This is a genomic window from Microbacterium sp. 20-116 (assembly GCF_041079415.1).
In the GTDB taxonomy this organism is placed as follows: Bacteria; Actinomycetota; Actinomycetes; order Actinomycetales; family Microbacteriaceae; genus Microbacterium.
Window position 1 is genome coordinate 55,058 of sequence record NZ_JBFYGP010000003.1, and the last position, 348,391, is coordinate 403,448.

The 348,391-nt window shown below is 68.7% G+C and carries 332 protein-coding genes, 4 tRNA genes and 4 pseudogenes (1 of these 340 only partly in view); 128 read left to right on the top strand and 212 right to left on the bottom strand.

Going from position 1 to position 348,391, the window contains the following annotated elements:
• On the bottom strand, positions 1-116 hold the 5' end (the start) of the coding sequence (locus AB6V29_RS07575; RefSeq protein ID WP_307315136.1) for a PIG-L family deacetylase. The gene continues 865 nt to the left of window position 1, outside the view; 116 of the gene's 981 nt are visible here — the first part of the coding sequence; the start codon lies at positions 114-116; the stop codon falls past the left edge of the window.
• A gap of 342 nt (positions 117-458) precedes the next feature.
• On the opposite strand from AB6V29_RS07575, the gene AB6V29_RS07580 reads away from it, so the two are divergent.
• From AB6V29_RS07580 to AB6V29_RS07590, 3 genes are read left to right on the top strand one after another with little or no spacing between them, the layout of a single operon-like run.
• Positions 459-794, top strand: a complete 336-nt coding sequence (locus tag AB6V29_RS07580) for a hypothetical protein (RefSeq protein WP_369357898.1) — start codon at positions 459-461, stop codon at positions 792-794.
• A 10-nt stretch (positions 795-804) separates the two neighbouring features.
• On the top strand, positions 805-1,329 hold the full coding sequence (locus AB6V29_RS07585; RefSeq protein WP_210072300.1) for a YbhB/YbcL family Raf kinase inhibitor-like protein: 525 nt from the start codon (positions 805-807) through the stop codon (positions 1,327-1,329).
• Positions 1,330-1,339: 10 nt separating this feature from the next.
• Entirely contained in the window at positions 1,340-1,561 is a 222-nt protein-coding gene (locus tag AB6V29_RS07590; protein WP_369357901.1) for a three-helix bundle dimerization domain-containing protein, read from the top strand.
• Positions 1,562-1,585: 24 nt separating this feature from the next.
• Here AB6V29_RS07590 and AB6V29_RS07595 read toward each other — a convergent pair whose 3' ends face one another.
• On the bottom strand, positions 1,586-2,665 hold the full coding sequence (locus tag AB6V29_RS07595) for a PIG-L family deacetylase (protein WP_369357903.1): 1,080 nt from the start codon (positions 2,663-2,665) through the stop codon (positions 1,586-1,588).
• A 262-nt stretch (positions 2,666-2,927) separates the two neighbouring features.
• On the opposite strand from AB6V29_RS07595, the gene AB6V29_RS07600 reads away from it, so the two are divergent.
• The 5 genes from AB6V29_RS07600 (at position 2,928) to AB6V29_RS07620 (ending at position 9,255) form a co-directional block, all read left to right on the top strand.
• The gene (locus tag AB6V29_RS07600) at positions 2,928-4,517 is read left to right on the top strand and encodes a sugar transferase (protein WP_369357905.1); all 1,590 of its coding nucleotides are present in this window, start codon (positions 2,928-2,930) and stop codon (positions 4,515-4,517) included.
• 77 nt (positions 4,518-4,594) lie between these two features.
• A complete protein-coding gene (locus AB6V29_RS07605; protein ID WP_369357906.1) occupies positions 4,595-5,920 on the top strand; it encodes a UDP-glucose/GDP-mannose dehydrogenase family protein in 1,326 nt (441 codons plus the stop codon).
• 173 nt (positions 5,921-6,093) lie between these two features.
• Positions 6,094-6,318, top strand: a complete 225-nt coding sequence (locus tag AB6V29_RS07610) for a hypothetical protein (protein WP_369357907.1) — start codon at positions 6,094-6,096, stop codon at positions 6,316-6,318.
• 441 nt (positions 6,319-6,759) lie between these two features.
• The gene (locus AB6V29_RS07615) at positions 6,760-8,763 is read left to right on the top strand and encodes an AarF/ABC1/UbiB kinase family protein (protein WP_307458743.1); all 2,004 of its coding nucleotides are present in this window, start codon (positions 6,760-6,762) and stop codon (positions 8,761-8,763) included.
• Between the two features lie 57 nt (positions 8,764-8,820).
• Positions 8,821-9,255, top strand: a complete 435-nt coding sequence (locus tag AB6V29_RS07620) for a VanZ family protein (RefSeq protein WP_267786150.1) — start codon at positions 8,821-8,823, stop codon at positions 9,253-9,255.
• 11 nt (positions 9,256-9,266) lie between these two features.
• Here AB6V29_RS07620 and AB6V29_RS07625 read toward each other — a convergent pair whose 3' ends face one another.
• Positions 9,267-9,617, bottom strand: coding sequence for a hypothetical protein (locus AB6V29_RS07625; protein WP_267786149.1), 351 nt, complete (start codon positions 9,615-9,617; stop codon positions 9,267-9,269).
• A 91-nt stretch (positions 9,618-9,708) separates the two neighbouring features.
• Positions 9,709-9,984 carry a helix-turn-helix transcriptional regulator gene (locus tag AB6V29_RS07630; protein WP_210072308.1) on the bottom strand — a complete coding sequence of 92 codons (276 nt, stop codon included), beginning with the start codon at positions 9,982-9,984 and terminating at the stop codon, positions 9,709-9,711.
• A 704-nt stretch (positions 9,985-10,688) separates the two neighbouring features.
• Here AB6V29_RS07630 and AB6V29_RS07635 point away from each other — a divergent pair.
• Complete coding sequence (locus AB6V29_RS07635) at positions 10,689-13,160, top strand: LuxR C-terminal-related transcriptional regulator (RefSeq protein ID WP_369357909.1); 2,472 nt, start codon at positions 10,689-10,691, stop codon at positions 13,158-13,160.
• Here the strand turns inward: AB6V29_RS07635 and AB6V29_RS07640 are convergent.
• From AB6V29_RS07640 to AB6V29_RS07650, 3 genes are all read right to left on the bottom strand, one after another.
• Complete coding sequence (locus AB6V29_RS07640) at positions 13,135-13,350, bottom strand: hypothetical protein (protein WP_210072309.1); 216 nt, start codon at positions 13,348-13,350, stop codon at positions 13,135-13,137. The genes AB6V29_RS07635 and AB6V29_RS07640 overlap by 26 nt on opposite strands.
• An 18-nt stretch (positions 13,351-13,368) precedes the next feature.
• A complete protein-coding gene (locus AB6V29_RS07645) occupies positions 13,369-14,055 on the bottom strand; it encodes a DUF998 domain-containing protein (protein WP_369357911.1) in 687 nt (228 codons plus the stop codon).
• 241 nt (positions 14,056-14,296) lie between these two features.
• A complete protein-coding gene (locus AB6V29_RS07650; protein WP_369357912.1) occupies positions 14,297-14,641 on the bottom strand; it encodes a hypothetical protein in 345 nt (114 codons plus the stop codon).
• Positions 14,642-14,789: 148 nt separating this feature from the next.
• Between AB6V29_RS07650 and AB6V29_RS07655 the strand changes: the two genes are divergently transcribed.
• The gene (locus tag AB6V29_RS07655) at positions 14,790-15,017 is read left to right on the top strand and encodes a hypothetical protein (RefSeq protein WP_369357914.1); all 228 of its coding nucleotides are present in this window, start codon (positions 14,790-14,792) and stop codon (positions 15,015-15,017) included.
• A 374-nt stretch (positions 15,018-15,391) separates the two neighbouring features.
• On the opposite strand, the gene AB6V29_RS07660 is transcribed toward AB6V29_RS07655, so the two are convergent.
• Positions 15,392-15,766, bottom strand: a complete 375-nt coding sequence (locus tag AB6V29_RS07660; RefSeq protein ID WP_210072314.1) for a hypothetical protein — start codon at positions 15,764-15,766, stop codon at positions 15,392-15,394.
• Positions 15,767-15,846: 80 nt separating this feature from the next.
• Between AB6V29_RS07660 and AB6V29_RS07665 the strand changes: the two genes are divergently transcribed.
• Positions 15,847-16,437, top strand: a complete 591-nt coding sequence (locus AB6V29_RS07665) for a MarR family winged helix-turn-helix transcriptional regulator (protein ID WP_210072315.1) — start codon at positions 15,847-15,849, stop codon at positions 16,435-16,437.
• A gap of 7 nt (positions 16,438-16,444) precedes the next feature.
• Here AB6V29_RS07665 and AB6V29_RS07670 read toward each other — a convergent pair whose 3' ends face one another.
• A complete protein-coding gene (locus tag AB6V29_RS07670; protein WP_307458720.1) occupies positions 16,445-17,149 on the bottom strand; it encodes a triacylglycerol lipase in 705 nt (234 codons plus the stop codon).
• A 111-nt stretch (positions 17,150-17,260) separates the two neighbouring features.
• On the opposite strand from AB6V29_RS07670, the gene AB6V29_RS07675 reads away from it, so the two are divergent.
• Positions 17,261-17,503 (top strand): hypothetical protein, encoded by a 243-nt coding sequence (locus tag AB6V29_RS07675; RefSeq protein WP_103206749.1) that lies wholly within the window; start codon positions 17,261-17,263, stop codon positions 17,501-17,503.
• A 210-nt stretch (positions 17,504-17,713) separates the two neighbouring features.
• Here the strand turns inward: AB6V29_RS07675 and AB6V29_RS07680 are convergent, their stop codons facing one another.
• Together AB6V29_RS07680 and AB6V29_RS07685 are read right to left on the bottom strand one after the other, a co-directional pair.
• Positions 17,714-17,905, bottom strand: coding sequence for a hypothetical protein (locus tag AB6V29_RS07680; protein WP_210072317.1), 192 nt, complete (start codon positions 17,903-17,905; stop codon positions 17,714-17,716).
• A 92-nt stretch (positions 17,906-17,997) separates the two neighbouring features.
• The gene (locus tag AB6V29_RS07685) at positions 17,998-20,559 is read right to left on the bottom strand and encodes an MMPL family transporter (RefSeq protein ID WP_369357917.1); all 2,562 of its coding nucleotides are present in this window, start codon (positions 20,557-20,559) and stop codon (positions 17,998-18,000) included.
• A 119-nt stretch (positions 20,560-20,678) separates the two neighbouring features.
• Here AB6V29_RS07685 and AB6V29_RS07690 point away from each other — a divergent pair, with 119 nt between their 5' ends.
• From AB6V29_RS07690 to AB6V29_RS07700, 3 genes are all read left to right on the top strand, one after another.
• The gene (locus tag AB6V29_RS07690) at positions 20,679-21,248 is read left to right on the top strand and encodes a TetR/AcrR family transcriptional regulator (protein WP_210072319.1); all 570 of its coding nucleotides are present in this window, start codon (positions 20,679-20,681) and stop codon (positions 21,246-21,248) included.
• 228 nt (positions 21,249-21,476) lie between these two features.
• On the top strand, positions 21,477-22,499 hold the full coding sequence (locus tag AB6V29_RS07695; protein WP_267786139.1) for a TerC family protein: 1,023 nt from the start codon (positions 21,477-21,479) through the stop codon (positions 22,497-22,499).
• 115 nt (positions 22,500-22,614) lie between these two features.
• The gene (locus AB6V29_RS07700; protein WP_369357919.1) at positions 22,615-23,580 is read left to right on the top strand and encodes an LLM class F420-dependent oxidoreductase; all 966 of its coding nucleotides are present in this window, start codon (positions 22,615-22,617) and stop codon (positions 23,578-23,580) included.
• A 33-nt stretch (positions 23,581-23,613) separates the two neighbouring features.
• Here AB6V29_RS07700 and AB6V29_RS07705 read toward each other — a convergent pair whose 3' ends face one another.
• A complete protein-coding gene (locus tag AB6V29_RS07705; RefSeq protein WP_369357921.1) occupies positions 23,614-24,501 on the bottom strand; it encodes a helix-turn-helix domain-containing protein in 888 nt (295 codons plus the stop codon).
• Between the two features lie 258 nt (positions 24,502-24,759).
• Between AB6V29_RS07705 and AB6V29_RS07710 the strand changes: the two genes are divergently transcribed.
• Complete coding sequence (locus tag AB6V29_RS07710; RefSeq protein ID WP_369357923.1) at positions 24,760-25,581, top strand: endo alpha-1,4 polygalactosaminidase; 822 nt, start codon at positions 24,760-24,762, stop codon at positions 25,579-25,581.
• A 31-nt stretch (positions 25,582-25,612) separates the two neighbouring features.
• Here the strand turns inward: AB6V29_RS07710 and AB6V29_RS07715 are convergent, their stop codons facing one another.
• The 4 genes from AB6V29_RS07715 to AB6V29_RS07730 all read right to left on the bottom strand — a co-directional run bounded on the left by AB6V29_RS07715 (position 25,613) and on the right by AB6V29_RS07730 (position 27,664).
• Complete coding sequence (locus tag AB6V29_RS07715; RefSeq protein ID WP_307315078.1) at positions 25,613-26,104, bottom strand: FBP domain-containing protein; 492 nt, start codon at positions 26,102-26,104, stop codon at positions 25,613-25,615.
• Positions 26,105-26,365: 261 nt separating this feature from the next.
• Positions 26,366-26,743: a PPOX class F420-dependent oxidoreductase gene (locus AB6V29_RS07720; protein WP_307315076.1), complete on the bottom strand. Its 378-nt coding sequence runs from the start codon at positions 26,741-26,743 to the stop codon at positions 26,366-26,368.
• Complete coding sequence (locus AB6V29_RS07725) at positions 26,737-27,279, bottom strand: 2'-5' RNA ligase family protein (RefSeq protein WP_307315073.1); 543 nt, start codon at positions 27,277-27,279, stop codon at positions 26,737-26,739. Before AB6V29_RS07725 ends, AB6V29_RS07720 begins: the two co-directional genes overlap by 7 nt.
• Positions 27,280-27,286: 7 nt before the next feature.
• Entirely contained in the window at positions 27,287-27,664 is a 378-nt protein-coding gene (locus AB6V29_RS07730; RefSeq protein WP_210072327.1) for a hypothetical protein, read from the bottom strand.
• A 168-nt stretch (positions 27,665-27,832) separates the two neighbouring features.
• Between AB6V29_RS07730 and AB6V29_RS07735 the strand changes: the two genes are divergently transcribed.
• Positions 27,833-28,126 carry a hypothetical protein gene (locus AB6V29_RS07735; RefSeq protein ID WP_369357926.1) on the top strand — a complete coding sequence of 98 codons (294 nt, stop codon included), beginning with the start codon at positions 27,833-27,835 and terminating at the stop codon, positions 28,124-28,126.
• Positions 28,127-28,138: 12 nt separating this feature from the next.
• Here AB6V29_RS07735 and AB6V29_RS07740 read toward each other — a convergent pair whose 3' ends face one another.
• On the bottom strand, positions 28,139-28,465 hold the full coding sequence (locus tag AB6V29_RS07740; RefSeq protein ID WP_369357928.1) for a hypothetical protein: 327 nt from the start codon (positions 28,463-28,465) through the stop codon (positions 28,139-28,141).
• Between the two features lie 186 nt (positions 28,466-28,651).
• On the opposite strand from AB6V29_RS07740, the gene AB6V29_RS07745 reads away from it, so the two are divergent.
• A complete protein-coding gene (locus AB6V29_RS07745) occupies positions 28,652-29,107 on the top strand; it encodes a MarR family transcriptional regulator (RefSeq protein WP_267786131.1) in 456 nt (151 codons plus the stop codon).
• Between the two features lie 6 nt (positions 29,108-29,113).
• On the opposite strand, the gene AB6V29_RS07750 is transcribed toward AB6V29_RS07745, so the two are convergent.
• Positions 29,114-29,434 carry an ATP-dependent DNA ligase gene (locus AB6V29_RS07750; protein WP_210072331.1) on the bottom strand — a complete coding sequence of 107 codons (321 nt, stop codon included), beginning with the start codon at positions 29,432-29,434 and terminating at the stop codon, positions 29,114-29,116.
• Between the two features lie 75 nt (positions 29,435-29,509).
• On the opposite strand from AB6V29_RS07750, the gene AB6V29_RS07755 reads away from it, so the two are divergent.
• Positions 29,510-30,535: a glycoside hydrolase family 6 protein gene (locus AB6V29_RS07755; protein WP_267786130.1), complete on the top strand. Its 1,026-nt coding sequence runs from the start codon at positions 29,510-29,512 to the stop codon at positions 30,533-30,535.
• 121 nt (positions 30,536-30,656) lie between these two features.
• Entirely contained in the window at positions 30,657-31,598 is a 942-nt protein-coding gene (locus tag AB6V29_RS07760; RefSeq protein WP_307315057.1) for a response regulator transcription factor, read from the top strand.
• A 91-nt stretch (positions 31,599-31,689) separates the two neighbouring features.
• On the opposite strand, the gene AB6V29_RS07765 is transcribed toward AB6V29_RS07760, so the two are convergent.
• Entirely contained in the window at positions 31,690-33,159 is a 1,470-nt protein-coding gene (locus AB6V29_RS07765) for a glycosyltransferase (RefSeq protein WP_307315055.1), read from the bottom strand.
• A gap of 144 nt (positions 33,160-33,303) precedes the next feature.
• On the opposite strand from AB6V29_RS07765, the gene AB6V29_RS07770 reads away from it, so the two are divergent.
• Positions 33,304-34,383 carry a hypothetical protein gene (locus AB6V29_RS07770; protein ID WP_307315052.1) on the top strand — a complete coding sequence of 360 codons (1,080 nt, stop codon included), beginning with the start codon at positions 33,304-33,306 and terminating at the stop codon, positions 34,381-34,383.
• Between the two features lie 6 nt (positions 34,384-34,389).
• Here the strand turns inward: AB6V29_RS07770 and AB6V29_RS07775 are convergent, their stop codons facing one another.
• Positions 34,390-35,187, bottom strand: a complete 798-nt coding sequence (locus AB6V29_RS07775) for a fructose 1,6-bisphosphatase (protein WP_369358184.1) — start codon at positions 35,185-35,187, stop codon at positions 34,390-34,392.
• 179 nt (positions 35,188-35,366) lie between these two features.
• Between AB6V29_RS07775 and AB6V29_RS07780 the strand changes: the two genes are divergently transcribed.
• Both AB6V29_RS07780 and AB6V29_RS07785 read left to right on the top strand, forming a co-directional pair.
• Positions 35,367-37,034 carry a sensor histidine kinase gene (locus AB6V29_RS07780; protein WP_369357931.1) on the top strand — a complete coding sequence of 556 codons (1,668 nt, stop codon included), beginning with the start codon at positions 35,367-35,369 and terminating at the stop codon, positions 37,032-37,034.
• Complete coding sequence (locus AB6V29_RS07785; RefSeq protein ID WP_307315046.1) at positions 37,034-38,149, top strand: hypothetical protein; 1,116 nt, start codon at positions 37,034-37,036, stop codon at positions 38,147-38,149. The genes AB6V29_RS07780 and AB6V29_RS07785 overlap by 1 nt, the downstream gene beginning before the upstream one ends.
• Here AB6V29_RS07785 and AB6V29_RS07790 read toward each other — a convergent pair whose 3' ends face one another.
• The 48 genes from AB6V29_RS07790 to AB6V29_RS08025 form a co-directional block, all read right to left on the bottom strand.
• Positions 38,150-38,779, bottom strand: coding sequence for a hypothetical protein (locus tag AB6V29_RS07790; protein ID WP_307315044.1), 630 nt, complete (start codon positions 38,777-38,779; stop codon positions 38,150-38,152).
• 176 nt (positions 38,780-38,955) lie between these two features.
• The gene (locus AB6V29_RS07795; RefSeq protein WP_307315041.1) at positions 38,956-39,648 is read right to left on the bottom strand and encodes an endonuclease/exonuclease/phosphatase family protein; all 693 of its coding nucleotides are present in this window, start codon (positions 39,646-39,648) and stop codon (positions 38,956-38,958) included.
• 68 nt (positions 39,649-39,716) lie between these two features.
• Entirely contained in the window at positions 39,717-40,574 is an 858-nt protein-coding gene (truA, locus tag AB6V29_RS07800; RefSeq protein WP_369357933.1) for a tRNA pseudouridine(38-40) synthase TruA, read from the bottom strand.
• An 84-nt stretch (positions 40,575-40,658) separates the two neighbouring features.
• Entirely contained in the window at positions 40,659-41,219 is a 561-nt protein-coding gene (gene rplQ, locus AB6V29_RS07805) for a 50S ribosomal protein L17 (RefSeq protein ID WP_369357935.1), read from the bottom strand.
• A 41-nt stretch (positions 41,220-41,260) separates the two neighbouring features.
• Complete coding sequence (locus tag AB6V29_RS07810; protein ID WP_056226291.1) at positions 41,261-42,250, bottom strand: DNA-directed RNA polymerase subunit alpha; 990 nt, start codon at positions 42,248-42,250, stop codon at positions 41,261-41,263.
• A gap of 190 nt (positions 42,251-42,440) precedes the next feature.
• Positions 42,441-42,839, bottom strand: a complete 399-nt coding sequence (gene rpsK, locus AB6V29_RS07815; RefSeq protein ID WP_013583990.1) for a 30S ribosomal protein S11 — start codon at positions 42,837-42,839, stop codon at positions 42,441-42,443.
• Positions 42,840-42,873: 34 nt separating this feature from the next.
• On the bottom strand, positions 42,874-43,248 hold the full coding sequence (rpsM, locus tag AB6V29_RS07820) for a 30S ribosomal protein S13 (protein ID WP_056226287.1): 375 nt from the start codon (positions 43,246-43,248) through the stop codon (positions 42,874-42,876).
• Between the two features lie 142 nt (positions 43,249-43,390).
• Positions 43,391-43,507: a 50S ribosomal protein L36 gene (gene rpmJ / locus AB6V29_RS07825; RefSeq protein WP_005050492.1), complete on the bottom strand. Its 117-nt coding sequence runs from the start codon at positions 43,505-43,507 to the stop codon at positions 43,391-43,393.
• A gap of 59 nt (positions 43,508-43,566) precedes the next feature.
• Positions 43,567-43,788, bottom strand: a complete 222-nt coding sequence (infA, locus tag AB6V29_RS07830) for a translation initiation factor IF-1 (protein ID WP_013583992.1) — start codon at positions 43,786-43,788, stop codon at positions 43,567-43,569.
• A gap of 141 nt (positions 43,789-43,929) precedes the next feature.
• Positions 43,930-44,634, bottom strand: a complete 705-nt coding sequence (locus AB6V29_RS07835; protein ID WP_307315034.1) for a thioredoxin domain-containing protein — start codon at positions 44,632-44,634, stop codon at positions 43,930-43,932.
• Complete coding sequence (gene map / locus AB6V29_RS07840; protein ID WP_267786111.1) at positions 44,634-45,473, bottom strand: type I methionyl aminopeptidase; 840 nt, start codon at positions 45,471-45,473, stop codon at positions 44,634-44,636. The genes AB6V29_RS07835 and map overlap by 1 nt, the downstream gene beginning before the upstream one ends.
• Position 45,474: 1 nt before the next feature.
• A complete protein-coding gene (locus AB6V29_RS07845) occupies positions 45,475-46,071 on the bottom strand; it encodes an adenylate kinase (RefSeq protein ID WP_307315030.1) in 597 nt (198 codons plus the stop codon).
• The gene (secY, locus tag AB6V29_RS07850) at positions 46,068-47,390 is read right to left on the bottom strand and encodes a preprotein translocase subunit SecY (RefSeq protein WP_094736370.1); all 1,323 of its coding nucleotides are present in this window, start codon (positions 47,388-47,390) and stop codon (positions 46,068-46,070) included. The genes AB6V29_RS07845 and secY overlap by 4 nt, the downstream gene beginning before the upstream one ends.
• A gap of 108 nt (positions 47,391-47,498) precedes the next feature.
• On the bottom strand, positions 47,499-48,032 hold the full coding sequence (gene rplO, locus AB6V29_RS07855) for a 50S ribosomal protein L15 (protein WP_103206777.1): 534 nt from the start codon (positions 48,030-48,032) through the stop codon (positions 47,499-47,501).
• A complete protein-coding gene (rpmD, locus tag AB6V29_RS07860; protein WP_013583998.1) occupies positions 48,032-48,217 on the bottom strand; it encodes a 50S ribosomal protein L30 in 186 nt (61 codons plus the stop codon). The genes rplO and rpmD overlap by 1 nt, the downstream gene beginning before the upstream one ends.
• On the bottom strand, positions 48,217-48,873 hold the full coding sequence (gene rpsE / locus AB6V29_RS07865) for a 30S ribosomal protein S5 (RefSeq protein ID WP_225310208.1): 657 nt from the start codon (positions 48,871-48,873) through the stop codon (positions 48,217-48,219). Before rpsE ends, rpmD begins: the two co-directional genes overlap by 1 nt.
• A 20-nt stretch (positions 48,874-48,893) precedes the next feature.
• A complete protein-coding gene (gene rplR, locus AB6V29_RS07870) occupies positions 48,894-49,253 on the bottom strand; it encodes a 50S ribosomal protein L18 (protein ID WP_056226271.1) in 360 nt (119 codons plus the stop codon).
• A 2-nt stretch (positions 49,254-49,255) separates the two neighbouring features.
• Positions 49,256-49,792: a 50S ribosomal protein L6 gene (gene rplF, locus AB6V29_RS07875; protein ID WP_058623966.1), complete on the bottom strand. Its 537-nt coding sequence runs from the start codon at positions 49,790-49,792 to the stop codon at positions 49,256-49,258.
• A gap of 6 nt (positions 49,793-49,798) precedes the next feature.
• Complete coding sequence (rpsH, locus tag AB6V29_RS07880; protein WP_094736305.1) at positions 49,799-50,197, bottom strand: 30S ribosomal protein S8; 399 nt, start codon at positions 50,195-50,197, stop codon at positions 49,799-49,801.
• A 93-nt stretch (positions 50,198-50,290) separates the two neighbouring features.
• Positions 50,291-50,881, bottom strand: coding sequence for a 50S ribosomal protein L5 (gene rplE, locus AB6V29_RS07885; RefSeq protein WP_210072344.1), 591 nt, complete (start codon positions 50,879-50,881; stop codon positions 50,291-50,293).
• A gap of 2 nt (positions 50,882-50,883) precedes the next feature.
• Positions 50,884-51,243 carry a 50S ribosomal protein L24 gene (gene rplX, locus AB6V29_RS07890; RefSeq protein WP_094736303.1) on the bottom strand — a complete coding sequence of 120 codons (360 nt, stop codon included), beginning with the start codon at positions 51,241-51,243 and terminating at the stop codon, positions 50,884-50,886.
• A gap of 2 nt (positions 51,244-51,245) precedes the next feature.
• Entirely contained in the window at positions 51,246-51,614 is a 369-nt protein-coding gene (gene rplN, locus AB6V29_RS07895; RefSeq protein WP_013584005.1) for a 50S ribosomal protein L14, read from the bottom strand.
• Between the two features lie 35 nt (positions 51,615-51,649).
• On the bottom strand, positions 51,650-51,976 hold the full coding sequence (gene rpsQ / locus AB6V29_RS07900; RefSeq protein ID WP_144829716.1) for a 30S ribosomal protein S17: 327 nt from the start codon (positions 51,974-51,976) through the stop codon (positions 51,650-51,652).
• A complete protein-coding gene (gene rpmC / locus AB6V29_RS07905; RefSeq protein ID WP_210072345.1) occupies positions 51,976-52,287 on the bottom strand; it encodes a 50S ribosomal protein L29 in 312 nt (103 codons plus the stop codon). Before rpmC ends, rpsQ begins: the two co-directional genes overlap by 1 nt.
• Positions 52,287-52,706, bottom strand: a complete 420-nt coding sequence (gene rplP / locus AB6V29_RS07910) for a 50S ribosomal protein L16 (protein WP_056226254.1) — start codon at positions 52,704-52,706, stop codon at positions 52,287-52,289. Before rplP ends, rpmC begins: the two co-directional genes overlap by 1 nt.
• On the bottom strand, positions 52,706-53,464 hold the full coding sequence (gene rpsC / locus AB6V29_RS07915; RefSeq protein ID WP_210072346.1) for a 30S ribosomal protein S3: 759 nt from the start codon (positions 53,462-53,464) through the stop codon (positions 52,706-52,708). The genes rplP and rpsC overlap by 1 nt, the downstream gene beginning before the upstream one ends.
• Entirely contained in the window at positions 53,464-53,862 is a 399-nt protein-coding gene (gene rplV / locus AB6V29_RS07920) for a 50S ribosomal protein L22 (protein ID WP_013584010.1), read from the bottom strand. Before rplV ends, rpsC begins: the two co-directional genes overlap by 1 nt.
• Before the next feature lie 22 nt (positions 53,863-53,884).
• Positions 53,885-54,166, bottom strand: a complete 282-nt coding sequence (gene rpsS / locus AB6V29_RS07925; RefSeq protein WP_013584011.1) for a 30S ribosomal protein S19 — start codon at positions 54,164-54,166, stop codon at positions 53,885-53,887.
• Positions 54,167-54,178: 12 nt separating this feature from the next.
• Positions 54,179-55,018 carry a 50S ribosomal protein L2 gene (rplB, locus tag AB6V29_RS07930; RefSeq protein ID WP_013584012.1) on the bottom strand — a complete coding sequence of 280 codons (840 nt, stop codon included), beginning with the start codon at positions 55,016-55,018 and terminating at the stop codon, positions 54,179-54,181.
• A 24-nt stretch (positions 55,019-55,042) separates the two neighbouring features.
• Complete coding sequence (rplW, locus tag AB6V29_RS07935; protein WP_056226248.1) at positions 55,043-55,342, bottom strand: 50S ribosomal protein L23; 300 nt, start codon at positions 55,340-55,342, stop codon at positions 55,043-55,045.
• Positions 55,339-56,001 carry a 50S ribosomal protein L4 gene (gene rplD / locus AB6V29_RS07940; protein ID WP_115915920.1) on the bottom strand — a complete coding sequence of 221 codons (663 nt, stop codon included), beginning with the start codon at positions 55,999-56,001 and terminating at the stop codon, positions 55,339-55,341. The genes rplW and rplD overlap by 4 nt, the downstream gene beginning before the upstream one ends.
• 2 nt (positions 56,002-56,003) lie before the next feature.
• On the bottom strand, positions 56,004-56,663 hold the full coding sequence (rplC, locus tag AB6V29_RS07945; protein ID WP_056226244.1) for a 50S ribosomal protein L3: 660 nt from the start codon (positions 56,661-56,663) through the stop codon (positions 56,004-56,006).
• Between the two features lie 8 nt (positions 56,664-56,671).
• Complete coding sequence (gene rpsJ, locus AB6V29_RS07950; protein ID WP_013584016.1) at positions 56,672-56,980, bottom strand: 30S ribosomal protein S10; 309 nt, start codon at positions 56,978-56,980, stop codon at positions 56,672-56,674.
• A 440-nt stretch (positions 56,981-57,420) separates the two neighbouring features.
• Positions 57,421-57,636: a hypothetical protein gene (locus AB6V29_RS07955; protein ID WP_369357945.1), complete on the bottom strand. Its 216-nt coding sequence runs from the start codon at positions 57,634-57,636 to the stop codon at positions 57,421-57,423.
• Between the two features lie 178 nt (positions 57,637-57,814).
• Positions 57,815-59,008 carry an elongation factor Tu gene (gene tuf, locus AB6V29_RS07960; RefSeq protein WP_056226238.1) on the bottom strand — a complete coding sequence of 398 codons (1,194 nt, stop codon included), beginning with the start codon at positions 59,006-59,008 and terminating at the stop codon, positions 57,815-57,817.
• 161 nt (positions 59,009-59,169) lie between these two features.
• The gene (gene fusA / locus AB6V29_RS07965; protein WP_210072348.1) at positions 59,170-61,284 is read right to left on the bottom strand and encodes an elongation factor G; all 2,115 of its coding nucleotides are present in this window, start codon (positions 61,282-61,284) and stop codon (positions 59,170-59,172) included.
• 86 nt (positions 61,285-61,370) lie between these two features.
• The gene (gene rpsG, locus AB6V29_RS07970) at positions 61,371-61,841 is read right to left on the bottom strand and encodes a 30S ribosomal protein S7 (RefSeq protein ID WP_013584050.1); all 471 of its coding nucleotides are present in this window, start codon (positions 61,839-61,841) and stop codon (positions 61,371-61,373) included.
• 5 nt (positions 61,842-61,846) lie between these two features.
• Positions 61,847-62,215 (bottom strand): 30S ribosomal protein S12, encoded by a 369-nt coding sequence (gene rpsL / locus AB6V29_RS07975; RefSeq protein WP_013584051.1) that lies wholly within the window; start codon positions 62,213-62,215, stop codon positions 61,847-61,849.
• A gap of 354 nt (positions 62,216-62,569) precedes the next feature.
• A complete protein-coding gene (locus AB6V29_RS07980; protein WP_369357946.1) occupies positions 62,570-63,436 on the bottom strand; it encodes a hypothetical protein in 867 nt (288 codons plus the stop codon).
• On the bottom strand, positions 63,433-64,995 hold the full coding sequence (locus AB6V29_RS07985; RefSeq protein ID WP_267786095.1) for a DUF5684 domain-containing protein: 1,563 nt from the start codon (positions 64,993-64,995) through the stop codon (positions 63,433-63,435). The genes AB6V29_RS07980 and AB6V29_RS07985 overlap by 4 nt, the downstream gene beginning before the upstream one ends.
• Complete coding sequence (locus tag AB6V29_RS07990; protein ID WP_369357947.1) at positions 64,992-67,502, bottom strand: transglutaminase domain-containing protein; 2,511 nt, start codon at positions 67,500-67,502, stop codon at positions 64,992-64,994. Before AB6V29_RS07990 ends, AB6V29_RS07985 begins: the two co-directional genes overlap by 4 nt.
• The gene (locus AB6V29_RS07995) at positions 67,499-68,875 is read right to left on the bottom strand and encodes a DUF58 domain-containing protein (protein ID WP_369357949.1); all 1,377 of its coding nucleotides are present in this window, start codon (positions 68,873-68,875) and stop codon (positions 67,499-67,501) included. The genes AB6V29_RS07990 and AB6V29_RS07995 overlap by 4 nt, the downstream gene beginning before the upstream one ends.
• Before the next feature lie 46 nt (positions 68,876-68,921).
• Entirely contained in the window at positions 68,922-69,887 is a 966-nt protein-coding gene (locus AB6V29_RS08000) for a MoxR family ATPase (protein ID WP_103206788.1), read from the bottom strand.
• Positions 69,888-69,936: 49 nt separating this feature from the next.
• Positions 69,937-75,888, bottom strand: a complete 5,952-nt coding sequence (locus tag AB6V29_RS08005) for an Ig-like domain-containing protein (protein WP_369357951.1) — start codon at positions 75,886-75,888, stop codon at positions 69,937-69,939.
• A complete protein-coding gene (locus AB6V29_RS08010; RefSeq protein ID WP_267786091.1) occupies positions 75,885-77,021 on the bottom strand; it encodes a serine/threonine-protein kinase in 1,137 nt (378 codons plus the stop codon). Before AB6V29_RS08010 ends, AB6V29_RS08005 begins: the two co-directional genes overlap by 4 nt.
• 102 nt (positions 77,022-77,123) lie before the next feature.
• Positions 77,124-77,786 carry a spermidine/putrescine ABC transporter substrate-binding protein gene (locus AB6V29_RS08015; protein WP_210072354.1) on the bottom strand — a complete coding sequence of 221 codons (663 nt, stop codon included), beginning with the start codon at positions 77,784-77,786 and terminating at the stop codon, positions 77,124-77,126.
• 67 nt (positions 77,787-77,853) lie between these two features.
• Positions 77,854-78,336, bottom strand: coding sequence for a hypothetical protein (locus AB6V29_RS08020; RefSeq protein ID WP_267786090.1), 483 nt, complete (start codon positions 78,334-78,336; stop codon positions 77,854-77,856).
• 10 nt (positions 78,337-78,346) lie between these two features.
• Positions 78,347-79,447 (bottom strand): ABC transporter, encoded by a 1,101-nt coding sequence (locus AB6V29_RS08025; protein WP_369357954.1) that lies wholly within the window; start codon positions 79,445-79,447, stop codon positions 78,347-78,349.
• A gap of 119 nt (positions 79,448-79,566) precedes the next feature.
• Here AB6V29_RS08025 and AB6V29_RS08030 point away from each other — a divergent pair, with 119 nt between their 5' ends.
• Complete coding sequence (locus AB6V29_RS08030) at positions 79,567-80,154, top strand: hypothetical protein (RefSeq protein WP_369357956.1); 588 nt, start codon at positions 79,567-79,569, stop codon at positions 80,152-80,154.
• Positions 80,155-80,176: 22 nt separating this feature from the next.
• Here AB6V29_RS08030 and AB6V29_RS08035 read toward each other — a convergent pair whose 3' ends face one another.
• From AB6V29_RS08035 to pxpA, 5 genes are all read right to left on the bottom strand, one after another.
• A complete protein-coding gene (locus AB6V29_RS08035; protein ID WP_307458635.1) occupies positions 80,177-80,776 on the bottom strand; it encodes a hypothetical protein in 600 nt (199 codons plus the stop codon).
• 183 nt (positions 80,777-80,959) lie between these two features.
• Positions 80,960-84,835 (bottom strand): DNA-directed RNA polymerase subunit beta', encoded by a 3,876-nt coding sequence (gene rpoC, locus AB6V29_RS08040; RefSeq protein WP_210072359.1) that lies wholly within the window; start codon positions 84,833-84,835, stop codon positions 80,960-80,962.
• Between the two features lie 56 nt (positions 84,836-84,891).
• Positions 84,892-88,389 (bottom strand): DNA-directed RNA polymerase subunit beta, encoded by a 3,498-nt coding sequence (locus tag AB6V29_RS08045; RefSeq protein WP_210072360.1) that lies wholly within the window; start codon positions 88,387-88,389, stop codon positions 84,892-84,894.
• A gap of 272 nt (positions 88,390-88,661) precedes the next feature.
• Positions 88,662-90,245: a 5-oxoprolinase/urea amidolyase family protein gene (locus AB6V29_RS08050; protein ID WP_369357958.1), complete on the bottom strand. Its 1,584-nt coding sequence runs from the start codon at positions 90,243-90,245 to the stop codon at positions 88,662-88,664.
• Positions 90,239-90,991, bottom strand: coding sequence for a 5-oxoprolinase subunit PxpA (gene pxpA / locus AB6V29_RS08055; protein WP_267786085.1), 753 nt, complete (start codon positions 90,989-90,991; stop codon positions 90,239-90,241). The genes AB6V29_RS08050 and pxpA overlap by 7 nt, the downstream gene beginning before the upstream one ends.
• 41 nt (positions 90,992-91,032) lie before the next feature.
• Here pxpA and AB6V29_RS08060 point away from each other — a divergent pair, with 41 nt between their 5' ends.
• From AB6V29_RS08060 to AB6V29_RS08070, 3 genes are all read left to right on the top strand, one after another.
• Positions 91,033-91,899: a spermidine synthase gene (locus tag AB6V29_RS08060; RefSeq protein WP_210072362.1), complete on the top strand. Its 867-nt coding sequence runs from the start codon at positions 91,033-91,035 to the stop codon at positions 91,897-91,899.
• A 94-nt stretch (positions 91,900-91,993) separates the two neighbouring features.
• Positions 91,994-92,521, top strand: coding sequence for a hypothetical protein (locus AB6V29_RS08065; RefSeq protein WP_056228266.1), 528 nt, complete (start codon positions 91,994-91,996; stop codon positions 92,519-92,521).
• A gap of 30 nt (positions 92,522-92,551) precedes the next feature.
• On the top strand, positions 92,552-93,040 hold the full coding sequence (locus AB6V29_RS08070; RefSeq protein ID WP_210072363.1) for a SprT-like domain-containing protein: 489 nt from the start codon (positions 92,552-92,554) through the stop codon (positions 93,038-93,040).
• 6 nt (positions 93,041-93,046) lie between these two features.
• Here AB6V29_RS08070 and AB6V29_RS08075 read toward each other — a convergent pair whose 3' ends face one another.
• On the bottom strand, positions 93,047-93,661 hold the full coding sequence (locus AB6V29_RS08075; RefSeq protein ID WP_267786083.1) for a 2-phosphosulfolactate phosphatase: 615 nt from the start codon (positions 93,659-93,661) through the stop codon (positions 93,047-93,049).
• Between the two features lie 81 nt (positions 93,662-93,742).
• On the opposite strand from AB6V29_RS08075, the gene AB6V29_RS08080 reads away from it, so the two are divergent.
• Positions 93,743-94,243, top strand: coding sequence for a hypothetical protein (locus tag AB6V29_RS08080; RefSeq protein WP_307314987.1), 501 nt, complete (start codon positions 93,743-93,745; stop codon positions 94,241-94,243).
• A gap of 12 nt (positions 94,244-94,255) precedes the next feature.
• Here AB6V29_RS08080 and AB6V29_RS08085 read toward each other — a convergent pair whose 3' ends face one another.
• The 3 genes from AB6V29_RS08085 to AB6V29_RS08095 form a co-directional block, all read right to left on the bottom strand.
• Complete coding sequence (locus AB6V29_RS08085) at positions 94,256-94,945, bottom strand: response regulator (RefSeq protein ID WP_369357960.1); 690 nt, start codon at positions 94,943-94,945, stop codon at positions 94,256-94,258.
• A gap of 25 nt (positions 94,946-94,970) precedes the next feature.
• Entirely contained in the window at positions 94,971-96,140 is a 1,170-nt protein-coding gene (locus tag AB6V29_RS08090) for a sensor histidine kinase (RefSeq protein ID WP_307314984.1), read from the bottom strand.
• A gap of 93 nt (positions 96,141-96,233) precedes the next feature.
• Positions 96,234-96,722 (bottom strand): Lrp/AsnC family transcriptional regulator, encoded by a 489-nt coding sequence (locus AB6V29_RS08095; RefSeq protein WP_210072368.1) that lies wholly within the window; start codon positions 96,720-96,722, stop codon positions 96,234-96,236.
• 108 nt (positions 96,723-96,830) lie between these two features.
• On the opposite strand from AB6V29_RS08095, the gene AB6V29_RS08100 reads away from it, so the two are divergent.
• On the top strand, positions 96,831-98,228 hold the full coding sequence (locus AB6V29_RS08100; RefSeq protein WP_267786079.1) for a DUF6421 family protein: 1,398 nt from the start codon (positions 96,831-96,833) through the stop codon (positions 98,226-98,228).
• Between the two features lie 8 nt (positions 98,229-98,236).
• Entirely contained in the window at positions 98,237-98,950 is a 714-nt protein-coding gene (locus AB6V29_RS08105; RefSeq protein ID WP_369357961.1) for an SDR family NAD(P)-dependent oxidoreductase, read from the top strand.
• Here AB6V29_RS08105 and AB6V29_RS08110 read toward each other — a convergent pair.
• Together AB6V29_RS08110 and AB6V29_RS08115 are read right to left on the bottom strand one after the other, a co-directional pair.
• Positions 98,947-100,320, bottom strand: a complete 1,374-nt coding sequence (locus AB6V29_RS08110) for an MFS transporter (RefSeq protein WP_369357963.1) — start codon at positions 100,318-100,320, stop codon at positions 98,947-98,949. The genes AB6V29_RS08105 and AB6V29_RS08110 overlap by 4 nt on opposite strands.
• Before the next feature lie 92 nt (positions 100,321-100,412).
• Entirely contained in the window at positions 100,413-103,595 is a 3,183-nt protein-coding gene (locus AB6V29_RS08115) for a DEAD/DEAH box helicase (RefSeq protein WP_307314974.1), read from the bottom strand.
• Between the two features lie 121 nt (positions 103,596-103,716).
• On the opposite strand from AB6V29_RS08115, the gene AB6V29_RS08120 reads away from it, so the two are divergent.
• Entirely contained in the window at positions 103,717-104,784 is a 1,068-nt protein-coding gene (locus AB6V29_RS08120; protein ID WP_307314973.1) for a low specificity L-threonine aldolase, read from the top strand.
• 60 nt (positions 104,785-104,844) lie between these two features.
• Here the strand turns inward: AB6V29_RS08120 and AB6V29_RS08125 are convergent, their stop codons facing one another.
• Both AB6V29_RS08125 and AB6V29_RS08130 read right to left on the bottom strand, forming a co-directional pair.
• Positions 104,845-106,767, bottom strand: coding sequence for a M3 family metallopeptidase (locus AB6V29_RS08125; RefSeq protein WP_307314971.1), 1,923 nt, complete (start codon positions 106,765-106,767; stop codon positions 104,845-104,847).
• An 80-nt stretch (positions 106,768-106,847) separates the two neighbouring features.
• Complete coding sequence (locus AB6V29_RS08130; RefSeq protein WP_056226157.1) at positions 106,848-107,462, bottom strand: NUDIX hydrolase family protein; 615 nt, start codon at positions 107,460-107,462, stop codon at positions 106,848-106,850.
• A 97-nt stretch (positions 107,463-107,559) separates the two neighbouring features.
• Here AB6V29_RS08130 and AB6V29_RS08135 point away from each other — a divergent pair, with 97 nt between their 5' ends.
• The 4 genes from AB6V29_RS08135 (at position 107,560) to AB6V29_RS08150 (ending at position 114,568) form a co-directional block, all read left to right on the top strand.
• Entirely contained in the window at positions 107,560-108,228 is a 669-nt protein-coding gene (locus AB6V29_RS08135; RefSeq protein ID WP_307314966.1) for an alpha/beta hydrolase, read from the top strand.
• Positions 108,229-108,375: 147 nt separating this feature from the next.
• Positions 108,376-113,058: an ATP-dependent helicase gene (locus tag AB6V29_RS08140; protein ID WP_369357965.1), complete on the top strand. Its 4,683-nt coding sequence runs from the start codon at positions 108,376-108,378 to the stop codon at positions 113,056-113,058.
• Positions 113,051-113,827 (top strand): DNA-formamidopyrimidine glycosylase family protein, encoded by a 777-nt coding sequence (locus AB6V29_RS08145; protein ID WP_307314963.1) that lies wholly within the window; start codon positions 113,051-113,053, stop codon positions 113,825-113,827. The genes AB6V29_RS08140 and AB6V29_RS08145 overlap by 8 nt, the downstream gene beginning before the upstream one ends.
• A 333-nt stretch (positions 113,828-114,160) precedes the next feature.
• Positions 114,161-114,568 (top strand): transferase, encoded by a 408-nt coding sequence (locus tag AB6V29_RS08150; RefSeq protein ID WP_103207095.1) that lies wholly within the window; start codon positions 114,161-114,163, stop codon positions 114,566-114,568.
• Between the two features lie 83 nt (positions 114,569-114,651).
• Here AB6V29_RS08150 and AB6V29_RS08155 read toward each other — a convergent pair whose 3' ends face one another.
• Positions 114,652-115,041 (bottom strand): DUF1304 domain-containing protein, encoded by a 390-nt coding sequence (locus AB6V29_RS08155; RefSeq protein WP_267786068.1) that lies wholly within the window; start codon positions 115,039-115,041, stop codon positions 114,652-114,654.
• A gap of 35 nt (positions 115,042-115,076) precedes the next feature.
• Between AB6V29_RS08155 and AB6V29_RS08160 the strand changes: the two genes are divergently transcribed.
• The 3 genes from AB6V29_RS08160 to AB6V29_RS08170 all read left to right on the top strand — a co-directional run bounded on the left by AB6V29_RS08160 (position 115,077) and on the right by AB6V29_RS08170 (position 117,539).
• A complete protein-coding gene (locus AB6V29_RS08160; protein WP_369357968.1) occupies positions 115,077-115,805 on the top strand; it encodes a LysR substrate-binding domain-containing protein in 729 nt (242 codons plus the stop codon).
• 77 nt (positions 115,806-115,882) lie between these two features.
• On the top strand, positions 115,883-116,611 hold the full coding sequence (locus AB6V29_RS08165; RefSeq protein ID WP_210072381.1) for a GMP synthase: 729 nt from the start codon (positions 115,883-115,885) through the stop codon (positions 116,609-116,611).
• A gap of 112 nt (positions 116,612-116,723) precedes the next feature.
• Complete coding sequence (locus AB6V29_RS08170) at positions 116,724-117,539, top strand: tryptophan-rich sensory protein (RefSeq protein WP_369357970.1); 816 nt, start codon at positions 116,724-116,726, stop codon at positions 117,537-117,539.
• 225 nt (positions 117,540-117,764) lie between these two features.
• Here AB6V29_RS08170 and treZ read toward each other — a convergent pair whose 3' ends face one another.
• The 7 genes from treZ to AB6V29_RS08205 form a co-directional block, all read right to left on the bottom strand.
• Positions 117,765-119,516 (bottom strand): malto-oligosyltrehalose trehalohydrolase, encoded by a 1,752-nt coding sequence (gene treZ, locus AB6V29_RS08175; RefSeq protein ID WP_369357972.1) that lies wholly within the window; start codon positions 119,514-119,516, stop codon positions 117,765-117,767.
• Between the two features lie 88 nt (positions 119,517-119,604).
• Positions 119,605-121,986: a malto-oligosyltrehalose synthase gene (gene treY / locus AB6V29_RS08180; RefSeq protein ID WP_267786063.1), complete on the bottom strand. Its 2,382-nt coding sequence runs from the start codon at positions 121,984-121,986 to the stop codon at positions 119,605-119,607.
• Positions 121,987-121,991: 5 nt separating this feature from the next.
• Positions 121,992-124,214, bottom strand: coding sequence for a glycogen debranching protein GlgX (gene glgX / locus AB6V29_RS08185; RefSeq protein WP_267786062.1), 2,223 nt, complete (start codon positions 124,212-124,214; stop codon positions 121,992-121,994).
• An 81-nt stretch (positions 124,215-124,295) separates the two neighbouring features.
• Positions 124,296-124,784, bottom strand: a complete 489-nt coding sequence (locus AB6V29_RS08190; RefSeq protein WP_210072386.1) for a glutaminase — start codon at positions 124,782-124,784, stop codon at positions 124,296-124,298.
• A complete protein-coding gene (locus tag AB6V29_RS08195) occupies positions 124,781-125,635 on the bottom strand; it encodes a transposase (RefSeq protein ID WP_267786060.1) in 855 nt (284 codons plus the stop codon). The genes AB6V29_RS08190 and AB6V29_RS08195 overlap by 4 nt, the downstream gene beginning before the upstream one ends.
• 21 nt (positions 125,636-125,656) lie before the next feature.
• Entirely contained in the window at positions 125,657-126,334 is a 678-nt protein-coding gene (locus AB6V29_RS08200) for a GTP pyrophosphokinase family protein (protein ID WP_210072388.1), read from the bottom strand.
• Between the two features lie 43 nt (positions 126,335-126,377).
• Complete coding sequence (locus AB6V29_RS08205) at positions 126,378-126,521, bottom strand: hypothetical protein (protein ID WP_210072389.1); 144 nt, start codon at positions 126,519-126,521, stop codon at positions 126,378-126,380.
• A 118-nt stretch (positions 126,522-126,639) separates the two neighbouring features.
• Here AB6V29_RS08205 and AB6V29_RS08210 point away from each other — a divergent pair, with 118 nt between their 5' ends.
• Complete coding sequence (locus AB6V29_RS08210; RefSeq protein ID WP_267786059.1) at positions 126,640-126,966, top strand: hypothetical protein; 327 nt, start codon at positions 126,640-126,642, stop codon at positions 126,964-126,966.
• A gap of 3 nt (positions 126,967-126,969) precedes the next feature.
• On the opposite strand, the gene AB6V29_RS08215 is transcribed toward AB6V29_RS08210, so the two are convergent.
• The gene (locus tag AB6V29_RS08215; protein WP_056226105.1) at positions 126,970-127,287 is read right to left on the bottom strand and encodes a hypothetical protein; all 318 of its coding nucleotides are present in this window, start codon (positions 127,285-127,287) and stop codon (positions 126,970-126,972) included.
• Positions 127,288-127,399: 112 nt separating this feature from the next.
• Here AB6V29_RS08215 and AB6V29_RS08220 point away from each other — a divergent pair, with 112 nt between their 5' ends.
• Positions 127,400-127,711: a hypothetical protein gene (locus AB6V29_RS08220; protein WP_210072391.1), complete on the top strand. Its 312-nt coding sequence runs from the start codon at positions 127,400-127,402 to the stop codon at positions 127,709-127,711.
• 1 nt (position 127,712) lies between these two features.
• On the opposite strand, the gene AB6V29_RS08225 is transcribed toward AB6V29_RS08220, so the two are convergent.
• Both AB6V29_RS08225 and AB6V29_RS08230 read right to left on the bottom strand, forming a co-directional pair.
• Positions 127,713-127,982: a three-helix bundle dimerization domain-containing protein gene (locus AB6V29_RS08225; protein ID WP_267786055.1), complete on the bottom strand. Its 270-nt coding sequence runs from the start codon at positions 127,980-127,982 to the stop codon at positions 127,713-127,715.
• 80 nt (positions 127,983-128,062) lie between these two features.
• Positions 128,063-128,587: a MarR family winged helix-turn-helix transcriptional regulator gene (locus tag AB6V29_RS08230; protein ID WP_210072393.1), complete on the bottom strand. Its 525-nt coding sequence runs from the start codon at positions 128,585-128,587 to the stop codon at positions 128,063-128,065.
• A gap of 135 nt (positions 128,588-128,722) precedes the next feature.
• Here AB6V29_RS08230 and AB6V29_RS08235 point away from each other — a divergent pair, with 135 nt between their 5' ends.
• Positions 128,723-129,211 (top strand): MarR family winged helix-turn-helix transcriptional regulator, encoded by a 489-nt coding sequence (locus AB6V29_RS08235; protein ID WP_369357975.1) that lies wholly within the window; start codon positions 128,723-128,725, stop codon positions 129,209-129,211.
• 27 nt (positions 129,212-129,238) lie between these two features.
• On the opposite strand, the gene AB6V29_RS08240 is transcribed toward AB6V29_RS08235, so the two are convergent.
• On the bottom strand, positions 129,239-129,478 hold the full coding sequence (locus AB6V29_RS08240) for a DUF3072 domain-containing protein (protein ID WP_115915964.1): 240 nt from the start codon (positions 129,476-129,478) through the stop codon (positions 129,239-129,241).
• A gap of 78 nt (positions 129,479-129,556) precedes the next feature.
• Between AB6V29_RS08240 and AB6V29_RS08245 the strand changes: the two genes are divergently transcribed.
• Entirely contained in the window at positions 129,557-130,522 is a 966-nt protein-coding gene (locus AB6V29_RS08245; protein WP_369357976.1) for an alpha/beta fold hydrolase, read from the top strand.
• A gap of 98 nt (positions 130,523-130,620) precedes the next feature.
• Entirely contained in the window at positions 130,621-131,724 is a 1,104-nt protein-coding gene (locus AB6V29_RS08250; protein WP_369357977.1) for an FUSC family protein, read from the top strand.
• 21 nt (positions 131,725-131,745) lie between these two features.
• On the opposite strand, the gene AB6V29_RS08255 is transcribed toward AB6V29_RS08250, so the two are convergent.
• The 5 genes from AB6V29_RS08255 to AB6V29_RS08275 form a co-directional block, all read right to left on the bottom strand.
• Complete coding sequence (locus tag AB6V29_RS08255; RefSeq protein WP_369357979.1) at positions 131,746-132,990, bottom strand: ADP-dependent glucokinase/phosphofructokinase; 1,245 nt, start codon at positions 132,988-132,990, stop codon at positions 131,746-131,748.
• Between the two features lie 18 nt (positions 132,991-133,008).
• Entirely contained in the window at positions 133,009-133,872 is an 864-nt protein-coding gene (locus AB6V29_RS08260) for a ketose-bisphosphate aldolase (protein ID WP_210072398.1), read from the bottom strand.
• Positions 133,873-133,907: 35 nt separating this feature from the next.
• The gene (locus AB6V29_RS08265; protein WP_116238707.1) at positions 133,908-134,780 is read right to left on the bottom strand and encodes a carbohydrate ABC transporter permease; all 873 of its coding nucleotides are present in this window, start codon (positions 134,778-134,780) and stop codon (positions 133,908-133,910) included.
• Positions 134,781-134,782: 2 nt separating this feature from the next.
• Entirely contained in the window at positions 134,783-135,712 is a 930-nt protein-coding gene (locus tag AB6V29_RS08270) for a carbohydrate ABC transporter permease (RefSeq protein WP_307458560.1), read from the bottom strand.
• Between the two features lie 73 nt (positions 135,713-135,785).
• Positions 135,786-137,081: a sugar ABC transporter substrate-binding protein gene (locus AB6V29_RS08275; RefSeq protein ID WP_267786049.1), complete on the bottom strand. Its 1,296-nt coding sequence runs from the start codon at positions 137,079-137,081 to the stop codon at positions 135,786-135,788.
• A gap of 230 nt (positions 137,082-137,311) precedes the next feature.
• Here AB6V29_RS08275 and AB6V29_RS08280 point away from each other — a divergent pair, with 230 nt between their 5' ends.
• Entirely contained in the window at positions 137,312-138,118 is an 807-nt protein-coding gene (locus AB6V29_RS08280; RefSeq protein ID WP_210072400.1) for a DeoR/GlpR family DNA-binding transcription regulator, read from the top strand.
• A gap of 9 nt (positions 138,119-138,127) precedes the next feature.
• On the opposite strand, the gene AB6V29_RS08285 is transcribed toward AB6V29_RS08280, so the two are convergent.
• The 3 genes from AB6V29_RS08285 to AB6V29_RS08295 form a co-directional block, all read right to left on the bottom strand.
• Positions 138,128-138,931 carry a DUF1206 domain-containing protein gene (locus AB6V29_RS08285; RefSeq protein WP_369357982.1) on the bottom strand — a complete coding sequence of 268 codons (804 nt, stop codon included), beginning with the start codon at positions 138,929-138,931 and terminating at the stop codon, positions 138,128-138,130.
• Between the two features lie 16 nt (positions 138,932-138,947).
• The gene (locus tag AB6V29_RS08290; RefSeq protein WP_369357984.1) at positions 138,948-139,628 is read right to left on the bottom strand and encodes a phosphatase PAP2 family protein; all 681 of its coding nucleotides are present in this window, start codon (positions 139,626-139,628) and stop codon (positions 138,948-138,950) included.
• A 69-nt stretch (positions 139,629-139,697) separates the two neighbouring features.
• Positions 139,698-140,378 carry a TetR/AcrR family transcriptional regulator gene (locus tag AB6V29_RS08295; RefSeq protein ID WP_267786042.1) on the bottom strand — a complete coding sequence of 227 codons (681 nt, stop codon included), beginning with the start codon at positions 140,376-140,378 and terminating at the stop codon, positions 139,698-139,700.
• A gap of 28 nt (positions 140,379-140,406) precedes the next feature.
• Here AB6V29_RS08295 and AB6V29_RS08300 point away from each other — a divergent pair.
• Together AB6V29_RS08300 and AB6V29_RS08305 are read left to right on the top strand one after the other, a co-directional pair.
• Positions 140,407-142,080: pseudogene (locus tag AB6V29_RS08300) on the top strand (amidase); the annotation flags it as partial.
• Positions 142,081-142,455: 375 nt separating this feature from the next.
• Positions 142,456-143,481 carry an agmatine/peptidylarginine deiminase gene (locus AB6V29_RS08305; RefSeq protein ID WP_369357986.1) on the top strand — a complete coding sequence of 342 codons (1,026 nt, stop codon included), beginning with the start codon at positions 142,456-142,458 and terminating at the stop codon, positions 143,479-143,481.
• Positions 143,482-143,507: 26 nt separating this feature from the next.
• On the opposite strand, the gene AB6V29_RS08310 is transcribed toward AB6V29_RS08305, so the two are convergent.
• The 6 genes from AB6V29_RS08310 to AB6V29_RS08335 all read right to left on the bottom strand — a co-directional run bounded on the left by AB6V29_RS08310 (position 143,508) and on the right by AB6V29_RS08335 (position 150,993).
• A complete protein-coding gene (locus tag AB6V29_RS08310; protein WP_307314901.1) occupies positions 143,508-143,678 on the bottom strand; it encodes a hypothetical protein in 171 nt (56 codons plus the stop codon).
• 26 nt (positions 143,679-143,704) lie between these two features.
• Positions 143,705-144,256, bottom strand: a complete 552-nt coding sequence (locus AB6V29_RS08315) for a hypothetical protein (RefSeq protein ID WP_369357989.1) — start codon at positions 144,254-144,256, stop codon at positions 143,705-143,707.
• A gap of 188 nt (positions 144,257-144,444) precedes the next feature.
• Positions 144,445-145,020, bottom strand: a complete 576-nt coding sequence (locus tag AB6V29_RS08320) for an ArsR/SmtB family transcription factor (RefSeq protein ID WP_369357990.1) — start codon at positions 145,018-145,020, stop codon at positions 144,445-144,447.
• A gap of 71 nt (positions 145,021-145,091) precedes the next feature.
• The gene (locus AB6V29_RS08325; protein ID WP_369357991.1) at positions 145,092-148,634 is read right to left on the bottom strand and encodes a S8 family serine peptidase; all 3,543 of its coding nucleotides are present in this window, start codon (positions 148,632-148,634) and stop codon (positions 145,092-145,094) included.
• A 16-nt stretch (positions 148,635-148,650) separates the two neighbouring features.
• A complete protein-coding gene (locus AB6V29_RS08330; protein ID WP_307314886.1) occupies positions 148,651-150,366 on the bottom strand; it encodes a hypothetical protein in 1,716 nt (571 codons plus the stop codon).
• Positions 150,367-150,648: 282 nt separating this feature from the next.
• Positions 150,649-150,993 carry a hypothetical protein gene (locus tag AB6V29_RS08335; RefSeq protein ID WP_307314884.1) on the bottom strand — a complete coding sequence of 115 codons (345 nt, stop codon included), beginning with the start codon at positions 150,991-150,993 and terminating at the stop codon, positions 150,649-150,651.
• Positions 150,994-151,662: 669 nt separating this feature from the next.
• Here AB6V29_RS08335 and AB6V29_RS08340 point away from each other — a divergent pair.
• A complete protein-coding gene (locus AB6V29_RS08340) occupies positions 151,663-151,953 on the top strand; it encodes a DUF4913 domain-containing protein (RefSeq protein ID WP_369357993.1) in 291 nt (96 codons plus the stop codon).
• 33 nt (positions 151,954-151,986) lie between these two features.
• Here AB6V29_RS08340 and AB6V29_RS08345 read toward each other — a convergent pair whose 3' ends face one another.
• The 11 genes from AB6V29_RS08345 to AB6V29_RS08395 all read right to left on the bottom strand — a co-directional run bounded on the left by AB6V29_RS08345 (position 151,987) and on the right by AB6V29_RS08395 (position 162,257).
• On the bottom strand, positions 151,987-152,586 hold the full coding sequence (locus AB6V29_RS08345; RefSeq protein WP_369357995.1) for a signal peptidase I: 600 nt from the start codon (positions 152,584-152,586) through the stop codon (positions 151,987-151,989).
• Positions 152,564-153,121, bottom strand: a complete 558-nt coding sequence (locus AB6V29_RS08350) for a hypothetical protein (RefSeq protein WP_267789320.1) — start codon at positions 153,119-153,121, stop codon at positions 152,564-152,566. Before AB6V29_RS08350 ends, AB6V29_RS08345 begins: the two co-directional genes overlap by 23 nt.
• Positions 153,122-153,225: 104 nt before the next feature.
• Complete coding sequence (locus tag AB6V29_RS08355; protein WP_267789319.1) at positions 153,226-154,494, bottom strand: hypothetical protein; 1,269 nt, start codon at positions 154,492-154,494, stop codon at positions 153,226-153,228.
• Positions 154,491-155,072, bottom strand: coding sequence for a hypothetical protein (locus AB6V29_RS08360; RefSeq protein ID WP_267789318.1), 582 nt, complete (start codon positions 155,070-155,072; stop codon positions 154,491-154,493). Before AB6V29_RS08360 ends, AB6V29_RS08355 begins: the two co-directional genes overlap by 4 nt.
• Positions 155,069-155,668: a hypothetical protein gene (locus AB6V29_RS08365; protein WP_267789317.1), complete on the bottom strand. Its 600-nt coding sequence runs from the start codon at positions 155,666-155,668 to the stop codon at positions 155,069-155,071. Before AB6V29_RS08365 ends, AB6V29_RS08360 begins: the two co-directional genes overlap by 4 nt.
• Positions 155,665-156,288 (bottom strand): hypothetical protein, encoded by a 624-nt coding sequence (locus AB6V29_RS08370; RefSeq protein WP_369357998.1) that lies wholly within the window; start codon positions 156,286-156,288, stop codon positions 155,665-155,667. The genes AB6V29_RS08365 and AB6V29_RS08370 overlap by 4 nt, the downstream gene beginning before the upstream one ends.
• Before the next feature lie 164 nt (positions 156,289-156,452).
• Positions 156,453-157,076, bottom strand: a complete 624-nt coding sequence (locus tag AB6V29_RS08375) for a hypothetical protein (RefSeq protein ID WP_115915803.1) — start codon at positions 157,074-157,076, stop codon at positions 156,453-156,455.
• 145 nt (positions 157,077-157,221) lie between these two features.
• On the bottom strand, positions 157,222-158,670 hold the full coding sequence (locus AB6V29_RS08380) for an RNA polymerase sigma factor (RefSeq protein ID WP_369357999.1): 1,449 nt from the start codon (positions 158,668-158,670) through the stop codon (positions 157,222-157,224).
• A gap of 136 nt (positions 158,671-158,806) precedes the next feature.
• Positions 158,807-159,235 carry a MarR family winged helix-turn-helix transcriptional regulator gene (locus AB6V29_RS08385; RefSeq protein ID WP_267789314.1) on the bottom strand — a complete coding sequence of 143 codons (429 nt, stop codon included), beginning with the start codon at positions 159,233-159,235 and terminating at the stop codon, positions 158,807-158,809.
• Positions 159,236-159,405: 170 nt separating this feature from the next.
• Complete coding sequence (locus tag AB6V29_RS08390; RefSeq protein WP_369358000.1) at positions 159,406-160,602, bottom strand: FAD-dependent monooxygenase; 1,197 nt, start codon at positions 160,600-160,602, stop codon at positions 159,406-159,408.
• On the bottom strand, positions 160,599-162,257 hold the full coding sequence (locus tag AB6V29_RS08395) for a DHA2 family efflux MFS transporter permease subunit (protein ID WP_267789312.1): 1,659 nt from the start codon (positions 162,255-162,257) through the stop codon (positions 160,599-160,601). Before AB6V29_RS08395 ends, AB6V29_RS08390 begins: the two co-directional genes overlap by 4 nt.
• Positions 162,258-162,365: 108 nt before the next feature.
• Here AB6V29_RS08395 and AB6V29_RS08400 point away from each other — a divergent pair, with 108 nt between their 5' ends.
• From AB6V29_RS08400 to AB6V29_RS08415, 4 genes and pseudogenes are all read left to right on the top strand, one after another.
• The gene (locus AB6V29_RS08400; RefSeq protein WP_369358003.1) at positions 162,366-162,854 is read left to right on the top strand and encodes a MarR family winged helix-turn-helix transcriptional regulator; all 489 of its coding nucleotides are present in this window, start codon (positions 162,366-162,368) and stop codon (positions 162,852-162,854) included.
• A 487-nt stretch (positions 162,855-163,341) separates the two neighbouring features.
• Positions 163,342-164,334: pseudogene (locus AB6V29_RS08405) on the top strand (IS3 family transposase).
• Between the two features lie 315 nt (positions 164,335-164,649).
• Positions 164,650-164,970: a hypothetical protein gene (locus AB6V29_RS08410; protein ID WP_267789310.1), complete on the top strand. Its 321-nt coding sequence runs from the start codon at positions 164,650-164,652 to the stop codon at positions 164,968-164,970.
• A 462-nt stretch (positions 164,971-165,432) separates the two neighbouring features.
• Entirely contained in the window at positions 165,433-165,885 is a 453-nt protein-coding gene (locus tag AB6V29_RS08415; protein WP_267789309.1) for a hypothetical protein, read from the top strand.
• 708 nt (positions 165,886-166,593) lie between these two features.
• On the opposite strand, the gene AB6V29_RS08420 is transcribed toward AB6V29_RS08415, so the two are convergent.
• Positions 166,594-166,683 (bottom strand) — tRNA-Ser (locus tag AB6V29_RS08420).
• Positions 166,684-166,987: 304 nt separating this feature from the next.
• On the opposite strand from AB6V29_RS08420, the gene AB6V29_RS08425 reads away from it, so the two are divergent.
• Positions 166,988-167,941 carry an L-lactate dehydrogenase gene (locus AB6V29_RS08425; protein WP_369358005.1) on the top strand — a complete coding sequence of 318 codons (954 nt, stop codon included), beginning with the start codon at positions 166,988-166,990 and terminating at the stop codon, positions 167,939-167,941.
• Between the two features lie 62 nt (positions 167,942-168,003).
• Entirely contained in the window at positions 168,004-169,371 is a 1,368-nt protein-coding gene (gene radA / locus AB6V29_RS08430; protein ID WP_369358007.1) for a DNA repair protein RadA, read from the top strand.
• A gap of 574 nt (positions 169,372-169,945) precedes the next feature.
• Here the strand turns inward: radA and AB6V29_RS08435 are convergent.
• From AB6V29_RS08435 to AB6V29_RS08460, 6 genes are all read right to left on the bottom strand, one after another.
• Positions 169,946-170,356 (bottom strand): dehydrogenase, encoded by a 411-nt coding sequence (locus AB6V29_RS08435; protein ID WP_210072413.1) that lies wholly within the window; start codon positions 170,354-170,356, stop codon positions 169,946-169,948.
• Positions 170,357-170,569: 213 nt separating this feature from the next.
• Complete coding sequence (locus AB6V29_RS08440; protein ID WP_369358009.1) at positions 170,570-171,286, bottom strand: FadR/GntR family transcriptional regulator; 717 nt, start codon at positions 171,284-171,286, stop codon at positions 170,570-170,572.
• A 25-nt stretch (positions 171,287-171,311) separates the two neighbouring features.
• On the bottom strand, positions 171,312-172,091 hold the full coding sequence (locus tag AB6V29_RS08445; RefSeq protein WP_267789307.1) for a 3-oxoacyl-ACP reductase: 780 nt from the start codon (positions 172,089-172,091) through the stop codon (positions 171,312-171,314).
• 109 nt (positions 172,092-172,200) lie between these two features.
• A complete protein-coding gene (locus AB6V29_RS08450) occupies positions 172,201-173,556 on the bottom strand; it encodes an aldehyde dehydrogenase (RefSeq protein ID WP_369358011.1) in 1,356 nt (451 codons plus the stop codon).
• Entirely contained in the window at positions 173,553-174,377 is an 825-nt protein-coding gene (locus tag AB6V29_RS08455; RefSeq protein ID WP_369358012.1) for a gamma-glutamyl-gamma-aminobutyrate hydrolase family protein, read from the bottom strand. The genes AB6V29_RS08450 and AB6V29_RS08455 overlap by 4 nt, the downstream gene beginning before the upstream one ends.
• Positions 174,358-175,713, bottom strand: coding sequence for a glutamine synthetase family protein (locus AB6V29_RS08460; protein WP_369358013.1), 1,356 nt, complete (start codon positions 175,711-175,713; stop codon positions 174,358-174,360). Before AB6V29_RS08460 ends, AB6V29_RS08455 begins: the two co-directional genes overlap by 20 nt.
• 146 nt (positions 175,714-175,859) lie before the next feature.
• On the opposite strand from AB6V29_RS08460, the gene AB6V29_RS08465 reads away from it, so the two are divergent.
• Positions 175,860-177,398, top strand: a complete 1,539-nt coding sequence (locus AB6V29_RS08465; protein ID WP_369358015.1) for an amino acid permease — start codon at positions 175,860-175,862, stop codon at positions 177,396-177,398.
• A 51-nt stretch (positions 177,399-177,449) separates the two neighbouring features.
• Here the strand turns inward: AB6V29_RS08465 and AB6V29_RS08470 are convergent, their stop codons facing one another.
• Both AB6V29_RS08470 and AB6V29_RS08475 read right to left on the bottom strand, forming a co-directional pair.
• Positions 177,450-178,124, bottom strand: a complete 675-nt coding sequence (locus tag AB6V29_RS08470; RefSeq protein ID WP_210072420.1) for a hypothetical protein — start codon at positions 178,122-178,124, stop codon at positions 177,450-177,452.
• Between the two features lie 60 nt (positions 178,125-178,184).
• Positions 178,185-178,694, bottom strand: a complete 510-nt coding sequence (locus AB6V29_RS08475) for an amino-acid N-acetyltransferase (protein WP_369358017.1) — start codon at positions 178,692-178,694, stop codon at positions 178,185-178,187.
• Between the two features lie 204 nt (positions 178,695-178,898).
• Here AB6V29_RS08475 and poxB point away from each other — a divergent pair, with 204 nt between their 5' ends.
• Entirely contained in the window at positions 178,899-180,623 is a 1,725-nt protein-coding gene (gene poxB / locus AB6V29_RS08480; RefSeq protein WP_369358019.1) for a ubiquinone-dependent pyruvate dehydrogenase, read from the top strand.
• Positions 180,624-180,692: 69 nt separating this feature from the next.
• Here the strand turns inward: poxB and AB6V29_RS08485 are convergent, their stop codons facing one another.
• The gene (locus AB6V29_RS08485) at positions 180,693-183,218 is read right to left on the bottom strand and encodes an ATP-dependent Clp protease ATP-binding subunit (protein WP_103206859.1); all 2,526 of its coding nucleotides are present in this window, start codon (positions 183,216-183,218) and stop codon (positions 180,693-180,695) included.
• Positions 183,219-183,408: 190 nt separating this feature from the next.
• Here AB6V29_RS08485 and AB6V29_RS08490 point away from each other — a divergent pair, with 190 nt between their 5' ends.
• Positions 183,409-184,035 (top strand): hypothetical protein, encoded by a 627-nt coding sequence (locus AB6V29_RS08490; RefSeq protein ID WP_369358021.1) that lies wholly within the window; start codon positions 183,409-183,411, stop codon positions 184,033-184,035.
• The gene (locus tag AB6V29_RS08495) at positions 184,032-184,265 is read left to right on the top strand and encodes a helix-turn-helix transcriptional regulator (RefSeq protein ID WP_267789301.1); all 234 of its coding nucleotides are present in this window, start codon (positions 184,032-184,034) and stop codon (positions 184,263-184,265) included. The genes AB6V29_RS08490 and AB6V29_RS08495 overlap by 4 nt, the downstream gene beginning before the upstream one ends.
• Before the next feature lie 14 nt (positions 184,266-184,279).
• Here the strand turns inward: AB6V29_RS08495 and AB6V29_RS08500 are convergent, their stop codons facing one another.
• The 3 genes from AB6V29_RS08500 to AB6V29_RS08510 form a co-directional block, all read right to left on the bottom strand.
• Positions 184,280-184,996 (bottom strand): hypothetical protein, encoded by a 717-nt coding sequence (locus AB6V29_RS08500; RefSeq protein WP_369358023.1) that lies wholly within the window; start codon positions 184,994-184,996, stop codon positions 184,280-184,282.
• Between the two features lie 89 nt (positions 184,997-185,085).
• Positions 185,086-186,552 (bottom strand): cardiolipin synthase, encoded by a 1,467-nt coding sequence (cls, locus tag AB6V29_RS08505; RefSeq protein WP_267789299.1) that lies wholly within the window; start codon positions 186,550-186,552, stop codon positions 185,086-185,088.
• A gap of 64 nt (positions 186,553-186,616) precedes the next feature.
• On the bottom strand, positions 186,617-186,814 hold the full coding sequence (locus AB6V29_RS08510) for a hypothetical protein (RefSeq protein WP_103206864.1): 198 nt from the start codon (positions 186,812-186,814) through the stop codon (positions 186,617-186,619).
• A gap of 134 nt (positions 186,815-186,948) precedes the next feature.
• On the opposite strand from AB6V29_RS08510, the gene AB6V29_RS08515 reads away from it, so the two are divergent.
• A complete protein-coding gene (locus AB6V29_RS08515; RefSeq protein ID WP_369358026.1) occupies positions 186,949-188,112 on the top strand; it encodes a DUF4192 family protein in 1,164 nt (387 codons plus the stop codon).
• Here the strand turns inward: AB6V29_RS08515 and lysS are convergent.
• The 13 genes from lysS to tilS form a co-directional block, all read right to left on the bottom strand.
• Positions 188,063-189,583, bottom strand: a complete 1,521-nt coding sequence (lysS, locus tag AB6V29_RS08520) for a lysine--tRNA ligase (protein ID WP_307314815.1) — start codon at positions 189,581-189,583, stop codon at positions 188,063-188,065. The two genes, AB6V29_RS08515 and lysS, sit on opposite strands and share 50 nt — an antisense overlap.
• 78 nt (positions 189,584-189,661) lie before the next feature.
• Entirely contained in the window at positions 189,662-190,516 is an 855-nt protein-coding gene (panC, locus tag AB6V29_RS08525; protein WP_267789297.1) for a pantoate--beta-alanine ligase, read from the bottom strand.
• Positions 190,513-191,235 carry a DUF2520 domain-containing protein gene (locus tag AB6V29_RS08530; protein ID WP_267789296.1) on the bottom strand — a complete coding sequence of 241 codons (723 nt, stop codon included), beginning with the start codon at positions 191,233-191,235 and terminating at the stop codon, positions 190,513-190,515. The genes panC and AB6V29_RS08530 overlap by 4 nt, the downstream gene beginning before the upstream one ends.
• On the bottom strand, positions 191,232-192,815 hold the full coding sequence (locus AB6V29_RS08535; RefSeq protein WP_267789295.1) for a PH domain-containing protein: 1,584 nt from the start codon (positions 192,813-192,815) through the stop codon (positions 191,232-191,234). The genes AB6V29_RS08530 and AB6V29_RS08535 overlap by 4 nt, the downstream gene beginning before the upstream one ends.
• Positions 192,812-193,330 carry a PH domain-containing protein gene (locus tag AB6V29_RS08540; RefSeq protein WP_267789368.1) on the bottom strand — a complete coding sequence of 173 codons (519 nt, stop codon included), beginning with the start codon at positions 193,328-193,330 and terminating at the stop codon, positions 192,812-192,814. The genes AB6V29_RS08535 and AB6V29_RS08540 overlap by 4 nt, the downstream gene beginning before the upstream one ends.
• A 181-nt stretch (positions 193,331-193,511) precedes the next feature.
• Complete coding sequence (locus tag AB6V29_RS08545; protein ID WP_369358029.1) at positions 193,512-193,997, bottom strand: DUF3180 domain-containing protein; 486 nt, start codon at positions 193,995-193,997, stop codon at positions 193,512-193,514.
• Positions 193,994-194,521: a 2-amino-4-hydroxy-6-hydroxymethyldihydropteridine diphosphokinase gene (gene folK, locus AB6V29_RS08550; protein WP_369358030.1), complete on the bottom strand. Its 528-nt coding sequence runs from the start codon at positions 194,519-194,521 to the stop codon at positions 193,994-193,996. The genes AB6V29_RS08545 and folK overlap by 4 nt, the downstream gene beginning before the upstream one ends.
• On the bottom strand, positions 194,518-194,883 hold the full coding sequence (gene folB, locus AB6V29_RS08555; RefSeq protein WP_210072433.1) for a dihydroneopterin aldolase: 366 nt from the start codon (positions 194,881-194,883) through the stop codon (positions 194,518-194,520). Before folB ends, folK begins: the two co-directional genes overlap by 4 nt.
• Positions 194,883-195,674, bottom strand: coding sequence for a dihydropteroate synthase (folP, locus tag AB6V29_RS08560; RefSeq protein WP_369358033.1), 792 nt, complete (start codon positions 195,672-195,674; stop codon positions 194,883-194,885). The genes folB and folP overlap by 1 nt, the downstream gene beginning before the upstream one ends.
• Positions 195,671-196,258: a GTP cyclohydrolase I gene (gene folE, locus AB6V29_RS08565; protein WP_267789291.1), complete on the bottom strand. Its 588-nt coding sequence runs from the start codon at positions 196,256-196,258 to the stop codon at positions 195,671-195,673. Before folE ends, folP begins: the two co-directional genes overlap by 4 nt.
• Before the next feature lie 6 nt (positions 196,259-196,264).
• Entirely contained in the window at positions 196,265-198,268 is a 2,004-nt protein-coding gene (ftsH, locus tag AB6V29_RS08570) for an ATP-dependent zinc metalloprotease FtsH (protein WP_369358035.1), read from the bottom strand.
• 148 nt (positions 198,269-198,416) lie between these two features.
• Entirely contained in the window at positions 198,417-198,968 is a 552-nt protein-coding gene (gene hpt / locus AB6V29_RS08575; RefSeq protein ID WP_267789290.1) for a hypoxanthine phosphoribosyltransferase, read from the bottom strand.
• Between the two features lie 23 nt (positions 198,969-198,991).
• Positions 198,992-199,990, bottom strand: a complete 999-nt coding sequence (tilS, locus tag AB6V29_RS08580; RefSeq protein WP_369358037.1) for a tRNA lysidine(34) synthetase TilS — start codon at positions 199,988-199,990, stop codon at positions 198,992-198,994.
• A 90-nt stretch (positions 199,991-200,080) separates the two neighbouring features.
• Between tilS and AB6V29_RS08585 the strand changes: the two genes are divergently transcribed.
• Positions 200,081-200,614: an inorganic diphosphatase gene (locus tag AB6V29_RS08585; RefSeq protein WP_210072439.1), complete on the top strand. Its 534-nt coding sequence runs from the start codon at positions 200,081-200,083 to the stop codon at positions 200,612-200,614.
• A gap of 63 nt (positions 200,615-200,677) precedes the next feature.
• On the opposite strand, the gene AB6V29_RS08590 is transcribed toward AB6V29_RS08585, so the two are convergent.
• Entirely contained in the window at positions 200,678-202,117 is a 1,440-nt protein-coding gene (locus tag AB6V29_RS08590; protein ID WP_369358040.1) for a M23 family metallopeptidase, read from the bottom strand.
• A 213-nt stretch (positions 202,118-202,330) separates the two neighbouring features.
• Here AB6V29_RS08590 and AB6V29_RS08595 point away from each other — a divergent pair.
• From AB6V29_RS08595 to AB6V29_RS08615, 5 genes are all read left to right on the top strand, one after another.
• Positions 202,331-202,403 (top strand) — tRNA-Glu (locus AB6V29_RS08595).
• Between the two features lie 30 nt (positions 202,404-202,433).
• Positions 202,434-202,507, top strand: a tRNA-Asp gene (locus AB6V29_RS08600).
• Positions 202,508-202,571: 64 nt separating this feature from the next.
• A tRNA-Phe gene (locus tag AB6V29_RS08605) sits at positions 202,572-202,644 on the top strand.
• Between the two features lie 631 nt (positions 202,645-203,275).
• Positions 203,276-203,689 carry a hypothetical protein gene (locus tag AB6V29_RS08610; RefSeq protein ID WP_369358042.1) on the top strand — a complete coding sequence of 138 codons (414 nt, stop codon included), beginning with the start codon at positions 203,276-203,278 and terminating at the stop codon, positions 203,687-203,689.
• Between the two features lie 135 nt (positions 203,690-203,824).
• Positions 203,825-204,550, top strand: a complete 726-nt coding sequence (locus tag AB6V29_RS08615) for a hypothetical protein (protein ID WP_369358043.1) — start codon at positions 203,825-203,827, stop codon at positions 204,548-204,550.
• Here the strand turns inward: AB6V29_RS08615 and AB6V29_RS08620 are convergent.
• The 4 genes from AB6V29_RS08620 to AB6V29_RS08635 all read right to left on the bottom strand — a co-directional run bounded on the left by AB6V29_RS08620 (position 204,528) and on the right by AB6V29_RS08635 (position 209,296).
• Positions 204,528-204,803 (bottom strand): GntR family transcriptional regulator, encoded by a 276-nt coding sequence (locus AB6V29_RS08620; protein ID WP_369358044.1) that lies wholly within the window; start codon positions 204,801-204,803, stop codon positions 204,528-204,530. The genes AB6V29_RS08615 and AB6V29_RS08620 overlap by 23 nt on opposite strands.
• Before the next feature lie 157 nt (positions 204,804-204,960).
• Positions 204,961-206,658, bottom strand: coding sequence for an AIPR family protein (locus AB6V29_RS08625; protein WP_369358046.1), 1,698 nt, complete (start codon positions 206,656-206,658; stop codon positions 204,961-204,963).
• A 24-nt stretch (positions 206,659-206,682) separates the two neighbouring features.
• A complete protein-coding gene (locus AB6V29_RS08630; RefSeq protein ID WP_369358047.1) occupies positions 206,683-207,594 on the bottom strand; it encodes a hypothetical protein in 912 nt (303 codons plus the stop codon).
• Positions 207,595-207,598: 4 nt separating this feature from the next.
• Positions 207,599-209,296 (bottom strand): N-6 DNA methylase, encoded by a 1,698-nt coding sequence (locus tag AB6V29_RS08635; protein WP_369358049.1) that lies wholly within the window; start codon positions 209,294-209,296, stop codon positions 207,599-207,601.
• A gap of 106 nt (positions 209,297-209,402) precedes the next feature.
• On the opposite strand from AB6V29_RS08635, the gene AB6V29_RS08640 reads away from it, so the two are divergent.
• The 3 genes from AB6V29_RS08640 to AB6V29_RS08650 all read left to right on the top strand — a co-directional run bounded on the left by AB6V29_RS08640 (position 209,403) and on the right by AB6V29_RS08650 (position 212,924).
• Entirely contained in the window at positions 209,403-210,170 is a 768-nt protein-coding gene (locus AB6V29_RS08640; protein ID WP_369358050.1) for a GIY-YIG nuclease family protein, read from the top strand.
• A 23-nt stretch (positions 210,171-210,193) separates the two neighbouring features.
• The gene (locus AB6V29_RS08645; RefSeq protein ID WP_369358187.1) at positions 210,194-210,394 is read left to right on the top strand and encodes a DUF4357 domain-containing protein; all 201 of its coding nucleotides are present in this window, start codon (positions 210,194-210,196) and stop codon (positions 210,392-210,394) included.
• A 523-nt stretch (positions 210,395-210,917) separates the two neighbouring features.
• The gene (locus tag AB6V29_RS08650) at positions 210,918-212,924 is read left to right on the top strand and encodes an MDR family MFS transporter (protein ID WP_369358052.1); all 2,007 of its coding nucleotides are present in this window, start codon (positions 210,918-210,920) and stop codon (positions 212,922-212,924) included.
• Between the two features lie 73 nt (positions 212,925-212,997).
• Here the strand turns inward: AB6V29_RS08650 and AB6V29_RS08655 are convergent, their stop codons facing one another.
• The 3 genes from AB6V29_RS08655 to AB6V29_RS08665 form a co-directional block, all read right to left on the bottom strand.
• Positions 212,998-214,581 carry an AMP-binding protein gene (locus tag AB6V29_RS08655; protein WP_369358053.1) on the bottom strand — a complete coding sequence of 528 codons (1,584 nt, stop codon included), beginning with the start codon at positions 214,579-214,581 and terminating at the stop codon, positions 212,998-213,000.
• Between the two features lie 103 nt (positions 214,582-214,684).
• Positions 214,685-215,878, bottom strand: coding sequence for a chromate efflux transporter (chrA, locus tag AB6V29_RS08660; RefSeq protein ID WP_369358054.1), 1,194 nt, complete (start codon positions 215,876-215,878; stop codon positions 214,685-214,687).
• A 41-nt stretch (positions 215,879-215,919) separates the two neighbouring features.
• A complete protein-coding gene (locus tag AB6V29_RS08665) occupies positions 215,920-216,876 on the bottom strand; it encodes a Gfo/Idh/MocA family protein (RefSeq protein ID WP_369358056.1) in 957 nt (318 codons plus the stop codon).
• Between the two features lie 105 nt (positions 216,877-216,981).
• Here AB6V29_RS08665 and AB6V29_RS08670 point away from each other — a divergent pair, with 105 nt between their 5' ends.
• The 8 genes from AB6V29_RS08670 to AB6V29_RS08705 all read left to right on the top strand — a co-directional run bounded on the left by AB6V29_RS08670 (position 216,982) and on the right by AB6V29_RS08705 (position 225,394).
• Positions 216,982-218,136 (top strand): polysaccharide deacetylase family protein, encoded by a 1,155-nt coding sequence (locus AB6V29_RS08670; protein WP_369358058.1) that lies wholly within the window; start codon positions 216,982-216,984, stop codon positions 218,134-218,136.
• Between the two features lie 175 nt (positions 218,137-218,311).
• The gene (locus tag AB6V29_RS08675) at positions 218,312-219,439 is read left to right on the top strand and encodes a glycosyltransferase family 2 protein (RefSeq protein ID WP_210072445.1); all 1,128 of its coding nucleotides are present in this window, start codon (positions 218,312-218,314) and stop codon (positions 219,437-219,439) included.
• Positions 219,440-219,480: 41 nt separating this feature from the next.
• Positions 219,481-219,738 (top strand): glutaredoxin domain-containing protein, encoded by a 258-nt coding sequence (locus tag AB6V29_RS08680; RefSeq protein WP_144783037.1) that lies wholly within the window; start codon positions 219,481-219,483, stop codon positions 219,736-219,738.
• A 10-nt stretch (positions 219,739-219,748) separates the two neighbouring features.
• Positions 219,749-220,684 carry a hypothetical protein gene (locus tag AB6V29_RS08685; protein WP_369358060.1) on the top strand — a complete coding sequence of 312 codons (936 nt, stop codon included), beginning with the start codon at positions 219,749-219,751 and terminating at the stop codon, positions 220,682-220,684.
• A gap of 22 nt (positions 220,685-220,706) precedes the next feature.
• On the top strand, positions 220,707-221,960 hold the full coding sequence (locus AB6V29_RS08690) for a kynureninase (protein WP_369358189.1): 1,254 nt from the start codon (positions 220,707-220,709) through the stop codon (positions 221,958-221,960).
• 62 nt (positions 221,961-222,022) lie between these two features.
• Complete coding sequence (locus tag AB6V29_RS08695; RefSeq protein WP_369358061.1) at positions 222,023-223,771, top strand: cation:proton antiporter; 1,749 nt, start codon at positions 222,023-222,025, stop codon at positions 223,769-223,771.
• Positions 223,772-223,864: 93 nt separating this feature from the next.
• Positions 223,865-224,617 (top strand): SDR family oxidoreductase, encoded by a 753-nt coding sequence (locus AB6V29_RS08700; protein WP_210072448.1) that lies wholly within the window; start codon positions 223,865-223,867, stop codon positions 224,615-224,617.
• A gap of 300 nt (positions 224,618-224,917) precedes the next feature.
• Complete coding sequence (locus AB6V29_RS08705; RefSeq protein WP_210072449.1) at positions 224,918-225,394, top strand: dehydrogenase; 477 nt, start codon at positions 224,918-224,920, stop codon at positions 225,392-225,394.
• A 336-nt stretch (positions 225,395-225,730) separates the two neighbouring features.
• Here the strand turns inward: AB6V29_RS08705 and AB6V29_RS08710 are convergent, their stop codons facing one another.
• From AB6V29_RS08710 to AB6V29_RS08740, 7 genes are all read right to left on the bottom strand, one after another.
• Complete coding sequence (locus tag AB6V29_RS08710) at positions 225,731-227,278, bottom strand: DEAD/DEAH box helicase (RefSeq protein WP_210072450.1); 1,548 nt, start codon at positions 227,276-227,278, stop codon at positions 225,731-225,733.
• A 217-nt stretch (positions 227,279-227,495) separates the two neighbouring features.
• Positions 227,496-228,071 carry a DNA-3-methyladenine glycosylase I gene (locus AB6V29_RS08715; protein WP_267789274.1) on the bottom strand — a complete coding sequence of 192 codons (576 nt, stop codon included), beginning with the start codon at positions 228,069-228,071 and terminating at the stop codon, positions 227,496-227,498.
• Between the two features lie 97 nt (positions 228,072-228,168).
• Positions 228,169-230,271 carry an acyl-CoA dehydrogenase gene (locus AB6V29_RS08720; RefSeq protein ID WP_267789273.1) on the bottom strand — a complete coding sequence of 701 codons (2,103 nt, stop codon included), beginning with the start codon at positions 230,269-230,271 and terminating at the stop codon, positions 228,169-228,171.
• A 378-nt stretch (positions 230,272-230,649) separates the two neighbouring features.
• On the bottom strand, positions 230,650-232,689 hold the full coding sequence (recQ, locus tag AB6V29_RS08725) for a DNA helicase RecQ (RefSeq protein ID WP_369358064.1): 2,040 nt from the start codon (positions 232,687-232,689) through the stop codon (positions 230,650-230,652).
• A 95-nt stretch (positions 232,690-232,784) separates the two neighbouring features.
• Positions 232,785-236,789 carry a type VII secretion protein EccCa gene (eccCa, locus tag AB6V29_RS08730; protein ID WP_369358066.1) on the bottom strand — a complete coding sequence of 1,335 codons (4,005 nt, stop codon included), beginning with the start codon at positions 236,787-236,789 and terminating at the stop codon, positions 232,785-232,787.
• Positions 236,786-237,793, bottom strand: a complete 1,008-nt coding sequence (locus tag AB6V29_RS08735) for an RDD family protein (RefSeq protein ID WP_267789270.1) — start codon at positions 237,791-237,793, stop codon at positions 236,786-236,788. The genes eccCa and AB6V29_RS08735 overlap by 4 nt, the downstream gene beginning before the upstream one ends.
• The gene (locus AB6V29_RS08740) at positions 237,790-239,154 is read right to left on the bottom strand and encodes a hypothetical protein (protein ID WP_307314722.1); all 1,365 of its coding nucleotides are present in this window, start codon (positions 239,152-239,154) and stop codon (positions 237,790-237,792) included. The genes AB6V29_RS08735 and AB6V29_RS08740 overlap by 4 nt, the downstream gene beginning before the upstream one ends.
• A 291-nt stretch (positions 239,155-239,445) precedes the next feature.
• Here AB6V29_RS08740 and AB6V29_RS08745 point away from each other — a divergent pair, with 291 nt between their 5' ends.
• The 10 genes from AB6V29_RS08745 to AB6V29_RS08790 all read left to right on the top strand — a co-directional run bounded on the left by AB6V29_RS08745 (position 239,446) and on the right by AB6V29_RS08790 (position 248,022).
• Entirely contained in the window at positions 239,446-239,757 is a 312-nt protein-coding gene (locus AB6V29_RS08745) for a WXG100 family type VII secretion target (protein ID WP_055831852.1), read from the top strand.
• Positions 239,758-239,795: 38 nt separating this feature from the next.
• A complete protein-coding gene (locus tag AB6V29_RS08750; protein WP_103207114.1) occupies positions 239,796-240,074 on the top strand; it encodes a WXG100 family type VII secretion target in 279 nt (92 codons plus the stop codon).
• Between the two features lie 126 nt (positions 240,075-240,200).
• Complete coding sequence (locus tag AB6V29_RS08755) at positions 240,201-240,596, top strand: hypothetical protein (protein ID WP_267789255.1); 396 nt, start codon at positions 240,201-240,203, stop codon at positions 240,594-240,596.
• A complete protein-coding gene (locus tag AB6V29_RS08760; protein WP_307314719.1) occupies positions 240,593-241,897 on the top strand; it encodes a S8 family serine peptidase in 1,305 nt (434 codons plus the stop codon). The genes AB6V29_RS08755 and AB6V29_RS08760 overlap by 4 nt, the downstream gene beginning before the upstream one ends.
• A gap of 356 nt (positions 241,898-242,253) precedes the next feature.
• Positions 242,254-243,303, top strand: coding sequence for a hypothetical protein (locus AB6V29_RS08765; RefSeq protein ID WP_307314717.1), 1,050 nt, complete (start codon positions 242,254-242,256; stop codon positions 243,301-243,303).
• Positions 243,304-243,348: 45 nt separating this feature from the next.
• On the top strand, positions 243,349-243,669 hold the full coding sequence (locus AB6V29_RS08770) for a WXG100 family type VII secretion target (protein ID WP_074695998.1): 321 nt from the start codon (positions 243,349-243,351) through the stop codon (positions 243,667-243,669).
• Positions 243,666-243,953, top strand: a complete 288-nt coding sequence (locus AB6V29_RS08775) for a WXG100 family type VII secretion target (RefSeq protein ID WP_103206899.1) — start codon at positions 243,666-243,668, stop codon at positions 243,951-243,953. Before AB6V29_RS08770 ends, AB6V29_RS08775 begins: the two co-directional genes overlap by 4 nt.
• A 77-nt stretch (positions 243,954-244,030) precedes the next feature.
• Positions 244,031-245,365, top strand: a complete 1,335-nt coding sequence (gene eccD / locus AB6V29_RS08780) for a type VII secretion integral membrane protein EccD (RefSeq protein WP_369358070.1) — start codon at positions 244,031-244,033, stop codon at positions 245,363-245,365.
• A 3-nt stretch (positions 245,366-245,368) separates the two neighbouring features.
• A complete protein-coding gene (gene eccB / locus AB6V29_RS08785; RefSeq protein ID WP_369358071.1) occupies positions 245,369-246,697 on the top strand; it encodes a type VII secretion protein EccB in 1,329 nt (442 codons plus the stop codon).
• Complete coding sequence (locus tag AB6V29_RS08790) at positions 246,694-248,022, top strand: S8 family serine peptidase (RefSeq protein ID WP_369358073.1); 1,329 nt, start codon at positions 246,694-246,696, stop codon at positions 248,020-248,022. Before eccB ends, AB6V29_RS08790 begins: the two co-directional genes overlap by 4 nt.
• A 70-nt stretch (positions 248,023-248,092) precedes the next feature.
• Here the strand turns inward: AB6V29_RS08790 and AB6V29_RS08795 are convergent, their stop codons facing one another.
• Together AB6V29_RS08795 and AB6V29_RS08800 are read right to left on the bottom strand one after the other, a co-directional pair.
• Complete coding sequence (locus AB6V29_RS08795) at positions 248,093-249,478, bottom strand: FHA domain-containing protein (protein WP_369358075.1); 1,386 nt, start codon at positions 249,476-249,478, stop codon at positions 248,093-248,095.
• Positions 249,479-249,530: 52 nt separating this feature from the next.
• Positions 249,531-249,725, bottom strand: a complete 195-nt coding sequence (locus tag AB6V29_RS08800; RefSeq protein ID WP_210072464.1) for a hypothetical protein — start codon at positions 249,723-249,725, stop codon at positions 249,531-249,533.
• A 25-nt stretch (positions 249,726-249,750) separates the two neighbouring features.
• Here AB6V29_RS08800 and AB6V29_RS08805 point away from each other — a divergent pair, with 25 nt between their 5' ends.
• From AB6V29_RS08805 to AB6V29_RS08815, 3 genes are all read left to right on the top strand, one after another.
• Positions 249,751-250,272 (top strand): CGNR zinc finger domain-containing protein, encoded by a 522-nt coding sequence (locus AB6V29_RS08805; RefSeq protein WP_210072465.1) that lies wholly within the window; start codon positions 249,751-249,753, stop codon positions 250,270-250,272.
• 85 nt (positions 250,273-250,357) lie between these two features.
• Entirely contained in the window at positions 250,358-250,696 is a 339-nt protein-coding gene (locus AB6V29_RS08810) for a GNAT family N-acetyltransferase (RefSeq protein ID WP_210072466.1), read from the top strand.
• Complete coding sequence (locus AB6V29_RS08815; RefSeq protein WP_369358078.1) at positions 250,693-251,727, top strand: pirin family protein; 1,035 nt, start codon at positions 250,693-250,695, stop codon at positions 251,725-251,727. Before AB6V29_RS08810 ends, AB6V29_RS08815 begins: the two co-directional genes overlap by 4 nt.
• Here AB6V29_RS08815 and AB6V29_RS08820 read toward each other — a convergent pair.
• Positions 251,711-255,283 (bottom strand): S8 family serine peptidase, encoded by a 3,573-nt coding sequence (locus tag AB6V29_RS08820; protein WP_369358079.1) that lies wholly within the window; start codon positions 255,281-255,283, stop codon positions 251,711-251,713. The two genes, AB6V29_RS08815 and AB6V29_RS08820, sit on opposite strands and share 17 nt — an antisense overlap.
• A 206-nt stretch (positions 255,284-255,489) precedes the next feature.
• Here AB6V29_RS08820 and AB6V29_RS08825 point away from each other — a divergent pair, with 206 nt between their 5' ends.
• A complete protein-coding gene (locus AB6V29_RS08825; protein ID WP_267789234.1) occupies positions 255,490-256,731 on the top strand; it encodes an LCP family protein in 1,242 nt (413 codons plus the stop codon).
• Position 256,732: 1 nt separating this feature from the next.
• Here the strand turns inward: AB6V29_RS08825 and AB6V29_RS08830 are convergent, their stop codons facing one another.
• A complete protein-coding gene (locus tag AB6V29_RS08830; protein WP_369358080.1) occupies positions 256,733-257,851 on the bottom strand; it encodes a M15 family metallopeptidase in 1,119 nt (372 codons plus the stop codon).
• A gap of 128 nt (positions 257,852-257,979) precedes the next feature.
• Between AB6V29_RS08830 and AB6V29_RS08835 the strand changes: the two genes are divergently transcribed.
• Entirely contained in the window at positions 257,980-260,115 is a 2,136-nt protein-coding gene (locus AB6V29_RS08835; RefSeq protein ID WP_369358082.1) for an intein-containing Rv2578c family radical SAM protein, read from the top strand.
• Positions 260,116-260,219: 104 nt separating this feature from the next.
• Here the strand turns inward: AB6V29_RS08835 and AB6V29_RS08840 are convergent, their stop codons facing one another.
• Positions 260,220-262,340 carry a DEAD/DEAH box helicase gene (locus tag AB6V29_RS08840; RefSeq protein ID WP_369358084.1) on the bottom strand — a complete coding sequence of 707 codons (2,121 nt, stop codon included), beginning with the start codon at positions 262,338-262,340 and terminating at the stop codon, positions 260,220-260,222.
• A gap of 388 nt (positions 262,341-262,728) precedes the next feature.
• On the opposite strand from AB6V29_RS08840, the gene AB6V29_RS08845 reads away from it, so the two are divergent.
• From AB6V29_RS08845 to AB6V29_RS08855, 3 genes and pseudogenes are all read left to right on the top strand, one after another.
• Positions 262,729-263,361 carry an antibiotic biosynthesis monooxygenase gene (locus tag AB6V29_RS08845; protein WP_267789229.1) on the top strand — a complete coding sequence of 211 codons (633 nt, stop codon included), beginning with the start codon at positions 262,729-262,731 and terminating at the stop codon, positions 263,359-263,361.
• A complete protein-coding gene (locus AB6V29_RS08850; protein WP_369358086.1) occupies positions 263,358-264,263 on the top strand; it encodes an aldose 1-epimerase family protein in 906 nt (301 codons plus the stop codon). The genes AB6V29_RS08845 and AB6V29_RS08850 overlap by 4 nt, the downstream gene beginning before the upstream one ends.
• A 331-nt stretch (positions 264,264-264,594) precedes the next feature.
• Positions 264,595-265,128: pseudogene (locus AB6V29_RS08855) on the top strand (DUF998 domain-containing protein); the annotation flags it as partial.
• 319 nt (positions 265,129-265,447) lie between these two features.
• On the opposite strand, the gene AB6V29_RS08860 reads toward AB6V29_RS08855, so the two are convergent.
• From AB6V29_RS08860 to AB6V29_RS08885, 6 genes are all read right to left on the bottom strand, one after another.
• On the bottom strand, positions 265,448-268,609 hold the full coding sequence (locus AB6V29_RS08860) for an efflux RND transporter permease subunit (protein WP_369358088.1): 3,162 nt from the start codon (positions 268,607-268,609) through the stop codon (positions 265,448-265,450).
• Between the two features lie 86 nt (positions 268,610-268,695).
• The gene (gene crcB, locus AB6V29_RS08865; protein ID WP_369358191.1) at positions 268,696-269,058 is read right to left on the bottom strand and encodes a fluoride efflux transporter CrcB; all 363 of its coding nucleotides are present in this window, start codon (positions 269,056-269,058) and stop codon (positions 268,696-268,698) included.
• 35 nt (positions 269,059-269,093) lie between these two features.
• Complete coding sequence (locus AB6V29_RS08870; protein ID WP_103206914.1) at positions 269,094-269,318, bottom strand: hypothetical protein; 225 nt, start codon at positions 269,316-269,318, stop codon at positions 269,094-269,096.
• Between the two features lie 61 nt (positions 269,319-269,379).
• Positions 269,380-270,276: an alpha/beta hydrolase fold domain-containing protein gene (locus AB6V29_RS08875; RefSeq protein ID WP_369358090.1), complete on the bottom strand. Its 897-nt coding sequence runs from the start codon at positions 270,274-270,276 to the stop codon at positions 269,380-269,382.
• Positions 270,277-270,279: 3 nt separating this feature from the next.
• Entirely contained in the window at positions 270,280-270,723 is a 444-nt protein-coding gene (locus AB6V29_RS08880; RefSeq protein ID WP_103206916.1) for a hypothetical protein, read from the bottom strand.
• On the bottom strand, positions 270,720-272,141 hold the full coding sequence (locus AB6V29_RS08885; RefSeq protein WP_369358092.1) for a flavin monoamine oxidase family protein: 1,422 nt from the start codon (positions 272,139-272,141) through the stop codon (positions 270,720-270,722). The genes AB6V29_RS08880 and AB6V29_RS08885 overlap by 4 nt, the downstream gene beginning before the upstream one ends.
• Before the next feature lie 56 nt (positions 272,142-272,197).
• Between AB6V29_RS08885 and AB6V29_RS08890 the strand changes: the two genes are divergently transcribed.
• The 3 genes from AB6V29_RS08890 (at position 272,198) to AB6V29_RS08900 (ending at position 275,321) form a co-directional block, all read left to right on the top strand.
• Positions 272,198-272,833 carry a TetR/AcrR family transcriptional regulator gene (locus tag AB6V29_RS08890; RefSeq protein ID WP_218026333.1) on the top strand — a complete coding sequence of 212 codons (636 nt, stop codon included), beginning with the start codon at positions 272,198-272,200 and terminating at the stop codon, positions 272,831-272,833.
• A gap of 143 nt (positions 272,834-272,976) precedes the next feature.
• Positions 272,977-274,047, top strand: a complete 1,071-nt coding sequence (locus tag AB6V29_RS08895; protein ID WP_369358093.1) for an alpha/beta hydrolase — start codon at positions 272,977-272,979, stop codon at positions 274,045-274,047.
• Entirely contained in the window at positions 274,044-275,321 is a 1,278-nt protein-coding gene (locus tag AB6V29_RS08900) for an MFS transporter (RefSeq protein WP_103207120.1), read from the top strand. The genes AB6V29_RS08895 and AB6V29_RS08900 overlap by 4 nt, the downstream gene beginning before the upstream one ends.
• 45 nt (positions 275,322-275,366) lie before the next feature.
• Here AB6V29_RS08900 and AB6V29_RS08905 read toward each other — a convergent pair whose 3' ends face one another.
• The 8 genes from AB6V29_RS08905 to AB6V29_RS08940 all read right to left on the bottom strand — a co-directional run bounded on the left by AB6V29_RS08905 (position 275,367) and on the right by AB6V29_RS08940 (position 283,207).
• Complete coding sequence (locus tag AB6V29_RS08905) at positions 275,367-276,833, bottom strand: aldehyde dehydrogenase family protein (RefSeq protein ID WP_369358094.1); 1,467 nt, start codon at positions 276,831-276,833, stop codon at positions 275,367-275,369.
• Position 276,834: 1 nt separating this feature from the next.
• The gene (locus AB6V29_RS08910; protein ID WP_279365412.1) at positions 276,835-277,455 is read right to left on the bottom strand and encodes a class II aldolase/adducin family protein; all 621 of its coding nucleotides are present in this window, start codon (positions 277,453-277,455) and stop codon (positions 276,835-276,837) included.
• Between the two features lie 23 nt (positions 277,456-277,478).
• Positions 277,479-278,408 (bottom strand): carbohydrate kinase family protein, encoded by a 930-nt coding sequence (locus AB6V29_RS08915; protein WP_369358096.1) that lies wholly within the window; start codon positions 278,406-278,408, stop codon positions 277,479-277,481.
• A gap of 90 nt (positions 278,409-278,498) precedes the next feature.
• Complete coding sequence (locus tag AB6V29_RS08920) at positions 278,499-278,864, bottom strand: CrcB family protein (protein WP_074696312.1); 366 nt, start codon at positions 278,862-278,864, stop codon at positions 278,499-278,501.
• Positions 278,865-278,911: 47 nt separating this feature from the next.
• Positions 278,912-279,967 carry a hypothetical protein gene (locus AB6V29_RS08925; RefSeq protein WP_369358097.1) on the bottom strand — a complete coding sequence of 352 codons (1,056 nt, stop codon included), beginning with the start codon at positions 279,965-279,967 and terminating at the stop codon, positions 278,912-278,914.
• 86 nt (positions 279,968-280,053) lie between these two features.
• Positions 280,054-281,400, bottom strand: coding sequence for an ABC transporter substrate-binding protein (locus AB6V29_RS08930; RefSeq protein WP_369358098.1), 1,347 nt, complete (start codon positions 281,398-281,400; stop codon positions 280,054-280,056).
• 26 nt (positions 281,401-281,426) lie between these two features.
• The gene (locus AB6V29_RS08935) at positions 281,427-282,251 is read right to left on the bottom strand and encodes a carbohydrate ABC transporter permease (protein WP_369358100.1); all 825 of its coding nucleotides are present in this window, start codon (positions 282,249-282,251) and stop codon (positions 281,427-281,429) included.
• 11 nt (positions 282,252-282,262) lie between these two features.
• Positions 282,263-283,207, bottom strand: coding sequence for a carbohydrate ABC transporter permease (locus AB6V29_RS08940; RefSeq protein WP_369358101.1), 945 nt, complete (start codon positions 283,205-283,207; stop codon positions 282,263-282,265).
• A 160-nt stretch (positions 283,208-283,367) separates the two neighbouring features.
• Between AB6V29_RS08940 and AB6V29_RS08945 the strand changes: the two genes are divergently transcribed.
• Positions 283,368-284,204 carry an inositol monophosphatase gene (locus tag AB6V29_RS08945; RefSeq protein ID WP_369358103.1) on the top strand — a complete coding sequence of 279 codons (837 nt, stop codon included), beginning with the start codon at positions 283,368-283,370 and terminating at the stop codon, positions 284,202-284,204.
• 49 nt (positions 284,205-284,253) lie between these two features.
• Here the strand turns inward: AB6V29_RS08945 and AB6V29_RS08950 are convergent, their stop codons facing one another.
• From AB6V29_RS08950 to AB6V29_RS08965, 4 genes are all read right to left on the bottom strand, one after another.
• Positions 284,254-284,910 (bottom strand): heme utilization protein, encoded by a 657-nt coding sequence (locus tag AB6V29_RS08950; RefSeq protein WP_369358105.1) that lies wholly within the window; start codon positions 284,908-284,910, stop codon positions 284,254-284,256.
• 105 nt (positions 284,911-285,015) lie between these two features.
• A complete protein-coding gene (locus AB6V29_RS08955; protein ID WP_369358106.1) occupies positions 285,016-286,086 on the bottom strand; it encodes a LacI family DNA-binding transcriptional regulator in 1,071 nt (356 codons plus the stop codon).
• Positions 286,087-286,142: 56 nt separating this feature from the next.
• Positions 286,143-287,108, bottom strand: coding sequence for a DNA topoisomerase IB (locus AB6V29_RS08960; RefSeq protein WP_369358108.1), 966 nt, complete (start codon positions 287,106-287,108; stop codon positions 286,143-286,145).
• Between the two features lie 4 nt (positions 287,109-287,112).
• Positions 287,113-287,382: a Rho termination factor N-terminal domain-containing protein gene (locus AB6V29_RS08965; RefSeq protein ID WP_267789200.1), complete on the bottom strand. Its 270-nt coding sequence runs from the start codon at positions 287,380-287,382 to the stop codon at positions 287,113-287,115.
• 164 nt (positions 287,383-287,546) lie between these two features.
• Here AB6V29_RS08965 and AB6V29_RS08970 point away from each other — a divergent pair, with 164 nt between their 5' ends.
• Positions 287,547-288,392 (top strand): DUF4097 family beta strand repeat-containing protein, encoded by an 846-nt coding sequence (locus tag AB6V29_RS08970; RefSeq protein ID WP_056225796.1) that lies wholly within the window; start codon positions 287,547-287,549, stop codon positions 288,390-288,392.
• Positions 288,392-288,997 carry a PadR family transcriptional regulator gene (locus AB6V29_RS08975; protein ID WP_369358110.1) on the top strand — a complete coding sequence of 202 codons (606 nt, stop codon included), beginning with the start codon at positions 288,392-288,394 and terminating at the stop codon, positions 288,995-288,997. Before AB6V29_RS08970 ends, AB6V29_RS08975 begins: the two co-directional genes overlap by 1 nt.
• A 4-nt stretch (positions 288,998-289,001) precedes the next feature.
• On the opposite strand, the gene AB6V29_RS08980 is transcribed toward AB6V29_RS08975, so the two are convergent.
• A complete protein-coding gene (locus tag AB6V29_RS08980; protein ID WP_267789194.1) occupies positions 289,002-289,517 on the bottom strand; it encodes a universal stress protein in 516 nt (171 codons plus the stop codon).
• Positions 289,518-289,680: 163 nt separating this feature from the next.
• Between AB6V29_RS08980 and AB6V29_RS08985 the strand changes: the two genes are divergently transcribed.
• The gene (locus AB6V29_RS08985) at positions 289,681-289,863 is read left to right on the top strand and encodes a DUF3073 domain-containing protein (RefSeq protein WP_056225789.1); all 183 of its coding nucleotides are present in this window, start codon (positions 289,681-289,683) and stop codon (positions 289,861-289,863) included.
• A 131-nt stretch (positions 289,864-289,994) separates the two neighbouring features.
• Here AB6V29_RS08985 and AB6V29_RS08990 read toward each other — a convergent pair whose 3' ends face one another.
• Genes AB6V29_RS08990 through purM form a run of 3 tightly spaced genes read right to left on the bottom strand, consistent with a single transcriptional unit; the run spans position 289,995 to position 293,833 of the window.
• A complete protein-coding gene (locus tag AB6V29_RS08990; protein ID WP_369358112.1) occupies positions 289,995-291,212 on the bottom strand; it encodes a CynX/NimT family MFS transporter in 1,218 nt (405 codons plus the stop codon).
• On the bottom strand, positions 291,209-292,684 hold the full coding sequence (purF, locus tag AB6V29_RS08995; protein WP_267789190.1) for an amidophosphoribosyltransferase: 1,476 nt from the start codon (positions 292,682-292,684) through the stop codon (positions 291,209-291,211). The genes AB6V29_RS08990 and purF overlap by 4 nt, the downstream gene beginning before the upstream one ends.
• 6 nt (positions 292,685-292,690) lie before the next feature.
• Positions 292,691-293,833, bottom strand: a complete 1,143-nt coding sequence (purM, locus tag AB6V29_RS09000) for a phosphoribosylformylglycinamidine cyclo-ligase (protein ID WP_210072490.1) — start codon at positions 293,831-293,833, stop codon at positions 292,691-292,693.
• A 92-nt stretch (positions 293,834-293,925) separates the two neighbouring features.
• Between purM and AB6V29_RS09005 the strand changes: the two genes are divergently transcribed.
• Complete coding sequence (locus AB6V29_RS09005; protein ID WP_267789187.1) at positions 293,926-294,537, top strand: zinc-binding alcohol dehydrogenase; 612 nt, start codon at positions 293,926-293,928, stop codon at positions 294,535-294,537.
• A gap of 15 nt (positions 294,538-294,552) precedes the next feature.
• Here the strand turns inward: AB6V29_RS09005 and AB6V29_RS09010 are convergent, their stop codons facing one another.
• Positions 294,553-294,888 carry a potassium transporter Trk gene (locus AB6V29_RS09010; protein WP_267789186.1) on the bottom strand — a complete coding sequence of 112 codons (336 nt, stop codon included), beginning with the start codon at positions 294,886-294,888 and terminating at the stop codon, positions 294,553-294,555.
• A gap of 278 nt (positions 294,889-295,166) precedes the next feature.
• Positions 295,167-295,523, bottom strand: coding sequence for a sterol carrier family protein (locus AB6V29_RS09015; protein ID WP_210072493.1), 357 nt, complete (start codon positions 295,521-295,523; stop codon positions 295,167-295,169).
• Between the two features lie 193 nt (positions 295,524-295,716).
• On the opposite strand from AB6V29_RS09015, the gene purD reads away from it, so the two are divergent.
• From purD to AB6V29_RS09035, 4 genes are read left to right on the top strand one after another with little or no spacing between them, the layout of a single operon-like run.
• Positions 295,717-296,988: a phosphoribosylamine--glycine ligase gene (gene purD, locus AB6V29_RS09020; protein ID WP_369358115.1), complete on the top strand. Its 1,272-nt coding sequence runs from the start codon at positions 295,717-295,719 to the stop codon at positions 296,986-296,988.
• A 31-nt stretch (positions 296,989-297,019) separates the two neighbouring features.
• Positions 297,020-297,823: an alpha/beta fold hydrolase gene (locus AB6V29_RS09025; protein ID WP_369358117.1), complete on the top strand. Its 804-nt coding sequence runs from the start codon at positions 297,020-297,022 to the stop codon at positions 297,821-297,823.
• Positions 297,820-298,413 carry a class I SAM-dependent methyltransferase gene (locus tag AB6V29_RS09030; protein ID WP_369358119.1) on the top strand — a complete coding sequence of 198 codons (594 nt, stop codon included), beginning with the start codon at positions 297,820-297,822 and terminating at the stop codon, positions 298,411-298,413. Before AB6V29_RS09025 ends, AB6V29_RS09030 begins: the two co-directional genes overlap by 4 nt.
• Positions 298,410-298,904, top strand: coding sequence for an N-acetyltransferase family protein (locus AB6V29_RS09035; protein ID WP_369358121.1), 495 nt, complete (start codon positions 298,410-298,412; stop codon positions 298,902-298,904). Before AB6V29_RS09030 ends, AB6V29_RS09035 begins: the two co-directional genes overlap by 4 nt.
• A gap of 22 nt (positions 298,905-298,926) precedes the next feature.
• Here AB6V29_RS09035 and AB6V29_RS09040 read toward each other — a convergent pair whose 3' ends face one another.
• The 4 genes from AB6V29_RS09040 to AB6V29_RS09055 form a co-directional block, all read right to left on the bottom strand.
• Positions 298,927-300,591: an ATP-binding protein gene (locus AB6V29_RS09040; RefSeq protein ID WP_307314652.1), complete on the bottom strand. Its 1,665-nt coding sequence runs from the start codon at positions 300,589-300,591 to the stop codon at positions 298,927-298,929.
• A 139-nt stretch (positions 300,592-300,730) separates the two neighbouring features.
• Positions 300,731-302,284, bottom strand: a complete 1,554-nt coding sequence (locus AB6V29_RS09045) for an MFS transporter (RefSeq protein WP_369358123.1) — start codon at positions 302,282-302,284, stop codon at positions 300,731-300,733.
• On the bottom strand, positions 302,281-302,904 hold the full coding sequence (locus AB6V29_RS09050; protein ID WP_103206955.1) for a PadR family transcriptional regulator: 624 nt from the start codon (positions 302,902-302,904) through the stop codon (positions 302,281-302,283). Before AB6V29_RS09050 ends, AB6V29_RS09045 begins: the two co-directional genes overlap by 4 nt.
• 207 nt (positions 302,905-303,111) lie before the next feature.
• Positions 303,112-304,878, bottom strand: a complete 1,767-nt coding sequence (locus tag AB6V29_RS09055; protein ID WP_103206956.1) for a BCCT family transporter — start codon at positions 304,876-304,878, stop codon at positions 303,112-303,114.
• 78 nt (positions 304,879-304,956) lie between these two features.
• Here AB6V29_RS09055 and AB6V29_RS09060 point away from each other — a divergent pair, with 78 nt between their 5' ends.
• The 5 genes from AB6V29_RS09060 to AB6V29_RS09080 all read left to right on the top strand — a co-directional run bounded on the left by AB6V29_RS09060 (position 304,957) and on the right by AB6V29_RS09080 (position 310,358).
• Entirely contained in the window at positions 304,957-305,919 is a 963-nt protein-coding gene (locus tag AB6V29_RS09060) for a phosphoribosylaminoimidazolesuccinocarboxamide synthase (RefSeq protein WP_369358125.1), read from the top strand.
• A 178-nt stretch (positions 305,920-306,097) separates the two neighbouring features.
• Positions 306,098-307,435 (top strand): uracil-xanthine permease family protein, encoded by a 1,338-nt coding sequence (locus AB6V29_RS09065; protein WP_369358126.1) that lies wholly within the window; start codon positions 306,098-306,100, stop codon positions 307,433-307,435.
• 274 nt (positions 307,436-307,709) lie between these two features.
• Positions 307,710-307,937, top strand: coding sequence for a hypothetical protein (locus tag AB6V29_RS09070; protein ID WP_369358128.1), 228 nt, complete (start codon positions 307,710-307,712; stop codon positions 307,935-307,937).
• A 90-nt stretch (positions 307,938-308,027) separates the two neighbouring features.
• Positions 308,028-309,359 carry a Na+/H+ antiporter NhaA gene (nhaA, locus tag AB6V29_RS09075; RefSeq protein WP_369358193.1) on the top strand — a complete coding sequence of 444 codons (1,332 nt, stop codon included), beginning with the start codon at positions 308,028-308,030 and terminating at the stop codon, positions 309,357-309,359.
• 528 nt (positions 309,360-309,887) lie between these two features.
• Positions 309,888-310,358: a hypothetical protein gene (locus tag AB6V29_RS09080; RefSeq protein ID WP_369358129.1), complete on the top strand. Its 471-nt coding sequence runs from the start codon at positions 309,888-309,890 to the stop codon at positions 310,356-310,358.
• A 728-nt stretch (positions 310,359-311,086) separates the two neighbouring features.
• On the opposite strand, the gene AB6V29_RS09085 is transcribed toward AB6V29_RS09080, so the two are convergent.
• From AB6V29_RS09085 to AB6V29_RS09100, 4 genes are all read right to left on the bottom strand, one after another.
• Positions 311,087-313,018, bottom strand: a complete 1,932-nt coding sequence (locus AB6V29_RS09085) for a putative Ig domain-containing protein (RefSeq protein ID WP_369358131.1) — start codon at positions 313,016-313,018, stop codon at positions 311,087-311,089.
• Between the two features lie 392 nt (positions 313,019-313,410).
• Positions 313,411-315,084 (bottom strand): RCC1 domain-containing protein, encoded by a 1,674-nt coding sequence (locus tag AB6V29_RS09090; protein WP_369358132.1) that lies wholly within the window; start codon positions 315,082-315,084, stop codon positions 313,411-313,413.
• A gap of 200 nt (positions 315,085-315,284) precedes the next feature.
• Positions 315,285-315,860, bottom strand: a complete 576-nt coding sequence (locus AB6V29_RS09095) for a hypothetical protein (RefSeq protein ID WP_267789155.1) — start codon at positions 315,858-315,860, stop codon at positions 315,285-315,287.
• A gap of 146 nt (positions 315,861-316,006) precedes the next feature.
• A complete protein-coding gene (locus tag AB6V29_RS09100; protein ID WP_369358134.1) occupies positions 316,007-316,609 on the bottom strand; it encodes a hypothetical protein in 603 nt (200 codons plus the stop codon).
• Between the two features lie 287 nt (positions 316,610-316,896).
• Here AB6V29_RS09100 and AB6V29_RS09105 point away from each other — a divergent pair, with 287 nt between their 5' ends.
• Positions 316,897-317,139: a helix-turn-helix domain-containing protein gene (locus tag AB6V29_RS09105; protein WP_141376406.1), complete on the top strand. Its 243-nt coding sequence runs from the start codon at positions 316,897-316,899 to the stop codon at positions 317,137-317,139.
• 122 nt (positions 317,140-317,261) lie between these two features.
• On the opposite strand, the gene AB6V29_RS09110 is transcribed toward AB6V29_RS09105, so the two are convergent.
• On the bottom strand, positions 317,262-317,591 hold the full coding sequence (locus tag AB6V29_RS09110; RefSeq protein ID WP_369358136.1) for an acetoacetate decarboxylase family protein: 330 nt from the start codon (positions 317,589-317,591) through the stop codon (positions 317,262-317,264).
• A gap of 2 nt (positions 317,592-317,593) precedes the next feature.
• Entirely contained in the window at positions 317,594-318,001 is a 408-nt protein-coding gene (locus AB6V29_RS09115; RefSeq protein ID WP_369358138.1) for an acetoacetate decarboxylase family protein, read from the bottom strand.
• A 420-nt stretch (positions 318,002-318,421) separates the two neighbouring features.
• Between AB6V29_RS09115 and AB6V29_RS09120 the strand changes: the two genes are divergently transcribed.
• The 3 genes from AB6V29_RS09120 (at position 318,422) to AB6V29_RS09130 (ending at position 320,242) form a co-directional block, all read left to right on the top strand.
• On the top strand, positions 318,422-318,994 hold the full coding sequence (locus tag AB6V29_RS09120; RefSeq protein ID WP_267789148.1) for a hypothetical protein: 573 nt from the start codon (positions 318,422-318,424) through the stop codon (positions 318,992-318,994).
• Between the two features lie 47 nt (positions 318,995-319,041).
• Positions 319,042-319,728, top strand: coding sequence for a signal peptidase I (locus tag AB6V29_RS09125; protein WP_369358140.1), 687 nt, complete (start codon positions 319,042-319,044; stop codon positions 319,726-319,728).
• A gap of 91 nt (positions 319,729-319,819) precedes the next feature.
• Positions 319,820-320,242, top strand: a complete 423-nt coding sequence (locus AB6V29_RS09130) for a response regulator transcription factor (protein ID WP_141376398.1) — start codon at positions 319,820-319,822, stop codon at positions 320,240-320,242.
• Between the two features lie 138 nt (positions 320,243-320,380).
• On the opposite strand, the gene AB6V29_RS09135 is transcribed toward AB6V29_RS09130, so the two are convergent.
• Positions 320,381-322,918 (bottom strand): bifunctional lysylphosphatidylglycerol flippase/synthetase MprF, encoded by a 2,538-nt coding sequence (locus AB6V29_RS09135; RefSeq protein WP_369358142.1) that lies wholly within the window; start codon positions 322,916-322,918, stop codon positions 320,381-320,383.
• Between the two features lie 120 nt (positions 322,919-323,038).
• Entirely contained in the window at positions 323,039-324,247 is a 1,209-nt protein-coding gene (locus tag AB6V29_RS09140; protein ID WP_369358144.1) for a cation:proton antiporter, read from the bottom strand.
• A gap of 153 nt (positions 324,248-324,400) precedes the next feature.
• Between AB6V29_RS09140 and AB6V29_RS09145 the strand changes: the two genes are divergently transcribed.
• Both AB6V29_RS09145 and AB6V29_RS09150 read left to right on the top strand, forming a co-directional pair.
• Positions 324,401-325,075: a response regulator transcription factor gene (locus AB6V29_RS09145; RefSeq protein ID WP_307314617.1), complete on the top strand. Its 675-nt coding sequence runs from the start codon at positions 324,401-324,403 to the stop codon at positions 325,073-325,075.
• On the top strand, positions 325,072-326,157 hold the full coding sequence (locus AB6V29_RS09150; RefSeq protein ID WP_267789138.1) for a sensor histidine kinase: 1,086 nt from the start codon (positions 325,072-325,074) through the stop codon (positions 326,155-326,157). Before AB6V29_RS09145 ends, AB6V29_RS09150 begins: the two co-directional genes overlap by 4 nt.
• Before the next feature lie 6 nt (positions 326,158-326,163).
• Here AB6V29_RS09150 and AB6V29_RS09155 read toward each other — a convergent pair whose 3' ends face one another.
• The 5 genes from AB6V29_RS09155 to AB6V29_RS09175 form a co-directional block, all read right to left on the bottom strand.
• Positions 326,164-327,177 carry a LacI family DNA-binding transcriptional regulator gene (locus tag AB6V29_RS09155; protein ID WP_369358146.1) on the bottom strand — a complete coding sequence of 338 codons (1,014 nt, stop codon included), beginning with the start codon at positions 327,175-327,177 and terminating at the stop codon, positions 326,164-326,166.
• Positions 327,178-327,401: 224 nt separating this feature from the next.
• Entirely contained in the window at positions 327,402-328,856 is a 1,455-nt protein-coding gene (locus AB6V29_RS09160; protein ID WP_369358147.1) for a GH1 family beta-glucosidase, read from the bottom strand.
• 29 nt (positions 328,857-328,885) lie between these two features.
• Positions 328,886-329,791: a carbohydrate ABC transporter permease gene (locus AB6V29_RS09165; protein ID WP_369358148.1), complete on the bottom strand. Its 906-nt coding sequence runs from the start codon at positions 329,789-329,791 to the stop codon at positions 328,886-328,888.
• The gene (locus tag AB6V29_RS09170) at positions 329,788-330,909 is read right to left on the bottom strand and encodes a carbohydrate ABC transporter permease (RefSeq protein WP_369358150.1); all 1,122 of its coding nucleotides are present in this window, start codon (positions 330,907-330,909) and stop codon (positions 329,788-329,790) included. Before AB6V29_RS09170 ends, AB6V29_RS09165 begins: the two co-directional genes overlap by 4 nt.
• An 84-nt stretch (positions 330,910-330,993) precedes the next feature.
• Entirely contained in the window at positions 330,994-332,268 is a 1,275-nt protein-coding gene (locus AB6V29_RS09175; RefSeq protein WP_369358152.1) for an extracellular solute-binding protein, read from the bottom strand.
• Positions 332,269-332,502: 234 nt separating this feature from the next.
• Between AB6V29_RS09175 and purS the strand changes: the two genes are divergently transcribed.
• The 6 genes from purS (at position 332,503) to AB6V29_RS09205 (ending at position 336,100) form a co-directional block, all read left to right on the top strand.
• Positions 332,503-332,751, top strand: a complete 249-nt coding sequence (gene purS / locus AB6V29_RS09180) for a phosphoribosylformylglycinamidine synthase subunit PurS (RefSeq protein ID WP_210072513.1) — start codon at positions 332,503-332,505, stop codon at positions 332,749-332,751.
• Complete coding sequence (gene purQ, locus AB6V29_RS09185) at positions 332,748-333,455, top strand: phosphoribosylformylglycinamidine synthase subunit PurQ (protein ID WP_369358154.1); 708 nt, start codon at positions 332,748-332,750, stop codon at positions 333,453-333,455. The genes purS and purQ overlap by 4 nt, the downstream gene beginning before the upstream one ends.
• Before the next feature lie 472 nt (positions 333,456-333,927).
• Positions 333,928-334,098, top strand: coding sequence for a hypothetical protein (locus tag AB6V29_RS09190; RefSeq protein ID WP_369358156.1), 171 nt, complete (start codon positions 333,928-333,930; stop codon positions 334,096-334,098).
• Between the two features lie 193 nt (positions 334,099-334,291).
• Complete coding sequence (locus AB6V29_RS09195; protein ID WP_369358157.1) at positions 334,292-334,567, top strand: hypothetical protein; 276 nt, start codon at positions 334,292-334,294, stop codon at positions 334,565-334,567.
• A 417-nt stretch (positions 334,568-334,984) separates the two neighbouring features.
• Positions 334,985-335,314, top strand: a complete 330-nt coding sequence (locus AB6V29_RS09200) for a hypothetical protein (protein ID WP_369358159.1) — start codon at positions 334,985-334,987, stop codon at positions 335,312-335,314.
• A gap of 372 nt (positions 335,315-335,686) precedes the next feature.
• The gene (locus AB6V29_RS09205) at positions 335,687-336,100 is read left to right on the top strand and encodes a histone-like nucleoid-structuring protein Lsr2 (protein ID WP_369358160.1); all 414 of its coding nucleotides are present in this window, start codon (positions 335,687-335,689) and stop codon (positions 336,098-336,100) included.
• A 1,058-nt stretch (positions 336,101-337,158) separates the two neighbouring features.
• Here the strand turns inward: AB6V29_RS09205 and AB6V29_RS09210 are convergent.
• The 4 genes from AB6V29_RS09210 to AB6V29_RS09225 all read right to left on the bottom strand — a co-directional run bounded on the left by AB6V29_RS09210 (position 337,159) and on the right by AB6V29_RS09225 (position 340,004).
• Entirely contained in the window at positions 337,159-337,767 is a 609-nt protein-coding gene (locus AB6V29_RS09210; RefSeq protein ID WP_369358162.1) for an ATP-binding cassette domain-containing protein, read from the bottom strand.
• 14 nt (positions 337,768-337,781) lie between these two features.
• The gene (locus tag AB6V29_RS09215) at positions 337,782-338,639 is read right to left on the bottom strand and encodes a peptidoglycan-binding protein (RefSeq protein WP_369358164.1); all 858 of its coding nucleotides are present in this window, start codon (positions 338,637-338,639) and stop codon (positions 337,782-337,784) included.
• A gap of 205 nt (positions 338,640-338,844) precedes the next feature.
• Positions 338,845-339,402: a hypothetical protein gene (locus AB6V29_RS09220; RefSeq protein WP_369358165.1), complete on the bottom strand. Its 558-nt coding sequence runs from the start codon at positions 339,400-339,402 to the stop codon at positions 338,845-338,847.
• 77 nt (positions 339,403-339,479) lie between these two features.
• Positions 339,480-340,004 (bottom strand): hypothetical protein, encoded by a 525-nt coding sequence (locus AB6V29_RS09225; RefSeq protein WP_369358167.1) that lies wholly within the window; start codon positions 340,002-340,004, stop codon positions 339,480-339,482.
• 21 nt (positions 340,005-340,025) lie between these two features.
• On the opposite strand from AB6V29_RS09225, the gene AB6V29_RS09230 reads away from it, so the two are divergent.
• On the top strand, positions 340,026-340,412 hold the full coding sequence (locus AB6V29_RS09230; RefSeq protein ID WP_369358168.1) for a hypothetical protein: 387 nt from the start codon (positions 340,026-340,028) through the stop codon (positions 340,410-340,412).
• A 375-nt stretch (positions 340,413-340,787) separates the two neighbouring features.
• Here the strand turns inward: AB6V29_RS09230 and AB6V29_RS09235 are convergent, their stop codons facing one another.
• Positions 340,788-341,018: a DUF4913 domain-containing protein gene (locus AB6V29_RS09235; protein WP_369358170.1), complete on the bottom strand. Its 231-nt coding sequence runs from the start codon at positions 341,016-341,018 to the stop codon at positions 340,788-340,790.
• Between the two features lie 113 nt (positions 341,019-341,131).
• Between AB6V29_RS09235 and AB6V29_RS09240 the strand changes: the two genes are divergently transcribed.
• Entirely contained in the window at positions 341,132-341,860 is a 729-nt protein-coding gene (locus tag AB6V29_RS09240; RefSeq protein ID WP_369358172.1) for an IS5 family transposase, read from the top strand.
• 16 nt (positions 341,861-341,876) lie between these two features.
• Here AB6V29_RS09240 and AB6V29_RS09245 read toward each other — a convergent pair.
• Both AB6V29_RS09245 and AB6V29_RS09250 read right to left on the bottom strand, forming a co-directional pair.
• Positions 341,877-342,829: pseudogene (locus tag AB6V29_RS09245) on the bottom strand (IS481 family transposase); the annotation flags it as partial.
• 192 nt (positions 342,830-343,021) lie between these two features.
• Positions 343,022-343,972 carry a hypothetical protein gene (locus AB6V29_RS09250; protein ID WP_369358174.1) on the bottom strand — a complete coding sequence of 317 codons (951 nt, stop codon included), beginning with the start codon at positions 343,970-343,972 and terminating at the stop codon, positions 343,022-343,024.
• 540 nt (positions 343,973-344,512) lie between these two features.
• Here AB6V29_RS09250 and AB6V29_RS09255 point away from each other — a divergent pair.
• The 4 genes from AB6V29_RS09255 to AB6V29_RS09270 all read left to right on the top strand — a co-directional run bounded on the left by AB6V29_RS09255 (position 344,513) and on the right by AB6V29_RS09270 (position 348,223).
• Positions 344,513-345,226: a GntR family transcriptional regulator gene (locus AB6V29_RS09255; RefSeq protein ID WP_369358176.1), complete on the top strand. Its 714-nt coding sequence runs from the start codon at positions 344,513-344,515 to the stop codon at positions 345,224-345,226.
• 101 nt (positions 345,227-345,327) lie between these two features.
• Positions 345,328-345,822 (top strand): ureidoglycolate lyase, encoded by a 495-nt coding sequence (locus tag AB6V29_RS09260; RefSeq protein ID WP_210072515.1) that lies wholly within the window; start codon positions 345,328-345,330, stop codon positions 345,820-345,822.
• A complete protein-coding gene (locus AB6V29_RS09265; protein ID WP_369358178.1) occupies positions 345,819-347,297 on the top strand; it encodes an FAD-dependent oxidoreductase in 1,479 nt (492 codons plus the stop codon). Before AB6V29_RS09260 ends, AB6V29_RS09265 begins: the two co-directional genes overlap by 4 nt.
• Positions 347,294-348,223: a 2-hydroxyacid dehydrogenase gene (locus AB6V29_RS09270; RefSeq protein WP_369358180.1), complete on the top strand. Its 930-nt coding sequence runs from the start codon at positions 347,294-347,296 to the stop codon at positions 348,221-348,223. The genes AB6V29_RS09265 and AB6V29_RS09270 overlap by 4 nt, the downstream gene beginning before the upstream one ends.
• Positions 348,224-348,391 lie beyond the last annotated feature (168 nt).

The following is a 348,391-nucleotide window of genomic DNA, read 5'->3' on the forward strand; positions in this document are numbered from 1 at the left end:
ATGGGGCTGAGCTTGACCCAGGTCCCCTCCGGAGGCGCCGAGCGCCGGATCTCGCGATAGACGAGAGCTCCACCCCCGAGCACGGCGAGTCCGCCGACGGCGACGCCACCGAACACCAGCGCTCTCCGGGATATCCCGGACCGACGCGGCGTTGCCGATTCACCGGGTGCCCGATCGGCACCCGAAGGCTCGTCGATGTCACTCACGGCGACTCCGTCCTGTACTTCGCCCCCCGGCGACGGATTGCGGGTTTCCCCTCGCCCTCGGGCGCCCTCCGACGTTATCGCGGCGGTCGGTCTTTACGAACTCGAAACCCCGCAGCCCCGCCACCCGGCGGGGTGGGGCGAACCCCTTCGGCGGATCACGTTCCCACGTCACCGACAGCCGCACCGACGTCACGCACCAGACGCATCGGCGATGCTCAGCGCGCACCTAACGAAGGTGACAACACTCCCCCTATGCAGACGTCCACACCGCCGCGGTCGCTGTCGCCCGTAGCCCTGCGCATCCGCGCCGTCCTGAACGAGTGGGATCCGATCGGAGTCCACCACATCGGTCAAGGATGGCCCGACGACGAATACGACGACCTGATCCTGCCCATCCTCGAAGCCCTCGACGCACGCCCCTCCGTCGACGAGTTGGCCGCCGAACTGCGCACCGTCGTCGAGAACGACTACGGCCTCCCCGCTCCCGAGGGCTGCCGGGAGACCGCGCGCTCCCTCCTCCACCTCTCACCGATAAACCCCGGCGCGGGCGGATGCAAGCCCTGCCGTTCGGTCACCCCGACGTCATAACGTCCCCTCCATGGCAGATCTCTCCCGCCCGCAGACGCCCGATCCGTACCCCCTCCTTCCGTCCGTACCATCATTCGACGTGGTCAGCGATGACGTCACCGATGGACAACCGCTCGCGGACGACCAGGTCGCCGACAAGGGCAACACCTCGCCCCAGCTCAGCTGGTCGAACGTCCCCGAAGGAACCAAGTCGTTCGTGATCACGGGCTTCGACCCCGACGCCCCCACCCCGAGCGGCTTCTGGCACTGGGTACTCGTCGACGTCCCGGCGGACGTGCGCGAGCTGGCTTCCGGGGCCGCCTCGGGCGACCTCCCGGGTCACGCCTTCCACGTCCGCAACGACGGCGGCGAGGCAGGCTTCCTCGGAGCCGCTCCCCCGCAGGGCGACCAGCCCCACCGCTACTTCTTCGTCGTGCACGCCGTCAGCGAGGAATCGCTCGGCGTCGACGCCGATGCCACCCCGGCCGTCGTCTCGTTCAACCTGGCGTTCAAAACGCTCGGTCGGGCGATCCTCCACGGCACCTACCGGCACTGAGGTTCGGATCGTGACCGAGCGCGGCGCGGGTTTCGACAAGGACCAGACCATCACCGGGGTCGAGGAGCGCCTTCACGCGCGCTTCCCCGATGCGGAACCGGGAGTGGTGCACGAAGAGGCCGTCATCGCGGTCGACAAGTACGCCGACGCGCCCGTGAAGGACTTCGTCGACATCATCGCCGAGCGCGACGCACGAGCCGCGGTCGAGGGGTCGCTCTCGAGCGAGTCCTGAGCCCGCGGGGAACGCCGGAGCGGCTCAGCCCATCTGGAGTTCGGCTTCGGTCTTGGGGTAGGACCTCTGCAGCCACTCGCCGAACTTGCGGGTCTTCAGACACGCGTTGCGATCGGCGCAGCGGATCACCTGATCCTGTTGCGTGTAGATGCGGTACGTGTCGACCTTGGTGTCGAGCACCGCCCCGTCCAGGTTCCGAGGCAGGTTCTCGGAGGGGTACCCCACGAAGTACCGGATGCCGGGGCCCACGGCCGCGTCCGAGGTCAGAGTGTCACGGATGAGAGCGCCGACGGCCGAATGATCGGGGTGGTCGCCGGGGGCGAAAGCGCTGCCCCGGGGGATATGGGTGAGGGTGCTCTGCGGAGCGAACGCGGAAGCCAGTTCCCGGATCGAACCCACGAGCTGATCCCGCGTCACCGCCGCTCCCCCGTCGACCGGGGCGAGCGAGGCCTCGGTTCCGTCGTAGAGCTTGCTCAGGGTCGCGTGCGCGGTCGCATCGAACCCGGCGCCCGTGATGTTGCCGTCCGGCAGCCGCAGATAGAGCACCGACAGACGCGCGTCGTCCCTCGGCGTCAGCCGCCGCAGGTGCACGCCGGTCCCGAGGGCGATCTCCGTGGCATCCCACTCGCCGTCCTTGCCGCGCATGGCGTTGTACGCGCGCAGGATGCCGAGCTCCCGTGCCCGCACGTAGTCCATTCCCTTCCCCGCGTCTCCCGCCGTGACGAACACGGTGCGCACGCACCGGCCGGCGGCGATCGCATCCGAGATGGTGGGGTTGGCGAAGATGATGTCATCGTCGGGATGCGCCCAGATCGTCATCAGCGTCGACGACCCCTCGCATCCCTGGGCGGCCGGCGAGACCGGCGGCGCCGGGGGCGCCGGGGGCGGCGTGGGTGTCGCCGACGTCGACGGCGACGGGGCGGGAGAAGAGGTCGTCTCGTGAGCCGGTGCGGGCGACGAGGTCGCCGCCGGCTCGGGCCGAAGCAGCGCGAACGCGAAGACACCGGCGACGGCGGTCACCACGAGAGCGGCGATCGCGATCGCCGCGATCAGACCGGCCTGCACCCGGAGAGGGCGACGCGGCGGCGACGCGGTGCGGGGCATCGGAACCTTTCGTGCGGGCGGCAGTGGCGACCCCGCCGTGCGGCACGATCTCGCGGCAGCCGATCACGGCTGATCCGCGCCCGAGTGTAGGGGAACGCCCACCGCCCGACCAACCTGTCGTCGGCCGATACGAGCCCGAACCACGAACGTTCACGTTTCCCGCGTATGACAAGAGAAACAGGGTGAGTTGACGGGTGAATTTTGCCTGTTACTGTTCGCGGGAGAGTCCCCGCGCACGCGGGGGATGGGGAGAGGGGCACACATGGCGACATCTGGCCTACGCCCCGGCGCGTCGCCCTCTGACGCCGACCCCGACGGAACCGCCCCCGCACTCGACCAGAACCCTGCGGAGGAGTCCGTGTCGACCATGACATCGGTGCCCTCCGCGGCCTCGACGCCCCCCGCGCACGTTCGCGACCCCTGGCGCGGACGATACCGACGCAACCTCGTGCTCACCGACTTCGCCGCCCTCGTCTGGGTCGTCTACGGCACCCAGCTCCTCTGGTTCGGGCTGGGGAATGCGCAGCTCGCCGCGGGGCGTGACAGCCGCATCAACGACCTGTCGTACTGGGCCTTCTCCGCGATCCTCATCGTCACCTGGATGTGGGCCCTCGCCTTCGTCGATTCGCGCAGCGACCGCGCTATCGGCACGGGTTCCACGGAGTACGTGCGCATCGCCGACGCCAGCTTCCGGCTGTTCGGAACCATCGCCATCATCGCCTTCCTGACGCAGATCGATGTCGCGCGGGGCTACCTGCTGGTGAGCCTGCCGCTCGGCATCCTGGTCCTCTGTTTCACCCGCTGGATGTGGCGGCAGTGGCTCGTCGTCCAACGCTCCCGTGGTCGGTACTCCGCGCACGTGCTCCTGGTCGGGTCGCTCCCCTCCGTGACGCAACTCGCCCGGGAGTTCGCCCGCAGCCCCAGCGCGGGATACCGCGTCGTCGGTGCCTGCGTGCCGAACGGACGGATCGCCGACACCATCCCCGGCTCGGTGGTCCCGATCATGGGACATGTCGGCGACGTGACGCGCGCACTGCACGCGACGGGGGCCGACACGGTCGCGATCACCAGCGCGGACGAGCTCCCCGCCGAGAAGGTGAAGGAGATCTCGTGGAGCCTGGAGGCCGGTCGTCAGCATCTCGTCCTCGCCCCGAGCATCGTCGACATCGCCGGCCCGCGCCTGCACACCAGACCCGTCGCCGGCCTGCCCCTCATCCACGTCGAGACGCCGAAGTTCTCGAGGGGGCAGAGCTTCCTGAAGAGGTCCGTCGACCTCGTGGCTGCGAGCATCGGACTGGTGCTCCTCAGCCCGGTCCTGCTGTTCCTGACCGTCGCGGTGCGGCTGTCGAGCGAGGGTCCGGTCCTCTTCCGCCAGATTCGCGTCGGCTTTCGCGGGCGGGAGTTCACCATGTTCAAGTTCCGGTCGATGGTCGTCAACGCCGAGGAGCTGCGCGCACAGCTCACCGCCCAGCAGCGTGATTCCGGCAACGAGGTGCTGTTCAAGATGAAGAACGATCCGCGGGTCACGCCCATCGGGCGCGTGATGCGGAAATTCAGCCTCGACGAGCTCCCCCAGCTCTTCAATGTGATCGGCGGCTCGATGTCGCTGGTCGGACCGCGTCCCCCCCTGCCGTCAGAGGTGGCGGTCTACGCCGACCACGTCCACAGACGTTTCCTCGCCAAGCCCGGTATCACCGGCCTCTGGCAGGTCAGCGGGCGATCATCCCTCTCCTGGGAGGATTCGGTACGACTCGATCTGTCGTACGTGGAGAACTGGACGCTTCTGGGCGATTTCGTCATTCTCGGCAAGACGGCTCGCGCAGCGCTCGCTCCCGGCGAGACCGCTGCGTGACGCAGTCTGCGCCGCCCGTTCCGGCCCTGCTCCTATCGCCGTCGGTTCTCTCCGCGGAAATCTGAAAGGCTCTCATCGTGCGTCTGTCTGTCATAGGTTGCGGATACTTGGGAGCCGTCCACGCGGCGGCGATGGCCTCGATCGGCCACGATGTGGTGGGAATCGACGTCGACGAGCGGAAGATCGAGACGCTGTCGAGGGGCGAAGCGCCGTTCTTCGAGCCCGGGCTGCAGGAGATCCTCACTGAGGGCATCGCCTCGGGTCGGTTGTCCTTCACGACCGACATGTCGGCTGCGCAAGGGGCGGCGGTGCACTTCATCGGCGTCGGCACGCCGCAGCAATCCGGCGGACATGCGGCAGATCTGACCTACGTCGACGCGGCCGTCGACGCGCTCGCTCCCTTCCTCTCTCCGGGTGATGTGGTCGCCGGCAAGTCGACCGTCCCGGTCGGCACCGCCGCTCGTCTGGCACCGCGGGTGGCCGAGCGCGGCGCGGTGCTGGTGTGGAACCCGGAGTTCCTGCGGGAAGGGTGGGCGGTTCAAGACACCGTCGACCCCGATCGGTTGGTCGCCGGCGTCCCCTCGAGCGACGGGTCCCCCACCGACGAAGGCGAGCGCACCGCCGAGATCCTCCGCGAGGTCTACCACCCGTCCATCGCCAAGGGCACGCCCTTCATCGTCACCGACTACGCGACGGCCGAACTGGTGAAGGTCGCCGCGAACGCGTTCCTCGCCACCAAGATCAGCTTCATCAACGCCATGGCCGAGATCGCCGAGGTGACGGGCGCCGATGTGACCACCCTGGCCGACGCGCTCGGCCACGACGTCCGAATCGGGCGCCGCTTCCTCGGCGCGGGCATCGGTTTCGGGGGCGGGTGCCTCCCGAAGGACATCCGAGCCTTCTCGGCGCGCGCCGAGGAGCTCGGACGCGGAGCTTCCGTCGCTTTCCTCCGCGAGGTCGACGCCATCAACCTCCGCCGCCGGGACCGCGCTGTCGAGCTCGCCACCAGCGCGCTGGGGGGCAGCGTCTTCGGTGCGAAGATCGCCGTCCTGGGAGCCGCCTTCAAACCGCACAGCGACGACATCCGGGACTCCCCGGCGCTCGACGTCGCCGTCCGACTGCACGGCCTGGGGGCACGGGTCACCCTGACGGACCCCGCGGCGATCGACAACGCCCGCCGTATGCACCCGCAACTCACCTACGATGCAGACCTCGACGCCACCCTTCGGGACGCGGACGCGGTCATCGTCGTGACCGAGTGGGACGAGTACCGTCGGCACCTCAGCCCCGAACACGCGTCCTCGTTGGCGCGCGGCCGCACCGTGATCGACGGTCGCAACTGCCTCGATCCGGTGGCGTGGCGCGCCGCGGGATGGACCTATCACGGCATGGGTCGCCCCTGACGAGGCAGAGGGGCCGGCGCCGCTCGTACGAGACCGACCCTCGCCGCTGATCCCGACTCTTCGGCGATCACTCGTGACGAAATCCCCGTGCGGCACGTCTTCGTCGTGACGGATCTCGCGCCGCGGCCCCCGGCCGCCGAACCCGCGAGATCCTGATCGACAAGGAGGATGCCATGCGCAACAAGCTCATCGTGATCGGTGCCATCGCCCTGCTCGCCTACGTGATCGGCACCCGCAGCCCGCGCGTCCAGGTCAAGAGTCGCGAATCGGTGGGCCACCAGGTGGTGCGTCTGTGGAACGATCCACGCGCCCGCAAGCGCCGCCACAAGGCCGCGAAGAAGGCGGCCGCCGCCGCTGAGAAGCGCGCCCGGAGGACGCTGCGCGATCTGCGGAAGTAGCCCCGGACGCGACCGGGCACGGCCACTGCGGAGGTCGGACCGGGCAGGGGCCTCCTCGCGCCCGCTCGGTCTGTGCCGCCGTGCGGCGGCGTGTGGACCCGAGCGGGGTCGTCGCGGCGATGGCCGTTGCGGCCCACCACTCATCGCCTCTGTCGGAGCCGCCCTTCGGCAGCGCCTGCCGTCGTTCATCCGCGCCGGAGCGTCTGTGGACAACCGGCCGTTGCCTCACGTGCGCATGTATAAATAGGCATGCTTGGGATAACACCCCGCCTCACTCCGGCCACCGACCTCGACGACCTCCTCGCAGGGTTCGCACCACCATGCCGGTCGTGCGGGGGCACCGTCGAGCCCCTCCAGCGGGGACGCGCAGCCTGGTGGCACTGTCATCGATGCGGCCTCGCTCGAATCGACTGAGCCGCACCCAGCTACGCTGACCACGTGATGGCAAGCATCCTGATCTCGATCACCGCCGTCGTCTCGGCGGTACTCGTCGGGTTCGTCGCGCGTCGGGTCCTCGGGACCGCGGTCGGTTGGCCGCGGAGCATCGTCGTGGGACTCCTGGTCTTCCTCCTGGGAGTGCCGTCGGCGGGGTGGACCCTGCGGCAGACGGGCTTGCCCGATGCCTCGGCATCCATTCCCTCCGAAGACGTGTGGATCTGGGCGGGATTGATCACGCTCTCGCTCGCGTGGGTCTTCGCCCTCGGGGTCGCCGCCCTCGTGGCGAGCGAGGCGATCTTCCCGACCCGCCCGCTGCCCAACCCGATCGATGTGGTCCGGGCCGCGCTCCGCCAGCGCAAGCGGACCCGACGGTATCTGGAGATCCTCGCGATCGCCTCGCGCCACGGCGTCGGTTGGCTCTTCCACGGCGGCCGCGCCCGCGTGGAGGAGCAGCTCAGCACCTCCGAGGAACGTGCCCGCGCCATCGTGGCGACCCTGAACGACGCCGGCGTCAGCTTCGTCAAGCTGGGCCAGGTGCTGTCCACCCGACGAGACCTCGTGCCGGAGCCGTACCTGAGCGCCCTCGCCTCCCTGCAGACGAATGCGACGACCCTCCCCTGGGATACCGTGCGATCGGTCATCGAGGCAGACCTGGGGCGATCCATCGACTCCGTGTTCGCCGAGGTCGATCCCCTCCCCCTCGCCGCAGCCTCGGTCGCACAGGTGCACCGGGCCCGACTGCTCGACGGCACGGCCGTGGTCGTCAAAGTGCAGCGACCCGCGGCTCGCGCGCAAGTGGAGGCGGATGCCGACATCATCGGGCGTCTCGCTCATCGAGCCGAGGCGCGCACGCGCGTCGGTCGCGACCTCCGAATCGAGTCCGTCGCCCGCGGATTCACCGCCACTCTTCTCGAAGAGCTCGACTATCGCATCGAGGCACGCAACACCCAGATGATCGGATCGACCCTCGAACTGATCGATCGCGCGGAGCCCGACCGACGAGGCCTCATCACCGTCCCGGACATCTTCTCCGAGGCCTCCGGCCAGCGAGTGCTCACGATGGGGCTCGTCGACGGAACAGCTCTGAGCGACTCGGCGGCTCGAATCGCCCTCCTCGACCCCGCCCAGCGCGATCGCCTCGCGGAGACACTGATGGCGACGGTCCTCGAGCAGATCCTGGTCTACGGGGTCTTCCACGCCGACCTGCACCCGGGCAACGTCGTACTGAAGACCGACGGCACCCTCGGCCTCATCGATTTCGGCGCCGTCGGCATCATCGAGCGCAGCCGACGCCAGCACATGACGGCTTTCCTTCTCGCCGCTCTCAGCGAGAACGATGTCGCGGCCACCGACGCGCTCCTGCTCATCGTCGATGCGCCCGAAGACGTGGATCTGGAGGCCTTCCGGCACGACATCGGCGTCGTCCTGACCACGGAGCATCTGCGCACGAGCGGTCACGGCTCGATCTTCACCCGAATGGTCGACGTGATCCGCCAGCATCACATCGCTCTGCCGGGCGAGCTGGCGTCCGCCTTCCGCAGTTTCGCCACTCTCGAGGGCTGTCTCCGGGTCATCGTCGACGAGTTCGACATGGTCGGCCGAGCGCTTCCCCTCATGCCGACCCTGCTGCGCCGGACGGTGTCGGTCAAACGTATGGCCACCGACGCCCAGGCCCAGGCGGTCATCGCCCTCGCTCGTCTCGAACAGATACCGCGCCGCCTCGATGCGCTGCTCACCGGGGTTGAGAAGGGCTCCATCGGCATCACCCTTCGCAGCGCCGACGGAGAGGACGTCAGCGGCATCCTCGGTCGGGCCACGGGCGAGATCGCCTCCACCCTGGTCTCGATCGCAGCGGTGGTCATCGCCGTGGTCCTGGTGATCGCGGGGGGAGGCCCCGTCCTCGGGGGATCCATCACGTTGTTCGCGGTGCTCGGCGCGGTGGTCGGGCTCTTCGGCTTCCTCGGTCTCCTTCGTATCGTGCGCAGAACGTTCGGCCGCCGCGGCTGAGGCCGGCGCACCCGGGAGCACTCTCTCGGAACGGGCGACGCGTGTCTACAGTGTTCCGTGCCCGCCGATCGATCGCCTTCCCGTCGCCGCTACGTCGCGACGGCGGTGACGGCCGTCTATCTCGCCGCCCTGGGCGTCATCCTGCTCTGGCCCGACCACCTCGACCGCAAGGCGGGCGCCGCCTACGCCGTCCTCTACGAGCTCTTCCCCGGGGCGACCCCCCGAACCATGGACTTCGGTCTCAACGTCGTCCTGTTCGTCCCTTTCGGCGTCGTCCTGGGGGTGGTCCTCAGAGGACATCCATGGCGGCTCCTCGGTATCGCCTGCGCCGTCCCGCTTCTCGTCGAGATCTTCCAAGGGGTCTTCCTCCCCGGGCGTACGAGCAGCGTTGTCGATGTGGTCGCCAACGCGCTGGGCGCTCTCATCGGGGCGGCCGCGATGGCTCTGGGACGAGGCCTCCTCATCGGCCGACGCACTCGACCACGTCGCTGAGTTCGCCGGGGTCAGTCGATGTCGCGCTCCGGTACGAGGAGGCCGCTGATCTCGGCGTCGCTCCAAACACCGGCCACGAGTGCGCGGGCGGCGTGCACCGGGACGGACACGGATACGCCGACCCCGGTCTCGACGATGACCCAGGTCTCGACGTCTGCGGCTCGCCGCAGCAGGCCGATCTCCACCTCGGTGGCGACGCCGACGCCGCGCACCACGGAGTCGCGCACGCGAGCGCTGACCCCGATACCCGCGCTGCGGTGGTCTTCATCGTCGGGATGAACGGTTGCGCCGTGCTCGGTGACGCACCAGGCGAAAACACACCCCCGGGCGTCTCGGATCTGTTCGTTTCGCCGTGCAGTCATGCCTGACACCTCTCTGTCGGGGCCGCCGCTGTCGGCGACCCTGAAACCGGTGGGCACGAACGCATTACATCGCGAACCTCCGACACCGCCCTCACCGACCGGGAGGGAGACCCTTCGGCGGGGTGGGGATCAGGTCGCGAAGCGGGATGCCGAGCACGTCCGAGAGCGCGACGAGGGTCCGAAGGCGCGGATTCGCGGCGGTGCCGGGATTGGACTCGCCCTTCTCGAGCTTCCGATAGGTGAAGGTCGCGAGGCCCGCCGCGTGGGCGACCTGCTCCTGGGACATTCGCTTCTCGGCGCGGGCGCGGATCATTCGCACGCCCAACTCGCGGGCGAACTCTGTCCAGGGGTCGGGCGCGTCGTTCATGAGACCAGCTTGATCGGCGGTCAACGCTCACATGAACATGTTTACATGCCTCCCGCCGACACGTGAGGCGCTCCGTGGCGGTGACCCGAACGGGTGGCACGCCTGCAGAGCCGGGTGAGGTGGCGGGTGAGCATCGGGGCGTCGGGGGTTCGCTGTCTCGGGGCGTGCGCGCGGACGACCCGCGGCTTACGCCGGTTTCCCCCGACACCGCACGATCAGGCGCCGGGGCCGGGCACCCGACCGAGGCACAAGAGTCCGCCGCCCATCGGCCTCCCGTCCGCGGAACAGGGCTCCCAGAGAGCCCTCCGAGCGGCGAACGGGGAGCGCTCAGCGCTGCGCGTCTCACTCACCGAGTCGCCCGAACCCCGGCCGCGGCTCACCCCCTGACGGCGCCGTCTTCGCGTCCCGGACATCGACGCCCCTCGGCGGGGTCGCGGGTGCCGACGCCCGGTGAGCGCGTCCGCCCACACCCCCGATCCGCCGGCGACATCCACACTCGCCTGCTTCCGGGAAGGACGGAGAGCGACGTGGAGAGGGTGATGCGGAAGGGGTGAGAAGGGGATGACGCGGGGGGTGAAAGAGGTCACATTCGCCACCTCGTCGCGCGCATCACCCCCAGGATCGTCTCGACGAGGCGTCGCTTCGCCACGTCGACCGCCCACCCACCCGAAGGGGCGGCGGTCCTTCCCCACATGGAGGTTCGAATGTTGATCGACGCGGATGCCGCTCCCACCGGCGCACGAGCCGCCCGCCGCACGAGCCGGTTCTGGGCGCCACGCCCTGAGGCACTGGACCGCCTCGAAGCGGCCTTGGGCAGTGACGTCGTCCTGCTTCGCGGTCCGGCCGGCGTCGGGAAGACGTCGCTTCTGCGTCAGTTCGCGGCAACGCTCGAGGCAGACCCGGAGCGCGGCGTCCAATCCATCGACGGCAGCCTCACCTCACCGGAGGCCCTCCCCCGCATCGTCGAAGCCTTCGCGGACGGGCCCGCCTCCCATGTCCTGCTGATCGACAATCACGTCGAGGGACTCGGACTCTCGACCGATCACCTCCTCCACCTCCTGCGTGCCGACAGCAGCCTTCGAATCGTGGTCGCCACCCGTCAGCCGACCGGCCTCGAGAGCCCGCTCATCGCTCTCGAGTTCGATGTGCAGGTGCTGCCCGCGTGCGACTTGCTCATGACCCGCGACGAGGTGGCATCCGTCCTGGCCCTGAACGGGGTCGAATCGACCGAGATCGCCGTCGACGAGCTGGTGGCGCTCACCCACGGGTGGCCCGCCCTCGTCCAGCTGGCGAGCGCACGACTGCGCTTGGAGGGCCTCCCCCTGCGCACGCGAGCCGAAGCCGCCGCCGCGGCGGCGTATGCGGGCACCACCTTCACCCACGACATGGAAGAGCGTCTGGCCATGCCGGTGACAGACGACGTCCGCTTGCTGGCGGTCGCCCCGTACATCACCGAGTCGCTCGCGGACGCCCTGGGCCTCGACTCGACGACGGGTACGACGCGTCACCTCCTCGATCACCTCCAGAGCGCGGGCTTCGTCTGGCCCAGCGCGACGCGCGTTCTCCTGGCCGAGCCGGTTCGCGAGCGCTGGCTGGAGGAGATCTCCGCTCGGCAGCCTGCGCTCGTGTCCGCGGCGAGGCTGCGTCTGCTCGACCATCTCATGTCGGGAGGGGAGCCGCTCCTCGCGGCCCAGCTCGCGGCAGACGCACGGCAGTGGACGACCCTGGCCCGCGTCCTTCGACGGTCGGGGCCGGAGATCTGGGCACGCAACGCCGACGCCTTCTCGCGCATGCTCGGCCAGCTCAGGTCCAACTCTTCGGTCTCGCCGGTCGTCGTTGACGCACTGCTCGCGCTCGACCCCGATACCGCAGCGTCCCCGGAGACCCCGTCGCTCGCCGCCTCCGTCCTCAGTGACCTTCCCGACGCCAAGAGCGTCGCCGTGGGGGATGCCGAGGCCCTCATCATGCGCGCAAGCCTGCACCGCGCCGCGGGGCGGTTCGCTCTCGCCGGCGAAGCGTCCGGCATGCTGTCCGACGCCCTCCACGGAGCGCAGGACCTCGATCCCGAGACGGCGGCGGAGGGGTGGTATCAGGTCGCGATGACCTTCCTCGCGATGGGCAGACTGCGGGACGCGAGCGTGTCCATGACGCTCTCCGATCGAGTCGCGCCGCCCGCCCACAGGCTCCGTGCTCGCGGAGCGCTGGCCGTCATCGCCCTCCTCGAGGGCGACGTCCGCACGGCGCGCTCCATCGTGGAGGAGAACAGCACAGACAGCTGGGGGGCCTCGCCCTGGGGAGAAGGGCTCCGGCTGGCATCCGCGTGGGTTCTGCTCGAAGCCGGAGAAGCCGGAGAAGCCCGCGCCCTTCTCGACGCTCTGCCCGCGACCTCCGCGGCCCGGGAATTGTGGCCCTTCGCTGCCTCGACCCACATCCTGTCGTGCCTGCTGTCGGGCGCAGCTTCCGACGCACTCGGGCTCTTCCGCACCTGGATGGCACGATCCCGAAGCACCCCGCCATCGCACTATCAGTCGGTGCAGATCCTCATGACGCGGGCGAAAGTGCTGATCGCGCTCCGGCAGGCACGAGAGGCGCTCGCGCTGTTCGAGGGCCCTTTCGCGCTCTCCCCTCTCACCGCTCCCGCTATCGCCCTGTCGCAGCTGTACGCCGGGCGATCACACGAGGCGTTCGTCATGAGCGTCAAGTGGGGGCTCCACCACGAGCCCTCCCCGCGGGCTGCTCTCGAAAGCTTGGTCGTGAGCGTCGTGGCCGACGTGCGACTGAACGGCGTCAGCTCACACCGCTCCACCGTTCAACGCGCCGAGGCTTTGAGCATCCGGCATGACCTGTGGAGCCCATGGAGCGCTGTCGCGCCCGAGGACCGCGCACGGGTCACCAAGATCCTCTCGTCTTCGTCACGCGAGCAGATCGAGGCGAGGACGTCGTTGTTCGCGTCCTCGGTCAGCGTGCCCCGTCTGACCAAGCGCGAGCAGGTGGTGTTGAGCCAGCTCACTCCGACCTCGACGATCGCCGACATCGCACGTGCGCTCGTCGTGTCGCCGAACACCGTCAAGACGCAGCTGCAGAGTCTCTATCGCAAGCTCGAGGTGTCGGACCGCTCGAGTGCGATTCGCGCCGCACACGCCTGGGGGCTCATCGAGAACGACCTGGACGCGTGACGGTGCGGTCTCGCCGCCGTCGGCGTGACCGCCCCATCATCAGGCGCGCGGCAGCGAGCAGCACGACGACGACCAGGATGCCGGGAACCGACAGCGGCACGCCCGCTCCCCGAAGGACGGCGAGAATAACGACGAAAGCGGCCACGGGCGCCAGCCAGGCGAGGACGCGGAGCAATCGTCGGAGGGTCACGGCTCCCACGCTAATGCGTCACACGTCGGGCATCTTCGCGCGGGCTCGTCGTTCGTCGGCGGCGACCTGCAGACCGAACACCCCGAACCACGCGATGGCCAAGGTGGCGGCGGTGAACTCGAGGTTCCCACCGAGCGTCGTGTCGCCCCGGGAGAGAGCGATCATCGCGCCACTGAACGATGTCAGACCGACAGCGACGAGCGTGACGACGGAAGCCGCGCGCATCCAGGGGCGCCGCCGGATGGCGGCGACCTGCCCCATCGCGACGATCGCCAGGACGAACCCGAGGACGGCGAAAGAGATGTGGATCAGATCCTGAGGGAGGGCTCCCTCCGTGAACGGAATGGGGCATCCGGGCGAGCAGGTGACGACAGATGCCACCCCGAAGCACAACCCGCACACGAGCAGCGTCGTGGCGACGGGCCACCCGACGACATATCCCCCTCCCCGAAACGCCAAGGACCGGTCGACGAGGACGGCGGCGATCGCGAGCAGGAGAAGAGCCGTGTTGAACAGGGGCGCGGTCGGCATCGACGTGGCGCCGAGCTGGCTGACGTACTGCACGCTCGGCTCCCACAAGCGACAGACCCAGATGAGCACCGCGCTGAGGAAAGCCGCGATACCCCCGGCCGTCGCCAAGCGGGCGACGGGTGAGGCTTGCGTCCGGGCTACCCGCGTGACGGGCCGCTCGACTGTCTCGGTCATCGGCTCCTCCTCCAGCGGGCTCGGCCACACTATCGTCTCGCCCTCGCTGCACCCGGCATCGGGGTGATCTGTGGGCCTGCGGGGGTGATATCCGGGCGCTGAAGCCGACGATCAGCGTCAATGGGGATGATGCTGTTCTGTGCGGGCAGAGAACAGCATCACGTGCGTGCCGGGGGGCCGCACTGTTCGACGCTGGTTCTCTGCCCGCGCCCATTGCTCACCCACCGCCTCTGCGCGATGCTCAATCGCCGCGACTCCGACGGCGTCCTCGCGAGAGGACGAAGACCGCGCCGACGACGATGACGGCCGCCGCCAGGAGCGGGATCAAGACGAAGGCGAACCGCCCCGCCTCGGCTTCCGGGGCGGGCTTCTCCTGCACCGCGCCCGCGACAAGGGACTCACCCGAGCTGATCGAGAAGCTGATTCCACGCGCCGACGGGCTCGCCGTACTGTCCTCGTGGAGCGACGCGGTGCCGCTGTCGCGGACGACCTGCGTCGGAACCACGGCATCGGCAGGCCCCGCGGGAAGGAGGAACAGCGCAGCGATGAGGGCGGTGGCGGACAGCGCGGTGGTGATGGAGCGCACGGACGGATCCCTTCGTCGGAGCCGCTACGGTAACCAGCGACGGCCCCTCCCGAGCGGTGGTAGACGCGGCCGCCCGCAACCGGTATGACCTTCGCAGCCACTCCGCGCATAGGCTGTCGACAAGCCCGCAACCGGAGGAAGGGGTGCGATGGACTCGCGGTCTCCACGCCCGATCGGGTTCGCGCTCTGCGTCGTCGCGGTGATGGTGCTGGCCGCCCCGACGCTCGTCCTTCCCGCCGATTCCCCGACCGAGCCCAAGCTCGTCTTCGCCGCCGCCGGAGCGATCATCTTCGCTCTCGCCGTTCTACGGATTCGTCGAGAGCCCGCCGCGCGGGCCCCGGAGGCGCGTTCGGACGACGACGTCAGCGATCGCTGAGAGCGGCGATCTCTTCAGGGCTGAGGATCGAGATCGGTTCGGTGGGCACATCCCACGTCGGAAGGGTCTTCACATCTGCTCCTGTGACGGATTCGAGGGCGTGAGCCGAGAGCTGAGGGCTCGGAGTACCCGAGACCAGGACACGGTGCAGGATGCGCGCCGAGACGGGGCGGACTCACCCAACGCCGACCGAGCGGTGGCCGCGTCGGCGTACGTGCCGACGTATCGCGCGTGACAGTCGAACACGAAGAACGCCTCGGGCGAGCAGCGATCCACGTAGCCGGCGAAGTCCCCGTCCCGCCGGGCGACCGAGAGGTCGTCGTCGAGCCGCGACCAGACGATCGCCCCGACGAGGGGACGGGGCGCGGACAGGATCACGCCGCGCGGACGAGGGAGCGCGTCGGTTTCGACGTCGCAGCCGTCCGCACCGGAGCGGACGTCGCGGCGGGCTCGTCGAGAGCGATGTCGAGGCTGAGACCGCGCGACGAGTTGGCGTCGTTGGCCATGCGCTTCAGCAGGTTCTGATCGAGCGCCTCGGGCTGTTCCGAATCGAAGACGAAGCGCAGGGGGATCGACGGCTGCAGCCAGATGGTCGAACGACCGGTCGGCTCGTCCTGCCCGTGGACCCACGACAGGGTGAAGCTCTCTCCCCGGCGGAGCTTGGTCGCGACGACGACCTTGACGTGCGCCAACATGCGGTCGTCGATGCTGATCGGCTCGGTTGTCGTGCCGTAGTAAAGCTTCGCCATGATGTACCCCTCTGATCGTTGCTCGCAATTTAACTTACTAGGTAGACTAGCGAATAGGCAAGCGAGATATTAGGAGCCCGATGTCGATCGAGAAGACGGCACCTCCGTCGTACTGGTACAGCGACAGCACCGACGATGAGCGTGGAGCGCGGGTCATGGAGGCGATGCGGGCCTACCGTTCGGCCGAGATGGCGATGCGCCGGCGCACGCAGGGCTCGATGGCCATGGGAGAGAACGAGCTGCTCGTGCTTCGGTTCCTGACCAGGGCCACCTCCTCAGGCCGCGATGTCACTCCGGTCGATCTGGCGCGTCACCTCGGTGTCTCCACGGCCTCCGTGACCGCCCTCCTGGACCGACTCGAGCGATCCGGGCATCTGGAGCGCCGTCCGCACCCCTCCGACCGGCGGAAGGTTCTCGTCTCCACCACCTCCCACGCCGATGAGGAGATGCGGGACACCCTCGCCTCCATGCACGACCGCATGATGCAGGCCACTCGCGGTATGACCGAGAGCGAGACCGTAGCGGTCACCGCTTTCCTTCAGCGCATGCGATGCGCCGTCGCCGACGTGTGCGACACGGCGGGCCCCTCGTGCTGTGCGCTGATCGCGGAGCGGGCGGACGCTCCCATCGTCCGTTCCGCCGGGGACATCGCTCCCCCGAACGCCGCCTGACGGGCGGTCACTCCGCGACGCGGATCACCTCGGCGATCACGCGCGGGTCGGCGAGCACGCGGAAGTGCCCGCCGCCGGCGAGCACGACGTTGCGGGCACCGGCGAGCTCGCTTCCCTCGGGGATATGCGGGTCGAACGGACCGAACACCGAGACGATGCGCGTATTCACCGCGGCCGACGCGGCGAGCGCCTTCATCGTCGCGTCGCCCGAGGCGAAGGCACGCAGCGAAGGCGTCGGCATGAGGCGGCTGTACCGAGACCCGCCGAACGGAGTGGCGACCGCGACCATCGCACGCACGCGCTCACCGGCAGGGCTGAAGGCCATGACGTGCTTGCCGATGAGTCCGCCCTTGCTGTGCGCGACGAGCACCACGTCATCCAGACCCCGAGAGAGCAGCAGGGCGGCAACCCGTCCGGCGGATTCCGCGATCGGTCGCCGGTTGCCGCCGAGTTCCGTCACGACGTGCACGGGGTGGCCGCGTTCGTGCAGGGCCCGCGCGAGCGGCTCGAGGAAGCGCCAGGTCTCGTAGATGCCCGGGAGCAGGACGACCGGCGTGCCTTCGCCCTCGGCGAGGAGGTCCGCGGCGTCGCGGCCGAGAAGAGCCCGTGCCTGGGCGCGAATCGCGTAGACGTAGTCGCGCGCCCACCATCCCGCGTCGCGCAGAACGGTACGGATCCGCTGCGGCACGGTGGTCACGGCGTCCTTCGACATTCCTTCATCGTGCCGCGCCGACGCACGTGGGCCGGGCGGGTTGCCGCACACATCGAGCCGTGCGATGCAACCCCGGGATCAGCGAATCGGGGTCGACCGTACCGTGTGGCCATGGACATCTCAGACATCCGCTGGAACGAGCCCGCCCGCCAGAAGATCCTCGACGACGCCGACGCCGTGCTGCGCGAGGCCGTCGTCGCGATCGCCCGTGACAGCGACGGGATCTCGTCGGACGAGGCGTTCGCGCAGATCAATGCGCGCATCAAGGATCGCTTCATCGACTACGAGCCCGGCCCGGACATCCGTACGTACGCGGACGCCATCGCGGCGGGCGAGATCCCCACGGACTCCTGAGCCGCGGACGAGAGGAGGCCCCGTGCGCATGCACGGGGCCTCCTTCGCATTACCTGAGAGGACGCTCGGCACCGTCGGCAGCGGCGTAGCCTTCCGGTACCCGGCCCCGGCATCGCCGGCGCGGACGACGTCGATCTCGGCGTCTCCGACGACTCCCGCCCGTCGAGCCCGCCCCCCACACGGGGCTCCGGACGGGAGTCGTCGTCCGGGTCAGCTGTCTTCGCCGTAGCCGCGGATGCTGCGGATGTCGTCTTCGAGCTCTCGCTGCGCGGGGTCGTCGTCCTCGTGGACTGCGGCGTCGGCGGCACGCTGCTGCTGCGCGCCCGCCTTCTTCTCTTCCACGCCCGCGTCGGTCGCGCCGTCCATGACGGGGGCGTCCTGCGTCTCTTCGCGATCGGTCATCGTGGTCCTCCTCGAACAGGTCGTTTCCGGCATCCTGCGGCCTCGAGGGCGTCAGCGGCCGGGGCTTGCGCTCCCCCGGCCGCGGATGCTCACTACCCGTGGTGTCCCGGATGGCGACGCTCGAGCGCCGAGCCTTCGACGTCGACGTTCGGCACGATGCGATCGAGCCACTTGGGCAGCCACCAGGCGGCGCCGCCCAGCACGTGCATGATCGCGGGCATCAGCAGCATACGAACGATGAACGCGTCGAAGAGCACTCCGAGGCCGAGCCCCAGACCGAACGATTTGATGATGACGGCCTCCGAGGTGATGAAGCCCGAGAACACCGAGATCATGATGATCGCCGCAGCGATCACCACGGTGCGGCCCGCCCGGAAGCCCTGCGCCACGGCCAGCCGCGGAGCGGCGCCGTGCGCCCAGGCCTCACGCATGCCGGTGGTCAGGAACAGCTGGTAATCCATCGCCAGGCCGAACAGGATGCCGACCAGGATTACCGGCAGGAAGCTCAGGATCGGTCCGGGGTTGTGTACCCCGAACAGGCCGCCGAGCCATCCCCACTGGAAGACCGCGGTGACTGCTCCGTACGTCGCAAACAGGGACAGCACGAAGCCGAGGGTGGCGATCAGCGGTACGAGCAGAGAGCGGAAGACCATGACCATGATGAGGAACGACAGACCGACGACGACCACGAGGTAGATCGGCAGAACGTCCGCCAACCCCTCGGAGATGTCGATGTTGATGGCCGCCGCGCCCGCGACGCCGAGGTCGATGTCTCCGTCGACCGGGGGGAGCGAACGCAGGTCGCGCACCAGCCGATCGGTGGACACCGCGTTCGGTCCCTCGGCGGGGATGACCTGGAACGCGGCGAGCGTGCGGTCCTCGGACACCGCGACGGGTGCCACCGCCACCACGTCGTCCTGAGAGAAGAGCTCGCGGGCCACGTCGAGCTGCAGGCCCTGGACGTCGGCCTCGGCGGTACCGGCGGGGAGCGCGGCCGTCACGAGAAGCGGGGCGTTGGATCCGGCGCCGAAAGCCTCCTCGCTCCAGGTGAAGGCTTTGTACCCGGTGGAATCCTCGGCTTCGCTACCGCCGTCGGGCAACCCCAGGCGCATCGAGAGAGCGGGGATGGCGATCACGAGAAGCACCACCGTCGCCACGAGCATCGTCACGGTGGCGCGCACCGTCGACATCGGGCGCACGGCCCGCCCGTTCGTCGCGACCGGGCCGGTCTCGGCTCGGGCGGCGCGGCGCGGGTGCTCGACGGCGCCGGATGCGGCGGTCGCGCGAGCGCGCGCCCTGCGGCTGAGGATGCGCATGCCCGCGAGCCCGAGCAGGGCGGGGGTCAGCGAGACGGCGATGAGCACCGCGACCAGGACGCTCACGGCCCCCGCGGTTCCCATCAGACCGAGGAACGGGATGCCGGTGATGTTCAGCGCCAGCAACGCGACGATGACCGTGGACCCGGCGAAGACGACGGCGTTGCCCGCCGTCCCGTTGGCGAGCCCGATCGATTCGCGGACATCCGCGCCCGCCAGGAGCTGCCTGCGGTGGCGGTAGAGGATGAAGAGCGCGTAGTCGATGCCGACCGCGAGGCCCAGCATCACCCCGAGGAAAGGCGTGACGGATGCCATCTGAATGACACCCGAGAACGACAACGTCGCCATGGCGCCGATGGCGACGCCGATGATCGCCGTGGCGATCGGGAAGGATGCCGCGAGCAGCGACCCCAGCACGACGACGAGGACGATGCCGGCGATGGCCACGCCCACGATCTCGCCCACCCCGAAGATCTCGGGCACCCCCTGGGAGATCTCGGTGTTGAACGCCACGTCCACGCCGGGGACCGCCTTCGCGGTGAAATGCTCCACGACCGCTTCTTTCGACGCCTCGGTGAGCTCGAGACGCGGCTTGTCGAACGAGACGTTGACGATCGCCGTCGAGCCGTCCTCCGATACCAGCCGGATGGCATCCGCGAAGCTCAGCAGCTCGGAGCCGTCATTGAGCTGGGTCTGCTGGGCGTCGATCTGGGCGAGGCCTTCGGTCAGCTGCGCCTGCTGCTGCTCGAGAGCGGAGCGCTGCTGGTCGATCTGCTGCTGCTGCGCCTCGAGGGCGGACAGCTGCCTCTGCTTCTGGGCGGAGGGCAGCGGCGCGGCTTCGATCTGCGCCTTCCCCTGGTCGAGCTGCTGTTGTCCGGCCTCGAGCTGCGCCTTCCCCGCGTCCAGCTGCTGCTGGCCCGACTCCGCCTGAGCGCGGGCCTGCTCGAGCTGCTGGCGACCATCGACGACCTGCTGGCGCTGATCCTCGAGCTGCTGCTGGGCGGTGAACGGATCGGTGACGCGGGCCACATCGGGCAGGTCGCTCGCCGAGGCCACCAGGGCCGAGATCTCGGTCTTCTGCTCGTCGGTGAGAGCGGAGCCGTCATCGGTGCGGAACACCACCGCTCCGGATGCGCCGGCGAAATCGGGGAGCTCGCCCTGCAGTTCGGAGATCACGTCCCCGGAGGCCGTCCCCGGGATGTCGAAACTCGAGCTGAGCCCCTTGTACCCGACGAGGAAGCCGCCCACGACGACGCCGAGGATCACGGCCCAGGCGACGATCACCGTCCACGCGCGGCGCGCCGCGAACGTTCCGAGGCGGTGCAGCAGTTCAGCCATGGGGATGTTCCTCTCGTGCGGTGCACGCGAGGGAGCACCGTCGGCTCCGACAAGTCGGGGCAAAGATAACACGCACCGTCTCGTCTCGTTTTGCCCCGCGATCGTTCAGAATGTGTGTCATGACCCTTCCGCGCAGTGGACCCGTCCGCAGCGAGGCGGCACGCCTGGCGATCCTCGACGCGGCCGTCGCACTGTTCGTCGAGCGCGGCTACGACCACCTCACGATCGAGGGCATCGCTCGACGTGCGGGCGTGGGCAAACAGACCATCTACCGGTGGTGGGCGAGCAAGGGCGACGTCATCGCCGAGGCCATCCTCGAGGGGCGCATCCTCGGCGGTCAGCGAGAGCTGCCCGACACGGGCGACCCCCGAACCGATCTCGCCGCCTGGCTGACGGACCTCTTCACCCTGCGAGCGAGTCCCGACGGAGAGGGGTTGCTGCGATCTCTCGTGGCCGCTGCGGCGGGCAGCGCCGAGACCGGTCGACGGCTCCGGGCCGAGATCCTCGCCGCCCCGCTCACCGAAAGCCTCTCGCGGGCGATGGGCGGCGTCACCGGCCCCCGACTGCACGCCGCCGCCGACGCCCTGCTCGGAGCCGTGATCCTGCGGGCCCTGAGCCGCGAGGAGTTCGACGCAGAAGACATGCTCACCCTCGTCGACGCCATCGTGGGCAGCGCTCCCCCGCACTGAGAGATCGGCCGGATCGCGGAATCCGGATACCACAACGGCGAAGCCGACGTCCAGACCGGGCGCGCACAGTCGCATGACGTACAATCGTGCTCAGCAAGGGGAGTACTCCCACCGCGACGTTCTCGTCAATACGGATCACGCCATCGTGAGCCCGGGACGTCGGCCCGTTTCCCGGGTGGAGGAGACCTTGGTGTCTTGTCGCACACCTACTCACCCTTGGAGGTCGCCATGGGCGTCACCCCTTTGATCTGGATCATCACGATCGCGATCACCATCGCGTTCTTCGTGTTCGAATTCTTCGCCCACGTCCGCAAGCCCCACGAGCCCTCGATCGCCGAGTCGGCCCGCTGGTCGGCTTTCTACATCGGCCTGGCCCTGCTGTTCGGCGTCGGGATCGGCGTGTTCTCCGGATGGACCTACGGCGGGGAGTACTTCGCCGGGTACCTGACCGAGAAGGCCCTCTCGATCGACAACCTCTTCGTGTTCCTGATCATCATGACGGGGTTCGCGGTGCCGAAGATCTACCAGCAGAAGGTGCTGATGATCGGCATCGTCATCGCGCTGATCATGCGCGGCGCGTTCATCGCGGTGGGCGCGGCGCTGATCGAGAACTTCTCCTGGATCTTCTACATCTTCGGTGCACTGCTGCTCTTCCTCGCCTACCGCCAGGCCTTCTCGCACGGCGAGAGCGACCCCGCCAACGGCAAGTTCATGCGCTTCGTCCGTCGCATCCTCCCCGTGAGCGAGGAGTACAACGACGACAAGCTGACCGTCCGCAAGAACGGAAAGCGCTTCGTCACCCCGATGCTGCTGGTCATCATCGCGATCGGCTTCATCGACCTCGTCTTCGCCGTCGACTCGATTCCGGCCATCTACGGCCTGACGAACGAGGCATACATCGTCTTCACCGCCAACGCCTTCGCACTCATGGGGCTGCGCCAGCTGTACTTCCTCATCGGCGGCCTGCTGGAGCGTCTCGTCTACCTCGCACAGGGCCTCGCCGTCATCCTGGCGTTCATCGGCGTGAAACTCGTCTTCCACGCTCTCCACGTCAACGAGCTGCCCTTCGTCAACGGCGGGCAACCGCTGCTGTGGGTTCCGGAGATCCCCATCTGGTTCTCGTTGCTGTTCATCGCGGGAACGGTGGCCGTGGCGACGTTCCTCAGCCTCCGCAAGACCCGCAACGACGACAAGAAGAAGGATCGCGAGACCTTCGACGGCGAGAAGGTCATCCACGCCCCCGAGGACTGACGTCCGGACGAAGGGCCCGCGGCGACGGCCGCGGGCCCTTCGTCGTTCCTGCCGCATCCCCGCGGTGAGCGCAACCCCGGCGATCGGCGGGCACCGCCGCTCTACCGTGGCCGACATGACGCGATTCGGCTACACCCTCATGACCGAGCAGAGCGGCCCCAAAGCCCTCGTCGACTACGCCGTCGGCGCGGAACGCGCCGGCTACGACTTCCTCGTCTCGAGCGACCACTACTCCCCGTGGCTGACCAGCCAGGGCCACGCACCTTACGCCTGGACCGTGCTCGGAGCGGTCGCGCAGGCCACCAGCGATGTCGAGTTGATGACCTACGTCACCTGCCCGACGGTCCGGTATCACCCTGCCGTCGTCGCTCAGAAGGCCGCCACCCTGCAGCTGCTGTCCGACGGCCGCTTCACGCTGGGGCTCGGCTCGGGCGAGAACCTGAACGAGCACGTGGTGGGCGAGGGATGGCCGGCCGTCCACGCGCGGCAGGACATGCTCGTCGAGGCGATCGAGATCATCCGTGCTCTGCACACCGGGGATCTGGTCACCTACGACGGCGAGTACTTCCGCGTCGACTCGGCTCGCGTGTGGGACGCCCCCGAGGGTGGCGTCCCGATCGGTGTCGCCGTCTCCGGTGAGCACTCGATCGCGCGCTTCGCCCCTCTCGGCGACCACCTCATCACCACCGAGCCCGACGGCGAGCTGATCCAGGGCTGGGACGAGCACCACGAGGGCGCGTCTCGCAAGATCGGTCAGATCCCCATCAGCTGGGACCCTGACAAGGAGACCGCGATCGCCCGCGCCCACGACCAGTTCCGATGGTTCGCGGGCGGGTGGGCCGTGAATGCCGATCTGCCCACGCCGGCCGGCTTCGCGGGCGCGTCGCAGTTCGTCCGGCCGGAAGATGTGGCCGAGTCCATCGCGTGCGGTCCCGACCTCGACGAGCTCGCCGAGAGCGTGCGTCCCTTCATCGACGCGGGCTTCACCGACATCGCCATCGTTCAGGTGGGTGACGCGCAGCAACAGCGTTTCGTCGACGAGATCGCCGCGCCCCTGCTCGAGAAGCTTCGAGCTCTCTGATGGTTCGGGGTGCGCTCCACGCGCACCCCGAACTCACCGACGGCCGACGTATCCCGCCTCGGCGACCCACCGTTCGAGCTTCCACACGGGAAGACGGAAGATCCGCGCGACGGTGACGACCGAGTGGCCGGCCTCGGCGGCGGCGGCCACCGCGAACTCGCGGAGCGAATCGAAATCACGCCCCGCGAGGATCCCCTCACGCAGATCCGAGAATGTGCGAGGTTCCCGCGGTGCGGCGGCAGTGCTCGGCGCGACGAGCACGTAGCGGGGACTCCCCTTCCCGCCCTGGTGGGACGCGGAATCGTGAACCCCCGAAGCTGCGGCTGACGGGGCCGGAGGCTGATCGGTATCCGATGCGTGCACGACGGTGGCGTCCGCTTCCGCGACCCACGGCGCCGGCGGAAGCGGGCCTCCCCCGATCTTCTGGGTCGACGGGATCGGTGCCGACTCGGGCGCGCTCGGCTGCGCGAGACCGACCAGCTCCGGCATATCGGCACCGGCCCTCGCTGTGGTCCATGAAGCGGCGGGGAGTTCGTCGCCCCACACCACCTCGCTCGGAACCACGTAGGGGCTCGGCGCGGGGACTTCGGAAGAGGCGGACATCCATGGCGCGGGCGGAAGCTCCCCGCCCCACGTCACCTCGTGCGACACGTCAGGACGGCTCGACTCATCGCGATCGAAGCCGCCTCGCGCGGTCTCGCCGAAAAGCTCCGAGAGTTCGATCTCGAAGGCCTCCGCGAGGGCCACGAGGGTCGCAAGCGATGCCGTCGAGCGCCCGGACTCGATCGCGCGTACGCGGGATTCCGAGATCCCCGCCTCGAACGACAGGGCGACGACGCTGAGATCGCGCTCGCGCCGCAGTTCGCGCACGCGATCGGCGAGCGCGTTCAGCACAGCATCGAGGCGGACGTCGGTGGTCACGTGGGTCATCGCTCCCCCGCGGGACGATCTGACGAGGTGATCGGCCTCCGTTCCGCGATCTGCGCGCCCCGAATGCTCGTTCCCTCGACGAGATACTGACGGCGGACCGGGGGACGTGCGTCCCCCGCGCCGAGCGCTTCTGCCGACACCGTTCTCCCCCTCGGACGTAGATACGTCGACTCGTGTCCGGGGGAGACACTGAACACTATCGCGTCCGGCGCTCGCCCGACGGCCCGACCTGCCGAATAAGGTGGGCGCATGCGCCGCCCCTCGCTCCTCGCCGGGGTCATCACCGGGGTCGTGGCCCTCTCCTCCTGCTCGGCTGAGGTCCCCTCCGTCCCGCCCTCCGCCGCTCTCCCACCCCGAGCCGCGATCGACTACCAGCTGGGCGGCCCCTACGACCCGCCGGATTCCGTACAGATCGTGGTTCGCGACCGCACCGCGCAGCCGGCCGAGGGGGCGTACTCCATCTGTTACGTCAACGCCTTCCAAACACAGCCTGGCGAGCAGAGCGACTGGCCCGCGAGCACCACGCTGTCTCGCAGCGGTGCACCGGTCATCGACCCCGCCTGGCCCGACGAGGTCATCCTCGACACCTCGACCGCCGACAAGCGCGCCCTCATCGCCCAGACCGTCGCTCCGTGGATCCGAGGGTGCGCGGCATCCGGATTCCGCGCGGTCGAATTCGACAACCTCGACACCTTCACGCGCACCGACGGCGCGATGAGCTTCGACGACAACGCGGCTCTCGCTCGAGTGCTCGTCGACCTCGCGCACTCCTCGGGTCTGGCCGCGGGTCAGAAGAACGCCGCGGAGTTCGCGGCCGCGCTGAAAGACGCGGCGGGCTTCGACTTCGCCGTCGCCGAGGAATGCGCCGCTTTCGCGGAGTGCGACGCCTACACCGGGGTGTACGGCGACCAGGTCATCGATATCGAGTACGCCGATCGACTCCCGCGAACCTTCGCCGACGTGTGCGCGGATGCCGCGACCCCGGCTTCGACGGTCCTGCGCGATCGGAAGCTCTCGACGCCGACGGATCCCGACTACGTCTTCGCCGCGTGCGCGGATCGGTCGGGCTGACCGGCGGCTCTCGCACGCCGGTCAGCCGCTCTCACACGCCGTCGCGCAGGTCGCGGAAGAACGTGTCGACGTGTGTGCGCAGCGCCTCCACCCGGCGGTCGCGAGCCGCAGCCGCATCGTGACCGAGGTAGGCCGGTGGATCCAGACGCCGCGCGTTGCGGGAGCATTCGAACCGCGCGCACACCAGGGTGCCGACGGTGTTCCCCGCGCGTCCGGCCTTGCCCGCCCGACGCGCGGAGAAGAACACGACGTCGTTCGGCAGCGTGACATCGGAACACCATGAGCACTGCGGTCGCGTGCGTGTGGGCTGCTCGGTCTGCCGAAGTTGCAGGCCGACGGGGCTTCCGTCGATCTCGGCGATCACGAAGCCGAGCAGCGGGGTCTTGGCGTCGCGCCAACCGAAGTAGTCGAGACGGTCCCACGCGATGGCGTCGAGGTCGGCGGGAACGACGATCGAGCTGCGTTCGCGGAGCGAGACGTTCACGAAGCTGGATCGAATGGCGGAAGAAGAGAGAGCGTGCATGGGACGTCCAGTCGATGGGCCGCGGCGCGCGCGGCGGCGCGGCGACGAACGCGCGATCGGATCGCGCGGCGATGCGCCCGTCACGAAGAGGACGAGCGAGGAGGGCGCTCACCCGGCAGAGCGGGGCACCCGCGCCGGTCACCCGGCGAGGAAGACGGCCTGGACAGCGCCTGTGCCGTCGGCGCTCCACACGCCGACGACCCCCTCACGCCCGGAGGGCATCGACGAGGTGATGGGGGACATGGCCCCAGGATACGCCGATCAGGCGCGAAACGCTGCCGAACCGAGCACACGCTCGACGGCCATCTCGAGGACGACGCGGTCGGGGTTGGGGCGCGGCTGGCGGTAGCGCGCCGCGTACAGCTCGACCGCGTGCGCCACGGCATCCGGATCATCGCTCACCCGAGCAGCGCCCTCGAAGCTGATCCATTGCGCGCCGTCGACAGAGCAGATCGAGGCGCGGCCGCTGCGCTCGGCATTGACGAACTTCTGCGTCCCGCGCGATCCGATCACCCGGACGACACCGTCGTCGTAGGTGAACCCGACGGGCACCGCGTGCACGCGACCCGAGCGCCCCACGGTCGACAGGGTGGCCAGGTGGTACTCGCGGAGGAAGGAGAGGGCGTCGTCGGTCAGCACTGTTCCAGGGTGCCACGTCCGACGAGGTCGGTGACCGTCTTGTCGGCGGCATCCCATCGTCGAATCCCGACGGCCCGACCCGAGATGTCTCTCCCGCCGTTGTCCGCGAGGACACCCAGCGCCTCGCCTATGCGCTCCAGCGGAACCCGCCGAGCCAGGGTGACATGCGCGGTCCACGCGCCCGGCACCGTGTGGTCGACGTCGGCACCGGGTCCGGCGAGCTCGTGGATGCGGGTGTGCAGAGCCAGCAGCGCCGGCGAGGGTACGACCGTGCGAGCGATGACACGATGCCGTCCCGCACCGAAGAGCACCGGGGCACCGAGTACGAGCGAGAGGGGGAAGATCTCTTGCAGGACGGCAGCGTCGAACGGTGCCAGTGCGGATCGGACGAGCAACGTCACGTGGGGCCGGTTGCTCTCTCCCCGATGCCGCGCCTGGCTCGGCAGATCCGCGGCGAGCAGGGCATCCCACTCCGCGCGGACGGCGGCGTCGGTCTCGTCATCGAAGACGAGTTCGAGGCTGACGACGTCCGTCATCGAGGAGTCACCGGGTCGACCACCACGCGGCCGCCACGAGCAGCGGCTGGAAGAACAGCCGCCCGAAGCGCTTCTTGTCGGTGTCGAGCCCGAACGCCGAGCGTCCCTTACGCCATTGATCGATGTTGCCGGGGAAGATGGCCACGAAGAAGGCCGCGAGCGCAGCACCGATGCGGCGCCGCTCTTTGGGAAGGACCAGCAGCGACAGTCCGAATGCGGCCTCCACGACCCCGGATGCCACGACCACGGCGTCGCGATCGAGAGGACCTTTCTCCACGAGAGCGTCGGGCACCTGCGCCTGGAAGTCCCGACGCGCGAAGGTCAGGTGTGAGACACCGGCGAACACCATCGCCAGGGCGAGAGCCCAGCGCACAACAGATTTCATGGACTCACCGTAGGGTGCCTGTCTGTCTCACAGGTCGGGCTTGACGGCACCCGCGACGGACGTCCCGCCCGGCCATCGCCGACCGCTACGACACACGTCCCGATTGCGCAACCCCAGGCCTCCCACGTCGCGCGGCGATTGACTGTCACCAGACGAAGGAGGTGCACCGTGACCATGACCGACCCCGCGACCCGCGAGAGCCGGGAGCAGGATCTGGACGCCCTCCTCGTCCGCGCGGCGATGGGCGACTGCGACGCCTTCGTGGAGTTCTACGACGCGACGGCACCGCGGATCTATGCGGTGCTGTTGTCGCTGACGGGTGTCGCGGGGATCGCTGACACTCTGCTCGAGGGGATCTACGTCGAAGCGTGGGAACGCATGCGAGGGCGAACCGCTCCCCCGTGCCCGGGCTTCGAGTGGGTGTCGTCGATCGCCCACCGGCACGCGCGAGCGCACCGCTGAGATCTCGACGATTCAGCGCGCGTCGGAGGTGACGGCCTCGGTGATGTCGTCGAGCTCGAGAGTCAGGCCTCCGGAAGAGTTCGCGGAATTCGCGAGCGAGTGGAGGAGCACCGGGTCGAGAACCTCGGCTTCCGCGGAGGCGAAGACGAATCGCAGCGGAATGGACGACTGTATCCACAGGGTGCTCCGGCCGGTCGGTTCACCGGAGGGATGCCGCCATGACATCGTGAAGCTCTCCCCGCGCCGCAGCTTGGTCGCGACGACGACTTTGATGTGCGCGAGGATGCGGTCGGGCATGCGGATCGGACTCGCGGAAGACCCGTAGAACAGTGAGCCCATCGGCCTCTCCTTCCCGGGTGCGTCCTGCCGGAAATGATACGAGATCACGACTGTCGTGCATATGAACTGAGAAAGAAGTCTCGACGCGACCCCAGATTGTTGGACTCGAGCCGGAATAAGCCGGTCGGCTGGAATCTCGGCAACCTAACTAGAATGCTCAGACGGGGCCCAACCCCGAGGAGACCTATGACGCTCGAGACCGAACACGATCACGCGAAGACGGCAGCGCGCGCGGTAGAACGGCTCCGCTTGGCGGAAGCGCGGCTTGCTCGTCGCCGGCAGTCCGATTGCGGCCCCAGCGAGAACGCCCGCGCGGCGATGAGGCTCATCCTGGAACGCGCGGATGCCGGGGGGAGCCTGACTCCGACCGAGATCGCGCAGTCCTTGGGCATCTCCACAGCATCGGTGACAGGAATGCTCGACCGCCTGCGCGCGGGCGGCCTCGTCGACTTCGTCGCCAACCCGTCGGACCGCCGGAGCAAGTTCGTCGTCCCGTTCGATCGCGACACAGACCCGGATGCGATCGACCCTGTGACAGCCCGCGTCCGCGAGTTCGCCCTGGGACTGCCCAGCGACACCGCCGACCAAATCGCCGCATTCCTCGACCGTGTCCGAGAGGTCGTCGACGCCGAATGCGCCTGAGTCGGCTCAGCCCGACGACGTCAGGACGGACTCGGGGTCGGGCTCGGCCGTGACGCTGAGTCCTTGCGGGGAGCTGGCTTCGTCCATGAGGTCCTCGATCCACCGACGATTCAGCTGCGGCGCACGACTGCCGTAGAAGTGAAAGACGAGCGGGATGGACGGAGAGATCCAGAGCGTACGCGTGCCGCTGCCGTCGCCCATCGGGAAGTGGAACATGAACGACTCGCCTCTGCGCAGCTTGTTCATGAAGACCATGCGAAGGTGGGAGAGCGTCCGATCTTCGATATCGAACGAATGACCCGCGGTGTTGTAAACCAGTTTTCCCACGAAGTGAGTCTATATCGCTTCACCCGATTAACTACCTCGACCCCGGCGGGTGCCACCTCGACTAGAGTTCCGAACGTGGCGAGATCATCTCGGCCGAAGCGGCCCCGACGACGGCTCCCCCGCGCGCTTCTCGTCGCTGGCGCAGTCGTCGCGATCGTGGCGGTCATCGCGGGAATCGGCGTCGTCGGAAGCCTGGTGACCACTCTCTTCCAGACCCTGTCGGCGAAACCACCGGCCGTCGACACCCGGATCGTCGCACCGAACGAGTCCAAGGCCGCCCAGGCTGCTCGCTCGGGCGGCGGGGACGCCGACGAGGTGGCCGCCGCGCAGTGGCTCTCCCTGCAGCCCACCACCTACTGGCTCACCCCCGAGATCGACCCCGTCGACGAGGTGTGGGACCGCATCGCACACCTCGCAGCGGAGGCTCGCGATCAGAAGGCGTCGCTCTCGATAGCGGTCTACGGGCTGCCCGACCGTGACTGTGGAAACCACTCGGCCGGAGGCCTCGACCCCTCGTCATACGCGCAATGGACGAAACGCATCGGCGATGCCCTGCGCAACGCGTCGGACCTCCAGAAGATCGTGGTGCTCGAGCCCGACAGCATCGCTTTGTCCTCCTCGTGCGGGTCCGTGAGCGATCGCGCCGGGTACTTGCAGCAAGCTGTCGAGAACATCCGCGGCACCAACACGTGGGTCTACATCGACGGCGGCCACTCCGCCTGGCACCCTGCCGCTGAAATGGCGGGGCTCATCCGGGCGATGGGGATTCTGCCCGAAGTGCGCGGCGTCGCCCTGAACGTCTCGAACTACCAGGACACCGCCGCCGAGTTCGCCTACGCGCACGCCCTGTCCGATCTTCTCGGAGGCACTCACGCCGTGATCGACACCTCGCGCAACGGCGCAGGACCGGCGGGCTCGGAATGGTGCAATCCCTCCGACCGCCTGGTCGGCAGCCCGGGCGGCTCGTACGGCGACGACGTCGTCGACACCAACCTATGGATCAAGCCTGCGGGCGAGAGCGACGGCGAGTGCAACGGCGGTCCCGCCGCGGGCGTATGGTGGCCTGCCGCGGCAGCGGAACTGACACGCGAACAGCGCTGAGCTCCGAGTCGACCGCGTCGCAGCCGCGATGTGTGCCAAAATTGCGCTCGTCGCGCTGCGACGCCGCGACTCGGGGAAGAACGCGGGCACGGTCCCGTGCGAAGCCGGAAGAGTGGGTGACATGAGCGACAGCACCGAGATGCTGAAAACAGCCGTGATCGTGGAAGACGATCCCGATATCCGCCACCTGCTTGTCGAAGTGCTCGAGTCTGCGGGGTTCTCGACCGTCTCCGTCGGCAACGGCATCGACGGGGTTCGCGCTGTCATCGCGTATCAGCCGCTGATCACCACGCTGGACGTCAACATGCCGGGCATCGACGGCTTCGAAGCCGCGCGTCGGATTCGTCAGAAGAGCGACACCTACATCATCATGCTCACCGGTCTCGAAGAAGAGGCCGACGTCGTGCTCGGCCTCGGCGCCGGCGCCGACGAGTACGTCGTGAAGCCGTTCCGCCCCCGCGAGCTCCGCGCGCGCATCGAAGCGCTGCTCCGCCGCCCCCGCGCCGGGGAGTCCGCCGCTTCCTCGGCCCCCCGCCAAGACAGCGTGGGCCCGTCCTTCCCCGCCGGGCGCCCCGAGGCACCCGTCGCACCGCAGGCGGCGAGCGCTCCTTCCACGGCGGCCGTCATCGTGCCGTCCTCCCAGGGCCCGGAGCCGCGCGAGGCGGCGCCGGGTGGCGAGATCGTCCCCCGCTCGGCGGCCGGAGAACTCACGCCCACCGGTGGCGCCTGGGTGGCTCACCGAGATCTGCTGCTCGATCCCGACAGCCGCCTCGTGCGGGTCGGCGGGGAGGAGCTGGAACTCACCCGCACGGAGTTCGACCTGCTCGCGACCCTGATGGAGTCCAAGCGGCGGGTGCGCAGCAAGGCCGACCTCACTCTGGTCCTGCGCGGCGAGTCGTACGTGACGAGCTACTTCGTCGGAGAAGCCGACAAGCGGGCGATCGAAGCGCACATGACCAATTTGCGCCGCAAGCTCGGCGACAACCCGGCCAACCCGCGTTACATCGAAACGGTACGTGGGGTGGGCTATCGCCTCACCTCGGAGTTGCTCTCCACTCCCTGACGCCCCGCACACATGACGGATGCCTCGACCCTCCCCAGGGCCGAGGCATCCGTGTTTCTGATGCGTTCGGGCGTATCAGATCTTGCGTCCGTCAGACCTTGAAGCCGTGGTGGCGACGGACGAGCTTGGAGAACATGAGGAGCGTCTGAAGAACGGTCACGACGCCGACGATGGGCCAACCGATCCACAGGATCGACGACTGCACCATGGGGCCGACCATGACCCAGATCACCGCGAGGGCGATGGCGACGGCGATGAGCACGACCATCGGCGTCCAGTGTCCGAGTCCCCCACCGCGCTCGGCCTTGGCCTGCATCGCCCAGTTGTCGACCTTCTTGCGCGAGAGGAATCGGGTCCACGAGCGGACGAAGTGACTGATACGGATCCACATGAAGATCTCCGCGGGGAAGAACAGCACCGCGAACAGGACGTCTGTGCGGTCGACGTTCTTCATCGTGCGGGCGATGCGGAGGTTCAGCAGCATGGCGATCACCGGCGGGATAAGCCACAGCGGCGAGAAGACGAAGGCGTGGATCGTCAGCGACCCGGCGAGAAGGGTCAGGAAGGCCACGCGGACGAAGAGGTTCGTGAGCATGCCGAAGTTCTCGAACCAACGCAGACGGAGATTCGGGTGGAACGGTTGCCCCTTGGTGTCGCCGCGCTGTCCGGGCCACATCAGCTCGATGGCGCCATAGGTCCACTTCACCTGCTGGGCGTCGTAACCGGAGAGCGTGGTCATGCCGCCCACATCGGCGCGAGCGTACGGGCTGATCTTGGTCAAGTAGCCCGCGCTCTTGATCTGCAGGGACAGCAGGGAGTCCTCGACCTCGGAGTCCTTCACCCACGGGGTGCTCTGGTGGTTCTGTTTCATCGCGTCGCGCAGGGCATTGGTGGAGAAGATCGAGAACTGACCGCCGAGCACCGCCATGTTGCGACCGCGCAGCATGTTCTGCAGGTTGAACGCCGCGAACTGCGTGCGCTGGCCGGCGGTGAGGAACCGGGCGACGAGGCCCTTGATGGGCTTGTCGTCGATCGTGTAGATCGCAGAGATACCGCCGATGCGGGAGTCGGAGATCGCCTCGGTCTCGAGGTACTCGACGGCCTTGCTGTCGGCGATGGTGTCTCCGTCGACGCCGAGGAGATAGTCGTACCCCTCGACGAGGGAGTACCCGTAGTTGAGCGCGCCGACCTTCTTGTCGGGGTTCTTACCGATGTCGTGGACGAAGACCTCGGTGAACTGCTCCCCGAGCTCGGTGCTCAGCTCGTGCGGGCCGCTGTACTCCGAAGCGATCTTCACCGTGGCGTCGGAGGTGTTGTTGACGACCACGTGGATGACGTCCGGCACGCGGGTTTGAGCGAGCAACGCCTCGATGACGTCGGCGATCGACTCTTCCTCGTTGTAGGCGGGGATGACGCAACCGATCGTGGAACGGTGCACCGACGTGTTCTCGAGCACCGCGGCGAAGTCATCGGCGAAGCCGTGCTCGCCGGCGGCTCCCAGCGCGCCCGGGTGCATATCGAAGTCCCGGGCGTGGGGGGTGAAGCTGCGCGCATCGGTCATGGCGGTGTCTTCCTGTCGGTTCTCGCGGCGTATCGGCCGAGTTCCACTCTGGTAGGTTCGCCGCAAGACGACCGCTGCACACGACCACCGTCCCCGCAAGATTTCCGCAAGATTGCGACGGGCACCTGAAGGAGACGACCGTCCGTGATCGTCCTCGCTCTGCTGGCATCCATCGCCGCCGCGGGCGTCGCCCTCACCATGCTGTTCCTGGCGCACGGGCGACCCGAGGACGACCGCGGCGGACCACGCGCGGACATGGTCCGGTACTTCGGCATGGCGGCCATCGCCGCTTTACTGTGCGGAGCGCTGAACGTGATGGAGACCGCGTGGGACTCCGTGGCAGCCGCGGCCGCCGGGAACGCGACCAACGTCATGGCGGTCGGTCTTCTCTGGGCGGGCGCGCGACGACTGAACGGTCGGCGCGCGATCGGCGCGATCAGCACCGGCGCCGGTGGCATCCTGCTCTTGGGCTTGACCTTCCTCGTGCCCCTCGACGATGCAACCCTCCTGAAGACGGCCGGCCTCGTCGTGTTCTCGGCTCTCGGTGCGCTCGAGTGCGCTCGCTCTCCCGTGGGGCGACTGAGCGGAGCTCGTCTGCTCTCCTGGACCCTGAGCCTGTACGCGCTCTACAACCTCGCCCGCCTGGCCGCCGCCGCCGTCTCCGGTATGGCGCCGCTGCTGCGTCAGGGCCCCGTCTCCCCCGAGACCACGGCTGCGGTCAGCGCGATCGCGATCGCGCTGGTCTCGGTCGGCGCCGTATGGATCGGCCGTCAGCTCGACGACGACCCCGCTCCCGGCACCCGTGCGCACGACCGTGGAACTCTGCGTCGCGAGACCGCCCGACTCCTCGTCGAGCACCCCGGTGTGCGGGCGACCCTCGTGCGCGTTCCCGAGATCAATCTGATCCGCGCTGCCCACAGCAGCGAGCGCGGCGAAACGATGCTGCGCACCGTGTCGGACGCCGCCGCCGACGTCGTACCCGATGTCGTGACCGGGATGCCCACCCGCGACACGGTCTTCCTCGTCCACCCCGCCGCGACAACTGCGGCAGAGGTCGAGGAGTCTTTGCGACGCGCATTCGCGCGACGCATGCCCTCGATCGACTACGACGACGTCCCCGACCTCGTCTTCGAGCACTACCTTCTGAGGGACGTCGACGATCTCTCGTGGCTCATGGAGAGCCGCCGGGCGCGGCCTCGCCTGCGGCAGCCGAGAGCCGACTGAGGCGGGTCAGCCCTGGTCGGTCGACATGCCCCAGCCCGGAGCGCGCCCGGTCGAGGTCGATGTGCCCGTGCTGGTGCCGCTCGAGGACTGTCCCTCGTCCGCGAAGATCGCGATGGGGAGGTACTGGTACACGGTCTGCTGGCTGAAGGAGGAGTCCGTGTTCGCGGCGCCCTCGACAGCCACGTTCAGTGCGAACTCCAGCGTGATGCCGTACGTGTCTGCCGGGAGCTGGCGGATGGACGTCGTCGGCACCAGGAGTCCGCCCTGGAAGCTGTTGAGGAGAAGCCCCCGGTCCGAACGCAGGGTGTCCGAAGGGACTAGCGTTCGCGGATCGGCGCTGAACTGGAACGGGTTCGAGACCTGGCCGCCGGTCTGAGCGGTCTGCGAGGTGATGGAGATGGACGACACGTAGACGCGCCGCTTCTGCGCGAGGACCGCCTTCTCGTCGACGCGATCGTCGACGATGTTGACGGCGAAACCGAGCTGCTTCTCGTTCGTCGCGGTCCACTCCATCGTGCGCTTGGGGTCGACCGCCCAGACATCGAGGCGCAGCTCGAGGCCGTCGGCGACCTCCGAGGTCAGCCGCACCGACCCGTCGTAGGTGAACTGGGAGTCGAAAGGCTTGGTCCCCGCCGAGGCCTGCGGCGCGGGCGTCGCCACGACGACGGACTGGTTGCTCCCCGCCTGCCCGGGGAACGCACCGAGCACATCGGTGATCTGGCTGCAACCGGACAGGACGGTCGGCAGGGCGAGGGCGAGGGCGACGGTCGCGGCTGCTGCGCGCACACGACGGCGAGAGGGCATGCTCACAGGTGTCTCCTGAGGAAGGGCGCGGAACGCGCGGGAGGTCGATGATCGACCATCACACTGCGGGATGCAGGCCTCAGGGGGAGTCTGACCGGACGGCGTGATCGGGACCACGCGGGGCGAGCAGAGACAGGATGGCGCGCAGAAGACTACACCACTCTCTATACACTCGGAGAATGGCATCCATGAGGAGCGTTCCTCCGGCGATTCCTTCGGAGGGCATCCCCGACGACGACGCGACCAACCCGGGCAGCCGCACCCGGTCGATTTGGCTTCTTCAGCTCGTTCTGGGGGCGAGCGTCGTCATCACGGTCCTGCTGGTCCAGGCTCTCGAGCCGTCCCTGTTCTCCCTGTGGCCGTTCTCCTCCGGCGTGGGCGTCATCATCGCCCTGACGGCGATAGCGATCGTCGTGCCCTGGCAGAAGATCCCCCGGTCCGTGGTCGCGGCCGTTCCGTTCGGCGACATCCTCGGCATCGGTCTTCTGAGCTTCGGCACCGATCTGCGCTTCGGTTTCTTCTGGGTCTTTCCCATCATCTGGATCGCCACCCACTTCACCCTCGTGTACCTCATCTCCGCGCTCAGCACGGTCGGCATGATCATCGTGGTGGACGCCACGGTGAACGCCTCCGGCCCGGTGACAGCGCTCAGACTGATCGTCGTTCTGCTCTCCCTGACGTTCATCGGCATCACCTCCTTCCTCTCAGCGCGGCAGACGAGGGCGTTCAAGCAATTGCTGCGGCGCCAGGCCAGCCGACTCCAGGGGACCCTCCAGCGCGTGTCGGGCCAGGAACGCCGGGTGTCGCAGATGCTGAACGGGCTCGACACCGGCATCGCCCGCCTGTCCGTGGACGGCGAAGTGCTGGCGCTGAACGATACGTATGTCGCCCTGTACGGGGTCGAACGCGACGAACCGCAGCGTCCGGGGGCGGCGGTCGAATACGCGACGCTCCGCGGAGAGCCCCTCCCCGAGGCCGAGCGTCCCTTCGCGCGGGCATCGCGCGGAGAGCAGTTCGACGACGAGCGCGTCTGGCTCTTCGATCCCCACGGCGAATGGCACGCGCTCTCGGCATCGACACGCCGACTCGTCTCCTCCGACGAGCCCGAGAGCACGCTGCTCATCGTCCACGACATCACCGCGCTGATCGAGTCCGAACGTGCGCGCGAGCGCCTCGCGGCGACGGTGTCTCATGAGTTGCGTAACCCGCTGACCGCCATCATCGGCCACGCCGATCTCGCCCTCGACGACCCCGACCTCTCGCCCAAGGTGCGAGAGCAGCTCGAGGTGATCGCCGGCGCCGGCGAGCGCATGCAGAAGCTCATCTCCGAGATCCTCGCCACCTCGAGGGGGGTGTTCCGCGAATCCTCCTCCCCCGGCGCCGCCGATGCCAGCCGCATCATCGCCTCGTCGCTGGCGTCTTTCCGCCCGGCCGCGGCGGCACGCCGCGTGAGCGTGGTGGACGACCTGCCCGACACCGCAGAGGTGGTCGGGGACGCATTCCGCCTTCGGCAGGCGTTCGACAACATCCTGAGCAACGCGATCAAGTACACGCCCGCGGGAGGAACGATCCGCATCTCCGGCGAACTCTCACCAGACGACGTCGTCCTCCACTTCGCCGACACCGGCATCGGCATCCATCCCGACGACCTCGAGCGGGTCTTCGACCCGTACTTCCGCGCGCAGTCGGTGCGAGAGAGCCCCACCCCCGGCACCGGACTCGGCATGGGCATCATCCGGAGCATCGTCGAGGAACAGGGAGGTTCTCTCTTCCTCGAGAGCGAGTTGGGTGCCGGCACGACGGTGACGGTCATCCTCCCCTCCCGCGTCGAGGCTGGAACACCGTGATGCCGTCCGATGTCCTGACGAACCTGGGTTTGGCTCAGGCCACGGTCGCCACTCTCGGCAGCCTGATGATCATCGGTCTGGGATTTCTGCACCGCCCCTCCCGCTCCGCCCTTCTGTGGTCCCTGGCGTTCGTTCTGGCGATGTCGAGCACCTGGGTCTCGGTGACGGGCGGGATCATGAACGATGAGACCATCCGCCGCGCGGGTCTCGGCCTCATGCTCGGCGCACCCGCACTGATCTGGTCGGGTTTCCGCGCGCGACGCGGTGCACCTGCCTTTTCCTGGGTGGGCGCAGTCCAAGCGGTGACGACCGCCGCCGTCTTCGTGCTCATGGACGAGATCAGCGCCTACGGCCTCGCGTTCCGCTTGGCTTTCCTCGGGTCATCCGTGTTCGCCGGGCTCACCGTGTGGGAGCTGCGACGGGCGGCCGACCGTCTCGAGAGGCTCGCCCTGCCTTTGACGGTGGTCTCGTCCGCCTTCGTCGCACTCGGTATCGGCACGCTCGTGTCGGGGCTCGCCGCGCCCACGACCCTGGGCGACCTCGAGCTGCCTCGAGTGCTCAACGGGCTCGGAATGCTCATCTTCCTGGTGTGCGCGACCGTATCCCTTTTGTACTTCACGTCAGTATCGCCCAGCGGGCGTCGCGCGGCATCGAGTTGGCCGCATTTCATCGTCACCGCGTCAGACCGTCTGGCTCGAGCCCGCCGCGCACGGGAAGAGTCGTGGGCAGTGCTGACGGTTCGGCTCGACGACCCCGCTCAGCTGCGCAGCGCCGCTGGCGAAAGCGGTTGGCTACGTCTCGTGAGTCAGTTCGAGGCCCTCGTCGCCGACACTTTCCCTGCCGAGGCGGACCTCGGCCGGGAGATCCGAGGACGAGTGGTCGTCGTCGTCTCACGCCCCGACTCGGTGTTGCGCGAGCACGTGCGTACCCTTCTTCGACAGATCACGGAGCTCGATGTCTCCTCCTGCGTCGACATCCAGCTCTCGGCGAGCATCGGGTGGGTGCCGGCGGAGACAGCCGACTACGACCTCGCTGCGCTCATCGTCGATGCGGATGCCGCGGCCGGTGAGGCCACCCGTCAGGGCGGCGATCGCTGGGAGCGCGTCCGACCCTGATCAACCGCCGGCGCCCCCGCCGGCGATCGCGACGGTCAGTGTGTCACTCGCCGTCTGCTTCGCGAACTCGTTGGAGGTCGGGGTGGTCTGCACGAGGAACTCGAACGTGAACTGCAAGGTGACGAACGTCGCCTCCGCGGGCACCTCGCCGACGTTGAAGGTCTGCGAGTAGCTGTAGGGCGACAGAACGAGGTAGCCGGGCGCATCCGTCTGATCACTCTGCGGGGCGAGCGCCGAGAAGGACTGCGACGCGTTCCCCGGAACAGCTGTCATCGTGGCGCGCTGGAGATACACCTTCTGCCCGTCGTTGGGCGTCACCGTCGTCTCCATCGACAGGTTCACGGGTTTGAGAGCCGTCGCCGTCCAACGATCCATCGACAGGGTCGACCAGTAGTTCACCGTTGCGGCCACCGAGCCGGCCGTCAGCGCACGCTGCGTGGATCCACTCGACAGGTCGTTACGGACAGGCTGCGGCGCGGCCGTCACCGTCGCCGACGGCGAGGGCGACTCCGGGGACTCACCGCCGCCCTGGGCCCACGGAGGCGCTCCACACCCGGTGAGACCGAGGAGGGCCGACACCGCCACGGCAACGCCGATCACTGCCCTGCCGCGACGCCCTGCGAGCACCATGAATCCTCCCCCGGATCGTTTCCCCCAGTGTAGGTGGCCGGAGGATGAGGGCGGTCGGTCTCCCCCCGCGGTCTCTCCGTATGCAACACCACGGGCCGACGGGTCGATCGGCGAACGACGGACGAAGGGAGCATCCTGACGGCCTTGGCGGGCGGAGCGCACGGGCGCACCGGCCCTCAGACGGCCCCGGACCCGCGTCCCTGCGTCACGTCGGCGGTGATGAGGATCGGTAGGTGGTCGCTGAGTCCCTGAGGCAGTGTCTTGATGTGCGCGATGTCGAACCCGATGGACGTCGCGAAATCGTAATGTCCTCGGAAGAACCGGTAGCGCGTGTAGGTGCGGGTATCGCTGAGCGTCAGCTCGTAGCCCTGATCACGGACCTTCTGACCGAGGTTCTCCTTGAAGACCGGGTAGTTGTAGTCCCCGACCATGAGCGCGGGAAGACCCGGTCCGAGGTTCTGCAGCTCCGACAGCGCGGTGCGGATCTGGTGTCGGCGCAGAGAGTTGAGCGCCGTCAGTGGCGCGGCGTGGAACGATGCCACGATGACGTCGCGTCCGTGGTCGATGTCGCGCAGCCGCACGCCGAGCATGCGCTCCTCCGCGGGCTTGAGCACACGGTCGTGCAGAGACTTCTTCAAACCGATCGCACGGACGTCCTCGGCCCGGAACGTGTTCTCCCGGTAGTAGAGGGCCAGGCCGAGACGGTTGCGCTGCGTCGCCTCCGCCAAACGGAGCCCGCCGATGTGATCCGGGATGTCCGTACTGTCGCATTCCTGCAGGCAGAGAACATCGGCCTCGTGATTCTCTACGAGGGCGACGAGCTCACCGGCGGCCCGGTGCTTGTTGAGGTTGTACGAGATGACCTTCATGGCGATGTCAGCATACGTCCGCCCGCAGCAGCATCACCGAGGGGTTGCACATGGTTCTCCCGACGAGATCAGGGAGCCGTATCCTCGGCATCGCGACGGTTCCGCGTCTGCTCCGCGCGAGCGGCGAGCAGCTCGTCCGCGGGATAACCCACTTCGGCGAGAACCAGGCCCCGCGCGGCCAGGACCTTCGTCTCCGGAATCCGCATGCGCGCCTCCCGGATCGCGACCACGTCGTCGATCCCGATGCGCCCTTCCCCCACCGCGACACACGCACCCACGAGAGCGCGCACCATGCTGTGACAGAAGGCATCGGCCCGGACGTTCGCCACCAGCACCCCGGTGTCGTCCCGACGCCAGTCGTATTCGAGAAGCGTCCGAATGGTCGTCGCGCCCTCGCGGGCCTTGCAGTAGGCGGCGAAATCGTGGAGGCCGATGAGGCGTGAGGCCGCGGCATCCATCGCCTGTCCATCGAGGATGCTTCGAACGTACGTCGTCCGCTGCCTTTCGAGCGGGTCGTATCCCGCCGTGGCGTCGGCGAGACGATAGCTGTACCGCCGCCAGACGGCCGAGAACCGCGCATCGAATCCAGCGGGGGCGAGCGAGGTCCGTAGGACCGTCACGTCGGCGTACCCGCCCAGGATGCCGCGAAGACGACCCGCGAGGGCCGCGATCGCGTCGAGTTCGTCGTTGTCCCGACGGCGCCGCGGCAGACGAGCCGCCTGCTCCTCATCGAGGTCGAGATGGGCGACCTGGCCCCTAGCGTGCACTCCCGCATCGGTCCGCCCGGCGACGACGAGTCGCGGATCGCCTCCGACGACGCGAGCAAGAGCGCTCTCCAGCTCGCCCTGCACGGTCCGTAGCCCCGGTTGACGGGCCCACCCGCGGAAATGCGAACCGTCGTAGGCGATGTCGAGTCGGATGCGCACGGGTCAAGCCTAAGAGCGCGCGCACAGCGAAGACGACGAAGCCCCCACCCGAGTCGGGTGGGGGCTTCGTGCGAGCGAGAAGGCTCAGGCCTTGGCGTCGTCCTGGACGGCGTCGTCGGCTGCAGCCTCGGCGGCGGCGCCTTCCTCGGGCGACTCGGCGCCGGCGGCGGCGGCCTCGTCCGTGGAGGTCTCCTCGGCGGCGGCCTCATCCGCGACGGGCTCCTCGACGGCCGGCGCAGCCACGGCGGCGGGAGCCGCAGCAGCCTTGTTGGACGCCTTCTTCGCGACGGGCTCGAGGACGAGCTCGATCACGGCCATGGGAGCGTTGTCGCCCTTGCGGTTGCCGACCTTGGTGATGCGGGTGTACCCGCCGTCACGCTCGGCCACCAGCGGCGCGATCTCGGTGAAGAGGGTGTGCACGACCTCTTTGTCGCCGATGACGCTCAGCACGCGACGACGCGCGTGGAGGTCGCCACGCTTGGCGAAGGTGATGAGGCGCTCGGCGAGCGGACGCAGGCGCTTGGCCTTGGTCTCGGTCGTCTTGATGGACTTGTGCGTGTAAAGAGCTGCCGCGAGGTTCGCGAGAAGCAGACGCTCGTGGGCCGGGCCGCCTCCGAGGCGGGGACCCTTCGTGGGCTTAGGCATGTCGTATTACTCCAGGAGAGGTTCGGTCGGGTCCGACAGGGTCAGACGGTTTCTTCGTCGTAGCCGCTGTAGAACTGGGCGCCGTCGAAGCCGGGCACCGAGTCCTTGAGCGACAGGCCGAGGGAGGTGAGCTTGTCGCGCACCTCGTCGACCGACTTCTGACCGAAGTTGCGGATGTTCATCAACTGCGTCTCGGAAAGGGCGACCAGCTCCGAAACGGTGTTGATGCCCTCGCGCTTGAGGCAGTTGTACGAGCGGACCGACAGATCGAGATCCTCGATCGGCATCGACAGCTCGTTGGAGAGGACGGTCTCGACCGGCGCGGGGCCGATCTCGATGCCCTCGGCCTCGACGTTCAGCTCACGGGCGAGGCCGAAGAGCTCGACGAGGGTGCGACCGGCGGAGGCCACGGCGTCGCGCGGGGCGATCGAGGCCTTCGACTCGACGTCGAGGACGAGCTTGTCGAAGTCGGTACGCTCACCGGCACGGGTGGCGTCGACGCGGTAGCTGACCTTGAGCACGGGCGAGTAGATCGAGTCGATCGGGATCTGACCGGCCTCGGCGTACTCGTTGCGGTTCTGGGTCGCCGAGACGTAGCCGCGGCCACGCTCGATGGTGAGCTCGAGCTCGAACTTCGCCGTGTCGTTCAGCGTGGCGATGACCAGCTCGGGGTTGTGCACCTCGACACCCGCGGGAGCGGAGATGTCGGCGGCGGTGACCTCACCGGCGCCGGTCTTGCGCAGGTACGCCGTGATGGGCTCGTCGCGCTCGCTCGAGACGACCAGCTGCTTGATGTTCAGGATGATCTCGGTGACGTCTTCCTTCACGCCCGGGATCGTGCTGAACTCGTGCAGGACGCCGTCGATGCGGATGCTCGTGACGGCCGCGCCGGGGATCGACGACAGGAGGCTGCGACGCAGCGCGTTGCCGATCGTGTAACCGAAGCCGGGCTCCAGCGGCTCGATGACGAAACGGCTGCGGAACTCCCCGATCTTCTCCTCGGTCAGAGTGGGACGCTGTGCGATGAGCACTATGTGTTCCTTTCGATCACGTGCCCGCTATATGACACGTGTAATGGGGTGAGGTGTTGAGTTGTACTCGCGGGATGCCGTGAGCCCCGACGATGGCGTCGAGGGTGCGTCGCGGCATCCGGAAGTCTGAGGTCGCGCGTGAGCGCGGCGTTCCCGGGGAGTGGCGAGCACTCCCCGGGAACGGATCGCGTCAGACGCGGCGACGCTTGGGCGGACGGCAGCCGTTGTGGGCCTGGGGCGTCACGTCCTGGATCGAACCGACCTCGAGGCCGGCCGCGGTCAGCGAACGGATCGCGGTCTCACGACCCGAACCCGGACCCTTCACGAAGACGTCGACCTTCTTGACGCCGTGCTCCTGTGCCTGGCGAGCGGCCGACTCCGCGGCCATGCCTGCGGCGTACGGCGTCGACTTGCGCGAGCCCTTGAACCCGACACCGCCGGACGAAGCCCAGCTGATGACGGCACCCGAGGGGTCGGTGATCGAAACGATGGTGTTGTTGAACGTCGACTTGATGTGGGCCTGACCCACGGCGATGTTCTTCTTCTCTTTGCGACGCGGCTTGCGCGCGGCGGACTTGGCCTGTGCCATGTGCGGTTCTCCTGAATCCTGCGCCGGCGGAGGCCTAGCGCGCCTTCTTCTTGCCGGCGACCGTGCGCTTGGGGCCCTTGCGGGTACGCGCGTTCGTCTTCGTGCGCTGGCCGCGCACGGGGAGGCCGCGGCGGTGGCGCAGGCCCTCGTAGGAACCGATCTCGACCTTGCGGCGGATGTCGGCGGCGACCTCGCGACGGAGGTCACCCTCCACCTTGTAAGTGCCTTCGATGTGGTCGCGCAGAGCGACCAACTGGTCGTCGGTGAGGTCCTTGACGCGGATGTCCTGGCTGATGTCCGTTGCGTTCAGGATCTCGACGGAGCGGGTGCGACCCACGCCGTAGATGTAAGTAAGTGCGATCACCACGCGCTTATCGCGCGGGATGTCGACGCCGGCAAGACGTGCCATGCGGCTCTCCTCAGAGTGTGTTGGAGGTGTGGAGCAGGACCGGTGCTCGGGCCTCCGACCCGAGGTGTCCCCCGACCGCGCGAGCGGATGGGATCTGATCCTGCCGTTGTGTATTCAGTTGGAAAGGTGTCGAGCTGGAAGCTCAGCCCTGGCGCTGCTTGTGGCGCGGGTTGCTCTTGCAGATCACCATCACGCGCCCGTGACGACGGATCACCTTGCAGTGGTCGCAGATGGGCTTGACGGAGGGGTTGACCTTCATGATGTTCCTGATTTCGCTGTCTTCGACTCGCGGTTGCGGTCGTTACTTCTCGGCCGGACTCAGCGGTAGCGGTAGACGATACGACCACGGGTGAGGTCGTAGGGGCTCAGTTCGACGACGACGCGGTCCTCCGGGATGATGCGGATGTAGTTTTGCCGCATCTTGCCCGAGATGGTTGCGAGCACTTTGTGCCCGTTCGTCAGCTCGACACGGAACATCGCGTTGGGCAGTGCTTCGGACACCGTGCCCTCGATCTCGATGACACCGTCTTTCTTCGCCATAAACTCGCTCACGCTCAGTTGCAGACCGGCCGGTCTGCGGTGGATGGGGGTTCGATACGTCGACACGCCAATGAAGGCGCAACGCACCAAAGATCAAGCATACGTGGTAATGCCCGACCCGGCAACTCGCCGGGAGCCGCGTCAGCCGTTGAGGCGCGCGACGATGTCCTTCTGCGGGTCGCCCGAGAGGTCGGTCTGGTTCTGCAGGACGGTGCCGTTCACCGCGATCGTCGGGGTGGCCACGCTCGTCGCGTTCGGCTGCAACGGGGTCTTCTGCGTCATCGCGGTCACGAACTTCGTGTAGGTGCCCGACGTGATGCACGAGGACACGGCATCCGATGCCCCGGCCGACGTGGCGATGGAGGCGAGGGTGGTGTCGTCGAGTCCCGCGGTGTTCTCCTTGGGCTGCTGCGCATACAGCGCCTTCACGAAGGCGGGGATGTTCGCGGAGTCGTCCACCGCGACGCAGTAGGCGGCATTGGCCGCACGTGTCGAGTACTGAGTGCCCTGGGACAGCCGGTCGAGGATCGCGATCGGGTGGATCTTCAGCGTGATGGTGCTGTCGTCGACGAGCTGCTGCAGGGTCGGGCCGTAGGCCTGCTCGAACGAATTGCACACGGGACACATGAAGTCGATGTAGGTGTCGACGGTCTTGTCTCCGGTACCGACGGAGATCGCCCCGGTCTCGGTGTTGACGGCCGAAGCCTGCGGCAGCGTACCCGGCGAGGTGGCCTGGCTGTTGGCGAACCACACCACTCCCCCGACGATCAGAACCACCACCAGCGCGGCAGCGGTCACCCCGATCGCGAACCAGTTCGTGGTCTTGCGCGCAGCGGCCATCATCATCAGTCGATCTCCTTCGGCACCACACCGAAAGGCGCCAGTTTCTCGGCACCGCCATCGTGCGCGGTGAGGACCCAGATGCCTCCATCATGCACGGCGACACTATGTTCCCAGTGGGAGCCGGCTGTGCCGTCCACCGTCGAAACGGTCCACCCGTCGTCCTCGGTGAACGTCTCTTGGTCACCGATGACGACCATCGGCTCGATCGCCACGGCCAGGCCGGGGCGCACCTCGGGGCCGCGATCGGCGACGGCATAGTTGAAGATGCTCGGCGATTCGTGCATCTTCCGGCCGATGCCATGACCCACGTAATCGCGAAGGATGCCGTAGCCCCCCTCGGGGGCGTTGTCCTCGATGTACTGCTCGATGGCGGCGCCGACCTCGGAGAGATGGCTCGCCCGACTGAGCGCGGCGATACCGGCCCAGAGGGACCCCTCGGTCACCTCCGAGAGTCTCCTGCGCGGAGCCACGAGCGCCTCGGGAGCCTCACCTGGCACGATGACCGTGAAAGCGGAGTCGCCGTTCCACCCCTGGAACTCCGCTCCCGCGTCGACCGAGAGGATGTCTCCCGCCTGCAGCGGGCGGTCATTCGGGATGCCGTGAACCACCTGCTCGTTCACCGAGGCGCAGATCGTGTGTCGATAGCCGCGAACCATCTGGAAGTTGGACTTCGCCCCCCGCGCCGCGATCGACGCGGACGCGGCCGCGTCGAGTTCGAGCGTCGTCACGCCGGGCGCAATGAGCGATCGCACGGCAGCCAGAGCATCCGCGGTGATCAGACCGGGTTCGATCATCGACCGCAGCTGTGCGGGCTTCTTGTAGATCGAGGAGCGCAGCCCCACGTCAGGTGGCCGGGGTCGCGCCGAGACCGCGCGCTTCGAGCGCGGCGAAAATCCGGGCCGTGACCTCGTCGAGGCTGCCGACGCCGTCGATCTCATCGACGATCCCGCGCGTGCCGTAGACATCGAGGATGGGAGCCGTCTCACGCTCGTAGATGCCCAGGCGGGTGGCGATGGCCTCTTCGGTGTCGTCGGCGCGCCCCTGCTCGGCGGCGCGCGCGGTCAGCCGTGCCAGAGACTCCTCACGCGGCACGACGAGTGCGATCACGGCATCGAGCGACTCGTCGCGCCCCTCCAGGAACTCGTCGAGGTGCAGCACCTGAGCGAGGTTTCGGGGGTACCCGTCGAGCAGGAAGCCCTCTGCAGCGTCCGCCTGCGCGAGGCGATCGCGGACGACAGCGCTGGTCAGTTCGTCGGGGACGAGATCTCCGGCGTCGATGATCGACTTCACCTGGAGGCCGAGCTCCGTGCCGTCCTTGACGTTGGCGCGGAACACGTCGCCCGTCGAGACGACCGGGATGCCGAAGGCTTCGCCGACACGGACGCCCTGCGTCCCCTTGCCCGAGCCCTGTGGGCCGACGATCAGAAGGCGAGCGGTCATCGCAGCAGCCCTTCGTAGTGACGCTGCTGAAGCTGCGCGTCGATTTGCTTCACCGTCTCGAGACCGACACCCACGATAATGAGGATCGACGCTCCACCGAACGGGAAGTTCTGGTTCGCGCCCACGGTGGCCAGGGCCACGAGAGGAAGCAGTGCGATCAGACCCAGGTAGATCGAGCCCGGGAGCGTGATGCGCGTGAGCACGTAGTCGAGGTACTCGGCAGTCGGGCGGCCGGCGCGGATACCGGGGATGAATCCGCCGTACTTCTTCATGTTGTCCGCCACGTCGACCGGGTTGAAGGTGATCGCGACGTAGAAGTACGCGAACCCGATGATCAGCAGGAAGTAGACGAGCATGTAGAGCGGGTGGTCCCCGCGCGTGAGGTACTGCGAGATCCACGTGACCCAGGCGGCCGGTTCCTGGCCGGCCTGAGGCTGATTGAACTGCGCGATGAGCGCCGGGATGTACAGAAGCGACGAGGCGAAGATCACGGGGACGACGCCGGCCATGTTGACCTTGATCGGAATGTAGGTGTTGGTGCCGCCGTACGTGCGGCGACCGACCATCCGTTTGGCGTACTGCACCGGGATCCGTCGCTGAGACTGCTCGACGAACACCACGAGGGCGACGATCACGATGCTGACGGCGAGCACGAGGAGGAAGACCTCGACACCGCGGGCGTTGAGGATCGAGATCATGGCGCCGGGGAAGGTCGCGGCGATCGAGGTGAAGATCAGGATCGACATGCCGTTGCCGACGCCGCGCTCGGTGACGAGCTCGGCGAACCACATGACCAGGCCCGTACCGGCGGTCATCGTGATGATCATGAGCAGCTGGGCCCACCAGATGTCGTTCGTCAGGAGCTGCTGGCACTCGGGCACTCCGGCCGAGCCGAAGAGCTGACCCGAACGGGCAACCGTGACAAGCGTCGTCGACTGCAGGAGCGCAAGCGCGATCGTGAGGTAACGGGTGTACTGCGTGAGCTTGGCCTGACCCGCCTGGCCCTCTTTGTACAGGGTCTCGAAGTGCGGGATCACCACGCGCAGCAGCTGCACGATGATGGTCGCCGTGATGTACGGCATGACGCCCAGGGCGAAGATCGACAGCTGCAGAAGCGCGCCACCGGAGAAAAGGTTGACCAGGGACAGCAGGCCCTCGGTACCACCCGACTGGTTCAGACACTGCTGAACGTTCGGGAAGTCGACGAACGGTGTCGGCACGTGGGCACCCAGCCGGTAAATGGCGATGATGCCCAGCGTGAAGGCGATCTTCCGCCTCAGGTCGGGCGTGCGGAAAACCCGCGCTATGGCGCTGAACAAGGGGATTCCTCCAGAACGATCTCGGCACGCGACAGGGCGCACACCAAATCAGACTAACCCAGAAGGGGCCGACGGCCGTAAGGCCGCCGGCCCCTCAAGGGTCGGGCGTCAGTTGACGGAGCCGCCAGCGGCGACGATCTTCTGCTCAGCGGAGCCGGAGACCTTGTCGACCGAGACGGTCAGCGCGACCGAGATGTCGCCGGTGCCGAGCACCTTGACCTTCTCGTTCTTGCGGACAGCGCCCTTGGCCACCAGGTCGGCGACGGTCACGTCGCCACCCTGCGGGTAGAGCTCGCCGAGCTTGTCCAGGTTCACGACCTGGTACTCGACGCGGAACGGGTTCTTGAAGCCACGGAGCTTCGGGGTGCGCATGTGCAGAGGCATCTGCCCACCCTCGAAGCCCACACGGACCTGGTAACGAGCCTTCGTTCCCTTGGTACCGCGACCGGCCGTCTTACCCTTGGAGCCCTCACCGCGACCGACACGGGTCTTTGCGGTACGAGCTCCCGGGACGGGACGCAGGTGGTGGACCTTGAGCACGCCGGGGCGCGCCGCGGGCGCTTCGTTCTTCTCGGCCGTCTTACGGGCCGATGCCTTCTTCGGGGCGTCGACCGTAGCGGTCTCGTCCTTCTTGGCAGCCATTAGTCGATCTCCTCAACCTTGACGAGGTGGGCGACGGTCTTGACGTAACCGCGCGTCTGCGCGTCGTCGGGACGGACGACCGAGTCGCCGATCCGCTTGAGACCGAGCGAACGCAGCGTGTCGCGCTGGTTCTGCTTCTCGCTCACCTTGGACTTGATCTGCGTGACCTTCAGACGCTCGGCCATCAGGCACCTACCTTCTGAGCAGCGGCCTCGGCGCGCACGAGGCGGGCCGGAGCTACCTGGTCGAACTCCAGGCCACGGCGAGCAGCCACGGCGCGGGGCTCTTCGAGCGACTTCAGCGCCTCGACGGTCGCGTGCACGATGTTGATCGTGTTCGACGAGCCGAGCGACTTCGAGAGGACATCGTGGATGCCGGCGCACTCGAGGACGGCGCGGACGGGACCACCGGCGATAACACCGGTACCGGCGGCGGCGGGGCGCAGGAGCACCACACCGGCAGCGGCCTCGCCCTGGACGGGGTGAGGGATGGTCGAGCCCGAGCGGGGGACGCGGAAGAAGTTGCGCTTGGCCTCTTCGACACCCTTCGAGATGGCGAGGGGGACTTCGCGGGCCTTGCCGTAGCCGACACCCACGACGCCGTTGCCATCGCCCACGACGACGAGCGCCGTGAAGCTGAAGCGACGGCCACCCTTGACCACCTTCGACACGCGGTTGATCGTCACGACGCGCTCGAGGAACTGGCTCTCGTTGCGGTCGCGCGAACCACGGTCGCGCTGGTTGGTGTTGCGCTCGCGACCACCGCGACGCGGCTCGCGCTCACGCTCGGCGGGGGCCTGAGCCGCAGCCGCACCCTCAGCCGGTGCAGTCTGCTCGGTCACTTCGGTCTCCTTGTTGTCACTCACAGGTTCAGCCCTCCTTCGCGAGCTCCGTCGGCGATCGCGGCGACACGACCGGCGTAACGGTTACCGCCGCGGTCGAACACGACGTCGGACACGCCAGCGGCCTTGGCACGCTCGGCGACGAGCTCGCCGACCTTGCGGGCCTTGGCGGTCTTGTCACCGTCGAAGCCGCGCAGGTCGGTCTCGAGGGTGGAGGCGGAGGCCACGGTGTGGCCCTTGCTGTCGTCCACGACCTGGACGAACACGTGGCGGGCGGAACGCGTCACCACGAGGCGGGGGCGCAGCTCGGTACCGACGATCTTCTTGCGAAGACGCAGGTGGCGACGCGAGCGGGCGACGGACTTTGTCTTGACAGCCATGGCTACTTACCACTCTTTCCGGCCTTGCGGCGCACGACCTCGCCCGCATACCGCACACCCTTGCCCTTGTAGGGCTCGGGCTTGCGGATCTTGCGGATGTTGGCGGCGGCCTCGCCGACGGCCTGCTTGTCGATGCCGCTCACGGTGAGCTTGTTGTTGCCTTCGACCGTGAGGGTGATCCCTGCGGGCGGGTCGATGAGAACGGGGTGCGAGAAGCCGAGGGCGAACTCGACCGAGCTGCCCTTCTGCGCCACGCGGTAACCCGTACCGACGACCTCGAGGCCCTTGGTGTAGCCCTGGGTGACACCGATGATGTTGTTGTTGATGAGCGTGCGGGTCAGGCCGTGGAGCGACCGCGACTCGCGCTCGTCGTCGGGGCGGGTGACGAGAACCTGGTTCTCCTCGACCGACACCTCGAGAGGCTGTGCCACGGTGAGCGCGAGCTCGCCCTTGGGGCCCTTGACGGAGACCTCCCGGCCGTTCACCGAAACGGTGACGCCGGCGGGGATATCGATGGGAAGACGTCCAATACGCGACATGTCAGATCACCACACGTAGGCGAGGACTTCCCCGCCGACGCCCTTCTGCTCGGCCTGACGGTCGGTGAGGAGACCGGAGGAGGTGGACAGGATGGCAACGCCGAGGCCGCCAAGGACCGTGGGGACCTCGGTCGACTTCGCGTAAACGCGGAGGCCGGGCTTCGACACGCGCTTGATGCCGGCGATCGACCGCTCGCGGTTCGGGCCGTACTTCAGCGTCATGTTGAGGGTCTGGCCGACACGAGCGTCTTCGACGTTCCAGTCGGCGATGTAACCCTCCTGCTTGAGGATGGCGGCGATGTTCGTCTTGAGCTTCGAGCTCGGCATCGACACGGAGTCGTGGTGCGCCGAGTTCGCGTTGCGCAGACGGGTCAGCATGTCTGCGACCGGGTCTGTCATCGTCATGTGTTGCTTCTTTCGGTCATGAGGTTTCGGCTGCCGTTACGCGACAGTCGACCTTCGATGAAGGGCCCCCGGAAACCCCGGGGGCCCTGGGGGTCAGGCCTGCGCGTCGGCCGACTGGAACGGGAAGCCGAGCTGACGCAGCAGCGAGCGGCCCTCGTCGTCGGACTTCGCGGTGGTGACGATGGTGATGTCGAAACCACGCACGCGGTCGATGCGGTCCTGGTCGATCTCGTGGAACACGGACTGCTCCTGGAGACCGAAGGTGTAGTTGCCGTTACCGTCGAACTGCTTGGCCGACAGCCCGCGGAAGTCGCGGATGCGGGGCAGAGCGAGGTTGACGAGGCGATCGACGAACTCCCACGCACGGTCACCACGAAGGGTGACGTGCGCACCGATGGCCTGGCCCTCACGCAGCTTGAACTGCGCGATGGACTTGCGGGCCTTGGTGACGATGGGCTTCTGACCGGTGATCTTGGTGAGGTCGTCGACCGCGCCATCGATCACCTTGCTGTCGCGAGCTGCCTCGCCGACACCGGTGTTCACGACCACCTTGACCAGACCGGGGATCTGCATGACGTTCTCGTAGCCGAACTCGTCCTGCAGCGCCTTCTTGATCTCGGCGTTGTACTTCTGCTTGAGGCGGGGCTGGATCTTGCCAGCCGCCGCGGCAGTCGAGGTGCTCATGTTCAGAGGTCCTTGCCTGACTTCTTCGCGAAGCGCACGCGGACGGTGCGCTTGACGCCGTCCTTCACCTGCTCCTCGACACGGTGGCCGACACGCGTCGGCTTCTTGGTCGAGGGGTCGACGAGCGCGACGTTGGAGATGTGGATCGGGGCCTCGAAGGTCTCGATGCCACCGGTCTTGGTTCCGCGCTGGGACTGGCCCACGCGGTTGTGCTTGGTGACGTAGTTCACGCCCTCGACGATGACGCGGTTCTGCTCGGTGAGGACCTCGAGGACCTTACCCTGCTTGCCGCGGTCGCCGCCACGCTCGGGCTTGGCGCCCGAGATGACCTGAACCAGGTCGCCCTTTTTGATTTTCGCCATGATCAGATGACCTCCGGGGCGAGCGAGACGATCTTCATGAACTTCTTGTCGCGAAGCTCACGACCGACCGGCCCGAAGATGCGGGTGCCGCGGGGCTCCCCGTCATTCTTCAGGATCACGGCGGCGTTCTCGTCGAACTTGATGTAAGAGCCGTCGGGACGGCGGGTCTGCTTCACGACACGGACGACGACGGCCTTGACCACGTCGCCCTTCTTGACGTTTCCACCCGGGATCGCGTCCTTGACCGTGGCGACGATGACGTCGCCCAGGCCGGCGTAACGACGGTTGGAGCCGCCGAGCACGCGGATGGTGAGCAGCTCCTTGGCGCCGGTGTTGTCGGCGACCTTCAGCCGGGATTCGTTCTGAATCACTTTTTACTCCTTGGATTCCAAGTAAGCCGCGAGGCTTACTTGGCCTTCTCGAGGATCTCGACCAGGCGCCAGCGCTTGGTGGCGCTGAGCGGACGGGTCTCGTTGATGACGACGAGGTCGCCGATGCCCGCCGAGTTGGACTCGTCGTGCGCCTTGACCTTCGAGGTGCGGCGGATGACCTTGCCGTAGAGCGGGTGCTTCACGCGGTCCTCGACCTCGACGACGATGGTCTTGTCCATCTTGTCGCTGACGACGTAGCCACGACGCGCCTTGCGGTAACCGCGGGCGTTCTCGTCGCGGACGTCGTTCTCGGCGTGCTCGTGACCGGCGACCTGCGCCTCGGCCTTCTTCGCGGTAGCCATTACTCCGCCTCTTCCTTCGCGGCGTCGTCAGCGGATTCCGCCTTCTTCGCCTTGCTCTTCTTCGCCTTCGTCGCCTCGACCGGGGCCGGGGTGGCGCGGATGCCGAGCTCGCGCTCACGGATCACGGTGTACAGACGCGCGATGTCGCGCTTGACTGCACGGATGCGACCGTGGCTCTCGAGCTGGCCGGTGGCCGACTGGAAGCGCAGGTTGAACAGCTCTTCCTTGGCCTTACGCAGCTCCTCGACGAGGCGCTGGTCTTCGAACGTATCGAGCTCGCTCGGGGCGAGCTGCTTGGTGCCGATCGCCATTACGCGTCGCCCTCCTCGCGCTTGATGATGCGTGCCTTCAGGGGCAGCTTGTGAATTGCTCGGGTCAGGGCCTCACGAGCGAGCTGCTCGTCGACACCCGCGACCTCGAAGAGGACGCGGCCCGGCTTGACGTTGGCGACCCACCACTCGGGGGAACCCTTACCCGAACCCATGCGGGTTTCGGCGGGCTTCTTGGTGAGAGGACGGTCGGGGTAGATGTTGATCCACACCTTTCCGCCACGCTTGATGTGACGCGTCATGGCGATACGAGCGGACTCGATCTGACGGTTGGTCACGTAAGCGGGGGTCAGCGCCTGGATCCCGAACTCACCGAACGACACCTGGGTGCCACCGGTGGCCTGGCCCGAACGGCCGGGGTGGTGCTGCTTGCGGTACTTGACCTTGCGGGGGATGAGCATTACGCCGACGCTCCTTCTGCCACGGGGGCCTCGTTGCGAGGGCTACGACGACGGTCGCCACCGCGGTCGTCACGACCGCGCGACTTGGGCGCGTTGGCCTGCTCGCGGGCGAGCTCCTTGTTGGTGAGGTCGCCCTTGTAGATCCAGACCTTCACGCCGATGCGGCCGAAGGTGGTCTTCGCCTCGTAGAAGCCGTAGTCGATGTTCGCGCGAAGGGTGTGCAGGGGCACACGGCCTTCGCGGTAGAACTCCGAGCGGCTCATCTCGGCGCCGCCGAGGCGGCCCGACACCTGGATGCGGACACCCTTGGCGCCGGCACGCTGCGCGCCCTGCAGACCCTTGCGCATCGCGCGGCGGAAAGCCACGCGAGCGGTGAGCTGCTCGGCGACACCCTGAGCGACGAGCTGAGCATCGGCCTCGGGGTTCTTCACCTCGAGGATGTTCAGCTGGATCTGCTTTCCGGTGAGCTTCTCGAGGTCGGCACGGATGCGCTCGGCCTCGGCGCCGCGGCGACCGATCACGATGCCCGGGCGGGCGGTGTGGATGTCGACGCGGACACGGTCACGCGTGCGCTCGATCTCGATGTTGCTGACACCGGCGCGGTCAAGCGAGGTGGTCAGCAGGCGACGGATCTTGATGTCCTCGGCGAGGTAGTCGGCGTAACGCTGACCAGCCTTCGTCGAGTCCGAGAACCACCGCGACACGTGGTCGGTCGTGATGCCGAGGCGGAAGCCGTACGGGTTGACTTTCTGTCCCATTACTTGCTCGCCTTCTTGTTGGCGCGAGCCGGGGCCGCCTCAGCGGTCTCGGGCGTCGCGAGCACGACCGTGATGTGGCTCGTGCGCTTCTTGATCTGGAAGGCGCGACCCTGAGCGCGGGGCTGGAAACGCTTGAGCGTCGTGCCCTCGTCGACGTACGCGTTCTTCACGTACAGGTCGGCGTCATCCAGGTACTCGTTCGTCTTGTCAGCCGTGACGCGAGCGTTCGCGATGGCCGAGGCGACGAGCTTGTAGATCGGCTCGCTCGCGCCCTGCGGCGCGAACTTCAGGATCGCGAGGGCCTCTTCGGCCTGCTTGCCCTTGATGAGGGCGACGACGCGACGAGCCTTCTGAGGGGTCACGCGGATGTGTCGCACACGTGCGATGGACTCCACCATTTCTCTCTCCTCCTCGGTCGCCTTAGCGGCGACGGCCCTTCTTGTCGTCCTTCACGTGGCCGCGGAAGGTGCGGGTGGGCGAGAACTCGCCCAGCTTGTGGCCGACCATGGTCTCGGTCACGAACACGGGGATGTGCTTGCGTCCGTCGTGCACGGCGATGGTGTGTCCCAGCATGGCGGGGATGATCATCGAACGGCGCGACCAGGTCTTGATGACGTTCTTCGAACCGGCTTCGTTCTGCGAGACGACCTTGCGAAGCAGGTGCTCGTCGACGAAGGGGCCCTTCTTAAGGCTGCGAGGCATCTTCCTCTACTCCTACTTGCGCTTCTTGCCGGCGGTGCGACGGCGGACGATGAGCTTGTCGCTCTCCTTGTTCGCGTGGCGGGTGCGGCCTTCGGCCTTACCCCACGGCGAAACAGGGTGACGACCACCGGAGGTCTTACCCTCACCACCACCGTGCGGGTGGTCTACCGGGTTCATGGCGACACCACGCACGGTCGGGCGGACACCCTTCCAGCGCATACGGCCGGCCTTGCCCCAGTTGATGTTCGACTGCTCGGCGTTGCCGACCTCGCCGATCGTCGCGCGGCAGCGCACGTCGACGTTGCGGATCTCACCCGAGGGCAGACGAAGCTGCGCGTAGGGGCCGTCCTTCGCGACCAGACGCACGGATGCGCCGGCCGAACGGGCCATCTTCGCACCTCCTCCGGGACGCAGCTCGATCGCGTGGATCACGGTACCGGTGGGGATGTTGCGCAGCGGCAGGTTGTTACCGGGCTTGATGTCAGCGCCGGCTCCCGACTCCACGACGTCACCCTGCGACAGCTTCGCCGGGGCGAGGATGTAGCGCTTCTCGCCGTCCGCGTAGTGCAGCAGCGCGATGCGCGCGGTGCGGTTGGGGTCGTACTCGATGTGAGCGACCTTGGCGTCGATGCCGTCCTTGTCGTTACGACGGAAGTCGATCAGACGGTACTGACGCTTGTGTCCACCACCGATGTGACGCGTGGTGATGCGGCCCTGGTTGTTGCGGCCACCGGTCTTCGACAGCGGGCGCAGCAGCGACTTCTCAGGCGTCGATCGGGTGATCTCGGCGAAGTCGGCCACCGACGAGCCGCGGCGACCGGGGGTCGTGGGCTTGTACTTGCGAATAGCCATTGTTCTTGTCCTCTATCCCGACCGTCAGCCGACAGACGTGAAGATGTCGATGGTGCCCGACTTCAGCGAGACGATGGCGCGCTTGGTGTCCTTGCGCTTGCCGATGCCGAAGCGGGTGCGACGGGCCTTGCCCACGCGGTTGATCGTGTTGACCGAAGCGACCTTGACGCCGAAGATCTTCTCGATCGCGAGCTTGATCTCGGTCTTCGACGAGCGGGGGTCCACCAGGAAGGTGTACTTGCCCTCGTCGATGAGCGAGTAGCTCTTCTCGGAGACGACCGGCTTCAGGATGATGTCGCGCGGGTCCTTGTTGACGGTGGTCATGCCGAGACCTCCTCGGTGGCGCCCGACTTCGACGCGACGAAGGCGTCGTAGGCGGCCTTGGTGAAGACGATGTCGTCGGAGACGATCACGTCGTAGGTGTTCAGCTGGCCGACGGTCAGCACGTGGACGTACGCGAGGTTGCGCACGCTCTTGATCGTGAGCTCGTCATCGCGGTCGATGACCACGAGCACGTTCTTGACGGCACCGAAGGCCTTCAGCGCGGCGGCAGCGGCCTTGGTCGAGGGGGCACCCTCGATGGCGAAGCTGTCGACGATGTGCAGACGCTGTCCGCGAGCACGGTCGCTGAGCGCGCCCAGAAGGGCGGCAGCGATCATCTTCTTGGGGGTGCGCTGGCTGTAGTCGCGGGGCTTGGGACCGTGGACGATGCCACCACCGGTCATGTGCGGCGCGCGGATCGAGCCCTGACGGGCGTTACCCGTGCCCTTCTGCTTGAAGGGCTTGCGGCCGGCACCCGAGACCTCGCCACGACGCTTGGTCGAGTGCGTGCCCTGGCGAGCCGCGGCGCGCTGCGCCACGACGACCTGGTGGATAAGCGGGATGTTCGTCTTGACGTCGAAGAGCGCGGCGGGCAGCTCGACAGAGCCGGCCTTGTTGCCGTCGGCCTTCACGACGTCGAGCGCGAGAGTCGAGTCAGCCATGATCAGGCACCCTTCACTGCGTTGCGGACGTAGACGATGCGGCCACGGGCACCGGGGACGGCGCCCTTGACGAGCATGAGTCCCTTCTCGGCGTCGACGGCGTGCACCGTGAGGTTGAGGACGGTCACGCGCTCGCCACCCATACGGCCGGCCATGCGCATGCCCTTGAAGACGCGGCTCGGAGTCGACGACGCGCCGATGGAGCCGGGCTTGCGGTGGTTGCGGTGCGCACCGTGCGAAGCGGACACACCCTTGAAGTTGTGACGCTTCATGACACCGGCGGTGCCCTTGCCCTTGCTGGTGCCGACGACGTCGACCAGCTGACCGGCTTCGAACAGACCGTCGACGGTGAGCTCCTGGCCCAGCGCGTAGTCTGCGGCGTCAGCCGTGCGCACCTCGGTGAGGTGGCGGCGAGGGGTGACACCCGCGGCGTCGAAGTGCGCCGTGAGGGGCTTGTTCACCTTGCGGGGGTCGATCTGGCCGTAGCCGATCTGAACGGCGTTGTAGCCGTCCTTCTCGAGCGAACGCAGCTGGGTCACGACGTTCGGCGCGACCTCGATGACGGTGACGGGAACGAGCTTGCCGTTCTCGTCCCACACCTGGGTCATGCCGAGCTTGGTGCCGAGGAGGCCCTTGGAGATCTTGGAGTTGATGTCAGCCATGTCGAACCTCAGAGCTTGATCTCGATGTTGACATCGGCAGGAAGGTCGAGGCGCATCAGCGAGTCGACGGCCTTGGGCGTCGGGTCGATGATGTCGATGAGGCGCTTGTGGGTGCGCATCTCGAAGTGCTCGCGGCTGTCCTTGTACTTGTGGGGCGACCGGATGACGCACACGACGTTCTTCTCGGTCGGCAGGGGAACCGGGCCCACCACGGTGGCGCCGGCACGGGTCACGGTGTCGACGATCTTGCGGGCCGACGAGTCGAGCCCAGCGTGGTCGTACGACTTCAGGCGAATGCGGATCTTCTGTCCCGCCATTGTCTGCTCTCTCTCTTTCTCGCGTCTTACCCGACCTGGGGCATTGGACGCACGGTGGCGCTATCGCGCCCTGGCACTTCCCCTCGCTCGCGCGAGGGATGCTGCACCCTGTTCAGCTGTCAAACCGGAAGACTCGGCATCCGGCCCGCCCCTCGCACGCACGCGCACGAATCCCACAAGGGGATGAAGGGGTTTCGGTGTGTGTTCTGCTGCCCGCGGCCCAGGACCCTGCGCTCTCGCGCCGCCTGTGCACTGCCCTGACAGTGATCCTGGCGCGCGCCGAGCGCGCACCGGAATGTGGAACTGGACTAGTCTACGTACGCCCCGGGCATGTCGCAAACCCGGGCGTGTCGCGCGCGGCTGATCCTCAGTAAAACCCCCGCCGACAGCAGCGGCGCCGCCCCCGAAACAGGGAGCGGCGCCGATGACTTCGCCTCTGGTCACACGTTTCCGATGTGCTTGTCCACGTTCGCGCGCGTCTCGTCGACCTTCGCGTGATGTTCCGCCGGAACGATCTTCTTGATCGCGTCGGCCGCTCCGTCGAGCACCTTGTCGCTGACCTCTTCGGCCTTCTCACTCTTGAGCGCCTCTTCGATCTTGTCGCGGTTCTCGTCGAGGAGCTTCTTGCCCTTGGCGATGATGTCGTCCACTCCCATGTGCGTCTCCTTCGCAGACTCGGTCGGCTGGCACGCCGACCCCGGTTCGATTCTGACCGCGGGGTAGCGGCAACCGAAACCCCCGCGGGCGTCGGGTGCGACTGGTGTAGAGCACATCCGGGAACGACAAAGGCCGGGCCCGAAGGCCCGGCCTGTGCCGAGTGAAGTCTGGAAGGACTTACTTGAGGATCTTGGTGACGGTACCGGCACCGACGGTGCGGCCACCCTCACGGATCGCGTAGCCGAGGCCCTCTTCCATGGCGATCGGCTGGATGAGCTCGACCGACATCTCCGTGGTGTCACCGGGCATGACCATCTCGGTGCCCTCGGGCAGCGTGATGACGCCGGTCACGTCGGTGGTGCGGAAGTAGAACTGCGGGCGGTAGTTCGTGAAGAACGGGTTGTGGCGGCCGCCCTCTTCCTTGGACAGGATGTACGCCGTGCCCTCGAAGTTGGTGTGCGGGGTGACCGAACCGGGCTTGACGACGACCTGGCCGCGCTCGACGTCGTCACGCTTGGTGCCGCGAAGGAGCAGACCGCAGTTCTCGCCGGCCCAGGCCTCGTCGAGCTGCTTGTGGAACATCTCGATACCGGTGACCGTGGTCTTCTGCGTCGGGCGGATGCCGACGATCTCGACCTCGGAGTTGATCGCGAGGGTACCGCGCTCGGCGCGGCCGGTGACGACCGTGCCACGACCGGTGATCGTGAAGACGTCCTCGATGGGCATGAGGAAGGGCTTGTCCTTGTCACGCACCGGGTCGGGGATCGACTCGTCGACGGCTTCCATGAGCTCGACGATGGCGTTGACCCACTGCTCGTCACCCTCGAGAGCCTTCAGGCCCGAGACGCGAACGACGGGGGCGTTGTCGCCGTCGAAGTCCTGCGACGACAGCAGCTCGCGAACCTCGAGCTCGACGAGCTCCAGGATCTCCTCGTCGTCGACCATGTCGCTCTTGTTCAGCGCGACGAGCAGGTAGGGAACGCCGACCTGCTTGGCGAGCAGAACGTGCTCACGGGTCTGAGCCATCGGACCGTCGGTGGCGGCGACCACGAGGATCGCGCCGTCCATCTGAGCGGCACCGGTGATCATGTTCTTGATGTAGTCGGCGTGACCGGGCGCGTCGACGTGAGCGTAGTGACGCTTCGGGGTCTCGTACTCGACGTGCGAGATGTTGATCGTAATACCGCGCTGACGCTCTTCCGGCGCCGAGTCGATCGACGCGAAGTCACGCTGAACGTTGGTGGCCGACGGGAACTTGTCGGCGAGCACCTTCGAGATGGCAGCGGTGAGCGTGGTCTTGCCGTGGTCGACGTGACCGATCGTTCCGATGTTCACGTGCGGCTTGGTCCGCTCGAACTTGGCCTTAGCCACTGGGTCCTCCTCAGGACGTTGGTTGCGAGGTCTCGGGCACTGGATTGCGACCGGTTCTTCGCGGGGATGGTTCTCAGATTACTAGAGAGTCGGTATTCAGTTTGAGCGGATGCCGGGAACCTGAGCAGAACCCGGGGTTCCCGGCATCCGTGAGAGCGGTTTTACTCGCCCTTGTTCTTCTGGATGATCTCGTCGGCGACAGCCTTCGGGACATCGGCGTAGCTGTCGAACTCCATGGAGTAGACGGCACGGCCAGAGGTCTTCGAGCGCAGGTCGCCGATGTAGCCGAACATCTCGGACAGCGGCACGTTGGCCCGGACGACCTTGACGCCGGCGGCGTCTTCCATCGACTGGATCTGGCCACGACGCGAGTTCAGGTCGCCGATGACGTCGCCCATGTATTCCTCGGGAGTACGGACCTCGACGGCCATGATCGGCTCGAGGATCGTGGGGTTCGCCTTGCGGACGGCCTCTTTGAAGCCCATCGAGCCGGCGATCTTGAACGCCATTTCGGACGAGTCGACGTCGTGCGAAGCGCCGTCGAGGAGGATCGCCTTGACGCCCACCATGGGGTAGCCGGCGAGCACGCCGACGTTCATGGCGTCCTGGAAGCCCTGGTCGGTCGGCGAGATGTACTCGCGCGGGATGCGACCACCGGTGACCTTGTTCTCGAACTCGTAGGTCTTGTCGGCCGTGACCTCGAGAGGCTCGATCGCGAACTGGATCTTCGCGAACTGACCCGAACCACCGGTCTGCTTCTTGTGGGTGTAGTCGTGACGCTCGACCGACTTGCGGATGGTCTCGCGGTACGCCACCTGGGGCTTTCCGACGTTGGCCTCGACCTTGAACTCGCGCTTCATGCGATCGACCAGGATGTCGAGGTGGAGCTCGCCCATGCCCTTGATGACGGTCTGACCGGTCTCGGAGTTCTGCTCGACGCGGAACGTCGGGTCCTCTTCGGCGAGCTTCTGGATGGCGACACCCAGCTTCTCCTGGTCGGCCTTGGTCTTGGGCTCGATGGCGACCTCGATGACCGGCTCCGGGAACGTCATCGATTCGAGGACGACCTGGTTCTGCGGGTCGCAGAGGGTGTCACCGGTGGTGGTGTCCTTCAGACCGATGACCGCGTAGATGTGGCCAGCGGTGACGGAGTCGACCGGCATCTCCTTGTTGGCGTGCATCTGGAAGATCTTCCCGATGCGCTCCTTCTTGCCCTTGGTCGCGTTGACGACCTGAGCACCGGAGTCGAGGTGACCCGAGTACACGCGGATGTACGTGAGGCGACCGAAGAACGGGTGCGTCACGATCTTGAACGCGAGAGCCGCGAAGGGCTCCTCACGGTCGGCGTGGCGCTCGATGACGATCTCTTCGTCCTTGGGGTCGTGCGCCTCGATGGCGGGCACGTCCAGGGGCGAGGGCAGGTAGTCCACGACCGCGTCGAGCATGGGCTGCACGCCGCGGTTCTTGAACGCCGAACCGCAGAGCACCGGGTAGAGCTCCGAGTTGATCGTCATCTTGCGGATGGCGCCCTTGATCTCGGCGACCGTGAGCTCCTCACCGCCGAAGAACTTCTCGAGGAGGGCGTCGTCGGACTCGGCGACGGTCTCCAGGAGCTGCTGGCGGTACTCGGCGGCCTTGTCGGCGAGGTCGGCCGGGATCTCCTGGATCTCGTACTTCGCGCCCATGGTCACGTCACCCTTGGCGTCGCCGGGCCAGACCAGTGCGCGCATCTCGACCAGGTCGATGACGCCGACGAAGTCGTTCTCGGCACCGATGGGCAGCTGGATGACCAGCGGCTTGGCCTTCAGGCGGTTGACGATGGTGTCGACCGTGAAGTAGAAGTCGGCGCCCAGCTTGTCCATCTTGTTGACGAAGCAGATGCGGGGGACGTCGTACTTGTCAGCCTGACGCCACACCGTCTCGGACTGGGGCTCGACGCCCTCCTTGCCGTCGAAGACGGCGACCGCGCCATCGAGCACGCGCAGCGAGCGCTCGACCTCGACCGTGAAGTCGACGTGGCCGGGGGTGTCGATGATGTTGATCTGGTTCTTGTCCCAGAAGCAGGTCACAGCAGCGGAGGTGATCGTAATGCCACGCTCCTGCTCCTGCTCCATCCAGTCGGTCGTAGCCGCACCATCGTGCGTCTCGCCGATCTTGTGGTTGACGCCCGTGTAGAACAGGATGCGCTCGGTCGTCGTGGTCTTGCCGGCATCGATGTGGGCCATGATGCCGATGTTGCGGACCTTATGAAGGTCGGTGAGCACGTCTTGTGCCACGGGTGTCTTCCTTACCTGTTGGGAGGTTGATGCCGGGCCCATCGGAGGGTCCGCGACCGGGGTCGGTCACGGGCCCTCCGCGGGTTTTACCAGCGGTAGTGCGCGAAGGCGCGGTTCGACTCGGCCATCTTGTGGGTGTCCTCGCGGCGCTTGACCGCGGCACCGAGGCCGTTCGAGGCGTCGAGGATCTCGTTCTGCAGACGCTCGGTCATCGTCTTCTCACGACGACCCTTGGCGTAGCTCACGAGCCAGCGCAGCGCGAGGGTGTTCGCGCGGTGCGGCTTGACCTCGACGGGAACCTGGTAGGTCGAGCCACCGACGCGGCGGCTCTTGACCTCGAGGGTGGGACGGACGTTGTCGAGCGCCTTCTTCAGCGTGGCGACGGCGTCCTGGCTGTTCTTCGCCTCGACACCCTTGAGGGCGTCGTAGACGATCGACTCGGCGATGGACTTCTTGCCGTCGACGAGGATCTTGTTGACCAGCTGGGTGACGACGGGAGCGCCGTAAACCGGGTCGTTGACGACGGGACGCTTCGGGGCAGGACCCTTACGAGGCATGTTTCTCAGCCCTTCTTCGCGCCGTAGCGGCTACGAGCCTGCTTACGGTTCTTGACAGCCTGGGTGTCGAGCGCACCGCGGACGATCTTGTAACGGACACCGGGGAGGTCCTTGACGCGACCACCGCGGACGAGCACGAGCGAGTGCTCCTGCAGGTTGTGGCCCTCGCCGGGGATGTAGGCGGTGACCTCGGTGCCGTTGCGCAGCTTGACGCGGGCGACCTTGCGCATCGCCGAGTTCGGCTTCTTGGGGGTCGTGGTGTACACGCGAGTGCACACGCCGGCCTGCTGGGGGTTCGACTTCAGCGCGGGAGCCTTGGTCTTCGAGACCTTCGGCGAGCGGCCCTTGCGAACCAACTGCTGAATGGTTGGCACGTTCTCTCCTTGATTGGCTGGGCGTTCCTCGCGGTGGCGCCCAGGGTGCTGCACGGTGACAGCGTCGTGTCTCCCCCGTCATGTCGCTCATCTTGCGATTCGTGACGTGTCGGGCTCACGTGTGATCCACCGCGCGACAGAATGATCTAGCGCGATTCGTGGTGGATATGCCGTGGGGGCGACCTGTTCGCAGGCCGATCCCTGAGATGGTGCGAGCGTTGATCCGAGCGACTCACCCGAGGGCACGACGCACGGCGCGCGTGAACGCACACCCGGTCAATGATACGCGTTCCCCGGGACGCGGGCAAACGTGTGCGGGACCAGTCACTGGGAGTCTCCCGGATGCCGCGTTCGTCATCCGAGCAGCAGCAGCGCTGCCCCGATGGCTGACGCGACGAGCACGACGACGATCACCGCCGCGAGCACGATCACGCGGGCCGCGCCCCGGCGCGCCCGGGGGCGGACCGCCGCGGCATCCTCGGATGACGGAGCGCGGACGACGCGGGCACGCTCGACGCGTGCGGGCCCCTCGTGACGGGCACCGTACGACTCACGACTCAGGGCGTCGGGGACGCGTGCTTGCCGGACGGCTCCCTCTCCGACGGGGCCGTCTGCGGCCTCGGCGACTTCTCGGCGACGGCGGCGGGAACCCGATGCCGTGTCGTCGTCTGGCACCGGGACGGGCCGTGCGCGCGTGGCCTCGTCGACGGCGGGTTCCGCCGAAGGCCGGCGGCGGGTGGTCTCGTCGACCTCGGTGCCCCCTCCCCCGCCCGCGGGACGTCGACGGGTCTCTTCGTCAGGGGCGGAGGTGGCGAGCGAGCTGGTCGGAACGGGGGGCGCCGCGCTCCGAGGAGCGGTCGTACCCACCTCCTCGTCGACGAAGACGTCTGCCACCGGTGTCCCCGCGGGCATCGGGCGGGGGGAGAGGGCACCGTCGTGAGGCGTGTCGATGCGCGAGATCACGGTCTCGTCGTCGGAGACGTCGACCCGGGAAAGCAACGTGTCGTCCTCCGGCACGATACGACGCGAGATCACCGTCTCGTCCGCGGGAGCGTCGGTCCCGGAGACGGTCTCGTCGTCCGCAGCGTCCCGGCGCGTCAGGATCGTCTCATCATCGACCTCGTCGTCCTCGACGGCGGGCGGCGTCGGCCAGGCCCGCAGGCGACCCGCCCAGAGGGTCACCTCGTCGGGATCCTCGGCGCGGTCGTACGGGCCGCTCACGCGTCGCTCCGCGAGAGGCGCACCTCCGCGTCACCGAGGAAGAAGCGCTCACCGGCTTCGATCTCCTCGCCGGGAGGCGCCTCGACCTCGGTGCCCATGAGCGTGGCGAACAGCACGCCGTTCGTGGAGTGCAGGTCGGTGACGTACCAGGTGTCACCGCGAAGCTCGAGTCGCGCGTGGGTCTTCGAGACCGTTCGCGTCTCGTCCGAGATCGGGACGAGCTGCGCGTCGGGGTACGCGGAGTCGGGGCCCGGGCGACGACCCAGGATGACGACAGCAGAGGTGAGGTCGATCGGCGTCCCGCTCGGAGGCACGAGCGCCCACGGAATGCGTTTGCGCCGCGTGACGACGGTTCGGTCGAGAGCGTCGAAGTCCTCATCGGCCGCGACCGAGGGGACCTCGGGCTGCGTGTAGAGCGCGGACACCGAGGTGCGGGCGGAGCGCGGGGAGCCGGCATCCGGGGCCTCCGCCACGGCGGAGACCGCCTCGGACAACTCGGGGAACTCGTCGATGGTCGCTGCCACCGAGGGATGGGGAGCCGGAACGGCGTCGGGCGCGGGCCGGGTGAGGGGCACATCCGCTATGGGTGCGGGACCGGCATCAGCCGTCGTGCGACGCGGTGGGTTCGCCCAGGGCGCGACGACGTCGGAATCCTCCTCGGCGTCCTCGGCGGGCAGCTCGGAGGACGCCCGCGCCTCGGGGACCGCAGGGGGCGCCACGGGAGGCGCCCAGATCGGCGCGGGAGCCGCCGCGGAGGGCGCATCGAGAACGTGGGGGCGCGGGGGCTCCGACGCAGCGGGCGCAGCGGGACGGTGGTCGTCCTCGGGGGACCCGTCGCGGAGGGCGTCGAGCACGGCGAAGACCGAGGTGGCCGGAGCGACATCCCGTGACTCGGCGCGATGCTCTTCGTCGGCCCGAGCCCGCTCGGGGGCGGGAGGCGGGACGTGCGCCGGAGGAGCCCAGTCGCTCGACGAGGGCACGGCGTCCGCGAGGGAGGGGGAGGGCGCGGCGAAGGGGACGGCGACCGGCGCGGACACGGGCGCGAGCGGTGGAAGGGGGGCGGCGGCATCCGGAGACGAGTGCTCGGGAACCTGCTCGGGTGTCCATCCGCCGATCAGCGGCACATAGGGACCCTCGTAGTCCTTGCCGCGTCGGACGGGCGCGGAGTTCTCGTCGGGGAGTGCGGTGCGGCGTTCCCCGTGCCAGCGCGCGGAGCCGAAGCCCAGGATGCTCGCCCACACGACCGGGAAGAGGGCGCCCACGACGGTGAGACCGGCCCCGACACCGAAGCCGGTGTTGATGCGGTGGACCGCGACGATGAACACCGCGACGAAGGCGACGAAGCCGAAGATCGGAACGAAGTTCAGCAGGACCAGCCACGGTGAGAACCCGCCGGCTTTGAGCACGGTCGCCACGTTCAGGACCGGAACCCAGGCCTTCCAGGCGGGTTCGCCGATCTTGCGGAAGAGCGCCGCGAGGGCGATCGCGAGCCAGACGTACAGCACGACGACGAGAGCGAACGAGGTCGCCCCGAGAACCACCATGGTCGAATCGGTCATGTCGTGTCGCGATCCACCAGGGCGGTGGAGCGCTTCCCCCTCTCGTCGCGGTGCGGCGACCCCCGCCGCGAGGGGCGTGGGGCGAGGAACCGCAGGAACGATCTCAACGATACGGCCGCGCGCAGGCGCCGCCAGAAACCCCGCTGACGGGCCAGCGCGCGTCGTTCTTCGTCGACGATGCTCCAGAAGGCCCCGACCTCCTCGGGGTCGACGTCCTCGGACGAGAACACCGCGCGGTCCGCTCCATCCGCCAGGACGGTCCCGGAGGCAGTGGCGAAGGCCTCGGCCACCTCGCGTCGGGTCGGTGCGCGCGGAACGGTGCGTCCCGCGTCGATCCCCGCATCGACGTACTCGTCCCAGCCTCCGGCGATCGCCGAACGGGGATCCGGATCCCGGCGACGTCCACGGCGGCGGAGAGCCTTGGCGATCACGACGGCGAAGAAGGGGCCGAAGAGGACGAGCAGGATCAGCAGCGAGATGCCCGCGATACGCAGGCTCGCCCACAGCCAAGCCAGGTCTACGCCGTCGTCGACGCGCGGATCGTCGTTGGTGGAGTTGTCCTCCTGCACCGGCTCGGGAGGCACGACCTCCTCGACGGTATCGGGGCGGACCTCGGTGACGTTCTCGGGATCCTGCTGCTGGGTGACCTCGAGGCTCGGCGACTGCTCCCACTGGGGGGTCACATCGACGGGCGCCCACCGCCCATCGGAACCCTGAACCTCCGTCCACGCCGTCAGGTCGCGTGCCCGGCACTCCCCCGACTCGCACGTGGCGAGGTTCGGATCGCTGGAGACCAGCCGCGTCCCCACCACGACGCGGGCGGGGAAGCCCAGCTCGTGAGCGATCAGGGCCGTGGCGACGGCGAACTGCTCGTCGTCGCCGACGGCCGCGACGAAGTTGCCCGAGGCGGCGGCACGGGGGTCGTCCTCTCGCTCCAGCAACCGCTCGAACATGCGGTCAATGCGCGCCAGCGAGTGACCGGAGGCACTGGGTTGCAGCTGGTAGCCCGACAGGGCGGAGGCCCACTTCGGCGTCGGCCCTCCCTCCGGCGCCAGGCTGTGGCTGAGGTATCCGCGCTGGCGGAGCATCTGAACGAGGCTCTGGAGCGCCGCCCCGTCGTTGCCGGTCGCGTGCTCCTGAACCCAGCGGCGAAGGTTGTCGCCGCCCGCGATCCCGTCGCCCGCACCGGGCGGGGTCATCGAGGCGAGGTCGACGGGGGCGGGCTCGACGGCGTCGAGCCGGTAGCGGTCACCCGCGACGAGTCCACCGTCGGCCGTCTGCACTCCCGCGTCAGCGTCGGAGCTGTAGTAGAAGCGGTCGGCGAGGACGCCACGACGGTCCCCCTCGAACGTCGCCGAAGCGAGGCTGCCGGCCGTCGGCATCCAGATGCCCCCCAGATCGACGATCTCGATGTCCGCCTCGACGGGGCGTCCCTCCCCCGCATCCCGCGTCGACGGCAGGCGCACGAAGCCTGCACCCTCGTCACCCGACGCGCGAAAGATTTCGCCGTCGTAGGTGTCGAGGGTGGCGATCCGGATGCGATCGGGCTCGGCACCCGTACCGCCGACCCGGAAGAGCACCTCGTCTGATCGCGCGTCGGAGAACATCGAGCGGTACTGCGAGAGCGGGCTCACGGCCTCGGCGATCAGCCGCTCGGGCCCCGCCGCCGATCTGAGCACCTGACGGTCGGCGTTCCGAGCAGCCGCGGGCACAACGGCGACGGTGACGGCCACGGCGACGAGGAGCATCGCCGCGCCGAGCACCAGCCTGCGGCGATCCGCCCGCGAACGGCCCGGCGCGACGGGAACGGCCGAGACGTCGCTCGCCCGGCGCAGGGCGCGTCCGCGTTCGTCCTGCGCGCGCCACGCCAACCACAGCACCGCTGTCAGGAGAGCGCCGATCCCGATGGCGGTCTCTGCGGGGGCCGGGAGGTCGACCGGCCCGATCGACAGGGGCGCGCTCGTCGACGCGCGTCCGAAGAACAGCCCGAAGCCGGTCATGCCGAGACCGCCGACGACCGCGAACGGCGCCCAGCGATCGCCCCGGATGGCGAGAGCGGCGGTGACGGCCGTGCCGACGAGGAAGATCACGAGCGCGGGGATCAGCAGGTTGCGGTAGGCCCCGACCGGCAGATCGACGGTGACGAGGTCTTTCCACGCGACGACGACCCCGGCGAAGGACTCCCCGAGCCCGCGCAGGACGTCGAGGGGAGACGTCAGACGCGACGGAACGGCGAGCGGTACCGCCAAGACGGTGAAGGCCCCCAGCAGACTCGCGGCGAGGGTCCAGCCGCTCCATCGGCGCCACGACACGACGCCGACGACGGCACCCGCGACCACGACCGAGACGATCACGAGCAGAAGGAAAGACCACGACGCGTAGACCGGCCACGCGGCAATGGTGGCGAGGACGACGGACACCGCCGTGTAGATGGCGGCGGCCGCGTACCGCGGCAGGTTGGTCTCGCGGCGACGGGCTGTCGCGCGCGAGCTCCGACGATCGCTCATGAGGTCGCTCCCCGGACCAGGAGACCCGAGAGGTCGTCGAGGGTGCCGATCGTCAGCACCGTCAGTCCCGCGATGTTCTGCATCCTCGGGTGGGCGCGCTCGTCGCAGATGACGGCGGCGACCGCGGTGTCGGCGGGGAAGGCGAGGGCAGCCTGACGCAGGCGGGTGAGAGGGACGGTCGCGCCGACGACCACGAACGCGATCGAGAGACGTTCGTTCGCCTCGGATGCCAGACGGCAGACGTCTTCGACGGGCATCGTGTTCTCGTGTCGATCGATGGCGCTGAAGCCGTCGAGCATCGTGCGCGGTGCGACGACCGGGATGTGACGGATAGCGCGCAGGCGCCCCTTGACGACCCGCGGGATCTCCGACCCCGTGACGATGTCGATATCGCGCGCGTCACGGACGGCGCGCAGACCGAGCGAGGCTGCGGCCGAGACGGCGAGCTCGTACTCGTCGGCATCCGTGTACTCCTGTGTCGCCGCGGCGAGTACGACGGCCATGCGCGAGCGTCGGGATTCCTCGTACTGCCGCACCATGAGTCGACCCGTCTTGGCCGTCGACTTCCAGTGCACCTGACGGCGCGAGTCGCCGGGGACGTACTCGCGGATCGCGTGGAAGGACATGTCCGCATCGACGAGGCGGCGGGTGGCATTGCCCTCGAGGTCGCGGACGAGACCGGCGCTCGTGGAGGGGAGCCCCACCGTGCGAGGGTGCACGAAGAGATCGTGGACGTCGTCGAAGGCGTGCTCGCGCCGGAGGAGCCCCACCGGGTCGCTGCGCACCGTCGTCACGGGGCCGACGCGGACGACGCCGCGCGGTAGCGGCGGGATCTCGAGCGGCTCGGCGGAGCTCTGCCCGGGGCGGAGGAACGGCACACCGAACTCCACGAGGCCACGACCCACGGGGATGTCGAGGCGACCGGGCAGGGCGGGTCGCGAACTCTCGTTGCGCACGACGATCTCGCCCGTGACGCCGTTGCCCGCCGTCACGCGCTCGTGATCGAGCGCCAGGTCGACCTCGTACGCCCGAGCACCGAAGAGGAAGGGCACGCTCATGACCAGCAGCAGCAGGGCCGCGCTTCCGGCGACCATCCACTCGACCCACCCGAACAGCACCCCGAAGAGCAGGCCGATGGTGGCGGCGACCACGACCACCGCTCCCGCGGGGCGTACCGTTCTGCCGGCCCATCTCACGGCGGCGGAGATGGCCTCGATCGTGACACGCCACCATTCGGCGACCTGGACCACCGCGCGCACGATGCGACGTTGTCGACGCACCGCGGTCGAGGTGACGGAGGTGCGCGAACCGGTCGCCATGGTGCCCGCGGAGGTCCGCGTGAGACGCGACTCGGTCAGATTCAGATCGGGCACGGCTCACCCCCCGAGCGGGGCGCGGCGGCCACGGGACGAAGCATCGTCAGGCGCTCTCGCGCTGCGAGGGCGGCTGGGTGTCGAGCAGGACCTGGCCGATGACGGCCTCCTGGGTGACACCGTCGAACTCGGCCTCGGGGTGCAGGATGAGGCGATGCGCAAGCACGGCGACGGCGAGAGCCTTGACGTCGTCGGGCGTCGCGTAGGTGCGCCCCTGCGACGCCGCGCGAGCGCGGGTGGCTCGCGTGAGGGCGAGAGCCCCGCGGATGCTCACACCGAGGCGGACCTCATCGGCCGTGCGGGTGGCATCCACGAGACGGGCGATGTAGTCGAGGACGAGGGCGTCCACGTAGACGGATGCCGCGAGGTCGGCCATCCCGACGAGGGCCTGAGGCGTGATGATCGCACGCAGTTCCGCCGTGGCCACCGGCGCTCCGTCGAGGATCCGGACGGTCGCCGCGTGGTCGGGGTAGCCGAGGGAGGTGCGCAGCAGGAAGCGGTCGAGCTGAGCCTCGGGGAGACGGTAGGTGCCGGCCTGCTCGACGGGGTTCTGCGTGGCCAGCACGAGGAAGGGCACACCGACCTCCCGCGAGACGCCGTCGATGGTGACCTTGCCCTCTTCCATGACCTCGAGCAGAGCCGACTGCGTCTTCGGGCTCGCACGGTTGATCTCGTCGGCGAGGACGATGTTGGCGAAGATCGGGCCGGTGTGGAACTCGAAGGTTCCCGTCTTTTGGTCGTACACGGTGATGCCCGTGATGTCGCCCGGAAGCAGATCGGGGGTGAACTGGATGCGCGTGTTGGTGCCCTGGACGGACGACGCGACGGCGCGGGCGAGCGAGGTCTTGCCGGTACCCGGGACGTCCTCGAGCAGGACGTGGCCGTCGCTGAGCATGGCGGTGAGCACCAGTTCGACCACGTGCCGCTTGCCGAGGACGGCGCGCTCGACGTTGTCGGCGATCTGCGAGAAGGTCTGGGAGAACCAGGTGGCCTGCTCCTGGGTGATCGTCATGTCGGAATCCTTCGGTGGGCGAGAACGGGAAAGGGGCTGCCGGGAGGGCTCAGGACGAGGGGTTCGTTGTCGGGGTGCCGGGCTTGCACTCGCCGCCGAAGTCGTCGGACGCGGAGTCGAGGTTCCACCCCTGAGCGGACCAGTCGACGGTGACGCGGATGCGATCGACACGGGTGGCACCCACCGGAACGGCCGTTGCTGCTGCGCCTTCGGCTCGCGGCAACTGCGCGTTGTTCTTGTCGAAGTAGCGCGCGTTGTCGTAGTTGAAGGTGACCTTGGCTTTGTCGTTGCTCGACGAGCCACTGGCGCTGAGCGTCTTGCCACCCTCGCAGCTCGCGACCTTCCACGAGGCCAGGACCTGGTAGGGGGCGCTTCCGCTCGCAGGTGTCACGGGGGCGTACTCCGACTGAGTCCCCCAGAGGTCGTGCTGGAAGTAGACCTGGATCCTGGGGTCGCTGTCGAAGATCGAAGGGTTCGGCCAGTTGACGTACTTGACGCTGTTGTACCGCGGGGGCGGATTGCCTTCGTTGATACGGTCGACGCGCCAGCGTGCGGTGTTGTCGCCACCGATGTCGGCCCTCGACCCGACGCGGAAGGTGTAGCCCTTGGGGGCCGCCTTGCTCTGCTCGGCGTTGATCTGCTTGTCCTGGCTCACCGATCCGTAGGCGCGGCCGTTGAACCACGACTCGGCGCACATGGTGAACGTGTAGGTCTCGCCGTCGCCGAGGGTCGTGAACTTCTGGGTGTCGCCGCCGCTACGCGGGACGCAGGGAAGACCCTTCTGGACGATGTTGAAGCGCACCTCGGAATCGGTGCCGTTCTGCTGCGCGGTCGCACGGGCATCCACGGTCGACGTGCCGTTGCCGTTCGACGTCGAGGTCAGCGTGAGGTTCGGATTGGTCGGTGCACCGACGCCGTGCGCGGTGCCGGTGTACACGTTCCCGGCCGTCGCACCGCCGAGCCCCGGAGGCACGGTGAAGCGGGAGATCGGCGTGACGGTGACCTGCGTCGCCGCATTCGAGCCGACGCGGAACCGCGCCACCTGCACGACGTCCTGGTTGCGTCCGACGCTCACCTGGATCTTGTCGCCCGCGGCGCTGGCGATCTCGAGCGTGCCGGTCTCAGCGCTGTCGACATCCTTGATGACGAGGTCGGCGAGGTTTCCCTCTCCCCCGGTCTGCGTGGGCGTGAAATCCATTCCCTTCGGGGCGTTCGGGGGTCGGTACGCCCATCCGGTCGTACGCACGGCCATCTTGGATTCGCCGACGCTGTTCACCGCGTTCACGACGTATTCGCGCTGCTCGCCGTTGGGCGCCGCGATGGGCGGGCAGCTGCCATCGGCGCCGCACTGGCCCACGACAGCGCCGTTGTAGCGCACCGTGAAGCCCGAGATGGCGGGATAGGCGCGTCGCGCCTCGCCGGGGTCGACGCGGAGCGTGACCGAGCCGTCGGCGTACGCCGTCTGGCGCACGCTCCCCGGCGGGCGCGGGAATCCGAGCAGGTCGAGCACGACGCGCGCGTCGCGCGTCGAGGCCGTCGTGCGGCCCTGCGCGTCGCGGAGCGTGACGCTCGCGCTACAGGTGGCACCGGGAGCATCGTCGCTCCACGAAGCCACCACGCTCGAGGTCGAGGCCACGCCGAAAGTGACGCCGGCGCACGCCGCGGTCGGTCGCACGTCGACGACCTCGAGGGGCGTGCGCGGCAGCGGGTTGACCTCGCCGCTGGTTCCGATCACATCGATCGAACAGCTGGTTCCGCTGGCTTGAGAACACTGCCTCGAGGTCGTCCCACCCTGCGGCAGGGTCGACGGGGCCGCGCCCACACGCAGCACGAGTCGCGCCGGAGCGACCGCGTTGTGGCTGGTGACCGAGATGATCGCGGCGTTCTCGGTGCCCGGCACCGAACGGTCGTTACCGGTGACCGTGACGATCGACCCGTCCAGCGAGACGCTGAAGGCAGATCCGCCGTAATCGAGGGCGTAGCGGATGCCGTTCCAATCCTCGCGCCCGAGCTGCCAGCTGGTCATGTTGCGCAGATCGAACGTGGCGGTCTCACCCGGGCCGACCGTCAGGGCGGCGGGCTTGAGCTCGGGCTGCGGATCGCGGGCGACGATGCCGATGGGAACGGAGACCACCGTCCACTCCTCGGTGCCCGCGATGCGCACCGGCACCTGGCACGCGTCGGTGTAGGGGGATCCGGCCCCGGCGTCGTAACGAACGGTCGTCCCCGACACCGAGCACCGGCCCTCGGCGCGGACGCCCGTCGCGGACACGTCGGTCCCCACCTCGAGGGTGGCTCGGCGCGGGAGGGCGACGAGGTTCGCCATGTCGAAGTCGACCGACGCCAACTCATCGACGCGCTGCGCTGCGCCCGGGCGCAACGAGAGGCTGAGATCGTCGTCTCCGGGGACACGCAGGAAGGCGTACGTGGTCACGTCGGTGTCGCCCACGCGGCCGGTGACGGCGAACGGGATGACACGACGAGTGGCGGGCAGGGTGCCCGAGATCTGCCGGCCGCTCAGAGTGACGTCGGTGGGCTGGCCCCACAGCGACACGCCGAGGTCGGCGACCTCTCCGCCGGACCACGTGGCTTTACCCGCGAGCACGTCGATACCGGTCGTGAAATCGTCACGGTTCTCAACGGTCAGCACGGTGTCGGTGACGACCGGGTAGTCGGGGACGTTCTCGCGCACGACCTTGACGACGATGAGTCCGCGGCCCGTGTTACCCGAGTCGGATGCCACGTCGTAGAGGAACGACATCGTTCCCGGCTGTTCGCCGGCTTCGATCACCACGCCGGTGTCGGACACCGAGTCGATGTAGCCCTTCAAGCGCGCGTACTCGGGGTTGTCGCTTTCGTCCACGAGCTTCTCAGGCAGGTCGGGACGTACACCGGTGAGGGTGAGGCGGCCCTGCGTGGGATCGATGTCGTTTGCCAAGGGGCTCACACGGATCGTGCGATCGACGCCGGCCTGGACCTGCACGTAGTCGGTGAAGGTGATGGGGCTGGGGTTCGCCTCGGCGTCCAGCACACCGATACGAACGGTGCCCTCGCCCGTCGCGCCCGAGGAATCGGACACGCGGTAACGGAACGAGACCTGGCCGCGGTCACCGGGCACCGACGAGTACAGGATGCTGGAGCCGTCGGCGGAGATGGATGCCGTACCCCTGTTCGGCTGCGCGACGATCCTGTCGAGCGTGACGGCGTCGCCGTCGGGGTCGACCCCGAACCCGTGGAAGTCGATCGAGGTGGTGCCGCCGCTGAGAACCCGTCCCTCGAGGGTGTCGGGCAGCGGCGCGCGGTTGGCCTCTCCGCCCAGGACGGTGATGTGCACCGTCGCTTCATCCCACAGGGCAGGAGTACCCGTCGTGTAGACGCGGTACGTCACTTCGTACGAGCCCGCCGTGGTGGGGGCGAGGTAGCGGAGCACACCCCCGGAGGTGAAGGCGAGGGCATCGCTCGCCGGTTGGGTCTGCACGCTCGAAGGATCGAGGGTCGGGCGTCCCCCCGCGGGCGAGATGTCGTTGTCCAGGACGGGGATGTCGATCTGAGCTCCGACGCGGACCGTGACGTTGTCGTCCACCGCGATCGGGGCGATCTCGGGCGCGGGCGGCAGAAGGTACACCGTCGCCTCGCCGGCCACGCGCGAACCCTCGTCGTCCGTCCCGTCGCTCACCGTGTAGGCGACGGTTCCGAGCAGCCCGGCCGAGCCGTCGGCGGTGCTTCCCGACACGCGCAGGTCGTTCTGTCCCACGGTGTCCACCGTGAGCGAGGCGCCCTCTTGAGCGTTCGCCGCCACGTCGCTGAGCAGCAGCACACGGCCGGTCGGGTTGGACACGGCGCTGAAGACGTCGAGCGTCGCGTCTTCCTGCGGCCGGACGAAGGCCACCACCGGCGAGGTCGCGAGCTGGGCGGGAGCGTCGGCGGGGAGAAGCGTGATGCGCGCCGTGCCCGTCGCGTCGCGGCCACCGCCGTTGACCGTGAAGTCGACGCGATACACGCCGGGCTGGTTCGCCGCGAAGTCGAAGGTGGTGGTGCCGCCGACGGCCGTCGCCGTGGCCGCCGCGTCGTCGAGGACGCGCACCGAGGTGAGGCTGACGTTTCCGGCCGTGCCCGTCACGTGCGGGCCCACATCGACCGCGACGGTGGATCCGACGGTGTCGATCCTCGCGAACGACTGCACCGCGAGCGTGGGGTCGGGTGCCACCCGGATCACGAGGGGTTTCGTCGTCACCGCGCCCTGGGTGTCGGCGACCGTGACGTCGAGCTGGATGTTCTGCTCGCCGCCGGAGCCGTCGTCGGCGTGCTGGTAGACCACGTCACCGCCGGGCGTCGCGGCGACCGTGCCGACGCCGCCGGGGTTGTCGACCGAGAGCAGCAGCAGCGGGTCGCCGTCGGGGTCCACCCAGCCGGGGAGCACGGGGACCGTGATCGTGCCGCCGCGGGCGACCTCAGGGGTCGGCCACGGCTGCAGGCACTTGTCGACGCCGCACCAGACGGGCGCCGCGTTGGACTGCGAAGGCGAGACCGTGAGCGTCACCGTGGCCGGCGCGGAATTGAGCCCGTCGGCGGCGGTGCCGTCGGTCACGGCGTACGAGAACGTCGCGCTGCCGGTCGCGCCCGGAGCGACCCGCACCGCGAGACGCTGACCGGAATCGGTGACGGTGAGGCTGCCGAAACCCGGATCCAGGCCGGTGACGCTCTCGGAGATGATGCTGAGGACGTCCTCGTTGGGGTCGTGATCGTTCAGAAGGACGGGCAGCGTCGTGAGCCGACCGGGCCGGACCCCGAACGCGTCGGGCTCGGCGATGGGCGGCTTGGGGTCGAGCACCACGCTGAGCTTCTCGTCGCTTTGGACAGCCGTCTGCTCGGTGCGATCGTCGAGCGACCAGTTCTGGCTCGAAGCGACGAGCGCACCGTCGGGAACAGTCCACACCCATCCCGTGCGCGTCTCGTTGAGGATCACCGCGTGATCGGTGGCCACGAAGACCGGTCGACGCTGGTCGGGCATGCTCGCCCCGCCGTAATCGAGATTCGTCTCGCCCTGGTCGGAGCGCCAGAGGGTTCCGCGCGCATCACCGGGAAGGAGCCAAGCGGCGTAGGCGACCCCCTGATGCGAGAGGGGGCGCGCGGGCTGACCGAGCACGTTGCCGCCGCCGCCGACCTCGCGCCTCGGCTCGGAGCCGTCGGCAGGGATGCTCCAGAGCGACTGGTCGTCCGCCACGTATACCGCGCGCGCGTCGGCGTCGGCGTCGGCCACCACGAGCTGGTCCGCCGCCTCGATGGTGACGGGATCCTCTCCGCGAACCCACACGCGTCCGGCCTCGGCATCGACGAGGACCCAGGTGTCTCCGGCGGCGGACAGCACGGGTGCGGCCACGTCCGCGTCGAGGGCGTCCCGCCCCCGCAGTTCGTCTGCCTCGATGTCGTAACGAATGACGGAGCCGTCGGCGGACGAGTACGCGAAGAGCATGCCGCGGGCATCGAGGGCGATGGCATCCGCGGTGTACGAGGGGGCGTTCTCGTCCTGCGAGGTGTCGAAGGGGTCGAGCTCGGTGGGCTTCTGCCCCGCCTGGCTCAGTCGGCTCGCGAACAGGGTGCCCGTGTCGGTGCGATAGACCGCGTAGTCGCCCGCCGTGGCCACGGAGGTCGTGCCCGGCGGCGTGTCGGGGGCGGCCTCGAGCTGGTCCTCGGAGAGATCGACGGGCTGCGCCTCGTTGATGCGGGTGAGCTTGCTGAAGCTGTCCGTGAAGAGATAGGCGCCGTCACCGCTCTGCGCGACCTGGCTGGGGTTGCCGGCGGTGCGCACCGTGTCGAGCTCGCCGACGGTGGTGTTCACGCGTGCGTAGCGCTGACCGTCGCCGGTCTGCAGTGCCCACACCGACGTGTCGACCTCGGGGGTCTGCTGGGCGTCGAGCCCGGGCCACACGATGCTCGCGGTGATGACCAATGCCCCTGCGGCCAGGGTCGAGGCCAGACCCACGATGGTCCTGCGCTTCACCGGAGCACCCCCGTCGCGAACAGCGCCGCCACGACGACGGCTCCGGCGGTCACGAGGGTGGCCGACGCCAGTATCCACGGCAGTGCCCTGGATCCGCTCGAGACCGGCGTGGCGATGTCGGTGTCTTCGTCTCGGACGTAGCCCGCCATGCCGGACGTTCCACGGAGCTTGCGCGCCCCCTCGCGCTCGATGCGCGACCGCGCAGGACCGCGAAGAGTTCCGTCGGAGAAATCGACCGACCGAGCGGCCGGCGCCCACTCCGCGGCGGGCACCTCGAGCGGCGTCGCGGGCAGGCCGCTCTCGACCTGCACCGCTTGAACGGCCTCGCCGAACTCGCGCGCGCTGGCGTAACGGTCGGCCGGGTTGCGCGACATCGACTTCGCGAGCACCGCCTGCAGCGAGGCCGGGACATCGCTGCGGGAGATGTCGGTGTACGTGGCGCGCGCGATCCGGCGGCGCAACTGCTCGCGCGAGTTCTGCCCCTTCTCGCGTCGCTCGAACGGGCTCTGTCCCGCGAGCAGCGAGTAGATCGTGGCGCCCAGGCTCCACACCTCGCTCGACACGGTACCCGCGGTCTGTTCGGCGACGACCTCGGGCGCACTCCACGGCACCGACATGGCGAGCATCTCGTCTGCTCCCTGTCGCACGAGGGAGGAGGAGATCCCGAAGTCGGCGAGCACCGGCGCCCCGAACGTCGTCACGAGGATGTTGCTGGGCTTCACGTCACGGTGGATGAGCCCGGCGTGGTGAGCCGACTCGAGGGCTCCCGACATGCGGACGCCGATCGACAGCACTTCGGCGACGGGGATGCGCTCGACGCGGTATCGCTGCGCGAGGGACCCCGGGCAGAACTCCATGACGATGTACGGTCGGCCATCGGCCGAGATCCCGGCCTGGTAGACGGTGACGATGGACGGGTGCGCCGACAGGTGCGCGAGAACGTCGGCCTCGGCGTTGAACATGCGCAACAGGTCGGCGTCGCGCACGTCGCTCGGGAGCACCTTGACCGCGACGTCACGACGCGGCATGTCCTGCCCGTACAGGAAGACATCGGCGAACCCGCCCGACCCCAAGGGCCGTATGTACGCCAGGCCCGGAAGAATGGGCGGCGAAGACGGCAGACGCTGCGGCATCGAGCCCCCTCCCCCGTGAGATTGTTCCGCGACTCGATAAGCGGACAACCCGTTGATGCTAACAAAAGCGCGGCACCTCGCCGTGCCCGTGTGGACAGAGCTTCAGGATGCCGGCGGCTCCGCGTCGCGCGGATCGAACGGCGCATCGAGGGATCGGGTGAGATCGTCGAGCAACGCGGCGATCTGCGGCTCCACGAACTCGGCCACCGCCGCCTGTATGCGCAGCCGGTGGTGGAGCAGGATCGTACAGACCTCGCGCCCGATCATGTTCGCGTAATCGTCGGCGAGACCGACCTCTTGGCGCAGGGCTGCCTTCGCGGCATCCGAGAGGGGAGGGAGTGCGGGGAGGGCGGCGTCTTCTTCTGCGGCGAGGCCCGACAGCGTGAAGAGGAACGGGGAGCCGGGCTCGGGGTCGGGGTCCAACGGCATCCCGTCGAACTCGGGTTCCAGGCCCTCCGCGGGACGGTAAGAGCGCCTCCGGTTTCGCTCAGCCTGCTGGTCGAGCTCGGCCTGGAGCATGGGGAGGTTGCGGGAGGTGTAGTCGGCGACGGCGTGATCGACGATGGTCTTCACGCGCGTCGACAGTCCGTGCTGCACGCCGTGCGGAACGTCGGACCCCAGACCCGCGGCCGACAGGACCGGGGAGCCGAAGCACCGACGGCACGGGGCGACTCGGCCACGATGGTTCGCGGGCTCCCACCGGGGCAGCCAACGCAGCCAGGCGTCCACCGCCTGACCGACCTGGCTCTCGAGCGACCGCTCCACGCCCCTACGCTAGCCCGACACGCCCGGGAACACGCGGATGCCCACGGACCCGCGCGTCACAATCGCGTCAAAGGTCGTCGGCGTCGTCTTCCCAGCGCCATCGCGGGCCGTTCGTCCGCGCCCGGACGAGCAGGATTCCGAACAGAGCCGCGAGCAACGCCGCGACGGCGACGACCGGACCCGGGAACCCGAGGGCGACACTGCCGGCCGCAGCGACACCGCGAGCCGGGTCGGCGCCGCTGACGAGGGCGCCGACGACGATCCCGAGCACCTCGCCCAGATAGGCGGAAATCGCGCAGGGGACGGCGATGAGGTAGCCGGGCGGATCGGCGCGAAGGCCCCAGCGCAGCGTCGCGGCGAAGGCCCCCAGAGCCAGGAGCTGACCGACCACGCCCGGGATGGCTCCGAGACCTCGGACGGGGATGACGTCGGCGTCGACGATCAGACTCGCCACCCCGAGACCCCCGATCGAGAGGGCGATGAAGACGACGGCCGCGAAGACGACAGCGACCGGCGGGGAAACCCCCGCCGGTCGCTGTTCGTTCGTCATGGACCCCGGTTCAGCGCTGCGAGAGCTGAGGACCGGCCTCCAGGGTGCGCTCGTACTCGCGCTGGGCCTCGGCGTTGATCTCGCTGACGCGCCGACCGCGCGCCGACACCCAGGATCCGAACCAGATGGTGAGTTCACGACCGAGGACGAAAGCCACGATCGCCAGGGGCGCGAGGACGTTGTTCTGCAGCAGATCGAAGGACTCACGGGCGGTGATCATCCAGAACGGGGCGGCGAAGAGGACACCGAGCAGATGCCCGGCCCACGCCACCACGCCGACGACGAGGCCCCAGACCACCCAGTGACCCCAGCGGCCTCGATTGATGAGCGCACCGAGGAACCAGAAACCGAGGTAGAAAGCCACGGTCGGAACCCACAGACCCCAGGTCGTGAGGGTCGAGAGAGCCGCCTGGCCGAGGTCGGCGGCCGCGAGCCTGCCGGTGAGCAGCGCCAGACCGAGGGTGGCGGCCAGGTAGAGCGCCGCGAAGACGAGGGCGGCGAGAAGGCCGATCGCGCCAGCCGCACCGCGGTTGTTCCGCGGACGAGGGGCTTCGGGGGCCTGGACGAAGATGGGCTGCGCACCGCCCACGACGCGAGTGGGCTCGTCGGTCACGGGCGTTGCCGTCGCCGCAGCGGCGGCGCCGGCACCGGCGGCCGCGGGGTATGCCGTGGTGCGCGCGTCGTCGTAGCGCGCGGTCGCGGCACCGTCGTCGGCTCGAGCGTCATCGTGACGCACGTCGTCGCGAGCCGGCTCCGCGGACGCGGCGTACGCGGCCCACCGGGCGTCCTCGTCGTCGAGGTCGACGGATCCGGTGGACGCCGAGGAGTCCTGGGGTGCCACGGGAGACGCGTCGTGCACGACCGGGGCGGTGTGCTCGCTCCGGGGCGTCTGCGACGTCCCGGATTCGTGCTCGCGCGCGTCGCGCTCGTCCCATGCGGCCTCGGCGGCGGCGGGGTCGACGGCGTCGCGGCGAGCGGCCTCGGCGTCGGCGAGGCCCTCGTGGGCTCGGCCGACGACATCCTGCGCTTCGTCCTTCGGCTCGACGACGGGGTCGCCGTACGAGTCCTTCGGTTCAGCGACGGGGTCGCCGTACGACTTGTTGTCGCTCATGGGGTCTCCTCACGCGGTGCTTGCGGCGCAAGGCTAACCCGGGTATGGCGCAGCATCGCGCAGGCGTGCCGCCGGATGTCTTTCTCGACCGTGTCGGTGGTGCGGCTTAGGGTGTTCCCATGCCCCGTCGTCTGCTCCGTCCGGCCGCAGCCGCGGCTTTCGCCGGCGCCGTGCTCCTCACTCTGACGGCCTGCGCCCCCTCCGAGGAGCAAGCCGCCCCCGCGCCGTCGACGTCCGTCGCGACCGAGAGCCCGACTCCGATCCCCACGATCACGCAGACGGCGCCCGCGGTACGTATTCCCGCCGACTGCCGCGCGATGCTCTCCGCCGATGTCCTGTCCCAGCTGGGCACCACGCCGCTGAACGACCCTTCGCTCGGGGCGTCGGGGGTGCAGTCGGACGGGTCGCTGATCTGCATCTGGCGCGATCCCGCCGCCGACACCACAGGACTCGTCACCCACATCTCGCGTATGGACCGCGGACCCGCCCTCGACATGCTCAACGGCCTGGTCGACACGCAGGGCTTCAGTTGCTACACCCCCGATGCGGGCACCCGCTGCGAGAAGACCTGGATCAATCCGACCTACCCGGTCAACGACGGGCGCACGCTGTACTGGCGCGACGGCGTGCTGATCGACACCCAGTACTCCAACCTGGCTCCCACCGGGTACACCGGGAGCATCATCGCCTCCGTGCTCGGCGGCTGAGCGCGAGTCGTCTCGGACCGCGTCACTCGCCGAAGAAGGCGTGGGATGCCACGATCGCGGCGTAGTCGTCCGGCATCCATCCCGAGAGTGTCGACGACACCCAGCGGTCCGCTCGCAGGTCGTGGACCTCGAGGAGCTCGCCGGCCGCCCTCTCGCAGTGGGTCGTGTCGGCCACGACGGAGCACGCGAAGCCTTGGGCGGCGAGCGTGGTGGTGACGGCCGCGGCGCCCTCGGGGGTGACGGTGGAAACGGTCGTCTCGATGAAGCGACCGGCTTCCCCTCGCCAGTGACACGTGACGACGACCGTCGGACCCGCTGCAGCCACGGCTTCGGGCGTCGAGGCGGGGGCCGTGTGCCGTTGCGACAGCAACGCCTGCGGCGACCACACCAACGACGACCACAACGGCTGGGAGTACAGGTGGCGGCAGTCGGCGGCCGGGGTGGGCGGAGGCGTATCGGCGACGACGTGCCTCCCGGTCGCGGCCCGCAGCGTGTCGCCCACGAAACCCACGGCCAGCGGCACGCCGGGAGCGGCGATCACCGCCAGGGCAGCCACGGCGGCCGCGCACAGCAGACCCGCCGGCCAAGCCAGCCACAGACTGCGTCCCCCGATGCGGGCCATGCGTTCCTCCACGACAACGGTAGGCGCACCGACGCCTTCGACCCGTTACCCGACACGCCGCGAGCACGACGAAGGCCCCCGGCGCGAGCCGGGGGCCTTCGAGGAACGGGATGCCGCACCGCGGCGTGGCATCCGTCGATCATGTCTCGGGAGAGCGAGCGGGCCCGCTCCCCCGAGGCACGATCAGTTGTACGTACCGGGCGTGAAGTCGTCCGTCGAGAAGCTGTCGAAGTCGACGTAGCTCAGGTCGGCGTCGCTGTACGCGCCGTCCGAGGCGAAGATGCGGTTGGGGTACCGCTCGCTCTTGGCCTCTTCCGTCGCCTCGACCGTGACGTTGCGGTACTTCGCAAGTCCGGTTCCGGCGGGGATGAGCTTTCCGATGATGACGTTCTCTTTGAGGCCGACGAGCGGGTCGCTCTTGCCCTCCATGGCCGCCTGCGTCAGGACGCGGGTGGTCTCCTGGAACGACGCGGCCGACAGCCACGACTCCGTCGCGAGCGACGCCTTCGTGATACCCATCAGCTCGGGACGACCCGACGCGGGACGCTTGCCCTCGCCGACAGCCTCGCGGTTGATGGCCTGGTAGCGCTTGAAGTCCACCAGCTCTCCCGGGAGCAGATCGGTGTCGGCGTGGTCGACGACGGTGACCTTGCGGAGCATCTGTCGGACGATGACCTCGATGTGCTTGTCGTGGATCGGCACACCCTGCGAGCGGTACACGCCCTGGACGCCGTTGACGAGGTACTTCTGCACCTCGCGGGCACCCTGCACGCGCATGACCTCCTTGGGGTCGAGCGTTCCGACGAGGATCGGCTGACCGACCACGACGTGCTGCCCGTCCTCGACCAGGAGCGTGGCGCGCTTCAGGACGGGGTAGACCACCGGCTCGTCGCCGTTGTCGGGCGTGAGGATGACCTTCTTGGCCTTGTCGGTCTCGTCGATCGTGATGCGGCCGTCGGCCTCGGCGATCGGCGACGCACCCTTGGGGGTACGGGCCTCGAACAGCTCCTGCACGCGGGGAAGACCCTGCGTGATGTCGTCTGCCGAAGCGGAACCACCGGTGTGGAAGGTACGCATCGTCAGCTGGGTACCGGGCTCACCGATCGACTGGGCCGCGATGATGCCGACGGCCTCTCCGATGTCGACGATCTTGCCGGTGGCGAGCGAACGGCCGTAGCACTTCGCGCAGACGCCGACGGCCGAGTCGCACGTCAGGACGGAGCGGACCTTGATGGTCTCGACGCCACCCTCGACCAGCTTGTCGATGAGCACGTCGCCCACGTCGTCGCCGGCCTCGGCCAGCACGGTGCCCTGCGCGTCGACGACCGCCGTGGCGAGCGTACGAGCGAACACCGAGTTCTCGACGTTGGCGTCCTTGACCAGCGAACCGGTCGAGCCTGCCGCGGCGATCGGGAGCTCGAGGCCCTTCGACGTGCCGCAGTCCTCCTCGCGGATGATGACATCCTGCGAGACGTCGACGAGACGACGCGTCAGGTACCCCGAGTCGGCCGTACGGAGGGCCGTGTCGGCCAGACCCTTACGGGCACCGTGCGTCGCGATGAAGTACTCGGCGACCGACAGACCCTCGCGGTACGAGGAGATGATCGGACGCGGGATGATCTCACCCTTGGGGTTGTTCACCAGGCCTCGCATACCCGCGATGTTGCGGATCTGCAGCCAGTTACCACGGGCGCCCGACGAGACCATGCGGTTGATGGTGTTGTCGGCGGGGAAGTTGTCCCGCATCGCCTTCTGGACCTCGTCGGTGGCCTCGGTCCAGATCTTGATGAGCTCCTGACGACGCTCAGCGTCGGTGGTGAGACCCTTCTCGTACTGGCCCTGCACCTTCGCGGCCTGCTTCTCGTAGCCGGCCACGATCTCCGCCTTGTTCGGCGGGGTGAGGATGTCGCTCAGCGCCACGGTGACACCCGAACGGGTGGCCCAGTAGAAGCCGGCGTCCTTGATCCGGTCGAGCGATGCCGCGACCTCGACCTTGGGGTACTCCTCGGCCAGCTTGTTGACGATCTGCGACAGCTTGCCCTTGTCGGCCTGTTCGCGGACGAACGGGTAGCCCTTGGGGAGCGTGTCGTTGAAGATCGCCTGACCGAGCGAGGCGTCGACGAGACCGTGCTTGTCGTAACCCTCGGGCGCCTGGCCCTCGAGGAACGTCAGGCCGGGGATACGGATGCGCGCCTTGGCCTGCAGGTCGAGGGTGCCCTCGTCCTTGGCCAGGATCGCCTCGCCCACGGAACCGAACGCACGGCCCTCGCCCACGGCACCCTCCTTGAGGGTGGTGAGGTGGTGGAGGCCGATGATCATGTCCTGCGAGGGCAGGGTGACCGGGCGGCCGTCCGACGGCTTGAGGATGTTGTTCGAGGCGAGCATGAGCACGCGCGCCTCGGCCTGAGCCTCGACCGACAGGGGCAGGTGGACGGCCATCTGGTCACCGTCGAAGTCGGCGTTGAACGCCGCGCAGACGAGCGGGTGCAGCTGGATGGCCTTGCCCTCGACGAGCTGGGGCTCGAACGCCTGGATGCCGAGACGGTGCAGGGTGGGTGCACGGTTCAGCAGCACGGGGCGCTCGCGGATGATCTCCTCGAGCACGTCCCAGACCTCGGGACGGTAGCGCTCGACCGCGCGCTTGGCGGCCTTGATGTTCTGCGAGTGACCGAGGTCGATCAGACGCTTGATCACGAACGGCTTGAACAGCTCGAGAGCCATCTGCTTGGGCAGACCGCACTGGTGGAGCTTGAGCTGGGGTCCGACGATGATGACGGAACGGCCCGAGTAGTCCACGCGCTTTCCGAGCAGGTTCTGGCGGAAGCGACCCTGCTTTCCCTTGAGCATGTCGCTCAGGGACTTCAGGGCGCGGTTGCCGGTACCGGTGACGGGGCGACCACGGCGGCCGTTGTCGAACAGCGCGTCGACGGCCTCCTGCAGCATGCGCTTCTCGTTGTTGACGATGATCTCGGGAGCACCGAGGTCGATCAGGCGACGGAGGCGGTTGTTGCGGTTGATGACGCGACGGTAGAGGTCGTTCAGGTCGGAGGTCGCGAAGCGGCCACCGTCGAGCTGGACCATCGGACGCAGCTCCGGCGGGATCACCGGGACGACGTCCAGCACCATCGAGGCCGGGCTCATGCCGGTCTGCAGGAACGAGTTGACGACCTTCAGGCGCTTGATCGCGCGGATCTTGCGCTGGCCCTTGCCCTCGGAGATCTGCAGGTGGAGGCTGTCGGCCTCGGCCTGCAGGTCGAAGGCCTCGAGACGACGCTTGATCGACTCCGCACCCATGTGGGCCTCGAAGTACTGACCGAAGCGGTCCTGGAGCTCGTGGAACACATCGTCCTCGGGCTTCAGGGCGCCGACCTCGAGCGTGCGGAAGTCCTCCCACACGCGCTCGAGCTTGGCGATCTGCTCGTCGGCGTTCTTACGCGCCGACGTCATCTCCTTCTCGGCGGCGTCCTTGACCTTCTTCTTCTGGTCGGCCTTGGCGCCCTCCGCCTCGAGGGCGGCGAGCTCCTCCTCGAGCTTGGCGAGGCGAGCGGCGATGCGGGCATCGCGGCGGTCGCCGAGCGTCTTCAGCTCGAGACGGATGTTGTTCTCCTGGGTGGCCAGGTCGCGGTGACGAGCGTCTTCGTCGACCGAGATGACCATGTAGGCGGCGAAGTAGATGACCTTCTCGAGGTCCTTCGGCGCCATGTCCAGCAGGTAGCCGAGGCGCGAGGGCACGCCCTTGAAGTACCAGATGTGCGTGACGGGCGCGGCGAGCTCGATGTGGCCCATGCGCTCGCGACGGACCGAGCTCTTGGTGACCTCGACGCCGCAGCGCTCGCAGACGATGCCCTTGAAGCGCACACGCTTGTACTTTCCGCAGGCGCACTCCCAGTCGCGGGAGGGTCCGAAGATCTGCTCGCCGAAGAGGCCGTCCTTCTCGGGCTTCAGCGTGCGGTAGTTGATCGTCTCGGGCTTCTTGACCTCACCGAAGGACCAACGACGGATGTCGTCGGCGGTGGCCAGACCGATACGGATCTGATCGAAAGTGGTTGATTCGAGCACTGGTTCTCCTGTGTCGGAATTCTCTGAAATCTGAGCTGGGTCGCTGAGCTGGAAGCTCAGATCTCGTCGATCGACGAGGACTCGAAGCGGCTGGAGATGTTGATGCCGAGCTCTTCCGCGGCGCGGAAGGCGTCGTCATCCGTGTCGCGGAGGTTGACCGCGGTGCCGTCGGCCGAGAGGACCTCGACGTTCAGGCAGAGCGACTGCATCTCCTTCATGAGCACCTTGAACGACTCGGGGATGCCGGGCTCCTGGATGTTCTCGCCCTTGACGATCGCCTCGTAGACCTTCACGCGGCCGAGGATGTCGTCGGACTTGATCGTCAGGAGCTCCTGGAGCGCGTATGCGGCGCCGTAGGCCTCGAGGGCCCACACCTCCATCTCACCGAAGCGCTGACCACCGAACTGAGCCTTACCACCGAGCGGCTGCTGGGTGATCATCGAGTACGGGCCCGTCGAACGCGCGTGGATCTTGTCGTCGACGAGGTGGTGCAGCTTCAGGATGTACATGTAACCGACCGAGATGGGCGCCGGGAACGGCTCGCCGGAGCGACCGTCGAACAGCAGCGTCTTACCCGTGGAGTCGACCAGACGGTCGCCGTCGCGGTTCGGGATCGTCGAGTCGAGCAGACCCGCGATCTCGGCCTCGAACGCGCCGTCGAACACCGGGGTGGCGACCTTCGTGCCGGGGGCGGCCTCGCGGGCGACCTCGGGGAGGTTGGCCGCCCACTCGGGGGTGCCCTCGACCTTCCAGCCCTGCTGGGCGATCCAGCCGAGGTGGAGTTCCAGGACCTGACCGAAGTTCATTCGACCGGGGATGCCGAGCGGGTTCAGGATGATGTCGACCGGCGTGCCGTCGGACAGGAAGGGCATGTCCTCGATCGGAAGGATCTTGGCGATGACACCCTTGTTGCCGTGGCGGCCGGCGAGCTTGTCACCCTCGGTGATCTTGCGCTTCTGGGCGATGTAGACCACGACGCGGCGGTTGACGCCCGAGCCGAGCTCGTCGTCGCCGTCCTCGGCGTTGAACTCCTTGACGGCGATGATCGTGCCCTGCTCGCCGTGGGGCACCTTCAGCGAGGTGTCACGGACTTCGCGGCTCTTCTCGTTGAAGATCGCGCGCAGCAGGCGCTCCTCGGCGCTCAGCTCGGTCTCGCCCTTGGGCGTGACCTTGCCGACGAGGATGTCGCCGGGGCGAACCTCGGCGCCGATGCGGATGATGCCGCGGTCGTCGAGGTCCTTCAGCAGGTCGGGGCTGACGTTGGGGAGGTCACGGGTGATCTCCTCCTTGCCGAGCTTGGTGTCGCGCGCGTCGACCTCGTACTCCTCGATGTGGATCGACGACAGCGTGTCGTCCTTCACGAGGTCCTGGCTGAGGATGATCGCGTCCTCGAAGTTGTGGCCTTCCCACGTCATGAACGCCACGAGGAGGTTCTTGCCGAGGGCGAGCTCGCCGTTCTCGGTCGCGGGACCGTCGGCGATGACCTCGCCGGCCTCGATGCGCTCGCCGGCCGAGACGACCACGCGCTGGTTGTACGAGGTGCCCTGGTTCGAACGGTCGAACTTGCGCAGGAAGTAGTCCTGCGTGCCGCCCTCGTCGAGCTGGATCGTCACGACGTCGGCCGAGACCTCCAGGACGACACCGGACTTCTCGGCGGTGACGACGTCACCGGCGTCGATGGCCGCGAAGCCCTCCATACCGGTACCGACGACGGGCGACTCGCTACGGACGAGCGGGACGGCCTGACGCTGCATGTTCGCACCCATGAGGGCGCGGTTGGCGTCGTCGTGCTCGAGGAACGGGATGAGCGAGGTCGCCACCGACACCATCTGGCGCGGCGAGACGTCCATGTAGCCGATCTCGTCGTTCGGGAACAGGTCGACCTCGCCACCCTGACCACGGCGGGCCAGGATGCGGTCCTCCACGAAGTGGCCGTCGGCCTGGAGGGCGACACCGGCCTGAGCGACGATGTGGTCGCTCTCTTCGCTGGCGGTGAGGTAGTCGATCTGGTCGGTCACGCGGCCGTCGACGACACGACGGTAGGGCGTCTCGATGAAACCGAAGGCGTTGATGCGCGCGAACGAGGCGAGCGAACCGATCAGGCCGATGTTCGGGCCTTCCGGCGTCTCGATCGGGCACATGCGGCCGTAGTGCGAGGGGTGGACGTCACGGACCTCGACGCCGGCACGCTCACGCGACAGACCACCGGGGCCCAGAGCCGACAGACGACGCTTGTGGGTCAGACCCGCGAGCGGGTTGTTCTGGTCCATGAACTGCGACAGCTGGCTCGTTCCGAAGAACTCCTTGATCGCGGCGACGACGGGGCGCACGTTGATCAGGGTCTGCGGCGTGATCGCCTCGATGTCCTGCGTGGTCATGCGCTCGCGGACGACGCGCTCCATGCGGGAGAGACCGGTGCGGACCTGGTTCTGGATGAGCTCGCCGACGGCGCGGATGCGACGGTTGCCGAAGTTGTCGATGTCGTCGGTGTCGAGACGGATCTCGGCAGCCTGGCCGCCACGGACTCCGTCGAAGGTGACGTCGCCGCGGTGCAGGCGGACGAGGTACTTGATCGTGGCGACGATGTCGTCGACGGTCAGCACCGAGTCGCTCAGCGGCTTGTCGAGACCGAGCTTCTGGTTGATCTTGTAGCGACCCACCTTGGCGAGGTCGTAGCGCTTGGAGTTGAAGTAGAAGTTGTCGAGCAGCGCGCGGGCGGCCTCGGCGGCGACCTGCTCGCCCGGACGGAGCTTGCGGTAGATGTCGCGGAGGGCGTCTTCCTTCGTGAGGATCGTGTCCTTGGACAGCGTCTCTTCGATGGAGTCGAAGCCGGAGAACTCCGCGAGGATGTCCTCGCTGGTCAGGCCGAGAGCCTTGAGGAAGACGGTGACCGACTGCTTGCGCTTGCGGTCGATGCGCACGCCGACCTGGTCGCGCTTGTCGATCTCGAACTCGAGCCAGGCGCCGCGCGAGGGGATGACGCGTGCCGACACGATGTCCTTGTCGGAGGTCTTGTCGGGCGTCTTGTCGAAGTAGACACCGGGCGAACGGACGAGCTGCGACACGACGACACGCTCGGTGCCGTTGATGATGAACGTGCCCTTGTTGGTCTGGAGCGGGAAGTCGCCCATGAAGACCGTCTGGGTCTTGATCTCACCGGTCTGGTGGTTCATGAACTCGGCCTCGACGTACAGCGGGGCGGCGTAGGTCTTGCCGCGCTCCTTGCACTCCTCGATCGAGTACTTCTCGGGCTCGAGGTACGGGTTCGTGAACGAGAGCTGCATCGTCTCGCTCAGGTCCTCGATCGGCGAGATCTCCTCGAAGATCTCCTCGAGTCCGCTGATCTCGGGGACGTCGGTGCGACCGGCGGCCTGAGCCTCGGCGACGCGCGCCTTCCATGCTTCGTTACCGACGAGCCAGTCGAACGACTCGGTCTGCAGCGCGAGCAGATCGGGAACGGTCAGCTTGTCGGAGATCTTCGCGAACGAGAGGCGAGATGCGCCGCGTCCGCTCTTCGGGGTGGTGGTGGTGGATGCGTTGCTCGCAGCAGCCAAGGGAATAACCTCCAGAAGCCCGGGCGAGGGGCTCGTGATTCCTTGTCGTCAGGTGGAGTGCGCTCCTGCCCCGATAACCTGCACGTCGCACACCGCGGTGAAGCGGGGACGGGCAAGCTCAGCCGACCACCATATGAGGGCAGGGGGAATCGAGGAGCGCAAAGTCCAAGCATACGCGGGAGGACTCGCCGTGTCCAGTCCAATTCTTGACGCGTTCTCGGACCTGCGGTATAAACGCGTGCGCTCGTCGCGGATCCCCGTTCCCGCTCTCGTCAGACCCGCCGGAATCGCACCCGGTCTCCCGGCCTCGCCTGCGCCAACGCCTCGGTGCCGGCCTCGGTCGCCACCGCGATCACCGGATACCCGCCGGTCACCGGACCGTCGGCGAGAAGCACCACCGGCCGCCCGTGCGGGGGGACCTGGAGGGCGCCCGGGCGCATGCCCTCGCTCGCGAGCTCACCGGGATGAACGCGCTCGAGGGCGGGGCCGTCGAGACGGATCCCGACACGGTCGAGGTCGGAAGAGACGGTCCAGATCTGCGTGACGAGCGTCGTGAGAGCCTCGGGTGCGAACCAATCGGCGCGCGGACCCTCGCCGAGGGGGACCTCGATCAGCGAGGGCGGCACGGTCCAGGGAAAGACGTCGACGGGGGGAATGGCGGATGCCGGCACCCCGGCGTGGACGAGGTCACCGGCGCGGAGCGGGGCGGGGCCGAGGCCCGCGAGCGAATCGTGGGCGCGCGAGCCCATCGCCGCGTGCCCCTCCACGCCGCCGCGGACGGCCAGGTAGCTGCGCAGACCCGCCCGCGCGACCCCGATCGACAGCTCGCTCCCGGCGCGCACGAGGACAGGTGCGTACAGGTCCACCGCCCGCTCGTCGACCCGCACCTCGGTGAGCGCCCCGGTGACGCCGACCCAGGTGTCGGCCTCGGCGCGGGCGCGGAAGCCCCCGAGCAGGATCTCGAGCCCCGCCGCCCCCTCGTCATTGCCGACCAGCCGGTTGGCGACGCGCAGGGCTCGGCGATCCAGAGCCCCCGAGCGCGCGACCCCGAGGGCGGCGAGACGGGGGCGCCCCAGGTCCTGCACGGTGGTGCTGACGCCGGCGTCGACGACGCGGAGCGCGGGCACCCCGCAGCTCGCGGGCGCAGGCGCCATGCCGACGCGGGCGCTCATGCCCGTCCCGGCCGCCGAGCCGGACCGACTCGACCCCACGACCCGCGGGCGCTCCGGCACGAACCGCACGCGGGCGCGCGGCGGGAGCAGCGCCGGGTGGGCGGCATCCGGATCGAAGAGAACCGCATCGGTCGAGGCGATCAGGCGCCAGCCGCCCGGGGTCTGTCGGGGATAGGCGCCCGTGAAGCCGGCGGCGAGCCCGACCGCGCCCGCGGGGACCCGCGTCCGGGGCCGATCGAGGCGGGGCACGTCGAAGGGCCAGTCCGCGCTGACGAGATAGGCGAAGCCCGGCGCGAAGCCGGTGAAAGCGACCGACCATTCCGCTGCCGCGTGGCGGGAGACGAGGTCGGAGACCGGGATGCCGAGGAGCGCAGCCGTGTCGTCGAGATCGGCGCCGTCGTAGCGGAGGGGCACGTCCACGACGGGTCCGGGTTCGGGATCCTCGGCGTGCGCCGAGGCGGTCGAGCGAATCCACGCGCGAACGGACGCCGGAGGGATGCGCGCGGGATCGAAGCACACGAGGACGGTGCGCGCGGCGGGGACGAGGTCGTCGATTCCGGCCGGCGGGTCCGCGGCGAGCGCCGCGTGCAGGCGGACGGCGGCGGCGAGGTCGGCGACCTCGGCGAGAACGGCCCGCTCCCCCATCGGCCGCAGGACGATCGCCACGCCCGGCGGAGTCACCACGGAGCGCGCACCTCGATGCCGGCTCCGTCGAGCGCCGAGCGCACCGCGCGGGCCATCGCGACGGCGGCCGGCGTGTCGCCGTGCAGACACAAGGAGGCGGCGTCGACGCACACGCGCGCTCCGTCGACGGCTTCGACCTCGCCGTCGCGGACGAGCCGCACGGCGCGGTCGGCGGCGGCGGCGGGGTCATGGACGAGGTCACCCGGCTCGCCGCGGGGCACGAGAGCACCGTGCGCGGTGTACCCGCGGTCGAGGAACGCCTCGTGCACGAAGGGAAGACCCGCGGATGCCGCGGCCTCGGCGATCGCACCGGCCAGACCGAGGATCGGCAGAGCGCGTCCGAGCCGAGCGGAGTGGTCCGCCACCGCCGCCGCGACCGCCCCGGCCTGCCGGGGGTCGGCGGTGACGGCGTGATAGAGCGCCCCGTGCGGCTTCACGTAGCGCAGGTCGGCACCGGCCGCGGCCAGAGCGGACAGCTGAGCCGCCACGATCGCGCGGAGCTCGGCGGGCTCGATCGAGCGGGCGACCCGACCGAAGTTCTCGCGATCGTCGTACGAGGGGTGGGCGCCGACGGCGACCCCGTATCTCGCCGCCGTCTCGACAGACGCGCGCATCGACACGGCATCCCCCGCGTGCCCGCCGCAGGCGACGTTGGCGCTGGAGACCACCGCGAACATGGCGTCGTCGTCGGCCGTCGCAATCCCGTCGACGGTCTCGCCCAGGTCGGCATTGAGGTCCACCCGCATGCGGCCACGGTACCGCCGCCCGGAGGGCCTAGCGTGGGGGCATGGCCCGCATGCGCATCGAACCCGACGACGCCCCCACCACGCGGCTGTCGGACGGCTCTCTCGCGCGCGTCTCGCCCTCGGGGTTCGTCTCGGGGTGGGAGCTGGTCGTCGACGGCACCCCCCAGTCGCACGTCGACCTCGACGATCCGACGCACCTGCACTTCGAGTACGTGGCCCGCATGGGCGCCGTGATCGATCGACTCCGGATGCCGGGGCAGCCGCTCACCGCGGTCCACCTCGGCGCGGGCGCGCTCACCCTGCCGCGCTACGTCGAGGCGACCCGACCGGGCTCGCGTCAGCAGGTCATCGAGCTCGAACCCGCGCTATGGGATCTCGTGCGCGAGAACCTGCCGCTGCCGCGCGGTGCCTCGGTGCGCGTGCGCATCGGCGACGCGCGGGCGGGGCTGTCGAGGCTGCCCGCCGGACTCACCGGCGCCGTCGACCTGCTGGTGAGCGACGTGTACTCCGGCGCCCAGACCCCGGCCCATCTGACCACGGTGGAGTTCTACCGCGAGGCGGCGGCGCTGCTGGCGGCGGACGGGGTGCTGTTGGTCAATGTGTCCGACGGTCCGGGGCTGGCCTTCGCCCGCCGTCAGGTCGCCACCATCCGCGACGTGCTGCCCGAGGTCATCGTCCTCGCCGAGGTGCAGGTGCTCAAGGGGCGCAGGTTCGGCAACCTCGTGGTCGCCGCCTCCGCCGCCCCGCTGCCGGTCGAATGGCTCCCGCGTCTCATGGCGGCCGGGCCCCACCCGGCCAAAGTCGCCCAGGGCGCCGAGATCGAGGAGTTCATGCGCGGGTCCCGAACGGCCACCGACGCCGATGCGACCGCGTCGCCGAAGCCCTCGGCATCCCTCTTCGAGAGATGATCCTCGCGTCTTCGCTCCCCGACCGCGTGGCGCTGCGGCGCTCGACGCCCGGGCGACGCAGACTGGAGGTCCTGCCGGAACGAGAGGAGCGATGGTGAGCTACATCCACGGGTACGACCCCGATACCTTGCGAGAGGTCACCGACTCCCGCGAGTGCGCGGAGCGGCTCGAGGAGATCGGTTCCCAGCGCAGCCTCCACGCCCTGCTCGAGCGGGTCTGGCTCCTGAAGGTGCTCGATCGATTCGACGAGGCGCTCGCCATCTCGGAGCAGTCGGTGCGCGTCGCCCGAATGGCCGGAACCCGTCGCGATCTGCTGCGCGCGCGCATCCTGCACGCCACGATCATGCAGTGCCGCGGGGCCTACGCCGCCGCCGAGCAGGAACTCACCATGTGCGCCGAAGAGGCCGAGGGCCAGGGCTGGGCGAGCATCGCCGCCTTCGCGCTCCAGCACCGCGGCAAGGTGCATTACGACGAAGGCGACTTCGACGCCGCCCGCCGCGACTTCAAGCAGGCACTGTTCCTGCGTCAGAACGCCGGCGCCACCGACGCGCAACTTGAATCGACCCTGCTCGCGATCGACGCCGCGGAGCGTCGGCGCACGCGCGAGGTCGTCGCGAGCTGAGTGTCGTCGGTCCCCCCTAGGCTTCCGCTCATGTCCGACCTGCAGCGCGTCCGCATCTGGGCAGAGGCGCTGATCGCCCTGCACCTCGACGACTCGTGGACGTTCGCCTTCGACAACGCCAAGCGGCGCGCGGGCCTGTGCGACTACGGCCGTAAGCGCATCAGCGTCTCGCGGTACCTCTCGGCACGCTACGACGACGACACCAACCACCAGACGCTGCTGCACGAGGTCGCGCACGCCGTCGCGGGAGCGGCGGCCGGGCACGGTCCGGTGTGGAAGCGCACCGCGCGCGGGCTCGGCTACGTCGGCGGCACGACGCACGCCGGCGAGACCGCGAACGAACTCGCGCCCTGGGTGGGCACGTGCCCGGCGGGGCACGTCGCCTACCGTCATCGCCGCGCGACCCGCCCCACCTCGTGCGCGAAGTGCGCTCCGTCGTTCGATCCGCGATTCGCACTGTCGTGGGTGCATCGCGACATCAGCCGCGCGACGCGGCTGGCGGCGTCGCTGCCCCGCTAGAGGGGCTCAGGCGGCGACGATGATCCCGTCTCGGAGGACGGGGACGACGGATGCCGCATCGCGTGCGGCCGCGGCCAGCACCGCCTCTCGCGCCCCTTCGGCCCCGAGGACGCGGCCTGTCCCACTGGCCGTCAGCAGGTGCCGTACGGCGCCCCCGAGGGCGCGGAACCCCTCTCCCGCCACCGCGGCGTCGGGAGAGCCGTGGTCGATGCCCAGGTCGCCGAGCGCGGCGACGACGGCACCCGCCCCCAGCAGGTCCTCGACCGCGAAGCGGAGGCTGTCGGCGTCTGGGGAGCCGGCGGCGATGACCGAGATGCTGGTGCGCTCCCCTCGGGCGCGCTGCACCTCGAGCACGTGGGCCGCGACGGCGGCCGCGTTGCGCAGTCCGCCGATGACGACGTGGGCGCCCTCGTTCGCGGCGGCGAGCGCGAGCTGCGCGGCCGGATCGCCCTCGAGGAGATGGGACCCGCCGTTCTCGGTCGCGGCCAGTGCGCGCATCGACAGTCCCAGCGTCTGCACGACGATCACGACGTGGGACGGGGCGAGGCGATCCAGCCCCGCGCGTCCCCAATCCAGACGCACCTGGTAGTCGGACTGCGCGAGGGCGGGAGAAGACGGCATCCCTCGATCGTAAAACGCCCGGAACGGACTCCCCGCGTCAAGCCGTGCCCGCCGATCACCGGGATCGGGCACGATCGACTCATGCGCATCCTGCTGAAGTTCGTCATCGACTGCGACCCGGATGCCGCCTGGCGCGCCCTGCACTCCCCGCGCGCGGTGGCGGAGTTGTACGGCCCCCTCCTCGACGTCGAGGCCCTCGGCGAGATGCCGACCTCGTTCGAGTCCGGCGACGACGTGCCCGTGCAGATGAGCGTCGCGGGCCTGCTGCCGGTCGGGCGTCAGCTCATCTCGGTCGCCGACCGTGAGACCAGCGACGCGCACGGGCGCGTGCGCGTGTTCCGCGATTGGGGTGTTCCGCTGACCGGGCCGCTCTCGGTGCTCGACGTCTGGGACCACCAGATGGCGGTGTCGGAGGCTCCGGGAGAGCCCGGCCGCACGCTCTGGCGAGAGCGTCTCACGATCGGCGGGGCCGCGGCTCCCGCGCTGTGGCCGGCGCTGTGGGCGACGTGGCAGTGGCGGGCGGCGCGCATCAAGTCACTCGCCCCCACCTGGGCGCACGACCCCGAGAACGACGCCGACTGACCCGGGATCGCCTCAGGCGAGGCCGTGGCGATAGGCGAAGACGACCAGCTGCACGCGATCGCGCAGGGCGAGCTTGGTGAGGATGCGGCTGATGTGCGTCTTGACCGTGGCCTCGGACAGGAACTCGCGCTCGGCGATCTCGGCGTTGCTGAGTCCCGCCGCCGCGAGTGCGAAGATCTCGCGTTCGCGATCGGTGAGCGCCCCGTAGGCGGCCGGCACCGGCTCCCCGCCTCCGCCGTCGGCGATGTGGGCGAAGAGCTCTCTCGTGGCCTCGGCGGCGATGACGGCGGAACCCGCGTGGACCGTCCGCACCGCGGACAACAAGAACTCCGGCTCGGAGTCCTTGAGCAGGAACCCGCTCGCCCCGCCCTGGATGGCCCGAGCCGCGGCCTCGTCGAGGTCGAAGGTCGTCAGCACCACCACGCGCGGAGCGTCGGGCTCGCGCAGGATCTCGGCGGTGGCCGCGAGCCCGTCCAGGACCGGCATCCGCACGTCCATGAGCACCAGGTCGGGGCGCGTCGCTCGCACGACCTCGATGCCCTCGCGTCCGTCGGAGGCCTCCCCCACCACCTCGAGGTCGCGCTGGGAGTCGATCACCATGCGGATACCGGCACGGAACAGGGCTTGATCGTCGACGAGGACGATGCGGACGGGGGCGGTCACGATGACGGCTCCTCTCGCGGTTCGGGGGTGGCTCGGCATCCGCTCTGCCGCGACGAATGGCCGCTCACAGCGCAGCACCGATCGGCAGGGTGGCTCGGACGACGAACTCGCCATACTCCGGTCCGGCCGTCAGGTGGCCGCCGACGAGCTGCGCGCGTTCGCGCATGCCGATGAGACCGTGACCGCCGGGCGCGGAGCTGGAAAGGACGGGGACGGATGCCGTGGCCCGGGCGTTGCGCACCGAGACCACGACGCGGTCGGGCCACCACGCCAGGTGGACACGCACGCGCGGGTCGACACCGTGGCGTAGGGCGTTCGTGAGCGCCTCCTGCATGATGCGGTACACCGCGAGCTGGATGGCCGCGGGGGGCTCGCCGGGAGGGAGCGGATCGACCCCGACCTGGACGTCGACGCCCGCGGCACGCATCCGCTGGAAGAGGACTTCCAGATCGGCGAGGGTGGGCTGCGGCCCCTCGGCCTGAGAGTGCCGGAGCTGGGTGAGGAGGAGCCGAACGTCGGCGAGCGCCGCCCGCGCGGTCGACGAGATCGTCGTGAGCGCCTCGGAGGTGGCCCGGGGATCCGAGGCCGCGGCGTAGCGGGCCCCGTCGGCTTGGGCGATGACCACTGCCAGGGAGTGGGCGACGACGTCGTGCATGTCGCGGGCGATGCGGACGCGCTCCTGCTCCGCGATCGTCTCGGCCTCGGCCGCGCGCTGGGCGCGACTGTTCGCCGCGGCCCGCATCGCCGTGCGCACGAGCGCGCCCGAGACCCAGGCCAGCATGAGGGCGAAGCCCGCGGCGAGGAAGAGGGCGATGACCGCGAACCAGTCGTTGCCGTTGGGCGGAGCCTGCAGACCGCGACCCACGAGGTAGATCGGCACTACGGCCGCGCCGACGATCGCCGAACCGAACCCGAACCAGAACACGCGCCGCGTCCCGTACGCGCCCGTCGTGTACAGCACGGCGAAGATCGCGAGGTCTGACGGGGACGGCTGCCGGCCGAAGCCCATCTGCACGAGGGCGGCTGCCCACGCGACGCACAGGGCGAGTCCCGGGTGCAGGCGCCGCAGACCCACCGAGCTCGCGAAGGCGAGTGCGACGAAGAGCGCGGCGACGCTGTCGACCGGGGTGGCACTCGCGACGAGCTCGATGGCGATCGCCACCAGGAAGAAGATCACGGCGATGCCGAGGTCGGTGACCAACTGGTAGCGGGTGAGCGGGCGGAGAGCGAACATCACCGCCACGCTACGCGGGCGGCCGTGGTCACGGCATCCGTCCCGGGGTGTATCTGTGTCGGCCGTCGGGAGGAGCCTCGAGGCGAGGGCGGATCAGGCCGGGAAGTCGGCCGGCTCGATCGGACGCGCCTCGAAGAAGGTCTGCAGCACGACGGTCGTGCGGGTGTTCACCTGGGCCGCGGCGCGGATGTCGCGGATGAGCGCCTCGAGGTCGCGCGGCGTCGGCACGCGGACGAAGAGCATGTACGCCGCCTCGCCCGCGATGGAGTGGCAGGCCTCGATCGGCGTCAGGTGGGCGAGCAGCTCGGGAGCGTTGTCGGGCTGCGCGGGGTCGAGCGGCGTGATCTCGACGAAGGCCGCGAGCGGCCGCCCCAGCGCCTCGGCATCGAGGATCGGGCGGTAGCCCTTCACGATCCCTCGAGCTTCGAGCCGGCGCAGCCGCGACTGGACGGCCGAGACCGAGAGGCCGACGCGCTCCGACAGGTGCGACAGCGTGGCGCGCGCGTCGAGTGAGATCTCGCGGACGATCGCTGCGTCGACGGAGTCCTCGAGGCGAGGAGCGCGGGAGGAGGCCTCGGTCATGCGGTCGACAGTATCAGCGGCGGCGAGTCCCCCTCTGGCGGGATCCGTAATTTTTCCGTTAGCATCCACATTCAGCAGGAATATTTACAGCATCGAATGGAGGATGCCATGACCACCGCCGCGCCTACCCGTGCCGCCGACGATCTGATCGCCGGACACGGCGTCGATACGGTCGAGCAGACCCCCGCCTGGGCGAAGCTCAAGGGCGCCGCCACCGCACTGCAGGCGCTGCAGGCCAAGGACGGCTCCATCGAGGACATCGCCGCTGCGACCCCCCTGCTCGACGACCTGACCGCGGCGATCGAGGCGCTCGCGCCCCTCTTCCCGCACGACGCGGCCTACCTCGCGGCATCCGTCACGGACTTCCGCCGCTGGCGAGACGAGGGGCTCGGGGTTCCCGACTTCCTCGACTCCCTGGTCGCCTTCCACCCGCAGGAGCACCGCGTCGACGGCATCCGTCACCTCGTGGTCTTCCCGATGTACACGCAGAACGGCTCGAGTGAACGGCACGTCGAGGCGGTGATCGTCGAGGCGATCTGGCCGGAGTTCATCGCGCGGCTCGAGACCGAGTACACCAACCGCCTCTTCGTCTCGCTGCGGCTGGTCGACTTCACCTCGGGCTACGACACCAACTCGGCCGTGCTCTTTCCCGAGACCGTCGCGATGCGCGAGGTTCCCGCGTTCACGTGGGGCGCGATCTTCCAGGACCGCGAGGCCGCACGCTACCGTCGCGTGACCCGCGCCGCCGCGGACATCACGAAACTCCGACTCCCGGACGCCGCCGCGCGTCTGCTCGACGATCAGGACCTCGCCGAGCGGACGTTCGTGATGTGGGATCTCATCCATGACCGCACGCACATGCGCGGCGACCTGCCGTTCGACCCCTTCATGATCAAGCAGCGGATGCCGTTCTTCCTCTACTCGCTCGAAGAACTGCGCTGCGACCTCACCGCGTTTCGCGAGTGCGTGTCGCTGCAGGCGCGCCTGGTCGCCCGGGACGACCTCGACGACGCCGAGGCAGCGATGCTCGAGCACGCCGAGCTTGTGCAGTACGCCGTGATCTTCGACCGCATCTTCCGCTTCGCCATCACCGGCTCTCGCGTGCGCAACTACGACGGTCTCGGCGGGCAGCTGCTGTTCGCCTGGCTGCATCAGCGACGCGTGCTGCACTGGACCGACACCTCGCTCGCCTTCGACTGGGACGAGGTACCCGCCGCGGTCATCGCCCTCGCGGATGCGATCGACGAACTGTACTGGCGCTCGATCGACCGCCCCAAGGTCGCCCACTGGCTCGCCGCCTACGACCTCGTGCGCTCGGTCGTCACACCCCACCCCGCTTCGGTGTGGGCACGAGGCCTGCCCGATGAGGTGCTCGCGGGATTGCCCAAGGGCTACACCGATGCGGTGCTCGACGACGAGTTCCCCCTGTCGATGTTCTTCGAGGCGCTGGAGAAGAAGATGCGTCCCGTCATCGCATCGACCGAGGGAATTCGCGGAACGGACTGAACACCCGGATGAGCGAGGTGACAGCCGACCCCGCGGTCGAGCCGCGGGAGCGGGTACGCGGGCGACTCGTTCTACTCGCGGGCGGAACGAGCGCAGCCGGCCGCGCCTGTGCTCGCGCTCTCGGCGAGGCGGGAGCGCGGGTCGTGGTCGTGGGTTCGGACGCCGCCCGCCTGCGCGAGGCCGCCGAGTCCGCGCCCGCGGCGGCGACGGAGCTGTGCGACCTGACCGACCCGGCCGCCGTGTCGGCTCTGCGCGACCGCGTGCACGCCGCCCACGGGACCGTCGACGGCGTGATCCACCTCGTCGGCGGCTGGCGCGGTGGAGGGGGGCTCGCCGGACAGAGCGACGAGGACCTCGCCGTTCTGCTGCGGTCGTTCACGGCTCTGCGTCACATCAGCCGCACCTTCGACGACGACCTGCGCACCTCGGATGCCGGGCGGCTCGCCATCGTCTCGTCGACCGCCGTCTTACGCCCCCTCGCCGGAGGCGCGAACTACGCCGCGGTGAAAGCGGCGAGCGAGGCGTGGACGCGGGCCGTCGCGCAGGGGTACGCGAAGTCCGCGCGCGATACGGGGCGAGAGCTGTCGGCCGCGGGCGTGATCTTCCGCGTGCGCAGCCTCGGCGGACTCGAAGAAGCCCTGGCATCCGCCGTCGTCGCGCTGTGGGACGACGAAGCCGCGGCGTGGAACGACGTCGTCGTCGACATTGACACGGGCGGTTAGCTCGACCCCACCCCGGCGTGGACCTCAGCCGTGCGGTACTGCCGCGAGAGCGTGCGGTACGAGCGCGTGAGGAACGCCATCGCAGCCGCGATCACCATCACGACGCCGGAGACGGCGAAGACCAGCGCGATGCCGCGCGAATCTCCCTCGCCGAGCAGCCAGCCCCACGTCGAGCGCCCACTCTCACCGTCCATGTAAGGGATGATCAGGAACTGCGCGATCGGCGCGATGAGGAACGACGTCACGGGTGCCGCGGCCGATTCGAACGCCGCGGCGAAGCCGAAGACGCGCCCCTGGGTCTCGAAGGGCACCACCTTTTGAATGACCGTCTGCTCGGCCGCCTCGACCGGCGGGATGAGGGCCATGTAGACCCAGATGCCGAGCGCGTACAGCCACCACCACTCGCGGAGAGTGAACAGCGCGCCGAGCGCGCCCATCGCCATGACGATCCAGAGCATGGTGCGGATGGGGTTCTTGCCGAGGCCGAACTTCGCGACGAGACCGCCGCCGATGATGAAGCCGGTCGCGGTGATCCCGAGGACGATCCCCCAGACCTTCACATCGAACATCTCGAGACCGTAGGGGTCCATGAGCGCCATGTAGACGCCGCCGATGAGGTTGTTGAACGTCGAGAAGACGATGAGGGCGAAGAGCCCCGGCGCGAGACGCACCGCTCGGATCGCCCCGCGCAGATCGACGATCGGACCGGGGCGCTGCCCGGCGGCGGGGCGCTCCTCGGGGATGCGGATGGTCAACAGGTGCGCGAGAGCGAGGGCGGTGAGCACGAGCGAGATGGCCAGCGTCCACCCCATGCCGAGAAAGCCCACCGAGAGGCCACTGAAGACGCTGGTCACGACGAAGGCGAGCCCCTGCACCGTGCCGACGAGCCCGTTCGCGTTGGCGTGACGCTCGACGGGCACGAGAAGCGTCACGGTCGTCGACAGCGCGATGTTGCGAAGGTTCTCGATCACGGCCCCGGCGAGGATGACGCCCGCGAACAGCCAGAACCACGGCCCGCCGAGGTCGAGGAGCACGGCCTCGGGGAATGCCAGCCAGAGCGCCCCCGCCAGCAGGAACGCCACGAGCGTCACGAACCCGGAGACCACCATGACCCGGTGCTTGCGGTGACGATCGACGAGCGAGCCGAACACCATCGCGAACACGGCGAGCAAGAGCATGTACGCACCGCCGACGATGCCGGTAGCGAGCACCGAACGGGTTTCGAGATACACCCAGAACGTGAGAGCGAACCAGAGGAAGCTCGTCGTCACGTTGGCCGCAGCCGTGTTGACGAGCACCGCGAGGAAGGTGCCGCGCCGGGCGGACACGGCAGCGGCGGGCGGTGCAGCAGAGGCCGGGCTCTCGGACATAGCGCCACGGTAGACCGGGGGTCCGACATTGACCAGGGTCTGGTCGATCGACGGCACGCCCCCCCCCGGGTGCGGTCGAGTTCACGGCTGCGTCAGTCGATGAGGCTGCGGATGTCCGCCGCCGTCAGGCGGGTGCCCCCGCCGAAGGTCTCACCCTCACCCCCGTCGAGCACGCGGGAGAACAGCTCCGCTTTCGTCTCGCGCAAAGTGACGACCTTCTGTTCGATGGTGTCGGCGGCCACGAGACGGTAGACGATCACCGGGCGCGTCTGGCCGATGCGGTGCGCACGGTCGATGGCCTGGTCTTCGACCGCGGGGTTCCACCACGGGTCGAGCAGCACGACGTAGTCGGCCTCGACGAGATTGAGGCCGACCCCTCCCGCCTTGAGCGAGATGAAGAACGCCGGGTCGTCGCCCTCGCGGAAGCGGTCGATCTCAGCCTGCCGGTGCGTGGTGGCACCGTCGAGGTAGCCGGTTGGAAGGCCCGCCTCGGTGCACCTCTCGCGAGCGGCGCGCAGGAACCGCGTGAACTGGCTCAGGACGAGGACGCGGTGTCCCTCGGCGGCGGCCTCGGTCACCAGTTCGACCAGAGCGTCGAGCTTGGCGGAGGGCGCCTCTCCCTCGTCGACGAGCGCCGGGTCGAGGGCGAGCTGACGCAGCATGGTCAACGACCGGAAGATCGCGAAGCGATTGCCTTCGGCATCGTCGAGCAGACCGAGGAGACGTTGACGTTCTCGATGGAAGCGCCGGTCGTACAGCTTGCGATGCGTCGGATGCAGGGTGACCTCGACCACGGTCTCCTGCTTCGAGGGCAGCTCGGCGGCGACTCGTTCTTTCGTGCGCCGCAGAAGGAACGGGCGGATGCGACGACGAAGAAGGTCGAGCCGGGCGCTGTCGGAGTGCTTCTCGATGGGGGTGCGGTACATGGCGGTGAACGACTCGCGGGTCCCCAAGAGCCCCGGGGCGACCAGCGACATCAGAGCCCAGAGTTCGAGGAGGTTGTTCTCCATGGGGGTGCCCGTGATGACGAGGGTGAACGGCACCGAGAGGGCCCGAGCGGCGCGGTAGCCGCGCGACGAGGGATTCTTGATCTGCTGTGCCTCGTCGAGCACGAGACCCGACCACTCGAGCTCGGCGTACTGCTCCTGCTCCAGACGGAACAGCGCGTAGCTGGTCACCACGACATGCGCGCCGGCCGCTTGCTCGGCGATGAGGGTCGAACGGCGCGCCTGCGTAGCGGTGATGGTTTGCACCCTGAGCCCCGGTGCGAACGCGGCGCACTCGCGCGCCCAGTTGCCGACCACACTCGTCGGCGCCACGATCAGGAACGGTGCCATCTCGGGATCGGATTCGCGCGCGACCTCCATCATCGCGATTGCCTGCACCGTCTTGCCGAGCCCCATGTCGTCGGCGAGCACTCCCCCGAGTCCCTGCGTGCGAAGGAAGTGCAACCAGTCCAGACCCGTGCGCTGATAGTCGCGCAGAGTGGCCCGCAGTCCCGTGGGAGGCGCCACGGGGGCGATGGCGGCCTCGTCCGTGAGGCCGCGGACGCGCAGCCACCACTCGGCCTCTTGCGCCGCGAGCAGTCCCAGTTCGGAGAGGTCGTCCCACAGACCGACGTTGTAGCGGTTGAGCTTCATCTGGCCGTCCGGGCGATCGGCGAGAGTTCGCGCCTCGTCGATGACGGCTCGCAGGCGGTCGAAGGCGGGGGTGTCCAAACGCACATAGGACCCGTCTGCGAGGAAGAGCGCGCGGTCGCCGACGACGAGCGCGGTGTAGAGATCGGAGAAGTCGACCTCGGCGTCACCCACCGTCACGCGCGCGTGCAGGTCGAACCAGTCGCTGCCGTCGTCGTCTCCGGTGCGCAGCTCGACGGAGGCCGGCTCGGCAGCCGCACGGTAGGGCGCAGCCCCATCGGCCACGGTCACCCGGACGTCTTCGAGAGCCCGCAGGCGCGGCATCGCCTCGACGACGAAGATCGCCGCCTCCGCGGGAGCCCATATGCGCGGCGGAGTGGTGCCCGAGGGAAACGGCTGTGGCAGCTCGAGACGCAGCTCCGACGCGATGGCCGACACAGCCTCCCAGGTAGACGCCTCGTACGCCTCGTCACGTCGGCCGTTGGTCGACGACCGGTCCCACCGTACGGCGACGGACGCGCGACCGGCCCGATGGTCGACGGCGACCTCGAGGACGGGACGGGGCGGGGGCGGCACATCGATCGTGCCCCTGGGAGAGACCACGGGCGCCTCGAGCTGCAAGCGCGGAAGGTAGTCGCGGAAGAAGGCGTCCGAGCCCCCGTCGACCGCGAGCGCGGCCGTGCGCGCCAGCAACCCGCGGAGGGCGCCCGCCGCCGGGGTCGAGAGACGCGCCAGGGTGAATCGCTCGTCGTCACCGTCACGATCCGCGACGAAGGCCACCGCCACGGCGGGGTCGCCCACCACCCACGACGGCGAGGAGGCGACCTCGTCATCGAGGCCCTCGACGATCCCGCGGACGTGTAGGGCCGAGCCGCGACGGTCGACGGCGACCGCGGCGGTCCTTTCCCCCTCGAGGATCTGCACCGGGTGATGCACGCCGGAAGCGGCCACGAGCGGTACACCGGCCGCGATGACAGCCTCGAGCTGCATCCAGAGCGAGTGCGGCGGAACGGCGGAGAGCGGCATCCACTCATCGGAGAGGTATGCGCCGTTGCCCGAGCGGCCGAGGCGGCCCAGACTGTCGAGCGCGGCACGCGCGCGCGGGTCGGCGGACAGCAGGGACAGGCCCGACCACCCCGCGCGCCCCTTGATCCAGGTGCCGCGCGAGCCTCGCATACCGGGGCGGGCGGTGAGCGTCAGGGCGGTGGTGCGGCCGTGACCCCCACCGCGACGGATGGCGAGGAAGAGACACAGATCGACCGGGGGTTCGTCGGGGAACCGTGCGTCGACCGTCAGCAGTTCATCGAGGGTGCGCTGCCACTCGGGGCGCGGGGGCCGACCCGCCGAGATCATGCGGTCGAAGAGCAGGACAGCCGCGGCGCAGGAATGCTCGCACTCGGGGCCGCGGCCGCACGAGCACCAGCCTGAGACGCGCGTGAAATCGGTGGGCACGCGCAGTTCGAGATGCTCGTACCCCGCCGCGCCGAACGACTGCGCCGAGACGACGAGTACTCCGTCGAACGTCTTGACGTCGCCGACCTCGACGGAGCCGTAGATCAGGAGCCGATCGGCGCGCGTCATGGCCGCCGGAGAGAAGATCTCACCGGCGATGCTGAGCGCCTCAGGGTCCATGTGCATGACGCCATTCTCCCCGGCCCCACCGACACTCGGGGGCCGGACGGGGGCGGAGTGGGGACAACGCGCCGAGATCTGCCGCCGGGGAGGAGGCGTCGAGTCGGCCGGTCGTTACGCTGGAAGAGTGACCACCCTCCACGACTCCTCGGTGCGCGGTTTCGCCTCCGACAACTACTCCGGAATCCACCCCGACGTGCTGGCCGCGATCGCCGCTGCCAACGACGGCCATCAGGTCGCCTACGGCGAAGACGTCTACACCGCCCGCCTCCAGGACCTGTTCGTCTCGCTTCTCGGCGAGGGTGTCGAGACCTATCCGGTCTTCAACGGCACGGGCGCCAACGTCGTCGGGCTGCAGTCGATGCTCCCCCGTTGGGGCGCCGTGATCTCGGCATCCACCGCTCACATCAACGTCGATGAGGGCGGGGCGCCCGAACGGGTCGGCGGGATCAAGCTGCTCACCGTGCCCACCGATGACGGAAAGCTCACCCCCGAGCTCGTCGACCGCGAGGCCTGGGGATGGGGCGACGAGCACCGCGCGCAGCCGCTCGTGGTCTCGATCACCCAGTCGACGGAGCTGGGGACCCTCTACAGCGTCGAGGAGATCCGCGAACTCGCGGCCCACGCCCACGGGCACGGCATGCGCCTGCACATGGACGGTGCGCGCATCGCGAACGCCGCCGCCGCCCTCGATGTGCCCCTTCGCGCCTTCACCCGCGATGCGGGTGTCGACGTGTTGAGCTTCGGCGGCACCAAGAACGGCGCCATGATCGGCGAGGCCATCGTCGTGCTCGATCCCGAGGCGTCCACGGGCCTGACCTACCTCCGCAAACTCGACATGCAGCTCTCGAGCAAGATGCGCTTCGTGTCGGCGCAACTCGTCGCCCTACTCGAGAACGACCTCTGGTTGCACAACGCCCGCCATTCGAATGCCATGGCGCAGCGCCTTCGCGCCGGCATCGAGGCGGGTCTCGCCGACGGGTCGATCCAGGGTGTCGAGTTCACGCAGCCCACCCAGGCGAACGGCGTCTTCGCAACTCTCCCCGCCGGTGTCGCCGATCGGCTCCGCCAGAGCTTCCGTTTCTACGATTGGGACGAACTTCGTCGCGAGGTGCGATGGATGTGCTCGTTCGACACGACCGAGACCGACATCGACTCGTTCGTCGCCGCGATCGCGCGAGAGACGACCGCCTGACGCCTCACGGACCGAGTGGGCCGCGGCACTCACAGGAGGAGCCGCGGCCCGCTGCGGCCGTCAGGCCCCGGCGAGCCAGTCGCGGTAGGCGTCGAACGTCGACTCGCGGCCGAGGAACCTCTCGACGAGCTCCCGCGCATCCCGTGTGCCGCCGGGCTCGAGGATCTCCCGGCGGTACCGGGCGGCCGTTTCGACGTCGAACAGGTCGTCGCCGAAGGCCGAGAGCAGATCTCTCGCGATCACCAGACTCCACTGGTAGGTGTAGTAACAAGCGCCGTAGCCGGTGAGGTGGCCGAATCCGGCGTAGGAGTGCGACCCGTCGAGCGGCGTGATGGGACTCGCGGCCCGGTAGTACCCGTCGACAGCGGTGGCGAGATCGTCGGGCCGGTCGACGTGCAGGCGGTACGACGTCGTGGCGTGGCCCAGCTGACGCGTGACCTCGAGACCCCGCCCGAAGGCGTCGGCGGTGCGCATGCGGGCGACGAGATCGGCGGGGATCGGCTCGCCCGCGTCGTTCACGGCGAAGGCCGCGAGGGCCTCGGCATCCCACGCCCACTCCTCGAGCAGCTGGCTCGGGGCCTCGACGAAGTCCCACTCGGTCGCCACTCCCGTCCAACGCGCCCAGGTCTGGTGACCGCCGAGGATGTCGTGCACGAGGTGACCGAACTCGTGGAAGAACGTCACGACCTCGTCGTGCTCGAGGAGTCCCCGCGAGAAGTTGCAGAGCAGGACCGATTCGGGAAGCGACCGGCCGACGATGCCCGGGGCGAGGCCGAAGCACGCCGCGTGGTTGTACTTCCCGTCGCGCGGATGAAGGTCGAGGTGGATGCGTCCGAGGCGATCCTCGCCCCGGACGACGTCGTAGGTGCGGACGTCATCGTGCCACGAGGGTGCCTCGACCGGCACGTAGCGCACGGCGAGCAGGCGAGCGGTGGTGTTCAACACGCCCTCGAGCACGCGATCGAAGCGGAAGTACGACCGGACGAGCTGCGCATCGACGTCGTACTCCTCGCGTTTGAGAGCGCCGAGGATGTACCAGAAGTCGGCGATCGTCACCGCGTCGGCCTCGGAGTCGTCGCGACGCAGGCGCTCGAGAACGCGCTCGTATTCGCCCGCCGCCGCCGGTGCGACCGCTTCGGCCACGCGATCGAGGAAGGCGCGCACCGCCGCGCTCGAACCGATCATGCGCGTCTCGGTCTCGTAGTCCGCCCAGTCGCCGTACCCCAGCAGCGCGGCCCGCTCCGCACGCACCGCCAGCAGCTCGGCGAGGACGGCTTCGTTCACGGGCCAGGCGAGATCGTTGTACGCGCTCATCATCGCGTGACGCACGGACCGATCGCGGGCATATTCCCGGACCGGCATGAGGTCGGTGTACTCGGTGGTCAGCGTGATCATCCCCTCCTCGTCGGCGGGACGCTCGGCGAGGAAGTCGGCGGGTAGGCCCTCGAGCGAATCCGCCGAGACGCGGACCTCCCGTCGGCCCTCGCGGATGTTGCGAGAGAAGGTCAGCGAGAGCTCGGTGTCGCGATCGGTGAGCTCGCGGACGCGGGCGCGATCGGCATCGGGAAGGTCGACGCCGCCGCGGCGGAAGTCTCGGCGCACCTGATCGAGGAAGCGCTGCTCGTCGCGGGAGAGTCCGGACGGCTCGGCATCCGCGAAGACCCGCCACAGAGCGCGGTCGAGGAGCCGGCGGGACTGCACCGCATCGACGGCCTGCGCCTGCTTCTCGGCGGCGTCGCGAACCTCGGCATCCGGGTGCGATTCACTGACGAGGTGCGAGGGCGCCGCCGCCTCGGCGAGTGCGATGTCCGCCTCGTTCCAGAGGGAGAGACGGTCGCTGATCGACAGGTCGCTCTCGGCCACCAGACGAGCGTCGATAGCGGCCACACGCGCCAGGCGTTCGGACGGACGTTCACCGGCGAAGGCCTTCCAGCCGTCGAGATCGCGAGGGAGGGAGAGGGGTTCCAGGGGAGGATGCGCCATGCATCGACCCTAGGCAGGGCCGCCGACACCGGCAACGGCGCGGCGGATGAATTCGCCGTGGATCCGGCCGGGGACGTCGGTCAGCGCAGAGCGCCCACCGACGCCAGCGCCTGACGGATGAGGGTGCCGCGGCCGCCCTCCATCTCGTCGGAGAGGGCATCGGATGCCGCTTCCTCGGGCGACAGCCACGTCACCTCGAGCGCGTCCTGACGCGGCTCGCAGGTACCGGTCACCGGGACCACGAAGGCGAGGGCGACGGCGTGCTGACGGTCGTCGTGGAAGGCGCTGACCCCGGGGAGGGGGAAGTACTCGGCGACCGTGAACGGCGTCGGCGAGGGCGGCAGCAGCGGGAAGGCCATGGGACCGAGGTCGTTCTCGAGGTGGCGGAACAGCGCGTCGCGCACGGTCTCGCCGTAGCGGACGCGACCCGAGACGAGCGTGCGGGTCATCTCGCCGAGGGGCGTGGCACGCAGCAGGATGCCGACCTGGGTCACCGCCCCCATCCCGTCGGTGCGAACGGGCAGAGCCTCGACGTAGAGCATCGGCAGACGACGTCGCGCCTCGGCCAGTTCGACCTCGCTCAGCCACCCGGGGTTGGGGTTGGGGCCTCCCTGCGCTCCTGAGAAGGACGCCGAGAGCGGCTCGCGCTCATCGCCGTTGTCGCCGGGTTCGGGATCGGGAGTGCGCACGGGCATGCTCCCTGTATATCAACCGTCCGCCCCGGATGCCGCGTGTCCCGCGCGCCGGTATCGTTCCGATCTCGATGTCGGAGGCCTTTGCGACAATGGCGGCATGAACGCTCAGCCGTCCCTCGATCCGACCGTCGTGCGGTGGTCCGTGCCTCCCGCCGAACGCGCCGGACGGCCCGTCCTGGTGCTGCTGCACGGCTACGGCTCCGACGAGCACGACCTTTTCGCACTGGTGCCGCACCTTCCCGAGGCCTTCGTCGTCGCGAGCGTGCGGGCCCCGCTGGCTCCGCCTTGGCCGACGCCGGGCGCCTCGTGGTACCCGATCGAGGGTCTCGACGGTCGAGACCCCGAAGCGATCACCCTCGCCGCCCACGCCGTCCTCGCCTGGGCCCGCGAGGCCGTCGGTGAAGAGCCCGTCGGGCTGCTGGGCTTCTCGCAGGGCGGCGCGGTCGCGCTCCAGACCCTGCGCGTCGATCCGGACGCCGTGTCGTTCGCCGTCGTCCTCGCGGGCTACGCGGCGGGCGGCGAGCTCCCCGGCGATGCCCTCCTCGCGAATCGTCGCCCGCCGGTGTTCTGGGGCCGAGGCGCCGCAGACGATGTCATTCCTGCGGCTCTGGTCGATGTGACGGCGCAATGGCTTCCCGTGCACAGCGAGCTGAGCGGTCGGGTCTATCCGGGGTTGACGCACTCCATCTCGCAGGACGAGCTCGACGACGTCCGGGCCTTCCTCGACGCCCGTCTGGCCGATCGCGGTACGACCGCGAGCGGCTGAGCCGGCGCGCGACGACGGCCTGCCGCCGTTCGTTCCCGCGCCCGATGCTGAGGATTCAGCGATCTTCGCCTGGACGGCACCGGCGGTTCCGCGGCGGGCGAACGTCAACCCCGACCCGATGTCGGAGGTCCGGGAGAAGATGTCGACATGGCCGACGTGCTGGAGAGATTCGGTCCTGCGACGCAGGACTGGTTCCGTGGCGCCTTCTCGGCGCCGACCAACGCGCAGAAGGGCGCGTGGGAATCCGTGTCGTCGGGGCGGAACGCCCTCGTCGTCGCGCCTACCGGTTCGGGCAAGACGCTGTCGGCGTTCCTCTTCGCGATCGATCGGGTGTTCCGCGAGAAGGGCCCCGAGACCCCGGATGCCGCTCCCTCGCCGCGCGGCAAGCGTTCGACGCCGAAGGTCCCCAAGGCGGTCCCGACAGACACCCGCATCCTCTACATCTCCCCGTTGAAGGCGCTCGGCGTCGATGTCGAGCGCAACCTCCGCTCGCCTCTCGTCGGTATCGGCCAGTCCGCTCGCCGCCTCGGCATCGAGGTGCCCTCGGTGACCGTCGGCGTGCGCTCGGGCGACACGAGTTCGAGCGATCGTCGCAAGCTCGTGACAGCTCCGCCCGACATCCTCATCACGACGCCCGAGTCGCTGTATCTCATGCTCACGAGCCAGGCGGCAGAAACCCTGCGCGGTGTGCACACCGTCATCATCGACGAGGTGCACGCGGTCGCGGCGACCAAGCGGGGCGCTCACCTCGCCGTGAGTCTGGAGCGCCTCGACGCCCTGCTCGACAAGCCCGCCCAGCGCATCGGACTGTCTGCGACGGTACGACCCATCGACGAGGTGGCCCGTTTCCTCGGCGGAGCACAGCCCGTCGATATCGTCGCCCCCAAGGCCACGAAGGCGTTCGACCTCTCGGTCGTCGTGCCCGTCGACGACATGCTCAACCCACCGCCTCCTCCGGGCTCCCCCGCCCCCGACGACGCCAGCGACGCAGAGTGGTTCTCCGATCGTCCCGAGGCCACCGAGGTCTCGGGCTCGGTCTGGCCGCACGTCGAAGAGGCCATCGTCGACCGCATCCTCGAACGCCGCTCGACCATCGTGTTCGCCAACTCGCGCCGCTTGGCCGAGCGCCTGACGGGGCGTCTGAACGAGATCTACGCCGAGCGGCAGGGCATCGACGTGCCCGAACCGACCGTGCCCGCCGCCACGATGGCGCAAGCGGGTTCCTCGGCGGGTGTCGCGGCCATCCTCGCGAAGGCCCATCACGGCTCCGTGTCGAAAGAGCAGCGCGCGCAGGTCGAAGACGAGCTCAAATCCGGCACCCTGCGCTGCGTCGTCGCCACGAGCAGCCTCGAGCTCGGTATCGACATGGGCTCCGTCGACCTCGTCATCCAGGTGGAGTCGCCACCCAGTGCGGCATCCGGTCTGCAGCGTGTCGGCCGTGCTGGCCACCAGGTCGGCGAGGTCAGCCGGGCCGCCCTCTTCCCCAAGCACCGCAGCGACGTCCTGCACACCGCTGTCGTGACCGAGCGCATGCTGGCGGGGCGCATCGAGGCCATCTCGGTGCCGCAGAACCCGCTCGACATTCTCGCGCAGCAGACGGTGGCCGCCTCGGCCCTGGGCTCCATCGACGTCGAGGAGTGGTTTGAGACGGTCAAGCGCAGCGCGCCCTTCCGCTCTCTCCCCCGCTCCGCGTACGAGGCCACCCTCGACCTCCTGGCCGGGCGGTACCCCTCCGACGAGTTCGCCGAACTGCGCCCCCGCCTCGTCTGGGACCGCGACGCCGGCACCCTCACCGGGCGCCCGGGCGCACAGCGCGTGGCCGTGACCAGCGGCGGGACAATTCCCGACCGCGGTCTGTTCGGTGTCTTCGTCGCGGGAGAATCGCAGAACGCGCGCGTCGGAGAACTCGACGAAGAGATGGTCTACGAATCCCGCGTCAACGACGTCTTCACGCTCGGCACCACGAGCTGGCGCATCGTCGAGATCACGCACGACCGTGTCAATGTGCTCCCCGCTTTCGGCCAGCCCGGCAAGCTGCCGTTCTGGCACGGCGACGGCATCGGTCGCCCCGCCGAGCTGGGCGAAGCGCTCGGCAAGTTCTCGCGCGACATCGCCGCGGCCGACCGCGGCAAGGCCGAGGAGCGCCTTCGCGAGTCGGGACTGGACGACAACGCGATCACCAACCTGCTCGCGTACCTGGTCGAGCAACGCGAGGCGACCGGGAGCCTCCCCACCGATCGCACGCTGACCGTCGAGCGCAGCCGCGACGAGGTCGGCGACTGGCGCATCATCCTGCACTCGCCGTACGGCATGCAGGTGCACGCGCCGTGGGCGCTCGCGGTCAACGCACGCATCCGCGAGCGCCTCGGTGTCGAGGGGGCGGCGGTCGCCAGCGATGACGGCATCATCGCCCGGGTCCCGGATGCCGCGGCGGAGCCGCCCGGGGCCGATCTCTTCGTCTTCGAGCCCGACGAGCTCGAACAGATCGTCACCGACGAGGTGGGCGGATCCGCTCTGTTCGCCTCGCGCTTCCGCGAATGCGCCGCTCGAGCGTTGCTCCTGCCCCGGCTGAATCCGAACCGCCGCTCCCCGCTCTGGCAGCAGCGCCAGCGTTCCGCGCAGTTGCTCGAGGTGGCCAAGAGGCACCCGGCGTTCCCGATCATCCTCGAGACGCTGCGCGAAGTACTGCAAGACGTCTACGACCTTCCGGCTCTCCTCCGCCTCACGCGACAGATCGGAGAGCGCAAGATCCGCCTCGTCGAGATCACGACGTCGCAGCCCTCCCCGTACGCGCGCGATCTGCTCTTCGGTTACGTCGGCGCCTTCATGTACGAGGGCGACTCCCCTCTCGCGGAGCGACGTGCGGCGGCGCTCTCGGTCGACCCGGCGCTCCTGAGCGAGCTGCTCGGCAAGGTCGAGATGCGCGAGCTTCTCGACCCCGACGTCATCGCCCAGTTCGAGCGCGAAGCTCAGCGCCTCGATCCCGATCGCCGAGTCCGCGGCGCCGAGGGAGTGGCCGACCTGCTGCGTATCCTCGGCCCCCTCGACGCGGCCGAGGTGGCTGCGCGAGTCGACACCGAGGGCGACGCACTGGCCGAGGCCGAGCAGCACCTCGCCACCCTCGTCGACGACCGGCGGGCGATCCGCGTGACGATCGCCGGAGTCTCGCGCACGGCCGGGATCGAAGACGCCGGTCGCCTCCGCGATGCCCTGGGCGCGGCGCTGCCCGTCGGCATCCCCAACGCGTTCCTCGAGCCTTTCCCCGATCCCCTGGGCGATCTCGTCGCCCGCTTCGCGCGCACGCACGCGCCCTTCACGACGGATGCCGTCGCCGAACGCCTGGGCGTGGGCGTAGCGGTTGCGCGGCTCACACTGCAGCGCCTCGAGTCTCAGGGGCGCCTCGCCAGTGGGTTCTTCCTTCCCGAGGCGTCGGGCGGTGTCCGCGGCGACGAGACCGAGTGGTGCGACGTCGAGGTGCTGCGACGCCTGCGTATGCGATCGCTGGCAGCCATCCGCGGCAGCGTCGAGCCGGTCCCTCCGGCCGCGTACGCCCGGTTCCTGCCCGTATGGCAGCACCTGGGTCGCCCCCTCGAGGGCGTCGACGGGGTGCTCGCCGTGATCGAGCAGCTCGCGGGCGTCCCCATTCCGGCGAGCGCGTGGGAGTCGCTCATCCTGCCCTCGCGCGTGGCGGACTACTCCCCCGCCCTACTGGACGAGCTCACCGCCACCGGAGAGGTGGTCTGGTCGGGCCACGGCACCCTGCCCGGTCGCGACGGGTGGATCGCCCTGCACCCGGCCGAGGCGGCGCCGTTCACCCTGCAAGACCCCGAGGACGCCGACGATCCCGCGCCCGATTCGCTCGAGGCGCGCCTGCTCTCGGCCCTGGAGAGCGGGGGTGCGTACTTTGCCACCCAGCTGAGACAGCTCGTCGGCGCCGAGAACGAGCAGTCCGTCAACGACGCCCTCTGGGCGCTCACCTGGGCCGGCCGGGTGACGAACGACACCTTCGCCCCGGTCCGCACGCTGCTCAGCGGTGGGGGCCAGTCGCACCGCGTCGCGCGCCGCGCACCACGCGCACGTATGTACCGCGGCGCGACCATGCCGCGGGCCACCTCCGCGCCGCGTCCGCCGTCCCTGGGCGGTCGGTGGTCGCTCCTCCCCGAGCGCGAGGAGGACCCTGCCGCCCGCGCCACGGCCTCGGCGAGCCTCCTGCTCGATCGGTACGGGGTGGTGACGCGCGGCGCCGTGCAGTCCGAGGGCGTGCCCGGCGGCTTCGCTCAGGTGTACCGCATCCTCGCCGGCTTCGAAGAGGCCGGACACTGCCGTCGCGGGTACGTGATCGAGAAGCTCGGCGCCGCGCAGTTCGCAGCCTCGGCCACGGTCGATCGGCTGCGCGAGTTCGCCGCGGTCGCCGATCCCCCGCCCTTGCGCACCCTGACGCTCGCCGCCACCGATCCCGCCAACCCGTACGGTGCGGCCCTCGGCTGGCCCGCGATCGAAGGGGTCACGCACCGGCCGGGCCGTAAGGCCGGAGGTCTCGTCGTACTCGTCGACGGTGAGCTCGTGCTCTACCTCGAACGCGGCGGTCGCAGCGCGCTCGCTTTCACCGACGACGAAGCGGTGCTGCAGGCGGCGGCCCGACACCTCGCCGAGACCGCGAAGAAGAGGCGTCTCGAAACCCTCACCGTCGAACAGGTCAACGGGGAGTTCGTCTACGGCACCGCGGTCGGCCGAGCCCTGCGCGAGGGCGGATTCGTCGAATCACCCAAGGGCCTGACGTTGCGCAAACTCACCGCCGGCGACACCCTGCGCGAGGCCGCCCGTGCCTGAGGGCGATACCGTCTACCGCGCCGCGGCGAAGCTGTCGGCGGCCCTCGCCGGCAAGGTGGTCACACGGTTCGACATCCGTGTGCCGGGGAGCGCCACCGCCGACCTGCGCGGTGAGACCGTGCACGAGGTCGCCGCTCGCGGCAAGCACCTGCTGCACAGGATCGGCGGCTTCACACTGCACTCGCACCTGAAGATGGAGGGCCGATGGGACCTCTACCGCCCGGGCGAGCGCTGGCGACGACAGGCGTTCAAGGCGCGGGCGATCGTCGGCGTCGCGGGTGCAGACGCCGTCGGTTTCGACCTCGCGATGGTCGAAGTCCTGCGCACGAGCGACGAGCACACCGTGGTCGGACACCTCGGCCCCGATCTGCTCGCCGACGACTGGGATGAGGCCGAAGCGGTCCGCCGCGTCGCCGCCGACGACAGAGCTGCACACGTCGCGCTGCTCGACCAGCGCAACGTCGCCGGCTTCGGCAACGTGTACGCGAACGAGCTGCTCTTCGTCCGCGGCATCGCGCCGACCACCCCCGCCACGGAGATCGACGTGCAGGCGACGATCGCGCTCGGCGAGCGCATGATCCGCGCCAACCTGCCGCGCCCCGAGCGCACCTTCACCGGCGACAGCCGGCCCGGGCGTCGCTTCTGGGTCTACGGTCGCGAGGGCGCCCCCTGTCGCCGCTGCGGAACCCCGATCCGTGCGACCTCGCTCGGCGCCTCCGCGACGAGCGAGCGCAACGTCTATTGGTGCCCCACCTGTCAGCCCGGCTGAGACGGGCCGCCGCGGCGTCCGCCTCCCGGGCTGCGGCGCATCCCGGCCGACCGGGTCCACACCGCACCCGGATCGACCCGCCGCGCAGCACACGAGAGGGCGCCGCGCAGAACCGACTCTTTCCGCGCCCCGTGTCAAGCCGCCCGGCGCCCTTCGTCCGGCGTGCGAAAACAGGGGGACAACTCCACGCCGCGCTCCGCGCTTCGCGCTTCTCTCGACATCGAGGAAACCGATGACGGTATCGGCGACGAAGAAGCATTCGAGGGAATGAACGTCATTCCCGGCCCGTTGTGATACATGTCGGCTCAACCCGATGGCCGACCGGAGGGGATCGTGGGAAAGAACTACATCGACATCGAAAACGACCACGGCGAGACGCTGCGTTACCGCAAGCACGTCAATGGTCGCGGACTCGTCGCGCACGGCGCGAAGGTCCACCCGTCGGCGCTGGTCGAGAACGGCGCCTACGTCGAACCCGGCGTGCAGATCGCCGCGGGTGTTCGTGTCGGCCGCGGTGCCTGGATCGAGTCAGACGCCGTGATCGGCCCGGAGGCCCACATCGAGCCGCACGCGCACATCTGCGCGGGAGCGGTGATCGGCGCGGGCGCTCACATCGGCGTCCGCACGCAGGTCGGCCACAACGCTCGCATCGCGATGGGGTCGCTCATCGGCGACGACGAGATCATCAACGACGGCGAAGCCGTGGCGACGGATCGACGAGGACTGCGGCTGGCAGCCTGACGAGGTCGTGCCCACCGCGGCATCCATGACCCGCACGACTCGACTGAGCGTGCGGGTTTTCGCTTGTCCGGGCTCTGGCAGTCTCAGGCGAAGATCGCCAGGACCAGCCCGATCAGGGGCAGGGTTCCCTGGATACTGGCCGGGCGCAGGTACTTCGCACCCGAGGTGACCAGGACGAGTGCCGCGGCGAGCATCGACCCCAGCGAGAAGATCAGCAGCGTGCGGCCGACGGCATCGCCGACCCCGTTCACCGTCCAGAACACGATGCCGACGACCGCTCCGATCGCGAGGAACAGGTTGTAGAAGCCCTGGTTGTAGGCCATGGGCCGCGTGGCATCCGCCGTCTGCTGGTCGGCGATCCCGAAGACCTTCCACGTCTTCGGCCGCGTCCAGCGCACGCTCTCGAGCACGAAGATGTAGACGTGAAGCAGGGCCGCGAGTCCCGCGAAGACAAGCGCCAGGATGCCGATCATGCCTCCCACGTTAGTGCCGCGGCTAGCCTGGAGCCATGGCGAAAGGCAACGGGTCCCGCGGGCGCAGCGGCGCACCTCGACGCAGCGGGGCAGCGAAGCCCGCCGCGGCAGGGCGTTCACGCGCGGCGAAGCCGAAGGCGAAGGCCGAGCGACCGACCCCGCCGCCGCGCGAGGAACCGCGGGACTTCGTGCTCGGCGCGATTCCCGGAGCAACCCCCGGCAAGTGGATCGGGCTGTGGCGCGAACGCATGCCGCACGTCGCTCTCGAGCTGCGTGAGATCTCCGTCGCCACCCAGCTCGAAGCGCTCGACGAGGTCGACGCGGCGCTCATCCGCCTTCCCGTCGAGGAGTCAGACGACGTGAACGTGATTCCCCTCTACGAGGAGGAACCCGTCGTGGTCATGTCCGCCGACTCCGACCTGACCGCGGCCGACGAGCTCGAGATCGCCGATCTGCGGGGCGAGGTCGTCATCGCGGCCGCCGACGACGTCTTGCACCTGTCGATCCCGGACGCCGTCGCCCCGGCGTTCGCACCCCCGGCCGACACCGCCGAAGCCATCGCGACGGTGGCTGCGGGCGTCGGCGTCGTGATCGTGCCGATGTCTCTTGCTCGCGCTCATCAGCGCCGCGACGTCGAGTACCGCATCCTGCGGGACGGTCCGCGATCCCGGGTCGCTCTCGCGTGGCTCCGCGAGCGCACGACCCCCGATGTCGAGACGTTCGTGGGCGTCGTGCGCGGCCGAACCGCGCGATCCTCGCGCTGACCGGGCATTGGCGCACCCACGTTTCGCTCCGTGTCACCCCCTGACGGTGCGGAAAGTCGCCCGCGTAGAATCTCCGGGTGACCGCTTCCCTGCTCTACGTCTGCGTTCGCCCGCAGCGTGAGGCGGCCGTGGCCGAGTGGGCCTCGTTCCGCGACGGTCTCGGCGTGCGAGACGACGACCTCGTGCACCACGACCTCGTTCGCGAGCCGCTGCCGGCGGACCTCGACCGGTACGCCGCGATCGTCGTCGGCGGCAGCCCTTTCAACGTCACCGACCCCGGCAAGACCGACGAGCAGCGCCGCCTCGAGCGCGACCTCGAACGCCTGGCGGGCGCGGCCATCGAGGGTCGCACGAACGCGCTGTTCACGTGCTTCGGTATCGGTGTCGTCACGCGTCTGCTCGGGGGCAGGGTGAGTTTGCTGCACCCCGAGGGCACGGGCCCCACCGACATCGTGCTCACCGAGGCGGGTCGCGACGACGAGCTGTTCGGCATCCTGAATCCCCGCTTCGAGGCGCTGACCGCGCACAAGGAAGGCACGGCGATCGTCCCCCCGGGCGCGACGCTGCTCGCCGAGAACGACGCGTGCCCCGTGCAGGCCTATCGCGCCGGGTCCGGACTGTGGGCCACGCAGTTCCACCCCGAGCCCACGACCGAGGCGTTCGTCGCGCGCATGGTCGTCTACCGCGACGCGGGGTACTTCGATGCCGACGCGTTCGACGAGGTCTCGGCACACGTGCGCACCGCGTCGGTCGAGCAGCCCACGCGCCTTCTGCGCTCCTTCGCCGCCCGATCCGTCGCGGCCTGAGCCGCGCCCGTCGGCGTCGGCGCCCCCGACTCGGGTCTGCCCGGGGGGATCACCAGCCGTCAGAAGTCAACCCCGACTGCCATATTTACCTAGCTTTTCTAGTGTTCTAGGTATGAACGCAGCAACGCAATGGCGGGGAAGCGACCTCGCACGTCAGATCGTCGTCCTTTCCACGGTGTCGTTCATGCTGATCGCCGCAGTGATCGGGGCGGGCGCCTTCGGCAACTCGGCCGTGCAGGATCAGCAGGGCGGCGCCCTCAACACCGACGGCTCCTACCTCGCCCCGGCGGGTCCGGCCTTCTCGATCTGGTCGGTCATCTACCTCGGCCTGATCGCGTATGCGATCTGGCAGGCTCTCCCCGGCCAGCGCACCAATGCGCGCCAGCGCGCGCTCGGCTGGCTGATCGCCCTCACCATGAGCCTCAACGGCCTGTGGCTGGTCGCGGCCCGCTTCGGCACGCTGCTGCTCACGGTCGTCGTGATCGTCCTCTTGCTCGCGGCTCTCTGCTGGACGTTCCGCGTCGCCGTGGCGACGCGCGAACCGCGCGACGGCGTCGTCGATTCCGTCCTCATCGACGGGGTCACGGGCCTCCACCTCGGCTGGGTCACCCTCGCCACCGTCGCCAACGCCGCCGCCTGGCTCACGACCATCGTGCCGGCGGAGTGGGAGAGCGCGGCGGATGCCATCGGTATCGCCGTCCTGATCGTGGTCGCTCTCATCGGTCTTTCGATCGCGTGGCGCAGCGCGTGGCGCGTCACACCCGCGCTCGCCCTGGCCTGGGGGCTCAGCTGGCTGGCCGTCGAGCGCTTCAGCGGCGAGCCGCAGAGCGCGCCGATCGGTGTGACCGCGATCATCGTGGCCGCGATCGTGCTCGTGCCGCCGGCGATCGTCAGCGTGCTCCGCCTGGTCCGCCGAAGCGTGGACTGACCGCCGAGGCCCGCGGCATCCGTTCCGCAAGAGGGGCGGATGCCGACCTCTCGGGGAGCTCGATCGGGGCGTGGATTCTCTCCCTTTCATCCTGCTCGTCGCCCTCTTCGTCGCAGCCGCCGCCGTGGTGTGGGTGGCGGGGATGCGAGAGCCGTCAACCCCCGCGCATGGCGTGAACGACGAACGGCCCCGCCCCTTGCGAGGTCGGGACCGTTCGTCATGACGTCAGAGTGCGGGGCCGACGATCGCGCTCGCCCCGGCCGGCACCGTCACCTGGGAGCCATCGAGCACGACGCCCTCCGCCGTCGCCAGCAGCACACGAGCACCGGATACCACCGACGCCGAGGCCGCGGCCTCCGAGAGGTTGACGATCACGACGAGGTCGCGGCGACGTAGTTCGTAGACCCGGCCGCCGTCGGCCTCCCTGGCCTCCGCGGACAGCCCCTCGCGCGACGGGTCGGTCAACTCGGGGCGCTCGCGCCGCAGCTTCGCGAGCTCGCGGTACAGGCCGAGCAGCTGGGCGTGATCGCCCTCGCCCGCCTCGTCCCAGTCGAGCCGGGAGTTCTCGAACGTCGAGGGATCCTGCGGGTCGGGGACGGTGGATTCGTCCCAGCCCATCTTCTCGAACTCGGCGATGCGCCCCTCGGCGGTGGCCTTGCCGAGCTCGGGCTCGGGGTGAGAGGTGAAGAACTGCCAGGGCGTCGTCGCGCCCCACTCCTCGCCCATGAAGAGCATCGGCGTGCCCGGAGCGGTGAGCGTGAGCACGGCGGCGGCGGCCAGACGGTCGTAGCCGAGCGTCTGCGACAGGCGGTCGCCCGCGGCCCGGTTGCCGATCTGGTCGTGATCCTGCGCGAAGGTCACGAGGCGCCAGTTCGGAACGTCCTGGGGAATGGGCTTGCCGTGCTTCTCCTCGCGGAACGTCGAGTACGTGCCGTCGTGGAAGAAGCCGCCCTCGCTGACCTTTCGGAAGGCCTCGACGTCGGCGAAGTCCTCGTAGTAGCCGATCGTCTCGCCGGTCAGGGCGACGTGCACCGTGTGGTGCCAGTCGTCCGACCACTGCGCGGTCAGGCCGTATCCGCCGGCCTCGCGCGGGAGGATCAGCTTCGGGTCGTTCATGTCGCTCTCGGCGATGGTGGTGAGCGGGATGCCGCGGTGCGCCGACAGCGCGTCGGTGCGTTCGGCGATCTCCTGCAGCACGTGCGGATCGCGATGGTCGAGCAGAGCGTGCACGGCATCGAGGCGCAGGCCGTCGACGTGGTAGTCGCTCATCCACATCAGTGCGTTCTCGACGATGTACGCGCGGACAGCGTCTTCATCGAGATTGACCGAGTCGCCCCAGGTGTTACGGCTGCCTTCGCGCAGGTACTCGCCGAACTCGGGCAGGTAGTTGCCCGAGGGACCGAGGTGGTTGTAGACGACGTCCTGGATGACGGCGAGTCCGGCCGCGTGGGCCGCATCGACGAAACGCTGGTACGCCTCGGGTCCGCCGTAGGCCTCGTGCACGGTGTACCAGAGCACCCCGTCATAGCCCCAGTTCCACGTACCGTTGAAGCCGTTCACCGGCAGCAGCTCGACGTGGGTCACCCCCAGGTCGACGAGGTGATCGAGGCGGCCGACCGCGGCATCCAGTGTTCCCTCGGGGGTGAAGGTTCCGAGGTGCAGCTCGTAGATCAGGCCGCCCGCGAGCTGCTTGCCCGTCCACGCGGCGTCGTTCCAGGCGTACACCGAGGGGTCGAACCACGCCGACGCCTCGTGCACGCCGCCGGGCTGACGCCGCGAGCGCGGGTCGGGGCGGAGGTCGTCGCCGTCACCGAGGACGAAGCCGTACCGCTCGCCGTCGGCGAGGTCGACCGGGGCCGTCCACCAGCCGTCTTTCGCGGATGCCATCTCGACGTCTTCGACGACATTGTCGCCGCTGTCGTCGAGCCGGCGCAGCCGCACCCGCTCTGTCTTGGGTGCCCAGACGTCGATGCTCATGAGGGGTGTTCCTTCGCGTGAGGTGCCGAGGTTTTTCGCTGAGGGAGGGCGTGAGGCGACGATTGCCGACGCCTCACGCGATCGGGGGTCAGAAGATCAGCAGGGCCACCGGGTAGACCGCCAGCAGGTCGGCCAGGGGCACGGCGCCGCCGGCGAACGAGCGTCCGGTCAGCACGTCGACGACGGGGGTGTCCGGCAGCAGCACCACCGTGTCGCGCCAGCCTCCCGCTGCCGCCAGGCCGTGCGGCAGACGGGTCGCGACCGCGAACACACCGCCACGATCGAAGGCGACGACGTGGTCAGCCGCCACGCCCGCTGCCTCCAGCGGGCGGTAGATCTCGAGCGGGTGCTCACGGCGAAGGCGCAGCGCGCGCGACGTCACGAGGAGCTTGGCCGCTCCCGTGGCATCCACCGCCGGAGCCGCAGCTCCGGGGGCGTCGATCGCGGCGAGAAGCCGGCGACGCTCCGCGAAGTCGACCGCGCGACGGTTGTCGGGATCGACGAGCGACTGCTCCCACAGCTCCGAGCCCTGGTAGACGTCGGGGACGCCCGGGCCCATGATCTGCAGCAGCTTGGCGGATAGACCGTTCGACCATCCCGCGGGCGAGATCTGGTCGACGAAGGCGCGCACGCGCTCGGCGGCGGTGCCGGTGGCCGCGTCGACGACCGCGTGCATGCGCTCCTCGAAGGCCTCGTCCTGCTCCCACCAGCCGGTGACCTCGGACGCCTCGCGCGCCGCCTTCTCGGCGTACGCGTGCAGACGTTCGCGGTAGACCTTCAGCCCCTCGGGGGTGGATGCCGAGGCGGGCCACGCTCCCACGATCGCCTGCCACAGCAGTGCGTCGAAGGGGCCGTGACCGGTCGAGGCGATCCCGCGGAACTCCTCGAGTCGTTCGGCCCAGGTCTCGGGGATCTCGGCCAGCACCGCGATGCGGGCACGCGTGTCCTCGCCGCGCTTGGTGTCGTGCGTCGACAGAGTGGTCATGGCGGTGGGCCACGACGCGTGACGCAGCGCCTGCGCGGTGTGGAAGCCCGCGACGTCGAGGGAGAACTCCCCCGGGTCGCCGCCCACCTCGGTGAGCGAGCCCAGCCGGGTGTAACGGTAGAACGCGGTGTCCTCGACGCCCTTGGCCATGACGGGACCGGTCGTCTGCTGAAAGCGCCACGCGACCTCGAGGCTCGTGTCGGCGAGCACCGGGACGAGCTTCTCGATCACGTCGCCCAGTTCGGGACGACGCACTTCGGCTTCGCCCGCGGCGGCGTCGAGGTGCGTGCGACCGGCGGGGAGGTACGAGCGGTACACCGGGAAGCACGCGAGGATCTCGGCGAGCGCGTCCTGCAGCGCGTCGGCCCCGAACTCCTCGCGCAGCCCCGACGGAAGACCGCGCACCAGGCGACGGATCTCCGACACCTGGATCGAGTCGGCGATCTTGCGCTTGGTGTCGTGGATGAGGTCGTGCCAGCCGGTGAGCGGCTCGAGATCGCTGTCGGTGCGCAGGCGCGCGTCGAGGGCATCGAGCGCCGCCTCCCCCGCCGGGTCGGTCAGCACACGGTCGATCTCGGCGAGAGCGTCGTAACCGGTGGTCCCGGCGGTCTTCCACCACGACGGCAACGCCTCGCCGTGTTCGAGGATCTTCTCGGCGAGCACGTAGCCGACCTCGCCCTCGCCGGCCTCTTCGAGCGCGACGGCGAGCTGATCGAAGTACCCGCCCGGATCGACGAGACCGTCGGGGTGGTCCACGCGCAGACCGTCGGCGAGGCCCTCGCGCACCCAGCGCAGGATCTCGGCGTGGGTCGCCCGGAACACCTCCGGCACCTCGACGCGCACGCCCGCGAGGGTCGTCACGGCGAAGAAGCGGCGGTAGTTCAGGTCGGCCGCTTCGTCCTGCCAGTAGCGCAGTTCGAAGTTCTGCGCGTCCAGCAGAGCTCGGATGTCCGAAGTACCGGTACCGGGGGCCACCGGGAAGGCATGGTCGTAGTAGCGGACCAGCCCGTCGGGAGCATCGTCGGCCGGCGTCGGGTCGTATGAGATCTCGTCGATGACCGCGTCGAGATGGTCGCCGAGCACGGGCACGCGCACCTTGCCGTCACCGAATTCCCAGTCGATGTCGAACGCGCTCGCGTGCGCCGACGCCCGCCCCTGTCGCAGCACGTCCCACCACCACGCGTTGCTGCGTGGTTCCGAGACGCCCATGTGGTTGGGCACGATGTCGATCAGGATGCCGAGCTCCGCCGCGCGCGCTGCCGCGGCGAAGCGGTCGAGCCCCTCGGCGCCCCCGCGTGCGGGGTCGACGCGCTCGACGTCGACCACGTCGTAGCCGTGGTCGGAACCGGGCGTGGCCTCGAGGATCGGCGACAGGTACGCCCACGAGACCCCGAGGTCACGGAGGTATCCCGTGACCTCGGCGGCGTCGTCGAGGGTGAACGCTTCGCGGATCTGCAGGCGATAGGTCGAAAGCGGATGCCGCATCTCGCTCACAGCTCCGGCTTGGGCGCCTGACCGGGCAGGTCGTCGGTGCCGACCACCGGGATCTGCGCGGTGAGGGAGGCGGCGACCGAGTGGTCGACCTCGGGCTCGGGCAGGTGGTGCTCACGCAGGACCATGAGCGACTTCGGCTCGAGCGGCAGCGTCTCACCGGGGCTCAGCGGCTCGGTGTTCGCGCGCTCGCCGGCGGTGTCGACGTAGGCGTCCCACTTCGGCGCGTACTCGAAGTCGGGCAGGCGGAAGTCGACCTTGTCGTCACCGGCGTTGAACAGCACGAGGAAGTGGTCGTCGCTGATCGACTCGCCACGACGATCGCGCTCGCGGATTCCCTGGCCGTTGAGGAAGACGCCCACCGCGAGGCCGAAGCCGTTGTCCCAGTCCTCGGGCTGCATGAGCGAGCCGTCGGGACGCAGCCACACCACGTCGGGAATGGGAGCGCCCTCCTCCATCTTCACGGGGCGACCGTCGAAGAACCGGCTGCGGCGGAAGGTGGGGTGCTGCTTGCGCAGTCGCGCGAGGGCGGCCGTGAACTCGATGAGCGGGGTGTCGATGTTCGTCCAGTCCACCCACGTGATCTCGTTGTCCTGCGCGTAGCCGTTGTTGTTGCCGCCCTGCGTGCGACCGAGTTCGTCGCCGTGCAGCAGCATCGGCACGCCCTGGCTGAGCAGCAGCGTCGCGATGAAGTTGCGCTGCTGCTGCGCCCGACGCTTCAGGACGTCCTGATCGTCGGTCGGCCCCTCGACGCCCATGTTGCTGGAGCGGTTGTGCGATTCGCCGTCGTTGTTGTCTTCGCCGTTGGCGTCGTTGTGCTTCTCGTTGTACGACACGAGGTCGCGCAGCGTGAAGCCGTCGTGCGCGGTGACGAAGTTGATGGATGCCACCGGGAAACGTCCCGAGTGCTCGTACAGGTCGGCCGAACCGGTCAGCCGCGAGGCGAACTCGCCCAGGGCCTGCGGCTCGCCGCGCCAGAAGTCGCGCACGGTGTCGCGGTACTTGCCGTTCCACTCGGTCCACTGGGGCGGGAAGTTGCCGACCTGGTAGCCGCCGGGACCGACGTCCCACGGTTCGGCGATGAGCTTGACCTGCGAGACGATCGGGTCCTGCTGCACGAGCTCGAAGAAGGTCGCGAGCTTGTCGACCTCGTAGAACTCGCGGGCGAGGGTGGATGCCAGGTCGAAGCGGAATCCGTCGACGTGCATCTCGAGCACCCAGTAGCGCAGCGAATCCATGATCAGCTGCAGCGTGTGGGGGTTGCCCACGTTCATGCTGTTGCCGGTGCCGGTGTAGTCGGTGTAGTAGCGCTTGTCGTCGTCTTCGAGGCGGTAGTACGCCTCGTTGTCGATGCCGCGCATCGACAGGGTCGGGCCCATGTGGTTGCCCTCGGCGGTGTGGTTGTAGACCACGTCGAGGATGACCTCGATGCCGGCGGCGTGCAGAGCCTTGACCATGGCCTTGAACTCCTGCACCTGCTGACCGTGGTCGCCGGTCGAGGAGTAGGTGTTCTGCGGGGCGAGGAACGCGATGGTGTTGTAGCCCCAGTAGTTCGACAGCCCCTTCTCTTCGAGGGTGGAGTCGTTGACGAACTGGTGCACCGGCATGAGCTCGATCGCGGTGATGCCGAGCTTCTGGAGGTGCTCGATGACGGCGGGGTGGGCGATGCCGGCGTACGTGCCGCGCAACTCCTCGGGTACGTCGGGGTGCAGCTGGGTGAGGCCGCGCACGTGGGCCTCGTAGATGAACGACTCGGCGTAGGGGATCTTCGGCTGGCGGTCGCCCGACCAGTCGAAGAACGGGTTGATGACGACGCCCTTCATCATGTGGGCGGCGGAGTCCTCGTCGTTGAACGAGTCGGGGTCGCCGAACTCGTAGCTGAAGACCGCCTGCCCCCAGTCGACCTGGCCCTCGACGGCCTTCGCGTACGGGTCGAGGAGCAGCTTCGCGGGGTTGAAGCGCTTGCCGTTCGCGGGGTCGTACTCCCCGTGCACGCGGTAGCCGTAGCGCTGCCCCGGCTGGATGTTGGGGAGGTAGGCGTGCCAGACGAACGCGTCGACGTCGATCAGCTCGAAGCACGTCTCCGTTCCGTCTTCCTCGAAGAGGCAGAGCTCGACCTTCTCTGCTCCTTCACTGAACAGGGCGAAGTTCGTCCCGTTACCGTCGTAAGTGGCCCCGAGGGGATAACTGGATCCTGGCCATACCTGCTGCACGTCGCTCACGATAGACCAGCGTTGTTTCCGCGAACGGCCGCGATGACGCCTGTTGACAGGCGGTCTACCCCCGACTAAGGGCGCAGGTGCCTACGCCCGCTCCGGCGGATGCCGCAGAAGCTCGATGCGCTCGTCGAGGTACCGCCCCAGCGGCATAAATCCTCCGGCTGCGCTCCATCGCACGAGCGGCTCTCCGTCGCGGACGGATACGGGCGTCGACGATGGCCCGACCGCTGCGGGGTCGATGACCTCCCACCCGATGTGCACGCTCTCGCCCTCCGGCACCCCACCTCTCGCCGCGGCGGCCGAGAGCTCGGCGCGGCGACGCTGCGACTCCGCGGCGAATCCGCGTCGGACCTCCGGGCGCGAGCGCACGATGTCGCCCGTCGCGAGAAGCGCGTCGTCGGTCAACAGGAGGACCCCCAGGTGCCAGGCCGTGCCGCGTGGCGAGACACGGGCAGCACGCGGGATGCCGAGCAGGCGGCGCCCCTCCTGCAGCTCGCCGAGTCGCTCGCGCGGGGCGCCGGCCAGGCGTGCGCGAGCGTCGTCGAGGATCGTGGAGAGGGAGGAAGCGCTCATCGATCGGACCCTTCGTGACGTGCGGCTTCGGCGCGCTGGACGGCCTCGATCGCGGCCCGCACGGCATCACGAGCGCGGATCTGCGCGTTCGTGCGCTGGGTCAGTACGTCCTCCGCTTCGGCGGCGTCCCTCTCGGCGCGTTCCAGATCGGTGCGAAGGCCCTCCACACGCTCGCGGGCGCGCGTCGCTCGCTCGGTCGCCGAGTCGACCCGCCGGTCGGCAGCGGCGTTCTCGCGGTCGGCGTCGGCCTTCGCACGCTCCGCTTCGCGCACGGCCCGTTCCGCCGCCTTGCGCGCTCGACGGGAGGCGAGATCGTCCCGGGTGGGAGCGGGCCGCGGGAGCTCGCCCGGGACGGAACCGGCCACCGCTTCGCCGAGCGCCCCGTCCCGCAGTTCGGCGAGGTCGATCGCCGACACCAGACGCCCCGTGAGCACGGCGGCCGCCGCCGTGGCATCGACGACCGCGGCGTTGACGGTCTTCTCGACGGCATCCGACATCGCCCCGCTCAGCGGGCTCCCCGCCTCGGCGGCGAGCTCTCCCGCCCGACGAGCGAGGGCGACGACCAGGTGCCGGCGCTGACGCCCCAGTCTCCCGAGCTCGGCGGCATCCAGATCCTCCTGCGCCTCGTGAAGGGCGCGCGAGAGTTCCACGGCCTCGCCGAGCTGGCCGTCGCGCACGAGCAGGTTGACGGCCCAGGCGGCGACGGTGGGCTTGCGCAGCTTCGCCACCCTGCGCCCGACGGCCCCGCCTTCGGCGGCAGCGCGTTCGTTACGCGCGGCGGTGAAACGCGAGGGCGGGAGGCTGAGGAGTTCGGCGGCGACCTCGTCCACTCGGGAGTCGTCGTCGCTCATCGCTCCATTGTGTCGCGCGCGTCAGAGCGAGACCACTCCGGGGTGCGCACCGCGGATCTCGCGGTGGAGCCGCTCCATGCGGGTGTCGAGCTCGGCGGCGGTGTCGGCGGCGTTCTTGAGCTCGGCGAGCAGATCGTCGGGGACGAGGCGGTCGTACTTGTAGTAGATCTTGTGCTCGAGGCTCGCCCAGAAGTCCATGGCGATCGTGCGGAACTGCACCTCGACGGGCACGTCGACGCGACCGGTCGACAAGAAGACCGGTACCTCCACGATCACGTGCAGGCTCTTGTAACCGTTCGCCTTCGGCTGGGCGATGTAGTCCTTGACGTCGCGCACGGTGATGTCGTCTTGGCGGGTCAGCAGGTTCGAGAGCCGATAGGCGTCGTCGATGAAGCTGCACGTGACCCGGATGCCGGCGATGTCGGTGATCGAGGCACGGATGGAGTCGAAGTCGGTCTCGATGCCCTTGCGGCGGACCTTGTCGACCAGGCTGTCCGGCGACTTGACCCGGCTCGAGACGTGCTCGATCGGGTTGTAGGCGTGCATCTCTTGAAACTCTTCGCGCAGGATAGAGATCTTCGTCTCGACCTCGGCGAGCCCGAAGCGGTACTCCATCAGGAACCGCTGGAACTCGTCGCGCATCGCTCGCAGGGCCGCACTCGAGACGGTGATCTGCTGTTCGTCCAGCGGGTCCGACATGCGCACGAACGTAACGGACACGACTACGAGGCCGCTGAGAGCCTCACGCCCGGGGTGGTTCCGCCGAGGCGCGCGGGACCAGCTCGCCGTCGATGACGTCGATGCCGATCAAGCCCTGGAACACATCCGGAAGGTCATCCGGGTCGTTCCCCGATTCAGGATGCCGAGGCGTGGGGGGATTGGTCACGGCGCCCTCCTTCCGTGCTCTTTCCTCACTGTGGCAGGCGAACCCGCCACGCCCGGCGGTCTTGACACCTGGCATCCCGCCGCGTATCCGCGACACGCTCTGGCGTATCGTGGGCCGCATGGGGACCATTCACTACGGCGGCAGCGGCACGACCGTGCACATCGAGGACCGCGCCCTGGCTCACCTGAAAGTCGTCATCTCGACCAAGCTCCGCCGCGGCGAGAGCTTCACGTTGTCGTGGCGACACCGCGACGACGAAGAGCGCGGCCGCAGCACGCTCTGGCTGCACCCGGCGATTCCGCTGCGTTTCGTCTTCGACGACAGCGAACCCACCACGCTCAGCCGGGAGTGGATCGAACGACTGGCCGACTCCGCAAACTCGTCGGGCGGGATCATGCTCGTACCCGAGGACATCAGCCCGACTGCCGAGTCCGAGAAGAGCTGACGCTCACCCCTCTTCGACGAGGGCGTCCTCGCTCGGCTCGGGCGTGATCGCCAGACCGTTCGGGCCGGATGCCGCGAGCATGAGGTCTTCGACCCAGACCCGGTTGATGCGCGGCTGACGGCTGCCGTAGAAGTGGAACTGGATCGGCACAGAGGGGTGCATCCAGAAGCTGCGCCGACCGCTGCCGTCGCCGACCTCGACGTCGAACATGAACGACTCGGAACGCCGAAGCTTGTTCATCACGACGATGCGCAGGTGTGCGAGCGTACGGTCGTCGATGTCGACCGCGTTGGCAACGGTGTCGTAGATGAATCTACCCATGCCGTCGAGCCTATCCGAGGAACGCACGTCGAGCCGCTTTCCGGGATGCCACGTCGCGTCGCGCGAATCAACCCCGGTGGGCGGCTCGTTCTGGCACGACTAGCGTGCCGGTGTGGGAACGCTTTACTACGGCGACGTCGCGTCGCCGATCGAGATCGAGGATCGCGCCCTGGCGCACGTCAAGGTGGTCATCGCGACCAAGCTCCGCCGCGGCGAGAGCTTCACCTTGTCGTGGACGCACGGACCCGGCCAGGAGGTGGGGCGCAGCACCGTGTGGCTGCATCCTTCGATTCCGCTGCGCTTCGTCTTCGACGAGCCGGAGCCGGCTCTGTTGAGCCGAGCGTGGATCGAGGCGCTCGCGACGTCGGCGAACTCGTCGGGTGGGCTGCTGCTCGTCGACGAACCGGACTCGTCCGGCTCCTAGATCAGACGACCGTCTGATCGAGGATCTCGCGCGCGCCCTCTTCGACCGCGGTGGGTACCACGAGGGGACGCCCAGCCGAGAAGGCCTCCCACTCGCGGAGGACGATCGCCTCGACGTGGGTCGGATCCTCGAGCGGGTAATCCGCCCGCAGGCGGGCCACCACAGCTCGGAACGAGGCGACCTCGACCCCGTCGACTTCGCGCAGGTTCTCAGCGTGGGCGCCGGCCGCTGCGGGCGCGACGACCGCCGCGTCGCTCACCGGATCGTGCATGGCTCCATGGTTTCACGCCGCGAATGCGCCGCCTAATGTTTCGGCGATAAGTAGGCGGACTACCTACCTAGCGACGCCCGTCAGCGACCGGGCTCGGCCTCGACCGGGTGCGGGTCGACCTGATCGACGGCATCCTGGAGCCGGCCGAGGCACGCGATCACGGCCGCGCTGTCTTCGGGGCTCATGTCGACGACCGCCGCCATCATGCGGGCGTGCATCGACCCGAGAGTCGCGCGCACCTCTTCGTCGCTCACTTCGGTCGCGACGATGAAGATGCTCCGCCGATCGGTGGGGTGAGGGACACGGGTGACGTGGCCCGTCTTCTCGAGGCGGTCGACGATCGCCGTCGTCGAGGCCGTCGAGACCCCGAGGTATCGGGTCAGCTCGCTCGGAGACACCTGCCGGCCCTGCCCCGCCGCCTTGATGAGGTAGCGCAGTACCAGAAGCTCGTTCTCGCCCATCGACATCGACTCGCGCGTTCGGCGACGCATGGCGACCTCGGCAGCGCGATAGACGCGAAAGGCCTGGAGGACATCGACGGCTCGGCGACGACGATCCTCATCGCTCGCGCCGTACCAGTAGCGCGACTCGGACCCTGTTTCCACCTGGGCATCTTATGCCAGGCTCCGCGATCAGCCCCCTGCCGATGCATCGAATGGACGGGTACCATCGAAGTACAACGGTCGACTACTTTATCGGCCTCAAAGACACTAGCCCATCGAGAGAACCGAGGAGGACAGATGAATGACGCGACGACCGCCGACGACGTGGTCAAGGCTCTCAACGACCTCACCGACTCCGGCGTTGCATCCGAGCGGCAGGCTCTTCACTCCCTCGGTATCGGACCGAACGACGCCAAGGTTCTGCGGTTCCTCCTGCAGCGCTCCCCCGAAGACGAACCCGTGACCCCGCGGATCCTCGCATCAATGCTGGGCATCTCGTCCGCGGCCACGACCGCGCTCATCGATCGACTCGCGGATGCCGGATGGGTAGAACGCGAACCGTACCCGGGCGACCGCCGGTCCATCGTGGTGCGCGAGACGATCGACGCCGATTCCCCCGCCCGACGCATGCTGTCGGTGCGGAGCACGTCGGCGGCGGCGGCCGCCGAACGGCTGGGACCCGCGGAGCGACGCATCGTCGCCGACTTCCTCGACGACATCGCCCGCGGCGAGCGTCAGGACATCGATGGCATCTCGGCACACGACGAGGCGTCCCGCGCGTCCTGACGAGGGGACGGCGGGACGCCTCGAAAATCACTCGGTGGCGCGACCGGTCTCGTTCTGCAGTCGGTCGATCTGCTCCGATGCCTCGGCCTTCGTCAGGTCGGCGGGGATCTCCTCGCCGGCTTCGCGAGCGAGCGTGTCGAGGTAGCTGCGCTGCGGAGCGGTCATCGGCTCGTCGCCGGTCACCCAGTCGGACGGATCTTTCTCGGCGGGGTTGTCGCCCTCGCGGACGGCACCCAGGGTCTCTTCTTCACGGGAGGTATCGCTCATGCAGGAAGGCTAAGCGGGGCTCCCGACACCGGGACCGGGATTGACAGGTCACCCAGGCGGGTAGGGCATCCTGGGGCGGTGCCCGAAAAATCGCGTCCCGCCGACGTCGACGTCCAGACGTATCGCCGTGGCCCGTCCCGCACGCGCGTGACGCGCGTGCCCACGACCGCGGACACCGGGCGCTCGTTCGTACTCGTCGCCGGCATCGGAGTCGCGTCGACGTACTTCGAGTTCCTCGCGCCCCTGCTGGCCAAGGAGGGCGAGGTGTACGCCCTCGACCTCCCCGGATTCGGCGGGGTCCCGGCATCCGGAGAATCCCCCACCGCCGCCTACTTCGCCGATCAGGTCGAGGGGGTGCTCGATCACTACGGCCTGGACGACCCCGTCCTGATCGGGCATTCGATGGGGACGCAGGTGGTCACCGAGGTCCTCGCGCGCCGCCCCGGCCTCTCGCACGCGGTGCTGGTGAGCCCCGTCGTCGACGAGGCGGAGTCCACCGCGATCGTGCAGGGCGTGCGATTCGTCCAGTCGACCGTGCGCGAGTCGATCCACATCGCGCTGCTCGCCGTGTCGGCCTATCTGCTGTGCGGGTTCCTCTACTTCTTCGAGGCGCTGCCGCACATGCTGCGCTACCGCATCTCGGACCGCATCGGCGCGGGACGAGCGACGCTGCTGCTCATCCGGGGCGAGCACGACCGCCCCTCGCCCCGTCGCCTGCACTCGAGACTCGTCGCCCGCGCGCACAGGGCTCGGCGGTGGGAGATCGAGGGCGCCGCTCACTGCGTCGTGAACAGCCACGCCGTCGGGGTCGCTCGGCTCGTGCTGCGGCACATCGACGACGACCTGGCGCCGAAGGGGCGGATGCCGGCGTCCGAGGCGGCGGTGCCTCCCGCCGCTCACGCCGACCTGAGCATGGTGCTGGGAGCCGTGGCGAGCCGCCTCGCGGAATGGATCAGCGCGGCCCGTCACGACGAGGACGGGGTCGAGCGCGCGAAGGCCCGCCATGCGCGCGTCCTCTGGGATGCCTACCGCCCCGGGCGCTGAGTCCTAACCCGGCGACCCGAGCGGGGCAACCCCCACGACGGCTCGGTCGCCGACATCGAGCATGGGAGCGTGTCGACTCGCCCGCGCACCCGCCGCTCATGACCGTCCCCGCCGCCCTCGACCCCCGCCGATGGTGGTCCGACGCGATCACGACCGACCGCCTGCTGCTCGCCGCCAAGACCGCTGCGGCGGCGGCGCTGGCCTGGTACCTCGCCCCTCTCGTCCCCCTCGCGCAGAGCGAGTACTCGTACTACGCGCCGCTCGGAGTGCTGGTGAGCATGTACCCGACCGTCGCGCGCTCCGCCTCGAGCGGGGTCCAGGCCGTGGTCGGTCTGGCACTCGGAATCGGCCTGGGCCTGGCGAGCCTCGCCGTCGTCGGCACGGGCCTGCCCCGCATCGTCGCGGTGGCCGCCGTGATCCTGATCGGCGTGCTGCTCGCGGGGGTGCGCGCCCTCGGCGTCGGGCGCGACTGGGTGGCCATCGCGGGACTCTTCGTGCTGTTGCTGGGCGGCGCCGACCCCGACGGGTACTCCGTGTCGTACCTGGTCACGATGGCGTTCGGTGTGGTGGTGGGCGTCGTGGTGAATCTGCTCGTCGTTCCGCCGCTCCGGGTGAAGAAGGCCGACGACCGGCTGAGTCGCCTTCGCGACGCCCTCGGCGAGGCGCTCGGGGCGATGTCGACCTCGCTCGCGGGCCGCTCCTTCGACCCCGAGGCCGCCGACCGGGCCGCCGCCGCGCTGGAGGACACCCTCGTCGAGGTCCGCGAAGAGGTCGACCTGGCCGATGAGAGCCGTCGTTACAACCCGCGCGGCCGTCGGCTGAAGACACCGCGCGACCTCGATCGACGCCGTCTGGACGCCTTGACCGGCACCGCGGATGCCACCCGTGAACTGGCCGCGGCACTGGCACGACTCACCGCGGGTCCTGACGTCGACACCCGTCTTCCTGCCGAGGTGCGCCGCACCCTCGCCGACGCGATCGACGCGGTCTCGCCCCTGGTCACGACGCCACCCGAACCCGAGGCCGACGCGGGCAGCCTGCGCGCGGCGGAGAAGTCCCTCACGCGCTACACCGAGAGCCTGCGCGCCCTCGACGCGCACGAGGAGCCCCTCGACGCGTGGGAGGCCGCCGTCAGCCTCCGCCGCGTGATCGCGGCGTGCGGGCCGTTCTCGGACCCGGATGCCGACACCGCGGCGCGTTGAGAGATCCGGGGCCGCGCCAGCTCAGCCCGGCGCTCCGCCCACGGCGTCGAGGGCGCGATCCAGAGCGGCCGCGGTCGCGTGCCGCGCAGCGGCCGGGACGGCCGCCAGGAAGCCGCCGACGAACGTGTCCCCCAGGCCGATCGTCGTGGGATCGGCGGTGTCGACGAGGTACGCCGGCACGCCGACCGCCTTTCCGCTCCGCTGCAGGGCAGCGACCACCGCCGCTCCCCCGGGATGGCGCGCGAATCTCGCGGTGGCATCGAGGTCGGCTGCCGTGCACGCGTCGCCGAGCCGGTAGCGCGTCGCCGCGGTGCGCACGGCGCTCTCGAGTCCCGTTTCGTGCCGCGCCGCCGAGGGACCGACGGCGAGCGCCCAGTACTTCGTGTGCACGACCAGCGCCCGTGCCGGAATGAGCCCGTGCGCCTCGGCGAGGGCCGCCGCGACGTCGTCCGGCGAGAGCAGATCGACGGAGCGCCCCAGGTACTCCTGCAGTTCGTCCTCGTTCATGCCGTACACGTCGATGCGCTCGAGCAGTCGCCTCCGTACGCGGGCGGAGAGCTCGCGCTGGTAGAACCCCGCGTCTTCGTAGTACACGAGGGCATCGGCGGGAAGACGGCGCATCGCGCTCACCAGGTCGTCGAGCCGGGCCTCGAGCAGATCGGCATCCTGCATGGTGTTGAAACCCGAGACGAGGAAGGCCGCAGCCGACTCGAGAGCGTCGCCGAGTCGGTCGGCGATCACCATCTCGCGGTTGGGCGCGTCGTTGGCGAAGATCAGGCGATTGGAGGCCGTGGCCGTCACCGCTCCGTCGACCACGCGCACGGTCGTGCCCTCGGGGTACTGCACGATGAGGTGCGGGTCGAGGGTGTCACGCCTCGCCGACGAGACGATCCTCATCGACGACGGCAGGAGTCGCCGGACATTGTCGTCGATGCTGACGAGGTGCTGCACCGTCGGGATGCCGATGCGATCGAGCGCGATCCCGGCCCGCACCCCCGTGCCGCCCAGGGTGACGTTCTTGTCGAAGTGCGCCGCGAAGCGCTCCACGATCTCTGACGAGAGCACGAAGCGCTCGCCTCCCCCGCCCGTGGCGAGGAAGGCGAGCACCGTCACGATGAGCGCGCGCTCGTCGATGATGGGCGTCGTGGTGGTCAACTCGTCGAGCCGGATGCCGTGCTCCGCCGCGAGGGCGGTGAGCACCTCGGCATCCCACCGGATCTCGTAGTCGACGGTTCCGCCGAGCCCGAGGACGAGGTCTTCCCCCATGGCGCCGGTCTCCTTCGATCAGTACAGGTCGGCCTTGCCGGCGGCGCCGAACAGGTCGATCTTCTCAGCGGCGGTGACCTTCATCGCCGCGATGCACTCGGGCTGGATGGCGTTGGGCTCGCGCAGGCGACGGTCGGTGCCGAGCACCTCGCGCATGCGGTCGTGGTAGGCCACCTTGATGTCGCTGGAGATGTTGATCTTGTTCACGCCCAGCTCCACCGCCCGGCTCAGCTCGCCGTCGGGGTTGCTCGACCCGCCGTGCAGCACGAGCGGGATGCCGACCGCCGCCTTGATCTGCTCGAGCAGGTCGTGGCGCAGCTCGGGGTTCTTCTCGGCCGGGTAGAGCCCGTGCGAGGTGCCAATGGCGATGGCGAGGCTGTCGACCCCGGTCTGCTCGACGAAGCGCACGGCGTCGTCGACATTGGTGTAGATGATCTCGGCGGCACCGGACTCGCCGTAGCTGTCGTTCGCGCCGATTGTTCCGAGCTCGCCCTCGACTTGCACGCCGACCGCGTGGGCGGCTTCGACGACCTTGCGGGTCAGGGCGACGTTCTGCTCGAAGGGCTCGAGCGAGGCGTCGATCATGACCGAGGTGAAGCCGGCCTGGATGGCCTGGACGATCTGCTCGTACGTTCCGCCGTGGTCCCAGTGGATGGCGACGGGCACGCTCGAGCGGTGCGCGCGAGCGTGCATCGCGGGGATGAGGTCGGTGGTGATGTGCGAGACCTCGTCGGGGTGGATGGCGATGATGACCGGAGCGTTCTTCTCCTCGCTGATGTCCATGATCCCGGTGAACATCGCCCAATCGCTGATGTTGAAAGCCGGGATGGCGAAGCTGTGGGCGTTCGCTACGTCGAGGATGGACTTGCCGGTGTAGAGCACGGATTTCTCCTTGTTCGGGGTTGGGTGTGCGGAGGTCAGCTCTTCACCGAGCCGGCCGTGAGGCCGCTGATGAAGAAGCGTTGGAAGAAGAGGAAGAGCAGCAGCACGGGGATCGAGCCGAGGATGCTCATCGCCATGATCTGGTTCCACTCGTAGGAGTGCTGGCCCATGAGCAGCTGGATGCCGATCGGCACGGTGCGCATGTCGATGGTGCGCGTGAGGGTGAGGGCGAAGAGGAACTCGTTCCACGCGATCATGAAGGTGTAGATCCCCACCGAGACGATCCCGGGGATCGAGATGGGCACGAGCACCCGCCAGAGGGCGGTGAACGAGCCCGCGCCGTCGACTCGGACGGCCTCGTCGAGTTCCTTCGGCAGGGTGTTGAAATACCCGGTCATCATGATGATCGCGTAGGGCAGCGTGAACACCATGTAGGTGAAGATGAGCCCCGGATAGGTGTTGTAGAGGCCGAGCCCCACCATCAGACCGAAGTACGGGATCAGCAGCGTGATCGGCGGGACCGCCTGGACGCTGACGATGATGACGTTGACGACGCGCTTGCCGCGGAACTCGAATCGGCTGAAGGCGTACGCCGCCTGGATCGCGACGAGCAGCGTCAGGATCGTCACCGCCCCCGCCACGACATAGCTGTTGATGAAGAAGCGCACCGTCTCGGGGTTGGTGAAGATCGAGATGTACGCGTCGAACGAGAAGGTGTCGGTGATGAGGCGCGGGGGGAGCTCGAAGATCTGCGTGTTCGACTTGAACGAGCTCGAGAGCATCCACAGCACGGGACCGGCGGCGAAGACCGCGCCGATCAACAGGCCGATGAGCACGCCGGTCTTGGCGAGGCGGCGGCGCGCGATCGCGCTGGTGGCGCGCGGGCGCGCGGTCGTGGTCGAGGCCATGGTCAGTCCCTCGCCTTCTGGTGGCGGACGTAGAGCACCGCGATGATCATCGACATCGCCAGGACCAGCACCGCCGAGGTGGAGGCCATCGAGAAGTCGTACTTCGCGAATGCGAGCTTGTAGGTGAAGGTGCTGAGCATCTCGGTGACGTCGATGGGACCGCCGCCCGTGGTCAGCCAGATGAGGGCGAACTGCTGCGAGGTCCAGATGAGGTCGAGCAACAGCAGGCTCACGATGATGGGACGCAGCTGGGGGACGGTGACGTTCCAGAAGCGCTGCACGGGGCTGGCACCGTCGACGGTCGCGGCCTCGTAGAGGTCGCTCGGGATCCCCTGGAGACCGGCGAGCAGGCTCACCATGAAGAACGGGTAACCGGCCCAGATGTTGATGAAGGTGACCGTCCCCAGCGCCAGTTGCGGCGAGGCGAGCCACTCGATGTTCGTGTGGAGCAGGAAGTTGACGATGCCGTTCGGGGCGAGCAGCATGCGCCACAGCACGGCGATGACGGCGACCGTGAAAAGCCACGGGAGCACGTAGAGCCCGCGGAAGATCGCCCGGGGGACCGCGCCGATGAGCCGGCTGTTGAGCAGGAGGGCGAACGAGAGTCCGAGCACGAGGTGCGCGGCGACGCTCGTGAGGGTGAAGAAGAGGGTGTTGCCCGTCGCCTTCCAAAAGCCGGAGTCGGTGAGGATCGCGATGTAGTTGTCGAGACCCACGACCTCGGGGCTCTTGTTGAGGATGACGTTGTCCTGGAACGAGTACCCGATCACCATGACGATCGGGACGATCATCAGGACGAACAACAGGATCAGCGTCGGAGACAGGAACGCGTAGGCCTCGCCGGCCTTGCGCAGCTGCCGGGTGCGGCGGGAGGCGGGTCGTCCGGTGACGATCACCTCGGTGTCGGGGGGTGTGAGAGTGCGCATGGTCATGATGTGCGGCTTTCGCTGAGCGGGATGCCGCACCGCGAGCGGTGGCGGTGCGGCATCCCGGTTCGGGGTCGGATCAGAACTCCGACGTCCATTCGTCCTGCGTCTTGGTGAGCGCGTCGCTCATCGACTGCTGTCCGTCGAGAGCCGACTGGAACTGGGTGCCGAACTGTCGCATGAGCTCCTCGGCGACGGGCAGACCCGTGAACTCGTTCGCCGGGTAGCCCTTCTTGTAGATGTCGAACGCCGTCTTGAACAGCTCGTCGTCCGCGACGAAGGTCGGCACGCTCTCGGTGTTGCCGGGGAACGCCTTGGCCATCGTCGACAGCTCGCTGTTGACGTCCTTGCCCATCAGGAACTGCACGAGCTTGAAGGCGGCATCCTTGTGCTGCGAGTTCTCGGCCACGCCGATGCCCCACGAGGCGTAGGGGATGCCGCGCTCTCCGGTGAAGCCGTCTTCGGCCGGGATCGCCGAGATCGAGAACTTCAGGTCGGGGTTCGACTGTCGGATCAGATTGATGTGGGCCAGCGAGTCGATCATCATGCCGACACGTCCGTTGGTGAACTCCTCGACCTTGTCCTGCTCCTTCATCGTGAAGGATCCGGGAGCGATGACCCCGTCCTCCCAGAGCTGCTGGATGTAGTCGGTGGCCGAGGTCACGGCCTTGTTCGTCAGGTCGGGCTTGCCGTCCTTCAGCATCGACCCGCCCGAGGCCCACACCCATGACATGACGTCGTTCTGCACGCCGTTGGGGGCTTCGAGCGAGAGCGGGAGGACCCACCCCGACACGTCTCCGCCGAGGGCCTTGATCTTCTTCGCCGCGTCGGCGAACTCCGTGCGAGTCGACGGCGGAGAGCTGACACCGGCCTGCGAGAGCAGCCCGTCGTTGGTGAACATGGGGTAGACGAAGTTGACCACGGGGATCATGTAGGTGCTGCCGTCGACCTTGATCTGGCTGGCGAGCTGGCTGTCGTCGTAGCCGGAGTCGCTCATCAGCTTCGACAGATCGGCGATCACGCCCTGCTTGGCGAAGTCGCTGACCCACGCACCGTCGAGACCGACGACGTCGGGCATGGTGCCGGATGCCGCCCCGGCGAAGAGCTGCTCCTTCGTAGAGGCGTAGGGCCCGCTGACGAGGTCGACCTTGATACCGGGGTTCTCCTTCTCGAACTCGTCCATGAGTCCGCGGAACGCTCCGTCGCCGAGCTCCGGCTCCCACCACTGGGCGAACTCGATCGTGACGTTCCCGTCCGACGACGCTCCCGAATCGTTCGACGAGCACCCCGCCATCGCCAGGAGGGTCGTGGCCGCTGCCGCGGCACCGACGAGCTTGATGGCGTTCCGACGCCGGCGCCCGCTGTTGTCCATCATTTCTCCTCGTTGAGATCTGCCGCATTTCGCGCTGTTCTGCGCGTTCTTGCGTCTTTCAGCACGAGTATGCGCCCCTTTGCAAGAAGCCGCAAGAGCTCGATGCAGATCCGTGATAATTCCGGCAGGAGACCGCGTCAATGTCCGCAAACAACGGGCTTGGAGTGCTGTTCTCTGCCGTTTTCGCACAAATTCTGCGGACCGACATGCCGCTCTGTGCTAGAGATGACGGCATGGACGCATCCACCGCCACGGTCAAGCGACGGCTCCCCGCGGGCCGCAAAGCCGAGCTGGCCGCCTACGTCGCCGAGTCGGGCCAGGTGACCGTCGTCGACCTCGCCTCGCACTTCGGCGTCTCGATCGACACGGTCCGCCGCGACCTCGACCAGCTCGATCGCGAAGGGATCGTCGTGCGCACCCACGGCGGTGCCGTCAGTGCGATGTCGGTCCCCGGCCGCGACCGCGGCCTCGACGTACGCCTGCAGATGCAGATCTCCGAGAAGGAGCGCATCGCCGCGCTCGCGGCCGACCTCATCGAGGACGGATCCGTCCTCATGCTCAACGCCGGCACCACGACGCTGGCGGTCGCCCGAGCCCTGCGCAATCACCGGAACCTCACGATCGCGACGAACAACCTGCGCATCCCCGCCGAGATCTCCCCCAGCGTGTTCCGCGATCTCTACATCTTCGGCGGCGCGGTCCGCACCATCACCCAGGCCACGACCGGCCCGGTGACCCTGGCGATGAACTCGCACACCCCCGAGGTCGACATCCGCTGCGACTACGCCCTCATCGCGGTCGGCGCGGTCGACGGCTCCGGCTTCTCGACCAGCAACCTCGGCGACGCGACCATGATGAGCGAGATGATCCAGCGCGCGGATCGCACCGCGATCCTGGCCGACTCCTCGAAGCTCGACCGACGCTTGTTCGCCCAGGTGGGCCCCCTCGAGAAGGCCGACTACCTCATCACCGACGCCGAGCCTTCACCCGAGCTGTCCGCCGCCCTCGCCGAAGCCGGCGTGACCGTCGTCACCCCCTGATCAGCGCGCTCACATGCGGGCGTACCGGGCCCGGGCGAAGCAGAAGAGCCCGTACACGACGAGCCCCGCGCCCACGAGCCACAGGACGACCTGCCCGAACGGCAGGCTCGCGAGCGAGCGCAGCGCCGAGTCGATACCGCCGGCCGCGTTCGGATCGTGCGAGAAGGCCGCGACGATGAAGAGGATCCCGGCGACGCCCACCGCGATCCCCTTGGCGACGTAACCGATCATCCCGAAGGTCCGGATGCCACGCCCCGCCGTCCCGCCCGGGCTCGACAGGTTCTTCATGAAGGCCTTCGTGACACCGCGCACGACGAAGGCGACGCCGATCACCGCCACCGCCAGACCGACGACGACCAGGAGCACGATGCCCCCGGGCATGGCGAGAAGCTGCGCGCTGAGAGTGCGCGACGACTGCGAGGAGTCCGAGTGTCCGCCCGAGACGATCGTGAAGCCGGTGACGGCGATCGCCCCGTACGCGACGGCCGTTCCCACGTATTTCGCGCGGTGCGCCCAGCGCGTCTTCTCGTCGGGGTCGCGCTCGGCGACGGCATCCGCGACCTGCCAGAGGGCAAGCGCGACGAGCCCGACGACGACGACCCAGAGCAGTACCTTGCCCGCCGGAGCCTCGGCCACCTGTTGCAGGGCTCCGCTCTGATCGGCGCTGTCGCCGCCGCTGCCGGTCGCAAGAGACACCGCGATCACCCCGATCAACAGGTGCAGAAGCCCGAGGACCACGTAGCCGACGCGTGCGGCGACGCGGAAGGCGGTCGAATCCTGGGCTCTATCGGCGGCGGCGGAGGCGCTGGTCATCCGGGAACCCTAGCGCTCAGCCGGACGCCGCCACCAGGCGTTGCGCGCGGCGCACACGCCACACCTCCACCAGCGCCCACACGAGGGTGGCCACCGCCACTCCCTCCAGAAAACCCGCTGTCACGTCGCTGAGCCAGTGCGCGTGCAGGTAGGTGCGGCTCCACATCATCAGCAGCACCCAGACGGCGCCTGCCGCCCAGATCCACCCGCGGCGGAGGATCAGCGCGAGTGTCACCGCGATCGTCGTCGCGACGGCGGTGTGGCCCGAGGGGAACGAGGTCGCCTGAGTCTCGGCCAGCGAATCCATCGGTCGGGCTCGTGCGATGACCGCGGCGAGGGGCGCGCCGATGAGCACGACCAGGGCGATGGATGCCGCGACGTTCAGCGCATCCCACGGGCGCTTGACCAGGAGGAAGACGACGGCGGTCGTGATGCCGATGACGATCATTCCGATCGTGCCGCCCACGATGGCGGGGATCCACGCGACGATGACCGCGACCGGGTCGGCGAGCGCGGCCATCGCGTCGTCCCACCACTGGTCGAACGCCAGCGGCGCTCCCCCGTCGAGATCGACGGCCAGTCGCAGCGCCACGAAGAGCACGGTCGCGACGACGCCCACGACCAGGGCGACCGGACGGCGCGCGTCGGACCTCGGCCGGTCGGGGAGGATCGCGGGCTCGTCCGTGGTGGCATCCATTCCGGAATCGTCCCAGGTCGGGATCCCCTCGAGCCAGGACTTGCCCTGCGCCCGAATGCGGGTTCGGCGTCAGCGGGGCCGAGCGGAGGCGATCAGCATGTCGAGCCCGAGCTCGAAGGCGCGGGTGGCCACGGGGTCCTCCGGGTCTTCGTCGGCGAGGGTGTCGAAAGCCGCCGAGAAGCGCGGGAACGCCTCTTCCTGGCCCGTGGGGTCGAACACCACGGAGGGCCCCGACATGTCGAGGACGCTGCCGAGGATGAAGGACTCGAAGGCGGTCAGCAGCGGGATGACATCGCGCAGCGTCCACCCGGCGGCCTCGGCGGCCGCCGCGAAGTCCTCGTACTGCGCGAGGAGGACGGGGGCCGACGCGCGCTCCGTCATCAGCAGCGGCACGACGCGGGCATGCCGGGCGAAGGCGCGACGGTACGAGCGTCCCCAGGCGCGGAGCGCGTCTTCCCAGGGCAGCTCCCGCAGCGGCTGCGAGTCGATGGGCGCCGACACGAGGGCACGGACGTCCTCGACCATGGCCGCGCGGTTGGGGACGTGGTTGTACAAAGACGCGGGGTTGACCCCGAGGCGTGCGGCGACGCGACGGATGCTCGCCCCGTCGGGTCCGTGACGGTCGACCAGGGCGAGGGCGGTTCGCGCGATCAGATCGCGGCTCAGCAGCGGCGTGTGCGGTCTGGCGATGGCGGTCTCCCGGGTCGGTGCGAGCCTGCGGGCGCAGGCTCCGAGTCCACTCTCGCACACATAAAACAAACAGTGTATGTTTACCGCCATGACCACCGAGGACTTCACCGTCGTCGAAGCCGACGTCGCCCGCCTGCGCGCCACCCTCGACTCCGGAACCGTCACGACCGTCGAGCTCGTGGCCCGCTACCTCAACCGCATCGCGGCCTACGACCGGGCCGGCATCCGCCTCAACGCCGTGCCCGTCCTGAACCCGCGCGCGTTCGCGCAAGCCCGCGATGCCGACCAGCGCCGAGCCCGGGGCGAGACACTCGGCCCGCTCGACGGCATCCCGTTCACCGCGAAGGACAGCTACCGCGTCACCGGATTGACCGTGGCCTCGGGGTCGCCGGCCTTCGCCGACCTGGTGGCGGGCGACGACGCCTTCGCGATCGAGCGACTGCGCGCGAGCGGGGCGGTGTTCCTCGGACTGACGAACATGCCCCCGATGGCCGCGGGCGGCATGCAGCGCGGCGTCTACGGCCGCGCCGAGTCGCCCTACAACGCCGATTTTCTGCCGTCGGCGTTCGGGTCGGGCTCTTCCAACGGGTCGGGCACCGCCACTGCGGCCAGCTTCGCCGCCTTCAGCCTCGGCGAAGAGACGTGGTCGTCGGGCCGCGCCCCCGCCTCGCACAACGCGCTCGTCGCGTACACCCCGTCGCGCGGGGTGATCTCGGTGCGGGGGAACTGGCCGCTCGTACCGACCATGGACGTCGTCGTGCCGCACACCCGCTCGATGGACGACCTGCGCGTCGTGCTCGACGCGATCGTGGCCGACGATCCGGTGACCGAGGGAGACCTCTGGCGCTCGCAGCCCTGGATCGCCCTGCCGCGTCCCTCCGAGGTGCGCCCCGCGTCGTTCAGCGAGCTCGAGCCGCTGCCGCTCGCGGGGCTGCGCCTCGCCGTCCCGCGCATCTACATCAACGGCGACCCCGACAACGCGTCGCCGATCGTCACGCGAGACAGCGTCATGCGGCTCTGGGGCGATCTGCGCACCGACCTCGAAGCCGCGGGCGCCGAGGTGGTCGAGACCGACTTCCCGGTGGTCGACCGGTACGAGAAACTGCACCCCGGCGACGAGGACTTCCTCGACCGCGGCTTCGTCACCCGGGAGTTCCTCGACGCCGAAGTGGGAGACCTCGCCGTGTGGGCCATGGACGCCTTCCTCCGCCAGAACGGCGATCCGGGGCTGAATCGTCTCGCCGACGTCGACGCGGCGCGCATCTTCCCCCACCCTGCGGGAGCCCTCCCCGACCGCTACGGCATCTGGCACTACGACATCTCTTACGACATCGGCGACTACGTGGCACGGGCCCGGGAGTGGGAGCCCGACTGGCGCGAGGTGGCGAGCCTCGAAGCGGGCCTGCGCGGCCTCGAGCACACCCGCCGCGTCGACTTCGAGGAGTGGATGCACGAGGGCGGCTTCGACGCCGTCATCTTCCCCACGCAGTCCGACGTGGGCCCCGCGGACGCCGATGTCGCCCCCGGCTCGGCTGACATCGCATGGCGTAACGGCGTCTGGGTGTCCAACGGCAACCTCGTCCCCCGCCATCTCGGCATCCCGACCGTGACCGTGCCGATGGGCACGATGGACGACACCGGGATGCCGGTCGGCCTGACCATCGCCGGTCCCGCGTACAGCGACTCGCGGCTCATCCGGCTGGGATCGGCCGTCACCGCTCTCGGCGAGCGCCGCACGACGCCCCCGCGCACGCCGGCGCTGCCCGACGAGGCCGTCTTCACCACGACGCGACCGGTCGCCGCGGGCGGCCTGCGGGTCGTCGTCGATGCGGTCGAGACCGAGGCGGACGGCGACGAGACCGTGGTGCGCTTCAGCGCCACCGTGACGGGCGGATTGGCTCGCGACACCGCCGCCTACGTCGACGGCGCCCGCGTCGAGGCGAACCTGGACGGAAGCCGCCTCCGCGGCACCGCCCGCGTCTCTGCCGCGGCGCACGCGAGCGCCGCGAGCCCCTGGATCGCCCCCTACGGCCCCCTTGTCGTCGTGGTCGTCCGCGACGAGGACGGCGCCGTCGCCGGCGACCTCGCCACCACCGCCGCCTCCCCGCTCTGACACCGCACCCAGAAGGAACACCACATGTGGCGCATGCCCGCAGAATCCGCCCCGCACGAGCGCACCTGGATGGCGTTTCCCCGCGAAGGCATCACCCTCGGGGAGGGCGCGGAATTCCGTGAGCAGGGCTACCGAGCCTGGACCGACGTCGCGCACGCCGTGCGGCAGTTCGAGCCGGTGACGATGGTCGTCGACCCCACCGAGGTGGCTCGGGCCCGACGCATGCTCTCCGCCGACATCGAGATCGTCGAAGCCCCGCTCGACGAGTTCTGGATGCGCGACGTGGGGCCCACCTTCGTCGTCGACCCCGACCACCCGGGTGTCCTCGGCGCCGTCGACTGGATCTTCAACGGGTGGGGCGCACCCGACTGGGCCGAATGGCAGAAGTCCGCCGGCATCGCCCGCGTCGTCGCCGAGCACGCGGGAGCCGAGCGCATCGACTCTCTCCTCGTCGCCGAGGGCGGCGGGCTCCACGTCGACGGCACCGGCACGGTCCTTCTCACCGAGACCGTGCAGCTCGACCCGCGCCGTAACCCCTTCGCCGACCGTGCCCGCGTCGAGGCCGAGATGACCCGGACGATCGGAGCGACGGATGCCATCTGGCTCTCGCGCGGCCTGACCCGCGACTACGACGACCTCGGCACCAACGGGCACGTCGACATCGTCGCCACCTTCGCCGCGCCCGACCATGTTCTCCTCCACGAGCAGACGGATGCCTCCCACCCCGACTTCGAGGTGTCGCAGCTCGTGCGGAGCGAGCTCGAGACCGCGTTCGCCGAGCGGGGCCGCAACGTCGCCATCACCGGCATCCCGGCCCCCTCCGCGCTTCGCGACGACGAGGGGTGGCTCGACTGGAGCTACATCAACCACCTCGTGACCAACGACGGCGTCGTGCTGTGCGGCTTCGGCGACGACTCGGCCGATGCGCGCGCTCGCGAGATCATCGCCGACGCCTATCCGGGCCGGCGTGTGGTGATGGTCGACTCGCGCCCCATCTTCGACCGCGGGGGCGGGATCCACTGCATCACGCAGCAGCAGCCGCGGGTGTGATCCGCCCGAGCGCGCGTGAGCGGTCCTCAGCTGCGCGAAGAGCCACCGCGGCGCGCTCTGCGCAGCGGTGAGAGGGCGATGACCAGCGCGGCGAGCACGAACAGCCCCGCGCCGATCCCGAGCGTCACCGGAAGGCCGAGCGAGGTCATGAGCACGCCCGCCAGCAATGCGCCGACGAAGAAGGCACTGCGGTTCAAGGTGCGGGGGCTGCCGATGGGCAGGACTACCGAGCGGCGACATCCCCCTCGGGGATGCGGAACTCGTCCACGGTGCCCCGGTGTCCGCAGCCGCCTCGATCTTGGTGGCACTGAATGGGCTCGTCTCCGCGGAACCCGTCCGGCGGGTCGCCGATGCGGCCGGGAGCGTGGTCGGTGATCGACCGCGCGGATCCGGAGATGTCGAGATCGCCGTCGAGCACCACGCTGACGGTGATCTGGACCGCGAACGCCCTCTCGTTCGAGCAACGCGGGCAGCGGACGCCGGCGAGACGCTCTGTGCTCTCTCCCGCGGCGCTCTCCGCCTCGGCTGCGGCGATGGCGTCGGCTCCGTCCTCGGGCTTTCTATACACCGTGAGCTCGTCCGCGCAGTCGTAGGTGAATCGGGTGATCTGCCCCGAGGGATGCCGCTCGGAGATGCGGCGCGTCCACGGGCTCTCGGCATCGATCCCGACGACCTCGGAATCGGTACCGGCCACCACATCCCCCGTTCGGAGGTCGAACACCGGAAGAGTCACGACGGGGTAGGTGCGGTACTCGTGGGCGGCGGGGACGGTCATGCTGCAGCTCCGATCGGAACGGGGGCGTGGACGTCGCGGGTCAGCGGCTTCGCGCACCATCGGGGTGGCCGGAAGGGTCCACCCCGACTATCGGGTCATCGGCACGACTGCGTAACGAGCCGTCGGCGACCTGAGCCGGTGGAGCGCACGGGGCACAGCGGTTGCATTCGGCTGCTCCACGCTCGCCGCTAGTCTTCGGGGTCCACCCGCTCCGGAACCACCGACCACATGTATCGCGCGCGCCGCAGATCGCCTTCCTCGGAGCGATCGGCGCTCAACGCCTCGAACTCGTCGAACACCTCCTGAACGCGCTCCTGCAGAAGGCCGACTTCGTCAGGACTCAGGAGGAGCTGACCGGTCGCCATCACCATGTAGACGATGTCGGCGTCCGGTGCGCGGACCGACCGAGCCGCCAGCAGCTCCTCCATCCGCTGCCGCACCGGCATCAGACGGGAGTCGATCAGCACCATCCGCTGCACCGCGTCGGACTCGACACTGGCCACGAGCGAGTAGCTCGGAGCAGCGGGCACCCACGGCCGCTCGCGCGCATCCGTCGACTCACCGCGGCGGATGAGGCCCGTCGACTCCACCGCGCGGAGGTGATAGCTCATCGCGCTGGGCGTCAGACCCACGAGGTCAGCGAGTTCGGTGGCGGTGGCCGGCCCCTGTCGACGGTAGAGCTCGTCGACCGCCACCAGGCGAAGCGGGTTGGCCATGGCCCGCACCGCGCGAGGGTCGGAGATGATGAGGGTCTGACCGGCCATGAGACCACAGTCTGCCGCCTCGGCGAGCGCCGCGCACCCCGAGGGGGGCGCGACGCTCGCGACAGAGAGGCTCACTCTGGGCGACGGCGGCGCCGGACCAGGACCGCGCCTGTCCCGACCGCGGCGGCAGCGACGGCGGCGAGCAGCGCGAGCGCCGAACCGTCCAGACCCGTGGATGCCAGGCCCGGGCGCGACGTACTCTGACCGGAGGCGTGGGTCGCCCCGTCCGTCGGCGACGGTGCGGAAGGAATCGGCGCTGACGCAGACGGCTCCGGCGTCGGGGCGCCCGCCGCGGTGGGCGTCACGATCTCGGCGCGCGCGTCACCGTCACCGAGCAGGTGCAGCACGAGCACCCGGGGCAGCGTGTCGCCCGTCCGGCTGACCGTGAGCGAGCCGGGCTCATCGGCGAACAGCGCGGTCCCGGTGTCGCCGAACGCCATCTCCGGCGCGTAGGCGTCGATCGTGGCCGCCGACGTCTGGTCGACGAGCGCGCTGCGGTATCCGCCGTCGAACGCCGGGTTGTAGAACGAGCGCGTCTGCGCCAGGTACCGGATGGTCGTCTGCGTCGTTCCCGCCGTGTAGCCGAGAGCTTTCAACGATGTCGACATCGTCACCACGCTGTTGTCGTAGACGTTGGTGCCCTGGTCCCCGAACAGGCCGTTCACCGGACGCTCCTCGACCACATTGCCCGTGACGGCATCCACGGTCATGGCGACGGGCATGTCGCCGTCGGCGCCGGGCTGCACCTGCACGACGAAGTCGGCCCGCGTATCGCCATTCAAGTCGAGCTGCACCATGGGCCACGTGAGGGGAGACAAGCGCGCCCACTCCCCGTCCATCTGCACGCCGAAGGTGAGGACGCCTTGCGTCGGATCAGCCAGCAAAGGAGCCGTCGACGACGCGCCCACCGCGAGGATGTCGGCGCTCTCGAGGGTGCGCTGTGCCGAGGTCGCGGGGAAGGTGTCGTCGGGGTCGGTCGCACCGAGGATCAGGGGCACCATGACCGACCGGTAGCGCTCGGTCCCCTGCCCCTGGTCGAGCCCGCGTCCGGTGATCGCGAGTGTGCCCGCCGATCCGTCGAAGGTCACACCCGCGGTCCGGGTCTCGGAGTACGGACGCGGTGCCGCGTACACCGAGAGACGCACGGGGAAGGTGCCCCTCGGACCGGTGGCCTCGACGACGCCGGACGCATCGGCGAGGTACTGCCGCGGGGCGCCGCCCGTCTGAGCGGACATGGTGGGATCGAGGGTGCGGCGAAGGGCGCCGGGGTCGGCGATCCGCAGCGTCAGCGTCACGGCGACGCTTCCGCCCGCTGGGACCGTCACGGTCGCGGGACTCACGTCGTACGCGACGCCCGGCGTCTCGGTGCGCGGGGAGTAGCGCAGGTCGAGGGTCGTGGCATCCGTCCCATCGTTGCCGACGCTGACCGTGCGGGTGAGGACGACCGGCTCGGTTCCGACGTCGACCACGCCGAACGAGGCGCTGAGCAGCTCTCCGTTCTCTTCCGATCGGAGGCTCACACCGCTCTCGACGGCCGCGAGCGCATCGACGCGACCCGTGCCCACGCGCGCGGGTCCGTACGCGCGCGGGTCGGCGCCCGCCGTGACGATGTCGTGGGCGGCGGTGTTCATCACCTGCTGCTTGACGCGCTCGGCCGACCAATCGGGGTGCTCTTGGACGACGAGCGCCGCCACACCGGCCGTGTGCGGTGAGGCCATCGACGTGCCGCTCATCACCTCGCGGCCGGACCCCGTGCCGTTGCCTGCGGACACGATCGAGACGCCCGGCGCCGAGACATCCGGCTTGAGGACGTCGTCGATGGATCCGTGGGTTCCCCGGGAGGTGAAGGATGCCGCGGTGTCCACGCGGGACGAGTCGAACACCTCGACCGTGCGACGCAGGTCGGAACGCAGCTCGATGGTCAGGCGGTCCTGTTCCATCGCCGGTCGCAGCGCGTCGGTGTCGGAACGGGTGAGCTGGGCACCGGGGATGTCGGTGTTCCCGGCAATTCCGTTCTCGAACGAGTCGGCCTGACTGGTGAGCACGACGCCCGCTGCTCCGGCATCCGTGGCGTTGGTGAAGCGCACGGCGGACCCGCAGGCCACGTCGGCGTCATCCCACTCGAGCCAGACGATCTGACCCGCCACCCGCTGCCGATCGACGGCGCTGAAGGCACGGCATCCGTCGGCGTTATCGGGGTCGGTCAGTGCGGTAACGTGCGCCGTCACGTCGAAGGCCCACGAGTACTGCTGCGCGTATTGCACGCGGATCTGTTGCGCGGGATTCTGGGCCGGGTCTCCGATGACGGCACGCGCGGCGTCGGCGAGGCCGTACCCGCTTGCGGAGGCGGCGACGGTGAGCGCACCCATCGCGGTGCCGGGGCTGCCGCCGACATCGACGACGTCGCCCGAGTTCCCTGCCGCGACGACGGGGAGCACGCCCGCATCGACAAGCACCTCCAGCTTGGCGTTGTCGGGATCGTCGATCGCGCCGTAGTTCGTGCCCAGCGAGAGGTTGACGACGTCGATCTCGGTTCCGGATGCCACCTTCTCCGCGATCCACTCCAGCGCCGCCCCGGTGAGAGACGTGCTTCCTCCGCCGTCGCCGAAGACCTTCAGGGCGATGAGACCCGCCTCCGGCGCCGATCCCGGGCCGATGGAGAACGACGAGCGCACGCTCTCGGACGACAGCGAGGAGTAGTCACCCTGAAAGGTTCGGGAGTCGCGGTCGACGCCGAAGCCGACGGCGGTTCCCGCCACATGCGTACCGTGGTTGCCGCCGGGGCCGTCGATCGGGTTCGCGTCGGGCACGGGAACCGGGTCGTAGCCAGGGGTACCGGTAGCGCCGTTGTAGCTCGCGCCGGCGAAGTCCCACCCGCCGAGATACTTGTTCGCGTCGTACCACTCCGGTCTCGGGGCGTCGGTAGAGGCGAGGGCCCGCGCGTAGACGTCGATGGTCCCCGGACCGCCGAAATCGGCGTGCGTGTAGTCCACGCCGGTATCGACGACCGCGACGGTCACGCCCTTTCCGGTGCGCCCCGTCTGCTGCCAGGCGTCGACGGCGCGGGTGAGGGCGTCGGACGCCGCGTTGGCCGGATCGGTGCCGACCGCGGGGAACTCGATGGACTGCGGGACGATGCGGGAGATCTTCTGGACGTCGGGCCGCTCCGCGAGCTGACGCAGGGTGTCGACCTCGGCGCTCACCGCGACGCCCGGCACCGAGTACGTCGAGGTGTAGAGCACGGTGGCATCCGGATCGATGTCGGCCAGATCGCTCGCGACCTCGTCGGTGACCGCGGCGTTGCGCTCCGCGGTGTCGTCGGCGGCGACCCGCGCGGACGTCTCAGAGCCGCCCGCCTCCTCGGTCTTCGTGCGCGCTTCGAGGGCACTGTCGCCCCGCGTCTGCACGAAGACGTCGACGGGTCCGTCGGCCGACAGGATCGAGTCGGGGAGGGCGACCGTGCTGCCGGGGCTGGCCGGGGCGAGAGCGATCTCGTCGAGACCGGCCGGCGCGGCACTGACTGGGGCCGCGGCGCCGAACGAGAGAGTCGTCGCGAGGATGCCGACTCCGGCGAGGGCACAAGCGCGCGAGCGCGCTGAACGTGGAGGGATCATCGTGTTTTTCCTGAACTCAGAGGGCGGGGACGCCGGGGACGGGGAGCGCCGGCGAGAGCATGTCGTCGTCGAAGGGGCCGGGCGCGGGGGTTGCCGTCGGTGACGGCGTCGGTGACGGGGCCGAGGGCGTCTCGGGGCGAGGCTGCGGCAGCGCGGGCGCCTCGGTGACCGGCGCGAGACGCGTCTCGGACGCTGCCGGGGGCGGGGTCGTGGCCATCGGGGCCGGCGTCGTCGTCTCGGACGCAGCCGCTGACGCGGTCACCTGCAGAGGAAGCAGCAGGTTGTACCCGATGACTCCCCCACCGGCCTCCACCCACACCGTGTACCCACCGGGAGCGATGACCTCGAGGGTCACGAGACGGAGAGACAAGCGCCCATCGTCGCCGACCGTGGCGTACGCGTCGGCCCCGGCGGTGAGCGGCTGTCGATTCCACCCGGCATCCCGCAACGAGACCCGGAACGAGGTACCGGGTGCGATGCGGCTCCCGGAGACGACGACGCCCTCGGCGGCGAGCGCGTCGGCCGCGACCGTCGCCGGTGCCAGCGCGATGTCGGAACCGGGGAGCGTAGGGCTCCCCGTGACGCGGAAACGGCCGACCGCGTAGTCACCGGTGGTCGTCGATCGCGCCGTGAGGGTGTACTCCCCCTCCGGAACGGACTTCGGGCTCGTGATCGCGTTGTCTTGGTGTCCTTCTCCGTTCGTACGAGATACGCCCAGCGGAGCGTTGTAGCCGCGCGAGGTCGTCAGCATCAGTTCGTACGTGTCGAATGGGAGGAATCCGTCCACCGCGAACCGCAGGCCCGGGTCGACCGAGAAGTCCGCGACCGAGATCTCGCCGACGGCGGGGGTCAGCGTCTTGTCTCGAACGCGCTCAGCACCCGCGGTCACCGTGAACGACCCCCCGCCTGCAAGCGCTCCGTCGAAAGACTGGAAGCTCAGCAGCCACGTGCCCACTTGAGCGTTCACGCTGGCCATCTGCAGTTCGTAAGAGAACTCGCCGTTCTCGTCGGAGTGCAGACCTTCGTCCTCACCGACGGCGATCATGCTGGTGTCGGGCATGCCGAGGTTGAAGAACACCTTCGTCATCGGGGGGAACCCGCTGGCGTGGATGACGACCGGACTGTCGAGGAAGGCGTCCTGGCTGATGGTCGACGGGTCGCTCGAGACGCTCAGACTCGGGTGGGCATTCGCCGTCACGCGCAACAGCGCCGAACCCGCCTCCCCCGTCGACGACGCCACGGTGATCTGAGCGAGACCGGCCTCGGGGTGCGTGTTCTCGGGGTCGACGTCGAGCGTCCGCACGCGCGTGACGATGGTGCCCTCGGCGTCGGCCGTGAGCGGCGCCCAGTGCTTGGCGTCGCCCGACGCGAACGTGATCCCCACGCGCACGGTGGAGCCGGGCGTCAGCCCGTGCGCGGTGACCTCGACACCGTACGCCCACAACCAGTACTGCTCGGTCTCGTCCTGATCGAGCGACACGGGGATGTCGGACACACCGTCGGGCGCGGCCGCGATGACGCGAGCGCCATCGATCGCGACATCTCCATCCCGCTCGGCGAGGGTGAACGACTCGGACCGGTCGAGATCCCACAGCGACGCGCTCACCGCGGACGCATCGGGACGAGCGTCGGCAGACGGCGGGTTCTGTGCGGCGGTGACCGTGCCGGCGACGCTGCCGACCAGTGCCACAGCGACGAGCGCGGCGGCGGCGGCGATCCAAGTTTTCTTCATGAGGGCCTCACGTGAGGGGACGGAATGCCCTTAGTGAAGCACGATGTGAAGGATTTTTTCAGATATTTTTTTCCTCGCGGCGCATTGTTTACACGCCCGACATAAGTGGGAATGACCTGACGTGACCCCCCGGCGACGGAGAGACCGAATCGCGGCCCATCTTGGTACGCCGTCTCCTCGAGCCGGTTGCCGCAGTGTCACCGCGCATAGTCGACCGAATAAAAAGAAGGCCCCGAATCCCGCATTTCTGCGGGAGTCGGGGCCTGCCCTGAGGTTCGAGAATCAGGAGGACGGCGCCAGTTGAGCGTCGGTCCGTTGCTGCAGGTATGCGCACAGCTGACCGGCCGCTCCGACTTCGGCGCCGAGGGCGATGAGGTCGAGCGATGTGCCGGTGAGATCGTTGGGCCGCTCGGTGAGGGTGGCCGCCCACCGCATGCTCTCGTCGAGCTGCAGGTACACGGCGGCGGGCGCGTGCCGCAGATGGACGAGGACGATGAAGGCGTCGGCGTTCTCCTCGTCGTCCTGGGGCAGGACGAGCGGATCACCGAGCGCGGGGACACCCGTCGCCACGAAGCGCGCGACCCACTCGGCGACAGTCGTCTGCGAGGGGCGCTGCGGGGCGGTCATACTCTGTCCGAATCGAGAAGGAGCCCCTGGAGCCCGACGGCCGCGTGCACCATCTGCGCCTCGATACGAAGGTGCGAGAGCATCCGACCTTCGATCCCGGAGAGGTGTCGCTTCTGGTAGACGACTCGGCCCATTTGCTCTCCTGGCGGGGTGGTTTTCGAAGGGTGGCGTGGCGCCGCTCCCCCGGCGGACAGGCTGCGCACCGCCTCTCGAGGATACCGCGACACCGGTGGCCGACGGCGGGCCATGAGGCACGTCTCGGCGCGCCCGGAGGCGCCGGTTCGGCCCCTTGCATCCCGTGGATGACGAGGTCAACGTGTCGACGCACCGCGGCACTGACACGGTCCACACCCGCGCGCCGGTGCTTCCTGCAAAGCGGGCGCGGCCATTGCTCCGTGGACCGGCAGCGCCAGCCCCTTCACATACGGACGCGTGCGCTTCTCGTCCGAGTGCCGTGGAGCTCTCAGCGCTCGACGTCCTCCGAGCCTGGGAGGTCGGGGCCGCCCGGGCTGACGGGACGAGTAGGGCGGCCGCGGATGTCAGATCGAGGAACGCAGCAGTACCGAACGCGGTAAAAGGCGACAGCGTGATCCAAGCGCCGCGCGACTTGATGGCCGTGTTCAGGTATCTCACGAAAACAAGTCTCGTGAAAAAACCACCGCCGCGACCGTGCCGGCGAACAGCAGCCTCGGCAAGCGCACCGTGTGGTGTGTCGAGTGGCGCGAGCATCCTGACGCCGTGACCCGCCTCGCGGCGATCGCGGACGTCTGGGGGGAAATGACCGGCGCCGAGAACGCCGACTTGCACACGTTCCTGCGCGACGTGCTCGACCACCACATGCCGCGGCTGGTCGACCCCGAGAGTGGAGCGTTCGCCATGTGCAGCCACGGCCACCAGTCCCCCGAGCCGATCACGACCGTGAAACGCGGTCAGGGCGCCCCGTCTACCGCTCCGCGGTAGGTGCCTGATCTCGGTCGACGCTCATCGTGACGCTCACGGCCTCCTTGTCGGCGCTGTCCGCAGAGTGCCGAGGCGTCCCGGATCTAGGAAAAAGATAGAGACCATCACTACGACCATTCCGGCGCCAGCCAGAAGGCCCTGCGGCGACTGAAGGAAGAGGGTGATGTAACCAAGCCCTGGCACGTGAGCGACGTATAGTCCGGCTGTCGTAACCGTGTACGGCTCGGGGTCGGGCTGAGCGTTCGCGTCACCTTTGAGTTCGAGTGTTGTACCGCCTGCTGCGGATTGAATGTTTACAACCCGGTGCGTTACCAGGCCCAGGTTCCGGGGTCGCTCTACCGTGACGATGTCCCCTACGGAGACGTCGCTTGCGGGCACGGGCCTGACGAACACGGCGGACCCAACGGAGAGCTCCGGTTCCATCGACCCGGATATAACGACGACGGGTCGAATACCCAAGATGAGCGCAACCGCGAACGCGACGATGCAACCGGCGCCGAGAACAGCCGCCGCGGTAAGAAACCCGGACCGCAACAACGCATATGCCCTGAGCCATTTATCGGCCGACGAAGCTCTCCTGCTCCGCCTGGTCTCGACCTTGGCCTCGGAGCTAGGGCTTGACCGATGCTGCATTGAACTTCACCGCCAAGGCTGATTGGCCACCATTGAGCGCCTCAGTTCCAGGTCCGTCGACGTAGGTGATTGTAAGGGTGAGGTCGCGAGCCGATTCTGGCCGGGCGGCGACGTAGTTGTCGCCTTCGGCGAGGGGAGCTTGTTGCCGTGCAGAAAGAACCCCGACTTGGCCTCGCGCATCTGCCCATGAAACATTTTCGAAGACGACGTCTCCGTCCACAGCTGCGGTGAACCGAAGGTGCGAGGTTATATTGGGAATGCTTGGCGAGACAGAGCCGTCCGTGTTGCGGAGGACGACCTGAAAAGTGGTGTCTGCCCCCAGCGATTCGGTGTTATTGAACACGGGGATGGTCGTTGTCACGGACCGGCCGGGAACGAGCGTTTCCGCCTCGGGCACGACCCAGTCGTAGCCTGACGCGTTGTCGGCCTGCTCCACTCTCCCCGAGGGCAGAACCACGCCGATGTCGAAACGACCCTGATAACCAATCCCGGCGGCGCCGAGGTTCAGGCTGGCGAAGTCGTTGTAGGAGGCCATTGTCACGCCTGCCGCTGTGACTCCCAGTCCAAGCGTGAGGGCACCAGCGGCGACGAGTACGCCAGGACCGTAGCGCCGAGGGGGCGAAAACTGTTTCATGAATCTCATCTCGATGCGAACGACAGGTCCCAGCTGATCTGTCGATTGGCTGTTTGGGTTCCAACGGGCAGGCCGATAGCCCCCTGAGGGTTGTACCCGCGCCCCCAATAGGTTCCGTTCTGGCGTTGCCACAGGTAGTACCCCTGACCTGCGGCGAATTGTGAGACGTTGGTGTCCACGACAACAGGGAGGACGGGTAGTTGTCCGTAATCGTCACTGGCGCCGTATCCCCATAGGGTCCCGTCCGGAGTGACGAAAGTTGCGCCGGTATAGCCGAACTGCATGGACGAAATGTTCGACAAGCTCGGGATTATTGCGGGGCTGGTCGGCAGGCCGCGTCCAGTTCGCGAGGCGTTACTGCCCCAGCTGAGCACATTCCCGTTTGACAAGGTCGCTGCTCCCATCCCGATGCCACCGTCGACCGCCGTGATGTACGAGGCGCCGGATGCGACGTTCTTCTTCATCCACGGGGACAGCGCGGTAACGAGGGCGGCGTTCGTGGACTGAGCTGTGCCGGGGGGGAGGCTGTTGGAGCCAGCGCCACCCCAGTAGTACACATCGCCGTTCTCGAGGATGGTGAAAAAGTTCGTGTACGCACCTTTGAGGTAGACCGGCCGGTTTCCGGCTACCGAAGGGTCCGGAAGGCCGGCGACTTTAGATGCGCCGGGGCCTGAGTTCCCCCCGTACCCGACAGGTTCACCCCAATTCCAGATGGATCCGTCTGCGCGAATGCCGGCGCCAGCGTTTTCTGTGGAAGAGATTGACAAGATCTGATCGAGTACTGGACCGGTCCCCGTCCATGCGGTGCCGATACGTATTTGGCGGGGGTTGTCGTTTGGTTTTGATGCGTCGGTGCCGTCCCGCTGTGGATAAAGGCCCCAACCGTAAACCGTGCCATCTGCAGCGAGAGCGTTCGCGTTGTAAATACCAGAGGCGATCTGCTTGATCTGGCCGCCGGGCAGCGGAACCTGTTGAGGAGCGCGCTGACCTCCGGGGTTCCCCGCTCCACCGTTGATGGCCAGGCCTGTGAGCCCCCACACGTATACGTTTCCGTTGTTGCCGAGCGCGATTCCGGTGTCGACCATACGTGAGTTTCGGGCGAGGCCTGGCTGGAATGGTGCGACGGCCTGGACCGACAACGAGTCGGTGCGGGCGTAGGTGGAGTCCACATATGCGGAGGTCGTGACGCCGACGCTGGCAACGATGGCTGCGGCTCCCAGTACGCCTACTGTCGCCACCGTGAGACGTGTTTTCATTCGCAGAGAAGAGGTCATTGGTTTCTCTTTCTGCGGGCAATCAGAATGATTGCACCGCAAAGCACCAGGGGGACTCCAAGGAGGAGAAGGAGGCCAGTAGTGAGGTTGCTGCCGGTGATCGCAAGCTGTGAGGGCGCGGCGGTGGTACTTTCCGCGTGGAAGGTGAGTATGAGGTTGCCGCTCGCGTTCTGGTAGCGATTGTCTGCGGATGCCGGCAGAGTCACCGAGCCTTCGAGCGCGTAATTGCTCCTCCCCGCGAGGTTTGGGAGAGTGATGCTGGAACCGAGCACGTTGGCGACGGGCCCGGAGAACACCACCGTTCCGTTGCGGGGGTCTTTCAGGTCTAGTTGCAGTGGCGTTGGGCCGTCGAATAGTTGTGCCGATTCTCCTGTGACAGACAGGGTGAGCGGCACGGTTTGGTCGGTCACGCTTCTGACTGACATTTCCCATGCCCGGGATTGTCCGGGGCCGGGTGCGTCGAGGGCGATCACGCTGGGATCCGCTTCGATCAGCCGCCCTGCGGCGGCCGCGGCGCCGACTGGCGTGAGAACCATGATGAGGGCGAGTGCGAATGCGGCTGCTTTCGGGAATCTCATCGGCTTGTTCCCTTCGCGCTAGCGCCGATTTGCGTGGTCTTCCCCAGGGAAGCCACGCCTGTTCCGGGAGCGATGAGGATGTCGTACCTGACGTCGACGCCGTCACCAGGAGCGACGTTGGGGGCGGTGACGGCAGCAGCATTTAGTTGGTCCGCCGTGGCTCCGGTAACGGCGGGAGTGCTCGATCCGTTGATGTAGATGGTGAACCGCAGGTTGTGGAACAGATCGCCTTCCCCGGTGTCGTCGGGGTCGAACACCTGAAGGAGAAGGTCACCGGGGACACCGGGATTGCGGTTCTCAAAGCGCACGTCGAGACGTACGGGCGAGCTTTCGGAAAGTGCGGTTCCGGTGGTGAGGGGCAGGACTACGGCCGCGGTTGGAGTAGCGGCATCTTGCAGGTTTCCTGAGGCATCTTTGATGGCAATGTCGAAGCGGTTGGGGTTTCCGACACCGGAACCGGGTGTCCCCGTTCCGAAGTTCAGGGTTGCGTGGTCGGTGAAGGCCGCGGACGTGGCGGCGACGCCGAGTGCGCAAAGAATTCCGAGACTGAGGATCACTCGACGCCGGCCGCTCCGGGTGGTGGGGATTCTGGTCATGGTGTCACCCCGGAGAAGTTGAATTGAACGTCCGTGGAGGCCATTTGCCACCGGTTGTCTGCATCGGGTGACATTTCGATACGGACGTCGAGCACGCGGATGCCTCCTGCTGGAAGGGCTGCGTTCCACGCGAAAGGAGAGAGCTGGGTTGCGGGGACATGGTCAAAGATGACCGTGTCCCCGTCCTTGACTGTGAAGATGAGTTGCTCGAACAGCTCCTGGAAGTTGCCCGTCTGAGGGTCAGTGACGTCGCCGCGAGCCTGAGGATCGAGGATGCTTAGTTCGATGAGGCCTGCGAGCCGTGGCGAGTTGTTCCTCACCGCGATCCGCCCAGAGATGCTTGACCCCGGGGACATCACGTTGGATTGGCCGGGCCCGATGGGCAGACGGTAGGCATCGGGGTTTCCCTGCTGCCAGGAGTCTGCCGTGGGCTCCCACGTCGAGGCCTCACTTGAGTAGTTTCCTGCCACGTCGAGGTCGAAACGGTTCTGAGAGCTGTCCATCTGCACCAGAACGGTTGCGCTGTCGCTGAGGGCCGCGGCCGTGACCGTGAGGCCTGCCATGCCCAGTGCTCCGAGGCTTAGAACTAGCCTCATTTGGCCTGTCATACGTGTCTTCATTTGCGCCTTCTGAGCCGTTGAGAGGAGGGGTCGCCCGGGCGAGGTGGTTGATTCCCACGAGTTCGGGGGAGAGCGCCGTGGTGGTGTTACCTCGTAGGTGCGGACGGCCCCTCGTTGGTGCGGTGCCCGGCCCAGAGCCGTGGGCCGGGCACCGCGGTCTGTGGTTACGGCTTGACGGAAGTACCGTCGAAGTGGGCCTGGACGTAGGAGACCTGACCCTGGAGGGCGTTGTTTGCGGCTTCGCTGCCCTGGTCGGGAAGGGAGATCGAAACGTTCAGCGTGCCCGTGGCGCCGGTGGCGTAGACGCCGAGGTCGAGGTTGTCGACGGCGGCCTGGGTGACGTTCGTCACCAGGGCAGTTCCATTCAGCGAAACCGTGTAGCGCAGTGCAGTAGCAATCTCCGCGCCGGAGGTGCGACCAGGGCGGTCCTGCAGGCTGAAGGCCATATCGGCGCTCAGTGCGGGCGACTCGTTACGGAAGGGGATGTCGACAGAGACAGTGTCGCCGGGCGTGAGCAGGTCAGCACCGGGGACGTTGATGTTGACACCTTCTGCGGTGTTTGCTTCCTGCCAGGTCCCGGGGACGGGGTTGCCGTTCGCGTCGGTGCCGACGACCTGGATGTTGAAGCGGTTGTTGCCGCCCACGCCGGAATCGTTGGTGCCGTTGCCCAGGTTCAGGTTGGCGAAGTCGGTGAACGCTGCGGCGGTCGTCAGCGCGCCGGCTGCGAGGAGCGTTCCGACGGCGAGGACGGCGCGCTTCTTGCCGCGCGAAAGCTGTGTGGTGTTCATGCGGTTTCCCTACTTTTGGCACGCCGAAGCGCGCGTGATGAATGAGGCCCGTGAGCGTCGAGTTCCCGCTCCTGGTGCCGTCTGTGTGTGCTGCCGACAGCAGCTTTGTCACACCGTTTGAGGAAAAATTTTTCCGATGGCCCGATTACTCGCAGGGCGGTTTGCGCAACACGGGCGCGGAACGTGTGAGGCGTGAACCGACCAAAAGCGCCACCGCGCCACCGAGCGCTGTCAAAGCAAGCACGGCGCCGTCCGTTCCGGTCGCCGCGAGCTCATCCGGTCGATCCGTCGTGCCCCCGACTGCGATCCCGGAGGGTGCTGTGTCCGCCACCCAGAAAATTGTCCCGAGTGTGACATTTGCGTGCTGATCTGTGTCCGTGACACCACGGGTGACGTCGTGATGAATTGCCAACGTCTCGCCCGGGTTGATCGGCCCGAGATATGTGATTCCTGATCGGCGCGTTTCGACGTGAGGAAGGGTTACCTGTCCGGCGCCCCATCGCATGGTCAGAGCCAGTGAGGGTGGAGCGGTGTCGGCGGACGACACGTCCTGCATCCAGGTGCTCGCGAAGAGGTAGCGGGTCCCCTCAGACGCCGATGTCACCTCGGCCGCCCATTGGATCGTCTCACCCGGCGCGGGGAGGGGGACCGCCGAGGGTACTTGAGCAGCAAGCGTCCCCGTTAGTGGTGCCGACGCTCCCGGCGTCATGGGAACGGGTTCGGGACGGGGAGCGGGTTCAGGGACACCGGAGAGAGCAACCGCGCCGAGGGCGACCGCCGTAAGAAGGCCCGCCAATGTTGCCAGCATGCGCCGCGGAGAAGTTTTCGATTGCGCGTTTGCCGAGGGGGCGTCCCCGACGATGGTTAGGCCTGTTCCGATGCCCCCCAGCACGATGGCGAGTATGAGTGTCGCACCACCGCGGCCCAGGTCCTGGCGGATCGTGCTCACCAGCGGGGGGCATGAAGGGCAGTCGATGACGTGTGCGTCATAGGCACGGCGCGCCCGAGCTCCAGCGGTGCCCATGATCACCCGGGCAAGAGTGGGAACATCAAACCCGCATGGCGGCGGTGTAGCCGAGAGGAGTTCCGCGACATACGCCACGCGTAGGTCTCTCCTGGCGCGAGACAGCAGAGTCGTGGCATTCGTAACCGAGATCCCCTCCGCCTCGGCAATCTCGCGCGCAGAGGAACCCTGAACAGTTGCGGCGAAGAGGTACCGTTGCTGCACAGAACTCAGCGCAGCAAACGCTCTCGCAGCAGTTTGACGCAACTGACCGTCCTCCACCCGCAACAGCTCAGCGGAGTCGACCGGGACATCAAGTTCGTCGTTGAAACCGGTCAATGTCCGCCGCTGCTCCGCAACCGCCTGAGCGTGCAAGTTCCGCGCCATCGCGTGCAAGTAGGCGCGCCTATTCTCAATCTGAGAAAGCCGCTCTTCGTCGAACGAAAGAAGAAGCGCAAATGCAGCCGACGTAACGTCGTCAGCGTCCGAGCGCGAGGCACCATTGCGCCGGAGATTTCGCCGAATTTCGTCAGCGAGCGTGACGTAGGTCTGGGTGAGCCAGTTGGAAAGTTCAGTGCGACTATCAACCATGGCATGCGCCTACGGAACCACGGGGGAACGCGACGCCCCGCTGGAGCAGCGAATGAGCACGTTCGTACCGCACGTCTTTCTCCTCAGGTTGACTGAAGGTATGGCGTCACCATCAACCTACCTGAACCCCCCTGCGCTAACGCAAATCTTCCTCAATCTGAACGGCGCGAAACAAAGCGGGTGACATGGAGGGATGGAGCTGCGTGAATTGCGCATCGAGCTGCTGCGCCACAGCGGCTGCCTGCCGGAGCAGGGCCAATCCTCCCTCAGTGAGCAAGAGGTTCGCTGATGCTCCCGGACGGTGCTGTTCGGCGACCACCAAGCCGCGTTGCTTAAGGCCTGCAACGATGGAATGTGCACTTTGGACGGACACGCCGTGCGAGCGCCCGACGTCGCTTATGGACAGGCCTGGCGACTCCCACAGATCGCACAGAACGGCGAATTGACGGGGTGTCAGCTCGAGGGACGTCAGATCGGACGCAAATCGGCGTTTCCACTCCCGCCCAAGGCTCAAAAGCGCCAGTGTCGGGCTCGAGCGCAGCGCGCCGAGAATATGGTCGGGCATCAATAAATTCTACGCGCCATGGGACCGGTCCCAGGTGGCTACGAAGGCTGTGTCCTGTCGACCCGCCTTGCTGATCTACAGCTCCGTGTCGTCGCAACGGTTCGCTATCCAAGGTGGGCTTTGAGGTCACACCAGTATCGAACCGTGGTCTAGCGGGGCTGGCACACTGATCACTCGTAGTCGGGCAACTTGAACGCGTCGGCGGGGGGACGGAACAGCCCCGCGGTCAGACGCCGCCCGACGCGTGACGCTGCCGCTCGCATCACGCCATGAAAGATTGCTCTTCCGGCGAGAGAACGGGGGTTCGCAAGTCGCGGGGCGCCTGGTGGGAGATCTTGTGCCCGCGTGACGAACGGGCGGAGGATTTCTTCATAGCGCTGTAAAGCTGTCTCAATATCTATGCCGCGCCCGAGTTCACCGGCTAGGACGTAGGCACCTACGAGCGAGAGGGTCGTACCCATGCCGCTGAGTGGAGACGCGCAGTAGGCGGCGTCGCCGACGAGCGCGACCCTACCGTGGTGCCATGTGTCGAGGTGCACCTGACCGACTCGATCGAGATACAGCTCATCTGCGTGCGCCATCTCGCGCAGCACGCGCGGAGCCTGCCACCCGGCATCGGCAAATCGCTCGCGCAGCGCGGCGCGCACATGACTCGGGTCGTCGTCTGTGGCAGCGCCCTCGTCACCACGGGTCGGGTAGGAAAGCGTGGCGCGGATTGTACCGAGGTTGTCGGGGCGCAGGGTGATGCTCCGCCCACCGGTGGCGGAATACCACCGCCACCAGTCGGTGTCGTCGGGCGTCCGGGGAATTGTCAGGTATGCCGTTGACATGTTCTTCGAGACAACCAGATCGGTGCCAGGAAAGATTAGTCGACGCGTACGAGAACGCATTCCCTCGGCGATCACGACGAGGTCGAACCGCTCTTCAGTTCCGTCGTCGAACGTGACCTGTATGTTGGTGCGACGCTCGTCGAGCGAGCGGATCGTGGTGCCGAAGAGGTAGGCGACGTGATCTTTGGTGAGGTCGAACAGAACTCGTGACAGTTCGCCGCGGAGAATCTCGAGCTCTGCCGTCGCCCCACCGGTGTCATCGCGCCCTGCTGGGAAGCTCGCTACGGTCTGTCCGCGCGTCCCGATGAACTGTGTTCCTACCTCGTGGGTGTTCCGCGCCCGGATTTCTTCCTCCACCCCCATGCGGCGCGCGACCTCGCGGCCGGCGCCGCGGATGTCGATGTTCTGCCCGCCCGTGCGGAGCTCGGGTGCCCGCTCGACGACAGTGACTTCCCACCCCGCGCGGTTCATCCAATAGGCCAGTGCAGGCCCCGCGATGCTTGCGCCGCTGATGAGGATGCGTCGGCGCGCGGTCATCGTGCCACCCCTGTCGTAGTCGTCGTGAACGCGGATGGCTCGCTTGCTGTCCGCTCCGTATGGTTTGAGGTGTCGGAGCCCGCTGGGCGCGACGGGATTAGGTAGGTGGCAATGACGCCAACGACTAGGAACCCGGCGGCGAGGAAGGCGCCGAACGCCACGGCATCCGTCATCGACTGGCGTGCCAGGTCGGCGACGTAGTCGAGGCCCGGAACTTGACCGATCGGCTCGATCGCCGCACCGGCGCTGTCGGTCACCGCATCTGCGAAGCCTTTCGCGTCGGAAGGGGCCAGTCCGCTGGCTTCGAGTTTGCCCTGGAGCGTGGTGCCCAGGGACGAGAAGAAGACGGTCGTGAGTGCCGCGATCCCGAGCGCCGAGCCGAGCTGACGGAAGGTGCTCTGGATGCCCGAACTCTGGCCGCCGCCCTCGGTGGGCACGTCGGCGAGCACGACGTTGGTGACCTGTGCGGTCGCGAAGCCGACGCCCACCCCGTAGAAGAAGAGAATGACCGCGATCAGCAGCCACGACGCGTCGGTGAGAGCGGCGACGAGGCCGAGGCCTGCGAGACCGAGCACCTCGAGGATCAGCCCGAGTCTCACGAAGGTCAGCGCACTGACGCGGTTCGAGAAGGGGAAGCTGATGCCGCTGGCGACGAAGCTACCGATTGCGATTGGAACGAGCGCGAGGCCTGCTTGCAGGGGCGAGTAGCCGAGGGTGAACTGCAGCCAGAGGGGAAGCACCGCGATGATGCCGAATTCGCCGAGCCCGATGATGAGGGTGGCGATGTTGCCGTTGCGGAATGACGCGATCGAGAACAGCCGCGTGTCCATGAGCGGCTGGTGGCGGCTGTCTGAGCGGCTGAGCCGCACCTGCCGCCACACGAACAGGGCGAGCACCAGCACCGCGGCGACGAGTGCGACAAAGGCGGGCGATAGACCGGAATCCCAGCGCCAGCCGAACAGGTCGGACGCACTCTTACTGACGACCCATCCATAGACACGGCCCTCGACGACCCCGAAGGCGAGCAGGCCGAGCCCGATGACAGAGAGGGCGGCGCCGAGACCGTCGACACCGCCGCGCGAGCGAGCGGACTGGGAGAGGAATAGTGCACCGATGACGACAATGACGATCGTCAACGGGATATTGATGCCGAACGCCCACCGCCACGAGACGTGCTCGGATAGCCAGCCGCCGAGCACGGGTCCGAGCGCCGTGGCGGCGCCGATCGTCGAACCCCAGACAGCGAAAGCTCTGCCGCGCGCCGCACCCGTGAACATCGCATTCAGCAACGCGAGCGAGGTCGGCAATACCGCGGCGGCTCCGATGCCCTGCAGAAAGCGGGCGAGGATCAAGATCTCGCCCGTGGGAGCGAGGCCCGCGAGCAGACTTGTGAGGCCGAAGACGACGACGCCGACAAGGAAGACGGTCTTCGCGCCGCGGAGGTCGGAGATACGTCCTACGACCAACAGCAGTGCGGCGAAGACGATCGCATACGACTCTTGGATCCACTGAGCCTGGCTTGAGTCGATGTTCAGATCGTTGATCACCGAGGGGGTGATGACGTTGACGATCGTCGTGTCGACGACGATCAGGGCGACACCCAGGGCTACGGCAACCAGACCGACCCATCGACGTGCGTTCTCGGACAGGGCCATCGCGCATCTCCTCAGATACTTTGATGATCAAATGATTCGACGAAAGAATAGCTTGATGGAGTGATAATCTGCAAGTCCGACCGCGGCACATCAGGATGGGAGGCCAACGTGGGCGACCACGACACTTCTGGCGACCTAGACCCTGTTCCCGTCCCGGTCACAGAGGCACTCCGTGTCTACGGTGAGACCTACACACGGGTCGCTCGGGCCTTCGCCTCTCACGCCGGGCTGCACTCCACCGATGCGACGGCGATGATCGAAATCCTCAGCGCCGAAGAACGCGGCACACCGCTCTCGCCGGCGAAGCTGAGCGATCAGATCGGTCTCAGTTTTGGCGCCACCTCGACCCTGCTGAACCGACTCGAAGCGGTCGGCCACGTCACCCGCAGCCGCATACAGGCGGATCGCCGGATCGTGACCCTGCACTCGACGCCTGAGGTGCAACGACTCGCGGATGATTTCTTCGAGCCGCTCGGGCGACGCCTCGACTCGATTCTCGCCGCGCACTCTCCTGCGTTCCTTGCTGAATTCTCAGCGCTGCTGATCGAGTTACGAAAGGCCACCGATGACCACATCTCGGAAAGTCCAGATAGCTAGATCCCGCTGCCTCACCTGTCGTAGTCGCGAGGCCGGGCAATCTGTCGTTTCGTAAGGACTCTTCTCCGGCCCGACGGCGGCGCTCGACTCGCCGAGCAGACGCGGGAAACGGAGCCTGACGTATCCATCGATTCTCGTCGGAAACGGAGCGGTTCCCTGCCGATACTCGACGTTATGTCAGAAGCGCGACATAGGAACCGTTCGTCTGCTCATCCGGAGGTCCGAAAAACCCGAAACCGCCTACAGCGCACCCGTCGTCCGCCCTCCGCACGAGGTACATGGCGAAGGGGTCATCAGTCGGTTCCGCGGCAGCGAGAGACGTCAACGGGCCCAGCTCATCCGCGAAGGGATACTCGCGGTGCCAGTTGTCACCGGGCTGTTCCTGCCGAGCGACGATGCGCCGGGCGAGGTCCGGGGAGATTGGCTCCAATGTAAGGCGTGAATTGGCCTGACTTTCGTTCCGTTCTTCAAGCAAGGATGGAAGACGATGAACAGGAAGTACTCGCCGGAGATGCGTGAGCGGGCGTTGCGGATGCTCGCGAAGACACGGCCGTCGCACGCGACGTTGATGAGTGCCGCGCGGCATGTGGCGGGGCTGTTGGGGATGAGTCCGGAAACGTTGCGGTTATGGCACCGTCAAGCGGAGGTGGATGCGGGCGCTAAGCGTGGGGTCACGACCGAGGCAGCGCAGCGCATCAAGCAGCTCAAGAAGGAGGTTTCGGAGTTGCGGAAGGCGAATGAGATTCTCAAGGCTGCGAGCGTGTTTTTAGCGAAGGAGCTCGACCGCCCCTGACCGTGATGGTCCGGTTCATCAACGAGTATCAGGATCGTTTCGGGGTCGAGCTCATCTGCCGGGTGTTGCGCCCGGCGGTTCAGGGCTTCCTCACCGCGCGCGGGTATCGCGCCGCAGTCGGGCGTGGCCCGTCGGCCCGGCAACTGGGGGACGAACTCCTCGTCCCGGAAGTGGCCAGGTCGCATGCGGAGAACTACGGCGTCTACGGGCGACGGAAGATGCATGCGCTGATGCGCCGGCAAGGGTGGGACATCGGTCGGGACCAGACCGAACGCCTCATGCGCCTCGCCGGAGTTCGCGGCGTCCGCACGTCCAAGCGCGTGTTCACCACCCGCCCGGACAAGACGATCGCGCTGCCGGTGATCTCGTGAACCGTCGATTCACCGCACCAGCGCCGCGGCGACTCTGGGTCTGCGACGTAACTTACGTCGCGACGTGGTCCGGGTTCGCATACGTTGCGTCGCCGAGGCGATCAACAACCTCTACAAGACCGAGCTCATCTGTCAGCGCGGCCCCTGGCGGACGGTCGAACAGGTCGAACCTGCGACCCCGGAATGGGTGCGGTGGTGGAACAACCAGCGGCTCCATGGCGAGCTCGACATGCGCACCCCAGTCGAGGTCGAAACCGCGTACTACGCTGACCAAGAATCAGGCCAACCAGCACCTGCCGGACAAGGCTCCCGATAGGAACGAAAGTCAGGCCGATTCACAACTATCTTTCGCCGGGACGATTTCAACGCGTGAGGTGACCACGACCCTGCGGGCCGCGTGCCAGGACAACCTCCGCGAGGAAGGTATCCGTTTGGTGTGCTGACCGTCCCCTCCCGATCTTCGCTGGCTGAGGATCTTCGGTCGAATCTGACAGCGTCCCGTCGTAACTGAGTCGACATTCCGTCTTCCATGTTCGATGGGGCCCGGAGACGGAGCCCCCGAGGAGGACAAATGACAGCGAACGTTTCCCCGACGAGATGGCCCGACCCTCATGATCGTGTTGATCAATTCGTGAGGGGGCGACTTCTGCGTTGGTACCCCCGGCAATGGCGTCGACGACACGGTGAGATCCTCGTCTCCACGCTTCTCGACGTCGCCCACGAGGAGAACCGTGCGGCCACGAGTCGGGCAGAGATCCGGGACGCCGCCGTACACGGTACGGCCGCGCGCCTCGACCGCCGCTTCGTGGCGCTGTCGGCTTTCTCCGCCGCGGCGCTCTCCGTCGTGGCCGGCGTGCTAGCTACGATGAGCTCCGCCCCCGGCATCCTGGGTCTCCTTCCGAGCACGGTCACTCCCCCGCTCGCGTCATGGTCGCTCGTCGCCGTGCTATGACTGCGCGGCCTCTTGTCCGACGGCCCCGCCCTCGCCGTCGTCATTGCGAGCTCTATCGCCTGGACGCTGAACGGTCTGACCGCCATGTCATGGTCCCTTGGTTCGATGCGGCGGACGCCGGGCTTGCCGCTCCCCGGCTCGCGGAAGCTTGAACACCGCTCTTCGCTGCGGCGGCCGGGGCAGGCGGAGTGAGCATCGCGGTGATCGTCGAGCCGATCCTCCGCCGCGCCCGGCTGCCGCTCATCGGACGCGTCGTCATCGGCGGAATGGGAGAAGCGACGCTCGCTCCGCTGATCAGCCTCGCCACCCTCAGTCCGGTGACGACCGGTGCCGGTGCGCTGGCCGCGACCGTCCTCGCGATGAAGGGGCGCTCCGTGGCGCCGTCGTCGCCACCGCCCCTCACGCTCGTCACCGACCCCCGGGCGCGCGCGTGGACGCCGGGCGCCCCGTCCGCTCGCCGTCGTGGCCGCCCTGGGAGGGGTTCTCGGGGCGGTGTACGCCTTAAGTGGCCAGTCGTGGTCGCCGGGCGCCCTCGACGGCACGATGGCCATGGCCCACGGCATCACCATCCTCGCCCTGGTGGCCGTGCCCCCGCTCGCGGCCCTCGACGTATCGGCGCCAGCACGGACCCGCTTTTCCGCGGTCGGCCCCGCCGCCGTCGCCGCGCTGGGGTGCGGCATCCTCGCCGTCGCCTACATCGGCGCCCCGGACGCTGCTGCGATGTGGCCGCTGATGCAGCTCTCGGCCGCGACGATCGGAGCGGCGATCGCGTGGTGGCTCGTTCCGCGTGTCGGGTTCTCCTGGCCGACGGCCGTCACCGTCGGTTTCGTGACGGGTCTGGTCTACGCGGCGTTCCTCGGTGTGATGATCGGTCCCCTCCTGACGTTCCGGCCTGGACCGCGTCAGCGGCGATGACCGCGTCGTGGATGCCCGCGGTGACCAACGACTGCACCTCGAGCGCGGCGGTGAAGCCTTGTGCGATCCAACAGCTGACATACAGCTCGCGCACTTCCTGCGTGGGATACTCCTCGAAGCCGGGCGGGTGCTCCCCCACGGCGATGACGCCGGCGAGCTGAACGAGCACAGTGCCGGGGCGCGCAGGTTCCCAGTGAGAGGCTCCTGGCCGACGGCCCACCTCAGCGCTCATTCCCCGTGACGCCTCGAACAAGTATCGCGTACCGCCAGCTGCCGATGGACGATCGGCGCGGAACTTCTCCGTGTTGGGTGGGAAGGCTTCTCCCCCATTGAACTCTTCGGCGAGGCGCTGCAGTTCGCGGACGATGGCGCCTTCGGCGACAACCTTCAGGAATGAGTACCCGCCGGCCACACCGGCAGTGCGGGCGAGGCCGGGGGGGGACATCCCTGATTCACGCGGCGGAGGAATTCGTGCCGAGGACATGGCCACAGGCTAGCTAGGGCTGAGTTGGCCCGGTGCGCGCGAGTGGCCACCCCACCGCCACTGCGGCTGGTCTGAACTTTCCACCGGCGACCAACAGGACAGTGGCCCCAGCCCCGGTGGGCGGTCTTCGCGATCCAGTTACCGCAGCGTTACCGCTGATGGTCGACAGTGCAAAACAAAAGCCCCGAATCCCTGCGTTTCCGGGAGACTCGGGGCCTTCGTAGTGGCGGTGACGGTGGGATTTGAACCCACGGTAGGGGTGAACCTACACAACATTTCGAGTGTTGCACCTTCGGCCGCTCGGACACGTCACCGCCGAATAGCTTACGACAGAAGACCGGATGCCGCGAATCGGCGGCCGACACCAGTCACCGCGGCTTCCGGTCGACGCGTGCCGAACTCCTGAGAACTGACCCCGCAGGCGAGGGGCCCGACCCCGCGGGGGCCTACGGACCCCGGAACCTCCGGGTCCCGGCGCGGCGCGCACCGCGCCGCACCACCCGAGAACTCAGGAGTTACGCCTACCCCCTCCGCACGTACCGCGACCCCACGCATCCGTTCATCCACCGTCGAACGACCGCGGTGGAGGCCGCCGTCCCCCGCTGCCAGGATCGAGCCATGAGCGTGATCGAGAACTCGAAGCTGACGGTCGTAGGAGCAGGAAGCGTGGGCGCGAGCGTCGCGTACGCCGCCCTCATCCGCGGGTCGGCGCGGCACGTCGCGCTCTACGACATCGCGGCCGAGAAGGTCGAGGCCGAGGTGCTCGACCTCGCCCACGGCACGCAGTTCACCGGCTCGAGCGACATCACGGGCGGCAGCGACGTGTCGGTCGCCGAGGGCTCCCACGTGGTCGTCGTCACCGCGGGTGCGAAGCAGAACCCGGGCCAGACCCGCACCGAGCTCGCAGCGACGAACGCCGCGATCGTCCGCGACATGATGCCCAAGCTCCTCGAGGTCGCGCCGAACGCGATCTACGTGATCGTGACGAACCCGTGCGACGTGCTGACGGTCCTGGCCCAAGAGGCGACCGGCCTCCCCAGCCGGCGCATCTTCGCCTCGGGCACCGTGCTCGACACCTCGCGCCTGCGCTGGAAACTGGCTCAGCGCGCCGGCGTCGCGACCTCGAGCGTGCACGCCTGGATCGTCGGCGAGCACGGCGACACCGAGTTCCCCCTGTGGTCGACCGCCACGATCGGTTCGGTGCCGATCACCGAGTTCGAGCTTCCCGACGGCACGCGTTTCGATCGCGAGCAGTTGGATGCCATCGCCGTCGACGTGCGCGACGCCGCCTACAAGGTCATCAGGGGCAAGGGCGCGACGAACTACGCCATCGGCCTGTCGAGCGCCCGGATCGTCGAGGCGATCCTGCGCGATGAGCACGCGATCCTGCCGGTCAGCACGGTGCTGCAGGACTTCCGCGGCATCGACGGCATGGCACTGTCGGTCCCCTCGATCGTGTCTGCCCGCGGCGCCGTGCCCCTGACGGGCACCCCGTTCTCCGACGCCGAGCTGACGCTGCTGCGCCGCTCCGCCAACGCGCTGACGACGGTCACGGAGTCGCTCCGCGACTGAGCAGATCCCGGATGCCGGGACCCCGACGCGGCGATGTCGGAGCTCCCACGTAGCCTGAGCACATGGCATCCCGACGTCCCGCTGCAGCCCCCGCCCCGTACCGGTGCACCGAGTGCGGGTGGACGACGCTGAAGTGGGTCGGCCGCTGCGGCGAGTGCCAGTCGTGGGGCACGGTGGTCGAGGCCGCCGAGCAGACCGGAATCGTTCGATCGATCGCGCCCGTCGCGCCCGGGGCCGCCCGCGCTGCCCGCCGCATCACCGAGATCGACACGCAGGACGCCCCGCGCCGCACGAGCGGAGTGGGCGAGTTCGACCGCGTGCTGGGCGGCGGCATCGTGCCCGGTGCCGCGATCCTGCTGAGCGGCGAGCCTGGCGTCGGCAAGTCCACCCTGCTCCTCGAGGTCGCCGCCCAGAGCGCACGCGCGGGCCGACGCGTGCTCTACGCCAGCGGTGAGGAGTCCGCGGCGCAGGTGCGCCTTCGCGCCGAGCGCACCGGCGCCCTGCATGACGAGCTCTTCCTCGCGGCCGAGACCGACCTCGCCACGATCCTCGGCCACATCGACCAGGTCGAGCCGGGGCTGCTCATCGTCGACTCCGTGCAGACGGTGTCGTCGGCACACAGCGACGGCGCGGCGGGCCAGCCGGCGCAGGTGCGAGAGGTGGCATCCGCTCTCATTCGCGTCGCGAAGGAGCGAGGGCTGCCCGTGATCCTCGTCGGACACGTGACCAAGGACGGCTCGATCGCGGGTCCGCGAATCCTCGAACACCTGGTCGACGTCGTCTGCCACTTCGAGGGCGACCGGCAGACCTCGCTCCGCTTCGTGCGGGCCCTCAAGAACCGCTTCGGCCCGACCGACGAGGTTGGCTGCTTCGATATGACCGGCACCGGCATCGCCGAGGTCGCCGACCCCAGCGCGCTGTTCCTCGGCCACGGCGAGCCCGAGCCCGGCACGTGCGTCACCATCGCGATGGAGGGCCGTCGCGCTCTCCCCGTCGAGATCCAGGCACTCGCCGTGCGGCAGACCGCCCCGAACCCTCGGCGTATCGTCAACGGCGTCGATTCTTCGCGGGTCGCCATGGTGCTCGCGGTCCTCGAGAGCCGCATGGGTCTGACGCTCTCCGACCGCGATGTCTACGTCTCCACCGTCGGCGGAGTGCGCCTGGTCGAACCGGCCGCCGACCTCGCGATCGCGATCGCCGTGGCCAACGCCGTCAAGAACCGCAAGGTCTCGAAACGCCTCGCCGCAATCGGCGAGCTGACCCTCACCGGCGAGATCCGCAACGTCACGCAGGCCGCGCAGCGCGCATCCGAGGCAAAGCGGCTCGGGTATCACACGGTGCTCGACTCCTCATCCCGCAAGCTCGCTCAAGCCCTCAACGAGCTGCAGGTGCGCGGGGCACCGCGCGACGACAGCGAACCAGGGTTCTGACGCGGGGCAGCGTCGGCCTGCACGATCGAGTACCAGGGTTCTGACGCGGGGCAGCCTCGGCCTGCACGATCGAGTGCCGGGGTTCTGACGCGGGGCAACGTCGGCCTGACCGATCGGGTTGCTGCACCCTGTCGCCCCGGTCGCGATGGAACGACCGGCGTGATCGACGTACCCGGCGCGTTCAGCGAGCGTCGATCGCCCCGGCGCATCCCATACGCACACGGCACACGGGTCGCATTCGCGCAGAGGCTGCGTGATCAGCGACCGGGAGGCGCGGAGCGACGGCGGCGGTGCGGCGAGGTCATTCCCAGGACCGCGGGGATGACAAGTCCGGCGGCGCACACGGCACCGGCGATCAGGTACTCCATGGCTTCGAGTCTTGCACGCGTTCTTCACCCGCGCGAGTTGCGCCCCTCACCCCGGGCCGTTTCGCCCCGCGCCAGCGCCCCATCCGTCGTTCGAGTGTCCAAAACACCCGGACGAAATTCGAAACACTCCGGGTGTTTTGGACACTCGACGACAGACCAGACCTCCCCCGCGGCGTGGGCAGTGCGAGCCCGCGCGTGGGGGCGTCTCAGGCGTCGAGAGCGGCGATCAGGTCGGCCGGCGACGCCTGGATCGGGTGGGGCCCCGCGATGTCGATGAACACCGTGGTGATGGCATCCTGATGCGTTCCGAGGAACGTCCGCAGCCACTGCGGCGACTGCAGAGCCACGTGGGGAGGCAGGCTCTCGGGCTTGTGCGCCGCATCACTGAAAAGCAGCAGCGCGAGCTGCCCCGTGTTCGGATCGCGGTAGGTCCACACCTCGCCGACGCTGAGCGGGTTGTCGGCGTCGCCCGGGGTCATCAGCGGCACGACCGTCGGTCCGTGACGCAGGGCGAAGGCGATCGCCGCCATGTCCTGGGTCTGCAGGGCATCGGTGAGCGCGGTGTTCTTGAAGTCCACGTCGAGCTTCTTCCCCTTGCGCTTCTTGCCCGCTGCCATCCTCCGAGCCTATCCGCGCGGCGCCGCGCACGCCCGCGCGAAGCCTGACGACGGGAGAATCCCCGACCGGAGGATCGAACGCCCGGGCCGCATCGTTCGCCGCTCGGTACCGCCGCCCCGCCTCGCGATCTCGCGCCCCGCCGGGCGACCTTCCACCCGCGGCGCGCGCTGCGCCCCGCGATCTGCACCCCCGCACCGCACTCCGCGAGAGCCCTACGCTAAGAACCCCCGCAGCAGCGCCTCGGATCCCGCGAGATGATCGCGCATGGCCGCGTGGGCGGCATCCGGCCTCCCGGCGAGGATCGCCGAGACCACCGCGGCGTGCTGCGAGGTGGAGTGCTCGATGTTGCGCGGCAGCAGGGGGAACGTGTCGAGCCAGGCGTTCACGCGCGCGCGGTTGTCGGCCACGAGGGGAACGAGAGACGGGATGCCGGCGAACTCCGCGATCGTCAGGTGCAGGAGGGTGTCGAGCCGGCGGTAGTCCTCCCCGTCGGCGAGCGCGGCCGCTTCGTGCCGTGCCCACAGCACGTCCCGCTCGTCCGCCGACAGCGACCGTGCGGCCGCCGCCCACGCCGCCCCGGGTTCGAGGACGCCCCGCAGCGCGATGACGTCGGAGAGCTCGGCGGCCGACACGACCGCCGGCTGCGAGGGCCGGGGCACGGGGTCGACGACGAAGGTGCCGCCGTAGCGACCGCGTCGCGTCTCGAGCCACCCGGCATCCGACAGCTCCTTGAGTGCCTCGCGGACGGTGTCGCGACTCACCCCGTACAGCGCGGCGAGCTCGCGCTCCGCGGGAAGCGACTCCCCCGGTGCGACGAGCCCGAGCCGCACGGTCTGCACGATGCGCGCCGTGGTGTCCTCGAGCGCGTTGCCGCTGCGCACGGGACGGTACACGGCCCGGCGCAGGTCGTCGAGCGGCGCGTCTGTCACTCCCTCAGCCTGTCACGTCACCGGTTCACAGGGGCGTGACGTAGGCGTTGGTGATACCCCCGTCGACCACGAACGCCGTCGCGGTGATGAAGGACGCGTCATCGGATGCCAGGAACGCCACGCTCGCGGCCATCTCCTCCGGCTCTGCGAAGCGGCCCATCGGCACGTGCACGAGTCGACGCTGCGCACGCTCGGGGTCTTTCGCGAACAGTTCCTGCAGGAGCGGGGTGTTCACCGGTCCGGGGCAGAGGGCGTTCACGCGGATACCCTGACGCGCGAACTGCACGCCGAGTTCGCGGGTCATCGCGAGCACGCCGCCCTTCGACGCCGTGTACGAGATCTGCGAGGTGGCCGACCCCAGCAGCGCCACGAACGACGCCGTGTTGATGATCGAACCCCTGCCCGCGGGCACCATGTGCCGCAGCGCCGCCCGCGAGCAGAGGTACACGCTCTTGAGGTTGACGTCTTGCACCCGGTCCCACGCGGGCAGCTCGGTCGTCTCGATCGAGTCGTCGTCGGCGGGCGAGATGCCGGCGTTGTTGAAGGCGATGTCGACGCTGCCGAGGTCAGCGGCCACGCCGTCGAAGAGGGCGTTCACCGATGCTTCGTCAGCGACGTTCACCTGCCGGAAGACACCGCCCACCTCGGTGGCGGCGGCCGTGCCGGTGGTCTCGTCGAGATCGGCGATCACAACGCGGGCCCCCTCGGCGGCGAAGCGGCGAGCGGTGGCGAGGCCGATCCCGCTGGCCCCTCCGGTGACGATGGCGACGCGGTCGCGCAGACGCTGGGTGAGGTCGATGGTCATGGGTGGTGGTTCCTTTCGAGCAGTACCGCGTCCCACGTGCGGCCGCTTAAGGGTGGCCTCGACAGCACGAAGTGGGACGTCTCGTGAGAGAGAGGGGGCATGGAGGTCGTCAGTCGGTGGCGTAGAACACGTTCTTCACCTCGGTGAAGTGCTCGGCGGCATCCGGTCCGAGCTCGCGACCGAGGCCCGAGGCCTTCATGCCGCCGAAGGGGGTGGCGTACCGCACCGACGAGTGCGAGTTCACCGAGAGCACGCCGCTGCGCACGCCGCGCGAGACCCGGATGCCGCGCCCCAGGCTCTCGGTCCAGATCGAGCCCGCGAGACCGTAGGCGGTGTCGTTGGCGAGACGGATGGCATCCGCTTCGTCGTCGAAGGGCAGCACGGCCAGCACGGGTCCGAAGACTTCGTCGCGCGCGATGCGGTCGCCGGGCTGCGCGAGCACGACGGCCGGCGCGAACCAGAAGCCCTCACCCTCGGGCGCCGCACCGCGGAAGGCGACATCGACTCCATCGAGGAAGCCCTGCACGGTGGAGCGGTGGGATGCCGAGATGAGCGGGCCCATCTGAGTGTCTTCGCTCGTGGGGTCGCCGACTCTCCACGCGGTCACGGCGGGTTCGAGCATCTCGAGGAAGCGGTCGAAGACGCGGCGCTCCACGAGCAGACGGCTGCGCGCGCAGCAATCCTGCCCGGCGTTGTCGAACACCGAGCCGGGGACGCCCGCGGCGGCCTTCTCGAGATCGGCGTCGGCGAAGACGATGTTCGCGCTCTTGCCGCCGAGTTCGAGGGTCACGGGCTTGAGCATCCGCGCGCAGCCCGCGGCGACCTCGGTGCCGACCTCGGTCGAGCCGGTGAAGACGACCTTGTGCACGTCGGGGTGTGAGACGAAGCGCTGGCCCACGACCGAGCCCGAGCCGACGATCACCTGGAACAGCCCCTCCGGCAGCCCGGCTTCGAGAGCGAGTTCGCCCAGGCGGATCGCGGTGAGCGGGGTCAGCTCGGCGGGCTTGAGCACGACGGCGTTGCCCGCGGCGAGCGCCGGGGCGAAGCCCCACGCCGCGATCGTCATGGGGAAGTTCCACGGCACGATGATCCCGACCACGCCGTAGGGCTCGTGGTAGGTCACATCGAGTCCGCCGGCGACCGGGATCTGCGAGCCGATCAGGCGTTCCGGCGCCCCGGCGTAGTAGTTGAGCACCTGCGCGACGTGCTGCGCCTCCCAGCGGGCCGAGCCGATCGGGTGGCCCGAGTTCTTCACCTCGAGCGCCGCGAGCTCCTCGACGTGCGCCTCGACGACCCGTGCGAAGGCCCTCAGCGCGTCGGCACGGGCGACGGGAGCGAGGGCTGCCCACGCGCCCTGGGCTCGCACGGCGGCCGCGACCGCGGCATCCACCTCGTCGATCTCTGCGCGTTCGAGCGTGGTGATGGGCGACCCGGTCGAGGGGTCGATGACGGTGAAGGTGCTCATGCGGGGACTCCCTGGTGCGCGGAGGAGGTGGGGGCGGGGGCGGACGATGCGGGCACGGCCGGTTCGGCCTCTGCTCGGGACGCACGATGGGCCGCCGCCGCGGCGACGAGTCCGAGGAACAGTCGCCGATCCTCGGCGTTCTCCTCGGGATGCCACTGCACGGCGACGAGGTAGTCGTCGCCGACGGTCTCGACGGCCTGGACGAGACCGTCGTCGGTGCGTGCGGTGACCCGCAGGCCCTCGGCGACCCGGTCCACGCCCTGGTGGTGGTAGCTGTGGACGGTGAGGGGGCCGGCGCCGACGAGACCGGCGAGCCGGGTCTCGGCATCCACCTCCACGGTGTTCTCGGCGAACACGCCCCCGCCGATCCGGTACCTCTCGGTGCCGAGCGCTTCGGGCAGATGCTGGTGCAGGGTGCCGCCCATCGCGACATTGATGAGCTGCAGACCGCGGCAGATCCCGAAGACGGGGATGCCGCGCTCTCGTGCCCCCGCGAGCAGCGCGATCTCCCACTCGTCCCGGTCGGCACGAGCGGGGTCGGTGAGCGGGTGACGCTCCACCCCGTACAGCTCGGGCTGCACGTCGAGGCCGCCCGTGAGGATCAGCCCGTCGAGCCCGTCGAGCACCGTCGCCGCGGCCTGCTCGGGTCGCGGTTGGGGCGGCAACAGCACGGCGGTGGCGCCCGAGCCCGTCACGGCATCGAAGTACTGCTGCGGGAGGAACGACGCACGGACGTCCCACACGCCCTGTTTCGCGCGCTCGAGGTAGGTCGTGAGTCCGACCACGGGCGTACGGGTCGGATCAGAGACGCTCGAAACCACGCACCCGCTCCCAGTCCGTCACGGCGGCGTCGTAGGCCTCGACCTCGATACGCGCCTGGTTCAGATAGTGCTCGACGACCTCGTCGCCGAAGGCCGCGCGGGCGATCCTGGACTCCGAGAAGAGATGGGCCGCCTCGCGGAGCGTCGTCGGCAGGGTGTCGACGCCGGCGGCGTAGGCGTTGCCGGTGAGCGGGGCGGGCAGTTCGAGCTCGTTCTCGATGCCGTGCAGGCCTCCCGCGATGATCGCCGAGATCGCCAGGTACGGGTTCACGTCTCCCCCGGGCACGCGGTTCTCGACGCGCAGCGACGACCCGTGGCCCACCACGCGCAGGGCGCACGTGCGGTTGTCGACGCCCCACGCCACCCCGGTCGGAGCGAAGGAGCCCTTCGCGTAGCGCTTGTAGGAGTTGATCGTGGGGGCGTACAGCAGCGTGAACTCGCGGAGAGTGCTCAGGATGCCGGCGATCCAGTGCCCCATCAGGGGGCTGAACCCGTGCTCCCCGTCGCCGGCCATCACCGCCGCACCGTCATCGCCGCGCACGGAGAGGTGGATGTGGCAGCTATTGCCCTCGCGCTCGTTGAACTTGGCCATGAAGGTCAGCGACTTGCCGTGTCGGTCGGCGATCTCTTTCGCGCCGTTCTTGTACAGGGTGTGGTTGTCGGCGGTCTCGAGCGCCTCGGCGTAGCGAAACGCGATCTCCTGCTGGCCGAAGTTGCACTCGCCCTTCACGCCCTCGCAGTACATGCCCGCGCCGTCCATGCCGAGACGGATGTCGCGCAGCAGGGGCTCGAGCCGCGTCGTGGCGAGCAGGTTGTAGTCGACGTTGTAGTCGGTGGAGGGGGTCAGTCCCGTGTAGCCCTTCGCCCAGGCGTCGCGGAACGAGTCGTCGAAGACGATGAACTCCAACTCCGTCCCGGCGTAGGCGGTGAGTCCGCGCTCGGCGAGACGAGCGCGCTGCGCGGTCAGGATGCCGCGGGGCGACTGTGCGACGTGCGCACGATCTCCCCACGCGAGGTCGGCGAAGACGAGCGCGGTCCCGGGCTGCCAGGGGATCGTGCGCAGGGTGTCGAGGTCGGGCACGAGCAGCATGTCGCCGTAGCCCTTCTCCCAGCTCGACATGGCGTACCCGTCGACGGTGTTGAGGTCGACATCGACCGAGAGCAGGTAGTTGCACGCCTCCGCGCCGTGGCCGCGGACTTCGTCGCGCCAGAACCGCGCGGCGACGCGCTTGCCGACGAGCCGGCCCTGCGCGTCGGGGAAGGCGACGACGACCGTGTCGATCTCTCCCGCCTCGATCGCGGCATCCAGGTCTTCGCTGCTGAGATTGCCCGCCATGGTCTCCCTCTCGCGGTGGTCACGTCACCTCGTGCGAAGGACGTAACGAGGAACTTACACGCCAAAGGTAGACAGGTCGACCTATAGAAGGCCATGATTTCCCGCAAGGCGACCCCGAAGCCTGTCCGCATCCGTCTGGAGGCCACATGTCCACCTCGAGCAACTCCCGCAAAAAGGTCGCCGGAGCCACCTATACGGCCACCGACGCCTCGTACTTCGAGAAACGCACGCTGAAACGCTCGGCGGGTGTCTGGGGCCTGTGGGGTCTCGCCGTCGCCGCCGTCATCTCGGGCGACTTCTCGGGCTGGAACTTCGGCATCGGCTTCGCCGGGTTCGGCGGCATGCTCATCGCCTTCGTCATCCTGGTGGTGATGTACTACGGCCTCACCTTCTCGATCGGAGAGATGGCCGCCGCCATGCCGCACACGGGCGGCGCCTACTCGTTCGCCCGGTCGGCGATGGGACCGTGGGGCGGCCTCGCGACGGGTCTCGCCGAGACCATCGAATACGTCGCGACCACCGCTGTCGTCGTCTACTTCTCGGGGCAGTACGCCGACTCGGCGCTCGAGCTGCTGACCGGCGTGAGCCTCCCCTCTTTCGTCTGGTGGATCATCCTCTACGCGCTGTTCATCGCTCTCAACGCCGCCGGCGCGAACATCTCCTTCGGGTTCGCGATCGTCGTCTCGATCATCTCGATCGGCATCATCGTGGTCTTCGGCGCGATGTCGCTTCTGACGGGCGCGTTCGACTGGAGCTCGCTCTGGAACATCGCCCCCACCGACGGCAACACCGAGTTCCTGCCTTTCGGCGTCGGGTCGATCCTGTTGGCACTCCCCTTCGCGATGTGGTTCTTCCTGGGCATCGAGGAGCTCCCCCTCGCCGCCGAAGAATCGCACGACCCCGCTCGCGACATCCCCCGCGCCGGCCTCTGGGCCCGCGGCACGCTCATCGTCACCGGCCTCATCGTGCTGTTCCTGAACACCGGCGTGCTCGGCGCCGACGCCACCGGCAGCTCGCTCGAACCCCTGCTCGACGGTTTCCGCGCGATGGTCGGAGACCAGGCCGCGGCCCTTCTCTCGCTGCTCGCTCTCGTCGGACTCCTGGCATCCCTGATGGGCATCATGTTCGCCTACGGGCGCAACATGTACTCGCTCTCGCGCGCCGGCTACTACCCGCGCTGGTTGTCGCTCACGGGCGCACGCAAGACACCCTGGGTCGCGCTGGTGTTCGGCGCGGTTCTCGGTTTCGTCGCACTCGTCGTCGTGCAGTCGGCCGGCGGCGACACCAGCCCGGCGGGTGCGATCGTGCTGAACATCGCCGTGTGGGGCGCGGTGCTGGCGTACTTCCTGCAGATGGTGTCGTTCATCATCCTTCGACGGAAGTTCCCGAACGCGGTGCGGCCCTACAGAAGCCCCTGGGGTCTGTTCGGCGCCTACTCGGCGGCGATCATCGCCGCGGTCGTCTTCTTCGGCCTGCTGCTGAACTCCGCGTATCTGCTCGCGATCGTGGCGATCATCGTGGTCTACGCCGTGATCTTCGTCGCCTTCGCGGCCTACGGTCGCCACCGCCTCGTCCTCTCCCCCGAGGAGGAGTACGCCCTGTCCGGCGGCCTGCACGGCGACCCCCAGGCGGAGGGCTACGACGCCATGCAGAACGAGGTGTTCGGCAAGAAGCCCGGCGCCTGAGCCGCGAACGCACGAGGGGCGGATGCCGATCGGCATCCGCCCCTCGTGCGTTCAGCGCAGAATGAACGACGCCGTGCCCGACGACGGAATGCCGCCGATGGACACGCTCAGGTGGTAGGTCGCTCCCCCGCCGGGCGCGTAGGGCCGCTCTCCGCCGCACGAGTTCACCGAGGAGCGCGTACGGTCCCAGGTCAGCGGTGCGGAGCTGGTGACGACCTGGCCCGCGGCCAGCGTCACCTCCATGTCGCTCGGCTCGGCCTGGCAGTCCGTCGACCGCCACCACACGTCCGACCCGCTGGTCACGGTGAACGACTGCGCGCTCGTCCCGACGTTCATGGTGCAGGGGTTCGCGCTCGTGTTCGTGAGCTTGATCGACAGCTGAGGGTTCTCACCCTGGGCGTACTCGCTCTTGTCCGACAGTGCCGCGACGGTGATGTCGGATGCCGTGCACTCGACGGGCCCCGCGGGCGCGGTCGGAGTGGGCGAGACGGAGGGAGACGCCGAGGGAGCGCCGGACGCCACCGGCGCGGTCGTCGTCGCCGTGGCAACGGGAGCGCTCGCAGCGGGAGCAGGAGTCGCCTCGGCGGTGGGGGCGGCACGCCACGGGGGAGCCGCGACGAGCCACACGACGAGGCCGATCACCAGCAGGGCGAGGAGCCCTGCGGCGAGACGACGACGACGGTAGACCGCCGGGGACTGCCTCCGCCTACGGGGGGCATCGGTCATGGTTCCAGGGTAGGCGGCGCGGCTGTGCGCTCACGCCACGGCACGCTCAGGAGCGCAGGCTCACAGCTGCTTCAGCATCCGGGTGTTGCCCAGGGTGTTCGGCTTCACGTGCGCGAGGTCGAGGAACTCCGCGACACCCTCGTCGGGGCTGCGCACCAGCTGCGAGTACACGTCGGGGTCCACGACCTGCTCGCCGATCTCGGCGAAACCTCGACGGGTGAAGAAGTCGACCTCGAATGTGAGGCAGAACAGTCGCGAGACGCCGAGCTCGCGCGCGCGGTCCTCGAGAGTCTCGACGATGCCGCGACCCACGCCATGGTGCAGCCAGTCGTCGTGGACGATGAGCGTGCGGATCTCGGCGAGGTCCTCCCACATCACGTGCAGAGCGCCGCACCCGATGACCACGCCGTCCGCCTCTGCGACGACGAACTGCTGCACGGAGCCGTAGAGCACGACCAGGTCTTTGCCCAGCAGGATGCGCTTCTGCACGAACGGCTCGAGGAGCTCGTGGATGCGTCGGACGTCGGCGGTTCCGGCGGGGCGGACGACGAACGGCGCGGATGAGGTCATGGTCCCAGGGTACGCCGGTCGGGTCGGCGGTCCGCGAAGAAGCGGCGTCCACGCCGAGTGCGCAGCTGTGTGTTCGACGCATAGCCCGCTCAGAGGCGAGGCAGGGGAAAGCCTCGACGACGGGAGTAGCGTGGGCGATGGTGACGCGCGATCGTCACGAGCGGTCGCGCGATTCGCCCCCTTCTTCGATGAAAGGACTGCCTCGTGCCTACCGTTGCCGAGAACATCGTCTCCGCCCTCCGCCATCACGGCGTGCAGCGCATCTACGGCCTGCCCGGCGATTCCCTGAACGGCTTCACCGACGCGATCCGTCGAGATGGCGAAATCCGCTGGATGCACGTGCGGCACGAAGAGGCAGCGGCCTTCGCCGCCTCGGCCGAGGCGGAGCTGACGGGGGAGCTCACCGTCTGCGCGGGAAGCTGCGGGCCGGGCAACCTGCACCTCATCAACGGTCTCTACGACGCCAACCGCTCGCGCGTGCCGGTCCTCGCGATCGCCGCGCACATCCCCACCGCGGAGATCGGATCGACCTACTTCCAAGAGACGCACCCGCAGGAACTCTTCCGCGAGTGCTCGGTCTACGTCGAATACGTCGCCGACCCGGTGCAGATGCCGAGACTGCTCGAGATCGCCATGCGAGAGGCGATCGAGAAGCGCGGTGTCGCCGTGCTCGTCATCCCGGGCGACGTGCTGCTCGCCAAAGCGAAGAACGACCGCGTGGCGACCGTGTCGCGCGCGACTCCGCGCATCCTTCCGTCCGACGACGAACTGCGCCGCACCGCCGATGTCTTGAACGCCGCCGAGAAGGTGACGATTCTCGCCGGAGCCGGTGTCGCCGACGCCCACGACGAGGTCGTCGACCTGGCACGCCGCCTGCAGGCACCGATCGTGCACGCGCTGCGCGGCAAGGAGCACATCGAGTGGGACAACCCGTTCGACGTGGGGATGACCGGGCTTCTCGGCTTCTCGTCGGGGTACCGGGCGATGGAAGATGCCGATGTCGTCCTGATGCTGGGCACGGACTTCCCGTACCAGCAGTTCTACCCGAGTCGCGCGACGCACATCCAGGTCGACGTCCGAGGAGAACAGCTCGGACGCCGGCATCCCGTCGACATCGGACTCGTCGGCACGGTGCGCGACACCGCCCGCGCGCTCCTCCCGCTGCTGGCCGAGGGGCGATCGACGCGGCACGCCGACGACGCCCGTTCCCACTACCGGACCACGCGCGCGAAGCTCGACGACCTCGCGGTCCCCGCAGCCTCCGGCAAACCGCTGCACCCGCAGTTCGTCGCGCGCACGCTCGACCGTCTCGCCGCCGATGACGCGGTCTTCATCCCCGATGTGGGATCTCCCGTGGTGTGGGCGGCGCGCTATCTCACGATGACGAAGGAGCGCCGTCTGATCGGATCGTTCGCGCACGGCACGATGGCGAACGCCGTCTCCCACGCGATCGGCGCGCAAGCCGCCTTCCCCGACCGCCAGATCGTCGCTCTCGCGGGCGACGGCGGGCTGGCGATGCTGCTCGGCGAGCTGATCACGATCGTCCAGAACGACCTTCCCGTGAAGATCGTCGTCTTCGACAACTCCTCGCTCAATTTCGTCGAGCTGGAGATGAAGGCGGCCGGGTTCGTCAACTACGGCACCGACCTGCGTAACCCCGACTTCGCGGCCGTCGCCGAAGCCATCGGCATCACGTCGTTCCGCGTCGACGAGTCCGCCGACCTCGAGACCTCGCTCGCCGCGGCCCTCGCGCACCCCGGCCCGGCGCTCGTGTCGGTGAAGACGGCACGCCAGGAGCTGTCGATGCCCCCGTCCGTGACTCTCGAACAGGCCAAGGGCTTCACGCTGTACGCGATCCGAACGGTCCTCTCCGGTCGCGGCGACGAGCTGATCGACCTCGCCGCGACGAACGCGCGCCAGCTGTTCTGACCAGCCGCGGCACACGACGACAAGGGGCCCGGATGCCATGGCATCCGGGCCCCTTCTTGTTCTACGCGATCAGCTGCCCGCGAGGGTGTCGGGGGTGGCGGCGATCTCTCCCGCCGTTCCGACGCCGATCGCGACCTTCTCGCCGCGCGGGCTGGTCTCGAACGAGAACTGACCGTTCTCGACGCCGACCTTCACGTGGTCGCCCGACTCGAGCTCGCCGTGCAGGATCTTCTCACTGAGCCGGTCCTCGACCTCGCGCTGCATGGCGCGGCGCAGGGGGCGAGCTCCGAGGGTCGGGTCGAAACCGATCTCGATGAGCTTGTCCTTCGCGTCGTCCGACAGCTCGACGGTCATGTCGCGATCGAGCAGCCGGTCGGCGAGGCGCTTCACGAACAGGCCGACGATCTGGCGGAGCTCGTCCTTGTTCAGCTGCGGGAAGACGATGACATCGTCGACACGGTTGAGGAACTCGGGCTTGAAGTGACGCTTGAGCTCCTCGTCGACCTTGCCCTTCATCCGCTCGTACGAGGTCTGCGCGCTGCCCTCGACCTGGAAGCCGACCGGGCCACCGGCGATCGCCGACGAACCGAGGTTCGTCGTCATGATGATCACGGTGTTCTTGAAGTCGATGACGCGACCCTGACCATCGGTCAGACGACCCTCTTCGAGGATCTGCAGGAGCGAGTTGAAGATGTCCGGGTGGGCCTTCTCGATCTCGTCGAAGAGCACGACCGAGAAGGGCTTGCGACGCACCTTCTCGGTGAGCTGGCCGCCCTCTTCGAAGCCGACGAACCCGGGAGGGGCACCGAACAGACGCGAGACCGTGTGCTTCTCGCCGAACTCCGACATGTCGAGGGAGATCAACGCGCCCTCGTCGTCGAACAGGAACTCGGCGAGTGCCTTGGCGAGCTCGGTCTTTCCGACACCGGTGGGGCCGGCGAAGATGAACGAGCCCGAGGGGCGCTTCGGGTCCTTGAGACCCGCACGCTGACGACGGATCGTGCGCGAGAGGGCCGCGATCGCCTCTTCCTGGCCGATGACGCGCTGGTGCAGCGCCTTCTCCATGAACATGAGGCGGCTGGACTCTTCTTCGGTGAGCTTGAACACCGGGATGCCGGTCGCCTGCGCGAGGACCTCGGCGATCAGGCCCTCGTCGACCACCGCGTGGGAGGCGACGTCGCCCGAGCGCCACTGCTTCTCGAGACGCAGGCGCTCCGCGAGGAGCGACTTCTCCTCGTCGCGCAGCGCGGCGGCCTTCTCGAAGTCCTGGTCCTCGGAGGCCTGCTCCTTCTGCTCGCGGACCTTGGCGATCTTCTCGTCGAACTCGCGCAGCTCCGGCGGGCTCGACAGGATCGACAGACGCAGGCGGGCGCCGGCCTCGTCGATCAGGTCGATGGCCTTGTCGGGGAGGAACCGGTCGCTGATGTAGCGGTCGGCCAGGTTCGCCGCGGCGACGATGGCGCCGTCGGTGATCTGCACCTTGTGGTGCGCCTCGTAGCGGTCGCGCAGCCCCTTCAGGATGTTGATCGCGTGGGGCAGGCTCGGCTCGGCGACCTGGATCGGCTGGAAGCGGCGCTCGAGAGCGGCGTCCTTCTCGAAGTGCTTGCGGTACTCGTCGAGCGTGGTGGCACCGATGGTCTGGAGCTCACCGCGCGCGAGGAGCGGCTTGAGGATGGATGCCGCGTCGATCGCGCCCTCTGCGGCGCCCGCGCCCACGAGGGTGTGGATCTCGTCGATGAAGACGATGATGTCGCCGCGCGTGCGGATCTCTTTCGTGACCTTCTTCAGGCGCTCTTCGAAATCGCCGCGGTAGCGGGACCCGGCGATGAGGGAGCCGAGATCGAGCGAATAGACCTGCTTGTCCTTCAGCGTCTCGGGGACATCGCCCTTGACGATGGCCTGCGCGAGTCCCTCGACGACGGCGGTCTTGCCGACGCCGGGCTCTCCGATCAGGACGGGGTTGTTCTTCGACCGGCGCGACAGGATCTGCATCACGCGCTCGATCTCTTTCTCGCGCCCGATGACGGGGTCGAGCTTGTTGTCGCGCGCAGCCTGCGTGAGGTTGCGTCCGAACTGGTCGAGCACGGCCGACCCGCCCTGGGCCGCGCCCTGGGTCTGCTCGCCGGCACCCGAGGCGACGCCCGCGGGCTCCTTGCCCTGGTAGCCCGAGAGCAACTGGATGACCTGCTGGCGCACCTTGTTCAGGTCGGCACCGAGCTTGACGAGGACCTGGGCGGCGACGCCCTCACCCTCGCGGATGAGACCGAGCAGGATGTGCTCGGTTCCGATGTAGTTGTGGCCGAGCTGGAGCGCTTCGCGCAACGACAGCTCGAGGACCTTCTTCGCACGGGGCGTGAAGGGGATGTGGCCGGTCGGCTGCTGCTGACCCTGGCCGATGATGTCCTGCACCTGCTCGCGGACGGCATCGAGCGAGATGCCCAGCGACTCCAGCGCCTTGGCAGCCACACCCTCACCCTCGTGGATGAGGCCCAGAAGGATGTGCTCCGTGCCGATGTAGTTGTGGTTCAACATCTTCGCCTCTTCTTGGGCGAGCACGACCACACGACGAGCACGATCGGTGAATCTTTCGAACATCCTCAGTCCCTCCAAAAATGGGCTGACAGGCACGCCTCCGCGCGCCGTACATCGAGAGTAACCAGCGGCCGGATGCCAGAGCCCCGTGTTCGCCGTGGGCATACCGCCTCGCCGGTCGGGGTTGCAAAACCCATCGACAGTCGATACCTTATCGAACATCGATAATAACGATCATCGATAAGGAGTCTCCGTGACACCCACGCGTACACAGCCGCGCATCCTCTCGCGCGGCGACACCATCGGCTTCACCCTCTTCCTCATCGGCGGTGTCGCCATCGCCGTGTCCGCCGTCGTGCAGACGATCATCGACCTCGCGAGCGTCCTGCCGAATCGCGACATCACACTGCTCGCGCCGTTCGTCGCGACCGAGGCACAGGCCCCGCTCGGTCCCGGCGGATCGCCGGTGGCCGTTCAGCTGGACTCCGCCTCGGTGACGGTGGCGTCGCTGCAGCCCGCATCTCTCGCCGCGCTCGTCATCAGCCACGTCCTGTTCGCCGTCGCGATGGTGACGGTGGTCGCCCTGCTGCTCGTACTGTGCTTCGGCATCCTGCGCGGCCGCATCTTCTCGCGCGCGCACACCGTGCTCGTGACCACCGCGGGCCTCGTCGCCCTCGCGGGGATGTATCTCGTGCCGTTCTTCCACAACATGGCCGTCAACGGCGCCCTCGCGCGAGTGTCCGACGGCACGTACGACCGTGCCGTCGTGGGAACGGTCGACGTCTTCACGATCTTCGCCGTCGCTTTCGTCGTCGCCCTCGCCGGCACCGTCTTCGCGGTCGGCGACCGCCTCCAGCGCGACACCGAAGGCCTCGTATGACCCCGGCCGCCACGGACGACGGGCCCACCGGCATCCACTGTCGCCTCGATGAACTCCTCGAGGCGCGGGGCATGACGTTGACGCGACTCAGCGAGCTCGTCGGGGTGTCGGTGGTCAACCTGTCGGTGCTGAAGAACGACCGTGCCCGCGCGATCCGTTACTCGACGCTGTCCGCGATCTGCCGCGTGCTGGAGTGCGAGGTCGGCGACCTCCTCGTCGTGGAGCGCTGACGCCCCCGCCGCGGTCAGCGCGTGCCGAGTACGGGGATGGGCGCGCTCGCATCGACGCCACCGCCGGAGAGCACGAGCGACACCGCGCCCGAGCCGGCCTCGCGGCCGATGTCGGCGAGTGTCACGCGCGGTGCGATGTCCATGGTGCAGATCTGATCTGCCGGCGGCGTCGCGAACTGCACGGCGACATCGCCGCCGGCGGCGGTGATCGTCTCGACGGACGGGACGCACGTGGAGCTGCCGTAGGTGACGATCGCGACCAGCGAGTCGTTCACCCAGCCCGCGGAGGGCGAGAATTCGCTCGGGGCCGCGGGCGTGGTCGCAAGCCCCGCGAGGTTCGCCTCGCCCTGCGCCGCACCCGTCACGGTGACGGTGAGGTCCTTGGCGGGGTCGACACCCGCGGGCAGCGCGACCAGCGTGGCCCGCGGAGCCATGTCGCGCGTGCACTCCTGCTGAGAAGACCCGGCGAGCTGCACCGTGATCACGGCTCCGGCGACGCTCGGCTGGCCGCTGACGACCGGCGGGCACGAGGAGCTTCCGTTCGTGACCACGGCGATCGACCGGCCGCCGTCGACCCACGCGGCCCCGATCTCGGCGGACGGCGTCGCGCTCGTGGCATCCGGGCTGGGGGACACTCCCCCCGACATCGAAGGCGATGACGCGCCCGTGGCGCATCCGGCGAGAGCACCGGCGACGACGAAACCGGCGCCGATCATTGCGATCAGGGTCAAGCGGGGACGTGACATGAGAACCTCCGGGGGCGAGTTCTGCCCCATGATGTCGGAGAATCCTGGATGCCGGCGGCGAACGCCGCGGCGCGTCACTGCAGGGCAGAGGTGAGGCGGGCCAGGTTGTCGAGGATCGTCGAGCGCAACGGCTGGCGGCGCCACTCCTCGATCGTCAGCTGCCGGCTGAGGGTGCGGTAGGCATCCTCGACGTCGCGCATGTCGCGGACGAACTCCTCGCCGCGCACGAGCAGCGACACCTCGAGATTCAGACCGAACGATCGCATGTCCATGTTGCTGGAACCGATGACGGCGACCTCGTCGTCGATCGTGACGCTCTTGCTGTGCAGGATGTAGGGCTTGCGGTACATCCAGATCGTGACGCCCGCGTGCAGCAGAGCCTCGTAGTAGCTGCGCTGGGCGTGGTAGACCATCGCCTGATCGCCCTCTTCCGAGACGAAGAGCTCGACGTGCACGCCGCGCTGGCACGCGGTCGTGATCGCGAGCAGCAGCGCTTCGTCGGGGACGAAGTAGGGGCTGACGATGATGATGCGTTCTTTCGCGGCGAACAACAGGCCGAGGAACAGCTTGAGGTTGTTCTGGAAATCGAATCCGGGGCCCGAGGGCACGACCTGACAGTCGAGATCGCCCGGGCCCGACGTCACGCTGAACAGATCGATCTCGTCGCGGAGGGTCTCGTCGGTCTCGCTGTACCAGTCGGAGAGGAACACCGCGTTGATGCTCGCGACGACGGGGCCCTCGACGCGGACCATCAGGTCCACCCAGTGCAGACCGCGGCGGATGTTCTTTCGCAGGTTGTACGACGAGTCGGTGACGTTCTGCGAACCCATGTAGGCGACATCGCCGTCGATCACGAGGAGTTTGCGGTGATTACGCAGGTCGGGACGCTGATATCGGCCGCGCAGCGGTTGGACGGGCAGCATGAGGTGCCAGTGAGCGCCCATCGCATCGAGGCGTCGAAGCGTCTGCCGGTAGAACGGCTTGCCGCGGTTCGCCCAGTGATCCAGCAGGACGCGCACGACGACGCCGCGCTGCGCGGCCTCTTCGAGGGCGCGGAAGAAGTTGTCGGTCGAGTCGTCGGTCTGCAGGATGTAGAACTCGACATGCACGTAACGCTGCGCCTGCCGGATGGCCTCGGCCATGGCATCCAGGCTCTGCTGGTAGTCGGCGATCAGGGTGGCGGCGTTGTCTCCTGCGATCGGCATGGCCCCCAGATTGCGGTTGAGCTGAACGAGCGCGCGGAACCACTGGGGGGCGTTGGGGCGGAGGGTGCCGAACTCGAGCGAAGCGCTCGTGTCGTGGATGTACTCATTGATCGCCGCCTGCTTGCGACGGCGCTTTCGCGGCAGCCGCGGGTTGCCGATGAGCAGGAAGAGGAAGACCCCCACGAAGGGGATGAAGTAGATCGCGAGCAGCCAGGCCATCGCGGCGGTGGGCCGCCGGTTGCGCGGAACGATGATGATCGCGGCGATGCGCACCACCAGGTCGACGACGAAGAGCGTGATGACGAGCCAGCTCGCGTCGAACGTGGCGTTGAGCACGGGTCCTCCTGCACGGGTTGTGGACCCAGCGTAGCGACGGCCTCCGACAGGGGCCGCCGGGTTGTCAGGCCGCGGGCCCCTCGCCCGTGCGCGCGACGGGGGGAAGACCGCGCTTGGCACGCTCCTCCGCTTCGATGCGCGCGTAGGCCTTGCGCTCGGTGCGATCCATCCGGATGACATTGCGGAGGATGAAGAAGAAGACCACCGACACCACGAGGGTCGGCAGGATCGCCCACAGCATCGCAGTCCAGGTCTCGTCCATGGCTTCGAGGATACCCGCGCTGCCTGAGCGCGCGGTCTCAAGGGACTCCTCCCCAGGCCGCTGATGCGCGGATTCATCCACGATCGAGCTATTCCGCACGGCGGGAGGGTGACCGTTTTGGCCACCCTCGAGGCATGACACCCGCCGTCGTCCCCGTCACTTCGTCCGCCTCGTTCCTCGCCCTCGTCCCACGCCTGCTCGAATGCACCCCGCGCCAGAGCCTCGTCCTCGTGCCGTTCGCCGAGTCCCGCTCGCTCGGCGCGATGCGCGTCGATCTCCCCCCGACCGACCGGTCCGTCTCGGATGAGAGCATCGCCTCGACGGTCATCGGCATGGCGTGCAAGGTCGCGCGAACCGATGCCGTGGCGATCGTCGTCTACGCCGACGGCGCGCTCGCCGACCTCGCGGACCTGCCGCACCGCGCGCTCGTCGATGCAGCCATCGCCCGGGCCGACATCTGCGGGCTCCGTGTCATCGACGCCCTCGTCGTCGGCGCGGACGGCTGGAAGAGCTACCTGTCGCCCTCGTCAGCGGTGCCACACCCGCTGAGCGAGCTCACCGCGCCGCCGCTGGGCGAACCCGAGTTTCCGTGCGACGACGACCAGTTCGCCGCGGCGGGTCTCCCGCAGGTCGATCCCGCCGTCTCCCGCAGCATGCTCGCCGTGCTGCGGAAGATCGAGCGCGTACTCGGCGGCGCGCACGAGCGGCGAGGGCTCCCCCTGTTGAAACGTGCCGCCACAGCCGACCCGGCCGCAGCGTTCATCGCGGATCCACCTATGCTTCTCGAGGACGCTCTGGCCTGCGCACCCTCCGACCTCGACGCCGCACAGCTCGCCGCGGTCGCCTTCTGCCTCGCCCGCCCTTCGCTGCGAGACGTGGCGCTCATGCAGTGGGCGGCCGACCTCGCCACGGGTGACGCCGTTCTCCACGCGCAAACGGCGTTCCACCGCGGGAAGCCGTTCCCCGACGACCTCGCTCGGCCGATGTGGGGAGAGGGAGCTCACCCCGACCCCGATCGTCTTCGCCGCGCCCTCGAGCTCTGCCGGTTCGTGGCCGCAGCCCTCCCCCAGGAGCGTCGCACGGGTGCCCTGTCGGCGTGCGCCTGGCTCGCATGGGCGCGGGGAAGAGGCTCCCACGCCGCCACCTACGCCGAGACGGCACTCGAGATCGACGCGGACCACGGTCTGAGCGCGATCATGCTCGACATCATCGACGCCGGGCGCCTCCCGGAGTGGGTCTTCGAGCGTCCTACTTCACCAGCGGGAACAGGATCGTCTCCCGGATTCCCAACCCGGTGATCGCCATGAGCAGACGGTCGATTCCCATGCCCATGCCGCCGGTGGGGGGCATACCGTGCTCGAGGGCACGCAAGAACTCCTCGTCGATGGGCATCGCTTCGACGTCGCCCCGAGCGGCCAGCTTCGCCTGCTCGGTGAAGCGGTGACGCTGGATCACGGGGTCGACGAGCTCGGAGTACCCGGTCGCGAGCTCGAAGCCGCGCACGTAGAGATCCCATTTCTCGACGACGCCCGCGATCGAGCGGTGCTCGCGCACGAGGGGGCTGGTGTCGACGGGGAAGTCCATGACGAAGGTCGGCCGTGTCAGGCCGCCCTTCACGAAGTGCTCCCACAGCTCTTCGACCCACTTGCCGTGGGTGTCCTGGGGCGGGGCGTCGACGCCGGCCTCGCCGCCGAGTGCGCGCAGCTCGTCGAGCGAGGTCTCGGGGGTGATCTCACGACCGGACGCCGCCGACAGCGATTCGTACATCGAGATGCGGTCCCACTCGCCGCCCAGGTCGTACTCGGTGCCGTCTGCCCACGTGACGGTGGTCGACCCCGCCACGGCGACGGCGGCGTCCTGGATCAGGGTCTGGGTCAGGTCGGCGATGCCGTTGTAGTCGGTGTAGGCCTGGTACGCCTCGAGCATCGCGAACTCGGGGCTGTGCGTCGTGTCGGCACCTTCGTTGCGGAAGTTGCGGTTGATCTCGTAGACCCGGTCGATGCCGCCCACGACGGCGCGCTTGAGGTAGAGCTCGGGCGCGATGCGCAAGAACAGCTCGGTGTCGAAGGCGTTCGAGTGCGTCGTGAACGGACGGGCGCTCGCACCGCCGTGCTGCACCTGCAGCATCGGGGTCTCGACCTCGACGAAGTCACGCTCGGTGAAGGTGCGACGCAGGCTCGCGTTCACCTTGGCACGGGCCAGGACCGTCTCGCGGGCGCGGTCGCGCACGATCAGGTCGAGGAAGCGGCTGCGAACGCGGCTCTCCTCGCTGAGCTCCGTGTGGAGGTTCGGCAGGGGCAGCACGGCCTTGGCGGCGATCGTCCACTCGGCGACCATGATCGACAGCTCGCCCCGGCGGCTCGAGATGACCTCACCCGAGACGAAGACGTGGTCGCCGAGATCGACGAGCTCCTTCCACGCCTGGAGCGACTCCTCCCCCACGTTCGCGAGCGAGATCATGGCCTGGATGCGGCTTCCGTCGCCGGACTGCAAAGACGCGAAGCAGAGCTTGCCCGTGTTACGGCTGAACACCACGCGGCCGGCGACCCCGGCCGTCTCGCCCGTCTCGGCGCCGGCTTCGAGATCGCCGAAACGCGCGCGCAGCTCGGGGATCGTCGTGGTGACGGGGACGACGACCGGATACGGACCGCCCGCGGCGTCGACACGTTCCGCGAGCAGGCGCTCGCGCTTGGCCAGGCGCACCGCCTTCTGTTCGAAGACCTCGTCTTCGGTCGGTTCGGCAGCGTCGTTCGCGGGCGCGTCGGTCATCAGGGAGGCTCCTCGGGGTCTCCCCCAGTCTATTCGTCGTCCCCGACCGCCCCGGAGTCGCGACCGGGGCGACCGCCGTCAGCGCAGCGAGATCTCGGCGTTGTCGATGAATCGGTGGCCGCCCACGGTGGCGGCGATGAGGGCGAACGCGCGACCGCGGTGCCCGTCGTCCACGGGCAGGAACGTCTCGGGATCGACCACGCTCAGGTATTCCAGGGTGATGCGTTGCTCGCCCATCAGCGACGACTGAGCCGCCGCGATGCACGCATCGACCCCGAGATCGGAGTTCGATGCCGCCGCCTCGAGGGCGCGCGGAAGAGCCGCGGCCGCGCGCCGATCGGCCGCATCGAGCAGCGCCACACGGCTCGACACGGGCAGGCCGTCGTCGGTGCGCACGGTCGGCACCGTCGCGATGTCGATCGAGAAGTCGAGATCGCGCACCATCCGACGCACGAGGAAGATGCGCTGCAGGTCGCGCTCGCCGTACACCGCGACGTCGGGGCGCACGAGGTGGAAGAGCTTCGCTTCGACGGTGAGGACCCCGTCGAAGTAGAACGGGCGCACGCGACCCTCGTAACGCAGGCCGATATCGCCCGCCGAGACGCGCGTCGTGGCCGTCCCCGCCGGGAGGAACACCTCGATCGTGGGAGCGAAGACGACATCCACGCCCAGGTCGGCGAGAACCCGCGCGTCGGATTCCGGCGAGCGGGGATAAGCCGCCGTGTCGTCGGCCGTGCGGAAGCGCAGAGGATTGACGAAGGTCGACACCACGACCACGTCGGCGAGGTCGCGGGCTTCGCGGATCAGGTCGACGTGACCGTCGTGCAGAGCACCGAGGGTCGATACCAGGGCGACGCTCGGGCCGGCGTCCGATCGATCTGCGCCTCGGATCTGTCCGAGTCGGGTGCGCAGATCCTCGAGGGTGCGGATCATCCGTCGATCGTAGCGGTGCCGTCGAGGTCGTCGCGGCGCCCGCCCTCGACCAGAGCCTGGTCGACGCTCGATCGGACGAGCGCAGACAGGTACGCGCCGGGATTCTCGACCCCGATGCGATCCAAGAGCGCCGACGACTGGCGCACGATCGAACGCGAGAACTCCGTCGCCGTCGCGATGGCCTCGGCGTACGTCGCCCGATCGTCCTCGGCGACCACGACCGGTTCGCACCCGAGCTCGACCGCGAGCGCTTGCGCGATCGGCAGCACCGGAGCGGGGGCCGTGACGGCGGCATACGACTGGGCGAGTTGGCGCAGATCGATCGACGACACTCCCGTGAAGACCATGGCGGGATGGATGGCCAGCGGAATCGCACCGCTACGGGCGGCGGGATCCAGCACCCGCGACCCGTACGCGGCGTCCGTGTGCAGGACCAGCTGGCCGGGCTGCCAGGCGCCGACCTCGGCGAGACCCGACACCAGACCCGGAAGCTGGTCGTGCGGCACCGCCACGACCACGAGCTCGCTGCGTCGCACGACCTCGTCGGCCGTGAGCACCGGGAGTCCCGGCAGGATCGCCTCGACACGGTCGTCGTCGGAGCCCGACGTGATCCCCGTCAGGGCGTGGCCCGCTCCCGCCAATGCCGCCGCGATGACCGGCCCGACGCGTCCGGCCCCGATCACCCCGACGCCGAGGCGTCCATCACGACCGCGGCTCATCCGGCCCACCGGTGGGTGCGGTCGATCGCCGCCGCATCGACGCCGGCTCGAGCCGTCCGCTCGAACAGCCCCAGGGCGTCGTCGCGGTCCAGAACACCGACCGACGTCTGCACGGTGCCGGCGATCACGTGGGCGATGAGGGTGGCTGTGCCCGTGGCGCGGGCGAGCGGCCCCTGGTGCAAACCGATCGACTGCAGTCGAGCGAGGGGGACGATGCTCAGCGAACGCCACACCCACCCGCGACGCATCAGCAACGCGTCGGTGGTCAGCAGCGCTCCGTTGCGGCGCCAGGACAGCGGGCGCAGCCACCGAGCGCGTCTCGGGGTCGTCACGTACGGGTCGTCATCCACCGGACCCAGGATGCCGTCACGGAACACGAGTGTCCATTCGTCGGCCGACAGGCCGGGGGCGAGGATCCGCAGGACGCGCTCGACATCGGCGCGCGTTCCGATCGGGAGCACCGCCGCCAGCTGATCGTTGCTCGTGTCGGTCGAGGCCCGCCCCGAGAGGCGGTTCACCGAGATCGCCCACCATCCGAACGGACGCCACATCAGGGGCTGTCGCACCTCGATCGCGTGCACGCGGCCGGGCGGCACGACCTCCGAGACCGTCGTGAACAGACCGAACGTCACGCGGACGCCGTCGGGGGTCGGGGCGATGGAGTACCGCAGCCCCTGGGCGATCGACCGCACGTAGTACGCGCCGAAGGCAAGGAACATCGGAACGATCGTGAACAGCAGCCACAGCGTCGACACCGACGCGGCCACGACGATCCCGACGACGAAGGCGATGAGGATGAGGCTCGATCCACTGAGAACACGGGATGCCACGAGCCGGCCGAACGGAATACGCACGATGCTCTCCGGCTCGGCGTCGGAGAGGTCCTCCCCGTCGACGATCCCCTGCAGGCCAGATCCCACGGCCTCGGCCGCCTGCCGAGCGAGGGACGAGCGTCCACCGGGTTCTGCTCGCGCTTCGGCGAGACGCCGCCCCGACGCGAGGCGGAGGATGTCGCCGCGGATGGCCTCGGCATCCTTGCCCGAGAGGTACTCCAGCTTGACGTTGGCATCGAGGCCTGCGCCGACCACCTCGAGCTTCGCGAGCCCCAGGAGACGGGCGACCATCGGACGCGTCAGGTTGACCCCCTGCACGCGGTCCAGCGGAGCGCGCCGGTGTGTGCGGAACAGCACGCCCGAGCGCACCTCGACGTCGTCCTCGCCGATGCGCAGGGTGTGGAACCGCCAGGACAGCCGGAACAGCACCAGCAGCACGATGAGCACGACGAGAGCCGCAGCCGCCGCGATGAGGATCAGATTGTTCGCGAGGAGGAAATCGACCGGGTCGGGGGGAAGCTCCCCCGGGGGCAGATCGGTGAAGACCGGGAAGATCCACTCGACGAGACGCTCCCGCAGGTTCGCCACGATGACGCCCACGAGCACAAGAAGGGTGAGCCCACCGCGCAACAACGGCGTCAGAGGGTGGAGCCGATGCCACTCCCCGTCGCTGTACGGCGACCGGACGATCGTCCGTTGCCGAGGCTGCGACTCCGGGGGCGAGCCCGCCGTGTCCGGATCGGTCACAGCCCGGTCCGGCGGGTCTCGGCGACGGCCACGAGCGTGTCGCGCAGCTGTTCGGCCGCCTCCTGGGTGAGCCCGGGGATGGTCACGCCCGTTGACGCCGCAGCGGTGACGAGCTTCAGCTGGGCGATGCCGAAGCCCCGGTCGAGGGGGCCGTGGGTGATGTCGACGAGCTGCATGCGGCCGTACGGCACCGCCACCACCCGCTGCCACAGGATTCCTCGACGGAACACGAGGTCGTCGCGACGCAGTTGATAGCCGAAGGAGCGCGCCTGACGCGGCGTGATGACGAACCCGATGACGGTGACGAGCAGAACCACTCCCGCCGGAATCCACTGCCACACGAACCCCGTGAGCGCCTGCACGACGACGGCGGCAGCCAGCACCAGGACGAACACCGCCCCCTGCGAGATCAGCTGCACCCGCACGTACGCGCGGGCCAGCTGATGCCACGTGCCCTCTCCGAGGGGCAGGCGACGCTCCGAGCGCGGTTCGAGGATGCGATCGTACGTGCCCACGCCGAGGACGGCCTCGTCGGCCGCTGGATCGCCCTCGGCGGGTCGTCGAGCGTCGGCGGGGCGAGCGTCGGCGGGGCGAGCGTCGGCCGGGCGGGCGTCGGAGGGGTCCCCATCCGCACGATGAGCACGAGATCGCTCGGCCGCGATCCCCTCCGAGACCCCCGCCTGCGTCTGCGGAACGTCAGATCTCCACGGGTCCTGCGGGGGTGTTCCCTGGGGCGTCGTCATCGTCGTCCTTCCGGATGGTGCAGAGCTGCTCGGCCACGAGTCCCGCGACGACGAGGATGACGGCGCAAACGAGTGTCGCGATGATCGATCCCATCGAGCCTACCGAGGGCACCACGGGCCGACTCACCAGGAACGCGAGCAGACCGCCCGCGAATCCCGCCGCGGCTGCCCCGAGGATCGACGACGCTTTCGCCAGCATCGCGATCCGCAGGGCGCGGAACGGATCGATCCGGCGGGGGCTCCGGCCGCGCGTCGACCGATAGACCGGGACGGCGAGGACCACGATCACGGCGCCGAGCAGGGCGAGGATCGTGGGCAAGCTCGCCGCGGGAGCGAACGTCGAGCGCCCCATGGCGGTGAGCGAGGTGTCGAGCAAGAACCCCACGACCAGCCCGACGATGACGGCGATCGTGAGGATGCCGGCGCCCGTGCGCTTCATGCGACTCCTCCGCTCAGCTTCTCGAGCAGATCGGCGACGCGTCCGCGGCCGGGGAGCTCGGCATCCGGATCCACGTCGAGCCACGGCGCGAGCACGAACTCCCGCTCGTGCGCGCGAGGGTGCGGGACGACGAGGTCGTCGCGATCGATGCGTTCGTCGCCGTAGGCGATCAGGTCGAGATCGAGGGTCCGGTCGCCCCAGCGCTCCCGCCGGACGCGGCCGTGCCGCGCCTCGATCCGGTGCAGCGACGCGAGCAGCTCGCCCGGCGACAGACGCGTCTCGAGGACGGCCACCGCGTTCAGATACCGAGGCGCGTGCTCGTCCTCGCCCCGGAGCGTCACGGCCACCGTCTCGATCGAAGCAGAGACGCGCACGTGCGTGGTGAGGGTCAACCGCCGCAGTTCGTCGACAGCCGCCGCGAGGGTCTCCTGTCGCTGCCCGAGATTGGCTCCGAGCGCGACGACCGCGTGCACGGGCGTGGGACGCGGAGCCCCGTCGATCCCGTGCGCCAACCGCACGTTCACGATCGGGACCTCGAGATGGTCACGGCCACATCACCGAAGGCGACGGTGATGGGCGCCTGCGGCTTGTGGACGGTGATCGTGACGGCATCCACCCGCTCGTCGGCGAGAACCGCGTCCGCCAAACGCTGGGCCAGCGTCTCGAGCAGGTCGACCGGATCGCCCTCGACGATCTCGACGAGCCGCTCGGCGAGCTCGCCGTAGTGCACCGTGTCGGCGACGTCGTCGGTCTCCGCCGCCCGTCGCAGCGACAGGGAGAGCGTCGCGTCGACCACGAACTCCTGCCCGTCGCGCTTCTCGTCGGGGTAGACCCCGTGGTGCCCCACGGCGCGCACCCCCGTCAGTGTGATCCGATCGGCATCCATCAGGCCTCCCAAGCGTGGGCGACGGCGAGCGCGTCGCGGGTGGTCGGCACATCGTGCACGCGGACGGCCCACGCACCGGAGCGAGCGGACAGCGCACTCGTGACAGCGGTGGCGAGATCGCGACGGGCGAGGTCGGCGTCGTCGCCGATCACCTCCGCGAGGAACCTCTTGCGGCTCGTTCCCACCAGGACGCGGATCCCGAGCTCGGCGATCTCGGGCAGCGCGCGCAGCGTCTGCCAGTTCTGCGCCCCCCGCTTGCCGAAACCGATACCGGGATCGACGACCAGTCGCGACCGGTCGATGCCCGCGGACACAGCAGCCTCGATCCGCTCGGCGAGTTCCGCCGAGACCTCTCGAGCGACGTCCGCGTAGTCGGCCCGCGCGTACATCTCGGCCGACGGTCCGCGCCAGTGGCCGAGGGCGATCTCGGCCTCCGTCTCGGCGACCGCGGCGATCATGTCGGGGTCGGCGAGTCCACCCGAGACGTCGTTGACGAGGCGAGCTCCAGCCCTCACGGCGGCGACCGCCGTGGCGGCGTTCATCGTGTCGATGCTCACGAACGAGCCCTCGGATGCCAGTGCCTCGACGACCGGCAGCACGCGCTGCTGCTCGACGCGCGGCGCCACCCGCTTCGCGCCGGGTCTGGTCGACTCCCCGCCGACGTCGAGGATCTCGGCGCCCTGCTCACGGAGGAGCCGCGCGTGAGCGAGGGCCGCATCGGGGTCGAGGAAGCGTCCCCCGTCGCTGAAGGAGTCGGGGGTGACGTTGACGATCCCCATGATGAGGGTCACGCGCGCGCCCCGATCAGCGCGACGAGCTCGGCCCGGGCGGCGGGGTCGCCGTACGCTCCGCGCGCGGCGATCGTCACCGTAGAGGCGTCCAGCTGGCGCCCACCGCGCATCGTGACGCACTCGTGCACCGCGTCCAGGACGACGAGCACACCGCGCGCGTCGAGAGCCGAGGCGATCGTGTCGGCGACCTGCTCGCCCAGACGCTCCTGCACCTGCGGGCGGGCGGCGAGGATGTCGATCACCCGCGGCAGCGCCCCGAGGCCCACCACCTCTTCACCCGGAAGGTAGGCGACGTGCGCGCGGCCCCGGAACGGCAGCAGGTGATGCTCGCACATCGACCGGAAGGCGATGTCGCGCAGCATCACGGCTCCCGAGGGGAGGGTGTCGGGCGCCGGCCCGCGCGACACCGAGATGGTGTGCTGCAGCGGGGCGCCGGCATCCTGATTCACTCCCCCGAAGAACTCGGCCCAGGAGTCGGCGACGCGCGTCGGGGTCTGGCGGAGCCCGGGGCGATCGGGGTCCTCCCCGATCGCCTCCAGGAGCTCTCGCACCAGGACGGCGACGCGTTCACGATCGACGGCCACGGCGCCTCAGGCGGTGGCCGGGCGCGTCTGTCCGCTCGGACGGGCCTGCGCCTTCGCCGCGGCCTGCGCTTCCGCCTCGGTGGATGCCGCGATGCCGGCGGGCTGCTGACGACGGGGCACCTCGATCGGCGGCTGGTCCGACACCGGACGATCCCCCGACGACAGCCACTGCGGGCGCGGCGTCAGGCGCTTGACGTCGGTGAAGATCTCGGCCAGCTCGTTGTGGTCGAGGGTCTCCTTCTCGAGCAGCGCCAGCGCGAGACGATCGAGCACCTCGCGGTTGTCGTTGATGACCTGGTAGGCCTCGTTGTGCGCCTGCTCGATCAGCGCCCGCACCTGCGCGTCGACGCGCTCGGCGATGCGCTCCGAGAAGTCGCGGCCGTGGCCCATGTCGCGACCCATGAAGACCTCGCCCGACGAGCCGCCGAGCTTGACCGGGCCGACCTCGTTGGTCATGCCGTACTCGGTGACCATCTTGCGAGCGATGCTCGTCGCCTTCTCGATGTCGTTCGACGCACCCGTGGTGGGGTCGTGGAAGACGATCTCCTCGGCCACACGGCCGCCCATCGCGTACGTCAGCTGGTCCTGCAGCTCGTTGCGGGTGACGGAGTACTTGTCGTCGAGGGGAAGCACCATCGTGTATCCGAGCGCCTTGCCGCGCGGGAGGATCGTGACCTTGGTGACGGGGTCGGTGTGGTTCATCGCGGCGGCGGCCAGGGCGTGACCTCCCTCGTGGTACGCCGTGATGAGCTTCTCTTTGTCCTTCATCACACGGGTGCGACGCTGGGGACCTGCGATCACGCGGTCGATGGCCTCGTCGAGGGCGCGGTTGTCGATCAGCTGCGCGTTGGAGCGGGCGGTCAGCAGGGCCGCCTCGTTGAGCACGTTGGCCAGGTCGGCACCGGTGAAGCCGGGCGTCTTGCGGGCCACGACCTCGAGGTCGACCGAGTCCGAGAGCGGCTTGCCGCGACCGTGCACCTCGAGGATGCGCTGGCGACCCTTCAGGTCGGGAGCATCGACACCGATCTGACGGTCGAAGCGACCGGGGCGCAGCAGGGCGGGGTCGAGGATGTCGGGGCGGTTGGTCGCCGCGATGACGATGACGTTGACCTTGGGGTCGAATCCGTCCATCTCGACGAGCATCTGGTTCAGCGTCTGCTCGCGCTCGTCGTGACCGCCGCCCATGCCGGCGCCGCGATGGCGGCCGACGGCGTCGATCTCGTCGATGAAGATGATGGCCGGAGAGCTCTCCTTGGCCTGGTTGAACAGATCGCGGACGCGACTCGCACCGACGCCGACGAACATCTCGACGAAGTCCGAGCCCGAGATCGAGTAGAACGGCACGCCGGCCTCGCCGGCGACGGCGCGGGCGAGCAGGGTCTTGCCGGTTCCGGGAGGGCCGTAGAGCAGGACACCCTTCGGAATGCGAGCGCCGACCTCCTCGAACTTCTTCGGGTCCTTGAGGAATTCCTTGATCTCGTCGAGCTCTTCGATGGCCTCGTCGGAGCCCGCGACGTCCTGGAACGTGACGGTGGGGGTTTCTTTCGTCACGAGCTTGGCCCGCGACTTGCCGAACTGCATGACCTTGCTACCGCCGCCCTGGGCGCTGGAGAGCAGCCACCAGAAGAGCAGACCGAGGAGGACGAGCGGCAGCATCAGGCCGAGGATGCTGTCGAACCAGCTGGGCTTGGGCACGACGTCGTTGAAGCCGTCGGAGGGGTTCGCCGCGTCGATCGCGCTCGCGACCTCGTTCGCACGGGCCTGGCTGAAGTAGAACTGCACGTCGTTGGCGCCCTCGAAGGGCTGCGACAGCTTCAGGTCGACGCGCTGATCGGGATCGTTCGTCACGACCTGGCTCACGGTGCCGCCCTTGAGCAGGTCGAGGCCCTCCTTGGTGGAGACCTGACGGGCACCACTCAGGTTGGAGATGAGGGAGAAACCGATGACCAGAAGCAGACCGACCAGCAGAACGTAGATGATCGGATTTCGCGTGATCTTCTTGAAATTCATGGTGGGCGAGCCCAGCCCTTTCGTGATCCTCCGCAGAAATGCGGTCGCAACAGGCTAACGCCCACGGACTATGCCGGGCCTGTGCGTTCGTCATGGGCGTACAAGGCCCGGGATGCCACCCGCCCGGCGTCGTGCGGTCGAGGTGCTCTCAGGAGTAGACGTGGGGGGCGAGCACCGCGACGTCGCGGAGGTTGCGGTAGCGCTCGGCGTAGTCGAGGCCGTACCCGATGACGAAGTCGTTGGGGATGTCGAAACCGACGTAACGGCAGTCGACCTCGACCTTCATGGCGTCGGGCTTGCGCAGCAGCGCGAGCACCTCGACGGACTCGGCACCGCGCGAGGCGAAGTTCTCGAGCAGCCAGCTGAGGGTGAGGCCCGAGTCGATGATGTCCTCGACGATCAGCACGTGCTTACCCGTGATGTCGGTGTCGAGGTCCTTGCGGATCTGCACCACACCGCTCGAGCGCGTACTCGCGCCGTACGAGGACACCGCCATCCAGTCCATCGACACGTGGATGGGAAGGTGACGCGCGAAGTCGGCCATGACCATGACCGCGCCCTTGAGCACACCCACGAGGACGACGTCGCGCCCCTCGTAGTCGGTGGCCACCTGTTTCGCGAGTTCCCCGAGCTTCTCGTGGATCTGCTCCTCGGTGAGGAGGACTTCGCTGATGTCGTCGGAGATGTCGGCGGCGCGCATTGGGAAAGTCTACGTCGGCGGAATCAGGATGCCGTCCGCGCGACGACCTCGATGCGCGCACCGACGCGGCGGGCGAGGCACCCGGGAAGATCGATGGGCCCCTGCCCCGTCCAGTCGGTGGCGAGGCGGGCGACCTCGAGCGTCTGCGCGCGGGACAAGGAGACGCCGAACTCGCTGTCGACCACGTAGCGGACGATCCTGTTACGCAGGGCTGCCGGGTTCGCAGCGAGCGCGGTGACCGAGATCGAGATGCCCGCCTCGGCGTGCTCGACGATGTCCTCGATGGTCTCGTCGATCATGTCCTGGAACGCATCGGCGTCCTCGCGCAGCTGCTCGGCGGTGCGGGCGAGGGCCTCGGCCACCCCGGGGCCGAGCTCGGACTCGAGCACCGGCATCACCCGGTCGCGCACGCGCACCCGTGAGTACGCCGGGTTCGCATTGTGCGGATCGGTCCACGGCTCCAGCCCCTCGGCTGCGCAGGCGGCGACGGTCGTGCGCCGGCGCACCGAGAGCAGGGGGCGCACCCAGACCGGGCCCGTGGCATCCCGCCTCTGCGTGGGCATTCCGGCGAGGCTCAGCCCCCCGGAGCCGCGCGCGAGACCGAGCAGGACGGTCTCGGCCTGGTCGTCGAGCGTGTGCCCGAGCAGGACGACATCGGCCCCGATCTCGGCGGCCGCCGCAGCGAGACCCGCATAGCGCGCCGTCCGCGCCGCTGCCTCGGGCCCGCCGGTCGACCCGACCTCGACGCGGACGACGCGGGCGCCGAGACCGAGAGCACGCGCCTTCTCGGCGGCGGCCGCCGCCACGGCATCCGACCCCTTTTGCAGTCCGTGGTCGACGACGACGGCCTCGGCCAGGATGCCGGCGCGGGCCGCCTCGAACGAGGTGGCCGCCGCGAGGGCCAGCGAATCCGGGCCGCCCGACAGCGCCACCACGACGGGTCCGTCGACGCGACCGAGAGCGGCACGGACGGCGCGGCGCACCTCGGCGACGGACGGGTCGAGCCCTGGGCGGTGATCCATGTCTCCACGCTAGCGGGGGTCCGACTCCGGTCCGCGGCGGCCTCCGACTAGGCTGGGCCGCGGAAATCCACAGATCTAAGGAGCACGAGTATGGGCGCGTACGACGCCGTCATCGAGATCCCCCGCGGCAGCCGCGTGAAGTACGAGGTCGACCACGGCACCGGCCGCGTCTACCTCGACCGCATCCTCTACACGGTGTTCGGCTACCCCGCGAACTACGGCTTCTTCGAGAACACCCTCGGCGAGGACGGCGACCCGCTCGACGTGCTCGTGCTGCTCGACCGCGAGCTGCACCCCGGCATCCTCGCGAAGGTACGCCCCGTCGGCGTGCTCAAGATGAGCGACGAGGCCGGCGGCGACGACAAGGTCGTGGCCGTGCTTGCGAAGGACCCGCGCTGGGACCACATCCAGGACGTCGACGACATCGACGAGTGGACCAAGAAGGAGATCACGCACTTCTTCGAGCACTACAAGGACCTCGAGCCCAACAAGTGGGTCAAGGTCGACGAGTGGGCCGGTGCCGCCGAGGCCGAGCGCCTGGTCGGCGAGGCGTTCACCCGCTTCGACGAGCACGACGCGCAGACCAAGACGCAGGGTTCGGGCGAGGCTCCCAACACGCTCTGATCCACAGAACGCGAGAAGCCCCCGGTCCGCTGACCGGGGGCTTCTCGTATGAACCGAGGGGTGTCAGACCGAGACGCCGCGGGCGCGCAGCCAGGGCGCGGGGTCGGTGGTCCCACCGGACGGCGGGTAGACCTCGAAGTGCAGGTGGCAGCCGAAGGAGTTGCCGGTCTGACCGGTGGCGGCGATCTGCTGGCCCGCTTCGACGCGCTGACCATATGAGACGTAGATGCCGCCGTCGACGATGTGGCCGTAACCGGTGCCCGAGCCGTCGTCGTGAGCGATACGGATGTAGTTTCCGAAGCCGCCGTTGCGGCCGGCGTAGGTGACGCGGCCGGAGGCTGCCGCGTAGATGGGCGACCAGCAGCTGGCGCCGAAGTCGAGGCCGAGGTGCCAGGTGCTCGCGCAGTAGCTCGAGTTGCACTGACCGGAACGGGGGCCGTAGCCCGACGACGTGTAGGCCGACGAGGGGCGAGCCCAGCCGGAGCCGCCGACGCTTCCGCCGCCTCCGCCGCCGCCGCCACCGCCACCGCCGCCGCCACCGCCGCCGCCGCCGCTGTTGTTGCTCTGGTTGTTGCGGGCTTCCTGCTCGCGGCGCGCGCGCTCAGCCGCGTCACGGGCCGCCGCCTCTTCCCGCGCCTTGCGCTCGCGCTCTTCGCGCGCCTTGCGCTCAGCCTCAACGCCCGCCTGGTACTCGGCGACGGTCTTGGCGGTGGTGTCCTGGAGCGCGGCGAGCTGCGCCTCGAGCACGGCCTGGTTGGCCTGCTGGGCGGCGAGGGCTTCCTGCGCGGCCTGAGCCGCCTGCTGAGCCGCGGCCATCTTTTCTTCGGCGATCGTCTTCAGACGGTCGCGCTCGGCGCGGGCGTCGTTCGCCTGGTTGCTGAGGTTCTTCGCGTTGTCGCGGGCCGCCACAGCCGAGGCGTACACCGACTTGTTGCGCTCGAGGAGCTTGTCCATCGTGCCGAGCTTGGCCAGCAGGTCGTCGGCCGAAGCGGCGGAGCCCGAGAAGAACAGGTCGAGAGAGGTGTCGTCGCCGCCGGAGCGGTACAGCTGGGCGGCGACCTTGCCGGCCTTGCTGGCGGCATCGGTGGCCTTCGCGGCTTCGGCATCTGCCTGCTGCTGGATGAGCTGGGCGCGGTAGTCCGCATCCTGGTAGGCCTGCTGCGCGGCGTAGTACTCGTCGGAGCGCGCCTGCACCTCGGCCTGCGTGCGGGCGACCTCGGACTGCAGTCCCTGAATCAGCCCCTGGATACGCGAGATCTCGCCGGCCTTCGCGGCCTCGTTGGCCTTGGCGGCCTGCACGTCGTCCCACGAGGGGTAGTCGGCGGCGACGGCGGGCGAGTTGAAGCCGGACGTCGCTGCGCCGAAAGCGCCGAGGGCGACCGCACCGAGAGCGCCGTACTTCAGAGCACTGCGCCTGTCGAAGGTGGGCCACAAACGCCGCTGCTCACTGGCCGTGGGGGCGCAGCCGCAGTCGTCGGTCTGATCAGGGGGTACGAGCGTCACGGGCTACCTCATCTCACCGGGTCGCAACTCGGCTAACAGTAGCAACACGAGTCACACGTACAACAGGGCGAGTTCCCGCTGTCGCGGCCCATCCTGCGCCCCCGACACGCGCGGAGGGAGGACGCCACGCCCTCGATTGGCAATCTCGAAGTTTGTGAAGTAGGCTCGGTCGTCGGCAAGCGAGGATGAAATCGCAAGGTTTCAGGCTCATCCGGCCCCATCGTTTAGCGGCCTAGGACGCCGCCCTTTCACGGCGGTAGCACGGGTTCGAATCCCGTTGGGGTCACTCTCCGGTGAAGTACAATTGAAAATGCATGGCCCTGTAGCGCAGTTGGTTAGCGTGCCGCCCTGTCACGGCGGAGGTCGCGGGTTCAAGTCCCGTCAGGGTCGCTCCATAGCGACGGGCCTTCTTTCGAGGAGGCCTTTCGTCTAGGAAGCGGCAGACATGTCGCTCGGCTCTGTAGCTCAGTTGGTAGAGCGCACGACTGAAAATCGTGAGGTCACGGGATCGACGCCCGTCGGAGCCACACGGATGATCATTACAGTCATCCCAGAAACCCTCGCCTAGCTTCTACATGGCGGGGGTTTTGCTTTGCCCTGGTGAAGGACGGTTTCTTGTGTAACCTCCGCGGGCTCGCCGCGACTCCGATCGACGCCTTCAACAAGCGAGCCAGCCGCTTCTGAGAACTGATCGGCACCAGCTTGCGAGTTGCCTGGGCCGGTCCGGGGCTGGTCGGGTGAACAAGGCAACGCCCTCAATCTCCATGCGCACGCGACGGCGGGCGGTAGCCCGACAAACTTCGCCGTTGCCTCCGGCGGTTTTGAGTCGCCGATCGGGCGTGGTTGCGGAGGGCAAAATAAAAGCGGGATGCGCAGATTGCGACCCCGCTGTTTACCCGAACTTTCAAGTGATCCCACCCGCTGCCTCGACTCCCAGAAGTGATCACTCCGCTCGCTTGCGCAAGGGGGATATTTTCCGCGGTATCGGCCAACAGTTGCGTCTACCGAAGGTAGACAGCTTCTCTACTTTGTAGAACGGCCCGGTATGAAGTTCCCTTGGATGCTACCACGATCACCAGCGTGTGGAGCCCCCGCCTCAAGTCGCGACTCACCTGGCGCAACTAGGCTGTCACGTACCCACAGAGAGAGGGCGCAAACATGGAGTCACCCGGGCTGCTCGACGCGATCCGCCGGATTGTCGAGGAGGACTGGCCAACGAACAAGTTCCCGGTCCTGCTCTCCAAGCTCCCCAAGAGGATCGACAGCTTGTGGCCGGGTGAGGACTACAGGGAAGCCCTCGGGGGCAAGAACTTGAAGGGCTTCTTGCAGGAGAACGCGGCTGTAGCCGGTGTGCGTCTCGTGCAGGACCCAGCACACTCTGCTCGCGTTGGTCTAATTCCCCTCGACGAGGAGTACGAGTTCCCCGCACTCCCCGCCGCACCGCCCAGCGGCATCACTCCTGACGATGCTCGCGCGTTCGCGAGAGTGATCGAAAGCATGACCGCAGAAGAGCAGCAAGCCGTGGCGTTTCCGGCCAGCTTCGTCGCCCGTCTACTTACCGCGACGCGGTAATCACGACGAGTGCACGTTCTCGCGGTCCTCCTCGCGACGAACGAGGCTCTCGTCAAGACCCTCGAGAAGCCTCGTACGGACATTAGCGCAGCGGTTCTCGGGAGAGCCAGGCTCCCAGGCTCCAATGAGTTGACGATGGTTGCCTTCAACCCCGCAAAGCAGCGCACCCCGTTTGTCGATTTCCTGAGTAGCGTCATAGGCGTGACGGAGAATCGGCCAGGGGAACCAGCCTTCGATGGCTTGGTGATCCTGTTCGACAGCACCACAACCCAGAACGTTACCGGGATTCGCGATGGAGTTTTTGCGGGCCAGATCGACGCGACCTACATCGAGGATCGCGAGAGCTTCCTGATTCGCCACTTCGGGCGTCTCCTCACGAACCTTGCGGTTCTGATGCGCACGATGAGCGACAAAACTCGAATGGAAGCCGCGATTCTGCCGGCGAAGAACTTCGACTCTGAGGTCTTCAGGCGATTCATGCACTTGTGCCAGTCCGAAACGATGGCAAAGGACTTCCAAGATCGAGTAGTCCCGGCCCTCACAGCTGTGACCAAGCTTCGTGGCCCGCGGCGGCGATCGAAGTACCCCACGAAGTACTTCAAAGACGAACGGCCGTCCTGCTATCAATATGGCCCCGAGAAGCACTCCTGGTTCGAGACAGGCGGCGAGCACTCCTCCGTGTGCACGATTCGCGGGATGTTCCGCTTTGGCGTCCCGCTCGAGCCGCAGCGTCACTTCAACGTGACAAATGAAACAGAGAACGTCCGGATCTCGGGATCGTTCCGGACCTGCCACAACTCGTCGTTAGTGGCATCGGACCGAACGCATCTGAATATGTTCAGCAACGATTTTGCGAAGTAGCGGCAAGCACTCGATGTGAGTTGGCATCGTTCAAGACGGGCGCACGTCGGGACAATCCGCGAGGCAGCAGCCATACATCGGGCGAGCAGCAGACGACCTCGAACTTAACGACCAACTCCGTCTCTAAAGGAAGCCTGGTTCCCGGCTCTAGGCGGTGATCGACGATGATCCTGCGTAGCTCGTTTGCGATCTGACGATACGCGGGTACAAGCCCCCCCCTTAAATCCTCGTAGCTCGCCGACCGGAAACTCACTCATCTAGACAGCGCATCCCGCGCCCGGTGCCGATCTGTGAGAACTTTCTTTACTCGTTCAAGGCCGGTCTGACGGCCGGGGCTCGTCGCAGGCTCCGGTCCGGGCGCTCCGCGCCCGCGACGAGCATCCGTCAGTACCACGGCGAGTCGGAAGCGCCTACTCGGCAATAGGGGATACCGCGAAGAAGTAGCCCTGTCCTCGGCGGTTCAGGCTCTTGGCGAAGTTGAGCACGCTCAATCGAACTTGCGTCACCCCGCTTTGATTCTTGAAAGCAACCTTCGGGTCGAAGTCATCGTTCTCCGCGAGCTGCATCTCAACAAAATCATTGACGCTCGCGATCACTTCACGCGAGATCGTTTCCAGCGCGACCAAGACCTCAGCCCGCACAGCAGCGTTGGAAAGCCACTTCTGGGGGGTTGCTAGGAGCCCCGAACCTGTCTCGGACTCCTTCAGAACGCATGCGACGAGATAGGCCACCGTGAACTTCACAGCAGCGAAACTGGAAGCGAGGTCGCTTCGAAGATCTGTCCGGCTAGCCGACACCGCCAAATCAACCAGGTGCATCAGCAGAACCTCATACGCGCCCACAGATCGAGTAAAGATCCGACGAAAGTCTTGATCAAACAGACGAATTTTACGAACAGCTGCCCAAGGCTCTTCCAGGTACGTTGCCATGATCAGTTGAGCGATCGTGGTGTTCTCCACCACCGTCACACCTGTCGGAGCTTTCTCCCCATTCTTGACGGCCAGGAATAGCTGGTCCCCAACCTTCTCTGAGACGTCGCGCTGAAGCGCTCGAGTCGTCTTATCGTTTGAACGCTGATCGCGAAGTGTCACCGCGTTCTGATTATTGGATCTCTGAGTTATCCGATCCGACACGGTCGAGGTGCTCGGCACCTGAACTACCTTGACGAGCAACGCCAATCCGTCCGTCAGCTTGTCCGCGTTCGCATGCAGGGTCGTGAGGGATTGACACCCATTCACCACGCCAACTCCACGCAGTTTCATACTCGTACCCTCGACCGTCAGCTCCTCAGTAAGCAAGGTCAGACCGTTATGGAATGCTGGGAAAAGTCGGTGTTCCCCGGCGTTGCCGACAGTTTCGGCGAGCTGCCGATTGACCAAGGTCTTGCCCACGGAGTAGCGGACATTCTGGCTGAAAAGAGTCTGGTCGGCGATGCCCGGAAGCGTAACCAGCTCCGAGGCTTGCACGAGCGTAACCGCCATTCGCTCGGAGTCGGTCAGCTCGCGCACGATGGCAGGCTCAAGCGCAGTCAAAACCACTTCCTCAGACCGCAGGGCAGGCTTTTGCGTCTGAACCGCAACATCCGCAAGCATCTCGACGTCGTACACAGCCAAGGGAGGCTGCAAACTTGCGCGGGACGCGACGTAGTCTCTTCCCGATGAGTCCAGAGAACCGAGCGTCAAGAAGACCATTTTGACGCTGTGTGTCTCGCCCTCGAGGATTTCACGAACGTTCTGCCGAGCGAGGAGTTTGCGAAGCTCGTCATTCGGCTTCGACGCCAGCAGGGCATCCAACTGACTCGCGCCCTCGAAATAGCCGCCAGCACCCACGAACTGCTTCAGATCGGCGTCTCCTTGGGACGCCGTGAGTGGACTCTTCCGCCATTTGGATTGGAAGACAGTTATCTCTGCCGCATCGTCGTCGACATAAATCGCATCAATGCCCTTATCGCCCGGGCCATCACAGATGGCCGAAATGACGTCCTCAGGATCCAGCCTCCAAACCGACTCTAGGAACCAGGCGAGAAGTGCAGCCTGCTCGGTGCGATTTCCTACGCGGTGGACTTCCACCTCGTCCAGGAGCAGGGACAAACGTTCTTCCGTCAACATGACACTCCTCTAGGCATGGCATCATCATTCTGGGTTGATCGCGTGAGACGGCGACGAAATCGGCGCCGGCACCGAGTTCCCGTTGTCTCGGATAATCGCTCGGATCTCTGCCGCGATCTTGCTCAAGACGCTGTCGAGACTTGTGACGCGCCCCGGCACTCCCTTCGCAACGAACGCCGGATCGTAGCGGTCGCCGCTTTCCGACTCTCGGTAAGCGTAGATGCCGACACCGTCAGAGTACGTTGCGGTCAAAATCTCGGCCTCTTTGATCATCTTATCAATCTTGTCTTTGGCCGTCAGGCGCGCGCCCCATAATGAGTAAACGCGAGGGGGAGCAGACTGCCGCCACACGTCCCAGTTGTCGATCTGAGTGTCGTGCGCGTTGCGGTAGAGCTTGAGATCGGTCGCCTGAAACTTCAGCTCCTTGCGCCGGTTCGGCCAGTCGGCGAACGCGCCTCTCGCGTTGTACGAACCGTACGCCGGCGAGCCGCTTAGTTTCGTCTCGCAGCAGATCAAAGCGTCCGGGAGAGGTTCCTCATCGCGCGCGGGCCAAGCGATGTCGATCTGATGCGGCTGCGAGAAGCCCCACACATCTTTGCGTGAAGCCAATGGGCTCGTGGTCATCTGCCCGAGGATCTCCGTCAGTACAGTTGCAAACCAGTTTCCCTCACTGCGATATACACCCTCGAGCTGCTGTTCCGGCGTGAGGCGTCTTCCGTTCGCCCCCTTCTCGCGTCCCATGAAGCGCGGAAGAATGCCGGCTACCCGATACCTGTCAAGGCACCACATAAGATCTAGAAAGTCTCGTTCCACCGTCGAGAAGCTACGAATCTGGTCGTCGTTTATCCGCCCCAACAGATCTCGATATCGGTCGCCGGGATGGCCAACAGCTTCCTCGAGTGCCGCCTGGCGGTCAGGATCATCAGCAGAGCTCACGCCGCTATTCTGCCCTGCGCAGCCTACGTTCCCGTAGAAGCCGAGCCGCATCAAGCATGGTTGCGATGCTTGGATCGTCCATTTCGGCGGCGCCAAAGACTGCCGCGTCGACCCGCTTGACGACCTCGCCCCATCGGCCTTCGCGGAGTTGCCGATCCAACTCGGCCTTCTTCCGACTCAGCGATCCCCATGCTTTCAAGACAATCTCCTCATTCGGGATGGGGAGGCTAGATGCCTCGCGCGGCTCAAGCTTCAGTATTCCTCCGCCGTAAGACCGCCCGACGACCTCGGCACCCAGCATTGTTGCTGAGTTCAATGCGACAAACGGCAGCGCTTCACTGATACCAGGAGCCAAACCTTCGCGCAGCCGAACCCCGTGCATCGAGTTGAGGAACGATGCTTTTGCTCTGTTCGCGATCAACCGAGGGAAGTTGTGCGACATGTAGGTGAAAAACAGATCGGGCGGGGACGACAGAGGCGGGCGCCACCATGGGGACCGGATTTGACATTTGTAAGCCTGGTCCACACCTAAATTTTCCCCGTAGGCAACATAGGCGGTGCGGCTATCAGAACCGTCACCAATTTCGGGTCGGAACAGCCAAACCCTTTCATTGGCTTCGCGGAGCTCGTTCCAGTGCTGGGCGGTGAAGGCTGCCCCACGCAGATGCCGCGTACCTGGCGGGCTGATCCGCACCAACTGCGCCTCGGATAGCCCGAACTGGAGTCGCGTCTCCTCGTTGAGAGCGAAAAATTTGTTAGCGCCTGTGACGATGCCTAACTCGGTCGTGCCGTAATTTGAAAGTGAAACAAAATGCTCGCTCACGGTTGACCGATAGATCGCACGCGCATGACGGGGCACGAGCAGATCGGTCCATTTCCCCTCGGTCGGAGGAGTCACGTTGAGATGCATATAGGCGCCCAATTCGCCTAGTTGCTCAGCCGAGTCGACGTGATAAAGAGAGAACGAATCGCAACCTCCTTGCCCTTCTGCCAAGAGGAGGACAACATCCGCGAGCGCATCCTCGAACTGAAGTTGCTCGAACATGACCAGACTCACCCGCTCGAATCTGCTGCGCAGCCAGCGCCTCACAGGTTCCGCGTAGTCCACTGTCAGCAACTCGGCCGGCAGCACCATAGCTAGGCGACCCTCAGGCTTGAGGAATCCAGCAGAATGGACCAGCGCAGCGGCCCAGGACGATGCCATGCCGTTGAGTCGCACGCCCTGACGCAGGGCAGCCTGGGCGGACCGCCTTCTCGAGTCTCCGACGTGTTCCTGGTAACGAACAAACGGCGGATTTCCGACGACCGCGTCGACAAACGGAAGGCGCGCGTGCGGGGCCTCCGGTGTCTCGACAGCAAAGAAATCCGACTCGATCAAGCGCGCGTCGAGCCCCTTGCCTTCCAGCAACTTGTGCGCAGAGCTCAAGGATGCGCCGTGCAGGTCAACGCCGAACAGCTGGGAATCAAGTTCGTCGACGCGACACCCGAGCGCACGAAGTTGTTCCCCCGCGGACAGGAGGAACACCGCCTCTCCACAAGTCGGATCGAGAACGGTGGACGTCGGGTCTTCCCGCACTGCCCACTTGACCAGATGATCAGCGATCGGCTTTGGCGTGAAGAAGGCACCTCGGGCCTTACGAAGTTCGACGTTGTCATGGTTCCCGGCGCTCACAGATTCGAACATATTAGTCACCACCGACACCGGACCGTCCTCTCGAAGCTCTTCTATTCTGCCCTCTGCGGGCGTCGAAGACTGCCAAGCACGCCCCCGTGCCAAGGTGGAGCTACGGGACACATCAGGGGGCAGCGTGGCGAACGGTAAGCAGATCAGGGTCTACCTTGTCGACGGCACGCCGGGCGGCCTGCTCACTGCCGAGATCATGAACTGGACCGGCCACATCGTCGCCGCGCCGCGTTCAGATATCGCGGACCTGCTTTCCCGCGAAGAGGTTCGTCGCACCGGGGTGTATCTGCTTCTCGGGGATGATCCGGAGTCCTTGTCGCCGTCAGGGAAGGCCGTCTACGTGGGGGAAGGCGACGACATCGCCGTGCGCCTGCGCCAACACGCGCGACCCGAAGACGCCGGGGGCAAGGATTTCTGGGATCGAGTAGTGATCCTCACTTCAAAAGACGCCAACGTGACCAAGGCGCATGCCCGCTACTTGGAAGCCCGCCTCATTGGCGCAGCGGCCCTCGCGAAGCGCGCGACGGTCGTGAACGGGACGGCGCCTGCGCCTGTTCATCTTCCCGAGGCAGACATCTCCGATATGGAGTACTACCTCAGCCAGGTCCAAATCGTTCTTCCTGTGTTAGGTATCACCGAGTTCCGCGCAACTCGCATGCAGCCCACAGGCTCACTCTCGCCCAGTACTGATTCACGGGCCGAAGCACGTACATCGCCAACGTTCCGCTTTGAGGTGCCCGGCACGGTCTTGCGGCGCTGGCGCAAGAGATCGACGGGGAGTTCACAGTACTCGAAGGCTCAGCCGCTCGGGCCGCCTGGGTCGGTACCCGCAGGCACCCTGGGTATCAGCAGAAGCATGCTGCCCTTCTTGGGGATGGCACGCTCCGCGTAGAGAGCGGCGGTCTTGCGACGTTCATCCAAGACGTCGTCTTTTCGTCCCCCTCAGCGGCTGCGGCTGTGATCGCAGGTCGCTCTGCGAACGGCCGGACGTCTTGGATTGACACCATCACAGGGAGAACTTCGGCGAATGGGAAAGCCGAGGCATCTCCGAAGAAGCCAACCCGGGGCCGGTCTCGGAGCGGGAACTCGGTTGAAACTCTCGAGAAACAGCACTGACGAGCGAGCACGACTTCCGCGGAATCAAGCGACAAATGAGCACTTGCGAGCACCCGCAAACCCGGTGCGCACAACTGACAATCGTGAGGTCACGGGATCGACGCCCGTCGGATACACGGTCCCTCATGAGGCTTCTACTCATGGGGGAGTTTTTCGTTCCCGAATGCCGCTCTACGTCGGCATCCCTCTTCGCCTCCGCTCCGCAGCCATGACCTGCGGCCCACCCCGTGGCGAGAACAGGGCCTGCCACGAGAACAGGCTCTGTATGGCGATTTCGCCCTCCCCCCGCGACATCCCTGCCCCGGTGCCCGCGAAGACGCCGAACGCCGCGCACATAGGGTCCCCACAGCCACGAGTGGTTTCGGACGCCCACAGACAGCGCTACTATTTGTTGACTTTTAGCAAACACCTGGCGCCCGACTGAGCCACCCCGAGCCGTCCGCCAGGCCTTCTCCTGAAGAGGCCTCCGATGTCAGACATCACTCGAACCAGACGCGCCCATACGGCAGCGACCGACACGGTCATGACGCACCGCATGATCATGTTCGTGATCTTCGGCCTCATGGCCGGCATGTTCCTCTCCGCCCTCGACCAGACCGTGGTCGGCACCTCGATCCGCACGATCGGCGACGACCTGCAGGGCCTGAGCCTGCAGGCGTGGGTCACCACGGCCTACCTGATCGTGTCGACGATCTCGACGCCCATCTACGGCAAGCTCTCCGACATCTTCGGTCGGCGCCCGCTGTTCCTGATCGCCATCCTGATCTTCATCATCGGTTCGGTGCTCGCGAGCTTCTCGACCTCGATGGTCGAGCTCGCCGCCTTCCGCGCCATCCAGGGCCTCGGCGCCGGCGGCCTGATGTCGATGCCGCTCGCGATCATGGGCGACATCCTCGCCCCGCGCGAACGCGCGAAGTACCAGGGCTACTTCCTCGCCGTCTTCGGCATCTCCAGCGTCATCGGCCCGCTCGTCGGCGGCCTCTTCGCCGGTGCCAGCCAGATCCTGTTCATCACCGGATGGCGCTGGGTCTTCCTCATCAACGTGCCGATCGGCATCGTCGCGTTGGCGATCGTCTGGCGGTTCCTGCACATCCCGAAGCAGCCGCGTCACTCGGTGCGCATCGACTGGTGGGGCGCGACGACAGTCATCGTCGCCCTCGTTCCGCTCCTGCTCGTGGCCGAACAGGGTCGCGAATGGGGCTGGGGCTCGCAGATCGCGATCGCTTGCTACGTCGTCGGCGCTCTCGGCATCCTGGCCTTCGTCATCGCCGAGACCGCGATGAAGGATGACGCGCTCATCCCGCTCAAGCTCTTCCGCTCCCCCACGTTCTCGATGGCCACCGTCATCGGCGTCCTCGTCGGATTCGGCATGTTCGGCGCAATGCTCACGCTGCCGCTGTACCTGCAGCTCGTGCTGGGCTCGTCGCCCACGCAGAGCGGGTTCGAGATGCTGCCGATGATCCTCGGCCTCATGATCGCCTCGATCGCGAGCGGCCAGATCATCGCGCGCACGGGCCGTTACCGCATGTTCCCGATCCTCGGCACGGCCCTGATGTCGATCGGCTTCTTCCTGCTGACCTTCCTGAAGTACGACAGCCCGTACTGGCACGTCGCGATCGCGATGCTCGTGATCGGACTGGGCCTCGGGCAGCTGATGCAGACGCTCACGATCGCCAGCCAGAACTCGGTGGGTCTACGCGACATGGGCGTGGCCACGAGCGGCTCGACGTTCTTCCGTCAGATCGGTGGAACGCTCGGCACCGCGGTACTGCTGTCGCTGCTGTTCACGCTCATGCCGTCGAACATCACCGGCTCGTTCGCCGACCGCGCGACGCTCACCGACGCCCTCGACGCCGCTCTCGATCCGACGGTCGCCTCGGCGCCGGCGAACGAGAAGATCATGTCGAGCATCTACACCCCGATCGTGTCGAAGATCGTCGACGGTACGACGTCGCAGCTGCAGGCGGGTGTGCAGCAGGCTCAGGATGCCGCGACCCAGGCCGTCTCGGAGCAGGTCGCCGCCGGCCGTATCCCCGCGTCGGCTCAGGCCGCCGCGACCCAGGCCGCGCTCGCTCAGGCCGTCACCGCCGCCACGGCGCAGATCCAGCAGCAGGTGCCGGTCGCGCGCGTCGCCGCCGACGGCACGGTGAGCCTGGACTTCTCGGATGCCACGCAGCGCGCGGCCTTCGTCGACACGGCGGCCACGACGATCGAGGATCAGTTCGCCGCGGGCGACGAGAACACCTCGGTCGGCGACTCGACGCTCGACGACACCTCGTTCCTGGTCGGCGCCGACGCGCGCCTGACCAAGCCGTTCCTCGTCGGCTTCAACTCGTCGGCGACGACCGTGTACTGGACCGCGATGGGCGTCGTGCTGCTGGCCTTCGTGCTGTCGCTGTTCTTCCGCACGCCGCCGCTGCGAGCGAAGTCGGCCCTCCAGGAGGCCGCCGACGAGCGCCGCGGCAAGGACGAGGAAGAGAAGCGCGCCGAAGAGGCCGCCGCCCAGGCCGGAGCGCTCATCGCCCCGTAAGAGAACAGCGAAGAAGGGCGGGGTCGTCGGAAGACGCCCCGCCCTTCTTTCGTACCCGCCCGGAATCGCCGACTCAGGCGGCTTCGCGGGCCCGAAGGTCTTTGCGCAGGATCTTGCCCGACGTCGACTTGGGGATCACGTCGATGAACTCGACTCGGCGCACCTTCTTGTGCGGGGCGACCTCGCCGGCGACGAAGGCGATCACATCGTCGGCGGTCAGTCCCGAGTCGGGGGCGGCCACGACGAACGCCTTGGGGATCTCCTCGCCGTCGTCTCCGCGCACACCGATGACGGCGGCATCCTGGATCTTCGGATGCGAGAGCAGCAGCGCCTCGAGCTCTGCGGGAGCGATCTGGTAGCCGTGGTACTTGATGAGTTCTTTGAGGCGGTCGACGATGGTGAAGAAGCCGTCGACGTGGTGCACGCCGATGTCGCCGGTGTGCAGGAACCCCTCGTCATCGAGCGTCTCGGCGGTCGCGTCGGGGCGGTTCAGATACCCGAGCATCACGTTGGGTCCGCGAACCCAGATCTCTCCGGCGGCGGTCAAGCCGTCGTCGCCGTGCTCTTCGAGGTCGGCGCCGGTCTCGGGGTCGACGAGCCGCGCCTCACAGCCCGGGATGAGCACCCCCACCGAGCTGACGGGCATGTCCGAGCCCGCCGGGATCGCGTGCGAGACGGGGCTCAACTCGCTCATCCCGTAGCCCTGGTAGAAGCGAGCGCCGATCCGTCGGCCGGCGGTCTCGGCCGTCTCCCCGTCGAGAGGGGCCGCGCCCGAGAACACGCTGTGAACGCGGGAGAGGTCGAACTCGTCGACGGCGGGGTGCTTGGCGAGCGCGACGGCGATGGGCGGGGCGATGAAGAGGAAGGTGCAGCGGTGCTCCTGCACGGTGCGCAAGAACTCCCTCAGGTCGAATCTCGGCATGGTGACGAGGGTCGCGCGCTGGCGCAGCGCCAGGTTCAACAGCACCGTCATGCCATAGATGTGGAAGAACGGCAGCACCGCGAGCACGCGGTCGTCGCGTCCGATCTCGATGACCGGGCGGCACTGGTGCACGTTCGCGACGAGGTTGCGATGCGAGAGCATGACGCCCTTGGGCACTCCGGTGGTCCCCGACGAGTACGGCAGCACGGCGACGTGGGTGGCGGGGTCGAAGCTCACCTCGGGCGGGGTACGGCCCTCCCCGAGCAGCGAGCGCAGATCGGGGTGCCCCTCCGCTCCGTCGAGCACGATGACCTGATCGTCCGGGATGCCGACGGCTCGCGCGGCCTGATGCGCCTGCGGCAGCAGCGGTGACACGGTCACGAGCCAGGTGGCCGCGGCATCCCTCAGCTGCTTCTCGATCTCGTTCGCCGTGTAGAGCGAGTTGATCGTGGTGATGATCGATCCCGCGCGGAGGATCCCGTGGAACACGGTCGCGAAGGCGGGGACATTGGGGCAGAGCATCGCCACGACCGTCTCGGTGTCGGCGCCGCGGGCGGCCAGGGCCCCGGCGAAGGCGTCGACCTGCGCGCGCAGGGTGCGATACGTGGTCTCGGCCCCGGTGGTGGGGTCGATGAGAGCGGCGCGATCGAGATCGGACTCCTCGAGGGAGGCGAACAGATAGTCGTAGATGCTCTGGTCGGGGATCTCGATACTCGGGTGCGGACTCTGGAACACGGCTTTCTCCCTCGAAAACTGCGGCGGCGACGGTGCCGTGCGCTCATCCTGGCATCCGTGGGACGCGGTGTCATCCCGGACGGGACCGGCTCTCGGTCGCCGCTCAGGTGAAGACGAGCCCCACTCCCCCCGCGGCCCCCACGATCACGACCGCCCACGCCGGAACGCGGAACGCGGTGAGCAGGACGAATCCGACCGCGGCGAGCAGGAACGACCCGGGCCCGGTGACGGCGGTCGTGAAGACCGGCGTATAGAGAGCAGCGCCCAGGATGCCGACGACCGCCGCACCCGTCCCGCGCATGGCGGCCCGCACGCGGGGCCTGCCGCGCATCGCGTCCCAGAACGGCAGCACGCCGACGAGCACGAGGAACCCGGGCAGGAAGATCGCGACGAGGGCGATCGCCGCACCGGCGATGCCGCCAGGCCCGACGGACGATTCCGCGCCGAGGTAGGCGGAGAAGGCGAAGAGGGGTCCGGGCACCGCCTGTGCGGCGCCGTAGCCGGCGAGGAACGCCTGGGGCGAGACCCAGCCGGTCTCGACGACCCCGGCCTGCAGCAGGGGGAGCACGACGTGACCTCCTCCGAAGACGAGGGCGCCGGAGCGGAAGAAGGCATCGACGAGCGCAGCTGCATCCGACCCGGTCGTCGCCGCGAGGAGCGGGAGTCCCACCAGCCCGATCGCGAGGAGGACGAGGCACGTCACGGCGACGACGCGGGGAACGCCGAACGAGGGCAGAGACGGCGCGGGTGTCTCGGACGCGCCGCGCAGCAGGACGATCCCGCCCAGGAGGCCGACGGCGAGGGCACCGAGCTGCCCCGGCGCTCCGGGAACGAGCAGTGCGAGAGCCAGGCCCGCGACGGCGATGCTCGCACGCGGGGCATCGGGGGCAAGGGTGCGCGCCATGCCCCACACCGCCTGCGCGACGATCGCCACCGCCGTGATCTGCAGGCCCGAGATCACGCCCGCGGCGACCGGTCCGCCGAGCAGGGCCGCTCCCCCGGCGAAGGCGACGAGGAGGATGGCGGAGGGCAGGGTGAAGGCGAGGAAGGCGGCGAGCGCCCCCAAGAAACCGGCGCGTTGCAGGCCCATCGCGAAACCCACCTGGCTCGACGCGGGGCCGGGGAGGAACTGGCAGAGCGCCACCAGGTCGGCGTAGGCGCGGTCGTCCATCCACTTCCGCCGCACGACCAGGTCGTCGCGGAAGTAGCCGAGATGCGCGATCGGCCCGCCGAACGAGGTGACACCGAGGCGCAGGAACGCGAGGAACACCTCGCTCACTCGACCGGGTCGCTCCACCCGCCCATCCTCACCCCGCGGGGGAAACGGCGGGTGAATCGTCACACCGACGCGGCACCCAGGATCTCGTCCACGAGACGCAGCGTGAGGCCGGTGAGACGCTGGTCGTCCGCGATGTCAGCACCGGCGACGGCGTCGCGGAAGCGCTCGACCTCTCCCACCATCGGGTTGGCCGAGGCCTCGACCTCGATCCGTTCGACATCGCCCTCGCGCGGCGACAGCGTCAGGCGCCGGGGGGCGTCGATCGCGTCGATGGACAGCGACGCCTCCTCTCCTTGGATCTCACTCGGCAGGGCGGTGTCGGTGATCTTCGACCACGCGATGTCGGCGAGGAAGCCGTCGTAGGCGGCGAGTGCACTCCCGAGCCCGTCCGTTCCCGAGGCGATGCCCACGCGCAGGCCGGCGATCGAGCGCGGTGACCCGAAGAGCCGTACCAGGGCGTGCAGCGGGTACACCCCGAGGTCACGGAGGGCGCTTCCCCCGAGGGCGGGATCGAAGATGTTCGTCTGCTCCCCCGCCAGGACGTGGTCATAACGCGCCGACCGCTTCTCGTAGCGGAAAGAGACCCGGCGGAGCGTCCCCAGCCGCGGCAGCAGCCCGCGGATCACCTCCAGGCCGGGGTCGTATCCCGAGCGCATGGCCTCGAGCACGACGACGCCGCGCTCGCGAGCGTGCGACACCGCGGCATCCCACTCCCGCGCCGACAGGACGGCAGGCTTCTCGACGAGCACCGGGATGCCGGCATCCACGGCTTCGCGCACCTGCTCCGCGTGCAGCGCGTTGGGGCTGGCGAGGTAGACGGCGTCGACGTCGGGGGCGGCGAGGAGCTCCGTGAGGCCGAGGGCGGTGTGCGGCGCCCCGATCGTGTGAGCGAAGGCTTTCGCGCGCGCGGCGTCGCGAGAGGCCACCCGCGCGATCTCGACGCCCTCGACGACGGCCACCGCCTCCGCGAAGCGCTCGGAGATGGAACTGGTCCCGACGATGCCGATGCGATTCATGCCTTCATCATCGCGCGAGCGCCGCGCCGGGCGACGCCTCGTTCACGGAGCGGGCACGCCGCGTCGATAGGATCGCGCCGACTCACCCGTCCGACCCGAGGCACCATGAACACCACCCGAGCCGAGCACCGCCGCCGTGCCTCCCGCCGTCTTCGTCGCAAACGCACGATCAGCGCCGTCATCGCCGTCGCGCTGATCGGAGCCGGCGTCGCCGCCGTCGCCCTGACCCGCATCCCCGAGGCGCCTCCCGTCACCGAGGACACCTCGGCGAGCGCGACGCCCTCGGAAACGCCGACCCCGACGCCCGCACCCCTCACTCCCGCCCAGGCTCTCTTGGCCACCTCGACCGATCCGCAGTCGTGTGCCGTGTCGTTCGCGGGCGACGGGATCGCGCTTGCTCCGCAGTTGCAGACGCAGGGCGTGCGCTACCAGAACCTTCCGATCCCCCGCGCCGACGGGCGCGTCTTCGCCGGGTGGTACGACGCGGCGACCGACGCCACCGCGATGACGCAGAGCGCTCGGCTGAATGGCGCCGACCTCGTCACGTGCACCGACCGGCAGCGGACGCTCCACGCGGGGTGGACGACTCCCGAGGCGAACGCTGCGGAGGCCGCCGGCATCCCGATCCTGATGTATCACCAGTTCACGCGGAATCCGAAGGGCGAAGACAACTGGCTGCGGCTGAACTACGCCTACATCGGCGACTTCGACGCGCAGATGGCGCACATCCAGCAATCGGCGTTCTACCTGCCGACCTGGGATGAGCTGAGCGCCTTCATCGACGGGCAGCTGTACCTCCCGAAGCACTCGGTGATCATCACCGACGACGATGCCGACAGCACCTGGCTCGAGATGGCGGCCCCGATCGTCAACGACCGGAAACTGCTCACCACCTCGTTCGTGATCACCTCGGCGCGTACCGAGGGGACGCCCAATCCCTTCGTCCTCCAGCGCTCGCACACTCACGACATGCATCGCCCCGGCGCCAACGGCAAGGGGCGGATGGTCAACGAAGACGCCGACACGATCGCCGCGGACCTGAACCGGTCGGCTCAGATCCTGGGGGCGAAGGAAGTCGTGGCCTATCCCTTCGGTCACTACAACGACACGACGAAAGAGGGGGTACGTCGTGCGGGCTTCGAACTCGGTCGCACCATCGAACACGGGTACGTGCGCATCGGGACCGATAAACTCGCACTGCCCGTCATCCGGATGAATTACGGAATGACGGTCGACGATCTGAGAAAAGAGATCGGCTGACCCACCGAATATCGGAGGGCACCGCAGAAAATCCCCGCGTCACGGGCCATTTGCTAGGGTCCACCGAGGCGGGCATCCGTGATCTCCCAGGTAAGTGCGCCAGACTTTCAGATCGGGCACGCGCCGGCCGGTCCGCGCTGTTCACTTCCGTCTCACCGAGAAAACGCGAGCATCTATGGACCTTTCCGTCATCGTTCCGACCTTCAACGAGGGTCCGAACGTCGCCGAGCTCGTCCGACGAACGACCCACGCGCTGCTCGGTCGCACCATCGAGATCATCTTCGTCGACGACTCGACCGACGACACCCCCGACATCATCCGGCAGGTCGCGGCTGCAGCCGACATCCCCGTCCGTCTGATCCACCGCGACGATCCGATGGGCGGCCTCGGTGGTGCGGTGGTCGAGGGCATCCGCGCGGCGGAGTCCGAGTTCTGCGTCGTCATGGACGGCGACCTCCAGCACCCGCCCGAGGTCATCGCCGACATGCTCGCGCGCGCCGAGGTCGGCGACGCCGATGTCGTCGTCGCCTCGCGCTACGTCGCCGGCGGCACCTCCGACGGACTCGCCAATGCCGTGCGCACCACGGTCTCGCGCGCATCCACGCTGCTGACCAAGGCGATGTTCCCGCGCAAGCTCAACAACTGCACCGACCCGATGACCGGGTTCTTCCTCGTCGACCGCCGCACGCTCGACATCGAGACGCTGCAGCCGCGCGGCTTCAAGATCCTGCTCGAGATCCTCGCCCGCAAGCAGATGCGCGTCGTCGAGGTCCCGTTCTCGTTCGCACCCCGCTTCGCCGGCGAGTCGAAGGCATCGTTCAGCCAGGGCATGCGCTTCCTGGTGCAGCTGACCATGCTGCGCTTCGGGCGCATGTCGGCCTTCGCCGTGGTCGGCGGCCTCGGCGCCCTGGCCAACCTCGCGATCATGTGGGCGCTTCAGGCGTTCGGCGTGCAATACCTGCTCGCCGCGGTGATCGCGAGCATCGTCACGATCGTCGCGAACTTCATCGCCCTCGAATACCTCGTCTTCGCCGATATGCGGGCTGAATCGGGGCTCATGCGGCACCGCTTCATCAAGTCGTTCACCTTCAACGGCGTCGAGGCGATCATCCGCATCCCCGTGATCTGGGTCCTGGTCAGCCAGGCGCACATGCCCAGCGTCATCGCGGCGGCCCTCACCCTCATCGCCGCCTTCTTCGTGCGCTTCGTCTTCCACGCCCTCGTGGTCTACGCACCCAAGAAGAGCCGTGTCGGCAAGGCCGTGCGTGCCATCGAGCCTCTCGAAGACGAAGTCACCGCCTGACTCGCGGCGCTGCTCGCCGCCCCGCGGCGTACGCTGGAAGCATGTCCTCCGACGCAACCATCCGTATGTTCGGCGCCGACTGGTGCCGTGACTGCATCCGCACGAAGAAGCAGCTCGACGAGCTCGGCATCGACTACGAGTACATCGATCTCGTGGCCGACCCCGCCGCCGCTGACGTCGCCAAAGAGATCTCCGGGCGCACCAGCATCCCCGTGGTCGTCTACCCCGACTCCAGCCACCACGTCGAGCCGTCGAACGCCGACGTCGAGACCAAGCTGCGCGAGCTGTCGCTGATCTGATCGCGCCGGCGTGACACTCTCCGCCGCGTGGCGCGTACGCCGCGCGCTCACCGCCGAGGCGGGAACCGCGTTGCCCGCGTTCGTCGATCACCACGTGCATCTGCACCTGATCGACTCCACCTCGCTGGCTCGGCGGGGGATCGCCGCCGTCGTCGACCTCGGCGGCGATCCCTTCGCACTCGCTCGACGGCCGCAGGGCCTTCCCCGCACCGCGTTCGCCGGGGCGTTCCTCACCGTTCCCGGTGGGTACCCCGACGGCCGGTCCTGGGCTCCCCGGTCGATCGTGAGATTCGTCACCGACGCCTCACGGCATCCGGGGATCGAGGGTGGCGCGCGCACCGCGGTGGACGAGCAGGCGGATGCCGGGGCCTCGGTCATCAAGGTCGCGCTCCATGCCGACGCCGGACCGGTGATCTCCGACGACGCCCTCGCCGCCGTGGTCGCCTCGGCCGCCGAACGGGGTCTGCCCGTCGTCGCGCACGCCCAGGGACCCGGGCAGGTGGACCGCGCGATCGAGGCGGGCGTCTCCGTGCTCGCGCACACGCCTTTCGACGCTCCGGTCGCGCGGCGCACCCTGGCGCGAGCCGTCGCCGCGGGACAGGCCTGGATCTCGACGCTCGACATCCACCGCGGCGCCGACCGTGAGCGCGCGATCGCCAACCTGCGCGCCTTCGCGGCGCGGGGCGGACGCGTGCTGTATGGAACCGACCTGGGCAACGGCTCCCTCCCCGTGGGCGTGAACCGCCGCGAGCTGCTCGCGATGACCGAGGCGGGTGTGCGCGGGGACGCTCTCGTGGCCGCGCTCACCGACCCCTGGCCCCGCACGACCCCCATCGACGCCGTGTCGAGCTTCGTCGCCGGCGACACCCCCACCGACGACGAGGTCGCGACGTGGCTGAGCCGCGCCAGCGTCGTACCGACCGAGGAGCTGACCCGTGTCGACTGACCCCTCCCCCGACTTCGGCTCCGTGGACCCGCTCGAGCCTCCCCACCACAGCTTCCGGGCCGAGGCGCAGCGCCTCGACGCCGCCGACCCCCTGGCACCTCACCGCGACGCGTTCGTCGGCAGCGAGAGCCCGCTGGTCTACTTCGACGGCAACTCGCTGGGTCGCCCGCCCCGCGCCACCGCCGACCGGCTCGCGCGCTTCGTCACCGACGAGTGGGGCGGCCGCCTCATCCGCGGGTGGGATGAAGCGTGGATGGAGCTCCCCTTCGTCATCGGCGATCGGATCGGAGCACTGACGCTGGGCGCGGCATCCGGTCAGACCGTCATCGGCGACTCGACCACCGTGCTGCTGTACAAGATGCTGCGCGCGGCCCTCGACGCGCAGACGGCCCGCGACCCCGAGCGCGTCGAGATCGTCGTCGGGCGCGACGACTTCCCCACCGATCGTTACCTGGTCGAGGGCATCGCCGCCGAGCGGGGAGCGCGTGTGGTCTGGATCGACGTCGACACGACACGGGGAGTGGATGCCGACCGGCTCCGCGCCGCGGTCGGATCCCGTACGGCGGTGGTCCTGCTGAGCCACGTCTCGTACCGTTCGGGCTTCCTCGCCGACGGCGCCGAACTCACCGCGATCGCCCACCGCGCCGGTGCGCTCGTGCTGTGGGACCTCTGCCACTCGGCGGGTTCGGTCCCGGTCGAGCTCGACGCGTGGGGCGCCGATCTCGCGGTCGGCTGCACCTACAAGTACCTCAACGGCGGACCCGGGTCGCCCGCCTTCGCCTACGTCGCCGCGCGTCACCACGCCACGCTGGCCCAGCCCGTGCAGGGGTGGATGGGCGCCGCCGACGTCTTCTCGATGGGCCCGCGATACCTCCCCGCCGAGGGCATGCGCCGCTTCCTCTCGGGCACCCCTCCGGTGCTCGCCATGATCGCGATGCAGGACACCCTCGACCTCCTCGCCGACGCCGGCATCGCGGCGGTACGCGCGAAGTCGGTCGCGCTCACCGAGTTCGCGGTGCGGGTGGCCGATGGCATCCTGAGCCCGCTCGGCGTGCGTCTCGCCTCGCCGCGCGACCCGGCAGAGCGCGGCGGACACGTGACGCTCTCGCACCCCGCGATGCGGGCCGTGACCGCACGCCTGTGGAAGGACGATGTCATCCCCGACTATCGCGACCCGCACGGGCTTCGGATCGGTCTCTCGCCGCTGTCCACGAGCTTCGCCGAAACCCTGGCGGGAATGCAGGCCGTGGCTGCGGCGGTGCGCGCCGAGAGCTGAGTCTCAGCCTGTTGCCATCTCATCGATCGGGGCCGCCACGCACGGACGGCTAGCCTCGGAGGATGATTGATCCCCTCCTCCTCGTCCTCGCCGGGGTGGTGGTCGTCGCTCTCGCCACGGTGATCGGGCCGCGTTTCAACGTCGCCGGGCCTCTCGTCCTGCTCGCCATCGGGGCGGGGGTGAGCCTGCTGCCGTTCGTCGCGCCCTTCTCGGTGAACCCCGAGGTCATCCTCGTCGGAGTGCTTCCGCCGCTGCTGTACTCCGCGGCGGTGCAGGTGCCCGCCATCGAATTCCGCCGCGACTTCGCGCCCATCGCCGGGCTCTCGGTGCTCTTGGTCGTGTTCAGCTCGCTCGTTCTCGGCCTCTTCTTCTGGGCCGTCATCCCGGGTCTCGGCCTCGCCCTCGCCATCGCCCTGGGCGCGATCCTGAGTCCCACGGATGCCGTGGCCACCTCGATCGCCAAGCGCTTGGGCATCTCGCCTCGCGTGGTGACGATGCTCGAGGGCGAGAGCCTGCTCAATGACGCCACGGCGCTCGTCCTCCTGCGCACGGCCGTGGCCGCCGTGGCATCCGGTTTCGCGTTCGGCGACGCCCTCGCCGACTTCGCCTGGGCCGTCCTCATCGCGCTCGTGCTCGGCGCGGTGATCGGGTGGGTGAACCTGCGCGTGCGGGAACGCGTGTCGAACTCCGCGGCGAACACGGCGCTGAGCTTCACGATCCCGTTCCTCGCGTACCTGCCGACCGAGCACCTGGGTGGGTCGGGCCTGGTCGCCGCGGTGGTCGCGGGCATCGTCACGGGTCAGGGGGCCGCACGGCGGTTCACGCCCGAGCAGCGCATCAGCGATCGCCTGAACTGGCGCACCGTCGAGTTGATCCTCGAGGGCGGGGTCTTCCTCGTCTTCGGTCTCGAGCTGAAGGACATCGTCGTCGCCAACCTCCGAGAGCACGAGGGGCTCTGGCACGGAACCTGGTTGGCTCTGTCGGCTCTCGGCATCGTGCTGCTCGTACGCGCGCTCTACGTCGCGGGCCTGATCGGCCTCCAGGCCCGACGCAGCCGCCGCCACGCCCGCCACCAGGACCGGATCGAAGGCGCGCAGGACCGGCTCGATCGTTTCGAACAGGCCTACCGCGAAGCGCCCGAGCAGTTCGGCGAGCGCGGCGCCGACCCCGCCCGGACCGAGCGGCGCATCGGGTGGATGCGCTCGCGCATCTCGCGCACGATGGCCGATCTCGATTACTACCGTGACTCCCCGCTCACCGCGCGCCACGGCGCGGTGATCGTGTGGGCCGGCATGAGGGGCGTCGTGACGCTGGCGGCGGCTCAGACACTGCCGGAGGGCACGACGCAGCGTCCCCTGCTGATCTTCGTCGCGTTCCTCGTGGCGCTGTTCAGCCTGGTGCTGCAGGGGCTGACACTGTCGCCCGTCGTGCGGTCCGTCGGCCTCTCCGGCGACGGCGGCGAGGGCCCCTCGCACGACGAGCAGCGGGCCCTCACGTCGGAGCTCCGAGATGCCGCGAGTGCGGCCGTGCAATCGGGTTCGCTCGCCCGGCGTAACGGCGACCCCTTCCCCGCCGACCTGATCGAGCAGGCCGGCGCGCGTCTCGTGCAGCCACCCGACGACGACGCGACCGTGCGTCGTCGCGACCTGCTCGAACTGCGGCTCGCCTCGATCGAGGCGATGCGCAAGCGGCTGCAGGACGTGAGCCGAGACGGGCGGTTCAGCACCGCGGCCCTGCGTCACGCGCTCGCCGAGCTGGATGCCGATCAGCTGAGCCTCGAGTTGCGCCTCGGCGACGACGACGGCGACTGAGGCGGAATACCGCGCACCCGGGGATCGTTTTCATTCACGCGCATGCGGTCACCGCGAAAGCCGGGGCGACTCGACGGCGAGAGAGAAGCACCCATGAGCAGGTTCACTCGGAAAGTCGCCCTCGTCACCGGCGGAGGAAGCGGAATCGGAGCCGCGATCGCGCGGCAGCTCGGCCGGGAGGGCGCGTCGGTGGTCGTCACCGATATCAACCTGGATGCCGCGGAGCGCGTCGCCCAGGAGATCACCGTCGTCGGAGGTAGCGCCACCGCGTTCGCCCAGAACACCGCGAAATGGCAGGACTCCGAGTCGGCCGTCGAGTTCGCGAAGAAGACCTACGGCGGACTGCACCTCGCCGTGAACAACGCCGGCATCGGCGCCGCTCCCCAGAACATCGGCGACTACGACATCGAGGCCTGGGACCGCGTGCGCGCCGTCGACCTCGACGGTGTTTTCTACGGGCTCCGATTCCAGCTCCCCGCGATCGTGGCCTCCGGGGGCGGAGCGGTCGTGAACATGGCATCCGTGCTGGGTTCCGTGGGCCTCGCCCAGAACGCCGCATACGTCGCGAGCAAGCACGCCCTCGTGGGCCTGACGAAGGTCGCGGCCCTGGAGTACACCGCCCAGGGCGTCCGCACGAACGCCGTCGGCCCCGGCTTCATCGACACCCCTCTCGTGCGTTCGGGGCTCTCGCCCGAGGCGCTGACCCACCTCGAGGGCGAGCACGCGACGGGCCGGCTCGGCACCGACACCGAGGTCGCCGCGCTCACCCTGTTCCTCCTGAGCGACGAGGCCTCGTTCATTTCGGGCAGCTACCACCTCGTCGACGGCGGCTACTCCGCCCACTGAGCCGACCTCGTGCGGGCCCGTCGCGCACGCGGCGGGCCCACCGTGCGTGTTCCGGAGTCCGTGTCCCACTTCGTGCCGCCGGCGGCGGCGGGGCCGCACCTCGTGGGACATGCCGGCGCCAGGAGGTGGATGCGCGTCGCAGGCAGTCGTCCAGGCGAGCCGTGCCCCTTTGCGCCGCCGGGAGGGTGGCAGGGCGCACCCTGCGCGACATGCCGGCGACGGGGAACGGGACATCGCGCCCCGGAGCAGCGGGCGGGACGTTTCGCAGGATCATGCGGCAGAATGAACGCGGAGGTTTCCATGAGCGATCCGATCCCGACGATGCCGTCATCTGCGGATGCCGCCGGGACCAGCCCCGTGCCGCTCGCGCACGCGGCGGCCGAGTGCCCGAAATGCTTCACCGAGCTGCAGAGCGACCGTGATTGGTGGCGTGCGCGGCCCGCGGGCTCACGCCTGGTCGGGCTGGTGGTCTCGCGCCCCGACATGGAGACCGTCAAGCAGCAGCGCGACGACCTCACACGTTTCGGCGTGCCGATCGAGGGCTTCCGTCACCCCGCGCCCGAGACGCTGGAGGGCTGGGCGAACCGGCTCGACCGCTTCTTCGGAACGCTGACCCGCGGCGATGTGCTCGTCGTCGCGAGCATCCACGCGCTCGGGCTGACGCGCGAAGACGAGACCCGCGCGGTCGCCGATCTCCGTCGGCGCGGCGTCATCGTCAAGGTGCTCTCGCACGGCGACCGTCACCTTCACGACGCGACGCTTCCCCCGCGCGGCTGAGGGCCGGCGGGCCGTCGACTCCGGGCCGTCAGGCGGAGTCCGGGCCGAAACGCCGGGCCCGCGGCATCCTGAACCGGTGCGTCGGGACCGCACTCCGCACGACGGCACGCGACCCGTCCCCGACGCCCGCGGCATCCTGAACCGGTGCGTCGGAACCCCACTTCGCACGACGGCACGCGACCCGGCCCCGGCGACCACGGCATCCTGAACCGGCGCGTCGGGACCGCACTCCGCACGACGGCACGCGACCCCGCGCCGGCGACCACGGCACACGACCGTCCGTAGACGCGACGGTGCCCCCGTGAACGAATCCACGGGGGCACCGAGAAGCAGGGGTCAGCCCTGGGCGCGACGGTTGGTGCGGGGGCTGCGTGCTCCCACGACCATGCCCGTCGTCGGGCTGCCGGATGCCGAGCGGCCCGCGCCCTGTGAACGCGAGGCGCCCGCACCGGCACGCTGTCCGCCACCGGCACCCGCACCGCGGCCGGCGCCGGAACGCTGGCCCTGTCCACGGCCGCCCTGGGGCGCGTGACCGGCTGCGGCGGGAGCGTCGGTCGACTGGCCACCGGCACCACGGCCACGACGACGGCGTCCGCCACCGGCGGAGGCGGCATCCCCACCCTGCGCGCGCTCGGCGCGCTTGCGCTGAGCGTTGGCGCCCTGCGAGCGTCCCCCACCCTGCGGCTGAGCGACGACCGGCTCGGGCTTGACGTACGGGGCGACCTCGCCGACGAGGGCGACGACCTCGGGAGAGGTCGGGGTCACCGCGGTGGGCGTGGCCGAGATCTTGGCCTTGCGGAGGATGTCGAGGGTGTCACGACGCTGCTCGGGGAGCATGATCGTGACGACGTCGCCGGCGGTACCGGCGCGCGCCGTACGACCCGAGCGGTGCAGGTACGCCTTGTGCTCGACGGGCGGGTCGACGTGGACGACCAGCTCGACACCGTCGACGTGCACGCCGCGGGCGGCGACGTCGGTGGCGACGAGGACCTTGGCGCGGCCGTCGCCGAAGGCGGCCAGGTTGCGGTCGCGCTGCGGCTGCGAAAGGTTGCCGTGCAGGTCGACCGAGGGGATGCCGGCGGCGGTGAGCGCCTTGGCGAGCTTCTTGGCCTGGTGCTTGGTGCGCATGAAGAGGATGCGACGGGCGGTGCCCGAGGCGAGCGTCTGCACGAGGTCCTTCTTCGCGTCGGCGTCGGCGGGGGCGAAGACGTGGTGGGTCATGGCCGCGACGTGCGAGTGCGCCTCGTCGACCGAGTGCAGGACCTCGTTGCGCAAGAAGCGCTTCACCAGCTTGTCGACGCCGTTGTCGAGCGTCGCCGAGAACAGCAGACGCTGTCCGCCGGCGGGCGTGCGCGACAGCAGGCGCGTGACGCCCGGCAGGAAGCCGAGGTCGGCCATGTGGTCGGCCTCGTCGAGCACGGTGATCTCGACGTCGTCGAGGCTCGCGTGGCCCTGGCCGATGAGGTCTTCGAGGCGACCGGGGCACGCGACGAGGATGTCGACACCGCCGTTGAACGCGTCGACCTGACGCTTCTGGTTGACGCCGCCGTAGACGGTGGTGGTGACCAGGCCATAGGCCGCGGCGAGGGGCTTGATGACCTCGTCGATCTGGTTCGCGAGCTCACGGGTGGGGGCGAGCACGAGCGCGCGGGGCTTGCGGCCACGGCGACGGTCGTTCTTGCCGGCGAGACGCGCGACGAGGGGCAGGGAGAAGGCGAGGGTCTTTCCCGAGCCGGTCTTGCCGCGACCGAGCACATCGCGCCCGGCGAGCGTGTCGGGCAGGGTGTCGGCCTGGATGGGGAACGCGTCGTTCTTGCCCTGCGAGGCGAGAACGTCGACGAGGGGGGCGGGCACGCCGAGGTCGGCGAAAGTCTGGGACGTCATGAATACTCCAGCCGCGGCGCACGCGCGCACGGCGATTCGGGATGCCGCGATGCTGCGGCTGCATGGGCGAAGGCGCCGGGTGGCGCATCCGTTCGCCGTGAAGGTCAAAGGCCCGAGAAGAAGGGGCCGGTGCGTTCGACGACGCTGGGAGCGAAAGCTCCACGTTGCAGTCTACCCGTGCGAGGCGGCCCGGAGCACATCGACCCCGTCGAACCGGTCAGGAGGCGGCGGCGCGCCAGCACCCGGCAACGTGGTCGTCGACCATGCCCGAGGACTGCATGAGCGCGTACATGGTGGTGGGACCGACGAACCGGAAGCCACGACGACGCAGTTCTTTGCTCATCGCGGTCGACTCCGGTGTCACCGCGGGAACCTCGGCGAAGGTCGCCGGCGGCGTGTGCTCCGCGGGTGCGAAGGACCACAGCAGGGCATCGAGCTCGCCCTCCCCCATCCGGGTGACCAGGGCGGCGTTGCCGATCACGGCCTCGATCTTCGCGCGGTTGCGGACGATGCCGGCATCCTGCATCAGACGCTCTATGTCATCGGACCCGAAAGCCGCGACCGCCGCGGGGTCGAAGTCGAGGAAGACCTCGCGGAAGCGCGGGCGTTTGCGAAGGATCGTGATCCAGGCGAGACCCGCCTGAAAGCCCTCGAGGCTCATCTTCTCGAACAGCCTGCGGTCACCGCGCAGGGCAGTGCCCCACTCTTCGTCGTGGTACCGCTGGTACTCGGCATCGGCACCTGCCCACGCGCAGCGAGCGGTGCCGTCGACGCCTATCAGAAGGTCGCTCATCCCCCCAGGCTAGAGCGGAGCTCCGACATCGCTCTGCGCGAGTCGGAGCGCGAAGCGGACGGCGGTGCCCCCCTCTGACCACCGCCCGCCTCGCGCGTCACTTGGCGGGCTTCTTCTCCGGGATCGGAGCGGTGCCCGCGGCCTTCTGCGCGGCGTAGTACGCCGCGGCTTCGTTCTGACGGTCGTTCTCGACACCCGATGCGATGGAGGCGCGGATGTGCTCGGGACCGTAGCCGAAGGCGTCGACGAGGTCCTGCGCATGCGGGCGGAGACGAGCGCAGAGCCGGTCGATGTAGCTCGACACGGCCGCACCCCGCTGTGCCGAGAGGCGCCCGTTGATGAGGTACCAGGCGAGGTGCTTCTCGACGAGCTGGAGGCCGAAGAGATCGCGCAACCAGGTCAGCACCGTGAGGGTGTCACGGTCGGTGATGCGGTTGATGGCGTCGGTGAACGCCTCCCATTGCAGCAACTCACCGTGGGCACGCGCGGCCTCGATCAGCTGCGCCTGGTTCTCGTTGAACAGCGCGGCAGCGTCTTCACGGGAGAGCTTGGATGCCGGGCGCAGACGCCCCGCGATGTCGGCGATCATCTGCTGCACGCGACCGGCGAGCAACTCGTGCTGCTGTTCGGCACGCAGGCCCTTCTCGACGGAGCGGGCGGTCGAACCGAAGTCGCTGACGGCCTGACCGAGCTGGCGCATTCCGGCACCGTGGAAGAGCTTGCCGGCGGTCTGACCGACCGCGAAGGCGGCGAGCTGCTTGGCATCCTTGCCCTTGAACTGCTTCGCGTAATCGGCGAGCAGTCGCTTGCCGACGAGCTGCAGCAGGATGTTGTTGTCGCCCTCGAAAGTGACGTAGATGTCGAGGTCGGCGCGCAGGCCCACGAGACGGTTCTCGAAGAGGAACCCCTGGCCGCCGCACGCTTCGCGAGACTCCTGCAGGGTGTCGAGGGCGTGCCAGGTCGACAACGGCTTGAGAGCGGCGGCGAGCGTCTCGAGGTCTTCGCGATCGGCGTCCGTGTCGAGGCGCCCGCTGAAGACGCCGTCGAACTTCTGCAGGAACTCGTCGTGCGCGAAGATCTCGGCGTAGGTCGTCGCCAGACGCGGCAGGAGCCGACGCTGATGCTTGCCGTAGTCGAGCAGGGTGACCTCGGGGGTGCCGTTGCCCGAGTCGAACTGGCGCCGCTGGTTGCCGTAGGTGACGGCGATGATGAGGCCGATGGCCGAGGCCCACGCGGCGGCCCCGTCGAGCGAGACGCGGCCCTGGACGAGCGTGCCGAGCATGGTGAAGAAGCGACGGCCGGGGCTGGCGATGTCGCTCGAGTACGTTCCGTCGGCGGCGACGTCGCCGTAGCGGTTGAGCAGGTTCGTGCGGGGGACGCGCACCTGGTCGAAGTGCAGGCGCCCGTTGTCGATGCCGTTCAGCCCGCCCTTGAGACCGTCGTCCTCGCCGCCGATACCGGGGAGGAAGTCGCCTTGTTCGTTGCGCAGGGGCACGTAGAAGCAGTGCACGCCGTGGTTGACGCCCTGGGTAATGAGCTGTGCGAACACGGTGGCCGCCTTGCCGTGGAGGGCGGCGTTGCCGAGATAGTCCTTCCACGCCCCGCGGAACGGCGTGTGGATGACGAACTCCTCGGTCTCGGGGTCGTATGTCGCGGTGGTGCCGATCGCCGAGACATCGGATCCGTGACCGGTCTCGGTCATCGCGAAGGCGCCCGGGATCTCGAGGCTCATGATGCCCGGAAGCCACTTGTCGTGGTGCTCGCGGGTACCGAGCTGGAGAACGGCCGAACCGAAGAGACCCCACTGCACGCCGGATTTGATCTGCAGGCTGGGGTCGGCGGCGACGAGCTCCTCGAAGCCCGCGATGTTGGCACCGTTGTTCTCCTCGCCCCCCAGGCGCTTGGGGAACGCACGGTGCACGGCCTTGTTCTGAACGAGCAGGTGCAGCTGGCTGAGCGTGCGCTCGCGGTGCGCGTCCATTCCCAAGCTGTCGTCGCGCCACAGCGCGGGGTCCTTGATCATCTCGCGCGCCTGGCGGCGTGTGTCACCCCAGGTACCGAGCAGGAGGTCGGTGACACGCTCGGTGTCGATGCGGCCTTCGGCCGCTTCGGCGGCGGTGTGCGGCGCGGTGGGCGCGCCTCCGACGGGAGTACGCGTGCTCGTGGCGGGCGTGGTGGGACGGACGGCGGCGTCGGTCATCTTCGGCACCTTTCGACGTTGCAAAGGACGCTTCATACGGTAGGTCTTCCACAACGTGCACCCAAACGACCTGTGAGATGTGCACAACGCCCCCGCCTCCCGTTTCGACGAGTCGTTGTGGGTGGTCAACATTCCCGTGAGCGCGCTGAGCGCGGCGGATGCCGTGGGGCCGGTGCGTACCGCTCGCCCGGGTCGCGCGGTCGAGCCCCCGAGACGGCATCTCGCTGACGAGTCGCTAGCGAGGTGTCGCCGGTTTGTCAGCGAGATGCCGTTTCGCAGTAGCTCGCGGCGGGAGCAGGGTCCGAGCGAAGGCGCGCGACCGCGGCGGGATCCGGGCCGCCGGGTACGGGGCGTCCAGACCACCCGGGCGCGGCGCCGTCAGTTCGCGGCGACCACCGTCAGGATGCCGTCGCCATACGCCTCGCGCTTCTTGGCGCCGATGCCGGTGATCCCGTCGAGGTCGCCCACGGAGCTCGGGCGTGCGGCGGCGATCGCCCGCAGGGTGGCGTCGCCGAACACGATGTACGCGGGGACGCCCTGCTCGCGCGCTCTCTCGGCACGCCACGCGCGCAGCGCCTCGAACAGGTCGCGGTCACCGGCGGCCACGTCGTCGGCGCTGCTTTTGCGTGCGCGACTCGAGCCACCGCCGCCGCCCGTGCGACCGAGGGCATCGCGACGAAGCGGAACCGCGGTCTCACCGCGCAGGACACCGGCGGACGCCTCGCTGAGGGCGAGGGTGCCGTAATCTCCCTGGGCAGCGATGATCCCTCGAGCCAGGAGCTGACGGATGACGCTGCGCCAGTCCTGGTCCGACAGGTCGGCCCCGAGCCCGTAGGTGCTGAGCCGATCGTGTCCCTGCTGGGCGATGCGCTCGGTCTTCGCACCGCGGAGGATGTCGATCAGATGGCCCGCGCCGAAGGCCTGACCACGCTCGCGCTGGAGGCGCACGATCGTCGACAGCAGCTTCTGCGCCGCGACGAGGCCGTCCCACGTGTCGGGCGGGGTGAGACAGGTGTCGCAGTTGCCGCAGGGCTCGGATCGCTGCCCGAAGTAGTCGAGGAGGTTCTGCCGTCGGCATCCGACCGTCTCGCACAGGGCCAGCATCGCGTCGAGGTGCTGCCCGAGCCTCATCTTGTACGAACGGTCGCCGGGCGACTGATCGATCAGGCGGCGCTGCTGCACGACGTCGCCGAGCCCGTAGGCCATCCACACGGTCGACGGGTCGCCGTCGCGGCCGGCGCGACCGGTCTCTTGGTAGTAGCCCTCGACGGACTTGGGCAGATCGATGTGAGCGACGAAGCGCACGTCGGGCTTGTCGATGCCCATGCCGAAGGCGATCGTGGCGACCATGATGACGCCGTCGTCGCGGAGGAACCGTGACTGGTTCGCTGCGCGCACCGAGGCGTCGAGACCCGCGTGATACGGCAGGGCGTCGAGACCTTGCGAGCTGAGGTAGGCCGCCGTCTGCTCGACGCTCTTACGGCTCAGGGCGTAGACGATGCCCGCAGAGCCCTCGGGCTGCGACCGGATGAACTGGACGAGCTGGCGACGCGGATCGACCTTGGCGTCGATGCGGTACTGGATGTTGGGTCGGTCGAAGCTGGCGACGAACCCGCGGGCGTCGCGCAGGCGCAGACGCTCGACGATCTCTTGGGCGGTGGCCGGGGTGGCCGTCGCCGTGAGCGCCATACGCGGGACGTCGGGGAAGCGGTCGGCGAGGTCGCCGAGGGCGAGATAGTCGGGCCGGAAGTCGTGGCCCCACTGCGACACGCAGTGCGCTTCGTCGATGGCGATGACGCTGAGGCGACCGCGAGCGAGAAACGCGAGGGTCTGCGCGCCGTTCAGCCGCTCGGGGGCGACGTAGAGCAGGTCGAGTTCTCCGGCGAGGTAGGCCTGCTCGACGGCCTGCCGCTCGGTGGGCGCCTGTGTCGAGTTGAGATAGCCCGCGCGAACGCCGTTGGCGATCAGGGCCTCTACCTGGTCGTGCATGAGCGCGATCAGCGGGCTGACCACGAGGCCGGTGCCCGGCCGCACGAGCGCGGGCACCTGGTACGTGACGCTCTTGCCGCCGCCGGTCGGCATGAGCACGACGGCGTCTCCGCCGCCGACCACGTGCTGCACGATCTCGGCCTGGTCGCCGCGGAAGGCGTCGTACCCGTAGACCTCGTGCAGGACCTCGCGCGGGTCGCGACCCGTGAAGTCGCGGACGGCGGGGAGCTCTCGTGCGGTGCCGGTGACCGCGGCGGCACGAGCGAATGACGACGACGGGTCGACGGGCGGCGGCGGCGCGTCGAAGTCCTCGGGAGGTGCGAACTGGTCGGGGTCCCAATCGGCCCCGGCATAGGGATCTTCGGGGAGGTCGTACGGCTCGGGCGGCGCGTCGGCGTACGACTCGGATGCGGCGCCGGGATAACTCACCCCCCAACGGTAACCCGGGCCACCGACACGCACACCGCCCCGGCATCCATCGGGGGATGCCGGGGCGGGAATAGCTCCTGGGGAGGAACGACGGATCAGTGTGACGGCGGGGAGAACACCAGCTGGGAGGCGAGCAGTCCCTGCTCGCGGCTGACGATCTGGGCACGGCCGGGCGCCGCCCGCTCCGGCTTCACGCGGCCGATGAGCGCCCCCTCTTCCGGGTTGCCGCCGAGCAGGATGCCGGTGACGCCCAGGTCGGTGAAGCGCTGGATGATCGGATCGTACGCGGCACGGCTCGCCCCACCCGACCGCCGGGTCAGGATGACGTGCAGCCCCAGGTCGCCTGCCTGTGCCAGCAGCGGCTGCAGCACCGCGATCGGGTTGCCCTGACTGGTGGCGACCAGGTCGTAGTCGTCGATGAGGATGAAGCCCTCGGCGCCCTTCCACCAGCTGCGCTCGCGCAGCTGGGTCGGCGTGACGTCGGGCCCGGGGATGCGCGTCGCGAAGTACTGCGACAGGTCGTTCATGCCGCCCGTGGCCAGGTCGTGAGAGGTCAGGTACGCGCCGAGGTACTCGTCGGGGATCTCGCCGAGCAGAGCGCGCCGGTAGTCGACGACGAAGATCTTCGCCTCGGCCGAGGTGTACAGCCGCTGGATCTCTTTGGCCACACCGCGCAGGAACGACGACTTGCCCATCCCCGAGTCGCCGTAGACGAAGAGGTGCGGCTCCACGCGCGGGTCGATCCCGAAGGGCGACAGCTGCGCCTCCTCGATACCGAGGAGCATGCGACGATCCCCCGGTTCGGCGAGAGCGCGCACCTCGTCGAGCGAGATGTTCTCGGGCAGCAGACGAAGCTTGGGACCCGGCTCCCCGTGCCAGGCGTTCGTGATCTTGCCGATCATGTCGGCGACGCCGTCCGCGATGGTCGAGGGGTCGTCCGACCCGTCGATGCGAGGGACCGAGGTGAGCATCTGCAGCTTCGACGTGGCGAGCCCGCGGCCCGGTTGCCCCACCGGCACGTTGGCCGCCTGCTTGCGGTCGACGTCGGAGTCCGTGGGATCTCCCAAGCGCAGCTCGAGGCGCGTCTGGATGAGGTCCTTCAGGTTGGCGCGGATCTCGAGCCACCGGTTCGCGGTGACGACGACGTGCACGCCGAAGCTCAGGCCGCGCGCGGCGATGGTCTGCACGCGCGCTTCGAGCGGTTCGAACTCCGACCGCAGCGTCGACCACCCGTCGATGATGAGGAAGACGTCGCCGAAGCCGTCGTCGAGACGCCGCTCGCGCCGACGCGAGCGGTAGGTCTCGATCGAGTCGACCGCATTGCGGCGGAAGTACTGCTCGCGCGCATCGAGCACGGCCTCGACCTCGGCGATCGCACGGCGGACGGCCTCGGGCTCGGTGCGGGTGGCCACACCGGAGATGTGCGGGTGCTGCTGCATGGCGGTGAAGCCACCGCCGCCGAAGTCGAGCACGAAGAACTGGAACTCCTGCGGGGTTCCCGTCAGCGCCAGGGCCGAGACGAGCGTGCGCGCGAGGGTCGACTTCCCGCTCAGCGGCGAACCGACGATCGCGACGTGACCGGCCGCACCTCCGAGCGACACCGTGAGGTGGTCGCGGCGCTGCTCGAGCGGGATGTCGACGACACCGATCGGCACCGTGAGGGCGCCGGCGTCGCGCCAGCGTCGCGAGACGAGACCGAGGGCGGGGTCCTCCGCGAGGTCGGGCATGAGCTCGTCGAGCGGGGCGGGGTCCGCGAGCGGCGGGAGCCACACCTGGTGCGCCTCGGGACCGCGGTCCTTCATGCGGTCGACGGCGATCTGAAAGGTCGAACGCTTGTCGGTCGCCGGGGTCGCGATGGCTGCGGGGCTGGCATCCGTCGTCTCTTCGACCGGGTCGTCGTCGGGCTGGGCGAGAGCGGTAAAGACCTCGACGCGTGCGGGCCCCGTCGCCTCCGACTCGGGGTCGTCGATGTTCAGACGGGCGTTGCCCTTCGGCCGCCCGGAGACGTACGCCGCGCGGAACTGCACGAGGTTCTCGGTGTCGCTCTTGAGGAAGCCGACGCCGGGCTCCTGCGGCAGCGTGTACGCATCGGGGGTGCCGATGATCGTGCGCGATTCGGCGGCCGAGAAGGTGCGCAGACCGATCCGGTACGACAGGTACGTGTCGAGACCGCGCAACTTGCCCTCTTCGAGACGCTGGGATGCCAGCAGCAGGTGGACGTGCAGCGATCGACCCACGCGACCGATGTTGAGGAAGCTGTCGACGAACTCGGGCTTGGCCGTCAGCAGCTCGGAGAACTCGTCGACGACGACGAGGAGGGCCGGAAGGGGAGCGAGGTCGGACCGACCGCCCAAACGCGCGGTTTCGTACTCGCCGACGTTCGCGAAGTTGCCCGCGGCGCGCAGCAGCTCCTGCCGCCGCACCACCTCGCCCTGGAGGGCGTCCTGGAAGCGGTCGACGAGAGCCAGCTCGCTGCCGAGGTTGGTGATGACCGCCGACACGTGCGGCATCTCGGCCATACCGGCGAAGGTCGCACCACCCTTGAAGTCGACGAGCACGAAGTTGAGCTGTTCGGGAGAGTGCGTCATGGCGAGGGCCAGCACGAGCGTGCGCAGCACCTCGGACTTTCCCGATCCGGTCGCGCCGACCATCACGCCGTGCGGGCCCATGCCCTGCGACGCGGACTCCTTCAGGTCGAGGACGAGGGGCGCGCCCGAGGGCTCCTGGCCGATCGGCACGCGCAGGCGGTCGCGCTCGAGACGGCGGGTCCACGCCTGGTCGAAGTTCACCGTCCGCACATCGGGCAGGCCGAGGAGCTCGGTGAGCTCCAGCTGACCCTGCGTGGTCGGCGCATCGACGACGACCACGGGCGCCGGCCGCAGCGGCATGAGCCGTCGGGCGGTGGCCTCGGCCTCGGCGACGGTCATGGCATCCGGGATGAAGGTCTGGGCCCGACCCGCTCCGTCGATGAACTCGGCGGGAACAGAGACGGGCTTCTTCTCGGCGCGGCGGCCTCGCGCGACCACGGGTGCTTCGGCGAGCGCGACACGGGCAACGTGGGGGTCGTCGAGTTCGTCCCAACGCGTGGGGAGGTCGATCACGGTGACACCCTGCGCACCCTCGAGCCCGACGAGCGGGCTGTTCGTGGGGGTCTCGACGCCGTCGACGATCAGCACCACGTGCGGTGTCACCCCGCCACCGGGCGTGAATCGCGGACGTGTGGAGAGCTGCGGCGGCAGCATGTCGACGAGTTCGTCGAGGGATGCCGAGATCATGCGCGCGGGCCCGAGCCGGTCCTGCACGCGCGAGGACATCGCGTGCGGGAGCCACTTCGCCCAGTCCCACGCGGGCATCTGCGCGGGACCGGCGAGGATCGCGATGATGACGTCCTCGGGGTCGTGCAGAGTGGCCGCGGAGGCCACGAGCGAGCGAGCCAGGCTGCGGACCGCGTCTTCGTCGGAGCCCACGAGCTCGATGCGCGAGTAGTCGCCGAGGGGGAAGCCCAGCGGCAGGTCGCGCTGCATCTCGTGCGTGAGCATGAAGCGGTGCGCGGCCGAGGCGGCGACCGGGTCGAGCTGGGCCAGCGGCGGGAGCTCGGGCGCCTCGAGCGTGAGGCTGAGCGGCTGGTCGGTCACACCGATGCGGGCGAGGAGGAACGTCTCGTCGCCGGGCTGGCGCTCCCAGACGCGCGAGCGCTCTTCGGCGATGAAGGGCAGAGCGGCCGGAGCCGGCATGATCCACCCACCGTGACGGCGCTGCTTGCGGGCGGCGACGCGCACGGTGTCGCGCAGGTCGGAGAGGTAGGCGAGATACTCGCGCCGGTTGCCGAGCACCTGCGCGTTGCGCTGGGCGCGCTGACGCCATCCGTTCACCGCGACGAAGCCGAGCGACGACAGCAGGAACATGCCGCCGATGAGAAAGCCCGTCGGCCCGCTGTTCGAGATGGTCACCATCACGATGGCGCCCACACTGCCGAGCATCGGCAGGAGGGAGGTCAGGATGCCGCTGCCGCCCTCGTTCGGGACGAGCTCGGGCGGCGGCTGGAGCACGATCCGCCCGTTGGGCAGGGACGGCGGGGCGATGCGCGGACCCGTGCTCACACCGGACCTCCGATCAGACGACTCAGGGTGAAGACGCGTTCGCTGAGGCGCACGCGGGTGCCCTCCTCGAGCAGGGTGCGCGAACCGGGGCGGAGAACGTGGACGGTGCCGTCGTCGTCGATCAGCTCGGATCCGTTGGTGGACCCCGCGTCGGTGACCCACGCCGTCTCGCCGTCGTGCTCGAGGCGCAGGTGCGTTTTCGAGATGAGGCGGTCGGGATCGTCGACCGAGATGAGCACGTCGTTCGGCTGATCGGCCACGGGGGCGCGACCGAAGTTCACGGCCGCAGGCAGGTCGAACTGCTCGCGCTGCCCCGTGTCGAAGACGACGAGCAGTTGCGCACGGCCGACACCCGGGGTTCGCGCCGGAGCACTCGGCGTCGGGGCGGCGGGCTCGGGGGTGATGGTCGCGGGCCGCTCACCCGCGACGCTGGGCGCCTCGATCGCGACGATGGGGGCGTCCCAGGCCGGCGCGAGAGGCAGGGCCGCCGCCGAGGCGTCCATCCGCAGGGGCTCGCGGGAAGCGCCGGTGCGTTGCACCGTCGGCTCCGACAGGGCGCGGGGCTCATCGGCATCCGGAGCCTGTCTTCCGCGGGGAACGGACAGCAGAACGGTTCCCGCGGCACGATCGGCCCAGGAACGCCGACGGCCCGATCTGTCGAACGCCGCCGAGGCCACGACGACCCAGGCGCCGGCCAGCAGCACGAAGCCGCCGAGCACCACGAGAAGGCCGCGGACGAAGGCCCGCCCGGCGCCCGGGACGACGGGCTCCTCGACGCGCGCGGTGCGCAGACCGAAGAGCAGGGCGCCGGGGGTGAGGCCGCGTCGCGCCTGCAGGATCCACAGGCCGAGTAACGCCTCGGCGGCGACCGCCGCGCCCAACACGGGAGATGCCAGGAGGGATGCCACGACCGAGACGATGACCACGAGGGCCGCGTCGACGCTGAAGGCTCCGATGCGCACCCCCACCGTCGCGGGCGCGCCGAATGGCGTCAGCTGCGTCATGTCGCCATCATCGCACGCGCGATCTCCACCGCTCCGGCGGCGAGCATGCCCGCCGGAAGAGACAGGGCCGTGGCCAGCGCCTCGAAGATGTCGCCGGTGCGAGACCAGCCGAGAGAACGCAGGCCGCGACCCACCGGGACGACCAACAGGGAAGACCCGAGACCGACCAGCAGAAGGATGCCGGCGAAGACGACGAGCATGTCGGAGGACACCCTCGGCAACAACGCCATCAGCACGGCGACCACCACGGCGGCAGCCCCCAGACGTTCCACCCAGCGCAGGAACGGCACGGTGCTGCGACGCGAGCTGAGCAAGAGAGCGAGGACGACCGTGGCGGCGAGCCCGATGCGCCCGCCGAGCACGACCGGGTTGTCGGTGTCGAAGGTCGGCAGCGCGGTGAAGGCACTGGCAGCCCCGGCGGCGATCAGGAGCACCACGCCGATCGTGAGGCGGGCCGTGGAGCGCTCGACCAGCGCGTCGGCGTCGTCGGCTTCGATCGTGCGCACCTCGTCGGGGAGGTTCTGCCGCACCGTCCACCGCGTGCTCTGGAAGCGGCCGTAGTCGATGAAGGTACCCGGGGCCACGTCGACGAGGCTCGACTGCAGCACGCGTTGCGCGACCGGCACGAGGCCGAGAGTCACGGCCGCCGGCGCCGATGGATCGAGGTGCATCAGCAGCGAGAGGCCCCACACGGCGGCGAGCACCGCGAGGACGATCGTCGCGGTACGGCTCTGCGCGCGCAGCGTCTCGGTGGCCCCGAGCACGCCGATGACTCCGGCGACGACGGCGGCGGCGAGCAGCCCCGTGAAGACCGCGACGAGGGGGGCGGCGGCAGGAAGGCCCGGGACGACGGCGACCCCGCCGCCGAACGCCAACGCGATGACGCCCACGACGGGGGCGAGGATCGCCGTTCGCGAGCGAGCGCGCAGGGCGAAGACGGCGCCCGCGACGAGAGCCGCGAGAAGGGCCAGCATCGCAACGGGCACGCGCACCGAGGGGGACAGACCGTCACCGCCGACCAGACGAAGCAGGGCCAGGATGCCGCCTCCCGCCGCGAGCACCCACCATACGGCCGAGACACGCCTGGCGTTCGGCGCCGCGGCGGCGCGAGCGACGGCGTCGGGCAACGAGGCGCCGGGGTCGACGAGGACGAGGATGACGCCGTCGTCGAGCGAGGTCATCACGGTCGCCCGGTCGATCTCGCGGCCGGAGATGCCCACCACGCGAGTGCCGTGCGCGGTGTCGGAACCGGCGGCGCGCAGCACGTCGTCGACGCGGGCTCGCAACGGAACCACCAGATCGAAGCGGGAATCACCGTCGATCAACGCGACGCGTCGCCCCTGCATCACTTCCGCGCTCAACGGTCCCCCTCGTTCTCGCGCCCTCCGGCCCACGGGCCGCAACCGCACCAGCGTATCCGTCTCGCGCGGGCCCGTGTTGCCCTTTCCGCGGTTCACCGGGGATAAAGATGAGAGTTTTGTCATCTTTCAAATTGCGCAAGAGGCTTGAACCGGGGGGCCGGTTTACGTATGTTCGAAGTCCGGTGGGGGGCTCCGGTTCCTCCGCCGACGCCGTGTGCGGGTCCTCTATTCCCGTGCGCGTAACCGATCCGCAACGCCCGGGCGCGCCCGGAGGAACATCGAGGAGACACAGTGGCAGATCTCATCGCAGCCCAGGAGGGTGCGCTTCGTCGAGGGGCCGAAGCGGTCAACACCGCCAAGTCGGGCATCGACGAGCAGGTGCGCAAGGTTCGCACCGAACTCGACCAGGTGGCCGGCTTCTGGACCGGCGCAGCCGCCGGTTCGTACACGCAGCTCATGCAGCGTTGGAACGAAGAGACCACCAAGCTCAACAACGTGCTCGTCACGCTCGAGGACGCCCTCCGCGGCACCGAGCGCGACCAGGCCGCGTCGGAAGAGTCGCACCAGCAGACCATCGGCAACCTGGGCTCCCTGCTCGGCTGACCCCGCTCGACACGAAAGAAGGAACTCTCATGCAGTCCATGTCCGTTCGTCCCGAGCAGGTCATCGCGCTCTCGGGTCAGATCCGCAACGGTGCCTCCGGCATCCGCACCCGCCTCGACGAGCTCGAGTCGCAGGTCAACGCCCTCCGCTCCTCGTGGGATGGTGACGCCCAGACCGCGTACGACCAGGCCCAGGCCCAGTGGACCCAGTCCATCACGCGTCTGAACGAACTCCTGCAGCAGATCGCCGGCAAGACCGACGAGATCGCTCAGGGCTACACCTCGACCGACAAGTCCGCCGCCGGCCGCTTCGTCTGAGTCGTCTCGAGCCGGCGGTCGCTGAGGCGGCCGCCGGCTCTTGCGGCCCGTGAGGGCCGCCGCAAGTTTTCCGCGCGGCAACATCGTCGCGTGCTCGCCGCACGCGCGTGAAGAAATGAGTGAAGTATGGGCTCCGTCATTCGGCTCGACAGCGAGTTCGTTCGCGCGAACGTGAGCAAAGTCGTTCAAACAAGCGACGAGCTCCCCGCAGCGACCATCATTAGCGTCGTCGACGGCAATGGAACCGAGCCTGCGGCCTCCCAGTTCACGCAGCTTCTCCGCACCCGTGCCGAGACACTCGGTGCACGTGTCGAAGAGGTGAGGCAATACATCGCGCAGAACGCAGCTGCCCTCTCGCAGGCCGTTCAGACGTTGGAGGAGCGGGACGAGATGAATGCGAGCGACGCACAACAGGTCACGGCGATCATCGACGCGGCATCGACGGCACCTCCGGCGGGCGTCTCGCCGGGTGCCTCTGCCGGGGGGCAGGCCGGCGTGCGCGGCGCCCTTGGCCTGCAGTGAAGCGGCATCCGCTCCGAACGTTCGGAGCAGTTCTCCTCGTCGCCGGGTTCATATCTCTAAGCGCTGCGTCCCCGACTTCGGCGGCGACGACCTCAGGGACGACCGGCCTCGACTTCTGGTGGGACAAGTACGGCGTTGATGCCGCGCATTCGGAGGGCATCACCGGCCGCGGCGTGAAGGTGGCCGTGCTGGAAGAGCAGATCAACCCGTCCCTTCCGGTGTTTGAAGGGCAGAATTTGCGCATCTCGGACAAGCCGGTATGCAAGGACCACCCTTCGATGACGTCTACCAACCCCGACAAGGGCACACGTCACGGCACGACAATGACAGCTTTGCTCATCGGCAACGGCACAGGATCCGGGGGAGTTCGCGGGATCGCTCCCGACGCTGAGGTCACTTTCTATGGGTACGGCCCGGACGATCGCCCGTGCTACCCAGATTCAGCGACCGAGACGGATATGACCGCGTGGGGCTATGGCGTCAAGCTCGCGGTCGATGACGGCGCGAAGATCGTTTACACGGCGGTAGGCATGGAGCGGCACGAAGCGGACGCACCTGCCATCGCGTACGCCATCGCCCGGGGAGTGGCACTTGTTTCTGCGACGGCCAATCCCAGCGCCGCTGACTTGCTCGGCGCACCGATCACCGATGGCGGAGACTCGCTGAATGGGGTCGTCGCCGTATCTGCGATCGGACCGGACGGAGCCCTACAGACCAGTGCGGACGGATCACCCTGGATCATTCCACAAACGACCGTGGTCGCCGGGGGCGACCGGTTCCCAGAGATCGGTACCGAATCCGGGTGGGACGGATCAGCGACGGCCACCGGGTCGTCGAATGCATCTCCCATAGTCGCAGGCATGCTTGCGCTCGCGGCTCAGAAGTTTCCGGAGAGCACGGGAAATCAACTGATCCAGGCGATGCTCGCAACGACGAACGGCGAACGACACGAGCCCTCTCGGACGGAAGACGGTTTTGGCTACGGAGCGGCGTGGCTCCCGACCCTGCTCGCCGTCGACCCGACGACGTTCCCCGATGAGACACCTCTCATGAATAAGAGCGCAGGGTTTCCGACAGCCGATCAGATCGCGGCAGCTAAGACGAACGGATATGTGGCTCCGGATCGAGGCCGAAGCTTCGACCAATACGCCGATGACAGCCCGACCAGCGGTTTCGATTTCTCATCCCTCGTGATGTGGGCCGTCATCGGGATCGTGGCCCTTGTCCTCATCGCGGCGGTCATCACCGTGCTCATCATCGTCACTCAACGCCGTAAGGCGAGAAAGGGGACATCGCCGTGACCGGTACCTGGGAACAGCGTTTGACGAACTTCGCCGAGGGAGGCCAGCCGTGGGACGTTCCCACGCGAGGCTCACTCGTCAACGGCTTGAACGCATTGCGGGAGGTTCTGAACCGCGTCGCAAGCGACCCCGGCATCACAGGAGAGGCCGGATCTGCCGCTCGGGCGAGATTCAGTGCCGCTGCGAGACAGATCGCTCAGCAAGTCACCTACGTCGAGGACGAGCTCGCTCAGCGGCTTGATCAAGCCAACGACGTTCGATCACGCGCGCGAGATGCGCTCGACACACTCCCCTCCGGCTCGCTCTCCGGGGGTCAGGAAGCTGCGGTCCGTGGCGCTGCTACCGGCGCGACTCTCATGCTGGGACCGATCTCCTTCCTCGCGGGAGAGGGGGCCGTCGGGCTGATCAACGGCTATCTGTCCGATCAACGGGAGGCCGCCGCGCGCTCCGCTATGGAGGGTTTCTCCGACGAGATGGATGCCGTCCAGGTCAGCGACCCCCCACCACTCAACTTCACCTTCTCCGAAACTGACACCGTCGAGCCAACCGGAGGCGGTACCGGTGGGGGCGGGGGTGGAGGCGGCGGACGCTCCGGTGGACGCAGTTTCGAGCAGTACCCCGACTGGGACACGTCCCCCGTCGCGACCCCCGGTGGCAACGACAATGGCAACTCGCAGCCCGATTACCACGCGATGCCGCAGCCGGGGGTCATCGGGCCGCGACCGGATGGCCCGATCCACGGCACCACCCCCATCATCGACCTCGACACCATCAAGCCCGAGCCGACTCCGGACGGCTCGATCATCGGCACCCCGAACCTGCCCGGGACCATCCCCTCGGCCCCCGGCGGAGGTCTGCTCGGCGGTTCCGGTTCCGGCGGCGCCGGAGCGGGCATCGGATCCGGTCTCGGTGCGGGCCTGATCGCCGGCGGCGGCGGCGCGGCCGCACTCGGCAGCATCGCGCGTGGCGCGGGCGCTCCCGGAGGCAGCCTGTTCAGCGGTGCGGGCGGCACGGCAGCATCCGGCGCAGCCGGGCGATCGGGCGGCCTGCTCGGCAAGACCGCCGCAGCCGGCTCCGGCCTCGGAACCCGCGGCGTCGGCGGAATGGGCGGTGCCGCCGGCGGCGGCGCACCCGCGGCATCGACGGCCAAGGGTGCCGGTATGCGCGCTGGCGGCACGGCTGGCGGCGGCGCGGCTGGCGGCGGAGCCGCCGGAGGCGGAGCCCGCGGCGCAGGATCCGGTGCCGGCAGCCGCGGCGTCGGCGGAATGGGCGGACCTGGCTCGCGCTCCGACCGTCGCGACGAGGCATCTCGTGGGCTCGGCGGTCCCATCGCGCCCCGCATGGAGGACGATGAAGAGATCGGCCCCCGGTCCGAGAACGCCCAGGCCGGCGGACGCGACGAGTGATCACGTCTTTCGACACACTGAACGGTTCCGACAGGAGAACACGACATGTCTGACCGCATTTCCGCGGAAGAGGGAGCCCTTGCCCGGGGCTCCGAGGTGGTGAACGGCGCGCACGCCGACATCGCCGACAGCACCAGGCGGGTGCTCGCGGAACTCGACGAGCTGCGCGGCAACTGGTCGGGCGACGCGGCGAGCTCGTACGGCATCCTCGTCGAGGAGTGGACGGCGGGCGCGCGGAAGCTGAACGACGTGCTCATCACCCTCAGTGCCGCGCTGCAGGCCACGGCCCGCGACCAGGAAGCCGTCGAAGAAGAGCACCGGACGACCATCCACGGTCTCGGAACGATGCTGGGAGGCCAGTCGTGAGCGACTTCCGTGTCACGCCCGAATCGCTGCACGCTGCGGCTGCCCGACTCCGCTCCGAGAGTGCGCGTATCGACGCGACCCTGGGCGGCCTCGACAGCGAGGTCGCTCGCCTGCGGGGACAGTGGGAGGGCGCCGCGCAGGCGGCGTACAACAACGCGCAGCAGCAGTGGAGCGCCACGCTCGAGCAGATGCGCGACGTGCTCCAACGCATCTCGAACGCCACCGACTCGATCGCGGACGACTACGTCTCCGCTGATCGTGCGTCGGCGGCGCGTTTCCACTGACATCCGACCCCTGACCCACCGATAGGATTTCGGGGTCTGACCGCAGGGGGCTTCGGTCCGGAAAGAGGGGGCCGCAGATGGCTGACGTCATGAATGCGACACGAGCGCTGCTGCGGCTGTCGGTGCAGAGCGAGGGACGCAGGCTCGACATTGCGATTCCGGCGCAGGTGCCGGTGATCGAGTTCCTCCCGGGCTTCGCCCGGTCCCTCGGCGTGCTCGATCCGTCGATGACCTCGGCGGGGTACGCGCTCCAGCGCTCGGACGGCACCACCGTCGACCCGTCTCGCGGGGCCGCGGCGCAGGGCATCGTCGACGGCGAAGTGCTGACCCTCGTGCGCGGAGGTCTCGTCGCCCAGCCGCGCGTCTACGACGACATCGTCGAGGCCGTCATCGACGCCACCAGCCAGCAGAACCGTCCCTGGACCACCCGCGACAACGCGCGCACAGCCCTCGCGGTCAGCCTCGCGCTGCTCGGCGTGTGCGCCGTCCTCCTGCTCGCGGCCGGTCGCGCACTCCCCTTCGGCGCTCTCGTCGCGGGCGGCGGAGCCGTCGTGCTGCTCGTCGTCTCGGCGGTCGTCTCACGACTCGGCCAGCGCGAGGCAGGTCAGGGCCTGGGGATGGCGGCATCCCTCTTCGCCGCCGTCGCCGGCTTCATCGCGATGCCCGCGTCCCTCGACATGTGGGGATTGCCGATGGCCGCCGCCGGCGGCGGAGCCTTCGTCATCGCTGGTGTCTCGCTCGCCCTCACCCGGGAGCGGGCCGAGCTGCAGCTCGCGCCCCTCGTTGCCGGCGGAGCGTTGGGCGTCACCGGAACCCTCGCCGCCTTCTTTCCCGCCCCCACCGTCTGGACCCTGATGGTCGGCGTCGTCGCCACGCTCGCGGGGGCGCTGCCCTGGCTGGCCATCGGCACCACGCGTCTTCGCGTGGTGTCGCCCCAGAGCGACGCCGAGATGTTCGCCGACCCGCAGCCGATCGACGCCGACGACGTGGCCGCCCGCGTGGCACAGGGCAAGCGCGTCCTGATGGGACTGCGCCTGGCCCTGGCCGCCGCCATCTTGGTGGCGACTCCTCTCGTCGCCGCGCAGAACGCCACCGGCGCTCTCGTGTGCGCCCTGGCGTTCGCGGGCATGATGTTCCCCTCGCGCCAGACCTTCGCCCGCTCCGGCGTGCTCACCGTCATGGCCACCGGCATCATCGGTCTCGTCGTGGCCGGGGTCGTGGCCTCGCTCGCCCAGCCGGGTCTGCGTGTGGGCATCCTCGTCGTCCTGGCCATCGCCACCGTCTGCGTCGTCACGGTCACGTTGCTCGCCCCCAAGACGCGCCTGCGGCTGATCCGCCTTGCCGACACCGCCGAGCTGCTCGTCCTGGCAGCGCTCCTGCCCCTCGCGGTCATCTCGTCCGGTCTGGCCTGACGCATGGCCACCAAGGGCGACCTGATCGAGGCGCAGAACTTCTCACGCCGCCGCCTCCTCACCGCATTCGTCAGCGGCGCCCCCGGCGGTAAAGAGCTGCAGCCGAGCTCGCCGTTGCGCGCGGTCATCGCCGCGATCGCCCTCACCGTGATCGTGGTGCTGGTCGGCGTCTTCTACGGGCTCATCCGCCCCGGCCTGCCGACCGGCTGGGAGAACGGCAAGCTCGTCCTCGTGTCCGACACCGGTGCCCGCTTCGTCACCGTCGACGGCGTGCTGCACCCCGTGATCAACACGGCCAGCGCCCGCCTGCTGCTCCCGGCGAACGAGTACGGCGTGATCTCCACTGACTCGTCGACACTCGACGGCACCCCCGTCGGTGACACCCTCGGCATCACCGGGGCTCCCGACGAATTGCCTCCGGTGTCGGGGCTGATCAACACCGGCTGGAGCGCCTGCGTCGCGGACGACGCCGGTCTCGACGTGCGCATCTCCTCGGCCGCGGGCCCGACCCCCGCCACCGACCGCGCGGTCGTCGTATCGGTCGACGGCATCCTGCACGTGGTGCAGGGCGGCCGGAGCTTTGCGGTCTCGAGCGAGGTGGCGGACGCCGTGCTCCGCGCCGCCGGGATCTCGTCCCTCTCCCCCGTGACCGTGCCGGCGTCGTGGCTCGACCTGTTCACGGCCGGTACGGCGCTCACCCCGATCACGCTGCAGAACTACGGCCAGCCCGTCGCGAACACCTCACTGCGCGTCGGCCAGGTCATCCGACAGGCCGGCGCCGCAGAAGACGAGCGATTCCTCGTGCAGACCGGCGGCGTGCTCGAATCGCTCTCGCCCCTCGCCTGGCAGCTGTACCAGTTGGGCAGCGGCGAAGCCCTCAAGGGCAAGGTGACCGAGGTGACCGCGGACGAGATCCGCAGCCTCCCCACCGCGACGCAGGGCCTCGGCGACGAGTGGCCCCGAGTCGGATTCGAGACCGTCCCCTCGGGTCAGCGTCCCTGCGCCGTGCTCACCGCCGGCGAGGGCCAGGCCACGACGACTCTGGCCACGCAACCGACCTCGACCGCCGTCACCACCGGCATCCGGGTCGATCCCAGCCACGGGGCTCTCGTGCGCGCCGGTGGACGAGGCGCCGACAACACGAGCATCCTGACACTGGTGGATGCCACGGGCACGGCGTTCCCCCTCCCGGGTGCGACCGACGACACCATCGCGCGCCTGGGCTACTCGACGAACGACGTCGGCTCGATCCCCGATGGGTGGACCGCTCTCCTGCGCACCGGCCCCTCGCTGAGCGAGAGCGCGGCGCAGCAGACGCCGGAGACGAAGTGACCCTGCGCTCCCGCGCCGCTCGCCTCGCAGCCCTCGCTGCCGCGGCGGGGGTGGTGCTGATCGGCATCCCGTCGCCGGCATCCGCCGTCGGTCCCTCGACCGGCGTGCGGACGGCGACGACGCAGAGCCAGTGCACCGCCTCGACGCGTATCCCCGACGCGCCCACCGCGCTCACGTCGCTGCAGAGCTCGTCGGCGTGGCCCCTCACCCGCGGGGCGGGCGTGACCGTCGCCGTCGTCGATTCGGGCGTCGCGGTCAACCCGCACCTCGACGCGTCGGTGCTTCCGGGCGTCAACCTCGTCCCCGACGGCACCGACGCCTCCGGACGCACCGACAACTACGCGCACGGCACCGTGATCGCCGGTCAGATCGCCGCCCAGCTGATCTCCGGTTCAGGAGTCGAGGGACTGGCACCCGACGCGAAGATCCTGCCCGTGCGGGTCTACGCCGGCATCGAGAAACAGCTCGTCGAGGCGGGGTTCGGCCCGAACACCGCGCGGATGGCCGACGGCATCCGCTACGCCGCCGATCAGGGCGCGCAGATCATCAACGTCTCGATCAGCACGAGCGAGAAGAACGCGGCGCTCGCGGATGCCGTGGCCTACGCGCAGCAACGCGGCAGCCTGGTCGTCGCGAGCGCCGGCAATCGCTCGAACAACGACTCCCCCGAGCAGGACGACAAGGACGGCGCGCGTTACCCCGCGGGCTTCTCCGGCGTCATCGGGGTCGCCGCCGTCGGGTCGGGCGGTGTCGTCACGAAGGCGAGCATCCACGGACCCCACGTGAGCCTCTCCGCTCCCGGTCAGGCGGTCGCCTCGTCATGGCCCCTGGGCGGCGATTGCGTCGTCGGGGCCGACGAACCCGCGACGAGCTGGGCCACGGCCTACGTATCGGCCGCCGCGGCGCTCGTGGCGTCCGCGCACCCCACCGAGACCCCCGCCCAGTGGGCGTACCGGCTCGAGGCGACCGCCGTCCGCGCGCAGCCCGACACGCGCTCCAACATCTCCGGATGGGGCGTCGTGCAGCCCTACGACGCGATCGTGATGGTTCCGGGGACGGGCCTGCGGGGTCCGAAGAGCCCCTTCGTCGCCGCCAGCCCCTCCGCCTCCCCCACCGCGACCCCCGAGGCGGTCTTGGTGGTCATCGGACCGGGACCGGATGCCGCGGCCATCACGACCGCGACGGGCATCGGCGTGGCCGGACTCGTCGCACTCGGCGCGATCGGTGCTCTCGCGATCTACGTCAGTCGCCGTCGCGAGGAGGCGGCTCCCCGCCGCGCCGCCCCCACGGGCCGCGGGCTCTACGGGCCCGAAGAGCAGGAATAGCTCAGCGGCGGCAGGAGCCCACCGGCCGCGAGCCCCATCGGCACGATCCGTGAATCGGTCGCCGTCGCACTCAGACGGTCGCCGGCCGCAGCTCGACACGCGCGTCTCCGAGACGGAAGCGCGAGGTCGCGATCGCGGAGGCACCTCCCGGAACGCGCTCGGTGCGCCCGTCGTCGTGGATGAGGGTCACCCCGTTCGTCGAGTCGAGGTCGGTGATGCTCCAGCCCGTGACCGTCCACTCGAGTCGTGCGTGCTGCTTCGACATCGTCCGGGTGTCGTCGGCGACGGCGATGTATTGCACCGCGTCTTCGCCGTTCCCCGGCTTGCGCCCCAGAATCACCGTGCGACTGGTCAGCGCGACGCGGCTGCCGTCGGGCAGGGCGAGGGTCCACTCGCCGCGCCGGCGCGAGCGCGGACGGGCCGTCTGCGTCAGCTCGTCGAGGGGAGCCGCCGCCGCATCGCCGTCGGTCTGAGGGGCGGCCGTGGCGTCCGTGGTCTCGGCCACACGGTCGAAGCCGGTGTCATCGGGCGAGGGCGCCTGAGACGCGTCGGAGGAAGCCTGCTGCGCGGGCGCAGCGGTCGGAACGGGCGACGAGGTCGCGGCGGGAGCGGCCTCTGCCGGTGCGGGAGCCGTGGGCGCCTGCACGCCGGGGGCGGCGGAAGCCGGCTGAGCCGCAGCCGGAGACGCCGGAGCAGGTGCCGACGCAGACGGGGGAGCCGCGACCCCCGCCGCCCCCGTGTCGAGGGCCGCGGCAGCGATCGGTGTCGCCGGTGCGCGGGTCAGCGCCGGCTCGGACCCCCCGTTCGACGCGGGCGTGTGCGCCGCGCCCGCCGGGACGACGCCCGGATCGGCGTCCTCCGCAGCCGTCGACCGGCGTCGCGAGGGGTGGAGGGACGTGCGCTCGAGGTCCTCGTCGATGTCGACCGGCCCGGGCAGCACGGGCACCGCGACCGGCTCGACCACGACGGCCGTCGAGCGGCGCCGACCGGCGGTCGCGACCTCGGCCGCGCTCGTCCCGGGAATGGTGGTGATCGGGCCGGATGCCGTCTCACTCAGAACGATCGGACGTTCGTCGGCGGTGTCGCCGGCAGGCGCGGCATCCGTTCGAGGACGCGCCGAGAGGATCGTGGCCCACACGGGCGGGAAGATCACGGCGAGAGCGGTCGTGCCCGCTCCGCGCCCCGCGGCCTGCCCGATGCGGTGGGCGGCGGTCGCCTTGAGGACGAGACCGTAGATGTTGACGCCGGGAACCACGAGGAGGACGGCGCGGACGGGGTCGAGGCGACCGAGGCGGAAGATCTCGGCCTCGTTGAGCAGCGGGATCCAGGCGCGCCAGGGCTCTCCCCCGTGCGCGGCGAAGACGCGCGACAGTCCGATGGCGTACCAGACGTACAGCGCGATCACCGGCACGAGAATCGCGCCCGCGATCGCGGCGATAAGGCTCAGAACAAGCATGCGTCCCCCGTCGGCAGTCTGCTTCGACGCTACCGTGCGGTGCGGCGCCCCGTCAGCCGATTTCACGCGTCAGCGCGCTCGGGGGAACGACCGACGCCGCGTCGATGTCCACGCGCCGCGCGCAGCAGCGCGTGCACCGCACGTACCGCAGGAGTCCCTCGCTCGTCCGGTGCGTCGACTCCGTGAGCCAGGCGTGCTCGTGGAGGGATGCCGGGGCGATTACCGGGAGGGTGCGCGAGGAGGTCATGACCCCAGCGTGATGTAATGCCGTTATGCATCTCAACCCTTACGGCGAGTACGCGGTCCTGCTCGCCGCCTCGCTCGCGAACGACTGGCCCGCCGATCGCGACGGGATCGAGCGCCGCACGATCGAGATGGGGATGACGATGACGTTCCCCGTGGCATCCGACGATCACGAGCGCACCCGGGCCGTCATCGACGACTGGCTGCACGTCGTCGACGAGACCGATCCCGACGCGCGGGCGGCCCTGCTCAACGCCCAGATGGCGGCCGTCACCGCCTACCCGCGCCTCACCGATCACGACGGCGAGGGGTGGCACCTGCACTATCGCGACAGCGACGAAGCCCTGCCCCGCGTGCTCGCCGCCGTGATCTCGGTCGGCACCTCGCTGCACCTGGTCACGCGCGGCATGAACCGCCTCTCCCGCTGCGCGGCCGATCCCTGCACGAACGTCGTCGTCGACGTCACCCGCAACGGTCGTCAGCGCTATTGCTCGGTGCGCTGCGCCAACCGCGCCGCCGTGCGGCGACACCGCTCGCGCGAGGCGTCGTAGCAAACTCCCTCGGGTATTCCGCGGGGATGGCGGAACACCCGCACGCGCACGTACGTTGCTGTCGTTACCGACGACAGGAGACCCCATGGCCGACGAACTGACCGTGACCCGCAACGACGACGCCCGCCGCTACGAGATCCACGTGGGCGACGAGCTCGGCGGCTTCCTCGAGTTCCGCGCGATCGACGACGACCGCACCGTGCTCCCCCACACCGAGATCGACCCGTCGTTCAAGGGCCGCGGCCTCGGCTCGGCCCTCGCCGGCGAAGCGCTGTCCGACCTCGCCCGACGCGGCGGCAGCGTCATCCCCTCGTGCCCCTTCGTGGCGCACTACCTGCGCGAGCACGACGTGGCCGGCCTGGTGGTCGAATGGCCGAACGACGACGACGCCGCCGACTCGGCGGCACCCGGCGAACCCGCGTGACCCGGCTCGACGTCGCTCCCCCCGAGACCGAGGGACCTGTCGACTGCGACGGCCCACGCGCCCTCGTGGTGGCGGCGCGAGAGGTGCCGCTGGGCGGCGTGCGCGGCATGGAGGTGCACCGCACCCTCCCCCACCGCGCGCTGCCCATGGTCGGCGCGTGGTGCTTCCTCGACCGCTTCGGCCCGCAGGACACCCTCATGCGCGTCGAACCGCACCCGCACATCGGCCTGCAGACGGTGACGTGGCCGATCGTCGGCGAGGTGAGACATCGGGATGCCGTGGGCAGCGACGTCGTCGTGCGCCCCGGGGCCCTCAACCTCATGACCAGCGGCGCCGGCATCGCGCACTCCGAGTACTCGGTGGGCGAGGGGCCGATCCCGCTCGACGCCCTGCAGCTCTGGGTGGCGCTTCCCGAGTCCCGTCGTCACGGCGAGCCCGCGTTCGAGCGCCACGAAGACCTCCCCGTGCTCGATCTCGGCGAGGGCGCCGACGCGGTCGTCGTGATGGGCGAGCTCGGCGGGACCACTTCGCCCGCGACCGTACACACCCCCCTCGTCGGCGCCGAACTACGCCTGCCTGCGGGAGTCGCGGTGCGCATCCCCCTCCGTCTCGACTGGGAGTACGCGGTCTACGGCATGACGGGAACCGTCGAGGCGGTGACGGGAATGGATGCCGTCGACGCCGACGCGGCGAGACGCCCGGGCTCTGCGCCGGAGGCGGGGCCCACGGCATCCATCGATCACACCCGACTGGTCTACCTCGGAAAGGGCCGCGACCACCTCGAGCTGCGCAGCGAAGACGATGCGCGCGTGTTCCTGCTCGGTGGGCAGCCGTTCGAGGCCGACATCGTCATGTGGTGGAACTTCGTGGGCCGATCGCACGACGAGATCGTCGCAGCTCGCGAAGCCTGGGAAGCGGGTACGGCCCGCTTCGGGCCCGTGATCGACCACGGGCCCGAGCGCATCCCGGCCCCGCCACTGCCGGCGGTGAAGCTCACACCGCGTCGATCGAGGGCTACCGCAACACGATGAACGCGCTGCTCGCGCGTGACGACTCCACCGTCGCGCTGCCGCCGTAGACCGCCTTCACGAGCTTGACCCCGCGCGTCTGCGGATCGAGGGCAATGGTCGCCTTCCCGTCCTGCAGGGTTGCGACGTAGTCCTTGCCCGCCACGGTGACGGTCACATCGCCTTGGGGTGCGGGACCGCTGAGCGGCCGCACCTTGACAGTCAGCGTGTACGCGTCGCCGGTGCGACCGACCCAGGGGTCGACGGTGACCGTCGTGAACGACCCGACGACGATCGGCACCCCGGCGCTGTCGGCGGTCGCCGTCAGCCCGTTGGCCGGAGACGTCGCCGTGACTCGCACGGCGAGTACGCGCCCGAGGTCGGCGCGCTGCACCCGGTACGACGCCGACGTGGCGCCGTTCACGGGCTCGCCATCGCGCAGCCACTGGTACGTCGTGGTGACGTCGGCCGGGTTCCACGTGCCGGGGGTGGCCGTGAGGGTGCGTCCGAGCTTCGCCGTGCCCGAGATCGTCGGGGCATCGACGATCGCCGGAGCGGCTTCCCCCGAGTCGACGGTCAGCACCGTCTGCACGTCGGAGTCGCCGTACCGCACGAGGCCGAGGTAGCGGGTCTGCGCCGCGAGTCCCTGCCACGACAGGTCGTACGACACCGCCGCGCCCTGCTCGACGGGGATCGGGTTCGGCGTCGCCGTCAGCTGCCCCTCTCCGCCGGGGGTGACGTTCGCGTAGGTCATGTCCCACGTGAACGGTCCCGTCGACGAGTACAGGTTGGCCTCGATGAGGTACGTCCCCGCAGTGGGGTTCGGCAGCGTCACCCGCTCGTCGGCCGAGGCCGTCGCCGAGGTGAAGCGCTCGTAGTACCGCAGGTCGTCGGGGCTGACCACGCGCGAGACGAACAGATCCAGGTCGCTCCCGGTGTCGTCCGACGAGTCGAGGTCGAAGCGCGAGAGGGTCGTCCCCTCGGGCACGTCGACGGTCCACCGCACATAGCCGTCGGCGTCACCGGAATCCTGGTTTCCGGTGTGACCCTCGACGGGATTGCCCGGGTCGGTCAGCAGCGTCTGAGCCGCGAGGCCCGATACCGTCAGCGGCAGCTCTCCGCCGACGCCCGGGAGGATCTCGACCTTCGTCGAGCCGGACAGGCCCGTACCCGAGACCTCGGCCGGAGCCTCGGCGGTCGCGGGGCGGATGGCGATCGGCGAGCGCACCTGAGTGCCGTCGCCGACCCAGGTGAGGAAGCCGCTCGTCCACTGCTCGGCCGCGGCGTCCGTGCGCGAGAACGTCACGGTGAACGTCTTCTGCTCCCCGGCCGCACCGAACTCGAGCGTCGACGGCTCGACCGTGGCATCCACCCCGGGGACGTCGACGGATGCCGAGAACGTGCCGGCCTTCGTCGAGGTGACCGTGCGCGTGACGGTCTGCGGCTTCGCCAGCGAACCGATCGAGATCGACGCGAGGTTGAGGTCGCTGCCGTCGATCGGGGCGACGCCGAAGTCCTCGAGGCCCTTGCCCTGCAGGAACGCCGCCCAGTCGGCCGGACCGTTGAGATACAGCAGGCCGGGATCGAAATACTTCGTCGGGTCCACGTGCCCCGCGCCCTGCGCGAAGGGATCCTGTGCGGGAGCGCCCTCGGCGTCGACGGTGTCGTACGCGGTGGTCATCATCGCGGACTTCACCTCGGCCGGGGTCGCGAGCGGACGCTCGCCCAGGTACAGCGCGCCGAGACCGGCGACGTGCGGCGACGACATCGACGTCCCCGAGAGGAACTCGAACGTCGGGGTGGCGCCGGGGGCGTTCGCTGCGGCGGCGAGGATCGCGACACCGGGAGCCGACACGTCGGGCTTCAGGATGTCGCTGCCGTCGGCGAGCATGGGACCGCGGCTCGAGAAGCCCGCGACCTGCGGCGTCGGCGTCTCGACACCCGTGACGTTCTCGCCCACGAGGGTCGCGGTGGCATCCGCCGTGCCGCGCACGTAGGCGAGCAGCGCGTCGCGGTAGCGCGCATCGATGTGCACGGTGGGCACCGAGTGGAAGTCGTTGTCGACCGAGGCGGGGGTTACGTTGACGAGGATCATGCCCACACCGCCGGCGTCCTTGACGGCCTGCGACTTCTCGACACGCGCGTTCTGACCGCGGTCGCACACGACGATCTTGCCCGCGGCCTTCGCGGGGTCGAGCGATCCGATCAGGCACAGCGCAGCGCCCGCGGGATCGGCTCCGGATGCCGCGATGTCACCCGCGTAGACCACAGGGGCCGTCACGTCCTGACCTTCGCGGACCGACACCGTGGCACCGGCGGCCTGGAAACCGTCGGCCAGCTTCACGGTTCCCTCGTAGGTGGGGATCGTCGAGGCTGCGACCGTCGTGTACCAGGGCGAGGCGTGGTCGGCGGTCGAGGCGCCGGGACCGGAGTTACCCGCCGAGACCGAGACGAAGACGCCCGCCGCGGCGGCGTTGAAGAACGCCTGGTCCTCGAGCGAGAGGGTCGTGGTGGCGGCGCCACCGCCGATCGAGTAGTTGATGACGTCGACGCCGTCGGAGACCGCGGCGTTGATCGCGCCGAGCAGGTCGCTCAGGGCGCAGACGTCGTCGGTGGTGACGAGGGGGTCGGGCCCCGCCCAGCACGCCTTGTACGCGGCGACCTTGGCGGCCGGAGCGACCCCGGAGATGGCGCCGAAGTCGACGCCCTCCACGCTGGCGTCGACACCGTTGTTGCCCGCCGCGGTGCTCGCGGTGTGGGAGCCGTGCGCGTCGCCGTCGCGCGGCGAGCGGTAGTCGGCCTCGAAGGTGAACCCGGTGGCCGCGGCACCCTGGTCGAAGTAGCGCGCGCCGACCAGCTTGGTCGAGTAGTCGGAGAGCGACCAGCCGTTGCCCTCCGCCACGCGCGGCGAGCGGAAGTCGGTGCCGTCGCCCTTGCGGAACACCACGTCGTTGCCGTCGAGGTAGGGCTGGGAACCGGCGGCGGTGCCGAGCGGCTCGCCCGCGAACGCCGGGTTCTCAGGGGCGATGCCGGTGTCGACCACGCCGACGACGACGCCTTCGCCCGCGGAGCCGATGCCGCCGATCCGGTTCCAGACGCCGTTGTCGCCCTCGAGGCCGAGGAACTCGGTGGACGGGACCGCGACCGGGTGGCGGATCTCGTCGGGGACGACCTTCTGCACGCCCTTGGTCGCGGCGAGCTTGGCCGCCTGGTTCGGGTTCATGCTCGCGCTGAAGCCGTTGACGGCGATCGTGTAGGAGTTGTCGGGGCGGACGCCCGCCTCGTCGGCGACGTTCTGCTGGCGCTCCTCGAGGAAGGCGGAGTATTCGCGCACCTGCGGGGAATCGGTATCGAGCCGCGCCTCGTCGGACTTGGTGGCGTCGAGACCCGGCTCGCCGCCGTCGTAGGTGGCGACGGGGGCCTCGTCGAGCACGACGATGTACCGGCCGGTGGCCGATTCGATGGGTGTGGGGGGCGTCACCCCCTCGCCCACTTCGGCAGCCTGAACGGCTGTGGCTCCGGCAACGGTGAACAGTCCGGCCAGGGAAATGGCCGCGACCGAACGCAGGGTTCGACCCATCGTGCGCTCCAAACGGGGGGATGAATTGAGCGATCTGCGCGGCAACGGTGGCGCGCGTTGCACAAACATAACTCAGAGCGCTTTCATCACCAACGTTCAGTTTGGACGGCGTCCGAAAACGACGATCGTCGGCCCGCCCCGCCAGGCGTCGCGCCGGGGTCTCGGCATCCCGTCCCCCTAGACTCGACGAAACCCGAGGAGGAGCCATGCCCCGGCGCCGTCGCACCGTCGCGCAGCACGCCCGCCTGCGTTCGCCGAACCCGCTCGGCCAGCTCGCGAAGCTCCTCGCCGTCGCCGCGGTGGTCGGTGTCGTCGCAGCGATCGGAGTCGTGTCGTACACGGCGTACGACCTCACGGCCGACTTCGTCGAAGAGGCCGTCGTCGTCGAGAACCAGCCGGCCGTCCCGCCCGACCTCGGGGCGCTCTCGGGCGGGGTGAACATGATGCTCGTCGGCATCGACGAATGCGAAGAAGAGCTCATCGCCCTCTTGGGCGACCGGTGCGGGGGTGCGGACGCGGGCGGACGCCTGAACGACGTGAACATCCTCCTGCACATCTCGGAAGAGCCCCGGAAGGTCACGGTCGTCTCGTTCCCGCGCGACCTCATCTTCGACGCCCCCGCGTGCGACACCGCCGACGGGGGTCGCTTCGGCGGCGGCACCCTGCAGATCAACGAGCTCTACACCTACGGCGGACTCTCGTGCGTGATCACCGCCATCTCCGACATGAGCGGCCAGCAGATCCAATTCGGCGCGATGGTCACCTTCGGCGGCGTCATCGAGATCACCAACGCGATCGGCGGCGTCGAGATCTGCCTCGCGAGCGACATGCGCGACGCGAACACGGGCATCGACTGGGAAGCGGGACCGCGGACCATCCAGGGCCTCGAGGCGCTGCAGTTCCTCCGCACCCGATACGGAGTGGGCGGCAGCGACCTGGCCCGCGTGAGCAATCAGCAGCAGTACATGTCTCGCCTGGCGCGCAAGCTCGTCAGCGAGGAGGTGCTGTCGAACCCCTCGACGGTGCTGCGCTTGGCTTCGACGGGCCTTCGAAACGTCACGCCGACGCAGAGCCTGACGAATCCGCTGACCCTCGTCCAGGTCGCGTCCGCGGTGAAGGACGTGCCGTTCGAAGACATCGTCTTCGTTCAGTATCCGACCGTCACCGCCCGCTCGGATGCCAATCGCGTGGAGCCCGACGACGCCGCGGCCGAGGTGCTCTGGGACGCGTTGCGCGAGAACCGTTCCATCGAAGTGACCGGAGGGGTGTCGGTCAACGACGGTACGGTCATCGCCGAACCGACCCCGGGAGAGCAGGTGTCGCCCACGGAAGATCCCGCGGTCGAGCCGGGCGAGGTCGATCCCCGCACGGGCGCCATCGCCCTCCCACCCGCCATCACCGGCTCTAGCGCCGCGCAGCAGACCTGCAGCGCGGGTGTCGTCAACTGAGTCAGTAGGTCGGCGCGGCCGGCAGCCCGAAGAACTCCTCGAGGGTGGTGAAACCGCCCTCGTGATACGCGCGGGCGAGCTCCGAGCCGATGTAGCGCAGGTGCCAGGCCTCGGGCTCGTAACCGCTGACGCTCTCGCGACCCTCGGCGTACCGGGTGATGAAGCCGTACTCCCACGCGTGATCGCGCACCCACGCGCCCTGCGGCGACGCCGCCACGTCGTCGAGGGTCTTGCACGAGCCCTTGCACGGGACGATGTCGACGGCCATCCCCGACTGGTGTTCGCTGTAGCCGGGCCGCGCGCTCTCTCGATCCGCTTCGGCGACACCCCCGACTGCCACCCGCCCGGCGTAGGTCGACTTCTGCGTCGTGTACGAGCGGTAGGCGCTGAGGTAGCCGATCTCGCCGACGCCGGCGTCGGCCGCCGCTTTCACGAGCGAGGTAAGAGCGCGCGCGGCGGGAGCACGCAGGGCCGAGTCCTCGAGGGCGCGCACATCGGCGGGCATGACGAGGTCGCCGGGCTGGTAGTCGACCGGGTCGTACGGGCGCTGCTTGTTGACGACGAGCCACTCGCGGTTCGGGTCGGAGAGCGAGACGCAGGGGGCGATCCCGGATGCCACCGCTGCGCGGAAGGCCCCACCGCCACCGGCGGCGTCGATGACGGCGGCGTCGTCCCCCGCGGCGAGCGCGGTCGTGAAGGCGGGATCGTCGCACGGTGTCGCCGTGGCGGCGACGGCGGCGAGCTGGGGCACGGGGATGCCGTCGTCGGCGACGGCCGGAGGGCCCGCGATCTGCGCGACGGCATCGCTCGCCGACTCGGGTAAACCCCCCGAGGCGGCAGCACCGACCGCGATGGCGCACCCGGCGATCACGACGACGGCCGCGGCCACCCCCGCAAGGCGGCGTCGGAGGAAGACGGGAGCGAGTCGACGGATGCCACGGGTCTCGGACGCTCTTTCCTGAGGGGCGTCGGCATCGCGGCGCAGCGCGCGACGTGTCGATGCCGCGGCGGGGGCGTCGTCGGCGACGACATCAGGAAGGGTGAGGGCCGCGGTCGCGAGCCGCTCGGCCTCCGCGCGCGCGGCGCGGCGGGGCGAGGTCTCGGGGTCGTGGCTTGTCACCCCTCCATTGTCGCGGGTGCATCCTGAACGGTCGACCCGGGTGGGGTCGGGGCGCGGGTCTCGAACCTGGACTCGAAAGGACCAGGCACGGTGTTGCCGGATCGTCGAACATGTGTTCGACTGTTCTCATGAGATGGCAGGGTCAGCAGCTGGGGGTGGACGACACGGCGGCGCTCCCGGGCATGGAGCGGATGGACGGCCTCGTCCGCTCGGTGACGACGCCGGAGTTCGCCGGGATGACGTTTCACGAGGTGCTCTGCAAGAGCGCGCTGAATCGCGTCCCCGGTGCCTCGGCCATGCCGTTCGACTGGACCGTGAACCCCTATCGCGGCTGCAGCCATGCGTGTTCGTATTGCCTGTCCCCGGACACCCTCATCTTGAAAGCGGACGGCCGACAGGTCCCCCTGTCGCAGATCCGTGTCGGAGACGAGATCATCGGCACCGAGGGGGGATCGCGAGACCGCCGTTATGTGCAAACGACCGTTCGCGCGAAGTGGAGCACTCGCAAACGCCTCCATCGCGTCACCCTCGCGGACGGCACCGAGATCGAGTGCAGCGCAGACCACCGGTTCCTGACGGAGCACGGATGGAAACACGTCACCGACTCCCCCGTCGCGGGCCGACAGCGCCCCCACCTCACGGTGTCGAACCGTCTGCAGGGTTTCGGAACGGGCGCCCCTCCCTCCGTGGAAGCGCCGGATCCGGACTGGCGCAAAGGGTATCTGACGGGCATGGTGCGCGGTGACGCGGCGATCTCCCACAAGACCCACGACGACGAGAATCGAGTCCGAGAAATCCACCGATTTCGCCTCGCCCTGGCCGATCGTGAGGCGCTCGATCTCGCAAAGGAGCTTCTCGAACAGATCGGCATCGTCACGATGGTCCGCCCCGTCTCCGTGCCCGCTCATCGCCGGCCCATGACGGCTCTTCACACGGCGAAGACGGACGATGTCGCGCGCCTCGAGGACTACGTCGCGATACCGCGGACGCGAAGCCGGGAGTGGATGGCTGGCTTCCTCGGGGGCATCTTCGACGCGAAGGGCTCTGACTCGGGCGAAATCCTGCGCATAAGCAACGCGAACGACGAACTTCTCTCGTTGGCCGAAGAGGCCTTCGCCGCGTTCCGATTCGATACCGTTCGCGAACCCTCTCGCCCGGGCACTATGTCGGATGTCCGCCTGCGCGGAGGGCTCGCCTCGAGACAACGATTCTTCGATATCGCCCACCCGTCCATCACGCGCACACTCGATGTCTGCGGGACAACGGTCGAGACCAGCGTGGACGTGAGAGTCGTGAGCATCGAGGACATCGGCTACGACATCGACATGATCGACATCACGACGGACACCGAGGATTTCGTCGCGAACGGCGTCATCAGCCACAACTGCTTCGCTCGCAAGACCCACGAGTACCTCGACCTGGACTACGGGGCCGACTTCGACTCGCAGATCGTGGTGAAGGTGAACGTGGCCGACGTCCTGCGCACCGAGGTGCGCCGGGGGTCGTGGGCGCGCGAGCCCGTGATGCTCGGGACGAACACCGATCCCTATCAGCGCGCGGAGGGTCGGTACCGCCTCATGCCCGACATCGTCGGGGCCCTCACCGACAACGGCACACCCTTCTCGATCCTCACCAAGGGCACGCTGCTTCGACGGGACCTCCCTCTGCTCGCCGAGGCCTCGAAGCAGGTGAAGGTCACGCTGGCGATGTCGATCGCCGTCTTCGACGACGTCCTCCAGCACTCGATCGAACCGGGCACGCCCAGTGCCGAAGCCCGGCTCGAGACCGTGCGCGCGGCGACCGCGGCAGGATTCCGGGTGACGGTGTTCCTCATGCCGATCATGCCGCACCTCACCGACTCGATCGCCGCCCTCGACGACGCCCTCGCGCGCATTCGCGAGGCCGGTGCCGCACGCGTCGTCTACGGCGCACTCCACCTTCGCCCCGGTGCGAAACAGTGGTTCTTCGACTGGCTCGAGCGCGAGCATCCGCACCTGGTCTCGTCGTATCTCGGGCTGTACCCGGGGGTCTCGACGACGGCCCCGAAGGCCTACCGCACGTGGCTCGGCAAGCGCATGCGGCCACTCCTGCGCATGCATCGTCTCGACGGGTGGGACGAGGACGACCATCCTCGTGGCCGACCGCAGCCGGGATTGGCCGCGAGGACACCGCCCGCCAGCAGCCTCGGCCCGGTCCGTGTCACCGGCGTTCCGGCATCCGGTCGTCCCCGTGTCGCCCCGGCCAGCGAGCCGACGTTGTTCTGAGGGCCGGCCAGCGGCGCGGGGGCTCGACGGTTCTCGCGGTCCCGGCATCCCGAGGATGCACGAAGCCCCCGTCGCTGAACGTGACGGGGGCTTCGAGCGACGGGTTACGCGTCGACGTTCGAGAGCTGACGACCCGAGAGCTCCTCGAGCACGTCGTCACCGAGCGCGGTCTCTTCGAAGGGAGCCTGGATCTCGGCGCGGTCGAGCAGCTCGGTCATCCGACGGCGACGCTGACGCGTGATCAGCGTGACCACCGTGCCGGCGCGACCCGCGCGGCCGGTGCGGCCCGAGCGGTGCAGGTACGTCTTGTACTCGTCGGGAGCGTCGGCCTGGATGACCAGGTCGATGTCGTCGACGTGGATGCCGCGAGCGGCGACATCGGTGGCGACGAGCACGTTGACGCGACCCGAGGTGAGCTTCTCGAGGTTGCGCGTGCGCTTCTGCTGGTTGAGGTCGCCGTGCAGAGCGACCGCGGCGATGCCGGCGTCGTCGAACTGCTCGGCGAGCATCTCGGCGTAGGCACGGGTGCGGGCGAACACGAGGGTCTTGCCCTCGCGGTCGACGAGCGAGTCGAGGATCTGCGCCTTGTCGCGGTGCTCGATGACGAGGACGCGGTGTTCGATGGTGCTCGAGTCCTGGTCCTCGCCGGCGACCTCGTAGACGGCCGGCTCGACGAGGAACTCGTCGACCAGGGCCGCGACCTCGCGGTCGAGGGTGGCCGAGAAGAGAAGCTTCTGGCTACCCTTCTTGGTCGCACGGAGGATCCGCTGCACGGGCTCGAGGAAGCCGAGCTCACACATGTGATCCGCCTCGTCGAGGACGGCGATCTGCACCTGCGAGAGGTCGAGCTTGCCCTGGTTCAGCAGGTCTTCGATGCGGCCCGGGGTGCCGATGACGATGTCGACGCCCTTCTTGAGCGCACCGACCTGACGCGCCTGGGGCACGCCGCCGTAGACCTGGGTGGTGAACAGGCCCACGCTGCGCGCGAGCACCTGCACGGTGCGGTCGATCTGCAGGGCGAGCTCGCGCGTGGGAGCGAGGATGATCGCCTTGGGGGCGCGTCCGAACTCGCGACGCTGACCCGCCTGCGAGCGCAGGATGCTCTCGACCAGCGGCGCACCGAAGGCGATCGTCTTGCCCGAGCCGGTGCGGCCGCGGGCGAGGACGTCGCGTCCTTCGAGGATCGGGGCGACCGTGGCCGCCTGGATCGGGAAGGGGCTCGCTGCGCCGAGACCGGCGAGGGCGCGGACGAGATTGTCGCCGAGACCCAGCTCGGCGAAGCCTGCGCCGGTGACCGTGGCGGCATCCACGGCCTCGGCCTGCAGGCGCTCGTGCACCACGTCGACGCGCTGCTCGTGCTCCGCGGAGCGCTTCGGAGTGCTGTTCCAATCACTGCGGCTCGGGCCGTCGTTGCGACGCGGGCGGTCGTCGAACGAGCGTGCCGGGCGGTCGTTGCGGTCGAACGAACGAGCAGGGCGGTCGCTGCGGTCGAACGAACGAGCGGGACGCTCATCACGGTCGAACGAACGCGCGGGACGGTCGCTCCGGTCAAACGAACGAGCCGGACGGTCGTTGCGAGCGAACGAACGGACCGGACGGTCGCCGGCGTCACGACGGGGACGCTCATCACGGTCGAACGAACGCACGGGACGATCGTTCCGGTCAAACGAACGCGCCGGACGGTCGTTGCGATCGAACGAACGGGCGGGACGGTCGCCGACGTCCCGACGGGGACGCTCGTCACGGTCGAACGAGCGAGCCGGGCGGTCGCTCCGGTCGAACGAACGAGCCGGGCGGTCGTCGCGATCGAACGAACGCGCCGGACGATCGTTCCGATCGAACGAACGAGCCGGACGGTCGTCGCGATCGAACGAACGCGCGGGACGGTCGCCGGCGTCACGACGGGGCCGCTCGTCACGGTCGAACGAACGTGCGGGACGATCGTTGCGGTCGAACGACCGGGCGGGCCGATCGTCGCGTGCCGACGAGCGGATGTTGCGGGCCTCGGCACGGCCGGCGCGGTCGGCGGCGTTCCAGCGGCCCTTGTCGGGGGTCGCCTCGGCCTCGGGACGGTACCCGCGGTGGTTGGGGCTCTTGCTCCCGGGCTTGGCGGGACCCTCTGCACCGGGACGACGCTTGCGGTCCTGGAACGAGGTCTTCGCGCCGTAGCGGGGCTCGAAGTTCTTGGCGGCGCGGCCGCCGGCGGGCTTCTTGTTCTTGGGCATGGAAAAACTTCCTGGGTTCTGTTCGCGCGAAACAGCGACACCGCTCGTGGCGGTGCGATACCCGGACTCTCGTCGGCCGGGGGCCAATTCACTAGTGATGGTCGAGGCCGCGATCGCGTCCTGTCCATCGGCCCCTTGGACTCACAAACCCATCCGCGCGTCACGCACGGTGTCCAGAGCCGACCACACCACGTTACCGGTCGCGCCTGGGAATGGCATCCACGTTCCCGCCCTCGGGCACCAGAACAGGAGGATGCCGCCTCAACAGGCCGATCCGGCGGCGAACGGCTGTTCCGTCGCAGCCCTTGCTCTCGATCGCCGTGCGCGACACCGGACCCTCCGACGGGTTCGGGGATCTCGGCCGCCGGGCCTGCACGAAGATAGACGCATGGCAGACACCGACGCCCACCCCATCACGGTGGCGATCGAGCGGCGCATCGACCCGACGCGCACCGCCGAAGCGACCTCCTGGATGCAGGCCGGCACCGACCTCGCGACCACTTTCCCGGGCTTCCTCGGCTCGGGGTGGGTGCGCGCGGGTGAAGACAGCGACCTCTGGTACATGCTGTACCGCTTCCGCGACATCACGACGCTCGAGGAGTGGGAGAGCTCGACGCAGCGCCAGTGGTGGCTCGACTCGGGGCGCCCCTTCGCGCGCGAAGAGCGCAGCGAACGACGCACCGGGATCGAGGGCTGGTTCGACGCCCCGCACGGCTCGATCCTCGAGGCGGCGACAGTGACGGAGGCCGGAACCCAACCGATCCACCAACCGGTGCCGGCGGCTCCCCCGCGGTGGAAGCAGGCCGTGACGATCTGGGTCGGGTTCTTCCCGACGAATCTGGCGGCGTCGTGGCTGCTGGGCTTCGTTCCCGGGTTCGCCGAGATCCCCCTCGTGCTGCGCGTGCTCGCCACGACCCTCATGCTCACTCCCGTCATGACCTACGCGGTCCTCCCGTGGGTCACCCGCATGCTGCAGCCCTGGCTGCAGCGTCCGCGCCGATCGCGAAAGGCCACGTCATGACCGCCGACCCCACCGGATTCCGCTTCCGCCTCCGCGGCGAGCACTCCTCCGCCGAGATCGCTCAGGTGGGTGCCGCGCTTCGCGCGCTGACGGTCGACGGCGTCGACCTCGTGCCGCGCTACCCCGACGACCTGCCCACGCCCGCGGCATCCGGAGTCGTCCTCGTCCCGTGGCCGAACCGCATCCGCGACGGTAAGTACTCCTTCGACGGCGAGGACCAGCAGCTCGCGATCAGCGAGCCGAAGTTCGGCAACGCCAGTCACGGCCTTTTGCGCTTCGGGACCTATCACGCCCTCGAGCACAGCGACGAGCAGCTCGTGCTCGGCGCCGAGGTGGTGCCGCAGACCGGCTATCCCTTCCACCTGCGCACGCGGGTCGCGTACACCCTTCGCGCCGACGGTCTGCACGTGAGCCACGTCATCGAGAACGTCGGGTCGAAGGCCGCCCCCGTCGCCCTGGGCGTGCACCCGTACCTCCACATCGGCGGCGTTCCGACGGAGGATCTGGTGGTGCGATCGACCGGCACGACCACGCTCGTCCTCGACGACCGCAACATCCCCGTCGACGAGGTGCCGGTCGATGCCGCCACCGACCTGCGCGAGGGTCGCCGTCTCGGCGATGCCTCGCTCGACAACGGCTATCGCGGATTGGAGCGGGATGCCGACGGCCGGGCGCACCACACCCTCACCGCTCCCGACGGTCGGTGCGTGCAGCTGTGGCAGGATGACGGGTTCCGCTGGGCGCAGGTGTTCACGACCGATCGCTACCCCGGGCAGTCCCTCGCGGTGGCGATCGAGCCGATGACGGCTCCGGCGAACGCTTTCGCGACCGGGACGGACCTGGAGCGACTCGAACCGGGCGCGAAATTGACCAGGGAATGGGGCATTTCCTACCGCGCGTAAGGCGGTCTTGTCCCCCAAATGGGGGACAAGAAATTGGGCATATGACCTGGGAATTTCCCAGACAAGCCCTTTCCTGAAAAGGCGGCGCGAACGATACCATGTGCCCTGACGGTTTCCGTCAAGGCCGGGGGAGGCAAAGGACCAAGGTTTCTCCTGGCTCATTGCCCGAATGAGCCGACGGGGGCCGAGGGTCCCGCGGTGTGGGGGGATCTTCGTTCCGTCCTGAGGAAAGATCCCCCACATGAGCAACGCGCTCCGCTCCGTTGTCCCCTTTTCGCTCCCGGTGCCGCGTCTGGGCACTCTCGCGCGCCGCCTGGACGCGATCCCGACGATGCACGTCGGCGGGGCGGCCCTGATCGTCCTCGTCAGCGGACTGCTGCTGTCGATCGCCACGACGAGCGACCCTCTGTGGTGGCAGTTGCACTTCAGCCAGCTGGGGATTTTCGGCGACCTCTCGAGCGCATTCTTCAACACCACGCTCAAGGTCAGCGGAATGATCGTCGTGGTCTTCGCCTTCCGCGTCCGTCGCGATGTGCGACGCGTGGGTCGCGGTCCCGTCCGTCGGGGCGCTGCGACGGTGGCCTTTGTCTGCCTGAATGTCGTGGGCGTCAATCTCGCTCTCGTGGGCTGCATTCCTCTGAACACCGACAAAGACCTTCACGACAAGGTCGCGGGCTCGATGGTCCTGGGATTCCTCGCTCTGCTGCTGAGCGCGCCGTTCCTCTTCCACCGTCTCGGCAAGCGGATGGCGATCGGCACGGGGATCGCGACCGTCTGGCTGGTCGTCTCGATCACGCTGTTCGTGTCGGCGACCATCAACCTGGCCCTGTTCGAGACCATCTCGTGCGCGGCGATGTTCGCGTGGTCGGGCATGTTCACCCAGATCCTCGCGTCGGCGGCGACGGCGGCCACGTCGAAGCCGACAGCGCAGACCCCCGCCGAGGTGCACCACGCCCCCCGCCGGCGCCGTCGCCTGCCGCTCGCCCGGCCGACGGCCACCCGTCGACCCGCGCGCTCGGCGGCGCAGCGCGCCCCCCGTGTCGCACCCGCTCACCCCGTCGAGGGCTCGTCGCTCCGCCCCGATCGCGCGTCGACGCCCACCCCGACCGGTGACCGGCGACACCTCGGGATGAGCACCGCGAGAGGGACGGGACGCCGGGTGCCGGCATCCCGCCCGTTCCGCGTCAGTGCTTCTCGCGCAGTTCTCGGCGGCTCAGGGGGTGCCCGTCGTCGGCCGTCGGCTCGACGCGCCCTGCCTCTCGCGCCGCCCGCCGATCACGGCGCCTCTCGCTCGCTCCTTCGATGAGGTTGTAGAGCGTCGGCAGCACCAGCAGCGTCAGGAACGTCGACGACACGAGCCCGCCGATCACCACGACCGCCAGCGGCTGCGAGATGAATCCGCCGTGACCGGTGATCCCCAGGGCCATCGGCACGAGGGCGAAGATCGCCGCGAGGGCCGTCATCAGGATGGGACGCAGGCGTCGGGCGCCTCCCACGACCGTCGCCTCGAAGACGCTGAGACCGCGGGCCCGGTACTGGTTCACGAGGTCGATGAGCACGATCGCGTTGGTCACCACGATGCCGACGAGCATCAGCGCACCGATCATGCCCGCGACCCCGAGCGGGACACCCGTGATCAACAGCATGAGGATCGCTCCGGTCGCCGCGAACGGCACCGACACGAGCAGCTCGAGCGGCTGGCGCAGCGACTTGAAGGTCGCGACCATCACCACGTAGACGATGAGGATCGCCGCGAGCAGCGCGAGGCCGAGCTGACTGAACGCGTCACGCTGGTCGGTGACCGAACCACCGACCTTCGCCGTGGCCCCCTGCGGCAGGGAGGTGTCGGTGAGGGCGGCGGTGACGCTGGCCGACGAACTGCCCAGGTCGTCGGTCGTCGGCGTCACCGTGATCGTGGCCGTGCGCAGCCCGCGCGAGGTCGAGATCGACGGCGGGGTCTGGCTCTGCTCGACGGCGGCGATCTCGTCGAGGCGGACGTTGCCGCGCGCGCTCGGGATCTCGAGGGCGCGCAGGTCGTCGATGGTCTTCGGCGGGTTGGCGGTGGCGACGTACACGGTCACCCCGCGTCCGTCGAGTTCTACCGTGCCGGCCTGCCGCGGCTGCTGCGTCGCCGAGACGAGCGCACCCACGGCGCGTTCGGACAGCCCGCGCTCGGAGGCCGCGTCGCGGTCGACGCGCACGGAGACGAAGGGGAGGGATGCCGAGAGGCTGCTGGTGACCTGACCGATGCCGTCGCGCCCCTGCAGACCCGCGACCACGGCATCGCTCGCCTGCTGCAGCGACTGTCCGTCGGCGGCGGTGACGTCGACGGTGATGCCGGCCGAGCCGAGTCCGCCGCCGGAGGCCGCGACCTCGATCTCGCCCGCGTCGGGGAGCGCCTCGAGTTCGGTGCGAACGCGGTCGCGGAGCTCGACCTGGTCGACGCCCGATTCGGAGGTGATCGAGTACGTGATGCCCGAGCCTCCGCCCGAGAAGGCGTCGCGCAACGCCGACCCGCTCGAGCCGATCGAGGTCTGCACCGTCTGCACGCCGTCCGTGTCGAGCAGAACGGCCTCGACCTTCTGGGCCGCCGCGTCCTCGGCATCCAGGCTCGGGGCGGAGCCGATCTTCTGAGTGACGGTGAAGGTGTTCTGACCGGAGTCGCCGAGGAAGTCCGTCTTGAGCAGGGGGACGGACGCGAGCGTCCCGCCGAGCACGAGCACGGCCAGAGTGAGGGTGACCCACGAGTGCTTCAGCGTCCAGCGCAGCACCGGAACGTAGGCCTTCTGCAAGCGCGAGGGCGGCGCGGTCGGCGACTCGGGGTCGATCGGATTCCCCTCGGCGTCGCGGATGACCTTTCCGGGCTTCAGGAACCACGACGCCAGCACGGGCACGATCGTGAGCGACACGAGCAGAGAGGCCGCCATGGCGATCGTCACGGTCAGCGAGAACGGCCGGAAGAGTTCTCCCGTCACGTCCCCCACGAAGGCGATCGGGAGGAACACCGCAACGGAGGTGATGGTGGATGCCGTGATGGCGGCCGCCACCTCGCGCACCGCGCGCACGATCGTGGGGATCTTGTCGGCGTCACCGACGTAATGGCGCTTGATGTTCTCGATCACCACGATCGAGTCGTCGACGACGCGGCCGATCGCGATCGTGAGCGCGCCGAGCGTCAGGATGTTCAGCGAGTACCCGAAGGCCTGCAGCCCGACGAAGGTGATGAGGACGCTGGTGGGGATCGAGATCGCCGTCACGAGCGTCGACCGCACCGACATGAGGAAGATGAGGATCACCACGACGGCGAAGACGAGACCGAGAAGCCCCTCTTGCGCGAGGGCCTCGATCGACTGCTGGACGAACGGCGCCTGGTCGAAGACGACCGTGAACTTCGCGCCCTGACCGAGCTGCGATTCGAGACCCGGGAGCGCATCGAGAACGCCACGCGAGACGTCGACGGTGTTCGCGGCCGGGAGCTTCGTGACGGCGATGGTCAGGGCCGGCTGCCCGTCGACGCGCGACAGCGTGGTCACGGGGTCGGGCTCGAGGGCGACCGTGGCGACATCACTGATCTTCGTCTGCCCCGCCTGGAACTGGGCGGCGTCGGTAGGCACGAGCGGGAGGGCGGAGATCTCGTCGACGCTGGTCAGCTTCGACCCGGTCTGCACGGTGAGGGTCTGGTCGCCCTCGGTCAGGGAGCCGCCCGGGAAGAGCACGCCGTTGGCACCGAGGGCGTCGGTGATCGCCTGCTGGCTGAAGCCGCGCTCGGCGAGCTTGGTGGTGTCGGGGGTGATCGTCACGCGCTGGGCGGTGCCGCCCACGATCTGCGCGCCGTTGACCCCCGCGACATCCTCGAGGTCGGGGACCACGCTCGTCTGGAGGATCGACTGCGTCGCCTCGGCGTCGGTGAATCCCGTGACGGCGAGCTGGATGACGGGGAAGTCGTCGATGCTGGCCGACGCGACGGTGGTGTCGGCGGAGTCGGGGAGCTGGTCCTTGATGCGCGCGATCGCGGCGAGGATCTTCTGCTGCGCCCCGGCGAGGTCGGTGCCGTAGGTGAACTTCGCCGAGACGATCGACGAGTTCGTCGTGCTCGTGGCGGTGCTCGATTCGAGCCCCTCGACACCGCGGATGGCGTTCTCGATCGGGGTCGAGACATCGGTCTCGACGACCTCGGGCGACGCCCCCGGGTAGGTTGTGACGACGGCGAGCTGGGGGAACTCGATCGAGGGGATGAGCTCCTGCTTGAGGCTGGTGAGCGCGAGCCCGCCGAAGACCGCCGCGACGATCGTGACGAGGGCGATGAGGGCGCGGTTCTTCAGGCTCAGGACGGCCAGGTACGACACAGGGGGGACCCTCCGGGTAAGTCCGATACAGGAATGTATCGAAGCTCAGTATCCCATGCACTCCCCGCGGTCGGACCGCCGCATCCTCACAGCGCCGACCCGATCGACAGTCCGACTGCCGCCGCGACGACGGACCCCAGGAACGACGCCACCGCGTACGAGACCGCCGCGCGCGAGCGCCCCTCTTCGGCGAGCAGAGCCGTGGTCACGGCCACCGCACTGAAGGTCGTGTACCCGCCGAGCAGGCCCGTCCCGAGGATCCACCGCCACGACTCGTCGGCGGGAAGGGGGGTCAGGATGCCGAGCACCAGTGCCCCGGTGAGATTCACCACCAGGATGCCCCAGGGGAACCGCTCCCCCGTGCGGCGCCGCACAGCCACATCGAGCAGATAGCGCAGCGCCGCCCCCACGCCGCCGGCGAGGGCCACGGCGAGGAAGATGAGCGGCATCACGCCGCCAATCTACCCCTCGCCGTGCGGGCCCCTCACGCCTCGAGCGCCTCGACGCGACGACGCAGTTCGGATGCCTTCTCGGCGCCGATCTGCGCCTCGGCGAGCTTGAGTGCGGCGCTCGCGGTGAGCGTGCGCGCCACGAGGTAGGTGGGGCTCGCTGTGAGGTCGGGGATGACGTCGAGGATGATGCCCTCGGCATCGGGGTCGGTCATGAGCTTGCCGAGCTTGATCTTTGCCAGGTCGTAGCGAGCGGTCATCGGTCCTCCTTGAACGGGGCGCGCCGTCGCGCCCTCGGCAGATTGTTGCACATATGTCCCGTTATGTCATCGATCGCTCGGGATCGCGCGAGAGAGCGCCCACGAGCGCGTAGGCCGCGCGCGCCTCGGGCGTCCAGAACGCCCCGACGTAGACGTGGAACCCCGCCGGAGCGGTCTCCAGACGCACCGACGCCCGCTCGGCGCGCGCCCGTCGGGCGAAGGCGACGGCGTCGTCGAAGAAGATGTCGCGACCCCCCTGGAACACGAGCGTCGGCGGCAGCCCGGCGAGCTCCATCCGCGCGGGATTGAGCAGCGGGTCGTCGAGCCCCCGATCGCCCACCCACGCCTCCGCGCCGGCTCGAAGACCGGGAACGCGTAGCGAGGGATCCCGCGGCACCCGACGCGCGATCCCCGGGTCGGTGAGAGCGAGATCGAGCCACGGCGAGAACAGCACGAGCGCGTCCGGTCGACGCGCGGCGCGCAGGGCGAGCCCCACCGCCACGGCCCCTCCGGCCGAGTCGCCCGCCACGAGGAGGCGGGAGGTCCCCGCCCGTGCGGCAAGACGTTCGTACTGCGCGTCGATCACGGCGAGGGTGTCGTCGGCCCGATGCTCGGGCGCCAGGGGGTAGCAGACCACCGTGATCGCCGCCCCGGTCGCCCGCGCGAGACGCTCGACGATCCACCAGTGCTCGGCGACGAGGGGATTCACCAGTCCCCCACCGGGCAGGTACATCAGCTCGAGGCCCGCGGTGCGCGCCGCCGGCTCGTAGCGGTAGACGGGCAGCCCGCCCTCACGCGAGACGACGACACGGCCCGAGCGTCGCAGGCGCGCCGGCGGATCGGCCGGACGGCGGCCCGGGTCGAGCGTCTCGAGGTAGTCGTCACGAGCCAGCGCGAGGCGGATCGGCCGCGCGCTCACCCACATCGCCGCGGTCGTGAGCGTCATCGACAGCGACACCGACTACTCCCCGCGCGCGTCGGCGGCCATGTCGGCGAGCGCGTTCGTCGTCACCAAGCGGACGACAGCCGGCAGGCCCGCGGCGATCTTGCGCCCCACGAGGGGGCCGAACACCAGCGCGAGAGGACCGGAGATCTCGACGGCGTGCGTCACCGACAGCCCGTTCGGCGTCTGGCGCATGCGGTGCGGGAACGACAGCACCGCCCCCGGCAAGCCGATCCGGAAGTTCATCGCGACCCCCGGCTGCAGCTCGGTGAAGGTGAAGCGCTGCGCGGGGGTTCCGTGGTTGACCACGCGGCCCGATGCACCGACGCGCGGGGGCACGGGGAAGGTGGCCTCGCGCAGATCGGGATCGTCGACGGCCCAGTCCTCGGGCGTGGTCCACCTCTTCCACACCGCGTCGGCGGTGGCGGTGGTGAGGTGCGTGTACTCGCGGCGCCAGGTCATCGGGCGACTCCCGTCTGTTCGTGGTCGGTCGAGAAGGAGCTCAGGATGCCGCGGGCCTGGAGCGCCGCGCGCTCACCGGCGCGGACGGCGCCGTCCATGAATCCCGTCCAGCGATCGGCGGTCTCGGTCCCGGCCCAGAGGATCGACCCGACGGGGGCGGCCAGGGCACCGGCGTAGGGCACGACCGCTCCCGGCCCCGGGGCGGCCGTGGGGCCGCCGCCGACCCAGGGCTCGGCGCCCCAGCGCTGGTCGATAAAGCCGATGGCATCCAGTGCCCGGGGGCCGAACAGGTCGGCGAAGGACGACAGCGCCCGCGCTCTGCGCTCGGCGGGTGCCAGCTCGTCCCACTCACGGGCGTAGACCCCGCCGATGAAGCCGAGGAGCACGCCGGGGGCGCCGGCGTGAGCGGGACCGGCGTCGAAGGTGATGAAGACCGGGCCGGTGTCGGAGAGCCCCTGCCCCGACAGGTCGTGGTCGCGCCAGAACGGCCGCTCGTACACGGCGTAGGCCTTCGACAGCACCCCCGCCGGCCATCGCTGGGCCATCTGGGCGTGAGAGGGGGGAAGGGCCGGCGCGAAGTCGATCCTGCCGCGCAGCGCCGGTGGCACGGCGACGACGACGGTGCGAGCGGTCACCGTCTCGTCGGCCGTCGACACGCGCACCCCCTGGGCGGCGGTCTCGATGCGCCGCACCGGAGCGCTCACCCGCAGGGCAGCCCCGAGCGCGTCGGCGAGACGCTCGGCGATCGCGTGCGAGCCCTCGACGAAGTGCTCCTCTTGCGCGCCTCCCTCGGTGTCGAGCATCGACGACAGTCCACCCGCCTGGTGGATGTAGTGCAGAGCGTGCAGGAACGAGATCTCGTCGGGCTCGCACCCCCACGTCGTCCGGCCGGCGATCGCGATGAGCTCTCGCGCCGCGGGAGAAGCGTGCGAGCGGCGCAGCCACGAGCCGAGGCTCTCGGCATCCAGGTTCGCGGCCTGCGGGGCTGCGGCGGGGTTCCCCCGGGGGACGGTGCGCGCCAGGCGGTCGAGAGTGAGCTGGATCCGTCCCACGTCGAGCAGGCTCGCGCCGACCGGAGGCACCGTGCCCCGGTAGCGCCGATGCTCGCCGCGCCACCGGATGACGTTGCGACCCGCGGCGTAGGTCCGATAGCGCGAGACGCCCACTTCGTCGGCGAGAGCCAGGATGCGATCCTGGCCGGGGCCGACGAACGTCCCGCCGAGGTCGACGTGCACCCCCGCCACCTCCGCCGACGACACGCGTCCGCCCACGCGGGGCGCCGCTTCGAACACCGCCACCGTCGCGCCGAACTGGCGAAGCCGGTGAGCGGCGGTCAGGCCCGAGAGACCTGCGCCGACCACGACCACGTCGACGTCGGGGGCCGGGGCCCGGTCCGCAGAGGGCGGGGAGGCGGTCATAGGCTTACTCCGTTCCGAAGGCGACACCGACCACCCCGGTCGGCGAGGAGGACAGCGTGAGCGAGACGACGAGCCGGCCGATGCGGGCGCGCGGTCGCGCGCGTCGCGAGCTGCTGTTGGACGCCACGATCGCGATCATCGCCGAGGGGGGCATCGCGGCCGTCACGCACAGGTCGGTGGCCGCCGCGGCGGGGGTGCCGCACTCGTCGACGACGTACTTCTTCGACTCGCTCGACGACATGATCGGCGAGGCCGTCGCGCACGCGATGGCGGCCGAGCTCGAGCGGCTCGAGCAGTTCCGCTCCGTCCTCGTCTCGGGCGCGAACAGCCCCGGGGCGGCGATCGACGAGTTCGTCGAGATCGTGCGCAGCCAATCGCAGGACCACACGGTCGCGCAGTTCGAGATCTACCTCTTCGCCTCGCGTCATCCGGCCCTGCGTGTTCACGTCGAGAAGATCCTCGACGAGACGCGGGCGCTCGCGGCGGCCGTGCTGCAGACGAACGGCGTGACCGATCCGCACGCCGCCGCTGCGGTCGTCGCCTTGATCGACGGTTTCGCCCTGCATCGCATCGCCCGTTCCGAGGAGGTCCAGTTTCAGTCGCTGGCGCACGCCCTGCGTGCCGCCATCGTGGGGTTCGTGACCCTCGCCGCGACCTCTTCGCTGGGCGAGGGGGATCACTCCCCCGCTTAGTTGGCACAAACGTACAGGTTTCTTGCGCCCGTCGCCTCCACGCCGAGTCGAATTCACATCTTTGTCACACAAAACGGTACGTGTGTGCAATAAAGTGACCCGATAGTCGATCCCATTGCCGTGATCGACAGAAGGGTTCCGCGATGCTCCGTCCCCGTCCCCAGGACCACCTGCTCCGCTGGGGCGCGCGCGCCCTCGGGTCGCTTCCGCCCGCGGCCCTCCGCGCGGTGAACGGCCGCCCCGTCGTGATCGACGGCAACACCCTGCACCCCGCCGTGCAGACGTCTCTGCGCGTGATGAATGACGCGCCCGGCGCACACTTCGAGCGGCTCCCCCTCGACGAGGCCCGCGCGCACATCGAGATCGAGGCGTGGACGTTCGCCGGGACGACGAAGCTCGCGCAGAGGGACGACGTCGAGATCCCAACCCGTGCCGGGCGGGTTCCGGGACGCGTATACCGCGCCGACCTCGATCGCGCGGCATCCGGGATCATCGTGTACTTCCACGGCGGCGGCTGGGTGCTCGGATCGGTCGACAGCGCGGATGCCACGTGCCGCACCCTCGCGAAGACCTCGGGCATGACGGTGGTGTCGGTCGGCTACCGGCTGGCCCCCGAAGCGCCGTTCCCGGCGGGGCTCCACGACAGCGTCGACGCCTTCCGGTGGGTCCGCGACAACGCCTCGCGGTTCGGCGGGACCGCTGACGCGGTCGGTGTCGGCGGCGAGAGCGCGGGCGGCAACCTCTCGGCGGTCGTGGCGTCGGTCACGCGCGACGATGCCGAGGGCGCACCGGCGTTCCAGATCCTGTTCTGTCCCGTCACCGACCTCTCGCGCAAGCACCGCTCGTACGCGCTGTTCGCCGACGGCTTCTTCCTCACGGAGGCGCAAATGGACTGGTACGCCGCGCACTACCTGAGCGGCGGCGGAAGCGCCGATGATCCGCTGGTATCGCCCCTGCGGGCCGAGGACCTCTCGGGCCTGGCCCCGGCGTACGTCGCGGTGTCGGGTTTCGACGTGCTCCGCGACGAGGGCGTCGCCTACGCCGAGCGTCTCGAGGCCGCCGGCGTCGCCACGCACCTCGTGACCCACACCGGCCAGATCCACGGGTTCTTCAACGCCTGCGGAGCGCTGCGCGACGCGCGCGACGCCGTGGCGGATGCCGGCCGGTGGGCCGTGACGACGCTCGCGGCGACGCGGACGGGCGGCATCCGGTGACCGCTGACGCGACGCCCGCCACCCTCACCGCCTACGCCGAACCCACCCGCCCCGTTCGTGCGGGCTGGATCGCGGCCTTCGCCGGGGTGTGGCTCGGACTGTGGATGGCGCAGCTCGTTCCGGTGCAGGTGCTGCTGCCCCTGCAGATCGCCGCGCAGCACGCCTCGGACGACTGGCTCGTCTCGCTCCTCACCTACGGCCTGGTCAGCGCCGTGGCGGGGACGTTCGTGGTCATCGCCTACCCGATCGTCGGTGCGCTGAGCGACCGGACCCGGTCTCGGTTCGGACGCCGTCGCCCCTGGATCCTCGGCGGTGTCGTGCTCGCGGCCGTCGGTCTCGCGCTGCTCGGCGTCCAGACCGAGTCGCTCGGCACGGTGACGATGTGGACCGCGGTGATGATGGGCTTCTGCATGGCCTCCGCCGCCCTCACCGCCGTCATGGCCGACCGCGTGCCCGCGGGGCAGCGGGGGCTCGTGTCGGGCTGGATCTCAGCACCGAACGCGATCGGCATCCTGCTGGGGATCGTGCTGGTCACCGCGGTGTTCACCACGACGGCTTCGGGCTACCTCGCGCTGGCCGTGTGCTGCGTAGGCCTGGCCGTGCCGTTCCTGCTCGTTCTGCGCGACGTTCCGCTGACGACGTCCGAGGCGGCGCTGCTGGGTCCGCTCACCGTCCGCACGATCCTCTCGTCGATCTGGGTCGACCCCCGGCGTCACCCCGACTTCGCGTGGACCGTCGCGAGCCGTGTGCTCATCAACCTCGGCAACGCGATCGCCACGACGATGCTGCTGTACTTCTTCACCTTCGCGCTGAGGGTGGCCGATCCGACCGGCTTCCTCGTCTTCACGACGGTGATCTACATGGTCGTGACGATCGTGGCATCCGTCGCCCTCGGCAAACTCAGCGACGTGGTTCAGCGCCGTCGCGTGTTCGTCCTCGCCTCGGGGGTCGCTCAAGCCGTCTCGGCCCTGCTCCTCGCCGTCGCCCCGGCCGAGTCGACCGCGGTGATCGGCGCCGTGCTGCTCGGGCTCGGTCAGGGGTGCTTCTTCGCCGTCGACCAGGCCCTGGCCACGCAGGTGCTGCCCTCGGCCGAGACGCGCGGCAAGGACGTCGGGATCATGAATATCGCCCTCGCCGGCCCGCAGGCGTTCGGTCCCCTGCTCGGGGCGGGGGCCGTGGTGCTGTTCGGCGGGTTCTCGGGGCTGTTCCTCGCGAGCGGGCTGGCGGGCCTGCTCGGCTCGGTCATCATCATGCGGGTGCGCTCGGTGCGGTGATCGTCGACGGATGCCGGGAGCCCGCGGCATCCGCGCCGTTCCGGCTCAGCCGTAGAGCAGCCGGATGATGCGCTCGACGAGACGGTCGACCTTCGCGGTGCGCCGCATCGTGGTCAACGTCAGCAGCGGGAAGCGCTGACGGGTCAGCGCCTTCGGGTACGCGAACTCACGCAGACCGTCCGCCCCGTGGATGCGCCCGAACCCGGAATCGCCCACCCCGCCGAAGGGGAGGGCGGGGACCGCGGCGAACGAGATGACCGAGTTGATCGCGATCATGCCTCCGCGCAGGCGCAGGGCGAGCTCGCTCCCCCGCCTCCGAGAGAACACCGAGCCCGACAGTCCGTACCGCACGGCGTTGGCCTTCTCGACGGCCTCGTCCATGGATGCCACGCGGTTGACGACCAGGGTCGGGCCGAAGGTCTCTTCGCGCACGGCGTCCGCCTCCTCGTCGACGTCGGTGAGGAGGACGGGTTGCAGGGTGACCCCGGGCGCCGGGGTCGATCCGACGCGCGCCGTCGCGCCCCGCGCGAGCGCGTCGGCGACGTGCGCCCGGACCACGTCGGCCTGGCGCGGCATGGCGAGCGGACCGAGCGTCGCGGCGTCGTCGGCGCCGGCGCGGAGTTCGCGCGTGCGCTCGGCGACGGCCTCGACGAAGCGGTCGTAGATCTTCGCGTGCGCGTAGACGCGTTCGATGCCGATGCAGGTCTGACCCGCGTTCGAGTACGCACCCCAGACGGCCGCCTCGGCCGCGGCCTCGAGATCGGCGTCCTCGTCGACGAGGAGGGCGTCTTTGCCACCCGCCTCGATCACGACCGGGGTGAGGCTTTCGGCGCACGCGGCCATGACGGCCTTGCCCGTCGCCGTGGATCCGGTGAAGGCCACCTTGTCGACACCCGCGCGGCAGAGGGCGGCGCCGGTGGGCCCGAGACCGGTCACCACGGCGAAGACGTCGGCCGACCCGCCCGCGCGCACGAACGAGCGCTGCAGCCACACGCCCACGCCGGGGGTGTACTCGCTGGGCTTGAACACCACGGCATTGCCCGCGGCGAGCGCGTACGCGATCGAGCCCATGGGCGTGAAGACCGGGTAGTTCCACGGGCCGATGACCCCGACCACGCCGTACGGGGTGTAGCCGACGCTCGCCGACTGGTTGAGCATCAGCACGCCCGCGCCCACGCGACGCCGACGCAGGACCGGGCGCGCGTGGGTCGCCGCCCAGGCCAGGTGGTCGAGGGCGAGCATGATCTCGAGCCGGGCGTCCCCGCGGGGCTTGCCGGTCTCGGCCCGCACCACGGCGATGAGGTCGTCGAGGTGCGCCACGATGTCGCGCCGCCACGCCTGCAGCGCGCGCCGTCGCCCCTCGAAACCGAGGGACCGCCACTCGCGCGCCGCGCGCCGCGCGCGGTCCACCGCCGACACCACCTCGGCGGGGCCCCGCACCGGGAAGGTGTCGACGACGCGCCCATCGAGAGGGCTCAGCGAGTCGAAGGTGTCGGTGGTCACGGCATCCATGTCACGCTCCGTGCTTCTGTCCGTATCCGGTCGAGACCGCGGCGGTGAGCACCGCGGCCTGCTGCTCGGGGCTGAGTTCGGCGGGCACCGCCACCGCTCGCGCGCGCAGGTAGATGTCGCACGCCCACTCGAGCAGGGCGGTGTTCGTCACCGCGTCGGCGAGGTCTCGGCCCGTGGTAACGGCGCCGTGGTGGGCGAGAATCGCGGCATTGGCTGCGGCGAGGGCGTCGCCCGTGGCCGCGGCGAGCTCGGCCGAGCCGAAGACCGAGAAGGGCACCACCTCGATCTCGCCCCCGAGGGCGAGCTGTTGGTAGTGCACGCAGGGCAGTCGGTCCGAGACGAGTGAGAGGGCGATCGCCGCGGGGGCGTGCGTGTGCACGACGGCCCCGACGGCCTCGTCGGCGTAGGCCGCGCGGTGCAGGTCGAGCTCGGAGCTCGGGGCGAGCGCCCCCTCGACGACTCTCTTCTCGCCGTCGACGATCACGACGTCGTCGGCGACCGCCTCGGCGAAGACCACTCCGGTCGCCGTGATCGCGATGCCCCCATCCACGCGCACGCTGACGTTGCCCGCTGTCCCCTTGACCAGGCCCTGCGCGGCGAGAGAACGGCAGGCGTCCGCCACGGCTTCTCGCACACCGCTCGCGATCACAGCACTCCCGCCGAGAGCAGAGCATCGATGGATGCCGCGTCGTACGCGCCGTGATCGGTACCCACGCCGGCGACGACCTGTGCGGCGGTGGCCGATCCGAAGCGCGCGGCGTCCCGCGAGGACCACCCGCGGAGTTTGGCGAAGACGAAGCCGGCCGAGAAGGCGTCTCCGCCGCCGCTGGTGTCGACCGGTTCCGCGGGCACGATGGGGACGAACTCGAGGTCGCCGCCGTCGACCACCACGATGTCGTCGCCGCCGTTGGTGACCGCGACGACCGCTGCTCCCGCCGCGTGCAGGGCGCGGGCGGCGGCGGGCAGGTCGTCGGCGCCGGTCCAGCCGATGGCCTGCTCGGCGTTGGGGAGCACGTAGTCGGTGTGCGCGAGCAGGGGCTCGATGAGCGCGTAGAACGCGGGGTCGCCGCCGATGAGGAAGTCGAGCGACGTCGTCGCTCCGTGCCGACGGGCGTACTCCAGGATCTCGATGACGTTCTCGGGACCGAGCAGCTCGGGCGCTCCGACGTGGACGTGGTCGGCGGCGGCGAGCGCGTCCCAGGGCACGACGTCGGCGGCGAGCGCGTTGGCCCCGACCACGTGGAGCGCCGGTCGCGACCCGTCGGAGCGGATGGGGAGAACGGATGCCGAGGTCGGCAGTTCGTCGGTGCGCAGGTTCGACACGTCGATGCCGGCGTCAACGAGCAGGCCGACCAGCACGCGTCCGGCGACGTCGTCGCCCACGGCCCCGCTCGTGACCACGCGCGCGCCGAGCTTGTTGAGCACGAGCGCGGTGCCGCCGGCGGGTCCCGCTGCGGACATCACGATCTCGTCGACGAGGAGCGAGCCCTGCCCCTCGGGGATCTCATCGACGGGCTGGACGATCGTGTCGAGCACGTGGGCTCCGAGCGTGACGATCGAGGGGGCGGCGTTCATCGTCGAACCTCCGGGTCGGGTGACCGGCGCGGCGGACCCACGACGGTAAGTGGCACATTTGTACCACTTTCTCGCCGGGTTCGACAAGCGTCAGCGCGAAGCCCGCCCACCACGGCCGAGGAGTACGCCGCCCCAGGCCGCCGCCGTCCCGACGACGACCGTTGCCACCCCCCACCAGAGCAGGCCGAGGTCGGCCGACTCGACGGCGAGCGAGCTGTAGGTGGTGAACCCGCCCAGGATGCCGGTCCCGATGAACAGCTGCACGCGCTGCGCACGCGAGGACTCCGGCATCCGTGCTCTCCAGCCGTACAGGATGCCGATCGCGAACGCCCCGACGACGTTGATCAGCGGCACGAGGGCCGGGCCCAGGTCTTCGCCGAGCGCCAGGGTGAGACCGGCGCGTACGGCCGTACCGATCGCGCCGCCGACGGCGACGAGGCCCACATCCCGCCACATGCTCACCGCGCCACCTTACGCCCGCGGCCCGACGCACCTGAGCGGCGTTACCCGATGTCGGCCCACTGCCGCGGCGTCTTGGCCTCGAGCCACGCCACGAGGTCGGGGAAGTCGTCGTACACGCTCATCGCCTCGAACAATCGGCGACCCCGCGCGTCCGCGCCCCGAAGCCGACCGCCCGACAGCAGCGAGAGTTCCGCGATCTCGGATGCCGCGACCACCCGCGACCGGCGGAGTCCCGGGCGGACGACCAGGTGATCGTCGAAGCCGACGATGCGCGCGCGCCCGGCGGACAGCGCCCAGAGGAAGATGATCGCGCCGAGAACACCGAGGGTGCCCAACCACATGGTCACCCCGACAGCGGCGAGCGGACCGCCCTCGATGATCTCCCCGACCGCGAGGACGACGGCGCCCGCCAGGAAGACGAGACCGGTGCCGCGCGCGATCAGATGCTGCGACGGGGCGCGCTCGACGACGAAGAGAGGTCGAGGGACGCCGTCGTCCGCGGGGGGATCGCTCTCGACGGGAAGGGGGTGGGGCGCGAGCGCCGGCCGGTTCTCGATGCGCCGACGGAAGATCAGGTACCCCACCGCGGCGAGCACGCCCACGGCTCCCACGACCGCGAGCCACGCCATGTTCAGCACGAAGGCCGTCGGGATGGACAACAGCGAGTACGTGAAGACCGCCAGGATCGCCGTCTCGCGCTGCCGACGTCTCTTCCACGTCGCTTTCCAGCCGTTCGGAGCCGCGCTCTTCGACATCGTCCGGGCGGTCGCGAGCAGCTGCGGGTCCGCGGCCGCTCGGGCGACCTCTTCGTCGGACCACTCGTCGCGGCGCCATCCGCGTGGACGAGCGGATTCATCCATCGCCGCGCGGAGCAGGTTGCGGAAGGCGTCGTCCTGCCGGAACCCCCGCCGGAGTGCCCCCCGCGATGCGACCGTCGGGCGGAACAGCTCCTGCGCGCCGGGGACCAGCTCGTACAGCGCGCGAGCTTCGGGCGAGAGAAGCCCGTACAGACGCGTGGGGGATTCGCCAGGGTCACCGACGCCGGTCTTCCGGAGGGATCCGCGGGACGCGGCCGAGGGCGAGAGGTCGTCCGTCACGCGTCGATCCTCTCAGCCCGTCGTCGCGAAGGCCCGCGCTCCCGGCCGCCTTGACAGACCGGGAGCGCGGGCGGAGAGCTCCCGACTCAGCCCGCCGCGGTGTTGTAGGCGGCGATCTGCGACGCTGCCTTCGTCTCGGCATCCGACATGGTCGAGGTCACGTCGGCTCCCTCGGCGACCTGGGTGAACGCCCCGATGACGGTCGAGCGCAGCGAGGGGAAAGCACCCGTGCGGCAGCCCGCCGCGGCGTTCGACGCCGGAGTGTTCGCGAGCTGGTCGGCCATCGCCTTCACGTTCGGGTCGGCGAGCGAGGCCGTCCCGGTCGCGGTGGAGGCCGCGCCCGTGTTCGACGCGAGATAACCGGTGGCCTTCGCCCACGCCGCCTGCACCTCGGCCGAGTGCAGGAAGCTCACGAAGGCGTAGGCCGCGCGCTGCTGCGCGTCGGAGTGCCCGTCACCCGAGATCCAGAGCGCGTTGCCGCCGATGACCACGCCCGCGTCGTCGGACTCGGCGGTGGAGGGGAAGGCAGCGACCGTCGAGGCGGTCTTCTTCGGGTCCGCCGTCGTATAGGCGCCGGTCGAGGTGAGCATGATGCCCACCTTGCCGCTCGCGAAGGCCGAGACCATCGCGCTGTTGTCGGTGCCGGGGTTGAGCATCGTGCCGTCCTGGAACAGCGTCTGCAGTCGCTGCATGAAGCCCACCTGCGTCGGCGAGGTGAGCTGCAGTCCGGTGACGCGGTCGGAGCCGCGACCGTTGTCGGGGGTGCAGAAGTCCACCCCGCCGGCCGCCGACATCTGCTCGATCATCCACGAGTCCGACATGTTCATCGTCAGGCCCGAGGCGCCGGTCGCCGCGTGGATCTTCTCGGCCCACGAGGCCACCTCGGCGAGCGTGCGCGGCGGGGAGTCGGGATTCAGCCCCGAGCGCGTCACGAGGTCGCGATCGAGGTACATGACCGGCTGCGACACCGCGAACGGCATGGCGGCGAGTCCGTCCGCGCCGTCGCCGTAGTACGCGCTGACCGCCGGCGGGAAGCTGTCGAGAGAGAACGAGGCGTCGCCCTCGGCAAGGGTCGAGAGGGGGATGGTCTTCTTCGAGTCGACCATGAAGCCCGTCGAGATGTCGTTCATCATCAGGACGTCGGGGGTCGTGCCCGACTGCACGGCGGCGGTGTACTTCGTCTGGGCGTCGGCGTACGACCCCTGGAACGAGGAGTCGACGGTGATCTCGCCGTCGTGCTCGCTGTTGAACTGCGACACGAGGGCGTCGAGCTCGGTCGCCGCCGGTCCGCTCATCTCGTGCCAGAACTGGAGGGTCACGGGGCCGGAGTCGGCTCCGGAGGAGGATCCGGATGCCGTGCACCCGGCGAGGGCGAGGAGGAGGGCGGCTCCCGCGGCGGTCGCCGCGATCGTGGGGCGGGGGCGCAGAGACATGGGCTCGGGTTTCTTTCTGTCGGGTCTTATTTGAGGGCGCCGGCGGTGATCCCGCCGGCGAGGAAGCGCTGCGCGAGCAGCACGAGGAGGAGAACGGGGAGGGTGACCATGGCCGCGCCGGCGAGCACCACGCCGACGTCGGCGGCCTCGGCGCTCGAGAGCTGAGCGATGCCGACCTGGACCGTGCGGTTCTCGGGAGAGTTGGTCACGAGCAACGGCCAGAAGAAGCCGTTCCATGCGGCGGTCGCGCTCACGAGCGTCACCGAGATGAGCGTCGGCTGCACGATCGGCAGCAGCATCGATCGAATGAAGCGGACGTGCCCGGCCCCGTCGAGGAGGGCGGCGTCGCGCAGCTCCCCTGGGAAACTGAGGAACGCCTGCCGGAAGAGGAAGATGCTCAGCGCTGAGGCCAGGAACGGCAAGAACACCGCCGGCAGGGTGTCGATCAGCCGCCACGACGAGATCGTCAGATAGTTCGCGATGAGGATCGTCTCGCCCGGCACCATCATGCTCGACAGGATCAGCAGGAAGAGGGCGCGCGTGCCCCGCAGGCCGCAGAAGACGAGGGCGTAGGCGGTGGCGATGCCGATGGCGACCTGGAAGAACGTCTGCACCAGCGTCACCACGACGCTGTTGACGAACTGGTGGCCGAGCGGGATGACCTGGGTGGCGCGGATCACGTTGTCGAGCGTCAGGTGGATGGGCAGCAGACCCTCGAGACCCTCGTCGAGCCAGGCGGTCGGCGTGAGCGCACCCTCGAAGATGTAATAGAGCGGGAAGCACACGACGATCACCGCGACGACGAGCCAGACGTAGAGCAGGGCGCTCCGCACGCGCGCTCGGGCGGACATCGGCCGCGCCATCAGTAGTTCACCCGCTTCTCGAGAACGCCGAACTGCACGAGCGAGAGGCCGAGTACGAGCAGGAACAGCACCACTCCCACCGCCGCGGCGATGCCGAAGTTGGCGCTCCCCGCCCCGAACGCCGCCTGATAGATGGTGTAGACCAGCGTCGTGGTCGAATTCGACGGGCCTCCGCCGGTGAGGATCTGAATCTGCCCGAAGGTGGTCAACGCCTCGACGGCACCGGTCACCACGATGAAGAACAGCGTCGGCGTGATCAGCGGCAGCGAGATCGACCACAGCGTGCGGAGCGGACCCGCCCCGTCGAGATGCGCCGCCTCGATCACGTCGGGATCGATCGCGCCGAACGCCCCGAGCAGCAGCAGCACCGTGAATCCGAGCGATCCCCACACGGTGACGGCGATCACGCTCGGCATGGCCCACGGGGTACTGGTCAGCCACGGCACCGGTGTTCCCCCGAAGCGCGTGATCACGGAGTTGACCAGCCCGCCGGCCGGAGCGAGCATCGCGGCGAAGGCGACGGAGGCCACCGAGACAGAGGCCACGAGGGGCGAGGTCAGCAGGGCGCGGAAGACGCGGATGCCGCGGAGCTTCGCCGTCAGAGGGATGACGATGAGCAGCCCGACGACGATGCGACCGACCACGACCGCGACGCAGAACACAGCCGTGCGCCAGAGCGTGTCGGCGAACTGCGGGTCGGTGAAGATCGTCGCGAAGTTCTTCGTTCCCACGAACCCGGCGGCCTGGCCGAAGATGTCGGTTCCCTGGGTGCTGAGCCAGACGACCCGGCCGAGGGGGAAGAAGACGAAGACGGCGAAGACCGCGAGCGCCGGAACCATCAGAGCGGCACCCACGCGTCGGTCGGCGCGCCGCCAGGCCAGGGTCGAAGCCGGCCGACGACGGTCGGCGAGCGTCGGCCGGCGGTCGAGTGTCGAGAGCGACATCGGCTACCTTTCCGTCATAGGGAACGTTCCCTTTTCTGATGACGGATTCACTCTGCGACACCGCGAGAGACGAGGTCAAGGCGACCGGCGAGCGGTCGCCGAGCGTTCACGCGGCGTTCACGAGCACCTGAATCAATCCCCCTGACCCCCGAGGAGAACCATGACCACGCACCCCTCCCCCTCCCCCGACGACCTTCGCGCCCTGGCCGAGAGGGCCGCGAGATCCGCCGCGCCGGCACTGCTCGCCGCGTTCCGCTCCGACATGAGCGTGTCGTTCAAGCGCGACGTGCACGACGTCGTGACGATCCACGACAGAACGGCCGAGGCCACCATCGCCGGGATCCTCCAGGACGGCGCACCCGGCTCGGTGATCCTGGGCGAAGAGACCGGCAGCTCGGGCGACGCACCCCTGCGATGGATCATCGACCCGATCGACGGCACCGCCAACTTCGCGCGCGGTCTCGCCTACTGGTGCATCTCGATCGCCGCCGAGCTCGACGGAGAGGTCGTCGCGGGAGTCGTGTTCGACCCCGTCGCCGACAACATGTTCTCCGCGGGCGCCGAGCTCGCCCACCTGAACGGTGCGCCGATGCGATCGGCATCCGGCCCCGCCGAGCTCTCGACCCTGCTCACCAGCTTCCCCGGGCAGCACGACGTCGACCTGCTCGGCGAGGGCGCCTTCGACCTGCTCGCCGAGATCACGCGCACGTACCAGCATCACCACAGCACCGGCAGCGGGGCCCTGAACCTCGCTCACGTCGCAGCCGGGTGGGCGGACGCCACGATGGGCTTCGACACCCACCCCTGGGACGTCGCCGCCGGAGCCCACATCCTGGAGCGGGCCGGTGGCACGTACACGGGCTTCCGCTCCGGCGTCGAGGTCGCTCGCGCCCGGGAGAGCCTCGACTACGTCGCCGAGGGCGCGGGCGGAGAGCACGGAGTGCTCATCCGGCACCTGCGTTCCCTGTCCGGGCAGTGGATGCCGGCCGGGCGGTGAGAGAGACCGGATGCCGCGACCGTGCGGCATCCGGACTCTTCGGATCGGGCTACGCGCCGACGAGATTCCAGGTGCGCACGTGCTCCCACGTCATCGTCTGCCACCAGCGTCCCGACCAGTCGGGACTCGAGGTGCGGTACATCACGACCGTGCGCCCCGAGAAGCCACCGGGGACGGGGACGTCGAGTTCGCGGATGAACTCCCCCACCTCTTCGTACAGATCGGGGCGCACGTACAGGTCGTGCGAGGCGAGCGAGAGATGCCCGCGGTAGAGCTCCGGGACGAAGTCGTTGGGCAGGGGGTTGTTCATCGGCGAGCGGAACGGGGCGACCGTCGCCTCGATGTCGCGAGCCAGGCTCACCAGGTCGTCGTTGACCGAGCCGTCGGGGTTCTCGCTCACGTCGTAGACGTAGCCCCGGCCCTGCGCCCGGACGCCGGCATTGTGCACGGGGAAGGCAGAGCGCCGCTCGAGCAGGCCGGTCAGCGCGGCGACAACCGCGGGCTCGGAGAACCCGAACGGCTGACTGCCCACGAGGGTGGCGTGCGGGGGGAACGCGCCCGCGGAGAGCAGGCCGTACTGCGCGCGGAGTTGGTCGGTCACCGTGGTCACCGCGCGACAGGTCTTCGCGTCGGGACGCAGGTAGATGCCGTAGCGGAAGGGGTCGCTGTCGTCTCGGGGCAGCTTGTGGGCGATGTGGTCGTTCATGCGGTCTCTCCGTGATGCCGATAGGGAACGTTCCCTATTGTGCGCCAAACGCCCGCGGCCCCGTCGACGCCGCGGCATCCGGCGGGTGAACGGTCGGTGACGACGTCAGCGGGCGGCGGCCGTGCGCCCCGGGATCAGCTCTCCGTCGATCGCGTGGTGCGTCACCGTGGTGGCGAGTCCATCGATCTGATCGACGACCGCGTCGACCGACAGTCGGCCGATCGTCCGCAGCGGTTGACGCCACGACGTCAGGCCCAGCAGCGAGGTCATGAACGGCGTGACGCCGTCGTAACCCGTCACCGACATCTCGGAGGGAACGGCGACCCCGCGCACGCGCAGCGCCTCGAGGGCCGCCACCGCCCAGGCGTCGCTCGGCGCCATGAAGGCGGTCACCCCGCCGGCCGCGAGCACCGCCGCGACGATCGCGTCGGCGCCGTCGAAGCCCGGCCCGGCATCGTCGCCGCTGAAGGTGACGACGTCGATGCCCCGCTCGCGCAGGCGCTCCGCCATCGCGTGCGTGCGCCTCGACTGAGTGATCGACGAGACCGGGGTGAACGTCATCACCGCGACCCGGCGATGGCCGAGGTCGGCCACGTGGTCGGCGAGGGCACGACCACCCCCCACCTCGTCGCAGTACACGCTGCTGATCGTCGGGTCCTCTTCCGGGCGCCCCGCGACGACGGCGGGAATGCGCCGCGCGAAGGGCGTGATGTCCTCGACGGGGAGGGCGCCACTGCAGACGATCAGCCCCTCCACCCGCAGCGCCACGAGGGTCTCCAGAGCGCGGCGCTCGTCGTCGACCGAAAAGGATCCGGCCCCGGTCGCGGTGACGACCCGGTACCCGCGAGCCGCCGCCTGCTCTTGGAACGCGGTCAGCAGATGACCGTAGAACGGTGTCGACGCGTCGCGGACGAAGACGCCGAGGGTGTGGCTGCGGTGGGCCGACATTCCCCGCGCGTGCGCGTTGGCGACGTACCCGAGGTCCGTCGCCGCTCTCCGGACCCGGTCGACGGTCTGCGCGGCGACCCCGGACGCACCCGAGAGCGCCCGCGAGACCACCGACTTCGACACCCCCGCGGCCGCAGCCACATCGTGGATGGTGGGGACGGACCCCGTCGGGCGGGGCGCGGCCCCACGGACCGATCGGTGACGGTCGTCGGGGGTCTCGTCTCGCACGCCTTCACGCTATCGGGCGACCGGCCGGATGGACCCGCCGGATGCCGTGAGCCGGGTCACTCCCCCAGGATCAGCCGCCTGATCGCGGCGTCCCTCGAGCCGCCCAGCTCCATCGTGCGACCCCTGCGATAGAGCGAGAACACACGCGGGTCGATGTAGCTCGCCTTCGCCACGGCAGGCGTGTTCCCGAGCGCGTCGGCGGTGGCGCGCACCGCGGCGACCTCGGCCTTCTTGCGCTCGTTCTTCCCGCCCGTCGTGCCCGCGTTCGCGAGCGACTCGGCCGCGAGGATCGTGCCGCGCAGGGTGCGGAAGTCCTTCGCGCTGAACGGGCCACCCGTGAGGGAGCGGACGTACGCGTTCACGTCGCCGGGGGTCAGGGGAACGCGTCGGCGCCCGCGCCTATAGCTCAACAGCGCCGCCCGCGAGCGCCCGAGGGCAAGTTCTTCGACGATGGATGCCAGCTCCGCATCGCGCAGCGAGAGCTCGGCGCGCTTGCCGCTCTTGGCGGGGAACGACAGGCGGATCAGGTCGCCTTCCACCGTGGCATCCCGTCTCTGGAGAGTCGTGAGCCCCCTGCTTCCGTTCGTGACGAAGTATCGGGCGTTGCCCACGCGCGGGGCGACCAGGTCGAGGAAGCGGAACGACACCGCCAGCACCCGCTCGCGGTCGATCTCGGCGCGGCGGAGCGATTGCGTGACGCGGGCGCGCGCTCGGGGCAGGGTCTCGGCGAGCTGCAGGGCACGGGCGAACTTGCCCTTGTCCTGACGCTTCGACCAGTCCGCGTGGTATGTGTACTGCCGCCGCCCGGCCTCATCGGTGCCGACGGCTTGGATGTGCGCATTGGGCTCGCGGGCGATCCACACCTCGCGCCAGGCCGGGGGGATGACCAGCCCGCGCGCGCGTTCGGCCTCGCGTTCGGGCACGGCGGCCCCGGTGTGATCGACGAATCGGAAGCCCGAGCCGGAGCGCACCCGACGGTACCCGGGGTCTTCGTAGGGGCGGACCCGGACGAGACGGGCCATCGCGTCAGTGCGTGCGGAGCATGTCGATGAGCTCCGCCTTCTTCTTGCCCGAGTACCCGGTCAGCCCGAGCTCCTTCGCGCGCTTCTTCAACTCCGCGACCGTGCGGTCCTCGTAGTTCTCGGCGTGGCCGCCCTTCTCTCCGATCGCGCCACGACCTCGAGCGGCGGCGGCGTTGGAGATGCGCGCGGCCTTCTCTTTCGAGTCGCCCTGCTTCCGCAGCTCCTCGTACAGATCGGGGTCCTTCAGGCTGTTCGATCCTCGCCCCTGCGGCATGGCCGTCTCCTTCCGTCGGGAATCCCGACGCTAGGGGCCGGCGCCTCCCGCCGCACTCGGCTTGACAACCCGTACGCGCTCTCTCGTCGAACAGGGTTGACCAACTCGCGATATATCGCGATACTCGGATCAACGCGATATATCGCGAGTGAGGAGAAACAGCCATGGAGAAATGGATCGTCCACCCCGGCGAGACCCGCGTCATCGACGTCGACGCCCTGCGCGAACTCAAGATCGGACTCGTCGGCGGCCAGGTCGACGTGATCGCCCACGACGAACCCGACGCCCGCATCGAGGTGCACGGCGTCACCGTGAAGGACCTGCGCATCGAGATGGTCGACGGCCGCCTCGAGATCAACCACCCCCAGCTGCGGTGGGACAACTTCCTCGAGGTGTTCCGCAACTTCGGAGCCGGCGGCCCGAAGGCCGAGGTCAGCGTCGCGGTGCCTCGCACCGTCGCCCTCACCCTCGGCGTGGTCAGCGCCAGCGCGCTCGTCTCGGGGCTTCACACCGATGTGCGCTTGAACACCGTCTCGGGCGACATCATCGTCGACGGCCTCACGGGCGACGTGGACCTCAACGCCGTCTCGGGCGACGTGCAGGTGCGTGAGCTCGACGGCGCCCTGAGCGCCAACAGCGTCTCGGGCGACGTCGCTGCCACCGGCCGCATCACGAAGGCCTCGATCGACACGGTTTCGGGCGCCATGCTCGTCGACTCGACGGGACCGACGCAGTCCGTCTCGCTCAACTCGGTCAGCGGCACCGCCACGATCCGCCTCGACCGCTCGCTGCCCGCCAACTACGTGTCGCGGTCGGTCAGCGGCCGCGTGCAGATCGACGGCCAGGTGCGCTCCGGCAAGGGTCCGACCAACTTCACCGGGTCGACCGGCGCGCTCGCGGGCCAGTTCGTCGACGTGCGCGCCAACACCGTCTCGGGCGAGATCACGGTCCTGCGCCGCGGCATCTCGGGCCTGCGCCCCGAGGAGCTCGCCGGAGAGGAGGAGTGGTGATGAGCCCCGTCTTCTCGCACGGCGATCTGCGCCTGTACATCCTGAGCCTGCTCGACGAGGCCCCGCGCCACGGCTACGACCTCATGCAGGCCCTCTCCGAGCGCACGGGCGGCACCTACTCGCCCTCCGCCGGCACCATCTACCCCCGACTCTCGAAGCTCGAAGAGGAGGGCCTGGTCACCAAGACCGTCGACGGCCGCAAGACCGTCTACGAGATCACGGATGCCGGTCGCGCCGAGGTCGCCGCGCGCACGGGTGACCTCGAGGGGATCCAGGCCGGCCTCGCCGACAGCGTCCGCCTCATCGCCGACGAGGTGCGCGGCAGTGTGCGCGACGCCATGCGGAGCCTGCGCGCCGACCTGGCCGCCGCCTCGCGCGACGAACGCGAGCAGGCACAGGCGACCCCGGCCGACGACGCGCGATCGCGCAGCCGCGAGCAGCTGTCGCGCGCCGATGCGGCGATCAACGAGTTCCGCGGGCGCGTGCGCTCCGAGCTGCGGGCGCACGTCGCACGCGGCGGGGAGCTCGCGGCATCCGGAGTCGACGACATCGAGTCGGCGCTGGGCCAGGCCTCCGAAGCCGTCGCACGGGCGATGCGCGGCTAGAGCGTCACTCCCACGGCAACTCGTCCTCGGCGCCGACCGATTCTCCCTGCGGGATGACGAGAACCGGTCGGCGCTGCCGGTGGCTCAGGCGCGCGGCGACGGAGCCGGTGAGGAACTCGCGTAAGGACTCACCGAGGCCGCGCTTTCGCGTTCCGACCACGATCAGCGAGGCGTCGTTCTCATCGGCGAGCTGGATCAGCGCCAGCGCCGGGTCTCCGATGAGCTGGCGCACGGTCCAGGTGACGGAGCTGCCGGCCAGCACCTCGGCCGTCATGCGGCGCACCTCGTCGAGGGCGGCTTTGGCCGCAGCCCCGGCGACATCGACGGTGGACGAGTGCACGTAGCCGTCGGGATCCTCGAAGGCCACGAAGCGCGTCGTATCGACGTGGGCGACGACCAGCTCGGCGTGAGCGAGAGCTGCGTAGTGGGCGGCCTCGCGCACGATGCGGGCGGACTGCCCGGGTACGACGCCTGCGATCACCATTCCATTGCCGGTGCTCGCGCGGGGCTGGTCGGTCATGACGGCTCCTCTCGACGACGGCGATGGACCCGGCGGCCGCCGCTCGACGGCTCGGCCGGAATACGCCGTGATATCCTGGCTGTTACTCTTACCGGCTCGGTCCGGAACCGCAATACGCAGGGCCCACAGTCGGCCCTCGACGTCGATCGTGAGGGGGTCTCGCATGGGGCGTGGCCGTCAGAAGGCGAAGAACACCAAGATCGCCCGTGAGCTGAAGTACGACACCTATTCGGTGAACTACTCCGCTCTCGAGCGCGAACTGGGTGCACCCGCTCCGGGTGAAGACGCGTACGTCGACAAGTGGGCCGACCAGTACAGCGACGAATACGACAACGAGAAGGCCTGACACCTTCCCGCGCGTTCTCGTACCGCTCGTACCTCGGTGCCACGGTCGTGTGATCGTCGTACCCGCAGAACACACACGCCGAAGGGCGGCGACCTTCCCGTCGCCGCCCTTCGCTCGTGTCCGTAGGGCCTCTACCAGCTCAGGCCGGTCCGGCGTTCCCACGCCTCCTCGATGCTCTCGCGCCGCACCATGATGATCGCCGCCGGAACAACGAGCAGGAGCGCGACTCCGATGAGCGCGAGCCCCGCCGTCCACCCGCCGGTGAACTCGTGGGTCACCCCGATCGCCAGGGGCATGAGAGCGGCGAAGCCGTACCCCACGCTCTGCACGAAGCCGCTCAACGCGACGGTGGTCTCGTGGGAGCGCGTACGCAGCCCGAACAGCACCAGCGCCAGCGGGAACATCAGCGGCGGGATGCCGATCAACACCACCCACAGCACCGTCGCCGCCGCGGGTGCCACCAGCAGGCCGATGACCCCCGCCAATCCGCCCGCGACGGCGACCACATAGAACGGGGTCGTCCGGCCCAGCCTCGCCACGAGCAGGGGCACCAGCAACGACACCGGCAGCCCCATGAACGAGAAGAGCGCGAGCAGTCCGCCGGCTTCCGCGGCATCCACTCCGGCGACATCGATGAGCAGGGGCGGCATCCACGCGAACATCGCGTAGGCGACCGACGAGTTGACGCCGAAGGTGATCACGAGGGCCCACGTCTGCGGCACCCGCACGATCCGCGACAGCACGGCAGCCCGCGGCTCGTCCAGCGCATCGCGCCGTAACGCCCGGGCGCGCAGACTCAGCGCGATCCACGGGGCGACGGCGGCCAGGGCCACCACGGCCCAGGTCACGAACGAGCCGCGCCACCCCACCGCGTCGGCCAAGGGCACCGCGACCAGCGGCGGCGTGAACGTCGCGACCGCCATCGCCGTGCTGTAGACGGTGGTCATGAGGCCGATGCGCTCGGGGAAGTACTTCTTCACCACCGTGGGGATCAGCACATTCGCCACGCCCACCGCGGCGAACACTCCCGCCGTCGCGCCCAGCAGCGACCACGCGTCGACCGCGGCTGCGCGCAGAGCCAGCATGGCCGCGGCGGTGACTGCGGCGATCAGCACCGAGCGCTCGAGGCCGAGGCGGCGCTCGATCGCCGGGGTGACCATGCCGGCCAGAGCGAACGCCACGGGCGGAGCCATGCCGATCAGCCCCACGACGGCCGCCGGGAGGGAGAACTCCTCGCCGATGCGCGTCAGCAGCGGCGAGAGCGAGGCGACCGCGATCCGCAGCGTCAGTGCGAGCAGCACGACGGCGGTCGCGGTGAGGGCGATGGTTCCCGCGCGACGGCGGGTCAAGACTCCTGGCTGCCCTCGACCCAGGCGAGATACTCGTCCGACACCGTGCCCGTGACGTAACGCCCGTCGAAGCAGCTCATGTCGAGGTCGACCAGGTCGGTGCCCTCCATGATCGCCGCTTTGAGGTCGTCGACCTCCTGGTACACCAGGTAGTCGCAGCCGAGCTCCTGGGCGATCTCGGGGATCGTGCGGCCGTGCGCGACGAGCTCGTGGCGCGAGGGCATGTTGATGCCGTACACGTGGGGGTAGCGCACCGGCGGGGCGGCCGAGGCGAACGTCACGCTCTTGGCCCCGGCATCCCGAGCCATCTGGATGATCTCGCGGCTGGTGGTGCCGCGCACGATCGAGTCGTCGACCAGCAGCACGTTCTTGCCCTGGAACTCCGTCGACATGGCGTTGAGCTTCTGGCGCACGCTCTTCTTGCGCACCGCCTGGCCGGGCATGATGAACGTGCGGCCGACGTAGCGGTTCTTGTAGAAGCCCTCGCGGTACTCGATGCCGAGCTTGCGGGCCACCTGCATCGCCGCGGGACGCGCCGAGTCGGGGATCGGCATGACCACGTCGATGGCCCCCGCGGGGGTGTACTTCGCAACCGTGTCGGCCAGACGCTCGCCCATGCGCAGACGCGTCTCGTAGACCGAGACGCCGTTCATGACCGAGTCGGGGCGGGCGAGGTAGACGTACTCGAACGAGCACGGTGCGAGCACGGTGTTCCGGGCGCACTGCTGCGCGTGGAGCGTGCCGTCGAGGGTGATGAACACGGCCTCGCCGGGCTCGACGTCGCGCACGATCTCGAAGCCGGCGTTCTCGAGCACGAGCGACTCGGACGCCACGATGTACTCGTCGCGCGGCTCACCGCCGGGCACCTGCGCTGCGGGACGCTTGCCGAGGATGAGGGGACGGATGCCGAACGGGTCGCGGAACGCGAGAAGCCCGTAACCGGCGATGAGGGCGATCGAGGCGTACGAGCCCTCGACCCGCTCGTGCACGCGGCCGACCGCGCGGAAGACCTGCGCGGGGTCGAGATCGGGGCCGGTGATCTCGGACTGCAGCTCGGAGCCGAGGATGTTCACGAGCAACTCGGTGTCGCTGCTGGTGTTGAGGTGACGGCGGTCCTTGTGGAAGAGCTCGGTCGTCAGCTCGCGCGTGTTCGTGAGGTTGCCGTTGTGCACGAGCACGATGCCGTAGGGCGCGTTGACGTAGAAGGGCTGCGCCTCTTCTTCGTTCGACGCGGTGCCCTTGGTGGCGTAGCGCACGTGTCCCAGACCGATGTCGCCGAGCAGGGCGCGCATGTCGCGCGTGCGGAAGGCCTCGCGCACCTGTCCGCGGGCCTTGTGGATGTGGAAGACGCCGCTGGACTCGGCCGTGGCCATGCCCGTGGAGTCCTGCCCTCGGTGCTGGAGGAGCAGGAGCGCGTCGTAGATCTCCTGGTTGACCGGGCCCTGCCCGGCCATGCCGACGATGCCGCACATGGGGTGTTAGCTTGCTCCGTTCGCCGGCGCACCGGCATCCGCGTAGGTTCCGACCAGGCGCACGGCGCCTCCGTCGACGCCCTTCGCGCCCTGTTCGTACTCGCCCTCGGGCCGGGCGCCGTCGCGGACGACGCCGACCTGCCACGTCGCGATGCCGTCGGCCTGCAGCGCCGCGGTCGCGGCGTCCGCGATCTCGGGCGAGACCACGGCGAGGAAGCCGATACCCAGGTTCCAGGTGCCCTCGGTCGCGATCAGGTCGAGTCCGCCGATGTCGGCGAGCACGCGGAAGACCGGCGAGGGACTCCACGTCGAACGGTCGACATCGACCCAGGTGCCCTGCGGCAGCACGCGCGCGAGGTTGGCGGCGATGCCCCCGCCGGTGACGTGACTGAGCGAGTGGATGCCGACGCCCGCCGACGCGTCGTCGAGCAGACGCAGCAGCGGCGAGGTGTAGAGGCGGGTGGGCTCGAGCAGCGCCTCGCCCCAGGTGCCGCCGAGGTCGGCGGAGGCTGCGCCGTAGGCGATCCCGGCACCCGCGATGATGTGGCGCACGAGCGAGTAGCCATTGGAGTGCAGGCCGCTCGAGGCGAGGGCCAGCACGACGTCGCCCGCGCGGACGCGCTCGGCGCCGAGCATGCGGTCGGCCTCGACGACGCCGGTCGCCGCTCCCGCGACGTCGTAGTCGTCGACACCCAGCAGACCCGGGTGCTCCGCGGTCTCGCCGCCGACGAGCGCGGTCCCGGTCATGGCGCAGCCACGCGCGATGCCCGCGACGATGTCGGCGATGCGCGGGGGTACGACCTTGCCGCAGGCGATGTAGTCGGTCATGAAGAGCGGACGGGCGCCGACCACGACGATGTCATCGACGACCATGCCGACGAGGTCTTCGCCGATGGTGTCGTGCTTGTCGATGGCCTGCGCGATCGCGACCTTCGTGCCGACGCCGTCGGTGCTGGTCGCGAGCAGGGGCCGCGTGTAGTCGCGGAGCGCGGAGGCGTCGAAGAGACCGGCGAAACCGCCCACCCCACCGAGCACCTCGGGCCCATGCGTGCGACGCACGGCCGACTTCATCAGTTCGACGGCGAGATCTCCGGCGGCGGTATCGACGCCTGCGGCGGAGTACGGGTTTTCGTGGGGAGCTGAGGCCACCCGACCAGAGTACCCGCGGCGGACACGCGCGGGCACCGCCCCGGCGACGCAAGGCCGGCCCCGACGCCTCCCCCCGTCCCTACAATGGCGCCATGACGGGCGGCCAGCCGGAATGGGTGATCCGCGAAGACGCGGCACAATCGGTGCTCGTCGCGCTCTACCTGCGCCAGGTTCTCGGCATCCGTTCTCCCGAGGATCTCCCCGCACTTCGACGCGTCCCGGCTCCCTGGGTGCAGGAGCGGACGGATGCCGCGCACGCGCAGCTCGAACGCGAATGGCGCGAGTACTGGGCGATGACGGTGGAGCCGCAGGCGCACCCCTCCCCCGTTCCTCTCGAGCTGATCGACGGATTCGAGACGCTGGTGACCCTTCCCGTCGAGGGGTCCGAGACGCTCCGCGGGGCCATCCGCGCGCACGCCGACGATGCCGTCGACTTCGCCCGGCTCGCTCACGACCGCTACTCCCGCGAGGCTGCTGCCCGGCCCGGGGTGTCGTACCGCGCGTACGCGAGCGCCATCGCCGCGCACGAGCGGGCCGTGGGCCGACGCGCGCACTCGTTCGAGCTGAACGTGCAGGTGCTTCCGCTCGCTCAGCGGGGCGTGTGGTGGATCGGATCTCTCACGGTGGCCGTGACAGACGGTCTGCGCGGCGACGTCGCGGCCTTCGACACCGCGATCCACCCGATCATCGCCGAACTGGCGTGAGGGGCCGGTGGCCCGTCAGACGCCGTGCTGCTCGTGCTCGACCGTGACCTGGCGCGTGCGACCGCCGACGGTGCGCTCGAAGATGAGGGCGACGATCGCGCCGACCGCGACGCCCAGCACGACGAAGATCAGGGCCGTGAAGCCGAAGACCTGCATCTGCGAGTAGACGACCTGCGTGTAGGGGCTGATGGCGGAGCCGTCGACGAAGACGGTGAGAACGAGAGCGATCAGGATGCCGGCGAACGCCCCCGCCGCCAGGAACACGCCGTACTTCGGGGCGCGACGAACCGTCAGCGTCTGTCGCTCATCACGCGGGGAGGACGGTTGTTGGGGGACGGGCTGCTCGGCCATGCCCCCATTGTCCCACCGCTCGTGGATTGGCGGGGCGGGAATGCGCGGGCGTCGAGATACCGGATGCCACCTCCCCGGCCGTGTGGCTCGCTACGGCGGCCGCGGCGGTCCACGACGGCGACCCCGGCCGGCACCGGCCGGGGAGCGTGCGAATCGCGGGCCCGCGGGAAGGGTCGAAGATGCATCCGTGCGACGAGGACACCGCCTGTTCGCGGCAGCCGCCGGCGTCTCCGGCGAACGCACGCGAAGATCCCACGGGCCGAACGCCTCGACCGCGCCTACGGCCGCAGCGGCAGCAGCGCGCTGAGGTCGGCGCGGACGCCCGAGGCGACGATGCGGCCGTCGGTCACGGCATCCGCCCAGTGCTCCTCGCCCGTGGCGACGGCGATCCAGGTCGCGGCGTCGGTCTCGACCACGTTCGGGGGCGTTCCGCGAGTGTGACGCGGCCCCTCGATCACCTGCACGGCGCCGAAGGGCGGCACGCGCATCTCGACCGAATTGCCGGGGGCCTTCTCGACGAGCAGCTGCAGGAGGTACCGCACGGCCGTGGCGGTCGCGGGGCGCGGAGCGTCTCCGGCGCGGACGGCGGCGAGAGCTGCGCGGCCGTCTCCGGTCTCGATACGGCGAGGAGGCATGTCATCCACGGTACCTGCGACGTGGCGACGCGGTCCGGGGCCGCGTCGACCGGCTCGCGCGCACCCTCAGCGATTCGCGCAACCTCAGCGACACCCCGCCGCCGAGGGCTGAGATCCTGCAGATGCCTGAGGTTGTGAACACTCCCGCCCCGCGGCGCGAAAGGGGCGGACCCGCGCTCGGTAGGCTGACCGCGTGAGAATCCTGGTCCTCGGTTCGGGCGCGCGCGAGCACGCCATCATCCTCGCCCTGCGCTCCGAAGAGGAATCGCACGCGATCTTCGCGGCCCCCGGCAACGCGGGCATCGCTCGCGAAGCGCACCTGGTCGACCTCGACCCGATGGATCCCGCCGCGGTCCTGACCTTCGCCAAGAGCGAGGCGATCGACCTGGTCGTCGTCGGCCCCGAGGCGCCCCTGGTCGCCGGAGTCGCCGACCCGCTGCGCGCGCACGGCATCCCGGTGTTCGGCCCGGGCAAGGCCGCCGCCCAGCTCGAGGGCTCGAAGACCTACGCCAAGCGGATCATGGATGCCGCGGGCGTCCCCACCGGCGGATCTGTGCGCGCGCACGACGTCACCACCGTCGAAGGCGCCCTCGACCAGTTCGGCGCCCCGTATGTCGTGAAGGCCGACGGCCTGGCTGCGGGCAAGGGCGTCATCGTGACCTCCGACCGCGCAGCCGCCCTCGCCCACGCCGAGAGCTACCTGCCGAGCGGTGCCGTGCTGATCGAGGAGTTCCTCTCGGGCCCCGAGGTGTCGCTGTTCTTCCTCAGCGACGGCGACCACGTCGCTCCCCTCAGCCCCGCTCAGGACTTCAAGCGCCTGCGCGACGGCGACGAGGGACCCAATACCGGCGGCATGGGCGCGTACTCCCCCCTGCCGTGGCTGACGGAGCGCTTCGGCGGCGAGGACGAGTTCGTCGCGCAGGTCACGCGCGACATCGCCGAGCCCGTCATCCGGCAGATGGATGCCGAGGGCACCCCGTTCATCGGGCTGCTCTACGCCGGGCTCATCCTCACCGAGCAGGGCGTGAAGGTCATCGAGTTCAACGCCCGCTTCGGCGACCCCGAGACGCAGGTCGTCCTGCCGCGACTCATCGATCCCCTGTCCCGCCTTCTGCTGGCGGCGGCTTCAGGCACGCTCGAGGATCAGCCGCGTCCCGCTTTCGCCGAGGCGACCGCGGTCACCGTCGTGCTCGCGAGCGAGGGCTACCCCGAGGCCCCCCTCACCGGTCGCGTGCTGACCGGGATCGACGAGGCCGAAGAGATCGACGGCGTCCACGTCGCCCACGCCGCGACGGCACTGCGCGACGGCGACCTCGTCGCGACGGGTGGGCGTGTGCTCAGCGTCGTCGCCACCGGCTCGACGTTCGGCGAGGCACGCGAGGCGGCCTACGCCGGACTCGAGCGCATCGGCCTCGAGGGCGGGCAGTACCGCACGGACATCGCGGCGCGGGTGGCTCAGGCCTGAGCGAGCACCCCAGGAGCCGTAGCCTCGAACGGTGATCGCACTCGAGACCGGTAGCGGACGTCCCCTGATCGCTCTTCACGGATTCGGTGTCGATCACCGCATCATGTTGCCGCTCGAGCAGATGACGGACGGCATGCCGTGGCGACGGATCTACATCGACCTGCCGTGGACGGAGGCGGCGGCGGCGACCGCCACGGCCTCCAGCACGCGTGAGGTTGCCACAGCCCTCCTCGAAGAGATCGATGGACATCTCGGCGACGAGCCTTTCGCGGTCATCGGCAACTCCTTCGGTGGCATGCTCGCGCGTCACGTCGCGCACGAACGCCGACAGCGCGTGCTCGGCGTCGCCACGCTGGCCGGAGTGGTCGAGGCGAAGCACACCGCACGCACGGTGCCCGAGCGAACCGTCCTGTGGGCTGATCCCCACGTCCTCCGCCGCGCGGGCGCCGATCGCGACGCCTTCACCGAGGTCAGCGTGATCCAGGATGCCGCCTCGCTCGACGCCTTCCGGCGATACGTCCTGCCCGGCCTGCGCGGGGCCGACGCGACCGTGATGGACCGCATCGCCGGCGACTACTCGTTGGATGCGCTGCCCGAGAACGCCCACCCAGAACCCTTCACCGCGCCCGCGCTGCACCTGTTCGGGCGCCAGGACGACGTCGTGGGCTTCGAGGACGGCCTCGCGCTCCGCGACCACTACCCGCGAGGAAGCTTCGTCGTCGTCGACGGCGCGGGGCACAACGTCCACCTCGAGCGCCCCGGTCTCACGGGAGCCGCCGTGCGCGATTGGCTCGATCGGATGGATCTCGAAGCCATGCCGAAACCCGCCGCATGAGCGAACCTCCCGCGTACGACGCCCGGGCCGACGAGTACATCGCGGCTCTGGGATCGATGGATGCCGTGCACCCGGTCGACCGCAGCATCGTCGACGCCTGGGCCGCCTCGGTCACCGGTCCGCTGCTCGACGCCGGATGCGGACCGGGGCACTGGACGGGGCACCTGGCCCGGCAGGGCCTCGACGTGCGGGGTGTCGACCTCTCTCCGCGTTTCGTCGATCACGCGCGGGCGGTGCATGCCGGCATCCGGTTCGATGTCGACACGATCGACGGCCTGGAAGCCGCCGACGGGGAGTTCGGCGGGATCCTGTCGTGGTTCTCGACGATCCACCACGAACCGGCGCGCGTCGACGTGCCGCTGCGGGAGTTCGCGCGAACGCTGCGTCCGGGCGGCCGACTGCTGCTCGGTTTCTTCGTCGGTGCGGAGGTCGAAGCATTCGAGCATGCCGTCGTCCGGGCGTACCGCTGGCCCGCGGCGGAGCTGGGGCGCAGAGCGGATGCCGCGGGCTTCGACGTCGTCGAGACGCACGCGCGCGAGACGCGCGGAGGCCGGCCGGTGGGGGCGCTGGTGTGCGAGCGGCGGGCATGACGGGGATCGCACTGGCGCGGGCACGCCTCGAGGATGCACCGGCGGTGGCCGCCTTCCAGACGCTCGCCTGGCAGCAGACGTACCGGGGGCTGATCGACGATGCTCTCCTCGACGTGCCCGCCGAGGACCGCGTCGGGCGGTGGGCGGAACGGATCAGGTCCGGTTCTCGGTCCGTCACAATCGCGTGGCAGATCCATTCGGTCGTCGGCGTGGCCAGCACCTCGATCGACGATCCGCCGCGCGCAGGGCTTCCCGCGACCGAGCTGAGCACGCTGTACCTGCGGCGCGACGTACAGGGAATCGGTCTGGGATCGCGGCTCCTGCACGCCGCGATCGGCGACGACGACGCGCACCTGCTGGTGTTCGAGGTGAACGAGCGCGCTCGAGCGTTCTACGAACGGCGCGGCTTCCAGCCCGAGGGGGCGGTCCTCCACGACGCCGGGACCGGGCTCGGGGAGCGGCGTTGGGCGCGACGGAGACCGACGGGGTGACGTCGGGGTGATGACCGGCGGATCATCCCTGACGCGCGGGGAGCGCGGAAGCGGCGGGGAGCTCGATCGTCACCGTCGTGCGCGCCCCGGGGGCGCTCTCGAGGTGGATGCGGCCGTCGTGCGCGTGGACGATCGTGCGGACCCGGCTCAGCCCCAGCCCGAAACCCTGGACGGCCAGCGAGCGCGCGCGAGCCGTGCGATAGAAGCGGTCGAAGACACGACGCTGCTCGGGGTGGGACAGCCCCGGGCCATCGTTGGCGACGCTCACCCGCACGCGTTCCTCGTCGGCGTCGCACGTCACGGTGACGGCGAAGTCGGGATCGCCGAACTTCACGGCGTTGGTGAGCAGCTCGGCGATCGCATCCTCCACCTTCCGGACGTCGACCCGCGCCCGCACCGACCGCGCGCCACGCACATCCACCGGGATGACCCGCGCCTGCGCGAGCGCCTTCACCCGCCGCACCGCGGCATCGACCACCTCTCGGACGTCGACCTCGGACAGCCGGAGTTCGTCGTCGCGGGCGGTCGCCGCGACGAGGTCGGACAGGCGCTGGAGCAGGTCGTCGGCCCGTCGGTTGACGACGTCCATGTAGGAACGCAGTTTCGCATCGTGGTGGCCCACGGCATCGTCGATGAGCGAGAGGAACCCGGTGACACCGGTGAGCGGGGTGCGCAGTTCGTGCGAGACCGTGCGCAGGAACTGCTCGCGCACCTCGATCGCATCGGCCAGCTCGGTGACGTCGTGTGCGACCACCACGGTTCCCTGCACCGACCCGTCGGAGCGCCGGAGCTGAGTGGACGACACCAGGATCGCCATCTGCGCGTCGGGCGGTCCGATCCAGGCGAGGTGTCCGCGGATGGCCTCGCCCCGCAACGCCCGGGGGAGGAACTGCTCCTCGGGCGGGACGAGGGTCTGACGATCGGCGGCGAGCACGGAGTCGCTCGTGTGCGGGGGCTCGTCCAGACGCACCCCGGCCGCCGCGGCGATCTCGTTCGCCGCCGCGTTGGCCAGCTCCAGCCGACCGTGCTCGTCGAAGAACGCCACCCCCGCGGCGACCGTGTCGAGGATGCCTGAGACGAGCGCCTCGGCATCGCGCGCCTCGGCGAGCGCGTTCAGCTGCGCCCCGTGCGCGGCATCCAACAACCGGTCGCGGCGCTCCGAACGACGCGCCGCGAGGAAGGTCACGACCGTCAGCCCGAGAATCACGATGGGCAGACTCGTGACGTTCGCCCACTCGGCGAGCGTGGTCGGCACGACGCCGGAGTACGCGAACCGGAAGACCAGCATCGCGATCGAACCGAGCACGATCAGGGTGATACCCGCCCATCCGAGGGTGTACGCCGCCCACAGCATCGGGAAGATCGCCAGCAGCGTCGCCGCGGCGAACACCTGTGCGATCTCGGCGCGGATCAGGGCCACGGCCGTGATGTCGAGGACCGCGACCACGATCATGGAGATCGGCGGCACCCTCTTCCCGGGGAGGAACGCACCGAGCGCGGTGGCCGCGAGCGCCACCGCGAAGCCCATCACCGAGGTCGGCGCCGCCAGGAGTGCCGGCCGCTCGAGGCCGACGATGACGATGACGTAGGCGACCCCGATCAAGAAGGGCACCTGCGTCTGGGCGAACATCGCGCGTCCGCTGTGGGTGATGCTCTTCGGCTCGACGAACGACACGATCGCCTCCACGGCTCTCCGCTCGCGGACAGGATGCGTAGGGGATAGCCGCGAACTGAAAGGGATGGTATCCGACGGAGCGCGATCGGCGTAGCCGGCGTACGCGACGACGCCGCCGCCCGGAGGCGACGGCGTCGAGCGCGAAGGCGACCTACTCGCCCGCGGCGGCCGGAGCGGTCTGCTGCGCGGGAGCCGCGTCGCGCGGAGCACCGTGCGGGCGAATCACCGAGGGCCGGCGCATGAACAGCACCGCGACGAGGCCGAGACCGATGACGATGATCGGCAGCGTGAGTGACTGACCCATCGCCTGCGAGAAGCCGTCGACGACCTGCGGCGGCAGCACTCCGCCACCGAAGCTGGCCGAGGCATCCGCCGCCCCCGGCAGATTCGCCTCGAGGCGCGCCTGCATGAAGGCGGCGATGGATGCCGATCCGATGACCGATCCGACCGTGCGGGTCGTGTTGTAGATGCCCGCGCCGGCACCCGCCTGGCGCGGCGGGAGGTTGCGCGTCGCGGTGGTCGCGAGCGGGCCCCACATGCCGGCGTTTCCGATGCCCATGAAGACGGAGGGGATCAGGAACATCCAGATCGGGGCGTCGTTCAGGATCAGTGCGACGTAGAGCCCGAGCGATCCGCCGACGAGCAGCAGACCCGGCACGAGCAGGAAGCGCGGGTCGGTGCGGTCGAGCAGCTTGCCGGCGAACGGTGCGAGCACGCCCGACAGGATCGCGAGCGGCACGAGCAGCAGCGCCGACTCGGTCGGGGTCAGACCCCGGGCGAGCTGCAGGTAGAACATCTGCGGCAGAGCCATGCTCGTCACGGTGAACCCGACGGCCGCGATCGCCAGGTTCGCGATCGAGAAGTTGCGGTCGCGGAAGAGGTCGAGGGGAACGAGCGGCTCCCCCGTGCTGCGCGCCTGCGTCCAGACGAACACCGCCATGACGACGACGCCGGCTGCGACCATCGCCCAGATCCACGCGGCCCAGGAGTAGTGCTCGCCCTCCTGCAGGCCAAACACGATGAGGAACAGACCCACGGCGCTCAGCACGACGCCCAGGATGTCGAACTTGTGCGCGGTGCGCGGCAGCTGCGGCACGAGGATGACGGCGGCGATGAAGCCGATGATTCCGACGGGGATGTTGATGAAGAAGATCCACTCCCAGCCGAGGCCGTCCACCAGCAGGCCACCGGCGAGGGGGCCGACGAGGGTGGCGACACCGGCGGTGGCACCCCACAGGCCCATCGCCGCGCCACGGTTCTGCGGCGGGAAGGTGCGGGTGATGACGGCCATCGTCTGCGGCGTCATCATCGCCGCTCCGAGACCCTGCACGGCACGCGCGGCGATCAGCACCTCGAGCGAGGGAGCCAGACCGCACGCGAGCGAGGCGAGGGTGAAGAGGGCGAGGCCGGTGAGGTAGATGTTCTTCGGCCCGAAGCGGTCGCCGAGGCGCCCGGTGATCAGCAGCGGCACGGCGTACGTCAGCAGGTAGGCGCTGGTGACCCACACGACGTTGTCGAGGTTGTTGGTGTTCGGGTCGAGGGCTGCCTTGATGGCGGGGTTCGCGACCGAGACGATCGTGGTGTCGACGAGGATCATGAAGAACCCGATGACCAGCGCCCAGAGGGCGGGCCAGGGGCTGCGTTCGTGGGTCTGGTGGGACCCGGTACGGGTGGATGCCGCGGAGGCGGCGCGAGAGTCGGTCATGCTGTGGTCTCCTTTGAGACGCGGTGCTTCTTCTTGATGTGTTCGGGGATCTCGGCGATGCCCCAGGGGAGGGAGCGATCGGCGAGGCGCGCACGCAGGGAGTCCTGCCACGCGAGTTCGGCGTCGAGCAGAGCGGATTGACGCCGCAGCTCGACGAGGAATTGTTCGGGGGTCTCGCGCTCGGCCGCGACGCTGAGACCGTCGTGATGTTCCTCGACGGAGGCGACGAGCCGGGCGCGGCGCGCGTCGAGCAGACCGATGACCTCGGCGCGCCCGAGGTTGTGGGCTTCGGAGAGGGCGACCCGGAATTCGCCCGGTCTGTCGATTCGCGGGAGTTCGGCGCGCACCCATTCTTCGACGGCCCGATGGCCGGCATCCAGGATCGTGTAGGTGGTGCGCTCGGGACGGTTGCCGTCGCGATCGACGCCGACCTCCGCGAGGAGACCGTCGCGTTCGAGGCGCGCGACCGTGTGATAGATCGTGCCCTTCTGCAGGGGCACGAGGCGGTCGTCCCGGCGTTCCTTCAGCAGGCGCACGAGCTCGTACGTGTGCATGTCAGCCTCGCGGAGCGTGGCCAGGATCATGACGGCGACGGGGGTGAGATGGCTGGCCTCCGGCATCCGTCCTCCTCATGGTCCGTTTCGACTAGTCCACGTGGACTATACGCTCATTCCTCGCCCCGCGCCAACGCGCGAAGATGAACGTCGCGTGTCGAGCACACACCGTTGGCGCGCGAATCGTCGCGGCGCGTCGTGCACACTCGACGCGAGCACGCCGCGCCCGATTCGGGGCGCGGCGTGCTTCGCAGCGGTGAGGGATGCCGGGGGTCAGGCCTTCGCGGAGTCGCTTCCGACCGATTCGGGGCTGCTTTCCGCATCGGCGAGAGCCACCTCGCGCGCCTCGGCCTGTGCCGCCACCGCACGACGCTGACGCCACCGCACGGGGATGCCGAAGATTCCGCGCTGGTTCGGTTCTTCGACCTCGAGGCCGTAGTGCTCACCGATCGAATCACGCAACTGAGCGCGCTCGGCCTTGTCGTAGGCCTTCATCTCGCGTCGGAACGCGACGACCGTGGCCCAACAGATCGCCAGCAGCACGACGCTGAAGGGCAGAGCGATGCTGATTGCCGCGGTCTGCAGCGCCTGCAGCCCGCCCGCGATCAGGAGAGCGAATGCGATCACCGCGGTGGCCAGGGCGAAGAACACGCGCACCCACTTCTTGGGCTCCTCCTCGCCGCCTGTGGCGATCATGCTCATCACCAGCGCGCCCGAGTCCGCGGAGGTCACGAAGAACACCGCGATCAGGATGAGGAAGCCGACAATCAGGACCCCGGAGGCCGGGACGTTCTCGAGCATCTGGAACAACGCGGTCGACACGTCCACCGACCCGTCGGGCCCGGTGTACGACGCGGTGCCCGTCAGCTCGCCGTAGATCGCGGTGCCGCCGAGGACGGTGAACCACAGGATGCCGACGAGCGTCGGCACGAGGATCACGCCGACCACGAACTCCCGCACGGTACGACCGCGCGAGATGCGCGCGATGAAGATCCCGACGAAGGGCGCCCACGAGATCCACCAGCCCCAGTAGAACGCCGTCCACGCGCCCTGCCAGGCGACGCCGTCGTCACCCGCATACGCGCTGACCGTGAAGGACAAGCCCACGAAGCTCTGGATGTAATTGCCGATCGATTGCACCACGTCGCGCAGCAGGAACTCCGTCGGGCCGGCGAACAGCAGGAACAGCATGAGCACGCCCGCGAGCACGAGGTTGATGTTCGACAGCCACTTCATGCCCTTGCCCACGCCCGAGAGCAGCGAGAAGAGCACGAACCCGGTGATGATGCCGATGATGATGGCCTGGCTAATGATGGTGGGCGGCACGACGCCGAGAAAGTCGAGGCCCGCGCTGATCTGGATGACGCCCAGCCCGAGCGAGGTGGCGACACCGAAGAGCGTGCCCACGAGGGCGGCGACGTCGATCGCGTTGCCCCACCCGCCCTGAACCAGGCGCGCACCGAGGATCGGCTCGAGAGCCCAGCGGATCGTGCGGGGGCGGCGACGGCGGTGGAAGGCATACGCGAGCGCGAGACCGAGCACGACGTAGATCGACCACGCGTGCACGCCCCAGTGCAGGAAGGTCTGCGACATCGCCTGCTGCGCGAGTTCGGCGGGAGTGCCCTCCACGCCGGGGCGGGGAGAGACGAAGTGGCTGAGCGGCTCGCTCACCCCGTAGAAGACGAGGCCGATACCCATGCCGGCGGCGAACAGGAGAGAGAACCACGAGATGGTCGAGAACTCGGGTTCGTCGTCGTCCTGGCCCAACTTGATCGTGCCGAACCGACTGAAGCCCATGGTGAGGGCGAAGACGACGAAGAACGCGGCGATCAGCACGTAATACCAGTTGAACGTGGACACGATGGTCGTCTGCACCGCGGTGAAGGTCGCTTCGGCCGCGGACGGGAAGATCAGCGCGAAAGCGATGAAGGCCAGGGCGATGCCGGCTGCGGGCCAGAACACCCACCCGCGGATGGTCGTATGCCGGCTACCGGCGTGCGGGTCGATTCTCACCGCGGTATCGGGGGCTGCCTCGGTCATTCCACCGAGCGTAGTCAGGAGGGTGGCCGCGTCCGGGGGGCAGGCGCGCGAGCGAGCGTTGTGACACAATCCGCGCCGATGCGCGTGCCCCGCACCCGCAATAATGAGCGGGTGACCACCGCTCCCCCGCTCGAGCTCCCCGGCTTCCGCCACGTCTACTCCGGCAAAGTCCGCGACCTGTACGTGCCGACCGACACCGCCGAGGGCGAGGCCCCCGCGCACCTCCTCGTCGTCGCCAGCGACCGCGTGAGCGCTTTCGACCGCGTGCTGTCTCCCGGCATCCCGGACAAGGGCGAGCTGCTCACCACTCTGAGCCTGTGGTGGTTCGATCAGCTCGCCGGCGCCGACGGGGGCCGCTCGATCCCGAACCACCTCGCCGCCGACCACGCTCTGGTGGGCGACGAGGCCGTCGCCCTGATCCCGGATGCCGTGCAGGGGCGCTCGATGCTCGTCCGGTCCCTCGACATGCAGCCGATCGAGTGCGTCGTGCGCGGGTACCTCACCGGCTCGGGCTGGGCGGAGTACCGTGCCGAGGGCACCGTGTGCGGCATCCCTCTGCCCGAGGGCATGAACGACGGCGACCGTCTGCCGGAGCCGCTCTACACTCCCGCGTTCAAGGCGCCGATGGGCGAGCACGACGAGAACATCACCTTCGAGCGCTCGGTCGAGCTCGTGGGAGCCGAGACGGCGTCGGCCCTGCGTGACCTCTCGCTCGAGATCTACCGCCGCGCGTCCGCGACGGCCGAAGCCCGCGGGTTGATCCTCGCCGACACGAAGTTCGAGTTCGGCTACGACGACGACGGTGTGCTGACCCTGGCCGACGAGGTGCTCACCTCGGATTCGTCCCGCTACTGGGATGCCGAGGCCTGGCGCACCGGCTCCACTCCCGCCGAGCGCATGGCCAGCTTCGACAAGCAGATCGTGCGCAACTGGCTGGCGGCCAACTGGGACAAGCAGGGCGAGCCGCCGGCCCTGCCCGCCGAGATCGTCGAGCGCACCCGCGACCGCTACGCGGAGTTGCTGCGCCTGCTCACGTCCTGACCTCACCCGCCGCGATGCCACCGACATCACGTGGCGTCGGCGGAACCACCCCGCGAGATCACGTGATCTCGCCAGAACGACCATCGAGATCACGCGACCTCGTCGAGAGCACACGTCACGGGGTGTGAGCTCGGCGAGAACACGTGACCTCGGCATCCACCCCCACCTGAGGAGACACATGTTCCGCTGGAAGCTGCACGGCAACGGGCGCACCGTCGAACCCGGGGCCGTCGTCGCCCCCGGCGAGCGCCTGAACTGGGGGGCGACGATCGCGATCGGGCTCCAGCACGTGATCGCGATGTTCGGCGCCACCTTCCTGGTGCCGGTGCTCACCGGGTTCCCGGTGTCGACGACGCTGCTGTTCTCGGGTGTCGGCACGTTGCTGTTCCTGCTCATCACGAAGAACCGCCTCCCCAGCTACCTGGGCTCCTCTTTCGCGTTCATCGCGCCGATCACGGCAGCGACGACCACCGCGGGCACCGGCTCAGCGCTCGCCGGCATCGTGGCCGTCGGCGTGCTGCTCGCCGTGATCGGCTTCATCGTGCAGTTCGTCGGCCTCGGCTGGGTCGACAAGGTCATGCCGCCGGTCGTCGCCGGGGCGATCGTGGCACTGATCGGTTTCAACCTCGCCCCGGTCGCGTGGTCGAACTTCAAGGTGCAGCCCCTGCCCGGCACGATCACGCTCGTCGCCGTCATCGTGTTCAGCGTGCTTTTCCGCGGCTTCCTCGGGCGCATCTCGATCTTCCTCGGCGTGATCGTCGGCTACGTCGCCACGGTGCTCATCCAGGCGGGCACCGGCGAGACGCTCATCGACTTCGGCGCCGTCGAGGCCGCTCCCTGGGTGGGCCTGCCGACCTTCGAGATCGCCGACTTCACGACGCCCGCGACCTGGTCGGTCATCGCGATGTTCCTCCCCGTGGTGCTCGTGCTCGTGGCCGAGAACGTCGGTCACGTGCGGGGCGTGGCGGCGATGACGGATGCCACGGCAAACCGCTCCACCGGCCGCGCTCTCATCGCCGACGGTGTCGCCACCACCCTTGCCGGTACCTTCGGCGGTTCGGGAACCACGACCTATGGCGAGAACATCGGCGTCATGGCCGCGACCCGCGTCTACTCGACCGCGGTGTACTGGGTCGCCGGTCTCACCGCGATCGTGCTGAGCCTGTCGCCCAAGGTCGGCGCGGTGTTCAACACCATTCCGGCGGGAGTGCTCGGCGGTGTCACGACCGCGCTCTACGGGCTGATCGGCATCATCGGCATCAAGATCTGGGTCGACAACCGCGTCGACTTCTCGCGTCCGGTCAACCAGTACACCGGCGCCGTGGCCCTGGTGCTCGCCATCGCCGGCTTCACCATGCAGTGGGGCGACTTCCAGCTCGGTCCGATCGTGCTGGGTTCCGTCGCGGCGCTGGTGATCTACCACCTCGGCAACGCCATCGCCCGCGCGCGCAAGACCGGCGCCGACGACGGCGGCCCGATCCCCGCCGTGGGTCCGCTGGGCGGCGACCCGAGCTGACGCGCGGCGGGCCGCCGCAGGCTGAAGCATCAGCCGGTCGTGCCGTCGCGCGGAGTTCCGCGTCGACACGCCGGTTGAGGGGGCCTGCAGCGGAGCGGCGCGGCCGGACTCCGCACGACGGCCCAGGCCCGCGCGCGTCCCGTGCGGGGCGCCGCCCTGCACACCCGGGCCCGCCCCACAAGAGGGGATGCCGGCGCCGGAGCGCTCGGTAACGTCGGGCACCCGGTGGGGCACCGCACACCGCCTCGCCACCGATGACGAGAGAGGCACGCTCATGGCATCCGAAATCTCCGACCCGTCGCAGGCCGCTGCCGACGGGGACTCCTTCGAAGGCACTGACGTCGAGGTCTCGCCCACCGCCGGCTCGGGCTCCGACGGAGAGGCCAAGCCCGGCGGGCTCGGGGCCGATGGCACCATCCCCGACGACCCGAAGGGCGTCGCCGCCGGTCACTCCGACACGGCCTCGCACTTCAACCCCGAAGAGGACGAGGAGTCCGACTGAAACCCGGCCCGGGGTCGGGCCGACTAAACTGAGAGAGGCGTGTCGGGAAGTCTGGTCGACGATCTGTCGATCGACCCTCCAGGAAGCCTCATGAGCCACGACACCACCCGCGCGCCCCAGTGGCCCGGATACGCCGAAGTCCACCGCGTCACGACGCTTCTGCGCCGCGAATCCGTCGGCGGCATGCTGCTGGTCCTGGCCGCGATCGGCGCGGTCGTGTGGGCCAACTCCCCCGCGTCCGAGGCGTACTTCGCGCTGCGCGACCTCCGTTTCGGCTACGCGCCATGGCACCTCGAGTTGAGCGTCGGGTCGTGGGCGGCGGACGGCCTGCTGGCGGTCTTCTTCTTCCTGGTCGGCCTCGAGCTCAAGCGTGAGATCGTCGTCGGGAGCCTCCGCCGACTGGGGACCGCGATCGTGCCGGTGACGGCCGCCTTCGCGGGGGTCGCCGTGCCCGCCCTCCTCTACGCCGCGATCGTGCACGCGCAGCCGAGCCTGCTGGCGGGCTGGGCCATTCCCACCGCGACCGACATCGCTTTCGCGGTGGCGGTGCTGGCGCTGGTCGGCTCGCATCTGCCCGGTCCCCTGCGCATCTTCCTGTTGACGCTCGCGGTCGTCGACGACCTGATCGCGATCGCGATCATCGCCGTCTTCTACACCAGCGACATCGCGCTGGTGCCGCTGGCGGTCTTCGCCGTGCTCGTCGTCGTCTACGGCGTCATCGCCCACCGTGGCCGCGCGTGGTTCGCCCGCACATCCTGGGGCGCCTGGGTCGTGCTGCTGCCGATCGGCTTCGCCGCGTGGGCGTTCCTGCACGCCTCGGGGGTGCACGCGACGATCGCCGGAGTCGCGCTCGCCTTCACGATCCCGGTCGCCGCCTCGCGCCGTCAGCCCGAGGTGCGGGGCATGGACCTCGCCGAGCAGTTCGAGCACCGCTTCCGTCCCCTGTCGGCGGGCATTGCCGTGCCGTTGTTCGCCTTCTTCGCGGCGGGGGTCTCGGTCGGCGGCGGCGAGGGACTGCTCCGCGCTGTGACGGACCCCGTCACCCTCGGCGTCGTAGCCGGTCTCGTGCTCGGCAAGCCCCTCGGCATCCTGCTCGGTGTCCGCCTGCTCACTCTCGTGACGAAGGTCCGGCTCGACCCCGCTCTGAAGTGGATCGACCTGGCCGGGGTGGGCCTGCTCGCCGGGATCGGCTTCACCGTCTCGCTGTTGATCGCCGAGCTGAGCTTCCCCGACGGCTCGCCCCACACCGACGACGCGAAGATCGCGATCATGGTCGCCTCGCTTCTGGCATCCATCCTCGCCTCGTCCCTGCTCCTCTTGCGCAACCGGCGCTACAAGCAGTTGGCTCTCGCCGAGAAGGTGGATGCCGACGGCGACGACGTGCCCGACGTATACCAACGGCCGCGACCCGAGGCCGGCTGAGCCGCCGTGGCATCTGACGACTAACCGGCTCGTGCTCCGTCTTCTGCGGCGCCCCGCCGACGATGGACGGCAGCGGCGGACGTCTCTTCGGTGACCCGGTCGCGAGGCGACCACCCTTTCCGGCTCCGCTGTGTTCACCGGGATGATGCTTACCGCTGCGGCAACCGAGGAGGGAATGCCGGCGCGAAGCGACGGTGCTCCGTGCCGAAGTCAGCACTTTCGACGAATAGTGCGTCGAGGTAGAAATTCCCTGCTGGGGTGTTTTCGATCTGCTTCAAACCAAATTGTTCCTCTTTGCACCATAAGGAACAGTCGCTTCTGCGCGACCTTGGCGCTGAAGCAGGCCTCGATCGATGCCGAGCCTGAGGCCCGCACGACATGCGCCTCCGCGCGTCCGTTGCCGCGCGGGGGAGTTGAAAGCTCGACTGGCGACCACCCTTTTGCGCATGTCGACCGCGCGCGCATAAACGAACCAACTACTCCGTCTTGAATCCGCAGGACGGTCATCCTGAGTGGAAAGCAGCTCCCATGACCCTTGTCACCCACCTTCGCAAGAGGAAAACTCTGATCGCCGCCGTCGCTCTCCTGAGCATCGGGCTCGCCAGCTCCGTCGCGTCCGGAGCGTACTTCACGGACTCCAAGACCGTGTCGAACAACAAACTGTCCTCGGGAACCGTTGTTCTCGGCGGCACCGACTGGTCCGACGCAACGACCTCTACTCCGGTGACGTTCACGAACGTCCTTCCTCTCGCAGATGCCGACATCCCGACGGGGAAGGCCTCTCAATTCATCACCGTGATCCGCAACCGCGGAACGGCGGCGATCGACTGGAATGCCTCGATCAGCCTGACCTCGAGCGACTTCGCCAAACAGGTCTACGTGCAGTACAAGATCGGCAGCGGTAATTGGGCGGACCCCATCACCCTCGACGCTCTCAACGGACAGAAGATTGCAAGCAGTGCGGAGCTGAGCACCTCGGGCTCGCAGACCATCTCGTGACGCGCGTGGCTACCCTCCACCACGGGCAACTCCGCTCAGAACAAGACCGTGACGTTCACGCTCAAGCTCGACGCTATCCAGGCTGGCGCCCCCCAGTCCTGAGTCCGGGGCCGGCCCGCCTTCTCGACGGGCTGGCCCCTTCACCCCGCGACAGAACGCTCGTGCACACAACGCATCCTCCTCTGACGAACCACCCGCGAACCCGCATCTCCCTGCGCCCCGTCCATGCTCTCCGGGCCACGCTTCCGCGAAGAGACAGGCATGTACGCCCCCGCCGTGACGACGCGCAGCACGGGCAACCGAGCCGTCGATGAGACCCTGGGCATCGAACTCTTCAACGATTACGCGGGAGTTCTTTACGCTCCAGGCTCAGGCTCGCGTGCGGTTGCCCTTTCCGCGTGTCGCTATGGTTTCGCGCTGAAGCGGAACTTTAGCGACGAGGTCAGATCTTCTCGGGATCGCCGGAGAGATCTGACGTGACCGACGCCCGGTGACCCGACGAGGACGACGACGTATCAACCATCCGCGACCAGACAGCGTCGCGGGACCGGCTGTCAAGGATGTGCTTTCGTCCAAGGGCGCTGAGGGGAGGGTCCGGTCGGGGGAACCTCCCCTCAGCGGGCCGCCTGAGTGCGGCGGCCCGGGGGCAGGGGTGGGTTGTTGGGGAGAAACCCTGCCCCCGGCTCGAGGAAGCCGGCGTGCGGGTGATGCATCGCTGCTCTTGCTTCTCACTCCTGCGTACGGTGCCTCCGGTGAAAACCCGTAGCGATCACGCCCGCAGCAATCAGTCCGGCGCCGAGCAAGGGCGCGGCGAGGCTGGCGTCGTTGCCGGTCACCGCCAGCTCGTTGGCGGTTGGTGGCGTCGCGTCGCCGTGGACCTGCTGGTCGGGCGGGTTTGCAACCTGAGGCGCCGGGGAAACGGTGACCGTGATGGGGTCGGTCCTGACGTCAGGGCCGCTGCCGTTGGACGCGGTAACGGCGAAAGTGCTCGCGCCCGCGGCCGTGGGAGTTCCTGACACCCATCCGTCACTGCTCAACGTGAGGCCCTCCGGCAGCGCACCCCGCGCGATCGAGAACTGCGGCTCGGGGTATCCGCCTGCGGTGAATCGATAGGAGTAGGGCGTTCCGACTGTCGCCGCTGGTGGCGGCGTCGATGCGGTGAAGACGGGCGCTGCAGGCGCCGGCTCAGTGGTAATCGTGATGGGGCCGGTCGAGGCCCCGGGATCCACTCCGTTGTCTGCGGTCACGGTGAATGTGCTGGCGCCGAGGGTGGTGGGGTACCCTCTCAGGCTCCCGTCGAACTGATCGAGCTCGAGACCGTCCGGCAGAGATCCCTGTGACACGGTGAACAGCGGTGTGGGGTATCCGGATGCGGCGAACGTGTAGGAGTACTTGATCCCGACCGTCGCGATCTTGTCGGGTGTCGAAGCGGTGAAGCGCGGGGCCACCGATTCGGGGTTCACATCGATGGTGATCACGTCGGTGGTCGCGTCGGGATCGACACCGTTGGACGCGGTGACGCGGAATGAACTCGCGCCGGTTGTCGTCGGCGTGCCCGACAAGATACCGTCTGAACTCAACGTCAGCCCGTCCGGGAGCGACCCGTCAGCGAGCTGGAACGTGGGCGCCGGGGAGCCCGATGCGGCGAAGGCGTACGTGTAGGCGGTGCCCACCGTTGCGGTGTCGCTGGGCGTAGAGGCAGTGAACGCCGGGGCACGCTCGACGGTGAGAACGGAAACACTTCCGCTCACATTGTTCAACACGTACAAGTTGTCGCCATCGGGACTCAGAACGACCGCCACCGGACGGTTGCCCGTCGGAATGGTGCGCACGACCGACCGGGTCTGCCGGGAAAGCACAGAGACGGAGTTGTCATTGGCGTTGGCGACATAACCCCATTGGCTGTCGGTGCTTACTGTCACCGCCACGGGGGTTTGCCCCACGTTGATCGTGTCCAGCACCGAGTCGTCGGTGAGATCGATAACGGATACCGAGCCCACCCCGTTCGCCACCAGTGCCAGCCCCCCGTCCGGCGCTATTGCCACGTCCGTCGGATAGATTCCCACAGGGACAGTCGCCTCGACCTTCCGCTCATCGACCGACACGATCGAGACGGTGTCATCGTCTCCGCTCGTTGTCAGGATCCGTTTGCCGTCGGGCGTGATCGCGAGCGACGTCGGAGAGCCGCCGACCACCGCCAGCGTCGCTACACCGGTAGGGAGATAGGCCTTCAGGACATCACCGGACGTCGCGTAAGCAGCGAGCCCATCGGGGCTCACGGCGATACCGGCGCTGGACCCGTCGAGCGCCCAGTCGCGGACGAGATCTCGCCCCGTTGTCGAGAACTTTTGGATCGCCGATCCGGTTGCCGTGAACAGGTACTCACCGTCCGGTGTCACGGCCAGGTCGGTCAAATCGGCACCCGCTGCGATGCTGCCCTCGATAGATCTCGTCGCGGTCGCGACGATCGTCACCTCGCCGGTAGCGTAATGACCTATGTACAGCGTCCCTCCGTCGGGGCTCACGGCGATCGACGTGGGCTCGCCGCCCACCGCTATTTCCGTTCCGGCCGCCACGGCGGCGCTAGATGAACTAGAGAGCACGCCCAGAACGGCAACAATAAGAGCGATAGCGAGCGTTGGAGATTTCTTCAGCATCATGGGGCAATCGTTTCGTGAGTGTTCCGCGCATCGCGTGTTCAGCAAGGCAGACGGACGTGTGCAGGACCTTGTCTCGAGGCTCTCGCAGTTCTGGTGTCCCGCATCCGCGCGAACTGCTGATTTGCATTGACCGCAGCTCTCGTGGACATCCGCCCACCAAAGGAGTAGCGGTGGACCTGTCGCGACCGAGGAGGATGGTCGGTGGCGGCAGTGGATTCCACTGTCATCTCCCGTGAGGGGCACGAGGGGGACGTTCGGCCGCTCGCGCGCTGCCAAGAAGGACGTCCCGATCGGGGTCCCTCCCCTGAGCGGGCCGCCTGGGTGCGGCGGCGGGAGCAGGGGGTTCTTGGGGGAGAAGCCCTGCTCCCGTTCTAACGCGCTTCACCCGCAGTTCACGGCGGAGGGGATTGTGCACTCGCGGTCGCTTTCGCGGAGGAGGACGTCCAAGCCTGATACGGATACGTGACGGAGTACTCGGCAACCCCGTTTGGGACACAATAACCGTCACTATTCGACGTGGTTCCAATTCCACAGAAATACCGGGCGCTATCTGACGATAGTTGCAGATTTGTTTGCACCTGAGTGGGTTTCGCGTAAACATCCGGGGAAGTCTGATTGTTCCCGAAAAGAGCAGTGCCAGTGGATCCATCCACGGCATAGCCCCACCCGTAGAGATTGTTGGTGCTTTTGTCGACGAAGTATGCCTGCGAGTTTCCGGTAGCGAGTTTGGTGGCGGAGATATTCGACGCAACATCCATCTGGATGAAGTTTCCGGTAGCTGTATTGTTGATTACTCCGTTGCCTGCGCGCCCGTTGGAGGCGTAGCCGACGCTGTACAGCTTGCTGCTGTCCGATCCTGAAACAATGACGGTTGTGGATGACTTGATCTGTGCATCTGAAAACCATTGATTCTCGGGTGTTTTCATGCGGGTGGGCGTGAGAATGTTCTCCTCTTTAACGCTTCCCAACCCCAGTGCGCCGTACGAATCGTTATATCCCCATGCATACAGGTCCCGGCCCCCTGAGGCAATTGCGACGAAAGAGGGAGCTTGCGAGTCTGCAGATACGGAAGTTATCACCGTTCCCTCTGGAAAGATGGCCTGAACCGGCGTGGAGCTTCCGGTTGTGGTCCCGTTCCCGAATTGACCTCGGCTGTTGTTACCCCACGACCAGACCGTGCCATCTGAGGCAAGAACCGTTTCTCGCCTCGTGAGCTGTTTCACCGTACGACCACCGGGCAGGTTCACTTTGAAGAAGGTGGTGGAGGTACCGCCGACCGATCCACCGCGTTGCCACAGCTGGCCGGTGGAGTCGAGAACGAGGAGTGAGCAGTAGGAGCCGACACCCGGCGACGCGGCGATGGGCGTCACTCCTGCGGGGAGTTGAATGGTGTCAGGCGGGGATGACTCGTCGCTGCAGTTCTTGCCGCCATGTAGGCCCGGGCCCCAAGTGAACAGTTTCCCGGTAGAACTCACGGCCGCGCCTGACCACCCGTTCAGCGCCATGTTGATGATCGGGTTTCCCGCCGGAATGCTGGCGGCAATCGGTACACTGCTTGACTGCCTGGACGCGTTAGCGAGCCCTGATGCGGAGCTTGACCCCCACATCATGAGGGTCCCGTCACTCCTGATGTAGCCGGCAATCGATGATCCAGAGTCGATTACGGTGGGCTTGATGGAGACCGATTTGCCGTACTGGTCAGTCACCGAAAGGTTCGTACCTGTGCTGATCGCCGTCGGGTTGGCACCGTCGATGGTGCGGGTGACGGTGTACGTCGGTTCAGAGGTGACCGAGTTAGCGGTTGCCCACGACTGTTGCAGTGCGCTCGTCCACGACACATCCACACCGATCGAGGACTTGACGGCTTTTAGGCCGCTGACGGGCTGAAGGGTGGCCGCCGTCAACGAGTTGCTGCTCACCGTTTTGTCTGCGGTGAACCAGGCTCCCGTTGCGGCGGGGGTCGAGATGACTCCCGTTGCGAGAACGCCCATGAGAAGCGTCGTCGCGAGACGCCGTCCACGGGCCTGTCGCGGCCGAGGGGCATAGGTGGCGGCGGCGGGTGGCATGTCATCTCCTACGAGGGGCACTAAGGGGGACGTTCGGGTGATCGCGTGCTGCCGAGGATGTGGGGACACGCGTGAAAATTGGAGGCGCGGCAGACAGCTCGGCCTACGCGGAAGGACAACCCATCGACGGATATGGGCTGACGACTCGCCGCGCGCAGAGACGTGGGCGCCAGCGTGCTGCCGGCGCCCACGCGCGAGGGTCAGGACGAGAACGGAGCGCCGGCCTGGATGGCGTTCACGACGGTCGAGAACGTAAGAGTTTTACCCTGGGCTGTGTTGTCGGTGGCGGCGGGCAGCCACGCACGGAACTTGATCACCGCGGTTCCGCCAGCAGCGAGCGAGGAGGTGCCCGGGATGGAGACGTTTCGGAGGTCGTCAGCAGTCCATGTCTTCGACCAGGTCGAGCCATTGTCGGTGCTGTACTCGACGTTGACCTGCTTGGCGAAGTCGCTCGAGGTGGAAGCCATCTGGACCTTCCAGTCAACGGCCGCCGTTCCGTTGTTGCGGACGTTGATGTTGAACGTCTTGGCCTTGGTCGCGACGTCCGAGGACGCAACCGGGAGCACGTTGGTGAACGACAGCGCCGCTGTGGAGGACGCGTCGTCGCCGATGTTCCCGATCACGACGGTGCCGGACGCGAGGGTGTTGCTGGAAACGGTCTTGTCGGCGGTGAAGTACGCGCCGGTGGCAACCGTGCCGCCCAGGCCCATAGTGAGCAGGGCGAGGGAGGCGACGAGGACCTTCTTCTTCGAGAAGGAGCGCTTGGTGGTGGACATGGGATCTGCTTTCTTTCAGTGGTGAGTCGTGCTTCGGGTCGGAAAGGGAGGCTGAGGGGCTCGACGAGTGCGAACGAAGGTGGCGTAGCGGCTCGACGAGAAGGTGGGGGCGCAGCCCGCAGATGCGGGCGCGCGAGGTGCGGGTGTTAGAAGCCCTCCTGGACGGCCTGGACGAGCAGGCTGAGGGGGACTGTTTGGCCCTGGTACTCATTCCCGACCGAGGCGGGCAAGTTCACCGCGAACGTCACCGTGGTGCTCTCACCCGGAGCCAAGGTCCCGAGGGAGTGCGAGTCGGAGTCCCCCAAGCTGGACTCGACGGCCGAACCACTCGAGCTCTCGCTCTTCCACACGATCTGTGTCGCGAGGGGGACGGCGTTATCGGTGCGTGCGATCGCGGTGAGGGTCACGGGCACGGTGGTGGAGTTCGTCACGGACGCGCGAACGACGGCAGGCTGACCGCCGGGTACGAGCTGGATCACTCCGCCGGCGAGCACGGGCGCGTCGATCTGCACATCAGATACCGAGATGACATCGCACTGTTCCGGAGCGGCATGCGCGGCCTGTGACGGGGAGAAGGCCCCCAAGAGCAAGATCATGCCCAGCACGCTCGACAGAGCGAGCCCCACGCCAGGCGCGGCCGCCGTGGAAGAGGGCAGCGCTTCACGGCGACGCCGACGCGACCGGGCCAAAGCCATGACGCCACCCGCGAGAAGGACGAGCGCGATGCCGCAGGCGAGTATGACGTCCATGGGAGAGCCTGTTGCCGCAAGTCCGGACCCTCCCGAGGCCGTGATCGCGGGCGCTGCCGGGGAGGGCACGACCGGAACAGAACAATCCACAGAAGATCCTTTGGTATGAAACGGGTTGAAACGGACTCAGGTGGACCATAGCCGACGCCGACAGCCCCTAACAACTCTTTTCCGCCTCGAGCTCTACACCCGATGTAGTGCGCTTCACGCAAAATCACGCCGGATCAGGCCGTTATTGGGCATGGTGCCCGTAAACTGTGATGAGTCTGTTACCCCCCGGGAGCGCCATGCCTAAGCACCTCGAGCACCTGTTCGCTGGATATCCGCCGATCCTTTCCGCCAGAGACGTCGCCGAGGTGCTCGGGTTGAACAGCAAGACCGTCTATGAGTACTTGCAGTCCGGCGAGCTGCCCGCGTACCACATCGGCTCGAAGTGGGTCATCGTGCGAGACGAGGTGGTCGAGTACATATCGAGCACCTCGAACGTGGCTGACCGAAGCACCCCTGAGGTGGCGACGCCCTCGAGCTGAACAGGATCGACGCTCGACTCCGTTCGCACGGGACGCTGAGGCGGCAGCGTCCGCGCAACGAGGAGAGCCAGCTGTAACGTCGCCGCGCGTTGCGAAGCCTGCCGCGCGGGCTCCCAGGGAAGTCAGTAGCGGTGCAGGACTTCCGTTTCGCCGATCGACCACGTGGTTTCGAATGTGTGACACGAGTCGATGTGACGTACGGGCAGCTGGTCGAACGGGGCCATGATGTGGCCGTCGAGAGTAAGCCGCGACGGCACCCGGTAGGCGTCGCGGACCTCGAGCTTTGCGCTGCGCAGCATGAAGAGAGTGGGCTTCGCTGGCTCACCCAATGCCGGCCGCCCGAGCACCTTCAGGAAGAATTTGGGGCGCTGCAGGAACTCGACGGCGTCGTCGGCGAACATCGGCTCGCTTCGGTAGCCCGCACTCCCGCGAACGACGACGGTATCGTTCACGGTCAGCGAGAAGTTGCTCGCTGACCGTCGCGGTGCACGATCGACCCTACGCCGTACAGCACGGGCTGCAGGTAGGCCTCACGGTTGTGGATGATCGAGGTCACGTTGTCCGTGTAGACCGCCTGGATGTAGTCCCCCACGACGCCTGCCGAGCTGACCGCTTCGATCGACTGCGTCACTTCGAGGAGGGGAACATCCCCGTGCGAGTTGAAGAACTGCGTGAAGAACACGCTGGCGCGCGGAATCAGAGGCAGATGCAGGGGCTCCGGAAGGAGCTTGCGCGCGGCGTGCTCATCGGTCACATAATCGACGCGAAGAATGCTCCGGCGAATACTCGGCGCACCTGAGTAAGCGATGAACGGCACATTGGCAGGCGTGGTCAGCAGCTGCAGGACCTCGGAAGCTAGCACGCGAAGATTCTAAGGATCTGAATAACTTGCTCATAACGCCCCCGCCGCGCGGGCCCCACCGCTAATATCCGGCGGCAATCAGCGCTCCCGGCAGGCAGGGGACGACCGCTCGTCGACCAGAAGACACGTGAACGTCATGGGCGTTGCGGACGGACCTGGTTCGACTCTCGCACTCTACGGACGAGGGTGCCGCGCGCACTTCGCGGAGCGTTCCCCCAAACAGACGGGACGATCGAGGCGATTCCTGCTATGGTGCGTAAGATCCGATACGCACCGTTTTGATCCGTTATGTGTTTTTACGATAGTGAGCATGCGTCAGGAGGAGGCCCGGTCAGGTGCCGGAACCGTCGTCCGCGTGTCAGCCGACGAGTACTCGAGCTGCCGAGCGGCACCCACCCACACCCCAGAAGGAGCGGCGGCATGAGCATTGTCCGGCCGAACCCTCAGGGACCGCACACGGCCACGTCTGCTGTCGTTCTCCTCACGCTCGGCGTCGACCACGCTGCGCCGTCCTCGTCCGCCGTGACCCCCACCCCTGACTCGTGCACGCACGACACAATCCGTCTCGGACACACGGACGGCGGCCGCATCACCGCGCACACCACCTCTTCGCTCACCGCTCCGGCATTCGATGCGCAAGCGGACGCATACGCATTCGCCATCGATGCGCACAACACGAGCGGCAAGGCAATCGACTGGATTCTCGGTATTGAACTGCGCAGCAGTGCATCGGATGCGCGCGAAGTAACACTCGCCGCCAGCACGACCGACGGTGCCACGTGGTCAACACCGCTGACCATCGACACGTCCGGTAACCCCGCGTTCTGCGCCGTCTCGCCCCTCCTGCCCTCAGCGACCCAAACAGTGCACTTCCGCGTCCGGGTCCCCCGCCCCGCCAACATCACGCACCTCTGCCTCGAGGCATCGACCGCTCAGTCCTCCTCGCGCCCCGAACGTCCGCAACCGCGCGCGCGCCTGCTATCGCGCGTGTGACGCGCTCCACCCCACCGGCCATCACCCGATACTCACCTGGAGGCACAATGCGCATCCTCTCCTTCCTCCGTTGGAGCATCGTAGGCGCGTTGCTCGCCCTCCTCATCGCCCCCGCCGCCATCACTCTGGCCACCGGGACCCAGCTCGTCGTCGTCGATGGGAAGTCCATGACGCCCACCTACGAGTTCGGCGACCTTGTTCTCATCGGCGACCCCCACCCCGACGACTTTCAACCCGGCCGCGTCGTCACCGTCGGACGCCCCGACGGAAGCATGTATACCCACCGCATCCAAGAAATCACCGACGGTAAGGCCCTCCTGAAGGGCGACGGCAACACCGCGGCGGACCCCGACACGATCTCCTACGACCAGCTCGTAGGCGCCGTCCGCGGCCACATCGGCGGCCCGCTCGCCGCCGTTCTCGCCTACGTCCAAACCACCCCCGCGCGTATCAGCCTTGCCGTCCTCGTTCTCGCCCTTCTCCTGCTTCCCCTCGAACGTCGGCCCGCCGACGCCAAGGACGGCGAGGACGGCGAGGACGGGGGTCGCGAAGACGGCGATACCGACCCCGCGGACCAGAAGGACCCCCCGGCCACCTCGGCGGAGGACACGGACCGGGTGCTCGGGGACGTTTTCGGTCTCGCCGGAGACCGGCATCCCCGCACCGAAAAGCCCTCCTTCCTCGCCCCCCAAGAACAGAACGGTCCCATACGGCGGCGGTCCCCGCAGTGGTGACGAACGAACATCGACCCGTGGCCACTCCTCACGCCCCGATCCTCACGGACCGGGATCTTCACATCTCGCAGAAAGATCAACCGGTCACCTCATGACTCTTCTCGACAAGCGTTCAGAACCCACAAGCCCTTCGAACTTCTCTGCCTGCGCCACCGCTGTCGTCGTCGACGATGATCCGCACGTCCGGTCCGTGCTCACGCGAATCCTCGAGAGCGCCGGATACGCGACCGACGCCTTCGACAACGGAGCCGAAGGCGCTCGCGCGGCGCTGGCCATCCGCCCCGACCTGGTCACGATGGACCTGACCCTTCCCGGCATGGACGGCATCGAAGCCATTCGACGCATACGATCCGCCGGATCCAGCGCGCACATCATCGTCATCTCCGGCCTGCACGACGACGCCGACAAGGTCTCGGCCTTCGACGCCGGCGCGGACGACTACGTCACCAAACCCTTCCGCTCCCGAGAACTTCGAGCCCGCATAGACGCCGTCACTCGGCGCCTCAACCGCTGACTCGTATCCCCGCCCCGACGCCACCGAGCTCCACCGGAAAGAGGGCACGACCCGTCCAGGCTGGTGTCGAATCCCGCGGCACCCTTTGTGGCATCCCCGGTTCTGGTGACACCGCAAAACTCCGCCCCGCCCGACGCGTCAGCGCCCCGCGGCCTCCCGCGGCCGGCGCAACGAGGCGGCCATCTCCGCCGCCGAACGCAGTGTGAGCCCGGGGATGTAGCAGCGGACGAGGGCGATCGCGATGGCCGGGATCTGCGTGGCATCCGGGTAGATCATCCACAGAGGCGCGAAGTCGGGCTGGAACTTCTTCTTGAAGTTCGCCAGCGACCGGAACCCGTACGCCGGCTCGAGGAGCGCGCTGATGACGTCGAGGCCGCGGTCCAGGGCGCTGCGATCGGCGTCGTCCCCGGTGGAGTGCCGCGCCAGGGGCGAACCCGACAGGCTCATCACCGTCATGCCGTCCTCACGGAGCCGCTCGACGGCCTGACCGATGAGGAACTCCATGACCCCGGGCATCGCGTCGTCGCGCCGACGCATGACGTCGAGGGCGTACCCGGCGATCGTGCCGTCGCGATGGATCGGTATCCAGCTCGTGAAAGCCGTGATGCGTCCCGATCCGTCGCGCGCCACGAGAAGGCGCACCTCGGGGTCGTCGAGCTGGTCGGTCGAGCCGAGGGTGAAACCCATCTCGGGGATCGTCTTGTCCGAGACCCAGGCCTCCGAGATGTCGCGGATCTGGCCGCGATCGAAGAACGACAGCTCGCTCCACCGGGCCCAACGCGAGGTCAGTCCCTCTCGCGCCGCGCGGTTGGTGGCCGTCCGGACGTCCTGTCGCTTCTTGCCGGCGGGAGTCCAGCTGCGCGGGTCGAGGAAGGCCTCCTCGGCGACCTGCAGCGACGACCAGCCCAGCGGGGCGAGCCGCTCGCGCTCGGCGTCGTCGACGCTGTAGAACACCGGCGTCCAGCCCTGCTCCTCGCAGAACGCGGCGAACTCCGCGCCGACGGAGGCGTCGTCCCGGTCGGGGCCGAAGGCACCCCCGAGCGTCACCGCGAAACCGCCGCGAACCCGGTAGGCGATCGCCGCCTCCGCGTCGGCGGCGAACCAGTAGACGTTCCCCTCCCACAGGGTCATGTGCCCGAGGGTGTCCCCCGATCCCGCTGCGAGCAGAGCCCGCGCGCGCTCGCGATCGGGTGCGGTCTCGGCGGCGCCGGAGCGGACCACGAAGCGCACGGCGGCGACCACGACGCTCAGCCAGAACAGCAGCGGCGGCAGGTACCACGCCGCCTGTGCGGCTCCGGTCATCGGGACGAAGACGAGGGCCTCGGGCGGCAGAAGCGACGGCGGGACGAGACGCAGGGGCAGAGTGGCGAGCACGGTGGTCACGTTCGGCCACGGCCGGAACTCGGCGGACGTCATCAGGATGCCGACCAGCGCCAGCGCCAGCGAGCCCAGGGCCGCGACGACGACCGTGCGCACGAAGATCCGGCGCACCCCGGGGGTCGATCGGATCTGCGCGGCGGCGCGGAAACGCACGAGAAGCACGGCGACCATCAGGGGAAGGGCGGCACCGACGACCATGCCCACGACCGTCTGCCAGACGTCGGCGACGTCGTACGCGGCACGCACCGTCGCGAGCTGCTCGAGCGTGTCGGTCTCGCTCAGCAGCAGCAGGATGCTCATCGCCGCGAAGGTGAGGACGTTCACCCCCACGGCCAGGTGCAGGGCGCCGCGGCGCCCGCGCAGCACGCCCCAGGCGGCGATCAGCAGCACCAGCTGCGGGAGCGCGGCGATCCACCCCGAGGCGGGCTGAAGCTCGGCGTAGACCGAGGCGGAGGGCGGGCAGGGAGCGTTGGTCGAACCGATCGCGCAGACGACGCCGTCGGCCACGTTCAGCGGGTCGTACGACAGCCAGCTGTAGACCGACAGCACTCCCGCCCCCGAGCCCCAGAGGGTGGCCACGACCGGCCCGATGGCGGTGATGGCGGTGAGCGCGGCCAGCAGCACGCGCTTCTCGCGCAGGGAGCTGCGGGGAATGCCGACGGCCCGCGTCCCCCCGAGCACGAGGCCGGCCGCCATGCCGACGGGCAGGGCGATGAGCGTGTAGAGGTCGGACGCCGAGGCCGCGTAGAGGAACATGGTCATGGCGAGGACCACGCCGCCGATGCGGATGCGCCGGCGCCACAGCGGCGAGGCGAAACAGCTCGCGGCGATCGCGACGCACAGCAGCGCCGCAATCGGCGGTGCCCCCGTGTCGGGGGTGACGTTCAGCGAGACCTCGGGGATGACGTTGTCCTCGAACCAGCCGATAACCTCGCCGACCGCGCAGACGACGAGCCCGCCGCCCACGAACGCCGCGAGCAGACGTCGCGTGCCCAGGAGCCCCTCCGCAGCGCCGCACGTCACCAGGGTCAACAGCACGGTGACGGCGAGCACGAGCGGGTCGTCGACCCGCACCAGGGCGAGCAGCATGTCGCGCAGGTCGAAGGGACCGGCCTCGAAGGTGCTCTCCGTTGCGATCGTCACGGTGCTGACCACGAGGATCGCCAGTGTCACCCCGAGCGTCCCGGTGCGACGCCGGAGCAGTCCGGGGACATCCCACCGCGGGACGCGTTTCACGGGCCGCGTCGCCGGCGTCGTCTCGGGCGCTGCCTGCGCCTTGTCCATCACCGCGACCATCGGTCCTCCCCGAGCGTGCGCATGCCGACCCCCGGCATCCTGTCCATACTCGCGAGATGCCCCGGGACGCCGCATCGCCCGGTCGGCCCCCTCCTCTGGCCGATCGGGTGGTCCGACCGGTCAGGCGGCGGCGACCCGCCCGGGCCAGAACCGGCGCACCAGGAGCGGTCCCGCGATGCCGTGCAGCACCACGCTGCCGAGCACGACCATGCAGGTCGCCGCCAGCACGAGGAACCCCTCTTCCCCGGGCAGGGCGTTCGCGGCGATGAGACCGAAGACGATGGATGCCGCGCCCCGAGGACCCATGGCGGCGACGAAGAACCGCTCCTTGCGGGTGGCCTCGGTGCCGATCAGCGCGAGCAGCACGGGCAGGAACCGCCCCACCGTCAGGGCCACGAGAGCGAGGACGATCGCGGGCCACCAGTCGTAGGTCTCGCTGAGCAGAACGATCGAGGCGAAGCCGAAAGCCAACCACAACAGCAGGTTGAGCAGCCACGAGAGGTCGTCCAGCAGAGAGATCTCGACGGAGGGGACGCCACTCGCCCCGCGCGCGAGACGCAGGGCGACGCCCGCGACGAAGACGGCGACGAACCCGTTGCCTTGCAACGCGACGGCGAGGCCGAAAACGATCAGGGGCGTGGCGATGAAGGCGATACGCATGCTCTGGGGCTCGGTCCATCCTCGCCCGTCGGCGAAGCGCATCGCTCCCCCGATCGCGGCCCCCGCGGCAGCCCCGACGAGGATCGCGATGAGCCCCGCGGGGGCGGCCACCGCGAACGCACGTCCGGCGTCGCCCGTCGTCCCCGCGGAGGCGAAGGCCACCGCACCGAGCAGGAGCGGCGAGACCAGACCGTCGTTGTACCCGCTCTCGACGTTGAGCCACCGCCGTACCCGCGCCGGAACGCGGTCGTCGCGCACGATCGAGGTCTCGGGCGAGAAGTCGGCGGGCACCGAGATGCACGCGATCGCCAGGATCACCGCCACCGACAACCCCAGCGGCAGGATCAGACCGACCGCCAGCACGAGGACGAGCGACAGCGGCAGGCCGATGCCGAGCAGCCGCGCCGGCACCCCGGTGAAGTGCGAGCGGAAGGAGCCGCGAACCTCCAGCGCGTCGACGAAGAGCAGGTAGGCCAGCACGATCTCGGCGAAGAAGAGCGTGGCCTTCGACTCGAGGAACAGCTCGCCCTGCACCGGTAGCAGCGCGCCCCCGAGCAGGCCGAGAGCGGTCATCACGATCGGTCCGTTGACCGTGGCCTTCCGGAAGACGCGGCTCCACAGCGCCCAGACGAGCAGGGAGCAGCCGACGACGAGCAGGGGGACGGACACGGCGAGAACTCCTGGGTAGAGGATGGGACGGGAGCCAGTCTGTTCGACGCCCGGGCCCGCGACCGGGGGCTGACCGGGTACCGTCCGCGTCCGGTCGGGTACATCGGATGCGCCCCCTGTCTCGACGGCGCCCGGAGTCCCTAGCCTGGTCGCATGGCATCCATCGCCTCTCCGGTCATCCGTGTCGCCGTCATCGACGACGAGGCACTCATCCGCTCCGGCTTCTCGCACATCCTCAGCGCCGCCGACGACATCGAGGTCGTGGCGACCGCCGACGGCGTCCAGGCGATGGAGGTCCTCGCCGAGGCGCGTCCCGACGTGGTGCTGCTCGACATCCGGATGCCGGGACGAAACGGTCTCGAGGTGCTCCGCGACATCCGCCGGGCGGGGTGGAACGTGACGGTGGCGATCCTGACCACCTTCGACTCCGACGATCACATCGCGTCGGCCCTCGACGCGGGCGCGGCCGGGTTCCTCGTGAAAGACACCGACCCGCGTCAGCTCCCCCAGCTCGTGCGCACCCTCCACGGCGGTGGGGTGGTGTTCTCGCCCACCGTCAGCCGCGCCGTGGTGGCCGGATACCTGCGCCCCGAGCCCGCGGCCGACACCCACCTGGTCGACGCGCTCAGCTCGCGCGAGCGCGAGATCCTCGTGCAACTGGGGCGCGGACTGTCGAACATCCAGATCGGCGCCGAGATGTTCCTGAGCCCCGCCACCGTGAAAGCGCACATCAGCACGATCCTCGGCAAGCTCGGCGTCGACGGGCGCGTGCAGGCGGCTCTCGTGGCGGAGCGTGCGGGCCTGCTGCGCGACGAGGAGGCACGATGAGGCGCCGCGATGTCCTGATCGATCTCGGCCTCGTCGCCGTGGCCGCCCTCGACGGCGTGCTCGGTCTCTACACGACCGACCTGCTCGAGCTGGTGCTGACCCTGGTCGGAGCCGCGGGCCTGCTGCTGCGCCGCAAGATCCCCCTGCTGTCCCTGGCGCTGGCGCTTCCCGCCCTCTTCCTCACCGGCGGACCGATCGCGTCGGTGATCGCCCTCTACACCGTCGCGAGCGCGGCGACCGGAATGGCCTGGCTCGTCGTCGCGTCCGCCCTCACCTTCCTCGGACTCGGCCTGTCGTGGGACACCTTCACCTCGGTCAACGACCACGTGCTCGCCATCGTCTACGCGACGATGACCTCGGGCGGCGCCGTGGCGCTGGGCCGCCTCCGACGCAACCAGAGCAGGCTGACGGCGAGTCTCGACGAGCTGCGCCGCGCCCGCGCCGACGAGAACCGCCGCGTCGCCCGCGAGGCCGTCGCGGAGGAGCGCGCCCACCTCGCGCGGGAGATGCACGACGTCGTCTCGCACCAGGTGAGCCTCATCACCGTGCAGGCGGGTGCCCTGATGGTCCGCGCCGACGATCCCGATGTCGTCGAGACGGCCGACACGATCCGTACGCTCGCCTCCACGACCCTCGCCGAGCTGCGTCAGATGCTGCTGGTGCTCCGCGCCGACGGACCGGAGGCCGCACCGCTCGGCCCCCAGCCGACCCTGCGCCACCTCGATGAGATCCTGCACCCCGCCGACCTTGATATCGAGGCCCGCATCGACCTGCGCGAAGGGCTCGCACCCGCGACCCAGCGAGCGGTCTACCGCACGATCCAAGAGGGGCTCACGAACGTGCGAAAACACGCGCCCGGGTCGCGCGTGACCGTGACCGCGACGAGCACCGACACCGGTGGGGTGCGGGTGGTCCTGCGCAACGCCGCCTCCCCCGCCCCGCGCCCCGACCCCGCTCCCACGGCGCGCCTCGGTCACCTCGGGCTCTCGGAACGCGCCCACATGCTGGGGGGCTCGTTCCGCGCCGGGCCCATGGCCGACGGCGGCTACGAGATCGACCTGCGCCTGCCGGCCGGTCCCTGACCCGCCTCAGGCCGAGGCGCGCTGCACGACCTCGATCGGCAGGATCGTCGCGTGAGCCGCGGGACGCCCGGCGAGGATGTCCAGCAGCACGGATGCCATGTGCCGGCCCTGCGCCAGCGACGGCTGCCGGACCGTGGTCAGCGCCGGCGTGACGGCGGTCGACACCGCCGAGTCGTCGAAGCCCATGACGGCGACGTCGCGCCCCGGCTCGATTCCCTTGTCGCGCAGCACCGTGTAGACGCCTCGGGCCATGAGATCGCTTGCGACGAAGACCGCCTCGGGGGTGACCCCGTTCGAGAGGATGCGGTTCATCGCCAGCGCCCCGCCCATCTCGGTGAAGTCCCCGTTCTCGATCGCCACGGGCTCCAGCCCCGCCTCCGCCATCGCGTTGCGGAAGCCCTGGAGGCGGTCGATGCCCGCGGGCATGTCCGACGGGCCCGACACCGTGGCGAGACGGCGGTGACCGCGCGCCAGCAGATAGGCGGTGGCGACCCGGCCACCCTCGACGTTGTCGACGTCGACGTAGTAGTCGTCGGCGCGGATGCGCGCGGGGCGTCCGCCGTAGACCACGGGGACGACGTCGGCGACGCGGTCGAGGAAGGTGTCGCTCGTGTGGTGCGAGGCGACGATCGCCCCGTCGACGCTTCCCCCACGGAGGTACCCGAGCGCCTTGGCGCTGACGTCGTCGCTCGCGATGAGCATGTTCATGATGTAGTCGGACTCGCCGATGACCTCGCCGATCCCCGCGACGATCGAGGCGAAGAACGGGTCGCCGAAGAAGCGGTCGGTCTGCTCGGGGATCACCAGGGCGATCGCCCGGGTCTGGCGGCTGGCGAGCGAGCGTGCCGCACGGTTGGGCACGTACTGCAGCTCGTCGATCGCGCGGCGCACGGCCTCGAGAGCGGAAGGCGAGACGGCGGAGGAGCCGTTGACGACTCGCGACACCGTCGAGCGCGAGACTCCGGCGCGCGCCGCGACCTCTTCGATCGTGGCGGCACCCCGCACGGATGCGAGATCCATCGCTCCCCTCCTTCAGGACGGCCGCGTTCTCCGGCGCTCGGCTGGCCGGATGCACCCCGCGCTGATGCGAGCGTACTGCGGTGTCGCCGGGGAACGCACCGGCGCCGGCGCGGATCCCTGCGGCCCACGCGGCACGCCGGCCACCCGTGCCCGCCGCATCGCCTTACGCCGCTTATGCGAAGGCCCGGCCGCAGACGCGCGCGACCGGGCCCTCGCGGCCGACGTCAGCGAACGACGACCGGCTCCAGCGCGCGGTCCGCGATCACCCGCGCGTAGGCGAGCCCCGAATCCTTGATCGTGCGCTCCTGCGTGGCGTAGTCGACGTAGACGATCCCGAAACGCTTCTCGTAGCCCCACGCCCACTCGAAGTTGTCCATCAGCGACCAGTAGAAGTAGCCGCGCACGTCGACGCCTTCATCCACGGCATCCAGAACCGCCGCGAGGTGCGCCTCGACGAACTCCACGCGCTCGACGTCGTGCACGCGCGGCTCGTCGCCCTCGGTGTTCAGCTCGTCGTCGAACGATGCACCGTTCTCGGTGACGAAGAGGGCCACGCCCGCCTCCGCCGCATAATCCTCGCTGACCCGCTGGAGCAGACGCGTGAGCCCCTCGGGCTGCACCTCCCAGTGCATGTTGGTGCGAGCGAGACCGCGATCGTGCCAGTACAGGTTCTCGTGCGCGGGGAAGGGCTTGCCGACCGGGCGCGAGGTGGGAGCATCTCCCGCGGGCGGGTCGATCTCGGGCGCAGTACCCCCGACGAACTCGCCGTGGTAGTAGTTCACGCCGAGCGAGTCGATGGGCGTCGAGATGATGTCGAGGTCACCGGGCTGCACGGCCTCCTGCCAACGCGCCACCGCCTCGGCGTCCGTCTTGCGGAAGTCCTTGATGATGTCGGCGGGGTACTCGCCACGGAAGACGGGGTCGAGGAACCAGCGGTTGAACTGTCCGTCGACGCGACGTGCGGCGTCGAGGTCGGCGGGGTTCGTCGGGTCGACGGCATCCGCCACCGTGAGGTTGAGCGTGAGCCCGAGGTTCAGCGAGGAATCGCGTGCACGGAGCTCGCGAACGGTCTGACCGTGTCCCAGCAGCAGGTGGTGTGCGGCGAGCATGCCCTCGGCCTGGGAGTAGTGCCCGGGTGCGTGGATGCCCGCGGTGTAGCTGAGGAACGACGAGCACCACGGCTCGTTGAGCGTGGTCCACACGTTCACGCGGTCGCCGAGCGCGTCGTGCATGTCGAGCGCGTACTCGGTGAACTTCTCGCTCGTCGAGCGCACGGTCCAGCCGCCGGTGTCCTGCAGCGCCTGCGGGAGGTCCCAGTGATACAGGGTGAGCCAGGGCAGGATGCCGGCATCCAGCAGCTCGTCGACGAGGCGCTTGTAGAAGTCGACGCCCTTCGCGTTGAGGGCACCGCCGTCGGGGCGGACGCGCGACCACGACGTCGAGAAGCGGTAGGTCTGCAGTCCGAGCTTCTTCATGAGGTGCACGTCGTCGGCATAGCGGTGGTAGTGGTCGCACGCGACATCGCCGTTGTCGGCGTTGATCACGGCGTCGGGCACGCGGCTGAACGCGTCCCAGATCGAGGCCGTGCGACCGTCTTCGAAGGCCGCCCCCTCGATCTGATAGGCCGCGGTGGCGGCACCGAAGAGGAAGCCGTCGGGGAACGAACGGGTGTGGGACATGGTTCGGGTTCCTTCCATGGGCGCGAGGGTCATCCCTTGACCGCCCCTTGCATGATGCCACTGACGAGCTGCTTGCCCGCGAAGACGAACAGCAGCAGCAGCGGGATCGTCGACAGCAGAACGCCCGCGAGGACGATCGAGTAGTCGACGAAGTAGTTGGACTGCAGGAGCGACAGGGCCACCGGCAGCGTGGGGTTCTGGCGGTCGAGAACGATGAACGGCCAGAAGAAGTTGTTCCACGCGCTCACGAAGGTGAACAGCCCGAGCATCGCCGCAGCGGGGCGCGCGGCGGGGACGCCCACCGTGAGGAACGTGCGGAACGAGGTCGCGCCATCCACGCGCGCGGCCTCGATCAGCTCGTCGGGCACGGACTGACGCAGGTACTGCGTCATCCAGAAGACGCCGAAGGCGCTGGTCAGAGCCGGGATGATGATGGCACCGAGCTGGCCGGTCCACCCGAGCTCGCTGAACAGGATGTACAGCGGCACGACGCCCAGCTGCGTCGGCACGGCCATGGTCGCCACGACGAAGACGAGCAACCACGGGCCGCCGCGGAACTTCAGCTTCGCGAACGCCCACCCCGCGAGGGTCGAGAAGAAGACCACGGATGCCGCGATCAGGCCCGAGCTGATGATCGAGTTCACCAGCGCCGGCCAGAAGTTGACCGCGGGGTCGCCGATGACGGACGCGGCGTTGGCGAAGAAGTTGCCGCCGGGGATCCACGACCGATTCGCGTCGCGGATCGTCGATGAATCGCCCGAACCGATCAGCAGCGACCAGTAGAAGGGGAACAGGCTCGCCAGCAGCACCGCGCCGAGAGCGGCGTAGACGATCCAGCCCGGGCGGGAGCCGCGCACGGGGCGCGTACGGCGGCGGACGGGGCCGGGGGCGTTCGGATCGACGACCGGGACGGGGGCGGGGCTCACGGCGGTCATCGGCGGGTCTCCTGTCGTGCGGCGCCGCCTCGGGACGCGTCGGTGTCTCGCGGGGGCGCCGGGGTATCGGCATCCGCCCTCACTCGGGCTCTCGCCGCTCGCGCCTGCGCTCGGGCGTCTCGACGGGAACGGGTGTCACCGCGACCACCGTCGTCGCGCACGAGCGAACGCGTGACGAACAGGTTGATCGCGCCGATGGCGAGGATGAGCAGGAAGAGGATCCACGCGAGTGCCGCGGCGCGGCCGAAGTTCCACTCCCCCCAGCCGACGTTGTAGAGCCACAGGGTCACGGTGAGCCACTGGTTGTCCGCCCCGCCCGTGCCGTACTGGTCGTACATGCGCGGCTCGTCGAAGATCTGCAGGCCGCCGATGGTGGCGGTGATGATGACGAAGACGAGGGTCGGTTTGAGGCTCGGCAGGGTGATCGAGAAGAACTGGCGGATCTTGCCGGCGCCGTCGACGGTCGCGGCCTCGTAGTACTCGCGTGGAATGGCCTGCATCGCCGCGAGCAGGATGAGGGTGTTGTAGCCGGTCCAGCGGAAATTGACCATCGTCGCGATCGCGATGTGGCTGGCGAAGGCGTCGGAATGCCACGGCACGGCCGGAAGACCGAGATTCTGCAGGGTGGTGTTCACCACGCCGTACTGGTCGCCGAACATGTTGCTGAAGATGAGGGCCACGGCGACGGGGGCCATCACGTACGGCACGAGCACGCTCATGCGCCAGAAGGTCTTGGCGCGGATGTTTTGGTCGAGCATCGCGGCGATGAAGATCGCGAGGATGAGCTGCGGGACGCTCGAGAGCAGGAAGATGCTGAAGGTGTTGCGCAGGGCGATCCAGAACTTGGGCTGCGAGAGCACCCAGGCGTACTGGTCGAAGCCGATGAACTCGCCCGAGTTGCGAACCAGATCCCAGTCCATGAACGAGATCACCGCGGTGTAGGCGATGGGGAACAGACCCGTGATCGCGAACAGGATGAAGAACGGCGAGATGTAGAGATACGGCGAGAGCTTCAGGTCCCACGCGCTACGGCGCTGACCGAAGCCGAGGCGCCGTGGCCGGCGGTCCCCGGCCGGGGGCTGCGCCGGCCGCGTGGGCCGTTCGAGAGTGCTTGTCACGGTGGTGTCTCCTCCTCGAGACGAGCGGGACGGATGCCGGGGCTCGAGGCGCGGGGCCCCGGCATCCGCTCGCTACAGGTCAGGTCAGGACAGGGCGTCGACCTCGGTCGCCCACTGCTTCCACGAGGTGGCGGCATCCTGCGTTCCGTCTTCCACTCGCGTGAGCGCCTTCTGCATGGCGTCGTTGATCTGGAAGTAGAAGGTGCCCTTGTACGGCGAGACCTTGACGGCCTGCGCGCGCTCGGAGAGCATCTCGCCCACGGGGGCGTTGTTGAAGTACTCGTTCGTGTTGCCGAGCAGCGCGTCCGCCTTGAGGGCGTCGGTCTGGCTCGGGAAGGTCCCGGCGTTCTCGAACGCCTTCACCTGGGTCTCGGGGTCGGTCAGCCAGTCGGCGAGCTCCTGGGCGGCTTCGACGTTCTTGCCGTTACCGGGGACGGTCAGGTACGACCCGCCCCAGTTGCCGGCGCCGCCGGGGAAGACGTTCGCGATGTCCCAGCCCTTGACCTCGGGGGCGTTGCCCTCGATGACGCCGAGCATCCAGCCGGGGCAGAGCATGGTGGCGAAGGCGCCGTTCGAGAGCCCCGCGAACCAGTCGTCCGACCACTGGCCCAGGTGCGCCGACTGCGTGGCGCTGGCCTTCAGGACCTGGTCGTAGATCTTCTTCACGTCGGGGTTGCTCGTGGCGGTGATCTCGCCGTTGTCGGGGTTCTCGTATGCGGCCTCGACCTGGTTGATCGCGCCCTGGTAGGTGCCGCCTGCGGAGTCGAAGAAGGCCTTGCCGGTCGCGGCGACGTAGGTGTCGCCCGCGGCGAAGTAGGTCGACCAGTCGCCCTGGAGCATCTTGGCGACCTCGGCCCGGTCGGTCGGGAGGCCGGCCGCGGCGAAGAGGTCGGAGCGATAGCAGACGCCTTCGGGGCCGATGTCGGTGCCGTAGCCGACGAGCTTTCCCTCGGGGCTGGTGGCGGCCTCGACCTTGTAGTCGAGCCACCGGCTCTTGAGGTCGTCGGGCACCGGAGCCAGCAGGTCGGCGTACTCCATGACCTCGGGTAGCCAGTCGACCTCGATGGCCTCGATGTCGGCGAGGCCGGGCTTGCCCAGCTTCTGGAAGTAGTTCTCGCGGGCCTCGTTGCTGGTCGCGGCCTTGTTGTGCACGATCTTTACGTTCGGGTGCGCGTCCATGTACTCCTGCAGGAGCGCGTCGGTGTAACCGAAGTCGTTGAAGGTGGCGATGGTGAGGGTGACGTCACCATCACCGCCCGAAGCGGAACCCCCGGTGCCGGAGCAGCCGGCGAGGACGAGGGCAGAGGTCGAGGCGACGGCGGCGACGAGAGCCACCCGGCGCAGGGCACGATTTTTCACAGATCACTCCTTTGTGGTGGGTGCTGACCGGCGCTGGCGAGGGCTCCCTGCGACCGCGCGTGGGAGCGCTCTCACCGATCGGGGATGACGCTATGGGATCGCTCCCACGCGGTCAAGAGGACGCTGTGAGATCGTTATGAAGCCCCGCCCCCTCGGCCCGGTCCGCCGTAGCGGGCGCCATCGGCCGCTCGCGTAGACTGGCCTTCACAACGCCACCCGACTCTTGGAGCTGCAGTGCCCACCATCGTCGTCGACGTCATGCCCAAGGCCGAGCTTCTCGACCCGCAGGGAAAGGCCGTGGCCGGCGCCCTGTCGCGTCTGGGCGAGCACCGCTTCTCCGACGTGCGCATCGGCAAGCGCTTCGAACTGACCGTCGAGGGCGAGGTCGACGAAGCCACGCTCGCGCGGGCGCGCGAGCTCGCCGACGAGATGCTCTCGAACGCCGTCATCGAAGACGTCGTCAACGTCGAGGTGGTCGAGTGACCGCTCGCATCGGGGTCATCACCTTCCCCGGTTCGCTCGACGACCGCGACGCGCAGCGCGCCATCCGTCTCGCGGGCGGCGAGCCCGTCGCCCTCTGGCACGGCGAGCACGACCTGAAGGGGGTCGACGCCCTGGTCCTGCCCGGCGGCTTCAGCTACGGCGACTACCTGCGTGCCGGCGCGATCGCCGCCTTCGCGCCGATCATGGCCGAGGTGAAGGACGCGGCCGGCAAGGGCATGCCCGTGCTCGGCATCTGCAACGGCTTTCAGATGCTCGTCGAGGCGCACCTGCTGCCCGGGGGCCTGATCCGCAACGCCCACCAGCAGTTCATCCGCCGCGACCAGCGCCTGCGCGTCGAGAACGCCTCCACCGCGTGGACCAGCGACTTCGCCGAGGGCGAAGAGATCGTCATCCCCCTGAAGAACGCCGACGGCGGATACATCGCGGATGCCGAGACCCTGGCGCGCGTGAACGGCGAGGGCCTCGTGACCTTCCGGTACGTCGGGGTGAACCCCAACGGCTCGCTCGACGACATCGCCGGCCTGACCAACGACCGCGGCAACGTCGTGGGTCTCATGCCGCACCCCGAGCACGCGGTCGAGCCGGGCTTCGGCCCGGGTACCTCTGCGGCGATGCGTTCGGGCGTCGACGGCCTGGGCTTCTTCACCTCGGCCATCGCCGCTGTCGTGGGCGCCGCCGTCTAACTCGCGGAGGCTCCCGACCCGATCCTGGCAGGGGTGCCGGACGTGCCCGCGTAGCAGGGACGCTCGCCCTACCAGGGCGGTGGCCTTCTGCGTGCCGCGCGGCAGGCCGTGCGCCAGGCGCGGACTCGATGCCCGCGCCTGACCTCGAGGACCTGCCCACACCATGGCATGCGGTGCTGGTGGCGGCGCCCCCGGCCGCCACCAGCACGGAGCGCGAGGCGTGCTCGCATATCCCGAACAGCACACGCCGCACACTCGATGGAGGTCATTCGCATGAAGGGAGTGCGAGAAATGGCCTCCTGGCAAGAGGACGCGTGGCCGCGCGGATCATGACGCGTGCGGCGAAGATCTTTAGCAAGGGGCCCGTCCGGCCCAGATCAAGCCAAAGATAACGAGGGCGTTCCTCGTTTCTTCCGTCTCACGTCATGAATGCTCTATGGCGCCGTCTTTCATTCGACAGAAAGGCGGCCCGATGCCCGACGATAACTCTCCCGGTGGACGCGACCTCATCAAGGAGCGCGAGAACGCTGCGTCGATCACGCGCGGGCTCATCATCGCCATCGGACTCTCACTCGCCTTGTGGACGATCGTGGGCCTGATCGCGTGGCGGGTCGCCCACGCGATCATCTCCGCTCTTTCCTAGAAGTCACTCGCCGGGTGAGATCAGCGCTCACCCGCACCCATGCGGCTTTCAAAGCGTCGGCCTCGACGTTCCCCTCGGCTCCCTCGACGTCGTCGACGGAGAAGTCACACCTCCCGGCTTCCAATCCGCCTACCTCATCCGCAACTACGGCGTCACCCCCGACCGCGCCGGACTCGGCACCGTCTACGTCGTCATGCACTCCCTCCGAAACGGCGCCGTAGGACCCGGTAACGCCCTCATCGATATCGACCACGGCACAGCCCGCATCGACACCGGTGCCACCATCACCGTCGACGACGTCGATTACACCGTCACCGGCACCCGACACATCCCCAAGACCGAGTTGCCCAACAGCGACATCTGGACCACCGGCCCCGACGAACTCGTCGTCATCACCTGCCTCCAACGCCCCGAAGGCGGCCCCTCCACCGACAACATCGTCATCACAGCAGAACGTAAATCTGCCTAGCTACATCCCGCCCGCGGATCGAGGCGGCACCATACGAACTTGGATTAGCGGCTACGGCGGCGTCATATCCTCACTCCAGCACCGTCAGAAGGTATGAGGCAGCAACCGACGCGCCTCACCCGGAGGACGTTCAATGTTTCACCACCCTTATAGCCAAGTTGATGGCTGGTCAACCGATGAGAACACCTGCCTCGACGAACAAGAAGGAACAACGACTTTTCGAGGGATCCTGATGGGTGTCGCGTTGGCTATCGCTATGTGGGCGTTCCTCGGTGCGGCCATATGCGCTGCCGCTTCGGCTGCAGCCTGGATCTCTGAGGCGTAAATGGCCATTCGGCGTCATAATGACCATGGATTCGCATCTCACATGTAGGGAGATCCCCCATCCTGCGAGGGGGTCGCGCAGGCTTCTCCCTCATGAAGCAGAACGTGAGCTGGACCCACTCCCGGCCCGCGTTCAGTGCTTCAAAAGTGGTGGTGCGGGCGACCGGGGGCGCCCGCACCACCACTCTGCCCCGCCGCTCCAAACCGCGGTCACTAGCACCCCTCTCCAGCGCGGAGGCGGGTGAGCGGGGTGCTGACATAACCGTCGATTATCAGCATTTATACATCACGGTGCGGCGAGCCGGCGCCGCTGAAATCGACCTGACGCCGGAAAAGCTGAGCGAGATCGACGACGCCTCCCCGCATGGCGTGGCGACCGGTGATCACAACACCCCAGAAGGTCTGGCCGCTGACCGGCTCTGATCGCGGCGAGCGGGAGGGGCGGGCGCGCCTCACGCGCCGCCCGCGACCACCTCCCCACTGGGACCATTGACGGAACATGGAATGGACGCAAGGCCAATCACTAAGCGCCCAGCGTCACCGCCCCGCGACCAGGCGTTCGGCGACGGCGCGCCCGTTAGAACGAGCAGCTTGTCGGCGGGCTTGAACGGCAATTCGCTCTGAGGCAATTCGCGCAGCTTGCGCGGCGCCCATGGGGCCGATGAAGACCCGATTAGGCGCCAGATATCACGCGCAACAACAATCACGAAAAGCGCAAGTGGTCGTCAGCTTTGTATTTCGGTAGTACTATCGGCCATGTCCCCCAAACGGGGGACATGGCGAGTGAGGATTGTCATGGTGATGCGGCTCGTAGCTCGGCGCTTCGACGACTTGGATGGTACGGAGCTAGACAGCTCCGGAAGCCCTGTTCGTCTAACCATCAACGATGTCTCATACGAGGTCGATCTATCTCCGGAGCATCTCGAAAACTTATTTACTTTCTTGAGCCCGTTCCTCGCAGTTGCTCGCAAGCAAGTTGTGACGATAAAGCCATCGACGCGTCGAGAGGAACAAAAAAAGCGTACTGATATTCGATCCTGGGCGAGAGCGCGCGGCTATGCAGTGTCCGAACGGGGGCGCATAAGCCGAGCTGCGCTCGATGCTTACAGGGCAGCGGCTGAAGAAAACGACGAGGATGATCGTTACCCGGATAGGGCGACCTATAGCTCCGAGGTCAATAATTTAGCCGCCAAACAACTCAGCGGATAAGTGCCCTCCGAAGTACCGTCAGGTTCTATCCTTAACGCTCGTCGCCAGAGGTAGCATAGCTACAGCAGTCGCCACTACGGCAGTCAGAGAAAATGTGGCCGCCGCGCCTGAAATAACGGCTGTAATCCCAATCAAGAGGCTTGTCTCGTGCCATCTTGTCGCGACCATGAGGTGCGCAAACAAGGTTAGAGCTACAGCTCCTGTAGCGCCGACTGCTACTAGAAATCCGTGGGCGAAGGCGTAGATGAATGCTGCATCCATTCGTCGAACGCCAGACGTGACGTACAAAGCGATCTCGCTACGCCGGATGTATACAGTGAGTGTGACGGGAAGCAGGGTGACGGCAACTGCGGCGATCCATGCATACTGCGATGGCCGTTGCGTCCAGTCTGAGGAGCTCACACCTTCATATAGGTAACGCACTTCTATTGTCGGCGACGGACTGAAGGCGGCTCGCAAACTTCGCGCGACCGTTTGCGTCGATCCACTCTGTGCTTCTACCCAACACTCGTTCGCCGACATAAATAAGCCCGCGGACCTTACGTCATATACCCAGCGAGCCTGCCCGGGAGCTCGGCGGTCTGTGTCGACTACGTCGCCAACAGTCGAAGTGGATAGGGTGGCACCGCGAGGCGCCCCGAGTTCTTTCGCTGCCGCAGCTCCCAGGACGAGCCCCCCTGTCCCGGGGGAAAAGCTGGGGTCGACGATCTCAAGGTACGAAGAACTAGCACTCGCTTTTTGTAAAGGGTTTCGCGCGGACTTCTCAAACTGAACTGTGCCTGTATTTTTGAACCAACCGGCGTGTACCACACCGACCCAGCTCCCGACCTTCTCGCACTCGAAAGCAGAAACGCCCTCCTCTTGATCGCTGACGATAACAACGTTTGATCCCCTAGCCTCGGCTTCCTCAACGCGTTGAGCAAGGTTCTGCAGCTCTGAGACCTCCCAGGCAGCAGGAAGAGCCAGCGCAACCATCGCTGTCAATACAATCAAGAATGCGAAAAACGGCCGGGAAACAGCTGTCGAGAGCGCTTCTCTGACCACGACTGAAGGACGCATCACGGGCTCTCTCGAAGGTCGACCATTTCGTCTAACCGCTCCCAGACCGACGGATCATGAGTTGCGATGATCACGATCTTCCCGGCGCGGGCGAGTGTCTTAAACGCGTCGACAACAGCCGCGGTGTTCTGATGATCCAGCTGCCCCGTCGGTTCGTCAGCGAGCACGAGCGGCCTGTCCGAAAGCAGGCAACGCACAATGGAGACGCGCTGTTGTTCGCCACCGGATAGTCTCGCCATCGGCGCGAGCATCCGATCCTCGAGGCCAAGATCCGCGAGACTCCTGCACGCTGCGGCGCGAGCGGTCATCATATCGGCGCCTTGTGCGAGAAGCGCTATCGCGGCGTTCTCGACTGCCGTGCGCCCGTGCAGCATGGGGTTGGTTTGCGCAACCCACGCAGTCGCTGCGCGTCGTACTGCTTCGCTTGCTGGGACATTGTCGAAGGCAACCGATCCGGAAACTGGCTTCCGGAGGCCACCGATCAGGTCCAGAAGGGTCGACTTGCCAGATCCAGAGGGCCCAACCAGCCCCATGGTCGTGCCGGGCCGCAGAGTTTGATCAAAATCCCTGATGATCTCCCGGGGCGAACCGGGGTAGGCGTAGTTCATTGAGCGGCAAGTGACTAGCAATCTCTGGGTGCACCCGAAATCTCAAATGGGTTTGCGACGGCGAAGGGGCCGAGCGGCTCGGCCGGGGCGATGATAGACATACCCAGTTCTCCGCCGAGGACGGTCACACGGGTTTTGCGCCACGACGATGGGTTCAGTCCGTCAGCGTCGGAAGTCAAGATGCAATACCCACCCTCGCCAGAGAGAAGCGACGATGCGGGCACCTGCACGCCCTCGATAACGCTCGCACGACGAATTGTGGCGGAGAACGGAGCTTCCTGGCGTGGAAGTGAACGGAGCACAGAAGGAGCATTAGCCACTGCGTTCGCTGCGTCTCCCGTGAACGGAATCTGAAGACCATTTACATCGATGTTCCACGCGACATCTTGCGCAATAGCGGAAGAAGTATCTTTCAGTTGCACCGAAGCGCGCGTGGGCACAGGCGCGGTTTTCATCAACGGGTCGGTTTGAGCTGGAGCAGGAGCCCCGACCTCAGCGTTTATGACCGCCGGGACGAAGTCGTCCCGGGGAATCCAAACAAACCACGAAGGATCCATGACGTTGGCGTCTTTGACGCCGATTTCCTTCCCGAGAGCCTTGATACCGTCAGCTGTCCAGCGGGACCAGGTATTGCTTCCTCCCGCACTGTACCCAAGCGCGTTCAGATACTCGTTCAGCATCTGAACATCATCGCCCGAATCACCTTCACCCAGGGGTCGGTAAAACGGTTTTTCAGTGACCGCGGCGATACGCCAAACGCCGTCGACCTGTACAATCCGTTTCCCGTTCTCGATGTACTGCCCGAGGATATCGGAGGATATCGCTGTGACGATGCCCTGCCAACTGGGGCTAATCACATCATCGCCATCCACCCAATCGAGCTTGAGGTCTGCCGGAATTGATTCCTGGGTGGAAGCTTGAGATGCAGATACGAGAACCGGCTTCGCGGATGATTCAACTTGTGGCTTTGGGCTTGCGTTTACTACTAGAGCTCCAGCTACAGCCAGCCACGGCGCCGCCAGGCATACGGACAAAAGTAGCCATCCACTGACGCGCGCTCGGCCGCGTTCCCGCCGATCAGCGCGCATTCGTGACAGAGATCATAAAGTACTCCGGAAACTCGGATAGGCACGAGCTCGTTATTTCTCGCCCGTCAGCATCGATGTTTTCGGAAACGTACTTGACTATCTCGTCGTAGGTGGCACCCGGGGAAATTTGACCGCCGTTTTCTTGCAAGCAGGAAATAACTTCAGGGCGGAGCTTCTCGCGGTCCTCAGTGCTGAGCAGGTTTTGTTCCGCCCACACCACTCCTACAGCACTGAGAAACTCTTCGTCACAGGCCGCTGCCTCATTATTGATCGCTACGACCTCTTCCTCCGTCTCGGCCTCCACCTCCCAGTCGAAAGTGAGCTGGCGTGCGGCTACCGGGTAAACATCGCTGACAGTGGCGCCCGTATCGGTGACGCACTGTCGCTTCGCGAGAACTGCTCTTTCGTACTCCGCTGGGTCAACGACTCCGTCTTGGAGAATTTCTGCTTGGAAGGCGGAGGCACTCTCGGCGAGAGCTCCAACATCGAGGCTCTGTTCAGCCGCAGTGGCGCACGACGTCAATCCAAAGGCAGCTAGTGCCGCCACAATCGTGACGACACTAGCCCTTTGGACGCCGGCGCGACGCCGCGTGCTCGTCGAGCATCCCCTGGCGTTATGCAAGATCAGGCCCAGATGCCGACTTGCGGCTTGCCGGCGTTGATGAACCCATCGTGCCGCACCTGGAGTCGAATCGTCGTGCCGCTCTTGAACGGCAGTCCGACGTTGGTCACGGACACCCACGAGGTCGGAACGCAGCCGGAGAACGTGCCCCACGACTTGCTCCAAGCCGCTCCCGTGCTCCGGGTGCCATAGGCCGTTGCCGTCGCGTTGCAGATGGTGTTGAAGGCGTAGGGGTAGAGAACCCCAGCCTCAAGACCCGAGACGTTGACGCTCTGTCCCTTTACTAGAAGCGACACCGTCGTCCCGTTGGATCCGAGCACGGAGTTGAGACCGTCGGCGGAAGCGGGGGCGACCGCTCCGCCAATCGTGAGCGCACCAGCTATCGCCAGAACCGCAAGACCTCGTACTCCAAGTTTCACGCGCTTAGTTGACATGAGCCCCTCCATCTGTTGGTCCTCGCAAGCTACCAACGGGATCGGCTGAAAGCAACCGTTGATTCTTATACCAATCTCCTGAATGATGATCACTATCGAACCAAAGGGGGACATATGAAATCGCTCAGAAGTCGTATTGTCGGCTTTTCGCTTGCGGCAGTCACCACATCCGTGTTACTGTTCGCGCCTCCTGCGTCGGCCGACTCCGCGCAAGAGGTTTATGTGAATGGCGTAAAAGCAGGGTCGGCGAGTTTTTCGTCGTCTGCTAAGCAGTTCACCATCCGTGACCACGTCTCCAGTGATGGATTGAGAATCAAGGTCACGTGGTACAACACGGCCCTTGTCGGCGGAGGTCAGGCAGGATCCTGCCAAACATCCTCCTCCCTCATGACGGCAACTTGTGTCGTCCCGAAGGGCATTACGCTCAAGTGGAAGATGTTCGCGATCAACAGCGCGGGTAACATCGTGAAGGCGACGGGCGAATTTGAGGACCGCTCGTAAGAAATTTTCCCCGGATGCTATGCTTCGGGATGTGAAAAGTAAATCTTTCGCGACCCTGGTCCTAGGGTTGGTCATATTTCTCTGCGGAGTAGGCGGTTTCGTCTACGCGCTAGTAAATGCACCGGACCTTCCTCAGGCTTATCTCATCCCTATTTTTCTTATCATACTCCCGATTGTGGCGATCTTCGTGTATTTTTTCCACTCACGGAGAAGGAATTAGTGACTGTGCTCAATAAGAGAGCGCGTAGACTCTGGATTCGATTGCTCTCGTTCGACGAGTTAACCCAGTAGTGCACTATGCCGAGCCCTGCCTTGGCATAGTGCACTACTGCGTTAACTGACATCCGCGGTGGCATTCCGCCCCAGATGGATCCCTCAGCCTGTTTTGCGCATATCCGGGAACAATCCATCCGGTGGTTCGACGTAGGGCAGCAGCTCGCCCTTCTCGTTCGTGTGCTCGCGGTCCTTGCCGGTGCCGATGCCGGCGAACGGTCCCGAGGGGCTGAGCAGGACGGCCATGTGGTGCTCAGCGTGGTCACGGAACCACACCGACATACCCGTCGGGGCCGAAGGAATCGTGTGCGATTCCGAGCCCCTGAGGTTCATCGGTTGTCCCTTCGTGGCGTGCAACCCACGCCCCCAGAGGCCGCGCTCGCCTCGAGGAAATGACACCTAGGGCGTCTCCTAAATGGGTAGGTTGAGTCGGTGATGCTAGAGACGTGTCGCGGTTCCAGTTGCTTTCGGACGCTCAGTGGGATCTGATCAGCGGGTTCTTGCCCGGTCCGACCGGCCGTAAAGGCCGCCCGTTTTCGGACGCGCGAACGATGGTCAAGGCGATCGAGTATCGCTATCGGACAGGGATTGCGTGGCGGGATCTGCCCGTGGTGTTCGGGCCGTGGCAGACGGTGTGGAAGTGGCACCGTCGGATGGCCGGCGATGGAACCTGGGATCGCGTTCACGCGGCGCTGTTGGCTCGCGCCGACGCGACCGGCAAGCTCGATTGGTCAGTTTCGGTGGACTCCCCGATCGCCCGCGCCCATCGGCACGCGACGAACATCACCCGGGTCACGGGGGGGGCTTCGTCGAACTACAACAATTCGCTGATCGAGCCGCCTGATCACGGGTTCGGCCGCTCCCGAGACGGACTCTCCACCAAGCTCCACCACCTGGTCGACGGTCACCGCCTGCCGCTGGTGATCGCTGTGACACCGGGCCAAGCCGGGGACTCGCCGATGCGGATCCCGTTGCTGGAACAGTTGCGCATCGCCCGCCCCATCGGGCGCCCCCGCACCCGACCCGACCGGCTCCGCGGCGACAAGGCGCTTCGCCACCCTCAAACAATGGCGAGGCCCGCCACCCGCTACGACAAACTCGCCATCGTCTACCGCTCTGCAGCCGTCTTGAATGCCGTCCTCGCCTGGACACGACATTTGGGAGACACGCCCTAGGTGTACCGGGTGAGGACGTTGGTGCGGTTCGGTTGATTGGTGGAGTCCCGATGGCCGAGTGGATGCGTCGAGTGTTGTATCGCTCGATGAACGGCGCAAGTGCCGCGGCCCGGGCAGCGTTGGTCTCGAAGGGTTGTCGGTAGGCCCACTCGGTCTGCAGTGTCCGGTTGAAGCGTTCGACTTTGCCGTTTTGCCAGGGGCAGTGCGGACGGATGAACTTTTGCTAGATGCCTCGTTCAGCACAGAGCTGTCGGAGCGAGAATCGGTATGCCCAGGCGTTGTCGGTGATCAGCCGCTCGATGCGGGCGATGCCGTGCTCGGCGAAGTACTCGATCGCGCGTCCAGGAATCCCGCGCAGGTCGGTCCCTTTTCGTCCGGGAGGATCTCGGAGTAGGCGAGCCGGGAATGGTCATCGACGAGGGAGTGGACGTAGTCGAACCCGACCGGTGTGTCCCGGTGTCGGTCGGCGACGGCGCGGCCGAGGGAGCGCCAACCGCCGCCGTCGGGGATGCGGCCGAGCTTTTTCACATCCATGTGGACCAGCTCGCCTGGGTGGTCGCGTTCGTATCGGACCGCGGTCGTCTTCGATGCTCGGATCACCTCGCCGGTCATCGGGTCGAGCCGGGAGAGGTGCGGCTGACCGCGACGAGCCAGGACCCGTGACGCGGTCCGCGGCGATACTCCGACCGCTGCCGCGAGCTCGTCACGGCCCCAGCGTTGATCCCGCCGCAACCGGAGCAGTTCAATCTCGACGCGTTGCGGGGTTCATGACGGCGATGACACTGGTCGAGACGACCGGTCGTTCAATCCGGCGACGCCCTCGGATCGATGTCGAGCGATCCAACGCTGCACGCACCGACGGGAGACGCCCATCGCGGCAGCGATATGCTCCTGTTTCCAGCCTGCAGCAGCACGCGCAACGATCAGCAACCGACCCGGCGGAGTCAGCCGAGCATTACGGTGGGGCACGAGAACCTCCGGTTCGTGAAGACGTCAGACATCTCCACTCAGCCGGAGGTTCTCCTCATTCACAAGCCCCAACCAGCCACCAACGTCCTGACCGGGTACACCTAGCACCCCTCTCCAGCGCGGAGGCGGGTGAGCGGGGTGCTGACATAACCGTCTACTACCGGCTTGGGCTTGTGAGCGGCTTCCGCGTCCTCATGACCCAACCTTTGCGCCCCTGCGGAGAAGGGCTGCCGCGCCCCGTCGAACGACGTAATCCCACAAGATCGGCTGGATTTGCAAGTCTCCAGTTAGCTCGGGACCGTCTTCTACGGTCACGAAGTGTGGGGTTTGTGATGCCGTGGGGAAGTGCTCGCGGGTCAGGTGCCACAAGTCGGCGACGGCGTCATCGATGTCCGGATACAGGAACGGCTCCAGCGCCTGATTCAGCTCCTCGATGTGGACAAGGGCATCATCTGCAAGTGCTAGAAAGTCAGGATTTTTGAGTAGCTGAGCGACTTCGTGTCTGGTTGCGGCACGAGCATCGGAGCGGGCGAACGCTTCCCTCTCTACGTGAAGGGCCACCTGTACGTTCGTCTCGGTAGAGGTATTGTCTTGCGGATCATCTAGTTGAGCCAGCCAGGTACACCCAATGATCTGCTCTGAACTGTGAACCAGCGGATTGCGCAGAGCATAGAGAACTCGATATCCGAAACTGCGGTCGAATGTCTGTGCGAAGAGCTGTCTAACCGCGTCCGTCTGTGTCGAGCCTTTGCCCCACCTTCGATGGACCTCGCTCATGACATGCTCTTCGTACAGGCGCACAGCCACGCTGAAATTTAAGGCGCGGTTGACCAGACGCATCAGCCCCGTATCGTCCGGTCGTCTCCGACCGGCCAGCCCATCGTGAGCGGACTTGAGTTCGTCGACCACGTCTTCGTATGCGATCCGCAGATGGATGTTGAACCCTCGGTACAACTGCGTCAGCATCCTGATCGTCCGGGACACGGCACCCACGGTGACATTGTCAATCGGCATAATCAGGTCGAAACGAACAATGGCGGGCTCCTCGGGGGTCCGTCCGACTCGTGCCAAGAAGACTCGCCCCGCGCCGTTGTAAAGAAGCGTGTTTTCACCCAAGTGGGCATCGTTGCCGGATTGGCTCATTGGTTCTCCTTCAAGGGCGATTATTTCGTGGCACTCGTACGTCGGGCCTTGCACCCGTACGCGAGCGGGTGATCTCGAAGGCTACAAAACGCTCGGATCGCGGCAGCTGCTAGGACGACGTCGAACCAACGCAGGGAGTCGCTGATTGGCTCCTCGAGGGAGTGTCCCGCGATGCGCGCGTCGAACGCATTTTCCGCCCGCTTATCGGGGTGGCGCCCGTCCGTCCGAATGTCTGAGCGGCTCTTCCATCGGTTACTAGGAGCTACGCCCCGCTGCCAAGCAGGTAAGAAGTGGGCTGGGCGGCACCCCGCCCGGCTTCCGATTCGCCACTTTCATCCGCAACTACGACGCGACCCCCGACCGCGCCGGACGCGGCACCGTCTACGTCGTCATCGGGACCACCGGCCCCGACGAACTCGTCGTCATCACCTGCCTCCAACGCCCCGAAGGCGGCCCTTCCGTCGACAATGTCGTCATCACCGCGAAACGCTCCTGACCCCGGGCAGGGATGCCAGGCGCTCACGCCGGTAGCGTGAGCGCGTGGCATCCGAACGCACGACCGATCCCGATGCGCTGATCGATCGCATCCTGCACCTCTGGCGCGTGGATGCCGAGACTCTGCCGTCCGAGCCGAAACTCGCGGAGTTGACCGGGGCGAGCCGGAATTCCGTGCGCGAAGCGCTGATCCGCCTCGAGGAGCGCGGGTACGTTCACCGCACGCAGGGAACGCGGACGTCACGGAACCGCCGCCTCCCGGGGGTAGGGAGACGGATTGACGAGCAGTTCGACCACTCCCTCTCCATCCGGGCGGCCGGATACGAGCCCACCCTCGAGGTCGTATCGGCCGATCGTCTGACGCTCGAGTCGGGCGTTGCCCGGTACGACGATCTGCCCGACGGCACCGTCGTGCTGCGGACGAGGAAGATGTGGCGGGTCGACGGCGCCCCGTACGCCCTCGCCGAAGACCTCGTGCCCGTGGGGCGCGACGTCGAGCTCGATCCACGCCGGCCGGTGTTCGATCTCGCTGAGAAGGCCAACGGCATCCGGGTCGCGTGGGAGACGATGTGGATCGATGCGATCGCCCTCGAGGCCGAGCGCGCAGCGATCCTCTCCGCCGAGCCGGGCACCCCGGTCATCGAGATGACCTACTGCGGGTACGGCGCCGACGACGCGATCGGGTACTGGTCGCGCGAGGTGCAGCTGCCCGCGCCGGAGGGGCTCCGCAACGCCCTGATCCGCCGGGTGCGCTCGTGAGCGTTTCGCCGGCGTAACAGTGCGGTGAACATGTCGGACAAGTTGCTCCTCTGCTTGTTGGACAAGCGTACGGTCGGATTACCCGACGAAAGCGAGCCGCCATGTCCGACACCCTCACCGTCCATCGCCTCACCGCCGAGATCGTGACCCCCGCGTCGTTCGACCCCTTCGGTGTCGTCCTGACGCCGATGGAAGACGGCACTCCTTTCACCGCGGAGGAAGCCGTGCTCGACGTGTCGAACGGCATCCCGCGCTTCTATCTGATGCACCTCGACGACAAGACGCCGGAGTTCGTGCGCGTGACCCGCCACCTCGAGACCACCCAGACGCTCATGTCCGTCGGCGACGTCGAGTGGACGATCGCCGTCGCCGCTCCCGGTATCGAGGCCCCGGCCCTCGACGACCTCCGCGCCTTCCGCATCCCGCCACGCACGGCCATCACGATGCGCAAAGGCACCTGGCACGCCGGGCCCTTCTTCGCCGAGCCGAGCATGGACTTCGTCAACCTCGAGCTCGACGACACCAACGTCACCGACCACCACAACCACCGCTTCGACGACACCCTCGGCGTTCGCGTCGTGATCGACGGCGAGTGAGCGTGCTGACCCCGCTCCCCGATTCCGCCGCCCGCCTCGCCGCGCTCGAACGAGAGGCCGCGCACCAGAGCGCACTCAGCGCCGGTGACGGACGCTCCTGGGTAGGTGCGCGAGACGGCATCCGTCCCGTCGTGATCGTGGGCGCGGGGCAAGCCGGGCTCGTCCTGGCGCGCGGGCTCAGACGCCGCGGGATCGACGACGTCGTGGTGATCGACGCCGCCCCCGCCGATGCGGCCGGCCCCTGGACCACCTACGCGCGCATGCACACGCTGCGCACCCCGAAAGACATCGCGTGGCCCACCTGGGGGACCCCCGCCGTGAGCCCCCGCGCCTGGTTCGAGGCTGTGTACGGCCTCGCCGCGTGGGACGCGATCGAGTACTTCCCCACGATCGCGTGGCAGGGCTTCCTGCGGTGGTACCGGGAGGTGTCCGCCCTCACGGTGGTGCCCTCGACCCGCGTGCGTTCGCTCACGCCGACGAGCGCGAACGGTCCGATCGAGATGCACCTCGAGGGGCCCGACGGCGAGTGGATGCTGCCGGCGCAGCACGTCGTGCTCGCCACGGGCATCGAGGGGGCCGGAGGTCGGCACATCCCCGCCCCCCTGCGCGAGCTCCCCGCCGAGCGCGTGCATCACACGCACGACTCCATCGATTTCGACTCCCTCGCGGGGCTACGCGTCGGCGTCCTGGGCGCGGGGACCGGGGCGTTCGACAACGCCGCGACCGCTCTCGAGCATGGCGCGGCCAGCGTCGACGTGCACATGCGTCGACCGGCGATGCCGCAGGTGAGCCCCTACCGCTGGATGGAGTTCGCCGGTCTCATCGAGAACTACGGCTCGTTCACCGACCAGCAGAAGTGGGCGTTCAACGTCCACCTGTCGGCGGTCGACCAGCCGGCCACGCAGAATGCCCTCTGGCGCGCCCACGCCTTCGACTCCTTCCGCTTTCTTACCTCGTCGCCGTGGGAGCGCGTGGAGTGGACGGGCAGCGAGATCGCGGTGACGACGCCGCATGGCATCCATCACTACGACGTCGTCCTGGCAGCGACCGGGATCGTCTCAGAGCTCGCGCAGCGCCCCGAGCTGGCGGACGTCGCCGCGGATGCCGTGCTGTGGAGCGACCGGCTCGACCCCGCCTCCGCCGCCCAGAATCCCGGACTCGCGGCCTTCCCGTATCTCGACGACGACTTCGGTCTCGTCAGCCGGAGCGCGCCGGAGGCCTCGGCGCTGTCGCGGATCCACATGTTCAACCACGGCGCACGTCTGAGCCAGGGCATGCTCAGCCACCAGATCCCCGGCCTCGTCGGCGGGGCCACGAAGCTCGCCGCCGCCCTCTCGCGGCGGTTGTTCGTGCGCGACGCCGGCGCACTGCTGCGCGAGTACCTCGCGTACGACGTACCGGTCGGTGTGCACATCGGGCGCCGGGCGCAACCTCCCTCACCCACCGAGACGACGGGGGTAGCGTCTCTGCGGTGACGACCTCGACCCCCCTCCTCGTGTCCGTGCCCACCGACGAACTCCGCGCCGACCTGGGCGAGCTGCCCGACGGCGTCGAGGTAGTGGTGTGGGACATGACGGGACCGGCGCCGCGCGACCGTTTCGACATGGTCGTGCCGCCGTACATGTCGATGGACAACGTCATCGAGAGCCTCTCCGAGATCGAGGTCGGACTCGTCCAGGGCCAGTCGATCGGCTACGACAACGTGGAGGGGCGCCTTCCCCAGGGGATCGTCTTCGCCAACGCCTCGAGCGTGCACGAGACGGCCACGTCCGAGCTCGCCGTCACGCTGGCGTTGGCGGCGCAGCGACGTCTGCCCGACTTCGTGCGCGCCCAGGACCGCGGCGAGTGGACCGGCGGCGGCGCCCCGGGCCTGGCCGACGCCCGGGTGACGTTGCTCGGCTTCGGCGGGGTCGGCCGCGCGATCGCCGCGCGTCTGAAGCCGTTCGAGGTCGACCTCCGCGCCGTCGCCTCGCACGGCCGCCTGCAGGACGAGGTCGAGGTGTTTCCCCTCGGCAAGCTGTACGAGGTGCTGGCCGAGACCGACATCCTCGTCGCCTCGCTCCCCGGCGGCGAAGCGACGCGCCACGTCATCGACGACCGCGCCCTCGCGGCCCTGCCCGACGGCGCGCTCGTGGTGAACGTCGGTCGCGGCCCCCTCATCGACACCGACGCGCTCGTCGACCACGTGCGCCGGGGCCGCATCCGGGCTGCCCTCGACGTCACCGACCCGGAGCCCCTCCCCGAGGGCCACCCGCTGTGGAGCCTCGACGGCGTGCTCATCGCCCCGCACGTCGGAGGGGCGACGGATGCCATGCGCCCCCGCATCGCTCGCTTGGTGCGCCAGCAGATCGAGCGCCTGCACCGCGGCGAGGAGCCGGTGAACGTGGTGCTCGGGGGCTGATCGCCTCCTCGTCGCTGAAACGCCGTCAGGCGTCCCGTCGCCGCGCGCAACGTGCGACCGCGCGCAGCGTGCGCCCGCGCCACAAGTGCCGAGTGCCGAGTGCCGAGTGCCGAGTGCCGAGTGCCGAGTGCCGAGTGCCGAGTGCCGAGTGCCGAGTGCCGAGTGCCG

Bases quoted from the DNA above. Each gene is read 5' to 3' on its own strand.
- AB6V29_RS07580 (WP_369357898.1), top strand. From the start codon at position 459: ATGCAGACGTCCACACCGCCGCGGTCGCTGTCGCCCGTAGCCCTGCGC.
- AB6V29_RS07585 (WP_210072300.1), top strand. From the start codon at position 805: ATGGCAGATCTCTCCCGCCCGCAGACGCCCGATCCGTACCCCCTCCTT.
- AB6V29_RS07595 (WP_369357903.1), bottom strand. From the start codon at position 2,665: ATGCCCCGCACCGCGTCGCCGCCGCGTCGCCCTCTCCGGGTGCAGGCC.
- AB6V29_RS07600 (WP_369357905.1), top strand. From the start codon at position 2,928: ATGGCGACATCTGGCCTACGCCCCGGCGCGTCGCCCTCTGACGCCGAC.
- AB6V29_RS07610 (WP_369357907.1), top strand. From the start codon at position 6,094: ATGCGCAACAAGCTCATCGTGATCGGTGCCATCGCCCTGCTCGCCTAC.
- AB6V29_RS07615 (WP_307458743.1), top strand. From the start codon at position 6,760: ATGGCAAGCATCCTGATCTCGATCACCGCCGTCGTCTCGGCGGTACTC.
- AB6V29_RS07625 (WP_267786149.1), bottom strand. From the start codon at position 9,617: ATGACTGCACGGCGAAACGAACAGATCCGAGACGCCCGGGGGTGTGTT.
- AB6V29_RS07630 (WP_210072308.1), bottom strand. From the start codon at position 9,984: ATGAACGACGCGCCCGACCCCTGGACAGAGTTCGCCCGCGAGTTGGGC.
- AB6V29_RS07635 (WP_369357909.1), top strand. From the start codon at position 10,689: ATGTTGATCGACGCGGATGCCGCTCCCACCGGCGCACGAGCCGCCCGC.
- AB6V29_RS07645 (WP_369357911.1), bottom strand. From the start codon at position 14,055: ATGACCGAGACAGTCGAGCGGCCCGTCACGCGGGTAGCCCGGACGCAA.
- AB6V29_RS07655 (WP_369357914.1), top strand. From the start codon at position 14,790: ATGGACTCGCGGTCTCCACGCCCGATCGGGTTCGCGCTCTGCGTCGTC.
- AB6V29_RS07660 (WP_210072314.1), bottom strand. From the start codon at position 15,766: ATGGCGAAGCTTTACTACGGCACGACAACCGAGCCGATCAGCATCGAC.
- AB6V29_RS07665 (WP_210072315.1), top strand. From the start codon at position 15,847: ATGTCGATCGAGAAGACGGCACCTCCGTCGTACTGGTACAGCGACAGC.
- AB6V29_RS07670 (WP_307458720.1), bottom strand. From the start codon at position 17,149: ATGTCGAAGGACGCCGTGACCACCGTGCCGCAGCGGATCCGTACCGTT.
- AB6V29_RS07675 (WP_103206749.1), top strand. From the start codon at position 17,261: ATGGACATCTCAGACATCCGCTGGAACGAGCCCGCCCGCCAGAAGATC.
- AB6V29_RS07680 (WP_210072317.1), bottom strand. From the start codon at position 17,905: ATGACCGATCGCGAAGAGACGCAGGACGCCCCCGTCATGGACGGCGCG.
- AB6V29_RS07685 (WP_369357917.1), bottom strand. From the start codon at position 20,559: ATGGCTGAACTGCTGCACCGCCTCGGAACGTTCGCGGCGCGCCGCGCG.
- AB6V29_RS07690 (WP_210072319.1), top strand. From the start codon at position 20,679: ATGACCCTTCCGCGCAGTGGACCCGTCCGCAGCGAGGCGGCACGCCTG.
- AB6V29_RS07695 (WP_267786139.1), top strand. From the start codon at position 21,477: ATGGGCGTCACCCCTTTGATCTGGATCATCACGATCGCGATCACCATC.
- AB6V29_RS07700 (WP_369357919.1), top strand. From the start codon at position 22,615: ATGACGCGATTCGGCTACACCCTCATGACCGAGCAGAGCGGCCCCAAA.
- AB6V29_RS07710 (WP_369357923.1), top strand. From the start codon at position 24,760: ATGCGCCGCCCCTCGCTCCTCGCCGGGGTCATCACCGGGGTCGTGGCC.
- AB6V29_RS07715 (WP_307315078.1), bottom strand. From the start codon at position 26,104: ATGCACGCTCTCTCTTCTTCCGCCATTCGATCCAGCTTCGTGAACGTC.
- AB6V29_RS07725 (WP_307315073.1), bottom strand. From the start codon at position 27,279: ATGACGGACGTCGTCAGCCTCGAACTCGTCTTCGATGACGAGACCGAC.
- AB6V29_RS07730 (WP_210072327.1), bottom strand. From the start codon at position 27,664: ATGAAATCTGTTGTGCGCTGGGCTCTCGCCCTGGCGATGGTGTTCGCC.
- AB6V29_RS07740 (WP_369357928.1), bottom strand. From the start codon at position 28,465: ATGGGCTCACTGTTCTACGGGTCTTCCGCGAGTCCGATCCGCATGCCC.
- AB6V29_RS07745 (WP_267786131.1), top strand. From the start codon at position 28,652: ATGACGCTCGAGACCGAACACGATCACGCGAAGACGGCAGCGCGCGCG.
- AB6V29_RS07760 (WP_307315057.1), top strand. From the start codon at position 30,657: ATGAGCGACAGCACCGAGATGCTGAAAACAGCCGTGATCGTGGAAGAC.
- AB6V29_RS07765 (WP_307315055.1), bottom strand. From the start codon at position 33,159: ATGACCGATGCGCGCAGCTTCACCCCCCACGCCCGGGACTTCGATATG.
- AB6V29_RS07775 (WP_369358184.1), bottom strand. From the start codon at position 35,187: ATGCCCTCTCGCCGTCGTGTGCGCGCAGCAGCCGCGACCGTCGCCCTC.
- AB6V29_RS07780 (WP_369357931.1), top strand. From the start codon at position 35,367: ATGGCATCCATGAGGAGCGTTCCTCCGGCGATTCCTTCGGAGGGCATC.
- AB6V29_RS07785 (WP_307315046.1), top strand. From the start codon at position 37,034: ATGCCGTCCGATGTCCTGACGAACCTGGGTTTGGCTCAGGCCACGGTC.
- AB6V29_RS07790 (WP_307315044.1), bottom strand. From the start codon at position 38,779: ATGGTGCTCGCAGGGCGTCGCGGCAGGGCAGTGATCGGCGTTGCCGTG.
- AB6V29_RS07795 (WP_307315041.1), bottom strand. From the start codon at position 39,648: ATGAAGGTCATCTCGTACAACCTCAACAAGCACCGGGCCGCCGGTGAG.
- rplQ (WP_369357935.1), bottom strand. From the start codon at position 41,219: ATGCCTAAGCCCACGAAGGGTCCCCGCCTCGGAGGCGGCCCGGCCCAC.
- rpsK (WP_013583990.1), bottom strand. From the start codon at position 42,839: ATGGCACAGGCCAAGTCCGCCGCGCGCAAGCCGCGTCGCAAAGAGAAG.
- rpsM (WP_056226287.1), bottom strand. From the start codon at position 43,248: ATGGCACGTCTTGCCGGCGTCGACATCCCGCGCGATAAGCGCGTGGTG.
- rpmJ (WP_005050492.1), bottom strand. From the start codon at position 43,507: ATGAAGGTCAACCCCTCCGTCAAGCCCATCTGCGACCACTGCAAGGTG.
- infA (WP_013583992.1), bottom strand. From the start codon at position 43,788: ATGGCGAAGAAAGACGGTGTCATCGAGATCGAGGGCACGGTGTCCGAA.
- AB6V29_RS07835 (WP_307315034.1), bottom strand. From the start codon at position 44,634: ATGATGATGGCCGCTGCGCGCAAGACCACGAACTGGTTCGCGATCGGG.
- AB6V29_RS07845 (WP_307315030.1), bottom strand. From the start codon at position 46,071: ATGACCGCTCGCCTTCTGATCGTCGGCCCACAGGGCTCGGGCAAGGGG.
- rplO (WP_103206777.1), bottom strand. From the start codon at position 48,032: ATGGCTGCCAAGAAGGACGAGACCGCTACGGTCGACGCCCCGAAGAAG.
- rpmD (WP_013583998.1), bottom strand. From the start codon at position 48,217: ATGGCCGAGCGTCTGAAGGTCACGCAGATCAAGTCCAAGGTGAGCGAG.
- rplR (WP_056226271.1), bottom strand. From the start codon at position 49,253: ATGGCTGTCAAGACAAAGTCCGTCGCCCGCTCGCGTCGCCACCTGCGT.
- rplF (WP_058623966.1), bottom strand. From the start codon at position 49,792: ATGTCGCGTATTGGACGTCTTCCCATCGATATCCCCGCCGGCGTCACC.
- rpsH (WP_094736305.1), bottom strand. From the start codon at position 50,197: ATGACGATGACAGACCCGGTCGCAGACATGCTGACCCGTCTGCGCAAC.
- rplE (WP_210072344.1), bottom strand. From the start codon at position 50,881: ATGAGCACCTCGACTGCCGCGGCGGCTGGCAAGATCCAGCCCCGCCTC.
- rplX (WP_094736303.1), bottom strand. From the start codon at position 51,243: ATGGCGAAAATCAAAAAGGGCGACCTGGTTCAGGTCATCTCGGGCGCC.
- rpsQ (WP_144829716.1), bottom strand. From the start codon at position 51,976: ATGGCTACCGCGAAGAAGGCCGAGGCGCAGGTCGCCGGTCACGAGCAC.
- rpmC (WP_210072345.1), bottom strand. From the start codon at position 52,287: ATGGCGATCGGCACCAAGCAGCTCGCCCCGAGCGAGCTCGATACGTTC.
- rplP (WP_056226254.1), bottom strand. From the start codon at position 52,706: ATGCTCATCCCCCGCAAGGTCAAGTACCGCAAGCAGCACCACCCCGGC.
- rpsC (WP_210072346.1), bottom strand. From the start codon at position 53,464: ATGGGACAGAAAGTCAACCCGTACGGCTTCCGCCTCGGCATCACGACC.
- rplV (WP_013584010.1), bottom strand. From the start codon at position 53,862: ATGGTGGAGTCCATCGCACGTGTGCGACACATCCGCGTGACCCCTCAG.
- rpsS (WP_013584011.1), bottom strand. From the start codon at position 54,166: ATGCCTCGCAGCCTTAAGAAGGGCCCCTTCGTCGACGAGCACCTGCTT.
- rplB (WP_013584012.1), bottom strand. From the start codon at position 55,018: ATGGCTATTCGCAAGTACAAGCCCACGACCCCCGGTCGCCGCGGCTCG.
- rplW (WP_056226248.1), bottom strand. From the start codon at position 55,342: ATGACCACCGTCAACAAGGACCCGCGCGACATCATCCTGAAGCCGGTC.
- rplD (WP_115915920.1), bottom strand. From the start codon at position 56,001: ATGGCTGACTCGACTCTCGCGCTCGACGTCGTGAAGGCCGACGGCAAC.
- rplC (WP_056226244.1), bottom strand. From the start codon at position 56,663: ATGGCTGACATCAACTCCAAGATCTCCAAGGGCCTCCTCGGCACCAAG.
- rpsJ (WP_013584016.1), bottom strand. From the start codon at position 56,980: ATGGCGGGACAGAAGATCCGCATTCGCCTGAAGTCGTACGACCACGCT.
- AB6V29_RS07955 (WP_369357945.1), bottom strand. From the start codon at position 57,636: ATGGGAGTGGACGACATCATCGCCAAGGGCAAGAAGCTCCTCGACGAG.
- rpsG (WP_013584050.1), bottom strand. From the start codon at position 61,841: ATGCCTCGTAAGGGTCCTGCCCCGAAGCGTCCCGTCGTCAACGACCCG.
- AB6V29_RS07985 (WP_267786095.1), bottom strand. From the start codon at position 64,995: ATGACCGATTCGACCATGGTGGTTCTCGGGGCGACCTCGTTCGCTCTC.
- AB6V29_RS07990 (WP_369357947.1), bottom strand. From the start codon at position 67,502: ATGAGCGATCGTCGGAGCTCGCGCGCGACAGCCCGTCGCCGCGAGACC.
- AB6V29_RS08000 (WP_103206788.1), bottom strand. From the start codon at position 69,887: ATGACGATCACCCAGGAGCAGGCCACCTGGTTCTCCCAGACCTTCTCG.
- AB6V29_RS08010 (WP_267786091.1), bottom strand. From the start codon at position 77,021: ATGCCGCAGCGTCTGCCGTCTTCGCCGCCCATTCTTCCGGGCCTGGCG.
- AB6V29_RS08020 (WP_267786090.1), bottom strand. From the start codon at position 78,336: ATGACGAACGAACAGCGACCGGCGGGGGTTTCCCCGCCGGTCGCTGTC.
- AB6V29_RS08025 (WP_369357954.1), bottom strand. From the start codon at position 79,447: ATGAGCGACAACAAGTCGTACGGCGACCCCGTCGCTGAACCGAAGGAC.
- AB6V29_RS08030 (WP_369357956.1), top strand. From the start codon at position 79,567: ATGCCCCGTCGTCTGCTCCGTCCGGCCGCAGCCGCGGCTTTCGCCGGC.
- AB6V29_RS08035 (WP_307458635.1), bottom strand. From the start codon at position 80,776: ATGGCCCGCATCGGGGGACGCAGTCTGTGGCTGGCTTGGCCGGCGGGT.
- pxpA (WP_267786085.1), bottom strand. From the start codon at position 90,991: ATGCGGGTGGACCTCAATGCCGACCTGGGCGAGACCGTCGACGGGATT.
- AB6V29_RS08060 (WP_210072362.1), top strand. From the start codon at position 91,033: ATGGCCCGCATGCGCATCGAACCCGACGACGCCCCCACCACGCGGCTG.
- AB6V29_RS08070 (WP_210072363.1), top strand. From the start codon at position 92,552: ATGTCCGACCTGCAGCGCGTCCGCATCTGGGCAGAGGCGCTGATCGCC.
- AB6V29_RS08075 (WP_267786083.1), bottom strand. From the start codon at position 93,661: ATGCCGTCTTCTCCCGCCCTCGCGCAGTCCGACTACCAGGTGCGTCTG.
- AB6V29_RS08080 (WP_307314987.1), top strand. From the start codon at position 93,743: ATGCGCATCCTGCTGAAGTTCGTCATCGACTGCGACCCGGATGCCGCC.
- AB6V29_RS08085 (WP_369357960.1), bottom strand. From the start codon at position 94,945: ATGCCGAGCCACCCCCGAACCGCGAGAGGAGCCGTCATCGTGACCGCC.
- AB6V29_RS08090 (WP_307314984.1), bottom strand. From the start codon at position 96,140: ATGTTCGCTCTCCGCCCGCTCACCCGCTACCAGTTGGTCACCGACCTC.
- AB6V29_RS08095 (WP_210072368.1), bottom strand. From the start codon at position 96,722: ATGACCGAGGCCTCCTCCCGCGCTCCTCGCCTCGAGGACTCCGTCGAC.
- AB6V29_RS08100 (WP_267786079.1), top strand. From the start codon at position 96,831: ATGACCACCGCCGCGCCTACCCGTGCCGCCGACGATCTGATCGCCGGA.
- AB6V29_RS08105 (WP_369357961.1), top strand. From the start codon at position 98,237: ATGAGCGAGGTGACAGCCGACCCCGCGGTCGAGCCGCGGGAGCGGGTA.
- AB6V29_RS08110 (WP_369357963.1), bottom strand. From the start codon at position 100,320: ATGTCCGAGAGCCCGGCCTCTGCTGCACCGCCCGCCGCTGCCGTGTCC.
- AB6V29_RS08115 (WP_307314974.1), bottom strand. From the start codon at position 103,595: ATGCACATGGACCCTGAGGCGCTCAGCATCGCCGGTGAGATCTTCTCT.
- AB6V29_RS08125 (WP_307314971.1), bottom strand. From the start codon at position 106,767: ATGGCGCATCCTCCCCTGGAACCCCTCTCCCTCCCTCGCGATCTCGAC.
- AB6V29_RS08130 (WP_056226157.1), bottom strand. From the start codon at position 107,462: ATGCCCGTGCGCACTCCCGATCCCGAACCCGGCGACAACGGCGATGAG.
- AB6V29_RS08135 (WP_307314966.1), top strand. From the start codon at position 107,560: ATGAACGCTCAGCCGTCCCTCGATCCGACCGTCGTGCGGTGGTCCGTG.
- AB6V29_RS08140 (WP_369357965.1), top strand. From the start codon at position 108,376: ATGGCCGACGTGCTGGAGAGATTCGGTCCTGCGACGCAGGACTGGTTC.
- AB6V29_RS08155 (WP_267786068.1), bottom strand. From the start codon at position 115,041: ATGATCGGCATCCTGGCGCTTGTCTTCGCGGGACTCGCGGCCCTGCTT.
- AB6V29_RS08160 (WP_369357968.1), top strand. From the start codon at position 115,077: ATGGCGAAAGGCAACGGGTCCCGCGGGCGCAGCGGCGCACCTCGACGC.
- AB6V29_RS08170 (WP_369357970.1), top strand. From the start codon at position 116,724: ATGAACGCAGCAACGCAATGGCGGGGAAGCGACCTCGCACGTCAGATC.
- treZ (WP_369357972.1), bottom strand. From the start codon at position 119,516: ATGAGCATCGACGTCTGGGCACCCAAGACAGAGCGGGTGCGGCTGCGC.
- treY (WP_267786063.1), bottom strand. From the start codon at position 121,986: ATGCGGCATCCGCTTTCGACCTATCGCCTGCAGATCCGCGAAGCGTTC.
- AB6V29_RS08190 (WP_210072386.1), bottom strand. From the start codon at position 124,784: ATGAGCGCTTCCTCCCTCTCCACGATCCTCGACGACGCTCGCGCACGC.
- AB6V29_RS08195 (WP_267786060.1), bottom strand. From the start codon at position 125,635: ATGAGCGACGACGACTCCCGAGTGGACGAGGTCGCCGCCGAACTCCTC.
- AB6V29_RS08200 (WP_210072388.1), bottom strand. From the start codon at position 126,334: ATGTCGGACCCGCTGGACGAACAGCAGATCACCGTCTCGAGTGCGGCC.
- AB6V29_RS08210 (WP_267786059.1), top strand. From the start codon at position 126,640: ATGGGGACCATTCACTACGGCGGCAGCGGCACGACCGTGCACATCGAG.
- AB6V29_RS08215 (WP_056226105.1), bottom strand. From the start codon at position 127,287: ATGGGTAGATTCATCTACGACACCGTTGCCAACGCGGTCGACATCGAC.
- AB6V29_RS08225 (WP_267786055.1), bottom strand. From the start codon at position 127,982: ATGCACGATCCGGTGAGCGACGCGGCGGTCGTCGCGCCCGCAGCGGCC.
- AB6V29_RS08235 (WP_369357975.1), top strand. From the start codon at position 128,723: ATGAATGACGCGACGACCGCCGACGACGTGGTCAAGGCTCTCAACGAC.
- AB6V29_RS08240 (WP_115915964.1), bottom strand. From the start codon at position 129,478: ATGAGCGATACCTCCCGTGAAGAAGAGACCCTGGGTGCCGTCCGCGAG.
- AB6V29_RS08250 (WP_369357977.1), top strand. From the start codon at position 130,621: ATGACCGTCCCCGCCGCCCTCGACCCCCGCCGATGGTGGTCCGACGCG.
- AB6V29_RS08255 (WP_369357979.1), bottom strand. From the start codon at position 132,990: ATGGGGGAAGACCTCGTCCTCGGGCTCGGCGGAACCGTCGACTACGAG.
- AB6V29_RS08265 (WP_116238707.1), bottom strand. From the start codon at position 134,780: ATGGCCTCGACCACGACCGCGCGCCCGCGCGCCACCAGCGCGATCGCG.
- AB6V29_RS08270 (WP_307458560.1), bottom strand. From the start codon at position 135,712: ATGACCATGCGCACTCTCACACCCCCCGACACCGAGGTGATCGTCACC.
- AB6V29_RS08275 (WP_267786049.1), bottom strand. From the start codon at position 137,081: ATGATGGACAACAGCGGGCGCCGGCGTCGGAACGCCATCAAGCTCGTC.
- AB6V29_RS08280 (WP_210072400.1), top strand. From the start codon at position 137,312: ATGGACGCATCCACCGCCACGGTCAAGCGACGGCTCCCCGCGGGCCGC.
- AB6V29_RS08285 (WP_369357982.1), bottom strand. From the start codon at position 138,931: ATGACCAGCGCCTCCGCCGCCGCCGATAGAGCCCAGGATTCGACCGCC.
- AB6V29_RS08290 (WP_369357984.1), bottom strand. From the start codon at position 139,628: ATGGATGCCACCACGGACGAGCCCGCGATCCTCCCCGACCGGCCGAGG.
- AB6V29_RS08305 (WP_369357986.1), top strand. From the start codon at position 142,456: ATGTGGCGCATGCCCGCAGAATCCGCCCCGCACGAGCGCACCTGGATG.
- AB6V29_RS08315 (WP_369357989.1), bottom strand. From the start codon at position 144,256: ATGACCGTCCCCGCCGCCCACGAGTACCGCACCTACCCCGTCGTGACT.
- AB6V29_RS08320 (WP_369357990.1), bottom strand. From the start codon at position 145,020: ATGGCCGGTCAGACCCTCATCATCTCCGACCCTCGCGCGGTGCGGGCC.
- AB6V29_RS08325 (WP_369357991.1), bottom strand. From the start codon at position 148,634: ATGATCCCTCCACGTTCAGCGCGCTCGCGCGCTTGTGCCCTCGCCGGA.
- AB6V29_RS08330 (WP_307314886.1), bottom strand. From the start codon at position 150,366: ATGAAGAAAACTTGGATCGCCGCCGCCGCCGCGCTCGTCGCTGTGGCA.
- AB6V29_RS08335 (WP_307314884.1), bottom strand. From the start codon at position 150,993: ATGACCGCCCCGCAGCGCCCCTCGCAGACGACTGTCGCCGAGTGGGTC.
- AB6V29_RS08345 (WP_369357995.1), bottom strand. From the start codon at position 152,586: ATGCAGCATCGGTCAAGCCCTAGCTCCGAGGCCAAGGTCGAGACCAGG.
- AB6V29_RS08350 (WP_267789320.1), bottom strand. From the start codon at position 153,121: ATGGCCTCCTACAACGACTTCGCCAGCCTGAACCTCGGCGCCGCCGGG.
- AB6V29_RS08355 (WP_267789319.1), bottom strand. From the start codon at position 154,494: ATGACCTCTTCTCTGCGAATGAAAACACGTCTCACGGTGGCGACAGTA.
- AB6V29_RS08360 (WP_267789318.1), bottom strand. From the start codon at position 155,072: ATGAGATTCCCGAAAGCAGCCGCATTCGCACTCGCCCTCATCATGGTT.
- AB6V29_RS08365 (WP_267789317.1), bottom strand. From the start codon at position 155,668: ATGACCAGAATCCCCACCACCCGGAGCGGCCGGCGTCGAGTGATCCTC.
- AB6V29_RS08370 (WP_369357998.1), bottom strand. From the start codon at position 156,288: ATGAAGACACGTATGACAGGCCAAATGAGGCTAGTTCTAAGCCTCGGA.
- AB6V29_RS08375 (WP_115915803.1), bottom strand. From the start codon at position 157,076: ATGAACACCACACAGCTTTCGCGCGGCAAGAAGCGCGCCGTCCTCGCC.
- AB6V29_RS08380 (WP_369357999.1), bottom strand. From the start codon at position 158,670: ATGGTTGATAGTCGCACTGAACTTTCCAACTGGCTCACCCAGACCTAC.
- AB6V29_RS08385 (WP_267789314.1), bottom strand. From the start codon at position 159,235: ATGCCCGACCATATTCTCGGCGCGCTGCGCTCGAGCCCGACACTGGCG.
- AB6V29_RS08390 (WP_369358000.1), bottom strand. From the start codon at position 160,602: ATGACCGCGCGCCGACGCATCCTCATCAGCGGCGCAAGCATCGCGGGG.
- AB6V29_RS08395 (WP_267789312.1), bottom strand. From the start codon at position 162,257: ATGGCCCTGTCCGAGAACGCACGTCGATGGGTCGGTCTGGTTGCCGTA.
- AB6V29_RS08425 (WP_369358005.1), top strand. From the start codon at position 166,988: ATGAGCGTGATCGAGAACTCGAAGCTGACGGTCGTAGGAGCAGGAAGC.
- radA (WP_369358007.1), top strand. From the start codon at position 168,004: ATGGCATCCCGACGTCCCGCTGCAGCCCCCGCCCCGTACCGGTGCACC.
- AB6V29_RS08435 (WP_210072413.1), bottom strand. From the start codon at position 170,356: ATGGCAGCGGGCAAGAAGCGCAAGGGGAAGAAGCTCGACGTGGACTTC.
- AB6V29_RS08445 (WP_267789307.1), bottom strand. From the start codon at position 172,091: ATGACCATCGACCTCACCCAGCGTCTGCGCGACCGCGTCGCCATCGTC.
- AB6V29_RS08450 (WP_369358011.1), bottom strand. From the start codon at position 173,556: ATGAGCACCTTCACCGTCATCGACCCCTCGACCGGGTCGCCCATCACC.
- AB6V29_RS08460 (WP_369358013.1), bottom strand. From the start codon at position 175,713: ATGGCGGGCAATCTCAGCAGCGAAGACCTGGATGCCGCGATCGAGGCG.
- AB6V29_RS08465 (WP_369358015.1), top strand. From the start codon at position 175,860: ATGTCCACCTCGAGCAACTCCCGCAAAAAGGTCGCCGGAGCCACCTAT.
- AB6V29_RS08470 (WP_210072420.1), bottom strand. From the start codon at position 178,124: ATGACCGATGCCCCCCGTAGGCGGAGGCAGTCCCCGGCGGTCTACCGT.
- AB6V29_RS08475 (WP_369358017.1), bottom strand. From the start codon at position 178,694: ATGACCTCATCCGCGCCGTTCGTCGTCCGCCCCGCCGGAACCGCCGAC.
- AB6V29_RS08485 (WP_103206859.1), bottom strand. From the start codon at position 183,218: ATGTTCGAAAGATTCACCGATCGTGCTCGTCGTGTGGTCGTGCTCGCC.
- AB6V29_RS08495 (WP_267789301.1), top strand. From the start codon at position 184,032: ATGACCCCGGCCGCCACGGACGACGGGCCCACCGGCATCCACTGTCGC.
- AB6V29_RS08510 (WP_103206864.1), bottom strand. From the start codon at position 186,814: ATGGACGAGACCTGGACTGCGATGCTGTGGGCGATCCTGCCGACCCTC.
- AB6V29_RS08515 (WP_369358026.1), top strand. From the start codon at position 186,949: ATGACACCCGCCGTCGTCCCCGTCACTTCGTCCGCCTCGTTCCTCGCC.
- lysS (WP_307314815.1), bottom strand. From the start codon at position 189,583: ATGACCGACGCGCCCGCGAACGACGCTGCCGAACCGACCGAAGACGAG.
- panC (WP_267789297.1), bottom strand. From the start codon at position 190,516: ATGATCCGCACCCTCGAGGATCTGCGCACCCGACTCGGACAGATCCGA.
- AB6V29_RS08530 (WP_267789296.1), bottom strand. From the start codon at position 191,235: ATGAGCCGCGGTCGTGATGGACGCCTCGGCGTCGGGGTGATCGGGGCC.
- AB6V29_RS08545 (WP_369358029.1), bottom strand. From the start codon at position 193,997: ATGAAGCGCACGGGCGCCGGCATCCTCACGATCGCCGTCATCGTCGGG.
- folB (WP_210072433.1), bottom strand. From the start codon at position 194,883: ATGGATGCCGATCGGATCACACTGACGGGGGTGCGCGCCGTGGGGCAC.
- ftsH (WP_369358035.1), bottom strand. From the start codon at position 198,268: ATGAATTTCAAGAAGATCACGCGAAATCCGATCATCTACGTTCTGCTG.
- hpt (WP_267789290.1), bottom strand. From the start codon at position 198,968: ATGCGCGCCGCCGACATCTCCGACGACATCAGCGAAGTCCTCCTCACC.
- tilS (WP_369358037.1), bottom strand. From the start codon at position 199,990: ATGGATCACCGCCCAGGGCTCGACCCGTCCGTCGCCGAGGTGCGCCGC.
- AB6V29_RS08585 (WP_210072439.1), top strand. From the start codon at position 200,081: ATGGGCGCGTACGACGCCGTCATCGAGATCCCCCGCGGCAGCCGCGTG.
- AB6V29_RS08610 (WP_369358042.1), top strand. From the start codon at position 203,276: ATGGAGTCACCCGGGCTGCTCGACGCGATCCGCCGGATTGTCGAGGAG.
- AB6V29_RS08615 (WP_369358043.1), top strand. From the start codon at position 203,825: ATGGTTGCCTTCAACCCCGCAAAGCAGCGCACCCCGTTTGTCGATTTC.
- AB6V29_RS08625 (WP_369358046.1), bottom strand. From the start codon at position 206,658: ATGTTGACGGAAGAACGTTTGTCCCTGCTCCTGGACGAGGTGGAAGTC.
- AB6V29_RS08650 (WP_369358052.1), top strand. From the start codon at position 210,918: ATGACGCACCGCATGATCATGTTCGTGATCTTCGGCCTCATGGCCGGC.
- AB6V29_RS08665 (WP_369358056.1), bottom strand. From the start codon at position 216,876: ATGAATCGCATCGGCATCGTCGGGACCAGTTCCATCTCCGAGCGCTTC.
- AB6V29_RS08670 (WP_369358058.1), top strand. From the start codon at position 216,982: ATGAACACCACCCGAGCCGAGCACCGCCGCCGTGCCTCCCGCCGTCTT.
- AB6V29_RS08675 (WP_210072445.1), top strand. From the start codon at position 218,312: ATGGACCTTTCCGTCATCGTTCCGACCTTCAACGAGGGTCCGAACGTC.
- AB6V29_RS08680 (WP_144783037.1), top strand. From the start codon at position 219,481: ATGTCCTCCGACGCAACCATCCGTATGTTCGGCGCCGACTGGTGCCGT.
- AB6V29_RS08695 (WP_369358061.1), top strand. From the start codon at position 222,023: ATGATTGATCCCCTCCTCCTCGTCCTCGCCGGGGTGGTGGTCGTCGCT.
- AB6V29_RS08700 (WP_210072448.1), top strand. From the start codon at position 223,865: ATGAGCAGGTTCACTCGGAAAGTCGCCCTCGTCACCGGCGGAGGAAGC.
- AB6V29_RS08705 (WP_210072449.1), top strand. From the start codon at position 224,918: ATGAGCGATCCGATCCCGACGATGCCGTCATCTGCGGATGCCGCCGGG.
- AB6V29_RS08710 (WP_210072450.1), bottom strand. From the start codon at position 227,278: ATGACGTCCCAGACTTTCGCCGACCTCGGCGTGCCCGCCCCCCTCGTC.
- AB6V29_RS08715 (WP_267789274.1), bottom strand. From the start codon at position 228,071: ATGAGCGACCTTCTGATAGGCGTCGACGGCACCGCTCGCTGCGCGTGG.
- AB6V29_RS08720 (WP_267789273.1), bottom strand. From the start codon at position 230,271: ATGACCGACGCCGCCGTCCGTCCCACCACGCCCGCCACGAGCACGCGT.
- AB6V29_RS08735 (WP_267789270.1), bottom strand. From the start codon at position 237,793: ATGACGCAGCTGACGCCATTCGGCGCGCCCGCGACGGTGGGGGTGCGC.
- AB6V29_RS08750 (WP_103207114.1), top strand. From the start codon at position 239,796: ATGTCCGTTCGTCCCGAGCAGGTCATCGCGCTCTCGGGTCAGATCCGC.
- AB6V29_RS08755 (WP_267789255.1), top strand. From the start codon at position 240,201: ATGGGCTCCGTCATTCGGCTCGACAGCGAGTTCGTTCGCGCGAACGTG.
- AB6V29_RS08765 (WP_307314717.1), top strand. From the start codon at position 242,254: ATGCTGGGACCGATCTCCTTCCTCGCGGGAGAGGGGGCCGTCGGGCTG.
- AB6V29_RS08770 (WP_074695998.1), top strand. From the start codon at position 243,349: ATGTCTGACCGCATTTCCGCGGAAGAGGGAGCCCTTGCCCGGGGCTCC.
- eccD (WP_369358070.1), top strand. From the start codon at position 244,031: ATGGCTGACGTCATGAATGCGACACGAGCGCTGCTGCGGCTGTCGGTG.
- eccB (WP_369358071.1), top strand. From the start codon at position 245,369: ATGGCCACCAAGGGCGACCTGATCGAGGCGCAGAACTTCTCACGCCGC.
- AB6V29_RS08795 (WP_369358075.1), bottom strand. From the start codon at position 249,478: ATGCTTGTTCTGAGCCTTATCGCCGCGATCGCGGGCGCGATTCTCGTG.
- AB6V29_RS08800 (WP_210072464.1), bottom strand. From the start codon at position 249,725: ATGACCTCCTCGCGCACCCTCCCGGTAATCGCCCCGGCATCCCTCCAC.
- AB6V29_RS08805 (WP_210072465.1), top strand. From the start codon at position 249,751: ATGCATCTCAACCCTTACGGCGAGTACGCGGTCCTGCTCGCCGCCTCG.
- AB6V29_RS08810 (WP_210072466.1), top strand. From the start codon at position 250,358: ATGGCCGACGAACTGACCGTGACCCGCAACGACGACGCCCGCCGCTAC.
- AB6V29_RS08820 (WP_369358079.1), bottom strand. From the start codon at position 255,283: ATGGGTCGAACCCTGCGTTCGGTCGCGGCCATTTCCCTGGCCGGACTG.
- AB6V29_RS08825 (WP_267789234.1), top strand. From the start codon at position 255,490: ATGCCCCGGCGCCGTCGCACCGTCGCGCAGCACGCCCGCCTGCGTTCG.
- AB6V29_RS08835 (WP_369358082.1), top strand. From the start codon at position 257,980: ATGAGATGGCAGGGTCAGCAGCTGGGGGTGGACGACACGGCGGCGCTC.
- AB6V29_RS08840 (WP_369358084.1), bottom strand. From the start codon at position 262,340: ATGCCCAAGAACAAGAAGCCCGCCGGCGGCCGCGCCGCCAAGAACTTC.
- AB6V29_RS08845 (WP_267789229.1), top strand. From the start codon at position 262,729: ATGGCAGACACCGACGCCCACCCCATCACGGTGGCGATCGAGCGGCGC.
- AB6V29_RS08850 (WP_369358086.1), top strand. From the start codon at position 263,358: ATGACCGCCGACCCCACCGGATTCCGCTTCCGCCTCCGCGGCGAGCAC.
- crcB (WP_369358191.1), bottom strand. From the start codon at position 269,058: ATGCCGCTCATCTTCCTCGCCGTGGCCCTCGCCGGCGGCGTGGGGGCG.
- AB6V29_RS08870 (WP_103206914.1), bottom strand. From the start codon at position 269,318: ATGACCGCTCGCTACGACCTGGCAAAGATCAAGCTCGGCAAGCTCATG.
- AB6V29_RS08880 (WP_103206916.1), bottom strand. From the start codon at position 270,723: ATGACCTGGCGCCGCGAGTACACGCACCTCACCACCGCCACCGCCGAC.
- AB6V29_RS08885 (WP_369358092.1), bottom strand. From the start codon at position 272,141: ATGACCGCCTCCCCGCCCTCTGCGGACCGGGCCCCGGCCCCCGACGTC.
- AB6V29_RS08895 (WP_369358093.1), top strand. From the start codon at position 272,977: ATGCTCCGTCCCCGTCCCCAGGACCACCTGCTCCGCTGGGGCGCGCGC.
- AB6V29_RS08905 (WP_369358094.1), bottom strand. From the start codon at position 276,833: ATGGATGCCGTGACCACCGACACCTTCGACTCGCTGAGCCCTCTCGAT.
- AB6V29_RS08915 (WP_369358096.1), bottom strand. From the start codon at position 278,408: ATGAACGCCGCCCCCTCGATCGTCACGCTCGGAGCCCACGTGCTCGAC.
- AB6V29_RS08920 (WP_074696312.1), bottom strand. From the start codon at position 278,864: ATGTGGCGGGATGTGGGCCTCGTCGCCGTCGGCGGCGCGATCGGTACG.
- AB6V29_RS08930 (WP_369358098.1), bottom strand. From the start codon at position 281,400: ATGTCTCTGCGCCCCCGCCCCACGATCGCGGCGACCGCCGCGGGAGCC.
- AB6V29_RS08935 (WP_369358100.1), bottom strand. From the start codon at position 282,251: ATGTCCGCCCGAGCGCGCGTGCGGAGCGCCCTGCTCTACGTCTGGCTC.
- AB6V29_RS08940 (WP_369358101.1), bottom strand. From the start codon at position 283,207: ATGTCGCTCTCGACACTCGACCGCCGGCCGACGCTCGCCGACCGTCGT.
- AB6V29_RS08945 (WP_369358103.1), top strand. From the start codon at position 283,368: ATGACCACGCACCCCTCCCCCTCCCCCGACGACCTTCGCGCCCTGGCC.
- AB6V29_RS08950 (WP_369358105.1), bottom strand. From the start codon at position 284,910: ATGAACGACCACATCGCCCACAAGCTGCCCCGAGACGACAGCGACCCC.
- AB6V29_RS08960 (WP_369358108.1), bottom strand. From the start codon at position 287,108: ATGGCCCGTCTCGTCCGGGTCCGCCCCTACGAAGACCCCGGGTACCGT.
- AB6V29_RS08965 (WP_267789200.1), bottom strand. From the start codon at position 287,382: ATGCCGCAGGGGCGAGGATCGAACAGCCTGAAGGACCCCGATCTGTAC.
- AB6V29_RS08970 (WP_056225796.1), top strand. From the start codon at position 287,547: ATGGAGAAATGGATCGTCCACCCCGGCGAGACCCGCGTCATCGACGTC.
- AB6V29_RS08975 (WP_369358110.1), top strand. From the start codon at position 288,392: ATGAGCCCCGTCTTCTCGCACGGCGATCTGCGCCTGTACATCCTGAGC.
- AB6V29_RS08980 (WP_267789194.1), bottom strand. From the start codon at position 289,517: ATGACCGACCAGCCCCGCGCGAGCACCGGCAATGGAATGGTGATCGCA.
- AB6V29_RS08985 (WP_056225789.1), top strand. From the start codon at position 289,681: ATGGGGCGTGGCCGTCAGAAGGCGAAGAACACCAAGATCGCCCGTGAG.
- purF (WP_267789190.1), bottom strand. From the start codon at position 292,684: ATGTGCGGCATCGTCGGCATGGCCGGGCAGGGCCCGGTCAACCAGGAG.
- AB6V29_RS09005 (WP_267789187.1), top strand. From the start codon at position 293,926: ATGACGGGCGGCCAGCCGGAATGGGTGATCCGCGAAGACGCGGCACAA.
- AB6V29_RS09010 (WP_267789186.1), bottom strand. From the start codon at position 294,888: ATGGCCGAGCAGCCCGTCCCCCAACAACCGTCCTCCCCGCGTGATGAG.
- AB6V29_RS09015 (WP_210072493.1), bottom strand. From the start codon at position 295,523: ATGCCTCCTCGCCGTATCGAGACCGGAGACGGCCGCGCAGCTCTCGCC.
- AB6V29_RS09030 (WP_369358119.1), top strand. From the start codon at position 297,820: ATGAGCGAACCTCCCGCGTACGACGCCCGGGCCGACGAGTACATCGCG.
- AB6V29_RS09035 (WP_369358121.1), top strand. From the start codon at position 298,410: ATGACGGGGATCGCACTGGCGCGGGCACGCCTCGAGGATGCACCGGCG.
- AB6V29_RS09045 (WP_369358123.1), bottom strand. From the start codon at position 302,284: ATGACCGACTCTCGCGCCGCCTCCGCGGCATCCACCCGTACCGGGTCC.
- AB6V29_RS09050 (WP_103206955.1), bottom strand. From the start codon at position 302,904: ATGCCGGAGGCCAGCCATCTCACCCCCGTCGCCGTCATGATCCTGGCC.
- AB6V29_RS09055 (WP_103206956.1), bottom strand. From the start codon at position 304,878: ATGACCGAGGCAGCCCCCGATACCGCGGTGAGAATCGACCCGCACGCC.
- AB6V29_RS09060 (WP_369358125.1), top strand. From the start codon at position 304,957: ATGCGCGTGCCCCGCACCCGCAATAATGAGCGGGTGACCACCGCTCCC.
- AB6V29_RS09065 (WP_369358126.1), top strand. From the start codon at position 306,098: ATGTTCCGCTGGAAGCTGCACGGCAACGGGCGCACCGTCGAACCCGGG.
- AB6V29_RS09070 (WP_369358128.1), top strand. From the start codon at position 307,710: ATGGCATCCGAAATCTCCGACCCGTCGCAGGCCGCTGCCGACGGGGAC.
- nhaA (WP_369358193.1), top strand. From the start codon at position 308,028: ATGAGCCACGACACCACCCGCGCGCCCCAGTGGCCCGGATACGCCGAA.
- AB6V29_RS09080 (WP_369358129.1), top strand. From the start codon at position 309,888: ATGACCCTTGTCACCCACCTTCGCAAGAGGAAAACTCTGATCGCCGCC.
- AB6V29_RS09085 (WP_369358131.1), bottom strand. From the start codon at position 313,018: ATGATGCTGAAGAAATCTCCAACGCTCGCTATCGCTCTTATTGTTGCC.
- AB6V29_RS09090 (WP_369358132.1), bottom strand. From the start codon at position 315,084: ATGCCACCCGCCGCCGCCACCTATGCCCCTCGGCCGCGACAGGCCCGT.
- AB6V29_RS09095 (WP_267789155.1), bottom strand. From the start codon at position 315,860: ATGTCCACCACCAAGCGCTCCTTCTCGAAGAAGAAGGTCCTCGTCGCC.
- AB6V29_RS09100 (WP_369358134.1), bottom strand. From the start codon at position 316,609: ATGGACGTCATACTCGCCTGCGGCATCGCGCTCGTCCTTCTCGCGGGT.
- AB6V29_RS09105 (WP_141376406.1), top strand. From the start codon at position 316,897: ATGCCTAAGCACCTCGAGCACCTGTTCGCTGGATATCCGCCGATCCTT.
- AB6V29_RS09120 (WP_267789148.1), top strand. From the start codon at position 318,422: ATGAGCATTGTCCGGCCGAACCCTCAGGGACCGCACACGGCCACGTCT.
- AB6V29_RS09125 (WP_369358140.1), top strand. From the start codon at position 319,042: ATGCGCATCCTCTCCTTCCTCCGTTGGAGCATCGTAGGCGCGTTGCTC.
- AB6V29_RS09130 (WP_141376398.1), top strand. From the start codon at position 319,820: ATGACTCTTCTCGACAAGCGTTCAGAACCCACAAGCCCTTCGAACTTC.
- AB6V29_RS09135 (WP_369358142.1), bottom strand. From the start codon at position 322,918: ATGGTCGCGGTGATGGACAAGGCGCAGGCAGCGCCCGAGACGACGCCG.
- AB6V29_RS09145 (WP_307314617.1), top strand. From the start codon at position 324,401: ATGGCATCCATCGCCTCTCCGGTCATCCGTGTCGCCGTCATCGACGAC.
- AB6V29_RS09150 (WP_267789138.1), top strand. From the start codon at position 325,072: ATGAGGCGCCGCGATGTCCTGATCGATCTCGGCCTCGTCGCCGTGGCC.
- AB6V29_RS09155 (WP_369358146.1), bottom strand. From the start codon at position 327,177: ATGGATCTCGCATCCGTGCGGGGTGCCGCCACGATCGAAGAGGTCGCG.
- AB6V29_RS09160 (WP_369358147.1), bottom strand. From the start codon at position 328,856: ATGTCCCACACCCGTTCGTTCCCCGACGGCTTCCTCTTCGGTGCCGCC.
- AB6V29_RS09165 (WP_369358148.1), bottom strand. From the start codon at position 329,791: ATGACCGCCGTGAGCCCCGCCCCCGTCCCGGTCGTCGATCCGAACGCC.
- AB6V29_RS09190 (WP_369358156.1), top strand. From the start codon at position 333,928: ATGCCCGACGATAACTCTCCCGGTGGACGCGACCTCATCAAGGAGCGC.
- AB6V29_RS09195 (WP_369358157.1), top strand. From the start codon at position 334,292: ATGCACTCCCTCCGAAACGGCGCCGTAGGACCCGGTAACGCCCTCATC.
- AB6V29_RS09200 (WP_369358159.1), top strand. From the start codon at position 334,985: ATGAAGCAGAACGTGAGCTGGACCCACTCCCGGCCCGCGTTCAGTGCT.
- AB6V29_RS09205 (WP_369358160.1), top strand. From the start codon at position 335,687: ATGGTGATGCGGCTCGTAGCTCGGCGCTTCGACGACTTGGATGGTACG.
- AB6V29_RS09210 (WP_369358162.1), bottom strand. From the start codon at position 337,767: ATGAACTACGCCTACCCCGGTTCGCCCCGGGAGATCATCAGGGATTTT.
- AB6V29_RS09230 (WP_369358168.1), top strand. From the start codon at position 340,026: ATGAAATCGCTCAGAAGTCGTATTGTCGGCTTTTCGCTTGCGGCAGTC.
- AB6V29_RS09235 (WP_369358170.1), bottom strand. From the start codon at position 341,018: ATGAACCTCAGGGGCTCGGAATCGCACACGATTCCTTCGGCCCCGACG.
- AB6V29_RS09250 (WP_369358174.1), bottom strand. From the start codon at position 343,972: ATGAGCCAATCCGGCAACGATGCCCACTTGGGTGAAAACACGCTTCTT.
- AB6V29_RS09260 (WP_210072515.1), top strand. From the start codon at position 345,328: ATGTCCGACACCCTCACCGTCCATCGCCTCACCGCCGAGATCGTGACC.